The following is a 451,263-nucleotide window of genomic DNA, read 5'->3' on the forward strand; positions in this document are numbered from 1 at the left end:
GTGATCGTCAGCTTCGTGTCGCCCTTCTTCCACCTGCGATTCCTGCTGGCGCGGGTCTCGTCCTGCCTGCTCTCCCACTCGACGGCGCACAACCTGATCGGCTGGGCGGCCTGGGGCAGCCTGTTTTATCTGGTCTGGCTCACCGGGACCTGGACCGAGGTGGCGATCGCCTGGCTGCTTCCGGTGACCGTCCTCCTGCAGATCGGCACGGCGCTCCGGACCCTGTGCGAGCACCGCTTCCCGGAACAGGAAGTGATCGATGCCCGCGGCAAGACCTTCGTCTGCCTCGCCACCGCGGGCGTCTTTCCCGGATCACCGGTTCCGGAGCAGTCCGCGGCCACCCCGGGCGGCCTGTTGGCCTGGGCCGGCTGGTGGACGTCCATGCTGACGGTCCACCTGTTCTCCCGCGTGTTCGTGCTGGTCGGCGATGCCCCCTGCCATGACTTCCATCATCGCCGCCCGGCGTCGCGCCGCTGGACGGATTATATCCACGCCCGCCAGAAGGACGCCGATACCGGCTGCCAGAGCTTTCCGCTCGGCTATATCGAGACGTGGGGGCTGATCGAGGCGATCGACGAGAACCTCGCCTCCCTGAGCACCGCCGGAAAGATCTGAGGGGAAGCCAAGGGTATCGCCGAAGCCGCGGCCTGCCCGAGAATCGGGTGACGCGGCGAAAATTTCCGGAAAGGGATCCGCTCGACGGAGTTCGTTTCGAAGGGTCAGGCGCGGTAGAAGACCGACGCCGACCCGTCGGCGACCCGCTGGCGGGGAAGCTGGACGGTCACGGTGGTGCCCCGTCCCGGTTCGCTGTCGATGGCGAGAGAGCCGCCGTGGCGTTCCGCGAGCGTCCTGCACAGCGGCAATCCGAGCCCGGTCCCGCCGAACCGGCGGGTATAGGTATTCTCGAGCTGACAGAACGGCTCCATGGCGCGGGGGATATCCTCCGGCGCGATGCCGATGCCGGTGTCGATCACCTGGAGCACCGCTCCGCCGTCCTCGGTCAGGTCGGCCCGGATTTCGACCCGGCCGCCCGCGGGGGTGAACTTGACCGCGTTCCCGACGAGATTGATCAGGATCTGGCGGATGCGGGTCGGATCCGCGAGAATGGCCGGCATTCCGTTCCGGATACCGACCGCCAGCGTGACACCGCGGCTCCGCGCCAGGGGCGCGACGGCGCCGAGGGCGGCTGCCGCGGCCTGGTTGAGATCGACATGCTCCTCCCGCAGGGTGGCCTTGCCTGACTGCAGGCGGGAAAAATCGAGGATGTCCTGGATCAGGTTCAGGAGGTGCTGGCCGTTCTCGTGGATGTCGGAAGCATATTCCCGGTACTTCTCCTGCGGGGCCGACCCGTAGAATTCGTCCCGGATGATTTCCGAAAACCCGATGATCGCGTTCAGCGGCGTACGCAGCTCATGACTGAGGTTGGCCAGGAAGGCCGCCTTGATCGAATTGGCCTCCTCGGCCGCGATCTTCGCGATGCGCAGTTCCTCCTCGACCCGCCGGCGCTGCATGATGTCGGCGAAGACGCCGAGCGCCGCCTCGACGATCTCGCGGTCGTCGGCGCCGAAGGGGCGCGAGACATTCGCCTCCATCCGGTTGCCGAGCAGCAGCGCTATGCCCGAAGCCGGATCATAGGCCCAGATCACGAACGGCAGGCCGAGCGCCTCCGTCAGGACGGCGCCGATCCCGTCGCAGGCTTCCCGCGACGAGGTGAAGTAGAATTCCGGCGGCTCCGCCAGCGGCACGTTCTCCACGGGGCGCGGCCGGCCGAACCCCAGCCGGTTGACGATGGTGAACAATCCCCGGTGCGGGTCGCGCCGCAGGATGGCGCCCCGGTCGCAGACCAGATTGTCCAGCACGATCTCCAGCATGCGGTTGCCGACCGCCTCCTCCGAGGCGTCGACGTTGACGAGGCCGAAAGCGGTCCGCAGCAGCCGGGCCGCCGTGCGCGACCTGCGCGCCTCCCGGTGGGCACGGCTCTGGTCTTCCTGCAGGCGCAGGACGCGGGCACCCAGATCGTTGCATTGCCGACGGTAGAAGGCGAGTTCGCGTTCCAGATCCTCGACCCTGCGTTCCGTCATGCGCGTTCCTGTCCCGCCCTCATGGAGCACGGTCGCCGTGCAGGATCGTCAGGACGGCGGTCCAGTCCAGCGAGCGGCTCTGCTCCTCCCCGACGGGTGCGATCTCGACTCCCGAATACAGGCCCAGCAGGGGAGCCGGTATGGCAATCTCGTCCAACAGGACTTCCGCCTCTTCGATCTCGGATCCGCTCCGCGCACTCGCCCGCCCGGCGCAGTCGATGTAGAGCGCCAGGATAGGCTGCCGGCTGGAAAACCGTTCGTTCATCAGGCGCACGCCGTCACGAACACTTTGTACCATCAAACCGTTGTCCCGCGACATAATCTGAACGACAGACCCCAGGTGAAAGTCCGGTTCGAACAAAGTAATGGACCGACGCTCCGGAGATGCCCGCAGGATCAGGCGATTTACATAGCGATTCTCATCGTACTCGGCAAACGGATCGCCGTGCTTCTCGCCGAGGGTAACCATAAGAGACAGCGCCCTGCCGTGGCTTTCGCCGATCTCGATCCCGAGCATGCCCTCCAGCACCGAAAGCGCCGGGCGGCCGTCCAATTCCAGGACCTCGGCCCCCTCCACCGCGGTGATCGTCATGAACGCGCTGACCGGCACGCAGCCGTGGAGGATGGCCGTCTCGGCGCCCACCGAGGGCGGCAGGACGACGGCGACGGCGGCATGCTTACGCGGGCGGGTGCCGTCGAAGACGTAGCCGTCGGACAGGTTCATGTCGGTCAGGGTGCCGGCGCCGACCAGATGGGGACGGCGGCCGCCGAGCCCCTGGTAGATGCCTTCGACCAGCGGGCTGGCCGGGTGCAGGCGCGGCGGAACGGTCGACGCGACGCTGTCGTAGAACAGCAGGACGACACGGCCGTCGTCGACGATTCCGCCCAACCGGTCGCCGAGCCGACGGCCGGCCGGGCCCTCGCCGTCGAGCAGCCCGTCGTCGACCAGGATGACCGGCTTGCCGAGGCCCGCCGGGAACAGGCCCACGGCGACCTCGAACCCACTGTAGCCGAACCCCGCTCCCGTGATGCCGCCCGCGGCCGAACCGCCGACCACCGCGATGGCACCGACGACTCCACGAAGGCCCGCCAGGACCAGGGCAGGATCATGCTTGCCCCCGCAGAAGAGCAACGCCCAGGCCGGCGCTTCGTCCGGGTCCAGCAACGCCACCGCCCGACGCGCCGCTTCCGTGCCGGCTTCCTTCGGGTCGGGATTGTTGCTGCGGCCGACGCCGATCAAGATCCTTCCCTTCCTCCCTCTTGCCCGACGAGCCGGAAATTGGCGTGCCGCCGGACGAGCTTGAGCAGTTCGGGGGCGGAGATCGGTTTCGCCACATACTCGTCGCACCCGGCGAGACGGATCACGGCCTCGTCCTCCGGCGTCGCATAGGCGGTCACCGCGATCACGGGGATCTTGTGGAGCCGATCGCTGTTCCGGATCGCCCTTGCGACGTCGACGCCGGACATGTCGGGCAGGCCGATATCCAGCAGGATGACGTTCGGCATGAACTGCATAGCCTGGTCGAGCGCCTGCTCGCCGTCGGTCGCCGTCAGGGTCGTGTAGCCGGCCGCCTGGAGCAGGTCATCGAGCAACTTCAAATTGAACGGATTGTCCTCAACGATCAGCACGGTCCTTATGTGAAGCGGAGGCTTGCCTTCGCCTCCACCTCGACGGGGCTCCGGTGCCGCCGGGGGAGACGCACCTTCGCCGGAAACAAGAGACAATCGCCGCGACATGCGAACCTGTTATTGAAATGGAGCCTCAATATCTCCCACCTGAATGGGGATATCCAGAAGAAAAATCATGCTAACTATCGGCGAACATGCTTAACAGAGCTCGGCCCGCATAGCGGCGCCCATGCCTGTGGAGTTTTATTAAACTTGCGCTGCCTTGTTGAAACAACGCTATCGACAAGCTGCGAAAATAGAAATGATTTCGGATCGATTGACAGGGTGCAGGATGGCCAAAATCATCGAGAAGGTATGGACCGGAGCGAAGACGACGGAGATCTTCCTCCGCCGACCGCCGACAGCTACCTGCGAGGGAATCCCGCCCCTCAGCGGTTCTCGACCGCCCAGCCGCGATAGAACAGGGCGAAGCCGACGAACGCCATCGCCAGCGCGATGACCATTCCGAAGCCGCCGATTTCCGTCTCGATCCAGAAAGCGTTCAACAGCACGCTGAAGAAGATCACGACGAAGCCTGCCAGAGCCTGCGGCGTCTGCGAACATTTCTGTATGCGGTGGAGCCGTGTCCAGTACATTCCCGGTTCATCCTTCCCCGCCGACGATCACCCCGGTCCGCACGGGATCCGGATCGTGACCACTGCGCAGCCGCCGAGCTACGCCTTATTGCTTATCCGTCAGTTAGACTGATTTCCTTGAACGCTTCAACGTTCCGGAAGGAGGGTGGCGGGCGATCAAACGTCGCAGGCGCGGATCTCCATCCCGGCCCGCCGCGTCTTCGCGCCGTCGTCACTTCGGACTAATGGCAAGACGGCGAAACGAGCATATGATTTCTCCCAAGCCGTCGGAAGACACGACAGGGCGGCGTTATGACGGGAGAGAGACGATGTGCAGAGTATTCGCCATGCAGGACCCCGCTTCCTACGCATGCGAGACGCGGGCCGTCCGGCTTCACGGCCATACGACGAGCATCCGGCTGGAGGCCGAGTTCTGGGCAATCCTCGAGGAGATCGCCGGGCGCGAAGGGCTGACGCTGGCCCGGTTCCTCTGCACCCTTCATGACGAGGTGCTCCAGCAGCAGGGCGACGTGCCGAACTTCGCCTCCATGCTGCGGGTCACCTGCGCGCTCTACCTGCGCGACCCGGCCGCCCATGCCGCGGCCATCGCGAGCCGGCGGATGCGGAAAATCGATGCTGTAGTAGCATGATACTACCTCCCGCCTGAATCGCAGCCCTAGGATTTCGCTTGCAAGAGCGAAAGACCAGGGAGGCGGAACCACCATGGCCAAAGTCATCCACGCGATGATCCGCGTGCTGGATGAAGACAGGTCGCGCGACTTCTACGGCCGGGCATTCGGCCTGGAGGCGGCGGACCGTTACGAGTTCGAGGGCTTCACCCTCGTCTACCTGCGCAACCGGGAGGCCGACTTCGAAGTCGAGCTGACCATCAACCACGGCCGGACCGAACCCTATGTCCATGGGGACGGATACGGACACATCGCGGTGGCCGTGGACGACCTGGACGCCGAGCACGGCCGGTTCACCCGGTTGGGCTTTACTCCCAACCCGATCAAGGAATTCATGCGCGACGGCGCCCTGATGGCACGCTTCTTCTTCGTGCAGGACCCCGACGGCTACAAGGTGGAGGTGTTGCAGCGCCACGGCCGATACCGCTGAGCGGAGCCGCGAAGGGTCGGAGCAATGCCTTCCATGAAGAAAAGCGATCGAAGAACCGTCTCCGAGGGAGGAGCACAATGAGGACCATCGACAAGCGGGTCAAGGTGACCCGGCGCAACTTCCTGAAATCGGGCGCGGCGGCGGCCGGCGTCACGGCCCTGGCGAGCGGGACCGTGGCGATCTCCCCGTCCGGTGCCTGGGCGATGACCGCGAAGCATCTCAAGCCGGCCACCATGGTGACCCTGGTCCGGATGGCGCGCGACCTTTACCCGCACGACCGGCTGGGCGAGGCCCATTATGCCCGGGCCGTCGAGCCTTATGACGGCAAGGCCGGCGAGAACGCCGACCTGAAGCAGCTGATCGAGGACGGCGTGGCCGGCCTCGACACCGCGGCGCAGGCCAAATACGCCCGTCCCTATGCCGACGTCGTCGAGGAGGACGACCGGGTCGCCGTCCTGAAGTCGATCGAGGCCACCCCGTTCTTCCAGAAGGTGCGCGGCGACATGGTCGTGGCGATCTACAACCAGCCGGAGGTATGGGTGAAGTTCGGCTACGAAGGCTCCTCCGCCGAACATGGCGGCTACCTGGAGCGGGGCTTCGACGACATCGATTGGCTGAAGAACGCCTGAGCGGGAGGGATCGGGATCATGGCTGCTAAATTCGACCTCAACGACGACGGCGTCGTGGTGATCGTGGGTTCGGGCGCCGGCGGCGGCACGCTCGGCAACGAACTGGCCCAGAAGGGCGTCAAGGTGGTGGTGCTGGAGGCAGGCCCCCGTGTGGAGATGGAGGAGTTCGTCAACAACGAGTGGGAGTCATTCTCGCAGATCAGCTGGCTCGACAAGCGGACGACCTCGGGAAGCTGGCGTGTCGCCAAGGATTTCGCCGGACTTCCGGCATGGATCGTCAAGGCGGTGGGCGGCTCGACCGTCCATTGGGCGGGCGCCAGCCTGCGGTTCCAGGAGCACGAGTTCAAGACAAGGACCCATTACGGCGAGTTGGCCGGAGCCAACCTGCTGGACTGGCCGATCACGCTGGCGGAGCTGGAACCCTACTACGCCAAGGCCGAGCACAAGATGGGCGTGACCGGGACCAACGGCATCCCCCGCCTGCCCGGCAACAACAATTACAAGGTGCTGGCGGCCGGCGCCAAGGCGCTGGGCTACAAGGAATTCCACTCCGGCAACATGGCGATCAACTCGCAGGAGCGCGACGGCCGGGCGTCATGCCGGCAGATCGGCTTCTGCTTCCAGGGCTGCAAGACCGGGGCGAAATGGTCCACCCTGATGGCCGAGATCCCGAAGGGAGAGGCGACGGGCAACCTGGAGGTCCGGTCCGACGCACAGGTGCTTAAGATCGAGCATGACGCCTCGGGCAAGGTGACCGGCGTGCTCTATGGCGACAGGGCCGGCAACGTCATGCGGCAGAAGGCCCGCGTCGTCGCCGTGGCCGGCAACTCGATCGAGAGTCCGCGCCTGCTTCTCAACTCGGCGTCCGGCATGTTCCCGGACGGCCTCGCCAACAGTTCCGGCCAGGTCGGGCGCAACTACATGCGCCATACCACGGGATCGGTCTACGCCGTGTTCGAGAGGCCGGTCCACATGTATCGCGGCACGACCATGGCCGGGATCATCCGCGACGAGTCCCGATTCGATCCGTCTCGGGGCTTCGCCGGCGGATACGAGCTGGAGACGCTGTCGCTGGGCCTGCCGTTCATGGCGGCGTTCCTCAATCCCGGTGCCTGGGGCCGCGGCTTCACCTCGGCGCTGGACGGCTACGACCACATGGCCGGCATGTGGATCGTGGGCGAGGACATGCCCCAGGAGAGCAACCGGATCACCCTGCACGCGACCGAGAAGGACCAGTTCGGCCAGCCGATCCCGAACGTGCATTTCGACGACCACCCCAACGACGTCGCCATGCGCAACCACGCCTTCCGGCAGGGCTCGGCCCTGTACGACGCGGTGGGGGCGACCCGCACGATCCATACCCCGCCGTACCCTTCCACGCACAATCTCGGGACCAACCGGATGAGCGAGAAGGCGCGGGACGGCGTGGTCAACAAGCATGGGCAGACCCATGATGTGAAGAACCTGTTCGTATCGGATGGCAGCCAGTTCACCACGGGGGCCGCCTGCAATCCCACCCTGACCATCGTCTCGCTGGCCATCCGCCAGGCCGACTTCATCGCGGACCGGATGAGCAAGCGCGAGATCTGACGGCCGCCGGGAGATATCGAGGAAGGGCGCGCACCCGTGAAGGCTGCGCGCCCTTTCGATTCGCCTCCTGGTAACCGCCCTCGCGCGCGACATATATGTTGGTGCGCATTTGCGCCGAAAAGTGTATAACCCCAAGCGCCGCGTCAATGGCGAATGGAAATTTCAGTATCTTAGGATTTCCTCTCGCCCTGGACTCGTAAATTCTTAAGAAGGGCATAATTTGCCCACAATCAAGGTCCATGAATGCGGTGCGACACTTGTTGATTCTTCCCGTGGCCGGAGCCACCCGTTCTCCCTCTTCAGGAACTCCCTATGCTGCCCGATGAAACCGGGGTGCAGCCAATATGCGCCTCGACCCCAACGCCTGCGACCTTTCAGGACAGAAAGCAGGCAGCTCGCCGCTGGGCCCAACAGCTCGCGGCCTTCAAGCAGCCCGTCCTGGGGCGCAGCGTCGGACAGATCGGAACGACACTGTTGCCCCTCGCCGGCCTGACCGTCCTGATGGGCTTCAGCCTGCAGGTGGGATACTGGCTGACACTGCTGCTCGCTATCCCCGCCGCCTTCTTCCTGGTGCGGGCCTTCATCCTCCAGCATGACTGCGGTCACGGCAGCCTGTTCAAGTCCGGCTGGGCCAACGACGCGCTCGGACGCTGCCTCTCCGTGCTGACCATGACGCCCTATGGCTACTGGAAGCGCGAACACGCGATCCACCACGCCACCTCGGGCAACCTGGAAAAGCGCGGCATCGGCGACATCACCACGCTGACGGTTCGGGAATACCTGGCCCTGTCGCGCTGGGGCCGGCTGCGCTACCGGCTGTACCGGCACCCGGTCGTGCTGTTCGGCATCGGCCCGGCCTTCATGTTCCTGATCCGCCACCGGATCGCGATCGGGGACGGCACCAACGATCGTGCCGCCTGGACTAGCGTCCTGGGCACCAACGCCGCGATCCTGGCGGCACTCGTGGCGGCCTCGCTCCTGTTCGGCTGGTTGCCGGTCCTGATGGTCTGGGGTCCGGTCATCCTGCTGGCCGCGACGATCGGCATCTGGATGTTCTACGTGCAGCACCAGTTCGACGGGGTCCAGTGGCACCACGAGGACGATTGGGACTTCCACGCCGCGGCGCTGGACGGCTGCTCCTTCTACGACCTGCCGCGGTGGCTGCACTGGCTGACCGGGTATATCGGTTACCACCACGTGCATCACCTGTCGTCGAAGATCCCGAACTACAGGCTGAGGGACTGCCACCTGTCGATTCCCGACCTGCAGCGGGTCCGCGCCCTGGGCCTGATCGAAAGCCTGAAGACCGTGAGCCTTGCCCTGTGGGACGAGGACAGCCGCAGGATGATCCGCTTCGGCGACCTGCGCGAGCGCATGGCCTGACGCCTGCCGGCCGCGGAGGTGCCTGCCCGGCACCCCCGCGGCCGGCCGGTCGATCAGACCAGCAGCCAAGCCGCCTTGCCGGGCTGCATCGAGCCGATATCGTCGGACCCGACCCCCGCCAGGGTGACAAGCTCGTCCACTTTGCCGTCGTGATGAACCCAGACGGCCACGGCTCCGGCTCCCTTGGCGACCACCTCGACGTCGTAGTCCGCACGGTGCCCGGACATCAAGGGCCTCAGGTCCAGGATGTCCTGGCCGACCTTGAAGTCCATGATCACGTCGCCCTTGTCGCCGAGGCCGTTGAACACGAAGCTGTCGCTTCCGCCGCCGCCGTAGAGCTGGTCGGCGCCACCGCCGCCGATGATGGTGTCCTTGCCGGCATTGCCCTTGATGATGTTCGACAGGCCGTTGCCGGTCAGTGTCATGCCGCCCGCCCTGAGCCCGATCAGGTTCTCGACATTGTCGGGCAGCGTGTAGGAGACGTCCCAGAGCTTGACGGTGTCGATCCCCTCGCCCGGCTTCTCGACCACCTTGTCGTAGATGCTTCCGGCCACGTAGGTGTCGTCGCCCTTGCCGCCCCGCATGACGTCATGCCCCGAGCCGCCGTCGAGCTGATCATTCCGGTCGGTGCCGGTCAGGGTGTCGTTCTTCGACGTGCCCTTGATCGTGCTGGTGAACGCGACGCTCTCGCGCCACTGGGCCAGGGTCGGTAGGGGCGTCGGCGTCGAACCGGCCGGGCTGAACCCGAAATCGTCGGCCGCGAAGGCGGCGATCTTGATGTTCAGGAACTTGAGCGTCTGCCCGCCACCAAGGTCCAGAACGACATCCGCACCGGACTGCTTCATGGCCGCCTTGACCGCCGCGAAGCTGCCGAAAGGCGTTCCTTCCAGGCGCACCGTGTCGCCCGCCCCGGCACCGGCCTTGAAGTCGGTGATGACGTCGTTGCCCTTGCCCTTCGCGATCACGAACACGTCGTTGCCGCCACCGCCGGTCAATCGGTCGTTGCCGACGCCGCCGTCGAGCACGTCGTTGCCGGAGCCGCCCTTGATCACGTTGTCCTTGGCGTTGCCGGTGACCTTGGAACCGCCCGAGCGCGTCACGTTGGCGTTCTCGACCGATGACGGCATGGTGTAGCTCGCGTCGGTCACCGTGACCGTGTCGACCGGATCGGTCGGCTTGGGAACCGTTCCGACCGTGCCGGAACCGGGGCCCGCCTTGCCGTTCCACACGCCGTCGAAACGGTTGCCGGAAACCTCCAGGCCCTTGCCCTGGCCGGACTCCACGCTCAGCCAGTTGTTCGACCGGTTTATGGTGTTGTTGTTGATCGTGATGTCCGAGGACGGGGTCGCCTTGCCGCCCGTCTTGCCGGCCGCGACGTTGACGACGGTGTAGTATTTGGGATTGCCGGCCAGCAGGTTGCCGGTCGCCGTGCTGTCGACCGCGCCCAGGAAGTTGAGCGGGCGCTTGCCCACGTCGAAGACCTCGTTGCCGATCGCGACGACGTTCTTCGCCTCATAGTCGCGCATGCCCGGCCGCATCCATTTGGGCGTCGTCCAGCCGCCGATGGAAATGCCGTCCACATCGACGTCATGGACCCTGTTGTACTCGATCCGGACGTTCGTCGAACCGCCCTTGGCGAACAGGCCGGCCACACCCGTGACCTTGGAAATGTCGTTGCGGGCGATGACGCTGTCATTGACCGCGACGAAGTCGATGCCCTGGTCGCCTGCACCGATGATGGTGTTACCCAGGATATGGACGTTGTCGCCCTGGGAGATCTTGATGCCGTCCATGCCGGCGCCGCGGATGATGTTGCCCTCGACGACGATGTTCTTGACCATGTCCTTGAAGTCGGTGCCGGCCATGCCGAACTGGATGCCGTTCTGCTTGGACTGCGCCGTCACGTCGAAGCCGCGAACGACGATGTTCTCCTCGCCGAAGCCGGCGATGGTCGCGGTACCCGCGCTGGCGGGCTTGATCTTCGCGGCCCCGGCGCCGTCGGCCGAGATCAACCAGATCGGCGCCTTTTCCGTACCGCTATGCTTGAAATTGACGTTCTCAACATAGGTGCCCGCCTTCACCATGATGGCCGTTCCGGGCGTGGCCTTGTCCAATGCGGCCTGGATCGTCTTGAACGGAGAACCTTCGGATCCGTTGTTGCTGTTGCTGCCCTTGTTGGAAACCCAAATGGTGCGCTGCGGCGTGATGTTGGAAAACGGCGTCAATTTACAGTTCCTCTCGAATTTCTACGAGGGCCGAGCCGCGGATGTCTCCGCGCCAACTTCAGCCCTTCATCGAACCCCGTATCATTAGATCGGGTTACCTCTTTCGAGAGAATGTCCTGGACGATTTAATAGATCGTTACCGTCAAGTCAGACCTTCCAATGAATCCGGATTATTGATCGATACCTGGGAAATACTCCGAATTCGGAACCAATTCCGATGCACGCGAAATCCCGGGTAGTTGCTGGGATTACGGGCATTTTCCTGCGCCTCGAGGCCGGCAACGACCAAGTCTATTAACAGATATTCAGAATTCTGGACCTGAAAACGATCACAGCCCGGTCGGATCCGTGTCACAACTTCGTACCGGCTTTTGTCGGAACAGCAGACGCCTTTTTTGCTCCCCCGTTTCGATCGTTTGCATGTAATTTCCGGCCTGTTCGCTGTACAGACAAGTACAAATCACCAAATCGCTGCACCAGATCCGGAAAAATCCCATAATCTGCGAGTAAAAGCCCACTTTTGCTCAAGTGGATCCCGGACTGTAACGCACAATCAAAGAGTGGCATTGAAATGGGCGATCGTCAGATCTGGGTTTCCAAATCCGGAAGCAACTCAAACTCCGGCAGCTCTTCAGCTCCTCTGAAGACTATTCAAGCCGCCGTCGATCGCGCTTCGGGCGGTGCCGACATCATGGTCAAGGCGGGCACCTATGTCGAAAACGTCCGCATCCGCAAAGATGACATCTCGCTGATCTCGGCCGACGGAAAGCATGAGGCGACGATCAAGGCGGCCTCGCAGAAAGGTGCGGCGATCAGCGGCTTCGGGGTCGAGGATGTCACGATCAAGGGCTTCGTGATCGATGGGCCGTCCGGATCCAACGCCGTCCATTTCGGCATGTCCGGCCGCGGGTTCGGCGATCCGATCCGCAACCTGACCATCCAGGACAACAAGATCCACAGCTCCGGCCTGGATGGGGTCAAGGTTTCCCAGGCGTACAATGTCAAGGTGCTGAATAACGATGTTTCCGGCTCCGGCGAGGAGGGGATCGATTTCGTCGCGGTCAACAACTCGCGCATCGCGGGCAACGACGTGTCGGGCAGCGACGGTCCCTCCAGCCTCGGCGTCAAGGGCGGATCGTCCAACGTCACGATCGAGGACAACACTGTCTGGGACGCCAAGGGCGCAGGCATCAGCGTGGGCGGCTGGACGACGGCCAAGTGGATGTGGCCGAACGCGCGCAGCTATGAGGCCAAGAACCTGAAGGTCGTCGGGAACGAGGTCTCGGACGTGGGCAAGGCCGCGATCCTCGTCTCCGGCGCCCGGGACAGCCACATCGGCGACAATTATCTCGACCCCGACAACGGCCAGAAGGCCGCGATCTGGGTGGATCGCAGCAAGGCGGCGCACCCGAGCCCCATCTACTCCAAGGACATTTCCATCGAGGGCAACGCCTTCGAAAGCTCCAAGCTGGTGCAGGTGAACAAGGGCAACGGCACCGGCCTGGAAGTCAGCGGCAACACGGCGGCCGCTTCGGGGCAGAAGGGCGTCTGGGCCTCGGCCAAGAGCGCCGCCGATACTGCCCATGCCACCGAGGCTCCGAACGATGCGGTCCCCGACGTGATCGCGATCGCCCGGGAAGTCCTGCCGGAGAGCTTCCGCAGCCACGACGGCGAGGATCTGCCGGACATCCAGATCGTCGTGGGCGACGAGTCCGTGGTCTACAGCCCGATCCGCGACGGCAGTTTTGACGGGGCTGAACTGCCGGGCGGCGCCGCACCGACGGAAGACTACCTGTTCTTCGGGCTGCCCGCCGAAACGGTCGATGACGACGCGGCCGACGATGCCGCCGTGATCCTCACCGGGTGGCATGCGGTCGAGGATGCGCCGCACGCCGAACTGGCGGGTGCCGTCCAGGGTAGCTCAGTCGCCGCCGACTGGCTGCTCCAAGGATAGTCTCCACGTCTCTCTTTCGGCGAAACCCAGGCTCTCTTCCGGCTAATCCCACCCGGAAGAGAGCAAGGGCGGAATTGCGCCAAAAAGATCTCTAGCTTGGTTAATTATCGGTAAATTTTTTGGGTTGACGTCGAAACGATTTCCAGTCATGGGCATTGCTCGCGTGACGATATTAACCATAATGGGGCCGGTTTTATGCATTTTCGCGGTAAATCTGGGGCGGTGTCGAGGCGATCGCTGCTGGCGGCGGGGGTTTCCGCAGCATTCCTCTCAGCGATCAAACCAGCCGCTGCCGCGGTCGCTCCCGTGAAGGATAGAAAGCTTCACCTTTACCATCGCCAGACCGGCGAATTTTTCAAAGAAACCTATTTCGAAGACGGGTTCTACCGCGTCGACGCGCTGGACAAGATCAACTGGGTCCTTCGAGACTGGCGCACCGACGCGACGACCCCGATTGATCCCGCCCTGCTCGATATCCTGTTCAACGTCGCGAACAGCGTGGAGGCCGGCAAGCCCTTCGAGATCCTGTCAGGTTATCGCACGCCCGCGACCAACGCGGCCCTGCGCCGGCATGGCATCCGGACCGCGTCGCACAGCTATCACATGGTCGGCCAGGCGGTCGACATCACGCTCCCCGGCGTGAGCCTCCGCAACATGCGGAAGGCGGCCCTCGCGCTCGGCAAGGGCGGCGTCGGCTATTATCCCAGGTCGGGCTTCATCCACGTCGATACCGGCGACGTCCGGCAGTGGAACGGGCGCTGAGGCAGTCCCGCGTCTTCCGAGACGGCGGAGGGAGCGCCGGCGCCCTGGGCCGCCCGCGCTCCGCGTCCGCCTCGCGGTGGATCGGTCAGGGAATACGGAGCATCTGGCCGGGATAGATCTTGTCCGGATGCTCCAGCATCGGCCGGTTCGCCTCGAAGATCGCCTGATACCTGTTGGGATCTCCGTAGAACTCCTTCGAAACCTTCGAAAGCGTGTCGCCCTTCTTCACCGTGTAGAAGCGCGATTCCGGCGCAGCGTTGGCGGCCGCCGGAGTGGCGGCGGCAGGCGCGTCAGCCTGGGCCACGGCCAGGCGATCCTCGACCTTGGCGACGCCGTGCACGTTGCCGAGCGCCAGGACGATCTTCTCGCGCTGCTCTTGCGACGGGGCGGTGCCGGAAACGGTGACGATGTCGTCCTTCACGTCGACCGCGAAATCCTTGGCCTCAAGGCCGAGCTTGGTGACTTCGGCGCGCAGCTCGTCCGGCGTCGGAGCGTCGCTGCCGATACCCAGCTTGCGGCCCGCATCCTTCACGAAATCGAAGAAGCCCATGATGTTCTCCTCAAAGGGGGTGGACTGGGTTTGGAAATGGTACGGGCCGCCGGAGCGGCCCGTCACTGCACCGCACAACAAACACCCAGTCGGCCCCGCGGTTGCGTGGAGGGTCGGGCCGCCGGATCCTAGAAGCCGGTCAGGACGATCTTGCCGATCGAGCGGCCGCTCTCCAGTGCCGCATGGGCCTTGCGCAGGTTCGCGGCATTGATCGTGCCGAATTCCTGGCCGAGGGTGGTCCGGATCAGTCCCTCGTCGACCAGGCCCGAGACCTCGTCGAGCAGCTTATGCTGCTGGATCATGTCGGGCGTCTCGTGCATGGCGCGGACGAACATCAGCTCGATGTGAAGCGTCCCGGCCTTGCCCTTGATCTGCATGACGTCCAGGGACGCCGGGTCGTCGATCAGGGTGATCTCCCCCTGGGGGGCCATGACCTTGACGATCTCCGCCCAGTGCCTGTCGGTGTGGGTCAGGGATAGCACGTAGCGCACCGTCGGGTACCCGATCCGGGCCATCTCCTCCGACAGGGACCTGGAATGGTCGATCACGTGATGCGCGCCCGAGGCCGTCACCCAATCCCGCGTTTCCGGCCGCGAGGCCGTGCCGATGACGGTGAGGTTGGTGAGCCTGCGGGCGAGCTGAACCGCGATCGATCCGACGCCCCCGGCCGCCCCGATGATCAGGATGGCGTCGTCGGTCGGCGCCTTGCCGACCGGAATGCGGAACCGGTCGAACAGGCATTCCCACGCGGTGATGGCGGTCAGCGGCAATGCGGCCGCCTGGGTGAAGGACAGGCTCCGGGGCTTGTGGCCGACGATCCGCTCGTCCACCAAGCCGTATTCCGCGTTGCTGCCCGGGCGGGTGATGCTGCCGGCGTAGAAGACCTCGTCGCCGGGCTTGAAGAGCGTGACGTCGCGCCCGACCGCTTCCACCACGCCGGCGGCGTCCCAGCCCAGGATCACCGGCTGTTCGGGTGTTCCCGTACGGCGCATGCGGACCTTGGTATCGACCGGATTGACCGAGACCGCCTCGATCCGCACCAGCAGGTCGCGCAGCCCCGGGACCGGTTTGGGCGCCTCGAAATCGAACAGGGAACGCTCTTCGGTAATGGGCAGGCTTTCGCTGTAGCCGACGGCTTTCATGGGCTGATCCTTTCATGCATCCTTCAACCTGCTCCCCAAGATGGATCAACGCCGCCCGACATAAAATGGCCTTGAGTCCGAATTGACTGTTTGGCTTTATCAAACAATGGATTTCAGCCTTTCCGACCTGACGCTCTTCGTCCGCACCGCGACACTTGGCAATATCAGCGCGGCCGGGCGGGAGATCGGCCTTGCACCGGCGTCGGCCAGCCAACGCCTCCAGGCGATCGAACGGGAGATCGGGGCTCGGCTGTTCCATCGGACTACGCGCAAAGTCGCCTTGAGCGAGGACGGCCGAATCTTCCTGGCCTATGCGCAGAAGATCCTGACGGATGCCGAGGAAGCCAGGGATGCGGTGACGGGGACACAGTCGCCCGCCGGGATGCTGTCGGTCACCGCTCCCGCTTCCTTCGGCCGCCAATACATCTCGCCGGTCCTGCCCGAGTTCCTGAAGGCCCATCCCAGGCTGCGGGTGCGGATGCACCTGATGGACCATGTGGTCGATATCGTGGCCCAAGGGATCGACATCGCCATCCGGATCGGCACCCTGCCCGACAGCACGCTGGTGGCGAAGCGGCTGGTGACCAACCGCCGCGTCGTCTGCGCCGCCCCGGCTTATCTGGCCGAGCACGGTACCCCCGCCACGCCGGCGGACCTGGAGGGGCACGCCTGCCTTGTCCTCGGCGACCAGCGCCTGTGGCGTTTCGAGAGTGCCGGCGGTTCGGGAGGCGAGGTCGCGGTGCGCGTCGCCGGCCCGCTGGAGAGCAACCATGGCGAGGTGATCAAGGACGCGGCCGCCGCGGGTATCGGCATCGCCATCAAGTCGACCTGGGATGTCGCCGACCTGCTGCGCGACGGACGGCTGGTGCCGATCCTCGGTGACTATCCGCTGGCGGGAGACAGCGCGATCTGGGCGGTCTATCCCAACATGCGGCTGCTCCCGGTCCGGGTCAGGTTGTTCATCGATTTCCTTGCGAAGCGCTTCGGTCAGCCGACGCCCTATTGGGACAAGGTCAGCACCTCCGAAGGACAGGCACCATTCTTACTAAAGGATTAATTTTCCTTCTGCGCTAACGTGTTATTAACTAACCCCAATGGCGCACACAGTGCGTCCTTCTTCTCGACCTTCCTTCTTCAAGGGACCTCACGATGACGACCCGGATCGGCACCTCGGTACGCGATGTCCTGTATGGAACCCGCTGGGCGGACACGCTCCGCGGCGAGGCCGGCAACGACTACCTCAACGGACAGGGCGGCAACGACAGCTTGTCCGGAGGCGCCGGTGACGACAAGCTCGACGGCGGAGCCGGCAACGATACGCTACGGGGAGGCGACGGCATCGATGCCCTGTTCGGCGGTGACGGTTCTGATGTCCTCCACGGCGACGGCGGCAACGATTACCTCTCCGGTGGCGCCGGGTTCGACCAACTCTTCGGCGGTGCCGGCAACGACCGCTTGGTCGGCGGCGAGGGAAGCAACGACCTATCCGGCGGCGACGGCAACGACGTGCTGGTGCTCGAGGAGCACGGCACGGTCCGGGAGACCTCCTCCCTGTTCTCCGGCGGGACGGGCCGCGATACCCTGCACGTCGTTGCGGACGATGCCCGGGTGCTCGTGGATCCCTACACCGGATCGACCGCGACCGCTCCGGCGCGCATCGCCATCGATCTGGACGATGAAGGATCCGGCGGCAGCCTGTGGTTCCAGGACGGCGACGGCTGGGCTTTCGAAGCTGCCGGCACCTTCGACGGGATCGAGGCCTTCACCGTCTCCGAGGGTACCCGGCTGGATTTCCATGGCGGAGCCGGTGATGCGACGGTGACCGGCGGCCTGCACGCCGACCTGTTCGAGGGCGGCTCGGGCAACGAGACCTTTCATGGGGGCGGCGGGGCCGACCTGTTCCTGATGAGCTGGAACGGCTCACTTCAGGGAATGGGTCATGACAGGATCGTCGGCTTCAAGGCCGCCGAAGGCGACCGCATCGCTTCCGCGTTCTTCACCGGGAAGCATGGGGTCGATCTGAAGACGACCTGGGTCGAGAAGAACGGCCATACGGTCTTCACCACCCGGACGCCCGACGGAACCATCGTCCACACGCTCGACGTGGACGCCGTCGGCTTGCCCAAGGGAACCATGGCCGATCACGACTGGGCGTGAAACTTGGGGCAAGGCGGGCCGGTCATCGGCGGATTTGACGCAGGCCGAACGGACAGGATCCCGGTTGGTCTATCCGTCGGGTTCATGCGATTGCATGCGCACATGTTCCATCCGCCCGGTTGCTCCCCGCCATGCACTCCCGCCTGATCCGCCGGCACGACCATTTCTTCAAACGGTTGCTGGAGCAGCCCGGCACGGCCGGGGCGCTGCTCCGGGAGCGGCTTCCGCCCGAGATCGCGAAGCTGCTGGGTCCCGATGAGCCGGTGCTGGTGCAGGGCTCCTTCGTGGATCGGGAACTTCGGGAATATCGGACGGACCGGCTCTACCGCGTACGCCTGCGGGACGGACGCGAGGCCTATCTCTATGTCCTGATCGAGCATAAGGCCGCCCCCGACCCGCGGGTCGGCCTTCAGCTTCTCGGCTATATGACGCAGTTCTGGCTGTCGTGGGACAAGGGGGAGGGAAAGGCGAAGGACGGCAAGCTACGGCCGCTGCCGCTGCTGTTCCCCCTGGTGGTCTATCACGGCGCGGCGGAGTGGGGCGTACCCCTGTCCTTCGCGGAGGCTGTCGATCTCGATGACGAGACGCTACGGCCCTATCTCTTGGATTTCCGCTACTCTCTCACCGACCTCGGAAGGATCGACGATGCCGGGCTGTCACGGCAGAAGGAACTCCGGATCGGGCTTCTTCTGCTGAAGCATGGCGGCCGGGGCGGCGACCTGCGCCAGATCCTGGTCGAGGTCGGTCGCGCCGCAGCGGCCCTGAGCACCGATGACTTGGTGACCCTGGTACGCTACATTGTTTCCGAGCCCAATGAGGTCGAGGCTGCGATGCTTCGGGACCTGCTGAGGGAGATCGTACCCGGTCAGGAGGCAAGGATCATGTCGATCGCGGCGGAACAGTGGAAAGCCGAGGGCATGGCTCGGGGTAGGGCTGAAGGCAAAGCGGAAATCCTGCTGCGCTTGCTGCGACGGCGCTTCGGCGAAATACCCCAATCGACCTTCGACACGGTCCATACCGCCTCCGACGACGAACTGACGGCATGGGCGGAGAACATCCTAGATGCGTCGAGCCTGGATGCGGTCTTCCATCCGTCCAGGGCGAACTGACGGCGTCGTCGAGGGGCGGCCGTCAGGCGAACCGGTAGATCGTGGTCGAACGGAAGGCATCGCCGGGGTCCAGGCGCGCCGACGGAAAATGCGGATGGTTGGGCGAATCCGGGAAATGCTGGGTTTCCAGGCACAGCGCGTCGCCCTGGCGGTAGATCTTCCCGGCGGCGCCGATCAGGGTGCCGTCGAGATAGTTGCCGCTGTAGAATTGGACGCCGGGCTCGGTCGTCAGCACCTCCATCACCCGCCCCGACACCGGGTCGCGCACCCGGGCAGCGAGCGTCAGGTCACCGGGCGAAGGCTTGTCCAGCACGTAGTTGTGATCGTAGCCGCGGGTGATCGCCAATTGCGGATGACCGTCGCGCAGGCGGGCGCCGATCGTCATCGGACGGGTGAAGTCGAACGGCGTTCCCGCTACCGGCTCGATGGCGCCGGTCGGGATCGAGGTCGGGTCGACCGGCGTATAGTGCGAGGCGTTCAGATAGACCTCGTGCCCCTCGACGTTGCCGGAGCCGTCGCCCGTCAGGTTGAAGAAGCTGTGGTTGGTCAGGTTCACCACGGTCGGCCGGTCGGTGATCGCGTGATAGTCGATCCGCAGCGCGTTGTCGTCGCCCAGCGTGTAAGTGACGGTCACGTCGAGGGTGCCGGGATAGCCTTCCTCCCCGTGCGCGCTCCGGTATGACAGGGCGAGCGCGCCGTCCCCGGCACGCTCGGCCCGCCAGATCCGGGTGTTGAAGCCGCCCGGGCCGCCATGAAGGGCATTGGGACCGTTGTTGGCGGCGAGCGTGAAATCCTCGCCGTCCAGGGTGAACCGGCCCTTCGCGATCCGATTGGCGTAACGCCCGATGATGGCGCCGAAGTAGCGGCCGGGCTCCGTGTAGTCCTCCAGCCGGTCGAAGCCCAGCACGACGTTGGCGATGCGGCCCGCGGAGTCCGGAACGTGAAGCGCCTTGACGACGCCGCCATAGGTCAGGATCTCCACCGCCATTCCGCTGTCGTTCGCCAGCGTGTGGAGGTCGACGCCCTCGCCGAACGGCCGTTTCTCTTGCCTTGCCATGCCGCCCCCTACTCCGCCGGATCGATCAGGATCGCGCGGAAGTCGTTGACGTTGGTCAGGGTCGGTCCGGTGATGACCTGGTCGCCCAGCGCCTCGAAGAAGGTGTGGCCGTCGTTGTCGGCCAGCTTCGCCTTCGCGTTCATGCCGCGCTCGGCGGCGCGGCGCAGGGTGTCGGGAGTGATGATGGCGCCGGCCACCTCCTCCGCCCCGTCGATACCGTCGGTATCGCCGGCGATGCCCCAGATCCCCTTGGCGCCGTTGAGGGCGACGGCGGTGGAAAGCAGGAACTCGACGTTGCGCCCGCCCTTCCCTTCGCCCCGTACAGTCACCGTCGTCTCGCCGCCCGACAGCAGGACGCAGGGCGCCGGCAGCGGGTGGCCGTGGGTCGCGGCGGAGAGCGCGATGCCTGCCATGATCTTGCCGACCTCCGTCGCCTCCCCTTCCAGCGCGTCGCCCAGCAGCAACGGGGTTACGCCTGCCTTGCGGGCCACCTCCGCGGCGGCTTCGAGGGAGAACTGCGGCGTCGCGATCATCACGTTGGTGACATTGGCGAGGCGCGGATCGCCGGGTTTCGGCGTCTCGTCCTCGCCCCGGTCCAGGTGGCGCTGCACCGCGTCCGACGGCGTGATGTTGTAACGCCGGAGCACGGCGCGGGCATCGTCGAAGGTGGACGGGTCGGGCACCGTGGGGCCGGAGGCGATGACCGAGGGATCGTCGCCGGGCACGTCGGAGATCAGCAGGCTGACCACCTTGGCGGGATGGGCCGCCGCACCCAGCCGCCCGCCCTTGATCGCGGAGAGGTGCTTGCGGACGGCGTTCATCTGCCCGATATCGGCGCCGGAGGCGAGCAGCGCCTTGTTGACGGCCTGCTTGTCCTCCAGCGTCAGGCCCGGCGCAGGCAGCGCCAGCAGGGCCGACCCGCCGCCGGAGATCAGGAACAGCACCAGGTCGTCAGGCCCCGCCCCTTCCGCCAGCTCCAGCACGCGCGCGGCGGCGGCGTGGCCGGCCGCGTCGGGAACGGGGTGGGACGCCTCGACGATCTCGATCTGGCGGCACGGCACGGCATGCCCGTAGCGCGTGATCACCAGCCCTTCGACGGGTCCCGGCCAATGGTCCTCGACCGCCTTCGCCATGGCGGCGGAAGCCTTGCCGGCTCCCAGCACGATCGTGCGGCCCTTGGGCGGCGGCGGGAGATGCCGCGGCACGACCTTCTCCGGCAATGCCGCCTCGACCGCGGCATCGAACATCGCCCTCAGCAGATCGCGCTGCCGTGTCGCCATGATGGGTGTTCCTTTCCCTCTGTATCGCCCGTTCGGGCCGTTCTGGGGCGCTCTACTTGGCGCCGATCTCGTGGTTTGCCATAAGTTCGAGGGCCCGCACCAGTGCCGAATGATCCCAGGCATTGCCGCCGTTGGCCGAGCAGGTGTTGAGCAGTTCCTGGCAAGTCGCGGTGTTGGGCAACGCCACCTTCAGTTCGCGGGCACCCTGGAGCGCCAAATTGAGGTCCTTCTGGTGCAGTTCGATACGGAAGCCCGGATCGAAGGTCCGCTTGATCATCCGTTCGCCGTGGACTTCCAGGATCTTGGAACTGGCGAAGCCGCCCATCAGTGCCTGCCGCACCTTGGCCGGGTCGGCTCCCGCCTTGGAGGCGAACAGCAGCGCCTCGCCGACCGCCTCGATGGTCAGGGCCACGATGATCTGGTTGGCGACCTTGGTGGTCTGCCCGTCGCCGTTGCCGCCGACCAGGGTGATGTTCTTGCCCATCAGGTCGAACAGCGGCTTGACCTTGTCGAACACGGCCTGCTCGCCGCCGACCATGATGGTCAGGGTACCGGCCTTGGCCCCGACCTCGCCGCCCGACACAGGCGCGTCCAGGTAGTCGCAGCCCAGCTCGTTGATCCGGCGGGCGAACTCCTTGGTCGCCATGGGCGCGATCGAGCTCATGTCGACCACCACCTTGCCGGCGCCGAGGCCCGCGGCGACGCCGTCCGTGCCGAACAGCGTCTCCTCCACGTCGGGGGTGTCTGGGACCATCAGGATGATGACGTCGGCCGCCTCGGCGACCGAACGGCGGGTGTCGACCACCTTGGCACCGCCCTTGACCAGCTCGTCCGGGATGGGCGAGCGGTGCTTGACCACGATCAGTTCGTGGCCGGCCGACAGGATGTGCCCCGCCATGGGGCGGCCCATGATGCCGAGCCCGATGAAACCTACCTTCATGTCTCTTCTCCTTGATTATCCGGTTGCCGGCCCGGTGCGGGCCAGTCCTCGGCCAGCATGATCCTCTCGACTCCCGCCAGATGCTCGCGCATCGCGTCGCGGGCGGCAGGGCCGTCGCGGCGCCCCAGCGCGTCGAGGATGCGGGCGTGCTCCGTCAGCGATGCCCGATGGTTCTCGGGCAGGCCGGTGCGCCGGCTCAGCCCGTCGAAGATCGGCTCGCCGGACTCGGCCCACAGCCGGTCTACCATGGACGCCAGCACCGAGTTGCCGGTCGCCCGGGCGATCCGGGCATGGAACAGGCGGTCGGCGGACCGGACGTCCTGGCCGGCATCGACCCCTTCCCGCATCCGGTCCAGGGCCTCCGCGATCGAGGTGAGGTCGTCCGCGGTGGCGCAGGCGGCCGCGGCGAAGGTAACCTCCGGCTCGATCAGCAGGCGCGCGGCGATCAGGTCGAACGGGCTCGGGCCGATGTCGGGCGCCGAGAAGGAGGGCGATGCCTCCTGCGGGGCCTTGCGGACAAAGGCGCCGGAACCCGTCCGGACCTCGACGAGGCCGGCGATCTCCAGCGCGATCATGGCTTCGCGCACCGTCGGGCGGCTGACGCCGAGCTGCCGCGCGAGGTCGCGTTCGGGGGGCAGGCGGTGGCCCGGCGGGAATTCGCCCCGCCGGATCAGGTCGCCGAGTTGCCCGGCGACCTGCTGGTACAGCCGCTGCGTCTCTACGGTCTGGATGGGCAGCTCAAGGTCCTCCGGCTTCCGGCCGAGCGATACCGGCCGGCGGTCAGCGGTCGTCGGACGACAGCGGGCGGGGCCGTCGCTCCGGCGGCGTGTAGTTCATCGGGGCGAAGCTGCCGCCCTGGTATCGCTGGCCGACCACGTCGAGCGGGTTCGGCTTGGGCAGGATCTCGGCGGCGTAGTCCTCCGCGTTCTGGCGCGGATGGTAGCCAAGCCGCTCGGCGCCCGCGTTGTCCCAATAGGAACGCGTATTGGCCGAAACGCCCCAGACCGCGAGATAGCCGACATCGGGCGCCGTGACGCAGCGGACGATCAGTTCGATCATGTCCTCGTGGCCGAGCCAGGTGCTGAGATGGCGGAACTGGGTCGGCCGCTCCTCGGCGGAGCCGATCCGCAGGCTGATCCCCTCGATGCCGTGCTTGTCCCAGTACATCCGGGTCATGGCCTCGCCCCAGACCTTGCTGAGGCCGTAGAAGCCGTCGGGCCGGTAGTCGCAATCGACTTCCAGCTTCTCGTCGACCGAATGCATGCCCGTCGCGTGGTTGGAGCTGGCGAAGACGATGCGCCGCACGCCGTGCCGGCGGGCTCCCTCGTAGACCTCGTACAGGGCCCGGAGATTGTTCTCGATGATCTCGGGCAGAGGTTTCTCGTTGCTGGTGCCGGCCATGTGGACCAGGACGTCGGTGCCGGCGAGCAGCCTGTCCACCACAGCCGGGTCGCGAAGGTCGCCGTGGCAGACCTCCTCCTCCGGCGAGACCGGATCGAGGGGACGGGAGCCGCCGGCGGAGCGGAGACCGAAACCCCGGGCCAGCAATGCCGGACGCAACACGCGTCCGATCGAGCCGCTGCCTCCTGACAGGGCGATCTTCGTCATTGCGGCCGGCTTTCCGTGACTGCGTAGCGTGAGAAGGCGCCCGATGACGACATCCGCATTTCCCCCATCCCTAGTGGCAGGCCCGTCTTGCTCCCGCGGGCGTTCGAATGCCGGTGAGTGTCGATCAAAGAGCCTCGTCCGTCAACCGGCTAAATGGCCGGGTGGCCTGACCAATTTTTAGAGCTCAATCTCATGCCCTGCGCTCCTGCGCCAGCAGGTACAGGCCGGAAGCGATGATGATCGCGGCGCCGGCGAAGGTCCAGGGCGAGGGGACGTGGCCGAAGACGAGGTATCCCAGCGTGACCATGCCGATGATCTGCGCGTAGGTGAAGGGAGCCAGCACGGAGGCCGGGACATGCCGATGGGCGAGGATAAGAAGGAAGTGCCCTGCCGCACCGAAGAAGCCGGCTCCACCCAGCATCGCCCAGGTCGCAAGGTCTGGCGGCGGCACCCACACGGCGTAGAGCCAGGGCAGCAGGGCGACCGTCGGAAAGGCCGCCATGACCAGCAGCATGCTGCCCGGGGATTCCGACTGGGCCAGCGACCGGGTCATGATGACGTACCCGGCGCTGGTGGCGGCGGACGCCAGCGACAGCAGCACGGCCCAATGGACCTCGGCCACGCCGGGACGGGTCACCACCAGGATCCCGGCGAAACCGACCGCGATGGCTGCCCAGCGTTTCGGCCCGACCGTCTCCTTCAGGAACAGGACGGACAGGATGGCGATGAACAGCGGCCCCAGGAACTGGATCGTCACCGTCTCGACCAGTTGCAGGTAGCGCAGCGCCATGAAGTTCAGGCCCGTGCAGAGCGTCAGCAGGGCCGCGCGGCCGATCTGGGCGAACGGCCGGTTGGTCCGCCACGCCGACCGGGACCGCCAGGGGTTCAGGAATACCATGGCGAGGACGAAGTGGATCGCGTAGCGGAACCACACGACCTCCACCGTCGGCACATGCCGGCTGCTGAGCTTGGCCAGGGTGTCCAGGAAGCAGAACAGGGTCACCGCCGCGACGGCGAGGCCGATGCCCTGGAGCCGGCGGCTTCGCGCGAGGGCGGCGTCGACCGGGGCGGTATCGGCCAGCGTCTGGGCCTGGGCTTGGGTCACGGCGGTGGTCCGTTCTGCGCATTGCCGGGTAGAAGCAACCCGGCGGACGGGGAATCATCCCGGTCAGATAGCCCCTGCGCAGCGGGCGGGCAACTCACCTTATAGTCAGCGGAAAGTCAGCGGAGCGACCAGACGGTGGTCGGGGAGCCGGCCTTCTCGGTGCACAGGGGCAGCGCCTCCCCGCTCCGATAGACGCGATAGCACTTGCCGGGATCGCCCGGAAGGAAGCGCGACGCCGGATCGAGACCGGCAGGAGTCCCATCGGTCAGGAGCCATCGGTTGTCAGGCTGGAGGCAGATGGACGCCGGCTGCGTCCGGCAATCCTCCTGGCCGGGCGCACAGGCCTGATAATTCACGGCGTAGCACAGGTCCTGGACCGGTGCGCTCTGGCCGCCGGCCTGGGCGGTCTGCTCCGGCGGACCGCTTTGACCGCTTCGGGGAGCGGCGGCCGCCGTCCCTTCGGTGCCGCCGGTACAGCTATATCCCTGGGCTTCGAAATCCCGCTTCATCTTGGCGATGGCGTCGATGCAGACTTGGCCGGTTTCCCGCGCTTCCCACAAGGTCCGCGGCGGCTCGGCATTACGGTAGTAGCGTACGGAACACGGCGCACCGCCTGGCTCGAAGACCCGGTCCATTCGCCGGGTCTGGTCCGTCAGGGTGCATATGTGGGTTTCGGTCTGCTCGGCCTTAACCGCCGCCGGATCGATCAGCAGGCACAGGACGGCGGCCTGGAGCGTCGTAAGCAGCCTGATCGGCAGTCCACCGTCGGTTTTCTGGCGGTCCCGGATCAATGATCTCTCCCCTAGCCTTCCACGATATCGGACCTGTTAACACGTAGAGTCCGCTTTGTGGTCAAGAAGGGTGCAATCGGTCGCCGTGGGCCGGTCGCTCTTTCGGGCTAACGCGGATCGAATGCGTCGGGACCGCGGACCGTGAGGCCCGCGGTCCCGACGGCACGAGGATCACTGGGACGGCTGGCTCGACCCGCTCGCCGGGGCCTCCCCTTCGGCGGCGGGCTTGGCGGCCGCGCGCAGCACCTCCGCCTGGTTGACCATCTGGTCGCGCAGGAGGCTGAGTTGCTTCTCGGCATCCAGGAAGACGGCTTTGGCCGCTTCGGCCTGACGTGTCGCTTCCTGCTGCTGCTGGCGCAACGCGTTGAGGGCCTCCGAACGCTGGGCCACCTCGTTGCCGATGGCGGCAAGGTTCTGGCTGGCGAGCGATACCGCCCCCTGGAGATCGGCGATCCGCCGTTCGCCCTGGGCGATCTCCTCGTTCAGCTGGTCGCGCCTGGCCGTCAGGTTGGCAAGCTGGCCTTCGATCTCCTTCGCGGCGGCCTCGGTCCTGGCGACCTGATCCTCCAGGGCCTCCCGGGTGCCGACCGCAACTTCCATGGCGGCCATGTCGGCGACGACGCGGTCCTTTTCGGCCTGGATCCTTTCGATGTCCTGGCCGAGTTCCGCGACCTTGGCCTGGGCGACGTCCCGCGCCCAAGCGACGCCGCCGATCCTCTGGACAAGCTCGTTGCGCTCGGCCAGCAAGTTGGCGCGCAGGTCTTCCAGCCGGGCGACCTCGTCGACCAGCGGCAACAGCTCGTCGCGCTGGCTGGTGAGCGTCGCCATCCGCTTCTGCAGCTGAGCAAGGTCGGCTTCTCCGACGTCGCGCGCCCACGTGACGGCGCCCAGCTTCTGGACGATGCCGTTCCGCTCGTTCAGCATCATCGACCGCTCGACCTGGATATTGGCGAGTTCGTCGTTGAGGCTGGCGACCTGGGCGGTCAGCGGCTTCAGCTGGTCGCGCTCGCCGGTAACCGTGGCAAGCTGTTCCTGGGTGGTGGTCAATTGCCCCCGGGCGGTGGTGAGCTGGCCCTGGGCGTCGTTGAGCTGTGACTGAAGGCCGGCAACTTCCGCCCTCAGGTTATCCGCCTGATTGCTGTAGGTATTGGCCCTGGTCCAACCCGTCACCGCCAGGATCAGGGCGATGGCCGTCGCACCGCCGAGCAGGTAAATCGTCCGCCGATTGACCCAGCCGGGCTCCCGGGCGGCGCTTTCGGTACCGGTGTTCTGCGTTCCGCTCGGAGCGGCCGTGCCCGTGGGCTCGGCCTCTGGTCCATTGTGAGCCACGCTCGCCTCCCTGTGCTCTCTATTTCGTCTCGATGTTTTGGCTAGAGGGCCATAGGTGTGCATGACAAGTCAATGACCGGGTGAGTACTATCGGGGTTCTCCAGGGACTACGACTTTCGCTCCTGTTTAAAGCCCGGATGCCGTATTGATCGTGGTGAAGCCGATTTCTCGTCTTGGGTAACTACATATTCGCGCAAAGAGGGGAGCCGACCTCCCAGCTCCCCTTTTTCACGACGACTTCGCAATCAATGCGAGATCATCCAAGGACGTTTTGACGGGAACGTCTTGGCGCCGTCCCGGGTGTAGACGGCGCTGCTCTTGCCGCCGGAGCAGCAGGAGCAGCCGGGGCCGTGGGCGCCCGCTTGACCTGCCGAGCGGTCGGATTTCTTCGACAGCTTCGGCGCGTGGGCGCTCCGCTCGTTGGTTTCGAAGGCGGCCCGGCGCGCCGGGTCCATGTTGCCGATGCTGGGAAAGGACAGGTAGGCCCGGGACGCCGGCACCCCGCAGTCGGGGCAGCCGCACGGTTCCGCCGACTGCGCCATGGGCCGCAGCGCCGTGAAGGCGCCGCAGCTTTCGCACATGTAGTCATAGACCGGCATGGCGCTGCTCCTCAAAGATCCGGGGCGAGCGGCACGTCGATCGAGCCGTCCAGCATCTTCTTCGGTCCGTCCGACCCGGGATTGATGTCGAACTCGAACACCCCGGTCGGCAGCCACAGCGTTGCACAGGCGTTGGGAATGTCGACGACGCCGCTGATATGGCCCTGGACCGGCGCGGTACCGAGGATCGCGTAAGCCTGGGCGCGGGTGAAGCCGAACTTGGTCAAGTACTCGATCGCGTTCAGGCAGGCTTGGCGGTAAGCCACGTGGACGTCGAGATAGTGCTGGACGCCGCCCTCGTCGACCGAGATCCCCTCGAAGATCAGGTAGTCGTCGTAGGTCGGCTTGATCGGGCTTGGCTTGAAGATCGGGTTCTTGATGCCGAACTTCGCCATGCCGCCCTTGATCAGCTCGACCTTCAGGTGGATCCAGCCGGCCATCTCGATGGCGCCGCAGAAGGTGATCTCGCCGTCGCCCTGGCTGAAATGCAGGTCGCCCATGGACAGGCCCGCCCCCGGTACATAGACCGGGAAGAACACCTTGGCGCCGCGCGACAGGTCCTTGATGTCGCAATTGCCGCCATGCTCGCGCGGCGGCACGGTCCGCGCGCCCTCGGCACCCGCCGCCTTCGCGTCGTCACCCTTCATGCGGCCCATGTGGGCGGTCGGGCCGTAGGGCAGCGTGGCGAGCGCCGGCACCCGCTCGGGATCGGTGTCGAACAGCGCCTTCTCGCGGGTGTTCCAGGTCTGGAGCATGTCGCGCGACGGCAGGCAGCCGATCAATCCGGGATGGATCAGGCCGGGGAAGCGGACGCCCGGCACGTGGCGCGATTTGGTGAACATGCCCTCGAAGTCCCAGATCGACTTCTGCGCCTCGGGGAAATGCTCGGTCAGGAAGCCGCCGCCGTTCTTTTTGGAGAAGAAGCCGTTGAAGCCCCACTGGCTGGCCGGAAAGGCGCCGATGTCGAGGAAGTCCACCACCAGCAGGTCGCCCGGCTCCGCTCCCTCGACGCCGATCGGGCCGGACAGGAAATGGACCTGGGTCAGGTCCACGTCGCGCACGTCGGCGGCGCTGTCGTCGTTCTTGATCTGGCCGCCGGTCCAGTCGAAGCACTCGACGATGAAGTCGTCGCCGGGCTTCACCGTGGCCACCATCGGGATGTCCGGGTGCCAGCGGTTATGGATCATGTCGTTGTCGTAGGGGGAAGAGCCCAGGTCGATCTTGATGATCGTTTCCGCCATGTCAGCGCTCCTTCTCGATGGGTTGTTTGTCTTGAGGGCGAAAGGAAATACGGTGTTCAGACCGACAGGTACCGGGCGACCTGCGCCTCGTCGATTCCGTCCCGGGGCTGGTCCTGGACGATGTCGCCGTTCTCCAGCACCAGGACGCGGTCGGCGATGTCGAGCGCGAAGCTCAGCACCTGCTCCGACACGACGATGCTGAGGCCGCGGTCGTCGCGGATACGCTTCAGGGTCCGGGCCATGTCGCGGATGATGGAGGGCTGGATGCCCTCCGTCGGCTCGTCCAGGAGAAGCACCTTGGGTCGGCTGGCGAGCGCGCGGGCGATGGCGAGCTGCTGCTGCTGGCCGCCGGACAGGTTGCCGCCACGGCGGCCCCTCATCTCCAGCAGCACGGGGAACAGTTCGTAGATGTCGGGCGGGACCCTGGTCTCGCCCGAGACGGTCAGGCCGGTCTCGATGTTCTCCTGCACCGTCATGGTGGAGAAGATCATGCGGCCCTGGGGCACGAAGCCGACGCCCTTGGCCACCCGCTGGTGGCTCTTCAGGTGGGTGATGTCGGTCCCGCCGACCGCGACCGAGCCGCTTCGGGTCGGCACGATCCCCATCAGGGACTTCATCAGCGTGGTCTTGCCCATGCCGTTACGTCCCATGATCGCGACGATCTCGCCGGGAGCGATTGTGAAGTCCAGGCCATGGAGAACCTCGCTCTGGCCATAGGCGACATGAAGGCTGGAGACGTTGAGCATTTTCGGCGTTTCCCCCTAATGGCCAAGGTAGACTTCGACGACGCGGGGATCATTCTTCACGTGGCTCATTGATCCTTCGGACAGGACCTTGCCCTGGTGCAGGACAGTGACCCGGTGGGCGATGTCCTCGACGAACTTCATGTCGTGTTCGATGACGATCACCGCGCGGTCCTTGATGATGCGGTTGAGCAGGTCCGCCGTCTTGACCCGCTCGGCGACACTCATGCCGGCGACGGGCTCGTCGAGCATCAGGAGCTTGGGGTCCTGGATCAGGAGCATGCCGATCTCCAGCCACTGCTTCTGCCCGTGGCTGAGATACTCCGCCCGCTGGTCCAGGTGGTCGGCCAGGAAGATGGTCTCCGCGATCTCGTCGATGCGATCGCGCACCGCGGCGTCCCGCTTGAAGGCCAATGCGCCGAACACGGAATGACCGCGGGGATACGAGATCTCCAGGTTCTCGAAGACGCTCAGGTCCTCGTAGATGGAGGGGTTCTGGAACTTGCGGCCGATCCCCTCGGCCACGATCCTGTCCTCGCGCAGCCGGGAAATCTCCTTGCCCTTGAACCTGATCGAGCCGCCGGTGGCGCGGGTCCGGCCGCAGATCAGGTCGAGCACGGTGGTCTTGCCGGCCCCGTTGGGACCGATGATGACGCGGATCTCGTTCTCCTCGACATAGAAGGACAGGTTCTCGACCGCCTTGAAGCCGTCGAACGACACGGTCAGGCCCTCGACCGAGAGGAGGAAGCTGGTCTCGTTCGCCATGGTTCAGGTCCTCCGCTCGGCAGCGGCGGCGGCAGACGGGGCGATCGGGCGGGCGCCGGCGCGGGCCGCGGCCCAGCGGTCGAACAGCGGCTGGACATGGACCTGCCAGAGCCCGGCAAGGCCGTTGGGGAACGCCATGACGACGCCGATGAACAGGGCGCCCATGGCGAACAGCCACAGTTCCGGGAAGCTTTCGGAGAAGATCGTCTTGGCGTAGTTGACGAACAGCGTGCCGTAGACGGCGCCGAACAGGGACAGCCGCCCGCCGACCGCGCAGTAGATCACCATCTCGATCGAGGGCACGATGCCGACGAAGGACGGCGACATGAACCCGACCTGGAGCGTGAACATCGCCCCGCCGACCGCTGCCAGCACCGAGGCGAAGCAGAAAATGAAGATCTTGAAGTTGGAGACGTCGTAGCCGGAGAAGCGGACCCGGTCCTCCTTATCGCGGATCGCCACCAGGATGCGGCCGTACTTGGAGCGCCGGACGAACTGGGCGGCCAGCAGGCAGCCGAGCAGCAAGGCGACGGTGACGAAGTACAGCACCTCCTTCGCGAAGTCGGTGCGGATATCCCAGCCTTTCAGCGTGCGCAGGTCCGTGATGCCGTTGATGCCGCCGGTATAGCCCTGCTGACCGATGATCAGGATCGTCAGGATCGCGGCAATGGCCTGGGTGATGATCGCGAAATAGACACCGCCGACACGCCGCTTGAACATCGCGACGCCGATGAGCCAGGCGAAGGCCGTCGGCACCACCAGAATCGCGACGACGGTAAGGGTCAGGCTGTGGAACGGCTGCCAGAAGAAGGGCAGTTCGGTGATCTGGTTCCAGTCCATGAAATCGGGAATACCGGGGGTGGACTGGATCGCCGTCGCCTCCGGGCTGGAGGATTCGAGCTTCAGGAACATCGCCATGCAGTAGCCGCCGAGGCCGAAGAAGATCCCCTGCCCCAGGCTCAGGATGCCGGCATTGCCCCAGCACAGCACCAGCCCCAGCGCCACGAAGGCGTAGGTCAGGTACTTGCCGACTAGGTTCAGCCGGAAGCTGTCGAGAGCCATGGGGAAGACGACCAGCAGCAGAGCCGCCAGAACGACGAGGAATAAGACTTCGTTGCGCCTGAGAAAGATATTGCCGCTTCTCATGGATAGTCCCTCATCGCCTTACCTTGAGGACGAACAGGCCCTGTGGCCGCAGCATGAGAATTCCGACGACCGTCAGCAGCGTCAGCACCTTCGCCATCGAGCCGCTGAGGAAGAATTCCATGGTGGACTGGGCCTGGGAGATCACGAAGGCCGACGCGATGGTGCCGAGCAGGCTCTGGGCGCCGCCGAACACCACCACAAGGAAGGTATCGACGATATAGAGCTGCCCCGAGGTCGGCCCGGTCGAGCCGACCATGGTGAACGCGCTGCCGGCGACCCCGGCGATGCCGCAGCCGATGCCGAAGGTGTAGCGGTCGACCCTCTCGGTATCGATGCCGACGGCGCCGGCCATGACCCGGTTCTGCATGACGGCCCGAACCTGCTTGCCCCAGCGCGAGCGGTACATCAGCACGCCGACCGCTATCGTGATCATCAGCGTCAACGCCATGACGAACAGGCCGTTTATCGGCACCTCGATCACGTCGGTCACGGGCAGCGAGCCGATCAGCCATTCCGGCAGTTCCACGCCGACCTCGCGGGCGCCGAAGACGGAGCGGTAGAACTGCTGAAGGATCAGGCTAAGGCCCCAGGTCGCCAGCAGCGTGTCGAGCGGCCTGCGGTAGAGGTGCCGGATCATCGCCCACTCCACCAGCATGCCGAGCGCTCCCGCCCCGACGAAGGCTAGCGCCATCGCGACGAAGAAATAGGCGCTGAACAGGGCCGGGATGTAGTTGAGGAAGAAATTCGAGGTGAAGTAGGTGATGTAGGCTCCCAGGATCAGGAATTCCCCGTGCGCCATGTTGATGACGCCCATCTGCCCGAAGATGATCGCGAGCCCGAGGGCCATCAGCACGAAAACGGAAAACAGGATCAGCCCGGCGAACCCCTGCATGGCGAAAATGGAGCCGAGTTCGGCCAGCGTGTAGCCTTCGAACATGGACCGCTCTCCTGACGAATGGTGCTCCAGCACGGTCGGAGGGTACGCGTCCCGCGCAACCGGGGGCGGCGAGGACGCACCCCTCCGCACGCGCCTTCAGGTCACTGGTAGCCCTTGGGGAAGGGATCGGGCTCCATCAGGTCCGCCGTCTCGTAGATCACCTCGTACTGGCCATCGGCCTTGGCCTTGCCGACGCGGGTCTTGCTCCACAGGTGATGGTTCTCGTGGACGCGGACATAGCCTTCGGGCGCCTGCGGGAACTCGATCCCCGGCGAGGCCGCGGCGACCTTGTCCACGTCGAAGCTGCCCGCCTTCTCCACCGTCAGCTTCCACAGCCAGGGCCCCAGATAGGCCGCCTGGGTCACGTCTCCGATCACGATGCTCTCGCCCCACATCTTCTTGAAGGCCTGGACGAAGGCCTTGTTGTTGGGGTTGTCGAGCGACTGGAAGTATTTCATGCAGGCATAGGCCCCGGCGATGTTCTCGCCACCGATGCCGAGGATCTCGTCCTCGGTGACCGAGATCGTGACCAGCGTCTGCTTGGACAGGTCGATCCCGGCCGCCTTGAGCTGCTTGTAGAAGGCGACGTTGGAGCCGCCGACGATGATCGCGTAGATCACGTCCGGCTTGGTCAGCTTGATCTTGTTGATGACCGAGTTGAACTGGGTATGTCCGAGCGGGAAATACTCCTCGCCGACCACTTTCAAGCTGTTCTTCTCGATGTGCTTGCGGGCGATCTTGTTGGAGGTGCGCGGCCAGATATAGTCGGAGCCCAGCAGGTAGAAGCTCTTGGCCTGCTTCTCCTTCACCACCCAGTCGATGCCGGCGAGGATCTGCTGGGTCGCCTCCTGCCCGGTGTAGATCACGTTCTTGGACTGCTCCAGCCCCTCGTAGAAGGTGGGATAGTAGAGCATGCCGTTGTACTGCTCGAACACCGGCAGCACCGCCTTGCGGGACGCCGAGGTCCAGCAGCCGAAGACTGCGGCGGCCTTGTCGTTGACCAGCAGCTTCTTGGCCTTCTCCGCGAAGTTCGGCCAGTCGCTTGCGCCGTCCTCCTGGATGAACTCGATCTTGCGGCCGAGCACGCCGCCCATCTCGTTGATCTGGGCGATCGCGAGCTTCTCCGCCTGGACCGACCCGGTCTCGCTGATCGCCATGGTGCCGGTGACGGAGTGGAGGATGCCGACCCGCACGGTACTGTCGGTCACCGCGAGGCCCGTCGTGTTGACCGCCGAGGTGGCCGGGGCCTGGGCGTAGGCCGGCCTGGAAAGCGGTCCCGGCAGCAGGGTCGCCGCGGGCAGCGCGGCCATGCCGAGCAGAAGCCTGCGGCGCAGGGCGGATCGGGGGCCGTTCAATTCGGGGCTGGCCGGGGTGTGATCGGAAGACATGCAACCTCCTTTTGCTTTTCGGCGTCGGGCAGGCGCAAAGGTTCCGGTCGATGCCGCGATGCAGCAATACGGCAATTGACGTATATGCTAGTATTCAGGCGTCAGGCTAGCGTGGCCGATACCCATCGCTGCGGGGGCTTTTCAATCTGACGGCGGATCGAGGACGGATGGCGGCGCTTCAGAAGATCGTCAGGGTCCGGCGCACCTACAATCAGTGGGTGGCCAACCAGACCCTGGAGGATTTCGCGCTGCGCTTCACCGCCAAGGGCGCCCGCCGCTGGTCCGCTCTGCGGGTCGCCAACACCGCGCTCGGCGCCATATCCTTCCTGGCGCTGGAGGCGATCGGCGGCACGGTGACGCTGAACTACGGCTTCACCAACGCGATGGCGGCGATCCTGGCCGTGGGTCTGCTGATCTTCATCACGGCGGTGCCGATCAGTTATCATGCCGCCCGCTACGGGGTGGACATCGATCTGCTGACCCGGGGTGCCGGGTTCGGCTATATCGGCTCGACCGTCACGTCGCTGATCTACGCCTCCTTCACCTTCATCTTCTTCGCGATCGAAGCCGCGATCATGGCCCTGGCGCTGGAGATGGGGTTCGGCATTCCCCTGTCGGCCGGCTACCTGATCAGTTCGCTGGTGGTCATCCCGCTGGTGACCCACGGCATCACCTTCATCAGCCGGTTCCAGCTCTGGACCCAGCCGGTCTGGGTCGTGCTGCACGTGCTGCCCTTCGTCTTCATCGCGATTCACCAGTCCGACGGGCTGAGGGATTGGACCGGCTACTCCGGACTGGAAGGGGCGCCGGACGGATCGTTCGACCTGCTGCTGTTCGGGGCCGCGTCCGGCGTGATCTTCGCGCTGATCGCCCAGATCGGCGAGCAGGTCGATTTCCTGCGCTTCATGCCGGCGAGGCGCCGGGGCAACCGCGTCGCCTGGTGGACCTCCCTGCTGTCGGCCGGGCCGGGCTGGATCGTGCTGGGAATGGTGAAGCTGGCGGCGGGATCGTTCCTGGCGGTGTTGGCGGTTGGCCAGGGCATGTCCATCGAGCACGCGGCCGAGCCGACGCGGATGTATCTGGTCGCGTTCGGCCACATGTTCACCAGCGCCGACATGGCGCTGTTCGTGATGGTGATCTTCGTGGTCGTGTCGCAGATCAAGATCAACGTCACCAACGCCTACGCCGGCTCCATCGCCTGGTCGAACTTCTTCTCCCGCCTGACCCACAGCCATCCGGGCCGTGTGATCTGGCTGGTGTTCAACGTCGCGATAGCCTTCCTGCTGATGGCGGTTGGGATCTACAAGGCGCTGGAGCAGATCCTGGGCCTTTACTCCGTCGTCGCGGTGTCGTGGGTCGGCGCCATCGTCGCCGACCTGCTGATCAACAAGCCGCTCAAGCTGAGCCCACCGATCATCGAGTTCAAGCGGGCGCACCTGTACGACATCAACCCGGTCGGGGTCGGCTCGATGCTGCTGGGGGTCCTGGCCTCCGCCCTTGCCTTCACAGGACTGCTGGGGGCCACGGTGGAGGCGCTGGCTCCCTTCGTGGCGCTGGCGGTGCCGTTCGCCGCGGCCCCGCTGATCGCCTGGGCGACCGGCGGGCGCTATTACATCGCGCGCTCCTCGGCGGGCCGGTTGCCGGGAACCCCGACGATCCGCTGCGTGATCTGCGAGCACGCTTTCGAGCGGGAGGACATGGCGTTCTGCCCGGCCTATTCGGGAGCCATCTGCTCCCTGTGCTGCTCGCTGGACGCCCGCTGCCATGATGTCTGCAAGCCGCAGTCGCGGATGCCGGAGCAGGTGCTGGGCTGGCTGAGGCTGGCCCTGCCGGAGCGGATGGTGGACCGCGTGAACTCCCGCCTGGGCCATTATCTGAGCCTGCTGGCCCTATTCGGGCTGATCATCGGCCTGATCCTGACGGTGATCTATCATCAGGCCGTGCTGAACGACGACGCCCATCGCGAAACCATCGCCGGGATCTTCTGGAACCTGTTCTTCATCCTGATGATCATCACCGGGGTGGCGACTTGGCTGTTCGTCCTGGCCCAGGAAAGCCGCAAGGTCGCGCAGGAGGAAACTGCGCGCCAGACCAACCTGCTGATGCAGGAGATCGAAGCCCACGAGCGGACCGACGCCGAGCTTCAGAAAGCCAAAGAGGTCGCGGAAGCCGCCAACCTCGCCAAGAGCCGTTACGTCGTCGGCATGAGCCACGAGCTGCGCTCGCCGCTGAACGCCATCTTCGGCTATGCCCAGCTGCTGGAGGCCGACCAGACCATCCCGCCGCGCCGGCGCGACGCCATCAAGGTGATCCGGCGCAGTTCCGAGCACCTGTCGAGCCTGATCGAAGGGCTTCTCGACATCTCGAAGATCGAGGCCGGCCGGCTGCGGCTCAACCGGGACGAGGTCCATCTGGTCGAGTTCCTGAACCAGATCGTCGACATGTTCAGGCTGCAGGCGACGGCGAAGGGGATCGACTTCGTATTCGACCGGCCGGAGACGCTGCCGCTGGTGGTCTATACCGATGCCAAGCGCCTGCGCCAGATCCTGATCAACCTGCTGTCCAACGCCATCAAGTTCACGCCCGGCGGCTTCATCGCGCTCCGCATCCGCTATCGCAGCCAGGTCGCCGACATCAAGGTGGAGGACAGCGGGATCGGAATCCTGCCCGACGACCTGGGCCGCATCTTCGAGCCGTTCGAGCGCGGCCAGCAGGCCGGCGCGAGGATGACGCCCGGCACGGGGCTGGGGCTGACCATCACCAAGCTGCTGACGGAGATCATGGGCGGCGAGATCTCGGTCAGCAGCGCCGCCGGCAAGGGCAGCGTCTTCCGGGTAAAGCTGCTGCTGTCGGAAGTTCGGCGGCCGGGCCGGCAGGCGCCCGTCGCCCGAAACATAACCGGCTATGCCGGGCCGCGCCGGACGGTGCTGGTCGCGGACGACGATCCCGACCACCGGGAACTGGTGACGGATATCCTGGGACCGCTGGGCTTCATCGTCTTCACGGTCACGGACGGCGCGGCCTGCGTGACATCGGCCCGGGAGATCCAGCCCGACCTGGTGCTGATGGACATCTCCATGCCCGGGATCAACGGGCACGACGCCGCCCGGCTGCTGCGTCGGTCCGGCGAGGTGAATGCCCGGATCATCATGATTTCCGCCAATGCCGCGGAAGGACAGGCGGAGCCGGGAGCCGACGAGGACGGCGGCTCCGCCCATGACGGTTACCTGGAAAAGCCGATCACGATCCCGGCGCTGCTCGACGCGATCCGGGCCGTGCTGGGCCTGGACTGGGTCCACGGCGCCGCGGTCGAGCCGGCCGAACCTGCGCGGGCCGGCTTTCCGCCGGACACGGTGCCCGAGCGGGGGCACCTGGACGACCTGCGGCAGCTCGGCCGGATCGGCTATGTGCGCGGGATCAAGACCAAGCTCGACGAGATCGAGGTGAGGAGCCCCGAGTGCGGGCCGTTCGTCAGCCACATGAAGTCGCTGGTGAATGACCTGGCGCTCGACGATTACATGCGGACCCTGGAGGCGCTCGATGGTCATGCTGGATAGGCTGAAGGCGCGCGACATCGTGCTGGTCGTCGATGATTCCCCCGAGACGCTCGGCATGCTGACCGACGCGCTGGAAGAGGCCGAGGTGACGGTGCTGGTGGCGCTGGAGGGAGCCAAGGCGCTGGCGCTGGTCGACGAGATCACGCCCGACGTGATCCTGATGGATGCGATCATGCCGGGGATGAACGGCTTCGAGACCTGCAAGCGGCTGAAGGACAAGAAGAACGTGGCCCATGTGCCGGTCATCTTCATGACCGGCCTGACCGAAACCGAGCACATCGTCGCGGGCTTCGAGGCCGGCGGCGTCGATTACGTGACCAAGCCGATCGTGCCGGACGAGCTGATCGTGCGGATGCACGCCCACTTGGCGAACGCGCGTCTGGCCCAGAGCGCCCGCAGCGCGCTGGACGCCACCGGCAGGTTCCTGCTCGCCGCCAGCAAGGCCGGCGAGGTGCTGTGGTGCACCCCGCAGGCGAGCATCCTGCTGGCCCCGCTGCTGGACGCGGCCGCCGACGACGGCGGGCACCTGCCTTCCGCCGTCAGGGACTGGCTGGCGGAGCGCGATCGTTCCGGGGCCGACGGGCGGGCGGACGGCGTCGCCGTGACCTGCGGCGACGAGGGGCATCGGATCCAGTTCACCTATGTCGGCCGCGCCGGCCCCGACGAGTTCCTGCTGAGGTTGGTCAACAACCGGAGCTGCACCGAGGAGGCCCTTCTGAAGGAACGGCTCTGCCTGACCGCGCGGGAGTCGGAGGTGCTGCTGTGGATCGCCCGCGGCAAGTCCAACCGCGATATAAGCGAGATCCTGGGCATGAGCGCCCGCACGGTGAACAAGCACCTGGAACAGATCTATGCCAAGCTGGGCGTGGAGAACCGCGCCTCGGCCGCGGTGGTCGCGATCCGGACGGTGGGGCTGACCTGAGGAACTCCGCGCCGGCCCCCGACAACATTTCGTCTTTCCACGTGTTGAATCCATGTCGCCATGCCCGCGGCCGGTTCCGGCAGACGGGAGGGCGTTTCTACAACCATCCGCATCGGGAGGAACACATGGCGGACGACAAGGGCAACACCGGAGCTGCCGCGACCGGCAGGGGGACCCAGCAGGCCGAGAACGCGCTTCGCCAAGGGGCCGACCAGCTTCGCAACCAGATGGGCAACATGGCCGACGTGGCGGGAATGTCGGCGAAGGTTTCCCAGGAGATGATCCAGCGCTCCGGCCAGAATTTCGAGATGATGAAGCGGATCGCCGAGACCATGACCTCGGGCGCCCGCAGCGCGGCAGCCGAGTGCGCGGAGTATGCCAAGCATTCCGCCAAGCGGCAGTCGGAAATGATGCAGCAGCTCGCGTCGGCGCGCAGCCCGAACGACGTCTTGGACATCCAGAACCGTTATCTCCAGGACAATCTGAAGGAACTGCTGAGTTTCAGCGAGCGCTTGTCCCGCCTGTCGGCCGACAAGGCCAGGGAAGCCAGCGAAAGGTTGGACAACAAGGGCTGAAGCCATATCTCCAGGAGGCATCGTGACGCCGGAGCAGCCGCAAGGCCGCTCCGGCGTTTCATTGTGATAAACGGGCGGCGTGATCCTCCTCACACCGAAAAACCAACTCCTGTGGGCCGGTTTACAGGCTCCGGGGCGGGGAGCGGATAGGGTTTGTCCATCGAAGACGACAGCGGCAACCGCCGCGAACCCATCCACCCAGGCCCTTGAAGGAGACACCGTCATGATCCGCATCACCAACGCCCCCGCTCTGGCCGCCCTGGTCGCCCTGTCCATCGTCACCGGCTCCCTAACCGTTGGCCCGGCCCAGGCCCAGCAGCGTGGCGGCGTCGAGATCGGCGGCAACGCCACCGTCATCGGCCTGGCCAACAACGCGGTCAACGCCGCTACCGGCTTCCTGGCGAAGGCGGACCAGAACATCGGCGCCGTCAAGGGCGACGTGAACATCAAGGGCAACGCCACCGTCATCGGCCTCGCCAACAACGCGGTCAACGCGGCCACGGGCTTCCTGTCCAACGCCTGCCAGTCGGTCGGCGTGGTCAGTTCCGAGAGCGACTGCTGATCCCCCGGCCCGGTTCCGCCCTCCCTCCTCTCCGCTCCACTCCAGCCCCGCGGCCCGTGCCGCGGGGCATTTTTCGTTCGGCCGGCTTTCATACGCTTCTCGCCCGGGGCGCTTCGCGCCTAAACTCCCCTGCCCGCTCCCCTGGAACCCACCGGGGATCGATCCTGCGAGACGCGATGAAGACGTCCGGACACCGGCTGCGCCTGCCCACCCTGCCCCTGGTCGTCACCCTGTGCGGTTTCGCGCTGAGCTTCCTGTGGCCGATGGTCCGGTCGCGGCTCGGGCTGGGCATGGACGGCGCGTTCGACGATGCCGTGACGCTGCTGGCCGGGTCCGCCGGATGGTTCGGGCTGGCCTGGTTCGGAACCCGCGTGGTCGATGGATTGCTGCTGCGGCCGTTAGCGGCCGACCGGTCGCCGGCGGCGCCCCGGCTGATCGGCGACCTGGCGCGCGTCCTGTTCTTCGGACTGGCCGGGCTGGCGGTCGCCAGCTTCGTCCTTCATCTGCCGGTCACCGGGCTGGTCGCGACCTCCGGCGTGGTCATCGCGGTGCTGGGGTTCGCGTTGCGCAACATCCTGGCCGACATTTTCTCCGGCATCGCGATCAACGTCGAGCATCCCTACCGGATCGGCGACTGGATCCAGGTGGGAACATCCTCCGGCGGCCCCGGACCGACGGGCAAGGTGGTCGAGGTGAACTGGCGCTCGACCCGGCTGCTGACGGCGGACGGGACCACCGTCATCCTGCCCAACGGCCTGATCGCGGGCAGCCGCTTCGTCAATCTCAGCCTGCCGGATCCCTCCTACCGGGCGTCGCTGCGGGTCCACCTGGATCCGGCGGTGCCGGTCAAGCGGGCACGGCGGGTGCTGATGACCGCCCTGCTGTCGGTCGATCACCTGCTGGGCGACGGTCCGTCCGATGTGGTGGTGGAGAGCGTCGGGGACGCCGGGGTCTGTTACCTGCTGCGCTTCCGCGTGCCCGACCACGGCGCCGAGGTGGCCTGCCGCGACGCGGTCGCCGCCGCCATGCTGAAGGCGCTGCGCGATGCCGGATTGTCCGTCGCGGCCCCGCGCCGGAGCCTGGTCCCGCAGAGCCGCACCGGCCGCGACCTGGAAGGCATGGACGTCTGCCGCCGCATGCTGGGCGCGATCCCCCTGTTCCAGGCCTTCACGCCGGGCGAACTGGACGGGCTGGCGAGCCGGATGAAGCGCAGGCAGTTCACGGCCGGCGCCGTCGTGGTGAACCAGGGCGATCGGGGATCCTCTCTCTTTCTGGTGACCGAGGGCCTGCTGGAGGTGCGCGGGACCGTCGCCGGCAAGGAGGGCGTGCGGACTGTCGAGCTGGACCGCATGGGGCCGGGAGCCATCTTCGGCGAGATGGCGCTGCTGACCGGCGAACCGCGCAGCGCCACGGTGGCGGCCATGACCGACGCCGTCGTCTATGAGCTGGCCGGCGAGCATCTGCGCCCGCTGCTGCATGATCGCGCCGAACTGGCGGAGAGGCTCTCGGAGCTTATGGCGGAACGGGCGGAGCACAACGCGGAGAAGCGCGCGACTGCGCTTCGCCCGATGCCGGAACCACCGATCCCCCATCGGCGGGACCTGCTGGACCGCTTGCGGGATTTCTTCGGACTGCCGGCGCCGTGATCGGGCCCATCCGATTCCGGCTGAACGATGAGCCGGACGTGGCCCGCTTCACAGTGATTCCAGGCCGGGTGTAAGCCCGTTTACATCGGCGGCTCAAGGGTTTGGGTAGGTTTGTGTCATCGCGAAGGACGCGATCGGCGCTGAAGCCGAAACCCACCGCAAACCCGATGAAAAGGAGTCCAGTCCATGATCCGCATCACCACCGTCCCCGCTCTGGCCGCCGTCGTCGCCCTGTCCATCGCCGCCGGTTCCCTGGCAGCCAGCCCGGCCCTGGCCCAGCAGCGCGGCGGCGTCGAGATCGGCGGCAACGCCACCGTGATCGGCCTGGCCAACAACGCGGTCAACGCCGCCACCGGCTTCCTGGCGAAGGCGGACCAAAACATCGGCTCGGTCAAGGGCGACGTGAACGTCAAGGGCAACGCCACCGTCATCGGCCTCGCCAACAACGCGGTCAACGCTTCGACGGGGTTCCTGTCCAGCGCCTGCCAGACGGTCGGCGGCATCAACTCCGAAAGCGACTGCTGACCGGCGGTGACACGCCACGGCCCCGCGGCGCAAGGATCGCCGCGGGGCGGGGATCAGGCTTCCGCCTCGTCCTCGTCGTAGAAGTCGGCCAACTCGCGCAGGCCATCGAGGTCGCGGATCGTGATCGATCCCGCCGAGACCGTGATCAACCCGTCGCGCTGCCATTCGTTCAGGTGCTTGTTGGTGCTTTCCCGGGTGATGCCGACCAGGGTGCCCAACTGCTGCTGGGAGAGCTTGACGTCGATCCGGGTTCCTCCTCCGCGCTCCTCCACCCCGAAGGCGGTCGCCAATCGGACGAGGCAACGGGCGAGCCGGATCGGCACTTCCAGGAACAGGGTGTCCTCCAGCTGGGTGCTGGTCCGGCGAAGCCGGTCGCACAGGACGTTGAACATACGCAGGCAGACGGTGGGATGGCTCTCCAGCCAGGGCAGGAAATGCCGACGCTCCAGCACCAGCAGGCTGGTGTCCTCGATCGCGACCGCCTCGGCGGTCCGCAGCTTGCCGTCCAGCAGGGCGATCTCGCCGAAGTACTCGCCCTTGCGGACGATGTTCAGCGTGACCTCCTTGCCTTCGGCCGAGTAGCTGCAGATCCGCACCCGGCCCGACAGCACGGCCATCATGCTGGAGCCGGGGTCGCCCTGACGGAAGATGATGGTCCGCGGCCGGTGCTGCGCCACGGTGGCATAGGCGGCCAGTTGCGACAGCTCGCCGGGATCGACATGCTTCAGCAAGGAATGCTCCGCCAGGACGGCAAGCTTTTCCTCCAGTCCCATCATGGCCATCGGCGATGCCTCTCAGGCTAAGCCCTGTCATGGACCAGGGTACACCAAGGATTGTTCTCTTCCATGATTTGAGAAGCATTATGGTCACGCCGGTCCGGGACTGTCCACTTCTCCCTGGATGGTGGAAAGCTAAACGAAATAGCGATTGCCCTCTCCAGTCTTTCAGATAGAGACTAATACCCCTCAAGTTTTCAGGCAGCACCGATCAGGAAAGGAGTCCCACCATGTCCAAGATCCGCCTTCGCCGTCATGGACCGGCCCGCCGTGGCTGGGCCAGGCGCGCCGGGTGGCTGGCGGGCGGGTGCCTGATGCTCGCGGGATGCATGTCGGACCCGGCGATAGCCCCCGTCGTGGTGGAGCCGAAGACGCCGACCACGAAGACGATCAGCAGCTTCACCAGCAGCCTGCAATGCATGGACACCCTGCTGTGGCAGCACGGCAAGAGCGACATCTACATCATGACCTCGGGCATCCCCGACGCCACCGGCAAGGTCGCGGCGGGGACCAAGGAGATGCTGATCACCGCGATCTCCCGCATGTCGGCGCGCAGCAACGCGTTCCGCTTCGTGGACTTCGAACCCAACCCGAACAGCGACGTCACGGCCCTGTCCGCCCTGATCGGAGTCCAGCCCGACTTCGTGGTGCCCAGCTATTACATCCGGGGCGCCATCACCCAGTTGGACGAGAACGTGCTGAGCGAGTTGCAGGGCGGTTCCGTGTCCCTGCCCTTCCTGGACCTGGGAGCATCGCGCGACCGGATCGTCTCGGTCGTGTCGGTCGACCTCAATGTCGGCGAGGTGGTGACCCGCCAGATCCTGCCGGGCATGTCGGCCAGCAACTCGATCGCGGTGGTGCGGTCGGGCATCAGCGGCGATGCCGGGGGCCGGATCGACAAGGCCGGCTTCGCCTTCAACGTGGCCTTCAACAAGTCCGAAGGATTCCACCAGGCGGTCAGGACGCTGGTCGACCTGAGCGTGGTCGAGACGCTGGGCAAGCTGACCCGGGTTCCCTATTGGCAGTGCCTGGGGCTGGACCAGACCAACCCGACCTTCCGGGCGCAGGCCCGCGAATGGTTCGATACCACCCCGCCCGACGAGCAGGTCCGCTTCGCCCAGCAGATCCTGTCCAGCGGCGGCTATTACGAAGGGCCGATCACCGGCATCTATGACATCGACACCAAGGAGGCGGCGGCGCGCTACCAGACCGACAACGACCTGATCGCCACGGGCAGGATCGATTTCGACCTGTATTACTCGATGCTGGGCAAGCCCGGCGTGACCGCCCGCGCGCCCGGACGCACCGGCGCCATCGCCAATGCCGGAGGCCCCGGCATTCCGCTGATCCCGACCGATGCGAACGGCGAGCGCCGCCTGGACCTGTTCCTCAACACCGACCGCGGCCCGGTGCCCCAGTTCAAGCAGGGCGAGGCCCTGGTGGTGAAGGTGCAGGCGACCGCGGACGCGTTCCTCTATTGCTATTATCAGGACAGCGACGGAACCGTGGCGCGGGTCTTCCCGAACCGGTTCCAGCCCGACCCCTTCGTGACGGCGAACCAGCAGATCGAGATCCCGCCCGGCTACGAGAAGCCTTTCAATATCCGGCTGGACAGCGTCGGCGACAGCGAGGCTGTCGCGTGCTTCGCCTCGGCCCGCGAGGTCGGCCTGTCCCTGCCCGATGCGATGAAGATCGAGGACCTGAGGCCGATCCCCCAGGCGACCCTGCAAAGCGTCGGCCAAGCCTTCGACGGGATTCCCGCCGGGAACGTCCGGACCAAGCGCCTGAACCTGCGGGTCGTCCCGGCCAACGCCGTCGATTTCTGAGCTGCGTCCGCCTTACGCCACCGCGAGGCTGGACGGCGAAGCCGGTTGCATCCCCGACCAGTGGGCGCGGCCGGACAGCGTATCCAGGACGGCATCGGCAAGCGCCAGGGCCGCCCGGGTTTCCGACCGGGCATCGACGCCGAAAAGGTTGATCAGCCCCGGGATGCCGTGCTCCGCCGGTCCCTGGATCCGGAAATCGGAAGACTGGGGTTCATCCGTACCCGGCTCGTCGCCGCGGCCCGCCACGTCCCTCGGCTCCGACAGGACGTCCATCCAGCTTTCGCCCTGGAAGCCGGAGAAGAAGAGCGCCGCCGACTTGGGACCGCGGCAGCCCGGCACCACGAGCCGGTCGAATGGCGCCGTCCCCTCCAGCTTGTACCGTTTCGATCCCGGTCCGGACAGCTCGGGCGGTACATGGTTCCGCATGCCGTCGACCCGCGCGGCGATCTGGACCGCCTCGTAATCCTCCGTCGCGTTGACCAGGCTGTCGCAGCGAACCGTCTCCAGCTCGCCCGGCATCCCGCCGAGATCCACCTCGAATCCGCGCCGCATGGGGTAGGCCGCGACCAGCCTGCAATCCTCGGTGACGAAGGCGCCGGCGTTCTCCGCCTCGATCCGCAGGGCTAGGCGAAGAGAGTCGCCATCGACGATGCCGGCGTCGGGAGCGAACAGTCCGCCGACGCATCGCAGCCCCCGCTCGTGGGCGGCAACGTCGGCCACCGACAGCAGCTCGACCGAGGGATCACGCTGTTTCAGCCCTTCGAGCAGGGCCATCTCGGCATCGTCGCGGGCGATCATGAGCTGTCCCGTTCGCCTGAACGGGATCTCCTGGCGGGCACAGTAGGATTCCAGCGCCCTCGCGCCCAGGACGGAAAAGCCGGCGCGAAGGGTCCGGGGCCGGTCCACCACAGAGGCCTCGACCGGCTCCGGCCAACCGCTGGCGGACAGGGCGTGTCCCCCGTCATCCTGCTGGCGATCGCGCCGGGCGATCAGCATCACCTCCCGCCCGTCCAGAGCAAGACGCCGTGCGACGGCGGCACCCAAGGTTCCGCTCCCGATCACGACACATTCTATCCTGTCAGCCGACATAAAAAATCCCTCGCCTTGAGTAACCCTGGTCTATGACGAAAGACGCTGCCAGCGCGGATGCTGCGCAGAAATCGTCGGCAAGTCCTCTTCGCTTCTCGAAATCTACGTCTCTGACGCCCAGGATGAATGTGACGGCTCCGGATAATAAATTTAAGTCGCCTTTTGTTCATAGAACGATATGGCATCAAAGTATTTGGTGCGGGCATTCTGTACCTTCGTTCGGCTGATACCGGCTTCGCGGTTCGGTCGACCGTCGGATGCCGGCACGGGATGGCCGGAACAAGATGGCCGGAACAAGATGGAACGTGGCGTGTTTCGCTCCTCGCCGTCGGAACCGGGTTTTGCGGTGCCGGAGGCATCCAAAGCCGTGGCGGAAGCCATTTAGGAACCAGGGACGGTACAGGCGGTTGCTCCCATTCCGCCTGGTGCGGATCATCAGAACGGAGCATGCTCGTGAACGGAAAAAAGGTTCGCCTCGCGATCGTCGGCGTCGGCAATTGTGCGTCATCGCTTGTGCAGGGCCTGGAATACTACAGGAACGCCGCCGATGACGATCAGGTACCCGGCCTGATGCATGTCACGCTGGGCGGCTACCATATCCGTGACATCGAGGTGGTCGCCGCCTTCGACGTGTCCGACGCCAAGGTCGGGCGGGACCTGGCCGAAGCGATCCATGCCCAGCCGAACAATACCGTCCGCTTCGCCGAGGTGCCCAGATCCGGCGTGACGGTCGAGCGCGGGCCGACCCTGGACGGTCTCGGCAAGTACCTGGGCCAGGTCGTAACGGAGTCGGATCGCCCCGTCGCCGACGTCGCGGAGGTGCTGCGCCGGAGCGGCGCCGAGATCCTGGTATCCTACCTGCCGGTCGGTTCGGAACGGGCTACGGAGTTCTACGCCGAGCAGGCGTTGGAGGCCGGTTGCGCGCTGGTCAACTGCATCCCGTCCTTCATCGCGTCGCGCGACTCCTGGCGCCGTCGGTTCGAAGAGAAGCGGCTGCCGATCATCGGCGACGATATCAAGTCCCAGGTCGGCGCCACCATCGTGCATCGCGTGCTGACCAACCTGTTCCGCGAGCGCGGCGTCCGCCTGGACCGCACCTATCAGCTCAATTTCGGCGGCAATGCCGATTTCGAGAACATGCTGGAGCGCGAGAGGCTGGAATCCAAGAAGATCTCCAAGACCAACGCGGTGACGAGCCAGCTCGACGTGCCCCTGTCCAACGAGAACGCCCATGTCGGCCCGAGCGACTATGTGCCGTGGCTGGCCGATCGCAAATGGTGCTACATCCGGATGGAGGGCACGACCTTCGGCAACGTCCCGCTGAACTGCGAACTGAAGCTGGAAGTCTGGGACTCGCCCAATTCGGCCGGCGTGGTGATCGACGCCGTGCGCTGCGCCAAGCTGGCGCTGGACCGCGGCATCGGGGGCGCTCTGATCGGGCCGAGCAGCTACTTCATGAAGACGCCGCCGCAGCAGTTCACCGACGCCGAGGCCCGCGCCCGCACCCTGCGCTTCATCGACGGCGAAGCCTGACGGAACGTGACACCGGGCATCCTGACCATCCATCTCGTGCGGCACGGCGAACATGACCTCTCCCCGGGTCTGCTCGCCGGCCGCACGCCGGGCGTGACCCTGTCGGAACGCGGGGTCGACCAGGCCCGGCGCACGGCGGAGCGGCTGGCCCGGACCGGCGGCATCGCCGCCGTCCATGCCAGCCCGCTGGAGCGCACCGCCCGGACGGCCGGCATCGTCGCCGACCGGCTCGGCCTTCCGGTCGAAATCACCGACGCCCTGGCCGAGATAGATTTCGGCGGTTGGACCGGCCGCCCCTTCACCGACCTGGACGAGCGGGAAGACTGGCGCCGCTGGAACCATTTCCGAAGCGGAACGCGCCCGCCTGGCGGCGAGACCATGGCGGAAGTCCAGGGGCGGGCCCTGGGCTTCATCGACGAGCTGATCCGCGGCGGTCCGCAGGGTTCCGCCGTGCTGGTCAGCCATTGCGACGTGATCCGGGCCGTCCTGGCCCATTATCTCGGCATGCCGCAGGACCTGCTCCTACGGCTGGAGGTGGCACCTGCCTCCGTCAGCACCGTCGAGATCGGCCCCTGGGGGCCCCGCATCCTGCGGATCAACGAGGAACCATGATGAGCGAGCAGGACGAAATCCGGCGCCGGATCGATGATCTGGGGCAGTGGTTTCACAATATCGAACTGAAAGGCGTGCGAACCGCGCCGAACCATTTCCTGGGCGATTATCCCAACGTCAAATGGCAGCGCTTCGCCCACGCGGTGCCGGAAGACCTGCGCGGCATGACCGTGCTGGATATCGGCTGCAACGGCGGCTTCTACTCGATCGAGATGAAGCGCCGCGGCGCGGACCGGGTGGTCGCCATCGACTCCGAGCCGATGTATCTGGGGCAAGCCCGTTATGCTGCCGAAATGAGCGGTGCCGAGATCGAGTTCCGCGAGATGTCGGTCTATGACCTGGGCCGGCTCGGCGAACGATTCGACCTCGTTATATTCATGGGCGTGCTCTATCACCTGCGGCATCCGCTGCTGGCGCTGGACCTGATCCACGAGCATGCGGCGCGCGACCTGCTGCTGTTCCAGTCCATGATGCGCGGCAGCCAGGAGGTCGAGCCCCTGGAGGAGAACTACTCCATCACGGAGACCGGCATCTTCGACAAGCCGGGCTACCCGAAGATGCATTTCGTCGAGCGTCGCTATTCCAACGACGACAGCAACTGGTGGATCCCGAACCGGGCCTGCGTCGAGGCCATGCTGCGCGACAGCGGTTTCGAGATCGAGCAGCGGGCGGAAGAGGAAGTCTATCTCTGCCGCCGAACCGAGCGCCGGGCGCCCGGCTTGGCCGCCGTTTATCCAGCGAGGGGACAGGCATGATCGAAGCGGCGATGATCTGGAACGAGCCCAACAACAAATCCCACTGGGACCCGGAGCTCGACCCGGACTGGGTCGCCTTCGGCCGGATGACCTCGCTGGCGGGCCAGGCGATCAGGGCCGAGGCTCCGAACCTGCTGCGCGTGCTGGGCGGCATCTCGCCGATCGACCCGGTGTTCATCTCCAAGCTCCGGTCGCGCGGCGTGCTCGACCATGTGGACGTGGTGGCGGTCCATGGGTTCCCGCTGGATTGGAACCTGTGGCCCATCCACGAGTGGCCCGAGCGGCTGAAGGAGATCCAGGCGGTCACCGACCTGCCGGTCTGGGTCAGCGAGGTCGGGGTTTCCACCTTCGGCGCGGAGGAGGTCCAGGAGTTCGGGCTTCAGCGCACCGCCGACCTGCTGATCGGCCGGGTGCCGCGCATCCACTGGTACAGCCTGTACGACCTGCCGCGCTCGTGGGAAGCGACGACCCGGCATCGGGAGGCGGAGGGGTCGTCCTATTACCGGCACTTCTACATGGGCCTGCTGCGCGAGGACGGCTCGCCGAAGCTGGCGATGAGCCACTTCAACCGATACACGCCCGACATGGGCATCTGCCAGTGGTTCCATTACGAGGACCATCGGCTGGACGATGCCGTGCGCTGGTTGCGCGACCTGGGCGTGCGGCACCTGCGCACGGGCCTGAGCTGGGCCGACAGCTTCCGGCCGAACGCCCTGGACTGGTTCGACCGCCAGATGAAGGCGCTGGAGGAGTTCGACGTGACGGTGACCTTCTGCTTTACGCCGGAACATCGCGGGCTGGCCCCCCACCACACCAGCCCGCCCCAGGTGCCGGAGGAGTTCGCGGAGTTCTGCGCCACGATGGTGCGGCGCTACGCGGCCTGACCTGGCCCGGCCGTATCGGCCTAAGCGAAGCGGCGATCGGCGAGCCGGCATGGAGCGCCCGGTCGCCGCTTCGGAATGCCTCGACAGCTGAGGTCGAACTGCGTGCTGCAGGTTTGGCCACGGATGGACGCAGATGGGCTCGGATATCTGATCGCAAGATGGAGGCGTAAGGCGAAGCGGTTCTATACCTCGCAGCCTCAATGCTCGGCATCGGCGCCGGGCGGCCAGCCCATGCGGGGGGTGCCGCGGGCCAGCAGGTGAGAGACCCGGGGGTCGGCGGAGCCCCGGTGGAAGGCGCGGACGCGGTCCAGCGTGTCCCGATCGGCCATGGTGGTGCGGCGCTGGTGGCGCAGGTCGTCCAGCCAGGAGCGGAGCAGGAATGCTTCGATCCAGCGCGTAGGGTTGGCGGCGTCCTGATAGAGGGTCCAGCGCACGGCCCCGTCGCGGCGCCGCAGCCGGCGCAGGCTTCGCATCGCGGCGGCGAAATCCCTGGCGTCGGCGGGATCGACCTCATACTCGACCGTCACCGCGACGGAGCCCGGCCCGGCGTCCAGGCCGGGCGCAAGGGTCGGGCGCGGCAGCGCCGTGATCGGCGACATGTCGGGCGCGATGTTGGCCGGCAGGCGGAAGCGGAGCCCCAGGATCAGGCTGAGCGCCAGGGCCAGGCCGGCGGCGGTGAGCGCCTGTCCCGTGCCGATCGCCTCGGCGGCGTGGCCCCAGCCCCAGCTTCCCAGCGCCAAGCCGCCGAACAGCGACATCTGATAGATCGACAGCACCCGCGCCTTGACCCAGTTGGCGGCGGAGAGTTGCACCATGACGTTGAAGCTGGAGAGCGTCATCATCCAGGCCGCCCCGCCCAGCACCAGCGCCGGGATCACCGCGTAGAGGCTGGGGAACAGGCCCAGCACGAGCATGGTGACGGCAAACGAGGCCGAGCCGATCGCGACCAGCATCTGGCCGCTGGTGCGCCGGCGGAGAACGCCGATGTTCAGGGCCCCGATGATGGCGCCCACGCCCAGGCTGCCCAGCAGGACTCCGTAGGTGAAGGGACCGCCGCCCAGGTCCTCGCGCGCGACCAGGGGCAGCAGCGCCCAGGCCGCACCGGCCGCTGCCGTGAAGACGAAGCAGCGCAGCATCACCGTCAACACGGTGGGCGAGCCCCCTACATAGCGCAGTCCGCTGGCCATCGCGGGCAGCAGGCTCTCGCGCGGCAGCTCGTCCGCCGGCCGCTTCGGCCGCCACGCCAGCAGCACGCCGATGATGAAGATGTTGGAGACCGCGTTGAGGATGAATGACGCCTGGACGCCCAGCGTCGCCACCACCAGCCCGCCGATCGCCGGCCCGACCGACCGGGCGATGTTGAAGCCGATGCTGTTCAGCGCCACGGCGGCCGGCAGCTCCGACCGGGGCACGAGGTCGCCGACCGAGGCTTGGTAGGCCGGCTGGCGGAGCGCCGACCCGGTGTCCATCACGAACACCAGCGCCAGCAGCAGCCACGGCGTCACGGCCCCCGTCCCCTCCAGCACGGCGATCAGGGTGGCTCCCGACAGCACGATGATCTGGCCGGTCATGAACACCAGCCGCCGGTCCCACAGGTCGGCCAGCGCGCCGCCGAACAGGGAGAACATCAGTACCGGCAGCGCCGTCGCGGACTGGACCAGTGCCACCATGGCGGCACTGTCGGCGATAGAGGTCATCAGCCAGGCGGCGCCGACCGACTGGATCCACACGCCGAAATTGGACATCAGGGTGGCGAGCCAGATCGCCCTGAACATCGGGTAGCGGAACGGTGCCAGCGCCGAGGGCAGCTTCGGCATGCTCACGGCAGCGGCGGTCGTCTTGATGTCTTCTTCTCGTGCCGGCATGAATCAGCGGATTTGGGGTGTGGCGGAAGGTGGAAACGGCATCCGGTTCAACACGTCAGCACGCCAACCGGCCCATGGGAGAGCGAGGGCGGGGCGAAACAAAAGGTATATGACCGTCGGCGGTATTCCGCTTTACGTACCGGTCATACCGGTCTACTCTCCCCCCGTCTCAACGCACTCGGTTGGCAATCATGTCATTCGAAATCGAAAGAAGATTCCTGGTCTGTCAGGATATCGGCGGGCTCTGCCGAGATGGCGACAGAATAATCCAGGGCTATTTTTCTTTCGACCGACAGTCCCGAATCAGAGTCCGTATCCGAAACGATCATGCATACCTGACCATCAAGGGCCCGAGGCGCGGCGCGGTCCGGTCGGAGTTCGAAAGCGACATCCCTTTGCCTATCGCAGCGTCCATGCTGTCACGGCTGCCGCGGGAAACACTGGTTGAAAAGGTCCGCTACACGGTCCCTTACGCCGGCCTGATATGGGAGATCGATGTATTCGGGGGGCTGAATGCCGGCCTCGTCGTGGCGGAAGTCGAGCTTTCCCATCCGGAGCAGGAAGTCGTCCTGCCCCACTGGGTTGGCCGGGAAGTCACCTACGACGCCCGCTATGGAAATTCCAGCCTCTCCGTCGAGCCCATTTCCAGTTGGACGCAAGCCGCCTGAGCTTCCTGCGCAGGTACTTTCAAACGGCCTTGCGCACCAGGACCGGTTCATCGGCGGCGGGCGGCTTGTCCGAACTCTTCGGCAGTTTCTCGGCGATGCCGAGGGCGTTTTCGCGCCGCCGCATCTCCTCCCAGATGTCGTCAGGCGTGATCCCCATATCGGCCCACAGGACGGTCAGGTTGTAGATCAGGTCGGCACTCTCGGCCACCACGCCGTCATGGTTGTCCTGGACGGCCTCGATCACGATCTCGACCGCTTCCTCCCCCACCTTCTGGGCCATCTTGGCCCGACCAGCCTGATGGAGCTTCGCCGTGCGCGACTTCTTGGGGTCGAGTTCCCGGTGCTCAAGCACGGAGTTGTATAGACGTCTGAACGAGTCATGCATGATATCGGTACCAATGGGCAGCCAGACTGGACTGCGACCCACTATGCCTGAGTCGCTCCCATCCTGGAACGTTAATGACAGACCTTACAGGTGGTAAGCTGACGCAGCCACGTCACCCATTCTCCATCCCCCTTTCGGGCAGGATGGCCCGGCCCCCTGCGGTACTCAGGCGAAATCCCGGAAACTGTCGGCCGCCGCCCGGTCATAGCCCTGGCTGGCCCGCAGGAGCTGCCGCGTATAGTCCTGCGCGGCCTCACCCCGCCGCAGGTCGGCGACGGACATCTCCTCCACCACGCGGCCCCGGTTCATCACGGCCAGCCGGTCGCACATGTAAGCGACGACCGACAGGTTATGGCTGACCAGGATATAGGTCAGGCCGCGCTCCGTCCGCAGGCGCTTCAGCAGGTTGAGGATTTCGGCCTGGACGGAAACGTCCAGCGCGGAGGTCGGCTCGTCCAGCAGAAGCACGCGGGGCTCCAGGATCAGGGCACGCGCGATGGCGACCCGCTGGCGCTGCCCGCCCGAGAGCTGGTGGGGAAAGCGGAAGCGGAACCGGGGGCCGAGGCCGACCTCCTGCAGGATGCGCTCGATCCGCCGGTCGGCGTCGCGCAGCCCGTGGATCGCCACGGGTTCCGCCAGGATGCGGTCGATGGTGTGGCGCGGGTGAAGCGAGCCGTAGGGGTCCTGGAACACCATCTGGCAGCGTTTGAAGAACGCCTTTTCCCTCCGGTGCCGTTGCTCCTGCCCGTCGATCGACACGATGCCGGACCAGTCCGGATTGAGCCCGCTGACGGCGCGCAGCACCGTTGACTTGCCGGAACCGGATTCGCCGACCAGCCCGAAGCTCTCGCCCTCCCCGACCCGGAAGGTGACGCCCTGGACCGCGTGGATGGCGCTTTCGCCGTGGCCGAAGATGACGTTCAGGTCCTCCACCGCGATCATCGGCCGCTCCCCGTCCCATTCCCGATCCAGGCGGGGTCGCGGGCCAGGACCGGCAGCTCGGGCCGCGTCTCGTCCAGCCGGGGAAGGCTGTCGAGCAGTCCTCGGGTATAGGGATGCCTGGCATCGCGCAGTTCGTCGGCGCGGCAGGTCTCGACCACCCGGCCGGCATACATGATCAGGATGCGATCGCAGAACGAGGCCACCAGGTTGAGGTCGTGGCTGATGAAGACCAGCCCCATGCCCCGCCTGCCGCACAGCTCGTCCATGATCGCCAGCACCTGCATCTGGACCGTGACGTCCAGCGCCGATGTCGGCTCGTCCGCGATCAGCAGGTCGGGGTCCGGAATCAGCATCATCGCGATCATGATGCGCTGCCCCATCCCGCCGGAGACCTCGTGCGGGTACAGGTCGAACACCCGCTCCGGATCGCGGATGCGGACGGCTTCCAGCATCTCCAGCGCGCGCCGCCGGGCGTCGCGCCGGCCGGCGCCGCTGTGGACCTGGTAGGCCTCCGCGATCTGGCGGCCGACGGTCATCACGGGATTGAGCGAGAACTTGGGGTCCTGCATGACCATGGAGATGCGCCGGCCGCGGATGCCGCGCATCGTCCGTTCGGAAGCCGTGCGCAGGTCCGTGCCGTCGAACTCGATCCGGTCGGCGGAAACCTCGCCCGGCGGCGGGACGAGGCGCAGGATGGCTCGCCCCGTCATGGACTTGCCGGAGCCGGACTCGCCGACGATCCCCAGCTTCTCCCGCCCGACGGTGAAGGAGACGCCGCGGACGGCCTCGGTGAAGCCGTCGCGCGCCGGAAAGCGGACGCGCAGGTTCTCGACGGTGAGGAGAGGAGGTGTCAGGGAAGTCATCCGTTCTTGGGGTCCAGCACGTCGCGCAGACCGTCGCCCAGCAGGTTGAATCCCAGGCTGACCACGAAGATCGCGAGACCCGGCAGGGTGGCGACCCACCATTGCTCCAGCAGGTATTGGCGCCCGGTCGAGATCATGGCGCCCCATTCCGGCAGCGGCGGCTGGGCTCCCAGCCCCAGGAAACCCAGGCCTGCGGCGGTCAGGATGATGCCGGCCATGTCGAGCGTGACCCGCACGATCAGCGACGAGGTGCAGAGCGGAATCACATGCCCCGCGATGATCCTCACCGGAGAGGCGCCTTGCAGGCGGACGGCGCTGATGAAGTCGCTGTGGCGGATCGTCATGGTTTCCGCCCGGGCGATGCGGGCATAGGGCGGCCAGGAGGTGATCGCGATGGCGATGACCGCGTTCTCGATCCCCGGCCCCAGCGCCGCGACGAAGGCCAGCGCCAGGATCAGCTTGGGGAAGGCCAGGAAGATGTCGGTGATACGCATCAGCACGATGTCGGTCCAGCCGCCGAGATAGCCGGACACGGTGCCGATCAGCAGCCCGACCACCGGGGCGGTGACCGCGACCAGGAGCACGATGTAGAGCGTCAGCCGCGAGCCGTGGACGACGCGCGAGAAGATGTCGCGGCCGAACTGGTCGGTTCCGAACCAATGGGCGGTGCCGGGCGGCTGGAGGCGGTTGGCGAGGTCCTGGTCGTAGGGCGACTGGGTGGCGATCAGCGGGGCGAACAGGGCGACCAGGACCAGGGCCGCGATGATGAAGAAGCCGACCATCGCGAGCCGGTTGCGCGAGAAGGCCAGCCAGCCGGCATAGAGCCGGCCAAGCCGTGCCTGTCCCCGCGAGCGCGGCGTGTCGGTCAGCAGCCAGTCGCGCAGCCCGTGCCCCGTGCGGGCGCCGTCCATGGGGGCGCCGGTCATCGCCGCGCCCTCGGGTCGAGCAGCCTGTACAGCAGGTCGGACAGCAGGTTCAGGCCGATGAAGACCGCGCCCACCACCAGCGTGCCGCCCAGCACGGCGTTCATATCGGCGCTCAGCAGGCTGTTGGTGATGTACTGGCCGAGACCGGGCCAGGCGAACACCGTCTCGGTCAGGACCGAGCCTTCCAGCAGGGTGGCGTAGGACAGCGCCACCACCGTGATCAGCGGCACCGCGATGTTGCCCAGCGCGTGGCGCCAGACCACCCGGGCTTCGGACAGGCCCTTGACCCGGGCGGTCGTGATGTATTCCTGCCTGAGCTGGTCCAGCATGAAGCTTCGGGTCATGCGGCTGATATAGGCGATGCTGAAATAGCCCAGGATGGAGGCCGGCAGGACCAGGTGGGACAGCGCGTTCCAGAAGATCTCGGTCTCCCCTGCCAGCAGCGCGTCCACGGTCAGGATGCCGGTCACCGGATCGACCAGCCCGTCGTAGAAGACGTCGAGCCTGCCCGGCCCGGGCGCCCAGTCCAGCTTGGCGTAGAACAGCAGCAGCCCGACCAGCCCGAGCCAGAACACCGGCACGGAATAGCCCACCAGCCCCAGCACGCGGACCAGATGGTCGGGCCAGCGGCCCCGATGGACGGCGGCCATCACGCCGGCGGGAATGCCCAGCACCACGCCGATGACGACGGCCGCGGTCGCCAGCTCCAGCGTGGCGGGAAAGACGCGGGCGACGTCCTCCAGCACCGGGCGCGAGGTCAGCACCGAGGTGCCGAGGTCGCCGCGCACCACGTCGGCGACGTACAGGCCGAACTGCTGCCAGAGCGGCAGGTCCAGGCCCAGCTCCTGCCGCATCCGCTCGTAGGTCTCGGCATTGGCGCGATCGCCGACGGCGGCCAGCACCGGGTCGATCGGCACGACGCGGCCGATCAGGAAGGTCACCAGCAGCAGCCCGAGCAGCGTGAGCGCCACGGAAGCCAGCAGCCCGGCGACCCGCCGCAGCGGCCCCGCGGGGCGATGGGGCCGCCGGGCGGCGGTGTTGCCGCCCGCTTTGATGATGTCGGTCAAGACCCGCTACTTCTTGGTCGCGAGCCGGTACAGGTTGGTGTCGAAGCTGGGACCCCAGACCAGCCCTTCCACGTTGGTCCGCACGGCGGGGACCTCGACCTGCTGGAACATGACGACGAAGGGGCTGTCCTCCATCACCGTCTTCTGGAGCTCGCGGTAGGTCTCGGCCCGCTTGGAGGCGTCGCGCTCCAGCACGGCCGAGGCGGTCTTCTTGGTGAGTTCGGGGATGTCCCAGGCGTTACGCCAGGCGAGCGTCTTGGAGGCGCCGTCGTCCGCGTTGTTCGGGTTGGACGCGAAGGTCTCGGCGTTGGTGTGCGGGTCCTGGTAGTCGGGGCCCCACTGGCCGATATAGATGTCCTGGTTGCGCGCCCGGTACTTGGTCAGCGCCTGCTTGCCGTCCATGGGCAGCAGCTCGATCTTGACGCCGGCCGCGGCGGCGCTGGCCTGGATGGTTTGCGCGATGTCCATGGTCGGCGAGGTATTGCGCACGTCCATGGTGACGGTGAAGCCGTCGGGATAGCCGGCGGCGGCCAGCAGTTCCCGCGCCTTCGCCGGATCGTACTTGAACGGCTTGTCCTCCACCGCGCCCAGGAAGCCCTTGGGCAGGAAGGCTTGGTGGACGGTGCCGAGGCCGTTCATGATGCTGCCGCGCAAGGCGTCGTAATCGACGAGGTACCGCATCGCCTTGCGGACCTCCGGCTTGGCGAGGATCTCGTTCTTCTGGTTGAGGCTGATGTACCAGAGCGTGCCCTTGGGCGCCTCGACCAGCCGGATGTCCTTGGACGCGCGGAGCGGCTCGAACTGCTCCGGCTTGAGGTTGCGCGCGACATCAACGTCGCCCTTCTCCAGCAGGAGCCGCTGGGTGGCGGGTTCGGGAATGTGGCGGATGATCACCCGCTTCATGGCCGGACCGCCCTGCCAGTAGCCCGGGTAGGCGTCCAACATCAGCATCTCGCTGGCCTTCCACTGGCGCAGCTTGAACGGGCCGGAGCCGGCGGAATTGGTCTTCAGCCAGTTGGTCCCGAAGTCGCCGTCCTTCTCGTTCTGCTGGACCAGCTTGGAGTCGACGATGGAGGCGACGCCGGCGGTCAGGCAGTACAGCACGAAGGTCGGGGCGTAGGCCTGGTCGGTCTCCATCACCAGCGTCCGGGCGTCGGTAGCCCGGACCTTCTGGTCCACGTTGTCCTTGGTGAAGCCGAACTGGGTCAGGATGAAGGCCGGGGACTTGTTCAGCTTGACCGCGCGGCGGAGCGAATAGGCGGCGTCCTCCGCGGTGAGGGCGTTGCCGGAATGGAACTCGACGCCGTCGCGGATCTTGAAGGTGTAGGTCTTGCCGTCGCCCGAGACCTCCCAGCTCTCCGCCAGCCCGGGCAGGATTTTGCTGACATCGTTCACGTCGTAGGAGATCAGCCGCTCATAGACCTGGGCGCCGTATTCGGCGCCGGACAGCTCGAAGATCTCGGCCGGATCGAGGCTGATGATGTCGTCGAACTGCCAGGCCATCACCAGCGCGTCCTTCGGCGTGTCCGCCAGGGCCTGCGTTCCGGCCCCCACGCCGGTTCCCGCGACCGCGAGCGCCACGAAGGCGGCTCCCATAAGATTCCGGGCGAACTTATCCATGACGCGGCCTCTCTCCTGTCCTGGCATCTTGTTGATTCCTTTGCCCTGTCCGCTCCAGGCGTCGGGCGTCGATGCGCCTGCGAAGGATTGACCGTCCGGTCAGGTCCTGTCAAGCGACGCACCTGGAGAAGCGGCGCGAAGGAATTGCTGCCCCCTGGCTTTTGGGGGTCGCGCCGGGCTTGCCGACGGGGCAGGATGCGCCCGCCGCATCCATCCCCCTGAGCAAGCGCCCCATCCATCATGCTGCCGATCGTCCGATCCATCTCCTCCCTGCTGACCGCCGTCGCCCTGCTGATGCTGGGCAGCGGGATGCTCAGCACCCTGGTCGGCGTGCGGCTGACGGCAACGGGGGTCGGGCCGGTCGCGATCGGCTTCGTCATGGCGGCCTATTATGCCGGGCTGACCGCGGGGTCGCTGTTCGGCTACCGGGTCATCGCCAAGGTCGGGCATATCCGGGCCTTCTCCGCCTTCGCGTCGGTGTTCTCCGCCGCGACGCTGGGGCACGCGCTCTATCTCAGCCTGCCGCTGTGGGCGGGGCTGAGGCTGGCCGAAGGCTTCTGCATGGCCGGGCTGTTCATGTGCATCGAGAGCTGGCTGAACGACCGGGCGACCAGCCGGACGCGCGGGCAGATGCTGTCGCTCTACATGATCACGCTCTACGGCGCCATGGCGGTCGGGCAGCAACTGTTGAACCTGGACGACCCGACGGGAATGCTGCGGTTCATCGCGATCTCGATGCTGACCTCGCTGGCGCTGGTGCCGGTGGCGCTGACCCGCAAGGCGCCGCCCCTGCTGCCCGACATCGCCTCCTTCGGCATCCGGCGGCTGTACGAGGCGTCGCCGCTGGGGATCTTCGGGACCTTCGTCAGCGGGATCGTGACCGGCGCCATCTACGGCCTGGCCCCGGTCTACGGCACCCAGCAGGGATTTGGGACGGCGGGTACCGCCCTGTTCATGACCGTCATCATCCTGGGCGGCGTGGCGCTGCAATGGCCACTGGGCAAGCTGTCGGACGTGTTCGATCGCCGCACCGTGATCATCGCCCTGTCGGCGGCCACGGCGGCGGTCAGCGTCGGCATGATCACGGCGTCGGAGATCGGAGGCGACCTGATGCTGATGCTGGTGGCGGCACTGTTCGGCGGGCTGTCCTTCACGCTCTATCCCGTCTGCGTCGCCCACACCAACGACCATATCGACAAGTCGGAGCTGGTGCAGGCCAGCGGCGGACTGATCCTGTCCTACTCGGTCGGCGCCACGATGGGGCCGCTGGCCGGGTCGGCCGTGATGTCCGTCCTGGGCGGGCCGGGGCTGTTCGCCTTCACCGGCGCCGGCGCCGCGGCGGCCGTGGTGTTCGGCCTCTACCGCACCGCCAGGCGCGCCGCTCCGCCGTCCGAAGCGCAGGGTCCGTTCCGCAGCCTGCCGCGGACCACGCCGGTGGTCGCCCCCCTGGACCCGCGCGGCGAGGAGGAGCCCCAGTTCTCCCTGGATCTGCCGGAGAGCCTGCCGGGCGGGCGGCGTGCCGCGGAATGAGGCATTCCCGGCCCGCGTGGGCATGCTTGCCATTGGTTCGCGGGCGGACTGGAGATATGGTGTAGGCAAATCGGTTGACCATCCAGCCGGGGCAATCCGGCCCCGGCGCAGCGCAAAACAGTGGAGTATGTTTCATGGCGGGCAGCGCGCTCACCTTCTTCAAGGGGCAGTGGCTCGAAGGCAATCCGGGGATCATCGGCCCGATGAACCATTGCATGTGGCTGTCGTCCGTCGTTTTCGATGGCGCCCGCGCGTTCGAGGGCGTGGCCCCCGACCTGGACCGCCATTGCGAGCGGCTGATCGCGTCCGGCCACGCCCTGGGGCTGGCGCCCATGCTGACGGCCGGAGAGATCCAGGAACTGGCGATCGACGGCATCGGCCGCTTCCCGCCCGGCACGGCGCTCTACATCCGGCCGATGTTCTTCGCCGAGGCAGGCTGGGTGATGCCCGATCCGGCGAGCACCGCCTTCGCGCTGACCGTCCATGAATCGCCGATGCCTCCGGTGACGGGGTTCACCGCCTGCCTGTCGACCAGGCGCCGGCCCCTGCCCGGCACGGCCCCGACCGACGCCAAGGCCTCCGCCCTCTACCCCAACGCCGGCCTGGCGCTGCGCGAGGCGCAGGGCCGCGGCTTCGATAATGCGATCCTGCTGGACCCGCTGGGCAACGTCGCGGAGTTCGCGACCGCCAACCTGTTCATCGCCAAGGACGGCGCGGCCCATACGCCGATTTGCAACGGCACCTTCCTGAACGGCATCACGCGCCAGCGGGTGGCGCAGCTGCTGCACGACGCGGGCGTCCCGGTGATCGAGCGCACGATCACCTGGGCCGAACTGATGGACGCCGACGAGGTGTTCTCCACCGGCAACTATTCCAAGGTCGTCCCGGTCACCCGGGTGGAGGACAGGCACTTCGAGCCCGGCCCGGTCTTCAAGCGTGCCCGCGACCTCTATTGGGAGTTCGCGCACCGGTGAGCGGCGCCGACGCATTTCCCGTGGTGCGCGACGGCCGGGACGGCGACGCGGACCAGCTGATCCGATTGATGGCCGCCGTTTTCGCGGAGTATCCCGGCTGCGTGCTCGACGTCGATGGGGAGGAGCCGGACCTGCGCTCCATCGCGACGGCCTACGCCGGCTATGGCGGCCGCTTCTGGGTCGCCGAGTCCCCCTCGGACGGCCGCATCGTCGGCATGGTCGGCGGCCGGCCCCTGGGCTCCGCCAACGGGCATTGGGAGCTGAAAAAGCTCTATGTCGACCGCAGCACCCGCGGCACCGGCCTTGGATCGCGCCTGGTCCGGCTGGTGGAGGCGGAGGCCGCCCGGCAGGGCGCCCCGGTGCTGGAGCTGTGGAGCGACACCCGGTTCCTCGACGCCCATCGCCTCTACGAGCGACTGGGCTTCCGGCGCGGGACGGCACTGCGGGAACTGCACGACCTCAGCAACAGCGTCGAGTACCACTTCGCCAAGCCGGTCGCCGTGAGCAAGGAGACCCGGTCCCTGACGCGCATCCTGGAGCACCACGGCATCACCGTGGTGCTGGACGTCGGCGCCAATGTCGGCCAGTACGCGACGCGCCTGCGGCACGGCGGATATGACGGCAGGATCGTCTCGTTCGAGCCGCTGCCGGAGGCGCGGGCCGGCCTCGCCCGAGCCGCCGCCGGAGACCGGCTGTGGCAGATCGCCCCGCAGGCGGCGCTCGGCGCCGACCGCGGCACCGTGACGCTCAATGTCTCCGCGGAGTCGGACATGAGCTCGACCCTCCCGTTCCGGCCGGAGATGGGCGAACTGCTCGACAGCGCCGCCTATACCGGGTCGGTCACGGTGCCGATCACGCGGCTCGACGAGGTGTTCGACGCGCATGTGGCGCCCGGCGACCGCTGCTTCCTGAAGATCGATACCCAGGGCACCGAATCGGCCGTCCTGGACGGCGCCGCCGGCCGGCTCGACCGGATCAGCTGCATCCAGCTGGAGCTGTCCGTCGTTCCGGTCTACCAGGGCGAGCCGGGTTATCTCGACATGATCGACAGGCTGGCCCGGCTCGGATTCCAGCCGGCGCTCTTCATCCCAGGCTATTTCAACCGGCGCACGGCACGAATGATCTCCATGGACGGAGTGTTTGTGCGTTTATCCCAGTAATTTTCATTTAAGCATCTGTAAATGACTCGTCGGCCATACCTGTAGGGACGATCCAGGACGCTCCGACGGCGCGTTCGACACGGTTCGGACGGCAGCGTTTCTGAGTTTTCTGAAAGTCACTTCATGACCACGATCCTGATTATCGACGACAGCCAGCTTGCCCGCAACATGGTATCGGGCATGGTCCGCGGCGCGCGGCCGGAGTGGCAGATCGTCACGGCGAAGAACGCGGACGACGCGCTGGAGAAAGTCGCCGAGGTCACGCCCGACATCGCGATCGTGGACTTCAACATGCCCGGCATGGACGGGCTGAACCTGTCCTGCGAACTGCACAGCCGGTTTCCCGACCTGGACATCAGCATCCTGACCGCGAACGTCCAGGACAGCATCCGCCGCAAAGTGACCGACAAGGGATTCCGCTTCGTCGAGAAGCCGATCACGCCGGACAAGATGCGCGACCTCCTGGCCTCGATCCCGTGAGGACCGTCATGCAGTTGACGGAAGCGGAAAGCGACGCGATCATCGAACTGTTCAATCTCGGCATGGGCAGGGCCGCCGGCGCGCTCGGCCAGATGGTCGATGCCGAGGTGGCCCTCTCCGTTCCCAGCCTGGAGATCGTGCGCCGGACCGACGCCCCGGACCAGCTCGGCTGCCCGGCCGGGCAGCGTATCTGCGCGGTTCGGCAGACCTTCGCCGGACCCTTCGACGGCCAGGCCATGCTGATCTTTCCGGAAGGCAGCAGCCTGGAGCTGGTCCGCCGCCTGCTGCCCGACAGTCCGCCGCTGGGCGACATGACCGACCTGGAGGAGGAGGCGCTGACCGAGGTCGGCAACGTCATCCTCAACCACTGCCTCGCCAGCTTCGCGAACCTGCTGCATTCCGAGATCAGGACCGAGATCCCGATCTACCAGATCGGCCGGCCGGAGGAGATCATCGGGACGGCGGCCGGGACGACCGCCAGCACCTATGTCCTGATCATCCGCGTGGATTTCGGCCTGTTCGCGAAGCGGATCGAGGGACACGTCCTGTTCCTGCAGGACATCGCGTCGATCCAGGCATTCCAGACCGCCATCCGCGCCTTCGTGGCCAGCATGGACGCCTGACGGGCGGAATCGAAGGCGCCATGTCGATTCCCCCGGGCCTGTCAGACCAGATCGTCCACAACAGCGATATCGGTCTCCTGGTCATCGACCGGGACGAGCGTGTGGTGGTCTGGAACCGATGGCTGGCCGTCCATTCCGGAATTCCCGAAGTGATGGCGCTCGGCGCGCCGCTGACCGGGCTGTGGCCGACGATCGCGAACTCCCGTGCGCACCAGGCGATCCGGGAGGCGCTCGAGCATGGCCGGGCCGGCTTCATTTCCCACGCATTCAACCCCATGCCCTTCCCGCTCCACGGGCTGGCCGGCGACCGCTTCGGCGACCCGATCGACCAACTCGTCCTGGTGCGGGCATTGGACTCCGAGCATGGCGAGCGGCGCTGCCTGATCCAGATCGAGAACATCTCCAGCGCGGTCCGCCGCGAGAAGCACCTGCGCGCCCAGATCCGCGAGTTGCAGGAGACCAAGGCCCGCCTGGAACAGCAGGGCCGCGACCTTGAGGAGATGGCCCGGCGGCTCCGGTCCGCGCGCGACGACGCCGAACGGGCGAACCGCGCCAAGACGGAGTTCCTGGCCAACATGAGCCATGAGCTGCGCACGCCGCTGAACGCGATCATCGGCTTCTCGGAGATGCTCGAGTCAGGTTATGGCGGCACGCTGAGCGAGCGGCAGGCCAGCTACACGCGGGACATCCACGAGAGCGGGCAGCACCTGCTCCAGATCATCAACAACGTGCTCGACATGTCGAAGGTCGAGGCGGGGCAGTACCAGCTCTTCGAGACGGCGGTGGACATCGGCGACGTCGCCCGCACCGCCCTGTCGATCGTCGGCGGCCAGGCGCGGGACCGCGGGCTGTCGCTGGAAACGAGGCTGGCCGCCGACCTGCCCGTGGTGATGGCGGACGAACGGACCCTGCGGCAGGTGCTGCTGAACCTGCTGTCGAACGCGGTGAAGTTCACCCATCCCGGCGGCCGGATAACGCTGTCGGGCGGAATGAACGCCGAGGGCGATATCGAGGTGCATGTGGGCGATACCGGCATCGGTATCCCGCCGGAAGCGCTGGACCTGGTGATGGAGCCGTTCCAGCAGGCCAACGGCAGCTTCAGCCGGGAGTATGAGGGGACCGGTCTGGGACTGACCATCAGCAAGAACTTCATCGAGCTTCACGGCGGCCGGCTGACGATCGCCAGCGAAGTCGGCGTCGGCACGGTGGTGACCGTGCTGCTGCCGAAGTTCAGGGTGCTGAGCGACACGGGGGAGTAAGCGCCGGGAGCGACTTCCCCAGGTTGGCTGACGCCATCGGTCGCTTCGCCAAGGATTGAGCAGATTGGCACCCATCGGCTTGAAGTCCTGTCTACTGCGGCTGATTGATCGCGGCTGGCCACGGCCGAACGGTTGATCTGCGCGATCGCCGCGATGAGGCTATCGCCGTGGCTGGGAATCCGACACATACAAGCCGGCGCGACACGGTGCGATGGCGGCGTCGACGGGAAGGATGCGGCCGGCGTCCACCATCTTCGCCAGCAGACTGAACGGAAAGGCCGTTTCCCCTGTTAAGGGTGGTATCCGCAACCAAGTGGAGGTCAATTTGCTCCCCCCGCAGCCACTCCCGCCGCAGCCCCTCCCGCCGGGTGGCTCGCCGCTGCCGAACGAGGATTTGCCAAATCCCGGCCCCGCCGACGTGCCGCCGGCTCCTCAGCCGGATTTGCCGCCGAGCCAAGTCCCTCCTTCGATGGGTTGAACCACCATGGCAGAAAAGAAAGTGAATTCCGTCGAGGCAAAGCAGGCGACGAAGGAGGGGGTGGGACGCTACGTCCTCACCATCTCCTTCGTGCTCGCGGCGATCGCGCTGGTGATCGCCTACTTCGTCGTCATCTGAACGCCGGATCCCGGCGGTCCGCGGGGTGGGCGTAACGCCCACCCTTACACGTTCATGTCGCGGGTGAAGGGCAGGTTCCGGATGCGCCGGCCCGTGGCGGCGAACACGGCATTGGCGACGGCCGGTCCGACAGGCGGGACGCCCGGCTCGCCGACCCCGGTCGGAGCAGCCGCCGAGGGGACGATGTGGACCTCCACCGCCGGCATCTCCTCGATCCGAAGCACCCGGTAGTCGTGGAAATTCGACTGCTCCACCCTGCCCTGGTCCAGCGTCACTTCCCCGTACATCACGCCACCCAGGCCGAAGCCGATGCCGCCTTCCATCTGCGCCCGGATCACGTCGGGGTTGACCGCGAGCCCGCAATCGACCGCGCAGACCACACGGTCCACCTTGACCGACCCGTCCGGCTGCATCGTGACCTCGGCGACCTGTGCGACGTAGGTCGAGAAGGACTCGTGGACGGCGATGCCGCGCGCTCTGCCTTCCGGCAGCGGCGTCCCCCATCCGGCCTTCTCCACCGCCAGGTTCAGCACGCCCAGGTGGCGGGGATGCTTGGCCAGCAACGCGCGGCGGAACTCGACGGGATCCTTGCCGGCGGCACTCGCCAGCTCGTCGATGAAGACCTCCGTCGAATAGGCAGTGTGGGTGCTGCCGACCGCCCGCCACCACAGCACCGGCACGCCGACCTCGGTCGTGTGGAGGTCGACCAGCATGTTCGGGATGTCATAGGGCAGGTTCGAGGCACCCTCGACCGACGTTCCGTCCACGCCATCCTTGATCAGCACCGGGGCGAATGGCGTGCCGCCGATGATCGATTGCCCGACGATCCGGTGCTGCCAGGCGACCGGGTTGCCGGCCGCGTCCAGGCCCGCCGCCAGGGTGTGGTAGTACATCGGCCGGTACCGGCCGCCGCGGATGTCGTCCTCCCGCGTCCACACCAGCTTCACCGGCGTTCCCCGGTCGAGCGCCTTGGCCACGTGGACCGCCTCGACGATATAGTCCGAGGCGGCATTGGCCCGGCGCCCGAAGCTGCCGCCGGCCACCAGCGTGTTGATCCTGACCTGTTCCGGTTTCAGCCCGGCCGCCGCCGCGGCGTTGCCCTGGTCGATCGTCTGGAACTGGTCGCCGGCCCAGATCTCGCATCCCGAGGCGTCGAGCCGGACGACGCAGTCCAGCGGCTCCATCGGGGCATGGGCCAGATAGGGGAACTCGAAGGAGGCCGTCACCGTCTTCGCGGCGCCCGCGAGCGCCTTGGCGGCGTCACCCTCGACGCGCGCCGGGGCGCCCGGCTTCCCGGCAAGCGCCTTGTACTCCGCCAGCAGTTCGGCGGTGCCCCGGGTCTCGGCCCGGGACTCGTCCCACTCGATCGCCAGCGCCTCGCGGCCCTTGGAGGCGGCCCAGAAATTCGTGGCGGCGACCGCGACGCCGGAAGGTACCCGGACGACCTTGACGACGCCGGGGATCGCCAGCGCCTTCGCATCGTCGACCGACTTGACCATGGCTCCGAACACCGGCGCACGGGCGATCACGGCGGTCAGCATGCCGGGCAGCATCACGTCCAGGGCGAACTTCGCGGTGCCGTTCGACTTCGACCGGGTATCGACCCGGGGAACCGAGGTGCCGATCACGGTGAACCGGGACGGATCCTTCAAGGGCACGTCGGCCGGCACCGGCAGGGCCGCCGCCTTGGCCGACAAGTCGCCGAAGGTCGCCGACCTGCCCGACGCGGCATGGGAGACCACGCCCTTCTCCACCGTGATCCCGGCGCGGTCCACCTTCCACTCCCGAGCGGCCGCCTCGACCAGCAGGGCCCGGGCGGTGGCGCCCGCCTTGCGAAGCTGCTCGTAGGAATTGGCGATCGAGGAGCTGCCGCCGGTCCCCTGGACCGGGCCGAACGCCAGGTTGTTATAGAGCGCGGCATCGGCCGGAGCTCCCTCGACCCGCATCTGCGACCAGTCCGCGTCGAGTTCCTCGGCGACCAGGGTGGCAAGCCCGGTATAGACCCCCTGCCCCATTTCGAGATGCTTGGACAGGACCGTGACGGTGTTGTCTGTGCCGATACGGACGAAGGCGTTGGGAGCGAAGGTCCCGCCGGCCGCAGCGGCGGAGGCGATCTTCGGACCGCTGCTCCAGTGGAAGCCGATGGTCAGGCCGGCCGCCGCGGCGGCGCTGCCCTGAAGGAAGCGGCGCCGGCTCGGCTTCGGGTCGATCGCGAAATTCTTGAGCATGGATCAGCCCTCCATCATGCCGGAAGCGTCATGGATCGCGGCGCGGATGCGCACATAGGTCGCGCAGCGACAGATATTGCCGCTCATCGCCGCGTTGATGTCGTCGTCGCTGGGCTTGGGCGTCTGCTCCAGCAGGGCGACCGCGGACATGATCTGGCCGGATTGGCAGTAGCCGCATTGCGGCACCTCGACCCGTTCCCAGGCGGCCTGGACCGCCGTCGCCGCCTTGCCCGAAATGCCTTCGATGGTGGTGACGGCCTGCCCGTCGACATCGCCGACCGCCATGGAGCACGACCGGGAAGGCTGGCCCTCCACATGCACCGTGCAGGCTCCGCACTGGGCCATGCCGCAGCCGAACTTGGTTCCCGTCAGACCGGCGAAATCCCGGATCGCCCACAGCAATGGCATCTCCGGATCGACGTCCAAGGTGACCGGCTTGCCATTCAATACAAACGAAACCGCCATCACTCTCTCCCTGAACCGCGTTTTGCACGGTACCCGTCGCAAATGGCGGGACCCAGGGCAGTGCGCGCCGTCACAAGGCCAGGAGAATTCCGCGACGCGCATCGAACGGCACGGGATCACTCCCCGGCGCGACGGCGGCTGTGGCTGAAGCTGAGGAACTCGGCGCTTTCATGCGGCGGGCACAGCAGGTCCTTGATCGGGATGCACAGCAGGTCCTTCTCGGCCTCGTCCGCCGCCTCCAGCAGCTTGGCGCACCGTTCCTGCCAGGGCGCGTCCAGGGCTCCGACGCCGCGAACCGTTCCGCGCAGGCCGATCCCCAGGCCCTTCAGCAGGTCGTGCAGGGTCGAGGAACTCAGGTCGCGGGTGGTCACCCAGGCGCCCTGGCTGGTCCGGGCGACCCAGTGGCTCTGCCGCAGCTGCTCCAGCATGCCGTCGATCACCGCGCCCCCGACCGGCACCCGGCCGATCAGGGTGCGGCGGCGCATGCCGACCCCCAGATGGCTGGCGCGCAGCAGTTCGGCCAGCACGGCCAGCGCCACCGCGACCCGCTGGGCCGGCAGCAATCCCTCGGGACCGATCTTGGTGATCTTGCCGGCCCGCCATTCCGGCAGGGCCGCCGCGACCTCCGCGCCGATCAGCACGGTGGACCAGGCGATATAGAGCCAGAGCAGGAAGATCGGGATGCTCGACAGGGCTCCGTAGATCGTGCGGTAGGCCGGGAACTGGGTAATGTACCAGCCGAACAGGCCCTTGGAGACTTCCAGCAGGACCGCCGCGATGAAGGCGCCAAGGACGGCATCCTGCCAGCGGACCGCGCGGTTGGGGATCAGCAAGTAGATGAGCGTGAACCCGATCCATTCGAACAGCCCGGGCAGCATCAGCCGCCAAGTCCGGATGATCTCGGCCTCGGTGTTGAACTGGAACGTCGCCAGCAGGTAGCTGGAGAACGACAGGCTGGCGCCGAACAGCAGGGGCGTCAGCGTCAGGATCGCCCAGAACGCCAGGAGGCGCGTGATCAGCGAGCGCGGCTCGGACACCCGCCAGATGGCGCTGAAGGAGCCCTCGATCGTCCAGAACAGCATGACCGAGGTGATCGCCAGGCCGACGATGCCGAACGCGGTGAGCTGACCGGCATTGCCGGCGAACTGGATGATCGTGTCCTGGATGGCGTCGCCGACTTCCGGCACCAGGTTGCGCAGGATCAGGGTCTGCGCCTGCTGCTGAAGCGTCTCGTAGGCGGGAAAGGCCCGGAAGATCGCGAAGCCGATGGTCATCAGCGGCACCACGGCCAGCAGCGAGGTGTAGGTCAGCGCCGCCGAGGTGGTCAGGCAGTCGTCCTCGAAATACCGCTTGAACAGGTATTGCATGAAGCTGGCGAAATCGCGCAGCCGCAACGGCAGCCCCTTGATCTTTTCCGAGGTCCGGCTGAGCTGGAACTGCATCACGGATGCTCCCGCGGCTGGCGGAGCGCGGTCGAGGCGGTCATCGGCATATGCGAACCGCTTTTCCCGTCCGGTCCGCCACGCCCCATCCCACCTTTGACCGGCATTTTCTTTGGTGTACGATGCCGGCCGCTTTCAAGCGCCGACAGCAAAAACACGAGGCCTCGATGTCTACTTCCTCCCAACTCATGGCCGGCAAGCGTGGCCTGGTCATGGGCGTGGCCAACGAACGGTCGATCGCCTGGGGTATCGCCAGCGCGCTCGCCGCGCACGGCGCCGAACTCGCGTTCACCTATCAGGGCGACGCCCTGGGCAAGCGCGTCAAGCCGCTGGCCGAGTCGGTCAGGTCCCCGATCGTCGTGCCGTGCGACGTGACCGACGAAGCGAGCCTCGACGCCACCTTCAAGGCCATTCAGGACCAGTGGGGCAAGCTCGACTTTCTGGTGCATGCGATCGCCTTCTCGGATAAGAACGAATTGGACGGCAAGTATCTCAACACCTCGCGCTCCAACTTCGCGCGTACGATGGATATTTCCTGTTATTCGTTCACCGCGTGCTGCCAGCGCGCCGTTCCCCTGATGACCGACGGCGGAAGCCTGCTGACCCTGTCCTATTACGGGGCCGAACGGGTCATGCCGCACTACAACGTCATGGGCGTGGCCAAGGCGGCCCTGGAAGCGAGCGTACGGTATCTCGCCGTCGATCTAGGCGGCCACAACATTCGTGTCAACGCGATCTCCGCCGGACCGATCAAGACCCTGGCCGCGAGCGGCATCGGCGACTTCCGTTATATCCTGAAGTGGAACGAGCTGAACGCCCCGCTGAAGCGCAACGTCACCATCTCGGAAGTGGGCGGCTCGGCGCTCTACCTGCTGAGCGACCTGGGCTCGGGCGTCACCGGCGAGGTCCACCACGTGGATGCGGGCTACCACACCGTCGGCATGGTGGCCGTGGATTCGGCGGCGGAGACGGCCCAGCTCCTGCAGGGGCTGACCGGACAGGGATCCTCCAGCGCGGCCAAGGGCTGAGACAATGGCGGGTAACAGCTTCGGCACGGCCTTCCGGTTCACCACCTGGGGCGAGAGCCACGGGATCGCCATCGGTGCCGTCGTGGACGGGGTGCCGCCGAGGCTGCCGCTCAGCGAGGCGGACATCCAGCACTTCCTGGACCGGCGCAAGCCGGGACAAAGCCGGTTCACCACCCAGCGGCGCGAACCGGACACGGTACGTATCCTGTCCGGCCTGTTCGAGGGGCTGACCACCGGCACGCCCGTCTCGCTGATGATCGAGAACCAGGACCAGCGGTCCAAGGACTATGGCGACATCGCCCGCAAGTTCCGGCCCGGGCATGCCGACTATACGTACCAGGAAAAGTACGGCATCCGCGACTATCGCGGCGGCGGCCGGTCGTCCGCGCGGGAGACGGCCTGCCGGGTCGCCGCCGGGGCGATCGCGCGCAAGGCCCTGGGCGACGGCGTCACGATCCGGGGCGCGCTGGTCCAGGTCGGGCCGCACCGGATCGACCGCGAACGCTGGGATTGGGGTCAGGTGGACGCCAACCCGTTCTTCTGCCCCGACGCCGAAGCGGCGGCCCGCTGGGAGACCTACCTGGACGAGGTCCGGAAGAGCGGCTCCAGCACCGGCGCGGTCATCGAGGTGGTGGCGTCCGGAGTGCCGGCCGGCTGGGGCGATCCGCTGTACGACAAGCTGGACAGCGATCTCGCCCGCGCCATGATGACCATCAACGCGGTCAAGGGGGTGGAGATCGGCGACGGCTTCGGCGCCGCCGAACTGTCCGGCGAGGCCAATGCGGACGAGATGCGCCGCAACCCGGACGGCTCGGTGCAGTTCCTGTCCAACCATGCCGGTGGCATCCTGGGCGGGATCTCCACCGGGCAGGACATCGTGGTCAGGTTCGCCGTCAAGCCGACCAGCTCGATCCTGACGCCGCGCCTGACCGTTGACCTCGACGGGAACGAGACCGAGATCCTGACCAAGGGCAGGCACGATCCCTGCGTCGGCATCCGGGCGGTGCCGGTCGGCGAGGCGATGATGGCCTGCGTCCTGGCCGACCACATGATGCGCCACCGCGCCCAATGCGGGGGGTGAATGGCACAACCGGAAGCGCCGCCGGGTTCGCGGCATTCTTTTCAAATCTCCGTTGAACCGATTCCATCCTCCGCTTGTTTCACTTCGATAGCGAAGAGAACGGTTCAGGGTGGTAATGCGCAACATGCCTGCCGAAACGGACAATGAGACCGGGACGGGCGATCGCGCGAAGGAAGTGGAGGATGTAAATCTGAGCCATTTCCTTCAGGCCTTCTTCGACCAGGTTCCGGCCATCCTCTACATCAAGGATGAAGCGGGACGCTACGTGAAGATCAATCCGCACTGCGAGCGGATCTTCCACGTCAGCGACGCGGAGGCCCGGGGACAGACGGACGACAAGTTCTTCCCGCCGGAAATGTGCGCGCAGTTCCAGGCTAACGACCGTATCATCCTTGAAACCGGCGAGCCGCAGACCTTCGAGGAGACGGCGGTCATCGGCGACGAGGTCCACACATACCTCGCCCGCAAGTTCCGCGTGAGCGATGAGCGGAACGGCAGGCATTATGTCTGCGGCATATCCACCGACGTCACGTCGCTGAAGAATTCGGAGAACAAGCTCGCCGCCGCCACGGCCGAGGCGGAGCGCGCCAGCCGGGCGAAGTCGCAGTTCCTGGCCGCGATCAGCCACGACATGCGCCAGCCGATCCAGGCGGCATCGCTGTTCCTGGGCGTGCTGGACGGCAGGATCGCGGACCCGAAGGCGCGCGAGGTGCTGGAGCGGGTGCGGTCCTCGATCGACGCCGTCCACGGCATGCTGGGAGACCTGCTCGACCTGTCACGCCTGGACGCGGAGCTGATCGAGCCGACCCCCCGGCCCGTCCCGGTCGGCGAGATCCTGTCGCGTCTGCACGCCGAGTTCGCCCCCCAGGCCGAACTGAAGGGCATCACCCTGCGGACAGTGCCGTGCGCGACCAACGTCGCCACCGACCCGGACCTCCTGATCCGCATCCTGCGCAACCTGCTGGCCAACGCCGTTACGCATACTGCATCGGGCCGAATCCTGCTCGGCTGCCGACGCCGCGGCGCCTTGTTGCGGGTGGAGGTCGCGGATACCGGAGCCGGCATCCCGGAGGAGCAGCAGCACAGGATCTTCGAGGAGTTCTACCAGATCGGCAACCCGGAGCGGGACCGCAGCCGCGGGTTCGGGCTCGGCCTCGCGATCGTCAGCCGGATCGCCAGGATGCTGGGCCACCCCGTGGCCCTCCGCTCCACCGTCGGAAAAGGATCGGTCTTCTCGGTCACGATTCCGGTCGCGGCGTCCGTGCCCGAGCCGGGTCCGCAACTCCAGTCCCGCGACGACGCGGACGCCGGCACCCTGGCCTGCCGTCCCGTGCTCCTGATCGAGGACGATCCCGCCGTCATGGGAGCCTTGGAAATGCTGCTCGAGGAATGGGGGCTGCCGGTCGTCACGGCCCAGACCATCGAGGAACTGGCCGACAGCCTCGGCCGGCTGGAGACGGTGCCGGCATTGATCATCGCCGACTACCGCCTGCCGGGCTGCAGCACGGGTGCGGACGCCGTGGCGCTGGCACGGTCCCGCGTGTCGCCGGACCTGCCGGCCATCATCATGACCGGCGACACCGCGCCGGAGCGGCTGCGAGAGGCACGCGCCAACGGCAGCCATCTGCTGCACAAGCCCGTCCAGGCCGACCAACTCCGCCACGTGGTCGGAGCGATCCTGGGACGGCAGGCCGCCCCGGAGGCCCGGCTAGAGGCCGAGGGCCGGGAACAGGGCTTCGCCCGCCTGGACGACGCCGGCGAGGATCGCGGCGGAAACGAACACCGTCGCGACGCTCAGGCCGAACCCGGCCATCAGCATCATGCCGTCGCGTTCCGCCAGTCCCAGTGAGATCACGCACAACGCGATCGCCGGGAACCAGCCCAGCAGCGGAATAGGCGTCATCAGCACGACGCACAGGGCGACGCACAGGGCGCCGATCAGGCGCTCCCCGAGGGGCGAGGTCAGCCACAGCATGCGTGGCCTGAGCACACCTTCGAGCCGGCGCATCCGCGGGATGAGCCTGTCGAGCATGCGCGCCGCCTGATCCCGCTTGATGCTGCCCCTGAGCAGCCCGCGCGGCAGCCAGACCGACTGTCGCCCGATCATCAGCTGGACGGAAAGCAGGACCAGCGGAAGGTCGAACACGATCGCCATTCCGATCGGGAGCGGCAGCAGCGTCGGCAAGGCCATCGCGAGCATGAATCCGCCGAACGCACGATGACGCAGGGCGTCCACGAGGTCGGCGAGGCTGACGCGATCGGCCGGAAGGTTCTCCCGGAATTCGGTCAGGAGATCGGTGATGCGGCGTGTGTCGCAGGCCGTTTCGGCACCGATGACGGCAGTCATGGGAAAGGAACCATCAACAAAAGGGAGCCCGCGGGTTGGAGCGCGAACGACGTACGGGGCGGATGTCGTCCACCGCCGTACCGGGCTTGAATCCGTACCGCCTACATAGGACAGTGTACGGGCCGCACAATAGACGGGTCAAAACAGATCCGCCATTACCCAGGAGGAAACACAGAGATGCCACAGCCGAATCACGCGATGGCGCTGCCCGTACCCGACGCGGACACCCTGGACGACGATCTTCAGGCCTATTTCGCCAAATGCCGGGACAAGCTCGGCCTGGTGCCCAACGTGCTGCGATCCTACAGCGCACGGCCGGAGAAGCTGCGTACATTCATCAAGCTGTACAACGAGCTGATGCTGGGCGACAGCGGCCTGGACAAGCTGGAGCGCGAGATGATCGCGGTCGTGGTATCCTCCGCCAACCGCTGCTACTACTGCCTCGTCGCCCACGGGCAGGCGGTCCGCAGGCTGTCGGGCGATCCGCAGCTGGGCGAGATGCTGGTGATGAACTATCGCGTGGCGCCTCTGTTGCCGCGCCACCGCGCCATGCTGGACTTCGCCTGGAAGCTGACCGTGACGCCGCACCTGATGGGCGAGGAGGATCGGCAGGCGCTTCGCGACGCCGGCTTCACGGAGGCCGACATCTTCGACATCGCCGACGTCGCCGGTTTCTACAACATGTCCAACCGGGTCGCTTCGGCGGTTGATATGATTCCCAACCCCGAGTACCACGGAATGGACCGGTAAGGCGCCCAGCGGTCGGGTTTGCAGCCGGCGCGGGCCAATTCGGGAGACATGATGTTCCGCTTCATCAAGGGCCTTTTCGCGCTGATCGGCCTGATCACCGTGCTGCTGGCGGCCGGCGGCGGCTATCTCGCCTACCGCGCCCTGGAGCGGGAGGAGCCCGTTCCCGAGACCATCGTGCTCGAACTGGACCTGGACCAGCCGCTGGCGGAGTACGTGCCCGACGACCCTTTGGCGGGCGCGCTGTTCGCACGTACGGAAAGCCTGCGCGACATGGTCGACGCGCTCGACCGTGCGCGGAGCGATCCGCGGGTGAAGGGCGTCGTGGCTCGGCTCGGCGGCGACCGGATCGGTACGGGCAAGATCCAGGAGCTCCGCGCCGCGATCCAGCGGTTCCGCGACAGCGGACGCTTCGCGTACGCGTTCGCCGAGACGTTCGGCGAACTGGGGCCGGGCGACCGCGCGTACTACCTGGCGAGCGGGTTCGACCGGATCTGGCTTCAGCCGGTCGGCATGGTCGGGCTGACAGGCATCGGCGCCACGGTCCCGTTCGCCCGCGAGGCGCTGGACGAGTTGCAGGTCCAGCCAGAGCTGCGGCACCGCGAAGAATACAAGAGTTTCATGAACACCTTCACGGAGCGGGGATTCACGGAACCGCACCGGGAGATGATGGAAGCCTTGGTCGGCGACCTTCATGAACAGCTCGTCTCCGGGATCGCCAAGGGACGGGGCATGGACCCTGCCGGCCTGCGCCAGCTGCTGGATCGGGGACCGTTCCTGGACCGCGAAGCCGTGGAGGCGAAGCTGGTGGACCAGCTGGGATACTTCGACGAGATCAGGGGGGCCGCGCTGGACCGCGCCGGGGCCGGCGCCGAACTGGTAGAGGGCGGCGACTATCTGGACGTCGCCGGTCGACCCCATGAATCCGGCCCGACGATCGCGCTGATTTACGGCACCGGCTCCATCCAGAGGGGCGAGAGTGGCGTCGATCCGCTGATGGGCGGAGCGTCGATGGGATCGGAGGACGTCGCCGCCGCGTTCAAGGAGGCGGCCGAAGACCCCAAGGTGCGCGCCATCCTGTTTCGTATCGACAGCGGCGGCGGTTCCGCCGTCGCCTCGGAGACGATCCGCCGGGCGCTGGTCAAGGCGCGGGAAGCCGGCAAGCCAGTGATCGTGTCGATGGGCGAAGCCGCCGCTTCGGGCGGCTACTGGATCGCCATGAACGCCGACAGGATCGTCGCCCAGCCCGGCACCCTGACCGGGTCGATCGGCGTCGTCGCCGGCAAGGTGGTGACGACGGGACTTTGGGACAGGCTGGGTGTCGACTGGGAGCAGGTGACCCGGGGCCAAAACGCCACCATGTGGTCGCCCTTGTCACCCTACAGCGACAGCGAGTCCCGGCGGCTGGATGCGATCCTGGACGACATCTACGGCGCTTTCGTGCGGAACGTCGCGGAGGCACGCAAGCTTCCGGCCGCTGCCGTGCGGGACATCGCCAAGGGTCGAGTCTGGACCGGCTCCCAGGCCAAGGCGCTGGGCTTGGTCGACGATCTGGGGGACATGGACGCGGCGCTGGGCTTCGCCCGGGAAGCCGCCGGCCTGGCCCGCGATGCCGGCGTGACGCTTCGGCTCTTCCCCGAGCCGGAATCGCCCTGGCGGCAGGCGCTCGACCTGGTGTCCGGACGGTCCGAAACGGCCGCCACCACGGCTGTGCTGACGCGGCTTCAGCCCCTGCTCCGGGAACTGGCCCCGCTGGTCCGCGACCCCGCCGCCGAGACCCTGTCCATGCCGCCGACAGGGCTGCTGCGTTAACGTCGCCCGAGGGGGGAGAGCCGGCACAGGAATGTCGGCTCCGGAGGGCGGACCGTCGATTCCACCTTGGCGCAGCTGTCGTCCTCGATCGCGAAGCCGAAGGAGCGGAACGCCTCCTCGACGCCCTGTCCGCGCCGGTCGCGACGGAACATCCCGAACACGGGTCCCTCATGTCCCGAGACGACCGCCGCAGCCTGCCGGGTGAAGGGATCGTCGGCCCTGTAGGCATAATCGAAGCCGTCCAGCCGGATGAACCGGTTGGAAGGGTCGAAGGCTGGAATGAAGTGGGCATCGGCGCTGCGCCCCGCCATCAGGATCACGGCGTCCCGCAGGCTGCGGTACTGCACGGGAACGGATGCCCCGACGAACGGATCGTCGTTCCAGTCCTTGCGGGCGAAGTCCGCCTTGCTGGTGGTCACCACCAGCGCAAGGCAGCAGGCCACGGTGGCATACGCGCCGGCCCGGGCGCCGAGCAGCGCCACGAGCATGACGCAGAGCAGCAGCGGAACCAGCATTTCCAGCGGTACCGCGTAGCGGTAGATCGAGAACAGGACCAGCCACCCGGCATAGCCGACCAGCGCCGTCCACAGCAGCATCCGGGCATTGGAGCCGGTGAAGACACCGCCGTTCAGCCGCCAGCGGACCATGCGGGTTGTCAGGGCGGCGACGAGCAGGGCGACCGCCACGGCAAAGGCGGCCAGCAGGCGGAAGTCCCGCCAGGGCGCCTCGGAAATACGGTCGGCATCGAAGCTGAAGATGACGGGATAGACCAGATATTCCAGCACGTCCGCCGGGAGGTAGCGCAGGTCCCGGCCGTCCCCGGCACCGGCGAAGGGCGATCCGAACAGACGGTTGAAGAACGGGAAGAAGGGATTGCCGAACTCGGCCTGCATCCGCACCATCCAGAAGCCGGCCGACAGCAGCAGCCCCACGACCGCCGCCGTCCCGGCCGCGGCGCAGGCCAGGATACGGTCTCCCGCCCGGCCCATGGCCGCCAGGGGCGCCGCGACGATCGCCAGCACGAACGGCGCCAGGGTCAGCTTCAACCCCAACCCGATCCCGACCACCAGCCCGGCACAGGCCGGACGCAGCAACTTCGGCAAGCGCGCGGCGCGGCTGCCGGGCTTGGCCAGCAGGATCACGAGCGCGCCCAGGAAGAACAGGCTGGCGATCAGGTCATGATGCCAAGAACCGAGGGTGCCCATGGCGGCGGCCGTCCCGAAGCCCGTGACCGCCAGGAAGCCCGGAAGGAGGTTGGGCATCGCGGAAGATCCCCTGACCCTCGGTCCGAGAACCAGGCGGGCGCAGTGGAACAGCAGGATCACGTTGATGCCATGGACGGCACCGAGGATGAATCCCACGGCGCGCGCCGGCAGGGTTTCCACGCCGACATAGAAGGCGATGTCCAGGACGGGGTTGAGGAAGGTATGGAATACCGCAGGCAGGATGTCGTAGCCCAGCCGGTCGTTCAGAAAGGCATAGCCGTTGTAATAATGATAGTGGAGCAGGTCCCAGGCCATGCTCTTGCCCATGTACAGGGACAGGAGCCCGGAGGCCAGCGGCGCCAGCCAGACAAGAACCGGGATCGAGGCATTGGCGTACCGGAAAACTTCCAGGCCATCTTTCTTGCCGGGGCTTGTTCCGTTTGTGGTTGTTTGTGCCGTCATGGAATGTCCCGGTCTGCTGGCGCTGGGTCTGTGGCGCGTCATTTACCGGCAAGGAGTCGTTGGCCGGCCGTGTTCATTCTGTGACGCGCGCCTCTCGGGAGGGGTGGCCCGTCAGCCCTCCCGGACACCCCCGATCAGGAACTCCCGGTTCCCTTCCGGTCCCTGGATCGGGCTTTCGGTGATGCCCAGGACGCGCCACCCGGGTAGCCCGGACAGCCAGGTGGAGACGGTGTCGCATACTTCCCGGTGCAGTTCGGGGTCTCGAACCACACCGCCCTTGCCGACCCGGCCCTTGCCCACCTCGAACTGGGGCTTGATCAGCGCCACCAGCCAGCCGCCCGGCCGTGTCAGGCTCAGCGGCGCCGGCAGTATGGTCATCAGGCTGATGAAGCTGGCGTCACAGACCACCAGATCGACCGCCTCGGGGATCTCCGCCGCGGAGAGGTTGCGTGCATTCGTCCGCTCCAGCACCGCCACGCGCGGATCCTGCCGCAGCTTCCAGGCAAGCTGTCCATGCCCGACATCGACCGCGTAGACCCTGGCGGCTCCGCGGGACAGCAGGACGTCGGTGAAGCCGCCGGTCGAGGCGCCGACATCCAGGCAGGTCAAGCCCTCGGCGTCGATGCCGAAATGGTCCAGCCCTTCGACCAGCTTCAGCCCGCCGCGCGACACCCAGGGATGGTCCTGCCCCTTCACCGAGAGCGGAGCATCGGCCGCCAGCATCTGGCCAGCCTTGTCGATGCGCAGCGTGTCGGAATAGACGAGGCCGGCCATGATCAGCGCCTGCGCCTTTGACCGGCTTTCGACGAGGCCGCGCTCGACCAGCAGATTGTCCACGCGCGATCGCGTCATGCCCGGGTCTTCCTTTCCAAACAAATCTGACATCGCCAAGCTCCCCGCATCGGTCGAGCAAGCCCGTGGATCGCCATCAGGGAAGTTTGTCGCGAGACAGCGGGTCCAAACGATATTCCATCAAACCCAGGCCCAGCACTCGACTGTCGAGGCTCGTTCCGAGCAAGCTCGGGCTTACGGGGTCCTCGGCGACAAACTCCACCTTGATCGCCTGGCCCTTGGGCCGTTGCAGAACGGCAGAAAACTCGGCCGGCGTCGGCAACACGTTCCAGGTCGCCACCAACTCGCCGTCGGCGAACACCTTCACGCGCTGGGACGGCGCCGGAGCATGAGGAAAGGCCTGTGCCACGACTGTCAACCGGAAGGCATCGTTACCAGGTGCAGGCGGCATGATCCAAAGCGTCGCATGCGCGCGCCCCCAAGTTCCCCAGCTCTCGTTGGGCCACCAATCCGAGCCGAGAGCCAGCGAACCCTGCTTTCCGGTTCCCACCTCCATGGGCTGGGCGAGCGGCATTGAAGGCATGGGAGCAGATGAGTTGATCTCCTGATCCCACCGAAGAGCGGCAATGTCCAGGCCGCAAAGTCCTTCGATGTCGTACTTGTCCGCATAATCCTTGACGCGCAGCGCATAGTCGAACCGCGTAGGATCATTGAAGTTCCAGTCTGGCGGGTTGAATGTAGAGACCCCGTTTATGGTTTCGAGATCAATCACTTCTCCAATGAGCATCGCATCGACGTTATGGCTGTACTGCTTCAGCAGATCCGGCTGGTCCGGCGATTTGCCTTCACGGGAAACCATGGCTGCGAAGGCCAGGCATTCCGCGGGGGGCGGAGGAAGGGCGGCGAGCCGGCGCTTTTCCTCCATACGATCGAGCAACGCGACACTCCCGGTGTTCAATTGCTCGATCACCAGCAGCATTCCAAGTCCCACCGGCAAGAGAACGTGGCCCCGCATCCTGAACATCCCGGCCAGCCCGATTATCGCTATGACGGCCACCGGCCCTGCCAGGAAGATGTAGGATCTGACAACGGCACGGGTCGCCTTGGCACCTGGAACCGTCTGATAGATCCAGATCCAGAGCGAACTGCCGCCGATATTGACCGTCAAGGCCCAGAACAGGACGACAGCGATGATTGGCGCCCGCAGGACCGGTACGTGCTTCCAGCACCATATCGCGCTGCTGACAAAGCATATCAGCAGCACCGGGGGAATCCCGACGACGTGCTCCCCCCTCAAGGGGAAAATGTCGGGATAGTCCGCATTCACCTTCTGGAAAATACCACCGTAGAGCAGATTGTCAGGTCCGACATTGAATAGCGTGAATGGCGCCCCGAGGTATGGCGACACCTGGGAGTAGTCGTGCATCCCCGTCTCTGCCGCACGAGGAAGATAGAGCTCAAGGAAGGGGATCAGGCTGATCGCCGTGACCCCGAGCAACAGCACCAGGACCAATGCATGACGCCGAGCCAGAAGCAGCCCTCGGTAGCCTATCGACCTGCCGACCTGTCCGGTAAAAGGCAAAGCTATGAGACAGAGAAGGGTGTAGAACGCCAGGAACCATGCCGTGTAAAAGGCGGTAAGCAACCACGCCGCGTATAGCACGACTGCTGCGGTTCCCCACCCCAGTGCCGCCGCCCGGCTGTCCATGGCCAGACCGGACACCATCCGCGCAGCAAGCCACACGAACAACGGCACCAACGATACGGTCAATATCTGTGCATGGCCGGATTGCAGGAACGTGCCCGAACTGACGGTAAAAAGAACAGCCGTCAGCAGCGCCCAGCCAAACTCCAAACGCAGGACCTGGCGCGACAGAACGAACGTCGCGGAGAACCCAATTATGCGAAAGACAAAATTCACCAGCTCAGCGGAGAGGAAGGGGTCCGCCCCGGCAGCTCTGAACAAGGCATGCCAAAGCCCGAACAGGAAATAGCCATCATTGTAGGCAAGTGTACTATCGTAAGGAAAGAAGTAGTTCGTCGTGTCCCAGTCCGATAGGCCTCTGTAAACGTTATTCCAATGTTCAAGAATGCTGATTTGGATTATTCCATCAAGCCGGTCACCAGTCGTTACGGCAAATCCCGTCGCGATCTGATCCTGAAAAACAAGCATCAAGGATAAGACGAGCGCAATCGCCCACAGGACTCTACGTACAGCGACATTCTCAGTATTCATACTAAATCTTTTCCGGGCAATAATACCGGGACCCTAACCGGTGTGATTAATACCATTAGATACGGTGATGAGAAGGCGATCGCGGGTCTCGATTCCTGCCGAATTCATCCCGTGTGATACGGAATGTTTCTTACGCAATGCAACATCCCAAAAGTAGAGCGAACTTGAATGCCACATGACTTTCCGGCCTGCGCAGTTCTACTGCATCCGACCGGACAGGTGACGTGGTGAAAGGGGCCGGCGCGACTTTGCCGGCGCCGCGCCGCAGGAAACGGGTTGATCAAATCCAGGATCTCCTGAAGTCATGGCGGTCCCGCGCATCACCCGCGAAACTCGGGAGTTGCCGACTTCAGCCTTCTTCAGCCGCGTGGGGCGCGTTCAAGGCGAAGCCCGCTCGCGCGCTGATCGGGCGATCGGCACCTGCGGCCATCGTCGCCCGACGCGGCAAGGCACGCCGCCTCCCTGTACTTCCCGTACCGGCCCAGCGCCATGCCTCAGGCTACGCCCGTGCGGCGCCTTGTCCGGCCAGTCCCTGAGCGGCCCCGTCGACGCCCATCGCCTTCAGGGCGGTCGCTACGATGTGCCGTGCCGCCAAGCCGGCCTCCTCGTACTGCTTCACGGGCGTGTCATGGTCCAGGAAATGGTCGGGCAACACCATGCACCGGATCTTCATTCCATGGTCCAGCAGCCCGGCACCGGCCAGGAAGTGCAGGACGAAGCTGCCGAAGCCGCCGACGGAACCCTCCTCAATGGTGATCACGACCTCGTGCGAGGCGGCGACACGGCGGATCAGGTCTTCGTCCAGCGGCTTGGCAAACCGTGCATCCACGACGGTCGTGGACAGGCCGCGCGCCGCTAGGTCCTGGGCGGCGGACATGCACTCCTGCAGGCGGGCGCCGAAGCTCAGAAGCGCCACCTTGCTGCCTTCCTGGACCACGCGGCCCTTGCCGATCTCCAGCACCCTGCCCCGCTCGGGCATGTCGCGGCCGACGCCTTCGCCGCGGGGGTAGCGGAACGCGCTGGGCCGGTCGTCGATCGCCGCGGCGGTCGCCACCATGTCCATCAGTTCGACCTCGTCCGAGGCGGCCATCAGGACCATGTTCGGCAGGCAGCCCAGATAGGCGATGTCGAACGCGCCGGCATGGGTGGCGCCGTCGGCCCCGACCAGCCCGGCCCGGTCGATCGCGAAGCGGACCGGCAGGGATTGCAGCGCCACGTCGTGGACGACTTGGTCGTAACCACGCTGAAGAAAGGTCGAATAGATCGCCGCGAAGGGCTTGTACCCCTCCGTCGCCAGCCCGGCGCAGAAGGTGACCGCATGCTGCTCGGCGATGCCGACGTCGAACAGGCGGTCGGGAAAGCGCTTGTCGAACAGGTCGAGGCCGGTGCCGGACGGCATCGCGGCGGTCACCGCGACGATCTTGTCGTCAGCCTCCGCCTCCTTGATCAGCGCCTGGGCGAAGACACGGGTATATGTCGGCGCGTTGGACTTCGCCTTGGCCTGGGCGCCGGTCACCACGTCGAACTTGGAGACGGCATGGAGCTTGTCGGCCGAAGCCTCCGCCGGTGCGAAGCCCTTGCCCTTCTGGGTCACCACATGGACCAGGACCGGCCCCGTGTCCTCGGTGTCGCGCAGGTTCTGCAGCACCGGAAGCAGGTGGTCGAGATTGTGGCCGTCGATCGGCCCCACATAGTAGAAGCCCATCTCCTCGAACAGGGTGCCGCCGGTCACCATGCCGCGGGCATATTCCTCCGCCCGGCGGGCGGCCTGCTTGAGCGGCCGGGGGAAGTGCTCGGCGATATCCTTGGCGAGATGGCGGAGGCTCAGGTACGGTTTCGACGAGATCAGCCGCGACAGATAGGCGCTCATGGCGCCGACCGGCGGGGCGATCGACATATCGTTGTCGTTGAGGATGACGATCAGGCGGGACTTGTCGTCGCTGCCGGCATTGTTCATCGCCTCGTAGGCCATGCCGGCACTCATGGCGCCGTCGCCGATCACGCAGACCACATGGTTGCGCTTGCCGGACAGCCGGTTCGCGACGGCCATGCCGTACCCGGCCGAGATCGAGGTCGAGCTGTGCGCCGTGCCGAACGGGTCGTACTCGCTTTCCGACCGCTTGGTGAAACCGGACAGCCCTCCCCCCTGGCGCAGCGTGCGGATACGGTCGCGCCGCCCGGTCAGGATCTTGTGCGGATAGGCCTGGTGGCCGACATCCCAGATCAGCCGGTCGTCCGGCGTGTCGAAGACATGGTGGAGCGCCACCGTCAGCTCGACTACGCCCAGGCCGGCGCCGAGATGGCCGCCGGTCACCGAAACCGCGTCGATCGTCTCCGTCCGAAGCTCGTCCGCCAGTTGCCGGAGCTGATCGGGCTTGAGCTTCCGGATCTGGGCCGGAACGGTACAGCGATCGAGCAACGGGGTATTGCTGGGTGCGGTCAATACAACCTCCTCTGGTCAGGCGCGCCGCTCAATGACGCCGCTCAACGACATAGGTTGCGACGGATTTCAGGATATCCGCCCTGCCGTCGAAAATCTCGAGATGACGGGCGGCTTGGTCGGCCAGCAGGCGCGCCTGGTCGCGCGCCCGCTCGACTCCCAGGATCGAGACAAAGGTCGCCTTCCCGGCGGCCGCGTCCTGGCGCGCCGGCTTGCCCGTAACGGACGGGTCGCCGTCGATGTCGAGCAGGTCGTCGGCGATCTGGAAGGCAAGGCCCAGATCGTGGGCGTAATTGTGCAGGGCATGCATCTGGGGCGGCGACGCGCGCCCCAGGATGGCGCCGGCGCAGCACGAGAAGGCGATCATCTCGCCGGTCTTCAGCCGCTGCAGCCGGGTCGTGGCTCCCATGTCGAACTGCGTCGTCTCCGCGATCAGATCGAGCATCTGGCCGCCGACCATGCCATGCATGCCGGCCGCCTTGGCCAGCGCCGCGACCAGCGAGCACCGGACCTTGGGATCCTCGTGGGTCTCGGGATCGGCCAGCACCTCGAAGGCGAGGGTCAGCAAGGCGTCGCCGGCCAGGATGGCGGTAGCGTCGTCGAAGCGCTTGTGGACGGTGGGGCGGCCGCGCCGCAGGTCCGAATCGTCCATCGCCGGGAGGTCGTCGTGGACCAGCGAATAGCAGTGGACGAACTCCACGGCCGCCGCCACGCGCACCGCGCAGTCGCGGGCGACGCCGAACAGGCCGGCGCTGGTCATGACCAGGAAGGGACGCAGCCGCTTGCCGCCGCCCAGGCAGGCGTAGCGCATCGCCTCGAACAGCTTGGCCTCGGTGGTGTCGGACATCGGCAGGAGATGGTCGATTTCCTGTTCGACCAGTTCGGCCGCTTCGCCCATGGCGGAAGAGAGTTCGTTAGCCACTATTCGATCCGCGCGGGTTCGGCGCCGATCGAGCCGTCGGCGGCAACGGTGATCCGGTCGACCTTCGCCTGGGCTTCGCGAAGCTTGGCCTCGCAGTGGCGGCGCAGCGCCGTGCCGCGCTCGTAGGACGAGATCGCGTCGTCGAGCTTGGCGCGGCCCTCCTCGAGCTGGCGCACGATCCGCTCCAGCTCGCCGAGAGCGTCTTCGAAACTCAGCGCTGCGACATCGGGGGGTATTGCGGAGTCAGCCATCATCCTACCGTCACCAGGGTACCTTGGCGACTTTAGGGCGGTCGCCGGCCTGTCCGCAAGTCCGGGTTGGCTGTCGGACTGCGAAGGCGGACCGATCCCCCTGACGTGGAGGCCCGGCGGATCACGCCGCCATCAGTTCCTGTACGTGCGCAGCGCAACTTGAGGCAAGGGCGCGAATGTCGTACCCCCCTTCCAGGGTGGATACGATGCGTGCACCGCAGTATTCGCGCGCGAACTCGCCGAGCTTGCGGGTCACCCAGACATAGTCGTCGTCGACCAGGTGCAGGCTTGCGAGCGGGTCGCGGGTGTGCGCGTCGAAGCCGGCCGAGATCATGATCAGCTCCGGCTGGAAATGCTCCAGAGCCGGGAAGATCCGGGTCATCATGGCGTGGCGGAACTCCGGGCTGCCCGCCATTTCCGGCAGCGGCACGTTCACGATGTTGTCGGCCACGCCGCGCTCCTCCAGGAGCCCGGTGTTCGGGTACAGGTGGGCCTGGTGGGTCGAGGCGTAGAACAGGCCGGGATCGTTCTGGAAGATGTCCTGGGTGCCGTTGCCGTGATGGACGTCGAAGTCGATCACGGCGACCCTGCTGATGCCGTGGACCTTGCGGGCATGCTCTGCGCCGACCGCGACATTGTTGAACAGGCAGAAGCCCATCGCCCGGGCCGTCTCGGCATGGTGGCCGGGCGGCCGGGTCGCGCAGAACGCGTTGCGCGCCTCACCGCTCATGACGGCGTCGACGGCGGCGCACACGGCGCCGGCGGCCCGGAGCGCCGCCTCCCCGGAGCTGGGGCACAGCACGGTGTCGTTGTCCAGCTCGACATGGCCCTCGGTCGGGATCGCGGCCAGCACCCGTTCGATGTAGGAGATCGGATGGACCCGGGCGAGCTGCTCGATCTCGGCGCGCGGCGCGACGCGGCGGTCGAGGAAGTGGAAAGCCTCGCCCTCCAGCGCCGCCAGGACGGCCTTCAGGCGCTCGGGGCATTCCGGATGCCCGATGCCGGTGTCATGGTCGATGCAGGAGGGATGGCTGAAAAGGGAGGTATACATCGGTCTTCTTCTTTTTCTGAGCGTTTCCCCGCGTGACGGGCATGGTCCCAGATCACTCCCCGGTTTGCATCGGGAATCTTCCGAATCCAGCCTCACGGCATACCGCGCATCCTCCCTTGCCGGAGCGTCAGCCCCCGACAGCGAAGGCGCGGCTCTCCCGAGTATCCGCGAACGGCGGCCTTCCCGCCGCAACTATTCCCGGGAGGGGGGAGCGCCATCTTGCCGCGCCCGGTCAACCCGCCTTCCGTATCCTGAAGGTATAGACGGCGCCGTCATGGTCGACCGACAGGAGCTTGTGGCCGGTCGCATCGCAGAAAGCGGGGAAATCCTTCGTGGCGGCGGGATCGGTCGCCTCGATCACCAGGACGTCGTCGGGAGCCAGGTGCTTCATCGCCTTGCGGGCACGCAACACGGGCAGCGGGCACGTCAGGTCCTTGGCGTCGAGGGTGTGATTTGCCATGGCGGTATTCCTTGAATGCTGATGGCGAAAGCTGATACGAGCGGACCGGCTTACGCCCAGCACGCGCCTGCCGGCAAGCCCGGCCGCGCCGCATCCGGTCGCGTGACGGGCGGAGCGGCGAATTGGCTTTACGGAGCCGGCCGGATCGCCGATATGTAACCCAGGCTTTAGAATTATCAGTCTATCTCAGCCCTTTTCCATGCCGGTTCCGGGGCGGCCGGCGGCAGCGAGAGAACCGCGTCAGTATGACCATAGAGGATCTTCAGGAAAGCGCCCGCGAAGCGAGCAAGCTGCTGAAGGCGATGAGCAACGAACGCCGACTGCTGATCCTCTGCCACCTCGCCCTGGGGGAAAAGTCGGTCGGGGAGTTGGAGACGCTGGTCGACCTGAGCCAGTCCGCTCTCTCCCAACATCTGGCGCGGCTGCGCCGGGACAATCTGGTGCGCACCCGCCGGTCGGCGCAGACGATCTACTATTCCCTCCAGGGCGGCGAAGCGGCGGCCGTCATGAAGGTGCTCCACGACCTCTATTGTGCGCCGCAGCCGGACCGGATGGACGCACCGGCGACCGAGGATAGCGCCGCCGTCGTTTGAATCACCCACCCGCGCCCCGACCTGCCCCGGACGTCATCCAGCGCACCCCGACGACAGCCAGGGCCAGCCAGCCAGCCATGAAGGCCATCCCGCCGACCGGTGCCACGGCACCCAGCGGGCTGGGTCCTTGCACCGCCAGGAGGTAGAGCGCCCCGCAGAACAGCAAGGTGCCGAGCAGGAAGCACCAGCCCGCCACTCCGAGCAGCCAGCCTGCCCGGCCCGCCGCCCCGAAGCGGGCCAGCGTCGCGACCCCGCCCAGCGCCAGGGCATGCCACATCTGGTACTGCCCGGCGATCCGGAACAGTTCGACCGAACGGGCATCGGACAGCCCGTGCGACGCATAGGCTCCGGTCGCCACCGCGATGCCGCCGCTCAGCGCCGCCAGCACGAGCCAAAATCCGGTGATGCGTTGCGACATGAATCAGATCTCCCGCTTTGCGCTGCCGTCCGCTCCCCGTCCGCCCGGCCCGTCCGCGACCCGGGCGGACGGGTATGGCCCGACGTTTGCTATGACCATAAGGGTGAGCAGCGGCGACAGCTATATCCTTTGGTTTACGCAAGCTGCTTCGCATTTTGCAATTCGAAGTCGCCGAGCCGAAGACCATGCCCCATCTTTCGCGCATTACGCCAGTCCTCAAGCAAAACATCGGCGGCCGGTCCGGGAAGATCGAGGGCGGGCACCATCCCGCGGAGGCCGGGCCGCAAGGAACCGAGGGGATGCTGGGCGCTCTCATGGCGGCCACGTTCGACGGCATGGCGTTCCTCAAGGCGGTCCGCGACCCGAACGGCCGCATTTGCGATTTCCGCTGGCTCCTGATCAACGAGGAAGGCGCCCGGCTGATGGGCCGCCGCTCTGCGGACCTGATCGGCCGGCGGCTGACGGCGACATTGCCGGACCTGGTGCCGGGCGGCCTGCCCGACCGGTTGACCGCCGTCGCCGAATCAGGAGCGGGCGCACGTTTCGCGGGTCCCTCCTGCGGGACCGGGGCCGGCGTCGACCAGTTCGAGTATTCCGCCGTGTCGATCGACGGTGGCGTGGCCCTCAGCTTCCGGCCGGTTCGATCCTCCGGCGGGGTATCGGCAGCGGATGCCCGCCATGCCGAGCGCGCCAAGGCCACGTTCCTCTCGCTGATGAGCCACGAGATCCGGACGCCGCTGAACGGGGTGGTCTGCGCACTCGACCTGCTCGCGGAAGGCGTCGCGCCGGAAGACCGCGACGCCTTCATGGAGACCGCCCGCAACTCGGGCAGGGATCTGGCCCGGGTCATCGACGAGATCCTGGATTTCGCGAAGCTGGAGAGCGAGCCCGTCGAACTGCTGGACTGCCCGTTCCGCCTTTCCGACCTGGTGGCCACGGAGGTCGACGCGGTGATCCGGACGGCGGAGGCCAAGGGGCTGACCATCACCTGCCGGACCGACGCGGCACTGTCCCGGACCGTACGGGGCGACCGCCAGAAACTGGCCAGGATCCTGCGGAACCTGCTGTCGAACGCGATCAAGTTCACCGAGTCCGGGGGGCTGGCCGTGACGCTGGAGAGTGCCGCCGGGTCCGTCGACCCGATCGCCGGCGATACTGCGGGCGATCGGGGCGGCGACCTCGTGTCCTTCGTGCTTTCCGTGACCGACTCCGGCATCGGCATCGATCCCGGCTACCGGGCAAGCCTGTTCGAAGCCTTCTCCCAAGCCGACTGGTCGATGAACAGGCGCTACGGCGGTTGCGGCCTGGGACTCGCCGTCGCGAGCCGGCTCGCCTCGGCGATGGGGGGCCGGCTGACGGTGCTCAGCGAGCCGGGGACCGGCAGCAGCTTCCGCCTTCACCTGACGATGCGGGCCGCCGATGGCCCGGGAACGTCGCCGACCTCCATGTCGGGCACCGTTCGCCCCCTCCCGGCGGGGCGTCAGGCCGCCGCACCCGGTCCGGCATCCGGGGGCCACCGGCCGAGGGTCCTGCTGGCCGATGCCAGCGAGGCCAGCCGCATGGTGACCGGGCTGATGCTGATGCGCGCGGGTTTCCTGGTCCACACCGCGACCACCGGGAGGAGCGCGGTCGACGCGGCGAGCAGGACACCGTTCCAGGCCGTCCTGCTCGACATGGCGATGCCGGACATGGCAGGGCCGTCCATGGCCTCGTCCATCGGAGCACCCGGGGGAGTCAACGCGGGAACTCCGATCATCGGCATGACGGCGCATGCCGACGCAGCGGAAGCCGCCCGCTGGCGCGCCGCCGGCCTCGGCGGCCTGCTGGTGAAGCCGTTCCAGAAACGGGACCTGCTCGAAATGCTGGAGGTCTGCATCGGAGGCTCGGCCCTTGCGGCCGAATGAGGGCTGCGGCCCCCGGATCAGCCGAACAGGGCGTCGATTTCCGCCTGGCTGATCGCCTTACCCTGGAGCTGCGGTCCGTTCAGCAGCTTCGCCTCCTCCGCCACGGGGACCTCGACCGAGGTCGGCAGGTTCGCGAAGGCCTCGGCGCCCCAGGTCTGGATCATGTTCACGACCCGCTCCTCGATGAAGTCGAGCGTCCGCACGACCTTGCCGATCCGCTGGCCGGTAATGTCCTGAAAGTTGCATGCTTCGAAGATGCTCACGACGGCGTCCATGATGCCGTCGAGGTCGGCCCTGCCCTCGGGATCGTCGGTCTTGGCCTTGAGCTTGACCGCCGTCCGCTCGATCAGTTCGGCGGCGCTCAGCACGCCGTTGGTCGCATGCTCGGTGGCGCTGACGATGGCCGCCAGTTCCTCCCCGGCGACCACCAGCCTGTCCTGCTCCGCCTTGGGATGACGCAGGGCCGCGATCTCGATATGGGTCGCCTGGATGCGCTGCTGCAGGTCGGCGACGTCCGGACCGGGGGCGTGAGCCGGTCCGGGAGCGGGGGCCGGCTCCAGCACCGGCTGGAGTGCCGCCAGTTCGTCGAGCCGCCGCTCGATCCGGTCGATCGCCGCCATCAGCTCCGCGGGCGTGGCCGTCGGAACGGGAACGGGGCCCGCAGGCTCCGGCTTCGCGACGGTTTCCAGGTCGGTCGACGCCCCGTGCCGGAAAGGCAGACCTCGGCGTTGCAGTTCTGCGGTGAATGGCTTGGCCGACATGCCGTCGATCTCTGCGAAGCTGGTGCGGGACAACAGGGGCAGAGTATCGACGTATACACTTTATCGAAGGTTAACACGTCGCATGCGAATTGTCGCATTCCGGTTGAACCGCAGCGCTCCGGATCCTCTGGAACCGCCTCAGAACCGGCCGCGGTCGTGGGGAGCGCCATAGTCCAGCGCCGGCCCCTTCGGCACGATTCCGGTCGGATTGATGGTCTTGTGGCTGCCGTAGTAGTGCCGCTTGATGTGCTCGAAGCTGACCGTTTCCGCGACTCCGTCCACCTGATAGAGCTCGCGCAGGTAGTTGGACAGGTTCGGGTAGTCCTCGATCCGGCGCAGGTTGCACTTGAAATGGCCGACATAGACCGCGTCGAACCGGACCAGGGTGGTGAACAGCCGCCAGTCGGCCTCGGTCAGGCGGTCGCCCGCCAGATAGCGCTGGCGGTCCAGACGCTCCTCCAGCGCGTCAAGCGCCTCGAAGAGCTGGTCGAACGCCCGCTCATAGACCGCCTGGTCCGTCGCGAAGCCGGCCTTGTAGACGCCGTTGTTGACCCGATCGTAGACATAGGCGTTGATCTCGTCGATCTCGCCGCGCAGATCGGCCGGGTAATAGTCGGCCGAGGCGTCGCCGAAGGCGTTGAACTCGGTGTTGAGCATCCGGATGATCTCGGCCGATTCGTTGTTGACGATCGTCCGCTTCCGCTTGTCCCACAGCACGGGCACGGTCACCCTGCCGTTCATGTCGGGCTTCACCTCGGTATAGACCTCGTAGAGGAAGCGCTTGCCGTTCACCGGATCGGCGCCGGGAGCCAGTTCCCAGCCGTTCTCCAGCATCAGCGGCTCGACCACCGAGACCGAGATCGCGTCGTCCAGCTTCTTCAGCTTGCGGAAGATCAGGGTCCGGTGCGCCCACGGACAAGCCAGCGAGACATAGAGATGATAGCGCCCCGGTTCGGCCTTGAAGCCCGACGAGCCGTCGGCCGTGACCTGGTTCCGGAACGCGCTCTCCTGCCGCTTGAAGGCGCCCCCTGTCGATTTCGTGTCGTACCACTGGTCGTGCCAGCGTCCGTCGATCAGCAAACCCATGATGGTCTCCTCCAGCGTTGCGTTGCGATCCGGTGCCGTGCCCCCGGCGCGGCCGGGGGCACGGGTCTTCAACATCAGCCGTGCAGCTTTGCTGCGGTATCAACCGTGCAGCTTTGCTGCGATCTCCGCGACATGCCGGCCCTGGAAACGGCCCCCCTCCAGTTCCACCGTGCTGGGCTGGCGCGAGCCGTCGCCGCCGGCGATCGTCGTGGCACCGTACGGCGAGCCGCCGGCGATCTCCTCCAGGGTGGTCTGGCCGGAGAAGCTGTAGGGAAGACCCACGATCACCATGCCGTGGTGGAGCAGCGTGGTGTGGAAGGACAGGATGGTGCTTTCCTGGCCGCCGTGTTGGGTCGCGGTCGATGCGAAGACGCTGCCGACCTTGCCGATCAGCTTGCCCTGTGCCCACAGGCCGCCGGTCTGGTCGAGGAAATTGCGCATCTGCGACGCCATGTTGCCGAAGCGGGTCGGCGTCCCGAAGATGATGGCGTCGTAGTCGGCGAGTTCCGCCGGGGTCGCGACCGGGGCTGCCTGGTCGAGCTTGACGCCGGCTTTGGCCGCGACGTCCGGCGGCATCAGTTCGGGCACGCGCTTGACCGTCACCTCGGTGCCGGGAACCGAGCGGGCCCCTTCGGCGACCGCTCCGGCCATGGTTTCGATGTGACCATAGGTGCTGTAGTAGAGGACCAGGACCTTCGCCATGTCTCGTCTCCCGTTCGGATGGATCCGTCGGCACCGGATGATCGCGCCGACGCCACAACAGGTAGCGCGTTGCGCCGATCCTGATAATCACCGATGATCTCACTTCATTGTTCTGCAATGCGCAACAATACGGCGGGATGGACCGATGGACCGGTTGGACGACATGTGCGTGTTCATCCGGGTGGTGGATGCCCGCAGCTTTACGCTCGCGGCGGAGCGGCTGGGCTTGTCGAAGTCGGCGGTCAGCCGGCGCATGGCCGACCTGGAGAACCGCCTGGGAGCCCGGCTGCTCAACCGGACCACCCGCAGCCTCAGCCTGACCGAGGTGGGACAGGCGTTCTACGACCGGTGCACGCGGATCGTAGCCGACGTGGAGGAGGCCGAGCGCGCCGTCGCCGACCTGCACGCGCAGCCGCGCGGCACCTTGAGGATCAATGCTCCGATGTCGTTCGGCATGATGCATATCGCGCCGGCCATCGCCGAGTTCCTGCGCCGCCATCCCGGCCTGGAAATCGATATGGACCTCAACGACCGGTACATCGACCTGATCGAGGAGGGCTACGACGTCGCGGTGCGGATCGGCAGGCTGCGAGACAGCAGCCTGGTCGCCCGGCGCCTGGCCCCGAACCGGCGGGTCGTGGTGGCAAGCCCCGGCTACCTCAAGGCACATGGCCGCCCGGTCCACCCCGACGACCTGGGCGGCCATAACTGCTTGATCTACACCAACGCGCCGCTGGCCGACCAGTGGCAGTTCCGGGTCGGCGGCGAGGTGCGGTCGGTGAAGGTTTCCGGCACGCTGCGGGTCAACAACGGCGAGGTGTTGCGGGAAGCGGCCGTCGGCAGTCACGGCATCGCGATCCTGCCGACCTTCATCATCGGCGAGCAGATCGCCCGCGGCCAGCTGGACGTCCTTCTGATGGACTTCGTCGCCGGTGACAGCGCCGTCCACGCGGTCTACCCGCACGGCCGCCACCTGTCGCCCAAGGTCAGGGTGTTCGTCGATTTCCTGGCCGGGCGGTTCGGCCCGGTGCCTTACTGGGACGCCTCGCTGCATGTGCTGACCGGGGGATGAGCCGGCCTCCCGCGGGAACCCTTCTCCTCGCTCCATTGTTGTAGCGGTCAACAGGCTCATTGCTTGTCAAGAGACAAAACGCGGAGGATGAGGATATGAACAGGCTGATGTTCGGCGCGGCGGTCATCGCGCTTACCGCAGGGACGATGGGATCGGTTCAGGCCCAGACCTCTTCCGGCAGCACAGAGAATTTGCAACCGGCCTCCTGCACGCAGCTCGAAATCGGCCAGGTCGGAAACCGGGTTGACCAGCTCCAAGGCCAGCAGAAGGCCGAGGCCGAACTGATGCTCCAGCGGGCCCGCGATGCGCAGAACGACGGTGAGCTGAACCAATGCCGTCAGATCCTGGCTGATCTCGAGCAGATGCTTCCGGGCGGACAGCAGGTCACCAAGACCACTCCGCTTCCCGCCATCCTCGGCGGCGAGGGTGGCCAGGGCACCGCACGGAGCGGCGCCGACCCGCAGCAGGCCCCCATCCAGGCCGACAACGTGGTCGCGGCGCTGCGGGAGAACCGGCAGTTCAGCACCCTGGTCGGGCTGATCGAGAGCGCCGGCATGGCCGAGACGCTGAGCCAGTCCGGCCCCTACACGGTTTTCGCGCCGACCAACGCGGCTTTCGAGAAGCTGCCGCAGAACGTTCGCGACCAGCTGACGCAGGAGCAGAACCGCGACCAGCTCCGCGCCGTGCTGTCCCAGCACGTGGTCCAGAACCAGAGCATCGCCTCCACCCAGATCCCCCAGGAAATCAACGCGATGGGCGGCGGACCGATCGACGTCTCGATGACCAATGGCCGTCCGCGCCTGAGCATCGGCGCTCCGCAGCCGCCCGCCCAGGGCCAGACCGCGAACCAGACGGCGGCTTCCCAGACCTCGGCTTCCCAGCCTGCGGCCATGTCGGAAGTGCGCGACGCCCGCACCGCGCTGGAGAACGCGAACCAGACCCTGGGCGGCCAGGGCCAGGAGATGGAGGCCGTCCAGGACCAGATCGCGACCGCGCGCCAGGCGCTCGACCGCGGCTTGGCCCAGGCTCAGCAGTCGAATCGGGGTCCGCTTGAGCAGGCGAGTTCCGCGATCGCCCGCGCCGATCAGGCCGTGCAGGCCAACGACCGGAACGCCGCCCGCCAGGCCGTCGAAGACGCGCTGCTCCAGCTCCGCCAGGCCGAGACCGCGATGACCGATGGCTCGGGGACAGCGACGGGCGGGCAGACCGGTAGCGGCCAGCAGCGGACCGCCGACCGTTCGAACCAGAATCCGGCCTCGATCACGGTCGGCGATATCCGCACGGGCAATGGTTTCGTCCACGGCATCGATCAGGTGCTGGTGCCCGAGAACGTGCAGGAGGCCCTTGTCCAGTAAGGACAGCAGGCAACCCCAAGCGACTTTTCCAGGGCCGGCGCTCCGAACGCCGGCCCTTTTTATTTGTATTTGTCCCACTTGACGCATGTCCGTGATCGGCGTAGACCAGTGAGTGAATGAACGTTCACTCTCAGTACAGACGGCAGCATCACGGCAATGGCACAAAGCGTCAAGGAAGACTCGACCTCAACGACGGCGGCGGACCAGCGAGAGGCGCAGCAGCGGCGCATCCTCGCCGCCGCCATGACCTGTTTCGCGCGGTCGGGCTTCCACAAGGCCAGCATGCAGGATATCTGCGCCGAGGCCGGCATGAGCGCCGGCAACCTTTACCGCTATTTCCGCAGCAAGGAAGCGATCATCGCCGCCATCGCGGAGGCCGACCGCGTCCGCAACGCCGAGATCTTCGAAGTCCTGGAGCGGACCGACGATCCGGTGCGCGGCCTGTGCGCGCTCGCCAGCGCCTTCCTGCGCGAAATGCACGGTCGGGAGGCGCCGGCGCTCTGCACCGAGATCATCGCTGAGGCGTTGCGCAATCCCGAGATCCGCGCCATGTTCGAGCGCAATATAAACGAGGCCCACGCCGCCTGCGCCAAGGCGCTGCGGCGGGGCATCGAACAGGGCACCGTCGATCCCGGGATCGACGTGGACGTCACCGTCCGGCTGCTGATGGCCATGGGCGACGGCATCATCGCCCACCGCCCCATGGCCGATTTCATGACCGACGACAGGATCGACGCCGTGCTCGATACCCTGCTGGAACGGTTCCTGCGGCCGACGGCCGGCCCCTCCTCCCCGCCTCCCCTTTCCGAATAAGGCCAAGACCATGTCCCGAGCATTCGACCGCCTCTCGTTCACAGGCAAGCTGCTGCTCGGCGCGGCGCTGCTCGGCTGGTCCGCGGTCCCCTTCCTCGTCGCCTCGCCGGCCCTCGCGGAGGAACCCGCCGCCAGCGTTCCCAAGCCGCCCAGCGTCAGCGTGGTCAAGGCCCAGACCGGCACCCTGGCCGAGACGATCCTGATGACCGGCACCCTGGTCGCCCGCGACGAGGTGCTGGTCGGGGCGGAGATCGACGGGCTCGCCATCACCGAACTGCTCGCCGAGGAAGGCGACCGGGTCGAGCGCGGCCAAGTGCTCGCCCGCCTGTCGCGCGACATGCTGGACGCCCAGGCGGCGCAGAACAGGGCGTCGATAACCCGCGCCGCCGCGGCCATCGCCCAGGCCCGCAACCAGATCGCCGAGGCGAACGCCAACGCCAAGCAGGCCGACGCCGCCTTCGACCGCGTCCGCACCCTTCAGGACCGCGGCAACGCGTCCCAGGAGTCGCTGGAGCAGCGCGAGGCGGCAGCCCTGGTGGCCCGCGCCCGCGTCGCCGTTGCCGAGGACGCGCTGCGGCTGGCCCAGGCCGACAAGGACCTGGCCGAAGCCCAGCAGCGCGAGATCGAGGTCCGGATCGCCCGCACCCAGATCAAGGCTCCCGCCGCCGGGATCATCAGCCGGCGCGAGGCCAAGCTGGGAGCCCTGGTCTCCTCCGGCGGCGAGCCGCTGTTCCGGATCATCGGCAACGGCACGATCGAGGTCGAGGCCGACGTGCCTGAGACGGCACTCGCCCGGCTGCGCGTCGGCCAGCCGGGCCAGGTCCGTCCCGCCGGCATGGCCGATCCGGTTCCCGCCCGCGTCAGGCTGGTCTCTCCCGAGGTCGACCGCACGTCGCGCCTCGGCCGCGTCCGCCTGTCGGTGGACGAGGTTCCCGGGCTGGCGGTCGGCGCCTTCGCCCGCGGCGCCGTCGAGGTGGACCGCCGCGACGGCACCCTGGTGCCGCTGTCGGCCGTGCTCAACCGGCCGGAGGGTGCTGTGGTCCAGGTGGTGCGCGACGGCATCGTCGAGACCCGGCCCGTCACGGTCGGGCTGAAGGCCGAAGGCAAGGCCGAGATCCGGGAAGGCCTGAGTCCGGGCGAGGACGTCATCGCCGTCTCCGGCACGTTCGTGCGCGGCGGTGATCGGGTGACCCCGGCCCCCCAATCCCCCGCCGCATCGGCGGTCCAGACCAGCAGCATCCCCTAAGCGCCCTCACGAGAGAGAAGCGGGAGCCCGTTCCATGTCGCTCAACGTCTCCGCCTGGTCGATCCGCAGCCCGGTCCCGGCCCTGGTGTTCTTCGCGGTGGTCATGCTGCTGGGGATCGTGTCGTTCCAGTCGCTGCCGATCACCCGGTTCCCGAACATCGACGTGCCGGTCGTCTCGATCACCGTGACCCAGTCGGGTGCGGCGCCGTCCGAGCTGGAATCCCAGGTGACCAAGCAGGTCGAGGACGCGGTCGCCAACATCACCGGCGTCAAGCACGTCACCTCGACCATCACCGACGGCACCTCCACCACCGCGATCGAGTTCCGTCTGGAAGTGGACACCGACCGGGCGGTCAACGACGTGAAGGACGCGATCGCCAAGATCCGCGCCGACCTGCCGCGCACCATCGACGAGCCGATCATCGAGCGGATCGACGTGGAAGGCCAGGCGATCCAGAGCTACGCCGCCTCCGCTCCCGGCATGACGCTGGAGCAGCTGTCCTGGTTCGTGGACGATGTCGTCAAGCGCAAGCTCCAGGGCCTTAAGGGCGTCGGCCGGATCGACCGGATCGGCGGCGTCGAGCGGGAGATCCAGATCCAGCTCGACCCCGACCGGCTGATGTCGCTGGGCATCACGGCGGCCGACGTCAACCGGCAGCTCCGCGCCACCAACATCGACCTGGGCGGCGGTCGCGGCGAGCTGGGCGGCCAGGAACAGGCGATCCGGACGCTGGCCGGCGCCCGTACCCTGGACGACCTGCGCCAGACGCGGATCGTGCTGCCCGGCGGGCGCGAGGTGCGCCTGTCGGACCTGGGCGAGGTGGTGGATTCGTACGAGGAGCCGCGGTCCTTCGCCAAGCTGAACGGCGAGCAGCAGGTCGTCTCGTTCAGCGTGTTCCGCTCCAAGGGGGCCAGCAACGTCGATGTGGCCCGGGTGGTGGAGGAGGAACTCGCCCGGCTGTCGGAAGTCCACCCCGATGTCAGCTATACGCTGATCGACGACACGGTCGACTATATCGAGGGCAACTACGAAGCCGCGATGATGACCCTGCTCGAGGGCGCCGCCCTGGCCATCATCGTGGTGCTTCTGTTCCTGCGCGACTGGCGGGCGACCCTGATCGCCGCCGTCGCGATGCCGCTCTCCATCATCCCGGCCTTCTGGGTCATGAGCATGATGGACTTCTCGCTCAACCTGGTCAGCCTGCTGGCGATCACGCTGGTGACCGGCATCCTGGTGGACGACGCGATCGTGGAGATCGAGAACATCGTCCGCCACATGCGGATGGGCAAGTCGCCCTACCGCGCCGCGATGGAGGCGGCGGACGAGATCGGCCTGGCGGTCATCGCGATCACGCTGACCATCGTCGCCGTGTTCGCGCCGGTCAGCTTCATGGGCGGCATTCCCGGCCAGTACTTCAAGCAGTTCGGCCTGACGGTCGCGGTCGCCGTGCTGTTCTCCCTGCTGGTCGCCCGGCTGATCACGCCGATGATGGCGGCGTACCTGATGCGCGCCCACCCGCCCCGGCCGGAGCGCGACAGCGCGCTGATGCGGGCCTATACCGGGTTCCTGCGGGTCACGCTGCGCTGGCGCTGGCTGACGCTGCTGGCCGGCATCGGACTGTTCGCCGTGTCGATCTGGAGCACGTCGCTGCTGCCGACCGGCTTCATCCCGGCGGAGGACGCGGCCCGCTCCGTCGTCTCGGTCGAGCTGCCGCCGGGCGCCACGCTGGAGGACACCGCCCGGACCACCGACCGGATCGCCGCGACGCTCCGCGAGATGCCCGAGATCCGGTCGGTCTTCGCGATGGGCGGCACGACTCCGACCGGTGCCGGCCGCGAGGTTCGCAAGGCTGCGCTCTTCATCATGCTGACCCCGAAAGGCGAGCGGGAGCTGACCCAGAAGCAGGTGGAGGGGGAAATCTCCCGCCGCCTGGCCGAGGTGCCCGATATCCGCGCCTGGTACGTCAACGAGCGCGGCGAGCGCGAGCTGTCGATCACTGTGATGGGCAACGACGGCGAAGCGCTGGGCGAGGCGGTCGCCTCGATCGAGGCGGCGATGCGGCGCGAGCCGGGCTTCTCCAACGCCGCCGCCAGCGCCGGGCTGGACCGGCCGGAAATCCGCGTCCTGCCGCGCCTGGACGAGGCTGCCCGCCACGGCGTCTCGCCCGAAACGATCTCGGAGACGGTGCGGGTCGCCACGATCGGCGACATCGGCGCCAACCTGGCCAAGTTCAACGCGGGCGACCGCCAGATCCCCATCCGCGTCCAGCTCGACACCCAGGCCCGCCACGACCTGCGGCTGATCGAGACGCTGGCGGTGCCCAACACGGCGGGGGTCGCCGTGCCGCTGATGTCGCTGGCCGACATCTCCTTCGGCCAGGGCCCCTCCTCGATCGAGCGCTACGACCGGGAACGCCGCGTGCTGATCGGCGCCGACCTGACCGGCGGCCTGACGCTGGGCGACGCGCTCGCCCGGGTGAAGGCGCTGCCGGAGGTCCGGGACATGCCGGCCGGTACCCGCATCCAGGAGAGTGGCGACGCCGAGATCATGGGCGAGGTCTTCGCGGGCTTCGCCGCCGCGATGGGCGCCGGCCTCCTGATGGTGCTGGGCGTGCTGGTGCTGCTGTTCCACAACGTGTTCCAGCCGATCACCATCCTGCTGTCGCTGCCGCTGTCGATCGGCGGCGTCATCATCGCACTGCTGCTGACGGGCAACCCGATCAGCATGCCGGTGGTAATCGGCATCCTGATGCTGATGGGCATCGTCACCAAGAACGCGATCATGCTGGTCGATTTCGCGGTGGAGCAGGAAAGGAAGGGCATGCCCCGGATCGAGGCGATCATCGATGCCGGGCGCAAGCGTGCCCAGCCGATCATCATGACCACCATCGCTATGGCGGCCGGCATGCTGCCCAGCGCCATGGGAGCCGGCGACGGCGGCGAGTTCCGCGCGCCCATGGCGATCGCGGTGATCGGCGGCCTGCTGGTCTCCACCGTGCTGTCGCTGGTCTTCGTGCCCAGCTTCTACACCATCATGGAGGGGCTGTCGGAACGGGTCGGCAGCGTGCTGGGCCGCTTCGTCGGACCCAGGGAGGAGGACGACCCCCACGGCGCGCCCCATCCTGCGCCGGCCCTGCCGGTCCGCCACGCGGCGGAATAGGCGGGGAGCTGCCATGACGAAGGGTGCGTTGACCGTTGTCTGCGCACCCTTCATCGTTTGACACCAAACAGTCATGCGCCCCCTCAGCCATACCGCCGGTTCACTCCCCTTGAGCTACCTCGCCTTCATCGCCGCCCATGGGCGGATGCTCGCCTTCGGCTTCCTGCTGACCCTGTTCTCCAGCTTCGGCCAGACATTCTTCATCTCGCTCTCCGGCGGCTACATCCGCGAGGAATTCGGCCTGACCAATGCCGAATTCGGACTGCTCTACTCGATCGCCACGCTGGGCAGCGCCACCGCATTGATCTGGGCGGGCCGCCGGATCGACACCACCGGCCTGCGGCGCTACGTGACCGCCGTCTGCCTGGCGCTGGCCGCCGCCTGCATCGGGATGGCGACCGCCGGCCACGCGGTCCTGCTGGTGCTGGCGCTGTTCGGCCTGCGTCTGGCCGGACAGGGGCTGATGCCGCATACCGCCTTCACCACCATGGCCCGCCGGTTCGACACCGGCCGCGGTACCGCGCTGAGCCTCGCGGCGCTCGGCCACCCGACCGGGGAGGCCCTGCTGCCCACGGTGATGGTGACCGCCCTGGCGCTGCTGGGCTGGCGGAGCGCCTGGGCGGTCTGCGCGGGCGTGCTGCTCGCGGTGGTGCTGCCGTTGCTGCTCTGGTTGCCCCGCGCGGAGCCCGCCACGCCCGAGCCGGTCCCCGGCGGAGCCTCGGCATCGGCCCGTCCGGTGGCGGCCCGGGACTGGACGCGCGGGGAGGTGCTGCGCGACCCCCGCTTCTACATGGTGCTGCCGGCCTTGCTCGCCCCCGGCTTCATCAACACCGGCGTGTTCTTCCACCAGATCGCCCTGGTCGAGTCGAAGGGATGGCCGCTGTCCCTCTTCGCCGCCAGCTTCGCGCTCTATGCCGGGACCACCATCGTCACGTCGCTGACCGTCGGCCCCCTGATCGACCGGCTCGGCGCCGTCCGCCTGATGCCCTTCTACCTGCTGCCGCTGGGGACGGCCCTGCTCGTGCTTTCCTCCACCGCCGACCCGCTGGCGGCGGCCGGCTTCATGGCGCTGGCCGGGATCACCGCCGGGATCAGCGCGATCATCGTCGCGGCCGTCTGGGCCGAGCTTTACGGAACCCGCCACCTGGGAGCGATCCGGTCGCTGTCGGTGTCGGTCACCGTGCTGGCGACGGCCCTGTCCCCGGGGCTGTTCGGCTGGCTGCTCGACCGGCAGGGCAGCTTCGACGGCATCGCGATGGGGAGTGCGGCCGGCGTGCTGGCGGCGGCGGCGCTGACCGTCCCTGCCGTGCGGCGCCGCACCGGACGGGCGACGTAAGGACAGTAAGCTCGAAACGCCACGGAAGCGACGATCGTGCCGATTGCGTGCACTGCAGCGGACTGTTAGACACGACCGCGGATACCGGATACCGCCATGCGGGCCGGCAAACTGCTATGGGATGGCCTTTTCGTGATCAGACCGCTGTACGACTGGACGATGCGCCTTGCCGGTCATCGCCATGCCATGTGGGCGATGGGCTCCATCTCCTTCATCGAAAGCTCGGTCTTCCCGGTGCCGCCGGACGCGTTGCTGATGCCCATGGTGCTCGCGCGCCGCGACCGTGCCTGGGCGATCGCCACGGTCTGCACGATCGCTTCCGTCCTGGGAGGCGCGTTCGGCTACATGATCGGCTACTTCCTGTGGGACGCGATCGGCCAGCAGGTGATGAGCCTGTACGGCTACACCGACAAGATGGAACAGTTCACAGCCCTGTACAACGAGTGGGGCTTCTGGATCGTCGCCGGGGCCGGCTTCACGCCCTTTCCTTACAAGGTCATCACCATCGCCAGCGGAGTCACCCACCTGGACTTCGCCGTCTTCATGATCGCTTCGGCCGTGTCTCGCGGCGCGCGGTTCTTCCTGGTCGCCGGGCTGCTGTGGTATTTCGGGCCGCCGATCCGCACCTTCATCGAGAAGAACCTGGGCATCCTCGCCACGGCGTTCTTCCTGCTGCTGCTGGGCGGTTTCGTGGCCGTGCGATACATGGTCTGATGCCCCGGGACCCGTATTCGCCATCGGACACCATGAACACGTCAGACGCCCTGTCCGCCCCTCGCCTGCCCGCGCTCCTCCTGCTGGGAGCCGGCATAGGATCCTTGCTGGCCGCCTTCTTCTTCCAGTACGTCGTCGGGCTGCAACCCTGCGTGCTGTGCATCTGGCAGCGCTGGCCCTATGTCGCCGTGATCATCCTGGCGGCAGCGGCGCTGCTGCTGGCGCGGGCGCCGAAGGCGCGGGCGGCGCTTCTCGCGCTGTGCGGCGTGGCCCTGCTGGTCGGCGGCGGAATCGCGGTCTTCCATGTCGGCGTCGAACAGCACTGGTGGACGGGAACGCCGGGATGCGGCGTGACGGGGACCGCCGATTCGGTCGAGGCGCTCCGGGCGCAGATCATGGCGACTCCCGTCGTCCGGTGTGACGAGGTCGCCTGGTCGCTGTTTGGCATTTCCATGGCGGGATACAATATCCTGATCTCGCTCGTGCTGGCGGCGATCGCCCTGGCCGCCGCCGGCAGCGCCGCTTCTGCGGCGCGCTGAGAGGAAGAGGAGAGACCGATGACCCTGACCAACGAACGGCCGCAGCTGACGGGCCCCGACGAAACCCCGCTGATCGCGGCGTCTCCCGGCCAGACGGCCGCGACCGAAGCGCCGAAGGCGGCCCGCCCCCGTTATCTGCCCGGTGATCCCGAGACCCGCGAGCAGCTTGCCCGCATGATCCGGGTGAACCATGCCGGCGAGTACGGCGCCAAGCGGATCTACGAGGGACAGCTGGCCGTGCTGCGGAACTCTCCCGCCGCCAAGACCATCCGCCACATGCAGGAGCAGGAACAGGAACACCTGGATACCTTCAGCCGGCTGATCGTCGAACGCCGCGTACGGCCCACCGCGCTGCATCCGCTGTGGCACGTCGCCGGTTTCGCCCTGGGCGCCGCCACGGCGCTGATGGGCCAGCGCGCCGCGATGGCCTGCACGGTCGCGGTCGAGGAGGTCATCGACGAGCACTATGCCCAGCAGGCCGAGCAACTCGGCGACTCCGAGCCGGAGCTGAAGGGCTATATCGAAAAGTTCCGCGCCGAGGAGTTGGAGCACCGGGACATCGGCCTGGCCCACGAAGCCGAGCAGGCGCCGGCCTATCAGGTGCTGACCGGCCTGATCAAGGCGGGGTCGCGCGCCGCGATCTGGGCGGCCCAGCGCTTCTGAGATCGTTGCCTGTTGATTTTGACCGGCGGTCGGTCGACGGCTGCACGGTGGTCCCGATAAGTCGTGTGACGCGGATTGCAGTAGGTCGGCCTTGGCCTGCAGGGCCAACGCCGACACCCTGCATCAACGCTCCGGACACGCTGTCGGTGTCGGCCTTCGGCCGAGGCCGACCTACGCTCCCCGGCACCTCCCAGGCGCGATCCCAGGCGGTCGATGCGGTCAGAACGGGTCGAGTTCGGTATCCCAGTAAAGAAAATCCCGCCAACTTTCGTGCAAGAAGTTTGGCGGGAAGGATCGTCCGTTTTCCTGAAGCTGATGCGCCGTCGGCTGGAAGGGCGGCATTAACGGTACCATGCCGCACTGATTGGGTAGCCTGTTCCCTTTCCTGAGATTGCACGCCGAACAGGACGTCACGACGTTCTCCCACGTCGTTCGCCCGCCTTTCGACCGCGGGATCACGTGGTCGAACGTCAATTCCTGCGTCGGGAACGGCTCGTTGCAGTACTGGCACGAGAACCTGTCGCGCAGGAAGACGTTGAACCTGGTGAAGGCGGGACGGCGGGCCGCCGGGATGTACTCCTTCAACGAGATCACGCTGGGAAGCTTGATCTCGAAGTTGGGGGACCGGACGACTCGGTCGTATTCGGAGATGATGTTCACGCGGTCGAGGAAGACGGCCTTGACCGCTTCCTGCCAGGACCACAGGGACAAAGGAAAGTAGCTCAGCGGACGAAAATCCGCATTCAGTACCAGCGCCGGACAGTGATCGGGTGGTGGTGCCAAGCCCACGCCCTCCTCTGGTTCCCTTGCCTGTCAGGCCCAAGCGCCTGACTTGGATGCGCTTCTCTCATAGAGCATCCTCGACCCAAACTCAACAAGCTGGACCGCCGGACATTCCCAACTTCATGATGCTGTAACGGTGCGCCGTACCAACCGGCCCATCCACGCGGGTGGCCACGCGGGTGGGTGGGCCGGGGCTTACGGCGTGTAGGTCATCCCAGAAGCGCCCGTTTCAGGAAGAAACCGCCGCGGGTCAGGCCGTCCTGGTCGATTCCGTGCCCCAGGCCGGGCCGGACCTCGACTTCCACGGGCACGCCGGCGGCTTGCAGGACAGCCTGCGCGGCCGGCAGTGCCTGCGGCGGCACCACCTGATCGGCATCGCCATGGACCAGGAGGACCGGCGGACGGGACTTTATCTCCCCCGCCAGCAGCTCGGGAGCGAGCAGCGCGCCGGAATAGCCCAGGACGGCGGCAACCGAGTCGGACCGGCGCAGCGCCACGTAAAGGGATGTCATGGTGCCTTGCGAGAACCCGACGAGCGCCAGCTTGTCCGCCGTGAGGTTGCGTTCCGCCAGGGCCTGGTCGATGAAGGCATCGATCACCGGAGCGACCCGCTTGACCCCCGCCGTCATGGCGGACATCGAACGGTCCAGCAGGCTGAACCATTGATAGCCGTAGGGCGACATGTCGCACCGGTCGGGCGCGTTGGGGGAGATGAACTCGGCATCCGGAAGCAGGGCGCCCCAATAGTCCGCCAGCGAAATCAGGTCGTCGCCATCGGCGCCGACTCCGTGCAGCAGGATCACGAGCTGGCGGGCGGGTCCACCGGACGCGGGCGGGACGCCGGGTCCCGAGAGTTTGGCAAGGTCGCTCATGGGTGCTGTTTTGACCAACCCCATTCGTCCTGTCAATCTCCCTACGAACTACCAACGGAATTTGAACGGCGGCGCTTCCCACGCAGACGTCTTGGGCAGGAAGGGCTTGGCAAGGCACGAGCCACAGGGCCAGATGAGGGCGCCATGAGCATCGTCACACGTTTCGCCCCCAGCCCGACCGGGCATCTCCACCTGGGCCATGCCCATTCCGCCCTGTTCGGCTGGCACGCGGCAGTCGATCATGGCGGACGCTTCCTCCTGCGGATCGAGGACATCGATCCGACCCGGTGCCGGCCGGAGTTCGAGCGCGACCTGATCGAGGACCTGGAATGGCTCGGCCTGGACTGGCCCCGGCCGGTCCGCCGCCAGTCGGAGCATCTGGAGGATTACCGCGCGGCCCTGGAATGCCTGGACAGGCTCGGCGTGACCTATCCCTGCTTCTGCACGCGCCGGGAGATCGAGGAGGAGATCGCGCGCGCCGGGCACGCCCCCCATGGACCGGATGGCCCGCTTTATCCCGGCACCTGCCGCACCCTGACGGCAGGGGACCGGGCGGACCGCCTCGCCCGGGGCATACCCTTCGCCGTCAGGATCGACGTCGCCCGCGCGTCGGATCTGGCAGGGCCGCTCACCTGGCATGACCGCGCCGCCGGCATGGTCCCGGCCGATCCCGGGATCCTGGGCGACGCGATCCTGGCCCGGAAGGACGTGCCGACCAGCTACCATCTCAGCGTCACCGTGGACGACCATCTGCAGGGCGTGACCCTGGTGACCCGCGGAGAAGACCTGTTCTTCGCCACCCACCTTCACCGCCTGCTGCAGGCCCTGCTGGGTTACGCCGCGCCGGAGTATCACCACCACCGTTTGCTGACCAACGAGCACGGCGAACGGCTCGCCAAGCGCGACAAGGCGGTCTCGCTCCGATCACTCCGCGCCGCCGGCAGGACGCCGGCGGAGGTCAGGGCCATGGCGGGATTTCCGTGAAGCGGGAACTTCCCCAGAGGGGGCGCCGCAGACCCATGACGAGGTCCAGGTAGTCGGGTTGCTCGGGCTTCAGGTAGCCGTGGCGCACCAGGAAGTCGATGATCACCAGGTTCACGTTGAACTTGAAGTCGTCGGTGTCGCGGACTCGGGCGGCCACCTGGTCGAGCGGCCACAGCATGAATTCCTCCACCTCCCCGTCGGTGTTCCTCGGCGTGAAGTCCTCGGCCAGTTCGAGGTCGTAGAGGAACAGGGTGTCGGGTTTCAGGCCGGCCTCGTTCTCCATCAGGTAGGATACCGCGCCGACGGGCATGGCGCGACGGGCGGCGTCCGCAGACAGGCCGGCCTCCTCCTCCGCCTCCTTCACGAGGTTTTCGTCGAGCGACAACCCGTAGGGCTGGCCGCCGGCCACCAGGTTGTCCAGCTTGCCCGGGGCGATCCTGCGGTCGGTGGCACGCTTGCCGACCCAGAGATGAAGCCCATCGGGCCGCCGGACGAAACCGTTGATGTGGAGCCCGAAGGAACGGATGCCGAAGAAGGCGACCGCCGACCGGTCGATCTTCAGCAGCGGCTCGGCCCCCCAAGCCGTCACCACGGGATAGGCTTCCCGGCGGAGGCGCTGGATCGTGCCGTCGGCGACCAGGGCATCGAGGACCCGGGCCATGGCCTCCGACCGCGAATCGAACGTGCCGAGCGTCTCGCGCAGGGAAATCCCGTCCTGACCGACGTCGAAAACGTCGTCGAAGCGGGTGAGATGGTCCGCCAGGGCGTGGCGCACCCACCCCACCTGATCCCCTCCCACCCGGAAGGGGCGGAAGTCCGACAGGTCGTGCGTGTTGCAGGCGCGGATATGATGCAGGTAACTGGTCATGGGCGGATTAAACCCCCGCCCACGGCGTTCGTCACGCTGTTTTGTCCGGTGTGGCCCCTATTCCGCGGCGGCGCGGTACCGCTCGGACGTCAGCACCGTGTCCACATCGGGAATCTGGCGGAGGCAGGCGGCGACGTATTCAGCCTCGCTCCGAACCATGCCGTGCATCTGCAGGTCGATGATCAGCTCGTCGTCGCGGACGCCGCCGACCCGGCTGTGCCAGGAGGTCGGCACCAGTCCGCGTTTGGCGAAAAGCTCGAGCACCCGCGGCATCACGCCGGGATCGGCCGAGGCCTGCACCGAAAAGCAGGCGGTCGTGTCGGCATCGTAGGGGCGGGTTTCGGCACCAGGTGCCGACAGGGTGGGCATGGCCATCGAAGGCTATCCTTCATGCGATATCGTCTGGCTGGGTCAGCGGTCGAGTACCCCGGCCCTCAGAGGAGGACCGGGCCGCTAATTCGCGCGATGATCGCTATGAAGGATGCCCTGTGCATGGGGCGGAACATAGGGGGCTCGCCCGATGCCGGTCAAGTGCCATGCTGCCGCAGCCGGCAGGCACCGCGGCGAGGGCTTCAGTCACCCCGGGTCCGTTCCACGCCGAGCAGGCCGGTCGGGCGCATCACCAGCACGGCGATCAGGACGGCGAAGACCGCGACGTCCTTGTAGGCCATGGGGAACCAGGCGGCCCATCCGGTTTCCAGCGCCGCGATCAGCAGCCCGCCCAGGAAGGCCCCCGGAACGGATCCGATGCCGCCCACGATCGCCGCGGCCAGCGCCTTGAAACCGAGCAGCGTCCCCATGTATGCGTTGACCCCGCCGTACTGCAGCGCCACGACGAAACCCGCGGCACCGGCGCAGGCGGCGCCCAGGGCGAAGGTGGCGCCGACCGTCCGGTCCGTATCAACCCCCAGAAGTTCCGCCATCGCCATGTCGTCGCTGCAGGCCCGGTTGTCGCGCCCGAACCTCGTGCGCCGGAGCAGCCACCAGAGGCTGCCGGAGCACGCGACGGTCAGCATCACGACGAGCACCTGCCCGACCGAGACCGTGACGGGAAACCCGTCCGTACCAGCCAGGGTGATCCTGCCGGTCAGCACCGGCGCCAGCCAGCGGTCGCGCCCGCCCTGGAGCAGGCGCACCGCCTCCTGGAGCGCGATGGAGGTCCCGATGGCGGCGATCAGCGGGATCTGGGTCGGCGTCCGGCGCAGCGGCCGGAACACCAGCCGCTCGATCGACCAGCCCTGCCCCGCCGTGAGCGCCAGCGCCGCCAGCAGCACCAGCGGCAGGGCGCCCCACCCCGCCCCGCCCAGGCCCATGAAGACGACGGCGGCGATGACGCTCTGATAGGCGCCGAGCATCATGAGCTCGCCGAACGCGAAGTTGATCCGTCCGATGATGCCGTAGACCAGGGAGAACCCGACCGCCAGCAGGGCGTAGATGCAGCCGAGCACGGCGCCGTTGACCGTCTGCTGAAGCGCGTAGAGCCAGGCCAGCCTCCCGGGTTCGACCGCGTCCGCCGAGGGATCGGCGGACGGCGCCCGAACCATGGGCGCGGATCTCTCCAGCGCAAGCCAGCGCTTCAGGAAGAAGAGTCGCAGGCCGGTCACTTCACCGGCGTGGCTGGTGGCGACGCGGGTCAGTTCCAACGGGGCGTTCTCTACCCGCCGCGGGGAGAAGCGGCAGGCGATCCAGCGCGCCTCGCCGGCGGCCGTCCTGTAGCCGACGATCACGCCGTCGGGATCGGACGGGTCGGACTTCGGCGGGTCGCCGGAGATCCGGCCCATGTCGGGCTCGAAGGCGCCGATCGCCCGGCGGCAGGTCTCGACCTCGCCCGGATCGGGTCCGCAGCCGGCGAGCAGCAGGATCAGGACGAGCGATGGCAGCAGCGAGCGGACAGGCATACGGTCGGCATTCCACCAATGCGCTGGCGACGTCCGGATTGGCGGACCGGCTGAAAGGGTTCATATCATCGGGGGAAGTTGTCCGACCAGAGGTTCCGACATGGCGCGTTCCGGATTGGCATCCTGCGGTATCATGGCGGCGCTGCTCCTGCTGGCCGGATGCGGCGGCAGCCGGGTGGTGTCCGACACCCCGAGCACGGCCTATTCCCCGCTGGAGTTCAGTGCCGCGGCCGGTGGACGCGACTTGATGACGGAAGTCGTGGGAAATCCGTTCGGCATGGACCAGGCCGCCTTCGGCACCTCGGTGACGGACCTGATGCAGAACCAGCATTTCGGCCCGGCGACCCATTTCACGACCACGCCCGGCGACAGCGCCGACCCGCGGTACAAGGTGGTGATGGTGTTCAACCCGGCGGAGAACGTGCCCAATCCGCAGATCTGCGGCGGCCGTCCGATCGCGACGGACGACCGTCCCGGCCAGCCGATCCGCCTCCAGGCGGCGTTCTGCCGGGGCGGGACCCTGACGTCGACCAACGGCTGGGCGCCGGCCTTGTCCTCCCCGCAGGACCCGGCGTTCCGCAGCCTGATATCGGACGCCACCTTCTCCCTGTTCCCGATCCGCGACCCGAATCGGGGCAACGACGACTGCCGGCTCGCCGGCTGCTGACCCGAATTACAGTCCCGGCTCAGGAATAGACGAGCCAGTCCCGCATCAGCGCGGTCGCGGCGAAGGGCCGCTCCAGGGTGGCGAGATGGCCGCACTCCTCGATCACGGCGAGGCGGGCACGGGGGATCAAGTCCGCCATCTCGACATGCATCTCCAGGGTGCTCAGCGCGTCCTGGCGGCCGCACAGCACCAGGGTGGGGCTGGCGATCCCGGGCAGGTCGCCTCGGCTGTCGGGGCGGCCCATGATGGCGGTCTGCTGGCGCAGGAAGGCATCCTTGCCGACACGCTCCGCCATTCCCATGACGATGCCGGTCAGGGCCTCCTCCTCCGTCCGGGACGGATGGATCAGCATCGGCAGCAAGCGGGGCGTCACGCCGCGGAACTCACCCTGGTTGGCCAGGGCCATCAGGCCGCGCCGCCGCCGGCGCTGCTCGTCGGTATCGGCCCGCGCGTTGGTGTCCAGCAGCGCCAGCTTGATCACGCGGTCCGGCGCCCGCCGCGCGATCTCCAATGCCACGTATCCGCCCATGGACAGGCCCGCGACGGCGAACCGCGGCGGTGCCGATTCCAGCACCGCGTCGGCCATCGCCGCGACGCTGTCATGGTGGGTCAGGTCGGCGACGCCGATGTCGGCGACCTCGCCCAGGTAGCGCGACTGGTGCGCCCACAGCGCGCCGTCGCACAGCAGGCCCGGAAGCAGGATCAGGGGAAGTCTGGTCATCGGATCAGCGGAAGAACCTTCTTGAAAGCGGGCGTGTCGGCGCGCCCCAGCCATTCGAACATGACCATCTCGGACGTCACGATCTGGACGCCCCGCCCGCGCATCCGTTCCAGGGCGAGGTCGCGGTTGAGCGGTACCCTGGAGCCGACGGCGTCGGCCACCAGGAAGCAGTCGAAGCCGGCTTCGGCCAGCCCCAGCGTGGTCTGGAGCACGCAGACATGGGTCTCGGTTCCCGCGACGACGATCTGGCTTCGGTCGAGCCGGCGGACGCGCTCCATGAATCCGGGTTCCCGCGCCGCGCCGAAATTGATCTTCTCGATCACGGCGCCCGCCGGCATCAGTTCGGCGACCGGCGCTATGGTGTGGCCCAGACCCTTGGAATATTGCTCCGTCGCCAGCACCGGGACACCCAGTTCGGACGCGGCGAGAAGCAGCTTCCGGATCGAGCCGACCACCGCCTCGACCTCGTGGATCGCCGTCGCGAGGCGCTCCTGCACATCGACCACGAGCAGGATCGACCGGTCGGAGTCGAGCAGCATGGCGCAGATCCTTCTTGCGGAAACCCCTGGGTGACACTATCGTCCGCGGTATTGCGAAGCCAAGCCTATCGCACCGTGCCGCGCACCGCTGAGAAAAATCGGTGCGACAATACGGAATGTTGACATGATGGTTTGACTTTCCATACTGCCGTTCCAATCTGTGCTGCAAGCCGATAGGCTTACGCTGCTTTCTCCAACCGACACTGGCTTAATGAATTTTTCGGAAATTGGGCTCGGGCCCGAAGTCCTGCGCGCCGTCGAGGATGCGGGCTATACCCAACCGACTCCGATCCAGGAACAGGCGATCCCCTGGGTCCTTCAGGGACGGGACGTGCTGGGGTGTGCCCAGACGGGCACCGGCAAAACGGCAAGTTTCACCCTCCCCATGATCGAGATCCTGGCCAACGGCCGGGCCAAAGCGCGCATGCCGCGCTCGCTGATCCTGGAGCCGACCCGCGAGCTCGCGGCACAGGTCGCCGAGAATTTCGAGACGTACGGCAAGCACCACAAGTTGAACATGGCGCTGCTGATCGGCGGCGAGTCGTTCGGCGACCAGATCAAGAAGCTGGACCGTGGCGTCGACGTCCTGATCGCGACGCCGGGCCGCATGATCGACCTGTTCGAGCGCGGCAACATCCTGCTGAGCGACATCAAGATCTTCGTGATCGACGAAGCCGACCGGATGCTCGACATGGGGTTCATCCCCGATATCGAGCGGATCGTGGCGCTGCTTCCGAAGATGCGGCAGACCCTGTTCTTCTCGGCGACCATGCCGCCGGAGATCAAGCGGCTGGCCGACAACTTCCTGATGAACCCGCGCGAAGTGTCGGTCTCGCCGCCCGCCTCCATGGCGGAGACGGTCACCCACGCGCTGACCATCGTCCAGCCCGAGGACAAGCGGCGGGCGCTGCGCCACCTGCTCAGCACCGAGGACGTCAAGAACGCGCTGATCTTCTGCAATCGCAAACGCGACGTGGCGATCCTGCACAAGAGCCTGGAGAAGCACGGCTTCAACGCCGGGGCGCTCCACGGAGACATGCCGCAGAGCAAGCGGACCGAGACGCTGGAATCCTTCAAGAAGGGCGAGATCACGCTGCTGGTGTGCAGCGACGTGGCGGCGCGCGGCATCGATATCGCCGGTCTCAGCCACGTCTTCAACTTCGACACCCCGCTCCATGCGGAGGATTACGTCCACCGGATCGGCCGCACCGGCCGGGCGGGCCGCCAGGGCCGCGCCTTCACGATCGCCAATCCGGAAGAGGGCAAGCAGGTCGCCGCGATCTCCAAGCTGATCAAGCGGGAGATCCCGCTGATCTCGATCGACGGCGTGGAACTGGCCGAGTTCGAGGAGATCTCCGACCGGCGCCGCCGGCGCCCCGCGCGCAAGGACGAGGCCCGGAAGGAAGAAGCCCGGAAGGACGAGCCCCGGAAGGAGGAGGAGACCAAGGCAGCCCGTCCGCCGAAGTCGGAATCCCGTCCGCGGCCGGAGCCCCGGCCCGAGCGCGAAACCCGTCCCGACCGCGAGCAGCGGGCCGAGTCGATGCGCTCCGACCCGCCGCGCCGTGACCGCGACGACCGTCGCCGCCGCCGCGAGGAGGACGATGACGACGAGGTCGTGATCGGTTTCGGCGACCACATCCCGGCCTTCCTGCTGCGCCGCGCCCGGCCGGTCGCCACTCCGGAAGCGTGAGGACGGTCCCAGCCATGCAGACCATCTTCATCATGGTCAAATGCGACCTCGGGCAGGCCTACGAGGTCGCGGACCGCGCGGTGCAGGACGTGGAGCAGGTGTCGGAGGTCCACTCGACCTCCGGCCAGTACGACCTGCTGATGAAGTGCTACCTGGACGACGAAACCGACATCGGCCGTTTCGTCACCGAGCAGGTGCAGACCCTGCCGGGGGTGAAGGACACCTTCACCCTGATCACGTTCAAGGCCTTTTCCTGAACGATCGCTTGGGCGGCGGCCGAAGGCCGCTCCGGGTCATCGGCCGACCGCCAGGTTCTCCCGCCGGATGTCGGCGCCTCCCAGCAGCCTGCCCTCTTCCACCGCGATGATGCTGAGGCCGCTGGTCAGGTCGGTGACCGACACGCCATGCCCCATGCGCTCCAGTTCCGCCGCGAGGTCGGTGATCGAAGTGCCGGCTTCCAGCAGGGTCGCCGGTGCCTTCCCGTTGTTGTTCTGGAAATGCGGCAGCGCCGCCACCTGCTGCGGGTCCAGTCGCCAGTCGACCAGCGCCACGACGCTCTGCGCGACGTAGGAGATGATGGAGGATCCGCCCGGCGAGCCGAGCACGTACCGCACCTTGCCGTCCTGGTCGAACACGATCGTCGGCGCCATGGAACTGCGCGGGCGCTTGCCCGGTTCCACGCGATTGGCGACGGGCTGCTCGGGCGTGCCGGCCGCGAAGGAAAAGTCCGTCAACTCGTTGTTGAGCATGAAGCCGCGCACCATACGGCCGGAGCCGAACGCGCTCTCGATGGTGGTCGTCATCGACACGGCGTTGCCGAACCGGTCGACGATCGAGATATGGCTTGTCGCCGGGACGTCGCGATGGACGCCGTCGAGGAGCCGGCCCGTCCTGAACGGCGGATCACCGGGTTCCGCCGGTCCCATGTCGCGCTCCGTGCCGATCAGGCCGGCGCGCGTCTCGAGATACTGCCGGTCCAGCAGCCCGCGCACCGGCACATCCACGAAATCGGCGTCGGCGACGTACCTGTTGCGGTCGGCGAACGCCAGCCGGTTCGCCTGGGTATAGAGCTGAACCGACCGCACGGTGTTGGTCCCGGCGGCCGCCATGTCGAAAGGCTCCAGCATCGCCAGGATCTGGGCCACCGCGATGCCGCCCGACGAGGGCGGTCCCATGCCGCAGACCTTGTACGCACGGTAGGTTCCGCAGACGGGAGCGCGTTCCTTGACCTGATACGACGTGAAGTCGCTGGGTGCCAGATCCCCAGCGCGGGGCTCCCGACGGACCGCCGAGATGATGTCGTCCCGGATCGGGCCGGTGTAGAAGGCGTCGGCATTGCCGTGCCGCACCAGGGCCTCGACCGACCGGGCATATTCCTCGTTCAGCAGCAGGGTTCCGGCCTGCTTCGGCGTGCCGTCCGGATTGAAGAAGTAAGCCTTGGCGACGGGATCGTTGGGAATGCGTGCCGACGCCTTGATCGAGTCGGCCAGTCGCGGCGATATCTCGAATCCGCCGCGCGCGAGTTCGATCGCGCGCTCCGCCAGGTCGGCCATCGGCAGCGTGCCGAACCGGCGGTGCATTTCCTCGATCAGCTTCGGCGTTCCCGGGACGCCGGTCGAAAGACCGCTCTCGATCGCATCAGCCAGGGACATTCCCTCGAACCGTGCCGGCGTCGCGGCACCCGGCGCGGTTTCCCGCGCGTCCAGGGTGATCAGGCGGCCGGCCGCCGCGTCCTGGTAGACCAGGAAGGCGCCTCCGCCGAGCCCGGAGGACTGCGGCTCCGTCAGTCCGAGGACCAGTTGAACCGCGATCGCGGCGTCGATGGCGTTTCCGCCCCGCTCGAGCACCGCCAAGCCGGCGCGCGACGCCTCCGGATTGGCCGCCACGACCATCTCGCTCCCGGCGGCGACCAGGGGTTTCTGCCGGAAGCCGGTGGCGATCTCCGGCGGAAACCGGTCGTTCAACTGCAGGGCCGATGCCGGCAACGCGGCGGCGATGGTGCCGACCGCGCCGGCGACAATGGATAGAACGACCTGCCTGCGCATCAAGCCCATCCTTCGGCTCCTCGGGAATTGCGGATCATGGTTCGACGCGAAGAGGCTACATGGGCGAGCCTACACCACTTTCCCGGGCCAGTTCCTGCGCTTCTTCAAGGCGTTCCGTGCATTGGGCCATGTCGCCCTGGCGGCCGGCATTGCGCGCGCCGAGCAGCAGGGTTTCCAGCTGCGCCCGCTCCGCCGCGCCGATTCCCGGCTGTGCCGACGGCGCGTCCGGGACCGCCCCCTCGGGAGCGCCGTCCTGCTGCGGGATCGCGGGTGCCGTGTTCATTCCGTCGGCGCTCGGATTCGGCGGCTCGACCACGCGGCCGGTGCCGACGTCGGGCGGCTGGATGACGCCGCCGGACTGGGCAAGGCTCTCGCTCGCAGCGCTCCCCCCGCTTCCGGCCTGGGGAGCGCTTCCGCTCAGCCCTAGCGAACCAGCCAGCCTGTCGACCTCGGCGAGGCAATCCCGTGCCTGGCCCTGCTGGGCAAAAGCGGCCGAAGTCGCGCCGGTCAGGATGACCGACGCCGTCAAGAGCATACCCAGTCCACGCATTCGAACCTCCTTCGACCTGTCATGTCATGTCAACACTTGGAGGAGCGGTTTCGTCCCCCTTCGCGAGGAGGAGCGCAACAAGTGATCGGGGTGCATGTTCACAGGAGGTTCTATTCCCAACTTGCGGCCGCCCATCAAAATGTCAGTCACGACACCGAGTTCCCGGGCCCTTTCCCCGCAATCCCCCGCTTCCCACTCCCAGGCCGCTGCCCGACCGGTCCGCGTCCAGCCGGCGGCCCCGGCGGTATCGCCCGGTACGACGCTCGGCATCATCGTGACCGTCGTCGCGGCGCTCTATTTCGGCAGGGACATCCTGATGCCGGTCGCGCTGGCGGTCCTGCTCAGCTTCGCGCTGGCACCCATCGTGATCCGCCTGCGTCGCTGGGGATTGGGCCGGGTTCCCTCGGTGATCCTGGTGGTCCTGCTGATGTTCATGGCCATAGTGGGCTTCGGCACCCTGGTCGCGAGCCAACTGGTGGATCTGGCGCGCAACCTGCCGAATTACGAGCAGAACATCCGGGCCAAGATCCAGAGCGTGCGCGGCGCCACCGAGGGCGGCGGGGGCGGCGTGATCGACCAGGCCTCGGAAATGCTGCGCGACCTCAGCAGGGAGCTGGAGCAGGCGACCACGCCCAGTCCGGAAGCGGTGGCCCGGCAGGCCGCGGAAAGCGGGCGGCTCGACGTGCTGCGCCCGATCCCGGTGGAGATCCACGAGCCGCGGCCATCGCCCTGGAACGAGATCCAGACCTTCCTGGGGCCGCTGGTGGCCCCGATCGGCACGGCCGGCATCGTCCTGGTCTTCGTGATCTTCATGCTGCTTCAGCGGGAGGACCTGAGGGACAGGCTGATCCGTCTGGTCGGGGCGAACGACCTGCACCGGACGACGGAGGCGATGGACGAGGCCGGGGCCAGGGTGAGCCGTTACCTGCTGATGCAGCTGATCATCAACGTCACCTACGGAATCCCGGTCGCGATCGGCCTCTATTTCATCGGGGTGCCGAACCCGATCCTGTGGGGCGTGCTGGCGACGGTGCTGCGCTTCATCCCCTATGTCGGCCCGGTCGTATCGGCCTTCTTCCCCATCGTGCTGTCGTTCGCGGTGTCGCCCGGCTGGACCGACCCGCTGCTGACCATCGGCCTGTTCCTGGGATTGGAGCTGTTCAGCAACAACGTCCTGGAACCCTGGCTCTACGGCAGCAGCACCGGCCTGTCGCCTCTGGCGGTGATCGCGGCGGCCGTGGTCTGGATCACCCTGTGGGGGCCGGTCGGAGTGCTGCTCGCGACTCCGCTGACGGTCTGCCTCGTCGTCATCGGCCGCCACGTGCCGCAGCTGCAATTCCTCCACGTGATGTTCGGCAACGATCCCGTCCTTCCGGTCGAGGCCAGGTTCTACCAGCGACTGCTCGCCCGCGACCCGGCGGAAGCGGCGGAGCTGGCGGAGGAGGCCGCCGGGGAACGCCCGCTCGCAGCCTTGTACGACGAGCTGGTCCTGCCCGCGCTTCATCTCGCCGAGGCCGACCGGCAGCGCGGCGCCTTCGACAACGCCACCCAGGCGGCGATCGCCGAAGGCATCGACACCGTGGTCGAAAGCCTGGACGATTACGAAGAGCCCCCTTCCCCCGACGGTGACGCCGACAGGCCTCCGCCGGTGCCTGCGCGCGTCCTGTGCATCGCCGGCCGCAACGAGCTGGACCGGGCGGCGGCGGCCCTGGCGGCCCATCTGCTGGAACGGGACGGGCTCAAGGCAGAGGCCTTGCCCTGCGAAGCCGTGTCGCTCCGCAACCTCAACAAGCTCGACACCACGGATGTCCGCCTCATCTGCCTGTCATACCTCAACCCCGGGTCGGTCCAGCATGCCCGGCGGGTGGTGCGCCGCCTGCGCGGCAGGTTGGGTACCTCGGTCCCCATCGTGGTCGGGCTGTGGAGCGGCCAGGGCACGTTCCCTCCGCCCGACGCCGAGGGCACCATAGCCGCGGATCGGCTTGAAACCACCCTGTCCGGAACGCTCGCCTACATCAGGAAGCAGCGAATCTTCGGGAGTACAGAGGGCTGATCCCTTTCGTTACTTGTTGTTGGTAAGGAGTTGGCCAAACAGCCGAAAGTGCAAAGGGGAATTACGTTGGGTGGAGTTCGTCTCATCATAGCCGAGGATCAGTTGCTGGTCGCGCTCGACATGGAGACGATCGTGACCGGCGCCGGCCATGAAGTCTGCGGCATCGCCTCCAATGCAGACGAGGCGCTGACCCTGGTGGCGGAGCACAGACCCGACCTGGCACTGCTCGACGTCGAATTGGGCGGCACCGACGGGCTGGAAGCGGCCCGCCTGATCATGGACCGGTGGCAGGTGCCGACGCTGCTGGTCACCGGTCACGTCACCATGGAGATCGCGCGGGGTGTGGGAGTGGTCGGGCTGGTGCGCAAGCCCTTCACGGAGCGCACCCTGCTGGCGACCATCGACGCCTGCCTGACATGGCTTGCCGATGGCGTGGTCCAGGAGCCGCGTCCGCCGGGTTTTATCGGGCCGGATATCTAGGGAACCCGGAAGGATCTTCTCCGAGCGTTGGGCCCGCGGGCCCAACGCATCGCATGGAACATGGCTGACGGAAGGGCCCAGCCGCGGGAGCGGATCAACGGCTTCGGCCGGACGGCTGGCCTTCGGTGGTGGTGATCTCGCCCGCTTCCATCAACTGCTTGAGCCGGCGCAACGCCCGATGCGCATGAAGCTGGGGCTCCTGTCCGGACAGCATGGCGATCCCCCGGCCCAGCCGGCCCATCGGCGGCTCGTAGGTGAGTTCGAGGCGCACCTCGGTGCCGCGGCCGCCCGGCGCGTCGGCGAAAGCCACCCAGCCCGAGTTATGCACCTGCGCGTCGCCGACGCTGCGCCAGGCAATGCGCTCGTTCTCACGGTCGTCATCGACCTCCGCGTCGAAGGTGACCTTGGCTCCGCCCGGCCCGTTGACCACCCAGTGGGAGTGGCGCGGGTCGCGCACGTCGATCCGGTCGATTTCCGTCATGATCCGCGACAGGTTCGTGAAGTCGCGCCAGAACCGGTACAGTTCCTCGCGCGGCTTGGCGATCGTGACCGAATGACGGATGGTGACCGGTTTCGGGTGGATGGCCGGCATGTCGCGCAGGTCCGGCAGATGGAGGCGCTCCCTCACCGCGTCGTTGGCGACGCCGCTGGCGAGCAGCCCCGCCCCGGCCGCCGTCAATGCCGCTCCCGCCCAGCCGCCGCGGCGCAGCCCCTGTACGGCCAGCAGTCCGCCGCCGGCCAGCAAGGCGTAGCGGCCCCAGTTCGCAGGAGCCGTCATCGATCGATCCATGTCTCATTTTCCTTCTGGTTTGCCGTTGATGACCGCGTCCGGTGTCAGGGAAGGCCGCCGATGCCGCCCAGGGTGCCTCCCTTGGTGCCGGTCGAATCCGGGTCCTCGTCATGGCCGTAGGGCTTGCCGTCCGCATCCAGCGTCGGCGAGGCGCCCTTCTCCATCCGGCGCTCCTTGCCCGTCCGCATGGCCTGGTCGGGTTCGGGGTTGAGCCCTCCGACCGAAGCCGATTCGCCCTGCTCGTCGGCAAGGTGGCGGGCATCGCGCTCCATGATCACGTCGGTCCGGCTGCGGATGTCCTGCGGACGCTCGCCCACCGGCTTTTCACGCTGTTCGCGGGCTTCACGGTCGTTCATTGCCTTGTCCCTGGCCTGTTGCGATGCCTTGGACAACAGCGCGGATGGCAGACCATTGCGTGGGATCGCACGGTTCCACCCTGGCTTGTCGCGGACTATCCGGGATGGGCATGGAACGTGTACCATCCATGTACGGTGATCACGGCACGCGGAGCGACGATCGATGACATCCCGGATTGCCACGAAGGACGCCCCGATGCGGGTCGCCGCCGCCACGTTGGCGGCGCTGATCCTGATCCCGCATCCTTCCCACGGGGCGGCCATCGCCTCGGAGCAGGCCAACGGCCTGACGCTCGATCCGCCCAGCGGCTGGAGCCGGTCCCAGGAAGGAGCCAACGTGGTCTACCGGACGGAGACGTGCAGCCTGTCCGTCCTGGCGCCGCGCGCGATGGGCGGCGACCGCCCGGTCCCGTTCTTCCAGCAGACCTGGAATTCGGTGAAAGGCCCGTTGCGGGTTCTGCGCGAGCAGCCGCCCACGCAGATGCGGACGGGCGACGGGTCGGTCGGCCGCTATGCCTCCGCCGTGGTGGACTCCGGGGCGGACGAGCGCGTCGTCGCCGTGTTCATGGCGAGCGACTCGCGGGACGCGCACTTCATGGTCTTCACGGGGGAGGCGGCGGATTGCGAGCCCCATCTGCCGAGGGCGGAGGCTGCCATGCGGAGCGTCACGCTGGGCCAACGCGGCGCGGTGCCAGCGCCGCTGTAGCGCATCCCCAACCGAGGCCCGAACCCGCCGCAGCCTAGCGGCCGTAAGCCTTCCAGCCACGGCCTGTGCGCCGCCCCTGGTGGCCGGCCGCCACCCGCTGCTTCAGGAGGGGGCGCGGCAGGAAGCGCGGGCCGTAGGCGTCGTGCAGGATCTCCTGCACCTGGAGGGTCAGCCCATTGGTCACCAGGTCCATCAGCTCGAACGGGCCGACGGGATGGCCGAGGCCCAGGCGGCACGCCTTGTCGATGTCCTCCGGCGTCGCGACTTCCTCCTCGGCGAGGCGGACCGCCTCGATCAGGAAGGCGTGCAGCACCCGGTTGACCGCGAACCCGGCGACGTCCTTCACCCTGATCGGTTCCTTCGCGGCGGCCCGGCAGATCTCCATCACCCGATCCACCACGTCCGGCGCCGTCTCGAAGCCGGGGATCACCTCGACAAGCTTCATGCGGCTGACCGGCGAGAAGAAATGGGTGCCGAGGAAACGGCCCCGGCGCTCCGCCGACAGCGCCGCCGCCAGCGTGGAGATCGGGATTGTCGAGGTGTTGCTGGCGAGCAGGCAGTCCGGCACGCAGATCGCGTCCAGCCGGCGGAAGACCTCGGATTTGACCGAAACCTCCTCGAACACCGCCTCGATCACGAACTCGCGGTCGGCATAAGCGGCGAGGTCCGGGGTCGGCAGCAGGCGGTCGAGCGTCGCCTGCTTGTCCTCCGCCTTGTAGAAGCCGCGCGCGGCGCCCTTGTCCAGCACCTCGCCGAGCCGTGCCATCGCGCGCTCGACCGAAGCCGCGTCGCTGTCGTGCAGCCGCACCTCGTTCCCGGCGAGGGCGAAGCTCAGGGCGATCTCCGCGCCCATCATGCCGGCGCCGACGATTCCGATTCTCATGGGCAGTTCTTCCAGAAAGATGTGGGGTCGGTCAAAACCAGTCCGGGCGCATGTCGAGCAGCGTCGGATCGAGCGAGAGAAGCACCTCGGCATGGGCCCGGGCACGCGGCAACTCGTAATGGAAGAAATAGCGGCAGGCCTGGAGCTTACCCGCCTTGAACGCCGCGTCGGGATGCTCCCGGACCGCTACGGCCTGCCTCAGCCACATCCAGGCGACGACGGCGTGGCCGACCAGGTCCAGGTACAGCGAGGCATTGGCGAGCGCGCGGTCGGATGGTCCGGCGGCCAGCGTCGAGGTGACCCGTTCGATCAGGTCCCAGGTGCGCGCCAGGTCTCCGGCATGATCGGCCGCCTCCCCGCTCGCGGCCCGGTCGATGGCGGCGCGGATCTCGCGGGCCAGCAGCCTGAAGGCGGCACCGCCTTCCATCGTCACCTTGCGGCCGAGCAGGTCAAGCGCCTGGATGCCGTTGGTGCCCTCGTGGATCGGGTTCAGCCGGTTGTCGCGGTAGAACTGCTCGACCGGGTATTCGCGGGTATAGCCGTAGCCGCCATGGACCTGGATGGCCAGATCGTTGGCTTCCAGGCAATACTGCGCCGGCCAGGCCTTGACCAGCGGGGTCAGGATGTCGAGCAGGAGTCCCGCCTCGCGCCGGGCGCCCTCGTCCGCGGCGGTGCGCCGCTCGTCGACCAGCCGGGCGGCGTAGAGGCACAGCGCCAGCCCGCCCTCGACATAGGCTTTCTGGGCCAGCAGCATGCGGCGGACGTCGGCATGCTCGATGATGGGCCGCTGCGGGGTCGAGGGGTCCTTCGCTCCCGCCGGGCGACCCTGGGGACGGCTGCGGGCATAGTCGAGCGCGTGCAGATATCCGGTATAGCCGAGCATGACGGCGCCGAGCCCGACCGCGATCCGGGCCTCGTTCATCATGTGGAACATGTAGGAGAGGCCCTGGTTCGGCTCGCCGACCAGCCAGGCGACGGCTCCCTCCCCCTCCCCGAAATTCAGCATTGTCGAGGTGGTGCCGCGCCAGCCCATCTTGTGGATCAGGCCGGCCAGCGCCACGTCGTTGCGCCGCCCGAGGGAACCGTCAGGCTCGACCAGGAACTTGGGCACCAGGAACAGGGAGATGCCCCTGATCCCCGCCGGCGCGCCGCGGACGCGGCCCAGCACCATGTGGACGATGTTCTCCGACAGGTCGTGGTCGCCGCCGGAGATGAAGATCTTGTTGCCGGTCAGCCGCCAGGTGCCGTCGCCGGCGGGCTCCGCCGTGGTCCTTATGTCCGCCAGCGAGGAGCCGGCATGGGGTTCCGTCAGCGCCATGGTGCCGAACCAGCGCCCGGCCAGCATGTTCGGGACGTACCGGGCCTTCTGCTCCTCCGACCCGTGGGCCAGGATCAGGTTGGCGGCCGCCATGGTCAGCATGGGATAGGAAGCGGTCGCCATGTTGGCCGCCTTGAACAGCCCGAAACCGGCCAGCGCCACCGTATGGGGAAGCTGCATCCCGCCGAGCTCGAAGTCCTGGCCGGCGGCCATCATGCCGGCCTTGGAGAAGGCGTCCAGCGCCTCGCGGACTTCCGGAATCACATGGACCCTGGAGTCATCGAAACGAGGCTCCTCCAGATCGGATTTGCGGTTGTGGGGGGCGAAGTATCGTTCGGCCAGCCGAAGCGCCGTATCGATGGACGCATCGAAGGTCTCGCGGCTGTGTTCGGCAAAGCGGTCGCGCGCGGTCAGGTCCTGGACCCGGAGCACGTCATAGAGCTGGAAATCCAGGTCGCGCCGGTCGATCAGCAGGCTTGGCATCACGCTCCGACAAGACCAGACCGGCGGAACGCGACCACCGGCCCGGTCCCGAAGATCGGGGCCAAGCCGGCAGCAACGGAGAGGCCGGAAACCGGCGTCATCTGCGTAACCTCCCTAGAGGGGATTGTTCTTCCTGAATGCCCTGGTGTCCGGGCTTGGCGGGACTGTATATTCAAACAAACGTATGAGTCAATCACGCAGGTGGCGCATCGAAGCGGAAATCCGCAGGATTCCGCCAAAACGAGGCCCGCTCCTCCAGCCTGTCCCGCAGATCGTCCCGCGCCCTTTCCATGGCGTCGATATCCGTCAGTTCCATGGCCTCGCAGCAGTCGGCGCAGAAGTCGGTGGTTTCCTGGATGGAAAATGAAATGAGGTCGAGCCTGCACTGCATCAGTCCCAGATGGACCGACAGCAGGTCGACCTGATGCCGGAGCGAGCCGATCTCTGCCTGGAACAGGCCGAGATCCCCGGCATGTGGAGCCCTCCGTTCCTCGCCCTGCCGGGTGCGCGCGGCGACCGCCCGCTGGAAATCGATGATCTTGGCGGTCCCCATGATCATGCTGTCTGGACGCCGGTCGTCCGGCTCACCGGAGTTCGGCAGCCCGTTCTTTGTCATGATTCCTCCTCGGTGAGCAGGCAAAGGATTCCGGTCGCGCAAGAGAGTTCCGGAACTGGACTTCGGTTGGAAACCACTCCTGCCTGATGAGAAGGAGGCTAGTCGGTTCTGCTCGAAACGGTAATCGAGCTGAAGGTTAGAATTCGAAGTTTTGCGATGACCGGGAGTATAAGGCGGTTACATAGAATGTCATACGGGCAGGCCGGTATGTCTGCCGCTACCCTATGCTGCCTTGTCCGAGGACGCTCCGGCGGCCTCGCCCGGGATCATGTTGCCGGCGCACGCCCCCTTCCCGCGCGCACCGCCCCGGAGGAAGGGATCGGACCGGTCAGTCGATCTCGGTCAGCGCTCCGCTGAATGCGTCCGCCATCTGATCCATGGCGAAAGGCTTCACCAGATAGCCGAAGGGCTGCGCGACGTCGGCACGCTGCCGGGTAAGCGGATCGGTCTGGGCGCTCATGAAGATGGAACGGATGCCGAGACCCCCCCTGATTTCCAGGGCGGCGGCGATTCCGTCCGTGCCTCGGGCGAGGCGGATATCCATCAGCACGAGATCGGGTCGAAGCCTCGCAGCGGCCTGGACGGCCGCGGGACCGGTATCGACCACCTCGACCACGTCATGCCCGAGTTCGACGACCATGTCCTCGATATGCATGGCGGTGATGGCCTCATCCTCGACGATCAGGACGCGGAGCGCGCGATCGGGCCGTTGCTCCGATCCGCCGGCAACGGAATCCGCAGCATACACCGCCCGGCACCTGGTACGGTGGTTGGAACCGGCGCAGTCCAAGCCTTGCATCCACCTTAGCTTTCTTCGCATGTTGTCGAGTGGCGGGGTACACTTCCCGCCCGACGCGCATGATGTCACAGCCAGACCGAGGAGTACCAGTATGTCGAAGGCGGACAGGGATGGCGAACACCAGTTCCGCCTGCTTGCCGATAACGCCCCGGTCATGATCTGGCGGTCGGACCTGACCAAGGCGTGCGATTTCTTCAACGAGCCGTGGCTCGAATTCTCCGGCCGGACCATGGAGGAGGAACTCGGATTCGGCTGGGCCGAGGGTGTCCACCCCGAGGATTACGATCGCTGCGTCGAGATCTACAAGACGAGTTTCGACAGGCGCGAGTGCTTCACGATGCCCTACCGGCTCCGGCGGCACGACGGAGAGTATCGCTGGCTCCTGGACAACGGGCGCCCCTACCACGACTCCGACGGCATTTTCGCCGGCTATTTCGGCTCCTGCATCGACATAACCGACATGAAGCAGGCGCTGGACGACAAGGACGTGCTGCTGCGGGAGGTGCATCACCGGGTCCGCAACAACATGCAGCTCATCTCAAGCCTGCTCGAGATGCAGGCCGGCACCGCACAGGCTCCGGAAGCCAGGAGCAAGCTGCAGGAGACGGCATGGCGAGTCCGCTCGATCGCGCTGGCGCAGGAACAGCTCCACGAGGCCGGGAACTTCGCGAACGTCGATCTGGGGGACTACATCCGATCCCTGGTCCAGGTCGTCGGGACCATGCAGGAGCGAATCGCCTTCGAGGTCGAGGTCGATCCGATCCCCTTCTCGCTGGACCGGGCGGTCCCGACCGGGCTGATCGTCAACGAACTCCTGACCAACGCCCTGAAGCACGCTTTCCCCGGCGACAGGGCCGGCACCGTCCGGGTCGAAGCACGCCGGGAAAGCGACGGAACGGTCGCCATAACCATCTCCGACGACGGCGTCGGGCTCCCCTCGACCGAGCTGCCGGAGCGGGCGCGCAGCCTGGGGTTCCGGCTGGTCAGGCGGCTTGGGATGCAGGCCGGAGCCCGCATCTCGGTGGAGAACGCCGGCGGCACCCGCCACCGGATCATCCTGCCTCCGGCATGACGGGAGGCGTGACCGCCCACTCACCCGCTCAGCCGCAGCTCGGGTAGAGCGAAGCGGGACCGGGCAGGCAGACGCGCCGGTGTCTGCCCCGCCCCGGTAGACGGGGCAGACACCGATCGGAAAGTTGAGGAACTACTTGCGCGCGCGGATCGCCGCCAGCCGGTCGGAAAGGGCGGCCGGGGCCGGGGCCTGACCTGAGGCGAGACGCAGGGCGGCCGCGATGTTCGGGTCGTCCTCCTCCGGCTTGGTCGGCTTCAGCAGCTTGGCCTTCGCCGCCGCCGCATCGGCCGACGCCATGTCGCGGGCCGCCGAGTCCTGCATGGCCTTCAGCGCCACGCTGAGCCCGCTGGTGGCGCTCGCCAGCCCGGCGGCCTGCCGGGCGGCCTCGGCGCGCCTCTCCGCGGCATCGCGCTGCTGCTGTGCGCGCGACATGTCCCGCTGGGCGCGGTCGAGATCGCTGCGGGCGCGCTTCAGTTTGGCCCCGGCGTCGGCATAGGTCTGCTCCAGCATCTGCAGGAAGTCCTGGGCGTCCTTGGCCTCGGCCTCCTCGCGCTCGATCTCGGGCGCCATTTCCTCCAGCATGGAAACCAGGGTGTTCAGGCTCTTTTCGAAAGCGGCCTTGCGGCCCGGATCGCTCTCCGCGGCCATCTGCTTCTCGATCTGCTCCGCTGCGGCAAGGCGCTGGCGCGACAGGGAATTGATCGCGTCGGCCTCCTTCTTCTCCCGCTCGTAGCTGGCGCGGGCGTGGGCGACCTGGAGGCCCAGGTCGTCCAGATGCTGCTCCATGGTGCGCAGTTCGGCCTCGGTCGCGGCCTGCGGATCCCAGCGGACCAGCGCCTCGACGCTGGCCTGGACGGCGCGGTCCGTCTTGACTCCGACGAGGTTGCGAATGAACGAGATCATCTAGGGCTCCTTGCCAAATTGGTCGATGCAGATTTGGGCATCAGCCTGCCATCGCGCCAGCGTTCAACAGACCGATTCCGATCTGAATTCCCGCGAGCGTCAGTGCCGCCGCGACGTTCCCCCCTTCGATCATCGGCCGCATGTCGCGGAACAGCAGGGTCGCGATGCCGAAGGCGGCGAGTTGGAGAACCAGGGCGATCAGGCCCCAGATCACGATGTCGAGCAGGAACAGGCTGGTGGCCAGCGTGGCGGCCAACGGTACGGCGAACGCTATGATGGTGCCGCCATAGACGATGCCGGCCGCGACGTTGCCGCCGCGGACGAGATGCCGCTCGTTGAACGGGGTGATCGCGGTATAGCAGGCGACGCCGAGCGCCAGCAGCAGCAGGGTCACCACGAAATGCAGCAGCAGGACGGGCAGGCCCTGGCCAAGGCTGGAGAGGACGGTGCCGAAATCGGTTTCCATGGGGTGTCCGTGCTTCTTTGATGGCGGGTCGGATCAGGCGAGCGAGAGCATGGCGGGATTGACGTCGATGCCGGCGTGGATATCCACCCAGGCCCGGCTGCCCTCCTCCACCGCCGATACCATGATGTATTCGGTCGGCGGAGCCGGATCGGCGGCCCCGGTCGGGGCGGCGTAGAGCATGGTGGTGAGCGTCCGGACGGTCATGCCGTTGGCGTCGGTGCCGTTCTCATACATGGTGTGGGGCTGGATGCGCGAGGACCCGGGCGCCCAGGCGCGCGGATAGACCTTGCCGTCCTTGGTCTGGAACTCCGGCCAGCCGATCATGCCTTCGCGCTGGTCCAGCCAGAACCCCCACTCCTCCTCGCTGCCGGGGTGGACCTCGTCCACCAGGGAGAAGAAGCGGCATTCGTCCGGCTGCCCCGCGGTGTTCAGGTGGATCTGGAAAAACCCCGTCTCCTCCGGCAGGTAGAGCCGGTGCAGCGTCGCGGCGCCGTCGCCGACGGTGGAGACCATGGCGACGCTGACCAGCATGTTGGAGCCGGAGACCTCGCTGGGCGCCGTGACCTTGGTCGTCCCGCCGGCCAGGATGAAGGGCGTCGGATCCATGGTCAGCGTCATGCCCACCCGGAACAGCGACGGCGTGTAGGTTTCGCCGGACAGCTTCTGCCGCAGGATGTTCCCCGCGGTCTTCAGATTGCTCATGGAGCCACTCCCTCCGGAACGGGCGGGCCGCGCGCCCCTCTGCTTGCGCCACAGCCAGACCAGGAAAATCACGCCCCCGCCGACCAGCAGGATCGACACGAAGCCGAATTCGCCGAAGCCGCCGCCCGAGCCGCCGGGTGCGTCCGCGGTCTCCGCCAGCGCCACCTCGCGCGGGGTGTCGGGCGGCAGGTATTCGGGATCGCGGGGCTGTCCCTGCTTGCCGGCCAGGGACTGGTCGAGCGAGTTCAGCTTCGCCCGCAGGTCCGCGTTGTCGGCGGCGAGACGGTCGGCCTCGGCACGCCACTGCTGGTAGCCCGGGTCGTTCTGATGATTGTGGAAGAAGTCGGCGTAGCCGGGGCGGGTCAGGTTGTCGAGCAGGAACCACAGAAACAAGCCGTCCCAGATTCCGAACCGGGACGCCGACCGGGCCGCGTAGCCTGGCACCGACCAGCCGCGCGCGCCGCTCCAGCCGCCGAGGCCGCCGCCGTATCCACCCGTCGAGTAGCCACGGCCGAACGATCCGCCATAGCCGCCCCCGCCGTAGCTTCCGCCGGAACCCCAGCCCCAGCCGGAGCCGCCGCTGCGGCGCTGCCCGCCGTACTGGGTGCCGTAATCCGGCCTGGGAGCGGTTGGAGCCGCCGCCGGCGGGCTTTGCTGCTGTTCGCGGTAGCGGCTGAGCGCGTCGCCGCCGGACTGGCGCGACATGGCACGGTCGCCGGCGGACGGCGTGCCCGAGCCGAAGATGCCTCCGCCCGAGGTGGACGGCCGGGAATAGCCGCCGCTGGCCGACGGCGTCCTGCTGGACCGGCTGGTGGTCCCGAACGACGGCGTGCGCGAGTAGCTGCTGCTCGGACGGGAATAGCCGCCCGACGACCGCGATCCGCCCGACCTCGGCCGGGCCTCGGCATGGTCCACGCCCAGGGTGAATTCGACGCGGCCGACCGACGGCCAGCGTTCCGGCACCGGGGCGCCGGTCAGGACCAGCGCGGCGCCGAGCGCCACCACCTTGAGCCATCGCCAAGTCATATGCAGAAGCCGATCCTTCCCAACGTTCCGTGCCGCCAGGGCGCGGCACGGAACGGTCAACACGTCGGGAAGCGTTTTATCCCTTTCGCGGCCGGAGCGTGAAGCGTCTTTATCGTCGATGGGTTCGAATGATCCGGCTCAGCCGTGCTTCGCCAGTTCCATCCGCGCGACGGATTCGAGGTGGACCTCGTCGGGACCGTCCGCAAGCCGGAGGGTCCGGGCCGAAGCCCAGGCGTAGGCCAAGTGGAAGTCCTGGCAGACGCCGGCGCCGCCATGGACCTGGATCGCCCGGTCGATGACGGCCAGTGCGACATTCGGCGCCACTACCTTGATCATCGAGATCAGTCCGCGCGCCGCCTTGTTGCCGACGGTATCCATCTGGCGCGCCGCTTCCATCACGAGAAGCCGTGCCTGCTCGATCTCGATTCGGGACCGGGCGATCTCCTGCCTCAGGGCGCCTTGCTGGGCCAGCGGCTTGCCGAAGGCGACGCGGGCATGGGCGCGGGCGCACATGGCTTCCAGCGCCCGTTCGGCCTGCCCGATCAGGCGCATGCAGTGGTGGATGCGGCCCGGGCCGAGGCGTCCCTGCGCGATCTCGAAGCCCCTGCCCTCGCCCAGCAGGATGTTCGAGGCGGGAACGCGGACATCCGTATAAGTCACCTCGGCATGGCCGTGGGGCGCGTCGTCGTAACCGAACACGGTCAGCGGCCGGACCACCTCGACGCCGGGCGTGTCGAACGGCACGAGGATCATCGACTGCTGCCGGTGCTTCGGCGCGGACGGGTCGGTCTTGCCCATCAGGATCGCGATCCTGCAGCGCGGGTCGTTGGCACCCGACGACCACCATTTGCGGCCGTTGACGACGTAGTGGTCGCCGTCGCGTTCGATTCGGCATTCGATGTTGGTGGCGTCGGACGACGCGACCTCCGGCTCCGTCATGGCGAAGCAGGAGCGGATCTCGCCCGCCAGCAGCGGCTTCAGCCAGCGCTCCTTCTGCTCCGGCGTGCCGTAGCGGACCAGGACCTCCATGTTGCCGGTGTCCGGCGCGGAGCAGTTGAAGATCTCCGGCGCCATGAACGAACGGCCCATGATCTCGCAGAGCGGCGCGTAGTCGCTGTTGGACAGCCCGGCGCCCATTTCGCTGTCGGGCAGGAACAGGTTCCACAGCCCCTCCTCCCGCGCCTTGGCTTTCAGTTCCTCGACGATCGGCGGTGCCTGCCAGCGGTCGGCCTGGGCGGCGTGCTGCTCGTGCCACACCGTCTCGTTGGGATAGATGTGCAGGTCCATGAAGGCGAGCAGCCTGTCACGCAGGCCGGAGGCGTCGGAGGCGGTCTGGATGCTGGCGGACACGGCGTTCTCTCCCTAATCCATGAATTCATTCAAACGATCGTTTCAATCGGGGACGATAAATCCTTTCAAGCCCACTTGTCCACGGGCATGTCGCGGTCCGGCGCCATTGATTGAAGCGAACGTATGAAATAAGATTGAAACGATGTTTGAATGCGGAACTGGATCATGCGCGGATTGGAGACCAAGGAGATCATCCTGGACACGGCGGAGCGGCTGTTCGCTGAACGGAGCTTCGCCAGCGTGTCCCTGCGGGAGATCACGGCCGCCGCGGGCGTCAATCTGGCCGCGGTGAATTATCATTTCGGCTCCAAGGACGCCCTGCTGCTGGCGGTCTTCAAGCGTCGCGCCGCCGACCTCAACCGGGAGCGCGTGGCCCTGCTGAAGGAGGCGGAGGCGCGGGCCGCCGGCGGGCCGGTACCGCTGCGCGAGATCCTGCACGCCCTCCTGTGCCCGCCGATCCGCTGGACCCAGAACCCCAGCGGCGGGCTGTCGGTCTTCATCCAGTTCATGGCACGGGTGCGCACCGACGGAACGCCGGAGATGCGCGCCCTGATGGACAAGGACGTGGGGCACCTGCAGCGTTTCGTGGTGCCGCTCGGCCGGGCGATGCCCCATCTGCCGCAGGAGGAAATCTACTGGCGCCTGCACTTCACGCTGGCGCTCATGCACTACACCATCACCGACCTGGGCCGGCTGGAGGCCATCTCCGGCGGCCTGTGCGACCTGGAGGACACCGACGCGCTGATCGAGCGGATGATCGACTTCGCGGTGGCCGGGTTCCAGGGACCGCACGCGGCGGCACCCGCCAGGGCCGCGGTCCCGGAGACGGTTTCGGCGTCAGGATAGCGTCTTGCGCAGGTCGACCATGGCGTCCAGGTCGGTGCGGTCGAACTTCAGCGGGGTGACGGCCACGGCGCCCCGCTTCAGCGCGGCGACGTCGGTATCCGGGGCCAACTCGCGGCGCTCGCGCAGGAAGCGCAGCCAATAATAGGCTTTCTCCCGGGTATCCTCCCGCTGTTCGATGCCGATGTTCAGGATGCCGCCCTCGCCCTGGCGGACCGCCTCCATCGCGGTGACCTGGTCCGGCGGGATGTCGGGAAAGTTCACGTTGTAGCACAGATTGCCCGACCAGCCGCCCGTCGTCAGCGTCCGGATCACCTTCGGCGCCCAATGGGCGGCGGTCTCCCAGGGCACGGAGTTGCGGGTGCGGTAGGACTGACTCAGCGCGATCCCGCGGATGCCCAGGAACAAGGCGGTCATGGCGCCGGCGACCGTGCCGGAATAGGCCACGTCGTCGCCCAGGTTGGCGCCCGCGTTGATGCCGGACAGCACGAGGTCGGGACGCTGTTCGCCCATCAGGTGCTGCACGCCCATCAGGATGCAATCGGCCGGCGTGCCGTTGACGCTGTAGCGCCGGTGCCCGCGCTCGCGGACCCGGATCGGCTGGTGCAGGCTGATGGAGTTGGCCGTGCCGCTCTGGTCATGTTCCGGCGCCACAACCCAGACTTCATGCGCCAGCGTGGCCGCGACCTCTTCCAGGATTTGCAGGCCCGGCTCGCCGATCCCGTCGTCGTTGGTCAGAAGCACGCGGTTGAACGGACGGTCCGTCATGTCGGTTTCTCCTTGGGTCCATGGACGGAGCCCGCTCGACAGGCCCCGCCCCATGGCGTAGAATTAGAACAAACGTTTGAGTGAATCCAGAAGCCTCGGCTTGCGGTTCACGAAAGGCGGGGCACCATGCCACGGGCCTCGCTCCAAAGACAGGAACCTGAGGGGAAGCGCATGTTCGACTTGACGGGCAAGGTCGCCCTGATCACCGGCTCCAGCCGGGGGATCGGCCGGTCGATCGCGGAGTGCATGGCGAAGGCCGGCGCCAAGGTGGTGATTTCCAGCCGCAAGGCGGATGCCTGCGCCGCCGTGGCCGAGGAACTGGCGCGCGCCGGCTTCGAGGCGATAGCGGTGCCGTGCAACATCTCCCGCAAGGAGGAGCTTCGCACCCTCGTCGATACCACGCTGGACACCTGGGGGCGGATCGACGTGCTGGTCTGCAACGCCGCGACCAACCCGGTCTACGGCCCGTCGATCGAGGTCAGCGACGAGGCCTTCGACAAGATCCTGGGCACCAATGTCCGCAGCACCTTCTGGCTGTGCAACATGGTCCTTCCGCAGATGGCGGAGCGGGGTGACGGCGCGGTCGTCCTGCTGTCCAGCATAACCGCCCTGACCGGCAACCCCGTGATCGGCATCTACGGCGTCTCCAAGGCGGCGGAAGCGCAGCTCGCCCGCAATCTCGCGGTCGAATGGGGACCGCGCGGCATCCGGGTCAACTGCATCGCCCCGGGCCTGGTGAAGACCGATTTCGCGCGGGCCCTGTGGGAGAACCCCGACCTGCTGAAGCGCGTCGAGGAGCGCACGCCCCTGCGGCGGATCGGCGACCCGGACGATATCGGCGGCATCGCCACGTTCCTGGCGTCGCGCGCCGCGCGTTTCGTCACCGGACAGGTCATCGTCGCCGACGGCGGCGCCACGATCTCCGACCCGCTCTGACACCCGGAGAAAGCCATGACGACGAAGCCCAATCCCGGAGAGACCGATGCCGGCGCGGTGCGCGAGGCGCACCGGTTCGACGAGGACGCCCTGGCCACCTATCTGGCGACGGCCCTGCCGGGCTTTCGCGGACCGGCGGCCATCAAGCAGTTCAAGGGCGGCCAGTCGAACCCGACCTTCCTGATCGACACCCCGGGCCGGCGCTATGTCCTGCGCAAGAAGCCGCCGGGCACCCTGCTGCCCTCCGCCCATCTGATCGAGCGCGAATACAAGGTGATGGTCGGGCTGAAGGGCGCCGGCTTTCCCGTGGCGACCCCGCACCTGCTGTGCGAAGACCCTTCGATCATAGGGACGGCGTTCTACGTGATGGATTTCGTCGAAGGGCGTATCTTCTGGGACCCGGCCCTGCCCGGCCTTCCGCCGGACGAGCGCGCCGGCATCTTCGACGCCATGAACGACACGCTTGCCCGGCTCCACACCGTGGACTGGCGCGCGGCGGGACTGGCGGACTACGGCAAGCCGGACAACTATATCGGCCGCCAGATCGACCGCTGGACACGCCAGTACCAGGCCGCCCGGACCGAGCCGATGCCGGCCATGGACCGGCTGATCGAGTGGCTTCCCGCGAACCGGCCGCCCGGCGACGAAACGGCGATCGCCCATGGGGATTTCCGGATCGACAACATGATCTTCCATCCGACCGAGCCCCGGGTCCTGGCCGTCCTGGACTGGGAATTGTCCACCCTCGGCCATCCCCTGGCCGATCTCGCCTACAATTGCATGATCTGGCACCTTCCGACCGGGCAGAAGGCCCTGACCGGCTTGGGCGGACTCGATCTGGACGCGCTTGGCCTCCCGACCGAGGACGCGTATGTGGCCGCCTATGCGAGACGGACGGGCCGTGCTGGGATCGAAAACTGGCGCTTCTACATGGCCTTCGGCCTGTTCAGGATCGCCGCGATCGCCGAAGGGGTGCGGGCCCGGGCGCTCCAGGGCAACGCCAGTTCGGCCGACGCCGATGCGGTCGGCGGCATGGCGCCTCTGCTGGCGGAACTGGGGTGGCAACAGGCCCGGCTGGCCTGAGGAACGTGCCGATACCGGGCGGTCCGGGTTCTCTACTCGGCCGCCTTCGCCTTCGCGCGCTTGCGGGCGGATGCGGGGCGCGCCGCGTCCGATGCCTGCTTGGCGGCCTGCTTGGCCTGCCGGCGGGAAGCGAGTTCCTGCTCGAGCGCCGGCATCAAGGCCGTCGCGGCTTTCTTCTGAGCCGTCGTGCCGCTCTGCAGCAGGCGCGAGGCATTTCCGTTCAGCGTGGCGAGGGCGCTGTCCGTCATATCGGGAAGCTTGGCAGCAAGATCCACGATGGTGACCTCCCTTGTTCGGGGTCGCCTTCAGGAACCGGACCGGGGCCGGTTCACCTGGAGGGAGACCGGGCCAAAAACAGGAACGGGCGGCCGAAGCCGCCCGTCCCGTACCAGTCAGAGAGCCCGGAGGCTTTCCGCCGAGCTCTTGCCGCGACGCGGGTCGCGGACGATCTCGTAGGAAAGCTTCTGGCCTTCCTGGAGATTACCGAGGCCGGCGCGCTCGACGGCCGAAATGTGGACGAACACGTCCTGGGTGCCATCGTCCGGCTGGATGAAGCCGAAGCCCTTGGTGCTATTGAACCATTTCACTGTGCCAGTGGACATATGTCTCTCCCAAGCTGGCGTTGCCCCGCGCAATATCGCGGATGGGGCATCGAGGTGACTGAGGGCAGACCAGTACCGGCACGAGGGACGGTAGACGTGGAAGACCAGAACAGCATCGACACCCCTAATGTGGGACTCCCCGTCACCATAAGCAAGACGCGATTTCACCGAAAGCTCGAGCCGAAGGATTTAATCCCGGGGCTGAATGTCGCAAAAGATCGGCAAGAATTAATGCACGCCCATGGCCAAAAAAGTCCGAGCTGCTTCTTCTCGGAGATTCAGGGATTATGTGTTAACCCATTAAGACAGTAACCCTAAATAGGCGACAAAAAGGCCTTATTTTTCCACTTTCATCCTGTCGTCTTGAGGTAAGTTGGGATGGTTTAATTTATACCTCTGAGGAACCCAATGCCTCCTGTACAGGTCCTTTTGATCGACCACAACAAGCTGTTCCGCGAAGGCCTGAAACTCCTTCTGAGCGGGGAGAAGTTCGAAATCTCCGGCGAAGCTCAGAACGTCGCCGAGGGCGTTTCCCTCGTGCAAGGCGGGCTGAAGGTCGAGCTCGTGCTGCTCGACATGACCTGGAACAGCGACACGGAAACCGAAACCCTGCGGACCCTGCGCGACCTGCTGCCGGACGGCCGGATCGTGCTGCTGGCCGCCGACATGGACCCGCAGCGGCTGATCTCGGCCCTTGCCGCGGGTGCCGACGGATGCCTGATGAAGGATCTGTCGGCCGACGCGCTGATCCAGTCGCTCCGCCTCGTCATGATGGGCGAGAAGGTTTTCCCGACTCATCTGGCGGCCCTGCTGATCAGCGGGCGGATCAACACCAGCACCCTGGACATGCCGAGCGCCCGCAAGGGGCTGTCCCAGCGCGAGGTGCAGATCGTCCGCTGCCTGCTGAACGGCGACAGCAACAAGGTGGTCGCGAATCACCTGAACATCACGGAAGCCACCGTGAAGGTCCACCTGAAGAGCCTTCTGCGCAAGATCAACGCGACGAACCGGACGCAGGCCGCGATCTGGGCGCTCAACAACGGCTTCGCCAACGAGCCGGCCCAGCAGCAGCAACCCACGAGTAAGGCGGGCTGAGCGCTCCCGGCGCCCAGCCCCTCCGGTCTCAGTCCTGGCTGATCCGGACCAACTGCTTGCCGCGGTTGGCTCCGGCCAGCATCCCGATGAACGCCCGGGGCGCCGCCTCGATGCCTTCGGCCACATCCTCCTTGTAGGTGACGCGGCCTTCGCGCAGCCATCCGGCCATGGTATGGCGGAATTCCTCGGTCCTGTGGGCGTGGTCGAAGACCAGGAAGCCCTCCATCCGGGCCCTCTTGACCAGAAGCTGCCTCATCCATCGGATGCCGATGTCGCGCTTCTCCAACTCGTTGTAGACCGAGATGGTCCCGCAGATGATGACCCGGCCGTGCAGGGCGATGTTGGCCAGGGCCGCGTCGTGGACGACTCCCCCGACATTGTCGAAATAGACATTCACGCCGTCGGGACAGCAGTCGGCCACCTCCCGCGACAGGGTATCCAAGTCCTTGGTCCCGCCGTGCCGATCCCTGTAGTTGAGCGCCGCGTCGAACCCGAGCTGGTCGCGGACAAAGGCGAGCTTGTCGTCCGATCCGGCGATGCCGACCACCCGGCAGCCGCGGATCTTCGCGATCTGGCCGACCACCTGGCCGACAGCGCCCGATGCCGCCGACACCAGCACGGTCTGTTCCGGCTGCGGCTCGCCCAGGTAGAGCAACGCGCAGTAAGCCGTCATTCCCGGCATGCCCAGCACGCCCAGGTAATAGGAGGCCGGCGCCAAGTTCGGATCGATGCGGGTGATCCGCTCGCCGGGAAGCACCCCGAATTCCTGCCAGCCCGTATTGGCCAGCACCATGTCGCCGGGACGCCAGGCGGGATGCCGGGACGTGACGACCTGTCCGACCGCTTCGCCGGGCATGACGCCGCCGACCTGCACCGGCTCGGCGTATGACTTCGCGGCGCTCATCCGGCCCCGCATATAGGGATCGAGCGACAGGAAGCCGTTGCGGATCAGCACCTCGCCGTCGCTCGGATCGGTGAGCGGCACCCGCTCGATCCGGAAATCGCCTTCCACCGGAGCCCGGTTCACCGGCCGTTCCGCCAGCACTACGCGCGTGTTGTTACCCTCGGGCATGTCGCCTCCACTCCCTCACGGCTTTCTTGATGCGCTTCCGAAAGAACGCGCTCTTCTTTGACGCAATGCCGCCCCCGTACGGGAGCCGGAAAGTCCGGCCCGGTGGTTCCGAGATGTCGGGGGCGTGATGCGGATGGGACACTAGCGTCTGCATGCCCGGGGAACAAGCGTCGCAGCCCCGTCCCCCCTGCGGCCTGCGCCTGGCCGAAAAGAAAAAAAGGCCGCACGGAGGCGGCCTGAGTCTAGGGAGGAAACGCCCAAGAGAGGCGTCGCAGCATCGCTGCTGCACTGCGGAAAATGGTCTCGCGGCGAATTGGTTTCAATCAAAAAAGTAATGCGCGTATCAGACTTTCCGAATATGCACATCAGGCCGGACGGACATCAGCCGATAGACCGCGCAAAAGCGGAAATCAGAAGTCCCGAAGGGTGCCGCAGTCGGCCAGCAATTCCGTCAGCCGGGCAGTGAGGGCACGGGGGCTGACCGGCTTCGCCAGCAGGACCGTCATCGGAGCGCCCAGGTGGACCTCGCCGGCGTACCCAGTCACGACCACCGCCGGCAGGTCCGGCCGCCGTTCGCGCAGCCGATCCAGCAGTTCGCGGCCGCCCATGCGCGGCATCGCCAGATCCGTGACCAACGCTTCCGCAGGATCGCGGGCATCCGCCTCCAGAGCCTCAATGCCGTCCCGCGCCACCGTGACCCGGTGTCCCTCCCCCTCCAATGCGTCCTGAAACATCAGCGCGATCAAAGCCTCGTCCTCGGCCAAAAGCACATGCGCCACGTCGGCTTTACCCCTCGTGCTGAAATTTATCCGCGTCCATCGGACGAGCGGTGTCCGCCTCGCCCAGTGCGGACCGGACCCGTTCCGCCAAATCGCCGCGCCGGTATGGCTTGTTGAGGATGTCCATGCCCGACCGGTCGGCGCCGGGCACCGCCGCTTCGTCGGTATACCCCGTGGTGAGCAGCACCGGCACGCCGGGGAAGCGGTCGCGCACCCGCCGCGCCAGCACCAGGCCGTTCATTCCCCCCGGCATGACCAGATCCGTGAACAGCAGGTCGACGGCGTCCCGGTCGTCGAGCAGATCCAACGCCTCTTCCCCGCTCCGAGCGGACATGACGTTATAGCCCAGGTCCCGCAGATGGGTTTCCGCCACATGGCAGACGTCGTCGTTGTCCTCGACCACCAGGATGGTCCTGACCGGACCGGCTCCGGGCTTGTCGGCCGCGCGCGCGACGCCGCTGACATCCCCGGGTTCGGGAGCGGGCGACCGGGCGGTTTCGACGGGAAAGATCATCCGCACCGTGGTCCCCTCGCCCGCCCGGCTTTCGATCTCCAGCCGTCCGTGGGACTGTTGAACGAAGCCGTGGACCATGGCGAGGCCGAGCCCGGTTCCCGGCGACTTGGTGGTAAAGAACGGTTCGGTCGCCCGCTGGGCCACCTCCGGCGGCATGCCCAGGCCGTTGTCGGTCACGCACAGCACCACGTAACTTCCGGATGGCAGCTGGTGGGCGGCGGATTTCCCGCTCAAGGTTCGCGTCGCCGTCGCGACGGTCACCCTGCCGCCGTTCGGCATCGCGTCGCGCGCGTTTATCAGCACGTTGAGAAGCGCCATCTCCAGGTGGATCGGGTCGAGCAGGCTGGACGGCAACCCCGGCTTGAGATCGAGCCTCAGGTCGACCTTGTCGCCGATCGTCCGGACCAGCATCTCGCTGAACTCGACCACCAGGGAATTGAGGTTCACCCGCCGAGGCTCCAGCCGCTGCTTCCGGGCGAAGGTCAGCAGCTGCTGCGTCAACTTCGCTCCCTGCTCTGCCGCACGGTTGGCACGCTCGATCGCCCGCTTCAACACGTCGTCGTGCCCGGCCTTCGACCCGGCGACCTCCAGGTTTCCGGAAATGACTTGAAGCAGATTGTTGAAATCGTGGGCGAGCCCGGCCGTGAGCTGGCCGATCGCTTCCATTTTCTGCGCCTGGCGAAATGCCTGCTCGGACGTGCGCCGACGGGTCACGTCCATCTGCGAAGCGAAAAAATAGAGCAGCTTTCCTTCCTGGTCGAAGATCGGCCCGATGAAAAGCGCATTCCAGAAGGGAGTACCGTCGCGCCTGTAATTCAGGATGTCCACCGCGACCGCCCGCTGCTCGGACAAGGCGGTCCGGATCTCCTCGACCGCTTCCGGATCCGTTTGGGGACCCTGGAGGAACCGGCAGTTCCGGCCCATCACCTCGTTCTCTTCATACTGGGACAGTTCGAGGAAGGCGAGGTTGGCGAAGACAATCGGGTTGTCCGGCTGGTTCGGGTCGGTGACCAGCATCGGCATGCGGGTCATTTCGACCGCGGCGAAGAACACGCTGCTGCGGTCCTCCAGTCCCGGCCGGGTGATGTAGCCCTCTTCCCAGTGCCGGGCGCCCGGCGTTCCCGTGGGCGAGTAGCTGTGGCGGCTGTCCAGCCGTTTGCTGGCGGGACGGCCGGCACTCTGGCCGCCACCTTCGACGTCGAGCGACTTTTCGTCGCCCGCCTTGTTGTCTTTCCCGCCGATCATCGAACCGCTGCTCGCCCCGTACCGTAGAATACCGAATGTGATCACGACCTGTGGCGAGGTCGCTTCGCAGGAGCAAGTCCCTTGGGGAAAGCCGCGCCTGAACCGGACCGCACGAAGGCGAACTGACGAGGCAAAACGTCGAACTGAAGGGGTTGTTCCAACCGAATGTCCCGAATTTGTACCACCGGTGCGGGGCCTTCCCTCCGGAGCAAAGCAGGGCCGGTCTCGACCTGGACGGTATGCCCTGACATTCACCCTTGTGTGGATGTCCTGTATGCATACATTTGCGGATAAACTGATCCATACAATTGGTGCATCGACATGGAACCCTATAGCGAGCCTCTCGGCAAAAGCTCCCTGGAACTGGGCGCGCGGGGGCTGTGCCCCCGATGCGGCAAGGGGCATATCTTCAACGGTTTCCTGACCCTGGCGAAACAGTGCGAAGTCTGCGGCCTCGATTTCTCCTTCGCCGATCCGGCGGACGGCCCCGCCTTCTTCGCCATGTCGATCGTTAGTTTTCCCATCGTCGGGTTCGCGGCTTGGCTGGAACTGGCGTTCGAGGCACCGATCTGGGTCCATCTGGTGACAACCCTGCCACTGCTGGTGGGATCCTGCCTGGCATTGCTCCGGCCCCTGAAGGGCTGGCTGGTCTGTTCGCAATACATCAACAAGGCGAACGAAGGCCGCTTGACCCCGCGCGACAAGACCTGACAAATGCCGGATACGGGTTGGCAGCCGAACCGGAATCGCGAAGGGGGGAGCGCAGCTTGAAGGAGGACTCCGCACGCTGCTCCTGGATTCCCGACCTTTCCGGCGCTTCCGGTCCGATCTATCTCGCCCTGGCGGATGCCATCCAGGACGGCATCGCCGCCGGGGCCCTGCCCGAGGGCGAACGCCTGCCCACCCACAGGGCTCTCGCCGCTGCCCTCGACCTGGACCTGACCACGGTCACCAGGGCCTATGGCGAAGCGCGCCGGCGTGGGCTGGTGGATGCCGCAGCCGGACGCGGCACCTTCGTACGCGGCCCCTTGGCGCAGCCTCCCATGGTCGAACCCCTCCCCGCGGAGATCGACCTTTCGATGAACTTGCCGCCGCAGCCCCTTGCGGCGGCCATCCCCGCGAAGCTTTCCCAGACCATGGCCGCGATCCTGCGGCGAAGCGATGCGGCCCGGGTGCTCAGCTACCATCCCAGTGCCGGCGGCACCGCGGAGCGCGCCGCCGCGGCCCGGTGGCTGGCCCCCCTGCTCGGCACCGTCCCGCCTTCCCGCGTCCTGATCACGGCCGGCGGACAGGCAGCGCTTATGGCGCTCCTGACGACCCTGGCGCCGCCGCGCAGCACGGTTCTGACCGAGCAGTTCACCTATCCGGGCCTGCGGGCCATCGCCGCACAGACCGGCATCACGCTGGAGGGGCTGCCCATGGACGGGGACGGCCTGCTTCCCGAAGCCCTGGATGCCGCCTGCACCCGGCTGAAGCCGGCCGCGCTCTATACCATCCCCACCATCCAGAACCCGACCGCAGCCACCATGCCGCCGGCGCGCCGCGCCGCCGTGGCGGAAATCGCCCGGCACCACGGGCTGGCGGTGATCGAGGACGACGCCTACGGGCTGCTGCCGCCGGCACCGGCGCCGCCGCTCGCGACCTTTGCGCCCGACCAGACCTGGTATCTCGGCACGTTGTCGAAATGCCTGCTGCCGGCCCTGCGGGTGGCGTATCTGGTCGCTCCAGACGACCGCTGCGCCGCCCGCATCCAGGCAGCGCTGCGGGCGGTCTGCCAGATGGTCCCGCCCCTGTCGGCCGCGGTCGCAACCCGGTGGGTCCAGGATGGCACCGCCCTGCGCTTGGTCGAGGACATCCGGGCCGAGGCGGCCCGCCGTCAGGAGGTCGCCCGTCGGGTCCTGCCAGCCGGCAGCTTCGCGGCGCACGGCCAGGGTCACCACATCTGGCTCAGGCTGCCCGCCGGCTGGAGCGCCACCGGATTCACCGCCCAGGCCCGCCGCTTCGGCTTTGCCCTGGTCCCCGACACCGCCTTCGCCGTCGGACCGGCACCGGACTCCGCCGTCAGGATCTCGCTGGGAGCGGCGCCCGACCTCGACTGCCTTGCCGCGGCGCTCGGGAGGATCGGCAGCCTTCTGGACGAGAACGCCGACGCCCTGCCGGAGATCGTCTGACCTCCGGCAGGGCGCCGCTTGCTCTTCAATTCACGATGAGGCGGGCCGCGGGGTGGTCAGCCTCCCGCCGCGTCGGCGACCAGCGCGCCGGCCGGCTGGGAAGCCGCCAGCGGGACGGCAACCGGCTCCGGCATGGCATCGGCGGCCCTCTCGCGGACCGGCATCAGGTCGGTCGCCGCCAGCAGCGCCGCGATCAGGTTGGGCACCGCCATGACCGCCAGCAGGATGGTCCACAGGGTCAGCGACACGGTGCCGGCATGGTTAAGCACCGTGGCGATCAGGCAGCAGACCACCAGCAGCCCGGCCAGCACGGCTTCCGGCACGGCGGGGAACTTCGCCGCCTTCTTCCGCTTGCCTTTCGATGTCACCTTGAAGGGCTCGTGCTTGGTGAACAGGCCCTTCAGCACGGCGGCACCGACGGTGTAGTTCAGGCTCATGCCCAGCAGCGCGGTGCCGACCGTCTCGCCCCAGCCGTGCCGGGACGCGAACTTCGTCAGCGCCATGCTGGCCGCGGCCCGCAGCATCAGCGCCGCGATCGCGATGGCCGTCACCTCCGGCGGCGGCAGGTGCAGCGGCAGCACGGTCGCCAGCAGGGTCCAGGTGATGGCGCCGGCGCCGGCGATCAGTCCCAGGGCATCCGACCACCAGCGCGCCCAGCCGGTCCAGAAGTGGAGCTTCTGGGCGCCGTTCAGGCCCTTGGCGCCGGGCAGCAGGGCGCGCAGGTGGGCCTTCATGATCTGGACCGAGCCGTAGGCCCAGCGGTGGCGCTGCTGGCGGAAGTCCTTGTAGCTGTCCGGCGTGATGCCGGCTCCCAGCCGCTCCGTCGTGTAGTGCTGCTTCCAGCCCTGCTCCAGAAGGGTCAGGCCCAGCTCGGTGTCCTCGACGATGCACCACTCGGACCAGCCGCCCAGGTCCTCCAGGGCGGAGCGCCGGACCATGATCATGGTGCCGTGGGCGATCAGCGCGTTGTCCTCGTTCCGCTCGACCATGCCGCTGTCGAAGAAGGCGCGGTACTCGGCCGCCATCAGGCGCTTCAGCAGCGACTGGTCGCCGTCACGGTGCTCCTGCGGCGCCTGGACGAGGCCGACGGCCGGATCCGAGAAGGCGGGAGCCAGCCGGCTCAGCCACTGCGGAGACACGGCGTAGTCGGCGTCCAGCACCGCGATCACCTCCGCCTCGTCGGCGGTGATCCGGAGGGCGCGGTTCAGGGCGCCCGCCTTGAAGCCGGTGATCGGGTTGAAGTTGGCGAACTTGAAGACGGTGCGACCCAGCCGCTCGTTCAGGGTCCGGCAATGGTCCTCGACCGGGGTGATCAGGCCCATGTCGTCGGTGTTGTTGATCGCGACGACCACCTCGAAGGCCCCGTACTCCTGGGCGGCCAGGCTGTCCAGGGTGGCGTTCAGCATCGCCGGATCCTCGTTCCGGGCGGCGATATGGACGGACACCATCGGCTCCCGCACGGCCACGCCGGCGTTGCGGATCAGCGCCGCGGCGCCCTCGGCCGGCAGCAGGCGGGTCGGACGGCGGCCCAGCAGGGTCCTAGTCATCTCGTCCAGGTCGGCGAGCGCCAGGATCAGCAGGATGCCGCCCAGCGTCAGGCCGCTGCCCCACATGATCACGGTGCCCATGGTCGGGTAGACGCCCATGGCGGCCAGGACGGCCCAGGCGGTCATGCCGGCCGAACCGTGGGCGGCGATCGACCACAGCAGGGTCTGGAGCACGGTGGCCCGCCGGCGGAACAGGGCGGGCAGCGACAGGAAGACGCCGACCAGCACCGACGCGACGCCGACCGCATAGGCCTCCGGCTTGGGCTCGACCGCGCCCTGGAGCTGCCACTTGGGCTGCCGGTCGGCGTCGAGCACGCCCCAGAACGGGCCGGGGCTGCCTTCGATCGCGGTCTTCCAGGGCTGGTCGAACGCTTCGATCACGTTGTACTCGACGCCCATGCGCTTGGCGTCCTGGGCGAATTCACGGATGATCCGGGCCTGCTCGGGGCGCGACGCGTGAGCATTGCCGAAATTGTCGCCGTCCGACGGCCAGCCGATTTCACCGACCCAGATCGGCTTGCCGGGATAGGCCTGCCGGATGCGCTTGATCTTGTCCAGGGCGTAGGGCAAGGCGCCGGAGCTGTCGAGCTTTTCCCAGTACGGCAAGGTGTGGATGCCGACGAAGTCGGACACCGCGACCGTCTTCGGCGCGTTCAGCAGCTCCGACCAGGTATCGGCCGTGCCCACGGGGATGCGCCGCGGCACGCGTGCCCGAACCTCGGCGACCAGGGCCGCGAGGCTCTCGTCGGTCTGGTCGGCGCGCAGCAGCGACTCGTTGCCGACCACGACGCGCACGACGTTGGGCGTGCTGCGCGCGATCGCCACGGCCTGGTCGATCTCCTGCCTGTTGTGCTCGGCGTCGGCGTTCAGCCAGATGCCCAGGCTCACCTTCAGGCCCATGCGGGCCGCCACGCCGGGGGCACGGTCCTGACCGTCGGAAACGGTGTAGGTCCGGATGCCGTCGGCGATGCCGTTGATCGCCGCCATATCCTTGCGGATGTCGGCGACCGACACGTGCTGGTCGTCTTCCGGGCTGAAGTCGCGGCCGGAAGGGCTGTACGACACCGATTGCAGGCGGCTCGGCGATGCCGCCACATCCACCGGGGCGGTCTGGCCGCGCCAGATGCCGAGGTGGGTCATCGCCGTCCCGGCGATGACCGCAGCCATGAGGGTCAGGGAAAGAATGGTCCGCCTGGGCGGAGTGCGTGTGTCCACCGCCGGTGAGCCGGTGGGAAGGATCGACATGGCCGTTTTTCTGGGGGTGAGTGGTTGAGCGGGAAGCTACTCAGGAAGGGGTGATGCCGGGGCGACCGTACCAAATCCGATTTTGCCGCCACATTACCGGATCACACTCTAATCGAGTTTGCGCAGATGGGTATGTGACAGCTATCACTTGGCTACGATGTCGCAGGGGCCGAATGCCATCAATCGGCTTCTTGTCGGCTTCGTTAACGGTTTAGTAGCCATATTTATTCTATGTGTCTGCGGACAAATCTAGGCCAGTCGTCATAAAGGGTATGCAATGCGGTTGAAGCTTATCGGGATAATGGGCGCCCTGCTCGTTCTGACGGCTTGCGAGTCGGCTCCGTGGGACGCCTCGAGCAGCAGCGGCATGGGTGCGGTGAACGGAGCCCCGATCGGCGGTGTCGGCGCGGGCGGCCCGGGCGGAGTCGGGGTCGGAGGCATCGGGGGTGCTGGCGGCCTGTCCGGTGCGCGTCCCGGTGCCGGCGGCGTGATGCCGGGTTCCCAGCAGGATCTGGCCAACAGCGTCGGCGACCGGGTGTTCTTCGGATACGACCAGGTCGACCTGAGCGCGGAGGCCCGGGCGACGCTGGAACGGCAGGCCCAGTGGCTGAAGCAGTATGCCAACGTGACCGTCACGATCGAGGGCCACGCCGACGAGCGCGGCACGCGGGAGTACAACCTGGCGCTCGGCGACCGCCGTGCCAACTCGGTCAGGAACTACCTCGTCACCCAGGGCATTTCGCCCAACCGCATCGCGACGCTGAGCTTCGGCAAGGAACGGCCGGCGATCGGCGCGTCCGGCGAGCAGGCCTGGGCACAGAACCGCCGCGCAGTGACCATGGTCAACTGACCTCTCTCTGCGGCGGCAGCGAAACGAAAGGGCCTCGGGAGCAAACCTCCCGAGGCCCTTTTGCTTGGCTGCCGCGGAACGGGCGCCGAAGCGGCCCGTTCCGCGGATCAGACCCGACCTCAGCCGAACTTGTAGCTGATGCCATAGCCGCCGCGCGGATAGTTCCACGAGACATTGCCATGGTCCTGGCAGATGACCCGGCAGGTGCCGCATTCCAGGCAGCCGTCGGTCACGAGATTGACGCCGCCGGCGTCGTCCTTCGTGTAGCAGTTCGCCGGGCAGCAGAAGGTGCACGGCTGGCTCTTGCAGTTGGACGCGCAGACCTCGGCGTCCTTGATGTAGATGTGGGGACGGTTCTCGTCGACGATGTACCGGTTCTGGTAAAGCTTGTCTTCAACCTTGATCATGCTCATCGGAAAGCCCTCGCCAGCTTGAATGCGTCACCGACCAGTCCGAACAGCGAGCGCCGCTTGGCGAACGATTTCAGGATCTGGTTCTCCTTGGTCTTCTTGTCGACATTGTCCACGGTGAAGAGATTGTGGGCGGCGCCGTTCAAGAGGTCCGGATAGGCGCTGAAGAACTGCGGCGACATGTGCATGATCTCCGGCAGGTTCTTGTACTTCTTCAGGTCCTTCATGACGAAGCTCTCGTCGAGCTTCTTCTTGTAGAGGGCGAGGTTGGCGGCGACCGGCGCCTTGCCCTGCTTCTTCAGCTCGATGAGCGTCTCGGCGGCGAACCGGCCGCTGGTCATCGCCAGGTTCGACCCTTCGCGGTGCGCGGCGTTGTTCAGGTGGGCGGCGTCGCCGACCACCATCCAGCCGTCGCCGCAGACCTGCGGGACCGCCTTGTAACCGCCCTCGGGGATCAGGTGGCCGGCATACTCCTTGACCTCGCCGCCCTGGATCAGGGGCTTGATCACCGGATGGTTCTTCAGGTCCTCCAGCAGCTTGTACGGGGCGATGCCCCTCTCCTTGAAGTCGGAGATCAGGCAGCCGATGCCGATGGTCAGCGATTCCTTGTTGGTGTACAGGAACGCGGTTCCGACCATGCCGCCGGTGACCTTGCCCATCATCTCGATGACGACGCCTTCGTCGCCCTTCACCTGGAACCGCTGCTCGATCAGCGCGGGGTCGATGAAGTGGATCTCCTTCACCGCCAGCGCCGCGTTCTCGGGAGGCAGCTCCGGCTGCAGGTCTGCGCGGCGGGCCAGCAGGGCGTTGACGCCGTCGGCCATGATGACCACGTCGGCATGGACCTCGCCGTTCTCGCGGTCGGTGCGAACGCCGTAGACCTTGCCGTTGGCATCGCGCAGCAGTTCGGTGACCGTGGTCTCGCAGATCACGAGGGCGCCGGCTTCGCGGACCTTCTCGTTGAACCACTTGTCGAACTGGGCGCGGATGATGGTGTAGCGGTTCGGGCGCTCGCTGTTGAAGCTGTCGGACCGGTAATTGGTGCCGATATAGCTGTCGTCGCCCAGTAACCAGATGCGCTGCTCGATGATGTGGCGTTCCAGCGGCGCGTCGTCGCGGAAGTCGGGGATGATCCGCTCCAGCGCGTCGGCATACATGATCGCGCCCTGGACGTTCTTGGAGCCGGAATATTCGCCGCGCTCGATCTGCAGGACCTTCAAGCCACCCTTGGCCAGGGTGTACGCCGCCGAGTTGCCGGAAGGTCCGGCGCCGACGACGATGGCATCAAACTTCTCTACCATGTCAGGCACTCTCCTCTGGCGGGTGGTCAGCTCGCCTTGCGGTTGACCAATCGGCGCTGGCGGAACTGCTCCGTCAAGGCCGGAAGAATCTGCAGCGCGTCGCCGACGATGCCGTGGTGGGCGAAGTCGAAGATCGGTGCGTTGGGATCGGTATTGATCGCCAGGATCACGTCGGAATTCTCGCAGCCGACGCGATGCTGGATGGCGCCCGAGATCCCGGCGGCGATGTAGAGCTTCGGGCGGACCGTCTTGCCGGTCTGGCCGACCTGCCGGTCGCTGGTGACCCAGCCGGCCTGCGTGCAGGGCCGCGACGCCCCGACCTCGGCCCCCAGCACTTCGGCCAGGTCCCAGACCAGCTTGAAGTTCTCCGGCTTCTGGAGCCCCTTCCCGCCCGACACGATGATGTCGGCGAAGGCGAGCTGAGCCTCCTCCTGGTCGCTGTCCGGGATGAAGTCGAGCACCTTGGTGACGAAGACCTCTTCCGCCAGGTTGGGCGTCACTTCGATGACGCGCCCGGTGCGGGTGCCGTCGCGCTCGGGCATCTGCATGACGCGCGGCCGGATGGTCGCCATCTGCGGGCGATAGGCCAGCGTCTGGATGGTGCACAGCAGGGTACCGCCGAAGGTCGGGCGGGTGGCTGCCAAGCTGCGGTTCTCGGCGCTGATGTCCAGCTCGGTGCAGTCGGCGGTCAGGCCGGTCAGCAGCGTGGTCGCGATGGCCCCCGCCAGGTCGCGGCCCAGCGTCGAGGCGCCCAGCAGTACGATCTCCGGCTTGAAGGTGTTGACCACGTCGGTCATCACCTTGGAATAAGGCTCGGTCCGGTACTCGGCCAGGACGGGGTCGAGCACCGTGTAGACCACGTCGGCGCCGTAGGCGATCGCCTCGCCGGTGATCTCCCGGATGAACGGGCCGGGGGCGCCCAGGATCACCGCGCCGACCTCGACGCCCAGCTTGTCGGCCAGCTTGCGGGCCTCGCCCAGCAGTTCGTAAGAGACGGTGTGGACCTTGCCGCGCTCCTGCTCGACGATGACCCAGACACCCTTGTAGACTTTCAACTCTTCCGGCAGTTCGAACTTGCGGCCACCGGCGGCCTTCTTGGCGGGGGGTGGATTGGCAGGCGCTTGGCTCATATCGGCCTCACAGTGTCGAAATAGGGGGTCGGCGGACGTCGGATGGTCTCGGGAGCGATCGGGATCGACGGCGGCCGTGTCAGGCGCCCGCCCTCCCCGATCCGCCCTTCACCGGACCAGATCGTTCGCCAGCTTCGGGTAGGTGGTGAAGAGCATGTCGACCGCCGCCGCCGCCTGGGCCTCGGCGCCGCCGTCGACCTCGATCATCTTCGCCTTCTCGGCGCGGGGCTTCGGCACGAACACCTTGGAGACGACGGTGGGCGAGCCCTTCAGGCCGACCTTGCTCTCGTCGTCGACGCAGGTGTCCTTGTTCCAGGTCTTCAGCGGGGTGCGCGCGGCCCGGAACATGTCGTCCATGGTGCCGAAGCGCATCGTGTTGGAGCCCTCCAGCATGGTGATCATGGCCGGCAGGCGGCTCTTCAGGACCTGCACGCCGCCCTCGGAACGCCGCTGGACGGTGATCTCGCGGCTGTCGAGATTCACGTCCTCGATCTTCGCGACATAGGTCAGCTGCTGGAGATTGAGGCGCGTGGCGATGCCCGGGCCGACCTGGGCGGTGTCGCCGTCGATCGTCTGCTTGCCGCAGAACACCAGGTCGACCGGCTCCTCCTCGTGCAGCTTCCGGATCGCGGAGGTCAGCGCGTAGGAAGTCGCCAGCGTGTCGGAGCCGGCGAACTTGCGGTCGGTCAGCAGCACCGCGTCGGTCGCCCCGAAGGATAGCGCCTTGCGCAGCGACGCCTCGGCCATGGGCGGGCCCATCGTCAGGACGGTGACCCGGCCGCCGAACCGGTCCTTCAGCCGCAGCGCCTCTTCCAGGGAGAAAAGGTCGTACGGGTTGATGATCGCCGGCACGCCCTGGCGCATGATGGTGTTGGTGACCGGATGGATCCGGATCTGGGCGCTGTCGGGCACCTGCTTGATACAGACGACGATGTGCATCCCGCTATCCTCTCGACTGGTGGCCCCTCGGGGCTTGCTCAACTCGGTCTATGCAGGGGCCGTGCCAACGTGAAAAACACCAGGGCAGAGGCAGTAAGTCATTGATTTAGATACGCTTTTTCGAAAGAAGCCGGATACGGGCCCTTGCGGCGGCACTTGTCGGCTAACCGACAGGAGCCGCCGCTTGTCGGCTTTCTCACCGGGCGCCGGACAGTGTCAGGCTGTCCAGGGAGACGAAGCTGGCGTTGTGCCGTTCGGCCTGGTCCTTGTGGACCTTGAAGACCTTCTCGGCGATGGCGTCGGACTTGACGAAATCCTGGTACGCCTGCGTGATCAACATCTTGTACCGGTCGCGCAGCAGATCCTCGGCAAGGCTCTCCAGGTTGGGCTCCTCGGCCAAGTAGTCATGGAAGCGCTGAAGGATGTGCAGGCGGTTGACATGGACGACCCGCGCGTCGAAATCGATCCCGAAGAACCGCAGGAAGTCTTCGGCGGTGTTCAGATCATCCAAGTCGTCCTGGAAGCTGCTCATGGGGGAATTCCTGTCGGTGAGGAGTTTGTGAGGATCAATGTTCGCAGCCCGGCAGCTCGCAGCCGGGCTGGTCGCAACTGTTGCCGCACCGCGCGCAGACGATGCCTTCCATGGCCTGGCTCAGCTCGCCGACGACCTCGGCGGCGGTGTGCTCGTCCAGGCGGTTCTCGATCTTGTTGATGTGCTCGATCAGGCAGGCGAGCGCGCGGCCGACCGGGTCCGGCATCAGGTGATGGTCGAGGTCGATTCCATGGTCGGCGATGCGCCGCTCGATCGGCTTGACGATCCGGCCGGGAATGCCGACGACGGTCATCTCCGCCGGGACGTCCTTTGTCACGACCGAGTTGGCGCCGACTCTGCCGTTGCGGCCGATGGTGATCGGCCCCAGGATCTTGGCCCCCGCCCCGCACATCACGCCGTCCTCCAGCGTGGGATGGCGCTTGCCCTTGTTCCAGCTGGTGCCGCCCAGTGTGACGCCATGATAGAGGGTCACGTCGTCGCCTACCTCGGCGGTCTCGCCGATGACCACGCCGGCACCGTGATCGATGAAGAAGCGCCGGCCGATTGTGGCTCCGGGATGGATGTCGATGTTGGTGACCATGCGCGCCAGATAGCTGACGAAGCGCGCCGGCCAGCGGACGTTGCGGCGCCACAGCGCATTGGCGACGCGGTGCGCGATGATGGCGTGGATGCCCGGATAGCAGGTCAGGACGTCGAAGGTGTTGCGCGCCGCCGGGTCGCGGTCGGCGACGCATTCCACGTCCTCGCACAGCAGGCTCCAGATGCTCCGTTCCGGCGGCGGCGCCGACTCCGCGGATGGCGCCCCGCTGGGCGGGGAAGATGTTTCGACGATTCCGGACATGCCGGGCCTCCCGGTTTCAGGTCAGGATGCCAGGACGGCCGACGGCTCGCCCGGGGCGGCGTCGCGGCGGAACTGGAGGAGTTCGTCCGGGGTCGGCGGTCGCTTGAAGGCGCCGGCCACCCGGCGCACCCGCGGCAGGATCGCCTGCGCCTCGCCGTCGCTCAGCTGGATTCCCAGGCCAGCGAACGCCAGCTTGACCCCGGCCGAGCCGGAATGCTTGCCCAGCACGATGCTGTGCCGGCGGCCGACCTCCGCCGGGTCGAACCCCTGGTAGGTCAACGGGTCGCGCAGCAGGCCGTCCACATGGATGCCGGCCTCATGGGTGAAGACGGCGCCGCCGACGATGCTCTTGTTGATCGGCACCGGCCGGTCGGACGCGCTCGCCACCAGCTCCGAGATGGCCGGCAGGCGCATCGCCGCGATCCCGGTATCGGTGCCGTAGAGATGGCGGAGGCCCATCACGATCTCCTCCAGGGCCGCGTTGCCGGCACGCTCGCCCAGGCCGTTGACGGTGGTGTTCACATGGGTGGCCCCGCCGCGGACCGCGGCCAGCGAGTTGGCGGTGGCGAGGCCCAGGTCGTCGTGGGCATGGATCTCGATCTCCAGGTCGGTGCGGGCGCGCAGCGCCTGGATGAAACCGTAGGTCTGGAACGGGTCGAGCACGCCCAGCGTGTCGGCGAAACGGTAGCGCCGGGCACCGGCTGCCTGCGCCGTCTCCGCGACCCGCGCCATGAAGTCGGGATCGGCGCGGGAGCTGTCTTCGCCGCCGAAGCCGACCTCCAGCCCCAGGTCGCGGGCGGTCCGGATCTGGCGGTCGATCTGGGCCAGCGCCCAGGCCCGGTCTCGGCCCAGCTTGCGCTGGATATGGATGTCGGACACCGGCATCGACATGTTGACGAACGGGACTCCGCAGGTGGCGGCCTCCCGCAGGTCGTCGGCCCGCATGCGGCACCACACCATCAGGCGCGCCCGGCCCAGTCCGGCGGCGGCCACCGCGCGAATGCTCTCGCGCTCCTCCTCGCCCATGGCGGGAATGCCGATCTCCAGCTCGGGAACGCCCGCGGCGTCCAGCGCGCGGGCGATCGCGATCTTCTCCTCGACGGTGAAGGCGACGCCGGCGGTCTGCTCGCCGTCGCGCAGCGTGGTGTCGTTGATCGTCACGGAGCTCGGCTCGGGCATCGCGGCGCACCCCTGGGTCAGGCGGAGGAATCACGAGGATGGGGAAAACCGAAGGGGCGCCGGCCGGCAGCATGCCGGCGCCCCTCCCGCAGGATCAGGAATAAACGGGCTGGAAGCCGGCCGCGGCCCCCTGTCCGGTCCAGTAGGGCGACAGCTTGCGCAGCCGCTCGATGATGCCGGGCATGACCCGGATCACCGTATCGACCTCCTCCGCCGTGGTGTCGCGCGACAGGGAGAACCGGGTGGCGCCGTGGGCCGCCGTGTAGGGCACGCCCATCGCCCGCATCACGTGGCTCGGCTCCAGCGAGCCGGACGTGCAGGCCGATCCGGAGGACGCGGCGATGCCCTCCTCGTTCAGCAGCAGCAGGATCGCCTCGCCCTCGATGAACTCGAACGCGATGTTGGCGGTGTTGGGCAGGCGGTTGGCCGGGTTGCCGGTGACGAAGCAGTTGGGGATCGCCTCGACCAGCGCCGTCTCCAGGCGGTCGCGGAGCGCCGCCACCTGGGTCCGCTCGATGGGCAGGGACTCGCGGGCCAGTTCGCACGCCTTGCCCAGCCCGACGATGGCCGGCGCGTTCTCGGTGCCGGCACGGCGGCCGCGCTCCTGGTGGCCGCCGCGAAGCATCGGCCGGAAGCGGACCCCGCGCTTGACGTACAGCGCGCCGATGCCCTTGGGGGCATGCAGTTTGTGGCCCGACAGCGACAGCATGTCGATCGCGGAGTTCGCCAGGTCCATCGGCAACTTGCCGACCGCCTGGACGGCGTCGGTGTGGAACAAGGCGCCGACCTTCTTCGCCATGCCGGCCAGCAGCTCGATCGGGAAGATCGTCCCCGTCTCGTTGTTGGCCCACATGATGGAGACGACGGCGACGTTCTCGGACAGGGCCGCCTCGTACCGCTCCAGGTCCAGGTTCCCCTTCCCGTCCACCGGGATGCGGTGGATCCTATAGCCTTCCTTGCTTTCGAGGAAGTCGCAGAGGCTGAGGATGGCGGGATGCTCGACCACGGAGGTCACGATCTCCCGGCGCTTCGGATAAGCCTTCAGCGCCGACAGGATGGCCGTGCTGTCGGACTCGGTCCCGCCCGAGGTGAAGACGATCTCGGTGTCGAAGGCGGCGCCGATCAGCTTCTGCACCTCGCCGCGGGCCCACTCGATCTTGCCGCCGACCGCGGCGCCGTAGCCGTGCATCGACGACGGATTGCCGAAATGCTCCGTGAAGAACGGCATCATCTCCGCGACGACGGCCGGATCGACCCGGGTGGTGGCGTTGTTGTCCAGATAGATCCCCATGCCGCTCACTCCGCCGCCATCATGGTGTGAGGGATGACACGGACCAACTCGCCGAGCTTCTCGACGAGCTTGGTCTGGATGCCCTCGATCGTGACCGACGCCATCTGGCAGCCGGAACAGGCGCCGCTGAGCCGCACATAGATGTTCTTGCCGTCGATATCGACCAGTTCGACGTCGCCGCCGTCCTGCTTCAGGTAGGGGCGCATCTCCTCCAGCGCAGCGATCACGATCTGCATGCGCTGGACGTTGCTCAGCTTCTTCGCCGGGGTGGCCGGTTTGGCCGCCTCGGGCGCGGCGAGCGGGGCGATGTCGCCCAGGCCGACCAGGGCCGGCGCCGCGGGCGCCTTCGCCGCGACCGGCTCCGGCACCTTGCCCTGCTTGGCGAGCAGGCTCTCCAGCAGGTCCTCGATCTTCTCGTGGCAGGTCTTGCAGCTGGCGCCGGCCTTCGTGTAGTTGGTGACCTGCTCCAGGGAGGTCAGGGCGTTGACCTCGACCGCGCGCTCGATCATCGCGGCGTCGACGCCGAAGCACTTGCAGATCAGTTCGCCCTCCTCGTGGTCGTCGACCCACTCCTCGCCGCGGTAGTTGGCGATGGCGGCGCGCAGCGCCTCGGCGCCCATGACCGAGCAGTGCATCTTCTCCGGCGGCAGGCCTTCCAGATAATCCGCGATGTCCTTGTTGGTGACCTGGAGCGCCTCCTCCACCGTCTTGCCGATGATCATTTCGGTCAGGGCCGAGGACGACGCGATGGCGGAGCCGCAGCCGAAGGTCTGGAAGCGGGCATCCTGGATGACCTGTGTCTCGGGCTCGACCTGGAGCATCAGGCGGAGAGCATCGCCGCAGGAAATGGAGCCGACTTCGCCGACGGCGTTCGCCTCTTCCAGGACACCGGCATTCTTCGGGTTGAAGAAGTGCTCCTTGAGCTTGTCAGAGTAGTTCCACATTGGTCTGTTCTCCTGTATCGGCCCGGTGCCGGACCGGCCTGGTATCCGAGAGGCGCAGCCTTGCCGGCGGCGTCAGTGATGGTGGCCGTGGCCGCACGACCCGCCCGCTTCGCCATGGCCGCCGGCGGGCTTGGAACTGCATGAGGAGGAAGAGGTGGAGAAGGATGAGCCGCAGCCGCAGGTCGATGTCGCGTTGGGGTTCTCAAACTTGAAGCCGGCGCCGCCGACGCTCTCGACATAGTCGACGACGACGCCGTTCAGGTGCACCATGCTGCCGGCATCGATGAAGACCTTGACGTCTCCGTATTCCAGTACGGTGTCGTCCTCGCCGGCGCCGGCTTCCAGGCCCATCTGGTACTTCAGCCCGGCGCAGCCGCCGTCCGCCACCTGGATGCGCAAGCCCTGCGCGGCGGCCGAAGCGGCCAGGACCCGCTGGAGAGTGCTTACCGCCGAATCCGTCAGCGTCACCATCGAACCTGTCTCCTTAGGACGAGATTTTTCAGGATCTTCCACACAGCAAGATCCGGGCCATTTGCAAATCATTGATTTTGCGCGGACTTTTATTTCGAGCCCGCTGAACCGTGGCAGCTTGCCGACAGAGGCCTGTCGCAAACCCGACAAGGCGGCGCCTTCGCGGGGACTTGCGAGAAACAGCCTTATACCCATAAAAAATTTATGGTATTAACGGGGGGCCAACTTGCCGGCAGGAGATACCGCGATGCGACAGATCGAATTCCGAATCCCCGACGGCAGGATGGCGTTCGGCGACGTCCCCGAACATATCGATGCCCGCCTTCAGGAGGCGGTGAAGGCGCGCTTGGCCGGCGACCTGGAGGCATCGGAAAGCCTGCTGTGGGAAGCGCATCATCTGGGGCCGAAGGTCCTGCCGGTGTTCTACGCCCTCTACAAGTTCTACTTCAACCAGCGCCGCCTGGACCAGGCGGAGCGCGTCGCCCTGATCGCGCTCGACGCCGCGGCCCACGTCGGCGGGTTCGATCCGGACTGGCGCAGCCTGTCCCCCGGTGCCGCCGATTGGGCTTCCGTGACCGGCGCCTCCCATTTCTATCTGTTCACCCTGAAAGCCCTGAGCTTCATCACCCTGCGCGGCGGCCGTACCGGAGAGTCGCTGGCCATGCTGGCGAAGCTCAAGGAACTGGACCCGGCCGATACCGTCGGCTACGGCGTGATCGCGACTTTGGCCGAGAGGGTCGCCGGCGGGGAATAGGCAGCGCCGATCCTTCGCGCAGGCTTGCACCCCGAATATTATAGTTGTTTGTTATACATACAAATATTTGAATCGTTAGGTAATTGTCTTTCACTGATACAGTAATACCTTAAGACCTCAACAAAAGGCTGTTATAAACCCGCTCGACGCTCGTACTGCGAGGCAACCTTGTAGACTGTATCTGACTCATCTGCCAACCGACGGTCAAAAGCCGATCAGCCTACAGGTCGATCAGGCGATCAATACCTTCCGACTGCATACCCTGATCACGCGGAGCGACATCCGCGCGCTGATCGGCGACCCTGCCGCGATGCTGGATCAGCTTTCCCGGGAGCTGCTGGAGGTGCTGCCCATCGGACACTTCGCGACCGCCCTCTACGGCATCATCGATACGGCGGACGACACGCTGACCTATGCGGCGGCAGGCTCGACCAACCCGGTGATCGGGGATTCCACCCGCATCCGCCTGCTGGACGGCAGCGGAGTGTATCCCGGAATCTGCGACGAAGAGATCTACGACACCATCGTCGAACCCTTCCCGCCCGGTTCGTTCCTGTTCTTCTACAGCGACGCGGTGATCGAAGGCCGGTCCGCGACCGGCGTCATGCTGGGGGAAGCCGGACTGCTCGACCTGATTGCGCGGCACAGGCATTCCGAGATGGGACCGCTCATCCCCCTTGTCGCCGACGTCCTGAAAGCTTCGGGCATGCAGGTCCAGGACGACCTGACGGCGATCTGGATCGCGAGGCCGTGACGCCCGGCGTCACTCCTCCGGACCGAAGCAGAGCCTGAAGTCCGTGCAGACGCCGCAGCTGGGCGCCTTGCACAGGTTCAGCCCCTCGCGGTCGCAGAGCTGCTTATAGAAGAACTTCTTCCATTTCATGTCGCCGGTGTTCTTCGCCGACAGCGGCCCGAAATGGCGGAGCAGCAGCCCGGAAAGATCCTTGCGGCCGGTCAGCCCCAGATCCTGCCACAGATGGTTCGAGAACAGGCAGGCCCGGGCCACCATCGCGGCCAGCCACACCGCTTCCTCGGCTGGGGCGATGACATGGTCGAGCAGCAGGGTTCGAAGATCGTCGACTTCCTCCGCCAGCACCAGGTCGGCGACCGCCCTGCCCTGCCGCCGGCCGCGCCGGGCGGCGACGTACCGGGCGACCGGGGAGTCGGAACCGGCAAGTCCCGGAAAATGCTTGGAGAGCAACCGGTCCAGTTGATCAGGGGCCAGGCCGACGGCGCCGTCCAGCGGATCGGCACCGTCGGTGGCCCTGGCCGACAGGATGCAGGCGAAGACATGGCTGTCGGGATCGCCGGCATCGGCCGCCGCCTCCATCAGCGCGCCGTAAAGGGCGGCGGCATCGGCAAGGGCGAACGGTGCAGGCGTCATGATGGTCATGTCGAGCCCTACACGGCACGGGGGTCTGCGATGCGGGATCAGGCCGCCAGGGCGGAGTGGGTGAAGCAGCTCTTGCCGCAGACCTTGGAACAGGACTGGCAGCCGATGCAGTTTTCCCCGTTGGCGATGCTCATGACCTTCTTCTCGGCATCGTCGTCCTGGGCGTCCACGATGTCCCCGTCCTCGGTGATGCCGATCATGTTGAGGACGCCCTGCGGGCAGACCTTGAAGCAGCGGCCGCAGCCGATGCAGGCCTTCTGGTTCAGGTCCTCCACGAACTTGGGAGTCCACGACCCGCCACCCTTCGTCTTTCCCTGGACAAATCCGCTCATCGTGAACTCTCCTCGCATTCTCTTGTCGTGTTGTGGCCGTAGTGGTTAAGAGGTCAGGGCCTTCAGCTCCGCGCGCTTCTCGGTCAGCAGCTTGAAGGCGTCATAAGTTTCCTGCGCCACGTCCAGGATCTTCTCCCAGCCGCCCGGAAGCTCTTCGGACAGGTCATGCAGGTCCATCTTCTTCGCGGTCGCCCGCGCGTTCAGCTTCTTGATCTCGTCCTTGAGGGCGTCGATGTCGCTCATGTCCGGGGTCTCCCTCAGAGTTCGGCCACGTCGCGGTGCTTCCCGATCAGGGCCACGGCCTCGTCCACCAGCTTCGCGCCGTCCTGCGCGACCGCCTCGATCGAGGGAAAGCCGAACCGGTGCACATCGCGGATATGCTTGCTCAACACCACCAGCCGGCCGGTCAGCAGGACCATGCGGCCGAAGCCCTCGTTGCTCATTTTCATGATCGGGGTCGCCATCAGGCGGGTCCGCTTCTCGATGGTCAGGCCGATCGCCTTGTAGAACTGCTCGACCCGGGTGATGGTATCGGGATCGGGGTCGCCGATGATCGGGATCAACCGGCGCTCCTCCTTGGTCAGGACGAAGGGGCGCAGCAGGACGTCGTCGCTCTTGCCTTCCCAGGCGCCGTAGGTGTCCTCGGCGCGGATCAGCGAAACCAGGGTCTTCAGGAACTCCTGGTCGACCACCGGGGCTTCGATCGTTTCGGACATGCTCTTCTCACTCCTCGTCGAAATTGCGGGCGACTTCGGCGCCCTTGCTCAGGGCCTTGCGCAGCCACGGAGGGGGCGACCCGTTCAGCGTCACCACCAGCTTCTCGCACAGGTCGGTGATCGCCTCGGGCTGCTCGACCTTCACCGGATGGATCTTCTTCGCGACGATCCGCGCAGCCGCGGAGGCCCCGATGGCGGCCAGGTAGACGATGGCACAGTCCTCGATCGCGGCGATCTTGGGGACCAGCTTGTCCTCGTTGCCGTCCTCGAACATCTGGCCGTTGAACTGGACCGCCTCCAGCAGGCGGTAGCCCGTGGGGTCTATCTCGTAGATCGCGATGTTCTTGGCCCACCCGAAATGGGCGTCCACGCGGGCCATGTCCTGGGTACAGAAAGCAACCTTCATCATTCCCTCTCGCTTGGCCGGAGCGCCCGAACCGTCCGGCGCGGCCGCCGTTCCGGGCGTGGTGGAGACGAGCCTAAGCCGCCGCGTGCGGACCGGCATGGTGGTCCTCCATCCCTCTGGGAGTGGCCCCGGCATCGTGGGCGGCGTGCGCATGGTCGTTCGCCAGGAAGATGTTGCCCAGCTCGAACAGCAACTCGCGGGTGCCGCGATAGCCCACGGTGACCCGGTGCCCTGCGCCCAGGCGGTCGAAGGTCGGAAAGCCCGCGCGCACCAGGGGCGTTCCCAGCCGTTCGACGGACTGCCGGGCGTGGCTGTTGGAGATCACCAGGTCGGCGCCGCAGGACAGCGTCTCGAAATCCTCGTGGTCGCCGACCAGCAGCGACCAAGCCTTGATCTTCTCCAATGCTGGCGACTGGGTCGGGGCCACGGCGGCGGTAACTTCGCAGCCCATATCCCGCAGGAAGCCGCAATAGGCGTAGAGAAGGTCCGGCTCCAGGGCCACCGCCACCCGCTTGCGGGTGAAATAGAAATGCCCGTCCAGCATGCCGTCGACCAGGTGTTCCCGCTGGCGCCGGATCCGCGGCGGAACCGGCCTGCCGCTGACCTCGGCCAGCGTCCGGATCAGCTGGTCGACCGCCTCCAGCCCGACCAGCCGGTCGAACAGCTTGAAGGGAACCCCCGTCTTCCTATCCAGCGCCTGGGCCGGCTTGCGCATGTGCTCGCCGATCGCCAGCGTCAGGACCGAAGCCCCCATGCCCTTGATCTCGGCCACGGTCACGCCGCCCAGCGTGGTCGCCTTGAAATCGTCCGGCTGGCGGCCACCCATCGAGGTGGACAGGTCCGGGAGGATCACAGGGGAGAGGCCGAACCCCTCGATCAGGTCCCGGATCTCCTCGACGTCGCCGGGAGTCAGGTGGCTGCCCGCCAGCACGTTGACCCGGTTGGACACCTTCATCTCGACCGGAGAGACGAGGCTTTCGATGACGGCGGTCACCGTGTTGGCGAAGCCGTCCTCAAGCCCCCCGGTGAAGTCCGGCGTGTTGATGAAGACAAGGTTGCACTTCCCGGCCACTTCCGGGTGCTTCTTGCGGAAGGTCGCGAGCGCCCCCTGCATGTCCTCGCCCTTGGTCTCGGTCAGGCCGGTCGTGCAGACGCCGATGATCTCCGGCTTGTTGCGCTCGTACATGGTGAGCACGGCCGCTTCCAGATTGTCGTAGCCGCCCAGGATGGTCTGGACCTGGTCCATGGCGGTGGTCTGGAGCGGAATGGCCTCGCGGAAATGCCGGACCATCAGGACCAGCCCGAAGGCCGTGCAGCCCTGGCTGCCGTGGAAGCACGGCAGGCAGTTGTCGATGCCCAGCAGAGCCAGCGCGCCGCCGACGGGCTGGCTCATCTTGAGCGGATTGATCGCGGCGGCCTTGTTGGATTGATGAGCCTTGAACATCGCCGACCCCCTCATTCCCACGGCGCCGGCACGCGGACCTGGCGCCAGATCGGGTTGCTCAGGGTCTTGTCGATCTCCTCGACCAGGGCGACGATGCCCTCGTAGCCGGCGAAGGCGACATGCCGCTCCTGGTTGACGTCCAGCCAGGGAACCTTGGCCTTCAGCGCGATGAACTGGCTGCGGCCGCCGGACAGCATGATGTCGGCCTTGCTCTCGCGCAGCATCTTCGCGATGTCCCGGGGCTTGAGGTCTTCCCACATGTGGAATTCCTCGCCCTTCATCTTCTTGATCCGGTCCTTGTCTTCCTTGGTCGACTTCTTGACGCTGGTGCCGATGATCTCCAGCCCGGCGCCCTCGAGGGCCGATACCATCGACCAGCTCTTGACGCCGCCGGTGAACAGCAGCACCCGCTTTCCGGTCAGCCGCTCCTTGTAGGGATCGAGGCGGCGCCAGGCGCGCGCCTCCTCCTCGCGGATGATGGCGTCGGTGCGCGAGATCAGATCGACCGGCGCACCGCGCTCGACCAGGAGCATCGCGATGTTGCGCAGCGTGTCGCTCATGTCCGACACGCCGTAGAAGGACCCTTCGAAGAACGGGATGCCGTAGCGCTCCTCCATCTTGCGCGCGACGTTGATCAGCGCCTGGGAGCAGACCAGCATGTTGACCTTGGCGCGGTGCGCCGAGGCGACCTCGTTGTACTTGCCGTCGCCGGAGATCATGGAAAGGATGCGGACGCCCATCTTGTCGAGCAGCGGCTTGACCTGCCAGAACTCGCCGGCGAGGTTGTATTCGCCGATGATGTTGATGTCGTAGGGCGTGGTGAATTCGGGTTCGCGGGTCCCGATCACGTGGTCCAGCAGCGTCTCGCCGGCCAGCTTGTTGCCCAGGTTCTTGCTGCCCACGAATCCGGGCGCATTGACCGGGATGATCGGCTTGCCGAGCTTGTCGGCGGCGAACTTGCAGACCGCTTCCACATCGTCGCCGATCAGCGCGGGGACGCAGGTCTGGTAGACGAAGACGGCGGGCGGATCGTATTTCAGGACGATCTCCTTGATCGCCTTGAACAGCTTCTTCTCGGCCCCGTGGATGACATCCAGTTCGCTGAGATCGGTGGTGAAGCCGGTGCGGTAGAGCTGTGAATGGGACGACTTCGAACCGCGGTTGTCCCAGGAGTTTCCTTCGCAGGCGATCGGCCCGTGAACCAGATGGGCGGCATCGGCGATCGGCTGCAGCGCGATCTTGGCGCCGTCGAAGGCGCAGCCGCCGGCGGCCGCTCCAGGCTTCAGGGCCTTCGTGCAGCCCTTCTTGCGCTCCTTCTCGGTCTTCCCCTGGTTCGTGGCACAGCCAGGCTCATTGAAAACTTCCTGTACCTTGTCGACCAGCATCTCGTTCCCCCGTCAGCAAACCGCACCCGAAGATGCGCCGATGTGAAGCGCCGTAGTCCAGGGTATTGCCCGGCGCCGCACCTTGCGGTGCGGCGCCGGGGTTCGCGTGCTCAGCGGATCAGGTCGAACGAGTAGTCGGTCTCGCCGGCGATATTCGTCTTCTGGTCGTAGTCGTCCAGGATCTTGTCCAGGATGCGGACCAGGACGTTCAGGCCGCCCTGATAGCCCCAGGTGGGGTAGCGGTGGTGGTGGTGACGGTCGAAGATCGGATAGGTCAGGCGGATGAGCGGGATCTTGGTGTCACGCTCCAGGTACTTGCCGTAGCTGTTGCCGATGATGTAATCGACCGGGTCGGTGAACAGCAGCGACCGCAGGTGCCACAGGTCCTTGCCGCCGTAGGAGGCGCCCGACTTGCCGAACGGGCTGCTGTCGAGCAGCTTCTGGACCTGCTTGTCCCACTTCTTGGAACCCGAGGTGGACAGGACGTGGACCGGCTCGGCGCCCATCTCCATCAGGAACTTGGTCATGCCCAGGCAGAAGTCCGGGTCGCCGTAGACGGCGAAGCGCTTGCCGTGGATGTGGGTGTGGCTGTCGGCGATCGCGTCGACCAGACGGCCGCGCTCCAGGGTCAGCTCGGCCGGGACCGGCTTGCCGGTCAGCTCGACCAGCTTCAGCAGGAACTCGTCGGTGGCGCCGACGCCCATCGGGTAGTTGAACTTGGCGACCGCCTGGTCCTTGTCCTTGATGTAGGAGAGGGTCTGCGGGGTGCAGTACTCCTGCATCGAGATCGTGGCCTTGGCGTTCTTCGCGGCCTTGGTCTGCTCCAGCGTCGTGCCGCCGTCATAGAGGCGGAACTGGCCGTCGGTCGGGGTGTCGAACACGTCCGAGACGTCCGACAGGATGGTCGCGTCGATGCCGAACAGGCCGAAGATGCGCTTCAGTTCACGGTTGTTGCCGACGGCGTAGCCGTCGAAGCCGCCGATCACGTTGATGCTGTCGTTCGCCTCGCGGGCCGGCGAACCCTCGGCGTCCCAGAAGTAGCTCAGCACGCCCTTCATCATGTTGTCGTAGCCGGTGACGTGGCTGCCGACGAAGGCCGGGGTGTGGGCATGGGGAGCTGGGAAGTCCTGCGGGATGCTGTCCTTGTTCTTCGCGTTGACGATGAAGCCCTGCAGGTCGTCGCCGATGACTTCGGCCATGCAGGTGGTCAGGACGGCGATCATCTTCGGCTGGTACAGGCTGTAGGTGTTGGCCAGGCCGTCGATCATGTTGTTCAGGCCGCCGAACACGGCCGCGTCCTCGGTCATCGACGAGGAGACCGCGGAATTCGGCTCCTTGAAGTGACGGGTCAGGTGCGACCGGTAATAGGCGACGCAACCCTGCGAACCGTGGACGAACGGCATCGTGCCTTCGAAGCCCTGGGCCGCGAACACCGCGCCCAGCGGCTGGCAGGCCTTGGTCGGGTTGATCGTCAGCGCCTCGCGGGAGAAGTTCTTGGCCTTGTATTCCTCGGACTTGGTCCACTCGGCGACCCGGGAGACCTCCTCCTTGGGATGGCCGTACTCGAACTCCGCCTGCTTGCGCGCGAACACGTCCTTGTATTCGGGCTGGCGGAAGAGCTCCATGTGGTCGATAACTTTTTCGGGATTCTGAGGCATATTCGTCTCCTAGGAATTCCAAGCCGGCAGGAACCGGACGGCGGCAGCAGGCGGGGATGGAGGGCGGAGGCGCCTCGGGCGCCGCCGCCGCCAAGTTGATGTCAGGCCCAGGGAGCCTTGGTCAGGTTCCACACGGGGTTGTTGATCGCCATGTCCATGTCGCGGGCGAAAATGGCGAACCCGTCATAGCCGTGGTAGGGGCCGGAGTAGTCCCAGGAGTGCATCTGACGGAACGGCTTGCCCATCTTCTGGAAGACGTACTTTTCCTTGATGCCCGAGGCGACCAGGTCGGGATCCAGCTTCTCGACGAACTTCTCGAACTCGTAGGCCGTGACGTCGTCGTAGATCAGCGTGCCTTCCTTGGTGTAGTGGGTGGTCCGCTGATAGTCGTCGTTGTGGGCGAACTCGTAGCCGGTACCGGTCACTTCCATGCCCAGGTCGTGGTAGGCGTCGACCACGTGGCGGGGGCGCAGGCCGCCGACATACAGCATGACCTTCTTGCCTTCGAGCCGGGGCTTGTACTTGGCGATCACGCCGTCGACCAGCGGCTGGTACTTGGCGATCACGGCCTCGGCATTGGCCTGGATCTTGTCATCGAACAGCGCCGCGATCTTGCGCAGGCTCTCGGCGATCTGCGACGGGCCGAAGAAGTTGTATTCCATCCAGGGGATGTTGAACTTCTCTTCCATGTGGCGGGCGATGTAGTTCATCGACCGGTAGCAGTGGATGAGGTTCACCTTGGCCTTCGGGGTGTTCTCCAGCTCGGCCAGGGTGCCGTCGCCCGACCACTGGGCGATCACGCGCAGGCCGATCTCCTCCAGCAGGATGCGGGAAGACCAGGCGTCGCCGCCGATGTTGTAGTCGCCGATGATGGTGACGTCATAGGGCGTGCCCTCGAAGTCGGCCTTCGGTTCGGTCTTGTCGAAGATCCAGTCGCGGATGGTGTCGTTGGCGATGTGGTGGCCCAGCGACTGGGACACGCCGCGGAAGCCTTCGCAGCGCACCGGGACGATCGGCTTGCCGATCTCGGCCGACTTGTTGCGGGCGACCGCCTCGATGTCGTCGCCGATCAGGCCGATCGGGCACTCGGACTGGATGGAGATGCCGTTGACCAGCGGGAACAGCTCGTTGATCTCGTCGATGACCTTGCCGAGCTTCTTGTCGCCGCCGAAGACGATGTCCTTCTCCTGGAAGTCGGACGTGAAGTGCATCGTGCCCCAGCTGTCGACGCCGGTGACGCCGATATAATAGTTGCGGCGGCCCGACCAGGAATAGTAGCCGCAGCCGACCGGGCCGTGGGAGATGTGGATCATGTCCTTGATCGGACCCCACACCACGCCCTTCGAGCCGGCGTAGGCGCAGCCGCGGATGGTCATCACGCCGGGTATGGACTTGACGTTCGACTTGACGTCGCAATCCTTGGCCTCGGCGGTCTGGATGCCGATGTGCTTCGCGCGGCGCTTGCGCGACTTCTCGGGATAAGCCTCAAGCACCTCGTTGATGAGGTCCTGGGTCGCTTGTTTGCTCTCTTCGTTCGCCAAGCTCATGCCGGCCTCCTGCTGCTCTTCCGTTGCGCGCCGCGCGCGCGATGCGTGGTCCCAGCGCGTCGGTGCGCTGCAGTGATCAATTGCGCCATGGGCGCAATCCTTGGTATCGGGAGCCGCGCGCCCGAAGGAGCGCGGCCCCGGGGGTGCTATCAGGCGGAAGCGGCGGCCTTGGCGGCGCTGGCGGCTTCCTTCGCCATCAGTTCGGCGAGGGCCTGCTCTTCGGTCTTCATGATGCCGAAGGCCATCAGCATGTCTTCCAGCTCTTCCATGGTGATCGGGGTCGGGATGACGCCGTTACCGGAATTGTTGTGGATCTTGTTGGCGAGCTGACGGTACTCGTCGGCCTGCTTGCTGTCCGGCGCGTACTCGATGACGGTCTGGCGGCGCAGCTCGGCGTGCTGGACGATGTTGTCGCGCGGGACGAAGTGGATCAGCTTGGAACCCAGGCGCTTGGCCAGGGCGTCGGCCAGGTCGTACTCGCGGTCGGTCTGGCGCTCGTTGCAGATCAGGCCGCCCAGACGGACGCCGCCGCTGTTGGCGTACTTCAGGATGCCCTTGGAGATGTTGTTGGCGGCATAGAGCGCCATCATCTCGCCGGACATGACGACGTAGATCTCCTGGGCCTTGTTCTCGCGGATCGGCATGGCGAAGCCGCCGCAGACCACGTCGCCGAGCACGTCGTAGGACACGTAGTCCACGTCGTCGTAGGCGCCGTTCTCTTCCAGGAAGTTGATCGCGGTGATGACGCCGCGGCCGGCGCAGCCGACGCCCGGCTCCGGACCGCCGGACTCGACGCACTTGATGTTCTTGTAGCCGATCTTCAGGACGTCGGCCAGTTCCAGGTCCTCGACCGAGCCGGCTTCGGCGGCGAGGTGCAGGACGGTGTCCTGGGCCTTGGCGTGCAGGATCAGGCGGGTGCTGTCGGCCTTCGGGTCGCAGCCGACGATCAGGATACGCTGACCCAGTTCGACCAGCGCGGCCAGGGTGTTCTGGGAGGTGGTGGACTTGCCGATGCCGCCCTTCCCGTAGAAGGCGATCTGACGAAGCTTGTTAGCCATAAGTTCTCGCTCCTTGGCAGGCTGAAGTAGCCGTTTCGTGGTCCAGTCGCGGCGGGTACAGGGCCGCAGCACGGACCTCCTAATGCACCCCGCGTGCCAAGTCGCAGAGCATCTATAACCCCATGAAAAAACTGCGTTTTCTAGATCGGTGACAGCTTGTCGCAGGAGGGCCCCAAGCTGTGTGATACCTGACAATCCCCTACACATTGTCGGGTCTGGCACACCCCGCCGGCTTTCGGAGCGGACAATGGCGGCGCATCGAGGGCCTTGCCGGGAGGAGGTTACAAAAGGCGTGCCGGACGCTAGTGTGTACCCGTCCGAAAGGTGACGGCATGACCGACGACAACGACAACGAAAAGGCGGGCGAACCCGCTCCCGTAGCCCAGCGCCAGCACCGGACCGGCCTCGTCAGGGTGCCGCCCGCCCTGCTCGGCTCCACGGCGTTCAACGACGCGCCGGTTCCGCTCCATATCAGCGGCACGCGGCAGATCCATGCGGACCTGTTCGCCCGCCTGGACGGCACGCGGGGGACGCACGAGGCGGCGGAACTCTTCCAGTCCTATATGAGCGACGTCTTCGATATCTCGCCCGACTTCAGCGGCAGCGCCGGCGCCGACGGGCGGAAGCGCTTCCGGTCCTCCTACCTGCGGCTGCTCAAGGGCTGGATGTTCGACAGCAACAACGCGGAGGGCGCCGTCCTGAAGGGATGGGCGGAGAGCCGCTTCGGCCTGCTGCCGACCTTCCACAAGGAGCCGATCCGCCGGATGGCGTCGGAGGCGTGGGCCGGCTACCTGGAGCAGAAGCTGTCGACCCGGTTTCACAACAACAGGATCAACGAGCAGCTCGACCTGCTGTTCGAGTTCTGCCAGTGGTCGGTGCCGCACCTGTTCGGACCCGATTGCGCCCATTTGACGCTATACCGCGGCGTCAACGATTTCGAGGAGCATCATATCGTCGAGACGTCGGACAGCCGGACGGCATGCCGCCGGACCGTGGTCCTGCGGCTCAACAACCTGGTATCGTTCAGCAATGACCGGGATATCGCGGGCCAGTTCGGCGACCATATCCTCGAAGCCAGGGTTCCCTGCGCCAAGCTCGTGTTCTTCCGCGACCTCCTGCCACGCTACCCATTCCAGGGAGAAGGTGAATACCTTGTCGTCGGCGGCGACTACCGTGTCGTCGCCTCGATAGTCTAGGACTGCTCACTGGAAAGCACGGCACAGCCAATGATCGACCCGAAGATCAGGGATCGCGCCCTGGGTGCGTATCTCGGCTTGGCCTGCGGTGACGCGCTTGGCGCCACCGTCGAGTTCATGACCAAGAGCGAGATCGCCCGCGAATACGGCATCCACCGCCATATCAAGGGCGGCGGCTGGCTGCGGCTGTCGCCCGGCCAGGTCACCGACGACACCGAGATGTCGGTCTGGCTCGGCCGCGCCGTGCTGAAGGCCGGCGGCTGGGACCTGAAGCTCGTGGCCGACTGCTACGCCGAATGGCTGCGTGGAGTCCCGGCCGATGTCGGGGACACGACACGGCGCGGCATCCGCAACTACATGATAAAGGGCGAGATCGAGGCTCCCCTGTCCGAGACCAGCGCCGGCAACGGTGCGGCGATGCGGAACCTGCCGGTGATCCTCTCCACGCTCGGGGATGACGAGGCCTTCGTCCGGCGCAGCCTGGAGCAGTCGCACATCACCCATAACAACCCGCTGTCGGACGCTGCGGTCCTGTGCCTGGGCCGCATGGTCCGACGCCTGATCCTGGGCGGCGGCATCAAGGAATGCCGGGAAGAGGCGAACGGCTTGGTGGCCCAGCACAGGGTCTTCCGCTTCGCACCCTACTCGGGGCTGTCCACCGCCTACATCGTCGACACGATGCAGACGGTCTTCCACTACTATTTCCGGACCGACAGCGTCGAATCCTGCATCGTCGAGACCGTCAACCAGGGCGGCGATGCGGACACCACCGGCGCCATTATCGGCATGCTGGCAGGCGCCACCTATGGTGCCGACGATATACCCGCGCGCTGGCTGCGCAAGCTCGACGGCGAGGTGCGGGCCGAGATCGAGCGGCAGACCGACGGGCTGCTGGCTCTCGCACCAGCCTTCCGCACAGCCTGAGACCAGACGAAAGGACGTTCCAGCCATGGCGACCGTGATCTTCTATGAAAAGCCCGGCTGTGTCGGCAACGCGAAGCAGAAGCGCCTGCTGGCCGAAGCGGGCCACACGGTGGAGGCCCGCAACCTCCTGGCCGAGGGTTGGACGGCCGCGACGCTCCGGCCGTTCTTCGGCGCGCGGCCCGTCGCGGACTGGTTCAATAAGTCGGCCCCGGCGGTCAAGTCGGGCGAGATCGATCCCCGCGGATTCGACGAGGAGTCGGCGCTGGCCGCCCTGATCGCGGCGCCCCTGCTGATCCGGCGTCCCCTGATGCAGGTGGGCGACCGGCGCGAGGCCGGGTTCGAACCGGATCTGGTGGATGCCTGGATCGGGCTGGCGGCGCAGGTGGACGGGTCGATCGAAGGTTGCCCGCGCCAGTAAGCCTCTCGACAGAAGGGCCGGATTCTCGTAAGGCCAGGGGCATGTGCGAGCTCCTGGGCATGAACGCCAACGTTCCGACCGACATCTGCTTCAGCTTCGCCGGCCTGATGCGCCGCGGCGGGCAGACCGGCCCCCATTCCGACGGTTGGGGCATCACCTTCTACGATGGCAAGGGATGCCGCAGCTTCCACGATCCGAGCCCCAGCGCGGAGTCGGAGATCGCCCGGTTCATCCGCAGCTACTCGATCAAGAGCACCAACGTGATCTGCCATATCCGGCGCGCGAACCGGGGCCGGGTGGCGCTGGAGAACACCCATCCCTTCATCCGCGAACTGTGGGGGCGCTACTGGACCTTCGCCCACAACGGCCAGCTCAAGGGCGTCAAGACGCTGCCCCTGTCGGTCTACCAGCCGGTCGGCAGCACCGACAGCGAGCACGCCTTCTGCTGGATGCTGGACCGGCTGCGCGAGCGCTGGGACCGGCCGCCGGCGTTCAAGACCCTGTGCCGGGAGATCAGGGCGCTGGCGGAAGAACTGAACGGCATGGGCGTCTTCAACCTGCTGCTGTCCGACGGACGGGCGCTGTTCTGCTTCTGCAGCACCAACCTCGCCTGGCTGACCCGGCGGCATCCGTTCGGCAACGCCACCCTGATCGACGAGGATCTGAGCGTCGATTTCGCGCAGGAGACGACGGCGAGGGACGTCGTGACGATGATCGCGACCCGCCCGCTGACCCGGGACGAGGAGTGGACGATCATGGACAAGGGGTCGCTGGTGGTTTTCCGCGACGGGTGTTGCCTTTGACGATGAATCTATTATTGTAATTGAACTAAATACCTCTGACTCGCGTCGGAGCATCGACTATCGGGAGCCGGCACCGTATGACCGATCACTGCACCGGTCCTGATTCCCTGCTGGACGCCCTCCTCCGCGCCTCCCCGAGCGCCGTCGTCATCGTGGAACGGCCGGCGGAATCGTCCGTTCCACGCATCATAAGGTCCAACCAGGCAGCCGACTCGCTTCCGACGGCGATCATGGCGGCGTTGCTGGACCGCTGCGACGAGGCGTCCCTGACCGGGACGGCCGTCGCCGTGGACCTGCCGCATCAGGACGAAGCCGGCGAGCGCTGGCTGCGACTGACCGCCGGCCGCGAGGGTGCCGTGGTCGTCGGCTGCGTCACCGACATCACGGAACTCCGGCGGACGCGGCAGGATCTCGACGACCTCAGGGCGGCATTCGATGGGGCGAAGCGCGAGGCCGAGCGGCAGCGCGAGGCGGCGCACTCGGCCGGCGAGGCAAAGACGCGCTTCCTGGCGACCATGAGCCACGAGCTCCGCACGCCCATGAACGCGATCCTGGGGTTCGCCGACCTGCTGAAGGTCTGCACGATCGAGCCGCAGCAGGTCTCCTATGTCGAGATCATCCGGCGCTCGGGCCAGGACCTGCTGCGGGTTCTGAACGATATCCTGGACTTCAGCAAGATCGAGGCGGGGTTCCTGACCCTGGAGCGGCGGCCGTTCAGCCCGGCCTCGATCGCCCGCGACGTGGTCATGCTGTTCGCCGCGACCGCTCGCGACAAGGAGACGTCGCTGTTCGTGACCACCGATTCCGACGTTCCGGACTGGATCGAGGGGGACGTGACGCGGCTTCGGCAGGTGCTGTCGAACCTGATCGGCAACGCCTGCAAGTTCACCGAGGACGGCCGGATCGACGTCCGGGTCTCGGTCGGACCCGCCGGCATGGTCGAGTTCGCGGTGATCGATACCGGGATCGGCATGACGCCCGAGCAGGTTCGGCAACTCTTCCGGCCCTTCGTCCAGGCCGACGTGACGACCACCCGACGGTTCGGCGGCACCGGCCTGGGGCTGGCGATCAGCAAGCGGCTGGTCGAGGCAATGGGCGGAACGGTGCGCGTGACCAGCATGCCCGGCGAGGGCTCCGCCTTCCTGGTCCGGATACCGGCGCATGTCTGCGCCCCGCCGGCCTACGCCGACGACGACGGACTGGAAGAGGCGGCGGCACCCGACTTCCGCCGGGTGTTGCTGGCCGAGGACAACGCGATCAACCGCATGCTGGTCGAGCGTATCCTGGAGCAGGACGGCCACGAGATCGTCTCCGTGCCGGACGGTCGACTGGCGGTGCTGGAGATCGCGGAGAGCGGCCTCCGGGCGGCGGACAACCCGTCCGGCTACGATCTTGTGCTGATGGACATGCACATGCCGGAAATGGACGGCCCGACCGCGACGCGGACGATCCGGGAGCTGGCCGGGCCGGCATCGTCGATCCCGATCGTCGGGCTGAGCGCCGATGCCATGACCGACCAGATGGACCGCCACATGTCGGCGGGGCTGGACGCCTATCTGACCAAGCCGATCGACCATGGGAAGCTGAGGGCCATCGTCGCCCGGACGCGGCCGAGCGTGCCGGGAGGCCCCGCGAAGATGCCGGAACGGGCCGCCGTGCCGGAACCCCGCCGGGAGGAACCGGAACCGCAGCATGACCGGGACCTGATCGACGAGGCGCAGATCGAGGAGATCCGCGCCGGCGTGGGCGACGAGATGCTGGCCGAGCTTCTGTCGGCCTTCTGCGATGATGTCGGGAAGGAGTTCGACCGGGTGCGGAGCGCCAGCGCCGCGGAGGATTGGGCGGCCCTGGCGGTATCCGCGCACACCCTGAAGGGCGTGGCCAGCAACCTGGGCGCCGCCCGGATCGCCGGGCTCGCCAAGTCTCTGGAGCTCGCCGCCAAGGATGCCGCCAACCTCAACACCGTCGCCCCGATCCTGGAACTGGACAGCGACCTGTTCGGCAACCTGGCGACGGCGGTGGACCGCACGGTCCGGGAGCTGTCCCGCCGGACCTGACCTCCGTGCGGTCTACGAGCGGGACAGGACCTCGACCGCTTCGGCCAGGGGCAGGTCGATGCGCGTGATGCCGTAGGTCTCGATGAACTTGGCCTCGTTCCGGGACAGCTCCCCGGAAATCACCGCCCAATGCCGCTCGGCCGACCGTTTGATGATCTGGCGGGCGAAGGTGCGGCCGATCTCGCCGTCGAAGCGGCAACCCAGGAACAGGAAGTTGCGCCCCGCCCGGAGGTTCTGCACCACCGCCGGGATCGGGGACTGGATGTCGATCTCGGTCAGGACCTCGACATAGTCGCTGTCCGAAACCAGGTAGTTGCCGGCCGGCGTCACGGCCCCCATGGGCTTGTAGAGCACCCGGTTCCAGCCGGCGGCGGCATCGCCATCGGCGGGTTCGCTATCAGGGCCGAAATAGCGGACCCACTCGCCCAGGGATTGCGGATGGCTCATGCCCTGGATCTGGCCCCAGGAATGCACGCCGCCGAGCGCGCGCGCCATGGTATCGTCGTACCAGGTGTCGACGATCAGCGGCAGTTCCGGGATGCCGGCGAGGTAGCGGTGGAGCGCCGTGGGCTCCGGCCCGGTCTTGAACAGACCTGTCAGGATGGTTTCCAGGGTCCGGCGGTGCTTGTGGCTCTCGATATACTGGCTGGCCGCGGTCAGGTGGCGGCGGATGCGGCCGGGCACGGCGGCCTTGGCGGTCAGCGCCGCGACCAGTTCCTCCGGCGAGCGGGGGATCGGGCACGCGCCCTCGACCAGGTCGAACACGCCGGCGCCGAGATACGGGATCACCTGCCGCGCCTTCAGGCCGCCGGCGACTTCCGCCAGCAGGGTGTGGGCTGTCGTCATGGTCTGGATTCCTTCAATAGATGGCGGCGCCGGCGCCGGAATTGACGGTGGCGTCCTTGAGCCGCTGCACGATGAACTCGACCTCGTCCCGGTCGAGCGCGCCGTGGAACGGCACCGCGATCACGCGGTCGGCGGTCTTCTCGGCGACCGGGCAGTCGCCGCGCCGTCCGCCCCGCTCGGCGTAGAATTGCTGGATATGGAGCGGGACGCCGAACGAGGCCGAATCGATCCCCTGGGTCAGCATGTCCTCGATCACCGCGTTGCGCAGGCTGACCGAGAAGCGGGTGCCGAGATGAACCGCGTAGGCGTGGCAATGCACCACCGTCACGCCCGGCGCGTGGTAGGGCGGCTTGATCCCCTCGAAGCTCTGCATCGCCGCCTCGTAGTACCCGACGACGGCGCGGCGGCGCTCCAGGATCTCGTCGATCCGCTTCAGCTGGACGAGGCCGAGGGCCGCGTTCAGGTTGCCGAGCTTGGCCTGCCAGGGAACGTTATGGCTGATCACGACCGACTTCAGGTGCTCCGGCTCGCGCTTGCGCAGGTAGCGCAGGCGGGACGCCAGGCCGTCGTCGTCGGTCACGACCATGCCGCCCTCGCCGCACAGCAGCGGGCCGGGTTCGGAGAAGTCGAACACCGCGCAGTCGCCGAAGCTGCCGACGATCCGCCCCTGGTAGGTCGAGCCGATCGCCTCGGTCGAATCCTCGATCAGGACGACGCCGCGCTCGCCGGCCAAAGCCCTCAGCTCGTCCCAGGGCGCGGGATGGCCGTTGGTGTTGCCGGCGATGATCGCTCTGGTCGCCGGGGTGATCCGCTCCGCCGCCTTGACCGGGTTCAGCGTGTGCGACCAGTAGTCGATGTCGGAGAACACCGGGTTGGCGCCGGCCAGCGCCACGGCATGGACGACCTGGTGCCAGCCGTAGGGCGAGCACAGGATGTCGTCGCCCGGACCGAAGCCGTGGGCCTTCAGCGCCAGCAGCATGGCCATGGTGCCGCTGGTCACCGCGACCGCGTGGCGACGGCCGACATAGGCGGCGAAGGCCTCCTCGAAGGACTCCGTCAGGCGTCCGTCGTTGAGGCTGGCCGAAGTCAGGATGCGCTCGATCACCCGGGTCTCGGCGGCACCGATGTCCGGCTGGGTCAGCGCGATGTCCGCGAAGACCTCTTCCTCGGTGCCCCCGGTCTCCGCCGGGTCGGGAGCGCCGGTCATGCCGCCTCCTCGCGCTCGGCGATGACGATGCCGGTCGCCCGGGCCGGCTCGCGGGTCACCTTCCAGCAATGGTCGTGGCTGTCCACCAGATAGAGCAGGTAGGAGGGTTCCTCCCGGAAAGGTTCTTCCGACAGGTCGCTCTCCAGGCAGCCGGTGATTGTCAGGCCCTGGAACTTCTGCTTGAGCGTCCTGACGACGGCGTCGCGGCGGGTTCCGGCGGCGTAGAGCTGGGAGGCCTGGGCGGCGATGGTCTCGATGCCGGCGAGGGAGAGGGCCATGGCTCAGCCCTCGAGCTTGCGGGCTTCGACGGTCAGCGGCAGGCGGGTGTCTTCCGGAAGATCGGGCATTTCCAGGACCCAGCCGTTCTCCAGGGTAACCTTGCCGCCCCAGATCGCCGGCTTCTCGGACGAAACGACGTTCGTCTCCAGATCCTTCTTGGCGACGTAGATCATGAACTGGCCGCCTGACTTGCGAAGCATCACTTTCATCGGAACTCTCCAGAGGTCATCAAATGTCAACTCGGCCCGCACGGATCGCCGTCATGCCGCGAGGCGGGCGGCGATCGGCGGCAGGGCTTCCAGGACGGCGTCGATGTCCGACGCCTGGGTGTAGCGGCTGAGGGAGAAGCGCAGGCTGGACGCGGCCAGGGCGGAGCCGAGCCCCAGCGCCAGCAGCACGTGGCTGGGATCCATGCCGCCCGCGGCGCAGGCGGCGCCCATGCTGACCTGGATTCCCGCCTGATCGAGCTTCATCAGCAGCGCCTCGCCCTCCATGGGGCGGCCGCTGCGGTCGATGAAGCTGATGTTGGACGTGTTGGGAATGCGCGCGGTGTCGCCGCCGTTGACCCGCGCACCCGGCATCCGGGCCAGCACCCCGGCCTCCAGCCGGTCGCGGAGCGCCGCGACGGCGACGCCGGACCGGGCCGCCAGCGCCTCGACCGCGAGCCGTGCCGCGACGCCCAGCCCGACGATCGCCGGGACGTTCTCGGTCCCGCCGCGCAGGTGCCGCTCCTGGTGGCCCATGATCACGGGCGCGAGGGCGAAGCCCTTGCGCACGAACAGCACGCCGACGCCCTTGGGTCCGTGCAGCTTGTGCCCGGAGAAGGTCAGCAGGTCGATCTTCATCTCGCTCAGGTCGACCTCCAGCCGGCCGACCGCCTGGACCGCGTCGGTGTGGAAGGCGGCACCGCGCGACCGGGCGATGTCGGCGGCCTCCGCCACCGGCATCAGGACGCCGGTCTCGTTGTTGGCCCACATCACCGAGACCAGCGCGGTATCGCTCGACACCACCGAGGCCAGCTCGTGCCGGCGCAGGCGGCCGGAGGCGTCCACCGGCAGGACGGTGACATGGTAGCCCTGGCCGCGGAGGTCCTCGAACAGCATCAGGTTGGACGGATGCTCGACCGCCGTCGTCACCACGTGGCGCCGGTCCGGCCGGGCGCGGAGCGTCCCGAGGATCGCCAGGTGGTTGGCCTCGGTCGCGCTCGACGTGAACACCACCTCCGACGCCTTGGCGCCGATCAGCCCGGCGACGGCGCTGCGGGCCTGCCCCACCGCTTGCTTGACCGCCATCGCCGGACCATGGGCGCTGGACGGGTTGGCGTAGAGTTCGCCCAGGTAGGGAAGCATGGCGGCCACGACTTCGGGGGCCGGCATGGTCGTGGCGTTGTTGTCCAGGTAGATCACGGCACACCTCGCATCAGTCGGTCGCGGCGCCCTGCGGGACCGGGATCAATCCATCCGTCCGGGAACCATGGACCGGGCCCCCAGGACCGGGGCGATCTCCTCCTCCAGGCAGCCGACCAGCTTGCCGCCGGGAAACTCGACCAGGTAGACCGGCAGGTTGTTGGCTTCCGGGGCGTAGCCGACGCGGATGATCTCGCCGACCGTGTCCTTGACCACGAGAAGGCTTCCGGCCGGGCTGTCGGGATGGCTGCCGTCGTTCAGCAGGTCGGACAGCGCCTTGACGGCGATGCCCCACTCGTACTTGGGTTCGCGCGGCGGCACGTAGCCGGTCCCGCCCTCCGGCTCCGCGACGACGATGTCGGAGGTGAGGCCGGTGTCTTCGGGGGATTTCTGATCGGTCATGGTTGCGCTCCGGGGGTGGGATCTGGGACGGGCGACGGTTCAGCCGGCGCGAACGTGGCTCTGCGGGGCATTGGCGAGGGCATCGACCATCTCCAGCTCCTTGGCGCGCATGCCGATCACCCGGCGCTGCTCGTAAAAATCGACGCTGTAGATGTGATACATCTGGAGATAGGAGCCGATGCTGATCACGTAGCCGACGGAGCCGGCCGGGATCAGCACGTCGCCGACCGGCGCGCCGGGATAGGTCCCGTCGTTGCGGATGTCTCGGACGCTGCGGACCTTCTGGCCGACCTCGTACTCGGGCGGGCCTTCCAGTTCGTTGGCGTCCTGCGGATTACGGTTGGCCATGGCGGGGGCTCCGGCTCGGGGTGAGGCGTGGCGGGGGCCGTCGCCCCCGGGGAATGTCATCGGATGTCATGGAACGTCGTCCTGGAGGACGAGGCCGGCGCGCCGGCGCCGGGCGATCTCGCGCACCTCGTCGACCGGGTCCTCGATCAGGGGGTCCAGGTACTCGTCCGCGATACGGCTCGCGACGACGTAGCGCACGCACCAGTCGGCATCGTTGATCATGGCGCTGAGCTTGTCGGGGCAGAGCCGCTGGGCGACATGCAGGCGGACGCGCTGGCTGTCGTCCCAGGCCATGCTGGCGAGCCATTCCAGGCCGATCCGCCGGGCGACCTCCAGCCGCACCTCGGCGTCCTCGTCGCGCATCATGGCCGGCAGCATGCCTTCCGGGACGCGGCGGGCCACGCGCAGGCGGACCGAATAGTCCGGGTCGCGCATCATCGGGGCGAGGTCGCCGTCCTCCAGCCGGCTGGCGACGGAGATCCGCACCTCCCGGTCGGGGTCGCCCCGCATCTTGAGCAGCAACCGGCGCGGCAGGCGGCGGGCAACGCTGCTGCGCACCGTCTCGTCCAGGTCGTCCATGAGCCGCGGCACGTGGAACAGCGGCGCATGGCGCACGGCGATGGCGCGCACCTCGAAATAGGGATGGTCCAGCTGCTCGACCGCGAGGTCCTCGTTCCACTGGAAGAACCGCTGGATGCGCTTGGCGTAGCGGTCGTGTACGCAGGCCTTGAGCGGCTGGCACCGGCCGTCCGGCTTGCGGTCGGCGTAGCGGCAGGCAATGCAATCCACCGGCCGGCCGAGCCAGTCCAGGGCCTCGTCCATGTCATGGAACGTCATGATTCGTCATCCTCGCGGTCGTTCCCGCGCCGGTCGAGGACTGCCAGCAGAGGCTTGACGCCGATCCGGTCCGCCGGATCGAGTTCGGCCACCTTCTCCAGCATCGCCCGCCCCTCCCCCTGCCGGCCGAGTCGGGCATGCAGGTAGCCCAGCGCCTTGACCGTGAAGAGATAGATCCGGGGCGCCGGCTCCAGGGCGTCGAAATCGGCGTGGCGACGCGTGACCAGCCGCCAGTCGGAATGATTGAGGCCGATGCCGGCGCTCGCATGGTCGAGCATCCGGACGGCGTAGGTCAGCGCCTCGGCAAGGCGTGCCTTGTAGAGGAAGTACTTGTAGTGTCCGAGGTCGACGGCCCGGTGACCCGGCGCGATCGCCGCTGCCCGTGCCAGATGGGACTCGGCCAGCGCACCGTCGCAATAGTGGCGGCCCGCCAAATGAAGCTGCCGCTCGGCCTCCGCCGGAAGGTCGCCGCCATAGTAGCGGCGCGACAGCCAGGCATCGTCGTCCGGACCGGCCGTCGTGAGATCCAAAGGCGCCGTGTCGGGCGGTGTCACTCGCGCGCTCCCGTCAACGCTGGGCGGAAAAGGGGATGGGCGGGGCAGAGGGTGCCGAAGACGGGAAGACGCCTGGACCGGCGCCTTCCCGTCCTCCCGAGGCTCCGGATGCGGGGCGTCAGGCCGGCACGCAGCAGTCGGCGGGGCAGACGGCCGCGCACTGCGGGGCGTCGAAGCTGCCCTGGCACTCGGTGCATTTGGACGCGTCGATCACGTAGGTGCCCTTCTTGAAGCTGATCGCCTCGTTCGGGCATTCGGCTTCGCAGGCGCCGCAGACGGTGCAATCGCTCGCTTTGATCTTGTAGGCCATCGGTCTTCTCCTGTTGTACCCGGCCTCGCCGCCGGGATTCCGCTCGCATTCTCGATTGTTGCGCCACCCTGGTTTCTCGCCAAGATGGCCGATCAGCGCACCATGCGCCTTGATGGGACCTCCAGTCCGGATCAGGCGCGACGGGCGGTATAGGCGCCCTGGCGGATCACCGCGTCGGCGCCGATCTTCTCTCGGACCGCTCCCGTGCCCAGCCGCTCGGTGTAGGCGGCGTAATAGGCCAGGGCCGATTCCTCGATGTATTCGAAGGCGAAGCGGTCCACCGGCTCGATACCGGCCGCTTCCAGGGACTTGCTCGGGCAGCCGCCGATCTTGGCGACCAGCACGGCGACGCAGTCGTTGATCGCCTGGATGATGGTCTCCAGCCCGTCCTCGTCGCCGGAACCGCCCTCGCAGTAGAGGTCGACGCGCCGGTGGCCGACGAACTTGGCGCCCCTGGAATCGACCTCGTAGATCTGAAATTCCTTGGCGTGGCCGAAATGCTCGTTGATCCGCTCGCCGCCCTTGGTCGCCACCGCGATCAGGATCGGCTTCTCGCCGGCGATGTGGGCGACCTCGGCGATGGCGGCGGCCTTGGACTGGTGGCGCTGGGCGCGCTCGGCCTCGACATGCTCGCGGTAGGTCTCGCGCTTGGTGAAGCCGCCGCCGTCGATGTCGATGTCCATCTGCATGACCTTCTCGGCGGTGAACTCCTCGCCCCGGTCTTCACCCAGCAGGCCGACGGCATCGGCGCGGCACTGGCGGCAATGGCGCATCAGCTTCATGTCGCCTTCGCACTTGTCCTGCAGCGCCTTCAGCTCCTGCGCGGTCGGTCCCCGCTGCCCGGTCAGGCCGAAATGGGTGCCGTGCGCCGCGTCGGAGATCAGCGGCATGATGTTGTGCAGGAACGCCCCGCGGGCCTTGACCTCGCGGTTGACGTCCATCAGGTGCTCGTCGTTGATGCCGGGGATCATGACCGAGTTGATCTTGGCGAGGATGCCGGCGTCGCGCAGCATCTCCAGCCCCAGCATCTGGCGTTCGTGGAGGATCTTCGACGCCTCGAACCCGGTCCAGCGCTTGTGGTCGTAGAAGATCCAGGGGTAGATGTGCTGGCCGACCTCGGGATCGACCATGTTGATGGTGATCGTGACGTGGTCGATGTTCAGGTCCTTGATCCGGTCCACATAGTCCGGCAGGGCCAGCCCGTTGGTGGACAGGCACAGCTTGATGTCCGGCGCCAGCCTGGAGAGCTGCTCGAAGGTCTCGATCGTCTGCTTGGCTCCGGCCGCGAGGCTGTCGCCCGGCCCGGCGATGCCGACCACGGAGAGCTGCGGGATCTCGGCGGCGACGGCCAGGACCTTGCGGACGGCCTGCTCGGCGGTCAGCTTCTCGCTGACGACGCCGGGGCGGCTCTCGTTGGCGCAGTCGTACTTCCGATTGCAGTAGTTGCACTGGATGTTGCAGGCCGGGGCCACCGCCACGTGCATGCGCGCATAGTAGTGGTGCGCCTCTTCGCTGTAGCAGGGATGGTTCTTGACCTTCTCCCAGACTTCCGGCGCCATGTCAGAAGGACCGTCAGAGGAGCCGCAACTGGATGTCGTGCAGCCCGAAGCGGCCGGTGCCGGCTGGGACTTCAACTCCCCCACGCCGAGGATGCTGTCCAACGAGATTACATTCATGGTCCAATCCTTCCCTTGCAGCCGAAGGGCGCCTAGACGCTCTGCGGGAGGATTGAGCAAGAACGGGGCCAATCCGGAAGTCTTTGGAATATCACTTCCGAATCAATGCTTTGTACGATTCCCCCGGGCCGCGCAGTGTCATGTTGGCAACGCGACCATCCGGCCCGCTGTCGGGATCATGTCGGGTATACGACACGATTCAGGGATCTTATCCGGTGATTGTCGCGCCCACCGGAGGCACCGCCGGCGTTGCGTGAACTCGCCGGAAGGCACCCGCACGCTGCCGTGGACCGGGAAGTCCAAATCCAGGCCGGTCGGATAACGATCTCGACACCCGAAATGGAACGTGATACCCAAACCAGACGGGTGGCGGACTTATGGTATAGATACAGGCCATACGGTCCGACGGATGGGACTCGATAATTCTACCTTTGGGATCAGTCTCATTTGAGCGGATTGCTGTATTTGCCACCAAGTCTACCTTTACCTGAACAGCTCGATTTATCCGATCAGGATCGGCGATGATAACGAAAAATAATTGCCGAATAGCATGTTGCGCGCTTCTACTGACTTGTCCGTCCGGAGTCGGCGCTACCGAGCGCCTGGCGCCCGAGCGGAAGGACAGCCTCCAGAAGGTCAGCCTGTGCATCGATCTTTCGAAGAGGCTGGTTCCCCCTGGCGGGTCGCTGATCTACTCGCATCCGTATCTGGAAAAGGACGAGGACAAGACCCTCGTGACGATCTATGTGAAATGGAGAAGCGCGAGCACCGTGGAGGACGGTCAGGGGACTCCTGCCGATCATCCGTTCGTCTCGCCGGAGACGCCCTATTACTGCATCTGGAACGGCGAAAAACTCCTGATGCACGGCGACCTCGAATCGCTGGAGGAGACCCTCCAGGCCGGCTCGATGACGTGAGTCCGGACTGTCCGCCCAGCGGGCTTGCGGGCGCTTCCGACGATCGCGGGAACTCTTTACGCTTGTCGGTCCGAGTATGGATGTCCAGAGGCCGGGGCCGCCGTTCGGACGGTTTCACACCGCGCCGGATTAACTCGAGGCCATTCCACAGGGAATGGACGGATATTGTTAGTTCAGCCGAATTACTTGCAATTTTATTTTCCGTACCTACATGGGATTGATCTAGAGTCGTGTCCGCGTTTCGCGTTCCTGTTTCCGGGAAACAGGCCGCTCGGCGCTGGGACCTGCAGGGCCGCTTCGCTCTCGCCGCCACATCCGGGGAATCGCCATGGCCAAGGGTCAGAAGAAGAGCAATCGCGAAGCCAAGAAGCCGAAGAAGGCAAAGGCCGCTCCGGCGATCAAAACCTCCATCATGCCGCCGACGGGCCGGCTGGTCCCGCCCAAGGGGGCCGCATGACCGGATCGGCAGCCATGGGCGAGGATGGAATGGGCTTGCCGGGAAGGCGATCGACCTGACGGCCGTCCTGCCCCCCGGCTCTCCCGCGGCCTCGCCCAGGCTGCTGACCGTGCGCCACGTGACGACATACCGTTATGCCTGCCCGGTCAGGCTTGGCGATCACCAGATGATGTTCCGGCCGCGGGAAAGCCATGACCTCCGCCTGGTCAGGGCGCGGCTGAGCATCTCTCCGGAACCGCAGAGCCTTCGCTGGCTCCACGACGTCTTCGACAACTCTCTGGCGGTGGCGAGCTTCGACACCGAGACGGCGGATCTCGTGTTCGACAGCGAGGTGACGCTGGAGCATATCGAGGCGCCGCATCCCGATTACGCGCTGGCCGACGATGCGCAGGATTTCCCGTTCGCCTATTCGCGCGAGGAACGCCTGGACCTTGCCCGGGCGCTGGAGCGCCATCATCCGGCCGGCGAAGTGGACCGGTGGGCCGCCGGGTTCCTCCCCGCAGGCGGCAGGACCGGCACCATGGCGCTGCTTCGCAGGATCACCTTGGGCATCCGCGAACAGCTGACATATTCGCGGCGTTACGAGCGCGGCGTCCAGACGCCGGCCGAAACCCTGGCGAAAGGCACCGGCACCTGCCGCGACTATGCGTTCCTGATGATGGAAGGGGTGCGGGCTCTCGGCCTGGCCGCCCGTTTCGTCAGCGGCTACATCTTCGTGCCCGGCGTCGAGTCCGTCCCGGTCATCGGCGGCGGGGCGACCCATGCCTGGCTTCAGGTCTATCTGCCCGGCGCGGGCTGGGTGGATTTCGATCCGACCAACAGCATCATCGGCAACCGCAACCTGATCCGCGTCGCCGTCGCCTGGGCGCCGGCGCAGGCGCTGCCGCTCTGGGGAACCTATACGGGGACACGGTCCAGCTTCCTGGGGATGGACGTCAGCGTAAGCGTGTTGGACGAGGGGGCCGCCTGAACGCGCAGCCCCCTCCTTGCCGCCCGGCGGCACCGACTGGCCCATGTCATGCAGGGGCGATACCGCCAGCGACAAGCCCGGCATCAACACGAAGGAGCCCAACCATGAAGATCAAGGTCGGATACGAGCTGATCTACGAGTGTCCGCAGCCGACACCGATGCTCCTGATGCTCAACATACATTACACCCGCGCCTCCGACATCGTGGTGCCCGACCATCTGGTCACCGAGCCGGCCGTGCCGATCACGGCCTATCGCGACGGGTTCGGAAACTGGTGCAGCCGGATCACGGCGCCCAAGGGAGTGACGCGGATCAGCACGACCGCCGTGGTCCGCGACAGCGGCAAGCCCGACCCGGTCGTCCCGGACGCCCGGCAGCACGCGCTGGAGGAACTGCCGGAGGAGGCGCTGGTGTTCCTGCTGGCCAGCCGCTACTGCGAGACCGAACTTCTCAGCGACATCGCCTGGAAGCTGTTCAGCGGCACCAAGCCCGGTTGGGACCGGGTCCAGGCGATCTGCGATTTCGTCCACGAGCACATCAAGTTCGACTACATGCAGGCCCGGGCGACCCGGACGGCGTTCGAAGCCTACAACGAGGGCGTGGGCGTCTGCCGCGACTATGCCCATCTCGCGGTCACTTTCTGCCGCTGCATGAACATTCCGGCGCGTTATTGCACCGGTTATCTCGGCGACATCGGCGTGCCGCCGCCTTATGGCGTGATGGATTTCGCCGGCTGGTTCGAAGCCTACCTGGGCGGCCAGTGGTACACCTTCGACGCCCGCAACAACACGCCACGCATCGGCAGGGTCCTGATCGCCCGCGGGCGGGACGCCGTCGACGTCGCCATCAGCACGACCTTCGGCCCGAACACGCTGACCGGATTCACCGTGTGGACCGATGAGATCGGTTCTGACGGCAAGCCCGTTCCTTCGGCCAGTCCCCCTGGCCAGCACCTGGGAGAACAACAATGACGAACCGCCGCAATACCACGCCCGCAAGGGTCATGTCCGAAGTCGGCCACCACAAGTACGAGGTCGGACAGCTTGTCGACTTCACGCCGGCCGCATCGCCCCGCGAAAAGTCCGTGGGCCGTTATGAAATCGTCCGCCATCTTCCGCCGGAAGGCGCCGACAATCAGTACCGGGTCAAGAGCGTGCAGAACAACCAGGAGCGGGTGGTTCGGGAGAGCCAACTTGGCTGAGTTGAATCGACACGACGTGGAAGCGCTCGCCCAGAAGCTTTACGAGGCAAGCGCTCCCGACGGGGTTCCGTGGTCGGAGCGCAGCTTGGTGGTGCGGGATCCCTGGCTGGCGACCGCACGGAAAAGGCTGCTCCTGGACGACCCGGCGGGCACCTGACCGGCCGGACTTCCGCCGGGATCAGGTCCCGCTGCCGCCCGGCGGCCCCCCTTCCGCCCGAGGATCGCCGGACAGGCGCCGGATGTCCTCCAGCGCACTCGCGATGAGTTGCCTGTGCCGTGGATCGTGACCCTCCGCGGTCCCGGCGAAGAGGGTGATGAGATACAGGGCCTTCTTACCCGCCTCTTCCCACGTCGCCGCGGGACCGGCGCACAGGGCTTCTTCCATTTCGTCCTGGTGACGGCGAAGCATCGCACGGTCCGCCTCGACCTCGGCGGTGTGCCGCCGGTCTACGGTGGCTTTCTGGGCAGCCATGCCTCGGTGAACGTCGAGTTCGACGGGGTCCGTCGTCATGCCGATCCTTTCTGGTGATTGGCGTTCTCAAGCCGAAAAGGGTGAACTCAGCCTTTTCCCGCCTCGTCCCGTTGCTTGGCTTCTTCCAGCTCGACGGGATCGATCACGGCGACCTGGATCAGATTCGCCTGGCCGGGCGGCGGAGGCAGGAACATCAGGGTCTCGGTCCGCCGATAGGCGGGGAAGGAAAGCCCTTCGATGAGTTCCTCATAGGTCTCGACCTTGTAGGTGCCCGCCGGCAGGGGTTCATCGAAGCCGCTCAGCCGGAACGGATTGTCGAAGGTGATGGTGCTGAGCACCGTGCGCTGAGTCATGGTCCGCCTTCCGCAGCGCCAAACCCGGCATGCTCCGGATCGGAGCCGCATCGGGAACGTCATGCCACCCTGACATGTGGGGACTGCCCGAGAGTATTGCATCAAATCATTGGCATGAGGAGCCGTCTGCCGCCTGCACCGCCGGCTGCGGAATCATCGCAAGCCATTTAGGTGTTAAGCACCTAGAGATGATGGAAATCTGCTCGCAATGAAGGCAGTATAGTTTCAGGTCACGACAGAACACTTTACCTTAATCCGAAAGTGACACTGTTTTTTTGGAGGACCAGGCGCGACGATCATTTGCGTAGGCATTCGCCCTGTAAGGACGGTTGCCGCCTGTGTCTGCCCCATAAATCGTTATGTAGAATATAGTCCTTTTGCGTGTAGGTCGGGTAGAGCGAAGCGGCACCCGGCAAGCAGAAGCGTCGGCGTCGGGTGCCGCTTCGCTCTACCCGACCTACGATTTCTGATCATTCATTTACCTTTCAGGACCTTCCGGCATGGGGATTGTCGGCCAACAATGGGAGGCTTCATCGGCATCACTCTTTTCTTTTTATTGTCCCAGCAAGGTTGTTTTCTTAACGCGAAGAACTGTGCGCTACGGGCAGAAACACTCCCTTTTCGTCATGGCCGGACTTGATCCGGGCATGACAAAGAAGCAAAGATAAAGTCTCCCGGAACATATCTATTATTTGGCAACAATCAATATTCCTGACAGCCGCGGACTTGGTTCGGGCAGCTGCGGTGAGTCCTGCAGTAAGATGGCCGGACAAGCTTCTTTTTTTCCGGAGTATGTCACGACGACTTCCTGAGGGGATGCATCATGCCAAGTCAGCTTACCGGATCGGTGGCACTGCCCAACGATGAATGCCTGCTGTTCTCGGATAATGTCTACCACGTGCTTGACGCTGTTTCCGGCATTGTGGACGACGGCCCGCTGCCGGTCACGGACCGCTTCGCCGGGCTCTGGCCCATGGGGAAGGTCGTTCCCGTCTACTGGGGCTGCGGCAAGATGTTCTTCTTCAACGGCCCCGAGTTCGTGCGGTTCGACTTGCGCACGCAGCAGGTCGACTATCCCGAGCCCCGGATCGTCGCCCATGGATGGCCGGGCCTGTGGCCGTCGGGGATCGATGCCGCCTTCAACGCCGGCAACGGCAAGATCTACTTCTTCAAGGGCGGCGCCTATATCCGCTACGACATGGCGCTGGACCGCGCCGATCCGGGATATCCCCGCAGCATCGCCGAGAACTGGCCGGGCGTCTGGCCGGACGGGGTGGATGCGGCCCTCTGCCCCGACGGGTTGACCGTCGTGTTCTTCCGGGGCACCGAGCACTTCATCTACGATCTGCTGGGCGATGCCGTCGTCGCCGGACCGCTGCCCAACGACCGGCTGGCGCTCGATCCCCTGCCCTCCGGCTTCATGCGGCCGGCCCGCGACCTGACGCCCGAGCAGGCCAACGGCATCGTCGCGCACCTGGCGCAGCGTGGTCAACTGACGCTCAGGGAAGGGCAGAACCCGCTTAGGATCTCCGATGACGGCAGGATCCTGTCGCCGACGCCCCGGCAGCGGATCGCGCTGTCGCCGGCCGTGGTCGCGGGCGTGCGCTACGCCAACAAGCTGAACCGCTCGGCCGACGTCATCGACAATGTCGATCAGCGGATGGCCGTCGCGCTGTGGCGGCTCGCCCGCTGGGCCAACGCGTCGAGCCCGGATGTCGAGGTCATCACGCATCTGGGGATCGGCCATGGCGGGCCGAACCTGGACGATTGCCACAATCTCGGACGCGCGATCGACTTCGCCGGCATCGAAGGCTCGCTTTCCGGCCGGCCCTTCGCCCTCGACGTGCTGCGCGACTGGGGCAGCCGGCCGGCATCCGCTCCGGGCAGCTACCGGCTTACCGAGGACGACGAGCCCGCGTGGGAGCTTTTCAAACGAGTCTACGCCTTCGGCACGTTCGAGTGCGAGTGCCGCGGGGCGGGCAAGGATCCCTGGCCGCCGACCGAGATCGGCGAAGGCGGCTACGTGATCTGCCCCGATTATCAAGGTGCCGGCACACCCGACGAACTGCGCCTGCGCCAGCAGCACTCCGACCACATCCACATGCAGATCGGCCCCACCCGCGGCGCCTGGTGAGGTGCCCGCGTCAACCCGCGAAAGGGAGCTTTCCAATGGCATACACGCTCAACGAGCTTGGCCGCACGCTGCGGGCCCAGCTTGCCGAAATCGTCACCGGCGGCGACGCCACGGCAGCCGCGGCCGCCGACTCCTTCATCACCTGGTGTACCCCCGGCATGCCCATGGAGGAGTCGGACTTCGACTTCGCGGCGAAGGGGCTGGGCACCGGCGCCACCGCGGAGGAGGAGAAACGCCTGCTCCAGCAGGCTTACGTCTTCTCGACCCTGGTCGATTTCATTCCCGACGTGTCGGGGCTGCTGTCGATCGACAAGCAGGTGGCCGTGTTCCGCACGTCGCAGGCCCGCCTGTCCCACATGTACGGCGAGATCCTGCGGCTCTCGAAGGTGGTCGATCAGGAACTGTCGCCCGAGAACCTGGCGAAGCTCGAAAAATGGCGCGGCAAGCTGAAGACGACCCGCAAGATCAAGGATTTCATCACCGACGAGGAAAAAGAGGTCACCGAGGACTCCCCGGCGGTCGCGGCCTACAACAAATACTTCGCGGACTTCCTCGCCGCCCGCCTCGAATACAACAACAAGCGCATCCAGGCGGCGGTCGCCACGGGCGCGGAAGGCAAGTCGGCCGTGATGGACTGGTCGTCGAACCAGCCGCTCTATCGCATGAAGGTCAGCCAGGCCGAAGGCAACTGGGCGGCCATGGGGTACCGGAACGAGGTGGAGCAGCTCTGGGCCGCGATCGGGCAGATGACCGCCCGCAGCATGAAGCTGTGGAAGCAGCGTCTGCTGGAATCCCTTGATGATTCCAAGATCGCTGCGGTCGGTCCCGGCCAGACCTTCCTGTACTCGATGCCGATCCCCGGCAACTTCGCGAACGCCAAGGGCTGGACGGAGTACAAGGTCTATTCCAACAGGCTCACATCGGAGATGGAACAGAAATCCAGGTCGTGGAGCGCCGGAGGGTCGGCCGGCTGGGGTCTCTGGCATGCCAGCGCCGGAGTGCAGAGCCAGAGCTCCCAGTATTCCAGCGAGTTCTCGGTATCGAACTTCGAACTGGGATTCGAGTTGGCGCAGATCCCGATCAGCCGGGCCTGGTTCTATCCGGAGTTCTTCATGAACCGGGGATGGACGCTGGACCGGGGCCGCGGGTGGAACTACGACCAGTTCCCGTCCGACGGCGCGAACCCGCCCAAGGGCAACTTCGTCGGCTATCCGACCTCGATCATCTTCGCGCGCAAGATCAACATCAAGTCGTCCGAGTTCGCTTCGGCCTACCGGGCGCATACCAGCAGCCTGTCGACCAGCGCCAGCGCCGGCTGGGGACCCTTCACGATGCGCGGGAACTACTCCTCGTCCGAAAGCGGCCGGTCCTACGAAAGCAACGCTTCGGGCGAGTCCATCGTCGTGCCGGGAATGCAGATCATCGGCTTCGTGAACCGGCTGGTGCCGAAGAGCCCGAATCCCTTCCCGGACATTCCGGCCGAGGCGTTCGAGTAACGCCGGCCGAGTAACGCCGGCCGAGCGACACCGGCGGCACCCGACGGCGGCGCATCCGCCGCCGGGTGCCGCTCCGCCCTACCCGACCTGCGGGCGAGGCAGCGGCCTTCGTCCGCCGAGGACACGATCATGGACGCAGCGGTACAGATTGCCTTGATGGAGAAGCTGAAGGCCGTACTGGCCGAGCCGGGAACCTTCATCTCGTTCCCGACCGTGCCGCTCTCGTTCACGAGCGACGGACTGGCGTCGATCATCGACGGAGCGCAGACGCCCGGGGAGCTTCAGATACAGACCTCGTGGCTCGGTGCCGTCAACCAGGTACCGACCGGCGAGATGCTGATGAGCCTGAGCGACCGCTATCTGTGGAAGGCTTTCGCGGACGTGGTCCACGGCCCGGTGAAGCTGGCCCAGGGCACCTTCTCGGCCGAGGACCAGGCGGTGCTGGCCGCGGCGGAGGCGACGCTTTATCGCGCCGACCCCGCCACCGGGCAGCGCGCACCGTCCGACAAGCTGAAGGCTTACGACCAGCATCGGGACGTCTGGTTCGGCTGGAACCAGACGCTCCGCAAGCGGGAGATCGAGGTCGCGGATTCGGCTGATCCGGAAGAGCGGAAATACTGGGACGAGGTCGAGCGGCCGACCTATCTCGGAAAAATCCGCGAGGCGGAGGATCTTTGGCGCGTCGCGGGCTTCCGCCAGGAGATCGATGCCGCCTATGGCACCGTCAAGGCGTTCGCGGCGCGCGGTCCCAGCCAGTCCTGGACGCAGTGGGGAAGCAGGCTGTCGCTCGACATCGATACCCAGAGCGACATCAACAGCATCAAGTCGGTGCCGACAGGCTTCAGCCCGGTCGATTTCATGCATGCCGGCACCTGGCCGTCGTTCACGCTCGGCAACGCGGAGGTCGGGGCGCTGCTGGCGCGGGCGCCCACGGACATGCTGCAACGCTTCGCCGTGACGGGCGTGTCGCCGGACATCGTCAGCGTGTCGTTCGAGTATACGTCGGTGACGATCCTGCGGGACTGGTTCGCGCCCGAGGTCTTCCAGGCCCGCTTCTGGCGGTTCGGCGATGCCGGACGGATGCTGTCCGACGGCGGCACGCCGCCCCGGGGCGAGTTGCCGGGCTACATCGCCGCCGTGGTGTTCCTCCGCAACCTGGTCGTCGAACGCCGCGCCGGCAGCCAGCCGGAACCGGTCCGGCCCGGGCTCGTCCTCAGCCCGTTCATCGGGCTCCGCCGGGACAGCATCCCCGTCTCTCCGGGACCGATGCCCCCTCGGCCGCTCCCGGACCAGGCTGTGCGCGTGAGGGATCATCGGGTGGGGACAGCGCTCCGAGCCGCCGGCGGGGTGATGACGGCCCGGATCGCCAGAGTGCAGCCTGCGGCCGCCATGCGGATCGCCGGCGCCACCGCGGTGGAGCGTGGCGCCAGGGTCGCGGCTGTCGGTGCGGAGCCTCGCGTGATGGCGCTGAAGGCCCAGACCTTCAACCGGCTCGACGCGAAATACGCCGATATCGCTTCCGTGGAACGGGAGCTGGCGGTCCGGCGCCCGGGCATCCGGCCGCTGCCCTTTCCCCGGCCACAACAGCCGGCGCCGCCCGAGATCGTCCGGCAGACCGGCTTCACCGGCGGCGACATGGGGGTGCTGGCCTTCGTCTGCCGCTCCCTGCCCCGCTGCCCGGATCCCGATCCGGCGCTGGTTTGGACGTGACGGGCTTCGCCGATCCCCGCACCGGCCGAAAACATTAGAGAACCCTCCTTTTCAGCTTTCCCGCAAACCCGAGAGGTCGACCCATGTCCTTCACCGAACTCGTGACCGTTCCGGCCGGCATCAACCCGAACGTCAGCAGCGCGAAGCAGGCGACCATGCTGGCCCTGCTCGGAAATCCCCGGCAATCCTATGACCAGGAATGCCGCGAAGTGACGGATATCAGGCTGGCATCCATGATCGTCTTCCGGTCGGTGGGCCGCCTGAAGGTCCGGGGCTTCGGACCGGCGGTCGACTCCCTGGAACGGGTGCTCGCCGACATCGGAAGGGAGGAGCCGGCCATCCATGCCGTGCTGGGACATGTCGGCATGCTGTGCGCCCGGAATGTCCGGGGTTCCAACACCTCGATCAGCAACCACTCCTGGGGAACGGCCATCGACCTGACGCTGGAAGGCATCCTCGACCGGCGGGGCGACGACAGGGTGCAGGTCGGCCTGACGAGGATCGCGCCGATCTTCAATGACCACGGGTGGTTCTGGGGGGCCGGCTTCCGCACCGAGGACGCCATGCATTTCGAATGCGGCGACGAGATGGTCAGGCAATGGCACCGCGACGGCCTGCTGGCGAGATTGGCCCCGGACAGCGCCCCGGACCCGGTGCTGAGCCTGGGCGACCGCGGCCCCGAGGTTCTGGAACTTCAGCGGAAGCTGAACGAGACCGGCGCGGGGCTGGTCGAGGACGGCATCTTCGGACGCGGCACCCATGCCGCGGTCATGGCTTTCCAGGCGCGGAACGGACTGTCCGCCGACGGTGTTGTAGGACCCATGACGCGCGAGGCCCTGGGTCTTTGATGACGATGCGGATGTTCCGAGGCAAGGCGGCTCGGGTGGTCGCGGCGGTGGGCATGTCGCTCGCCGCCCTGCCCGCCCGGGCGCAGGTCAGCGAATACGCCTCCGTGGCGGAATCCGACTGCCGGTCGCCGCCGCCGGAGACGATGGCCGTTTACCAGACCCTCGACCTGGGCGTGGAGATCTGCGGCACGCGGTCGGGCATCGACCTGCTTCTGGTTTCGTCCGATCGCAGTTCATGGCTCGACGTCGTCCGGGGCGACCGGATCTGGACGACCGAGGATGCGGTCGTCTATGAACGGCCGGTCGGAAACTTTCCCAATGTCGGTGCCGGGAAAGTCGAGTGGCGTCTCGCTCCTGATGGCCGGCCCGGCGCGCTGATATTCCGCGTGGCGGGCGAGGCGGAGGGCGCCCGGCGCAGCCTGCTGTTCGTCGTCCGGCTGGAGGCGGATGCCGCCTGCCTGCTCGGCCGCGTGGCCACCAACGAGGAGGCCAGGACCCTCGCCGACGGGCCCGGGACCTGCGACGAGGAAAACCAGCTGCCTCTCAGGCTAGGGCCGCGGTAGGGTGCCTGACCGGCCTTCCAGGGTACGCATGGCCCGGACGAGATCCCCCGGGGTGAGGTCGCGGTCGAAGTTGCGGGCGTGCGGCGCCTGGAGGGTCAGTTCGGCGATCAGGGCATAGTCGGCATCGGACGGAGCCTCCAGTCCCAGGTCGGCCAGCCCGCGGGGAAGTCCGATCCCGCGGTAGAAGGCGAGAAGGTCGTCCATGAAGGCCGGATCGCGTTCCTCGAGCATGCACTGGACGAGCAAGGCATAGGCGACCTGGAGCCCGTGGAGCGCCCCGGCCAGGGCCGGCACGGCGGACAGGCCGCGGGTCATGGAATGGACGATGGAAAGCCCCCCGTTCTCGAAGGCGAGGCCGCTCCACAGGACCGTCGCCTCCACCACCCGCTCCACGGCCTCGTCGGGTTCCCCCCGGTCGACAGCCGCCAGCGCCGATGCCGCATGGTCTCGCAGGGAGCGGTAGCAGGCCTCCGCGAGGACGAGGCCGGCCTGGGGCGGGCTGCTTCCGAAGATGTTCCGGCCGCCGCTGCGGACGCATTGCGCCGCCTCGAAGGACTTGACCAGCGCATCCCCGATGCCCGCGAGGAAGAGGATGCGGGGCGCCCGGACGATGACGGCGGTATCCACCAGCACCAGGGCGGGATTGCGCGGCAGCCTGTCGACGCGCAGCAGGCGGTGGTCCTCGTCGTAGAGCACATAGACGTGGCTGGTCGGCGCATCGTTGGAAGCGATCGTCGGCAGGCTCGCCACCTCGGCGCCGAGCCTGGCCGCCAGCCCCTTGCCGGCATCGATGCATTTTCCGCCGCCGGCCGCGATGACCACGTCCGGACGCTCGCCGGCGAGCGCCCCGTGAAGCCGGTCGATCTCTCCGGGCGTGATCTCGCCGCCGAAAGCCAGCTTGCTCAGGGTGACGCCCGCATTATCGCAGCCCGCCGCCACGCGTCCGCCGACGAGCCGGTCCACCACCGCGTCGGCCACGAACACGGCGCTTTTGCCGAGCCGGCCGACCTCCTCCCCGATCCTGTCGAGTGTTCCCGGACCCTGGATGTAGCGGCCGGGAGAGCCGAAGATGATCATGCCTGTCCTTTCCTGCCTCAGCATGCGGCCCCGGGGCCGCGATCGGGGGCCAAACTATCAACGGTGCGGCGAAACGGATAAGTTCATTCCGGATGAACCGGGGATGAACGACGAATGATTCCGATGCGCGCCATCAGCATGTTCCACGCGACGGTGAAGGCGGGCAGCATATCGAGTGCCGCGCAGGAACTTGGCGTCACGCCGTCGGCCATCAGCCAGCAGATCCACTCCCTGGAACTGTTCCTCGGGACGTCCCTGATGGTCAAGGTCGGGCGCCAGGTCAAGCTGACCGAGGCCGGCGAGCGTTATTTCGAGATGATCTCCAACGGGGTCGACCAGATCGCCGAGGCGACCCAGCGGCTGCGCGGCTATCGGGCGGCGACCGTGCTGACGGTGCGCGCCGCGCCGACCCTCTCGACCAAGTGGCTGCTTCCCCGGCTCGGCTCGTTCATCGGCAGGCATCCCCAGATCGACGTCCGGATCGACGGAACCAACGAGCCCACGAACTTCGACCGGGAGGATGTCGATGTGGACCTGCGCCACGGCGAGGGCCGCTGGCCCGGCCTGTTCGTCGAGGGATTGGCCGAGGAGCGGTTCTTCCCCGTCTGCTCGCCGGGGATCGCGGCGGCCGGAAGCCTGAAGCCGGCGGATTTCTTCCGATACCGCCTGATCCACTCGGTCAAATCGGCGGTACAGTGGCCCCATTGGTTCGCAACGGTCGGGATCTCCCCGGAGCAGCGCTGGCAGCGGGTCCTGTTCGACCGTTCGCACATGGTGGTGGATGCCGCGGCCGGGGGCCTGGGCATCGCGCTGGAGAGCAACATGATGATGTGGAACGAGCTGCGCGACGGGCGGCTGGTCTGCCCCGTGCCCAATCCGCCGCCGATCACGGCCGTCACCCAGTGGATCGTCTGCCCCCACGACCGCCTGCGCCTGTCCAAGGTACGCTCGTTCATCGAGTGGCTTCAGGCGGAGCGTGACGCGTGGCTGGCCGAAGTCGCCGCGGCCGGTTCCCCGGCGGCAGGCATCGTTTAGCTGACCTAACAAACGGTCCTGGACATCTAAATTGTGGTGTCCGCATGGGCTCACGTAGCATGACTGGTAAGAAACGACGCCCCGAAAGGGGACGCAACACAAGAATATGACCCGCGAGCGCGGGCACGGTGAGGAAACGAGACAATGACCATGCGGAACTCCAAGGCCCGGGAACCGTCGTGACGGGCGCGCCGTCCGCGCGCCTTCAGTTCTACCAAGCCCCCTTTGAACATACCGGTCCGTGATCCGGGCTGCCGCCTGCCGCGTCGTGCCCAGGCGGCCTGGGGAGACGCGTCTCCTCCGCCCGGCATCCTGCAACAACCTTTCTGGAAGGATCCAAGATGAACCTCGCGTCCAAGCTTCTCGAACGGGCCTCGGCCTCCGGGCCGGTCAGGGTCGGCATCATCGGCGCCGGCAAGTTCGGCTCCATGGTGCTGTCCCAGGCCCAGAAGATCGAGGGGTTCCATGTGGTCGGCGTCGTCGATCTCAGCGTCGCGAAGGCGCGGGAGTCGATGCAGCGGGTCGGCTGGCCCAAGGAGCGCTGCAGCGCCGCGAGCATGGGCGAGGCGATCCGCAAGGGAACCACCTGCGTGACCGACGACGTCGCCGCCTTGATGGGATGCGAGGAGGTGGAGTGCATCATCGAGGCGACCGGGCATCCGATCGCCGGCGTGCGCCACGCCATGGCGGCGATCGACCATGGCAAGCACATCGTCATGGTCAACGTCGAGGCCGACGTGCTGTGCGGCCCCCTGCTGGCCGAGCGGGCGCGGGCCAGGGGGCTGGTCTATTCCATGGCCTACGGCGACCAGCCGGCGCTGATCTGCGAACTGGTCGACTGGGTCCATGCCTGCGGGTTCGAGCTGACCAGCGCCGGGAAGGGCATGAACTTCGAGCCGCGCTACCGCTACTCGACGCCCGACACGGTCTGGAGCTTCTTCGGCTGGACCGAGGAAGAGGTCGCCAAGGGTGATTTCAATCCGAAGATGTACAACTCCTTCACCGACGGGACCAAGGCGGCGATCGAGATGGCGGCCGTCGCCAACGGCACCGGCCTGGACTGCCCCGACGACGGCCTCGCCTTCCCTCCCGCCGGACTGCACGACCTCGCCCGCGTCTTCCGCCCGGCCTCGGACGGCGGACGCCTGGCCCGCAGCGGCTTGGTGGACATCGCCGCGAGCCAGGAACCGGACGGCAGGGAAGTCGTGAACAACATCCGCTACGGCGTCTTCGTGACGTTCAAGGCGCATAACGAATATTCCCGCGCCTGTTTCAAGCAGTACGGGCTGCTGACCGATCCGTCCGGCTGGTACGCCTCGATGTGGCGTCCCTTCCACATCATCGGCCTGGAGACCTCCGTCAGCGTACTGTCCGCCGTCCTGCGCGGCGAGGCGACCGGCACCTCCAAGGAGTTCCGCGGCGATGCCGTGGCGACCGCCAAGCGCGACCTGAAGGCCGGCGAGATGCTCGACGGCGAGGGCGGCTACGCGGTCTGGGCGAATGCCATTCCGGCCCAGCGCAGCTTGGCGGCATCGGCGCTTCCGATCGGACTCGCCCATAACGTCCGGCTGAAGCGGCCGGTGGCGCAGGACACCATCGTCAGCTTCGACGACGTGGAACTGGTCAACGACCTCGACGTGGTCGACCTCCGCCGGACGATGGAACGGCAGTTCGGCAAGACGAAGAGCGAGGCCGCATAAACTTCGGCGACCGCGAAAACAGGCCAAATCAGGGAGGAAAGCAATGAACAAGACTGCTGAAGGACTGAACCGCCGGTCGGTGCTGGCACTGGGCGCCGCCGCCGCGGCTCTCACCCTGGTCCGGCCGGGGTCCGCCCGGGCCGCGGCGACGATCAGGCTGGCGGTCGCGGACCCTGCCGGCTCGTCGGTCGGCAAGGCCGCGACGCGGTTCGCGGAACTGGTCCGGGAGTCGACCGGCGGCGCCGTGCAGGTCATGGTCTTTCCGGACGGCGTCCTGTTCGGCAACGACCAGAACGCGGCGGTCAACCAGCTCGGCAGCGGCGCGCTCGACGGGCTGATCCTGGCAAGCAGCGTCTATGCCTCGTTCGAGCCGCGCATGAACGCGGTCAGCCTGCCTTACCTGTTCTCCGACTACGACCAGCTCAGGAGCTATCTCCGCGGCGCGCCTGGGCAGGAACTGCTGGGTTCGCTCGACCGGTTCAAGGTCGTCGGCCTGGGCATGATGCTTCGGACCTTCCGCAACACGACGACGCGGGACCGGGCGATCACCAGGGTGGAGGATTTCCAGGGACTGAAGCTGCGCGTCCCGAACAACCAGCTCTTCGTCCGGCTATTCAGGGCGCTGAACGCCAACCCGACGCCCATGGCCTTCTCCGAGGTCTATACGGCCCTCCAGCTCGGCGCGATCGACGGCCAGGAGAACCCGGTCGAGGTGCCGCTCAACAACCGGTTCTACGAGGTCCAGAAGCACCTGAACCTGACCCGGCACGTCGCGGACTCCTACCTGCTCGGGCTCAGCCGCCCCGCGTGGCAGCGCATTCCGGAAGACCAGAGGGAGAACGTGCGGGCCGCGGCCGCGAAGATGGCAGAGGAGCACAACGAGAACGAGATCCGGCAGGAAGCATCCATCATCGCCGCCCTCCGCGACAAGGGCATGACGGTGAACGAGCTGGCAGACGGGGAGTCCCGGAAGCTCCAGCAGATCGCCGCCGGCCTTTATCCCGAGTTCGCCGACGGCATCGGGAAGGAGTTCCTGGAGAAGAGCCTCTCCTTCGTCGGCAAGTCATGACCAGCGTCGGCTATCACCCCATGCAGCGGCACCGGACGAACCTCGACCACGTGATCTGGCGAGCGGTCGATGCCCTGCTCTTCGTGATCGTGCTGGGCCTGCTGGTCACGGTCTCGTGCCAGGCTTTGAGCCGCCTGACCGGTGCTTCCGCCCCCTGGACCGAGGAGCTGTCGCGGTTCCTGTTCATCTGGACGGCGTTCCTCGGCATGGCGACCGGTTTCCGGCGCGGCGAGCATCCCAGCATCACCTTCCTGATCGACGCCCTGCCGGGGTGGGCCCAAACGGCTTCGCATTGCCTGACCGCGGTATCGACCACGGTCCTGTTCGCCATCATCGGCTGGAACGCCGTCGGGCTGCTGATGCAGCAAATGGATTTCGGCGAGACGTCCCCCGTGCTCGGCATCGGCATGTGGATCGCGACGGTGCCCGTGATCCTGGGATCGGCCCTGGCCATCGCCGGCTGCCTGGTCGAGGTTTTCGGCAGGATCCAAGCCCGGCGGGCCGGCGGCGGCACCACGTCACCCAACCGGGAGAGCGACCCATGAGCCTCGTCCTGCTGACCATCTTCCTCGGGCTTTCCTTCCTCGGCGTGCCGCTGGCCGTGGCCCTCGGCCTCGGTGCCGCGGCGACGCTCTGGTACCACGACCTGCCACTTTCCATGGTGACGCAGTCGATGGCGACCTCGATCAATTCCTTCCTGCTGATCGCGGTGCCGCTGTTCGTCCTGGCCGGCCACATCATGGAACGGGGCGGACTTTCGGAACGCATCTTCGGCGCCGCCGAGGCGTGCGTCGGCCGCTTCAGGGGCGGGCTCGGCCATGTCAACATCCTGTCCAGCTTCGTCTTCGGCGGGATCTCGGGCTCGTCGGTGGCCGACATCGCCAGCATCGGGCGGATCACCATCGGCGCCATGACCGCCCGCAACTATCCCCGCCCCTACTCGGCCGCCCTGACCCTCATCACCTCGACCCTCGCGACGCTGGTGCCGCCGAGCATCCTGATGATCGTCGCGGCCGCCGCCGCGGGACAGTCGGTCGGCCAGGCGCTGGCGGGGGGCCTCGGCCCGGGCATCCTGCTGGTCGTGGCGCTGCTCGTCTACAACGCCGTGATATCGAAGGCGAAGGGCTACGGGACGCTCCTGCCGTTCGACCCCTGGGCCAACCTGAGGGCCATCGCGCGTGCCCTGCCCTCGCTCGGCGCGCCGGTCATCATCCTGACCGCGATGTTCACCGGGATCGTCACCCCGACGGAGGCCGCCGCCCTCGCGGTGCTCTACACGCTGGCCGTCGGGTTCCTGGTCCATCGCGAGATCGCGCTGGCCGATCTGCCCGAGTTGCTCATCGGTGCCGGCCGGACCGCGGGAACGGTGCTGCTGATCCTGATGGTGGCCAGCACGGCCACATACGTCTTCACGATCGACATGCTGCCGTCCAAGGCGTCGTCGTCGATCATGGCCCTGACCACCGACCCGAGGCTGGTGCTCCTGTTGATGGGGCTGATCTTCCTGGCCGTCGGCATGCTGATGGACATCGTGGCGGCGGCCCTGATGCTGATACCGATCCTGATGCCGGCCGCCGTACAGGTCGGCGTCGATCCGCTGCACTTCATCGTCTTCATGGTGGCGGCCCTGGCGATGGGGCTGGCGACCCCGCCCGTGGGGACCTGCCTGTTCGCGACGGCACAGGTTTCGGGGGTTCCCATCGAACGCCTCGCCCTGGCGACGGTGCCGTTCTATATCGTCAACGTCGTCGTGCTGACGCTGATCGCGTTCCTGCCGCAAGTGGTGCTGTGGCCGGCGCAGATCCTTACCTGAGAACGATCCGGGGAACCTGCGGTGCGACCCATTCGGCGCATGGCTGGGTTCTCCGGTCTCGCCCCGGAGCACCGGCATCGGCTATCGAGGAGGCAATTCTCCGTTTCCCCAAGGAGTGATGCCTCCGTGCCATCCAACAATCGCCTTTTCGATCAGGTATGGCTTCTGCTGATGCTGCCGCCGCTGTTCTGGGCCAGCAATGCCATCGTCGGCCGGGCCGTGGCCGGCGCGGTGCCGCCGGTCGGCCTGGCGTTCTGGCGCTGGACGCTGGGCGCGCTTCTGATCCTTCCCTTCGCGTGGCGGCACCTGGGGGCCGACGCGGATGTGCTGAAACGGCACTGGGCGGTCATAGGCCTGCTGGCCCTGCTGGGCATCGCCGTCTTCAACACCCTGGTCTATCTCGGCCTGAACACCACGTCGGTGCTGAACGCGGTCATGATGCAGACGGGCATTCCGCCGCTGATCGTGCTGATGAGTTTCCTGATGTTCCGGGACCGCGTCTCCGCCGTGCAGGGACTTGGGATCACGCTGTCGTTGGCGGGGGCGCTGACGCTGATCTCCAAGGGCGACCTCGGCGCGCTGGTCCGGCTGGACCTCAATCCCGGCGATCTCTGGATCTTCGTGGCGGTGATCTGCTACGCGGGCTACACGGCCCTGCTGAGGCGGCGGCCGGCGGTGCATGCGTTCAGCTTCCTGTTCGTGACCTTCGCGGCCGGCGCCGCCATGATCCTGCCCTTCTACCTGGTGGAGACGCTCGGCGGGCGGCCTTACCAGGTGACGGCGCTGGCGCTCGGGGCGACGGTCTATGTGGCCCTGTTCCCGTCGATCCTGGCCTATCTCTGCTTCAACCGGCTGGTGGCGGTGGCGGGGCCGAACCGCGCCGGCATGTGCATCCATCTGGTGCCGGTGTTCGGCACCGTCCTGGCGATCCTGTTCCTCGGGGAAACGCTCCACGTCTTCCATGTGGCAGGCATCGCGCTGATCGCGGTCGGCATCGTGCTGGCGACGCGGCGCCGATGAACCGCTTGATACTCAAACTAATTCCAACGTTATACTGAAGCCATGACGCTCTCCATGGTACATGGCATCGACGGAAGAGTTTCCCACGGAACATGGACGGCGCATAAGGACAGTTCCTACAATCGCCCTCAGGCACTGTAACGCCGAGCGGGATCCAGGCGGACAACATCAGGACCAGATCACGATGACCCAATCTCCGAATCAGGCGCCCCCGGGCCAACCGGCCGTTTCCCCCATCAACGAGAAGTGGGCTCCCTACCGGCACCCGCAGCCGGTGGACTCCCCTCCCGAGCTGGTGATTCCGAACGCGATTCCCACCGATGAGCGTATCTGGGTCCCGGTCGAGGAGAATGTCTGGTTCCGCCCCCTTCTTCTCGCCGCGTCGCGCGGATACTGGATGAACCTGCTGCGCGTCAGGAAGGCCGGCGTGCTGTCGCGCCACCGGCATCCGCAGCCTGTGCATGCCTTCGTCCTCAAGGGCGAATGGCGCTACCTGGAACATGATTGGGTCGCGACCGAGGGATCCTACGCCTATGAGGCGCCGGGCGAGACCCACACGCTGGTGGTCGATCCCCACGTGGAAGAGATGATCACCCTGTTCCAGGTCAACGGCGCCATGATCTACGTGGACCCTGACGGCAAGACCCTGGGCTACGACGACGTCTTCACCCGCATCGAGAAATGCAGGGCCCACTATGCGACCAACGGCCTGGGAGCCGACTATATCGACCAATTCATCCGTTAGGCTCGAAGAACTTTCCAGCAAAGCTGTTGCACGCCGGCCCGTGTCCAGCTAATCCGAACAAAAGCAACGAACAGACCGTACAGGGAGACTTTCATGAAACGCCGTCAATTCCTGACGACCGCCGGCGCCGGCATCGCGACCGCCGGCGTCGCGGCCCCCGCCATCGCCCAGAGCTCGCCGGAAATCCGGTGGCGGCTGACCTCGGGCTTTCCCAAGTCGCTCGACACCATCTATGGCGCGGCCGACCTGATGTCGAAATATGTTTCCGAGGCGACGGACGGGAAATTCCAGATCCAGCCCTTCGCGGCCGGCGAGATCGTCGGCACCTTCCAGGCGCTCGACGCGGTCGGGAACGGCACCGTGGAGATGGCGCACTCGTCGTCGTATTACTATGTCGGCAAGGATCCGACCTTCGCCTTCGCCAGCGCCGCTCCGTTCGCGCTGAACACGCGCCAGCAGAACGCCTGGATGTATCATGGCGGCGGGCTCGATCTCTACAACGAGTTCTACAAGAAATTCAACGTGTACATGCTTCCGGGCGGCGCCACCGGGGCCCAGATGGGCGGGTGGTTCCGCAAGGAGGTGAATACCGTCGCCGACCTCGCGGGCCTCAAGTTCCGCATCGCCGGCCTGACCGGCGAGGTCCTGGCGAAGCTGGGCGTCATACCGCAGCAGATCGCGGGCGGCGACATCTATCCCGCCCTGGAGCGCGGCACCATCGACGCGGCCGAATGGGTCGGTCCCTACGACGACGAGAAGCTCGGTTTCCAGAAGGTTGCACCATACTATTACTATCCCGGCTTCTGGGAAGGAACCGGGATGATGCACTTCTTCTTCAATCAGCAGAAGTGGGAAGAGCTTCCGAACAACTACAAGGCCATTCTCAGGGCTGGCGCGGCCTACGCGAACGTGGACATGGTCGCGAAGTACGACGCCAGGAACCCGGCGGCGCTGAAGAGGCTGGTCGCGGGCGGCGCGCAGCTTCGGCCGTTCTCCCAGGAAATCCTGGAAGCGTCCCTGAAGGCGGCGCAGGAGGTCTATACCGATCTCTCCGCCAAGAACCCCGATTTCAAGAAGATCTATGATTCGCTGCGCGCCTTCCGCAGCGAGGAATACCTGTGGTTCCAGGTGGCGGAGTTCTCCTTCGACAACTTCATGATCCGCGCGCGCTCCAAGCTCTGATCGGCACGGCCGGTCGAAGCCCGCAGGGCCATAACGGCGTCCCGGCCCCCGGCCGGGGCGTCGGGCGATTCGGCCGCCAGCAGCACCCTTCCAATCAATCAGCCGGTACCAGCACCATGTCGATGATCTCCTACCTGACGACGATCCGATTCGAATTCGGCGCCATCAACGGCATCCAGCAGGACCTGACCGACCTCGGGATCCGCAAGCCCCTGATCATCGCCGACGAGGGGGTGGTGAAAGCCGGGCTCGTCGGCAGGATCACGGCCGTGGTGGAGAATGGCGGCGCGCTGCCGGTCTTCACCGGCACACCGACCAACCCGACGCAGGAAGCGGTCGAAGCGGCCCTGTCGATGTATCGCGAGCAGGGCTGCGACGGCCTGATCGCGGTGGGCGGTGGCTCCCCGATCGACCTCGCCAAGGGCGTCGCCCTGCTCGCCTCCCATGACGGACCGCTCGAACATTATGCCGCCATCCTCGGCGGCATCCCCCGGATCACCTCCGCCGTCGTGCCGGTCATCGCGGTCCCGACCACGGCCGGGACGGGAAGCGAGGTCGGCCGGGCCTCGCTGATCACCCTGAAGGACGGCCGCAAGCTCGGCTTCATCTCGCCCTTCCTGATCCCGAAGCGGGCGGTCTGCGACCCGGAGCTGACGCTCGGCCTGCCGGGCTGGCTGACCGCGGCGACCGGCATGGATGCCGTCACCCACTGCATCGAGACCTATCTCAGCCCGCGCGACAACCCTCCCGCGGAGGCGATCGCCCTTGACGGGCTGAAGCGGGCGGTCGACAACATCGAGAAGGCGACCGCCGACGGCTCCGACCGGGACGCGCGCTACCAGATGATGATGGCGGCCCTGGAAGGCGGCCTCACCTTCCAGAAGGGCCTGGGCGCCGTCCATGCCCTGTCGCACCCCCTCGGCGGGCTCAAGGACGTCTCCCTCCACCACGGCACTCTCAACGCGGTGATCCTGCCGGCGACCTTGCGATTCAACCAGAGCCATGCCGAGGCGAAGTACGCGGCCATCCGCTCCACCCTCGGCCTGGCGCCCGACGCCGACCTGGCCGACTATTTCGCCGGGCTCAGCAGCCGGCTCGGCCTGCCGAAGACCTTGAAGGAAATGGGCGTTTCCACCGCCATCGTTCCGGCGATCGCCCGGGCCGCCGTCGAGGACCATTCCCATGCGACCAATGCCCGCCCTGCGACGGTCGAGGATTACGAACGGATGCTGACCGAGGCGATCGGCTGACGCCCGGCGGCGTTTCCGCCATGCCTTCATCCTTTCGCGGACAGGAGAACGCGATGCCGACCTCCCAGCACGATACCCGGGCCGACCGGCTCTGGGTCCCCCTGCTCACCCAGTACCGGCGGCGGGACGGCGCGGCCGAGATAGATCCGGACCGCACCGCCGCGCACCTGTCGTTCATCCGGCCCTGGGTCGGCCAGTTCCTGCTCGCCGGCTCCACCGGGGACGGGTGGGAGATGAGCCTGGAGCAGCTTCTCGTGCTCGTCCGCCTCACCGGCCGGCGCGACCTCTTCGAGGGCAGCCGGTTCCTCGTCGGGGCGCTCCGGCCGACAACCGAGGGCGTCGTCGAGTGGGCGCGGGCGATCGAAGGAACGCTCGACGAGATGAAGACCACCGCCGGCGAGTTCCGCGGCCTGGCGGTCTGCCCGCCGGTCGATGCCGGCGCCAGCCAGTCGGACATCGTCAGGCACTACGAGCGGGTCCTGGCCGAGACCCGCAGCGACATCGCCGTCTACCAGCTGCCGCAGGTCACCCACTGCTCGATCGAGCCGGAAACCATGCGCTCGCTCGCTGCCAATCCGCGGGTCACCATGTTCAAGGACACCAGCGGCGCCGACGCGGTGGCCCTGTCCGGGTTCACCGGCCCGCTGATGGTGCGGGGGGCGGAAGGCGGCTATGTCGATAACCTGAAGCCTTCCGGATTGTACGACGGGTGGCTGCTCAGCACCGGGAACGCCTTCGGGTCCCAGCTCCGCCGCATGATCGACCTGCTGGACGCCGGGCGGGAGGAGGAAGCGAAGGCGGTCTCCCGCGTGCTGACCGTGGTCGTCAACGAGATGTTCGCGGCGGCGGGGAAACTGTCCTTCGGCAACCCCTTTTCCAACGCGAACCGGGCGGTGGACCATCTCTGGGCCCATGGCGCGGGGTGGGCCGACGCACCGGCTCCCCTGACCATCTCCGGCAACGAGATCCCGAGGGAACTGCTGGAAACCGCGTCGGACATCGTCGGCCGCTTCCCCACCCTGCCGGAACGGGGGTATCTGGGCCGGTGACGCCGGCGGGGATATCGGAACTCCGGTCAAATCAATCAGAAGCGTCCAATCAGGAGGAAACAGTCCCATGATGAAACGTCGCGACATGCTGGTCGGCGGCCTGGCGGGCGCTTCCGCCGCCGCCGCCGCGGTGGCCGGCGGCCCCGCTCCGGCGCAGGCCCAGAGCACCGAGATCAACTGGCGCATGACGTCCAGCTATCCCGCATCCCTCGACGCCGTCTACGGCGCCGGCGATACCTTCATCAAGGTCCTCGGCGAGATCTCGCAGGGGCGCATGCGGATACAGCACTTCGCCGCGGGGGAGATCGTCGGCGGGTTCCAGGCACTGGACGCCGTCCAGAACGGCACGGTCGAGTGCTGCGACACGGCACCCTTCTATTATGTCGGCAAGGACCCCTCCTTCGCGTTCGGCGCCTCCGTGCCGTTCGGTCTCAGCACGCGCCAGCAGAACGCCTGGTTCTTCCAGGCCGGCGGGCTGGAGCTGCTGAACGAGCTGTTCAACCAGCACAATGTCGTCGGTATCCCGATCGGCAACACCAATGCCCAGATGGCCGGCTGGTTCCGCAAGGAGATCAAGTCGGTGGACGACCTGAAGGGGCTCAAGATGCGGATCGGCGGCCTCGCCGGGCAGGTCATCGCCAAGCTGGGCGCGGTGCCGCAGCAGATCCCCGCGGGCGACATCTATCCGGCCCTCGAACGCGGAACCATCGACGCCGCCGAATGGGTCGGCCCCTATGACGACGAACGGCTCGGCTTCGCCAAGGTCGCACCCTATTACTACTATCCGGGCTGGTGGGAAGGCGCCTCCGCCATCTTCCTGTTCATCAACAAGGACAGGTGGGAAGCGCTCACGCCGCTCGACCGCGCCCTGATCACCGCCGCGGCCCATCAGGCCAACACGCTGACCATCGCCAGGTACGACCAGGTCAATCCGGGGGCGATCCGCCGGCTCGTCGCCGGAGGCGCGCAGCTGAGGGCATTCCCGCCCGAGGTGATGGAAGCCTGCCTGAAGGCCGCGAACGAGGTCTTCGCGGAGATCAGCGCGCAGAACCCGCTGTTCAAGCGCCTCCATGAACACATGACGGCTTTCCGCAACGAGCAGTATCTTTGGCAGCAGATCGCGGAATACAGCTACGAGACGTTCATGATCCGGGCGCGCGGCCGCGGCTGACCGACCGTCTCTCGGAGCAGGACCAAGTCCCTGGAGGAAACCCGTGCAAGCATTGTTAGGCGTCAGCCGCACCATCGACACCGTCAATATATGGGTGGGGCGCATAGCCGCCTGGGCGATCGTGGTCGCCGTCCTGGTCTCCGCGGTCAACGCCATCGTCCGCAAGGTCCTGGGCACCTCGTCGAACGCCTGGCTCGAACTGCAATGGTACCTGTTCGGCGCGGTCTTCATGCTGTGCGCGGCCTGGACCTTCATCGCGAACGAGCACATCCGCATCGACATCGTCGCGAACAGGTTCTCCCGGCGGGTCCGCAACTGGATCGAGGTGATCGGCCATGTCTTCTTCCTCGGCGGCTTCTGCGCCGTCCTGATCTATACCTCGATCCCGTTCTTCCTGAACTCCTACGCGTCGGGCGAGGTTTCGACCAACGCCGGCGGCCTGATCATCTGGCCGGCGAAGCTCCTGATCCTGGTCGGGTTCGTCCTGCTCGCCCTCCAGGGGGTGAGCGAACTGATCAAGCGCATCGCCATCATGCGCGGGGACATTCCCGATCCCGGGATCGGCGGGCACCACGACGCGATCGAGGGCGAAGTCGAGCGCCTGCTCTCCATCCAGAAAGATGGCCCCGGTGAAGGCCTGGCCACCGGAAAGCCTGAAACCAACGCAGCGCCGCAAGCTTCCAGGAACCACCCATGATCGAACTCATCGCGCAGAACATGGCGCCCATCATGTTCGTGGCGCTCGTGCTCTTCCTGCTCCTGGGCTATCCCGTGGCCTTCGCGCTCGCCGCGAACGGCCTGCTGTTCTTCGTCATCGCGGTCGAGCTGGCGCCTTTCTCCAACGGGGAGATCACGCTGTCCTGGCCGCTCCTCCAGGCGATGCCGGAACGCGTTTTCCAGACCATGGCGAACGAGACGCTCCTGGCGATCCCGTTCTTCACCTTCATGGGCCTGATCCTGGAACGGTCCGGAATGGCCGAGGATCTGCTCGACACGATCGGCCAGCTCTTCGGAACCATCCGCGGCGGCCTGGCCTTCGCGGTCATCTTCGTGGGAGCCCTGCTGGCGGCGACCACCGGCGTCGTGGCGGCATCGGTGATCTCCATGGGTCTGATCTCCCTGCCCATCATGATGCGCTACGGCTACGACAGCCGGCTGGCGACCGGCGTCATCGCGGCATCGGGAACCCTGGCCCAGATCATCCCGCCGTCCCTGGTGCTGATCGTGATGGCCGACCAGCTCGGCCGCTCGGTCGGCGACATGTACGAGGGCGCCTTCCTTCCGGGCCTGGTCCTCACGGGCCTCTATGTCGGCTACGTCTTCCTCATCACGCTGCTGAAGCCGCAAGCGGCCCCGGGCCTGCCGCTGGACGCGATCGGCTACCACGAACCCAACAACACGCGCGGGACCTGGCAGCTCGGCCTGCTCGCCGTCTTCTCCGGGCTTGTCGGCTATTACGTGATGCTCCAGACCGGCATCGCCGGGGGCGCCGATTTCGTCATCCTGCTGATCTCCGTCGCGGTCGTCGTGGCGCTGGTCTGCGCCGTGCTGAACCGGCTGTTCGGCGCGGAGCGGGTACTGGCGACGGCGATCCTGACCGCCGTGCTGGCGGCCGCCTGGTGGTATGCCGGCCAGACCGGCAGCCTGGCCTGGACCGTCGCCGCCGAAATGGCGGTCGCGGCGGCCGGCTACGCGCTTCTGGTCGGCGTCGTCGAGCGCATGACGGGCCTGCGCCTGATGTCCAGGATCGCGGAGCAGGTCACCTTCGTGATGGTGCCGCCGCTTCTCCTGATCTTCCTCGTCCTCGGCACCATCTTCATCGGTCTGGCGACGCCGACCGAGGGCGGCGCCATGGGCGCGCTGGGCGCCGTGATCCTGGCGGGGATCAAGCGCATCCTGGACCGCAACCCGGACCGCCTGAACCCGGCGATCATCCGTCAGGCGACCGAGTCCACCGCCAAGCTGTCGGCCTTCGTGCTGTTCATCCTGCTCGGCGCCCGCGTGTTCTCGCTCACCTTCTACGGCGTCAACGGACACCTCTGGGTCGAGCACCTGCTGACGTCGCTGCCGGGAGGCCAGACCGGCTTCCTGATCGTCGTCAACGTGATGGTGTTCCTGCTGGCGTTCTTCCTGGACTTCTTCGAACTGGCCTTCATCGTCATCCCCCTGCTGGCGCCGGCCGCCGACAAGCTGGGAATCGACCTGATCTGGTTCGGCGTGATCCTGGGCGTCAACATGCAGACCAGCTTCATGCACCCGCCCTTCGGGTTCGCCCTGTTCTATCTGCGGTCCGTGGCGCCCAAGGTGCCGTATATCGACCGGGTCACCAAGAGGCGCATGGAACCGATCGCGACCAGCCAGATCTACTGGGGCGCCGTGCCCTTCGTGATCATCCAGTGCATCATGGTCGGTATCCTGATCCTGTTCCCGGATCTGGTGATGCACTACAAGGCGTCGGAGACGCGGCTGGACCCGACGGAAGTGCAGCGCCAGTTCGACAACCTCCAACTCCCCGGCATGGGCGACGGCGACATGCCCGACCTGCCGTCGTTCGACCTGGAACCGCCCAAGATCGAGTAAAGGGTCGATGAAAGGCCGCCCCGATCCCTCGGAGGGTGATGACCGGGGAGCAGCGCTGTTCATCCGTTATGCGGATGAACAGCGAGTCAGGATGACGGTCCCATGAAGAGAACCTCGTCCGGGACCAACCGGTGGCTGATCGTCGCCGACGATCTGACGGGAGCCGCGGACTGCGCGATCGGCTTCGCGAGGCAGGGAACGGCGGCGGCCGTCGGGTGGGGCGATGCGGCGGATATTGGCGGAGAGTTCCCCGTCTTCTCCTACGACGCCGCCAGCCGCGGCCTGCCGGCGGCCGAGGCGGCGGCGGCCCATCGCGCCGCCCTCGCCCGCTTCCTCGACCACGACAGCATCCTTTTCAAGAAGATCGACTCCACGCTCAGGGGCCAGCCCGCCGCCGAGATCGCCGCGGCGCTGGACGCCGTGCGCGGCCGGGAGGGCCGGGCCTTCGGGATCCTCGCGCCGGCCTTTCCCGCGACCGGCAGGACCACCGAGGGTGGGCGCGTCCATGTCGGCGGCAGGCCGCTCGAGGAAACCGAGGTCTGGCGGCGCGACCACAGCTATCCGAACGCCGACTTGGTGGAGGTCCTGGCGACGGCTGGAATAACGGGCGTGAAGGTTCCGCTTGCCACGATCAGGAGCGGAGCGGACGCGCTTCGCGAGGCCTTCGCCGATCTGGCCGACCGCGGAGACGTCGTCGCCGTCTGCGACGCCACCACCGGCGATGATCTGGACCGCATCGCCGGGGCGAGCCTGCCGGCCGGGAAGCCGGTGTTCTTCATCGGCAGCGCGGGGCTTGCCCAAGCACTGGCCTCGGCGGTTCCCGGCGAGCGGTCGAATCCGGTACTCCTGGGCGGGGCCGCCGGCGGCACCCTTGTCGTGGTCGGCTCGCTCGCCGGGGCATCGCGGGCTGCGGCGCGCAGCCTTGCGGAACTGCCGGGCGTGCGGTACGTCCCTGCGGACCCCACCATCCTGCTCGACGACGGTGCCGCCGCTGACCGCGCCGCCCTGGGACGGGCGGTGATCGACGGCCTCAAGTCCGGCGAGGATGTCCTGGTCGAGATCCTGGCGGGCGGAGAACCGGACCTGCGCCTCGGCCCCGGTCTGGCCGCCGGGATCGCGGACGTGCTGCATCCGGCGGCTTGCCATATAGGTGCCTTCGCGGCTACGGGCGGCGAGACGGCAGCGGCGCTCCTCAGCCGCTTCGGGGTAAGGGGGCTCCGGGTGATGGACGAAATAGAACCGGGCGTGTCCCTGGGACTGACGCTCGGCGACGTGGCGGTTCCGGTCGCCACCAAGGCAGGCGCCTTCGGCGACCAGGACAGCCTGGTGCGGATCGTCCGGCGCCTGCGTTCCATAAGGCAAAAGGGAGTACTGGAATGAACCGTCCGACGATAGCGATCACCATGGGCGATGCCTCGGGCATCGGTCCGGAAATCATCATGAAGGCGCTGTCCCAGCCCGCCGTGCGGGAAATGTGCAATCCGCTGGTGGTCGGCGATGCGGAGCGCCTTCGGACGGCCGGCCGGATCGTCGGTTCCCGGCTGCGGGTCGAGAGCCTGGACGATGCGGCACGGATCCGTTTCGAGTCTGACAGCGTGAACTGCGTGGACCTGAAACTCATCCCCAAGGACCACCCCTTCGGGCAGGTCTCCGCGATTTCCGGCGAGGGATCGTTCCGCTACATCGAGCGCGCGGTGCGGATCGTCGAGGCCGGCCAGGCGGACGCGATCTGCACGGCCCCGCTCAGCAAGGAAGCGCTGCATGCCGCCGGGCACAAGTATCCGGGCCATACCGAGCTTCTGGCGACGCTGACCGGCACGCCCGAGGTCTCGATGATGCTGGTCTCGCCCAAGCTCCGCGTCATCCATGTCACCACGCATATCGGGCTGATCGACGCGGTCGAGCGCATCGAGCCCGGCCTCGTGGAACGCACGATCGCCCGGGGCCACGACACCCTGGTCAAGGCCGGGATCGCCTCGCCCAAGATCGGCGTCTGCGCGATCAATCCCCATGCCGGCGAGAACGGGCTGTTCGGCCGCGGCGAGGAAGCGGTCAAGATTACGCCCGCCGTCGAAGCCTGCCAAGCGAAGGGCTGGGACGTGACGGGACCGCTGCCGGCCGACACGCTGTTCTTCCTCGCCGGACGCGGCGACTACGACATGGTCGTGGCGATGTACCACGACCAGGGCCACGGCCCGATCAAGGTGCTCGGCCTGGAAGCGGGCGTGAACATCACGGTCGGCCTGCCGGTGATCCGCACCTCGGTGGACCATGGCACCGCGTTCGACATCGCCGGCAAGGGGATCGCCGACGAGCGGAGCCTGATCGAGGCGCTGCGGCAGGCGGCCGACTTGGCGCCAAAGCGGGTCGCCGCCTGAGGCCGGCGCGGGTCCGCTCCCACGGTGAATTCACGCCAGCGGATTCACCGTGGGAGCGGATTGAGGGCCTCGATCCCGGTTACCGAAGGCCTCACGGTCAGACGCTCAAGTCCTCAGACTTGTGCCAGTCCTCCATCGACGAAAACCTCGCTGCCGGTCATGAAGCTGCTGTCCGAGGATGCAAGGAATGCGGCCACCGCGGCCGTCTCGGTCGGGTCGCCCATGCGGCCCAGAGGCGTCGTGCTCCCGAGCGCATCCATCGCTTCCTCACCCAATACCTCCAGCGCCAGTTCCGTCTTTGTTGGCCCAGGAGACAGCACGTTGACGCGGATGCCCGTGCCGCGCAGATCCAGGGCCCAGCTGCGCGCCAGATTGCGGATCGCGGCCTTGGTCGCGCTGTAGACGCTGAACTGCGGCGTCCCCATCACTCCCGTGCTCGACCCCGTCAGGATGATCGACGCGCCCTCCGTCATCAGCGGCAGGGCTTTCTGCACCGTGAACACCAGCCCTTTCACATTTACGTCGAAGATCTGATCATAATGCTCGGGCGTGATCTCGCCGAGCCGTGCAAACGATCCGGTCCCGGCGTTGGCGAACAGAATGTCGAGCCCGCCTCGTTCGGCTTTGACCGCTTCGTACAGCCGGTCGAGGTCGGACAGGTTCGTAACCGAGCCCGCCACGGCTCGCGCCGAGGAACCCAGCTTCGCCACGGCGGCGTCGAGCGCCTCCTGCCGCCGACCGAAGATGTATACGAAGGCTCCTTCATCGACAAACCGTTTGGCGGCCCCGAATCCGATGCCGCTTCCGCCGCCCGTCACCACTGCCGTCTTACCCTGTAGCCTGCTCATGATGTGCTCCTTCATCGAGGTTGCACTGAGCTGGCGACCAACCCACCTAAGGACAAGTATGCACCTTTTGGTAAGTGCCCAGAAATGACACTTGATCCTTCGGACCCGACCCAGCCATCGGCGCGGAATTCACCGTCGGCCCCGAACTGCACCCCTACATTGCCCGGCTTCACTTGCGGCCTCGACGCGACCTTGCGGGTCATCGCCGGCAAGTGGAAGCCGCTGATCCTGTATTTCCTCGCCCAAGGCGGCCCGACCCGCTATGGCGAACTCCGGCGAGCCGTGCGCAACGCCAGCGATAAGATGCTGATCCAGCAGCTCAAGGAACTGGAGGCCGATAATCTCGTGAAGCGGACTGACTACAAGGAAATCCCCCCGCGTGTAGACTATAGCCTTACCCCTCTGGGTCGCAGCCTTGCCGAGGCCCTCGTGCCGCTCTGCGCTTGGGGGACGGAGCACATGGCGGAGGTCAGCCGGGTCTTCGCTCAACGGGAAACCTGGAAAACCAAAGAACGGTAAATGGTCGCTACCGTGTCGTGATTACTGGAAGCCCATCCCCCTACGGCCGCTGCCAAAGGTCGCACAGGGGGCCGTTCCGGCCGGTCACCGGGTCAGTATCGGGGAAGCCCAGCCCGGCCATCTTCTCCGCCTCCGCGTCGGTCGGCGCCTCCCGGCTGATGTCCCAGTCCTGGCCGGGCGGGTAGGCGCCGACCACCAGGAAGTCAGGGCTGGCGTCCAGCCGGCAGTGGCCGGTGCCCGCGGGGAGGACGGCCACGTCTCCGGCCGTCACCGCGACCTCCTGCCCGTCCGGGCCGCCGAGCATCAGTCTCGCCAAGCCGGCGGCGAACCCGAGCACCTCGTGCGCCGCGGGATGGTAATGGTGGTAGGGGAAGACGCCGTTCCGCCACTGCGCCGGCCAGCCATTGCGCCCGAACAGCGCCTCGAAGCCGGATGCCGTTTCCTCGGCGGATCTGCCCGCGATCACGCCCCGATAGAGCAGGACGGGAAGAACCGGGTTGTTCGGCACCCAGCCGTTCCGGGTAAGCAGCAGGGTTTCAGGTCGTCCGGGCATGACTTCCGTTCCCTTCGAAGATCGTTGAGTCGGATCTTGATAACACCACGTCATCCGATTCGATCACCGGGCCTGGTCACAAAGATTGATTTTTGGATGCAAAGTCCATATTTTACCGGCACACCAGATTTCAAGCGGGGCGCACGGCCCCGCGCACAGTCAGAGGAAGCGCCCGCGATGGTTCAGGTTTCTCCCGTCATCCAATTGAATCCGCTCGACAATGTCGCGGTCGCACGGGTGAAGCTCGCGCCCGGGACCGTGCTCGACGGGTTCGGGATCACGGTCGCGGACGCGGTGCCGCAGGGGCACAAGGTCGCCGTGACGGGCATCGCCGAGGGGGAGCCGGTGCGCAAGTACGGCCAGATCATCGGCGTCGCCAGCGCCGGGATCGCTCCGGGGCAGCATGTCCATACCCAAAACCTGGAGATGCGCGACGTCGAGCAGCACCATGATTTCGGCGTGGACGCACGGGAACCCGATTACATCCCCGAGGACCGGCGGGCACGCTTCATGGGGTATCGGCGGGCAAACGGCAAAGTCGGGACGCGGAACTACATCGCCGTCATTTCCTCGGTGAACTGCTCGGCCACGGTTTCGAAGGCCGTCGCCGACCACTTCAACCGGATGGGCGGGCTGGAAGGGCGGCGCAACATCGACGGCGTCGTGGCCCTGACCCATGGCGGCGGCTGCGCCATGAACACCCAGGCGGAGGGATACCGCTACCTGACCCGCACCATCTGGGGATACGCGACCCACGCGAATTTCGGCGGCGTGGTCATGATCGGCCTGGGCTGCGAGACCAACCAGATCTCGCTGATCAAGGAAATGTACGGCCTGACGGAGTCGCCGAACTTCCGCACCATGAACATCCAGGGGGTCGGCGGCACCCGCAAGACCATCGCCAACGCGATCGACGTGATCGGCGGGATGCTGGACGAGGTGGATTCGGCACGCCGCACCTCCGAGCCGGTGTCGGAACTCACGCTCGCGCTGGAATGCGGCGGCTCCGACGGCTATTCCGGGATTTCCGCGAACCCGGCCCTGGGGTACGCGTCCGACCTGCTGATCCGGCACGGCGGCACGACGATCCTCAGCGAGACGCCGGAGATCTACGGAGCCGAGCATCTGCTGACCCGCCGCGCCGCGTCGCCGGAGGTGGCCCGCAAGCTGCTGGAGCGGATCGAGTGGTGGCGCGACTACGCCGAGCGCAACAAGGCGGAGTTGAACAACAATCCCTCCTACGGCAACAAGGCCGGCGGGCTCACCACGATCCTGGAGAAGTCGCTGGGCGCGGTCGCCAAGGGCGGCAACTCGCGGCTCAACGCGGTGTACGAATATGCCGAACCGGTGAAGGAGAAGGGGTTCGTCTTCATGGACTCGCCCGGCTACGACCCGGTAGCCGTGACCGGCCAAGTCGCCAGCGGCGCCAACATGATCTGCTTCACCACCGGCCGCGGTTCCACGTCGGGCTTCAAGCCGACGCCGTCGATCAAGCTGGCCACCAACAACGCCATGTACGAGCACATGGCCGAGGACATGGACATCAACTGCGGCGGCATCGTCACCGGCGACGAGACCATCGAGCAGTCCGGGCAGCGGATCTTCGACAAGATCGTCTCCGTGGCGTCGGGCGAGCGGACCAAGAGCGAGGAGTACGACTACGGCAACAACGAGTTCGTGCCCTGGCAGGTCGGCGCGGTGATGTGAGACTGGCGGCATTCAGGCCTGACTGGTCCACGGGACCCCGCCGACGTCGGCAGGGTCCCGCCTCAAGGGCCGATCAGACCGCGAAGGCAGCTTCCTTGACGTAGGGAAGGTCGAGCGGCACGCCCATGGAGCGGGAGTGCCGCACCCGGTCCAGCACCTTCAGCCGCGCCTTGTCCAGGTGCTCCCTGGCTTGACGCGCCACTTCCGCCTCGTCACGCCGCATCATGGCCTGGATGATCCGCTGATGCTCGTGGAAGAACGGCTCCTCGTGGGGCAATGCGATCTCGCGGCCCAGCAGGTGCTTCCCGAAGATCAGGATGCAGCGCGTGCGCTTCAGCGCCTCGACCAGTTCCGGATTGGGGCAATGGCCGAGGCAGCGGACGTGCAGGTCAAGCTCCAGGTCGTCGAGTTCCTCCGCGGGCAGGTTCGGGTAGTGCTGCATCGCTTCGGACAATCGGCGGCCGACCCGCTCCAGCTCGCCCATGGGAATGGCGCCGGCGGCCTTGGACAGGGCTATCGGCTCCAGGTGCTCGCGCAACTCGTACAGGCAATTGACCCGGTTCTCGTCCAGGGGGACGCTGTACCAGCGCGACCGCTCGTCCTTGACGACCAGGCCGTTGACCTGGGCCAGCATCAGCACGTCGTGCATCACCGTGCGGCTGACGCCGTAATGGTTGGCCAACTCGTTCTCGTTGATCCGGAAGCGGCCGTGGAGCGAGCACCGGATCAGCTGGCTTTCGACCGGATCATGGATGCTCTCCAGCGCCCGCTCTTTCAGGCCGATCGCCTCCTGATCCTCCAGCCCCAGGGCCTTGGCGCTGATCGGCGTCCGGATCACGGTGCCCTGGTCGGTTCCCACGATGTAGCCCCGCCCCTCGAACCGGCTGATCATGCCGTCGGCGTGCAGCTGCGCGAAGGCCCGCTTGATCGGCCCGCGGCTCGATCCGACGAGGTTCGCCACGTGGGTTTCAAGCAGCAGTTGGCCTTTGGGAAGCATCCCGCAAAGGATCGCCTCCTGAAGGAGCGCCGTGATCTTCGTGGTCAGGCGGCTGTCCTGTTGCTGGGTCTTCGCAGTCGTCATCTTTCCCGTGCAGACTCTCAAAGCCATGGTTGCGACGGCCGGACGCGGACACGGCACCGTTCAATATGGCACGGTGCCGAGCCCGCGCCATGGCCTCGCGTTCGAGCGGTCTCCTTGCCGCACCCGGAGGTGCCCCGGATTCGCCATCGGCGGAATCGGCCGCCCTCAGAAATGGCTATTGTCGGCAAAAGCCATTGATGCTAAGCATCACACAGGGCGGTCGCCGATGACAAGCAAATTGGGGGAGAGAGATCGGGCTTTCGTAGCCAAGAAGATGCCCATATGCAACACCGTCATCGGAGAACCGCACCGATGCGAAATGAAAATTCACCTCAGAACTGAGTTTGCGATCACGGCGACAAGGGGCCGCTGGATTCGTACGACACGATTATTTTGCGTTCCGCCCAGAGCCGAGCCTTTCAAAAGAAGCGTTCGACTTCGGGAAGCGGAACATGGGGAGGCAAATGTCAAAGATAGCTGACGCCTACTTCGGCCTCATAAAGATCCTGATTGCGGTCTGCCTAGTCGTCATGGTCGTCCTGGTATTCGGCAACGTGGTCCTGCGTTACGGGTTCAACAGCGGCATCACCGAGTCTGAGGAACTTTCGCGCCTGCTGTTCGTCTGGATGACTTTCCTCGGCGCGATCCTGGCGCTCCGCGACCACGGGCACCTGGGCATGGACATGCTGGTCAACCGGCTGCCGAAGGCCGGCAAGATGGCCTGCTTCTTCGGCAGCCACCTGATCATGCTCTACGTCACCTGGCTGCTGCTCGAGGGAAGCTGGGAGCAGACGATCATCAACATCGACGTCGCGGCCCCTTCCACCGGCCTGTCGATGGGCCTGTTCTACGGCGTCGGTATCGTGTTCGGCGTATCGGTGATCACGATCCTGCTGGTCAACCTGGCACGCGCCGTGACCGGCCGCATGAGCGACCGGGACCTGGTCACCGTCACCGAATCCGAAGGTGAAGTCGAGATCGCGGGCCTCCGGAACGACAGCAGGAGCACCCTCCCATGACCATCACGATCTTCCTGGGGTCCCTGCTGGGGGCAATGGCCATCGGCACCCCGATCGCCTTCGCGCTGCTGCTGTGCGGCGTGATGCTGATGTTCCATCTCGACCTTTACGACGCCCAGATCGTGGCGCAGAACGTGATCAACGGCGCCGACAGCTTTCCGCTGATGGCGGTCCCGTTCTTCATGCTGGCCGGCGAGATCATGAACGCCGGCGGCCTGTCGCGCCGCATCGTGACCATCGCCATGGCGCTGATCGGTCATGTCAGGGGCGGTCTCGGCTATGTCGCGATCCTGGCATCCTGCGTCATGGCCAGCCTGTCCGGGTCGGCCGTCGCCGACGCCGCGGCCCTGGGGGCGCTGCTCGTCCCCATGATGGTTCGGGCGGGCCACGACAGGGCACGGTCGGCCGGCCTGATCGCGTCCGGCGGCATCATCGCCCCGATCATCCCGCCCAGCATCGGCTTCATCATCTTCGGGGTCGCCGCCAACGTCTCCATCACCAAGCTGTTCCTGGCCGGCATCGTGCCCGGCCTGCTCCTGGGGCTCGGCCTGGTGTTCGCGTGGTGGCTGGCCGCCCGCAACGAAGATGTCGAGCCGCCGCCGCGCGCTTCACGCCGGGAACTCGCCCACGCCATCATCGACGGTTTCTGGGCCCTGCTGCTGCCGCTGATCATCATCGTCGGCCTGAAGATGGGCGTCTTCACCCCGACCGAGGCGGCGGTCGTGGCGGCCGTCTACTCGCTGTTCGTCGCGACGGTGATCTACCGCGAACTGCGGCCGGCGCAGCTGTTCGAGCTGTTCGTGACCGCGGCCAAGACGACGTCGGTGGTGATGTTCCTGGTCGCCGCCGCCATGGTCTCGGCCTGGATGATCACGGTCGCCGACCTGCCGGGCCAGGTCACCGAGCTGCTGGAGCCCTTCATGGACAACCAGACGCTCCTGATGATCGCGATCATGCTGCTGGTGGTGATCGTCGGCACGGCCATGGACATGACGCCGACGATCCTGATCCTGACGCCGGTCCTGATGCCGGTGATCAAGGAAGCCGGCATCGACCCGATCTATTTCGGCGTCCTGTTCATCATCAACAACGCGATCGGCCTGATCACGCCGCCGGTCGGCGTCGTGTTGAACGTCGTGGCCGGCGTCTCGAAGATCAGCATGGACGAGCTGATCAGGGGGGTGTGGCCCTTCATGATCACCCACCTGATCGTCCTGGTCCTGCTCATCCTGTTCCCCATTCTCGTCACGGGGCCGGCAAGCTGGTTCTACGGCTGAGCCCCGCCCCCTCGGCGGCAACGCCACCCATCCGATCCAAGACAAGAGGAAACGTCCGATGAAACAGTCGATCAAGACCGCGCTGGCCGGCCTCGCCCTGGCCGGCGCCCTGTTCACGGCCGGCACCGCCGCGGCCCAGGACATCCAATCGCGCAACTTCAAGGTCGCCTTCGTCCAGAACAACGACCACCCGCACGGCATCGGCGTGAAGAAGTTCGGCGAGCTGCTGGAGGAGAAGAGCGGCGGCAAGATGAAGGCCAGGGGCTTCGGCGGCGGCCAGCTCGGCGGCGACGCGCAGGTGATCTCCTCCCTCCAGGGCGGCGTGCTGGACATGACGCTGGTCAGCCCCGGCCTGCTGACCGGCCTGGTCAAGGAATTCTCGGTCTTCGACCTGCCGTTCTTCTTCAACGACTACCGCGAGGTCGACGCCGTCATGGACGGCCCGGTCGGCACCCGCCTGCTGGAGAAGCTGCCGGAGAAGGGGCTGATCGGCCTGGGCTACTGGGACCACGGGTTCCGCAACCTCAGCACCGCCAAGACGCCGATCAACAAGATGGAGGACATCGCGGGGCTGAAGGTGCGCGTGATCCAGATCCCCATCTTCATCGACACCTTCGCGGCGCTGGGCGCCAACCCGGTGCCCCTGCCCTTCCCGGAACTCTACACCGCGCTGGAGACCGGGACCGTGGACGGCCAGGAGAACCCGTTCGCCTCGATCGAGACCAGCAAGTTCTACGAGGTGCAGAAGTTCGCCGCGACCACCGGCCACGTCTACAACCCGCTGGTCGCCATCTTCAGCAAGCGCGTCTGGGACAAGCTGTCCGAGGACGAGCGCCGCATCGTCCAGGAGGCGGCCACCGAGGCCGGCCTGTACGAGCGTCAGGTCTCGCGCGAGGCGAACCAGAAGTCCATGCAGACCCTGCGTGACGCGGGCATGCAGATCACCGAGCTGCCGGCTTCCGAGATCGACCGCATGCGCGAGAAGGTCAAGCCGGTGACGGACAAATACGTCCAGAGCATCGGCCCCGAGCTTGTCAAGGAGATGCAGGCCGAGGTCCAGAAGGTGCGGGACGGCAAGTAAAGGTCGGAACCGGGAAACCGGCGCTCGGAGAAATCGATGAAACGGCGGCTTTACCAGGGAACCGACTTCCGGCGCGCGCAGAACATAGACGAGCTGCGCGCCGTCGCCCGCAGGCGCGTTCCCAACTTCTGCTTCGAGTATGTCGAGGGCGGCTCGGACGACGAGGTCACCCTGCGGCGCAACCGGTCGGTCTTCGAGGAGATCGGTTTCGTGCCGCGGACCCTGGTGGACGTCTCGGCCCGGGGACAGGCGGTCGACCTGTTCGGCAAGCCGTCGGCGGCGCCCTTCCTGATCGGCCCGACGGGCTTCAGCGGGTTGCTCGCCAAGGAGGGCGACCTGGCGCTCGCCCGCGCCGCCGCCGCGGCCGGCATCCCCTTCATCCTCAGCAACGCCTCGACCATGCGGCTGGAGGAGGTCGCGGAGCGGGCCGGCGGGCGCCTGTGGATGCAGCTCTACCTGTACCGGACGCGCGCCTTCGCGGCGAAGCTGGTGGAGCGGGCCAGGGCGGCCGGCCTCGAAGCGCTGGTGGTCACCACGGACAGCGCGATCTTCGGCAACCGGGAATGGGACCGGCGCAACTATGCCCGGCCCCTGAAGCTGAACCTGCGCAACACCATCGACGTGGCGCTCCATCCGCGCTGGATCCTCGACGTGCTGGTGCCCGACGGCGTGCCGCGCTTCGCCAATCTGGGCGACCTGCTGCCGCCCGGCCAGGACAGCGTGCGCGGGGCGGCATCGGCGATCGCGAAGGAGCTGGACCCGTCGCTGGACTGGGCGGACATACGGTGGCTGCGCGACCTGTGGCCGGGCAAGCTGGTCGTCAAGGGCGTCATGACCGCCGAGGATGCCGCCCTGGCGGCGGAGTGCGGGGCCGACGGCATCGTGCTGTCGAACCATGGCGGCCGCCAGCTCGACGGCGCCGTCTCGACCATGGAGGTCCTGCCGGAGGTGGTGAGCGAGGTCGGAGGACGGCTGACGGTGATGCTCGACGGCGGCTTCCGCCGGGGTTCCGACATCGTCAAGGCACGGGCGCTGGGAGCGGATGCCGTGCTGCTCGGCCGAGCCACCACATACGGCCTCGCCGCCGGCGGCGAGGCGGGGGTCGCCCACGCGATCGGCATCCTGAAGACCGAAGTGGACCGCGTGGTAGGATTGCTCGGCTGCGCCGACCTGTCGCAACTCGACGATTCATTCCTGCGCTGGCCGGGCCGTCCGATGCCGCCGTCCAGGCACACCGGACCCGGGCGAGGCGTCCTGTCCCCGGTCGCCGGGCAGGCAACGAATTCCAATCATCAGAAGAGGGAGGCCCAACTATGAGCGAGGCGACAAGGGTCGGCTTCGTCGGGCTCGGGCTGATGGGCACGGGCATCGCGCGGAACATCCTGCGCAAGGGGTTCCCCGTCACCGTGCTGGCGCACCGCAACCGCCAGCCGCTGGAGGAACTGCTGGCCGAAGGCGCCGCCGAGGCGGCGAGCGCGGCGGACCTGGCGCGCAATTCGGACGTGGTGATCGTCTGCGTCACCGGGACGCCGCAGGTCCGCGACGTGCTGTTCCGGGACGGCGGCCTGCTGGAGGGCGTGCATGACGGCCTGATCGTGATCGACAGCAGCACGGGGGATCCGGAATTCGCGGCCGAGGCCGAGGCCGCCGTCCAGGCGCGCGGCGGGCGCTTCATGGACGCCCCCGTCAACCGGACGCCCAAGGAGGCGGCGGAGGGCCGGCTGAACGTGCTCGCCGGCGGCGACGCCGCGACGCTGGAGGCGGTGCGGCCGGTGCTCGAAACCTATTCCGAGACGATCCACCATGTCGGGCCGCTGGGATCGGGCTACCGGGCGAAGCTGATCCACAACTTCATCGCCCAGGGCACCGCCGTCCTGCTGGCCGAGGCGTTCTGCACCGCCGCCAAGGTCGGGCTGGACCTGGAGGCGTTCGCCGATCTCTGCCGGCTCAGCGGCGCGCACAGCCGCACCTTCGATCGGATCATTCCCTTCGTCCTGGAGGGCGACGATTCCGGCCAGAAGTTCACCCTGCGGAATGCGGTCAAGGACATGCGCTCCTACACCCGCCTCGCGGAATCGGCGCCGACGACCGCCTTCGCGGCGCAGGCGGTCCACCAGACCTACCTTCTTGCCACCAACCTCGGCCACGGCGACAAATACGTGCCTCATCTGTTCGATGTGATCGGGCAAGTGAACGGCGTGACCGTCCGGGCCCGCTGAGGGCCGGACTTCTCCAAGGACCCCATGGACAAGGACCCGCAACCATGACAGCACAAGGGCAGCCGCGCTACCGGGGCGTATTTCCGGTGGCGCCGACGGTGTTCACGGACTCGGGCGACCTGGACCTGGACGGCCAGCGCCGCGCCATCGACTTCATGATCGACGCCGGTTCCCACGGCATCTGCATCCTGGCGAACTTCTCCGAGCAGTTCGTGCTGACCGACGCCGAGCGCGATCGCGTCCAGGACGCCGTCCTGGAGCATGTCGCCGGCCGCGTTCCGATCATCGTGACGACGACCCACTTCGGCACCGCCGTCTGCGCCGAGCGCAGCCGGCGCGCCCAGGAGGCGGGAGCGGCCATGGTCATGATCATGCCGCCCTACCACGGCGCCACGTTCCGGGTGCCGGAGGAATCGATCTTCCAGTTCTACCAGCGGGTGTCCGACGCGATCGACATCCCGATCATGATCCAGGACGCGCCGGTCGCCGGGACGCCGCTTTCTGCGGCCTTTCTCGCACGGATGGCTCGCGAAATCGAAAACGTTTCCTATTTCAAGATCGAGGTCCCGCAGGCTGCCGCCAAGCTCCGCACGCTGATCGAGCTGGGCGGCGACGCGATCGAGGGGCCTTGGGACGGCGAGGAGGCGATCACGTTGCTCGCCGATCTCGACGCGGGTGCGACCGGCGCGATGACGGGCGGGGGCTATCCGGACGGCATCCGGCAGATCACGGACCCGTACGAGGCCGGCCGCCGCGAGGAGGCGATCGAGGCCTATGGCCGGTGGCTGCCGCTGATCAATTACGAGAACCGCCAAGCCGGCCTGATCGCGGCCAAGGTTCTCATGAAGGAAGGCGGCGTCATCAAGTCCGAAGCGGTCCGCCACCCGCTTCAGCCGCTGCACCCGAAAACCCGCGCCGGGCTGATCGAAACCGCCCGGCGGCTCGACCCGCTCGTCCTCCGCTGGGCACGCTGAGGACGGACGGGACCCCGAGAAACGGTTCCAGAGGAGTTAGTCGAACATGAAAATCACCGGTGACATGCTGATCGGCGCCAAGTCCGTGCGCGGTCGCGAAACCACGTTCTACGCGGTGAACCCCGCCAACGGGGAGAAGATGGAGCCGGCCTTCGGCGGCGGCGGCGAAGCCGAGGTCCGCGAGGCCTGCAAGCTGGCCTGGGCCGCCTTCGACAGCTATCGGGAAACCAGCCTGGAAGCCCGCGCGACCTTCCTGGAGACCGTTGCCCAGAAGATCATGGACCTGGGCGACCCGCTGGTCGAGCGGGCCTCCGCCGAGAGCGGCCTGCCGCGCGCCCGGATCGAGGGCGAGCGCGGCCGAACCGTCGGCCAGCTCCGCCTATTCGCCGGGGTCGTCCGCGAGGGTGGCTGGATCGAGGCCCGCATCGACCCCGCCCTGCCCGACCGCAAGCCCCTGCCGCGCCCCGACCAGCGCCAGCGCCACATACCGCTCGGCCCGGTCGCGGTCTTCGGGGCCAGCAACTTCCCGCTGGCCTTCTCGGTCGCGGGCGGCGACACCGCCTCGGCGCTGGCCGCGGGCTGCCCGGTAATCGTCAAGGCCCACTCGGCCCATCCCGGCACGTCGGAACTGGTCGGCCGGGCCGTCCAGGCGGCGGTCGCGGAGTGCGGCCTGCCCGAGGGCGTCTTCTCCATGGTGTTCGGCGCCGGCAACTCGGTCGGCACCGCCCTGGTCTCGGACTGGCGGATCAAGGCCGTGGGCTTCACCGGATCGCGCCGGGGCGGCATGGCCCTGGTGAGCGTCGCGGCGGCCCGCCGCGAGCCGATCCCTGTCTATGCCGAGATGAGCAGCATCAACCCGGTCTTCCTGCTGCCGTCCGCGCTGTCGTCGCGCACCGAGGCGCTGGGCAAGGGCTATGTCGCCTCCCTCAACCTGGGCGCCGGCCAATTCTGCACCAACCCCGGCATCGTGCTGGCGCTGGACGGCCCGGACCTCGACCGTTTCCTGGAGACGGCCAAGGCGGAAGTGGGCAACAGCGCCGCGTCGACCATGCTGACGCCCGGCATCTTCGCCGCCTATGACGAGGGCGTGCGGAAGCTTTCGGGCAATTCGAAGGTCCGCCTGCTTGCCCGCGGCCAAGCCTGCTCCGGCCCGAACCAGTGCCAGACAGCCGTGTTCGAGACCGACGCCGCCAGCTTCCTGTCCGAGACCGATCTTCAGGAAGAGGTGTTCGGTGCCTCGTCCCTGGTGATCCGCTGCCCGGACCTGGAGACGGTGCGCACCGTCGCGGAGCATCTGGAAGGTCAGCTGACCGCGACGGTCCAGGCCGACGAGGGCGACCTCGACGCCGCCCGGATGCTGCTGCCGGTCCTGGAGCGCAAGGCCGGCCGCGTGCTGTTCAACGGCTGGCCGACCGGCGTGGACGTCAGCCACGCCATGGTCCATGGCGGCCCCTTCCCGTCCACGGCGGACGGCCGCAGCACCTCGGTCGGCACGCTGGCGATCCGTCGCTTCCTGCGCCCGGTCTGCTACCAGGACGTTCCGGCCAGCCTGCTGCCGGAAGCGTTGAAGGACGGCAACCCGCTGAAGCTGTGGCGGCGCATCGGTGGCGAGATGGGTCGCGACTGAGACCGCCGACCGGTCTGACGCAGGGGGGAGGTGCCGGCCGGCGCCTCCCCATTCGCTTTCTATCCGGCCTTCGGGACGGCGTCGTAGAAGCTGTAGTCGAACAGTTCGTCCAGGTTGACCGGCTTGACCTGCGTCCCCAGGGTTTGCTGGAAGTCCTGGAGCACGGCCGTGGCGTCCCGGATCACGTGGGGATCGGCGACCAGGTTGGTGTTGGGGGACCGCAGCGCCTTGTCGATGATCCGCGGGTCCACCAGTCCCTTGCCGACGAAGGCGGTGACGTGGTCGGCCGCGCGGTCCTGCCGGCTTCGCGCGAATTCGGTCGCGCGGACGTGAAGCTCGACCAGGGTGGCGACGGCGTCCCGGTTGGCGGCGATGGTCGCTTCCCGCACCGCCAGCACGGCGCCCGGCTGGCGCGGCAGCATGGTGCTGGCCGGGGCGACGATCCGGGCGGTGGGATCGCGTTCCTGCACGATCGTCAGGATCGGCTCCAGGATCGAGGCGCCCTCGACCGCGCCCGCCAGCAGTGCCTGCTGCACCTGGTCCTCGCCGACGCCGACGATCTCGACATGGCGGGCATCGGCCTGGGCGACGCGGTTCAGGTAATATCTCAGGATCGTGTCCGGCACCGAGCCGGTCGGCAGCGTGGCGATCTTGGCGGGGCGCCCCGCGCGATCGAAGAAGCCCTTGAATCCTTCTGCGGCCGAGGGCGCCGCGGCCATCATCTCCGCGAAGGGACCCCGGCCGATCAGGGCGACCTGGTCGATGATGTTCGACGCGAGCACCTTGACGTCGATGCCCCGCGAGCGGGCGACCATGGCCGGCCCGATCCCGACATAGGCCACGTCCAGGCTGCCGGACGCCAGCGCCTGGACCATGGCGGGCCCGGACGAGAACTGCGTCAGTTCGAGCTTCAGACCGGCCTTACCGGTCCAGCCCTCGCCCTGCATGATGAAGAGCTGGGTCATGGGGATGATGGGGATGTAGCCCACCCTCAGGGTAACCGGTGCCGCCAGGGCGGAGACGGGCAGCAGGGCCGCCGCGGCTGCGATGCCGGAGAGTTGGACGAACCGGCGGCGGGACAAGGCGATGGACATGGGCGGGCGCTCCGGAAGGTTATGCTTTTTGCCGACATTAGCATCCCGGAGCCTCCGGAATCGTGGGGCATCCCTGGTACGGGACTTGGCCGATCGTCAGAGGCGCGGTAATGCCATTCTCCCTGCCCTGCCCTATCGATCATCATCGGAATTGCCTTTCCCTTATGCGGGGACGGCTGGTCTCCTGGAACCGTCTTCCCCGAAACGGACACCGTCCTGATGCTGAATACCGGTAAATCCATACTGATCGCGGCCAGATTCATCGCCGCCATGGCGATCGGCGCGCTTGTTTCCCAAGAGACCATGGCGCAACAGGCGCGGGAAACCCCCGGGGCGCAGGCGGCCCCCGTCCGCAAGGGCGGCCAGTCCCCGGCCGAGCGGATCAACGCCTGGACGGTGGGCCTGGCCGGCGGACAGCTGGAAGGAGCGCCGCTGCGCCTGGCATCGGAAATCGCGCGCGTCGTCGACGATGGCGACAATGCCCACGTCCTGCCGATCGTCACGCGGGGCCCGACCGAGAACGTCAATTCCCTCCTCTATCTCCGGGGAGTGGACATGGCCATCATCAACACTGACGTGATCGAGGAGTACAAGGCCCAGGTTCCCAATATCCAGCAGCAGATCACCTATGTGCTGAACCTGTTCCCGTCGGAGCTCCATGTCTTCGTGCGGCCGGAAATCCAGTCGCTCGACGACCTCAAGGGCAAGAAGGTGAACTTCAACACCCTCGGCACGGCGGCAGCCTATTCGGGACCGCTGATCTTCACGCGGCTGGGCCTGGACGTCGAGAAGACCTTCATTCCCCATCCGGTGGCGCTGGAGCAGATGCGCAACGGCGCCGGCGACATGGCCGCGGTCGTGTTCATCACCTCCAAGCCGGTCGATGCCTTCCTCAAGGGGCGGTGGGAGCCTGGCTTCAAGTTCCTGCCGGTCGAGTACGACAGGAAGTTCGAGGACTATTATCTCCCGTCGCGGCTGGATCCGGCGGACTATCCCAGCCTGATTCCCGAGGGCAGCCAAGTCACGACGATCGCCGTCCCGACCTTTCTGGCCGCCTACAATTGGCCGCGAAGCTCCGACCGCTACCGCCGCATGGCCCGTTTCGTCGACAACCTGTTCAGCCGCATGCCGACCCTCCAGGGGCCGGGCTTCGACCCGAAGTGGAAGAACGTCAACCTCGCCTCCCGGGTGCCGGGGCTGGAGCGTTACCGCGCCGCGCAGGACTGGCTCGACAAGTCCGGGTCGGCCCAGGAAAGCAGCCTGCCGCGATGACGACCCCGACTGCCTATCGTGAAGCTCCGCAGCCTGCCTGCCCGGAGCTGCGGAAGACGTTGGGGCACTGCCTTGCGGCGGCGATCCTGCTGCTGTCCGCCTCCGCGTCGGCGCAGACCGCCGACGACGCCCCTCGGACGGAGGCCGCGGACTGGATCGTCAGCGAGACGGCCTCTCCCGTGGACTACAGCCGGCAGGTCAGCGCCACCATGCTTTCCGCGGCACCTCCCGGGGAGCGGGAGATGTCCTTCGCCATGCATTGCAGGCAGGGAAAGACCGAGCTGGTGCTGGGTGTCCCCGACTTCGCCCGTTACCCCGCGGGCACCGCGCTGGTGCTGGAATTCCTCCCGCTCACCGAGGAGGCGATGCGCGACCAGACGGTGGAGCGGCGCTGGGTCCAGCATCGCGGCCAGGAGCAGCGGTGGAACGAGCTGAGCGGCACCACGGACGTGTCGCTGCGGGGCGATACCGTCGGCTTCCTCAAGCAGCTGCCGGACGGAGGCCGGCTTTTCGTGCGGATGAAGGACAAGCAGGGCGATATGCATGAGGCCGAATTCGACCTCACCGGGTTCGATCCCGTCCGCGAAAAACTCGCCTCCGCCTGCGGCTGGCCCGCCTGATTGCCACGCCTCCCTGTTGGAAGGACCGGCCGGACCTTATCTACGGTCTGGACCAAGTCGATACAGGGTTCTCTCGAAGGAGGCTTTCCGATGCCATCGTCCGATGACTGGCAGATCCCCCCCGAATTCCAGCCGGATCCCGACGCGGTGGCCTTTGATCTGGATCGCGCCCTGTCCTCGGTCGTGGCCCTGAGGGCGAGCGTTCCCGACGATGCCTTCACGGCGGAAACGCTCGGGACGCAGAGGGCGGGACAAGGCGCCGTGATCCGCGAGGACGGCCTCGTGCTGACCATCGGCTACCTGATCGCCGAGGCGGAGGAGATCTGGCTCACGACCAGCGACGGCCGGGCCGTGAAGGGCCATGTCCTGGCCTATGATTACGACAGCGGCTTCGGCATCGTCCAGGCGCTGTCGCCGCTCGGCGTGCCGGCGCTGTCCCTGGGGAACTCGCGCCACGCGACCGTGGGCGAGCATGTGGTGATCGGCGGGTCCGGCGGCCGGCCCCATTCGCTGGCGGCAAGGGTGGCGGCCCGGCAGGAATTCGCGGGCTATTGGGAATATCTGCTGGACGACGCCATCTTCACGGTGCCCGCACACCCGAACTGGGGCGGCACGGCGCTGCTGGGACCGCAGGGCGAGCTTCTCGGAATCGGTTCGCTCCAGTTGCAGTCCCGGGACAGCGGCGGGCGGCTGGTCCCGCTGAACATGAGCGTGCCGATCGACCTGCTGAAGCCGATCCTGGACGACCTGCTGAGGCTCGGCCGCTCCAGCGGACCTTCCCGGCCCTGGCTCGGGCTCTACGCCACCGAGGACGAGCGTGACCGGGTCGTGCTTGCCGGCTTGGCGGGCGACGGCCCGGCGCGGCGGGCGGAGCTCCGCGCCGGCGACATCGTGCGCGCCATCGCGGGCAAACCGATCCAGTCGCTGGCCGGGTTCTACCGGTCCCTGTGGTCGCTCGGCCCCGCGGGCATCGACGTCCCGCTCACCGTGGAGCGCGAGGGCGACGTGTTCGACCTCCGCGTCGGCTCCGCCGACCGCAGCCGCTTCCTGAAGCCCAACCGGCTGCATTGACGGCGGCGAAGTATCGGGCACGGCGTAACGGCCGGCCGGTTCAGGTGTTCACACTCTACCACCTGGGACCACCCCGACCGGAGCCGCCCGTGCGCGTCGCGCTGTTCATCACCTGCTACAATGACACCCTGTTCCCGCAGACGGGCATCGCCACCGTCCGCCTGCTGGAGCGGCTGGGCCATACCGTCGAGTTCCCGGAGGATCAGACCTGCTGCGGTCAGATGCACTCCAATACGGGCTACGGCGACGAGGCCATCCCGCTGATAAGGCGTTTCGTCAAGTCGTTCCGGGACGCCGAGGTCATCGTCTCCCCCTCGTCGTCCTGTGTCTCCAACATTCGCACGGCGTGGCTCCGCACCTTGGCCGACACCGGCGACGAGGCGCTGAAGCGCGACGTGGCCGAGATCGTGCCGCGGGTCTTCGAGCTGTCGCAGTTCCTGGTGGACAAGCTCGGGATCGACGACGTCGGCGCCTATTATCCCCGCCGCGTCACCTACCACCCGACCTGCAACTCGCTGCGCGCATTGAAGGTGGGCGACGCGCCGATGAGGCTGCTCGCCAAGGTGCGCGGCCTCGACCTCGTCGAACTGCCGGACGCGCGGGAATGCTGCGGCTTCGGCGGCACCTTCGCGGTCAAGAACGAGGACACTTCGGTCGCCATGCTGTCGGACAAGATGCGCTCGGTGCTGGGTACCCGGGCGGAGATCTGCACCGCCCTGGACAGTTCGTGCCTGATGCATATCGGCGGCGGGCTGCACCGGCTGCGCAGCGGCGTGCGGACCGTCCATCTGGCGGAAATCCTGGCTTCAACGGAAAAGGACTTCATCCATGGCGAGCGCCGCTGAGCCGCGCACCTTCCCGCAGCTGGCGAGGCGCGCGGTTGCCGATACCCAGCTCCGCCGCAACATCGGCAACGCCACCCAGACGATCCGCACCAAGCGCGCCGCCGTCGTCGCCGAGGTGCCGGACTGGGAGGAGCTGCGCGAGGCCGGCCGCTCCCTGAAGGAGCACACGCTGCGCAACCTGGACCGCTACCTGGTCCAGCTGGAGGAGTCGGTCACCAAGGCCGGCGGGCAGGTCCACTGGGCAAGGGACGGCGCGGAAGCCACCCGCATCGTCACCGACATCGCCAAGCGGCATTCCGTCAAGGAGGTGATCAAGGTCAAGTCGATCACGACGGAGGAGATCAAGCTGAACGAGGCGCTGGAGGATGCGGGCATCCGGCCGTTCGAGACCGACCTGGCCGAGCTGATCATCCAGCTCGGCGACGACGTCTCTTCCCATATCCTGGTGCCGGCGATCCACCGCAACCGGGCGGAGATCCGCGAACTGTTCATGCGGAAGCTGGGGCTGACGGAATTGTCCGACCGCCCGTCCGACCTGACCGCGGCGGCGCGCTCATACCTGCGCGAGAAGTTCCTGACCGTGCCCATGGCGGTCAGCGGGGCCAATTTCGGCATCTGCGACACCGGCACGATCTGCGTCGTGGAGTCGGAGGGGAACGGCCGCATGTGCCTGACGCTGCCCAAGGTGCTGGTCAGCGTGATGGGGATCGAGAAGCTGGTGCCGACCTGGGAGGACATGGAAGTCTTCCTCCAGCTCCTGCCGCGGTCCTCCACCGGCGAGCGGATGAACCCCTACAATTCCCTGTGGACAGGCGTCACGCCGGGGGACGGCCCGCAGGAATTCCACCTGGTGCTGCTCGACAACCGCCGAACCGACGTGCTGGCCGACCGGACCGGACGGCAGACGCTCAACTGCATCCGGTGCAGCGCCTGCCTGAACGTCTGCCCCGTCTATGCCCGGACGGGCGGCCATGCCTATCATTCCGAATACCAGGGACCGATCGGCGCGATCCTCACGCCCCAGCTCCACGGGATGGACGCGGCGGCTTCGCTCCCCTTCGCCTCGTCGCTGTGCGGCGCCTGCTACGAGGTCTGCCCGGTCAAGATCAACATTCCCGAGGTGCTGGTCCATCTGCGCACCCGGGCGGTCGCCCGAAGCGGCCCCAGCCTGGAGAAACTCGCCATGGGCGCCGCGATCCGCATGTTCGACAATCCCGGCCTGCTGGAGACCGCGCAGAAGATCGCGCGGATCGCGCAGCGTCCGTTCGTCAGCGACGGCTACATCACCGGCGGGCTGGGGCCGGTCCGCCAGTGGACAAGGGCGCGGGACCTTCCCGCCGTGCCCGACCAGAGTTTCCGCGAGTGGTGGAGGACACGCCGGTGAGCGCCGCGCGCGAGGAGATCCTGGGTCGCGTCAGGGCGGCCCTGGCCGGCGATCCGGCCGGGGAAATCGCCATCGCCCGGGACTACAGGACGTCGCCCGGCCTGTCGGGCGCCGGTCTGGTCGACCGCTTCGCCGAGCGGGCGGAAGCCTACAAGGCGACCGTGCGGCGGGTCGACGCCGCAGGCGCCACGGAGGCGATCCGGCGGCTTCAGGGGCGCTTCGTCGTTCCGGCAGATCTGGCGGAGTCCTGGCTGCCGGCCGATTTCGTGCGGGACGACGGCAACCTGGACCACCGCGAACTGGATGCCGTGGCCGGGGTGGTCACCAACTGCGCCCTGGCCATCGCCGAGACCGGGACAATCGTGCTGGATGCCGGGGCGGAACAGGGGCGCCGGGCGATCACCCTGCTGCCCGACTTCCATGTCTGCATCGTTCCGGCCGACCGGATCGTCGCGTCGGTACCCGAAGCCATCAGGGCGCTGCGCGGCTCCCTGCCCCGCCCGCTGACCTTCATGTCAGGGCCGTCGGCGACCTCCGACATCGAGCTGAACAGGGTCGAGGGCGTCCACGGCCCGCGCAGGCTGGAGATTCTGATCGTCGGGACGGCCTAGAACTGAACCCGATCAGGTTGATCGGCCCGAGACAGCTGATCCGATGCGTTGCGCCATGGGCGCAACCTACGATCGTCGACCCGCATCACCTCCGCCCTGCATCGAGCCGTAGGTTGCGTCCATGGCGCAACACAGTGCGGCGAGTGGAACGGCCGGCTGCGAGGACCGGAGCGGTTCAACCTGATCGGGGACCGCTCTAGCGGAGCCGGGTTGCCGGGGTCAAAGACCCGCCTCCCGCCACCCTGAAGACCGGCATCTCCAGGTTGACGCCCTTCAGATGCGCCGTCCGCCGCTCGACGACGAAGGGCTCCAGCAGTTCCCCGACGCCGGGATAGTCATGGACGTCCCCGGTCAGGTAGATCTCCTCGGCCTGGGCAAGGCTCTGCACCCGAGCCGCGATGTTCACCGCCTGGCCGAAATAGTCGAGTTGGTCGTTCGACGTGACGGCGATCGAGGCACCCTTGTGCAGGCCGATCTTCAGGATCAACGGCCGGTCGACATGGTCCCGATTGAACCGCTCCATCTCGTCGAGCATGGCCACAGCGGCGGCGACCGCGTCGCGCGGGTTCAGGAAGGCCGCCATGACGGCGTCCCCGATGGTCTTGATCACGGTGCCGCCGTTGGCGACCGTGACGTCGCGGAGCCGGTCGAAATGCTGCTGGACCAGGGAGAAGGCGCTGAGGTCGCCGATCCTGTCATACAAGGCGGTGGAGCTCTTCAGGTCGGTGAACAGCAGGGTTATGTCCTTGACGCCGATCCCCTCGGTCGCGCGGATCAGTTCGGACCGGAACAAGGTGCGGAAGGTCTGGGTGGTGAGCAGCCGCTTGCCGGTCAGGAACGGCCTGAACAGGATGTCCGGATGGGAGAAGCCCGGCGACGTCACGGTCAGGCCGAACAGGCGGCGCCGCGCCGAGGCGTTCCGGATCTCCAGGACGATGCGGCCGGCGGCGATCCGGCCCGTCGCCGGCGCGCACGACCTGTCTTCGTAATTGACGGCCAACGGCCGCGGCGCGGGCGGCGCGTCCTCGGCGACGGTGAACTCGAAGCCGTCGTCGGCGTCGAAATCCCAGCCGAGCAGGGTTCCCTCCCCCACGTCGATCTCGATCCGCTCGACCGCGTGCGGCTGTATGAATCGGACCTCCGGAGTCGCCGCCGCGAAATGGTCCATCCAGGGCTTCCCGTCCGGCGTCACGCCGTCGAGCGTGACGCGGCATTCGAAGCAGTAATCCCGTGCCGGCAGGGCGTCCGGATCATGGAACCTGATCCGGCGGACATTGGCGCAGACCGTGAAGGTGATGGTGATGTAGTCGTCCAGCACCGCTTCGTAATCGGTGCGGCACAGGGCGCAGCGATAATGCTTTTCGAGGGTGCGCAGGCTGCCGAAGCTCTCGACGATGCAGGCGCACAGCGGGCAGACCAGGAGCCAGTCCATCTCGAACAGGCCGAGCGAGGACGCGTGGAGGAACAGGTCGATCGCCTCCGCTTCCGCGATGCCCCGTTCGGCGCCGAACGCCAGCGGATTGACCCGATAGAGCTCCCGGTCGTCGGCGGTGCGCAGGAAGCTTTCGAGCTTCGACATGACCCGCGGGCTCCAGGCCCGCACCGTTTCCAGCGTTGCGAGGCGCCTGTCCAACTCCGCCTCGTCGATCCCCGTCTTCATGGTTTCCCCCCTCGTTCGAACGATCGTTGCCGAGGATTCTCCGTTCCCAACAGGAACAAATCATGAACCGCATTCTACAGCACAGGTCCGGGCGTGCCAGTGCTCATTGGGGGCGGTCGAAGGAGCGGCTAACCCGGGATCGCGGGGCATGCTCACGGGACGGCGGGCGGCGTCTCCTTCATTCTCTGCTTCGCTTGGCGGTACTGTTCCTTGAACGCCGCCTTCAGGGCCTGCTTGCTCATCTGGCCGTCCTGCTTGAAATAGGCCTCGGTCGTGTGGCCGACGGCATAGGTCACGGCCCCGCACAGCACGGCATCCGCCGCCATGGCCGGGATCGTCCCCAGGCCGGTGAGCTTCAGGGCGTCGTTGACGAACTTGCCACCCGCGAGCAGCAGGCCGGTCGAGAGCCCCATGCCCCGCAGGATCTGGAACAGCAGGCCCCTGGCCTTGTCCTTGTCCCACAGATGGCCGTAGGCGCGGCCGATGAAGACGATCATCGTCATGTTGATCATCACCAGCGCGACCCAGGAGACCGCGGGCCATGCCCCCCAGAAGGCGGCCTGCGCGGTCGCATGGTTGATGATCACTCCGGCCCGTTCCGCCGGGGTCCGGGTATCGTCGTCGGCCTCCTCGAAGCTCCTGTCGATCTCCTCGGTCTTCGGTTCGGGTTGCTTCTCCCCGGCCATCACGCCTCCTCGCGTCCCGCGGAAGCCGGCTTGCGGCCCTCCGTCTCGTCGACCACTTCGCTCACCGCCTCGGCCAGGGTTTCGAGGACGTCGGCAAGCTGGTCGGGCGGCAGGTCGTTCGCCTCCACCCCGGCGGCCTCCAGCATGCGGACAACCTCGTCGGGGTCGAGGTTCCGGGCCAGGATCTCGAGGTGATCGCCGTCGAGCGACGCCAAGGCATCGCTCACGGCATCGCCGGCGATGCCGAGATGTCCTTGGAGGGTTTCGACCAGCTGGTCGAAATCGATCATCGCTGTCTCCCACTCATGGGCGGCACAGCCTCCCCGGCGCTCCCGAGAAAGGGATAGGGCACGAAAGGGATAGGGGCTGTACCAAAGTCGATTGAAACAACATCAGGTTCAACATGTTGGCATGGCGAGCAATCGCAGACTATCCGGTGACCCATGACGGACCTATTGCAGCCCGCCACGGCGGAAGCTCCCTTCGATTGGCACTTCCCGGTACGACCGGGTTGGGAAAACGGGACGGACACGCTGTCCCGCCCCGCCGATGACGAACCTGCGAGATGCTGGAAGGCGGTCCTGGCGGATCTGCTGGACCAGGCGCTGACCGTCGATGCCTTCACCGAGACGGCCCGGCAGGCGTTCGGCGAGGACTGCACCGTGGTTCCGCCGGGCGGGGGCCTCTCGATGCAGCAGTTCACGCCGCCTCGGCGGATCGTCATCACGAACATGGTCGACGACATGGTCACCGGGGCCGCCTGCTACTAGCAGGCCCGCCTGGGATCAGGGCTGCCCGGCGGTCCCGCCGACCTCGTTCTCCGGAGTCTGCATGTCCGGGGCCACGGGACCGCCCTCGCCTGCCGTGCCGGACAGCTTGGCGGTGATCTCGGCCACGTGCCGGCCCTGGAAGCGCGCCCCGTCCAGCTCGTTCCGGCTCGGCTGGCGGGAGCCGTCGCCGCCGGCCAGGGTGCTGGCGCCGTAGGGCGTTCCGCCGCTGACCTCGTCCAGCCGGGTCTGACCGGGGAAGCTGTAGGGCAGGCCCACGATGATCATGCCGTGGTGCATCAGGTTGGTGATGATCGAGAACAGGGTGGTCTCCTGCCCGCCGTGCTGGGACGCGGTGCTGGTGAAGGCGCTGCCGACCTTGCCGACCAGGGCTCCCTTGACCCACAGGCCGCCGGTCTGGTCCCAGAAGTTCGCCATCTGGGACGTGATGCGGCCATAGCGGGTGGGCGTGCCGACGATGATGGCGTCGTAGTCGCCCAGCTCGTTCGGGCTGGCGATCGGAGCAGCCTGGTCCAGTTTCATGTGGGCGTTGCGGGCGACATCCTCGGGGACGAGTTCCGGCACCCGCTTGACGGCGACCTCCGTCCCCGGCACCGACCGGGCTCCCTCGGCGATGGCGTCGGCCATCTGCTCGATATGTCCGTAGCTCGAATAATACAGCACCAGCACCTTCGGCATCGACCAATATCCCTTTGAAAACAGAGAAGGCTGTCCGGCGCCGCCCGCGGCGGCCCCGGTCTGCCGTGAAAACCCGCGCTGTTCCTCTTGGTTCCTGAACGGGCTGCGGGATGACGCGCTCCGGGACAGGCGCCGCGCTGCCTGCATGCCCTGCCGTCGAGACCAAGCCGGTCGCGGATTGTTGAGAAGAACGAGCCTCTCGGTGTCTCCTTGCGGGAAAACGACGGGGGAGCAAGCGATGGAACGCAGATTTGTCTGGCCGGCCGTCTGCTGCCTTGGTCTTGCCCTAGTGGCGATCGGGCTGGTCTGGGCCTTCGGCGATTATGCGGGGATCAGCCTGACCGCCGGATGGGCGGTGGCGCTCGCCGTCGCCGCGACGATGGCGCTCGGCCTGGGCCTGATGGCGGTCATCTTCTATGGCCGGCGAAGCCGGCGCGACCAAGCGGTGGATCGGACGATCGATGGAAAGCCCACGGGGACGCCCGTTGGAAGGAGTGACCCGCCTTCGGGCGGGTCAAGCCGTCGAGGGATCGACCGTCAGTAGCGTCCCGGCGTGCCGCTGCCGCCGCCGACCTGCTCGCCGCTCCCGCCGCCCTGCCGGGAAGCATCGTAAGCCTTGATTTCGGCGTCCAGTTCCATGCGGCGACGCCCCTGGGGGGAATCGTCCGGCGCGTCGCGGAGTTGCTGGAACTCCTGCATGGCCTTTTCGAGTTCTTCGGTACTGCTGATCGGCATGTCTCGCTCCAATTTCGGGTCTGCCTATCCTCAACAGATATGGCGACGAAACGGCGAGGCGATATTTTCTCAGCCGGTCACGTAATGCGGTTCGGAGCGGTGGTGCAGGTCCTCGTAATGGACCAGGACCGGCTCGCCGAGCGGGACCGGCCGGCCGTCGCGCCAGGTCCACTCCCCGCGGTCGCAATCGGCCGCCCGGACATAACCGTTGATGTAGAGGCGCCGGTCAAGGCCGGAGCGGTTGGCGGCCGACCCATGGATCATGTACGGGTGCCACAGGCCGACGTCGCCCGGCTCCATCTCGAAGTCGACCAGCCTGGAGGGATCGAGATCGTAGCGTTCCAGAGCCTCCTCCGCGATGCCCGAGCCCAGGATGCTGGCGCGCGGCAACAGGTCCAGGTCGCCCAGCAAGTGGCTGCCGGGGTAGAGGCGCATGGCCCCGCTCCGAGCCGTATGCGGGTCCACCGCCAGGCCTGTCTGCACATAGGAGTCGGACAGGTTCCGGTAGGCCTCGCGCGGGCGGCGGAAACGGCTGTCCTGGTGGAAGGCGTAGTCGCCGCCGGCCGCCCCCGGCGGCTTCCAGTGAAGCTGGTTGATGATCTGCTTGAGATCCCCGCCCAGCAGCGGTTCGAGCAGCCGGAGCATGCGGTCGTCCTGGCGGAACGCGTTCAGCACCGGGTCGCCATAGGACGGCCACTGCACCATGCGGACAGTATGGCCCAGGTTCTCGTCGTCGGCGACGCGGACGTGGAAGTTGCCGTGACGGAAACTGCTCGGGTGCTTCAGCCCGGCCTGGAACTGGCGGTCGAAGGCTTCGGCCAGCACCGACACGTCGGCGGCGGAAAAGACGCCCCGCACGACGACGAAACCGTCACGGCGATAGGCATCCCGGATCTCGGATTCGGACGGCAGGGGCATGGTCGGCGTCTCCGGTCAAAGGACGGCACTCCCCAATTTCTCGCATTTCATCCCGCTTCGTCAATCATTCCGCGTGCATCCTGCACGCGGTACATCCCAATCGCCGCGCGTACCCGACCGTCCGAACCCGACATGCCATGCCCTCCCGCTTCAGGGATTTCTTGTGGAAACCGCACTCGTCCGGCTTCCGACCCGAACTCCGCGCACAGGCAAGGAATTAATACTATTGCATCGAAGAATACGACTATACTTTGGGCATCCGCGGGCATCTACTTTGATGCGGGCGGGAGCCGTCGATGCCTGCTCTTCATGATTGCAGACCCCTGATCCAGCGATGAGGAATGCCCGGACGCCTACCGCAGAGGTCGCCCCCGCCGGGGTCGGCACGGCTGACGCCAATCGCCGAGACGGTCGGCCACCGCCCCCTCCCGGCCCGCAGACAATCAACAACGACAAGGGAGAAATGAATGTCCAGGAATGGCTTGTTTCTGTCGCGCCGCGAGATGCTGATCGGAGCCTCCGCCGCCGGCGTCGTGGGAAGCCTGGCGGTACCGCTGGGAAATCCCGCCTTCGCCCGGGCGCCTATGCTCAATACCCAGGCTCCGTATTTCTACCGGTTCAAGCTGGGCGACGCCGAAGGGACCATCGTGTCGGACGGCACCCTGCCGCTGGGCGATCCCCGCAAGAACTTCACCGGCCTCTCCGAAGAGGAGATCAAAAGCCAGCTTCACGATAATTTCCTGCCGAGCGACAATGCCGTGCTGGAGCAGAACGTGCTCGTGCTCAATACCGGTGACCGGCTCGTGCTGTTCGATACCGGCATGGGAAGCCTTCGGCTTTTCGGGCCGACCACGGGCAAGCTGATGAACAGCCTCCGGCAGGCCGGCATCGATCCGAAGGACATCGACGCCGTCGTGATGTCGCACGCCCACATCGACCACTGCGGCGGCTGCATGGCCGACGATGGCACGCGGAACTTCCCGAACGCCCAGTACTACATCACCCAGGCTGATTACGATTTCTGGACCAACGAAGCCAACGTGCCCGCCCAGTTCAAGGTCTTCCTCGACACCGCCGTCAAGAACCTCGTTCCCAACCGCGACCGGATAAAGTTCATCAAGGACGGCGAGGAATTCCTGCCCGGCATCCATGCGATCCTGGCACCGGGGCATACCGTCGGGCATACGATCTTCATGATCAATTCAGGCAACAGCTCTCTGTGCTACATCGCGGACCTGGCGCATCACCCCGTCCTGCTGCTGGAAAAGCCGCTGACCGAATTCATGTACGATACCGATCCCAAGCAGTCGGCCCAGTCGCGCATGAAGATGCTGACCATGCTGGCGGCGAACCGGACCCCGATCCTCGCATACCATTTCGCGTGGCCCGGCATCGGCCACGTGGCGAAGCATGGCGAAGGCTTCCGCTACCATCCCCAGGGCATGAAGATGGAGCTCTGAGAGGCGGACGGCCGGCCAGGCCCGTCGCCTGGCCGGCCTCTTGCTGTCAGCCGAAGGCATCCGCGTCCGGCGACGGCGGAACGCCCAGAAGATCCACGAATTGCTGTTCGAACCAGTGCAAGGCGCCGTGCAGGCTCTTGCCCCCGCCGCGGACTTCCGCCAGCCCGACCTCCATGTTCTCGATCGCCTCCAGGATCACCGTCTGGAGGCTGGCTTCGGGTCCGAGTTCCCGCGCCAGCATCTCCAGGCCGCCGAACGACGCCACCTCGGCGCTGAGCGCCAGCGTGCTAAGGCCCGCATAGAGGCTCGCCTCCGGCTCCGTAAGCCCGCCATGGGCATCCAGCGCCGCGATGCCGCCGATGAGGTCGGCATGGGCGGATATCAGGTCGTCCGGCGTCAATCCTCCGGCATCGGTGGCGGAAGCCTCGATCGTCCGGTCATGCACCTTGAAGAGACCGTCGAGGCAGTCGACCGGGATGCCGTCCGGTCCCGCATCGTTCGGAGGTCCACCATAATTGCCGTAGGACGGGATCTTGATCCCTCCCGGGGGAAGATCGGGGGACAGGTTCGGGCCGAACTTCGGATTGAACGTGATCGTCTTTTCCCAATCGATATACATCTGTAACCAGCTCCGGATTGCGCGAAGCGGCGATCCTAAATGCGGAAAGGCGCCGAAGGTCAACCTGAAGTTAGGTGATGTACCGATGCGTCGTCACTTCTCTTCGGGTCTGGTCCGGAGTCCGGCGGCAAGGAGATCCCGCGGGCATCACCGGAATCCACCGACCGGGCCGGCCTCGCCGGATCAGAGCAGGAACATGGATTTCTCGACCGCCGCGATGCCGTGGACCTGGATCTCGAAGTCCGGCCAGCCGTCACCGTTCACGTCGCCCTGTACGAGCTTGAAGTCCTTGACCTTGGACCAGGCGAGTTGGCCGGCGACCTTGGCGAGTCGTGCCTCGCCGATGAAGGTGAAGGCCTGGTTTCCGCCAGCCGCCGTGTTGGCGTCGATCCCGGTCAGGTCGATGCGGTCGGAGCCCCGCTGGAAATCGAGGATGCTGTCCCGCAGACCCCAGCCGGGAGGGCTGTCCCTGGTCGTCTCGAAAACGAAACCGTCCGCCCCGCTTCCGCCGTAGAGCCGGTCCATGCCCGCTCCCCCCGTCAGGACGTCGTTTCCATCGCCGCCCTTGAGGATGTCCTTGCCGGCGCCGCCGTGAAGGGTGTCGGCGCCGCTGCCGCCGTACAGATGGTCGTTGCCATTGCCGCCGATTAGACGGTCGTTGCCTTCGAGGCCGTGAAGATTGTCGGAACCGTCACCGCCCCGGATGGTGTTGGCTTCCCTGTTGCCCCGGCCGGTGGCTCCCCCCGGGGAGGTTATCGTCAGGTTCTCGACCGCGGAAGCCAAGGTCCAGGAGATCGAGGACAGGACGGTATCCCATCCCTCCCCGGCATGCTCCTCTGTTCGGTCGCCGGAACTGTCGACGATGAAGGTATCGTCGCCGGCCCCTCCGATCATCTTGTCGGCGCCCGTCCCGCCGTCCAGGAGATCGTTCCCGCTGCCGCCGGACAGGTGGTCGGCGCCTCCCTTGCCGATCAGGGTGTCGTTTCCCGCGTTGCCGACAAGCACGCCGGGATCGTCGTCGCCGATCAGGCGGTCCGCGTGGGGCGAGCCGATCACGTTGTCGATGCCGCTCAGACGGTCGTTTCCGCCTCCGCCGCTCGCCTTTCCGAGGGAAAGATCGACGACGACGCCCGACTTCACCCAGCTGTAGTCGACCAGATCCCGGTCGTAGTCACCCTTGAAAATGTCGGCGGCGGCGGTGCCGCGGAAGGCGCCGGAAGAGGACAGTTCCCCGTTGCCGTAGCCGGAGCGGTCGAAATTCAGCCCTACCTCCCCCGCCGAAACGAATCCGCCCGTCCCAACCTTGATCGACCCGGTATAGGGATGGTTCGGGAAGGTTATGGCGTCGCCCTTGCGGACCGCACCGTCCAGCCAGGCCGACGGGTAGACCGAGTTGTACTCGGCTCTCTGGCCGGGCTGCTCCGTCACCAGGACGTTCTTGAAGGAGACCGGGTATTTATGGTCGCCGGGCTGGGAGAAGTAGTACAGCCACGACTTCGCATCGCCGCCCGGCAGCTTCCGCATCTCGACGTTTTCGAGGGTCACGGATCCGATCGGGTCCCTTGGCTGAAGGAACAGGCCCTGGTAGGTGGTCGTGCCGGTGACGTTGTAGAACTTGAGATCGCCGACCGGCCCCTGGGGCTGGAACACGTCGCCGTGTATCCCGTAATAGCTCCCCTTGACGTTCTCGATCAGGGAGTTCTGCAGGATGAAGTCGGCCCGCTTGCCGGCGGCGCTGTAGAAATTGATCGCGTCCTTCCCGCCGGCATGCCGATGGTCGATATGCACGCCCTCAACATAGACCGAACCGTTCACCTTGGTGAAGTTGAGTGTGCCTGCCGCGGAACCGTGCGATTTGGGCTCGAACTTGCCGCCGATCAGGACGATGTTGTTGCCGCCGATCGTCTGAAGCCGGTCCAGCGTCCTTACCTCGTCCGAAGCGATGAAGAGAACGTCTTCGTCCTTGTCGAAGGTCCACACGGTTCGCGAGCCTGTCTTGCTCAGGTCAATCACAGTGTGGTTCGGCTTGAGAACCGGAGCATCCCAACGTTTCGCCGGACTTTGAGACATGCGGAACACCTGAAACAGAATAAATGGTTCCGTCAGGGTGCGTCGCAGGGGTTAAAAATACCTCTATCGATTTTTCAATTAACCATAATATCGGCATCTACATCAGCATGTCCGTTCGACACTGCCGGTTCGTCTATAGCCGGTTTGCGCAAATCTTCCGAAAATGCCGACTTTCATGGCGGCACCTCGAGTAACGCGGGATTTCGGGTTCAGGAGATCGGCGGTCGGGGAAGACGACGCAGAAAGGCCCCGCGCCTGGGAAGGCGCGGGGCAGTGCGAGGTTTGAGCGCGGTACCGCATCGCGCCGTGGTCATCATCGGCCGGGAGTTATTAACAACTCATTAACCATAATTGCGCAGAATTTTATCATTTTTTTGTATCCCACTTCCCACGGGAACCGCTTTATGAATAAGGACCTGGGTATCCGACCGATCCGGCATCTGCAGGGGTGAGTGGTGTGGAAATCGAAGAACAGGCTGAGGATATCTTGCTGTTCGCCTATGTGGATGGCGAGTTGGACGAGGACCAGCGGCGACTGGTCGAGGAACTGATCTCCAGAAATCCGGATGTGAACGACCGGATCTCGCAGATCCGTGAACTGAGCAGGCTGATCAGGGCAGCGTATGAAGAGGACGGCGACGAACCCGTCTGAACGGCCTTGCGCCCATTCCCGTCCTCGAGAAACGACGGTCGTTACAAATCAAGTTTGCGGATAAGCCCCAGCCGGGCACGAAGCAGACGATCCTTGACCGCGACGGTCGAGATGCCAAGTTCATGGGCGGCATCCTGATAACTCATGCCCTGCACGCACACGAGCAGGAGGACTTCCCGTTCTTCAGCAGGCAACTTCCCCACCATCATTTTGATTTGCTGAGATGACGATGGATGTCGCTGGGTTTTGCTCGGTCTCTCCATCACGTCGCTCATTATCTTCCGTCCGGGCCAGACCAGCACATAAAACGATTGAACAACAATTCAATGTCATTGATACACAGGTATTCCCTGGTTTGGAAATATATTTAGAAACTTTGGCGCCATCTCGACAGATTAATCCGATGGCATTCTCCGAAGCATGTCGGCGGTATGCGTTCAGGACAGGTTCAGCAAGGGGACGACGGAACGGTGGCACCCCTGGCGCCTCGGCTTGCCGTCGGCTACTGCACGGGCGGTGTCGGCAGGATCGTCAATTCGTGAACATCCACGCCGGGCGGCTGGGAAAGGGCGTAGATGACGCTGCGGGCGACGTCTTCCGGCTGCAGGGCGTCGGGTTTGGGATCGTCGAAGAAGGGCGTGTTCACCATTCCGGGCTCGATCAGCGTGACCCGGACGCCGCTGCCGCGCACTTCCTCCCTCAGGGCGTAGCCGATGGCCGAGACGGCCCATTTGGTTGCCGCATACATCGACCCGGCCAGCACCCGCCGCCCCGCGACCGACCCGGTGATCACCACATGTCCGCGCGCTTCCTTGACATGTTCCAGAACCGTCCGGAGCGTGTAGGCGACGCCGAGGATGTTGACATCGACCATCCTGCGCCAGCTCTCCGGGGGCGCCCCGGAGAAGCCGCCCGGCTCGCCCCCGACGCCGGCATTCGCGAAGACGGCGTCGATGCGGCCGAACCGCTTGACGGCGGTATCCACCATCCGCTGCTGGTCCTGGAAGTCGGTGACATCGCAAGCCACGGCGCAGGCGCGATCCTCCCCGATTTCCCGGACCAGCGTCTTGAGCTTGTCGGCGGAGCGGGCCGCCAGCACGAGGTTCCATCCGTTCCCGGCGGCGGCACGGGCCGTCGCGGCGCCGATGCCGCTGGAGGCTCCGGTGATGAGAAGGACCTTGGCGTCGGGCATGTCGTGTCTCCTGCTGTCGAAGCGTTTCCGCGCCCTCTGGCGCCGCCGTGGTGGAACGCGCGGGCGCGGAGACCTGTTCCGGGCTCTCCTTTCCCGGTCGGGCTTGAAGCTCCGGCCATCCGGGAACATGGCGCCGGTGAACGGAAACCGTTCAGCCCGCCGCCCTGCCCCGGACCTTGAGGCTGGCCTCGGTGGCACGGCGCACCAGTTCCGCCGTGTCGATCGAGGTCTGCCTGCCGTTCCGCTTGAGGATGCGCCCGTCGACCATGACCATGTCGATGTCCGCCGGGCGGGCGGAATGGACAACCAGATGGGCGATATCGGTCGTCGGCGCCGCATGGAGCCCGCCGGTGGCGATCATGATCAGGTCGGCGCGCTTTCCGGCCGCGATCGACCCGACGCGATCCGACAGGCCGAGCGAGCGGGCGCCTTCCAGCGTGCCGAGCTCGAGCGCCCGCCTCGCGGTCATGCCGGCTTCCCGCTCCGCCTGGCCGTTGAACAGGTTGTGGGTGATCTTCATGACCTCCAGCATGTCGGCCCTGCCGGTCAGCGGCGTCGTATCGACCGACAGCCCGGTCGTGACGCCGCCGTCCAGGAACGCCTTGATCGGCGGGATGCCGTAGCCGATGGTCATTTCGGAATAGGGCGAAACCGTCAGGACGGCTTTCCGGTCCGCCAGCATCGCGATCTCGGCGGGCGAGGCGTGCGTGGCGTGGACGACCTGGAACCCCTCGTGCAGCAGGCCGAGACGGTCCAGTGCCGCCACGTGCCCGTGGTCGGCCGGGGTCGAGTTGGCGTGCAGCGTGATGGGCAGCCCGCGCTCCCGCGCGGCATCGTAGTCCGCCCGATAGACAGCGGGTTCGACCGGGACGATGCGGCTCTCGCCGCCATCAGTCGCGACGGCCTGGACGCCGCGCCAGCCGAGGCCGAGGGAGAGCAGGCCGTCGTTCCCGAACTCCTGCCACTGGTCGTGCAGGCGTATGAAGTCGGCGACGTCCAGCGGCTGCTGCGGCGACAGCGGACGATAAGGGCCATAGGAGAAACGGCCGCGGATCCCGCTGTCCGCCAGCGCCTGGAGGTCGCTGCGGGCATGCCGGGGCGTGCGGATATTGTGGCACCAGTCATGGACGGTGGTGATGCCCGCGTCGATCGCCTCGGCGGCCGACAGCAGCGTGGCGATGTACATGTCCTCGGGATCGAACGCCGCCCCGATCTTCGACACGACCTGGAAATAGCCGTTGCCCTGGGTGCCGGTCGCCATGTTGCGCATCAGCGACGTCCACATATGCCAGTGGGTGTCGACGAAGCCGGGGGCCACGATGAAGCCGGTGCCGTCGATGGTCTCGGCGGACGGCGCGGCGAGATCCTTGCCGACGGCGACGATCACCCCGTCCCGGACATGGACGTCGCCTTCGGGAACATCGTCCGCGCCGGCCTCCAGGGTAAGCACGTGGGCTCCGCGGATGATGAACTCGCCCCGCCGGGGGGACTGGTGGAGAAGCTGGCCGGATCCGACGGTGCCGGTTTGGGCGAGGGCCGAGCGGAACGGCATCAGCGCCGTGCCGAGCGCAAGACCGCCCAGGAAGGAGCGGCGGCTCACCGCGAGGCGGCGCGGACCTGGAAAACTGCAGCAGTCACAATGCATCACTGACCTTTCGAGAGATGATGACGGGCATCGTCTCCCCTCGGATCTGAAGCTGGTTTCGTGCGTTTCCAGGCCGGCGGCTTCTTCCGGCAATCGGATTCGGCACGAGACCGGCCGATGCCGCGCGGGCGGACGCCTCAGCGCTTGGCGTTCTGCTCCGCTTCCCGGATCGCCGCCTCATGGTACCAGCCGCTGCCCGAAGCGGTGTCGAGGACCGGCATCGACGCCGGATCGGCAGCCGCCCTCGCCTCTTCGGCGAAGCTGCGGAACTGCGCACTCTTCTTCAGCGGGAACTTGATTATCGTGGCAGATCGGAAACCCGGGTTCGTGGTCATAGTTTACAGCTCCTTAAGACTGGCCCCCAAAATCAGGCTGCTGCCGTACCGAGTATATTATGTCGCACTCCCAGGGTTTGCACCCTTTTGTGCAAACAGCTTCATTTAAAATCACTCTCTGCCTATTTTGTTGGCACATCGTTATTTGCCCAGTTCCTTGGCATCGGTTCGGCAAGCAATGCCGCAACAGGGCCGGCGGAGCCCCGGACCCGGATTTTCGGCGGGATTTGCCACGATCCCGACCGATCCGAGGCGTGCCGGCACCCGTCCGCCCGGAACGGCGGTCCGCCCTCCCGCGCCCCCGCGCGCGACCGTCGGGCCGACTGGCATGCGAACTGCAAAAGGACACCACGCGCCGGTGAGCGCGCTTGCCCCCGGTGGCAGGAAGCGCCGCACCGGTCCTGAACAAACGTCAACACCTCACGAGAGACCCGCAATGACCAAGTATAAGCTGGAGTACATCTGGCTCGACGGGTACACTCCGGTCCCGAATCTGCGTGGCAAGACGCAGATCAAGGAATATGCAGACTTCCCCACGCTCGATCAGCTTCCCTTGTGGGGCTTCGACGGCAGCTCGACCAAGCAGGCGGAGGGCAGCAGCTCCGACTGCGTCCTGAAGCCCGTCCGCATCTTCCCGGACAGCGAGCGCAAGAACGGCGCGATCGTCCTGTGCGAAGTCATGATGCCCGACGGCGAGACCCCCCATCCGTCCAACATGCGGGCGACCATCCTGGATGACGAGGGCGCCTGGTTCGGTTTCGAGCAGGAATACTTCTTCTACAAGAACGGCCGGCCGCTCGGCTTCCCGGAGACGGGCTATCCCGCGCCGCAGGGTCCCTATTACACCGGCGTCGGCTACAGCAAGGTCGGCGACGTGGCGCGCAGGATCGTCGAGGAGCATCTCGACATCTGCCTGGCCGCGGGCATCAACCACGAGGGCATCAACGCCGAGGTGGCGAAGGGCCAGTGGGAATTCCAGATCTTCGGCAAGGGCTCCAAGCGCGCCGCCGACGAGATGTGGGTCGCCCGGTACCTGCTGGAACGCCTGACCGAGAAGTACGGCATCGACATCGAGTACCACTGCAAGCCGCTCGGCCAGACCGACTGGAACGGCTCCGGCATGCACGCCAACTTCTCCACCGCCTTCATGCGCGAGACCGGCGGCAAGGAGTATTTCGAGAAGCTGATGGCCGCCTTCGAGACGGCGAAGGACGACCACATCGCGGTCTATGGTCCGGACAATCACATGCGGCTGACCGGCAAGCACGAGACCCAGTCGATCCATACGTTCAGCTACGGCATCGCCGACCGGGGCGCTTCGATCCGGGTGCCGCACAGCTTCGTGCGCAACGGGTACCGGGGCTATCTGGAAGATCGCCGCCCCAACTCCCAGGGCGACCCGTACCAGATCGCTTCCCAGATCCTGAAGACCGTCGCGACCGTCCCGACGGGCGCCGAAGCGGACGTTTCGGCCGCCGCTTGAGCTTCAGTCGCGGCGTGGAAATCTCACATCCACGCCGCGACCCGCTCCCGGCGCGCGGTGCTACAGGTACCGGCCGTTCTCCCGGCGCCACCGCCATCCGTCGATGCTGAAGCGGCCCGGCCCCGCCGCGGCGAAGGCCAGGAGGCCGCCCGTGATCGCCAGGTTCTTCATGAACTGGGTCTGCTGCGCGGCCATCTGCTCCGGCGGCATGATCCAGAAGCGATGCGCGATGTACGTGGCGACGACGGTGAAGGCGGCCACCAGGAGGGCAGCCAGCCAGGTCCATGCGCCGAGGATGATGGCGAGCCCGCCGAAGAACTCGACGAAGGCCCCGAGCGGAGCGGCGATCGAGGCGGCCGGCACGCCCATGGATTCCATCCGTGCGGTGAACGCCGACAGTTCCATCACCTTCCAGAAACCGCTGTCCAGGAAGATCGCGCCGATCGCCACCCGGCCGATGAGCAACAGCCCGTCCTGCCAACCGGCAGTCAACCTGTCTCCTGAAATTTCCACTTCCGCCCTGGGAAGCGGCGCAATGCCCTCGTCATATCTCGCCATGTTCGGCTCCAATTCCTGCTGAATGACCCCGGATCAGGATGTTTCTCACTCCAACAGAGTGAAGCCGTCTCCGTCAACAGACCGGTTGGCGCAACCGTTTGCGGAAGATCGGGTTCAATGGCGGGACAATCCGGTCGGCCCGACCGGCGCCCGCACAGATTCCGCCACCTCTTCGGGGAAGCGGTCGCGGGTCCGGTTGCACAGGGCCACCAGCGACAGCATCACCGGCACCTCCACCAGCACGCCGACCACGGTCGCCAAAGCGGCACCGCTGTCCAGGCCGAACAGGCTGATCGCGACCGCGACGGCCAGCTCGAAGAAGTTGGAGGTGCCGATCAGCGCCGCGGGGGCGGCGATCGCGAACGGTATCCGCCAGGCCCAGGCCCAGGCGTATCCGATCGCGAAGATGGCATAGCTCTGGACCAGCAGCGGCACCGCGATCAGCAGGATCACGAACGGCTGCTCGACGATGGTCCGGCCCTGGAAACCGAACAGCAGCACGATGGTCGCCAGCAGGCCGACGATAGTGTAGGGCTTCAGCCGGCCGGTGAAGCGCGTCACGGCATCGGGGTCCTCCGCGGCATGCAGGGCGCGGCGGGTCGCATAGCCGGCCGCCAGCGGGATGACCACGTACAGCACCACCGACAGGATCAGGGTCTGCCAGGGCACGATGACGTCGGTCACGCCCAGCAGCAGCGCCACGATCGGCGCGAAGGCGATGACCATGATGATGTCGTTCAGCGAGACCTGGACCAGCGTGTAGGTCGCGTCGCCGCGGGTGAGCTGGCTCCACACGAAGACCATCGCGGTGCAGGGCGCCGCCCCCAGCAGGATCATGCCGGCGATGTATTCCTTGGCGTCCTGCGGATCCACCATGTCGCGGAACAGCAGCTCGAAGAACAGGATGCCGAGGCCGGCCATGGTGAAGGGCTTGATCAGCCAGTTGACCACGACGGTGATCACCAGCCCCTTGGGCCGCTCGCCGATGCGGCGCAGGGACGAGAAGTCCACGGCCACCATCATGGGATAGATCATCACCCAGATCAGCACCGCGACGACGAGGTTGACCGAGGCGACCTCCAGCCCCGCCAGGAAACCGAACAGGCCCGGCATCAGCAACCCCAGGGCGATGCCGGCACCGATGCACAGGGCGACCCAGACGCTGAGATAACGTTCGAAAGCACCCAGGGGCGCGCCGGCGGACCGCCGGGCAGTGATGTCGCATTGAGCGGACATGATGTTGAAACATCTCCTTTAGTCGCCGTCGGGAACGGCACCTGCCGGCCGGGCGGAATAGGTCGCGTCCACATGGGCGCCGGTCGGCAGCAGCAGCACGAGCGCAGCCGATACCGCGACCAGTCCCGCGGCGGTGAGCAGGCAGCCGGCCAGGCCGAACCACTGGTAGGTCAGGCCCGACAGCAGGCTCCCCATCAGACGCCCGCCGGCATTGGCCATGTAATAGAAACCGACGTTCAGCGCGACCTTGTCGGCATCGGTGAACGCCAGGATGAGGTAGGAGTGCAGCGAGGAATTCACCGCGAAGGCGACGCCGAACAGGCCCAGGCCGACCATGACCGCCAGGGTCGGGTCGACCCCGGCCCGGAGCGCCCCGACGAGCGCCAGCGGGATGACCGCCAGCACCACCGCCCACAGGCGGGCGGCCCGCACCTCGGAGGAGGTGCCGTCGGTGGAGCGCCGGACGATCGCCGGCGCCGCCGCCTGCACGAAGCCGTAGCCGATCACCCAGGCCGCCAGGAAGCCGCCCACCTGGGCGAAGGTCCAGCCGAGCTGGGCATAGAGGAAGATCGGCACACCGACGACGAACCAGACGTCGCGCGCCCCGAACAGGAAGAACCGCGCCGCCGAGAGGATGTTGATCTCCGGCGACTTGGCGAACAGGCTGCGGAACCCGGCCTTCGCCTTGGACTTCCCGAAATCCCCCCTCAGCAGCACCATCGCCGCGACCAGCACGAGGGCGAGCACCGCGGCCATAAGCCAAAGCCCCTGAACGAAGCCCAAGGTGGACAGGAGCAGGCCGCCCAGGAAGAAGCCCACCCCCTTCAGCGCGTTCTTCGAGCCGGTCAGCAGCGCCACCCAGCGGAACAGCGTGCCCTCGGCGCCGGCGGGCACCACCAGCTTGATCGCGCTCTTGGAACTCATCTTGGTGAGGTCCTTGGCGATGCCGGCCAGCCCCTGCGCCGCGACCACGTAGGCGACGGACAGGGCGAACTGCCACTCCGGGTCCAGCAGGGACAGCATGACCAGCGCCGCCACCTGGAGTCCCAGCCCGGCATAGAGCGTGATCCGCAGTCCCAGCCGCGACCCGATCCAGCCGCCGATCAGGTTGGTGACGATCCCGAAGAACTCGTAGAGGACGAACAGGAACGCCAGCTGGAACGGCGTGAAGCCCAGGGTGTGGAAATGCAGCAGGACCAGCATGCGCAGGGCGCCGTCGGTCAGGGTGAAGCGCCAGTATGCCGCAGTGACGATGGCGTAGTCGCGCAGGGTTCCGCCCATGTCCGCCCGCCTAATTCTGCTTCAGGTGGCCGGCCACCTTGGCCGCCAGTTCGGCGAGACGGTGGGCGTAGCCCATCTCGTTGTCGTACCAGGCGAAGATCTTCACGGCGGTGCCGTCGACCACCAGGGTGGACGGGCCGTCGATGATCGAAGACCGGGTGTCGCCGCAGAAATCGATCGACACCAGCGGTCGGGACTCGAAGCCGAGGATGCCCTTCAGCGGGCCGTCGGCAGCCTCCTTCAGGAAGGCGTTGACCTCCTCCGCCGTGGTCGCCCGGGCCACCTCGAACACGCAGTCGGTCAGCGAGCCGGTCAGCAGGGGCACCCGCACGGCCAGCCCGTTCAGCTTGCCCTGGAGCTCGGGATATATCAGCCCGATCGCCGTGGCCGAGCCGGTGGAGGTGGGGATCAGCGACATCAGCGCCGAGCGGGCGCGCCGCAGGTCCTTGTGGGGCGCGTCAACGACGACCTGGGTGTTGGTCGCGTCGTGGATCGTGGTGATGATGCCGTGGCGGATGCCGAGCTTCTCCTGGATCACCTTGACGACCGGTGCCAGGCAGTTGGTCGTGCAGGACGCGGCGGTAACCACATGATGCGCGTCCGGCTCGTACAGATGGTCGTTGACGCCCATGACGACGTTCAGCGCGCCGGGTGTCTTGACCGGCGCCGCCACGACCACCTTGCGGGCGCCCCGATCCAGGTGCGGGGTCACCGTCCCGGTCGTGACGAACTTGCCCGAGCATTCCAGCACCAGATCGACGCCCAGGTCGGCCCAGGGGATGCCGCCCGGCTCGCCATGGTCGGTGAAGCCGATGCGCCGGCCGTCGATCCGGATGCCTCCGTCCTCGGCGGCGACCGGAACGGGCCAGCGGCCCTGGACGCTGTCGAACTCCAGCAGGTGGGCGGCCGTTTCCGGGCCGCCCTTCACCTCGTTGACATGGACGATGTCGAGCAGGCCGCGGTCTACGGCGGCCCGGCAGGCAAGCCGCCCGATGCGGCCGAATCCGTTGATGCCGACACGGATGGTCATGGTACACCTTTCCGGCCCGCCCCCAGGGACGGGCCGTCCTGAAACGAAACAGTATCTTGATAGAAGCTCTAGGCGCGGAGTTGCCCGGCGATCAGCCGGCGGCGGCCACCTCTTCCTCGGACAGCTTGATCTTGCCGATCTCGGCGAGGCGGTTGCGCAGGCTGAGCTTGTCCAGCGCCTCCAGCCGGAGGCTCGTGAAGATCTTGATCCGGCATTCGAGCTCCAGGTAGGAGCGTTTGAAGACCTTCTGGACCCGGTCGTCCGACCCGACGAAAGCGACGGGATCCTCGACGCCCCAGTGGGCGCTCATCGGCTGACCGGGCCACACCGGACAGGGTTCGCTGGCCGCGCTGTCGCAGACGGTGAAGACGAAATCCAGCTCGGGCGCGCCGGGTGCGGCGAACTCGTCCCAGTTCTTCGACCTGAGATGATCGGTCTTGTAGTTCAGCCGCTTAAGCAGCTCGATCGCCTTCGGATGCACGGCCCCGCGCGGCTGGCTGCCGGCGCTGTAGGCGTTGACCCTGCCCTGCCCCCAGCGGGTCATGGCGCATTCCGCCATGATGCTGCGCGCCGAGTTGCCGGTGCACAGGAACAGGACGTTGTAGGGTCTCTCCAGGCTTGGACGTTCTGACATCGGAGCACTCCATGCTGCGGGTTCGGCTAGGCTCGGGCGCGCCCCGCGCCGGTCTGGAGGACAGGCGGCCGCGGCGAGCGCCTGCAGCGACGGGCTGCAGACTTCGGGATTTCCCTGGCAGCAGTCCTCGGTCAGGAAGACCAGCAGGTCCCGCATGCCATCGTAATTCGCGTTGTAGATGATTGACCTGCCGACCCGGCTGGAGGTCACGAGACCGGCGTTGGACATCAGCGCCAGATGGCTCGACAGCGTGTTGGGCGGCACTCCCAGCGTGCGCGCGATCTCCCCGGCCGGCATGCCCTCCCCGCCCGCCCTGATCAGCAGGCGGAAGACATCCAGGCGGGTTTCCTGGGCGAGCGCGGACAGGGTGGCGATGGCGTGTTTCGTATCCATGATTCGAGAATTATCGAAATATGGGCCGGAGCGCAAGCGGGAAATCGCCGCGCGTCCGGCGGGCCGCCGCGGAACCCGATCATGAACTTGCGGGCTTCGCACGTCGTGCCCCGATGTGGCACGGTGGCGGCACTGCCGTTCCGGCACATCCGTGCGCGGACCAGGACAACGGGAGGAATGATGGCGAAGACCACGATCACGGCCGTGAGGGCCCGGCAGATCCTCGATTCCCGGGGACGGCCGACCGTCGAGGCGGACGTGATGCTCGAAGGCGGTGCCATGGGGCGGGCGTCGGTACCGTCCGGCGCCTCGACGAGCCGGAGCGAGGCGCACGAACTCCGCGACGGCGATGCAGCATCCTATTTCGGGCGCGGCGTATCGAAAGCCGTGGCGAACGTCGCGGAGGAGATCGCCCCGCTCCTGCGGGGCCGGGATGCCGACGACCAGACGGGAATCGACGGGGCCATGCAGGCGCTGGACGGAACGCCGCGCCTGGAGCGCCTGGGCGCGAACGCGGTCCTGGCGGTCTCGCTCGCCACCTGCCGGGCCGCGGCGGAAGCCGACCGCGAACCGCTCTATCGCCGCCTCGGCGCCCTGGCGGGTGCCGGCGATCCGGTGCTGCCACTGCCGATGGTGAACATCCTGAGCGGCGGGCTCCACGCTGGCCGCGGCATGGACGTGCAGGATTTCCTGGCCGTCCCCTTGAGCGCCTCGGACTATCCCACGGCGCTCCACGATATCATCCGGGTACGCGCCGCCGCGGAGGAGGTCGTCAGCCGGTATGGCGCCCCCGTGCTCCTCGCGGACGAGGGAGGGCTGAGCCCGGGATGCCCCTCGGCCGAGATCGCGCTGGGATTGATGGTGGAGGCGATCGAGCGCGCGGGCCTGTCGCCGGGCCGGGACATCGGGATCGCCATCGACGTGGCGGCGACGTCCCTTCTCGGGGCCGATGGTTCCTACGGCCTTTCCCGCGAAGGGCGCTCCCTGGACAGCGCCGGCATGATCGACACGATAGAGGGATGGATCGAGCGCTTCCCGATCGTGTCGGTGGAGGACGGCCTGCACGACGAGGACTGGGGCTATTGGCCGGACCTGACCCGCCGGCTCTCCCGCATCCAGGTGGTCGGGGACGATCTGTTCAGCACCAACCCGGAGCGGATCCGGCGCGGCATGGACCTGGGCGCGGCCAACAGCGTGCTGATCAAGCTCAACCAGAACGGAACCCTGACCGGCACCCTGGAGGCGATCGCGACCGCGCGGGCCGGCGGCTATTCGACCGTGATTTCCGCCCGGTCGGGGGAAACCGGGGACAGCTTCATGTCCGACCTGGCGGTGGGCGCCATCGGCGGACAGATCAAGATCGGTTCGGTCCGCAATACCGAACGGCTGGAGAAGTACAATCAGCTCCTGCGGATTGTCGAGGAGCCGGGGGTGGGTTATGCCGGCGTGCGCTTCCTGGCCGGACGGAGGGGGCCATGACGGACCCCCATGCCGGCCTTCCCGAAGACATGCGCCGGTTCCTCGCCGACCTCGGCATCCAGGGACAGGACCTGCGGGCCAATCCCTTGACGGGCGGCGTGTCCTCCGACATCTGGTTCGTCGAGGCGGACGGACGCGCCCTCTGCATCAAGCGGGCGCTTCCGACGCTTCGGGTGGCGGCCCACTGGACCGCCCCGGTCGAGCGGAGCGGCTACGAATACGCCTGGTTCGAGAGGGTACGGGAGATAGCGCCGGCGGCGGTGCCGCCGCTGATCGGACGGCATGCCGGCGGCAACATGTTCGCCATGGCGTTCCTTCCGGCGGACCGTTATCCCGTGTGGAAAGCCCTGCTGCTCCGGGGCACGGTCGATCCCGCCTTCGCCGCCGCGGTCGGGGATATCCTGGGCGCGATCCATGCCGAAACGGCCGGCGACGGACGAACCGCCGCTGCGTTCGCGACCGACGCGTCCTTCCACGCGCTCCGCCTCGAACCCTATCTGCTGGCGACCGCCCGCCGCCACCCGGACCTTGCCGGCCGGCTGGAAGCGATCGCCGCGACGACCGGAACCACCAGGCTGGCACTGGTCCATGGGGACGTCAGCCCTAAGAACATCCTGGCCGGTCCCGAAGGCCCGGTGATCCTCGACGCGGAATGCGCCTGGTACGGCGACCCGGCGTTCGACTTGGCCTTCTGCCTGAACCACCTGCTCCTGAAATGCCTTCCGGTCCGCGACAGGACGGGCCTGCTCATGGATGCATTCGACCGGATGGCCGGCGCCTACCTGCCCCATGCGGCCTGGGAAGATGCGGCGACATTCGAGAGCCGTTGCGCGGCCTTGCTCCCGGCGCTCCTGCTTGCCCGCGTTGACGGCAAATCGCCCGTCGAGTACGTGACCGAGGAGACGGACAAGGAAATCGTCAGGAGCGTTGCGCGCGGCCTCGTGGCCGAGCCGCCGGACCGGCTTTCCGCCGTCAGGCACCGCTGGCTCGACAGCCTGCGGCATTGAGACAAGGGATACGATGAGCCGGAACCCGCTGGTCATGCCTCTCACGCGCCGAAGCCTTCTCCTCGCGGGCGGTGCCGCCGGCGTGGCCTCGATGGTCCCCGCGTCCCTGCGCCCCGCAGCGGCCTTGGAGGCGACCCACACCCTGGCACCCGGCCCCGCAAGGATCCGGATGGTCGGCGACGCCTACCCCGAGACGACGGTATGGGCCTATGACGGCCGGGTGCCCGGTCCGGAGATCCGCGTTCGCCAGGGCGACCGCCTGCGCATCGCGGTCACCAACCGGCTGGCCGAGGAGACGACCGTCCACTGGCACGGGCTCCGCGTCCCCAATGCCATGGACGGCGTGCCGCACCTGACGCAGCCCCCGATCGCTCCCTTCGAGACCTTCATCTACGAGTTCGACGCCTTGGACGCCGGGACCTTCTGGTACCACCCGCACCAGCGAAGCCACGAGCAGGTCGGCCGCGGTCTTCACGGCGCGCTGATCGTCGAGGAGCGCGAGCCGGTCCCGGTCGACCGCGACCTCTGCTGGATGCTGGGCGACTCGCGCCTGAAAGGGGATGCTTCGATCAGCAATGACTTCGGCGCCATGATGGACATGAGCCATGGCGGCCGGGTCGGAAACACCGTTACCGTCAACGGCCGCGTGCTCGACGAGGTGCCTGTGCGGGCCGGCGAGCGGGTCCGGCTGCGCCTCGTCAATGCCGCCAATGCCCGCATCTTCGGGCTGCGCTTCCGGGAGCACCGGCCGACGGTGATCGCCATCGACGGCCATCCGGTCGAGCCGCACGAGCCGGAAGGCGGCCGCATCGTCCTGGCGCCCGCGATGCGCGTCGACCTCGTGCTCGACATGACCGGCGCTCCCGGCGACCGGACCACCGTCATCGACGACTACTACCCCGACCGCGCCTATCGGCTGCTGGACCTCGGCTACGGGCCGGACCGTCTGCGCGACAAGCCGCCGGACACGCCGGTCCGGCTGCCGGCGAACCCGGTGGCGGAACCCGACCTCTCCGCCGCGGTCCGCCACGAGGTGACCCTGGGCGGCGGGATGATGGGAAGCATGGCCGGAGCCATGGTGGACGGGCGGATGACCGACATGCGGACCATGTTGCGCCAGGGCATGGCCTGGGCGATCAACGGCGTTTCCTCCGGCGGTGCCGACCGGCATGGCGGCGGGGATTCCGGGCGTGCCATGGCGCCGATCCTCACGATCGGGCGCGGCCGGACCTGCGTGATCGCCATGGCGAACGAGACGGCGTGGCCCCATCCGATGCATCTGCACGGCCACACGTTCCGGGTGCTGTCGCGGAACGGCCGGCCGACCCGCTTCAAGGAGTGGCAGGACACCGTCCTGCTGGCCCCGCGGGAACGCGTCGAGATCGCCTTCGTCGCCGACAATCCGGGCGACTGGATGTTCCACTGCCACATCCTCGAGCATCAGGCCGCCGGGATGATGAGCACCATCCGCGTCGCCTGAGCCGCCCCCGCCTTCGGAGGAGAACCGCCATGCCTGTCCCGACAGTCCGAAATCGGATGACGCGGCGCCGCCTGGCGGCGTGGGGCGGGGGCGCCGCGCTGGCGCTCGTCGCGGTGGTCGGCATCGCCCTCCGGATGCAGGCACCCGACGATGCCCGGATCGATCCGGCGGACCCCGCCCAGGTGGCCCTGGGCCGGACCGTCTATGCCGAGAACTGCGCGTCCTGCCACGGGACCGTCCTGGAGGGGCAGCCGGACTGGCGCGAGCGGAAGCCCGACGGCAGGCTGCCCGCCCCGCCCCACGACGTCTCCGGCCACACCTGGCATCACCCGGCCGAAACGCTCTTCGGCATCATCAAGGACGGAATGGCCGCGCACGCCCCTCCCGGCTACGAGAGCGACATGCCGGCGTTCGGCGGCACGCTTTCCGACGCGGAGATCCGGGCGGTGCTGGCATTCATCGCGAGCCGCTGGCCGGAGAACGTCCGGACCCGCTGGATGTCCGCCGGCATCAGCTGAGGGCCGGCGTGACGCGCCCGGTGACTTCGCCGAAGCCGATGCGGTAGCCGTCGCCCTGGCACCAGCCGGTGATGGTCACCTCGTCCCCATCCTCCAGGAACGAGCGTTCGCCGCCTCCCGCCAGGGCGAGCGGGTTCCGGCCGTTCCAGGTGAGTTCCAGCAGGCTGCCGAAGCTGTCCGGCTCCGGGCCGCTGATCGTGCCGGAGCCCATCAGGTCGCCCACGCGGGTGTTGCAGCCTGATACCGTATGGTGGGCGAGCTGCTGCGCCATGCTCCAGTACAGGTGCCTGAAGTTCGTCCGGCAGACCGTGGTGGCATCTGCGGTTCCGTCGGGCCGCAACGCCACCTCCAGGTGGAGGTCGACCGACGCCTTGTCGACCTGACGGAGGTAGGGCAGCGGCTCCGGGTCCTGCGGCGGGCCGGGCACGCGAAACGATTCCAGGGCGTCCAGCGTCACCACCCAGGGAGAGATCGAGGTCGCGAAACTCTTGGCGTTGAACGGCCCGAGCGGCACGTATTCCCACTGCTGGATGTCGCGGGCGCTCCAGTCGTTCATCAGTACCATGCCGAAGATGTGCCGCTCCGCCTCGGCAACGGGGATCGGCTCGCCCAGCGCGTTGCCCCGGCCGACGATGAAGGCGGTCTCCAACTCGATGTCGAGCTTGCGGCTGGGGCCGAAGCTCGGCTGATCCGCGGTGGGCGCCTTGGTCTGGCCGTTGGGCCGGCGCACCGGCGTGCCGCTGACCACCACCGAGCTGGCCCGGCCGTTGTACCCGACCGGCAGGTGCAGCCAGTTGGGCAGCAGCGCGTTCTTCGGGTCCCTGAACATCGAGCCGACATTGGTGGCATGTTCCCTGGACGAATAGAAATCGGTGTAATCGCCGACCTCGACCGGCAGGTGGAGGCGCGCCCCGGCCATCGGCACCAGGGCGCGGGCACGCAGGGCCGGATCGTCCCGCAGGGTCGGGCTGTCGTGGCGCAGAAGCTCGCTGACGCGCGCCCGCACCTGCCGCCAGGCGTCACGTCCCAGCGCGATGAAGGGGTTCAAGCTGGACCGGGCGAACACTGGTCCGCCGGACGGGTCCGCGGCCAGCAAGCCGGCCTCCTCCAGCGCCGCCAAGGCGAGGATCCGGTCGCCGATTGCGACGCCGACCCGCGGCACCCGGTCGGCATCGGTCGAAAACACCCCGAAGGGCAGGTTCTGGATCGGGAAATGGCTATCGGGCGCCACGTCCACGAAGGACCTGAGGAAGGGATCGTTGGGATGCATGTCGGGTGCTCCTCAGCGGCGTCCGGGATCGAAATGCTTGCGCAGCCGCGTCCCGTAGGTGCCGTAGTCCTGCTGAAGCTGCTCCAGCCCGGCGGCGAAGGCGGTGACCCGTTGGGGAAAGCGCGTCTCGAACATGAAGGCCAGGGTGCCTTCCAGCTTGTGCGGCTTCAGGTCGGCATTGCTCGCCGTCTCGAAGGCGTCGGCATCGGGCCCGTGCGGCAGCATCGTGTTGTGCAGGGAGAAGCCCCCCGGCACGAAGCCGCCCCCAGTCTTGGCGTCGTAGACGCCCTGGATCAGCCCCATGAACTCGCTCATGACGTTCATGTGGTACCAGGGAGGGCGGAAGGTGTTCTCGGCCACCATCCAGCGCTCGGGGAAGATGACGAAGTCGATGTTGGCGGTGCCCGGCGTCTCCGAGGGCGAGGTCAGCACGGTGAAGATCGAGGGGTCGGCATGGTCGAACAGGACGGGGCCGACCGGCGAGTAACGCCGCAGGTCGTACTTGTAGGGCACGTAGTTGCCGTGCCAGGCGACCACGTCCAGCGGCGAGTGGGCGATCTCCGTCACCCATAGCGAGCCGCCCCACTTCACGGTCAGCCTCGACGGTGCGTCGCGGTCCTCGTAGGCCGCGACGGGGGTGAGAAAATCCCGCGGGTTGGCGAGGCAGTTGGCGCCGATCGGGCCGCGCTCCGGCAGCGTCAGGCTGCCGCCGTAGTTCTCGCACAGATACCCGCGGGCCGGACCGTCCGGCAGTTCGGCCTTGAATTTCACCCCGCGCGGGATCACGGCGATCTCGCCGGGAGCGATGTCGATGGTGCCGAACTCGGTGCGCAGCCGCAAGGCGCCCTGCTGGGGAACGAACAGCATCTCACCGTCGGCATTGTAGAAATACTCGTCTTCCATGGAACGGGTGGCGAGATAGACGTGGGCCGCCATGCCGGTCTGGCTGCCGGCATCGCCCGCGGTGGTGATGGTCCGCACCCCCTCCACGAGGGTGAGCGGCTCCGAAGGGATCGGCACCGGGTCCCAACGCATCGGTGCCGGCGGGATCTCGACCTCGACGCAGGGCGCCGTGCGCCACGGGCCGGCCTCGGCCTTGGCGAACCGGCCCCAGTGGGCGACGGTCGGCCGGATTCGGTAAAGCCAGGAACGCTCGTTGGACGCCCGCGGCGCCGTGAAGGGCGAGCCGCTGAGCTGCTCGGCATAAAGGCCGTAGGCACATCGCTGCGGCGAGTTGCGGCCGATCGGCAGGGCGCCGGGCAGCGCTTCGGACTCGAAGCCGTTGCCGAAGCCGGATTGGTAGGCCAGTTCGGTTGCCATGGGTGTTCCTCCGATCATCGTTTTCCCGCAGGAGCGGTTTCGCGGTCGCCCCTTCGATCCCCTTGGATAATCATGTGGGACGGTCATCCGGCTTTTTCCCGGCTTCGGTGCGACGAGGATACCCGATACGGATCCGATCGGAACGCGGCGGTCATCGACGCGTCCTCCCTGGACGGCGGCCCGCAGGCGCCCATGTCTCTGTCATGAACGCGCCTCGCTCCTCCCCTCCCGCCGCGACCGTCTACTATGACGGCGCTTGCCCGGTCTGCTCGCGGGAGATCGCCTTCTACCGTCGGCGCGACATGGGGGGCCGCATCCGCTGGCAGGACCTGCGCCGGGAGCCGGTCGACCAGGCCCGTGACGGGATCGGCCAGGAGGCGGCGCTCGCCCGGTTCCATCTGCGCCGGGCGGACGGCACGTTGCTTTCGGGCGCCGCGGCCTTCGCTGCCCTCTGGTCGATGATCCCCGGTTTCCGGGGACTCGCATCCCTGGCGCGCCTGCCCGGCATGATCCCCGTGCTGGAGCGCGGCTACCGGCTTTTCCTGCGCCTGCGCCCGCTGCCTTCAGCCAGGGGCGCCTGCCCGGACGATCGCTGCGGAACATGAGTCTTTCCGGAACCGGGAGTTTCGCCTGGACGGCGGCGGGCATCCTGCTTGCGGCCCTGGCCGGCGTCGGCCTGTGGCTCTGGACTCCCGACAAGTCCAGGGCTGAACTGGAGTCCCGGTATCTCGACGCGCCGGCGGACCTGATGGATGTGGCGGGCCTGCTCCTGCATGTGCGCGACCGCGGCCCCCGGGACGCCCCGGCGATCATCCTGCTGCACGGCTTCGGGTCGAGTCTCCACACCTGGGAGCCCTGGGCCCGGGATCTTTCGGCCGAATTCCGGGTGGTCCGCTTCGATCTCCCGGGTTCGGGCCTGTCGGAGCCGGACCCCACGGGCGACTACACGGTCGGACGCAGCATGGAGATCCTGCAGGCCCTGATGGACAGGATCGGGATCGACCGGGCGAGCCTGGTCGGCAATTCCATGGGCGGGAGGATCGCCTGGAACTTCGCATCCCGGAGCCCCGAACGCGTGGAAAAGCTCGTGCTGATCTCTCCCGACGGCTTCGCCAGCCCCGGCGAGGAATACGGGCAGAGGGTCGAGATACCCCTCCCCCTGAAGCTGATGCGCTACGCCCTGCCCCGCATCCTGCTGAGTATGAACCTGGCGCCGGCCTACGGCGATCCGGGCAGGATGACGGATGCTTATCTCGACCGTTACCACGACCTGATCCGGGCACCCGGCGTCCGGGACGCGATGATCGCCCGGATGGAGCAGGCGGTACGCGAGGACCCCGTGCCCCTGCTGCGGCTCGTCCGAGCCCCGACCCTGCTGCTGTGGGGCGAGAAGGACGCTCTGATCCCGCTCGCCAACGCCGAGGACTATCTGCGGGTGCTGCCCCGCGCGACGCTGGTGCGCCTGCCCGGCATCGGCCACGTTCCCCAGGAAGAAGCTCCCGCCCTCTCCCTGGAGCCGGTGAAGGCGTTCCTCGCCCGGTGAGCGCGGTGTCCCGGCGCCGGGCGTCAGGAGCGGCGGGACACCGGATGGCGCGGAGAGGAGGCGGAACCGGCGCGCATGACGACGCCGAGGATCACGCCGAGCACCCCGCCCAGGATGTGCGCCGTCTGGGAAATGCCGTCGTCGGCGAACAGCGCCATCACCTCGCGGCCGAGGTAAAGGGCGGCCACCAGCAGAACCGTGACCGGGATCGTGCCGGACCGCCCGGCCAGCATGGCGGTCAGCATGATCAGGCAGAATACGGTCCCGCTGGCACCGATCAGCGCGCCCCTCGGGTCGAGGATGCACTGGGCCAGCCCGACCGACACCGACGCCGTGACCAGGACGCCAAGCATCCTGATTGAGCCGAAGCGGTCCTCCAGCAGAGGCCCGGTCAGCAGGATCACCACGAAATTGGACAGAAGGTGGGTCATGCCGCCATGGGCCAGCGTCCAGGTCAGCAGGGAGAGGAGGAAATCGCCGTCCCACGGCCGGATCGGCCCATGGATCGCCAGTTTTCCCTGCACCGGCAGGATGGTCGCCGCGACCGCGGCCAAGGTGTAGCAGACGGTCACCGGCGCGTTCAGTTCGATCCTGGGCAAGGCGGCACCTGGGCAGTGATATCCAGCCGAGACCATAGATAATCCAGCGGCTGCCGTCACCGGGAGTCGCTGCCCCGGCGATCAGGATGCGGCCAGGACGGCCTCATGCCGTTCCTTCGGCGGTCTCTTGCGCAGCGCGGCGGCGACGGAGTTCAGGACGGCATTGACACGCACGGGCTTGATCAGGACATCCGATGCGTACTCCCGCCCGTCCAGGGCCGCCCTCTGATAGTCGGAGGTGACGAAGATGATTTCCACCCCCATCGGATGCAACTCGGCCGCGACCGATATGCCGTCGATGGCGCCCGCAAGCTCGATGTCGAGCAGCGTCAGGTCCGGCAGGTCCTGGAACGCCGTGCGGAGCGCTTCCTCGCCGGTGTCGACCGGTCCCAGGACGGTGTAGCCTTCCCTTGCCAGGATGGATGCCAACCCCATGGCGATCAGGTGATTGTCTTCGCAGACCAGGATGCGCTGCGCGTCGGACCGTTCCGTGCTGGTGGCGATGTCTACAGTAAAAGGCATCTGGGCGCCCCCCATGCTGAGCATGACCTCCGTGATTTGGACTGCAGAGTGCGCCCGAGAACGTTAACCAAACGTTAGCCATAAATTATGCCTCATTGAAACCATTTTTCCTGCCCGTCTCCGCGGGTCAATCCCTGCGCGACCTGGGCGGATCGGGTGGAGCCAACGGCCACGGCACGGTGTTGCTATGGAGGGAGCGGCGAAAAGCAGGCACTTCCCGTCCGCACCCCATCCGAACCCAGCGGGGAACGAAATCCAGTGACACGCATCGTCGTCCTCAGCACCGGCGGGACCATCGCGTCGCGCTACAGCGCGGAGCATGGGTCCGTGGTGAGCAAAGTGGCGGGCGAAGAACTCGTCTCGACGCTCGGCCCCCTCGCCCCCGGCGTGCCGGTCACGGCGGAGGAGTTCTCCAACCTCGGAAGCTACCGGATCGATCTGCCGACCGCCTTCGAGTTGGCCCAGCGCATCCGCGCCCTGCTTTCGAACCCGGATACCGCCGGCGTGGTCGTCACCCACGGGACCGATACCATGGAGGAAAGCGCCTACCTCGCGGACCTCCTGCTCGAGTCGGAGAAGCCGGTCGTCTTCACCGGGGCGCAGCTTCATGCCGACGAGCCCGACTCCGACGGGCCGCGGAACCTGGCTGACTCGATCCGGGTCGCCGCCTGCCTGGATGCGCGCGGACTGGGCGCCCTGATCGTGTTCGGGCAGGAGATCCATGCGGCCCGGGACGCCACCAAGATGCATGCGTCGCGGGTCGGGACCTTCGCGTCGGCCGAGCACGGCAAGCTGGGCGAGATCGATGCCGGCCGGGTAAGGCTGCAACGCAGGACGATCCGGCGCGGCACCGTCGAAACGCGCCGGATCCAGCCTCGGGTCGACCTGATCAAGCTGGTCATGGGCTCCGATGCGGCGTTCGTCAGGGCGGCGGTGGAGAACGGCGCGCGCGGTCTGGTGCTCGAGGCCTTCGGCCGGGGCAACGCCACGCCGGCGGTCGCCGAGGCCGCGATCGAGGCGATCGGGCGAGGTATTCCGGTGGCCGTGACCTCCCGCTCTCCCCAGGCTAATCTATCAACAGATCTTTTTAGGTGCGGCAGGTTGACTCGGGTTTGTCGCTGTAGTTGCGTAGTTTGGCGGGGATGTGATTCTGTTCGTGACGTTCTCAGGCGGAGGGCGTCACGAATGGACATTCAGGTTGATATCGTCGGCCGTTTCAACGATGAACGGCTGAAAAAAGGGGGCGGCAACTGCTGCAAAGGATGGTCGAGCGCTCGACCGTCCGCATTCGGCGTTTGTCGAACGACCGGATCGAAGAGGCTCGCTTCGGGCGTTGGCTGAACAATGCCAAGGTAAGACTGGTGGAAATGGAATGCACGATCGGCGAGCAGATGCGGGCGCGCGTCGTCGGCCTGCATGTTCTGGCCATCCAGGACACCAGCGAATTGAACTATCAGGCCCATGCCGGACGAACGCGGGGCCTGGGCACCGTGGGCAATGGCCGGGACGCCGGGCTGTTCGTCCATCCGGTGCTGGCGGTCGAGGCCGAAAGCGGAGCTTGTCTGGGACTTGTCGGAGCGCAGGTCTACGCCCGTCATGAAACCGCGGCCAAGCACCGTCGGGCTCTGCCGATCGAGAGCAAGGAATCGATGCGCTGGCTGGAGGGCGCGCAGACAGCCAAGCACTATCTCGATACGGCCCGGCACGTCACGGTCGTCGCCGACCGCGAAAGCGACATCTACGAGGAATGGGAGCGGCTGCCGGAAACGGGTTTCGATCTTCTGACGCGGGCCTGCCGCGACAGGGCGCTGGCCGGAGGCGGCTACTTATACGCCTGGAGCGACGCGCTGGCGGTGGCGGAGCGCTTCACGCTGGACCTTCCCGAACGCCCCGGCAAGCGCTCGGCCCGCACGGCGACCCTGGAACTGCGCTACGGCGCGGTCGCGGTGAAACGGCCCAGGAACGGGACACACCCCGGCGCCGCACCGGCGCTCGCCCTTCGAATGGTCGATGTTCGCGAAGTGGACGCCCCCGCCGGAGAAGACCCGGTACATTGGCGGCTGCTGACGACACATCAGGTCGAGGACACCGCAAAAGCCTTGGAAATCGTGCTTTGGTACCGGCGGCGCTGGACCATCGAGCAGCTTTTCCGTACTCTCAAGACGCAGGGGCTGGATATCGAGTCGAGCCAGGTCGAAAGCGCCGACGCCCTTCAGCGGCTGGCTTTCGTCGCCCTGGTCGCCGCCACGCACATCCTGCAACTGCTCGGCGTTCGCGACGGCGTCCTGGTTCGCCCGATCGACGACACTTTCTCCGCACAGCAGGTCAGCGTCCTGATCGCCCTACAACCACGTCTGGAAGGCCGCACCGCCGCCCGCAAAAACCCACATCCGCCCGACACGCTGGCTTGGGCCGCATGGTTTATCGCCCGTTTGGGCGGCTGGGACGGCTATCCCAAATCCAAGCCGGCTGGACCCATCACTTTTGCCAGAGGCTACGCCCGTTTCGCAACAATGTGCGAGGGCGTAGCTCTCCGGCAAAAGATCTGTTGATAGACTAGCTCCCCAGGGGAGGGTCGAGCCGATCTACGGGGTCGGCGGAGGGTCGGACCTGGCAGCGGCCGGGGCGATCTTCTGCGGCGACCTGAGCGGCATCAAGGCACGGATCCTGCTGGCGCTGCTGCTGGGGTCCGGTGCGGACCCAACCATGATCCGCCAGAAAATGGAGCTTCACGGCAACTGATCCGGCGGAAATCGCGAACAGGGAAGAGGTGAACGATGGGAAAAGAGATCCTGGTATCCTACGGCGTCGATGTGGACGCGGTCGCGGGCTGGCTCGGGTCCTACGGCGGCGAGGACAGCCCCTGCGACATCTCCCGCGGGGTATTCGCCGGGCGGGTCGGAAGCATGCGGCTGCTGCGCATGTTCGAGAAATGGGGGATCAGGACGACCTGGTTCATGCCCGGCCACTCGATCGAGACCTTCCGGGAGCAGATGAAGGCCGTCGCCGACGCCGGCCATGAAGTCGGGATGCACGGCTACAGCCACGAAAACCCCATCGCGATGACCCCGGTGCAGGAGGAGGCGATCTTCGACAAGTGCGTCGACCTCATCGCCGAGCTCACGGGCAAGCCGCCGCGCGGCTACGTGGCGCCCTGGTGGGAGTTCGGCTCCAAGACCAACCAGCTGCTCCTGCAGAAGGGCATCAAGTACGATCACTCGCTGATGCACAACGACCACCATCCCTATTACGTGACGGTCGGCGACCAGTGGACGAAGATCGACTATTCGCAGCATCCGTCGGCCTGGATGAAGCCCTATGTCCCGGGCGCCCGAGGCTTCCCTGCTCCTCGACGACATCCACGACGCCGGGGCCCGCCCAAGCGAAGTCGCGCGCTGGCTCGCCTCCGAAACCGCGGAAGGGCATCACCATCACGATCATCCGGACGTGAACCTTCATGGCGACGTTCGGGCGTTCCTGCTGACGGCGGAGAAGCCGTTGGACTGGGCCCGTTTCGGGCTTTGGCTCTCGATGCTGCTCAACCGCCACGGCACGGAAGTGCTTCGCCTCAAGGGACTGCTGTCGATCCGGGGGGTGGACACCCCCGTCGTCGTCCAGGGAGTGCAACATCTGATCCACAAGCCGGTTCATCTCGACGCCTGGCCCGACGGCATTCCGGGCACGCGGATCGTCGTCATCGCCCAGGGCCTGGACCCGGCCATCGTCCGGCGATCCTTCAAGGCCTTCGTCGATACTCCGGCCGGGCAGGAAGCGACCTGACGTTTTCGACCCCGACCGCCCCCTTTCCGATCCTGCGAGGATTTCACCAGATGGACTATCGTCAACTCGGCCGATCCGGCCTCAAGGTGTCTGCGCTGACGCTCGGCACGATGACGTTCGGCGGCAAGGGGAGCTTCGCCAAGACCGGCAATACCGATCCGGCCGGCGCCCGCCGCCAGATCGACATGTGCCTGGATGCCGGGATCAATCTCTACGATACGGCCGACGTCTATTCGACCGGCCTGTCCGAGGAGATCCTGGGAGAGGCCGTTTCCGACCGGCGCGACCGGTTGCTGATCGCCACGAAGGCGCGCTTTCCGATGGGAAAGGACCCCAACGACAGGGGCCTGTCGCGCCACCATCTCGTCCGCGCCTGCGAGGCGAGCCTCAGGCGGCTGAAGACCGACTACATCGATCTCTACCAGCTCCACGAATGGGACGGGCTGACCCCGCTGGAGGAGACCCTGGCGGCGCTCGACGACCTCGTCCGGTCGGGCAAGGTCCGGTACGTCGGCGTGTCGAACTTCTCCGGCTGGCACCTGATGAAGGCCCTGGGGATATCGGAGCGGGACGGCTTCGTCCGTCCGGTGTCGCAGCAGATCCACTACACGCTCCAGGCCCGCGAGGCGGAATACGAGTTGGCGCCGATCGCGGTGGACCAGGGCGTCGGCATCCTCATCTGGTCGCCGCTGGCGGGGGGACTGCTGTCCGGGAAGTACCGGCGCGGCCGGCCCGAGCCGGAAGGCACGCGCAAGGCCAACGACTGGCGCGAGCCGCCGGTGCGCGACCTGGACAAGCTCCACGACATCGTCGAGGTGCTGGTGGAGATCGCGGAGGCTCGCGGCGTCTCGGCGGCCCAGGTCGCCCTGGCGTGGCTGATCGGCAGGCCGGGCGTGGCATCGGCGGTGATCGGGGCCCGGACCGACGAACAGCTCGCCGACAACCTCAAGGCGGCCGATCTCACCCTGAGCGCCGACGAATGCGCCCGGCTGGAAGAGGTGAGCCGGCCGCCCCTGCTCTATCCCTACTGGCACCAGGCGAACACGGCATCAGACCGCCTGTCCGCGGCGGACCTGGTGCTGATCGCCCCGCACCTGAAGGCATGAGCACCGGCGGGACCGCGAGCGGCGTACCACTTTCGATTTCACCGCAGAAGCGCAACGATTGACGCCTTTCCCGGTTGATGGATTGAAATCAACTTGAGGGGAATGCAACCCATGCGCACCATGAAGATCGTCCTCGTCGCCCTGGCCGTCCCGGTGCTGCTGGCCGCCTGCGGATCGGACGACACGGTGACGGAGCGGACGACGACCACGACCACGCCCGGCACCTACTCGGACTCGGTGACGACCGAGCGCAAGACGACGGTCGACGACTGAGCCGGCGGACCGCAATGGGCAACCTGGGTCGTTTCGAGTCCCTGGCGCGTCTCGGCTACGGCGCCCGCGGCGTCGTCTACGTGCTGGTCGGCTGGTTCGCCATGATGGCCGCGATCGGGGCCGGCCAGCTGACCGACACGAAGGGCGTGCTGCGCGAGATCCTGCAGCAGCCCTTCGGCAAGGCGCTGCTGGCGGTCGTGGCACTCGGGCTGGTCGGCCACGCGGTCTGGCGGGTCGCCCAGGCATGGTTCGACCTGGACGGGCACGGTACCAAGGCCAAGGGGCTGGTGGTGCGGAGCGGCCTCCTGGCGAGCGGGGCCATCCATGTCTCGCTCGCCGTCTTCGCGGTCTCCCTGGTGCTCGGCTGGCAGGGGCCGGGATCGGGAGGCGGCGGCGACGGAGCCCAGGACTGGACCGCCTGGCTGCTGTCCCAGCCCTTCGGCCGCTGGCTGGTGGGCGCCGTCGGCCTCGCCGTCCTGGGGGCCGCCGCCGGGCATTTCGTGAAGGCCTGGAAGGCGACCTTCCGCCGCTTTCTGCGGGCCGACCCGAAGGCGATGGAGATGATCTGCCCGATCGGCCGGATCGGCCTCGGCGCCAAGGGCGTCGTCTTCGTGATCATCGGCATCTTCTTCCTGACCGCCGCCTGGCAGTCCGACTCGTCCGAATCGGGCGGGCTCGGCAAGGCGCTGCAGATGCTCCAGGAGCAGCCCTACGGCGCGTGGGTGCTCGGCATTGTCGCCATCGGCCTGTTCGCCTTCGGCATCTACAGCGTGATCGAGGGAGTCTACCGCCGGATCGACTGTCCGGCGGTGCTCGCCCGCTTCAACGTCCCGGCCTAGGTCCCGGCCTGGCCGTCGCGCCGGTCAGGCGGCCGTCCGGGTCTCCAGGACGGGCGGATCGGCCGGCAGGGCGAGGGCGATCTTCTCGGCGACGACCTGCGCGGTGGCCGCGGAGAGCGTCCAGCCGAGATGGCCGTGGCCGGTGTTGTAGAAGACCCCCGGCCGCCGTCCCGCGCCGACGCGCGGCATCATGTCCGGCATCATGGGGCGGAGGCCGCTCCACGGCTCGACCCTCCCGGTATCGACCTGCGGGAACAGGCCCCGGGTCCAGTCGACCAGCGGCCGGATCCGGTCGGCGCGGATGTCGCGGTTCTCGCCGTTGAACTCCGCCGTGCCGGCGACGCGCAGGCGGTCGCGCCCCAGCCGGCTGGTGACGATCTTGGCCTTGTCGTCCAGCAGGCTGACCCAGGGGGCCGCCGCGCGGCTGGCGTCGTCGTCGAGATGGACGGTGATCGAGTAGCCCTTGACCGGATAGATGTTCACCCGGTCGCCGACCATGGCGGCGAACTTCCGGCTGGCGACGCCGGCGCAGATGACGACGCCGTCGGCCACCATCTCGTCGCGGGACGCGCGGCCCGTCCCGTCGGCGCCGGACCAGACGACCTTGACGCCGGTGTCCACGTGCTCGATCCGCTCCACCGCGGCATCGTGGACGAAGCGGACGCCGTAGCGGACGCACGCCTTGGCAAGGCCGCGGGTGAACTTGTGGATGTCGCCGGTGGCGTCCGACGGGGTGAAGAAGCCGCCGTGGAAGTCGCCGGGCAGCGCCGGCTCGATGGCGCGGATCTCCTCCGGAGTCACCGGGCGCCGGTCCAGCCCACCCTCGACCAGCATTTCGTTGACGCGGGCCGCATGCTCGAAGCCCTGGCGGTCGCGGTAGAAGTGCAGGATGCCGCGGGTCTCCAGGTCGAAGTCGATGCGCTCCTTCTCCGCCATGGCGAACAGGTGGCGCCGCGCTTCGATGGCGAGGCGGGTGGTCGCGACCGTGTTGGCGCGGTAGTGGCGGATGTTGCCGACGAACTCGGCCATCCACGAGTATTTGTGCCAGTTGGGCGACGGGTTCATCAGGAGCGGCGCGTCGCTTTTCAGCATCCAGGCGAGGCCCTTGACGACCGTGGACCAGTGGTTCCAGACCTCCGCGTTGCTGGCGGAAAGCTGGCCGCCGTTGGCGAACGAGGTTTCCATCGCGGCGTAGCGCTGACGGTCGAACACGGTGACGGCGTAGCCCTTGCCGGCGAGGGCGTAGGCGGTGGTCACGCCGGTGATACCGGCGCCGATGACGGCGATGTGGCGCATGAGTGTTTCTCCGGTGCGCATGAGGGCAATGGGGACCGGGCGACGGCCCGGTCCGGCTTTCCCCATCTGTCGCTGTACCTGAGAGCTTGCCCCGATGCTCCGCGGAGCGCCGGGCTTCCCCTTCGGTGGGCATCACCGGCTGCTGGCAGCCGGCCGCCTCTCTCCAGATCGTCCAGCCATGCGGTCCCTTGTGCCTGAGAGTTTCCTGGGGGGTTGCTCCGTCGGCGCCGACGCCGGCCTGGACCGCGTCGAACTCTCCCGCATGACAGTAACGGACATTTTCAAATATTCACTTCCGGGCTGACCTGTCAAGACGAGGATCGGAAAACCCTGGTCCCGAACGGTCGGCCCGCCGGCCGATTACTCCGCGGCGACCAGCCTGCCGTTGCCTTCCCGCGCGAAGTATTCGCGGCTCAACTTGACGATCACGGGCGACAGCAGCAGCAGCGAGATCAGGTTGGGGATCGCCATGAAGGCGTTCAGCGTGTCCGCGATCAGCCAGACGAGGTCGAGCTGCGCCACGGCGCCGAGGAACACCGCCAGAGTCCAGCAGATCCGGTAGGGCTTGGCGGACTTGGTGCCGACCAGGAATTCCCAGCATTTCTCGCCGTAGTAGGACCAGCCCAGGATGGTGGTGAAGGCGAAGACGGCGAGCTCGACCGACAGGAGGTACTGGCCGATCCCCGGCATCGCGGCCTCGAACGCCGACGAGGAGAGCACCGCCCCGGACTCGCCGCTGTTCCAGACGCCGGACACGACGATCGCCAAGCCGGTCATGGTGCAGACGATGATGGTGTCGATGAAGGTGCCCATCATGCCGACCAGGGCCGAGCGGACCGGGCTGCGGGTGGTGCCGGCCGCCTGGGCGATGCCGGCGGTGCCGAGGCCCGCCTCGTTGGAGAAGATGCCGCGGGCGACGCCGTAGCGCATGGCCGCCCAGACCGCGGCGCCGGCGAAGCCGCCGCTGGCCGCGACCGGGGTGAAGGCGTGGGTGAACACCAGGGAGATCGCCTCGGGCAGCCGGTCGGCGAAGACCACCAGGACGAACAGGGCGCAGAGCACGTAGCTGACGCACATGGCCGGGACCAGCGCCTCCGCCACCCGGCCGATCCGCTTGATGCCGCCCAGGATGACGGCGCCGGTGACGACGGTCAGCACGATGCCGGTAAGCCAGACCGGCACGCCGAAGGTGTTCTCCGCGACCCCGGCGATGGCGTTGGCCTGCACCATGTTGCCGATGCCGAAGCCGGCGAAGCCGGCGGTCAGCGCGAAGGCCACGCCCAGCCAGCGCCAGCGCGGGCCGAGGCCGTTCTTGATCGCGTACATCGGCCCGCCGACATGCTCGCCCTTTTCGTCCACCTCGCGGTAATGGACGGCCAGAAGGACCTCGGCGTACTTGGTCGCCATGCCGACCAGCGCGGTGCACCACATCCAGAACAGGGCGCCCGGGCCGCCGAGGGCTATGGCGGTCGCGACGCCCGCGATGTTGCCGGTGCCGACCGTCGCGGCCAGCGCCGTCATCAGGGCCGCAAAGGGGCTGATCTCGCCGTCCTCCGCCGAGCCCGCCTTGCGGCCCTGCCAGACGAGCCGGACGCCGTAGCCGATCTTGGCGAGCGGCATCAGCTTGAGCCGCACTTGCAGGAACAAGCCGGTGCCCAGGATCAGCACCAGCATGGGGACACCCCAGACAACGCCGTTCAAGGCGTTGAGGCTTTCGGTGAAAGCTTCCACGTTTCCTCCGACTGAATCTTTGTTCTGTTTCTTTGTTCAGTGTACCGGGAAGGCCGGGCGGACCTGCGGGCGACCTGGATCGCCGGCCCGGAACCGGTCTTCGTTAACCAGAATTCAGCAAACGCCGTGCCACTCCGGAAAACGCTGTGTTTCGGCGCTTTCCGGGGCGGCTTTGAGGCTTCGGGATGTATGCGGAGGTTTACGCTCGTGCGAAGCCGGGAGGTCGGGGCTTTGGAAATCCCTGAGGGATCAGAGACTTGTTCCGGCTGTATGCAAGGGCTTACAGCGTAAACGAAAACGTACAGGGAGATCCGGCCCGGCTACCGGCGCAGATGCCCTGCTTTCACAAACCTTTCCACGTCTGCGCGGATCGACTGTATCCAGACCCCTTCGTTCGCGGCATAGGCACCGGGCTTTCCGTTCAGCTTGCCCGTCCTCTCGAAGCCGGCACGGTGCAGCCCCACGACTCTCCAGCCCTGCGCGGAGAATACCGGGCTGCCGGAACTGCCGGGTTCCGTGGGGGCACGGTAATGCAGCAGGCAGCGGCCATGCCGGCTGGGGCGCCCGTGAGGCTGCCCCTCGTGATCGAGCAGTTCGTTGTCCTGAATGGAGAAGCTCAGGTCGCTTCCCCGGGGATAGCCGATGATGTAGACCCGCTGGCCTTCCACCAGGGATGGCAGATTCGTCGAGACAGGACAGGGCTCGACCCCGCGCGGCACCGCGTCCAGACGAAGCAGGGCGGCGTCCAGATCCTCGGGAGGTGAACTCCAGACCATTTCGGTCACGCTGTACCGCGGAGCGGAGAAATTGGGCTCGGCCAGGGCCTCGAAACTGATTTCCGCCTCGTCGCACCTCAAGGCTTTCGGTTCCATGGGATCGTCGGTCACCACGTGGGAGTTGGTCAGCAGGAACTTCTCGTCGCCGAGGGACTCGTGCAGGTCGCTACCGCGCAGCAGGAAGCCGGTCCCCTGTCCCTTTCCATCAAGGGATTGTATCTTGGCGACCGCCCGCGCGCGCGCGATCCCCTCGCACATCCAGCGATAGGTGGCGGCACCGCTGCTGCCCAGGACCAGCTCGAAGGCGCTCGGATCGGCCGCCTGCATTCCCTTCACCTGATCGGGCGAGAGGCTGATGCGGCCGTTCTCGCGCCGGAGCAGTTCGGCCCGGAGCACATGGAGCAGCGCGCCGCCTCGCCCGCCATAGGCCCCGAGGTCCCATACCTCGGTGAGCTGGCGCAGGGTGCCGGCGATGGCGAAGGCGTCCACGTCCTGCGCGGCCAGGTACTTGCCGAGCCAGCGTTCCGCCCCGGGCCAGTCCTCCAGCGCGATGCAGGCCTCGGCGGCGGTGGCGTAGTCCCAGGCGGGCAGTTCCTCCGCCCAGCACTGGCCGATATGGTCCCTGATGCGGGCGGCCATCTGCGCGGCGTCGGGCGCGTCCGGGACCCGGATGCCGTCGCGCTCGGCGCGGCGCAGCAGGGCGACCACGTTGACGCCGTGCCAGACCCGCTCCGCGTCGGCCTCGTAGATCCTGTTGTACCATGTGACGGCCTGACTCAGCGCCGACTCGCCCATGCCCAGCCGGCTGCCCCGGGCCTCGACGAAGATCTGCTTGTAGGTGCGGCCGAGCAGTCCGCATGTCTCCGGATACTCGTCCCCGTCGTTCCGGGCGCGCTCCTCCAGCCGTTTCAGCAGATCAAGGGCGGGGATGAGTTCCCCCCGGTCGATCAGAGCCTGGGCGTATTGGCGGTATACGAGGTGCGAGTCGCAGCCCATCCGGATCATCGCGTCGGCGAACCTTTGCAGGGTGCCGAAGTGCCGCCAGCGCCGCAGTTCCCCGAGAACCCTCTTGACGAGGGGCATGGCCGGCGGGTCCGACTGGCGCCGCAGATGGGCGACCAGGGTCTCGGCCGCCTCGTCCAGCCGTGCGGCATCCAGGTTGCGGGCCGCGTCGAGGACGTCATCGACCATTTCCGGCAGGTCCGGCGGTTTGGGAAGCCCGGTTGTCGCTGGGGTCATGGACGTTCCTTCGTCGGGTAGGACGGATGGCGGGCCGACGCCTGATGCGCGTCGGGCGATCATCATCCAGGCTGCGTTTCATCCGACGCTATATTCTTTCCAGGGAGTTTTCCACCAATCGATCCTCCTTTGCGTGTGCTGCGCTGTCCCGTCACGCGTCTGGTGGCGGGGAAAGCCGGTCAGCCGCAGAGACTGTCCGCCAAGCTCGGCCCTGCGGCGGCGAGCGCGCGGAGGGTGGGATGGGCGCTGCCCGGCTTGGCGGCGGAAACGACGCCCGGGGCCGGCCGAACGCCGGGACGGAGCCGGCCAGCGACGTCGAGCCGAGGAGCGCGGACAGGTCGGAGGTCAATAGTTCAATCTCCCGCGCAAGGTCATCATCGGTCATCTTTCCGGACGGCGCCGCTGGCCGCGCGGCTGCGGATCGGGGCGCGCCGGGCTCCGGGGACGCCTGCGGTGCCGGTTCGGCGGGCTTCGCCGGAGCGGGCGCGGAAAGCTCGGAGAGCGTGGACGGTACGGAAGGTGCCGAAAGGTCATCATCGGTCATCATGGCGGCGTCGCCGGTCTCCTCCGCCGCGGGTTCCCGCGTGGAGCCGGGACGGAAGCGGAGGGGGTCGAGTTCCTCCTCCGGGTCGGCGGCGAGTTGTTCCAGATCGGCGTCGGGATGGGGCCGGTTGTCGAGGCAGCCGTTATAATGGTGGGTGATCCGCTTGTCCTGGATGACACCGCACAGCTTCAGGCCGAACTCGACGGCGCGGAGCGCCACCCCCAGGCGCTTCGTCTCCAGGGCGTCTTCGATAATGCGGGCCACTTGCCGGTCAGCTTGGTCGAGGCGCGCCTGATGGTCTGCCCTCCGGGCTGCCCGGATCTCGTCGATCCGCACCCGGATTTCCGGCTGGCGCATCAGGAAGGCGCCCCGCTGCTTGGCGCCGTTCCCCGAATAGCCCGCCTGCCGCGCCGCCTCCGCCCCGCCGACGCCGCCGGCCATGGCGTGGCAGAAAGCTTCCTGGCGCGGGGTCAGCAGCGGCCGGGAGGATGCGGCCGGCCGGGGCTTGGGGGTGGGTTCGGCGGGGGCTGGGGCGGACATGGCGGGGGCCTTTCGGGACGCGGAAGAGGTAGTGGATTATTATCCTATAATCCTGACTATAATCAAGCCAAACATCTCGCGTCGGTCCGATCGCGTCCGCCGGCCGCGTGGCATGGCGCGGCGGAAGAATCCGCTTGTCTTCAAAGCAGCGGTCGCAAGGCCAGATGCCCGCCCAGCGCCAGCAGTCCCAGGAAGAAGCAGCGCCGGAAGGTTTCGGGCCGCACAAGGGTCCGCACTCGCTGGCCGAGGGCCATTCCGGCAAGCGCCGGGACCAGGGCCAGCAGCGACGCTCCGGCCACGGCCCCGTCGAACGCGCCGCCTTCCGCCAGCCCCGCCGCCATCGCGACCGTGGAGGTCAGGAAGGACAGGCCGAGCGCCTGGACCAGATCGTCCCGACGAAGCTCCAGCGCCTGGAGCCACGGGACCGCCGGGATCACGAACACGCCGGTGGCGGCGGTGACCGCGCCGGTGGCGGCGCCGACCAGGAGCGAGAACCGCCCTTCCACCCCGTGGGGAACCGTGAACCGCGCCCGGGAAAGCCCGAAGCACGCATAGGCCAGCAGGGCGACGCCCAGCGCGGCGGCCGCATGGTCCGCTTCCCCGCCGGCCATCAGCCCCGCGCCGGCCAGGGTCGCGGCCCAGGTCCCGATGCAGATGCCGACCAGCATCGGCCAGAGCCGCCGAAACAGCGTCCTGAAGCTGGGACCCGCCGCCAGTTGCCAGACGTTGGTCACCAGGGACGGCACCACCAGCAACGCCGCGGCTTCGGCGGGCGGCATGACCAGACCGAGCAGGCCGATGGCGACCGTCGGCAGGCCGAGCCCGATGACTCCCTTCACGAAGCCGGCGATCAGGAAGGCGATGGCGGCGATGATGGTGATGGTGGTGGTGAACATGGGCCCTCCGGCTGTGCGCGGCCTGCGCGGCCGGTGTGTCCTGTATGCCCTGTGCGGCCTTGCGCCGAAATTGACGGTGCCAGGCATCCGCCGCAATGTGGGAGTCACGGTGGCAGCCTTCGGATGAGCCGAAGCCTGCCGGTCCAGCCCCGGAGGGAGCCCCCATGCGCTTCGACCTGACGGACCTTCGCTTGTTCCTGCGGGTCGCGGAGTCCTCCAACATCACGAGGGGGGCCGAACAGGCCGGTCTGGCCCTGGCGTCTGCCAGCGCCCGAATCCGCGCGATGGAGGAGGAGCTGGGGGTTCCGCTGCTCGAACGCGGGCGGCGCGGCGTGCGGACGACGCCCGCCGGCCAAGCGCTCGCTTTCCATGCCCGGACGGTGCTGGAGCAGATGGAGCGGATGCGGGGAGAGCTGGGCGCCTACGCGCGCGGGCTGAAGGGGCATGTGCGGCTGTGGGCGAATTCCGCCGCCGTGGCCGAGTTCCTGCCCGATCCGCTGGCGGGCTTCCTTGCCGCCAACCCGCATATCGACATCGACCTGGACGAGAAGCCGAGCCCCCGGATCGTCGAGGGCGTCGCGGAAGGCTTGGCGGATATCGGCATCGTCGCGGACGGCGTCGATGTCGGAGATCTGGAGACCCGCCCGTTCCGGATCGACCGGCTGGTGGTCGTGGCCCCTCCCGACCATCCGGCCGCCGCGTTTCGGCAAGTGGCATTCCGCGAGATCGTGGACGCGGAGTTCGTCGGCCTGGGCCGGCACAGCGCCTTGCAGGAGCATATCCGGTGCCACGCGGCGCGCATGGGGCGGACGCTGAAACTGCGCGTCCGGATGGGCGGCTTCGATGCGGTCTGCCGACTGGTGGCCCAGGGCGTCGGACTTGGCGTGGTGCCGGAGATGGCGGTGCGGCGGTGCGCGGCGAACCTGCCGATCCGGGTGATCGGCCTGACGGATGCGTGGGCGCTGCGGCACCTGACGATCTGCCTGCGCCGGTTCGACCAGCTTTCCCCGCAGGCACGGTTGCTGGTGGAGGCGTTGGGGGTGTGTGGGGACTGACGAGCGGGGTGAGCGCACTTTTCGAAACGGCCGGGGAAAACCGTTCGGAGATCGACCGGGTTATACGAGCCGCTCGCATCTCCTCAGGGAGCGCTTAGGGGAGATAGTCGCTATCGCAATCCGGGATATGGGTTGGCAACACTGGTACACCGTGATCTCCGCTGGAGGCCTGTATGGCTGAACACTTCCGGGATGGTTCAGTTCTTCCCGGCCGGATTGCCGGGATTGCCGTTGGTCCGTTATCCTGATCGTGAGAGCTACGGAAGCGGCGGGGACAACTGCCATGAGCACCGAAGGAAGGCACGAGACGATACTCCCTTTCCGAATCGCCCGACTCTCCCTCTCCTGTGCGGTGGCGGCGCTGATGGCGGCAGGAGGCGCCGCGGCCCAGCAACGCCCTCCGCCGCTCAAGCTTTCCCGGGATGTCGTCGTCACCTACCGTTATGTGATGGACGGCTAGGCACTGGCCGCCGCCGCAGGCATCAACCCCAATTCCATGGTCGGCCAAGCCATGCGCGAGATGGCGGATGTCCAGACCCGCACCCTGCAGCAGGCTTCGACCGGCCGGATCCGTTCCGAGAATGCCGGACTTGTCCAGATCGTCGATCCCCGGAGCAGGCGAAGCTGGCAATTCGACACGTCCCCCGACGCTCCCGGCGGGCGCGTCGTATTCGTGAGCGAGGGGGAGGACGAGGTCGGCATGCAGCTCGAGGAGGTAGCACAGGATCCCCAATTCCTTGTGCGCCGGGAGGCAGGCACCGACATGGTGGCGGACCAAGCCTGCACCAATTGGCGCATCCAGCCCTGCGATGACGACTCCATGGTATGGATCTCCTGCTTCGCGGCCGACGGCCTCGCCCTGCGCGTCAAATTGTAGAGCGAGGGCATGACATCCGTTCAGGAGGCGACGCAGGTCGAGTATGGCCCGATCGACGCGGCGCTGTTCTCGCCGCCGGCGGACTGGCCGGTGCAACCCGCCATCGAGTAGCCTGCGGGCAGCTTGTACGGCATTCTATCCAAATCTATGCTACAGGGGAGCCGTATGGATGACGGGCGGGGAGACGGTTGAATGCCTGATGGACGATGGCCGGTCCGAGGCCAATCAGGTTGGGAGCCATGAGGAGTCCAGGCACCCAGCCAAGCCTGAACTCGCGATGGTCGGCCATCCGGCAAAGGACTATCCCCGAACACACGGAAATTCAAATAATACTACCGTCTTCGCAAATGTCTTTCCGAACCGTCTACTTTAATTTTTGCTGAAGGCTCGTTCCGAATATTTCATTTATGAATTCAAACATCAAGCTCATCACGGTTCTGACCATAAGTTTATGTTGAGAGTGCCTTCAGTGCATCTTCAACTATATCGAATCGGTTCCGCCACTCGGCCATCCCGAACCATTGGCAGTCATGTTCTTTCGTCCCCGGCCTCATACGCTTTTTATACGAATACAGGTGCGCACCGCGGCCGTTGACATGTGCCCCCTTCGCAACTTGGGCACGGACTACATCACCAGGTATGATGTAAAAATCTACATAGCGTCGCATCGGGATATCCTCACGTCCGTCGCGCCTCCGTCCGAGGGGGCGAGGGTCAAGAATGGCTCCGATATCCACAGCGATTTCGATGTCGAAGTTCAGATCTGCGGCCTCCGGGCGGTTCGCCGTGTGTGCCCAGCCAATCGAGTCGACATAAGTGCCTCCCTTCACCTGAACGCGCAGTCGATCGCCAACTAGAATATCGTACCCAGGCATGTTCCGGCGTATCTCATCGGCATCGACAACCGGCATTATTTTCGCTGCGGGCGCCAGCATGGCCATCGTCGCGTCCATAGCCAACGTCCTGCTTACATGATGTCTTTCGTTCCGACCGAATTCATTTGATTTTCCAGTGCCGATTTCCTGCAACACTGCCGAGTTCAAGCGTTGGACAATGGCTTCACTGGGGCGCCACAGAGGGTTAGCAATGCTGATCATGGTCATGATGCTTCAGGTCATTAAAACTGGTAAATGAGGTTTTGCGGTGGGATGGAACCGAAAGGTAGTTCGACTCCCCCGTTGGAAGGATCGCGAGCGGGTGCGTCGAACGGTTTCGGCGCGCTTGGATCGCATTTGAGCATACCAGACTGAGCAAGTTCTTCTTGCAACGCTCGCCAATCGATTTTTGGCGATCCGTCCCGGTGTCTGAGCCAGCCTACTGCGGCATCATCCGGTCCCTGGCCGAATTGCGTGACAAGTCGATGCCAGAGATCATACACAGCACGGTTCCCGAGGTTGGTGACTTGTGCCTCCGAATACTGCCACCAGCAAAGCCATCGAAATGCTGAGCATGCATAAGTTGGTTTGAATGTGAAGAATCCGTCATAATATGGACTGTGAACGACTTTTAGAGCCCCAAGGAGGCCTGTTTCAGATACTTCTGCACCAACCCACAGGCGCCGTCGAACCTTGGTTTGCGTGTATGTTGACATATCGCGCCAAGCATCCCACGGTGGAGCATTGTGCCAGGAACGAGACCCAGGCATTGCATGTGTTTCGTCGGCCGGTCGCCCCAAAGCAGTTCTCACATGTGCCGCCGCGCCGTCGGCAGACGCAATAAACCATTCTTTCGTGTTATTACCTGTCTTGAACGGGCGGAGTCCAACATGAGCGGCTTTTTCCGCTTGGTTCAGCGCCGAGCCGTTTGTGTAGCGCCAGAGCGCGATGCAGGTCAACTCTCGCGGCGTCTGGCTTCGCGCCTGTCGAAACCGGATTGGCCATCCAGAGTCCTTCCCAACCTTTACAAGGTCCGGCCGTCCAGTGTCTTGGAGGATGTAAATTACTCTGTCAGCCATAAAGAACTCCTTACATAAACTGTCTTCAGAGGGTTGTCTATCGATAGCTGTATAGAAGCATGATCCGCTTTCCATTAACATAATGAACTTGGCAGGATACAGAGGGTCCGATCTATACAGCCCCCCTTTCAAATTCTAAGATTGTATAACGCGTATCAAATGCGCGTTTTGGCGGAGATGGAGCGCTTTGCCTCGCTCCGAAGCTCCCGGAGCCGCCGTTCAGGCGGACTCGGGGCGTGATCATGCTGCAATCAGCAACTTGAGCAGGCAGATCAGGTTGTAGGCGGTGGCCGTCAGAGTGAACATCCATCCGAGATGGGCAGTGCCACGATGACCCGTTTTGCGTAGCCCGGCTCCCCCATCCAGCTGAAGACCTCCTCGCTCCGCTTGCGAATACGAAGGCTGATAGCGTAGCCGAGATGGCGCCTTGCAGGAGCATATCCGCCGCCCCGCGGCACGCATAGGGCGGACGCTGAAACTGCGCGTCCGGATGGGCGGCTTCGATGCGGTCTGCCGACTGGTGACCCAGGGTGTCGGCCTTGGCGTGGTGCCGGAGATGGCGGCGCGGCGGAGCGCGGCGAACCTGCCGATCCGGGTGATCGGTCTGACGGACGCATGGGCGCTGCACCACCTGATGATCTGCTTGCGCCGGTTCGACCAGCTTTCGCCGGGGTTGCGGCTGCTGGTGAAGGTGTTGGGGCATGTGGGGACTGACGCGGATTTTGGCGGAAGCCGGGATGGTCATCCGAGATGGCCGCCGCTTTGACGATGAGCCGGCCTTTGACGAGTCCCCTGGTGAGGCGGTAACCCGATGTCCCTGTTGAAACTTGTGTAAGAATACACAATATTCTTCGCCAACAGGCGGCATGAGGAGTATTGTATACAAATGTATGCAATATAGGGGGCCGCGACGGTAACAAGCAGGGAAATCATAAAACGCCTGATGGACGATGGCTGGTACGAGGCCAATCAGGTCGGGAGCCATAAGAAGTTCAAGCATCCGACCAAGCCTGGATTCGTGACGGTGGCCCATCCGGCAAAAGACTATCCCCCGAAAACGCTGAGATCGATGGAGACGCAGGCAGGGATCAAGCTCCGGTGAAGACCGGAGCCATCCTGATCCTGCTGGAGGAGCAAGAATGTCTGTCAGGTACTTCCCCGCAATTGTCGAACAAGGCAGCGACGGGTTCTATGTATCGTTCCCAGACGTGCCCGGTTGTGTCTCGCACGGTGCCACGCTGGAGGAGTTGGCGGCCAACGCCGAAGCGGCTCTTGCCCTGCACCTAGCGGAGAGCGCCGAGGATGGCCGGGACCTTCCGGTACCTTCGGCGCTGGGCGATACTCCGGTCGATCCGGACGAACCCGAGGTATGCCGTCTGCTGGTGCGCGCCGAACTGCCCGGCAAGTCGGTCCGGATCAATATCAGCATGGACGAGGGCCTGCTTACAGCCATCGACGCGGAGGCGAAGCGGCGCGATACCTCGCGGTCGGGGTTCCTGTCGGCTGCGGCCCGCCGCGAACTCGGTCGCTGATGACGGGCGCTTGAGCGATTTCCGACCAGTTTGGACCGCTCCGGTCCATGCAGCCTGCCGTTCCATTCGCCGCGATGCGTTGGGCCAAGGCCCAACGCATCAGCTCGGCTATTGCGGCAGCGTCAACCCGCCCTCGGGCAAGGTCCGGTCTGATCCACTCTCAAAGTGCCATCTTCATCTCGATAGAGTCGTACTCGGCGCGCAACCCGTCATGATCATCGATCAGACCGGCCGAGATCAGCGCCGTGACATCCTGATGGACATTCTTGTAGTCACGGTTGAGCGCCTTCGACAGGCTCCGGATGCTGGTTTCCGGGTTGCGGTGAAGATGCCGCAGGATTTCCAGACGCTTGCTGGTCAGAACCTGCGTCAGTCCCTCCCAGGACTCGAAAGTGATATGAGCCTCTTGAACCGCTTCCCCAGCTTCATGCCGGCGTAGGGCATCCTTGATCGAGCCAGCCTCCCGCGCGAGATCGACCCCGACATGAATCTCCAGCGTGCTCACAGCTTTCCCTCCCGTATCGCAGTCACATCGGCCATGAAATCATCAATCATCCTGTCGAGATCCGTGAATGGATAAGACAATTCATCTTCGCGGATGTGTTTGTGATCGCCCTTGCCCCGCTCATTGTCGTAACCGACCAGCCGCACACCATCGCGGCCATAAAACAGGCTGTATTTGTATTTGTGCCGGCTGGCCATGACCGGCGACGGCACCGACCAGATCCGGATTTGAAGGATCCCACCGTCGTCATAGATGACCTTGCGGTCGATCAAGGGGCGCGCCTTGCTCATCCCTGAACTTCTATCAGGATTTTCCTATGGCTTCAATAACCATATGGCGAGATACACCATAACGAACAATCGGCAAGATACGCTGCGTTGGCGCGAGGATGCCGTGATTGCCCGCGTGGATGATGCTGGACGGCGAGCCCCTTCCCGATCACCAAGCCTTGCTGCATTGATCAAGTTCATCGAATGCATCTTGGTAAGATGCTGCCTCCGGAATGCCTTGCATGCCGGTACGTCGGTTTCCAACTCCTACAGGAGGGTTGCCGATTTGGGGACTCTGTACCGCGCGAGTTGCTTGAAGTTCTTTCGCTCCGCGTAGGTCGTCCTTCGCCCGCAAGGGCGAACGCGGACACCCTGCATCAACGTTCCGGAATGGGCGTCGGCGTCGGCCTTCGGCCGAGGCCGACCTACGATGCAACCGGGCTGGGTGTTGATCAGCCGCCGCCGGGCTTCGGCTCCTCCTCGATCCGCGCGCTCAGGGTATCGCGCGCGCCGTTGCGCTCCACGGTGAGCGTCACCGACTCGCCGACGCGCTTGAGGCCGACATGGTTGCGGACCTGGGTGGCGCTGCGGACTTCCGCCCCGTCGATGGCGATCACCACGTCGCCGCGCCTCAGTCCGGCGCGGTCGGCGGGGGAGCCGGGTTCGACCTCGGCGACGATGGCGCCTGATGTCGAGCGGGTGCCGAGGGCCGCCGCGATGTCGGGCGTCAGGTCCTGGACGGAGATCCCGATCCGGCCGCGCCGGACCTCGCCGTACCGGATGATCTGGTCCATGACGGTCCTCGCCATGTTGGCGGGCACGGCGAAGCCGATTCCGACATTGCCGCCGCTGGGCGCCAGGATGGCGGTGTTGATCCCGACCAGCCGGCCTTGGAGATCGACCAGCGCGCCGCCGGAATTGCCGGGGTTGATCGAGGCGTCGGTCTGGATGAAGTCCTCGTACCCCTCGACCCGCAGGCCGCCGCGGCCGAGGGCGCTGACGATGCCCGAGGTGACGGTCTGGCCCAGACCGAACGGGTTGCCGATGGCGACGACGTAGTCGCCGACCTCCAGCGCGCCGCTGTCGCCGAACGGTACGGCCTGGAGGTCTCCCAGGGAGCCGCCCTGGGAGCCGCCCTGCGTGCCGTCGCCCGGCACGATCCGAAGCACGGCGATGTCGGTTCCGTGGTCCCGCCCGACCAGCCGGGCCTCGAAGCGGCGGTTGTCCTTGGTGGTGACCTCGATCGACTCGGCCTCCGCGACCACGTGGCTGTTGGTCAGCACATAGCCCCGCCCGGCATCGACGATCACGCCGGAGCCGCTGGAGAAGGTCCGGCGCGGCGGCTGCGGCGGGCGTTGCGGCTGCGGAAGGTCGGGCAGATCGAAGAAGCGCCGGAAGAAGGGGTCGTTGAGCAGCGGGTTCAGGGCCTGCGCCCGGCCCGTCACCGCGACGTTGACGACGCCGGGCGTCACCTCGCGGAGCATCGGGGCGAGCGTCGGCGTTCCCGGGACCGGGGAGGTGTCCGGCGCCGGGACCGCGCACCCGCCGACCGCCAGGGCGGCGGAAAGGCCAAGCGCCAGGGCGAGCGCGATCGGGGGGCTTGCTGCGGGCATGTCGGGCACACTCCTGCTCGGCTTGCGGTTCCGGACTTCCCCTCTGGGTCAGGCGGGGCGGGCCATCCTGAGAACGGTCGTGGCAAGGATCTGGGCACGGGCAAGCAGGGAGGGAACCTCGATATACTCGTCGGCGGTATGGGCCTTGCCGCCGACCGGGCCGGTGCCGCACAGGGTGGGCGCTCCCAGGCTGGCGGTGAAGCCCGAATCGGCGCAGCCGCCGGTGAACTCGCCGGAGATCGGGTGGCCCAGCTCGGCCGCGACGGAGAGGTAGACGCCGGTCACCGCCTCGCTCTCGGGCGTCGGCACCAGCGGCAGGAACTCGCTCAGCAGGGTCGCGCGCGAGCGGGTGCCGGGCACCTGGACCTCCGCCATGATCCGCTCCACCGAGGCGACGAGATGGTCGCGCTGGTCGTTGGTCACGTAGCGGGTGTCGATCTCGCCCCGGGCGTGGGGGGCCGTGGTGTTGTGGGACTGGCCGCCGCCGGCCAGGCCGACATTGACGGTGATGCCCTCGGGCACGCGGGTCAGGCCGTGCAGGGCCAGGATCTTGTGCGCCATCTCCCCGATCGCGCTGGCGCCGTCGGTGAAGTTGACCCCGGAATGGGCCGCCTTACCCGTCACCTCGAAGGTGAAGTGCAGGCCGCCCTTGCGCCCGGTCACCACGTTGCCGGATACGCGCCCCGGCTCGGCGTTGAAGACCGCGCGGGCCTTCCGGGCTTCCCGCTCGATGAAGGGCCGGGAGGCGAGCGAGCCGATCTCCTCGTCCCCGGTCATCAGGGCGACCAGCGGGACGCCGGGCGCGAACTGTTTGAAGGCCGCCATGACGAAGGCGTTCATGACCAGCCCGCCCTTCATGTCGGCGACTCCGGGGCCGTAGGCCCGGCCGCCATCGATGCGGAAGGGCCGGCGCGACGCCTCGCCCTTGGGGAACACGGTGTCGCGGTGGCCCATCAGCAGGATGGCCGGGGCGGCGGCGTCCCGGTCCGTGCCGGCATGATCGGGGCCGGCATGATCGGGAACCGTGGCCATGCGCATCACGTCGCCGCGCTCCGCGACGGGCTCGGTGCGGACGGCGATTCCGGCGGACTCGAAGAATTGCGCCAGCCGCGCGCCGACCGCGTCCACGCCGGGCTTGTCGTAGGAGCCGCTGTCGATGTTCACCAGCTCGGCCAGCAGCGCCAGCATGGCGGGTTCGCGCTCGGCCAGCCAGGCCCGGATCTCGTGTTCGTTCGCGTCCTTCATGATGCTTCCCTGATTCGTTTCACGGTGGCCCGGCTGAGCGCCTGGGCCGTCTCGATCGCCGGACCGGCGAATTTGCGGGCGTATTCCTCCGGCGTCCATTCCGCCAGCGAGCCCGCGATATGGACCGCCGCGACCGGGTTGCCGCCGGAGTCGATCACGGCGGCGCCGATCACCACCTCGCCCAGCAGCACCTGCTCCGCCGTGACCGCGTAGCCCTGGCGCCGGACGGCGGCGATCTCCTCCAGCAGGAGCTTTGGATCGACCAGCGTCTTGGGCGTCAGCGGGGACAGGTCGGAGCGCGCGACGATGTCGGCCGCGCGGGCGGGCTCCAGCTCCGCCAGGATCGCCCGGCCGCCCGCGGTGCAGAAGGTCGGCACCCGGCGGCCGACCAGCGAGGCCGCGAAATATTCCCGCTCGCTCTGCTGCCGGATCGCGTAGATCACGCTGGTGTCGTCGAACAGCGACAGCTTGATGTGCTGCCCGGAGAACCGCCGCAGCTCGATCAGCACGGGCGTCGCCGCCTCGATCAGCGGGTTGGAGCGGAGATAGTTGTAGGTCACCTCCAGCAGCCGCTTGCCCAGGCCGTAGCGCCGCGTTTCCGGGCATTTCTCCAGGTATCCCGCGAGATGGAGCGTGTGGGCGAAGCGCTGGGCGGCACTCTTGTCCACGCCGCAGCGGGTCGCGATCTCCGTCAGCCCGAGGAAGCGGGTCCCGCCGTCGAACGCCTGGAGGACGCGTAGCGCCTTCTCCACCGACTGCACCAGCAATGCGTCCCGCGTCATGGATCCTCCGAAGGGCCGATTATTGGGGTTGCCCGCAATCAATATACGGTATTAAATGATCACAAATCGGTATCGCCCTGCAATACGCAATCTCGTGGCGACCCGAAAAGGCAACGGACGGAAAACGTCCCGGGGAGACTTCATCGGCATGCGCACAGCAAGCAACGGAGGGAGACCGAAGATGAAAACTCGTACTGGCCTGCTCGCGGCGGCCCTTCTGGCGGGCACCGGCCTGCTCACCCAGCCGGCCCTGGCCGGAAAATCCGACAACAGCGTCCACCTCGCCTACGACCAGGCTCCCGAGAGCGTCGATCCCTTCTTCAACAATGTCCGGATCGGCGTCATCATCGGCCAGCATGTCTGGGACACGCTGATCTACCGCGACCCCGATACGGGCGAGTACAAGGGGCAGCTCGCGAAGTCCTGGCGGCAGGTCGATGACCGCACGCTGGAATTCGACCTGCGCGAGGGCGTCAAGTTCCACAACGGCGAGGAATTCGACGCCGACGACGTGGTCTATACGCTGAACTTCGTTTCCAAGCCGGAAAACGGCGTCACGACCCAGCAGAACGTCGCCTGGATCGAGAAGGCGGAGAAGCTGGACAAGTACAAGGTCCGGGTGACGACCAAGCAGGTCTTCCCGGCCGCGGTCGAATACCTGTCCGGCCCGGTGGTCATGCACCCCAACGAGTATTACGCCAAGGTCGGCCCGCAGGGGCAGAACCAGAAGCCGGTCGGCACCGGCCCGTTCCGCGTGGCCGCGCACGAGATGGGCAAGTCGATCACGCTGGAGAAGAACCCGGACTACTTCAAGGATTCGCCCAAGAAGCAGGGGCCGATCGAGACGGTCGAGATCCGCTTCATCCCCGACCGCCAGACCCAGATGGCCGAGGTGCTGTCCGAGGGCGTCGACCTGATCATGCACGTGCCCAAGGACCAGGCCGACCAGATCGAGATGGTGCCGCACCTGAAGGTCGTCAGCGGCGAGACGATGCGCATCGTCTTCATGCAGATGAACACGCTGGAGGGCACGCCGGCCCCGGCCCTGAAGGACGAGCGGGTGCGCCGGGCGATCATCCACGCGATCGACCGCGAGACCATGGTCAAGGAGATCGTCGGCGCCGGGTCGCGGGTGATCCACACGATCTGCTTCCCCGAGCAGTTCGGCTGCACCGACGAGGGCGCGCCGCGCTACGAGTACGACCCGGCGAAGTCGCGGCAGCTGCTGAAGGAGGCCGGCTTTCCCAACGGGATCGAGCTGAACATCGTGGCCTACCGGGAGCGCAACCAGACCGAGGCCATGATCGGCTATCTCCAGGCCGCCGGGATCAAGGCGAACCTGAACTTCCTGCAATACGCGGCCATGCGGGAACAGATCCGAAGCAACAAGGCCATGCTGACGCACCAGACCTGGGGCTCGTTCTCGGTCAACGACGTGTCGGCCTCGACGCCGGTCTATTTCAAGTTCGAGAGCGACGACATCACGCGGGACCCGGAGGTGCGCGACCTGCTCCAGAAGGGCGACACCAGCGTCGATCCGGAGACGCGGAAGGAAGCCTACGGCAAGGCGCTGGCGCTGATCGCCGAGCGGGCCTACGCGGTGCCGCTCTACTCGCTTCCCGTCTACTACGTCGCGGCCAAGGACCTGGAGTTCAAGGCTTACGCCGACGAGATGCCGCGCTTCTGGGAAATGACCTGGAACTGAGGCCCCTCCTTCGGGCGGGGCGCCGGCTCAGGACCGGACGGGGTCGCGGCCCCGCCCGGCTTTCTCAGAACCCGGCTTTCGCAGAAAAGGACCTCGACGTGGCACTCTTCATCCTCAAGAGGCTCGGCCTCGCGCTGCTCGTGGCGCTCACGGTCTCGATCATCTCCTTCATCCTGCTGCGCACCTCGGGCGACGCCGCCATCGCGATCGCCGGCGAGGGCGCCCGCGACATCGATATCGAGGCGATCCGGCAGGCCTATGGGCTGGACCGGCCGCTGGCGGTGCAGTACCTGATCTGGCTGGGGCAGACCCTGGGCGGCGATTTCGGGCAGTCGCTCTATTTCAAGACCGACGTGGTCGACCTGGTGCTCGCCAAGGCGCCGGTGACGCTGATGCTGGGCCTGCTGTCGCTGGGCTTCGCGCTGCTGGTCGCGGTGCCGCTGGGCGTGCTGGCGGCGGTCTTCGCCAACAGCTGGATCGACCGGGCGGCGCTGGCGATCGCCGTGTTCGGGCAGGCGATGCCGAACTTCTTCTTCGCGCTGCTGCTGGTCATGCTGTTCTCGATCACGTACCGCTGGCTGCCGGTCTCCGGCTCGGGGAGCTGGCTGCATTTCGTGATGCCGACGGTGGCGCTGGGCTACTACGCGGCGCCCGCCTTCATGCGGCTGGTCCGGGCCGGCATGGTCGAGGTGCTGTCGGCCGACTATGTGCGGACGGCGCGCGCCAAGGGCCTGCCGACCCGCATGGTCGTGTTCAAGCACGCGCTGCGCAACGCCATCGTGCCGGTGGTCGCCCTGTCCGCCGTGCAGCTGGGATACCTGCTCGGCGGGTCGGTGGTGATCGAGACCATCTTCGCCCTGGATGGGCTGGGGTTCCTCGCCTACCAGAGCATCACCCACAAGGACTTCCCGGTGATCCAGGCCGTGGTGGTGATGCTGTCGGTGATCTACGTGCTGCTCACCCTCCTGGGAGACATCGCCAATGCCTGGCTCGATCCGCGGATCCGGGTGGCCTGAGCCATGACCGGAACAGCATTTCCCCCCACGGCCGCCGCCCCCGCGAGCGTCGCCGCCGTGGCCGAGCTGAGCGCCGGCGCCCGGCTGCGCCGGCGCATGTTCGGCCAGAAGAGCTTCGTCTTCGGCGTCGGGCTGCTGCTGGTGATCGTCGCGGTGGCCCTGCTGGCGCCGGTGCTGGCGCCGCACGACCCCTATGCCCAGAACCTGTCGCAGCGCATGGTCCCGCCGTTTTGGTACGCCAAGGGCAGCTGGGAACACCTGCTCGGCACCGACAACCTGGGCCGCGACTATCTCTCCCGCCTGCTCTACGGCGCCCGGATCTCGCTGCTGATCGGCCTGTCGGTGATGGTCATCTCCGGCCTGATCGGCACGACCATGGGGCTGCTGGCGGGCTATTTCGGCGGCAAGGCCGACCTGATCGTGACCTTCCTGATCACGACCCGGCTCGCCATGCCGGTGATCCTGGTGGCGCTGGCCGTGGTCGCCATGGTCGGCGGCTCGCTGCCGGTGGTGATCCTGGTGCTGGGCCTGCTCAAGTGGGACCGCTTCGCGGTGGTGATGCGGAGCGCCACCCAGCAGGCCCGCGCGCTCGACTACGTGACGGCGGCGGAGGCGGCAGGCGCCTCGACGCCGCGGATCATCCTGGGCGAGATCCTGCCCAACGTGTTCCCCCAGCTGATCGTCGTCGCCACGCTGGAGGCGGCGAGCGCCATCCTGCTGGAGGCGGCGCTGTCCTTCCTCGGCCTGGGCGTGCAGCCGCCGCTGCCGTCCTGGGGCCTGATGATCTCGGAGGCGAAGACCTACATGTTCTTCTCGTTCTGGCTGATCGCGATACCGGGAACCCTGCTGGCGCTGCTGGTGCTGTCGATCAACCTGGCGGGCGACGGGCTGCGCGACGTCGTGGCGCCGGAAGGACGGGGCTGACCATGACCGTGGAACGCCCCATCCTGGAGGTCGAGAACCTGTCGGTCGATATCAGGACCGCCGGGGGAACCCTGAAAGCCGTCCGCGACGTGTCGTTCTCCGTCGGGCGCGGCGAGACGCTGTGCCTGGTCGGCGAGTCCGGCTGCGGCAAGTCGGTCACCTCGCTCGCCATCATGGACCTGCTGCCCCGGGCGGCGACCCGCCGCGTCTCGCGGCTGGCGTTCGACGGGGTCGATCTCGCCCGCAGCGGCAAGGGAGCGGTCAACGCGCTGCGCGGCAACCGCATGGCGATGATCTTCCAGGAGCCGATGACCGCGCTGAACCCGGCCTACACGATCGGCGACCAGCTGACCGAGGGCTATCGCCGGCATAAGAAGGCGGGTGCCGCGGAGGCCCGCGAGCGGGCGGTCCGGCTGCTGGAGAAGGTCGGCATCGCCGCGGCCGGCGACCGGCTGGGCCAGTATCCGCACCAGCTCTCCGGCGGGCTGAGGCAGCGCATCATGATCGCCATGGCGCTGATGTGCGGCCCCGACCTGGTGATCGCCGACGAGCCGACGACGGCGCTGGACGTGACCATCCAGGCGCAGATCCTGCGGCTGCTCGCCGAGTTGCAGCGCGAGTTGGGCATCGCCCTCGTCCTGATCACCCACGACCTGGGCGTGGTCGGGCGGATCGCCGACCGGGTCGCCGTGATGTATGCCGGCGAGGTGGTGGAGAACGGCACGGCGGCCGAGATCTTCGCCCGCCCGCGCCATCCCTATACCCAGGGGCTGATGGACTGCATCCCGCTGCCGGGCCGGACCAAGCCCGGCGAGCGGCTGGGCGTGATCCCCGGCGTGGTCCCGTCGCTGGTCGGCGGGATCGAGGGCTGCCCGTTCCGCGACCGCTGCCCCCACGCCCGGCCCGTCTGCGCCGAGGCCCCGCCCGTGAAGACCCGGGGCGACCACGCCTGGCGCTGCATCCTGGAGGACGCATGACCGCGATGATGGAAACCCCGCTTATCGAGGCGAGGGGAGTCACCCGCTCGTTCCGGGTCGGCGCCGGCCTGTTCAACCGGAAGCGCACGCTCCACGCCGTCAACGGCATCGACCTGACCATCCGCAAGGGCGAGGTGCTGGGGATCGTCGGCGAGTCCGGCTGCGGCAAGTCCACCCTGGCCCGCATCCTGCTGGGCCTGCTGCCGCCCTCGACCGGGACGATCAGCTTCCAGGGGCAGGAGCTTTCGACGCTGGACCGGCGGGCGGTGGCGCGCCAGGTGCAGCCGGTGTTCCAGGACCCCTACTCCTCGCTGAACCCGCGGCGGCGGATCGCCTCCATCGTGTCGTTCCCGCTCGACGTCCACGGCATCGGCACCTCGGCCGAGCGGCGGCGGCGGGCGCTGGAGATGATGGACCTGGTCGGCCTGCCGGCGCGCTTCGCCGACCGCTTTCCCAGCGAGCTGTCGGGCGGCCAGCGCCAGCGCGTCGCCATCGCGCGGGCCTTGGTGATGAAGCCGGAGATCGTGGTCTGCGACGAGCCGACCTCGGCGCTCGACGTCTCCGTCCAGTCGCAGATCCTGAACCTGCTGCTGGACCTGCGGCGCGAGCTGAACCTCACCTACGTCTTCATCAGCCACAACCTGGCCGTGGTCGAGCACATCGCCACCCGGGTCGCCGTGATGTATCTGGGCCGCGTCGTGGAGCTGGCGGACACCGCCGAGCTGTTCGCGGACCCGCGCCACCCCTACACCAGGGCGCTGCTGGCGTCGATCCTGACGCCGGAGCCGGGGCTGGGCATTCCGGAGACGGGGCTCGGCCTGGCCTTCCCCGATCCGCTGAACCCGCCGTCGGGCTGCGTCTTCCATCCCCGATGCCCCAACGCCTTCGGCCCCTGCCCGACCGTCGTGCCGCGCGCGCTGGGGCAGCACCCGGCGGGCCTCGTCGCCTGCCACCTGCACGATCCGGACTACAACGACACCGCCGCCACCAACGCCAACAACAACCAGGGAAACCGCCCGTCATGAGCCGCGACGCCGCCATCGCCCGTGCGACAGACTATTTCGATTCCGGCGCCTTCCGCACGGACCTCGCCCGCCGCGTCGCCCTGCGGACGGAGAGCCAGGACCCGGAGCGGACGCCCGCCCTCGACGCCTATGTCGAGGAGGAGATGCGGCCGGCGCTCGAAGCCCTGGGCTTCACCTGCGACACCGTCCGGCACGCGCGCGCCGGGGGGCCGTTCCTGATCGCCGAGCGGATCGAGGACCGGTCGCGCCCGACCGTGCTGGGCTACGGCCACGGCGACGTGATCCGGGGCCTGGACGACGGCTGGAGCGAGGGGCTGTCGCCCTGGGAGATGCGCGAGGTCGGCGACCGCTGGTACGGCCGCGGCGTCGTGGACAACAAGGGCCAGCACTCGATCAACCTGGGCGGCCTGAAGGCGGTGCTGGAAACCCGGGGCAAGCTGGGCTTCAACGCCAAGTACCTGATCGAGATGGGCGAGGAGACCGGCTCGCCGGGCCTGCGGGAAGTTTGCGCCGAGCACCGCGACCGGCTGGCCGCCGACGTGCTGATCGCCTCCGACGGGCCGCGGCTGTCGGCGGAGCGGCCGACCGTCTTCCTCGGTTCGCGCGGGGGCGTCACCTTCGACCTGTGGATCGACGCGCGGGACGGCGGGCATCATTCCGGCAACTGGGGCGGTCTGCTGTCCAACCCGGGCATCCAGCTCGCCCACGCCATCGCCAGCCTGGTCGGCCCGACCGGCCAGATCCGCGTGCCCGAGCTGGTGCCGGCCGAGGTGCCCGCGAGCGTGCGCCGGGCGCTCGCCGACTGCGAGGTGGACGGCGGGCCGGACGGCCCCGCCGTCGAGCCGTGGTGGGGCGAGCCCGGCCTGACCCCGGCCGAGCGGGTGTTCGGCTGGTGCTCGCTGGAGGTGCTGGCCTACGAGACCGGCAATCCGAAGACGCCGGTCAACGCGATCCCGCCGCGGGCCTGGGCGCGCCTTCAGCTGCGCTTCGTCGTGGGGGTCGATGCGCAGGCGGTGCTTCCCGCCGTGCGCCGGCACCTGGACCGGCACGGCTTCCCGATGGTCCGGGCGGAACTGTCGCGCGAGGAGATCTTCCGGGCGACGCGGCTCGATCCCGAGGACCCCTGGGTGACCTGGGCCGTGGACTCGATCGCCCGGACGACGGGGAAGAAGCCCGCGATCCTGCCCAACCTGGGCGGGTCACTGCCGAACGACACCTTCTCCGAGATCCTCGGCATGCGGACCGTCTGGGTTCCGCACTCCTATCCGGCCTGCTCCCAGCATGCGCCGAACGAGCACCTGCCGGTGGCGATCGCCCGGGAAGGCCTGGCGATGATGGCCGGTCTGTACTGGGACCTGGGCGAAGCCGAGGTGCCGGCCCGCTGACGGCGGCGGCCGAATCTCCGAGGCCGATCCCTTCGGGTGTTGTGGCCTCAGAGATCCAGCGTCAGCTTGTCGCCGCCGCCGGCGGATCGGTCGGCTGGGACCCCGCTGCAGATCAGTGCTACGTCCTCCGTGACCTTGGCTTGGATCGGGTGTTCGTAGGTGACCTTGCCTGACAGGATCCTGGTGGCGCAGGTGCCGCAGCTTCCGGAGCGGCAACTGAAGTCCGGCGTCAGGCCGACGGACTCGGCGAGGTCGAGAAGCGCGCCGGTTCCCGGCTCCCAAAGCGCCTCCTTGCCGGAGCGGGCGAAGACCACCGGCACGGCTTCCTTCGAGGGCGCCATCGGCTGTACCGCCGGCCCGACGCCCGTTCTCGCCAGGGACGCCGGCCCGAAGGCCTCCGCGTGGATGCGGTCGTCCGGCGTGCCGATGGCGCGCAGTCCGTCGTACAGGTCCCGCATGAACGCCGGCGGGCCGCACATGAGGAAATCGTAGCCGTCCAAGGGCAGGACCGCCCGCAGCAGCTCCAGGGTAATCCTCCCCGCCACGTCGTAGTCACGCCGCTCCACGGCGCCGGTGGGGTCGCCCAGCACGCGGATCAGGCGAACGGCACCGTCCGACCGCTCGACCAGTTCGGCGATCTCGCTGTCGAACGCCCGTTCGGCGAGGGTGCGCGCCGAGACGAACAGCCAGGTCGGACGGATGCGCCGCGTGCGCAGCCCCTCGTGGACCAGATGGCGCGCCATGGCGAGCAAGGGCGTGATGCCGATGCCCGCCGCCAGCAGGACGGCGGGCCGCCGCTCGGCGGCGTCGATCGTGAAGCCCCCCGCGGGAGCCCGCGCCTCGATGATGTCGCCGACCGAGAGGCGGTCGTGGAGATGCCGGGAGACCAGCCCCTCGCGCTTGACGCTGATCCGGTAGTTGCCGTCGGAGGGGGCGGTCGACAGGGTGTAGGTGCGCGTGACCGGCTCGGCGTGCCCGTCCGGCAGCACGCGGATCGGAAGATGCTGGCCCGCCAAGTGGGGAATGATGCCGTTGCCATCCGCCGGCTCGAGGTGGAAGGAGCGGATCACGTCGCTCTCGTCGATGAGCTTGGCGATCCGGAAGGGGCGCCAGCGCGAGCCCAGCGCCGCGGCGGCCAACCTTGACCTGGCCTCCTCCCAATCGCCGGTCATCAGGCTGTTGGGCGACCAGCCGTCCGGCAGCATCGCCCCTCTCAGGGCCAGCGCGCCGGGCCGGAAGACAACCTTGCGGGGCCTGAAGGTCCAGAGGCGTTCGGCGCCCTGGAACGCCGCGATCTCCTCGGACTCGAGGATCACCTCGGCGTCGCCCGTCAGATGCAGCAGGTCGCCGGTCTCGAAATCGGGAAAGACCAGTCCAGCCCTAGGGTTGAGCACGAAATTGCCCAGCGTGTTGAACTGGAGGTTCCCCGCGAAATCGGGGATCGTCAGCGACCCGTCGCCATTGACGCGGACGAAGCCGGCCTTGCCGCCGCGATGCGAGGCGTCGACATGGCGGCCGGCGGCGTCATCCATGTGGGAGGAGACGAAGAAGCTGTCCGCCGCCGCGATGTGCCGGCGGGCGCGGTCATCCAGCCCTTCGGTGACGACGGCGTCGGGCAGCGCGTCGGTATCGCCGGGGTCGCGGACGAAGGCGTTGTCGCGCTTCTGGATGTATTGCGGGCAATTGCCGAAGGATTGCTCGACGCGGACATCGAACCCGCCCGGACGGCTGCCGAAGATCCGGCCGTTCAAGCGGTTGCGGCGCCGGGTGTGCGGTTCGATTCCAAGCAACCCGATCGCGTCGCCGTCCTTCAGGTGCGCCAGGGCGGGATCGCGGCCGTCGCGCGGAGCCGTGACGGACAGGGTCCGGGGATCCGGACTGCCCATGAACCCGGGGTGTCCGGCCAGCAGGGTCACCCAGCCATCCCCGGCGGGATCGACCGAGCCCAGGACCACGAACGGCAATTGCCGAAAGAAGTCGCGGTGCTGATCGGGCATGTGGTCCCGGATCGCCCTGCCCTGCGGCGCCACGCGTTCGGCGACGCCGAGCAGGCGCTGGAGGCGGATCTCTCCGGGATGGAAGGGTGATGACGCGGATGCTGGATCGACCGACATGGTGAAGTCCCCCTTGAGGGTTGGCCGGGCTTGCCGATGGCTCTTGAAGGCGGCCCGGCGGCGGCGGACGATCAGGCGTTCAGGCGTTCAGGCCAACCGGCGTCCTGGCGAACTCGACGAAGCCGGGAAGCGCCTCGATCCGCCGAAGCCACGCGTTGACATTGGCATAGGGGGCCAGGTCGACATTGCCCTCGGGCGCCCGTGCCACATAGCTGTAGAGCGCCACGTCGGCGATGGTCGGCCGCTCGGCGGCGATCCAGTCGCGGCCCTCCAACTCGGCGTCGATGAGCTTGAGAACGCCATGCGCGCGGGCGATCACCTCTTCCGGGTTGAAGCCGGCCTTGAAGATGGTGATCAGGCGGGCGGCGGCCGGGCCGAAGGCGATCTGGCCGGCGGCGACCGAGAGCCAGCGCTGGACCTTCGCGGCGCCCAGCGCGTCCTCCGGCAGCCACTCGGTGCCGCCATGCTTCTTGGCGGCGTAGACCATGATCGCGTTGGAATCGGCGACGATGACACCGTCGTCATCCAGCAGCGGGACTTGGCCGAAACGGTCCAGCGCCAGATATCCGGGCGATTTGTGCTCGCCCTTCGCCAAGTCGAGGTCGATGATCTCGACATCGGCGCCGATCAGCGACAGGAAGAGCCTGGCGCGGTGCGCGTGGCCGGAAAGCTGATGTGAATAGAGTTTCATGTGACGGCTCCCAGGAGGTCCAACACCGGGTCTTCCCGGCGGGGAGACCTTGCCGTGGATCACCCGGCGGAAGAAGCCGCGTCCTGGTCAATTCAGCATTCCGCGGAATGGAATAATGGGCTGGCGCTGGCCCCCGGCCCGGTTATGGTTGCGAAGCTCATCACGCGGGGACAAAGGGGGCGGGGACAAAGGGGAATGGATCGCCACCACGCCATGAAAGTGATGGTGCGTATCGCCGATACGGGCGGCTTCGCCGAGGCGGCGCGACAGCTGCACATGAGCCCGCCGGCCGTCACGCGCGCCGTGGCCGCGCTGGAGGATCTGATCGGCGCGCGGCTGCTGGTCCGCACCACGCGATCCGTCAAACTGACCGAGGCAGGGCATCGCTACGTCGAGGACTGCCGCCGCATCCTGGCGGCGATCGAGCAGGCGGAGGCCTCCGCCGCCGGATCCTTCGCCAAGCCGACCGGGGGGCTGACGGTCACCGCCTCGGTCCAGTTCGGCCAGATGCACATCATGCCGATCATGATGGACTTCCTGGAAACCTATCCGGAGGTGACGGGCACGGTGCTGTTGCTGGACCGGGTCACCAACCTGGTGGACGAGGGCATCGATGTCGCGATCAGGATCGGGCACCTGCCGGATTCGACCCACCGGGCGACCAGGGTCGGATCGGTGCGCCGGGTGATCTGCGGAGCACCCGCCTATTTCGAGCGCCACGGTGTTCCGGAACACCCGATCGAGCTCGCCCGGCACCGCGTCATCGCGGTGACCAGTGCCTGGCCATCGCTCGATTGGCGCTTCGGGCCGGGGGGAAAGATCGTCGCCCACGTCAAGCCGGCCCTGTTCTGCAACTCGAACGCGGCGGGGATCATCGCGGCGCGTGCCGGATGGGGTCTCGCCCGCGTACTGTCCTACATGATCGCGCCGGATCTGCTCGACGGCGGCCTCCGGACCATCCTTGGCGAGTTCGAGGAGGAGCCGCTGCCGATCCACGTCGTCCATCCCGAAGGTCGCAACGCGTCGGCCAAGGTGCAGGCGTTCGTCGAGTTCGCGGCGGCGCGGCTGCGCGCGAACCGGGTGATCACCTGAGAGGCCGACGAGGTCTCGATTGTCGCAGATGCAAAGCCAAAGGTGCGGTGGTTGGCGCTCAGCCTTTCGCGCGCCTGTCCGCAGGCCTTCTCCGCCTCCCGGGCATGCCGGAACCGAATCGTCCTTACGGCAGGGAGCCGGTCCTGAACAGGGTCACCCGCACGCCCCCGTTCGTCACCGGGGCGGACGGCGGCAGGAACGGCAGCAGGGTCGCCCGGGCGAGCGCCGCGTCGCTCGTTACCAGCCCGACCCTCCAGCCGGAGAAACGCGCCAGAAGCGTCTGCCCGAGGGCGCCGTAGAGAGGGTACAGGCTCTTGCTGTCCCCGATCCGGTTGCCGTAGGGCGGGTTGACGATGACGAGGCCGGGAGGGCCGGCGGGTGGTGCCAAGTCGCTGATCGCGTGGTGCCGGAACTCCGTCAGGTCGGCGACGCCCGCCCGCTCCGCATTGGCGCGGCTCATGGCGATGGCGCCCGCGTCGCGGTCGCTGCCGTAGAAACGGAGGTCGGGCCTGGGTCCGCCGCCGGTCCCGCGCAGGCGCTGCCAGGCCGCCTCGTCAAACCCCGCGAGCAGCTCGAAGGCGAAGCGGCGCGACCGGCCGGGATGGAGCCCGGCGGCGATCTCCGCCGCCTCGATCACGAAGGTGCCCGACCCGCACATGGGATCGACGACGGGCTCGGCGCCGTCGTAGCCGCATTGCCGCAGGAAGAGCGAGGCCAGCGATTCCCGCATCGGCGCCTTGTTGACGGCCTCCTTGTGGTTCCGCTTGTGCAGGAATTCGCCCGACGTGTCGATGCTGACGGTGCAGAGGTCGTCGTCGATCCGCGCCTTGACCTGGATCTCGGCCTCGGCGGAGACGGGGGCGCCCAGTTCCTCCCGGATCGCGGTCGCGATCCGCTGCGCCGCGGCGCCGGCGTGATAGATGCGGGAGCCCTTGCAGGACGCCTCGACGCGGACGGGCACGTCCGGCCGCAGGACGTCGCCCCAGGCCAGCCGGCGCGCCCGCTTGTCGAGCTGGGCCAGGTGGAAGGCCCGGAAGGCGCCGATGCGCGCGAGGACGCGGCTGGCGCCGCGGATCTCCAGGTTCCCCCGCCACACCTCGGGCCAGCCGCCCCTCACCGTCACGCCGCCCTTGACGGCGGTGGGGTCCCTGAAGCCCTTGGCCTGCGCCTCCGCGCAAAGGACGGGCTCCAGGCCGGGAAATGTCACCAGGAAGATTTCGAAATCGGCGTCCGTGTTCATCCCGCCTACATATCGCCCCGGCGCGCGATCATCGACACCTTTCTCGCGCAATCGTTCCTTGCGCGACCACGCAGGCGGCTGGACGGGGCTTCAGCGGCGGTAGAGGAGCTCCAGCATCCGGGCGATGTTGTCGCGGATCGCCTGCTCCAGCGCGTCCCGCTCCATCAGCACGGGCTCCGGCAGGCCGGCGGTGACCTTCCGCTCGGCGCTCGTGTCGATGTCGGCGCGCCAGACCTCGGCCCCGGTCCCGGCGTCCCTCAGGACATAGGCGGCGGTGATGCCGATCTCCGTCTCGAAGGGTCCCGGTATGGCCGGCGTCCTCGCGCCGGAGATCGCCATGTCGAGCCGATAGGCCGGGCGGCTCGCCGCCAGCAGCCCGCGGCTGGCGAGCGTGTTGATCAGCGCCTCCCGCAGATCGGTGCGGGAAATCGCGCCGACGCCGGCGATCTGCCCCGCGGCGCTGCCTTGCAGCGTTATCTCGCCCACCTCGATGCCCTGCCGGAGGGTCGCGTCCCTCGGCTGCGGAGGTTCCTGCGGATCGACGGGGACCACCATCTGCGGCATCCGGGGATGGACCGCGCCGGGCGGGGTCTGACAGGCGGCGAGCATGATGGCGAGGAGAAGGACGACGTGACGCATACCGCACTTGTACACACCGATCCGGGCCTGTCACCCCATCTTTGGGGGAAACCCGAAATCAACCCTATCGCCCGCTTCCATGATCACCGTCGAGAGATAGTCGGAGAGCATGGCCTTGTCCCGGCCCTCCAGGAGGATCTTGGAAGACACGTTGCCGTTGCCGGTCCTCAACCCCGGGGTCCTGCTCTCCCAGGCATCGAGGAACCGGTCCATGGCGGCGTTCCATCGCGGATCGCTGTTCCGGCAGAAGATCTTCGACAGCGAGAAGTGGGGCACCTTGCGGAAGGGGGACGGAAGGTTCCGCCCCTGGAAACGGGCCGGCGGCTCTCCCAAGGATCGGAAGCGGGATTCCAGGGTCCGGCGGAAGTCCCGGAACGTCGCGCCGCCGCTCTCCATGCCGATGGTCACGACCGGGATGCCGAGCAGCGCCACGATCTCGGCGATCAGGCGGGCGTTCTCCTCCTGGTCGTGGCGAATGGCCTGATCGACGGCGGAATCGCCGACGCCGTCCCTCAGGGTCTGCGTCAGCCCCGCGGTGCGCGGCGTATGGTAGGAGCTCTTGTTCAGCACCATGACCTTGGACCGGAACGATCCCGGGCCGTAGATCCCGTCGAAGAAGGCGTGCGCCATCCGTCCGGCGCGCCCCGCCGCGCAGAGATAGACGGATTTCTCCCACTCCCTGCGGCCGGGGTTGTCGCCGACCAGGACGAGGTCGGGCAGCGGCCCGCCGTCCGCGGCATAGTCCGAGAGGTCCCGGTTCTCCACGAACAGGGACGACACGGTGTCCCTCAGCCGGCGCGTCCGCTCCCCGTGGGCGGCGACGATCTCCCGGAACGCCGCTACCGGGGCGGAGGTCCCGCCAGATGCGGGCGGATCGCCGGGGATGACGGCCGGGGTGGCGGTCGCCCTCGCTTCCAAGGTATGGGACATGGACCGGACTGCATCCTTTTCATCATGGCGGGATTCGGCGGAAGCCTTGATGCATCGAGATCCGCAGGTCAAGACCGCGGCTGTTTGGCGCGATGGTTGTCTGCATGCACAGGCTTCAAGCGCAGGCAGATCCGCTCCCGTTTCGTCTTAGCCGGACTTGATCCACGGCTGTCTAGCACGTTGTTTGCTGAATCTGCGAAAGGATCAGTTCCGGGCAGAAGCACTCCGTTTTCGTCATGGCCGGACTTGATCCGGCCATCTTTCACGGGATGCATTGAACGCTCCGTGCCTTGAGATCCGCGGGTCAAGCCCGCGGATGACGAACCGAAGGAGAAAACTGTCATTAGGAATTTTCTCAATAGATGATGAGCAAGTACCGTGCCGGACAGCCGTGGATCAAGTCCGGCCACGACCTTGACGGGCCGCGGGCGCCGCCTTCCCGAGCCGAGGGGCGGCCCGTGGGGACAGGGCTCCGCCCGGGCACCACGCCCCGCTCCGGCGACTTCCTTGTCGAGGGGCATCGATCGGGCTATAGAGAACACCGTGGCAGTGACCGGAGGCATTGCGTTTGCGGTCCCGGCAGAAGGTTCGGAAGGCATGAAACTCTCAGACGTCGATATTGACCGATACCTCGCCGAGGGACGCATCCAGATCGACCCGATGCCGACGGAAGGCCAGATCGGCGCCATGTCGGTCGATCTCCAGCTGGGGGACACTTTCCAGGTGTTCCCGCCCGGCAAGGCGGCCTTCGTGGACCTTGCGCCGCCCGTGGGGCACCCCAGCCAGGTTCCGGACAAGCTGATGGACCGGGTACAGATACCCGCCGGGGAGTCGTTCTTCCTGCATCCCGGCGAACTGGTGCTGGGCATCACCGTGCAGCGAATCCTGCTGCCGAACGACATCGCCGGGCGCCTCGACGGGCGCAGCAGCCTGGCGCGGCTGGGCCTGATGGTGCATGCGACGGCGCACACGATCGATCCGGGCTGGAACGGCCGCATCACGCTGGAATTCTTCAACTGCGGCCGCCTGCCGCTGGCGCTGCGGCCCGGCATGCGCATCTGCGCGCTCAGCTTCGAGACGCTGATGTCGCCGACCTCCAAGCCCTACGCGGCGCGGGCCGACGCCAAGTACCGCGACCAGCTCGATCCCCTGCCAAGCCGGATCAACCTGGAACAGCCGCTCAAGGATTGAGGGCGCACCCCTCGCCGCCGAGGCGGGGGTCTCGGAAGCTGCGGGTGGCGGGCATGCCGTACGGGGCGCCTTTTCGAAACCATCGAAGCGGTTGTCGCCCGACCCGAAGGTGGAAGCCGGCTGTCCAAGGCCCGACGTGTCCGAAGCTCCCCGGAAGATAACCGGCGGACAAGACGGCGGGATGGTATGTATTGCGCAGCCGGATCGCGGCGGCAGCCGGCCCAATGAGACGCTCTAGACTAAAAGCCCCGTCGCGGCGAAGCGGCGGGGCTTCCTTATGTACCATACCGCACTGCGAGACCTAGCGGCAGGCGGCTTTCCCGGCATCGCGACTTGCGTCATGCGCGATCGTCTTGGGATCCGGAGTCCGGTGACTCAAGATCCACTTCACCAGCTCACTCGGCCGGGACCGCCACCAAGGGACGTGCGGTTTCCCGGATCGGGAGATGGACGAGCGCGCTGAAGGCACCGATGCCGACGCCGATCCACCACACGGCGTCGTAGCTGCCATAGGCGTCGTAGAGCCGCCCGCCGAGCCAGACGCCCATGAAGCTGCCCAGCTGGTGGCTGAGGAACACGATGCCGTAGAGCGTGCCCATGTAGCGCAGCCCGTAGAGATGCGCGACGAGGCCCGAGGTGAGGGGCACGGTGGCCAGCCACAGGCTTCCCATCACGGCCGAGAACACGAGCACCGTGGTCGGCGTCATCGGCGTCAGGATGAACCAGGCCGAGGCCAGGGTGCGGCCCGTGTAGATCCCGGCCAGCAGGTATTTCTTGGTGTAGCGCTTGCCGGCCCAGCCCGCCGCCAGCGTGCCCGCGATGTTGCCGAGCCCGATGATCGAGATCGCGACGGCGCCCAGCGCGCCGGTCGTCGTGATCCCCATTGCGTGCAGCACGCTGCCCAGCATGATCGGCCCGCACACCTCGGCCACGAAGGCCGGGAAATGGGCGGTGATGAAGGCGAGCTGGTAGCCGCAGGAGAAGAACCCCAGGAAGATCAGCGCGAAGCTTGGGTCGCGCAGCGCGCCCAGCACCACCGACCCCATGCTCTGCTGAAGCTCGGTCCTGGAGACGGGAGCGGGCGAGCGCATCCAGGGCAGCACGGCCAGCACCGCCAGGATCAGCGCCGCGAAGGCCAGGAACACGCCCTGCCACGGCATCAGCGCCAGCAGTCCCTCGGCCAGCGGCGGCCCGACCACCTGCCCGGCGGACCCGGCTGCGGTCACGATGGCGAGCGACATGGAGCGGTTCTCGTCCGACGAGGCCCGGCCGACGACGGCGAGCACCACGCCGAAGCCCGTGCCGGCGATGCCCAGGCCCACCAGCACCTCGTACAGGTGGTGCTGGATCGGCAAGGTGGCACCCGCCGAGAGCACGAGGCCCAGCGCGTAGGCCAAGGCCCCGAGGATGATCGCCTTGCGGTCGCCGATCTTCTCGGCCAGCGCGCCGAAGAGCGGCTGGCCGAAGCCCCAGGCGAGGTTCTGGATCGCGATGGCGAGGGAGAACTCGGCGCGGGGCCAACTGAACTCCATCGCGATGGGAAGCTGGAAGACGCCGAACGAGGCGCGGATGGCGAACCCGACCAGCACCACAAGGCTGCCGGCGAGGAGGACAGGCGTGATGAGGGGGGAGCGCTGGGTCATCCGATCTGTCTGCGCCGGGCTGGGAATCCTGTCAACCGGCGGATTCGCAGGACCTGCCATGCGCCGGATGGGCGGAGGCGGGTCGGGCTTTCGCGTCGCCTGACCCCGATGCGGCGCTCGGATGTCCGAAGGTTGCCATGCCGCCGGTGCCGGAGCATTGTGGGGCCAGACGCGAGCAGCATGGCGATCCGAAGCTACAGCATGGAACCACAGGACTCACCGATCGACGCCGGACGGCACCAGCGCGCACGCCCGGGGGCCGGGGACGGCGGGCCTTGACGCCGCGGGAGCGGAACCTCCGGACTGTCCTGAGTGGATTCGCCTGGGCCGCGGTCACGGTGACCATCTTCGCCGGCTGGTTCGTCGTGACCCGGTTCGGCGTTACCCGCGAACTGCGCGTCTGGGACATCACCGCGCTGCGGTTCGGGTTCGGCACGCTGATCCTGCTGCCGGTCCTGCTCGGCCGGGCCGGCCGGATGCCGAAGGGCGCCTGGACCGAGGGACTGCTGTTCGCGGCGCTCTGGGGAGCGCCCTTCGTCCTGCTCGTCGCGATGGGGCTCCAGCTCACCTCCGCCGCCCAGGCCTCGTCGGTCACCCCGACCATGATGCCCGTCTTCTCCGGAGCGATCGCGTGGCTGGCCCTGCGGGAGCGGCCCGGCCGGGGCCGTCTCGCGGGATATGCCGCGATCATCGCCGGCCTCGTCGGGCTGACCGTCGGCGCGTCGCTGTCCGGAGCGTCCCCCAGCCCGGCGGGGTTCGCCTGCCTGCTCCTGGCTTCGGCCATGTGGGCGCTCTATACGCTGCGCTTCCGGCGGAGCGGCCTCGCCCCGATCCAGGCGGCGGCGCTGATCTGTTTCTGGTCGGCCGTCCTGTTCCTGCCGGCCTACCTGGCGTTCGACCTCGCCCGCCTCGGCAGCGCCCCGATCCAGGAAGTCGTGGTCCAGACCGTCTATCAGGGCGTCCTGATGAGCGCGGTCGCCATCGTGACCTTCAACAGGGCGGTCTCCCTCCTCGGCTCGGGGGCGGCCACCGCGATCGTAGCATTGGTCCCGGTGATGGCATCCTTGATAGCCATCCCCATCCTGGGAGAGATCCCGACGCCCATCGAAGGCATAGCGATCGCCGTCATCGTGGTCGGCGTGACGCTGGCGGCGCGCCCGCCGCGGGCCGGGGCGCCGGCATGACCGGGCCGTTCTCCGGCAAGCCTGACCGACCAGGGCAATCCCTGCCATTTAAACCTTCACCGGGGCAATGCAACAGGGGCCGTATCGAAACCGACCTTTCGCGAACATTAAATTTCGCGATCGGCCGGCACCAATGCACCACTGGCTGGTTTCCCGAACAGCATCACCCGGCCCGCTGTCGAGAGATCACATGCAAACCGATGCCGCATCCGCCCTTCCGCGGGTCACCTTGGACAAGCCGACACGCCCGGACTGCCGCTGAGCGATGGCAGCGGTCTTCGGTCCAAAAGCGAACCTGATAACCAAGCTCGTCCTGCTGGGTGCGGCCGCCGGCCTGCTGACGCTTTTCGTCGGCGGCTGGGTATTTCCCAGTATCGATTATTACACCCGCGTCGGTTTCGTGCGGCCTCAGCCGGTCCCCTTCAGCCACGAGCACCATGTCGGCGGCCTTGGCCTGGATTGCCGATACTGCCATACCTCGGTCGAGGTCTCGGCCAACGCGGGGATGCCGCCGACGCACACCTGCATGACCTGCCACTCGCAGCTCTGGACCAACGCCGAGGTGCTTGCCCCGGTCCGGCAGAGCCTGGCGACGGGGGAGCCGATCCGCTGGAGCCGCGTTTATGACCTGCCCGACTACGTCTTCTTCAACCATAGCATCCATGTCGCCAAGGGCGTCGGCTGCACCACCTGCCACGGGCAGATCGACCGGATGCCGCTGACCTGGCAGGCCTCCAGCCTGTCCATGGGCTGGTGCCTGGACTGCCACCGCGACCCCGCCCCCAACCTCCGCCCGCGCGAGGAGGTGTTCGACACGGACTGGAAGCCGACGCCGGACACCCCCACGGGGGAACAGCTCCTGGCCGCCTACGACATCCACCCCGCCACCCTGTCGGACTGTTCCGTATGCCACCGATGAACGACGAGACCCGCGCCGAGGACGTCCGCGCCGACCTGGCACGCCGCCTGGAGGGAAAGCGGGGCCGCGAGCTTTGGCGCAGCCTCGACGAGCTGGCGGCGGAGCCTGCGGTCGCCGAGATGCTCCAGCGCGAGTTTCCGGGACTGCCGGCCCTGGACGAGGTGAAGGTCGGTCGTCGGCGGTTCCTGGAGCTGATGGGCGCCTCCTTCGCGCTCGGCGGCCTGACGGCCTGCGGACCGGCCGGCGGCGCCGACGAGGCGGTGCCTTACGTCGAGATGCCGGAGGGGCTTGTTCCCGGCGTGGCGCGGACCTACGCCACGGCGGTCACCCGGGGCGGCTATGCCGACGGCGTGCTGCTGACCCACCAGATGGGCCGGCCGCTGAAGGTGGAGGGCAATCCCGACCATCCGGCCAGCCTCGGCGCCACCGACAGCATCATCCAGGCCAGCATCCTCGATCTTTACGACCCGGACCGGTCCCAGGCGGTGCGGACCCGGGGGCATCTCGCCGGGGCGGATGCTTTCGTGACGGCCCTGGCGACGCGCTCGGCGGAACTGGCGGCGCGCGGGGGCCGTGGCCTGCGCATCCTCACCGGAAGCGTGACCTCGCCGACGCTGGCAGCCCGCATCGACGGGCTTCGCCGGCGTTTCCCCGATCTGCGCTGGCACCGGTGGGAGGCCGAGGCTCCCGGCAATGTCGGGGCCGGCTCGCTGCTGGCGTTCGACCGGCGGGTCGATACCATCCCCCATGTCGATCGGGCCGACGTGATCCTGGCGGTCGAAAGCGACTTCCTGGAGGGCGCGCCGGGGCATCTGCGCCATGCCCGCGATTTCGCCCGGCGCCGGCGGGCGCCGGAGGAAGGCGATCCGGCTGGTATGAACCGGCTCTACGCCGTGGAAAGCGTGCCGACCCTGGCCGGCTCGCGGGCCGACCACCGCTTCGTCGCCCGCCCGGACGAGATCGAGACGGCGCTGCGGGCTTTGGCGGCGGAACTCGGGATCGGGCCGGCGGAATGGCGCGGCGGCCCCGGCTGGGTGGCGCCGGTCGCCCGTGACCTCGCCGGCCACCGGGGCGCCGCCCTGGTGCATGCCGGTCCCGCGCAGTCGGCATCGGTCCATGCCCTGGTCCACGCGATCAACGAGGCGCTCGGAGCCCCGGGCAACACCGTGACCCATATCGACCCGGTGGAGGCCGAGCCGGTCGATCGCTCGCGCTCGATCGCCGACCTGGTGGTCGACATGGCCGCGGGCGAGGTCGATACCCTGCTGATCCTCGGGTCCAATCCGGTCTTCACGGCGCCCGCCGACCTGGGATTCGCGGAGGCCCTGTCGAAGGTGCCGCTGTCGGTCCATCTCGGCACCCATGTGGACGAGACGGCCATCCTCTGCACCTGGCACGTGCCGGAAGCGCACGAGTTCGAGCGGTGGGGCGATGCCCGCGCCTTCGACGGCACCGTCACCCTTCTCCAGCCGCAGCTCCGGCCGCTGTGGAATGGCTGGTCGCCGCTCGAACTGCTCGCGGTGACGGCCGGCGAGCCGCGGCCCGACGCCTATGGGCTGCTGCGGGAGTCCTGGCGGGAGCGCGCCGGCGGGAGCGGCGCGGCGGACTTCGACGCCTTCTGGGCGGAAAGCGTGCGGACCGGGATCGTCGCGGATACCGCCGCCCCGCCGATCCAGGTCCGGGTCGTCCCCGGCCTCGCCGGACGGCTGCCCGCCCCGCCAGAGCGCCCGGCGGAGGGCACGCTGACGGCGCTGTTCCGCCCCGATCCCTGGCTGCGCGACGGCCGTTATGCCAACAACGGCTGGCTTCAGGAACTGCCGCGTCCCCACACCAAGCTGACCTGGGACAACGCGGCCCTGATCTCCCCGGTGACGGCGCGCAGGCTCGGCCTCGCCAACGGTCGGGTGGTCGAGCTTGCGACCTCGGCGGGACAGGTGCGGGCTCCGGTCTGGATCCTGCCGGGCCACGCGCCGGACTGCGTCACCCTGCCCTTCGGATTCGGCCGGCGCGTCGCCGGAAAGGTCGGCAGCAATGTCGGCTTCGATGCCTTCGGGCTGCGCCCGCTGGCGTCGCCCTGGCACTTCGCGGGGCTGGAACTGCGGCCCACGCAGGAAACCCATCCGCTCGCCTCGACCCAGAACCACCAGATGATCGAGTCCAACGACGCGGTGCGCGCGGCGACGCTGGAGGAGTTCCTGCACGATCCGGACTTCGCGCAGCGGCCCGGGCCGGAGGAATCGCTCTATCCGCCCTACGAGTACGACCGGAACGCCTGGGCCATGGCGATCAACCTGAATTCCTGCATCGGCTGCAACGCGTGCAACACGGCCTGCCAGGCGGAGAACAACATCGCGATCGTCGGCAAGGAGGAGGTGCTGCGGAACCGCCAGATGCACTGGATCAGGGTCGATACCTGGTACAGCGGCGAGCCGGATGCGCCTGAGGAAACCTTCTTCCAGCCGATGCCGTGCATGCATTGCGAGCACGCGCCCTGCGAGGTGGTCTGCCCCGTGTCGGCGACGGTCCACGACACCGACGGCCTGAACGTGATGGTCTACAACCGGTGCGTCGGCACCCGCTTCTGCTCCAACAACTGTCCCTACAAGGTCCGGCGGTTCAACTATTTCGACTATTCCCACGACGATCCCCGGCTGGCGATGTCATGGAACACGGACGTCACGGTGCGGGCGCGCGGCGTGATGGAGAAATGCACCTACTGCATCCAGCGCATCCGCAAGACCCGGATCGAGGCGGACCGGGAGCAGCGGCCGATCCGCGACGGCGAGATCCGCACCGCCTGCCAGCAGGCCTGCCCGACCGAGGCGATCGTCTTCGGCGACCTGAACGACGCGGACAGTCGGGTCAACCGGCGCAAAGCGAGCCCGCTCGACTACGGCGTCCTGGAGGAATTGAATACCCGGCCGCGGACGACCTATCAGGCGCGCCTGCGCAATCCCAACCCCGAGATCGGGGAGGCCTGAGCCATGACCGCCGCGGCGTTCGACGAGACCAGGCGCGTGCTGGAGCCCGGCGTTTCGGAAACGTCGGTGACCGACCATGTCAGCGACCTGGTGCTGGAGCGGAAGACGCCGGCGTGGTGGTGGATCGGCTTCGGCCTGTCGCTGTCCCTGCTGCTGCTGTTCGTCGTGTCCCTGGCGTGGCTGTTCATCCGGGGGGTCGGCATCTGGGGAGTCGGCTGGCCGGTCGCCTGGGGTTTCGCGATCGGCAACTATGTCTGGTGGGTCGGGATGGCGAGCGGCGGGACCATCATCTCCGCCCTGTTCTTCCTGACCCGGTCGGAATGGCGGAGCGCCACCAACCGCATCGCGGAGTCCATGACGGTCTTCTGCGTCGCCTGCGCCGGGATCATGCCGGTCATCCATCTCGGGCGCTGGTGGTATTCCTACTGGCTGTTCCCCTACCCCAACACGATGGGGACGTGGCCGCAGTTCCGCAGCCCGCTGCACTGGGACTTCGTCGCGATCCTGGTCTATGTCATCGCCTCGGTCCTGTTCTGGTATATCGGCCTGATCCCCGACATGGCGACGTTGCGGGACCGCGCTGTGAGGCGCTGGCAGCGGGTCCTGTACGGGATCCTGGCGCTGGGCTGGCAGGGATCGTCGCTGCACTGGCGGGAATACCGAAGCGCCTATCTGGTGCTGGCCGGCCTGATGGCGCCGCTGGTGATCTCGGTCCACAGCATCGTCGGCCTGGATTTCGCGGGCGGGCTGGTGCCGGGCTGGCACGAGACGCAGTTCCCGCCCTATTTCGTGTTCGGCGCCGTGCTGTCGGGGTTCGCGGTCGTCCTGATGCTGGTGATCCCGCTGCGGCGCGCGCTGGACCTGGACGGCGTGATCACGCCGCGCCACCTCGACGTGCTGGCCCGGCTGATGCTGACCACCAGCCTGCTGATCGGCTACAGCTACGGCCTGGAAATCTTCATGCCGTTCTACCGGGGCGAACATGCCGAGATCACGGTGGTCCTGTCGTACCTGACCGGCCACTACGCGCCGTGGTACTGGGCGAAGATCGTCCTCAACGCGGTCATCCCGCAACTCCTGTGGTTCCGGGCCGCGCGGCTCAACCAGCCGGTTCTGTTCACGATAGCGGCCGGCGTGGTCGTCGGCATGTGGATCGAACGCTACGTCATCGTCGTCGCCAGCCTGCACCGGAACCATTCGGAATCGAGCTGGGCGGTCTTCACCCCGACCTTCTGGGACTGGGCGACCCTGGCCGGGTCGGCCGGGCTGTTCCTGACCGGCTTCTTCCTGTTGCTGCGGTTCATCCCGATGGTCTCCATGTTCGAGATGCGCGAACTGGTGCGGAAGAAGAAGCGGGAGGGCGGACGATGAGCGACGCCCCCCGCCCCTATGGCTTGGTGGCCGAGTTCGACCGGCCGGAACCGATGCTGGCGGCCCTCCAGCGGCTGCGCGCCGCGGGCTTCCGCCGGATCGAGGTCTACAGCCCCGAACAGGTCGAGGGCGTGGACGAGATCCTGGAACGCCGCCCCTCCCGCACGCCCCTGGTCGTCTTCGCGGCCGGCGTCGTGGGGGCGGCCGGCGGCTTCTTCCTGCAATGGTACGGGTCCGTGATCGGCTACCCGCTCAATATCGGCGGAAGGCCGCTCAACAGCTGGCCCGCCTTCGGGACCACGACGATCGAGCTGGCGATCCTGTGCATGGTGCTGGCCGGCACGGCGGCCCTGCTCCGCGCCTGCCGGATGCCGCTGCTGTACCACCCGATCTTCGACGCGCCGGGCATCGAGCGGGCCTCGCGCGACCGGTTCCTGGTCTGCATCGAGGCCGGCGACCCCCGCTTCGACCCCGACCGCCTGCGCCGGCTGCTGCATGTCCACGACCCCGTCCGGCTCTCCGAGGTGCCGGCATGAGGCCCGGGAGTGCCGCGATCACCGCCCTGATGCTGGTGCTGGCCGCCGGCTGCGACAATCTGGCGGAGCAGCCGCGCAGCAAGACCTGGGAGCCGGCCGCCGACCTGCCGAGCCGGGAGCGCTGGCCGCTCCAACCTCCCGAGCACACCGTCGCCCGCGAGGATGTCGCCCCCCCGGTGCCCGCGCTGGACGCCGCCCTGCTGGCGCGCGGGCATGAGCGCTACGACGTGTACTGCTCCCCCTGCCACGGTTTCCAGGGCGAGGGCGACGGCATGATCGTCAAGCGCGGATTCCCGGCGCCGCCGTCGTTCCACATCGATCGGCTGCGCTCTGCCCCGACGCGGCATTTCTACGACGTCGTCACCGACGGCTGGGGCGTGATGTATTCCTACGCCGACCGGGTCCAGCCGCCCGACCGCTGGGCCATCGCGGCCTATGTCCGCGTCCTCCAGGAGAGCCGGAGCGCCGATGTCGCGGAACTGCCCGAAGCCGCGCGGGAGAAGCTCGAATGACCCGCGCGTCCCGCATGGCCTATGGCGCCTCCGCCGTGGCGGTCCTCGGCGGCGGCGCCGTCTGCGGGCTGGGGCTGGGCTTCGACCGGGAAGCGGTGCTGCGCGGCTGGCTGGCCGGTTGGGCCTTCTGGATCGGCTTTCCGGTCGGAGCGGTGATGCTGCTGCTGGCCCACGACCTGACGGGAGGCCGCTGGGGCGACGCTACGAAGGCTCCCCTGAAGGCGCTGGCGACGACGCTGCCGGTGGCGGCGCTGGCCTTCGTCCCTGTCCTGCTGAGCCTGCCCGACCTCTACCCCTGGGCACGTCCGGAGGAGGCGGCGAAGCTGCCCAACACCTTCTACCTGAACACGCCCTTCTTCCTGGCGCGGGCGGCGGCCTGTTTCGCCGCCTGGGCGCTCCTGGCCGTGCTGGCCGGGCGCGGAAAGTCCTTCGCGGCGCCGGGGCTGATCGTCATGGGGGTAACCGCGACCTTCGCGTCGTTCGACTGGCTGATGTCGATCGAGCCGGACTGGGGGTCGAGCATCTACGGCATGCTGGTCATCAGCGGTTTCCTGCTGACCGCCCTGGCGGCGGCGGCGCTCGCCGCGAGCGCCGCTCCCTCGGTCGGGGAGAGCCCTCGCCGGGACCTCGGCAGCCTCCTGATCGCGGCCATCCTGCTGTGGGCCTACCTTTCCTTCATGCAGTTCCTGATCGTGTGGGAAGCCGACATGCCCACCGAGATCACCTGGTACCTGAAACGGCTGGAGGGGGGCTGGGAATGGGCCGCCCTGGCGGTGTTCCTGGCCCAGGGCCTCCTGCCCTTCCTGGCGCTGCTCTGGCCGCGCGTCAAGCGGAGCCGCCGGGGCTTGGCCGCCGTCTGCGTGCTGCTGCTGGCGGCCCATCTGCTGGAAAGCTGGTGGCTGGTGCTGCCGGGCTTCGACGCCACGGGAATGACTTGGTTCGCCCCGGCGGCGACGCTGGCGATCGGCGGGCTGTCGGCAGCGCTGTTCCTGTGGCGCCTGGATGCCGGACGCCCGGATGCCGGGGTGCGGCATGGCTGACCGCGTCTCCACCAACGAAACCACGCGGTTCGAGACCGCCGACGTGCCGTCCCGGGTGGTCGGGTTGCTGGCCGCCATCGTCGCCGGCGTGATCGCCCTGTCCGTCGCCGGCCTGCTGCTGGTCTTTCCCGGAGGCACCGCCGACGCGCCGAAAGCTCTGAAGGACCGCATGCCCGAACCCAGGCTCCAGCCCGATCCCCTGGGCGACATGAGGGATTATCGCGCGAGGGCGGCACGGGAGAGCGCCAGCTACGGCTGGATCGACCGGGACCGGGGGGTCGTCCGGATCCCGATCGAGGAGGCGGCTCGCCGCGTACTGGAGCGCGGCATCCCCGACTGGCCGGAGACGGCGCGATGAAGCTGCCCGGAACCGTTCCCCTGCTTGCCGCGATGGTCGTCGCGATCCTGGCCGCCCTGCCCGTCCGAGCCCAATCGACCCTGCCGGCCGAGGGCTTCGCCGGCCTCGCCTTCGACCAGCATCCGGGCGCCGTCCTGCCCGCCGACGTCCGGCTCGTCGACGACCAGGGGCGGAGCGTCTCGACCGCCGACCTGTTCGGCCAGGGCAGGCCGGTGGTGCTGGTGTTCGACTATTTCCGCTGCACGACCCTGTGCGGTCTGGTGCTGGGCGACCTGTCGGCGGCGCTGGCCCAGGTGCCCCTGACGCCGGGCCGGGACTATGGGTTGGTTGCGGTCAGCATCGACCCGAGGGAGACCGCCCGGGACGCGGCGGCCCTCAAGGCCCGGCATTTCGACCGCGATCCCGCCTTCGCCGGGGCGGCCCGCTTCCTGGTCGGTCCGGAAGACGAGGTGCGGCGCCTCGCCGACACCGTGGGCTTCCCCTACCGCTACGATCCGGCGATCGGGCAGTTCGCCCATCCCGCGGGCGTCACCCTGGTTTCGGCCGGCGGCAGGATATCCCGCTACGTCCTGGGCATCGGCTACGACCCCCTGGACCTGCGCCTGGGACTGATCGACGCCTCGCGCGGGACCGTCGCCTCGGTCGCGGACCAGTTGCTTCTGCTCTGCTACGCCTACGACCCGGCCCACGGGAGATACAGCCTGGTGATCGGCAATATCGTCCGGGCCGGCGGCATCCTCACGGTGGCCGCCCTGGGCCTGCTGATCTTCCTGGCCTCGCGCAAGCCTTCGGGGGGTGCCCGATGAACCAGGGCATCCACTTCCTTCCCGAAACGGCATCGGCCCATGCCGGCGAGATGGACTGGCTGTTCGCAGGATTGATGATCACCAGCGCCATGATCCTGGCGCTGGTGTTCGGCCTGATGGTGGTGTTCTGCGTGCGTTACCGGCGGAACAGCGGAGCCGAGCGCGGCAACCGGCTGGGAAAGACCTGGCGGGTGGAGGTCGGCTGGACGGCGGCGACCTTCGTGCTGTTCCTCGGCCTCTATTTCTGGGGTGCCAACCTCTATTTGAAGCTGCACCGGCCGCCGGACGACACGACCGACATCTTCGTCGTCGCCAAGCAATGGATGTGGAAGGTCGAGCATCCCGGCGGGCAGCGGGAAATCAACGAGTTGCACGTCCCGGTCGATCGCCCGATCCGGCTGGTGATGACATCGCAGGACGTGATCCACGACTTCGCGGTTCCCGCCTTCCGCATCCGGCGCGACGTGCTGCCCGGACGCTACGAGTCCATGTGGTTCAGGCCGACCAAGGTCGGGCAGTACCGCCTGTTCTGCGCCGAGTTCTGCGGCACCGAGCACGCCCACATGACGGGCATCGTCACCGTCATGGAACAGGGCGACTACCAGCGCTGGCTCGACGCCCAGGGACCGGGCGAAACGCTGGTAGCCCAGGGGGCGGCGCTGTTCCGGCAGTACGGGTGCAGCGGCTGCCACGGTCCCGCCAGCACCGTCCATGCCCCGCCGCTGGAAGGGCTGTTCGGCCGGCCGGTGCCGCTGGCCGACGGGTCGATGGTGACGGCGGACGAGGGCTATATCCGGGACTCGATCCTGCTGCCCAAGTCCCGGATCGCCGCCGGCTATCCCGCCGTCATGCCCTCCTTCGACGGGCAGATCGGCGAGGAGGACCTGTTCAAGATCGTCAGCTACGTGAAGTCGCTGGGGAACGCATCCCCCGGTACCGGCGAAAGGCCCGCCCCATGACCGCCACCTCTCCCGACAGGGCCGTCACCGCCCGGCCGGCCGCCCAGCCGCCCAACTACCTGACCGAGGGCGGATCGACGCTCCGCTCCTGGCTGCTGACCCACGACCACAAGAGGATCGCGATCCTCTACGCCCTGACGATCACCGTGTTCTTCTTCTTCGGGGGAGCCGCGGCGGCGATGATCCGGCTGAACCTGGTGACGCCGCCGGGGATCTTCGCGGCGGACACCTACAACCGGCTGTTCTCGATCCACGGTATCGTGATGGTCTGGTTCTTCCTGATCCCGTCGATCCCGAACACGCTGGGCAACTTCCTGCTGCCGATGATGATCGGGGCGAAGGACCTGGCGTTTCCCCGGATCAACCTGCTGAGCTGGTACCTGTTCGTCGCCGCCGGGGTGGTGGCCCTGTTCGCCGTGATCGCCGGCGGCGTCGACACGGGATGGACGTTCTACACGCCGTTCTCGACGATGTATTCCAACAGCTACGTGATCCTGGCGATCTCGGCGGTGTTCATCTCCGGCTTCTCGTCGATCCTGACCGGGCTCAACTTCATCGTCACGGTCCACCGGCTGCGGGCGCCCGGCATGACCTGGTACCGGCTGCCGATCTTCGTGTGGTCGAACTACTCGACCGCGATCATCCTGGTGCTGGCGACGCCGGTGCTGGCGATCACGCTGGCCCTGCTGGCGGTCGAACGGCTGCTGCAGGTGGGCATCTTCGACCCGGCGCTGGGCGGCGATCCGCTGCTGTTCCAGCACCTGTTCTGGTTCTACTCGCACCCGGCGGTCTACATCATGATCCTGCCGGGGTTCGGGGTGATCAGCGAGGTCGTGCCGTGCTTCTCCCGGAAGCCCATCTTCGGCTACAAGTTCGTGGCCTGGGCCAGCGTGTCGTTCACCGCGGTCAGCTTCCTGGTCTGGGCGCACCACATGTTCGTCGCCGGCATGTCGGTCTATGCCGCACTGGTCTTCTCGCTGCTCAGCTACATCATCGCCGTGCCGTCGGCGATCAAGGTGTTCAACTGGACCGCCACGCTGCACAAGGGCTGGATCAGCTTCGACGCGCCCATGCTCTACGCGCTGGGCTTCATCGGGCTGTTCACGACCGGCGGCCTGTCCGGGCTGTTCACCGCCAACCTGGCGTTCGACGTCCATGTCACCGACACCTACTTCGTCGTGGCGCATTTCCACTACATCATGGTCGGCGGCATGGTCAGCGCCTACTTCGCCGGCCTGCATTTCTGGTGGCCCAAGATCACCGGCCGCATCTATCACGAATGGTGGGCGCGGATCGCGGCGCTGCTGATCTTCGTCGGGTTCAACCTGACCTTCTTCCCGCAGTTCATCCTGGGCTACCTGGGCATGGAGCGGCGCTACCATTCCTATCCGCCGGAATTCCAGTTCTGGAACATCCTGTCCTCGGCCGGCGCCTCGATCCTGGCGCTGGGCTACGTGATGCCGCTGTTCTACCTGACGTGGTCGCTGTACCGGGGCCAGCGTGCCGGCGCCAACCCGTGGGCGGCGACGGGGCTGGAGTGGACCACGCCGTCGCCCCCGCCCAAGCACAATTTCGACAAGACCCCGACCGTCACCCGCCCGCCCTACCAGTACCGGCCGGAACCGGAGCCCCAGGATGCCCAAGGCCATGCCTGACATACGGCCGGAACCCCAGTACGCCACCCTGGAACAGCAGGCCGACGTCGCCGTCTTCGGGATGTGGATCTTCCTGGCGACCGAGGTGCTGTTCTTCGGCGGCATGCTGTTCGCCTACACGGTCTATCGCGGCGTCTACCCGGAGGGCTTCGCGGAGGCCGGCCGCCATACCAAGATCGTGATCGGGACGGTCAACACGGTGATCCTGCTGACCAGCAGCTTCGTCGTCGCCTGGGCGGTGCATCTGGCGGAGCGGGGACGCGGCCGCGGCGTCGCGGTCCTGCTCGGCGTGGCGGCGCTGCTCGGCACCGTCTTCCTCGGGCTGAAGGGCTTCGAGTACTACCAGGAATGGCACGAAGGCCTCGTCCCGGGCCTCCGTTTCGAGGAGACCGGCCCGCACGCCCATGCCATGGAGCTGTTCTACCTCCTGTATTTCATGATGACCGGGGTGCACGGGTTCCATGTCACGATCGGCATCGGCCTGATGGCCACCATGGCGGTGCGCGCGTGGCGCGGCGCCTTCTCAAGCGCCTATCACACGCCGGTCGAGATCACCGGCCTGTACTGGCACTTCGTCGATATCGTGTGGATCTTCCTGTATCCGCTGATCTACCTGGTGGGAAGGAGCGGCGGATGAGGGAGAACCTGCCGCCGCTTCCGCTGGTCCTGGCCTGGGTGGCCCTGCTGGCGCTCCTCGGGGCCACGCTGATCCTGGCCTATGTGCCGATGGGGCCGTTCAACGCGGTCGCCGCCATCGGCATCTCCGTGATCAAGGCGCTTCTGGTCGTCATCATCTTCATGAAGCTGGCGGACAGCGGCAACCTGGTCCGCTTCGCCGCCGCGGCGGGCCTGTTCTGGCTCGCCATCCTCTTCTCGCTCGGCGCGACCGATTACCTGACCCGGACCACGGTGCCCACCGGCAGCTACACGCGCGGCCACCTTGGCGAGGAGTCGCCCTGACATGACATCATCCGGCGACGATGCCCGCGTGAGGGAGACCCGCCTGAGGGAGGCCGTGGACAGGGCCCTGGAGCATCTCCAGGCCGGCCGCCGGCAGGCCGAGGAGGATCTTTCCCGCAGCCCGGTGCACGGCACCCATGTCGACATGCTGCGCAGGATCCGCACGTTCCACAAGGAGGTGCTGCTTCCCGCCGTGAACGCGAAGCGCTCGATCGTCGAGCATGTCGGCGCGCTGTGGCTGGAGGAGGACATCGATCCGCCGCACCAGATGCCGCGCGCCTTCGTCCGGTTCAGCTCGATCTCCGCCCACCCGATGGCGCCCCGCGCCTACATGACCTTCCATGTCGCGGAGGACGGCACCGCCCTGGTCTCCCGCAACTTCGAAACCCCGGTCAAGACCACCGAGGTGACGCTCGGCCGCCTGGAGGAACTGTCGCCCGAAACGGTGTCGGCCGCGATCGACGACTTCCTGCTGCGGGCGCTGAACGCCTGACGGAGGCGGGACAGGTTCCTGCCTCAGTCCACCGGCTCCCCGGTCAGGTATTCGGAGATCGTCCGCGCGCAGGCGTTCATGCCGTCACGCAGCACGACTTCATACCCGTGGGTGCTCTCGGTCGGTATCGCGATGCAGCCGGCGCGCGCCGACGATCCCGAACTGAGGACGGCGCTGGCGTCGGATGCGAATCCCGGCATCAGCGCCGGCTGCGGGTGGAGCCCGCAGCGGTCGGCGGCATGCAGCAGCCCGTCCGACACCGACTTGGTGTAGAAGCCCTTCTCGTCGCCCATCAGCACGATCGGATCGGCGCTCAGCGTGGTATCGTATTCGGCCGCGATGGGGCCGACTTCCACGGCGACGCAGACATCGCCCGGCAAGGTCCTGGCGGCGTACTGGGCGCCGGCATTGGTTTCCTCCTCCTTCGTCGTGAAGACGAACAGAGCGTCTCGGCGCAGCGCGTCGCGGCGCGACGCCGTCAGGGCCGCCGCCCCGAGGGTCGCCACGATCGGCGCGCGATCGTCGAGGAAGTGGGCCGCGACGCAGTCGTTGACCAGGAACGGCCGGCGCCAGTGCCTGCTGAGCACGACTCTCGTCCCGGCCCGCACGCCCAGCTTGCCGAGTTCCTCCTTCGAGCGGCGCGTGGTCACATGGACGTCCGGCCACCGCACGTTTCCGCTCAACACGTCCGCAGCCTGGCCGGACTCGGATGTGCCGTGCATGGTGCCGAACGACAGCACGCCGGGGACGACTTCCCGCTCGCCCATGATGTCCAGGGGACACATGCCGAAGTTCACCGGATGGGCCCCGCCCAGCGCCACCACCCGCAGGCTTCCGTCGGGTTCGACGCGCTTGACCACCATCGCGATCTCGTCCTGGTGCGCCATGATGCGGACCGCGCGCCGTTCCGCCTCGGCGCGCGGGACCGATCCGGCGCGCACGATGCCGATCACGTTGTCGGCGGCGTCGATCCAGACCGTGTCGCAGGTCCGCTCGAGCTCGCGCCGGCAAATCGCCCGCACTTCCTGCTCCTGGCCGCCGGGGCCCCGGGCCAGCAGGAGTTCCGTCAGGAGCGAGAGATCGTCTTCGGTGGACATCACGTTTCCTTATGTTCGTCTATCCGTCGGCCGGCATCGGCGAAGGTTCGGCCACCTCCAGCAGGACCCCTCGGATCTCCTCCGCGAGGACATCCGGATGGTCTTCGGGCGTGAAGTGCCTCGCCCCGGGTATCCGCCGCAGGCGCGCCCCGAGGGTGTCCGCGAGCAGAGCGCCGGACCATTCCCCGAGCGGATCCCTCCCGCCCCAGACGACACGGGCCGGAACGTCGAGCCGCCGCAGCCGGCTTCCGATCCGCAAGGTATCGTAGGCCGACATCTGGGCGAGCTGGTTGGCCAGGCCGGCGGGACCGACCGATCGCGCGTAGGGTTCCCAGACCAGCTCCTCGGATATCCTCCGGCGATCGGAATCGTCGTGGCCCAGGTTGTTGACCGCCGCCAGCAAGACCGGCCTGATCAGGGCCGGCGGCAACCGGGCGACGAGACCCCGCATCCGCTGCGCCGTCCTGACCATCGGAACCGGCCAGTTGTCGTAGGCGACGGAATCCGCCAGAACCAGGCCCGCGAAGAGTTCCGGATGGGTGGTCAGGAGAGCCTGGAGGACCCCGCCGCCGACGTCATGGCCGACGAACACCGCCCGCCGGATGCCCAGGTGCCGGAGCCAGGAACGGAGATAGTCGGCCTGCCGCGGGATGGAGATGTCGCGGCCCAACCCTTCGCCGAGCGACCAGCCGAACCCGACCAGCTCGCAGGCGAGACAGCGCACCCCGACGCCCGTCAGCCGGGGAACGACGTAGCGCCAGATTCGGGGGTTGGTCGGGATGCCGTGGACCATCACCACCGGAACACCATCGGCCTCGGGACCGCCGTGCTCCTCCCAACGCATCAGGACCCCGTCCACCATCGCGCTGCGGGTCAGTTCGGGAGCGGCGGCATCGACTTCCCTTCGGTAGCCGGCCGGACGCGGCGTGCGGAGCAGAGCCCTTCCGAGTTCGAATGCGGCCACGGCGGCGATCGCTCCGAGAACGAAATGCGTGCCGCTCCGCCCAGCGGATTGGATCTGGCGATCGGGCATGTTTCCTCCTGCATCGGTCAGGGCGTTGATGATCTGGGAACCGGCGAAGCGGCTGGATCACGCGGACGCCGCGGTCGGCGTGAATCCGCTCTCCCGATGCGGCGAGGATCGGTTACCTGGCCTGCTCCCCGGGCTGGTTCGCATCCGGTACCTTGGCGCGATCCTCTATGCTTTCGGCGGATTCCGGCGGTTGCGGCGGCTGGCTGCTGCCGCGGCTCCGGTTTTCCACGTCGTTCCCCTGGACGTCGACCGGATCCTCCTTCAGGCGCTCGAGGGCGCCCTGAAGCCCGCTCTCCTCGTCCGTCTCGTCGATCGTGTCAGGCGAGCGCGTACCCTGGGGAGCGGGGTTGGGTTCGAGGCTCCGCACGACGCCGGGGTCGTTCGTCAGCATCTCCTTGGCTCCCTGGGCGCCGGCCGGAACGGCGGCCAGGACCAGCAGGGCTGATCCCACGATGATCGGTATCGCATTCAAAATGTCGGCACTCCTGTCTTTCGTGTCCCGTCGGGCGAAGCCCTCCCGGGTCCGGGTCTGGCCGTACAACAGCGGGAACAGCCCTCTTCAGGCGGTCAACAGTGCTGCCGCGGGTTCGTTTCCCGGCAGTCCGCCGACGCCGTCAGGCGGCCGAAGACGGCGACGGCCGTGAAGGTAGGGATCGCCATGTCAGCCCGCATCCTTTCCGTCCGCCTTTCCGTCCGCAGCCGGCTGCCGCGCCAGGGTGCCCGCGATGGTCCTGGGCGCCGGGGGCTTCGGGCCGGACGGCCAGCCCTCCCGCTGGCGGGTCCGGTCGCCGTCGGTCTCCTCGGTCTGGTCGTGGAACAGGACCACGCTGGTGGGAAACGGAAGATCGATGCCGCTTTCGCCCATCCTGTCCTTGATCGCCATGATCACGTCGTGCTGGACCCGCAGCACCTCGTGCTGGCGCGCGTCGGTCCACCACATGGCACGGATGTTGACGCTGGAATCGGCCAGCGCCACGGCGATGGCCTCCGGCGGCGGGTCCCGCAGGACGCCCTTGACGGTCCGCAGGGTCTCGACGATCGCGGCGGCGGCCTGGCGCGAATCGTCCCCGTACCCGATCCCGATATCGCACTGGCTGCGCCGGATGCCGTAGGCGGTGTTGACGATGACGGCGTTGGTGAAGATCTCGCCGTTCGGGACATAGGCGCGCCTGCCGTCATAGGTCTTGATGATGGTGGTGCGGGTCTCGATCTCCTCGACCGTACCCTCGAAATCCTTGAACACGATCTGGTCTCCCAGGCGGAACGGCTGGCGCAGCAGGATCAGGATGCCGGCCAGGAAGTTCTGGAGGATGTCCTTGAACGCGAAGCCGATGGCCACGCTGCTGATGCCCAGCAGCGAGAACAGGTCGACCGGCCGGACCGAGGGAAACATTATGGTCACCGCGACCAGCAATCCGAGCAGCGTCAGTCCCCACTGGGCCAGCCGGCCGAGCACCAGGCCGACATTGCGTCCGGCTCCCCCGGCGGTTCCCCGCCGCGCGGCCATGCGCACGCCCTTGCCGATCAGCCAGAACAGGATGAAGACGACGACGCCGATGGCGAGCTTGGGCAGGAAGGAGATCGACCAGTCGATCATCTGGTCGATGGTCGCCCAGGCCGTCGAGATTTCCGCGTCCACGGCGGCTTGCAGATCGGTATCCTGCACGGTTGTCCCTGCGGTGTAGTTCAGGAGTGATCGATGCCGTCACGCGGCATCGGACGAACGCGCCGCCGGGCCCGGCTTGGGGACGTTGGCCAGGGCGGAGGTCGAGCCGTCGGAAGACGGGCCGACGACGCTGAAGCTTCCATCGGTTTCCAGGACGACCGCCTCGACCTGCTCCAGGCTCGCGAACCCGCTGGAGCGCACGGCCGCCATCACCTCCTCGGGCGCCACCCGCGCATCGAGCAGGGCCTTGTCGAGCATGTTTCCCTTGTGCAGAAGCATCGTCGGCTCGGCCTTGACGAGGTCCCGGACCCCCTGCCAGCGGGCCGACGCCCAGGCGACGATCATCTGGAGGAAGATCAGGAGAGCGAAGCCGAGAATACCTTCCGCCAGGGCCACGCTCTGGGACAGCAGGATCGTCGCCAGCGTCGAGCCCAGGGCCACCGTCACGATCAGGTCGAACGCGTTCATCTTGGACAAGGTGCGTTTTCCGGTGACGCGCAACAGGATTATGATCGCGATATAGGCCAGCACGCCGACCAGGAGGGTCCGCAGCAGGCCTGTCCAATCGTCAAAAAACATGAGCTTTCCTTAAGCGTTTCGAATTCCGGCTTCAGTATCGGTCGGATATGACCGACGCGGCGACGCTCCCAGTGCAACAACGTCGGCCGAAAAAGCTCTCACGCCGCTGGTTTTCCCGCTGAATCCGGCATCAAGGGCAAGACTGGGTGCATCTGCAAAGATGTGTTGGCGGAGCGAATTGTAGCCTGACAGGAAAAACCTTGCGGGAGTCAGGAATTTCCTGACATCACACTTTCCCGCAAAGTCTGTTGCCGTAGTCAAAGCAATAGAATCCAGCTTTCGCACCGGCAGTAATGCTGATGCTTACAAAAAGACACTAAACGCGATCTTTGACCCGGTGAGGCAATCATCAGGCCGATCTCGCGATGTGGAATTATTGCCTTTTCTGCAGGAGAGCCACATGAGATCTCAAATACTGGCCACTGCCGCTACGCTGCTCGTCATGACGAGCCCTGCGGCCTGGGCCCAGCAGAACCAAGGACAGGCCGGTCAGGGGCAGCAGGCCCGGGACCAGGCCCCCCAGCAGCGGCTGCGCCAGGCCCAGGGCGAGTTGCGGCAGGCCTACCAGGATCTCGAACGCGCCCGGAACCAGGGCGGCGAGCAAGGCATCCAGCAGGCCCGCGACCGTGTCCAGCAGGCGCTGGAGACCATGAGTGGAGCGCTGGTCGCGGTGGCGGAACTGCCGCGGGTGCAGCAGAACACCCAGGCCAGCCAGGCCTTCCAGGAAGCCAGGAACCAGGTCGACGCCTCCCTCGCCGCGATCCGCCGGCGCGGCGAGGCCGGGGAGCAGGAGAGCCGCACCGCCGCCGCGCGCGCCGATGAACAGGTCCGACGCGGCGCCGAGCAGGCCCGGATGCAGGTCCTGGTCCAGGCGGCCCAGCCGCGTGTCGCCGTCCAGCAGCCCGCACCCCAGGTCGAGGTGCAGCAGAGGCCGTCGCAGGTGGGCATCGAGCAGCAGGCGCCGCAGGTCATCGTGCGCCAGGAGCCGCCGACTGTCACGCTGGAGCAGCCTGCGCCGCGGATCACGGTCCGCCAGCAGCCGCCCGAGATCATCGTGCGCCTGTTCGAACCCGAGGTGATCGTCAACCAGCGCCGCCCCGAGGTTTCGATCGACATGGGCGATCCCAACGTGAACGTGGACCAGCCCAAGCCGCAGGTCTCCGTCCAGGTGCCCCGCCCCGACATCAATGTCGACCAGCCCCGGCCGCAGGTCGCCGTGCGGATGCCGGAGCCCGAGATCCAGGTGCAGCAGGCCCAGCCCCAGGTCCGGGTGGAGCGGTTCGCACCGCAGGTCGACGTGAGCCAGGCGGCCCCGGAGGTCGACGTGCGGGTGCCGGAGCCGCGGGTGGCGGTCAACCAGCCGCGTCCCCAGGTCAACGTCGACCAGGCGCGGCCGGACGTCAACGTCCAGGTGCCCCGTCCGCAGGTCCAGGTGGACCGGGCCGAGCCGGAAGTGACCCTGCGGATGCCCGATCCCCAGGTGCAGGTCCAGCAGCCGCGACCCGACGTGGACGTCAACATGGCCCAGCCCGAGGTCCAGGTCGAGCAGGCCCAGCCGCAGGTCCGCGTCCAGCAGGCCGAGCCGCGGGTGAGAGTGGAGCGGCAGGGGACGGCCGATGTCCAGATGGCCGAACGCGAGGCTCTGGACGAAGGCTCGGCACGGCTGCAGGCCTTCATCGGCCGCGACGTCGTCGCGCGCTCCGGCGATCACGTCGGGCGGGTGTCCGACCTGCTCGTGGCGCCCGGCGGGGAACTCGACGCCGTGATCATCACCCTGGTGGACGAGATGGGCGGACAGCAGGTCCGGATCCCCGCCGACAACGTGATGGTCAACAGCCAGGACGGCACCGTGCTCGTCGTGATGGACACGCCCCAGATCACGGCGGCTCCGGTCTTCGACACCGAGGCAGCCGAGGGAAACCTCGTCAGCCGCGGCACACGCTGACGCAACGGGAGATCGGAGCACACCATGACCAAGCAATTTACCAGCGATCTGCTGCGCCGCCTCTCACGTCCGGCATTGGCCGCCGTCCTGGCGCTGCCCCTGCTCGCCGCCTGCGGCGAGGACGAGGTCGCGGAGCAGGAAACAACCTCACCGCCGGCATCGACGTCAGACAACCAGGAAGCGCCGGCCGGCGTGCCGAGCACGCTCGAAAGCACGGAGCGCGCCATCGAGGCGGTGCCTCCCAAGTCCGACGGCCAGTAAGGCTTCCGCTCGAAGGCCAAGCCTTACCCGAACAGGCATATCACAAGGAAGGAATCAATCCATGCGAAGCAAGCTCCTGCTGACGACGGCTCTGACCATCGGCATCGCCGTCCCGGCGGCGATGGCCCAACAGAACCAGCAGCCCCAGCCCAACCCGCAGAACCAGCAGCAGGCCGGCCAGGCCCAGCAGCAGAACCCGCAGATGCGGCAGGCCCTGCAGCAGCTCCGCGATGCCGAGAAGCAGATGCAGCAGGCCATGAACCAGCAGGGCCAGCCGGGCCAGCAGGCCATGCAGCAGGCCCGCCAGCAGGCCCGCCAAGCGATACAGCAGATCCGTCAGGCGATGCCCCAAGGGCAGAACCAGCAACTTACGAAGAACATTCAGTCCGCCGAACAGGCGCTGGGCAAGCAAGGCGCCGAAGGTGCCCGCGAGGCGCGCGAGGCGATCGCGCTGATCCTCATCGATGTCGAACGGATGTCCACCGCCTCGACCGGTTCCGACGACCGAACGCAGGTCGCGGTGCAGCAGTCCTCGCCCGAGGTGGTCGTGCAGCAGCCTGCCCCGCAGGTCCAGGTCGAACAGCACCGGCCCCAGGTCACCGTTCAGCAGCCGCAGCCGACGGTCACGGTGGAGCAGCCGCGGCCGCAGGTGAACGTCCAGCAGGCGCAGCCCCAGGTGACGGTCGAGCAGGCCAAGCCCCAGGTGAACGTCGAACGCGCGGGCGAGCCCCAGGTCACGGTGCAGCGCGCGGGCGAGCCCGAGGTCAACGTCAAGCGGACCGGCGAGGCTCAGGTCGATGTCCAGCAGGGCGGCAAGCCGCAGGTGAAGGTCGAGCAGGCCGGCAACCAGCAGCAGAAAGGGCAGCAGGCGCAGATGGCTGACCCGCCGCCCCGGTCCGACGCGCCGGACGGCATCCGTGCCGAGACCCTGATCGGGAAGCAGCTGGTCGGTACCGGGGGCGAGGAGTTCGGCGAGATCGAGGATGTCCTGATCAATCCGCAGTCCGGGAAGGCCCAGCGGGTGATCGTCGCGGTCGGCGGGTTCCTCGGCATCGGCGAGAAGCAGGTCGCCATCGACGCGTCCCGCCTCAAGATGGGCCAGGGGCAGGAGGACGTGCAGATCTCGGGCCTGACCAAGCAGCAGGTCCAGGACATGCCCTCCTTCGAGATGGACGAAAGCATGACCTCCTTCAACCAGACGCCGGGCAACACACCTCCGGCGGCGCGCTGACCACACCCGACACCGACTTGACGGAACGCAGAACCGGGCAGTCGGCGCGAGGCTGGGCGGATCACCGGCGATCGCCGGGGTCCGCCCCCGCCCGAACCGGCTCCCGCCTTCAACGGACTACCGAGCAAGGACCATTGGAGTAGGAATGATGTTGAAACGCACTTCAGCCTGCATCGCCGCACTGGTCATCGCAACGACAGTGCCGGCCCTGGCCCAGCAGCAGGGCAGCCCGCCGAAAGGCGATCCCGCGACGCGCACGAACCTGGAGCAGTACATCCAGAAACGATCCGGTCCGGAACAGCGCAAGCTCGAACTGCTTCAGACGACGCTCCTCAATCAGTTCGGCGGGCTCGGCTTCGCGAGGCTGGTGGATTTCGGCAAGGTCGGAGCCAGCTACGTGGCCGAGGTCGAGACCGTGCGCGGCGACAACGTGTTCGTCACGATAGACCCCATCACCGGCGAGATCATCGGTATAGAGCCGATCACGGCAGCCGTCGTCATGCCGGCTCCCTCGTCCGCATCGGGCTCGTCCGGGTCGGCGCAGCAGAAATCCTCGGGCGGCGGTTCCTCCGAGTACAGCGCCATGGGAACCTGCCAGCCCGCCGGCTGGCAGCAGATCACCGACGGGATCGGCAAGCTGCCTCCGGACAAGGAGCTGGTCGCCCGCCGCAAGATGATGCAGGTCTGGGAAAACTATGCCGATGGCGACAACATCGCCTGCCGCGAGAAGCTGGAGGACATCCAGCGGTATCTGAAAACCGCGTCGGCCCGGTAGATGAAACCGCGGCACTTCCGGCCGGACTTCGGCCCCTGCCCGATCCGCACGGCTGTTCCGCAGACACCGATGGGGAGATTTCGATGATACGCATGTCCTTGACGGTCGGAGCGGTGCTCGCCGGCCTGACGGCAGGGGCCTATGCCCAGGAGGAAAAGCTCGACGAGCCCCTCGACACCGGGCGGATGGGAGCCGGGCGCGAAGCGGAAGGCCCGGCCGGAAACCTGCTTCGCGACCGGGCCCCGCCCGATGCCGACGCTCCGCAGGCGGGCCGCCCGCATCAGCCCGCCATCGCCGGCGGCAGCGGAACCGCCGCGACCAATGCGCTGACCAAGATCGGGGAAGAGGCGGAGCCCGACGTGGAGCGCCTGCCCGAAACCGGTGCCGAACCGGCCCCGCTCAACACGGCGCCGCCGTCATCGGCCCTGGGAACCCGCGGAGGCGGCGCGCTGCAGGCGGATGACGTCTATGCGGACCAGCTCAAGGAGATGGAGGTCGCGGTCGGGGACCAGGGAGCGATCGGAACGGTCTCCGGCGTGCTGATCGACGTCGATGCCGGCCGGATCGCGGCGCTCATGGTCTCCAGCGCCGGGCTCCTGGACTTCACGGACCAGACTTACCGGGTCCCCTGGCAGGATATCCGCTCGATCGACAGGAACGGCCACCGCATCCGGATCGAGCGTCGGCCCGAGCCGGTCGGGAGCCGGGAAGCCGTCATCCGGGCAGCGGACGGGCACCGGCTGACAAGCCTCGACACGCTCACGGACATGTCCGTCACGGTCGGTCACGCCGGGAACTTCGGCGAGGTGGCGAGGCTGGTGGTCGACCAGGCGAGCGGAGCCATCGAGCAGCTTACGATCTCCGCCGGCGGCCTCGGCGGTACGGGTCTCGGCGATGCCCGTTACGACGTTCCCTGGAGCGCCGTCGCATCGGTGGACCTGGACGCCCGCTGGGTGCTGGTGGACCGGACCGCGGAGCAGCTGACGTCGGCCAAATGACGGCAGCGGCCCGTGGCGGGCCGCGAAACATGGACACGCAATTCGATATCGGAGGAACCATGGACAGCAAAAGAATGAAGACCGTCGTGGCGTCGGGTATCGCCGCCTTGACGCTCACCGCCAGCACCGCGCTGGCACAGGGAACCGCCACCCAGGGAACCGGGAACAACGCCGGCTCGGCGGTCAGCAGACAGGCACCGGCCCCGATCGCGGGAGAGCAGACCCGCATCGACCTGGGGCAATGGGAATACGAGGAACTCTACCGGTCCGGCTGGCGCGCCGAGCAGTTGATCGGCGCCAACGTCATCGGCCAGTCCGGCGAGGAGATCGGCGATGTCGAGAACATCATGATCGGACCCGAGGGCAAGGTTCTCAGCATCATCGCCGAGATCGGCGGCTTCCTCGATATCGGCGACACCCACGTCAACATTCCCTGGAACGAGGTCCAGTTCACGTCCGGCAAGGAGTCCGTGAAGGTGCCCCTGACCGAGGAGAACCTCGACCAGTACTCGCTGTTCGGCGATGAGGAACAGCTCGGCCGTGGCGCCGCGTCGCGGATCCAACGCATGGACGATCCGGCGACCGGGCCGCGCGTGTGGCGGGCGACCGAACTGACGGGCGATTACGTCAGGCTCCAGGGCGGCGAAGCCTACGGCTATGTGGACGACCTCATCTTCAACCGCGACGGTACGCTGAGGGCGGTCTCCGTGACGCGGGATGTCGGTTACGGCAACGCGGGTCCTTATGCCTATCCATACTATGGCTATGGATACGGGGCTTTCGACCCTGGCCTGGATTATTACGGGCTTCCCTATGCCGAAGACGAGGTCGCCGACGTCGAGCCCTTCGAATACGAGGAAATGGACGGAAGCGTCTTCCAGTAATCGGAACGGAGATCCCGGCAAGCAACGGCGGCCGGACCTGTCGTTCGGCCGCCGTTGCCCTTCATGAAGACATACTTCGATTCACGGGAGCGGATGATGGGCAAAGTGTTTCACCGCATCGCTGGCCTTGCGGCCGTACTGACCATGATCGGCGCGGGAACGGTGCAGGCACAGATTCTTTCCGACGACGGCGAGGAGCCGTCCGTCGGCCTGACCGAGGATCGCGGCGTGATCCCCGAGCGGGAAGGCAGCGGACTGTCGGATCAGGTCGATATCGGAACCGTCGAGGACGAGCAGGTGCTGGCCGGCGAGGACGAAGGCCAGCCGCGTGGCGCCGGCGTGGGCCTGCGGGAGAACGAGAGCGATATCGGTGAGGTGCCGCGGGGACCGGCACCAGGTCTGGAGCGGGACGACTGATCCCCGGAACCGGCACGCGCCGAAGAAGGAGAGCAACCCCATGCCAGTAAAAACTGCCCGGAGTCGGCGGGCATGCATAGCCCTGGTCCTCCTGGTGACTTCGTGGACCGGGATACCGGCCGTCGTAGCGGCCCAAATGGGCCGGCAGCCGGAAGTCGTCCTCAGGCCGGGCGCCATGGACCGGACGGTGGCCGAGTTCGGTTGCCGCATTCCCATACGTATCACGTCGGACCGCACCGGCGGTCCCACGGACATGGCCATCGCCGTCGAGGCCCGTGACCGGAACGGCAGAAAATTGGAATCAAGCGGATTTCGGACCGAACAGCTCCCGGCCGTCAGCGGAAGCCTTCGCGAGATGGATCTGCAATTCTCCCGGACGGCCTGCGACGACATCGCCATCATCGTCGTGACGTCGGCGACCTGCACCTATGGAGACGCCACGGCGACGTCCTGTATCGACCGGGTGGTCATCGAGGACGAAAACCGTACCGTGGCCTACGAAGTCGACGCCGACTGAAGCATGCCGCCGGAAAACGCCGGTTGCGGCATAACCAACTGCCGGCACGACAAGCAGGGAAATGGCCGCGCTTGTTCTTCGGCTGTCCGGCACGGTACTTGCTTATCAACTACTGAGAACATTCATAGCGACTGTTTTCTCCTTCGGTTCGATAGGGGTAGGGAAGGTTTTGCCTCCCCTCCCTCCGAACCGTGCGGGCGGTTTTCCCGCACACGGCTCTCCAGTCGTGGCTTTCCTCATCGGGAGTGTCTCGCTTGCCTGAGGGCTGTCGAGAGGGTGAACAGTCCCCTGGTCGCGAAGTAGGCATTGGTCCATTGCCGATGGTCTGCATAGCTTTTCCCGAAGCCTGGGCGTCGGGATTGCTTGCGCAGCATCGCCCTCAGGCGTCTGCGGATGAACTTGTCCAGTTGCGTGAAGAGGCGGGCTCGAGCATGTTGGAAGTAGCCGAACCACCCCCGCAGCACCGGATTGAGATCCGCGATGACGTGATCCAGGCTGACGCCCCGGCTGCGGCCGGTGCGGGCTCGGATCTTGTCCTTGAACGCCTTCAGGCTCTTGTCCCGCACGTATCGGCGTCTCGCCTCGAAGCGGTAGCCGAGGAAGTCGAAGCCCTGGCCGGGTTGCCGGCAGTCTCCGACGTGCGTCTTGTCGGGATGGAGCGTCAGGCCGTTGTCGGCCACCCAGGCTTGCACCCGGGCCAGGGCCGCGCGGGCCTGCGCCTCGTCCCGGCACAGGACGACGAAGTCGTCCGCGTAGCGGATCATGCGGTAGCCTTCGGCTTCCATCAGCTCGTCCAGCGGGTGCAGGTACAAGTTGCTCAGGATCGGTGAGATCACCGCCCCTTGCGGAGCTCCCGCGACCGGTGTCCATCGTGCCGTTTCCGTCATGATGTCCTGCTGGGGGAAGCTGTCGATCAACTCCAGGACGCGCCCGTCGCTGATCAGGTCGCCGAGCCGGGCCATGAGGTCCCGGCGCGGGATCGTGTCGAAGTACCGTTCCAGGTCGGCGTCCACCACCCAGGCGTATCCGTCCTTGAGCGCCCGGTCGACCGCGCGCAAGGCATCCTTGCAGCCGCGGCCGGGGCGGAAGCCGTAGCTGCCGTCCCGGAACCGGGCTTCGAGGATGGGCTCGATCGTCAGCTTGAGAGCCGTCTGGACAATCCGGTCCTTGACCGTGGGGATGCCCAGGGGGCGGGTTTTGCCGTCCCCCTTCGGGATCTCCACGCGCCGGACCGGGCTTGGCCGGTAGCTGCCGCTGTTCAGGTCCTCGTGCAATTCCCGCAGGTACCGATCCGCCTGGAGCGTGAACCGGGCGATGCTCTGCCCGTCCACGCCCGCCGCCCCCTTGTTACGCGCGACACGCCGCCACGCGCACTCCAGGGTCGCCGGCCGGATCGCTTTGTCGATCAGGCTGTACCATTTGCCTCCTTTGACGCCGTTGCCCAGCGCCGACACCATGGGGCCGGTCCAGATCGACGCTTCCACCCAGTTCCAATCCCGAGCCTGGGCTTCCGTCCCTTGTTTAGCCGTTACCGGCACTCCCGGAACTGTTCCTTGCGTCATCCCCGTCCTTCCCCGTTCCACTTCCTGCCTCCCTTCCCTCGGGCCGGTTTTGCTATCCGGCCCTCTCCGGCGCCGGCGACCGCCCTCCGGCGGTCCCGCGCCATCGCGGTAATATGAAGGCTCTGACTCCTGCCGCCGTCACCCGCGCCGGCAGGTCTCTCCGCTTACTCCGCCTTGCCGTCCCGACATTCCGCCCCCAACCACGTGGTGGTCCCGCCGGTCGCTTTCCCAGTCACATCAGCGCCGACGGTCGGTTCCAGGCTTCGCCACGAATGAGCAGGCTCGCCGAGCCACCCCGCCGAAACGGGTTCGTCATCCTATACGGACTGCCGGTTCGCCTCAGGTTGCTCCCCATCCCGCCTCGCGGCGACGCAGTTACCTTCGGCTTCGAAGTCGTGACCTCCTTCGGTGCGGACTTGCACCACACTGACAAAACGTCCTCACGGACGCACTCATACCCGGACTTGATCCGGGTATCTCCCTGCACGACGGCGCTGATGGAGTCTGCAAACGATGACCGGGTCAAGCCCGGTCATGACGGCAAAAAGGCGAATGCTATGGGGGAAAAGCGTCTCTAGGTTGGTTTAGCAAACACCGTGCCGGACAGCCGTGGGTCAAGCCCGGTCATGACGACAAAAGGGCGAATGCTCTGCGGGAAAAACGTCTCTAGGTTGGTTTAGCAACCACCGTGCCGGACAGCCGTGGATCAAGTCCGGCCATGGCGAATGAAGGGCTTTGGCTTGTGCGCCCCGCTTCGGATCAGAACGCCATCGCTCAACGGACGTCGTCGCCCACCATCTCCGACGGTCCGGGCAAGCCTTGGCCGTCGAGTTCCGTGGTATAGGGAGCCCTGTCCACCGGGCCGCTGCTGTACCCCAGCGGGTCGCGCAGGGTCGGCTCGCGGAACAGGGAGGCGTCGTCGGAAGATACCGGACTGGCCGGAGGCAGGTCCGTCGGAGCACAGGCTGTCACGATCAGCGCTCCCAGGACACCGAAGACGAATGCAGGCGCTTTGCCGGCCATGCGCGAACTCCTGTCGTCGGTCGATGGCCGGCCGAAGCTGTTCGCGGCCGGCCATCGAGCCTTGTTGCGGTGGTTCCGGGGTGCCTCAGAACAGTCCGTCCTCTTCCCAGTCGCCCCACTCGTTCTCGGCAAGCATGCCGTCCTCGTTGTCATCCAGGATGTTCCAGGAGCCATCGGCGAATTCGTCCTGGTCGATCCCGTCGTCATCGTTCAGGTCCCAGTCGCCGAACGAAAGCTGCTCGTCTCCACCCCAGTCCTCGGAGCCTGCGGCGAACTCCGTATCGTTGATGATCCCGTTCCCGTCATCGTCCCACTCGCCGAAAATGCCGGCGTCGCCGAGATTGGTATCGAAGGTTCCGCGGTCGATCAGGCCGTCGTCCTGCGCGAATGCGGTACCGGCGGCGAACAGGGCGGCGACGAACACGGCTGAAAGCTTGCGCATGGCTTCACTCCTCGGTCGATTGCATGACCTCCCAAGGGAGGTTTCTCGGGCAACCCTCGGGGGCGCTTCTCGTCGCAGAATCAATTCAGGCAAAAGAGGGGCATTTCACCGGGTCGCATCCGTGGCCAATCGTCTCCAAAGAGCCCTCCGGTCCAAGGGAACTTTCGCGCCTCGATCCGCTTCGATGAAGTAGGAATAGACTGGTTGATGATGTGATCGTGAAAGACGTCGATCTATCCATCGGAACGACCTCCCCGACCGCCAGGACGCTGCGCTGGATCGCGCTGACGGCGCTGGCGCTGCTGGCGGTGTGGATCGCCGGCGGCTTCCTGCTGATCGGCTTCGCCGGCATCCTGGTCGCGATCATGCTCAGGGCCCTTGGCGATCAGCTCGCCCGGGCAACGGGCCTGAGCCGCGGCAAGACCGTCCTCATCGTGACCCTGGCCCTGATCCTCCTGATCGGGCTGACCTGCTGGCTTCTCGCTCCCCGCCTGGCATCCCAGGTCGACGAACTCTGGCAGACGATCCCGCAATCCATCGACCAGCTGCGGGCCAGGCTGTCGAACTATTCCTGGAGCGAGACGCTGTTCCGCCAGTTCGATCCGGACCGCCTCAACCTGGACAGCGGATCGATCCTGGGGAGGCTTTCCGGCGCCGCATCCTCGGTCATGAGCTTCCTGGGGACGCTGGTGGTCGTCTGTTTCATCGGGCTTTACCTGGCACTCGACACCAGGCTTTACAGGAGCGGCCTGGTCCGGCTGTTTCCGCCAAGCTACCGGCCCCGGGTCGACCGGATCCTGGACGAACTCGGGCGCCTGCTGAAATGGTGGCTCATAGGCCGGGGGATCTCCATGGTCGCGACCGGCGTCCTGACCGGGCTGGGCCTCTGGCTGCTCGGTATTCCGCTGGCGCTGACGCTGGCGCTGCTGGCCGCGGCGCTGACCTTCGTGCCCTATGTCGGCGCGATCCTGTCGGCCATCCCCGCCCTGCTTCTGGGGCTTGTGCAGAGCCCGACCATGGTGCTCTATGTCTCGCTTCTCTACGTCGTCGTCCAGCTGGTCGAGGGCTACCTGCTGACACCGTTGATCCAGCAGGAAACGGTAGCCCTGCCGCCCGCACTCACGATCGCTTCCCTGGTCCTTTTCGGCGCCCTGCTCGGCCCGCTCGGGCTGATGCTCGGAACGCCGCTGGCGGCGGCCGGCATCGTCCTGGTCCGTATGGCCTATGTGGAGGATGTCCTGGAACGGGATGAAACCTGAACGCCCCGGCGGACGGCCGGAACCGCGCCGGCACTGCCGGCGCGGTCCAAACACTTCCCAACGATCCTACCGTCGTCTCCGGACGGTTTCGGCCCGTACTGGGATCAGCCTGTCTGCCCGTCGATCGGCAGCGGCACGAAAATGGAATTCCCGTCCCGCTGACGCAGCAGCAGCACATGGTCCTGATCGGCATCGCGCGCCCGCTTGACCGCGTTCGCCACGTCGCCCGGTCCGTCGACGTTCTGACGGCCCGCCTGGGTGATCAGGTCGCCTGGACGCAGGCCCCGCATCGCCGCCGGGCTGTTGGGCTTGACCTGGACGACCACCGCCCCGCTGGCATCGGAACCCAGATCGAAGCGCTTGCGCATTTCCGGCGACACCGGGGCCAGCGTCAGTCCGAGAGGGCCTTCCTGCCCGCTGCCGCTCTCGCCCTCCGTCTGCGCCTCGGCCGACCGGGTCTCCTCCAGCTGCGTGATGGTGGTGTTCAGGGTCCGGCTCTTTCCGTCACGAAGCACGGTGATGCCGACCTGCTTGCCGATATCGGTCTGGGCGACCGTCCGGCTGAGCTCGCGGGGGCCTTCCAGCTGCCGGCCGTCGAACTGGGTGATGACGTCCCCCTGCTCGATACCGGCCTTGGCCGCCGGGCTGTCCGGCGTCACCTGCGCGACCAGGGCGCCACGCTGCTGATCGAGGCCGAGCGCTTCGGCAATCTCCGGCGTGACCGGCTGGATCGCGACGCCGAGCCAGCCGCGCGTCACCTTGCCGGTCTCCCGCAGCTCCGCGATGATCGGCTGGGCAACCTCCGCCGGGACGGCGAAGCCGATGCCGATGTTGCCGCCCGACTGCGAGAAGATCGCGGTGTTCACCCCGATCACTTCGCCCGCCATGTTGAACATGGGGCCGCCGGAATTGCCCCGGTTGATCGCCGCGTCGGTCTGGAGGAAATCGTCGTACGGCCCAGCCCCGATGTCGCGCGCGCGGGCCGAGATGATGCCCGCGGTCACGGTGCCGCCAAGCCCGAAGGGATTGCCGATCGCCAGCACCCAGTCGCCGATCCGCATCTGGTCCGAGTTTCCCCAGGCCACGGCCGGCAGCGAGCCCGCGCCATCGATCTTCAGGAGCGCCAAGTCGGTCTTGGGATCGGTGCCGACGATCTTGGCGGTGAACTCCCGCTCGTCCTGGAGCACGACCTTCACCTCGTCGGCCTTGCTGACCACGTGGTTGTTCGTCACGACGTAGCCGGACGGGTCGATGATGAAACCGGATCCCAGCGCCGTGGCCGGGGGCGAGGGTTGCTGCGGCCCATCCCCGTTCCCACCCGGACCGAACCGCCGGAAGAAGTCCTCGAACGGAATGCCGGGCGGAAGATCGAACTGCGGGAAGCCCGGCGGCAGGCCGAACCCGGGTCCGCCCCCGCTTTCGTCGTCCCCTGCCTGTTGATTGGAGGTGGCGGTGATGGTGACGACGCTGGGAAGTTTGCTCTGCGCCAGGTCGGCGAAGCTCGCCGGAGCATCGGCCTGCTGGGCGGATACCGTGCCGGTACCGACCAGGGTCAGGGACAAGGCGAGAACGCAGTGCCGCGAAGCCCGCATGAGAGATGGAGAGACGAACATCGGATGTTCCTCGATCGGTGTTTCCGGGTGAGTTTCGATAATGCTCCGAACACCAGCGCCTCGGGTCGAGCGGCGACCCCGAGCGACAGCAGGTTCGATGCGGGAGGCCGGGTACCGGCTCCTCCCGTGGTACCCGGCTAACTCCGCGGGCACCGCCCGGTTCCAGCCTTTTTCAGCCCCGATTTACCCTTGTCGCATCCGTCCGAGCGGCGGCGGATACTCAGTCCGGAAGGGCTTCGGTCATCTTGGCGTAGTCGAAAGCCGGAAGGCCGGCGATCACCTGTTCGGTCAGCGGAACCGTCAGGATCCTGCCCCCGGGCTCCACCACGACGGAGCGCCAGGGTACGGCGCGGAGGGTACCGGCTTCGTCATCCCGGAACACCACGGCTTTCAAGGCGGCATCGCTTCCGGCGATGAGATCGTCCACCGTGCCGACCGGCACGTCGCCGTCGATCTCCAGCGCCGAGCCGACGAGTTCGGAGACATGCCACTGCCGGCCGATGCTCTCGGGACGCTCGACCGGCCCGATCGGCTGGCCGGGAGCGGTTTCCCGCAGGTTCCGCGCGTTCAGGGGTATTTCGGCCGTTCGAAACCCCTCGTTCACCTCGACCATGTTCCAGCCGAGGCTGAACCGGCCACCCTCCATCGGCGGTGCGGCGGCGCCGGGCTGGATCACGACCCATTCGAGGTCGCCGGGAAACCCGATCGTGACGTCCGCGATGGTGCCGACGGGTTTCTCCCCGCCTCCGACGACGGGAAGGCCGATCAGCCGGCTGAGCCTGAACCCGGTGTAGAAGTCGTCGTAACTGTAGTCACCGATCGCCACCGGTTCCTCGCGCGGCGGGGAAGCGGGATCCTGTGCGGCGGCGCTCTGCGTTGCGCCGAGCATGGCGACCAGGTCGTCCACGGTTCCGACCGTCTTGCCGCCCGGCCCCGATACGCCGGCGCCCAGCATGTCCCTTACGAGAAGCTTGTCCTGGGCGGCGGAGCCGAGCGTTTCCGCAGCGCTCTTCGCGGCGGAGGTGAGGTCGGTCATCGTCTGCGCCGTGGCCGGTGGCGACTGCAACGAAGCCGCGGCAAGGATCAGCGCCGGTACGAAGGAGGCTCGCATGGTTTCCTCGAAACATTTTCCTCGAAGGACGGGGCATTCATTGGCGTAACTCCGGTCCCTGGATCGGGTTCCCTGTTTTGCCGAGGCGCCCCGACCGCCGTTCCCGGGATCCGGGCGATCCCCGGACCGTTGCCGAAGGGCGATGCCAGAAGGAGGATTGGATGCCCGCGATCGCCCGTACCCTCGCCATCATCGGCTACGCCGCGGTCGGCGGCGGCTTGGTCACCGCGGCCGGGCTGGCGCTCTCGCTGGACGGCTGGATGGCGATCGGCGCCGCCCTGCTGAGCGGATTCGCCGGCATCTACGCAGGCGCCATGGCCCTCGGATTCGCGGCCAACCTGCGGATCCTGTCGGCCCTGCTCGACCGGCAGACGGAAACCCCGCCGAACGCCGCCGGCCCCGAAGAGCGTGCCCCTTCCGCGGGCGGCGGAGACCCGTGAGCCGCATCGGCCGGCTCCCGCCCGTCCATCCCGCGGAAGGTCGAACTCGCTTAAGAATCGGGGAACCGTCCAGGCACATGGCCGGTTCTCCAAAGAGTTGCTCAGGAAAATAGAAAAAATCCGAGGAGGAAACGATGCTCACAAGGTTCGCGTCGCTGGCCGTCGGAGTGGCCATGTCGCTGGCTGCGTCACCGGCATTCGCGCAGTTCGGGGCGCCCGGCCAGGGATCGGGCAATTCCGCCCAGGCGCCGGCCGCGCCGGAGCTGTCGCCACCGCCCGAGATCACCGGCGACGTGGTCACCGGAGACCTTCCGTCGCAGACACTGAAGTTCGGCATCGGCCTGGCCGAGACGTCGCCCCAGTACCGGTCGGTCAAGTATTTCTCCGACATCCTGGACAAGCGCACCGGAGGCAAGCTCAAGGTCCAGATCTTCCCCAACAGCCAGGTCGGCGACGACGCGCAGATGATGCAGGCGCTTCAGAGCGGCACGCTGGAAATGACCTATCCCTCCACGTCCCCGGCAGCCTCCCTCGTGCCCGAACTTCAGGTGTTCGACCTGCCGTTCCTGTTCGGGGACCGCAAGGCCGCCTACGCGGTGATGGACAGCGACCTGGGCCAGGAGCTGCTGGACAAGTTCGAGGGGACCGGGATCAAGGCGCTGGCGTTCGCCGAGAACGGATTCCGCGAGCTTACCAACAAGGTGCGGCCGGTGACCAAGCCGGCGGACGTCGGGGGCCTGAACGTCGGCGGGCTCAAGATCCGGACCATGCAGAACCCGGTGCAGGTCGATATCTGGAAGACGCTGGGCGCCAACCCCACGCCGATGGCGTTCGGCGAGGTGTTCAGCGCCATGGAGCAGGGGGTCATCGACGGCCAGGAAAACCCGTGGAGCACGATCCTGACCTCCAACTTCTTCGAGGTCCAGCCCTACGGCACCGAGACCAGGCACGTCTACACGCCCTTCATCATCATGATCTCCCAGCGGGTCTGGGACAACCTGCCCGAGCCCTACAAGAGGGTCGTCCAGGAAGCGGCGGACAAGAGCGCCCAGTACGAGCGGAGGATCAGCGCCGAGTACGACGACTGGTCCAAGGCCCAACTGAAGCAGCGCGGCATGCAGATCGCCGAACTGTCGCCGGAGCAACGCGCCGCTTTCCGGGAGGCGACGAAGCCGGTCTATGAGCAGTGGGCGCCGCGCATCGGCACCGACCTCGTCGATCGCGTCCAGAAGATCGCCGAGGGAGCGGAGGAAAGCGCCGCGACCAAGTGAGGCGACGGCCGGCCGACGGCGCTCGGCCGGCACAATCCCGGCGCGTGACATCCCGGCGCGTACATCCCGGCGCGTACATCAAGGTGAACCATGGAAAATGACCTGGACGAGGGCGGCAGCGCCGAACCGTTGCCCCTGCCCTTCCGCATCATCGAAACGCTGTTCGGCAGCATCCTGGCGCTGCTGTTCATCACGCTGATCTGTACGGTCGGGGCCAACGTGGCGGGGCGGTTCCTGTTCAACTACTCCCTGGCCTGGGCCGACGAGCTGTCACGCTTCATCTTCATCTGGCTGATCTTCCTGGGTGCAGCACTGGCCTACCTGCGCAGCGAGCACATCGCCGTCGACTATGTCGAACAGAAGCTGACGAGCACCAGGGCGCGGGCCGCGATGCGGCTGCTGCAGGACCTGCTGGTCCTGTTCGTGCTGGCGATGTTCCTCTGGGGAGCCTGGCAGGTGCTCTCCACCTACACCGGACACTCGGCACTGCTTCAGGTCCCCATGAGCTGGATCAACGCGTCCGTCCCGGTGGCGGTCGTGATCATGGCCCTGATGTGCTTCTACCACATCGCCCGCCATCTCCGCGGCCTCACGTCGAAGGACGATCCGGGACTGGCTCCCGACGAGGGCCGGTCCGGGGATGCGCAGTTCGTAAAAGTCTACAGGGGGGAATGAGCGATGCTGTGGGTGTTTCTGGGGATCCTGTTCATCTGCATCGTGGTCGGCGTCCCCATCGCCTTCGCGCTCGGGCTGGCGGCGATCGTCATGATGTTCATCGCGGGCGTCAGCCCGGCGGTGATGGTCGAGCAGGCGATCAACGGCGTGAACAGCTTTCCGCTGCTGGCGATCCCGTTCTTCATGCTGGTGGGCGAGATCATGAGCACCGGCGGCATCGCCCGCCGACTGGTCAATTTCGCCGAGGCGCTGGTCGGCTTCATCGCCGGCGGGCTCGGGCAGGTGACGGTGGCGGCCTCGATGTTCTTCGGCGGGATCAGCGGGTCTGCGGTGGCCGACACCTCCGCGATCGGCGGCATGCTGATCCCCAGCATGAAGGAGCAGGGCTACACGGCCGCCCACGCCACCGCGATCGTCACCTCGTCGTCGGTTATCGGCATCATCATCCCGCCGTCGATCCCGATGATCCTCTACGGCATCGTGACGGAAACCTCGATCAGCCGGCTGTTCATCGCGGGACTGATCCCCGGCCTGGTGATCGGGCTGGCCCTGATGGTCACCACGTTCCTGACCGCGCGGACCAGCCATGCCGGCAAGACCACCCGGTTCTCCCTCGGCCGGCTCTGGCAGACCTTCAAGGAGGCTTCCCTCGGATTGATCCTGCCCGTCATCATCGTCGGCGGGATCCTCGGCGGCGTCTTCACCGCGACCGAGGCCGCGGTGGCGGCCCTGCTCTATTCGCTGGTGATCTCCCTTTTCGTCTACCGGGAGGTCAAGGTGCGCGACCTCTGGGGCATGCTGATCAACACCGGGCGCCTGACCGGCATGGTGCTCTTCCTGCTGGCGACCGCCACCGTCGTGGCCTGGTTCCTGACCACCTCGATGGTGCCGCAGACGCTGGTGCAGAGCATGACCGGCATCACCACGAACCCCTACTGGATCCTGCTGATGCTCAGCGCCCTGCTGCTGCTGGTTGGCGTGGTGATGGACCTGACCCCGGCCATGGTCATCCTGGCGCCGATCATGCTGCCGATCATCCAGGCGGGCGGCATCGACTCGGTCTATTTCGGCGTCCTGATGTCGTACCTGCTGGGCATCGGGCTGCTGACCCCGCCCGTGGGCACCGTCCTGTATGTCGGGTGCGGGATCGGCAAGGTCAGGATGGAGCAGCTGGTCCGAGCGCTGCTGCCGTTCTACGGAACGCTTCTCGTGGTGCTGGCCCTGCTGATCATGTTCCCCATGCTGATCCTGTGGCTGCCCTACGCGTCGGGTTTCGCGATCAAGTGACGGCCGGTGCCGGAACGCCGATCCCTACGGGCCGGCCAGCGTCATCAGGGCCGCCTTGCCGCCGCTGCCGTCCGCGGAGATCGCGAAGCCGCCGTGGGTGTGGGCGGGATCCAGGAGCGTCCGGCGATAGTCCGCCTGGTCCAGCCACTGCCCGACGAAGAACCGGACGTCCGCGTCCGTCGGCTCGGTCCCGCAGCCGCCGCACCGTCCCGCCACGCTGGAGAAGTTGCGCCAGCGGGTCCGGGCATCCGGCGTCAGGTGGCGGAACGGGGAGGCGTCGAGCGGCCGGCCGCCTCCCCCCTCGTCCAGGGCTTCGCGTCCGGCCTCGGCCAGAGCCGGAGCGCCGGAGAGCGGCTCGACGCCGCCCTCCCTCCGGGCGCGGTTGATCAGGTCGAGCGCCAGGGCCTGCCTTTCCTCCGGCCCGATCCGGCGCGCCGGCGCGTCGCCCTTTCCGCCTGCGGCTTCCCCGCCCGCGCGGCGCGGGGTACCGGCACCGGCGAAGTTCTGGACGGCGTAGAGGCCCTGCCCGGCATCGCCGGCGATGCCGAAGCCGAAGCGCTCCAGGCCGTCAGCCAGGATGTTGCGGCGGTGTTCCGGGCTGTTCATCCAGCCCCGCTGCAATTGCTCGACGGTCGATCGGTCGGGCGGCAGCGGACAGCCTTCGCACCGCGCGATGTTCTCCGCGACCACCCGGGAGGAACTGCCGCCGGCGGCGCGGTAGCGGTCCATGACGGTTTCCCCTTCCGGCGAGGTGTGGCTGTAGTAGCCCCGGCGAAGCATGTCCTCCGCGTGGTTCTGCGCGGACTCGTTCAGCGTGTCGTCGAGTGCGAGGGGCGGCAGGTCGTGCTCGCGGCGATCCTGGTTGAGCAGGTCGAGGGCCGCGGTCCGGAGGGTGGCCAGGTCGCCCGTTTCCATGCCGGACGCGGCGCGGACGGCGATCAGGCATGCCAGCAATGCCGCGGCCGCGGTCGCCGCAAGCCGACGGGTCGCGGGCGGTCGCGGGGCTCTCGCGCACTTGGTCATCCGGGGATCCTTCTCGATCGGGTCAAGCTTGAACTGGCGGGAGGTGGACTGGCGGACAGCCGCCGCCCTATTCTCCCGGTCGGGTTCCAAGGGGTTGGGTAGATTTGAAGCATCGACCGCCGGCCGGCGACAATCGGAAAACCATCGCGGGAGGTCCGCACCCCGCCATCGACGCGGCCAAGCGGGTTCCCGTCCGTCTCCTGGTCCGCCTGCGCCGGCTGATGCGGCACGACCAGCTGCTCCTCGCTGTCCTGGCCGTGCTGGTCGGCGGGGTGGCCGCGGGCGGCGCCATCGTGTTCCGGACCGCCATATCGATCTTCCAAAGCCTCGCCTACGGCACCGGGGGCCTCCAGATCCTGGACAGGCTGGAACAGCTGGCGTGGTGGCACATCCTGCTGGCGCCCTGCGCGGGCGGGCTGCTGCTGGGCCTGTTCCAGCACCGGTTCCTGCCGGGGGGACGGCCGATGGGGGTTCCCGACGTCATCGCGCAGGCCGGCAGGGCGAAGGGCCGCCTGCCCTTCCGGAGCGGACTGGCCGCCGCCCTGGCATCCGCCGGGGCGCTCGGGGTCGGAGCCTCCGTCGGGCGCGAGGGACCGGTGGTCCACCTGGGAGCCGTCCTCGCGTCCTGGTTCGGCGAAACGCTCCGCCTGTCGTCGGGGCTGAGGCGCACGCTGCTCGGCTGCGGCGTGGCGTCGGCCGTCGCGACCTCGTTCAACGCGCCGATCGCGGGCGTGTTCTTCGCCATCGAGGTCGTGGTCGGCCAGTACGGCGTGGCGGCCTTCGCCCCCGTGGTGCTGGCCTCGGTCACCGGGACCGCCATCGGCAGGGCCTGGTACGGCGACTTCCCGGCCTTCATGCTGCCGGCGACCCCGGTCGGCACCCTGTGGGAGCTTCCCGTCTTCGCCCTGCTCGGCTTCGCGTCGGCCGCCATCGCCCTGGCCTTCATCCGGTCGATCTTCCTGGTGGGCGACCTGTTCGACGCCTGGTCTCCCAAGATCGGGCTGCCGCGCTGGGCCCGTCCCGCCGTGGGCGGGCTGGGCGTCGGGCTCCTGGCGCTGGAGTTCCCGGAGGTGCTGGGCGTCGGCTACGAGGTGACCGACCGGGCGCTCCAGGGCGCCCTGCCCTTCAGCCTGCTGGCGGCGCTGCTGCTGGCCAAGCTCGCGGCGACGGCGCTGTCGCTGGGCAGCGGCTTCTCCGGCGGGGTGTTCAGCCCGTCGCTGGCGGTGGGCGCGCTGGGCGGCGGCGCCTTCGGGCTGGTCGTCGCGGCGGTGTCGCCGGACCTGGCGTCCGGATCGGGAACCTATGCCACGGTCGGAATGGGCGCCGTGGCCGGCGCGGTGCTCGGCGCGCCCATATCGACCATCCTGATCGTGTTCGAGATGACCGCGGACTATGGCGTCACCACGGCCGTCATGGTCGGCACCGTGACCGCCGCCATGACCATGGGGCGGCTCAACGCGCGCTCCATCTTCCAGCTCCAGCTTGAGCGGCGCGGGCTGGTCCCCGCCGCCCCGAGCCGCGGGACGGGAGGACCCAGGGCCGTCCGCGTGGGGGACATCCTGCAGCCGTCCGACCATGCCATTTCCCCGGACGCCGGGGTCGGCGACATCCTCTCGGCCTGCCGGGCCGCTCCCGGCGGGCGGGTGCTGGTCGTGTCCGGCGACGGCCGGCTCGCCGGGATAGTGACGCCGATCGACCTGGCGGCGGCGCTGGCGCGGGATTCCGGAAGCGTCACGGCCGACGCCCTGGTCCGGTCCGACGTCCCGGTGCTGGAGCCAAGCGACGAGGCGCGCGCGGCCCTGGCCCTGATGGCGGAGCGGGACCTGCCCTGGCTGCCGGTGGTGGACGGGCGGGAGACCCGCCGCCTGGTCGGCATCATCCACGAGCGCGACATCCACCGGTCAGGCGCGCGCGCCACCCCGGCAGGACAGGGCTGAAATGATGCCTCAGCGCCCCAGCGGCTGCTCCGCATACCAGGCGGCGACGGCATCGATCTGCTCGTCCGTCAGGCCTTCCGCCACCTCGGTCATCAGGTGCTTGAAGCGCGTGCCGCCCCGCTCCTTCTCCTTCCAGAGAGTCAGATGCGTCTTCAGGTACCATTCGGGCTGGCCGGCGAGATAGGGATAATGGTCGTTCTTCCGGCGTCCCTCGGCGCCGTGGCAGCTGGTGCAGGACGGGATCTTGCGCGAGGCGATCCCCTCCAGCGCGATCCGGCGCCCGAGGTCGAGCAGCGCTTCCCGACCCTGCGGCAGGCCGCCCGCGGCGGCCGCGGAGACGATGGCGCTCTCGCTCCGGGCTCCCTGGGGAAGGATCTGACGGGGAATGCCGTCCGGCGCCGCCAAGGCCCCGACGGCGGGCGAAGGATTGCCGTCCTCCCCGGGCCGGGCGTCCGCCGGCTGCGAGGCGTACCATGCGGCCAGTTGGGCGAGCGTCCCGTCGTCATAGCGCTTGGCGGGAGGCTGCATGAAGCCGGAATGGCGATCCCCGGCCGCGAAGGCCTTCAGAGACGCCAGCAGATAGGCTTCCGGCTGGCCGGCGATGACCGGAAAGGCCTCCGCCGTCGGCCCCGAGCCCCGGCCGAGGCCGTCGCGGCCGTGGCACCGCGCGCAGTCGGTCAGCGCAACCTCGAAGATCCCGTCCAGCGCCGCCATCGTCTCGCCGCCGGCCTCGCGCGGCTTCCGGGCCGCCTCTCCGCCCAGCGCCAGGTCGGCGTAGCGTTCGGGCGTCAGGTCGGGCAGCGCGCGCAGGAAGGCGACCTGGGCCCAGACCTCGTCGTCCCGGTGCTGGATCACCCAGGACGGCATCCCGGAATACTTGATGCCGTGCTTGACGATCCAGAAAAGCTCGCGGTCCTTCCATTCCCCGACCTGGCCCTCCAGCCGCGGCGGATGGGGAGTCATGGACAGCGCCACTGGCGATTGCGGCACGCCCGGCGCGCCGTGGCACGGGGCGCAGCCGGTCGCGAAATGGCCGGCGCTTCTCTGGACCAGGGCGGGATCCGCCAAGTCGATGCCGGGCGGCACCGAGATGAGCAGGGATTGCCGGTCGACGGCATTCCCCATCGTCCAGTGAAGGAACCAGCCGACCGGCGCGAAGTGCCCCGAGGACGCGGCGATGGAGACCATGCCGGAGAGGCTGACGCCGAGCGCCAGGAGGACGGCCGCGACGGCGGCGGCCAGAACCTTCTTCCAGGTGAGCAGGAAATCGATCCGCATCAGGCGGTCTCCCCGGTCGGCGCCCGGTCCCGCAGGACCGATGAAAGAAGGGCCAGTCCCCCCGCGAGATAGGCCGAACCCCCGATGACCAGCATGAGGGCGCCGCCGAGTTGCTGGTCGCCCAGCGGTGTCAGCGCGGCGGCGGGCGAGCAGACTTCGGCGCAGGCGTAGAGCGGCCTGGGCGCGAAGAGAAGAAGGCCGCCGAGAAGCACCATGTGCATGGAGGTGATCAGCAGGGCGCAGACGCCGGCCGCCCGCGCGGCCACCCGGCCGTCGCCCGGCGCGCCGATGGCAGTCGCCCAGACCAGGACGCCGGCGGCAAGGAAGGACGCCTGTTCCAGGATGAGGAACGTGGGATCCATCCGCGCGGCGTCGTGCAGCGCCGGGGCGTGCCAAGTCCAGACCGCGACGAACTCCACCGCCGAGGCCACGATCGCCAGCGCGGGCGGAAACGAGGAGACAAGGCGCGGAACCGCGCGCGCGATGCCGACGGCGAGGAGCGGCGCCGCGACGGCGACGACGCCCATGTGCATCACCATGTGCGCCGCGAAGGAGCCCCGCGCCCGTTCGGGAAGCGGCCCGAACCACAGGAGGGCGAGCAGGAGCAGCCCGGCGGCCAGGGGCCAGAGCTCCGCCGGCCCGGACCGGCCGGCTTCCGCGCGTCCCGGCGCCGTTCGGACCGCTCCGGCAGGAGAGGATTGGGCGCGGGTCATCGGCAATCCGCGACGAGAAGTGCCGGAAGGCCGACGAACACGACGCCGACGAAGGAGAGCGCCGCGAGGAGGACGGTTGAAAACTCCAGGAAACGCTCGCGGTCGATGTCGGTATCCTCGTTATGCCGGTAGCCGCCGCCGTGCCTGCGCCATTCGCCGAAGGACCGCCACAGCACCAGGCCGATCAGCACCAGGGCGATCGCCGTGATGACGCCGACCATGATCCGGGTCTCGGCGATGGGCTGGAAGATGTCCTCGTTCGGCGCGCAGTGGATGGCCGCGACCACATAGCTCGCCAGGAAATGCAGGGCCCAGATCGTCGGCGCCGTGATCAGCGTCCAGAGATTGTCGTTGGTCTGCCTGGATTGGGCCATCAAAGCCTCCTCATGCCGCGAGCGGAGACAGCGCGATGGTCGCGACGGTGATCAGGGCGGTCCCGGCCATGAAATGCCAGTAGAGCGCCACGTTCGAGATGTCGATGTCGTAGACTGGGGTCAGCTTGCCGGCGAAGGACCGCGCCAGGCAGTAGGCCAGCATCAGCGCCCCCACGGCGACATGGGCGGCCGTCCAGATCACGATCACCCACACGGTGGCCTGGTAGACATGGACGACGGGGTCCAGGCCGGCGGCGAAGGGAGCCCAGACCAGGGCAGCCCCGCCCGCTAGCGCCAGGGCCACGCCGGCCGCCATCAGCGCCCGCGCGATACCGACCGATCCCGCCCGGTTGACCCGCAGCGCGATCCGCGCCGCCGCCCAGGCCCCCAGCATCAAGGCCAGCGAGACCATCGGCCAGAACAGGCCCGGCCCGTCCACCCCGGCCGGCGGAAACTCCGGATGGATGGTGAAGTAGAAGAAGTACGCGAAGACGAGCGACAGGAACGCCGTTCCGTCGCCGACCATGGTGATGAACATCGCCCACCATCCGACCGATTTCGGGCCGGACATGTAGAGGGGCAAGGTGAGGCCGAGGCCGACGTCCTTCTCCGGCTTTTCCGGGATCATCGCCGTCCCGCGCCACAGCCAGACCAGGATGGAGATGGTCGTCGCGACCATCGCGACGATCGTGGCGTACCAGAAATGGAAGGTCGCCAGGATGAAGACCGATCCCAGCAGGATCGCGGCGAACATGGTCATGAAGGTGTTGCCGGGAACACGGAGGCACTGCACCGGTTCGCCGTCGAGCACGCTGGTGACCATCGTCTCGCGCTTCATCTCCTCCGCGTCCGCCAAGTAGAAGCGTCCCTGATCGTAGTCCTCGACGAAGCCCGGCTGTTCCCACAGCGGATAGCGCGTCGTGACGATCGGGACGGATCGCACGCCCCAGTCCTTGCCCGGCACCTCGGCGAGCCACTCCAGCGTGCCCGCCTGCCAGGTGTTGCGCTCCGCGTAGGGTTGCTTCCCCTTCGGCCGGAGTATGTCGAAGACGATGATGAGGATGCCGGTCGCGAAGATGAAGGCCCCGATGGTCGACAGCAGGTTGGGCAGGTCGAGCCCGAGCCCGGCGGGATAGGTCCAGACCCGCCTCGGCATCCCGATCAGGCCCGAGAGATGCATGGGAAAGAAGCCGAGATTGAAGCCGACGAACATCAGCCAGAAGGCGATCCGGCCGAGCCGGTCCGACAGGCGGCGGGAGCCGACCAGCGGCCAGTAGTAATAGACCCCCGCCACGAGCGGGAACAGCATGCCGCCGATCAGGACGTAATGGAGGTGGGCGACCACGAAATAGGTGTCGTGGGCCTGCCAGTCGAACGGCGCCAGCGCCACCATGACGCCGGTCAGCCCGCCGATGACGAAGACCGCCAGCGCGCCGCTCACGAACAGCATGGGCACGGAATGGACGACCCGGCCGGTCCACAGGGTCGCGATGAAGACGAAGATCTGGACGCCGGTCGGGATCGCCACCGCCTCGGAGGCGGCCGAGAAGAAGCCCAGCGAGATCGCCGGCAGGCCCGTCGCGAACATGTGGTGGGCCCACAGGCCGAACGACAGGAAGCCGGTGCCGACCGCGGCCAGCACGATCCAGGAATAGCCCAGCAGGGGCCGCCGCGCGAAGGTCGGCACGATCATGGCGACCAGCGCGATCGCCGGCAGGAAGACGATGTAGACCTCGGGATGGCCGAAGATCCAGAACAGGTGCTGCCAGAGCACCGGGTCGCCGCCCCGCTCGGGATCGAAGAACGGCCAATGGAAAAGCCGTTCCAGTTCGAACAGGATGTCCCCCGCGATCAGCGGCGGGAACGCGAACAGGATCATGCCGGCGACGACGAGGACGTACCAGGCATAGAGCGGCATCAGGTTTAGCCGCATGCCTGGCGGCCGGCATTTCAGCGTCCCGACGATCAGTTCCACCGCGGCGGCGATCGAGGCAACCTCGATGAAGGACAGCCCCAGCAGCCAGATGTCCGGCCCGTAGCCGGGCGTGAAGCGCTCCTGGGTCGTCAGCGGCGGATACATGAACCAGCCGCCTTCCGGTGCCGCGCCGAAGAAGATCGATCCCGAGACGAAGACGCCGCCGATCAGGAAGCACCAGTAGCCGAACGCCGACAGCCTGGGAAAAGGCAGGTCGCGGGCCCCCAGCATCTGCGGCAGCAGGACGATCGCCACCGCTTCGAAGATCGGCACGGCGAACAGGAACATCATCACCGTGCCGTGCAGGGTGAAGACCTGGTTATAGAAGGTCGCGGTCAGGAAGTCGTTCTCGGGCACGGCAAGCTGGACGCGGACCATAAGGCCGAGGACACCGGCGAACAGCATGAAGGCGAAGGACGTCGCGGTGTACCAGATGCCGACTTCCGTGTTGTTGACCGCCGACCAGTAGCGCCAGCCCTTCGGCGTCTCCCAAACCTTTTCCAGGCGTTCCTCCTGGCCGCGGCGCACCGCCTCGGCGTCGGGGGGGCGTCCGGTATCCTCGGGCATCTGGGTCGCCTCGCTCATCGCAGTTCTCCCAGCCAGTTCGCGATGGCGGCGATTTCCTCATCCGGAAGCACGCCGAACTCCGGCATCTCGACGCCGGGCTTGATGTGGTCGGTGGCGCGGATGAACGCGGCGAGGTTCTCCTCGCTGGTTTCGAGAAGGCCGGCGCCGATGGTGCGCCGGGAGGCGACATGGGTGAGGTCGGGGCCGACCGAGCCGTCGGCCGGGGTTCCGCGGACGGTATGGCAGGCGCCGCAGCCGCTCGCGAGGAACGCCTCGTAGCCCGGACCGGAAACGACGGTGGCGGGCCGCGCCTGGGCTTCGACATGGGCCGCGTAATCGGCTTCCGGGACGGCGATCACCCGAAGGCCCATCTGGGCATGGGCCTCGCCGCAGAACTCGGCGCAGACCCCGTTGTAGACCCCCTCCACCGTGGGTTCGAGGATGATCCGGTTGACCCGCCCCGGGATCGCGTCCATCTTGCCGGCGAGCGCCGGAACCCAGAAGGAATGGATCACGTCGGGACTCCCGAGGAGGATCTCGGTTCGGCGGCCGACCGGGATCCAGATCTCGTTGGCGCTCTCGACCCCGCCGGAAGGCAGGCTTTTCACGACCCCGGGCTCTCCCTGCAGGCCATAGGCGACGCGCCACCAGAACCGTTCTCCGGAGACCGCGATCGTCGGGCCGTCCGCGGGCCGCCGGTAGTCCGGCATCTTCTCCAGCCCCCAGACCAGCAGGAGCGCCAGGACGACCGTCGGGAAGACGCAGCCGCCCCAGATGATGAGCTGGACCCCGCGCCGCGCACCGTTCTTGGCGGGCGTCGCCCGGACCGCATAGAGGCTGAGGCCGATGACGCCCAGCCAGATCACGGCCGACCCGACCACCATGACGTAGAACAGGTTGGCGATGCTGTCGGCTTCGGTCCCTGCCGCCCGGAACATCGACTGCGGCCCGGTGCAGGATGCCAGGACCGGAAGGATCAGCGTGATGGTCGCCGTGGCCGCGCCGGAGACACCGGCATCGCGCCGGCGGGTCGTCTTACGCCGGACCGCGTCCAACGGCGATCGTCGGGTTGCCTGCCGTTGGCCCACGATGGCTTTCCTTCGTTGTTCAGGTCGTCCGACTGAAGGCGGATCGGTCCGTCCCCGGTCCGGACCTTCAAACACGGAGAGTTGCCGTTGGTTGCCTTGGACCCTTCGAACACTTCCATGTCGAAGCGGTTGATCGGACCGCCCGGGCGGACGGGAATCAACGGCATCCGCCAGTGGACCGAAGAAGCGCACCGGGCCGAAGGGTTTCGTTCATGTCACCGCGGCAGCGTGGCCTACTTGTTCTTTGCGGCGTCTTTCGCGCCACCCTGGACGACCGGTTCCGGAGGCGTTCCGATCGCTTCCCTCCGCTTCCCGGCCAGGCTTCCGTCCGGAAGATCGGCGGTGGCCGAAGCCTCGCTGCCGGGCTGGTCCCCGCGCGCCCCCTTCTGCGTCACCGGTTCCGGGTTCTCGCCCAGGGCGCCGCGACGTTCCTTGGCGAGGCTGTCCTTCGGAAGATCACCCGACATGTTCGGTTTCTGATCGGGTGCGTTGCCGGCGGATTGCGCGGCCACGGCGGTGAACGAGCCGAGAGCGATCGCTGCGGCGGCAAAGCAGGCTACTGCCTTCATGACTGGTCTCCTTGTGCGGGGTGGGAGGCAAAGGCAACCCGAAGGATCAGAAACCTACGGGGTGCCGCCCTATGCTTCAAACAACGCGGGCGCCCCCTGGTCTCATGATTTCGCGGGAATGGCCCCCGAAGGCTTTGGAATTGGACGGTCGCGTGGCGGCGCCGTGTTCCTCCCGGAGAGGGAAGATCCCCACGCCTTCGTCAGGGTTTTCCCGACAGGCATGCCGAAATGCCCGACTGTCAATCAGGCCCGAGGAATTCGATATAGGATGTCATCGGTGGAAGACCCAGAAAACCCAAATATCGATGCGGTATCCAACAACACCCATACAAAATCGAGACGGGTCAGAAGTAAACGAGCTTTCTGTTCCAGGACCATCATGCGTTTTGTTCAGTTTTATTCAGGCTGATGCAACCAGGATACCGCATCAACCTGGAATCATAAACATCTACCGGGTCGTTCTGCAGGTTCACCGCAAAGTTGGAGCAACCGGGAGTCCAAGACATGGATCAAGTTCTGACCGTGGATGTCGTTCCGCATATCCCCATGCTGAAACGCTACGCCATGAAGCTGGCCCGAAACCCGCCGGATGCCGACGACCTGGTGCAGGACTGTCTCCTCCGTGCCCTGGCCCGCGCACACCAGTTCGAACCCGGGACCAATCTTCCGGCCTGGCTGATGACGATCCTGCGCAACCTTTTCATAAACCGGTACCAGCGTGGCCGGCGCATCGTGGAAGTGGAACTGGAGCCGGAAATCGCCGAGGTTTCCATGGACGCTCCCCAGGTCCACAGCGTCGCACTGCAGGATGCCGCGATGGCGATCCAGGATCTGAAGCCCGACCAGCGGCGGCTGATCGAGAAATGCGGTGTCGAGGGCGTTTCCTACGAGGATGCCGCCGCGGAGCTGGGCGTGTCCGTCGGCACGATCCGCTCGCGCCTGTCCCGGGCGCGCAGCCAGTTGCGCGACCAGGTTACCGGCCGCATACGCCCCGCGTATCTCAGGACCGCGACCGTGAATGATCGAGCCGGAGCGATGCGGCATCAGGCTCCCGTTCACGCTCCCGTTCACCAGGCTCCCGTGCATCAGGCCCCGGAGCGCCCGGACCGGGAAGAGCAGGACGCAGAGACATCAATCTCCGTCGGCGTCGAGCCTGAACGGATCGTGGAAACGGGCAAGGACAGGATGATCGCGCCGCCCGGCGGGGCCGGAGCGCCTGCGATGCCGACCGGCGGCGCCCAGCCGTTCGCCGGGCCTGACGCACCTTTCCCTGGAAAACACCGGAACTCATGGTCCGTGCTCCGCTCGGCGATGCCCTGGTGCGGAATACAAAGCCGGCATGCGCACCGGAACGTCGCACCTCCCGGTTCCCCGTCGGGCGCGCCGCCGCCCCGGCAGGAATTCCTGCTCGCCCGGATGCGGGATTCGGAGGTCGTGGTCGAGAGAGGCGGCAGCCGAGGGGGCGGTCCCCCCTCTCCCGTCACGCCGCCCCGATGAGAAGCCCGCCGGATTGCCGGGCTCGCACCGTCCCGCGTCCGTCGCAATCCCCTTACGCCTGTCAGGAATTTTCCGACACCGTGATTCTCGCTCCGCCTTGTTAGCCCGACAGACCTGATGGCCGGGCCGCCGTCACCGCGGGAACCGGCACCGGCCCCGTACACAGAAGCGCATCGCGGCGACGGCGTCGCGGCATCAGGCGGAAGAGCGGCCAGAACGAACGCTCGTCATCACATAAATCGGATGGAAGGAAAGAACCCATGCGTACACTCATGATTCCCGTCGTGGCAATGGCCCTTTCGGTCTCGCCGGTCGCCCTCGCCCAAAGCCAGCAGAGCGGCGGGCAGCAGAGCGGCAAACCGCAGGGCAGCGCACAGCAGAGCGGCAGCCAGCAGGACATGACCAGGAGCTACAAGGAGGTCGAGAACAGCCTGAAGCAGGCAGGTATCCAGGACGTCCAGGTGCTCAATGCCTCCTATCTCGTCAGCGCGGTCACCAAGCAGGGTGAGCAGGTCACCTTCGTGGTCGATCCGGCTGCGGCCATGGCGGCGTCCGGTTCCGGCGGCGGTTCCGGCAGCGGTTCCGGCAGCGGTGGCCAGGGCGGCTCCTCCGGGCAGCAGCAGGCCGGCAATCAGCAGCCGGGCAGCCAGCAGGGTGCATCCGCGCAGGCCGGCGGCGGCCAGCAGGCGTCGCTGGCGAGCCAGCAGCAGGTCCGCACGGCGCTGACCAAGGCCGGCTTCCAGAACGTCCAGATCCTGGATGCGACCTATCTCGCCCGCGGCAAGACGCAGAATGGCGATCAGATCACCATGATGATCGACCCGTCCGCCACGACCGGATCGTCGGAGGCGAGCAACGGCAGCTCCTCGTCCCAGCAGTCCGGTGGACAGAAGCAGTAACCTTGAAGTCGCGTGCCATCCGGGTCCATCCCGGGTGGCACCGTCATCGGATACCTACTCCTCCCAGGATGTGACGGGAGACTGAACATGGCCCGCATGCTCGGGACGATAACCGCCGTGATCCTCGGCTTGGCCTCCCTTTGCGCAGGGCTGGTCGTGATGGCCGGCAGCGCCATCACGTTCCTGGAAGGCGAGAGGCTTGCCGCCGTCGCGGGATGGGCTGCAACCAAGGTTGCCGGCCGGGAAGTCGTCGTCGGCGGGCCGGTCACCATCGACTGGGGGCGCCCGACGGTCGTGACCGCATACCGGATCTCGGTTGACAACCCCGACTGGGCCAGCCACCCCGACCTGCTCGATGTCGCGACGCTGCGCGTCGGACTGGATCCGGCAAGCCTGCTGGCGCTGGATCCGGCCATTCCGCTGTTGGATGTCGAGCAGCCCAAGGCCTTCCTGGAACGCGACGCGTCCGGCAGGACCACCTGGCGGGGTCTCCTCGGTTCCGGTGGGAAGACGTCCGAACCGGGTCTCGATCTCCATGGCCTCGAGCGGGTACTGGTCGTCGACGGAACCGTCACCTACCGTGACGCGGGTTCCGGTACGATCCCTTCCGGGCGGCTGTCGCAGCTGAGGATCGAGGCGACGGACGCGGCCAGCCCGATCGCCATCCAGGCCACGGCGGAAGCGAGCGATCCTCCAAGGCCGGATGTGCCGCCGCTCCAGGTCAGCGGCACCGCGATGTCGCTGAACGACTTGCGCGCGGAAGGTGCCGCCGACGGCGACGGGGCGCCCGTGCGGATCGACCTGGCGGCGGCGGAGTCCAAGCTCACGGCCGAAGGGCAACTCGTCGACCCCTTGGGTACCCGCAAGCTGGATCTGCGGCTGACCGGTTCCGGGCCCGATGCCGGGACCATCCTCCGGTACCTGGACATGCGGATGGCGCCCCGGCCGGGTTGGCGCCTCGAAGCGGAAGTGAGCGGCAGCCATCCTAGCTGGCAGGTCGGAAAGCTGACGATGGACCTGGGCGATACCACCGTCCAGGGAACCGCCGACCTGGACCTGTCCGGCCAGCACCCCTCCGTTTCGGCCAACCTGTGGGCCATGCCCCTGGCCCTGGACCAGCTGCGGGAAATCGCCGCCGGGCTGGATACCGGGAATGCGTCGGGCGGGCAGGACCCGGATGGCGGCGCCGGGCTGCCGCTGGACATGCTGACCCGTTTCGACGGCGACATCCGACTGGTCGCCGACCCGATCCGGTCGTCCGGACTGCCGGTTTCATCCCTGACCGCCGAGGCCCGCGTGACGGAGGGCACCTTGACCGTGGATCCCCTCCAGCTTTCGGGAGCCGGCGGAACGGCGACCGGACGGCTCGTGGTCAATGCGGCGGCACGGCCCGCCTCGCACAGCGCCCACGCGGAACTGAATGATCTGGCGTTGGACGCGCTTCTCGATCTGGTCGGGACCGCGGTGCCGGCCCGGGGAACGGTCGGGGGCAGCCTGGATCTCCGTGCCAGCGGGAGCACGGTCGACCGCATCCTGTCGACCCTGGCGGTGGCGGCCGACCTGTCGATGGACGGCCACGTTCGGAACGTCCCGCTCGACCTCGGCGTCCATATCGGCGAGGACGGCCAGCCCTCCGGCGGCACGGTGCCGATCCGGATCCAGGGAACCGTCGCCGAAACCGATCTGTCGGTGACCGGTTCCCTGGATTCCGGCACCGCCACCCTGGACAACCCGCCCGCGTGGGACCTGGAGGTGCGCGCGCATGGCCCCAGCCTGGCTCCGATCCTGGAAATCGCGGGCGTCCAGGCCGGTACGCCGGGCCTCGGCCACCGGCTGGAGGCGAATGTCCATTATGAGGGGAGCACGGCGAAGGTCGCCGATCTCCTGGCGGTGGTCGGCGCGAGCCGGGCCACGGGTTCGGGCAGCCTGGACCTGTCCGGCGACCGGCCGATGGTTCGCGCCGACCTCTCCGTCGACCGTCTCGCCCTGGACGAGCTTCGCGGGCTGGCGCCGTCCTCGCCCGACGGTTCCGGCGGCGAGTCCGCGGGCGACGGCTCAGGTGACGGGGGCGTCATTCCCGCCACATCCCTGCCCTTCGACCGCCTGAAGCAAGTGGACGCCCGTCTCTCCGTCCAGGTGGCGGAGTTCAGCGGCACCGACCTGCCGCTCTCCGGCCTGAGCGCGGAGGCGACGCTGGACAAGGGGGTGCTGAGGGTCCAGCCGCTGGCCGTCGACTTCGCCGAGGGGCGGACCCGCACGACGGCCACCCTGGACGCCAACGCACGGCCGCCGGCGCTTCACGGGCAGGTATCGGCGGAGCGGATCAGCAGCGATGCCCTGCTGACGTCGCTCGGCGTGACGCAGAAGGTCCAGGGCCTCGTCTCGGGATCGATGACGCTCGACAGCGCCGGCAATACGCCGGACGCACTCGCCGCCGGGCTGGATGGGCAGGTGCGGTTCTACATAACGGACGGCCGGATCAATACGAAGCTGGTCAATGCCCTCGCCCTGTCGTTCACCCAGGTGCTCGACCTGCTGTTTTCGTCCGACGATTCGACGCCGGTGGACTGCATGATCGGATCGTTCGACGTGACGGACGGGGTCGTGGACCCGGAAACCCTCATCTTCGCCACGCCGGAGGTCGCCATCAGGGGCAAGGGGCGGATCGACCTGGCCGAGGAGACCCTCGACCTGCGCTTCACGCCCCATCCCAGGGAACGCCGGTTCTTCAGCATTGCCGTCCCGATCGAGCTGGGCGGAACGCTGTCCGATCCGACCATAGACCTGGGCGCGTCGCTGGGAGCGGAACTCGCCCGGAACCGGGCATGCCGGACGGCCCTGGACCGCGTGTCGGAAAACCGGGATATACCGTCCGCGCAGGACGACACGACGGCCCAGGACCCCTGACGCCGGAACGTCCCGCGGTTACGGCTCCGTGTACGACTTCGCCTCGAAGGTCACGTCGTGGGTGCCGGGGTCATGGTCGAACAGCATCCCGCCCCGCGTCCGGGAATGCGCCGGAACGTAATCGAAGGTGACCGAAGCGGTTTCCACCGCCGTCCCCGCCTTGCCGAGAGTGCCTTCCACCGTGACCCTGGCGGCGGTGGCGCCGCCGTCGTTGGTGACCACGAACTCCACCAGATGGCGGCCATCGATCGTAGAATGCCGCTCCGCATGGGCCTGCAGCTTCGGCGGAGTATCCTGATCGAAGGCATCGTAGAGGATGAGGCCGATCGAACCGACCATCATGGCGAGGCCCAGCAGCGCCGTCGCCCATTCCAGCGGAGGCACCTGCTGCGGGCCCCGTTCAGGCCGGCGATCGGCGTCCCCCCGGGATCCTGGCTCGTTCCGCATGGTTCCTCCTACAGTATGAGCCGGGCGAGCGCCGCGCCGAGCGCGCCGGGGAAGCCGATCACCACCATCATCTTCGCGGTCTCGAAGATCCCGGCGGCGTCGGTGCGCCCGAAGGTCCAGAGCACATAGAGGCTGACCAGCAGGGCGATCGCGTACCCCGTGATGGTAAACCGCAGGAGGACATGGAGGAACGCGCCCTCCCGGCGCTCCTGCCCGCCGAAGCCGACCGTATAGACGAAGACGTGCAGGAGCAGGATCGAGGTGAACGCCAGCGCCAGGGCGTGCCATTCCGTCATCTTGTAGGCGATCAGGACCATCTCCTCGGTGGGAGCGACGTTGAACGCCATGAAGAGCGCCCCCGCCATCATCAGGAACAGCTCGCCCCTGTAGGAGGCGTCTTCCTTGCGGTGCTCCGTCTCGTCCCCGTATCTTTCGTCGCCGCCGAGTTGCTGGCGCGCCAGTATGGCCCCGATGCTGGCCGGAACCGCCTGGAGAGAGATCTTGCCGAGGATCTCCTGCCAGTGCTGGTCGGGCATGACGATACCCATCATCGCCAGCATGACGGCCGAGGAAACGAAGCCGACCATATAGGCCGTGAGCGCGTCCACGACATCGTCTCGCCAGTCGAAGGTGTCCTTGATGCCGGAATAGTAGGAAAGACCGATCAGCACGGGAAAATTGACCGTCAGGAAGAGTGCCAGGCGCAGCCGGTCGAGATAGAAGCCCAGCCACCACATCTCCATCGTCATCAATAACGGAAACGCGAAGACGATGGCGCCGCCGAACGCGCGCGCAAGCCCCATGAAGTCGGTCCGATTCGCCTGTTCCATTTCTTCCCCGACGACATCGCGTGCCATTGCTGTTTCTAGAACGCGGCATGCGCGGGATCGTGCCGGACAGGGGGTCTGTCAGGAAAATCCTGACAGACATGAGGGTATCTCCTTTCAGCATAGGGATGTCGGTTATGCCATCATGGACGATCTGCGGGAAACCGTGCGGATTGAACATGCCAAGGTCGATCGAGGTGGAACGAATTCCCCACGGCGGCACCCGCCGGCCGCCGGCGATGGATCCGCCATGACCCGGCGGACCCCCGGAACCGTCGCGGACGCCATCCCTGCCGGGCACCTCACGACGAGGTGGCGCTCGATGCTGGCAAGTGTTCACAGGCGTTTTCCGACCGGTTTCGGAACCGGCATCGACAAAGCCAGCCAGCCGCTGTTGCTGCTGGTCCTGACCGCCGCGATACCCATCCTGCTGTTCGGCCTATGGGCCTCCCATCTCTCCGCGGAAAAGAAGCGGTCCGACAGCCGCCGGGACATACTGGAAAGGGTCGAGGACGTCACCGAACGGGTGTCGTCCGAACTGCAGAACCATCTGGGGAAACTGCAGGGGCTGGCCGCCTCCTCCGCGCTCGACGGCGACGATCTTCGGAACTTCTACACCGAGGCACGCCGGCTGAAGGCCGACAATCCGCTCTGGCACACCGTCGAACTTGCCGACCCTTCAGGCGCCCAGGTGCTCAACCTGCTGCGTCCCTTGGGGCGGGACCTGGGACCTTCCGCCGAGCGTTCCAGCTTCGACAAGGTCGTCCAGACCCGGCAGCCCGCCGTCAGCGGGATCGGCCCGATCGGCCCGGTTTCAGGCCTGCAGCTGGTCGCCTTGCGCGTTCCCGTCGTCCGCGACGACCGACTCCGGTTCGTCCTCTCCGTGGCGTTCGAACCGAAGTCGATCAGCGCGATCCTGCGGGACGCCGGCGTACCGGCGGGCTGGATCGGCGGCGTGGTCGACGCGCGCGGCAACCTCGTGGCCCGCACCCTCGACGAGGGCTTCACGATAGGCAATCCCGCGAGCGAGACGTCGCGGGAGGCCGTGACCCGCGCGCCGGGAGGTTTCTACCGCGGCAAGACCCTGGAGGGGGTCGACGTGGAGGTGGCATATCAGCTGCTGCCCCATACCGACGGCTGGTCGGTGCATTTCGGCATATCCAGCGAACTGCTCGACGCACCGGTGGAGAAGTCGCAATACCTCCTGGCCGGCGGCGGCATCCTCAGCCTGGTGCTGGCCGGGGCCCTCTCCATCGTGGTGGCGCGCGACATCGCGCAGCGGCGGCATTACGAGCGGACCAGGGCCACCCTGATGCTGCAGGCGAGCGAGGAGCATCGCGCCATGGCGCTCGAGGCCGCGGCCCTGGGAACATGGCGCTGGAACGCCGAGAACGACAGGTTGGAGGCCTGCGCCCGGGCGGCCGAGCTGCTCGGCCTTCCACGGCTGTCCCCATCCGGTGAGATCAACGCCTGGCAGCACCGGCACATGCAGGATGCCGTCCATCCGGACGACCGGCCCCGGGTGGACGAGGCGGTCCAGCAGTGCCTGAAGGGAGACCGGCCGATCGAAATCGAGTTCAGGACGGTTCGCCGGGACGAAAGCGTGCATTGGGTTCGCCTCATCGGGAGATGCCAGCGTATCGAGGAGAACGGACCCGAGCTTCTTCAGGGCGTCATCGCCGACATCGACCATCGCAAGCAGGCCGACGCCCGCCACAACGCGCTGCTTCGGCAACTGGCGCAGGCCCAGGAGGACGAGCGGAGACACATCGCGCGCGAGCTGCACGACCAGGTCGGCCAGACCGTCACCGGGCTGGCGTTCGGGCTGAAAGGGCTCGAACAGGGGCTTGAGCAGGCTCCGGGGACGAAGCCGCTGATCGAACGGGTCCATTGGCTGCGCAACCTGACCGCCGAAATCGGCCGCGACCTGCATCGTGTCGCGGCCAACCTTCGCCCGACGGCGCTCGACGACCTGGGGCTGGAAAAGGCCCTGCGGACCTATGCGGCGGACTGGAGCGAGCGGTACGCGGTTCCCGTCGATATCCAGTCGATCGGAAGCGACGGCCGTCTCCCGGCGGAAACGGAAACCGTCGTCTACCGCGTCGTGCAGGAGGCGCTGACCAACGTGCTGAAGCACGCGTCCGCCTCCTTCGTCAGCATATTGCTCGAGCGCAAGACCAATCATCTCCGCATCATCATCGAGGACAACGGCCGGGGCTTCGATACGGCAGGCATCCTGGGGGACAATGCCGCCGCAGGCGCGAACGGCATCCCTCACCTGGGCCTGTCCGGCATCCGCGAGCGCCTGTCCCTGATCGGCGGTTCGGTGATGATCGAGTCCTCGCCCGGCGCGGGGACGTCGCTCTACGTACAGGTCCCGGTTCCACAGAATCAGCAGAGGTCGGACTCATGACAGACATCCGCGTCGCAGTGGCGGACGACCATCCCGTGGTCCTGGCCGGCATCAAGGCGCTGCTTCAGGCGGCGCCCGAGATCACGCTCGTCGGCGACGCCACCACGGGCAGGGCCGCCATCGAGTTGATCCGGCAGGCCGCCCCGGACATCGCGGTCATCGACATCTCCCTCCCCGATCTCAGCGGGCTGGACATCGCCCGCCATGTCGCGGAGACCTGCCCCAAGGTCAAGCTGCTGGCACTGACGGTCCACGAGGACCGGGGTTACGTCCAGCTGCTGCTGCAAGCCGGCGTCAGGGGCTATATCCTGAAGCGGTCCGCGGCCGAGGATCTCGTCCGGGCCATCCGCGCCGTCGCGGCCGGAGGCGTCTTCCTCGATCCGGAAATAGCGGACAAGGCGCTTCCGGAGACGGCGCACAACGGGTCGGCGTCGTCGGAAAAGGAACATCTCAGCCAGCGCGAGACGGAGGTCCTAAGGCTGACGGCGCAGGGTTTCAGCAACAAGGAGATCGCGGCCCGGCTCGACGTGAGCATCAAGACCGTCGAGACCTACAAGGCGCGGGCGTCCGAGAAACTGAACCTGCGCACCCGGGTGGACATAGTCCGCTACGGCGTCGCCCACGGCTGGCTGGAAAGCATCTGACGCGGTCCGCCTTTCCGCGCCGAGGCCGGCATCGGGCGACGGGACGGACGGATCGCCCTCCGTGTCCTGCGGGGAATCCGGCAGGAACCCGCCTGATCAGGCACTGTTCCCCCGGAAGCACCCGAATCCCGAGAGGGCATCCCGGTTTCCTTGCGCACGCGGCCGACCGAAAAAGGAGACCGGACCTCCGAACGCTCCATCGGCAGGAGAAACCATGAGCCCAGATCTTCCGGACCGGAAAACGGGCCCTGCGCATACGTCCTCACCGAGGGGCGGGGGAGGCATCCTTGAGCCGGGCCGGAACTGCTGGTGCGTGGCGCCCTTCGACCGGGCGGCCGTCCTGATCGACGCCGCCGATTACTTCGAACGGCTGGAGGAGGCCTTGCTCCGGGCGCAGCGCTCCGTCCTGATCGTCGGCTGGGACTTCGACGGCCGGATCGCGCTCCGCCCCCGTTCCGGACCGCAAGGGCGCCGCCCCCTCAGCCACCTGCTGCGCGGCCTGGTGGAGGAGCGGCCCGGGCTGGAAGTGCGGATACTGGTCTGGGACTATTCGGTGTTCTACGGGCAGAGCGCCCCGAAGCCCCTTCTCATGGGTGCCGACTGGCAGCACCATCCGCGCATCCACCTGCGCCTGGACCGCGAGCATCCGCTGAACGCCTCCCATCACCAGAAGCTGGTCTGCATAGACGACGCGGTGGCATTCGCGGGCGGCATGGATCTTACCGTCCAGCGATGGGACACGCCGCGCCACGGCATGGATGACGCCTGCCGCATCGATCCCGATGGTGCCGCCTACGATCCCGTCCACGACCTGCAGATGATCGTCGACGGTGCCGTGGCCGGAGCGCTCGCCGACCTGATCCGGCGCCGCTGGGAGGACGCCACCGGCGAGACGCTCGGCCCTGTGGAAGCACCCGGGGATCCCTGGCCCCCGGGCCTCGAACCGGACTTCACGAATGGCTCGATCGGCATTTCCCGAACCGTTCCGCCCCGAAAGACGGCCCCCGCGATCCGGGAGGTGGCGGAACTGACCCTCGATGCCCTCGGGTCCGCCCGCGAAGCGATCTACATCGAGGCGCAGTACCTGACCGCGCCGGCGGTCGGCGACTGCCTGGCGGACCATCTGGCCGCCGACGACGGCCCGGAGATCGTCATCGTCACGTCGGAAGACTTCCACGGGGTCGTCGAGCGCTTCGTCATGGGTTCCAATCGCGACCGGCTGGTGCGCCGCCTGAAGTCGGCCGACCGCCATCACCGCCTGCGGGCCGGCTCCCCGGTCGTGCCATCCGCCGGGGGCGAGCAGGAGATCCTGGTCCATTCCAAGCTGCTGGTCGTCGACGACCGGTTCCTGCGCCTGGGCTCCTCCAACCTGAACAACCGTTCCATGGGTCTCGACACGGAATGCGACCTCGCCCTGGAGGCCCGGGACGACGAGACCCGCCGAGTCATCGTCCGGCTGAGGAACCGCCTGATCGCTGAGCATCTCGGCACCAGCGTCGAGCGGCTGGAAAGCGTCCTGGCCGTCGAGCGTTCCCTGCTGCGCGCGGTGGACGGCCTGAACGGAGGGCCGCGGAGGCTCAGGCCCTTCCGGTGCCTGGACGGGACGGGACCGACCACGACCCTGCCCGGGACGGGCCTGTTCGATCCGGACGCCCCGTTCGAGCCGCTGCGGATCCTGGGCAGGGTATGGGATCGTTGACCGCACCCGGCGGCGCGATGGTCAGGCCCGGGCATCGGAACTTGTCCGCCTCATCGCCTCGGATACCAGGAAGGCGGTCCCGCCGATGGCGAGCGGCACCAGGAAATAGACCGCGCGGAAGACCACGAGGGCGCCGAACACCTGTGCCCCGGGCAGAAGGAGCAGGACGACGCCCTCTATCACGCCGAGGCCGCCGGGCACGTGGGCGACCAGGGCGGTGGCGTTGGCGATCGCATAGGCGGAGGCCACCGCCGGGTAGGAGACATCGGCGATGCCGGCCAGGATCTGGTGGAGGCACGCCGCCACCAGCGAGAAATTCACCGTCCCGACGACGGCCTGACCGACCGCCAGGCGCAGCCCGGGCATCCTGAAGGTCCATCCGCGCAGCCGCAGGGGTCGCCGCATGAGTGCCGCGAGCACGATATAGGCCGCCGCCACGCCGAGACAGCCGGCGCCCAGGCCGATCACTGTTCCCCGAGCGAACCCGGACGCCTGCTCCGCGAGCCCCGGATGGAGCAGCAGCGCGGTGCCGCCAAGGATCAGGAGGCCCAGGAGAACGGTGGCGCCGCAGAAAACGATGATCTGCGCGACCTCGATCGGCGCCAATCCCCAGCGGGTATAGAAGCGGTAGCGCACCGCCCCGCTGCTCAGGGCCGCGAAACCGAGATTGTGCCCGATCGACAATGCGGTGAAGGAGGCGAGCGCCACCTTCCGGTAGGGAAGCGACCGCCCGGCATACCGCACGCCCAGGGCGTCGAATCCGGTCAGGCAGGCGTAGCTGGCCGCGGCGAAGCCGCCCGCCGTCAGAAGGCGGGTCCAGGGGACCATGGCGACCGAGGAAAGCACCTCATCGAAACTGTACCGGCCCAGCGCCCGGTAGAGCAGGAAACCCGCGATCCCTATGGCGATCACGGTGATGGCGGGAGCGTATTTCTTCAAGTGCCGGGACACCTCCCCTTCAGGAACGGGCCTTCAGGAATGCGAACGTCATCCTCCCGTGGCTGCCGGCCGCGCCGGTCGCGCGGTCCGGGAACCGAAGCGGACGGCAGCCTGGATCAGGAAGGATTTCCCCGGTCAGACCGGATGGCCGGGATTGGGCGCTTTCTCGGCGCCATAATCTTCCGGCGTCGTGTCATCAGCCCCCATGTCCGAACGCGCGTCGCCAAGGTTCTCCGTCTTGACGCGGGTGCCTTGCCGCTGCGCGTCGCCCGGCTGTTCCGGCTTGTCTTTGCCGTCCTTGTCGTTCGTCATCATTTTTCTCCTCGTTCCGACTCTCCAGGATGCAGCCCGATCAGGCCTTCATGCTCTGGAGCGCGGCTTGGCACGCCTGCTCGCACCGGCGGCACGACTCCGCGCAGACCCGGCAATGCTCGTGCTTCGACGCATGGCCGTCGCATTCCGCGCCGCACAGGCGGCAGGCGGTCGCGCAGGCCTGCAGCGTCAGGCGGATCAGTTCCTCGTTCGACCCGGTCCGGCGCGACGCGATCGAACCGGTCGCCGCGCAGATGTCCGCGCAGTCGAGATTCAGCCGAATGCACTGGCGGAGCTCCTTCACCATATCCTCCGCCAGACAGGCGTCCGCGCAGGCGGTGCAGGTCTGGGCACAGGAATAGCACTCCTCGATGCATCGGATCAGGGCGTCGTTGATGTTTCCCTTTACATCGGGATGCGTCCCGATCATTTCGCGAACCATCATCTTACCGTCTCCTCATGTTTGACGAGGCTTCTGCTCCAATTATGGCGCCTCGTGCTGCAAACAGTCCCCGACGCACCGGATCGCGCGCAAAATGTGCCGGCCGTCGAAAAAGGACCTGCCTCCGACCGGCGGTCGGAAACCGGGCGGGAGCGCCGGCCGTGGTGGAGCGGCCCCTGACGAGGGGATCGGAACTGATCCGACGCCGCGCCGCGGGCCGCGGTTCAGCCCTTGAGGAAGGCGAGGAGTTCCTCGTTCACCTGGTCCTTGTGGGTGGTGCACAGGCCGTGCGGGGCGCCGGGAACGATCTTCAGCGTGCCTTGCGGCAGAATGGATGCCGCCGCCATGCCGGTGGTCGCCAGCGGGACGACCTGGTCGTCGTCGCCGTGCAGCACCAGCGTCGGGATGGTCATCTTCTTCAGGTCCTCGCGCTGGTCGGTCTCCGAAAAGGCCTTTACGCACTCGTACAGCGCCAGCAGGCCGCCCTGCATTCCCTGCATCCAGAAGGTGTCCATCACCCCTTGCGAAACCTTGGCGCCGGGACGGTTGTAGCCGTAGAAGGTGGGGGTGAAGTCCTTGAACAACTGGGAGCGGTCGGCCTTCACGCCGGCGCGGATGCCGTCGAACACCTCCGGCGGCACGCCTTCCGGGTTCCAGCCGGTCCTGACCATGATGGGCGTGACGGCACCGATCAGCACGGCCTTGGCGACGCGGGACACGCCGTGCCGGCCGATGTAGCGGGCGACTTCGCCGCCTCCGGTGGAGTGACCGACATGGACGGCCTCCTTCAGGGCCAGCGCCTCGACGACGGCCGCGAGGTCGTCGGCGTAGTGGTCCATGTCGTTGCCGAAGCCCGGCTGCGACGACCGGCCGTGCCCGCGCCGGTCATGGGCGATCACCCGGTAGCCGTGCTGGGCCAGGAAGAGCATCTGGTCCTCGAAGGCGTCGCCGGTCAGCGGCCACCCGTGGCTGAAGACGACCGGCTGACCGGTCTGCGGCCCCCATTGCTTGACGTAGATCTGGACACCGTCGCTGGTGGTCACGTAGCTGCCCTGGAGCATGGCACTGTTCCCTTGTGGCTTGGTCCGGCGATCGGCAGGCGCGATTTGCACGGCCACCGCGGGCGTGAGGATTCCCGGAAGCCGGGCATCGGGGTTCGCCGATCACCGTGTCGATGTGCCGATGGTATCGGATCGCCCGGATGGCCGATTGCCGCATAGGAACGGATTTTGAAGATTCTGCGCATCGCGGCGGACGTTCCGGTCAGGCGGTCCGTGCGTCCGCCGTGCTTCCCGTCCTGCCGTAATCCGGCGCGCCGAAAGCCGCCGCGTCGCGGTGGCGCCAGACGCGGGGGGTCATGCCGACCAGGCGGCCGAAGGTGCGGGTGAAGTGGCTCTGGTCGGCGAAGCCGCAGTCGAGCGCGATGTCGGCGAGCGACCGGGTGCCGTCCCGCATCAGCGCCTTGGCATGCTCGACACGCCGCCGGAGCAGCCACTGGTACGGGGTGGTGTCGGTGGTATGGCGGAAGGCGCGGACGAAATGACCGACCGACAGGCGGCACTCCGCGGCGAGTTCCGCCAACCGGATCTCGCCGTCGAGCCGGGCGGAGATCATGTCCTTGGCCCGCCGCTCCTGCCAGGGAGCGAGCTTCCCGACTCCCTTGGCCGGGGACAGCCGGCCATACGCGGTCAGGACATGGTTCGCCAATGCGCAGGTGAGATGGTCGATCAGCAGCAGGCCGACCCGTTCGGGCATCGTGAGCGCCGGCAGCATGGCGGCCGCCAGCGCCGCGATCGACGGATCGTCGACGGGACGGCCCGGTTCGATGGCGAGATCCCTCAGCCGTTCCGCCCGCCCGTCGGGAAGCAGGGAGTCCAGCACGGTGCGCGGCATATGGAAGGTCATGATATCGAAGGCCGTGTGCATGCGGCAGGCGATGTCGCACCGCAGATCATGGATGCTCGTCAGCCCGGCGATGTTCGCCGGCTTCTCCACGGGCCTGCCATCCACCCAGACGTCCGAGCGGAAGTCGGAGAGGTAATGGCTGATCAGGAACGCGTCCTCGATCGCCGGGGGGTCCAGCATCCCCAGTCCGTCGATGCCGCATCGGACCCGCGCGATGCCCACCATCCCTCGTCCGAGCCTGCGGACCAGGACGGCCGGCCGATCCGGCACCGGGATGAAACGCAGGTCGAGGTTGCTTCCGGCGGCCCTTGTCATCGTGGTCTCCCTTGGTTTGCCGGTCGGTATCCGGCGACGGCGCTTCCGCGACGTGGGAACAGACCCGCGACGCAGCGGCAAGCCGCGCCGGGAGCGGCAGCCGACTGCTTTTCGACGGCGGAGAATATTCGGGTATGATAGCGGGAAGCCATTGCACGCAGATTGGACCGCGTACTGCCATGGGCTAACCAACCTAGACCTTGGTTTAGATATCGGCCGTTCCGTATGGATCGACGGAGTGCCTTGAGCAGGGAATGCGCCCGCGGCCGGGGTTCCGGAAGATAAGCTTGCCATATCGCGAATGCCTATCATTATCGGCTCGGAGATGCCGCCGCCGGATCACGCCGTCGCCGTAGGACCGAGAGTCTATGATGGGAAAACTCCACGACATCCCGACCATGCCGTGCCCGGAAACGCTCGAAACCAGAAGCGCCGGCAGCAAGCTGGCGCGCGGACGGCTGATCGTCGCCCTGGATGCCCTGATGTCGAAGCGGAACGTCACGCTGGCGGCCAGGGACCTGGGGCTCCAAACGCCTGCGCTCAGCCGCCTGCTCGCCCAGTTGCGGGAGGAGTTCAACGATCCGCTGTTCGTCAGGACCGGGCGCGGCCTGGTCCCGACCCCCTTCGCCGAAGCCCTCCGGCCGCGGGTCCAGGCGCTCGCCCTGGAGATCGACGCCCTGTTCCAGGCGACGACGGACGGCGCGCCCCGGGAGGCGCCGCTCGATCCGGGCTGGAGCATGCAGCGCCCCGCCCCCGTCCCGGCCCTGGAGGTCCGTCCGGCCACGCTGCTCGAAGGCGAGCCGACGCCGGCCCGGCTGATGGCCAAGCTGGACCGCATCGGACCCGATGCCCCCGCCCATGAAAGACTGGCCCGGAACATCGGCGTGCTCGGGATCGGCGGCGGCGGACATGGCCGCCCCCTCACCAGCGGGGAAGCCGAGGAGGCGATGGGGATCATCCTGGCCGGCAACGCGGATCCGGCGCAGATCGGCGCCCTGCTGGGCATGATCCGCGTGCGGGGGACGACGGCGCCGGAACTCGCCGGCTTCGTACGGGCGATGCAGGCGTCCATCCGTCCCGGGCTCGGCGAATCCATCAGGGCGGATGTCGACTGGCCCTGCTTCGCCTCGCCCAACTATCACAACCCGCCCTGGTTCCTGCACGCGGCCCGGCTGGTGTCGCAGGCGGGATACCGGGTCGTCCTTCATGGCAACACGGGCGGAGGAAACGCCGCCGCCCGGTTCGACATCCTGGCCGCAGCCCTGGGAATTCCGGTCTGCGCCGGAGCCGCCGACATCGCGTCGGCGCTGTCGCGGGAAGGCATCGCCTATGTTCCCCTGGCCGACCTCGCCCCGCAGATCCACAGGCTGATCGATCTGCACCGGCTGACGCTGTTCCGCTCGGCGGTGCTGGAGGCGGTCCACCTGCTCAGGCCCATTCCCGGCAGCACCAGCCTGCTCGGGGTGGCTAAGCCGTCATACAAGGAGCTCCATCGCGACGCCGCCGGCATCCTGGGCTGGAAGGACATGGTGGTCCTGGGCAGCGTCCGCGACGTCGCCCAGCTGAACCCCTTCCGTCCCGCGACGATGTACCGGCTGGTCGACGGCGAGGCGGACGACCTGGTCCTGCCGGCGCGCATGGTCGAACCTCGGGCCACGCCGAGGCCGCGCGTGACCAGCCTGGAATACTGGCAGGGGTTATGGAGCGGAGCGACCCGCGATGCCCGGGCCGAGCGCATCATCGTCGGAACCGCCGCGTTCGCGCTCTTTTCAATTCCCGGCGGCACCGGTTCGGGCTTCGACGACGCCCTGGACCAGGCGGAGCGTCTCTGGAAGGACAGGCGCAAGGCGTGATCCCGGTTCGGCGCCGCCTGTCTGCGAGTAATTCTTAATATCATAGTGATATTCTTGCAACGGTGCCGGATCGACCCTGCCGCCCGTCATCCCGGGCCTGGAATCGTCGGTGCCGGGATACTCACAATCCATTGATATGAAAGGGAAATTCTCCGCGGGCGGGCTTGCGCGTCAGGTCCAGGGGTCATCTGCCCTGCATCGCCATACCGCTGGGCGGCCCGATCCGGCGACAGACAGACACGTCGTTTTTTGCAATTTAGAACGCTTCTGAATCTCAGTGCTTGAAGGGTGGCGCCACCGGATTGCTAGAAGGCCGGCCATTGATCGCCACGCCGATCGTGGCGAATTCCGGGAGAACTCGATGCGACAAGCCACCGCCCCCCTTTGCCTCAGGCCCGTCCTTGCCGGCGCCGCCGCGACCGCCAGCCTGGCCATGACCTTCTCCACCGTTCCGGCGACGGCTGACGCGCAGACGACCGCTCCGGGCAACGGCGAGGCACCGGGCAGTTCTTCCGACGACATCCTCGTCCTCGACACGATCAACGTGGGCGCTGCCACTCCTCAATCCGGCAATGTCAATTCCGCCTCCACCGGCATCTCCCGCCTGCCCGAGACGGTGAAGGAGACGCCCCGGGTCATCAACGTCGTGCCCCAGGAGATCATCGAGCAGCAGCGCGCCGCCTCGCTCGAACAGGCGCTGAGGAACGTGCCCGGCATCACCATCTCGACCGGCGAAGGCAATGGCGGCCAGAGCGGCGACCAGTTCCGCATCCGCGGCCTGACGGCCCGCGGCGACATCTACCTGGATGGCCTGAAGGATTTCGGTGTCTACACCCACGACATCTTCAATACGGAAACCGTCCAGGTCCTGAAGGGGCCGACCGGGAGCGGCTTCGGCGTCGGCAACTCCGGCGGCGTCATCAATCAGAGCAGCAAGAGGGCCGGCCCGGAGAGACGGGCGGAAATCGAACAGTCCATCGGTTCCGGTCCCCTCTACCGCACCACCGTCGACCTCAACCAGCCCATCAACGACACGACCGCACTGCGGCTGAACGGCCTGTACCATGATCAGGATATCGCCGACCGGGACGAGGCCGAGGCGGACCGGAAAGGTCTGGCGCTGGACCTGGGCCTGGGCCTGGGAACCCCGACCACCTGGCACCTCAACTATTTCTACCTGAACGGCAGGAAGACCCCCGACATGGGCCAGCCCATGGTCCTGGGAGGCGATGGGGTCTATCGCCCTGCGGGAGAGTTCGGACTGGATCGCTCGACGTCCTACATCCGCAATCTCGACCGGGACGACACGGAGAACCATGTCGTCACGTCGCTGCTCGCCCACGAAGTCAATTCCGGGCTGTCCCTCTACAACGATACCCGGTGGAGCCACTACGAGCGGGACTTCGCCGCCACCAATCCCGCGTCCCTGAATGCCGCCGCGAGCGCGCTGTTCCTGAGCGGCGGGGATCCGGCACTGACCTACGGCGCCGGCGGCGGCATGGCCTTCGAGCAGGAGGGCTGGGGCGTCCAGAACATCGCCGGCGCCAAGGCGGAGGGCATGCTGTTCGGCCTGCGGCACAGGGCGAACGGCGGCATCGACGTGAACTACCAGAAGGACGAGCGCCGCTCCGGCAGCTGGGTAAACCGTACCGCCAACCAGACGGTGCGCAATCCCATCCACACCTACAATGCCGACACCTTCATCACATACCCGCCCGAAGGAGGCCGCGAGGCCAGCGTCACCAACACCGGGCTGTTCGTCAGCGACCGCGTGTGGCTCCTCGACCAGGTTTCGGTCCAGGGCGGCATCCGCTGGGACTATTTCCGCACCACCTTCAGCTCGGCCAACCCGACCATCGCCGGCGGCGAGGACACCGAAACCACCTGGAGCCCGTCGGTCAGCCTGATCTACGAGCCGACCCAGGCCTCGTCGGTCTACGCGTCCTATTCCCGCTCCTACAAGCCGATCGGCACCGACATCGCGGCGGCGGTCACCAACGGCACGGCCGAGACGCCGAACGACGCGCGGAACTTCGATCCCGAGAAGACCGACCTGTACGAGGTCGGCGCGAAGGCCGATTTCCTGAACGGCCGGCTGGGCCTCGGGGGCTCGATCTTCCAGGTGGAGAAGAGCAACACCTACTCCGTCGATCCCGCGACCGGCACGATCACCGACGCCTTCTCGGAAGCCGGCCTCGGCGTGCGCGTCAGGGGCGTCGAAGGAAGCATCAGCGGCAGGCTGACCTCGGCCTGGAACGTCTATGCCAACTATGCCTATCTCAGCGGCGAGGTGACGGAGTCCCGGACCAACCCCGACGTCGTCGGAAACGACGCCGCCAACGTGCCGAGGCACAATGCCAACCTGTGGACGAGCTACGACTTCGATACCGGCCTGCCCGGCGTGGTGACGGTCGGGGGCGGCATCCAGTACGCCTCCGAATACTGGTCGGACAGCGCGAACACCGCCCGCATCCCCGACACCTTCACCCTGGACGCGGTCGTCTCGTACGAGATCGCGAACTTCTCGGTCGCCCTCAACGGGTACAACTTGAGCGACCACCGCAACTACACCTCGGCATTCAACGCCGTCCGCGCCGTCCCGGCGTCGGGCCGGACCGTCGTGCTGACGGTCGGCGCCGAGTTCTGACAGCCCCGGCCGGGCCGCTTCCGCGGCGGTCCGGCATTTCTCCACGAGGAAGCATCCCGTGCTCTTGCAGATACCGGACATTCTCACCGCCGACGAGGCCGCCCATTGCCGGGCGGCGCTCGACTCCTCGCCGTGGGTCGAGGGCCGCGTCTCGGCAGGGGGCCAGGCGGCCCAGGTCAAGTCCAACCTCCAGATCCCGGAGGACAGCGGGACGGCCCGCGAGTTGGGCGATGTCGTCCTGCGGGCGCTCGCCCGGAGCCCGGCCTTCAATTCCGCCGTCCTGCCGCTGCGCGTCCTGCCGCCCCTGTTCAACCGCTACGACCGGAACATGGCCTATGGCCACCACGTGGACAACAGCATCCGAGCCATCCCGGGCACCGGCGGCATGCGCATGCGCGCCGACGTCTCCACCACGATCTTCCTCAACGATCCCGACGACTACGACGGCGGCGAACTGGTCGTCGAGGACACCTACGGCGCGAAGTCGGTCAAGCTGCCGGCGGGGCATGCGGTGGTCTATCCCTCCAGCAGCCTGCACCAGGTCAGCCCGGTGACGCGGGGCACCCGCTGGGCCTCGTTCCTCTTCACGCAATCGCTTGTCAAGGACGACGCCCAGCGGGCCATGCTCTACGACCTGGACGCGGCGATCATCGAGCTGCGCCGGGAGGTCGGGGACGGGAACCGGGCCGTCCTGTCGCTGGTGAACCATTACCACAACCTCCTCCGCCGCTGGGCCGAGGTATGATGGCGGGCCGCGTGCCGGATATCATCGACGCGCAACTGGCGCTCGGGCAGCTCTGCCTCGACCGGGGCGGCGCCGATCTGCCCCAGGCGATCGGATGGTTCCGGATCGCCGCGCGCAGCGGCGACGCCCGGGCGATCAACATGCTGGGGCGCTGCCATGAGCGGGGCTGGGGCGTCCCGGCGGATCCGGCCATGGCAGCCGCCTATTACCGGAAAGCCGCGGAGCGGGGCGACGCATGGGCGCTCTTCAACCTGGGCGACCTCCACTGCCGCGGCGAGGGCGTCGAGGCCGACGACGAAGCGGCCTACCGGCTGTACGCGGCGGCGGCCGGCAAGGGCCACGTCAAGGCGCTCAACATGCTCGGGCTCTTCCATGAATGCGGGCGGGCCGTGCCGGCGGATGCCGCCGCGGCCCGGTCCCTGTTCAAGGCGGCGGCCGAAGGGGGAGACTGCTGGGGCCAGTTCAACCACGGCCGCATGCTGGTCCTCGACGGGGCGATCGACCGGGCCTTGCCGTGGTTCCGGCGGGCGCTCGGGAGCGGCTTTCCCGATTTCTTCCGAAGCATGGCCGCGGCCCTGGCGGAACACCCCGATCCCGATCTGCAGGCGCTCGCCCGGCAGGCGTCGGTCCTGGCCGGACCGTGACGTCGACCATGATCGTTCCGCCCGACACCGTGTCGCTGCACGACTACGAGCGGCATTTCGCCACCCGGGCCGATCCGGCCGTCCGCGCCTATGTCGCCGGCGCCGGAGCGGACGGCATCACCCGGCGGGCCAACCGGGAATCCCTCGACCGACTCCGCCTCATGCCCCGGGCCCTGCGGGACCTGTCCGGGGCGACCGCCCGCTCCGACCTGTTCGGCGAGGCGCTGGAGTACCCGATCATCGTGGCACCGACGGCCTATCACAGGCTGGTCCACCCGGACGGGGAAAAGGCAACGGCCACGGCGGCGTCCCTGACCCGGACCTGGATGACCGTCAGCACCCAGGCCAGCGTCACCCTGGAGGAGATCGCCGAAACGGCGCGCTGTCCCCTCTGGTTCCAGCTCTACATGCAGCCCCGGCGCGACGACACCCTGTCGCTGGTGCGGCGCGCCGAGGCCGCCGGCTACAAGGCCCTGGTGCTCACGGTGGACGCGGCGGTGAACGGGTTGCGCAACGCCGAGCAGCGGGCCGGCTTCCGCCTGCCCGCGGGCGTTTCGGCGGTCAACCTGGCGGGGATGGAGCCCACGGGATTCCAGCCGGCCCGGCCCGGCAGCCCGGTGTTCCAGGGCATGCTCCGGGATGCGCCCACCTGGGCTTCGGTCGAATGGCTGTGTTCGGCGACTCGGTTGCCGGTCCTGCTGAAGGGCATCCTGAACCCCGACGACGTGGCCCCCGCCATCGAGGCCGGAGCGCGCGGCATCATCGTCTCCAACCATGGCGGGCGGACGCTGGACAGCCTGCCGGCGTCCATCGACGCCCTGCCGCCGGTGGCCGCGGAGGCCGCCGGGCGCGTGCCGGTGCTGATGGACGGCGGCATCCGGCGGGGAACCGACATCCTCAAGGCCCTCGCCCTGGGAGCTTCCGCCGTGATGGTCGGCGAGCCGATCCTGCACGCCCTGGCCGTCGGCGGCGTCGCGGGAGTGGCGCATATGCTGACCATCCTGCAGACCGAACTGGAGGTCGCCATGGCGCTGACCGGACGGGCGCGCCTGACCGACATCGACCGGTCGGCGATCTGGACACCCTAACGGCTTGCGTCCCGCCTCAAAGAGCAATATGAGAATGTTTCGCATTCGCGATAACGGAGCAGCTTCGTCGGCCGGGGTATCGCCCGGCCGTCCTCGGCGGCCACTCGCCCGAGATCATCGCCCGGCACGGGCCCAGCATGGAAGGACAAGAGGATGGCATACCGCCCGATAGCCCCGTCATTGGCGGGGTTCGCGAAGATCCTATCCGTCGCCGCCGCGGTCTTCGCGTTGGCGCAGGCCGCGCCGGCCCTGGCCCAGGAGCGGATCGAGGTCGCCCACGCGCAGGGCAAGACGTCCGTTCCCCGCAACCCCGAGCGGGTCGTCGTCTTCGACCTGGCATCCCTCGACACCCTCGACGCGCTGGGCGTCGAGATCGACGGGGTGCCGGGCGGCCTGCTGCCGGACTACCTGTCCAAATACCGGTCCGACGACCATGCGAAGGTCGGGACGGTGTTCGAACCGGACTACGAGGCGGTCAACGCCCTCGCTCCCGACCTGATCGTCGTCGGCGGGCGCTCGTCGGCAAAATACAAGGAGCTGGCACGGATCGCGCCGACCATCGACATGACGGTGGATACGGGCGACTACATGGGCAGCGTCACCCGCAACGTCGAGCAGCTCGGCCGGATCTTCGGCAAGGAGAAGGAGGCGGAGACCAAGCTGGCGACGATCCGCCGCTCGATCGAGGAGCTGCGCGCCACCGCGTCGGGCATCGGCGAAGGGCTGCTGGTCCTGACCACGGGAGCCAAGATGAGCGCCTACGGCCCGGGATCGCGGTTCGGCATCCTGCACGACGTGTTCGCCGTGAAGCCTGCGGAGGAGAACCTCCAGGTCTCGCTGCACGGCCAATCGATCTCCTCCGAGTTCATCCTGGCGACGAACCCCGACTGGCTGTTCGTGATCGACCGCGATGCGGCGATCGGGTCGGGAAACTCCTCCGGGGCCGTGCTTGGCAACGAACTCGTGGCCCAGACCAAGGCCTGGAAGCAGGACAACGTCGTCTATCTGGACGCGGTGAACTGGTACCTGGTCGGCGGCGGGCTGATCTCACTCCAGGCCATGGTCGACCAGCTGTCCCAAGCCTTCGCGAAGAGCGGCTGACCGGCTCCGGGCACCGGCCGCGCCCAACCCGCTCCATCGGACTTCCATGACGAAATTCCTCCTCGCCGCGGCCGGCGTCGGCTTGCTGGCCGTCCTCAGCCTGTTCGTGGGGGCCACCCACCTGTCGCCGGCCACGCTGCTCGCCGCCGGGCCGGAGAGCGAGGCCGTGCGGGTGCTGCTGGCCAGCCGCATTCCCCGGACCATCGCCGTGATCCTGTCCGGGATGGCGATGGGCGTCAGCGGCCTGATCATGCAGCTGATCGTGCGAAACCACTTCGTCGAGCCCGGCACCGCCGGGACGGTGGAATCCGCGAGCCTGGGCATCCTGCTCGCGACGCTGCTGGCGCCCGGCATCGACCTGATCGGCAAGATGACGGTCGCGGCCCTGTGCGCCCTGGCCGGCACGGCCCTGTTCCTGTTCATCCTGAGCCGCATCCCCCTGCGCTCGGCCCTCCTGGTGCCGCTCATCGGCCTGATGCTGGGGGGAATATTCGACTCCGTCACGACCTTCTTCGCGTACCGCTACGACCTGCTGCAATCGCTGAACGCCTGGACCACGGGCGACTTCTCCGGCGTCCTGCGCGGCCGCTACGAACTGCTTTGGATCGCCTTCGCCCTGACCGCCGCCGCCTATCTGGCGGCCGACCGCTTCACGGTGGCCGGCATGGGCCGGGACTTCACGACCAACCTGGGAATGAACTACCGGCGGGCCATGTCCTTCGGGCTGGTCATCGTCTCCATGAGCACGGCCGTGGTCGTCGCGACGGTGGGGACGATCCCTTTCCTGGGGCTGATCGTGCCGAACCTGGTCAGCATGACCGTGGGCGACAACGCGCGCCGCGCGGTCCCCTGGGTGGCGCTGGGCAGTGCCGCGTTCGTCCTGGTCTGCGACCTGATCGGCCGGACCGTGCGCCACCCCTACGAGATCCCGGTGGGCACGATCGTCGGCGTCGTCGGGAGCGCGCTGTTCCTCTATCTCCTGCTCAGGAAGGGCGCCTCCGATGGTTAGGCCCGGCACGCCGACCCCGCGGCAGGCGCTGCTGCTCCTGGCCGTCGCCGCGCTGGCGGCGATCGCCGCCTTCATGACCCTCGGCGCCAGGGGGAACTGGGATTTCGTCCTGCCCTTCCGCGGGACCAAGGTCGCCGTGATGGTGCTGGTCGCCTATGCCGTCGCCGTCTCCACGGTGCTCTTCCAGACGGTGACCGGCAACCGCATCCTGACGCCGGCCATCATGGGTTTCGATTCGCTCTACGTGCTGATCCAGAGCTGCGCCGTCTTCCTGCTCGGATCGACCAACGTGGCGATGATCGACCATCGGCTGCGCTTCGGCGGGGAGGTCGCGGTGATGGTGGCCTTCTCCGTCGTCCTCTACGGCACGATCTTCTCCAGGAGCCGGCGCGACCTGCACCTGCTGATCCTGGTCGGCATCGTCTTCGGCATCTTCTTCCGGAGCTTGGCGAACTTCCTCCAGCGGCTGATCGATCCGGCCGAGTTCGCCTTCCTCCAGGACCGCTTCTTCGCCAGCTTCAACTCGGTCGAAAGCGACCTGCTGGCGACGGCCGCCCTCCTCGTCGCCGCGGTGTCGCTCGTCGCGTGGCGCATCATGCACAGTTTCGACGTGCTGGCCCTGGGGCGGGAGCGGTCGATCAGCCTGGGGGTCGACCATCGGCGCATGGTGACGATCGTCCTGGTGCTGGTGGCGGTGCTGGTGTCGGTATCGACGGCGCTGGTCGGCCCGATCACCTTCTTCGGCCTGCTGGTGGCGAACCTCGCCTATCTGGCGGTCCCGTCGGGCAAGCACCGCTTCGTGCTTCCGGCCGCCGTGCTGCTCGCGGTCATCGCCCTGGTCGGCGGGCAGACGATCCTGGAACGGATCTTCGCCTTCGACACCAATCTTCGGATCATCATCGAGTTCCTGGGAGGAATCGTGTTCATCAGCCTAGTCGTACAGGGAAAGGCCCGATGATCGAGGCGAAGGACGTCACCAAGCGCTATGACGGCACCGTCGTCGTCAGGGACGTGTCGCTGAGCCTGCCGGCGGGCGGCGTCATCTCCATCATCGGCCCGAACGGAGCGGGGAAATCGACACTGCTGTCCATGATCAGCCGCCTGCTGCCGATGTCCGCCGGCACGGTGACGGTCGACGGGCTGGACGTGACCCGGACGCCGAGCGCCGTCCTGGCGCAGCGCCTCTCCATCCTGCGCCAGGACAACCATATCTCCTCGCGGCTGACGGTCCGCGACCTGGTGGAATTCGGGCGCTATCCCTATTCGAAGGGCCGCCTGACCGAGGCCGACCGCGCGCATGTGGAGCGGGCGATCGACCATCTCGGCCTCGGCGCCCTGTCCGGCCGCTTCCTGGACCAGCTTTCCGGAGGGCAGCGACAGCGCGCCTTCGTCGCGATGGTGCTGTGCCAGGACACCGACTATGTCCTGCTGGACGAGCCGCTCAACAATCTGGACATGCGGCATGCCGTTTCCATGATGAAGCAGGTCCGGCGCTTCGCCGACGAGCTGGGCAAGACGATCGTGCTGGTCCTCCACGACATCAACTTCGCGTCCTGCTATTCGGACCACATCGTCGCCATGCGCGACGGCGAGGTGCTGTTCCAGGGACCGCCCGAGGCGGTCATCCGCGAGGAGGTGCTGGAGGCCGTCTATGATCTCCCCATGACGGTGCAGGTCGTCGAGGGCAAGCGGATCTGCGTCTATTTCACCTGACCTTCCCCCCCCTGGGCCGGCCCGGACCCGGGCAGACCCGTTGCGCCGCCCCGGACCGTCGTCTAACGTCCCGGGATGAGCACCATCATACTCCTCGCCGCATCGTTTCCTGCCGAACTCAAGGACAGGATCACCGGGATCACCGGGAACGGGTCCCGCTGCAGGGTGGCGGGCCCGTTCGACCCGCCGACCGGGGCCGCCCTCTCGCCCGGCGACGCGGCGGCCGTCCGCGTGCTGGTCACCATGGGAACCCTGAAGACCGACGCGGAGGTGATGGCCCGCCTGCCCTCGCTCGGCCTGATCTGCTGCTACGGCACCGGCTACGAGGGTGTCGACCTGGAGGAGGCGCGCAAGCGCGGGATCATGGTCACGCACAGCCCGGCGGCCAACGCCCCGGCGGTCGCGGACCACGCGATGGCGCTGCTGCTGGCCGCCGGCCGGCGGATCGCCCTGGCCGACAGGTTCGTCCGCGACGGGCTGTGGAGCGGCCATTCCGCGGCGCGCATGCCGCTGGTGCGCGGGCTGACCGGGCGCAGGATCGGCGTGTTCGGCTTCGGCGCGATCGGCAGGCGGATCGCCGACCGCGCCGCCGCGTTCGAGGCGGAGGTGGCCTATCACAACCGGTCGCGCAAGCCCGACGTGCCGTACGCCTTCCACGAGACGCTGGAATCGCTGGCGGACTGGGCCGACGTGCTGATGATCGCGGCGCGGTCGGATGCCGGCAACCGCCACCGGGTCAACCGCGAGGTGATGAAGGCGCTGGGTCCGGACGGCATCGTGGTCAACATCGCGCGCGGGTCGATCGTGGACCAGGAGGCGCTGATCGACCTGCTCCGGTCGGGCGAGCTGGGCGGCGCCGGGCTCGACGTGTTCGAGCACGAACCCGCGGTGCCCGACGCCCTGAGGGCCATCCCGCACGCGGTGCTGACCCCGCATATCGGGGGCGGCACCCACGAGGCCCACGCGGCGATGCAGGGCCTGGTCGCCGCCAACGTCGCGGCGTTCCTGGCCGGCGCTCCCGTCGTGACCCCCGTGCCCGAGATGGCCTGAAGCCGAGGGGTCCCGTCGGCAGCCCCCTGTCAGGCGCCGCGGTAGCGCACGTGGTCGATCAGGGCGCGCAGCTTGGGCGGGAGGTTCCGGCGGTCCGCGAAGTAGAGGAAGAAGCCCGGGAACGGCGGGCAGTATTCCTCCAGCACCGGCACCAGCTCCCCCCGGTCGAGATAGGGCCGGAACGTCTCCTCCATGCCGAAGGTCAGGCCGCCCCCGGCGCAGGCGGTCCGGATCATGAGCCACATGTCGTTGGTCGTGATCCTGGGGTTGACCGCCACGTCGAACTCCCGGCCATCCTCCTCGAACTCCCAGCGGTAGGGCGCCACCTCCGGGGCGGGGCGCCAGCCGATGCAGGAGTGCCGGGGCAGCTCTGTCGGATGGGACGGCGCGCCGAAGCGCTCCAGGTATGACGGCGCGGCCACCACGAGCTGGCGCTGGTCGCCCGAGACCGGCACCGCGATCATGTCCTGCTCGATGACCTCGCCAAGCCGGACGCCGGCATCGTAGCCTTCCGCGACGATATCGAACTCCTCGTCCGTCACGGTCACGTCGAGCTGAACGCCGGGATGGGCCTCGCAGAAGCCCGCGAGCAGCGGGCCGGAGATGAACCGCTCGGCGATCGAGGAGACCGCGAGCCGCAGCAGCCCCGTCGGCTTCGCCTCCCGGTCCCGGGCGGCATCGAGCGCGGTCCCGACCTCGGCGATGGCCGGAGCGACGCGCCGGTAGAGCTGCGCGCCGGCCTCGGTCAGGCTGACGCTGCGCGTCGTCCGCTGCACCAAGGCCACGCCCAGCCGGTCTTCCAGGCGCCGGATCGACTGGCTGACGGCGGGCCGGGTCACGCCCATCCGCTCCGCGGCGGCGCGGAAGCTTCCGGCGTCCGCGACCGCGAGGAACACGGATACGAGGTTCAGATCGGTGGTCATTGGTTAGCGGTGCTTACCAAGCTGTTCAGGATTGGGCGAATTGTCCCACGGATCGGCCCGTTATACCTGTGTTCCCGACGAAACATGGAGACCATGAACCATGGAGACGGGGACGATGACCTCTCTGGACAGCTATCGCCTTCTCGGCCGCTCCGGCCTCCGGGTGTCGCCGCTGGCGCTCGGCACCATGACCTTCGGCCAGGACTGGGGCTGGGGCGCCGACGCGGGAGAAGCCCGCCGGATCTTCGACCTGTATGTCGATCGCGGCGGCAACTTCGTCGATACGGCGGTGAACTATACGGATGGCGCCTCCGAGCGCATCACGGGCGAATTCATCAAGGACAAGCGCGAGCGCATCGTGCTCGCGACCAAGTTCACCATGGCGCGGGAGCCGGGCAACCCGAACGCGGGCGGCAACCACCGGCTCAACATGGTGCGCTCGGTGGAGCAGAGCCTGCGGCAGCTCGGCACCGACCGCATCGACCTGCTGTACCTGCACGCCTGGGACATGACGACGGGCCCCGAGGAGGTGATGCGCGGGCTGGACGACCTCGTCCGGTCGGGCAAGATCCACTATGCCGGCATCTGCAATACGCCGGCCTGGCGCGTCGCCCAGATGCAGGCGATCGCCGACCTGCGCGGCTGGTCGCCTTTCGTGGCGCTCCAGATCGAATACAGCCTGGTCGAGCGCACGGTCGAGCATGAGCTGATCCCGATGGCGGCGGCGCTGGGCATGGGCGTGCTCCCCTGGTCGCCGCTGGGCGGCGGCGTGCTGACCGGCAAATATGCCCGCTCGGACGCCATGGACTCGGGCGACGCTTCCGTGGCGCCGACCCGCAAGGGGGTGATCGCCTCGTCCGGGCACCTCACCGCGCGGTCGATCGGGATCGCCGAAACGGTCCGGGCCGTCGCCGACGAGATCGGGGCGACCCCGTCCCAGGTGGCGATCGCCTGGACGCTCGCGAACCCGGCGGTCACCTCGCCCATCCTGGGCGCGCGCACGGTCGCGCAGGCGGAGGACAACCTGGGCGCCCTCGATTTGGCGCTGTCGCCCGAGCATATCGAACGGCTCGACCGGGCGAGCGCGCCGGAACCGATCTTCCCCGCCCGCTTCGTCGGCCGGCCCATGGTCCGGCAGCTCATCTTCGGCGGCGCGTCCGTCGGCCGGCGGGGCTGACCCTGCACCCGGAGCAAACGAAACAAGGAGCAAGAAGCTATGAGCCCCAAGGCATATCCCACACTGGCATGGTGCGTGTCCTTCGCGATGGTCTCGGCCCTCGGGTCGAGCGCGGTGATCGCCGGCACAGGGACGGGCAAGGCGGAAGACCACAACAGGCGCGTCGTGACGGAAGCCTTCGACCGCTGGGCGGCGGGCGGAACATCCTTCTTCGATGATGTGCTCGCCGAGACGGTCGTGTGGAGGATCGAGGGATCCGGCCCGAGCGCCGGGGTCTTCCGGGGCCGCGAGACCTTCGTGAAGGAGGCCGTCCTGCCCTTCACGACCCGGCTTTCCACCCCGGTGCGGCCGACGGCCTCGACCGTCTGGGCCGACGGCGACCATGTGATCGCCCACTGGGAAGGCAGCGCCGTCGCCCGCGACGGCAGGGATTACAGCAACCGCTACGCCTGGATCCTGCGCATGCAGGACGGCAAGGCGGTGGAGGTGACGGCCTTCCTCGACCTCGCCCCGTACGACGACGTCCTGCGGCGGATTCCCGCGCCCTGAGCGGCGGGATGAGGGGCGGAACCGAAGGAGTTGGATGTCAGGCCCGGTGGCGACACGATGCGGCGATCAGCGCCACTCGCGTCCCACTGGGGCGTCGTCAAAGCCCTCGGGCAGGTTTTCCGAGGTTATGCCGGCGATCAACTCGTCCAGGCCGTAGCGGGGCTTCGCCGGCTGGAGGATCACGGTACCGGATTCCACGACCACTTCGACCGCCACGCCTTCGCGCAGCCCGGCCTGTTCAAGCACCTGCTTCGGCAGGCGCACCGCGAGGCTGTCGCCCCAGCGAACGACTTCGGTACGCAAGATACTCTCCGCCTGTTGATACAATGAACATGCGCCGGGGCGATCTCAGGGTCCAGCGGAACCCTCGCGGTCCGCGTGCCGGTCATGCCAGCGGACCATTGTTATTGGCTCAAGGCCGAACTTCGCAACCAAACAGGATGAATCTTCGGATTCTAAGTAATATGAATGTTGTTGGTAGCGTGATGAATCTAGATTATAGATGGGTAGAAGTATAGAAAATTGGATTTGGTTAGGTTACACCCTCCCGACCTGCCGCCCGTTCACCATTAGGATCTGCCTTCATGACCGGCCTTGTCGATGCCGCAGTTCTAGCTTTGGCGCCAGCCGTGACGAAGCTCCTGACGAAAGCATACCTGGGCGACAAGGCCGCGGAAATTACGGGTCCACTGGCTCAGGTACTGAGCAGCCGGTTCGGTGAGATGCGCAAACAGCGGGAGTTGGCCCGTAAGCTTGAGAGCCTTGCCGACCATGTGGTGACCGAACTGGCTCTCGCGCTCGAAAGTGAGCGGATCCAGCCGGCCACATTCGAAGGCATCGCAAAGGAGATTGAGGCGGCCTTGGAGAGTCGTCTCAAAGCGCATTGGCTGCTTGAGCGAAATCTGGCCGCATCACAGATCCGGGATGCGCTTTTCGAGGCGCACTCGCTGCCGCCGGCGCAGTATGACCAAGCCGAACAACAGGTCTACGGCCGCTCCCTCGAATATCTGAGTCATATCCTCGCCCGCCTAGCTCCCGAACTTCCGGATTATGCCCGTGAACGGGATGCAGAAATACTGCGTCGGTTCGATGATTTGAACGGCTCGATTACCGGAGTCGGCAAGCAGTTGGCTTCCCGGCTCCCGGCGATCGACGACCTGCATCGGTGGGCACACGAGGATCGTGAATATCGGAAGAACAAGGGCGAGGGGTTCGCCGAGATTTACAGCCGGAGCCTTATCGAGCGTCTCGACTATGTGGAACTGATCGGCGTCGACGTGCATAAGCGTGCCCGACGAGCGAAACTGTCGGTAGCCTACATCGAGTTGGATATCGACCTGGAAAGCGGCGCGGAGGACGCGAGCGGATTCAGTCGGGGCTTTCAAAGCCTGCTCGACGGACTAACGCCGAATTCTCGGTGTCTATTGGTTCTGGGTCAGGCAGGCAGCGGCAAGAGCACGCTTCTGCGCTGGGCTGCGCTGACCGCCGCCGAGCGCAGGAGCCAAGCCGAACCGCCGGCGGACGGAGACCTGCGCTGGCGCGACAGGGTGCCACTGCTGCTTTACTTGCGCGATCTTCAATCGCCCAACCTTCCAACGCCTAACGATTGGCCTTTTCTGATCGACAGGGAATTACAGGCAAAGATACCGGAAAGCTGGGTCGAAGATATACTCGACGCCGGACAGGGGCTTGTCATGATAGACGGCTTCGATGAGGTGCCTCCCGACCAGCGAGATTTGGTCATGGAGAGCATTGAACGCTGCGTGCGACGCTTTCCCGCCGCGTTTTTCATCCTGACGAGCCGGCCTGCTGCCGTGGACGATGGCCGCATCGCCAGCCTCGGCTTTACCCGTGCAAGCGTTGCCGCCCTTACTCCAACAAATCGCGAGCGTTTCATCGATCATTGGCATGAGGCCCTGCGGGGCAATCTCACGTCCGAAGAAGCCGGGCTTGATACCGGCGGCATGGCTGCGAAGCTCAAAAACGCGCTCGGGCACAACGGAGCGCTGGCGTTGCTCGCGAGCAACCCGTTGCTCTGCGCGGCGATCTGCGCCCTGCACCATTTCCACGACAGCGACGAAGCCGAACTTCCGGATCGCTTGGCGCCGCTGTGCGAGGAGGTTTGCAAGATGCTGCTGCACCGGCGGGAGCGGGTAGCGCTTAAGCGCCGGATCGATGAGTTCCCGGCGTGCTACGCGCGCATGACGTATGAACACAAGCGTGAAATCGTCTCCGAGATCGCGAAATCCATGATGGCGCAGGAACTTTCCTCCCTGCCTCGCGGTGCCGTGCTGGAAATCGTCCAGACCGGGCTTGCGCGCCTGGATGAGGGTTGGAGCGGAAATGCAGGCGAGTTGCTGGACGTTCTTGTCATGCGCAGCGGCATGCTGAGGCCCTCCGGACGCGACGAAATAGCCTTCATTCACAATACTCTGAAGGAATACCTTGCTGCTCCTAAGCTGGTCGGAGAGGGTTACCTGGAGACGTTCCTGCGCAAGAGCGGAGACTCTTCCTGGCAGCCGGTCATCGTTTTTGCCTGTGCGCTCGCGGGCAGGGATTTTACCGACAAGCTCATCGGGAGGCTTTTGGATGTAGATGCGGAAGTGGATACCGATGTCCGTAGTCGATACTTCCTGGCCATCCGCTGTGCCGAGGCCGCACTGGGATCGGGTGGGTTGGCTCCTGCTCTGCAACGCAAGGCTCAGAAAGCACGAGCCGCTCTGTTTCCGCCACAGAAACTGAAGGAAGCCGAATTGCTTGCTGAACTGGGCAATGCGGCGATCACCTATCTGCGACCGACCAAGCAGTTGCGCGCAGTCGAGGCTGCAGCTTGTATACGCACTCTGCGAATTATAGGCACGGAGCCGGCTCTGGCCGCCTTGAAGGCATTTGCCGATGACAAGAGGATAAAAGTCAGAGCTGAGTTTATCCGCACACCGAATGGCGGCCGCTTTCTTCCTCCCGAAAAAATTCAGAAGATAAAGGACTATGTGTTCGGAAGTACTGATGTTAATGTTCCGCGTCCGGAAGAATTAGCTTGGCTGGATGGCCTAGATTTCCTCTTCGAGGGTGTATCGCCGGAGGACGTGAAGCGACTTTCCTTGGTCGGAGTGCGATTGAGAGGATTAGGCTTCCTTACTGGCTTTCACAACGTAACGTCGCTTGATCTCTCATATACCCAGGTCAGCGACATCGGTCCGATCGCCGAACTCACCGGCCTACAGTCGCTCGATCTTTCATTCACCCAGGTCAGCGACCTCCGCCCGATCACCGGACTCACCGGACTACAGTCGCTCGATCTCTCATCCCCTCAGGTCAGCGACATCGGCCCGATCGCCGGACTCACCGAACTGCAGTCGCTCAATCTCTTATCTACGCAGGTCAGCGACATCGGCCCGATTGCCGGACTCACCGGACTGCAGTCGCTCAGTCTCTCATCCCCCCAGGTCAGCGACATCGGCCCGATTGCCAGCCTCACCGGACTGCAGTCGCTCCGTCTCTCATCCCCCCAGGTCAGCGACATTGGCCCGATCGCCGGACTTACCGGACTGCAGTCGCTCAGTCTCTCGAACAACCAGGTCAGCGACATCGGCCCGATCGCCGGACTCACTGGACTGCAGTCGCTCGATCTCTCACTCACCCTGGTCAGCGACATCGGTCCGATCTCCGGACTCACCGGATTGCGGTCACTTGATCTCTGGAACACCCAGATCAGCGACATCGGCCCGATCGCCGGCCTCACCGGATTGCGGTCGCTTGTTCTCTGGAACACCCGGATCAGCGACATCGGCCCGATCGCCGGCCTTGCCGGACTGCAGTCGCTCCATCTCTCATATTCCCAAGTCAGCGACCTCCGTCCGATCGCCGGCCTTACCGGACTGCAGTCGCTCCATCTCTCATATTCCCAAGTCAGCGACCTCCGTCCGATCGCCGGCCTTGCCGGACTGCAGTCGCTCCATCTCTCAGCCGCCCAGGTCAGCGACCTCCGTCCGATCGCCGGCCTTGCCGGACTGCAGTCGCTCCATCTCTCAGCCACCCAGGTCAGCGACCTCCGTCCGATCGCAGGACTCACCGGACTGCAGTCACTCGATCTCTCAGCCACCCAGGTCAGCGACCTCCGTCCGATCGCAGGACTCACCGGACTGCAGTCGCTCGATCTCTCAGCCACCCAGGTCAACGACCTCCGTCCGATCGCAGGCCTCACCAAATTGCGGGTTCTCGACCTTCGGGGCACTCAGGTCAGCGACATCGGCCCGATCGCCGAACTCGCCGACCTGCAGTCGCTCGATCTTCGCGGCACCCAAGTCAAAGAACTCGCACCAATCGCCGGCCTATCTGGATTGCTAGTGAAAAAATAGTCATTCGCCGCGTTCATGGCTGCGCATGTGTCCAGCCGCCAAATTTGTCATTTCCCAATAAAGTGGGAAGGGCGCACAAACAGATGCCTTCATATTGAAACAAGCTAAATCTGGATGATCGAATTTGCAGGGAAGCAACGACAAAGCGCCGAACTTCCTAATCATAGTCTACTAGTGGAATATCTCTTTAGTCCATCAGCTCTTGGATCATACCATAAGCTGCACGCAGACAAAGACAAGATGGCGTCCCCAAGGGGATTCGAACCCCTGTTACCGCCGTGAGAGGGCGGTGTCCTAGGCCTCTAGACGATGGGGACATCGCTGGGCGAGAGGCCGGCTGTATAGCCAACGTGCCGGCCTCCCGCAAGGGCTATTTCATCGGGCGTTCAGATTTTCGCCATCGAGCGTCGCCGTTCAAGCTTTCGCCAGCGCCCGCGCGTCGGCGATCATGCGGTCCACGTCCTCGGCCGAGGTGTTCCAGGCGGTCACCAACCGCACCACCGGGCCGTCCCAGCGGTAGAAGGCATAGCCCCGCTCCAGCAGGCCGGCGGTGACCGGCTCGGGCAGGCTGATGAAGATCTCGTTGGCTTCCACCGGGTCGCGCAGGTCGGCGCCGGGGAGTGCCGCGAGGCCGGCGGCGAGGCGGTCGGCCATGGCGTTGGCGTGGGTCGCGAGGCGCAGCCACAGGCCGCCTTCCAGATAGGCGTCGAGCTGGGCCGACAGGAAGCGCATCTTGCTGAACAGGTGGCCGGCGCGCTTGCGGCGGAAAGCGAAGCTTCGGGCCAGCTCCGGCTTGAAGAAGACCACCGCCTCGGCGGCCAGGGCGCCGTTCTTGGTGGCGCCGAACGACAGCACGTCCACGCCGGCGCGCCAGGTCAGGTCGGCGGGGGAGCAGCCCAGGCGCGCCACGGCGTTGGCGAAGCGGGCGCCGTCCATGTGGACCGGCAGGCCGTGGGACCGGGCCACCTCGGACAGGGCCGCGACCTCGGCGGGGGTATAGACCGTGCCGGATTCGGTCGCCTGGGTCAGCGTCACCGCCGCCGGCTGGACATGGTGGACGACGCCGGCGCCCGCCTTCTCCAGGGTCGCGCGCAGGGTCGCGGGCTCGATCTTGCCGCCGGGGCCGGGAAGGCCGACCAGCTTGGCGCCGGCGGTGAACATCTCCGGGGCGCCGCATTCGTCGGTGTTGACGTGGGACATTTCATGGCAGTAGACCGCGCCGTAAGGCGGCGCCAATGCTGCCAGGGCCAGGGCGTTGGCCGCCGATCCGGTCGCCACGGGGAAGGCCGCCACCTCGTGGTCGAACAGGGCGGACAGCTTTTCCGACACGCGGGCCGTCAGCGGATCCTCGCCATAGGACGGCGTCGGGCCGCTTGAGGCGGCGACGAGGGCTTCGAGGATTTCCGGCGCGGCGCCGGTCACGTTGTCACTGGTGAAGTTCACGGGACTCTGATCCGGTGTTGCGGGCAAGATCGACTGTATGCTGGAATGATACAGTATAACGGGGTGTGATGGGCATCATTGGCGCGGGGCGGCAGGCCGGGCATCGTCGGGGCTTGTTTCGCCGGCTGGTGTTCCGCTGGCCGGGCCGGTCGTGACGGTCGCGGTCACGGCACCGTTCCGGGGGTCGAGGACGTAGAGGCGGTCGCCCTGCCCGCCGGGCAGGCGCACGCTGAAGACGACCCGGCTGCCGGACGGCACCACGGTTTCGATGGTGGCGCCCTCGGGCAGGCCCAGGGCGGTTTCGGGGATTCCGCCCGGCGGCGGGGGCGGCGGAGCGCCCGGCTCCGCCCGGCGTTCGGGATCGGTCATGCGGTTGTAGACCTCATAGCCGATGAAGACGAACCCAGCGGCGATGAAGAGGCCCATGATGACGAGGAAGGCTTTTAGTGCCCGCACGATCGAGGTCCAGTCTGTTGAAGATGACGGCTGACGAAGAGGACGAGATGGAAGATCCGGACGGCGAAGCCGATCCGGAGGGCGAGCCGTTCAGCTTCACCGCGGCCGAGGCGGACCGGGGCGAACGGCTGGACAAGCTTCTGGCCTGCGGGCTCGACGGCCTGTCGCGCACCCGTATCCGCTCGCTGATCGACCAGGGTCGGGTTTCGAGTCTCGGCCGGACGATAGCCGACCCGTCATTGCGGGTCAAACCCGGCCAGACCTTCGACGTCTTGGTGCCTGAGCCGGAACCGGCGCTCCCCGTTCCCCAGGAAATCCCGCTCGCCGTCGTCTACGAGGACGACGACCTGCTGGTGATCGACAAGCCCGCCGGCATGGTGGTCCATCCGGCCGCGGGCAACGCCGACGGGACGCTGGTCAACGCCCTGCTCTGGCACTGCGGCGACCGGCTGTCCGGCATCGGCGGCGTGCGCCGGCCCGGCATCGTCCACCGGCTCGACAAGGAGACCAGCGGGCTGATGGTGGTGGCGAAGAACGACCTGGCGCATGGCGGCCTCGCCGCCCAGTTCGCCGACCGGTCGCTCAGCCGCACCTACCACGCGGTCGTGGCCGGAGTCCCCTCCCCCGCCCGGGGCGAGATCACCGGCGACATCGGGCGCAGCCCGGCGGACCGCAAGAAGATGGCCGTCGTCTCCGGCGGCAAGCCCGCGCTGACCCGCTACCGCGTGCTGAAGGCGTTCGGAACCTGGGCGTCGCTCGTGGAATGCACGCTGGCGACGGGGCGGACACATCAAATAAGGGTGCATATGACCCATGTCGGACATCCCTTGATCGGCGATCCTGTCTATGGTGTCCGTAAAACTGGTATCAAGGGCGCATCCAAGGGAATCGGACCCGGGGCCGCGTCCGCCAAGGCCCGCGGACTCCCGGAACCGGTTCGGGACGCGGTTGTTGCACTGGGAAGACAGGCCCTGCACGCCGTGGCGCTGCGGTTCAACCACCCGCGCGACGCCCGGCCGATGCAGTTCGAATCCGAATTACCTTTGGACATCCAAAGGTTAATAGGCAGCTTGGAATCGATTTAAAACTATACCTGAGCTGTCAAGTGGGGTATTATGGTCGGAAAGGCCGAGCCCCGGATGGGTCGGTCCCCGCGGCGGTCGGGGACCAAGGTTACTCAGGCACGAAAAACCACCGCCCGAAGAGAGGGGCTAGAAAATGTCGAACACTCCCAGCGTTCCGGTGATCAGTTCCGAAGGCAATCTGGCCCGTTACCTTCAGGAAATCCGCAAGTTCCCCATGCTCGAGCCGCAGCAGGAGTTCATGCTCGCCAAGTCCTGGCGCGAGCACGGCGACACCGAGGCCGCGCACAAGCTGGTGACCAGCCATCTGCGGCTGGTGGCGAAGATCGCCATGGGCTACCGGGGTTACGGCCTGCCGCTGTCGGAGCTGATCTCGGAAGGCAATGTCGGCATGATGCAGGCGGTCAAGCGGTTCGACCCGGACCGCGGCTTCCGGCTGGCGACCTACGCCATGTGGTGGATCCGGGCCGCCATCCAGGAATACATCCTGCACAGCTGGTCGCTGGTCAAGATGGGCACCACGGCCGCGCAGAAGAAGCTGTTCTTCAACCTGCGCAAGCTGAAGGGCCAGATGCAGGCGATCGACGAGGGCGACCTGTCGCCGGAGCACGTGACGCAGATCGCGACCAAGCTCGACGTGCCGGAACAGGACGTGGTCAACATGAACCGCCGCCTGGCCAGCCCCGACCATTCGCTGAACGCGCCGCTGCGCGCCGACAGCGAGGGCGAATGGCAGGACTGGCTGGTCGACGAGCAGGACACCCAGGAGATCCACCTGGCCGAGCGGGAGGAGCTGAGCAAGCGCCGCGCCCTGCTGAAGAGCGCCATGACCAACCTGAACGAGCGCGAGCGGCATATCCTGACCGAGCGGCGCCTGCGCGACGAGCCGACCACGCTGGAGGACCTGTCGCAGCATTACGGCATCAGCCGCGAGCGGGTGCGCCAGATCGAGGTCCGGGCGTTCGAGAAGCTCCAGAAGAACATCAAGAACGCGGCGATCGAGCAGCGGCTGGCCCAGTAGGGCCGGCCGCCCTACTCCTCCGGCTTCTCCTCCTCGACGATGCCGCTGACTTCCGGCCCCCATTCGGCGATCAGTTCCTGCTGCTCGCCGAGCCTTTTGGCGATGCGGTTCTCGGCGCGGAGCGTGATCCAGCCCGCCACCGCGGGCGGGATCCCGTAATAGAGCGCCCAGCCCATCCCGGCGGCGCCGTACATGACCAGCCAGGCGAAGGGGTCCGACATCACCTTGGACAGTGCCCCCATGGTGTGGCCGCCCTGCCATAGGCTGATGACGAAGGCGACCACCCCGACGAAGTTCAGCGCCCCCACGGTCATGGGCGCCGTCTTGTCCGGGTCGCGGTCCACCACATAGGCGACCGCGGTCGGGATCATGCCGACCGCCAGCAGGATCGCGCTCGGCAGGAAGATCAGTCCCGCCGGGAACAGGATCACCAGCGCGGTCACCATGCCGCTGGAATCGCCCTTGCGCCTCTTTCCGCTTTCCCGGCTCATCGCAGCATCACCATGTAGACGGCGATGCCGACCAGGGCCACGGTGGCGAAGACGCTGGATACCACCGCCGCCGCCTGCCGACCGGAGCTCTCGGCGATCTCCGTGCGGTTCGCGATCTCCCGCTTCAGCTTCTCGACCTCCCGTCCGGCGATCTGGAACTCACGCCGCGCCCGGGCGAACTCGATCTCGTCCTTGCGGATCGCCGCCGGATCGTCGATCAGCTTCAGCAGGCCCAGCAGGTTCCCCTCGGCCGCCGTCCGCGCCGCCTCGCCGCGCAGCTTGGCGCGGTGTGGACGGCTGTGGAAGCGGTCGATCGCCGGGCCGATCAGGTCGATCATCCAGCCGCACAGGTTCGGCAGGCTGGCCGGCCCGTAGCGCTTCTGCACCTCGGCCAGGACGTTGACCATGGCCGAGATGCGGCGCAGCGTCTCCCCGCTGGGCGTGGTCAGCGCGATCAGCCGCTCGTCCAGCTTGCGGTAGCGCGCGATCAGGAAAGCCGCGACGTGGCGGTCGATCGGCTCGCGCGGGCGGCCGGGCTGGCCCGCGACCTCCTCCAGCGCGGTCAGCAGCTCGTTGGCGCTGGTCACCATGTGGTTGCGGACCATGGGGCTGAAGCAGGGCTGCATCGGGTTCAGCTCGTACAGCACCCGTTCGATGCCGTAGCCGGAGCCGAGCCGTTCCAGCAGGGTGCGCAGCGCGTCGAAGGTCTGGCTGAGGGGCACGTACTCGGCCTTGAACTCGCTCTGCATGCCGACCCAGAACATCGGCAGCTGGGCGGAGATCGCCTCGCCCAGCGCCTGGTAGCCCTCGTTGCGGGCGAAGGCCTCGGCCATGGCGGTGCCGAAGCCGTCGATCATGACCGACTTCTGCTTGTACCGGATGGGCGCCGGCGGATCGAGCGCGATGCAGACCCGGGCGACCAGCCGCTCCTCGAAGTTGCCGCCCTTGTTGGCGCCGGCCGAATCGACCGCGGTCGCCACCGCCTCGGCGCGCGCCTCGTCGCCCAAGCTGCGGCGCAGCCAGCGGTCCAGGTCGCCGTTCTCGATCACCGGGACGGCCGCGGCCGGGTTCCTGGCGAAGACCCGCGCCAGCCCGCGGCAGTGCCAATAGGTCGCCCCGGAGAACTCGAAGGGCCGCGCCGCCTTGCGTGGCACCTGCGGCTGCTTGGGGCTCAGCCGCCGGCCGCTCAGCCAGAGATCCAGGTCGTTCAGGGTCCAGCGCATCTTGGGGTCGTCGGCCAGCAGCCCGCGCAGCGGCTCCATCAGGTTGAGCGACAGCCGCGCCGTGCCGACCAGCGCCGGATAGGTCCCGCGGTCCAGCTTGGCCTGGAGCATCGCCTCGTCGTCCAGGTGGCGCACGGGGTTGCGGCCCAGGAACAGCAGCAGGACGGTGACGCCCAGCGCGTAGAGGTCGTCGGCGGTGGTCCCGGTTCCCCGCCCCGATGGCTGCGCCATGCTGCGCTCGATCGTCAGGAACAGCGGCGCCTGCCCGAAGGAGGTCACGGTCGAGACGCATTCGCCCAGCATCACGCCCGCCGTACCCTGGTCGCGCAGGAAGATGTTGGTCGGGCGGATGTCGCCGTGGACGATGCCCCGGCTGGACAGCTCGCGGAGCGCCGAGGCGAGCGGCTGGATCACCGCGCGGGTGATCTGCTCCTCCGTCATCTGCTCGCGGGTGTCGTTCAGGCTGTTCATCAGCCGGCGCCCGCCGGGATTCTCCAGGATGAAGACGACCCGCTTCAGCCCGTCGAGCGGCCAGTCGACCACGCCCCACTCGACCATGCGCATCAGGGCGACATGCTCGACCCCGCGGATGCCGGACAGCAGGTCCATGCGGGCGGGCACCCCCGACGTCGCGACGATCGCGAAGACCTCCATCCTGCGGTCGCGGAGCGCGCGCACGGCATAGGCCTTGCCAGCCGGCCCGTCCAGGGCGGGCAGCGGGTTTCCGGGCTGTATCTCGAATCGCCCGGCCAGCGAGACGGGCTCGACGTCGCGACCGGCGGGGCCGGATCCAGGGGCGGTGGCTTGGGCGGCGGTCGCCATCAGGTCGCAGGGGTCCCGGCATGCAAACAGCGTCGGGACCAGCTTGGCCCGGCGACCGATAAGGAAGCGTTAAGGTCTTTCCCCTGGAACCATCGCCGCCCGACCCGACCGGTCGGGTTACGCCGGCAACCAAATCCGGCCCCTGGCGTTTATTGTCACCATTTTATCCGAAGAACACGGCTACGGTGCCATATTGCTCCTTCGGCGCTGATCCGACAGCCTGTATGAAACTTGACCGACGGGTCCCTGTCCTGGCAGGTCCCTGGCCCTGAACACTGCGGAAGACCGGCGCCGCGCGACGTGCGCGCCCAAGAACTGGAGGCACCAGAACCATGGAAAAGCGCACCGATGGGAGCTTTCCCGCCACCACCCCGCCGGGCCCGACGGCCGAAGGCGCCACCCGCCGCCAGTTCCTCGCCGGAGCGTCGTCGCTGGCCCTGGGGGTCGCATTCGGCCTCGCCGGGGCGGCGGCCTGGCCGGTCGCGGCCTCCGCGCAGGGCACGCCCCGGCGCGGCGGCTCGCTCAAGATCGCGGTACCGGCCGCCACCTCGATCGACCCGGTCCGGCTGAACAGCTCGGGCGGCATCGCGATCGTCCAGCAGGTCGCGGAATACCTGGTCTATGCCGAGCCCGACCTGACGCTGCGCCCGGTGCTGGCGACCTCGTGGGAGCCGAGCGAGGGCGGCAAGGTCTGGACCTTCGCGCTGCGCCGGGGGGTCAAGTTCCACGACGGGCGCCCGCTGACCGCCGACGACGTGGTCGCCACCTTCCAGCGGCTGGTCGATCCGGCCAACGCCTCGCCGGCCGCCGGCGCCATGCCGTTCCTCAAGAAGGAGGGCGTCGCCAAGGTGGACGACCACACCGTCCGCTTCACGCTCGACCGGCCGATCGGGACCTTCCCCTACTTCACCCACACCTACAATTGCGTGATCCTGCCGGCCGACTATGCCGGCAACTTCGCCGAGAAGCCGATCGGCACCGGGCCGTTCAAGCTGGTCTCCTACCGGCCGCAGGAAGGGGCGAAGTTCGAGCGCAACGCCGACTACTGGGACCAGCCCAAGCCCTATCTGGACCGGCTGGAGATCCAGACCTTCGAATCGCCGCAGCCGATGGTGCTGGCGCTCCAGTCCGGCGACGTCCAGGTGGTTCAGCAGCTGAGCTACATCGACGCCCAGGGCATCCGGAACGACCCGAACATAGCCCTGATCCAGGCAGACGCCGCCGACCACCGGCAGCTGTGCATGCGGACCGACATGAAGCCGTTCGACGACAAGCGGGTCCGGCAGGCGGTCGCCCTCTGCTTCGATCGTCCGGCCATGGTCCGCGGGCTCCTGGGCGGGCTTGCCGACGTCGCCAACGACCATCCGATCGCGCCCATATATCCGGAGAAGATCGAGCTGGCGCAGCGCCAGGCCAACATCGCCCAGGCGCGCCAGCTGCTGGCCGACGCGGGGTACCCCCAGGGCTTCCCGATCGACCTCTATACCCATCAGTACCTGGAACTGCCGCAATACGCCGCCTTGGCCCAGCAGATGCTGGCGCCGGCCGGGATCAAGGTGAACCTGAAGGTAGAGCCGACCAACCTCTATTACAATCATTGGACGGAGGTCGGCTTCGGCCTGACGGACTGGACCAGCCGCCCGGTCGCGGCGCAGATCCTGGCGCAGTCCTTCCGCGGCGACGCCGAATGGAACGCCGCCCACTGGAAGAACGAGGCGTTCGACACCCTGCTCGCCCGGTTCGAGGCGGAGCCGGACGTGGCGCAGCGCGGCAAGCTGGGTTCCGAGATGGCGGCGATCCTCAACGACGAGGTCCCGGCCGTCATCGCCTATTTCAACAAGAACCTGCGGGCGGCGCGCACCGGCGTGAAGGGCCTGACCGGCAGCATGTCCAACTATCTCGACATGGCCCAGACCTGGCTGGACGCCTGAGGGGGCGGGCATGCTCCGCTTCCTCGGGCGCCGCGTCCTGCTGGTCCTGGTGACGCTGGCGGTGGCGTCGATCCTGATCTTCGCCATCACCAACGTGCTGCCCGGCGACGTCGGGCGCATCATCCTGGGGCCATTCGCGCCCCAGGACGCGGTCGAGCGGCTGAACGCCGAGCTGGGCGCCGACCGGCCGCTTGCGGTCCGCTACGCCGAGTGGCTGGCCGGCGTGGTACGGGGCGACTGGGGCCGGTCCTACGCCTTCGACACCGCCGTTCTCCCCCTGGTGGCGGAACGGCTGGGCCGCTCCCTCCTGCTGGCGGGCAGCGGCCTTGCCGTGCTGGTCCCGCTGGCGGTCGCGGCCGGCGTGGCCGCGGCGCGGCGGGAAGGCGGGCTGTTCGACAGGGTCCTGTCGATCGTCGGACTGGCGGTCGGAGCCCTGCCGGAGTTCGTCACCGGGGTCTTCCTGATCCTGGTTTTCGGCATCTGGCTGGGATGGCTGCCGATCCAGGCCCTGCCGCCCGAAGGCGCCGGACCGTTGACCGTGGCGGCCCATCTGGTGCTGCCGGTCGGCTGTCTGGTGCTTCTTCTGTTCGCCTACCTGTTCCGGATGACCCGGGCCAGCATGATCGAGGCCCTGGCGTCGGACTATACAAGGACCGCCGTGCTGAAGGGGCTGCCGCAGCGGACCGTGATCCGGCGCCACGTCCTGCGCAACGCGCTGCTGCCGACCATCACCGTGATCGGCGCCCAGATCGGCTGGCTGGTCGGCGGCCTCGTGGTGGTCGAGACGCTGTTCAAGTATCCCGGCATCGGCAGCCTGATCCATTTCGCGGCGACCAACAAGGATATCCCGCTGCTGGTCGGCTGCTCGCTCGCCATCACCTTCGTGTTCGCCCTGGGCAACCTGGCGGCGGATCTCCTCTATGCCGCGCTGAATCCACGGGTACGCCATGGCCGTAACGCTCACTGACCGAAGGAGCCGGATGGCGATGCCGCGCGGCACCGTTTCGCTCGCCATCGGGGCGCTGATGATCCTGGTCTGGGTGGCGACCGCGCTGGGCGCCTCCTGGATCGCCCCCTACCCGCCCGCCGACATCGACTTCCTGGCGATCTCCCAGCCGCCGTCGGCCGCCCACTGGTTCGGCACCGACCAGCTCGGCCGCGACATCCTCAGCCGGGTGATCCATGGCGGCGCCTATGTGCTGACCATAGCGCCCGCGGCGACGCTGCTGGGACTGGTCCTGGGCGCCGCGATCGGCCTTGCCACCGCCTGGTTCGGGTCTTGGGTGGACGAGGTGGTGATGCGCGTGCTGGATGCCGTCATGGCCTTTCCGATCGTCATCCTGGCCATGCTGGCGCTGACCTTCCTGGGGGCCGGGACCGGCAACGTGGTGCTGGTGATCGGGCTGGTGTTCGCGCCGCTGATCGCCCGCACCGTGCGAGCATCCGCCCTGGTCGAGGCGCGCAAGGAATACGTCATGGCGGCCCAGCTCCGCGGCGAGGGCGCCCTCTACATCATGGCGATGGAGCTGCTGCCCAACGTGCGAGGGCCGCTGATCGTCGAGGGGACGGTCCGGCTCGGCTACGCCGTCTTCACCTCCGCGACGCTGGGCTTCCTGGGCCTGGGCGTCCAGCCGCCGACCCCCGACTGGGGCCTGATGGTCAGCGAGAACCAGGCGCTGCTGACCACCGCCCCCTGGACCGTCCTGTTTCCCGCCCTGGCGATCGCCTGGGTGGTGGTCGCCATCGGGCTGGCCGCCGACGGGCTTAAGGAATATCTGGAGCCGTGACCGCATCCGCCCCCCTGCTCGAGCTCGACCAAGTCACCATCAGCTACCGGCGCCGGCGCGACCGGGTCGATGCCGTCCGCGGCGTCTCGCTGGTGATCCAGCCCGGCGAGGCCTATGGGCTGGTCGGCGAATCCGGCTGCGGCAAGTCCACGCTCGCCATGGCCGTGATGCGCCACCTGCCGAAGAACGGCATCCTCAGCGGCGGCCATGTCCTGTTCGAGGGCCGCGACCTGTTCCGGCTCGGCGAGGCGGAGCTGCGCCGGGTGCGCGGCGGCCGCATCGCCATGGTCTACCAGAACCCCGGCGGCGCGCTGAACCCCACGCTCCGGATCGGCGAGCAGGTGGCCGAGGTGTTCCGCCTGCATGCCGGCATGAACCGCCGGAACGCCGCCGAGGCGGCGCTCGGCATGCTGCGAAGGGTCCGGATCGCCGACCCCGACCGGGTCGCGGGCCTCTATCCCTACCAGCTCTCCGGCGGGATGCAGCAGCGCGCGGTGATCGCCATGGCGCTCGCCACCGACCCGGCCCTGCTGGTCCTGGACGAGCCGACGACGGCGCTGGATGCCACCGTCCAGGCCGACATCCTGGACCTGTTCGCCGACCTGCGTGGGGAGATGAACGCTGCCATCCTGTTCATCAGCCACAACCTGGCCGTGGTCCAGCAGGTCTGCGACCGGATCGGGGTGATGTATGCCGGCGAGCTGATCGAGCAGGGCAAGGTTTCGGAAGTCTTCAAGCGGCCCAGGCATCCCTATACCGCGGCGCTGTTCGACTGCATCCCGGATTTCGGCGTGCGCAAGCGCGACCGCCGGCTGGCCGGGATCGCGGGCGGCGTGCCCGACCTGGCCGACCTGGGCACGGGATGCCTGTACGAGCCGCGCTGCCTGATCTCCCGCCAGGTCTGCCGGGTCGAGCATCCCGACCTGCTGCGCGCCGGCACCCGCCATCTCAGCCGCTGTTTCTTCCACGGCGAGACCCCGGCGCCCGGCAGCGCCGCCCGCGGCCGGCCGGAGCCGGTGCCGGAGCCGATCCAGGGGATGCCGCTTCTCAGCCTTACCGGCGTCGGGCGGCGCTACGGCCGCGCCCATATCCTCAAGGACATCGACCTGGAGATCGCGCCGGGCGAGACCTTCGGGCTGGTCGGCGAATCCGGCAGCGGCAAGTCCACGCTGGCCAAGGTGATCGCCGGGCTGGTGCCGCCCAGCGCCGGCACGGTGGCCCTGGCCGGCGAGCGGGTGGCGGGACAGGCCGGCCGGCGCACCCGGCGGCAGCGCCGCGACGTGCAGATGGTGTTCCAGACGCCGGACACGACGCTCAACCCGCGCAAGCGGGTCGCCTCGATCCTGGGCCGGGCCGTGCGGGTGCTGGCCGGCCTGGGCGGGCGGCGCAAGCGCGATCGCTCGGCAGCCCTGCTGGGCGACGTGCAGCTGCCGGCGGAGATGATGGGCGCCACCCCGGACCGGCTGTCGGGCGGCCAGCGCCAGCGGGTCGCCATCGCCCGCGCCTTCGCCGGCGATCCCCGGCTGGTGATCCTGGACGAGCCGACCTCCGCCCTGGACGTGTCGGTCCAGGCGTCGATCCTGAACCTGCTGCTCGACCTCCAGCGGGAAAGCCAGGCGGCCTACCTGTTCATCTCGCACGACCTGGCGGTGGTCCGCTACCTGTCGGATCGGATCGGCGTGATGTATCTGGGCGAGCTGGTGGAGGTCGGGCCGACCGAGCGGGTGTTCCGGCCGCCCTTCCATCCGTATACCCAGGCGCTGATCGAGGCGGTGCCGCGGCTCGGTGCCGCCGCCCCGGAGCGCGCGGTGAGCCTGGACAAGCCGGCACCGAGCCCGGCGGACCGGCCCGAAGGCTGCCCGTTCCAAACCCGGTGCCCGCGGGCGTATGATAAGTGCCGGAGCGAGGCGCCGCCGTGGCGCGATGCGGGAGGGGGACATATGATCCGGTGCTGGGTGGCGCTCGACGCGCTGGAAGCGTCGCAGACTGCGGCACAGACGGCGACGGCGCAGAGGTCCCGGCGCAGCCGGGCCGCGCAGGCTCCGCTGCCGATCGGCCGGCGCCCATGAGTCCTGGAGGAGCGGGCTCCGAAGCAGCACCCACCGCCCTCGCCGTCCGGCGGGCCTCCCTGCCGATGTATGATCTGCCGGAACTGCGGGATGCCCACGCGGCCCTGTGGCATGCCGTGGCGGGGCACATGGACGAGGCCGGCCTGGACGGCGTGCCCGGTCTTCTGACCTTCGACGGCGAGCCGGCCGACCTGTGGCAGGCGCCCGACCTGCTCCTCAGCCAGACCTGCGGGCTGCCGCTGGTGACCCGGCTGGGCGGGATGGTCAGGGTCGTGGCGACGCCCCGCTACCGGGCGCCGGGATGCAGCGGCAGCCGCCACCGCGGTTTCATCGTCGTCGGCGCGGACAGCCCGGTGCAGCGTCTAGTCGAACTGCGCGGCAGCCGCTGCGTGATCAACGGCTGGGACAGCAACACCGGCATGAACATGCTGCGCGCGGCGGTCGCCCCGCTGGCCCGGGACGGCCGCTTCTTCGGCTCGGTGTCGGTCAGCGGCAGCCATCTGGCGAGCCTGAACCGGGTGGCCGACGGCGGCGCCGACGTCGCGGCGGTGGATTGCGTGACCTTCGCCCATCTCAGCCGCCATCGCGCCGCCCTGGTGGACGGGGTCCGCGTCCTGGCCGTGACGGCGGCGACGCCCTGCCTGCCGCTGGTCACCGCGGCCGGCACCGACGACGACACGCTGGCCGCCCTGCGGGCGGCGCTCCAGGCTGCCGCGTCGTCGCCCGGCCTGTCGGCGGTGCGTGCCGAACTGCTACTCGACGGCTTCGACTTCCTGCCCGACCGGGCCTACCGCGTCGTCACCGGCCTGGCGGCCCAGGCCGCGGCGGTGGGGTATCCGGAGCTGGCGTGAGGGGCGCGGAGTTGTGGGGCTTATACGGGCATATGCTACTCAGCCGCCACGAATTCCGGAGTTGCATTATCGTTCGCTAAGTGCGAACATCACGGAGAGAATGATCCATGTCAAACGATGCAGATTCAATACGAAGCCCAAGCGGCCAAGTCGCTTCGCAAGCTGCCGGCCAACGTTCGCAACAGGATTCGATCCAAAATCGAACAGTATGCGCAAGACCCAACGTCGCTCGCCAATAACGTCATTCAGTTAACTAACTCGGATCTTTTCCGTCTGCGCGTCGGCGACCACAGGGTGATTTTCGCCATCGAGAGTGGCATCGTCACTATCATGGTCGTTATCGATGTCCGACCGAGAGGAGCAGCCTATGACTGATACAATCACCATCCCACGGGCGGAGTACGACGCTCTCCGAACCCGTCTGGAAGATCTTGAGGACGTGCTGGCGGCTCAGACCGCTCGCACCGGAATCACATTGCCCGCGGAATTCGCCAACCGTATCATGGATGGTGAGAATCCCATCCGTGTGTGGAGAGAGTATCGCGGTCTCGGACTAAGAGAATTGGCTATCCGATCCGGACTGGCAGCAGGGTTTCTTTCTGAAATAGAAAATGGAAAACGAGTCGGCTCCATCGCTACTTATCGTGCTTTGGCACGTTCACTGGACACATCGCTGGATTGGTTGGCGGACGAGTAATAACCGCACCATCCTTTACTGACCGGGTTGCCCCGTTCGCCCAAACCAGCCGATCCCATCGTCGCGTTGCGTTAGGCCACGGCCCAACGCAACGACCCGCCTGTAACAGCCGGGTCAGGCTGATCGGGTACCGCTTTCGATCACCCGCCTCCCGCTCCGGTCATGGCCGACCGGGCCGTCTGCCGGGCTTGGCGGACCTTGTCCAGGCAGGTCCCGGTGTCGCCCCGCTCGGCGGCGGCGCGGCCTTCGCGCAGCATCGCGGCCATGTCGTCGCGCTGCTGCGGCGTGATGGTGGCGCCCGCGCGGGTTCCCGGCTGCTGGCCCGGGTTGCGGCCCAGGGGAACAGGCTCGACGCCGCGGTCGGGCTGCTCGGAGCCGACGCCGCTGCCGATGCTGGACGGCGCCACCGTGCCGCCCGACCGTGCCAAGTCCCGGGATATCGCCTCGCGGCTGGTCGCCGAGCTTTGGGCCCGGTCGGCGTTGGGCGTTCCACCACCTTGCGGACTGGCCCCGGCCTGGTCGCCCGCCGGCCCGCCGCCCTGCGCGAACGCGGCTTCAAGGCGCTGTATCTCGTCCAGGCAGCTGTCCTGCTGCGCCATCGCCGGAAAGGCGGCGCCGGCCGCGATCAGGCCGGCCATCGCAAGGATCGGGGCAAGGATCGGGACACGCATGGAACCACTCCTCCGTTCAACTCCGCGCATCAGGTCGCGTCCTTCCGCCGGGCCTTGGCCATCCTGCTGCTGTTGGCGGCACCCGGCGACAGGGGAGCCTGCGGCGACCCGGTCGCCTCCATGCGTCCGGCGGCAACGGCCGACAGGTTCGGCTCGGCGTCGAACTCCCGGCCCGTCGCTGCATCCTCGGCCGCCAGTTCCCGGCAGGCCTGTTCCCAATGCTCGTCATTCCGGCCGTCGGGCTGTCCGGCATGCTCCCATATCTCATGGGCGCGCCGCCGGATGCGATCTTCCAGATTCCCCGTCATCGCCAGTCCTCCGCAAGCGTTCAGCCGGCCTTGCCCACGCCCTTCATGACATCGGCCATGGTCTCGTACCGGCCGTCGGGCATCTTGCCGATCAAATCGACCACGCTCTCGTCGGCGCCCTGCTGCTTCGCGTGCTTGACCAGATCCTCCTTCCCGGCGGGAAAATCGATCCCCTTCAGGTGATGGGTCACGTCGGTCGGGGAATGTCCGTCCAGGCCCTTGCTCATGTCGAAGTCTCCGGTTGCATGGATCGCTTAGATCCTGAGAACAGGCTTAGGCAGCGATCGTCACCATTCGCTTCAGAACAACCCGACGATCACTCATCACGCTGCCATCTCCACATCTACTCGTAGGATCGGCAGGAGCCTGCCACGTTCCGGAACTTTCACTTCGAGATCGAACCGATAACCTTCTGGCAACACGTTTTCCGCAATCCTCCAGGTTCGCTTTCGCAAGTCACGGAGCAGGAATGACCATGACCCTCTATCGGTTTGTCTTCCTGTTTCAGAGGTGAAACATGACGTCGAGCGGTGACCGCATGCACAAATGTGCACCTCCATCAAAGGCGTACAAAAACTTTTGCCTGACGCCGATAATCAGCTTAGCTCTTGTCTTTTGCGCTTTTCTGGCCGTGCCGGCGTTGTGCGACGAGCCTCGGTACGTTCCACAACTTGGTCTGACCGATCTCAGTCCAAGGAAGGTTCTATTCAGGCCCGGTGACCCTCAAACCTTGATGGTAGTCAATGACAACGGACGAATCGATCTCTTCAACATTTCCAACCCTGGTCGCCCGATTAAGACTGTTGAGATTTTCGCGGGTGCGCGCGTCGCGGTTTTCAGCCCTTCGGGTAACCATATCGCTTCAGGTGGCGACGACGGAGCGGTAAGGATTTGGACCCTCGACGGGAAAGCGTCAGCGCGACCCTTCCGGGGACATGAGTCGAGGATCACCAGCGTCGCTTTCAACCCGGACGGCACGCGCATCTTTTCTGCCGATTGGGATGGAACGATACGCATCTGGACACTTGACGGAACACCGGCACTTGATCCGATCCGAGGCCACGAGGGTACGGTGTGGAGCATCGCCGTTAGCCCGCTGGGCGACCGTATCGTTTCGACTGGAGCCGATGGAACTGTAAGGCTGTGGATGCTAGATGGGACTCACTCAACCGAACCATTGAGGGGCCATGAGGGCAATGTATGGACTGCTGCATTCAACCCCCGCGGTGATCGCATCGTCTCCGGCGGGGAGGATGGGACGGTACGGGTCTGGGATCTCGATGGAAGTTTAGTCGCCGGACCCTTTCGCGGACATGAAGGCTGGGTCGGTAGCGCGGTATTCAGCCAGTCCGGCTACCGAATCGCATCAGCTGGACTGGATGGAACGCTAAAAGTTTGGTCGCTCGACGGAAAAGGTCCGGTCGAGTCGATGAAAGGGCACGACGGTGCAATTTTCAGTATCGCCTTCGCGGACGGAAGCAATCAGATAGTTTCTGGTGGCAATGATGGAACTGTCAGACTCTGGGTGCTTGATTCGAGCTCCCGTCAGCCTAGTTTCCGAGCGCACGACGGTGCGGCTATGGCAGTCGCCTTGAACCCGGCAGGGGACCGCATCGTCTCTGGCGGACAGGATGGTAAGGTCAAGCTCTGGACGCTCGACGGATCTCCGGTCACCGAGCCCTTTAAAGGGCATGACGGCTGGATTTCAAGCGTAGTCTTCCACCCAGCGGGCGATCGGATAATTTCGGGCGGCCAGGACGGAACCGTTCGACTGTGGTCATTGGACGGCACGCCAGTCGTGCCCCCCTTCAGGGGACACCAGGGAGCCGTCCTGCACGTTGCCGTCAGCCCGTTGGGAGACCGCATCGCTTCCGGCGGCACCGACGGCACTATCAGGATCTGGAATCTTGACGGTACGCCCGCCGCCGCACCCTTCCATGGAGACGGTTGGATTTGGAGCCTGGCCTTCAATCCTGCGGGCGATCGAATCGCCTCAGGCGACCATGGTGGAACTGTGCGGCTTTGGACCCTCGACGGCACGCTCGCCGCAGCGCCCTACAAGGGGCATGGAGACGCTGTCAGGAGCGTCGACTTCAATCCATCCGGGGATGTCATTGTTTCCGGTGGTCAGGATGGAACGGTTCGGCTTTGGACCCTGGATGGCAAGCCAATCGCCAAACCTGCCAAAGCGAAAGGTGGCTGGATCACCATCGTCGCCTTCGACCATACCGGCGACCGTATTGTTTCCAGCGGCCAGTCTGGAGGTGTAGACCTACGGAGTCCGGAAGGGACATTGACAGATTCGGTTACCCGGAATACCGGCGGCTGGGGTGCCTCCGACTGGATCTGGAGCGCCGCTTTCAACCACGCTGGCGACCGCATCGTCGCAGGAGGCCAGAATGGGTTCATTAGCATATGGACAATCAAGGGGTCATCCGTTGGAGATCCAATCCGGGGGCGGTTTCAGTCTTCCTGGCTCGTAAACCTCAGCCCGACGGGTGAACGGGTCGCAATCCTTAACTTTTTTGGGACGATAAAGGCCCAAACTTTAGACAGCGGCTTGGTTTCGCAACCATTCAAATTATTTGGTGGGCATCCACTAGCATTTGCATTGAACCCCGGGATTGATCTGGTTGCGTCAGTCGGTGTTGATGGAGCGGTACGGATCCAGAATTTCGCCGGAACCCAGATCGGTGAACCCTTCCAAGGTCATGATGGCGAGATCAAGAGCCTCGCATTCAATCCTGTAGGCGATCGGATCGCTTCGGCTGGTGCGGACGGGACGGTGCGTCTTTGGAAGCTTACCGGCGAACCTGCCGCAGAACCCTTCCGGGGACACGAAGGCGCCGTGTTAAGCGTTGCCTTCAACCCAGCGGGCGATCGCATTGTTTCAGGCGACCAAGACGGTACCATACGCCTGTGGAGGCTCGACGGCCAGCCAGCCTCAGAGCCCTTCGAGTTGCCCGGGGCCTCGTTCGATACGGTGGTTTTCAGCCCTTCGGGAGGCCGCATTGTTTCGGGTGCCCAGGGCCACCTGTTGTACCTTTGGGATTTGTCGGGAGGGGGACGACTGCTTGACCCCACCTGTCCGATGAAGAGTATTCAGGTACTCGGTCACAACACGTATGCACTGCAATGTCCTGACAGAGTACGACTGCTGGACGATGACTTTGTCTGGAAAGGCGATATGTTCTTGCATACCGATGGGTTGGTCATTATGACGGCGGAAGGGGTATTGGCACCTTCGGACGAATCACAACTCCTCGTCCGCGGCTTCGATCAAGGTGGCGCTCTTCTGACGTCACGTGGCGCGGTACCTGCTATCACCATGGCACGTGCCCGGCAGATCCTGTTCGACAACTGGACGGATTGGGAGCAATTCGAAAACGCCGTCCGCCAAATAGCGCGAGCCTTGGTCGAGACTTACGACGGTTTCGACATATGGACGAAGCGATTTCTCTGGCCAGCACTACTGTGGATTATGGTGCTTCTTTCGGCAGTTTTCCTATGGTTTATTACGCCGGCACGGCTGGCCCACTGGGCGATGCCGGTTACCGGTTCATCATCTCCACCATCATGGAAATGGCTTCTTGATATTATTACCCTTTATAAGTGGTTCGGCACGACGAGGAGGCCGCTGAAGGCTTGGCTTCGTAAGCATCGCGCCGCTCTGGAAGCGGAGTGTTTCACGAGATCTCCCGCGGTCGGGGAGCGCTTGCGATACTTGGCCTTCTTCCACGAGGAAAAGGTCGCCGCGTTCAAGAAATCTATCGGTTCTGGCGGTCGGGGGATCATCTGGATTGATGGCGTCGGGGGAAGCGGCAAGAGCGCCCTTGCGTTTCACCTCGTCCGGGAGAGTCTCCTCGATCGGCGGCGCGCGCCTGTTCCCGTGCTGGTGGATGAGGATTGGGAGGGATCACTCGCTGCCCTGGTGGCCGCACGACTCAGTCTCCTCCAGTGGGATCGCAGCCCGACGGAAGCCATGGTCAAGACCCTTGGCGCCGCAGGCTGGCTCTGCCCAGTGGTTGACTCCCTGAGCGAAAGGGCCATGAAGGATGCTGTCGAGAGGATTGGCAGGGCACTATCCGAACGCCATTTCCGTCATCTCATCGTTACCTCCCGAAAGCCACCGCCACAGGGCCACGTCTGGCAACGAGCCGATCGTCTGGAGACGCAACCCCTGGAACTCGAGAATGTTCCGGCTTTCATCACCGCCTATGTTCCGGAGGATAAATGCGCGGAGGTGGAGAAAAGAATCAGCGCTCTCGTGAATGCGCCATCAATCCCAAGCCCCTTGTTTCTGCGCTTTGCGATAGAGCAAGCCCTGCACAACCCCCTTGGTTCGACTGAAAAGCTTGATCTGGTGCTGCACTACGTGGAAGCGCTGCGCGTGGACAAGGTAAACCTCGATCCCGACGATATGGCGCTGGCAGCGGCGATAGCCGCCGTTGAAGCCGTGCGGGAGCATTTGATTCCCCGGGAGATCGAGCGATCCTACCTGCGCGGCATTCTAATGGCGGAAGCCGATAAATCAGCATTCATGGATGCCCAAAGCGAAGCGAAAGTGGAGCCTGTCGCTGTCATCGAAATGCTCGTGTCTTCCGGCCTCCTCAAACAGAACCTCACCAATCGCCGTCTGCAATTCACCTACGACCCCGTCGCGGAATACCTCGCGGCTTGGCGACTGAAAAACTCGAACGTCGAAACGGCAGTGGAAATGAGGAAACGGATTGCATCGAATCCTGAAAGCGCGATCGGGCGCGCTTTGAATGAAATGGTGGCCGGTGCTTCGGGTGAAGACCGGAGCATATCCGGCATTCCCGACACTGCACCGGCCACATGATCCAGAATGTCCGTTGATCCAACACCGCCTTTCATACGGCGCCAAGCCAAGGATTGTTTCAACTTTCGCCTTCAATCGCTCCGTCGCCCGTTAAGGCGTGAGGCGGCGCCATCCGGCGCCGCCTCACGCTTCAATGCGCCAGGATCTGGCTGAGGAACAGCTTGGTCCGTTCCGACTGCGGGTTGTTGAAGAATTCCAGCGGCTCGTTCTGCTCGACGATCTCGCCGCGGTCCATGAAGATCACCCGGTTCGCCACGGTGCGGGCGAAGCCCATCTCGTGGGTCACGCAGAGCATCGTCATGCCCTCCTGGGCGAGGCTGATCATGACGTCCAGGACCTCCTTGATCATCTCGGGGTCGAGGGCGGAGGTCGGCTCGTCGAACAGCATGACCTTGGGGTTCATGCACAGCGAGCGGGCGATCGCCACGCGCTGCTGCTGGCCGCCGGAGAGCTGGCCCGGGTATTTCCGGGCCTGGTCGGGGATGCGCACCCGCTCCAGGTACTTCATCGCCATCGCCTCGGCCTGGTCCTTGGGCATCTTGCGGACCCAGATCGGCGCCAGGGTGCAGTTCTCCAGCACGGTCAGGTGGGGAAACAGGTTGAAGTGCTGGAACACCATGCCGACGTCGCGGCGAACCTGGTCGATGTTCTTCAGGTTGTTGGTCAGCTCGATCCCGTCCACCACGATGCGGCCGCGCTGGTGCTCCTCCAGCCGGTTGATGCAGCGGATCAGCGTGGACTTGCCGGAGCCGGACGGGCCGCAGATCACGATCCGCTCGCCGCGCGCCACGGTCAGGTTGATGCCCTTCAGCACGTGGAACTCGCCGTACCACTTGTGCACGTCGCTGAGCTGGACCGCGATGTCGTTGCCAGCCTCGGGCGCCGCCGTTTGTCTCGCGTCGCTCATGTGTCGTCTCCCGGTAGAATGCGTTTATCGCTTGTGGCCGCGGTGCAGTTCCTGTTCCAGCCACTGGCTGTACTTCGACATGAAGAAGCAGAAGACGAAGTAGATCAGCGCCACGAACAGGTACGACTCCTTGTAGAAGCCGCGCCACGCCGGATCGGTCAGCGCCGCCTTCGACGCGCTCATCAGGTCGAACAGGCCGATGATGATCACCAGCGAGGTGTCCTTGAAGAAGCCGATGAAGGTGTTGACCAGCGGCGGGATCGTGATCGACAGTGCCTGCGGCAGGATGATCATGCGGGTCTTCTGCCAATAGGTCAGGCCCAGGCTGTCCGCCGCCTCGTACTGGCCCTTGGGGATCGCCTGCAAGCCGCCGCGGATGACCTCCGCCAGATAGGCCGATGCGAACAGGATCAGGCCGATCTGGGCGCGCAGCAGCTTGTCGATGGTCACGCCGGTCGGCAGGAACAGCGGGAACATCACCGACGCCATGAACAGCACGGTGATCAGCGGCACGCCGCGGATCAGCTCGATATAGACCACGCAGATCGACTTGACGATCGGCAGGTCGGACCGCCGCCCCAGCGCCAGCAGGATCGACAGCGGGAACGCCACGACCAGCCCGACGACCGACAGGATCAGCGTCAGCGGCAGGCCGCCCCACAGGGTATTGCGGACGAACGGCAGGCCCAGCACGCCGCCCCACATCAGCACGGCCACGACCACCGCGGCGACCGCCCAGACCACGGCGAGCCATGGCCGCCAGAAGTTGCGGTTGCAGCTCAGCGCCAGCATCCCGACGATGATCAGGATGGACGCGATCGGCCGCCACTGCTCCTCGTAGGGGTAAAGTCCGAACAGAATCAGCCGGTATTTCTCGTGGATGAAGGCCCAGCAGGCCCCGCCCGACGCCCGGCAGGTCTGGTTGGTCACCCCTTCGCCCGGCAGGACGCTGTTGAAGAACAGCCAGTTGAGCAGCGGCGGGATCACCTGGTAGGCCAGCCACAGGATCAGGATCGTCAGGATCGAGTTGAACCAGCTGTTGAACAGGTTCGCCCTGACCCAGCCGAGCGGGCCGAGCGCCAGCGCCGGCGGCTTGACCACCTGCGAGCCGGCGGAGCCGGAGGACACGGTGTCGGAACCCTGGAGGGAGATATGGTCTGCCATGTCAGCGCTCCACCAGGGCGATGCGGGTGTTGTACCAGTTCATGAACAGCGAGATGCCGAGGCTGATGGTCAGGTAGACCGCCATCATGATCGACACCGCCTCGATCGCCTGCCCCGTCTGGTTCAGGGTGGTGTTGGCGACGCTGACCAGGTCGGGATAGCCGATCGCGACCGCGAGCGAGCTGTTCTTGGTCAGGTTCAGGTACTGGCTGGTGGTCGGCGGAACGATGATCCGCAGTGCCTGGGGCAGCACGACCAAGCGAAGCACCTCGCCCCGGTGCAGTCCCAGGGCGGAGGCCGCCTCGGTCTGGCCCCAGTTGACCGCCCGGATGCCGCTGCGGACGATCTCGGCGATGAAGCCGGCGGTGTAGATCACCAGGCCCATCAGCAGGGCCGCGAATTCGGGACTGATGTTGATGCCGCCGCGGAAGTTGAAGCCCTGGAGCTCCGGAACGTCCAGCGCGGTCGGAGCGCCCCCGGCCAACCAGGTCAGCAGCGGCAGCGCCACCAGCACGCCGATGGAGCCGAGCACCACCGGGAACTGCTGCCCGGTCGCCTCCTGGCGCTTGCGTGCCCAGCGCGCCAGCAGCCAGACGCCGACGATCGCGGCCAGCAGGGCGATGCCGACCCAGGTCCAGATCGGGTCGTCCGCCAAGCCCGGGAACTTCATGCCGCGGTTGCTCAGGAACACGCCCGGTATCGGGTTCAGCGCCTGGCGCGGCTGCGGCAGGCTCTCGCTGATCACGGCGTACCAGAAGAAGAGCTGCAGCAGGACGGGGACGTTGCGGATCACCTCGACATAGATCGAGGCCAGCTTCGCCACCAGGAAGTTGCTCGACAGCCGGGCGATGCCGACGATGGTCCCCAGGACGGTCGCCAGGATGATGCCCAGCACCGCCACCTTGATGGTGTTCAGGAAGCCCACGAGAAGCGCCTGGCTGTAGCTGCTCGCCGGCGAATAGGGAATCATCGTCTCGCCGATGGCGAAGCTCGCCTCGCGGTCCAGGAAGGAGAAGCCCGTCGCGATGTTCTGCCGCGCCAGGTTCTCCAGCACGTTGGACACCAGGTACCAGCCGAGCAGCACGACGCCGCCCAGCACCAGGATCTGGAAGAAGATCGCCCGGACGTTGGGATCGTTGATCAGGGAGCGGCGCGGCGCCTGGGGAGCCAGGTTCCCGGGGCCTCTGGTCGATATTGCCAAGGATCTCTCCTTTCCCGGTTGAAACGGGAGCCCGGCCCGGACCAATGGCCTATGGGTTGGCCTCAAGGAGAGCGGGCCGGGAAGACGGGCGGAAGTGAAGGCGAAAGGCCGGGTCGCCGCCGTCCCCCGTTCTCGCGGGGGCGGCGGCGCGCCGGATCAGCGGATCGGCGGAGCGTACATCAGGCCGCCGTTGGTCCACAGTCCGTTGGGGCCGCGTTCCAGCTTCAGCGGCGTCTTGACGCCCACGTTGCGCTCGAAGATCTCGCCGTAATTTCCGACGGTCTTGATCACGTTGTAGGCCCACTTCTCGTCCAGGCCGAGCGCCTGGCCCATGCCGGGGTTCGATCCCAGCAGCCGCTGGATGGTCGGGTCCGGGCTCTTCAGCATCTCGTCCACGTTGCCCGAATTGATGCCCTTCTCCTCCGCTTCGAGGGTGGCGTAGACCGTCCACTTGACGATGTCGAAGAACTCGTCGTCGCCGTGGCGCACCGCCGGGCCGAGCGGTTCCTTCGAGATCAGCTCGGGCAGGATGATGTAGTCGTCGGGGTTGGGCGCCAGGGTCGAGCGGATCGACGCCATGCCCGACGCGTCGGTGGTGTAGACGTCGCAGCGGCCGGCGAAGAACGCGGCGTTGACCTCGTCGAAGGACTCGATCACGACGGGCTGGAACTGCATGCCCTTGGCGCGGAAATAGTCGGCCAGGTTCAGCTCGGTCGTGGTGCCGGGCTGCACGCAGACGGTGGCGCCGTTCAGCTCCGTGGCGCTGGACACGCCCAGCGCCTTCGGCACCATGAAGCCCTGGCCGTCATAGAAGGTGGTCGGCGCGAAGTTCAGGCCGAGCGAGGTGTCGCGGCTGAGCGTCCAGGTCGTGTTGCGCGACAGGATGTCGATCTCGCCCGACTGCAGGGCCGTGAAGCGCTGCTGCGCGGAGAGCGGCGTGAAGCGGACGGCCTTGGCATCGCCGAAGATGGCGGCGGCGACCGCGCGGCAGACGTCCACGTCCAGCCCGGTCCAGTTGCCCTGGCTGTCCGGGTTGGAGAAGCCCGGCAAACCGGTGTTGACGCCGCACTGAACGAAGCCCTTCTGCTTGACCGCGTTCAGCGTCGGCCCGGCGAATGCGGCCCCGCTGCCCAGAGCGATCGCCAGTGCTGTGCCCATCGCGGCAATGATTTTCGTTTTCATTGGACCTACCCTGTTTTCTTCGAACCTGCACGAACCTGCATTGGGTGCGGCCGGAACAATCCGGCCGCCCGATCAAGTTCTAGCAATGTTTGAGCCATATGGAATAGCTTTTGATTGAGGCTGCCCCTACAAAAGTGCATGACCACGGTCGCGTCATCGCGCCTGAGCCGGTTCGATCGATAGCGCAGCCGCGTCCCGTGGCGCCCCGGGGCGGCGGAGCCTCGAACGGGGTTGGCCGCAGCCCGCGGGAATGACAGACTGCGCTTTCGTCCAGCGCCCCGGCGTCCGCCTGCGGCGCGCCGGGGACGATACCGCCCATCTTCTCAGCAGAAGCCATGAAAAACGCCAGTCCAGACACCATCCTGACCCATGCAGGCAACGACCCGCACGCCAATTTCGGCATCGTGAACCCGCCGGTCTACCATGCCTCGACCGTGCTGTTCCCCACCGTCGCGGCGCTGGAGGAGGCCGGCCACTCGTTCGACGGCGTCCGCTACGGCCGCATCGGCACGCCGACCTCCCAGGCGTTCGAGGCGACGGTGGCCCGGCTGGAGGGCGGCTTCAAGGCCGTGACCGCGCCGTCGGGGCTGGCGGCGATCACGACGGCGCTGCTGGCATTCGTGTCGGCCGGCGACCACGTCCTGGTCACCGACAGCGTCTACGGGCCGACCCGGCTGTTCTGCTCGGACATGCTGAAGCGGCTCGGCGTCGAGGCGGAGTTCTACGACCCCCTGGTCGGGGCCGGCATCGAGCGGCTGATCCGGCCCAACACGCGGGTGGTGTTCCTGGAATCGCCCGGCTCCCTGACCTTCGAGGTGCAGGACGTGCCGGCCATCGCCGCCGCGGCCAAAAAGGCCGGGGCCGTCGTGATGATCGACAACACCTGGGGGACGCCGCTGTTCTTCAAGCCGTTCGACCACGGCGTCGACCTGTCTATCCACGCCGCGACGAAATACATGGTCGGCCATTCCGACGCGATGCTGGGCGTGATCACCGCCGGCACGGAGGAGGTCTGGAACCGCCTGAAGCGCAACTCCGTGCAGCTCGGCACCTGCGCCGGGCCGGACGACATCTATCTGGGCCTGCGCGGACTGCGGACCATGGGCGCCCGCCTCCGCCAGCACCAGGACACCGCCCTCAACCTGGCCCGCTGGCTCCAGGCGCGGCCGGAGGTGGCCCGGGTGCTCCACCCGGCCCTGCCCGACGATCCCGGCCACGCGCTCTGGCGGCGCGACTTCACCGGCGCCTGCGGCCTGTTCGCGATCGAGCTGAAGCCCTGCTCCGCGGCGGCGGTCGCCGCCTTCCTCGACGGGATGGAGCTGTTCGGGATGGGCTACAGCTGGGGCGGCTACGAGAGCCTGATCCTGCCGATCCACCCGGAGAAGCTGCGCACCGCGACCCGCTGGCGCACCGACGGCCCCATGATCCGGCTGCACGCCGGCCTGGAGGACCCGGACGACCTGATCGCCGACCTCGACCGCGGGCTCGCCCGACTGGCGGCCGCGGCATGACCATGAACGCCGGCAACCGCGAGCTGCTCGACCTCGTCAGCTTCGACGCCAACGGGCTGGTCGCCGCCGTCGCCCAGCAGCACGACACCGGCGAGGTGCTGATGCTGGCCTGGATGAACCGCGCCGCCCTGGAGGAGACGCTGGCCACCGGCCGCGTATGCTACTTCTCCCGCTCGCGCGGCAAGCTGTGGCGCAAGGGCGAGACGTCCGGCCAAGTGCAGCACCTGAAGGAGCTTCGGGTCGACTGCGACGGCGACGCCGTGCTCGTCCTGGTCGACCAGACCGGGGTCGCCTGCCACACCGGTCGCCGAAGCTGCTTCTACCGGGCCGCCCGGCCGGGAGGCGTCGAGACCGTCCTGGAGGTCGAGACGGATCCGGAGAAGCTGTACGGATCGAAGGGCTAGGGGTCCCGAAAGAGTGCGGAGGAATGCCGCGAGGCATGAATTAAGACTTCCGAAAGCATGGCAACAGCCAGATCGGCGGACTTTTTTCGAAAACCTTCAATAAGGTTCCCGACTGTTGATCTAGATCAACGAGGCGATCCGAGCCCTGGTATAGAAACACTCTTGTCTCTAACCCTCCCTGTAATCGCCTTTCAGCCAGAGGTTCTCCCAAGGACCTCTGGCTTTTTTCTTTTCCGGCGCGGGAAAATCCACACCAAGAATAGGGCGATAGCTTGCCTTCTCCTATGGGAGCGGCACAAAAAAGAGGTGACAGCAAGCTGTCACCCGAGGCGAATGCGCGATGAGTAGAGGATGCGAACGGACCTTGTCCTGCCATGGGCTCTCATTGCAGGTCGGGTCATGTTCCGGTCGCAGGATTAAATTAACCATAACCGGCCACCCCGCACACTGCGCACCCGGGGCATCACAGGTTTGTCACAATACGCACGAATTAGCCATGTTTCACCCCCGCCGCCCCCGCTCACCGCCGCCCGAGATAGCGTAGCAGGGCGGCGATCAGCGCCAGGGGAACGACCACGACCGCCCCCACCAGGACGTAGGGGAGCGCCCACTCCGCGACCCCCGTGAACAGGCCGAAGACCGCCAGGACGGTGTCCCAGGTGTCGTAGAGAATGCCCATCGGTTCGATGTCGAGGAAGGACAAGGCCAGCCCGACGATCAGGGAGAGCACGATTATTCTGACGATCCAACTCATCGGGGTGGAACAGCTCCGTCGATTAGCGTGGTTGCGATCCGCCGACAGGCCGATCGCGCGAGGCATACGCGAAAAAACCTGACCGGTGGGCGGAATAATGGAGTGCCTTCTGCTGTTAAAAAGGGGTATCGGGCGGGACTTGTTCCGTCCGGCCACGAGGTGACGCAACGGGGGAACGCATGGTCGTGGAGCATGAACACTGGGCGGTGGCCAACCTCCTGATCGGCCGGTACGGCCGTCTGGCCGCCCGGCAGGCCGAAGCGCGGATCGAGGATGCCGACGCCCGCGGGGATCGGGAAGGCCGGGAGATCTGGCGCAGCGTCCTGGGAGCGCTGGACAGCCAGGGCCGCTGCCTCGGGCAGTTCCGGTAACCTTCGAGCGCCGATGCTGGACGCGAGGTGCCCGCCATCGATCGTTGCCCTGATATATAAAATGTTCTTATTATTTTCCGCTATTGATTCGCACATCCATCGCAAACCCAAGAATCCAGCGCTCGGCCGGACGCCGATGCGTGCCGATCGATGTCGATAAGGGCCACCCCCGGACCGAAATAGAACTGCGATCATCAGCTCCATTTGGCATAGTCCTAAAGCCATAGCTGGATGGGCTGCATTCCAGCCCTCAAACCTCGAACCGGACCCGGATTTTTCATCCCCAAATTCTGGGGATAACTCTGTGGATCGAGAGGGCTCTCCCCAACGGAATCCTGCCACTTGACCCTGATGCCTATTTTTTAGGCACCCGTTTGATTTCGGCGTGTCAAGCAGAAGTTTGGGGTTTCACTTGGAACCGCTTTAATGAAGAATCAGTATTCATGTGCCGTCCTTACAACACCCCCAGAACATCTCCGCCCCGCGAAGAATACAGTTGACAGCCGGCGCGCGCGCCTGTGGACGGCCGCCTCTCCGCCCCGGCTGTCGCCCCCGTCACCGCCGCCGCGGTCCGAAGCGCTTGCGCGGCGCCCCGCGGAAACCGGCCTTGGGCTTCCCGGCCTTTCCCGGCGACCCGACGGACTGCTTGGGCTCCCGCTCGCGACGGGCACGGGAGGCGAGCAGGTCCCCCAGCCGACTGCCGATCAGGGCGCGGCGCTCCCGCACCCCGTCGCGGTCCGGGAACAGGGTCCGGAACCGCCGCGCCGCCCAGTAGTACAGGTCGCAGGCGCGCGACAGGTCTTCCAGCGCCTGGTCGTCCAGCCCGTCGATCCGGCCCGGCACCACATGGCCGACCGGCATCGGCTCCGCGGTCTCGACGGCCTGGAGGATCGCCCGGAACAGCCGCATCTCGGCCTCCTTCTCCAGGTCGGCCGGTATGAAAAGCAGGCTCAGCTTGTCCGGGAAGGCCAGCGACCGCTCGTCGAGCAGCTGCGCCAAGCGGCGGAGCGCCCCCAGGTCGCCGATGCGGTACAGCGACCCCGCCGTCCTGGCGGCGGCGAACCAGTCGATCAGCAGCGCCATCTCGGTCGTGCCGCTGTATTCCGCCAGACGGGCCAGCATGGCGCGGGTCGGCCGAACGGCCAGCGAGGCCTGCGGCCCCAGCCGGGCGTCGGCCCGCTCCATCAGCGTCTTGAGGGCTTGGGGCGTGTTGCGGGCGACCACGCCGAACTCGCCGGCCTCGAACTGGCCGAAGCGCCCCGCCCGCCCGGCGATCTGCCGGATCTCCACCGGCGACAGCGGACGGACTGCGGTGCCGTCGAACTTCTCCAGGGCGGTGAACAGCACGCGGCGCACAGGCAGGTTCAGCCCCATGCCGATGGCGTCGGTCGCGACGACCACGTCGGCCAGCCCGGACAGGAAGCGCTCGGCCTCCAGCCGCCGGACGTCGGGCGCCAGCGCCCCGTAGAGGACGGCGGCCGTCAGCCCCTGGGCGTGCACCGCGTCGCGGATCAGGTGGACGTCCCGGCGCGAGAAGGCGATCAGGGCGTCGCCGGCCTCCACGTCGGTCCACTCCAGGCGCCGCGGGATCATCGACAGCGGCGCCTTGCGCTCCAGTTCCACCACTTCCAGCGGTTCGTCGAGATGCGCGGCCACCCGCTCGACCAGCGGGCGTGCCTCGGGCGCCCCCAGCAGATAGACGGTATCGGCGGGAGCGCCCATCAGCGCGGCGGTCCAGGCCCAGCCCCGGTCGGGATCGGCGAGCATCTGGACCTCGTCGATCACCGCCACGTCGACCGGCCGTTCCGGATCCATCATCTCGATCGTCGAGGCGACGTGCCGGGCGTCGGGCGTCCTGATCTCCTCTTCGCCGGTCAGCAGGGTCGTCGGCGTGCCGTCGCGGTTCAGCCGGTCCATGACCTCCAGCGCCAGCAGCCGCAGCGGAGCCAGATAGACACCTGAGGAGGCCCCCCGCAGGGCCTTCAGCGCGCGGTGGGTCTTGCCCGAGTTGGTCGGCCCCACCACAAGGACCAGCCGCCGCCCCATGCCGCGCGCGACCGGGAAGAGAAGCTCGTAGCGGGAGAAGTCGAAATGGCGGTCGATGAAGGCCCGGCCGCGCGCCTCGGCCCTGTCGCGCCGCCAGGCGTCGAACTCCCGGTCCCACCGGCGCAGGATCTCGTCGGCGTCCTGGTGGTTGCGGCTCGTCCGGCCGAGCCGGTCGCACAGCGAGCCGAACGTCCAGCCGTCGTCGCCGCTGCCCGCCTCGTCCGCGTAGCGCCAGAGCCGTTCGGCCAGCCGCGCCGCATCCGCGTGCAGCCGCTCGGCCAGGACCCCGTCGGCGATCAGGCGGTCGCGCAATACCGCATGGTCCGGCCCGGCCTCGTCCAGTCCGGCGAACTCGTCCACGTCGATCTGGCGGGAGGCCGCGAAGCGGATCGGCTCCGCCATGCCGGTCCAGGGCAGCGCGTCGGTCATGACCAGCCGGACCCGGTCGCGCCCGTCGCCGGGATGGAGCGAGACATGCCCGGCCGGATCGAGGGCGCGGCGGGACGCGGCCAGAAGTTCGTTGCGCCGTTTGGCCCGGTCCAGATGCCCTTGGATCTCCCGCACGACGGCGTCGCGCCGCTCGATCGGGACCAGCAGGTCGCGCTTGCCCTTGGGCAGCGGCAGCCCCAAGGACGCCAGCCCGGACGCGGCGGCCATCTCCATCCGCGCGACCCCCGCCTCGGCGAGGGTCAGGCAGTCCGGATGCCGGCGGGCGATCTCGTGGACCAGATGCGGGTCGACGCCTTCCGGGTGGTCCTGGGCGTCCGAATCTTCAACCATGGCGTCGCGTTCCCGCTTTCAGTCTCTGCCTTCGGGCCCGCCGGTCGCTCCGCCGGGCCGGGAGGGCGGAAGATGCTCGCTGCGGGCCGGCCGGGTCAACCCGCGGCACGGCGGCAGGCCGCAAGCAGCTCCGCTTCGCCGGAGCACCGCATGACCAGTTTCGAACATTTCCGCCCTATTGTTACCATCCGTTAATCTGCATGACTCCTCCGTTAGTAAAGATCATCCTCTCCTCCACCGGACGGCAGTATGGCGGACAGCAAGCCCCAGATTACCCCATGGACCTTATTGCCATTCGCGTACCGGGTAACTTGTTCTTATTCTTGGGACCGAAAATATCAAAGCAACCACCTAGGCATTTTTCTATAACTCGACTATGACCAAAGACGGATCGAAATTGCCGCTCATTACGCGCATTATCCCCACGATACTTAGGGGTTAGTTCATTCTGGTAATGAACATTTCGGAACGGGGAATCGAGATGGATGCCGGCGGCAAGCGCGATGAAGTCCAACGCCTGGACTTCCTGCAGATCGATCAGAAGACGCGGGATACCTTGAAGGAATTCGCTCCGGAGCTGGAGGAACTGCTGCCCCCGGCTCTGGACCAGTTCTATCGGCACGTCCAGAACTATCCCGAGCTGAAGGCGATGTTTTCCAGCGAGGACCGCATCCAGCACGCCCGCTCGGCCCAGTTGAAGCACTGGCTCAACCTGTTCTCAGGCAGGTTCGACAGCGAGTATTTCGCCTCGGTCAGGCGCATCGGACTGACCCACAGCCGGATCGGCCTGGAACCCCGCTGGTACATCGGCGGCTACGCCTTCACCGTCAACCACCTCTACGATGCCGCCACCCGCAAGTTCAGCAACCGGTGGCGGCCGGAAGTGGCCCGGGCGAAGCTGTCCGACCTTCTCGCCGCGCTGAACAAGGCGGTGATGCTCGACATGGACCTCGCCATCTCCATCTACATCGAGGAGAACAAGGCGGTCTACGACCGGCAGCTCGACCAGCTCGCCGAGAGCTTCCGCGGCACCGTCGTCGGCATCGTGGAGGCGGTCGGCGGCGAGGCCGGCCATCTGGACGCCACCGCCGAGGCGATGTCCGCCGCGGCCGAGGAAACCAGCCGGCAGGCGATCGCCGTGGCCGCCGCCGCCGAGCAGGCCAGCCAGAACGTCGAGACCGTCGCCGCCGCCGCGGAGGAGCTGTCCAAGTCGATCCAGGAGATCACGCGGCAGGTGACCCGCTCGTCCGACACCTCGCGCCGCGCCGTCGCCGACGGGGAGCGGACCGGAGGACTGCTGCAGACCCTGTCGAGCGCCGCCGAAAGCATCGGCGCGGTGGTCAGCCTGATCAACGACATCGCCAACCAGACCAACCTGCTGGCGCTCAACGCCACGATCGAGGCCGCGCGTGCGGGCGAAGCCGGCAAGGGCTTCGCCGTGGTCGCCAACGAGGTCAAGCAGCTCGCCACCCAGACGGCGCGCGCCACCGGCGACATCAAGGGTCAGGTCGACGAGATCCAGGAGGCGACCCAGGGCGCGGTGGCCGCCATCCGCAACATCCTGGGCACCGTCACGGACATGGACCAGATCTGCTCCCTGATCGCCGCCGCGGTGGAGGAACAGGCCGCCGCGACCCAAGAGATCGCCCGCAACGTCGAGCAGGCGGCGGTCGGCACCCAGGAGGTGGCGGTCAACATCGCGGGCGTCACGTCGGCCTCGTCCGAGACCACCCGGTCGGTGTCCACCGTACGGAGCACCGCCGGCCAGCTCAGCGGCCAGTCGGCGGCGCTCCAGCGGGAAGTCGGCAACTTCCTGCGCTCGATCAAGGCGGCCTAGCGGGCTTATCCCTCCGCGGGGTAGACCCGCAGGATCTCGCCGCTCGAGCTGTCGGTCAGGAGGTACAGCGCGCCGTCGGGCCCCTGCTCGACGGCGCGTATCCTTTGGTTCAGGTCCTCGAACAGGCGCTCCTCGTGGATCACGCGGCTGCCGTCCAGTTCGAGCCGGGCGACGTCCTTGGTCGCCAGGCCGCCGTTGAAGACGCTGCCCTGCCAGGCCGGGAACGCCGACCCGGTATAGAAGGCCATGCCGGACGCCCCGATCACCGGGGTCCAGTGGTACACCGGCTCCTCCATGCCCTCGGCCTGCTGCTTGCCCGTGCCGACCGGGCTGCCGTCGTAGTTGACGCCGTAGGACACCACCGGCCAGCCGTAGTTCTTGCCCGCCTCCGGGATATTGATCTCGTCGCCGCCCTTCGGCCCGTGCTCGTTGACCCACAGCACGCCGGTTTCCGGATGAAGCGCCGCGCCCTGGATGTTGCGGTGGCCGTAGGACCAGATCTCCGGCAAGGCGCCCTGGCGGTTGACGAACGGGTTGTCCTCGGGCACCGACCCGTCGGGGCGGATGCGGATCACCTTGCCCAGGTGGGAGTTGAGGTCCTGCGCCTGGGTGCGGAACCGTTCCTCCGACCGTTCGCCCAGCCCGATGAACAGGTATCCCTGATTGTCGAACACCAGCCGCGAGCCGAAATGCTTGGTGCTGGGCAGCTTCGGCTTCTGCGAGAAGATGACTTGCACCTCGGACAGGCTGCGGGCATCGGGGCTCAGCACGCCGCGCGCAACCGCGGTCGAATTGCCGCCGTCACCCGGTTCCGAGAAGCTGAAATAGACCAGCCGGTTCTGCGCGAACTGCGGGTCGAGCGCCACGTCCAGCAACCCGCCCTGCCCTCGACTGTCCACCTGCGGAATGCCGCGGATCGGGTCCGACACGGTGCCGTCGGCCGAGACATGCCGCAGGTTCCCACGCTTCTCGGTTACCAGCATGCCGCCGTCGGGCAGGAATGCCAGCCCCCACGGGTTGGCCAAGCCGTCGGCGAAGGTGGTGACCTGCACGCGGCCCTTCTCGGTCTCGAAAGTCTCGTCGACGGCCAGTGCCGGGTTCAGGCCGGCCAGCGCCGTGGTCGCAAAAAAGGCGGCCGCGATGGCGGGGGAAACGTTTCGCATGGGAGTCTCTCCTCGTCTCGTCGATTTGCAGACCTAGATAAGAGCGAAGCCGGGTTGAACAATTGCAACGATCCTGCAACCGATGCCGATATATCCCACTATTTGGGACAGACCTAATCTATTTGACATACGCCGGCATGGCTTCCTAACATCATTCCCGGCCAACGCGGGAGCGGATCACCACCATGAAGGGCCACCACGCAGCCGTCCTGGAACAGCCCCAGGGGACGGACCGGACAGGGGAGCGGGCACCGGAGAAGCGCCAGGGGAGCGGCACCCAGACCCTGCTAAGGGGGCTCGCCCTGCTGGAATGCGTCGCGGAGGGCATCGGGGACGTGAAGGGGATCGCGGCACGGCTCGGCACGCCGCGCAGCACCACGCACCGCATGCTCAACAGCCTGGTCGCCGAACGCTACCTGCACCATGTGCCGTACAAGGGCTACCTGCTCGGGCCGAAGCTGATCCAGCTCGGCATGCGGGCGCTGGAGCATCGGCCCCTGGCGGCGATGGCCCGTCCCCATATCGAGACTTTGGCGCGGCTGACCGGCGACACGGTCCATCTCGGCGTCCTGGAGGATGGGGAAGTCTTCTACCTGGACAAGGTTCCCGGCACCCGCGGGCTGGAGATGCGCTCGCGCGTCGGCATGGCCATGCCGGTGGCCTCGACCGGGCTGGGCAAGAGCCTGATGCTGGGATTGCCGCCGGACCGGTGGCCGGACCTGTACGAGCGCGCCCGCGCCTTCGCCTCGACCGTCCCCGGCCGGCCGCCGCTCGCCCCCTGGCCGGAGTTCCGGCGGCAACTCGCGGATTATGCCGGCCAGGGCTGGTCGTACGACATGGAAGAGAACGAGATCGGCATCCGCTGCGTGGGCGCCCCCGTGCACGACGTCCGCAACCAGGTGACCGCTGCCGTCAGCGTGGCGAGCGCCGTTCCCTTCATGCCGGAGCAGAGGATGCGGGAGCTCGGGCCGGCGGTCCGCGACTGCGCGGACGCGATCTCCAAGGAGTTGGGATGGAAACCCCAGTGATTGAACAACCGGATGCCCCCGCCCTGATCGCGCTGGACTGGGGCACCTCCAGCCTGCGCGGGTACCTGATGGACGCGGGCGGCAGGGTGCTGGACCGGCGCGCCAGCGCCCACGGCATCCAGAACCTGCCGGTCCCCGGCATTCCCGGCTTCGAGCAGGCCTTTGCCGATCTCTGCGGCGCGTGGCTGGAAGCCCACGGCAAGCTTCCCGCCGTGGCCGGCGGCATGGTCGGCAGCGCCCAGGGCTGGGCGGAAGCGCCCTATGTCCCCTGCCCCGCCGACACCGGCAGCCTCGCCGGCAAGGCCGTCGCGGTGGAGAGCGCGTCGGGCGTGCGCGTACTGATCGCCCCCGGCGTCATCTTCGACCCGCCGGACGCCGACCCCGACGTGATGCGCGGGGAGGAGATCCAGATCTCCGGCGCGCTGGCCGACCATCCCCACCTCGCCGGCCGGGCCTGCGTCGCTTTGCCGGGCACCCATTCCAAATGGGTCCAGGTGACCGACGGGCGTATCGCCCGGTTCGCCACATACATGACCGGCGAGCTGTTCGCCGTGCTGTCGCGCCACTCGATCCTCGGCCGGCTGATGCCGGACGATCCCGCGGCCTCTCCCGCCGACCGGTCCGCCGCCGACGCCGCCTTCGCGGCCGGGGTGCGGACCGCCCGCGACGGGCTGCCGGGCGACCTCTCCCACCAGATCTTCGCCGCCCGCACCCTCGGCCTCACCCGCCGGCTGCCGCCCGAGGTGCTGAAGGACTACCTGTCGGGCCTGCTGATCGGGAACGAGCTGGTCTCCGGCCTCGCCCGTATGCGCGACACGCTGGCCGGCGACACGCCGCTGCTGCTGATCGGCGACGCCGCCCTGTGCCGGCGCTATGTCCGCGCCCTCGACCTGCTGGGCACGGTCCCGGCGGCCCTGCTCGACAACACCGCCCCCCGCGGGCTCTTCCAGTTCGCCGTCGAGGCCGGACTGGTCACCTCCCCCGTTTCCTCCGACAGGAGCGACATGCCATGAACACGACGCCGGCCCTGAACACCCCGGCCACAGCCGCCTCCGACCTCCGGACGCGCCTGGACGGCGCCTTCGCCGCGCTGCCGCTGGTCGCCATCCTGCGCGGCCTGACCCCGCGGGAAGCGGAGCCCGCGGCCCAGGCCCTGTACGACCGCGGCTTCCGGCTGATCGAGGTGCCGTTGAACTCACCGGAGCCGTTCGACAGCATCGGCGCGATCCGCAGGCTGCTGCCCCCGGACGCGATCGTCGGCGCCGGAACCGTGATGACTCCCGACCAGGTGAAGACCCTCGCGGGCCTCGGGGCCGACATCGTGGTCATGCCCCACGGCGACACGGAGCTGATCCGCGCCGCCAAGTCCGCCGGCCTCGCCTGCCTTCCGGGCGTGACCACCCCGACCGAGGCCTTCGCCGCCCTGAAGGCCGGCGCCGACGCACTGAAGCTGTTCCCGGCCGAACTGATCAGCCCCCGCATCGTCAAGGCCATGCGCGCCGTGATGCCGCCCGACGTCCGCCTGCTGCCGGTCGGGGGCATCGCCCCTGAAACCATGCGCGACTACCGCGACGCCGGCGTCGCCGGCTTCGGGTTGGGCTCGGCTCTCTACACCCCCGGCATGGCCGTCCCGGAATTGGCCCGGCGCGCGGAACGCTTCGTCGCGGCGTGGCGGGAGATCGCGTGACGCAGATACGGAGGCCGACGTTCCGGAATGCTGTCGGCGTCGGCCCTGCGGGCCGGTGCCGACCTACGAGGACATTGCCGTCAGCTCAGGCGAAAAGCTGGCCGTAGTCGTCCACTCCCGTGACTCCCACCAGCGACACCGTGGCGCCGTTGAACTGCAGCACCGTCGTGTCGGCACCCCCGGTACCGTCGCCGTCCACCTCGGTCACGCCGCGAAGACGCAGGCCCCCGTCCATCTCCAGCCGGTCCCCTTCCGCCGCATCGAAGTCGAGCAGGGTATCCTTGCCGCCGCCCCGGGACACGACGAAGATATCGGCGCCTGCGCCCCCGTCGAGCCGGTCGTCGCCCGTGCCGCCATCGAGGCGGTCGTTGCCCGAACCGCCGAACAGGGCGTCCTTGCCGCTGCCGCCGAGAAGCGTGTCGGCACCGTCCAAGCCGCGGACCTCGTCGTCGCCGTTCCCGGCCCGGTAGGTGGTGGCGAAGCCGCCCGCGTCCTGGAAGCTGTCGGCCTTGTTGGTGCCGGCCACCATCCGGGCCGGGTTGCCCAGGTCGAGGCCCGCCAGCAGGGGATCATGGTCGGACACCCGGGCCGCGACCGAGCCGTCGAAATAGTCGGGGTCGCGCCCGAAATCCAGGTTGTAGTCGAGCGCGTCGGCCTCGTCGGCATTGATGTGCCACTCGGTGATGCCGGTCACCTGGTCCGCGAGGGTCCCGTTCGCCAGGATGTAGTCGAGCGAACCGATCTGCCCGTCGAACACGTAGGAGTACGGGTCGTCGATCCGCTCCTGAAGGTTCTCGTAGCCGGCAGCCTTCAGGGTATCGATCGGATCCTCCCGGAAATAGGAGTTGAGGTCGCCGAGGATCATCCTGTCGCCATCGTCGGTACCCGTGGGGTTGGTGCCCAGCCACTCGGTCAGGGCTTCGGCGGCCAGTTCGCGCTGGTTGTTCCAGCTTCCGGCGCCGTCTCCCCGATCGGCGTCCTCGCCCTGCCCCGATCCGCCCTTGGACTTGAAGTGGTTGGCGACCGCGGTGAACTGCTCGCCCGTCCCGGTCTCCTCGAAGGTCACGGCCAGGGCGGCGCGGCTGGTGTTCTCGCCGTTGAAGATGCCGCCGACGGTGCTCTCGGCCAGCAGTTCCGGCCTGACGTCCGAATCGTCCAGGACCGCCACGCCGGTGTCCCCGGCGACCCGGACCTCGTCCGGCTTGTAGATCATGCCGACGGCGATCGCGTCCCCGCCGACGAAGTCCTGCCCGGGGCGCACCCAGTCGTACAGCGTCTTCCCGGCCGCCGCGTTCAGCTCGCCGACCAGGTATTCGACCGCATTGCCGGACGAGCCCTCGATGAAATCGTTCTCCAACTCGACGAGGCCGAGCACGTCGGCGTCGAGTCCCAGGATCGCCGTCACCAGCTTGTCGGACTGGCGCTCGAACTCCGCCGGGCTGTTGGCCCCGCGCGGCTCGAACCCGTTCTCCGTCCTGTTGCCGCCGGCATCCAGCGTGGTGAAGTAATTCAGGACGTTGAAGCTGGCGACCTGCAGCGTGCCGCCGACCGGGTCGGGCTCGGCCGGGCGCTCGTTGGCGGAGACGAAGGTATTGTCGCCGTCCTCGACCGAACGGACCCGGTAGGCTCCCGCCGGGCCGAAGCCGAGCACGCCCGTCAGCCCGGTGACCGTGTCGCCCATGCGCGGCGCCGTCGCGGTGCCGTAGCCGGGCTCATCCGGGTTCGCGGCGGTGGGACCCGCGCCGTCGTCGTCGGGATCGAAGCCGTCCAGCAGGTCGATCGGCTGGTTCTGGCTGTTCAGGCCGTCGTCATAGGTGATCGAGCGGGATGCCAGCTGCCGGAGGTGGTCGGCGTAGCCCGCCGCATCCGGTTCGTTCGTCTGGGTGAACTGGTACGGACGATCGTCCGCGGACTCGTCGATGCGGCCCGCCAAGCGGTCGCCCTCGCCGGCATAGAGTTCGATCTCGTTGAAGCGGTCGAGGTTGAACTGCTCGGTCACCGCCAGGGTCTGCGGGACGGTGACCAGCATGCCTTCATAGGCTTCCAGGTCGGGCTGGAAGCCGTTCGATGCGGAACCGGTGGTGCCGGCGGCCGGCAGGTCCATCTCCACCGCGAGCGCGTCGGCATCGGCCACCGCGCCGGGGGTCACGACCCGGATGTCGGCGGCCCCGGCGACGGTGAGCTGGGTCTCGCCATTGAACTCCGTCACCGTCCCGGTCACCCGGACGAGATCGCCCTCGTCCACGTCGGCGCGGAGGGGGCCGGCCCCTTCATAGACGAAGATGCCTTCGGATGTGAGGCTGTCGGCGTCCCGGTCGGCCGCTTCCTCCATCAGGTAGAAGCCGCCGATCTCCCGCCCCGCGTCGCCGTCGCCGTTCTGGAAATCGCCGACCACGACGGCCTCGACGGTGACCCTGCCGCCGACGAGCGGGCTCGCCGTACCGCCGCCCTGGACCTCGGCGATCCGGGATATGCCGACATCGTCGTTGATGATGGTCGCCGTGGCGGAACCGTCGGCGATCCGTGCCTCACCGGCCGTCGCGGCAAGGTTGGACAGCGAAAGCGTGAAGGTCTCGTCAGGCTCGGGCACGGAGTCGTCCGCGATCTCCACGGTCACCTGCCGCGAGAGTTCCCCACCATCCTCAAAGGTCAGCGTGCCCTCGGCGGCGGTGTAGTCGCCGCCGGCGGTGGCGCTGCCGTCCTGCGTCGCGTAATCGACCGTGAAGGCCGCCGCGGCATCGGTGCGCGAGACGGTGAAGACCGCCGTTCCGTCCGCCTCGTTCACCGTGACGTCGCCGACCGACACCTGCGTCGCTCCGTCGCCGGGCAGATCGGTGCTGGTGACGCGGATGTCGTCGATGCCGACCCACTCGTCGTTGCCGACGGCGTTGGTCGTGATGACCCTCACCTGGAGTTGCGGCTGGTCGCCGGCCTCCGCCGGGAGCGCCACCGACACGGGGATCGACCCGCCGCCCAGGGCCGGGCCCCGGGTCGCGTCGGCCAGGTAGCCACCCTCGACAGTCGTCCAGTTTCCCGTCTCGCCGAGGCGGTACTGCACCGCGACCTGCTGGATGGCGTCATCGGGGCCGGTTTCCAGGTCGCGCGCATTGAAGGCCAGCTCGACGTTTTCCTGCCCGGTGGAGTCGAGATGGATCACGACATAGGGCGCATCGGCGGTTCCAGACCCGCTGAGCGCCACCGTCGGATCGTCGATCGCGAATTCCGTCACGCCGCCGGTGGCGAAGCCGTTGGGAGTGGTCTGGTTGGCATTCACGTCCATCTCATCGGACGTTCCGACCACCGTGCGGGGGTCGGCCCCGGTCGCCGACGTCAGCCCGTCGCCGCGGTACCCCACGATCGACGGAACTCCGGACCAGTCGTCATTCGTCGCGATCAGGCCGGGCTCGCTCCAATCCTGCGCGAACGCGCCTTGGGAAAGCCGGTGATATTGGCTGGTCATCTTTCCTCAACCCTGTTTCTCGGACACCCGCGAGGGGCGCCTGCGGCCGCGTCGCGGCGGCCTGGATGGCTTTTGCGGGACGGCATCCCTGGCGGGGCATGCCGGCGGGCCGTTCCAGCCGGAGCATTCCCCATGATCCAAAACCCTGTGCTATCCTGTCCGGCATTCATCGCTGCGGATCAAAAGGACGATGATGACGGCGCAGTTCTCTCACCGGCTGATGACTGTCGAGGAATTCCTGGACTGGGATGACGGCCGTTACGAACTGGTCGACGGCACTCCCAGGCTGATGGCGCCGCACTCAGATGCCCATGGCACGATACAGGGCAACCTGACGGCCCTGATCCGAAACCATCTGGCGGCACGCGGCGGTCCCTGCCGTCCCGTCATCGAGGGCGGCGTGAAGCCGAGGATCCAGGCGAAGTTCAACTATCGCAAGCCGGACATCGCCGTAACCTGCAGCCCCCATGTTCCCGGCGATGTCATGATCCCCGATCCCGTTCTCATCATAGAGATCCTGTCCACCAACGAGACCGAAACGCGCGAGAACATCACGCGCTACATCTCGCTGCCTTCCATCCGGGAGGTCGCCTTGTTCCACTCGGAGATAAAACTCGCCGAGCGGTGGAGACGCGGTGCGGACGGGTGGTCCGACGACCCCGATCTCTTCACCGGCTCCATGAGGCTCGAGACGATCGACCTGAGCCTGGATTTCGACGAAGTCTATCGCTGGGTGAACTTCCGGGGCTGAACTGGATTTGACGATCGAAGTCTCCGAGGAACGATCTCCTTAACTCCACTTGCCCAGGTCGAGCCGGCCGGCAGGCAGTGGCGGTCGTGCGGAGAGGGCCACCGTCCGCGACGCGGGACGCAGCCCCTCCCCGCCGAAGTCGTCACGCCGCCGGCAGGAGTTCCTTCGTGTAGAGGCTCTGCCCGTCCAGGTCCTTCAGGGTCACCAGCATCACGCCCTCCTCGCTGATGTCCACCTGGCCGAAGAACTGCATCCCGGCCGATGGGGCCAGATTGGACTGCCCGTCCGGCGGGGCCTTCACGTACATCAGCTGCGGGCCGAAGGTGTCGTCCAGTTCGTTCGGGCCGAAGGTGCCGGCGTTCAGCGGACCGGAGACGAATTCCCAGAACGGCTCGAAGTCCTGGAACTTGGCCTTGTTCGGATCATAGAAATGGGCCGCGGTGTAGTGGACGTCGGCGGTCAGCCAGACCGTGTTGCGGATGCCGTTGCGCCGGATGAAGCTCAGCAGGTCGGCGATCTCCAGCTCGCGGCCGCGAGCCGGGCCGTTGCCCTGGGCGATGGCTTCCGATCCGGTCTTGTCCTTGCCGTTGTCGTACACGATCACGCCGATCGGCATGTCGGACGCGATCACCTTCCAGGTCGCGTTCGAGGCCAGCAGGGCCTGCTTCAGCCAGCGGATCTGCTCGGAACCCAGGATGGGGGTCTCCGATCCCATCTCCTCCTGGAGATTGGCGGTGTTGGGTCCGCGGTAGCTGCGCATGTCGATGCGGAACACGTCGAGGTGCGGACCGTAGGAGAACTTGTTGTAGATCCGGTCGCGGTTCTCCGGGTCGTGCCGGATCGGCATGTATTCCAGGAAGGCCCGCATGCCGTTGGCGGCCAGCACGGCGGCGCTCTTCTCCTTGTAGCGCTGGTCGGAGTCCATGCGCTTTTCCCAGTACCAGTTGTTGGTCGCCTCGTGGTCGTCCCACTGGGCGAACATCGGCACCTCGGCGTTGAAGCGGCGCAGGTTCTCGTCCATCAGGTTATAGGCATGGGCGCCGCGGAAATCGCCCAGCGTCTCGGCCACCTTGGACTTCGCCTCGGTCGTGACGTTCTTCCAGACTCCGCCGCCCGGCAGTTCCTTGGTCTCCGGGATCGGACCGTCGGCATAGATCGTGTCGCCGGAATGGATGAAGAAGTGCGGCTCTGTCCGGCGCATCGCCTCGTAGATGCGCATGCCGCCGAAATCGGGGTTGATGCCGTATCCCTGCCCGGCCGTGTCGCCGGACCACACGAAGCGGACCCGGCCGTTGCCCGGGGCGGTGCGGAACTGGCCGGTCACCGGCTCGCTGAAGCTCTTCAGGTCGGACAGGTCCTGGAAGCTGACGCGGTAGAACACGCGCTGGTCGGCCGGCAGCCCGGACAGGTCGATCCGGGCGGTATAGTCGCTGTCGGTGACGGCGACCGGGCCATCGAAGCGCCTGGCGTTCCTGAAGCTCTCGGTCGTTGCGACCTCCACGACCATGCGGGCCGGCCGGTCGGCCCGGCTCCAGACGATCGCCCGCCCGCCGGACAGGTCGCCGGACTGGACACCGTAGGGCATGGCGATGCGGCGGCTGTCGGCGGTGATGATCGCCGGAGCCGCCTGGGCCAGCGCCCGCCCGGCGGTCGAGGCCGCGACCAGCAGACCGCCGCTTGCCAGCGCCGAATTGTACAGGAACGAGCGGCGGGTGACCCACCGCCGGGACTCAGGGCTATTGGACATATCGCGGATTCTCCCGTTCCGGTTTATTCGTCCGCGGAAGCTATCCGGTGCCCATGACAGTTTTTCATGCGGAAGCGACGCAAACGGGGAACCCCTTACGGCTAGCCCATGCCTGCGGGGACCGTTGCCGCGCCCTCCCCCCTCAATCCCCGTGCAGGGGCATCGTCACGGTCACCCGCGTGCCGCCGTCGCCGTTCGCGCCCTCGATCTCCAGCACGCCTTCGACCCGCGTCGCCAGGGCGCGTATCAGGTTCATGCCGAGGCTGTCGGTCGCCTCCTCCGGCATGCCCTTGCCGTTGTCGGTGACTTCGAGCCTGAGGCGCTCGCCCGGCAGGACGGTCAGGGAAACCCGGATCTCGCCCCGGGCACCGTCCGGGAAGGCGTGCTTGAAGGCATTTGTCACGATCTCGTTGATCAGCAGGCCGAGCTGGATCGCCATGTCCAGGCCCAGCGCCACGTTGTCCGTCTCGACCATCAGCTCCGGCCCGTCGCCCCGCGCGGTGAAGGAGGTCCGCAGATGGGCGCACAGGTCCCGGACATAGCCGGAGAGATCGACGCGGGCGAGATCGTCGGACTGGTAGAGCTTCTCGTGGACGATGCTCAGCGAGTGGATGCGGCTGCGCACGTCGTCCAGTTCCTGCCGGACCAGCGGGTTGGTGGACTTGCGCGCCTTCAGGCTGACCAGGCTGGAGATGATCTGGAGGTTGTTCTTGACCCGGTGGTAGACCTCCTTCAGCAGCACTTCCTTCTCGACGACGCTGGCGCGGAGCGCCGCGTTCGCCTCCAGAAGCTCCTCCTCCCGCTGGCGCAGGTCGTTCAGGCTGCTCAGCAGCTCCTGGTTCTGGCGCTGGACCTCCTCGACCGGGTCGAGCGGCTGCTGGCGGGCCAGCTCGTCCATCAGCTTGTTGATGAATTCCGGGATCGCCATGCCCAGCGGCTTGGACAGGATCCGGGTCAGCCGGACCGTCGTCCCGTCCCCGGATGTCTCGATATCCAGCTTGTCCATCAGGCGCCGGGCGCCGAGCAGGCCCAGCCCCATGCCGGTGCGCGAGCGGTAGCGGCCGGCCAGGATGTCGTCCAGTTCGGAGATGCCCGGCCCCCGGTCGCCGACCTCGATCACCAGGGCCACCTTCCCGGCGACCTCCTGGATCCGGAACTCGGCCTTTCCGCCGGTGGCGTAGGCGTAGGCATTGCGGCAGACCTCCGACACCGCCGTGGCGATGCGGGTCTGGTCCTGGACCTCGAAGCCCATCCGGTCGGCGACCAGCCGCGCCCGCTGCCGGGCGTGGACGATGTCCCGGTCGTGGCGCACATGGACCGTGAAGAGCGGCCAGGTCAGGGGTCTCTGGTCTTCAGTACGACGATCAGGTTGTCGTCCCGGACCCGCTTGAAATCGCGGTACAGCACGGCCGCGATCATCGTCGGGTGTCTTGTTGCCAGCCCCGGGTAGCTGTCGATATCCCATTTAGTGCTCAAGCCGTCCGAATGGAAAACCGCCAGCAGATCGCCACCGTAACCATACTCGTATTCCTTCACTTTCGACATATTATGCCCGACGACGCCGTTTTGCGACACCGTTCGGGCCTGCCCTTCCCGCGACCGGAAGTACCCCGCGATATTGCCCACCCCGGCGAACAGGATGCGGCGTTCGACCGGCTCGATCCGCACCACGGCGACCGCGGCGCCGCGCGTTCCCCGCAATGCCCGGTGCAGATCCTCGACCAGGGGTTCGGGCATCCGCTCCTTCGACTGCCTGAACCCCGCCCGGGCGGCGTCCGCCGCGTCGGCGGCGCCGAGACCGTGACCGAGGCCGTCACACAGCAACAACAGCGTGGCGCCGCGATCGGTCACCCGGACTGACCAGGTATCGCCGCTCACCGCCTCCCCGATGCGCGGAAGGCACACCGCCCCGACTTCCAGCCCGGGAAGGTCGGGCGCAGACCGGCCACCGCCGGCCCGAACGCCGCAGACGATCGCGGTGCCGTTGCCTGGCTTGGAATAGACGTCGAAATGGTCGGACTGGCGCTGGATCGCGCCCAGCCCGGTGCCGGGACTGTCGCCGCTGGTGACGCCGTCCCGCAGGCAGTCCTGCACGTTGGCCATGCCCGGGCCGCTGTCCAGGGCGATCACGGTGACCTCGCCGCTGGTGCCCGACGACCGGGCGTCCAGCAGGATTTCCCCGCCGCCGCCGTGGCGCAGGATGTTGGTGGCTGCCTCGGTCACGACCAGTGCCAGACGGGCGCATTCCTGTTCTCCGAGACCGGCCGGGGACGCCAGCTGCACCGCCTTGCGGCGTGCCTCGGCGACCTGGGTCTGTTCCCGGACTGGGACCGAAACTACGGCCGTTCCGTCCATGATGCGACTTTCACTATGGTTCCCTCGCCCGGCGCGGACCGGATCTCGAACTCCTTGCAGAGGCGCTTGGCGCCGCTCAGTCCAAGCCCGAGACCGCCGCCCGTGCTATAGCCGTCCTTCAACGCCAGGGCGATGTCGGCAATTCCAGGCCCCCGGTCGCTGAAGATCATTTCGACCTTGCGCCTCGACATCCGGCCGACGATGGCGATCCGCATCTCGCCTCCGCCGCCATAGTCCAGCGTGTTGCGTGCCAGCTCGCTGGCCGCCGTGACCATGCGGGTGGTCTCGATCTTCGAGGCTCCGATGGTCGCCATGGCGGCCGCTGCCACCCGCCGGACCCGGCTGACGTCGGCTCCGGTCTGGATCGGGATCACCTCGCCGTCGGCGGCTCCTCCCTCTTGCCCCGGCTCAAGCCTCATGGAGGCGCGCGGCCTCCTCGTCGGCGCCCCGACGGATCAGCTCCATGCCGCGGTCCACGTCCAGGGCGGTGCGGACGCCCTGCAACGACATGCCCAGTTCGACCAGCGTGATGGCGACCGCCGGCCGCATGCCGACGATCACCGTGGACGCGTCCAGGATGCGGGCGATCGCCGAGATGTTGGCGAGCATGCGCCCGATGAAGCTGTCCACCACGTCCAGGGCGGAGATGTCGATCAGGACGCCCTTGGCGTGTGTCTTGGCGATCCGCTCGGCCAGATCGTCCTTCAGCGTCATGATCATCCTGTCCTCCAGATCGACCTGGATCGTCAGGAGCAGGCAGTCGCCGATCTGGAAAATCGGAATGCGGTTCGGCTCGAGGAAATGGGTCATGTCGATCCTGCCGCCGTTCAGTGGCCCGTGAAGGTGACGCCGGTGCGTCTCAGCGCATGGGCGAAGGCGCTCTGAAGGTCGGCCTTGGTGGCGACCTGCGGCAGTTCCACGCCGAGATGAACGATGGTCTGGGCGATCTGCGGCCGGATGCCGCTGATGATGCATTCCGCCCCCATCAGCTTGGCCGCAGCAGCGGTCTTCAGCAGGTGCTGGGCGACCAGGGTGTCGACCGTGGGAACGCCGGTGATGTCGATGATCACGATCTCGGCCTTGCTCTCGACCACGGCTTCGAGCAGGTTTTCCATCACGATCTGCGCGCGCGAGCTGTCGAGCGTGCCGATCAGGGGAAGCGCCACGATGCGATCCCAAAGCTGCACCACCGGTGTGGACAGTTCCAGCATCTCCTGCTGCTGGCGCTGGATGATCTCCTCCCGGCCGCGCAGATAGATGTCGTTCGTATAGAGGCCCAGCTTGTCGAGCAGCACGGTCGCCGACCAGGCCTCCTCGACCAGGGTCTGCGGGTCGTTCTTGTACTGGTCGCGCAGGCATTCGAAGATCGGCTGCTTGAGCGCCAGGATGAACGTCGCGGTCTCGGTCGGGGTGAAGCCGTGATCGACCCGGTAGTTTGTGACCTCGGTCAGCATGTCCCGGACATCCTGCCACTGCTCGCTTTCGATATCGAAATTGACCCCGTTCTGGGTCGCGGCGGTCAGATGCGACAGGAAGCTGCGCGACTGGCGGCGGATCTCCGCCTCGCGCATCAGATCGGCGCGAAGCACACCGACATCGGATTGGGCTGCGATCCAGTCGGTCAGGATACGATCCTGGTACCGGCTCAGGAGAGCCGGCAGCTTGCTGCCGGAAGAGTCGGGCATCTTTTCTTCTTCTCGTCAGTTCATCTTCTGGGGCGGATGGACCGCCAGCGCCTGACCGATCGCGGTCCGGAGAACCTCCGGCTGGAACGGCTTGGCGATCAGGAAGGCCGGCTCCAGCTGTTCGCCGGTCAGCAGGCGTTCCGGAAAACCGGTTATGAAGATCACCGGGAGGTTGGTCGACCGCAGGATCTTCTGGACGGCCTTGATGCCGCTGTCGCCGCCCTTGAGCTGGATGTCTGCCAGGATGAGTTCCGGAGCGGTTTCCTGGGCGAGGCGCAGGGCCTCCTCCTCGCGGGCGGCGGAACCGCATACCTGGTGGCCCATGTCGGTCACCAGGCCGGCGATGTCCTCGGCGATCAGGGGCTCGTCCTCGATGATCAGGACGCGGACGGAAGTCTGCTTGGCCAGTTCGGCCCGGGCCGCCTCCAACTCGTCGCGGATCTCGTCCGTGGTGGCGCTGAGGATGCGGCCCGCCTCGTCGAACGAGAAGCCCTCGAGCGAGATCAGCAGCAGCACCTGGCGCTGGCGCGGCGGCAGCCGGCCGACGCCCTGGATCACCTTGGCATCAGGGTTGCCGTCGGCGATGTCGGGCACGGCTTCGGGAAACGTCTCGTCCACCAGGGACCAGACCTCGTGGAACAGGGCGAACAGTTCGAGCCGGATGTTGCCGGCGGGATCGATGCGGTCGGGCTCGGCAAGATAGGCTTCGAGGCACACCCGGACATATTGGTCGCCGCGATCCTGGGAACCCAGGAGAGCGCGGGCATAGCGCCTCAAATAGGGAAGAAATTTCACAATCTCTGCGGAGGATTCCGGCATTCTGATCTCAACGGTCCATCATGAGGCTGATCTGTCCGCCTTGTTTCCGGCGGGGTTCGATTCCGAAAGTTCCAAATATCATAGTCGCGTATCCGACGGATGGGGGTATTCGGCCTAAACCCTTTCGCGGCGGATGAAGATCGCGGTCCGACCGGCAACGCCTCAAGTCATGAAAGGTTGCAGGCACGCGTGAATTGACACGGCCCGCGGCGGGGAGCAAAGGTCTGGACGATCGTCCCAGCCTGCCCCGCAGCCAGCGAGAAAGCCGCCTTGCCCATCAGTTCCGAGGTCGAACTCTACGATCCGGTGAAAGCCTTCCTCGAAGTCCAGGGATACGACGTCAAGGGGGAGGTGCGGAGCTGCGACCTGGTCGCCGTCCGCGCCGGCGAACCCCCTGTCCTGGTAGAACTGAAGCTGCGGTTTTCCCTGTCGCTGGTCCTCCAGGGCATCGACCGGCTGGCCCTGTCGGACCGCGTCTACCTCGCGGTCCCCCGGCCGACCGGCCGGCGGGCATCGGGACCCAACGCGAACGACGGCAATGTCCGCAAGCTGTGCCGGATGCTGGGGCTGGGGCTGCTGACGGTCGATCCGGCGGCCCGCGCCGGCCGGCAGGTGGATCTGGTGATCGAGCCGGCTCCCTACCGACCGCGGGTGAACGCCAAGCGCGCCCGGCTGCTGCTGAAGGAGCACGGCCGGCGGCTCGGCGACCCCAACCGCGGCGGATCGAGCAAGGTCAAGATCGTCACCGCCTACCGCCAGGAAGCCCTGCGCTGCGCGGCCCTTCTGAAGGCGAACGGCCCGATGGCCGTGGCGGCGCTGCGGCGGGACGGCGACGCCCCCAACGCCGCCGGCATCCTCCAGCGGAACGTCTACGGCTGGTTCGAGCGTGTCAGCCGCGGCACCTACCGCCTGACCGGGGAGGGGCTGCGCGGGCTGGAACAGTTCGCGCCGGAAATTCCGGCGGAGGAGTTGGCCGAACAATCCGCCCCGCGGTGATGTTGAGTTGACGGGAGGAGTGCATCACCGGGAGGCTGGACGATGGGCAGCACGGATTTCGCCGAGAAGCGCCGGATCATGGTGGAACGCGACATCGCGCCCCGGGGGATCGACGACGCCGGCGTTATCGCCGCCCTGGGCCGGGTCCCGCGGGAGCTCTTCGTCCCCGAGTACCTGGCCGAACTCGCCTACGACGATTCGCCGCTGCCGATCGAGCAGGGCCAGACGATCTCGCAGCCTTTCGTCGTCGCCCTGATGATGCAGGCGGCCGAACTGGTTCCCGGCGCCAGGGTGCTGGAGATCGGCACGGGGTCCGGCTATTCGGCCGCGGCGCTGGCGGCGATGGGATGCGAGGTCTATTCGATCGACCGGCACGCCTCCCTGGTGGAGGCCGCCAGGACCCGGCTCGAGCGGGCGGGCTGCGCGGGCGTCCATCTCCGGGCCGGCGACGGGACCCTCGGCTGGCCGGAGGCGGCGCCGTTCGATGCCGTCATCGTGACGGCCGGCGGACCGAGCCTGCCCGAGCCCCTGTCCCGTCAGCTCAAGGTCGGCGGGCGGATGATCATGCCGGCCGGCGCGGAGGCCGGCGGCCAGCGGCTGGTCCGCCAGCGGCGGACCGGAGAGGACGCCTTCATCGAGGAGGATCTCGGCCGCGTCGCCTTCGTGCCGCTGATCGGCGCCCATGGCTGGCCGGAGACGACCCGCACCGAGGCGAGGCGCCGGTCCCCCGCCCTGCCGCCCGACGCGGCGGAGCGGATCCGCGATGCCGCCGAGCCGCTGCCCGAGGTGGACGACGAGCGGTTCGGCGTGCCGTTCGATCGGATCGCCGACGCCAGGGTCGTGCTGCTGGGCGAGGCCACGCACGGCACCTCCGAATTCCACCGCGCCCGCGCGCGGATCACCGAGCGGCTGATCGCCCGGCACGGCTTCTCGATCGTGGCGGTCGAAGCCGACTGGCCCGACGCCGAGCGGATCGACCGGTATGTCCGCGACCGGCCGCCGGCCGGGTCCGACGAGACGGCCTTCGCGCGCTTTCCCGACTGGATGTGGCGGAACGAGGAGGTGGCCGGCTTCGTCGATCGGCTGCGGCGCCATAACGACGCGATCGAAGATCCGGGTCGGCGGGTCGGGTTCCACGGCCTGGACCTTTATGGCCTCGACGGGTCGATCGCCGCCGTTCTGGATTATCTGGACAGGGTCGACCCGGAGGCGGCGGCAGTCGCGCGGGAGCGGTACGGCTGCTTGGCGCCATGGCGGCACGCGCCGGAAACCTATGGCCGCGCGGCGCTGACAGGCGGGTTCGCCAGCTGCGAGAAGGCGGCGGTGGACATGCTCCGCGACTTGCTCGACCGGCGGCTCTCCCGGCTGGTTGCCGCCGGCGACGAAGGCTGGCTGGACGGGGAGCAGAACGCCCGGCTGATCGCGTCGGCCGAAGAATATTACCGCACGCTGTATATGGGGGCGACCAACAGCTGGAACCTGCGCGACCGCCACATGTTCGAGACCCTCCGGTCGGTCATGGCGGCCCGCGGACCGGGGGCGAAGGCGGTGGTGTGGGCCCACAATACCCATGCCGGGAATTCGGCTGCCACCGAGATGGGACGCCAGGGACAGGTCAACCTGGGGATGCTGTGCCGGGAGGCGTTCGGAACCGAGGCGGCGCTCGTCGGGTTCGGGACCGACCGCGGGACGGTCGCCGCGGCGTCGCGGTGGGGCGGCCCGATGGAGGTGATGGAGGTGCCGCCGTCGCATCCCGACAGCTACGAGCACCTGTGCGCCCGCTCCGGCAAGCCGCGCTTCCTGCTGGACCTGCGGCCCGGACGGAACGGGCCGCTGGCCGAGGATCTGAAGCGGTTCCGGCCGGAGCGGGCGATCGGCGCGGTCTACCGCCCCGGGGCCGAGCGGGAGAACCACTATTTCCAGGCCTCCCTGCCCGGCCAGTTCGACCTTTACGTCTGGTTCGACCGGACCGCCGCGGTCCGGCCGCTGGCGCCTACTGCACCGCTGCCTGACCGAACAGGAAGTTCGGCAGGAACAGGGAAATCCACGGCACATAGGTGACGATGATCAGGAAGATGAACAGGATGCCGAGCCAGGGCAGCGCCGCCCGGACCACCTGCATGATGCTCATGTCCGTGATGCCGGCCGTGACGAACAGGTTCAGGCCGACCGGCGGGGTCACCATGCCGATCTCCATGTTCACCACCATGATGATGCCGAGATGGATCGGATCGATGCCGAGCTGGGTCGCGATCGGGAACAGGATCGGCGCCAGGATCAGGATGATGGCCGACGGCTCCATGAAGTTGCCGGCGACCAGGAGGATGACGTTGACGACGATCAGGAACTGCCAGGGTTCCAGCCCCGCGTCGGAGATGCTGCGCGCGATGTTCTGGGGGATCTGCTCGGTCGTCAGGACATGGGCGAACAGAAAGGCGTTGGCGATGATGAACAGCAGCATGATGGTCACGCGGCCGCTGTCCACCAGGACCTTGGGGACGTCCTTGAAGCCCATGTCGCGGTAGATGAACAGGGCGGCGACGAAACCGTAGACCGCGGCCACCGCGGCCGCCTCCGTCGGCGTGAACACGCCGCCATAGATGCCACCCAGGATGATGACGATCAGCAGCAGGCCCCACACCGCCTCCTTGCCGGCCTGCCCCAACTCGGCCAGGGAGGCGCGCGGCTGGCGCGGCAGGTTCTTGTAGCGGGCGACGATATAGATGGCGCCCATCAGCATCAGGCCGAGCAGCAGCCCGGGGATCACGCCGGCCATGAACAGGCGCCCGATCGAGCTCTCGGTCGCCGCGGCGTAGACGACCATCACGATGGACGGCGGGATCAGGATGCCCAGCGTGCCGGAGTTGCAGATGACGCCGGCCGCGAACTCCTTGGTGTAGCCGGTCCGCACCATGCCGGCGATCACGATCGAGCCGACCGCGACCACGGTCGCCGGGCTGGAGCCCGACACGGCGGCGAACAGCATGCAGGCCAGCACCGAGGCGATCGCGAGGCCGCCATGCAGGTGGCCGACCGCCGCGATGGCGAAATTGATCATGCGCCGGGCGACGCCGCCCGTGGTCATGAAGGAGCCGGCCAGGATGAAGAACGGGATCGCCAGCAGCGTGTACTGCTCGAAGGTCTGGAAGAACTTCAGCGACAGCGAGGCCATGCTGTCGTTGGCGAACAGCAGGATGGTCAGCAGCGACGACAGTCCGAGCGAGATCGCGATCGGCATGCCCAGCAGCATGAAGACGAACAGCGTGACGAAGAGGAATACCGTGGTCATCGCGACGTCCTGTCCAGTCCCGGGTTGCCGGCGGTGAGGCCCTGTTCCTTCAGCACGTCGGCAGCCTCGTCGGCGAGCTCGAAGCCCGAGCGCCGACCGGTCAGGATCGCGTAGGCCTCCTGGGCGAGCCTGAGGCCGAGCAGCCCGAAGCCGATCGGCAGGATGACCGTGAGCATCCAGCGCTCAACCGGAATGTCCTCCGCTTCGATGCCGAGGCGCATCAGGCGGCTGATATAGCCGTAGGAGCCCCAGGCCATGATGCCCGCGTAGAGCAGGCAGAAGCCGATCGCGGCGAGGCCGGCCAAGCGGCGCAGGCCGGCGGGCAGGCTCTTGACCAGCAGGTCGATGCCGATATGGGCATGGACGCGGACGCCGTAGGAGATGCCGAACAGCACCATCCAGGCGAACATGTAGTTGGTCGCCTCGACGCCCCAGATGATGCCGGAATTGAATCCATAGCGCAGGACGACCTGCGCGAAGGTCAGGATCGTCATGCCGGCCAGGAGAAGGGCTATGAAGCCCTCCTCCAGATGATTGATCAGTCGGGTCACGATCCCTCTTCCCGTATGGGCTGTGTCCGCGGGACCCCGTCGCCGGAGCCCCGGAGGATCGTCACTTGGCGGTGTTGGAAGCGTTCGCGGCCTTGATCAGGTCGGCCCCGATGTCCTTCTCGAAGGTGGCCCAGACGGGAGCCATTGCCTTGCGCCAGGCCTCCGTCTCCTCCTTGGAGAGCTTGATGATCTCCGAGCTGCCGCTCTCGGCGATCCGCTTCCGGTCCCGCTGGTTCAGGTCCTCCGCCATCTTGTTCACCTCGACCGTCACCTCGTCCAGGATCTTCTCCAGCTCGGCGCGGACGTCGGTGGGCAGCTCGGTCCAGAAATCGGTGTTGGCGACGACCATGTAGTCCAGCGCGCCATGGTTGCTCTCGGTGATGTACTTCTGGACCTCATAGAACTTCTGCGAGTAGATGTTCGACCAGGTGTTTTCCTGCCCGTCGATCGCGCCGGTCTGGAGCGCCTGGTACACCTCGGCGAAGGCCATCTTCTGCGGGTTGGCGTTCAGCGCCTTGAACTGCTCCAGCAGCACGTCGGAAGCTTGGATGCGGAACTTGCGGCCGGCCGCGTCCTCGGGCTTGCGCAGCGGATTGTTGGCCGAAAGCTGCTTCATGCCGTTGTGCCAGTAGGCCAGCCCGATGAAGCCCTTCTTCTCCATCGAGGTCAGCAGCTTCTTGCCCTCGGGGCTCGCCTGGAAGCGGTCCACCGCGGCGATGTCGTCGAACAGGAACGGCAGGTCGAAGACCTGGAGCTGCTTGGTGTATTTGTCGAACTTGGACAGCGAGGGGGCGATGAGCTGGACGTCGCCGAGAGCCAGCGCCTCCATCTCCTTGGCGTCGCCGAACAGCTGGGAGTTCGGATAAACCTCGACCTTGACCTTGTCGTCGCCCAGGCGCTCCTTGACGAGCTTCTGGAACATCAGCGCGCCCTGGCCCTTGGGTGTGCTGTCGGCTACCACGTGGCTGAACTTGATGGTTACCGGCTTGGCAAAAGCGGTTCCGGCAGCGAGAATGCCAGCAAGGGCGATGGCGGTAGCGAAGAGACGCATGGACTTTCCTCCGAAGGGGATTTTCTTCGATATTCTGCCAATAGGGGTAATGGAGCGGGCAGCGGTTTGCAAGCAATGTGTTTGACCGGCCGGCGGGCGCATCGCCTGCTCGCGATGGCTGTAATCCTGGCATTCGCCACGATCGGGGAACCCAGGGCTGCGGGCCGCGACCACTTGCCCGGGATACTTGGACGGGACGACCGTACTCCGCTGGACAACCAGGACTGGCCTTGGGCCGCGATAGGACGGGTGAACCGGACGATCGGCGGGTTCTGCACCGGAACGCTGATCGGCCCGCGCCACGTGCTGACGGCGGCGCACTGCCTGTTCAACAGGCGCACGGGGCGCCTGATCGGCGCCGGCGACATCCACTTCCTGGCCGGATACCGGCGCGGCTCCTATCTGTCGCACTCGGTGGGCCGCAAGATCACCGTGGCGGCCGGATACGACCACCGCGCCCCGTTCGAAGCCGGAAACCTGGGAGCGGACTGGGCCATCCTCGAGCTGGCCGAGCCCATGTCCATCAGACCGGTCCCGATCCGGAAGGAGCCGCTGCCCGCGGGGGTCGAACTGGTCCGCGCCGGCTACGGCCAGGACCGTGCCCACCTGCTGTCGATCCACGATGGCTGCGCGCCCCGGCCGGGCTCCTCCCCGCCGGGCCTGCTGATGCATACCTGCGACGCCACCCACGGGGACAGCGGCTCCCCCCTGCTGATGCGCGGGCCGGAGGGGCCGGCCATCGTCGGCCTCGACGTCGCCGCCGGGCGGCTGGGCGGCGCGCTCGCGGGACTTGCCGTCCCGGCCACCAGCTTCCATACCTTCGCCCACGCCGCGCTCTCGGGGGCGGGCGGGAACGACGAACCATAACCAACGAGGGGGAGACGCCGCCATGGCGCCACGGATAGACTATTTCTTCACGCCCATCTCGCCCTGGGTCTTCCTGGGATCGGAGCGGTTCCACGCGGTCGCCCGCGGGGCCGGAGCCGAGGTCGCCTACCGGCCGGTCGATTTCGGCCGGATCTTTCCGGCGTCCGGCGGGCTGCCCTTGCCGAAGCGCGCGCCGCAGCGGCAGGCCTACCGGCTGACCGAGCTGAAGCGCTGGTCGGAACACCTGGGCATTCCGCTGATCCCGCAGCCGTCCAACTTTCCGCAACCCGACGAACTGGCCGCGCTGACCCTGATCGCGGCGGAACAGGCGGGCGCCGACATGGCGGCGCTCTGCACCGCGTTCGGCCGCGCGGTGTGGATCGAGGACCGCGTCCTGTCGGCCCCGGAGACGCTGGCCGACATCCTGTCGCGGCACGGCGCCTCGCCCGACCTGATCGACCGGGCGCAGTCGGACGAGGTGCGCGCCCTTCGGGACGCCTACACCGAGCAGGCGCTGTCGACCGGCGTGTTCGGGGCGCCGACCTACGTGGTGGACGGCGAGCTGTTCTGGGGCCAGGACAGGCTGGATTTCCTGGAGCGGAAACTCTCCCGCTCCTGAGGCGGGACGCTACCCGTGTTCAGGGCCTGCCCCCGGGGCAGGCCCTATCCGGGGCGGGGAAGTCAGGCGGCCATGCGACGGTACTGGTTCTCGATCGTCTCGATGCCGGCGCGGAATTGGGCAAGCGATGCCTCCGCATGCACCTTGACCAAATACCAGGCATCCTCGGAGGCGCGGCGCGCGTCCTCCAGCCGTGCCTCGCAACGGTTGCGCAGACCACGCAACTCGTCGAGCGAGCGTTCCAGAAGGAATTTCTGATCACCCGGCACCCGCTCGGCAACGGCGCGCAGATTGTCCAGTCGTTCGGTCAAGGCCTTCATTTCAAGCGACGAAGCCGATTCGAACCGATCCCTGCTCCGATGTTTCATGAGACCCTCCCAACTACACTCCTCATGGTTCCATCACCTGCATTATCCGGGCCATCCCTCTCGCCGCGCCGCGGCCCCTGATCGCCGCGTTGGTTGCGCTTGGTATTAACCGTCCCGGCCATCCTCTATTCCACGCCATGTCCACCCACCTTCGGACACAGGGACGGACCGGATCCGGCGTTGGTCGCAACATTGTTTCGCGGGCCAACCATTACAAGTCCCTTTAAGGCGGAGCAGAGTTCACAACAATAACTTAACTGCTTTTTTTCCCGCACGGCCAGAACTCGTTGCCGAAGGCCAATAACGGATCAATACTAAAGTAATGATCAGGCTTCAAGCCCACCTCCAAAGATTGCTGCACCGCACAAGACGAGGTTGAGTATGGCCGTATTTTCAATGCAGGACTTCGACGGACATGAGCAGGTTGTTTTCGCCTCCGATCCGGAGTCGGGACTGAAGGCGATCATCGCCGTCCATAACACCGCCCGCGGCCCCGCCCTGGGCGGTTGCCGCATGTGGAACTACGCGGGCGAGGGTTTGGCCGTCCGCGACGTGCTGCGCCTGTCCCGCGGCATGACCTACAAGAACGCCCTGGCCGACCTCCCCTTCGGCGGCGGCAAGTCGGTGATCATCGGCGACTCCCGCACGGACAAGACACCCGAGTTGATGGCCGCCATGGGCAAGGCGGTCGAACGTCTGGCCGGCCGCTACATCATCGCCGAGGATGTCGGGACCTCGGTCGAGGACATGGCGACGGTCCGGGGCGTCACCCGGCACGTGGCCGGGCTGCGCGACGGCAGCGGCGATCCCTCCCCCGCCACGGCGCGCGGGGTCTTCATGGGCATCCGGGCCGCGGCGGACTACCGGCTGAGGCGCAACAGCCTGGACGGGCTCCGGGTCAACGTGCAGGGCCTGGGCCATGTCGGCTGGGACCTGTGCCGCCAGCTCGCCGAGGAAGGCGCCCGGCTGGCCGTCAGCGACATCCGCCGCGACGCCGTCGAACGGGCCGTCGAGACCTTCGGAGCCACACCGGTGGACGCGGAGCAGATCTTCGACGTGGAGGCCGACGTCTTCGCCCCGTGCGCGCTGGGCGCGGTGATCGACGACGACACCCTACCCCGCCTGAAAGTCGCGGTGGTGGCCGGGTCGGCCAACAACCAGCTCGCCGAGAGCCGCCACGGAACCGAGCTGGCCCGGCGCGGTATCCTCTACGCGCCCGACTTCGTCATCAATGCCGGCGGCGTCATCAATATCAGTTACGAGTTCGGCCGGAACGGCAAGGGCTATGACCGCGCGGCGGCATTCGCCCATGTGGACCGGATCCACGATACGTTGTTGACGATCTTCCAGAGGGCCGATGCGGAGGGGATTCCGACAAACATCGCCGCCGACCGGATCGCGGAGGAACGTTTCCGCCCGTCAAGGGTTGCATAGGCTCGCGAGCCGCACCATGGCGAGGCCGTGGTGCGGCTTGGACCGGCGGCAGATCCAGCGGGGGAGGAGTTACTCGGCCGCGATGGCGGCTTCTTCGGGAACGGGAGCGGAGCAGGTGTTCGCGCAGGTCAGCGTGTTGCGATGGTCCGTCACCATCTGGCGCACATAGGGGACGCATTTGCCGCATTGCGGCTTGCATCCCATGCAGGTGAAGAACCCCGCGGCAGAGCAAACGCCGTCGGCGAGAGCCTGCTTGACCTTCTTCTCGGTAAATCCGTGGCAGATGCAGACATACATGATCGTTTGAACCCAGCCGATGTTGCTCCAATGGTTAGAGCAGTTGAGAATGAGTGTCAATCGCTTAGTTGATCGTAATCCGCCGTGGTCGAGATCGCCGCACTTGCCCAAATCATAAGCGTGTCTTGAATGAACAGATCGCTAACGCGAAGCGTGAAAAAGGTCGGCGAATAAGGCCTAAAGCAAAAGTGACATAAGGGAGGTCCGACGAGCCATGAGGAAAATTGTCGCGGCGGCGGCCCTGTCGTCTGCCCTCGTTTTCTCCGGCGCCGCCCATGCGCAGGACGATCCCGGAAAAGTCGCCATCTCGATTTCCTGCGGCTCGGTCGGCATCGAATTCCAGGTCTGCAGCACCGGCGTCGAAGCCTGGGCCAAGGCCACCGGCCATCGGGTCCAGCTCGTCTCGACCCCGAACGACAGCAACGAGCGCCTGGCCCTGTACCAGCAACTGCTGGCCGCGAAATCCGGCGACATCGACGTCTTCCAGATCGACGTGGTGTGGCCCGGCATCCTCGCCAACCACCTGATCGACCTGCGCGAGCACATCGACCCCAAGGTGCTGGACCAGCATTTCGAGGCGATCGTGAAGAACGACATCGTCGACGACCGGCTGGTCGCCATGCCCTGGTTCACCGATGCCGGGCTGTTCTATTACCGCAAGGACCTGCTGGAGAAATACGGCCGGCCGCTGCCGGCCACCTGGCAGGAGATGACGGAGACCGCCCGGATCATCCAGGAGGGCGAGCGGGCCGCCGGCAACGACCGGATGTGGGGATTCGTCTTCCAGGGCCGCGCGTTCGAGGGACTGACGGTCAACGCGCTGGAATGGCTGGACAGCTTCAACGCCGGCACTGTTGTCAACGAGCAGGGCGAGATCACGGTGAACAATCCGCGCGCCGCCGACGCGCTGACGCTGGCGGCCTCCTGGGTCAACGACATAGCCCCGCAGGGCGTGATCAACTACAGCGAGGAGGAGGGCCGCGGCGTCTTCCAGTCCGGCAACGCCGTCTTCATGCGCAACTGGCCCTATGCCTGGCCGCTGCTGAACGCGGAGGACAGCCCCGTGCGCGGCAAGGTGGCGGTGGCCCAGCTTCCGAAGGGCGGGCCGGACGGCAAGCACACCGCCACGCTGGGGGGCTGGCAGTTGGCCGTCTCCAAGTATTCGCAGCATCCGGAGGTCGCGGCCGACCTGGTCCGCTACCTGACCAGCCTGGAGGAGCAGAAGCGCCGGGCCGTGGTCGGCGGTTTCAACCCGACCATCGACGCCCTGTACAAGGACCAGGAGGTGCTGGCCGCCAACCCGTTCTTCGGCGACCTGTACGAGGTCTTCGTCAACGCGGTGGCGCGCCCGTCGCGGGTGACCGGCGTGCGCTACAACCAGGTCTCGGCGGAATTCTGGAACGCGGTCCACGCGACGCTGTCCGGCCAGACCGACGCGAAGACAAGCCTGGCGGACCTGGAGCAAACGCTCGACCGGGTCAGCCGCGGCGGCCGGTGGTAGGAGGCAAGGATGACGACCGTATACGACGCGGGACGGGCCACGGCGCCGGCGGCGCGCGGCGGAGCCGCTTCCTCCCGGGGCTCCCTGCTGACCCGCCGGCGCCGCCGGGCGGCCTGGCTGTTCCTGGCGCCGATGATCCTGGTCCTGGCGCTGGTCGCGGGATGGCCGCTGTTGCGGACGATCTATTTCTCCTTCACCGACGCGACGCTGTACGACCTCGAATACCACGAGTTCATCGGCCTGCTGAACTTCTACTACCTGGCGATCGACCCGCACTGGTGGCGTGCGGTCTGGAACACGGTGTTCTTCGCGGTGGTGTCGGTCAGCATCGAGACGGTGCTGGGCATGGTCATCGCGCTGACGCTCAACGCGCACATGCCGGGCCGGGGCCTGCTGCGGGCGGCGATGCTGATCCCCTGGGCGATCCCAACGGTGGTCTCGGCCCAGATGTGGGGCTGGATGTACCACGACCTCTACGGCGTGATTAACGAGATCTTCCTGTTCGTCGGGCTGATCGACCAGCCGCGCGCCTGGATCGCCGACCCGGACCTGTCCATGTATGCCGTCATCGCGGTCGATGTCTGGAAGACCACGCCCTTCATGACCCTGCTGATCCTGGCGGCGCTCCAGCTGCTGCCCGGCGAGGTCTACGAGGCCGCCCGGGTGGACGGGATCAACCCGGTGAAGGTCTTCTTCAAGGTGACCCTGCCGCTGATCAAGCCGGCGCTGATGGTGGCGATCATCTTCCGCACGCTGGACGCGCTGCGCATCTTCGACCTGATGTATGTCCTGACCGGCAACAGTCGGGCGACCGCGTCCATGTCGGTCTATGCGCGCCAGCAGCTGGTGGATTTCCAGGACGTCGGCTACGGCTCCGCCGCCTCCACCTTCCTGTTCCTGATCATCGCGGCCTTCACCGTGATCTATATCACCGTCGGCAAGGTGAACTTCGACCAGGGAGGCAAGTGAGCCATGCGCAGCCGCAAGATCGTCGGCCGGGTGCTGTTCTACGTCCTGGTCGCCTTCATCGTCGTCTATACGGTGTTCCCGTTCTACTGGGCGATCGTCTCGTCGCTGAAAGCGGGCTCGGGACTGTTCCAGGTGGAGTTCTGGCCGGCCAATCCGGCCTGGGACAATTATGTCGGCGTCTTCCAGGGCCAGCCGTTCGGCCGCAACATCCTCAACTCGGTCATCGTCGCCGTGTCGGTGGTCGTGCTGTCGCTGTTCATCGCCGTCACCGCCTCCTACTCGCTCGGCCGCGTCCAGTTCCGCGGGCGCACCACCCTGCTGCTGGTCGTGCTCAGCGTCTCCATGTTCCCGCAGGTCGCCGTGCTGTCCGGCATGTTCGAGCTGATCCGGTGGCTCGGCCTCTACAACAACCTGCTGGGGCTGATCCTGTCCTACATGATCTTCACCCTGCCCTTCACGGTCTGGGTGCTGACCACCTTCATGCGGGAGCTGCCCAAGGAGCTGGAGGAGGCCGCGATCGTGGACGGGGCTAGCCCGTGGGTGGTGATCACCCGGGTCTTCCTGCCGCTGATGGGGCCGGCGCTCGCCACCACCGGCCTGCTCGCCTTCATCGCGGCCTGGAACGAGTTCCTGTTCGCCCTGTCCTTCACCCTGTCGAACGAGATGCGAACCGTCCCGGTCGCCATCGCGCTGATCACCGGCACCAGCCAGTTCGAGCTGCCCTGGGGCAACATCATGGCGGCCTCGGTGATCGTCACGGTGCCGCTGCTTGTGCTTGTCATGATCTTCCAGCGAAAGATCGTCTCCGGCCTGACCGCCGGCGCGGTGAAGGGCTGACGGGGCGATGTGGGGAGGGAACCGACCATGACGGAATGGTGGCGCGGCGGGGTGATCTACCAGATCTATCCGCGCAGCTTCAGGGACAGCGACGGCGACGGGATCGGCGACCTGCGCGGCATCGCCGAGAAGCTGGACCATGTCGCCGGCCTGGGGGTGGACGGGATCTGGCTGTGCCCCTTCTTCAAGTCGCCGATGAAGGATTTCGGCTACGACGTGGAGGACTACCGCGCCGTCGATCCCATGTTCGGCACGCTGGAGGATTTCGACCAACTGCTGGCCCGCGCCCACGATCTGGGCCTGCGCGTCATCATCGACATGGTGCTCAGCCACACCTCCGACCTGCACCCCTGGTTCCTGGAAAGCCGGGAGTCGCGCGACAATCCGCGGGCGGACTGGTACGTCTGGGCCGACGCCCGGCCGGACGGCACCCCGCCGAACAACTGGCTGTCGGTGTTCGGCGGGTCCGCCTGGGCGTGGGAGCCCCGGCGCAACCAGTATTACCTGCACAATTTCCTGACCAGCCAGCCCGACCTGAACCTGCACGACGGGCAGGTCCAGGACGCCGTGCTGGATGCCTGCCGGTTCTGGCTGGACCGGGGCGTCGACGGCTTCCGGCTGGATACCGCCAACTTCTACATGCACGACCCCGAGCTGCGCGACAACCCGCCCCGGCCGAGCGGGTCCGGCGCGCTGGAAGGCGTCGCCTCGGTCAATCCCTACGGCATGCAGCGGCATGTCTACGACAAGTCGCGGCCGGAGAATCTGGAGTTCCTGCGCCGGCTGCGCGCCCTGATGGACCGCTATCCCGGCACCATGACCGTCGCCGAGGTGCATGACGACGACAGCACGATGCGGAGCGCCGAGTATGTCGGCTCCCCCGACCTGCTGCACACGGCCTACGGCTTCACGCTGCTGACCGAGCGGTTCGGCGCCGGGGTGATCCGGGGGGCGCTGGAGTCCTTCGAGCGGCAGCCGGGCCGGGGCTGGCCGGCCTGGGCGTTCGGCAACCACGACGTGATCCGGCCGGTCACCCGCTGGGGCCGGGGCGACGGGGGCGATGCTTTCGCCAAGCTGCTGGTCGCCCTGCTCTGCTCGGTCCGGGGCACCGCCTTCCTTTACGAGGGGGAGGAGCTGGGCCTGCCGGAGGCAGACGTGCCCTATGAGAGGATCCGGGACCCCTACGGCCTGCCGTTCTATCCCCGCTACAAGGGGCGCGACGGCTGCCGAACGCCGATGCCCTGGCGGCACGACCATCCGGCCGGCGGGTTCACCGACGGCACGGCCGAGCCCTGGCTTCCGGTGCCGGAGGAGCATCTGCGCCGCGCGGTGTCGGTCCAGGACGGCGATCCCGGCAGCGTGCTGAACTTCACCCGCGGCTTCCTGCGCTGGCGGCGGGAGCATCCGGCGCTGGTGACCGGCGATATCCGCTTCATCGACGCGCCGGAGCCGGTGATCGCCTTCGTCCGGAGCGGCGGCGGCGAGGAGGTGCTGGCGGCCTTCAACCTGGGCGGGGAACCGGCGGCGCTGGAGGCGCCGGGCGGGGTGGAGGCTCTGTCCGGCCATGGGCCTACCGGCACCCTGGACGGAGGGAGAATCCGGCTGCCGGGGTACGGCGCCTTCCTGGGGCGCCTATCGGGGACCGATAATAAAACGACGGGAGGGTAATCCGCCAATGGCCGACGTCACGCTGCGCGACGTGCGCAAATCCTTCGGTGGCCTTGAAATCATCCATGGCGTCGATCTCGACATCAAGGACAACGAGTTCACCGTGTTCGTCGGCCCCTCGGGCTGCGGCAAGTCCACCCTGCTGCGCTTGATCGCGGGGCTGGAGGACATCACCAGCGGCGAGATGACCATCGACGGCGTCCGGGTCAACGACCTGCCGCCCAAGGAGCGCGGCATCTCCATGGTGTTCCAGAGCTATGCGCTCTACCCGCACATGACCGTGTACGACAACATGGCGTTCGGCCTGAAGCTGGCCAATTCCGGCAAGGAGGCGATCGACGCCAAGGTGCGGGAGGCGGCCCGCATCCTCCAGATCGAGAACCTGCTGACCCGCAAGCCGCGCGAGCTGTCCGGCGGCCAGCGCCAGCGGGTCGCGATCGGCCGGGCGATCGTGCGGGAGCCCAAGGTCTTCCTGTTCGACGAGCCGCTGTCCAACCTGGACGCGGCGCTGCGGGTGCAGATGCGGATCGAGCTGGCGAAGCTGAAGGAGGACCTGAACGCCACGATGGTCTATGTCACCCACGACCAGGTCGAGGCCATGACGCTGGCCAACAAGATCGTCGTGCTCCGGGCCGGGCACGTGGAGCAGGTCGGCTCCCCGCTGGAGCTGTACCACCACCCGCGCAACCTGTTCGTCGCGGGCTTCATCGGCAGCCCGAAGATGAACTTCATCGAGACGACGGCGAGCGGGATCGACCGCGACAGCGCCACGGTCCAGATCCCCGGCGGCGGCGCCCTGACGGTCCCCGCCCAGTCGGCCGGCCTGGCGCCCGGCGCCCCGGTGACGCTGGGCGTCCGCCCGGAGCATCTGGTCGCGGGGGACTCCCAAGGTGGCGGGGGCGACGCCGTGATGGACGGCAAGGTCTTCGTGGTCGAGCGTCTGGGCGGCGAGACCTATTGCCATGTCAGGACCGCGGACGGCCAGTCGATCGTGCTGCGCACCGGCGGAGAGGACACCGTCCGCCCCGGCGAGCAGATCCGCATCGGCATCCCCGCCGGCGCCTGCCGCCTGTTCGACCGCGACGGCATGGCCCTGGACCGGCTGGAACGCCACCCCATGGCCGACCAGGAGATGCCCCGGCACGCGCATGCGTGAGGGGGGGCCGGAGGTTATCGTCGCCGCAACGGCCTTGGAAGGCGAGGTGTAGGTGCTGGCATGAGCTCCTTCATCATCATGACCGGACTTGATCCGGTCATCCACGCGCGGACTTCCTCCCGCCGGTTTGCGCGTGGATGCGCGGGTCAAGCCCGCGCATGAAGGGAAAAAGGGGTTCGCAGAAGGAGAACAATTCCCAGCGCCGCGATCATGGTGCCCAGCAGCCGTGGAACAGTCCTTCGGAACGATTGATCGCGGCGGGCGGCTGGGCTATGCGGGTTGACCGTCTGTCAGGAGCCTGGAGCACCGTGGAAGACCCATCACCGCAGCCCGATCCACTGACCGGTCCATCGGCCGAAACCCCGGGCGAGCCGCTGGGCATGACCGGGTATCTGGCGCCCGAGGGGTTCGTGGACGACCTGATCGCCGAGTTGGGGGACGTCGCCGAGGTGCATGACCGGCTGGTCTTCGCGCCCGGTCCGGCGCGGCCGGTGAGCTGGGTTGAGAATGTCTGGTACGACCCGGTGCGCCTGCCGGTCGCGTCGATCAAGTCGGCGGCGCGGGAGCTGCGGGGCATCCAGCGGAACTGGGCGCTGTGGCCCGGGCCGCACAACGGGCGGGCCAAGCTGATCCAGGACCAGCTTCCCCATGTCTCGGCAAAGCCGCTGGTCTTCCCCTCCCCGGCCCCGACGGCGCCGCTGGGATCGTGGATGATGGAGAGCGCGACGTCGCTGATCGCGTCGGCGCGCTGCTCCAGCCCGTTCCGGCACGGCGCGGTCGAGTTCGAGGAGAACAGGACCGTGCCGCCGACCCGGGCCTACCTGAAGCTCTGGGAGGCGCTGACCCTGGCCGGCCGCATGCCAGGTCCCGGGTCGCTGGCGATGGACCTGGGCTCCTGCCCCGGCGGCTGGACCTGGGTGCTGCACGAGCTGGGTGCCCGGGTCATCAGCGTGGACAAGGCGCCGCTGGCGCCGCACATCGCGGCGCTGCCGCGGGTCGATTACCGCCAGCAGAGCGCCTTCGCCCTGACCCCGTCGGAGATCGGGCCGGTGGACTGGCTGTGCTCGGACGTGATCTGCTATCCGGAGCGCCTGCTGCGGCTGGTCCGCGAGTGGGTGGACAGCGGCCTGTGCCGCAACTTCATCTGCACCATCAAGTTCCAGGGTCCGACCGACCATGCGGCGACCCGCGAGTTCGCGTCGATCCCCGGCAGCCGCGTCGTCCACCTGCACCACAACAAGCACGAGCTGACCTGGATGCTGGTCAGTGCATGACGCCGTCCCACACCCATTCCGCCACGGTCAGCTCGGCCTGCCGGGGCATGGTGCCGGGATGATGGTAGCGGTAGACCGCCAGCGCCGCCTCGAAGGCGTAGCGTTCCGGCTGGCCGCAACGGCGCAGCTCGCTGTAGGCGCGCTGGACCGCGGGGCGGCAGCAGGACGATTCCTCGCCGCAGACCGACATCTTCTTGGAGGGGTTCTCGCTCATCGCTCGCTCCGCCGGAATGGGATACTGGGCCTCGGTTACTTGGCGCCGTGCCGCGCGGAGCCTTCCAGCGGCACGCCGTAGAGTTCAAGCCGGTGGCCGAGGAGCTTGTAGCCCAGTTCCCCGGCGATACGCTGCTTGATCGCTTCCAGCTCGTCGCAATTGAACTCGACCACCTCGCCCGACTGGACGTCGATCAGGTGATGGTGGTGCTCGTCGCGCGCTTCCTCGAAACGGGCGCGGCCGTCGCCGAAATCGAGCCGCTCGATGACGCCGGCATCCTCCAGCAGCCGCACGGTCCTGTAGACCGTCGCGATGCTGATCCGGCCGTCGATGTCCGCCGCCCGCTTGAAGACCTGCTCGACGTCGGGATGGTCCGTCGCGACCGACAGCACGCGCGAGATGACGCGCCGCTGCTCGGTCATCTTCAGTCCCTTCTCGACGCAGAGCTGCTCCAGGCGCGACAGCATGCAGGCTTCGTTCTTCGGCGCTCTCGTCATGATCCATCCATGCCGTCACACGGCCCGGTCACCGGGAAGTGATAGACCGGGGCATGGCTTAAATCATAGGCCCAGAACGCGGCGGCGCGCCAGTCCGTGTACCCGTGGTTGCCCGTGCGACCGATTCCCGCACTGCACCGGAGGCTGCGCCCCCTTCCGGTCAGCCGAACAGGGCGTCGATCGCGGACTGGTTCAACGGATGGGGCGGCTCCTCCTCCCCCTCGGGCTCGGCGGCCGCGGCGGGCGGGCTTTTCCGGGCCGGAGCAGGGGAAGCGTCGGGACTCCCGCCCAGGGCGGCGGCGACCGCGGGGGGAGCGGTCGCCAGCCCGGCCATCAGGTCGTCCACCTCGTTCTGGCGGATGCCGTCCAGGGAGGGTCCGTGGAGCAGATGCGCGTCGGGCCGGGTGTCCACCGGCTCGCGCGGCACGTCCTCAGCCCTGATGTTGTCCACGCCCCAGATGGAGATCATGGAGCCGATGCGCTGCTCTATGTAGCGCAGGACGTTGATGACCTTGGTCGTCCGCTGCCCGGTCAGGTCCTGGAACGAGCAGGCGGTGAAGATCTCCATCACCTCGCCCTCGATCCGGGAATAGAGCTCCGCCGTGTCGGCGCCTTCCCGCAGCTTGCCGATCATGTCGAGGATGCGCTCGGCCGAGGTCAGGATGTCCGAGGAGGCGCGCTCGGTCGAGACGATGATCGCGTCCAGCTCGTTGGTGGCGGTGGAGAAGCGGTCGTTGCCGTCCTCGGTCGGGCGCAGGGCCGCGATCTCCCGCCGGGCATGGGAGATGGTGGCGCTCATGTCCTGAAGCTCGTGGCGCAGGACCTGGACGCGGTTGACCATGTTGTTGGCGTCGGCCTGCTGCTTCCAGAGATCGCGCAGCTCGGCGACCAGCGACCGGACCTCCTCCGCGACGCCGGTCTGGGCGCGCCGGGTGTGCTCGCGCAGGAAGAGGCGCCCCCGCGGCGTCCGCGAAATGAACTCCTCGATCTGCTGGAAATCGCCCTCGGGCAGATGCCCACCTTCAGTCATGACCATCCTCCAGGCCCATCGACCGCATCCGCAGCCGGTCGAACAGGTCAGTTCATAAAGCTCCCACCCGAAGAGGTAATCAATATTCTCCAGGGCGTCGCAAGTGGAAATCTTCTTGGACCGCGTGTGAAGACGGTCTTTCAGCATAGGCATCGGCCACAGGTCCGGCGGCAGCACCGGCCGGTCCGCGCGCGTTTCGGTCACAGTTTCAGCGTTTTTTAATCGAGCTCCATTAGGTTGCAGAATCGTACGCTGCATGCGGGGTTCGACGGGTGCTGGAACTGGATCTGAGGGTGGAGCGCCAGAGCGCGGCTCTGGGGGCGCTGGCACGGCACGACTGTTTCGTCCGTGCCGACCTAGCCGTCTGCCTGCGCCGGATCAACTGCGTCGCGGCCGAGACGCTGGACGTCGCCCGGTCGAGCATATGGCTGCTGAACGAAGACGGCACGTCCCTGGTCTGCGCCGACCATTACGACGTGTCGAGCAGCGTGGACGGAACCGGGCAGATCCTGGAGCGGGCCGACTTCCCCCATTACTTCCAGGCGATCCTGGAAGACCGCGTGATCGCGGCATCCGACGCCCAAAGCGATCCCCGGACCTGCGAGTTCACGGAGAACTACCTGATCCCGCTCGGCATCGCCTCCATGCTGGACGTGCCGATCCTGTTCGGCGGGCGCACCGTGGGCGTGCTGTGCGTCGAGCATGTCGGCCTGCCGCGCGGCTGGCCGCGCGACGAACAGGTCTTCACCGCCTCGCTCGGGGACTTCGTGGCGATGGCGCTGGCCGCCGAGGAGCGGACCCGTGCCGAGTCGGCCCTGCGCCGGGCCGAGGAGCGCTACCGCGGCATCTTCGAGAATGCGATCGAAGGGCTGTTCCAGATGTGCCCGGACGGACGCTTCACCGACGTCAACCCGGCGATGGCCCGCATGCTGGGATTCGCCGACGCCGCCGGCTTCCTGGCGGCGCGCGGGCCGGTCGGAGCGCCGCTCTTCGTCGATCCCAGCCGCCGCGCGGAGCTGATGCGGCTGGTCGATGCCCAGGACCGGGTGGTCGGCTTCGAGGCGGAACTGTACCGCCGCGACGGCCCGGTGATCTGGGGCGGCTTCAGCATCCGGACGGTGCGCGGCGCCGACGGCCGGATCCTGCGCCTGGAAGGATCGCTGGAGGACGTGACGCTGCGCCGCCGGGCCGAGGACCAGCTGGCCCACGTGGCCCTCCATGACGGGCTGACCAACCTGCCCAACCGCGCGCTGTTCATGGACCGGCTGGCCCAGAGCCTTGCCCGCGCCCGGCTGTCGCGGGTCGGAACGGCGGCGGTCGTGCTGCTGGACATCGACCGGTTCAGCCTGATCAACGACAGCCTGGGCCATGCGGCCGGCGACCGGCTGCTGATCGACCTGGCGTGCCGGCTGTCCGCGCGCCTGCGCCCGGGGGATACCCTGGCCCGGCTGGCCGGGGACGAGTTCGCCGTGCTGGCGGAGGGGCTGGAGGACCGGGACGCGGCGCTGGAACTGGCGGAAGCCATGAGGTCGTGCGTCGCCGGGCCGTTCGTCGACGCGACCGACCAGGAGCTGTTCGCCTCGGCCAGCGCCGGCGTCTGCTTCGATGTCGGCGGAAACCAAGGTCCGGACGACATGGTGAGGCATGCGGGCACCGCGCTGCACCAGGCCAAGGCCCAGGGACGCGCCCGCTGCCTCGCCTTCACCGACGGCATGCGGACCGAGCCGCTGCTGACGCTGAAGCTCCAGAGCGACATGCGGCGCGCGATCGAGCGGGACGAGTTCCTGCTCTATTACCAGCCGATCCTGTCGCTGCCGGACCGCCGGCTGACCGGGTTCGAGGCGCTGATCCGCTGGAACCACGCCCAGCGGGGGCTGATCCCGCCGGCGACCTTCATCCCCATCGCGGAGGAGAACGGCCTGATGACCGACCTGGGCGACTGGGTCACCAACGCGGCCTGCCGGCAGATGCGGACTTGGCAGGACCGCGTCGGCGCCCCGGTGCCGCTGTCGCTCAGCATCAACATGGCGCCGACGCAGCTGATCCACCCGGAAGCCTTCTCCCTGCTGGACCGCGCCGTCGCGGCGAGCGGCGTCGACATCGGCAGGATCAAGCTGGAAGTCACCGAGACGGCGCTGGCCGGCGACGCGGAATTGCTCCCGCAGCGGTTGCGGGCGCTGAGGGAGCGCGGGTTCCGGATCCTGATCGACGATTTCGGGACCGGCTATTCGTCGCTCAGCCGCCTCCACCGGTTCCCGATCGACGGCCTCAAGATCGACCAGAGTTTCGTCAAGCCGATGCTCTACGACCCCGACAGCGCGGCCATCGTCCGGACCATCGTGGCGCTGGGCAAGGCGCTGGACCTGGACCTGTTCGCCGAAGGCGTCGAGGACGAGGGAACGGCGGCGGAACTGGGCCGCATGCAGTGCGACTTCGCCCAGGGCTACCTGTTCGCCCGGCCGCTGCCGGTGGATGCCGCCGACGCCCTGGTGGAGGAACTGATGGAGGAACTGGTGGAAAGACCCGCGGACAGCCCGGTCCGGACGCTCAACCCAGCCTGACCGCCGTGCCGTTGATGCTGACCATCAGCATGCCGTTCTCCTTGCCGAGCACCTCGTAGTCGAGATCCACCGCGACCACCGCATCGGCGCCCAGGCGCCGGGCGGCATCCTGGAGGTCGGCCATGGCATGCTCGCGCGCGTCCTTGAGGGCGTTCTGATAGCCGCCCGACCGGCCGCCGACGATGTCGCGGATGCCCGCGAAGAAATCCCGGAAGACGTTGACGCCGATGATCGCCTCGCCCGTGACGACGCCCAGGTATTCGACGACGCGACGGCCCTCGACCTGATCGGTAGTGGTAATGATCATCGTGAGTTCCTCCGCAGTTTCATGTGAATGGCCCCCGGCAGTCCGTCCGACCGAAAGGATCGGGGGCACTCATCGGAACACCCGGGTGCCGAGTAAAGATCCGGGAGCCCCAATTGGGCGAGACATTTTGACGCTGCGTCATCGCCCCGGCTACCCCGATTGCAGCAACACGGTACTAATCTCAATATCCCTAGAAAAGTTGTGGTTTGGCGCCGCATCTCGGCTGGGGACGTCGAGGATAACGGTACCCGCCCTGCCAAGGGGTCCCAGGGTCCCGGGCACTGCCGCGGACAGCGGCCGTCGCCTCGCCGCAGATGTGCCCAACGGAGGAGACCCACTCTCATGAACCAAAAGCAGCAGGGGCCAAAGCCGGGAGACAGGCTTCTGACGACTGCCACCCGCCTGTTCTGCCGTCACGGCATCAACGCGACCGGCATCGACAGGATCCTGGCGGAAGCCGGTGTCGCCAAGATGACGCTGTACAACCAGTTCGGCTCGAAGGAAGGGCTCGTCTTCGCCGTCCTCGAGCGCGAGGGCGAAGCCTGGCGCCAGTGGTTCCAGAAGGCCGTCGATGAGCTTCCCGGCTCTCCCGCGGACAAGCTGGTGGGAATCTTCGGCGTGCTGGAGAACTGGTTCAGGCGGGACGGCTTCTACGGTTGCGCCTTCATCAACGCGGTGGCCGAACACAACAAGGAGGACCCCCGCATCCGTGCGCTGGCCCAGGCGCACAAGAAGAAGGTCCTGACGGTGATCCGCGGGCTCGCCGACCAGGCCGGCGTGCTGGACCCGGAATCCCTGACCGACGCGATCGGCATGCTGGTCGACGGCGCGATCATCGCCGCCGTCATCACCGGCACCTCCGAGCATGCGCGGCGCGGGGCCGACGCGACCCGCATGCTGCTGGCGTCGCAGCTGTTGGGCAACCAGGCGCCGGCGAGCCACGCCCACGCGGCGTAGACGCCTGCCAGTACATCCTGGGCGGCGAGACGCCGCCGCTTCCGGAAGCGGCTACTGGCCGGCGGCGGTTGACGCGTCGCCGAGCCAAGCCTCGGCGGCGGGATGGAGCGGGATCGACAGGCCGCTCTCCGCCCGGCCGCGGGAGATCAGCGCCCCCGCGGCGCTACCCGCCGCCAGGAAGTCGATATCCTTGAACACGGTGTCCAGCAGCGTGGTCACCTCGACGTCCGGCATGTCCCGGCGCGACACCAGCAGGGCGGTCACCGCGACGGTCGGGACCGGCTCGGTCTGCCGGGGATAGGTTCCGGCCGGCAGGGTCAGCGGCACCAGGTTGCCGTCGGAGCCGTCCAGCTCCTGAATGGCGTTCCGGTCGAGGGGCAGGAACCGGATCCCGCGTTCGGCGGAAAGCCGCTGGAACAGCCGGGCCGGCGCGTTGATGACGCTGACCACGGCGTCGATTTTCCCGGCCACCAGCGCCTCCACCGCCCGGCTCGGCCCCATGTCGGTCACCTCCGCGAAGTCGTCCGGGGCGAGCCCATGGGCCGCCAGGACGGACCGGGCGGTCAGCAGCGACCCGGAGCGCGGGAGCCCCAGGTCGATCCGCTTGCCGCGCAGGTCGGCGACCGTCCCGATCTCCCCGTCGGCCCGGACGACGATGTGGACCGGTTCGGGGAACAGGCTGGCCAGCGCCCGAAGCTCGGGGTTCGGCCCGGCCCGCTCGAACAGGGCGTCTCCCCGGACGGCCATGGCGGCGATGTCGTTCTGGGCCAGCGCCACGTCGGCCGACCCGTCCTGGATCAGGCGCAGGTTCTCGACGCTGCCGTCGGTCGCGACTCCTGCCGCGCGCACGCCGTCGGCCGAGATCGACGCGGCGATGGTCCGGGCGATCAGGTTGTATTCGCCCCCTTCGGGCCCGCCGACGACGATGAAGGCGCGCTGGAGCCGGTCGAGCCGCAGCGTGATCTGGCGGTACGCCTCGTCCAGCTCCTCGGTGATGATCTCCCGGGCCTGCCGGGCATCCTCGGTCGGCGGGCCTTCGAACAGGGCCATGATCTGGTCCACCAGCCCGCGGGCGATGGCCGGCGGCCCCGTATTGTCCAGGGGCGGCGGCTGGCCGACCGGCGTCTGGGCGACCACGACCGCCCGCCAGTCGCCGTTCGTCCGCTCGAACCCGACGGAACCGCTGACCTCCACCGTGTCGCCGGCCTGGTTGCCGTCGCGCCGGATGCCCTTCAGCCCGTGCTCGGTGGCGCCGAGCAGGTTGGCCAGCGCCGACACGTTCAGCGCTTCCCAGTCGCTGAACGAATAGTCGCGGAGCACCCGCAGGTCCGCGTTGTAGTAGACGATCTTCCGCTCGGCGCCGCCGGCGTCGGCCGGCAGGGGGCTGCTGCCGACCCGGTTGAAATCGGTGATCTCGAACACCGGATCGGGGAAGGTTGTTTCGAGCGCGGACTGGAGCGCGCCGCGGACCGCCGCCTCGTCCGGCACCTTCTCGCAGGCGGCCAGGAATCCCAGCGCCGCGACGAGCACCAGCACCCGCGCCGGCATGCGGAACAGCCTGTCGATCATGGCGCGTCCTCCTTCAAAGGCCCAGTTGGGGCAGGCTCATGAAGCCCTGGATCACCAGCGCGTTGGCGAGGTCGATCAGGAAGGCCCCGACGATCGGGATGATCAGGAACGCCTGGGGCGAGTGGCCGTAGCGGCCGGCGACCGCCTGCATGTTGGCGATCGCGGTCGGCGTGGCCCCCATGCCGAATCCGCAGTGGCCCGCCGACATGACCGCGGCGTCGTAGTTCGACCCCATGACCCGGAACGTCACGAAATACACGTAGGCCGCGATGGCGACGGTCTGGGCCGCCAGGATGGCCAGGATCGGCAAGGCCAGCGACACCAGTTCCCAGAGCCGAAGCGCGATCAGCGCCATGGCCAGGAACAGCGACAGCGACACCGTGCCGAGCAGGTCGATGGTGGCGCCGTCGACCTGGCGCAGCCCGGACAGGCCGAGGCCGTTGCGGATGAGGACGCCGGTGAACAGGGTCCAGACGAAGGCCGGCAGCGTCAGGTAGTCGTTCTTCAGGATTTGGCCCAGGTAAGAGCCGATCATGACGCAGATCACGATCAGGAACAGCGTTTCCAGGAAGCTTTCCGGACTGAGGCTGCGCACCTCGTCGCCGCCCAGTTCGCCCGGAGCGCCTTCGAGCTCGACGCCGGTCCCGGCCTTCAGGTTGTTGCTCGAAATCAGCCGCTGGGCGATCGGGCCGCCGATCAGCCCGCCCAGCACCAGGCCGAAGGTGGCGCAGGCCATCGCGACTTCCATGGCGCCCTGGAGATTGTAATCCTCCCCGAAGCGGGTCGCGTAGGCGGCGCCGGTCCCGTGCCCGCCGGACATGGTGATCGAGCCGGCGAGCAGGCCGGTCAGCGGATGCATGTCCAGGCTGACCGCCGCCGCGACGCCAACCGCGTTCTGGATCACCAGCATGACCACGACGACGGCGAAGAACACCAGGACGGCGCGGCCGCCCTGCATCAGGGTCTTGACGTCGGCGCTCAGCCCGATCGTGGCGAAGAATGCCAGCATCAGCGGCGTCTGGAGCGACATGTCGAAGCTGATTTCCATGCCGGCGCCGACCCGCAGGCCGGTGATCACCAGCGCCGCGAGCAATCCGCCGACTACAGGTTCGGGAATATTGTACCGCTGAAGGAAGCCGACCTTCGAGATGACCACGCGGCCGATCAGAAGGACCACGATGGCCGCGACCAGCGTGGATACGACGTCGATTTCCATTTCCATCCCGCCTCCCTTGCCCCGTCCCCTTGGCCCAAGGCCTTTCGGCCCAGTGCCTTTCGGCCTACGCCGTCCCGGGGATCGCCTGATCACCAGCTAACCCATGGACCAGGGGGGAAGTGGCAGCGGCGCCGCGGAAGCGACTTACTTTCCGCCTGAAATAGCCTTATTTTCCGCCTGCCCCTTTCGTTTCAGGGTTGCCGGAAGGATGCGGCAGCTCAACGCCGCGGCAATCCGTGAGATCGGCGCCGTGGAACCTCGTCCGGTCCAGCGTCGCCCCCGTCAGGATCGCATGGCGCAGGTCCGCGTCGGCGAAGTCGGCGCCGCTCAGGTCGGCCCGGGTCAGCTCCGCGCCGGTCAGCCGGGCCCGTCGGAGGGAGGCGTCGCGCAGGCAGGCGTTCCACAGCCGGGCGCGCTCCAGGTTCGCCGACAGCAGGCGGTTGCCGGCGCGCTCGTTCAGGCGGACGGAATCCAGCACGGCGCCGGTCAGGTCGGCATCGGCAAGGAAGGTCCGGCGCAGGGTCGCCGCCCGCAGGTCGCAGTTCCGCAGGTTGGCCTCGCGCAGGTCCGACATGGTCAGGTCCACTACGGTCAGCACCGCGCCGTCCAGGTTCGCCCGTTCCATGGCGCAGTTGGTGAGGACCGCGCCGCCGAGATCGACCCCCGGAAGCTCCAGCCCCGCCAGGTTGAACCCGGTCAGCTCCAGCCGCTTGCCCTGCTGGCCCTGGGTCCTGATCCACAATCCATGGGCCCGCAGGAGGTCCGAGATCGAGAAATCCCCCGCCGGACGGGGCAGGTTCTTCGCCCCGTCGGCGATCGAGAGGATCTGCGCATCGACCACCGCCCCCATCAGGTCGGCGCCCTGCATGCGGGAGTTCCGCCAGTTGGCGCCCTTCAGCACGGCGCCGTGAAGCGTGGCGCCCGACAGGTTCACCTCGCTCAGCTCGGCGCCTTCCAGCACCACGCCGGTCAGGTTGGCGTTGCGGAAATCGACGCGGGCGAGCTTGGCGCCGACCATGACGGCGTCCGTCATGTCCGCCTGCATCGCGAGGGTCCCGGCGATGCGCGCCCGCGTCAGGTCGGCGCCCTTGAAGGTGGCGCCGACCAGTTCGGCCGGCGACGCCTCGAACGAGATGCGGTTCTCCTGGTCGAGCTTGGCCAGCGAGCCCTCGCGGATGTTGGCGAGTTCCAGCACGGCGCCGGTCAGGTCCGCCCCGCGCAGGCAGCAGCCGCGCAGGTCGGTCCGGCTGAGGTCGGCCTTCTGAAGCTGGGCCAGCCGCAGGTCGGCGCCGTACAGCACGGCGTCGCCCAGGTTGATGCCGCGTCCGTCGATGCCCTTCAGCAGCGCGCCCGTCAGGTCCGCCCCCGACAGGTCGGCGCCGGCGAGGCTGAGGCCGGACAGATCGTGGAATGCCAGGTTGGCGCGGGCGCCGTTCGCGGTGCCGCGCCGGAACCGCGCGTGCCGGGCGATGGCGACGCCGAGCTGCGCCTGGTCCAGCCGGACCCAGGTTTCAGGCGTGTTAGCGGTCATCGACGATGTCCCAGGGTTGGAGTTGGCGCTGGGTCCCGAGCACCCGCTCGATCGGGAGTCGCACCGTGACGGTCGTGCCGATGCCGACCGCGCTGTCGATGTCCAGGGTGGCGCCGTGCAGGCTGAGGAAGGAGCCCACGATGGCGAGCCCCAGCCCGGTGCCCTCCTCGCCCGACTGGCGGACGTTGCTGGCCCGCCCGAACGCCTCCAGGACCCGGGGAATCTCGCCGTCGGGAATGCCGATGCCGGTGTCCTTGACGGTGATGCAGACGTCGCCGAAGGCATCCACCAGGGTGCCGATCTCGACCATCCCGCCGCGCGGGGTGAACTTGACCGCGTTGCTCAGCAGGTTGACGACCACCTGCTTCAGGGCCCGCTGGTCGCCCATGACCGCCGGCACCGGTTCGGGGCGGAGGGCTATCATCACCCCCTTGCCGGCGGCTTGGTCGCGCAGCAGCCGGACCGAGGCGTCGACGATCCGGCAGAGGTCGATCTGCTCCTCCTCCAGCACGTAGCGCCCGGCCTCGACCTTGGACAGGTCGAGGATGTCGTTGATCAGCGACAGCAGGTGGCGGCCGCACTGGTCGATGTCTTCGGCGTATTCCTGGTACTTGGGCGAGCCTAGCGGCCCGAAATACTGGCCCTTCATGATCTCGGAGAAGCCGATCACCGCGTTCAGCGGCGTCCGCAGCTCGTGGCTCATCTGGGCCAGGAACTCCGACTTGGCCTTGCTCGACTGCTCGGCGTGGAGCAACGCCATGTCGGCCTCGCGGCGCACCTGCTCCAGCTCGACCGAGACGCGGACGAAATCGTCGAACCGCTGGTCCAGCCGCGTCCGGGCGGCGCGCAGCTCGGCCTCCACCGTCCGCTTGGCCGAGATGTCCGCGACGACGCCGACATAGCGGCGGCACCCGCCGGCCGTGAAAGCGGCCATGGAGATCCGGGCGGGAAAGGCGGAGCCGTCGCGCCGCCGCGCCAGGAACTCGGTGCCGCCCCCCGGGTCGCCGGCTTTCGGGTCGGGTTGCAGCAGGCTGAGGGCGGCGGCGCCGGACAGGGTCTCCTCCGCCAGCAGCACGCCGACGTCGCGGCCCCGGAGTTCCGCGGCGGACCAGCCGAACATGCTCTCCGCCGTCGGGTTGAACTCCTCCACCGCGCCGTCCTCACGGACGGTCAGGATGCCGACCAGCGCGACGCGCAGGATGGTGCGGAGCTGGTCCTCCCGCTGCGCCAGCGCGAATTCGGCCCGCCGGCGGGCCGTGACGTCGGCCTGGGTCGCGACGAAGCCGCCGTCCGGCAGGTCCTGGCGCCACACGTCGAGGATCCGCCCGCCGTGTCCCCCGATGTCGACCCGCGCGGGCGGCGGGGCGGACAGCCACCTGTCCAGCCAGACCATGTCCTCGGCGGTCCGCGCGTCCAGCACGGTCGCGTCGGTGCCCTCGGCCAGCGCCATGGACTGCTCGACCCGCCACCGGACCAGCCGCTCGATCGGGGTGCCGGGCGCGCCCAGGTCGCGGGGAAAGCCGTGGAGCGCCAGGAACCGGTCGTTGACCAGCCTGACGCGGCGCTCGGCGTCGAACACGACGATCCCTTGCCCGATGTTGGACAGCACCGTTTCCAGGAAAGCGGACTTTTCGGCCAGCGCCTCGCGCGCCTCCACCTCGACCGTTATGTCGGAGATCGTCCCGACGAACCGCCTGGCCTCGCCGCCGGCATCGAAGGACGCGGCACCCCTCGCGACCAGCCAGATCCAGCGCCCCGACTTGTGGCGCATCCGGAAGGCGACCTCGTAGAAGGGGTTCCCGCCGGTCAGGTGCCCGGCCAGGGCCTCGTCGACTCCGGCACGGTCGTCGGGGTGGATGCGTTCGCGCCAGGCGGCGTCGCTGAGCGTCAGCTCGTCCTCGCCATAGCCCAGCATGTGCAGGTAGGCCGGGGAGAACCACCGGTCGCCCGTCACGAGATCGGCGTCCCAGATGCCGCAGCCCGCCGCCGAGGCGGCCAGCCGGAACCGCTCCTCGCTGTCGCGCAGGGCCTTGGCGGTGCGCCGCCGCTCGCTGACGTCGGTCAGCAGCAGCAGCACATAGGTCTGTCCGTCCAGGCCGACGAAGGGTTCGCGGATCACCTCGACGCCGCGGGTCCGGCCGAACCGCGTGACCAGCTGGCGCTCGCGCAGGCGGGTCCGCTTGCGGGGCGCCTCCTGCCCCGGCGGCGGGCCGGGCTGCGCCGCAGCAGCCGCCTCGCCGGCCAGCAGGGTTTCGATCGGCCGCCCCAGAAGCTCGACCATCTCGAAGCCCGACATGCGGCAGAGGGTATGGTTCGCCTTGATGCAGATGCCGTCCTCGCGCGTCACCGCCACGGCCATCGGCACCGCCTGAAGGAGCGTGTCCAGCAGTTCGAAGCGGCCGAACAGGGCGCCGCTCCAGGGGACGAGGCCGACCGGCTCGCCGCCGGCGGGGGAACGGCGCACCTGGCTTTCCGGCACGCCGGCATTGCGCTCGCGGGGGAAGATGACGGTGACCGTGCTGCCCTCGTCCGGCGCCGTCTCGATCCGCAGTTCGCCGTCGTGAAGCTCCACCAGCCGCTTGACGATCGCCAGGCCGAGGCCGGTGCCTTCCCGCCGGCGCGTCAGGGACGCCTCCAGTTGGCTGAACGGCTCCAGGGCGCGGGGCACGTCCTCCAGCCGCATCCCGATCCCGGTGTCGCTGACGCGCAGGACGACCGACTCGTCCGGTCCGACCCGGGCATCCAGCCGGACCGTCCCGCCGGCCGGCGTGAACTTGACCGCGTTGGACAGGAGGTTCTGGACGATCTGCCGGATTCGGGCCTCGTCGGCGCGGATCAGAGGGCCGGGCTGCCCGGCGTCGCACAGCACGGTGACCCCGCCGGCCTCGGCGGCGGCGGCGGCCAGCTGGATCTGGCCGCGGGCGACCAGCGCCAGGTCGAGCGTCGCCTCCCTCAGCGCGAGCTGCCCGGCATCGATCCTCGACAGGTCCAGGATGTCGCTGATCAGCGCCAGCAAGTGGCGGCCGCTGCCGACGATGTCCTGCACGTAGTCGCCGTAGCGTTCGTTGCCCAGGGGGCCGAACAGCTCGTCGCGCAGGATCTCGGCGAACCCGATGATCGCGTTCAGCGGCGTGCGCAGCTCGTGGCTCATCAGGGCCAGGAACTCCGACTTGGCCCGACTCGCCTGCTCGGCCTGCTCCTTGGCGAGCCGCAGCATCTGGCCGCTCTCCACCAGCAGCGTCACGTCGGTATGGACGCCCACCATGCGGATCGGCTTGCCGTCAGGGTCGCGGACGCTGCCCCCGCGCGCCAGGATGTGCCGGATCGTGCCGTCCCGGTGAATGAACCGGACGGTCTGTTCGTAAGGCTTGCCGTCGTCCCAGTGGCGCTGGATCCGGTGGAGGGCGCGCTCGCGATCCTCCGGCAGCACCAGCCGCTGGAGCGCTTCCAGGTCGTTGGGCAGCTCGTCGTCGGCAAAGCCCAGGATCTCCTTCAGGCGCGGCGACAGCCAGATCGTCCCGGTCCTCAGGTCCCAGTCCCACAGCCCGTCGCGCGTGCCCTCGATCGCCAGCCGGAAGAAGTCCCGGCTGTCCTGAAGCTCGCGCTCGACCTGCTTGTGCCGCGTGATGTCGAAGCCGACCGACTGGTACTCGACCGGCCTGCCCTCGCCGTCATGGAAGGCGCGGTCGCTCCACAGCAGCCAGCGCACCGTTCCGTCCGGCAGCGTCACCGGCCGCTCGTGCCGCCCCACCGGCCGGTCGGGAGTAAGGTCGGCCAGGCACGCCCTGATCCTCACGACCTCCTGCGGCGAGACCAGATCGACGATCCGGCGCCCGACCAGGTCGTCGGGAGCCGCCCCGAAGCGGCGGGCATAGGCGGCGTTGGCGAAGGTGAGGGTCGTGTCGGGGCGGTAGCGGACGACCAGTCCTGCCTGTTCCTCGATGATCGCCTGGGTCCGGGAATCCAGATTGGTCCAGGAGGACGCCGGGGACCGCGCCGTGACGGTGACCATGATCCGGACGACGTCGCCGTCCAGCGGGATCGGGACCAGGACCAGGTGCCAGCTTTCGCGCTTGGGATCGAGCGCCACGTCGACGTCGATCTCGACCGGCTGCCCGGTGCCCGAGCACCCGTCCGCGGCCCGGCCGACAAGGGCGGAAAGGCACGCCGGATCGACCCGCCCCAGGGCGGTTTCCAGCCGGGCGTTCACCGCCAGCACCGCGGCTCCCGCGGACGCATCGATCACGAACGCCGGTGAGCCGACCAGATCCAGGATGGCGCGCAGATCTTGGGGAGGACAGCGGGCGAACATGTTCCGGCTAAACCACGCGAAATGAAGCTGCACTCTCGTTCAGCGGGCGCCGTTAATCCACTATAAAGTGGTAGATAAGCTTTAGGATACCATTTGGTCGCGCTTACCGCGCGGCCAGTTCCTTGACCGCCAGCAGGCGCGCCGGACGCCAGGTTTCCGGCTGGCTGCGGAGCAGCAGGCTGAGCGCCATCGGCGGGACCGGCTGGGAGAACAGGTAACCCTGCAGCAGGTCGCATCCCACGTCGGTCAGGAAATCCCGCTGGGCCGCCGTCTCCACCCCTTCCGCGACGACCGTCAGCCCGAGTCCGTGGGCCATGCCGACCACGGCGCGGACGAGTGCCGCATTCTTGAGGTTGTGCGGCACCCCGTCCACGAACATCCGGTCGATCTTCAGCTTGGTGATGGGCAGCTGCTGGACGTAGCTGAGCGAGGAATAGCCGGTCCCGAAATCGTCTATCGCGGTTTCAACGCTGATCGACGCCAGGGCGGAGATCGCCTGCACCGTCGCCTTCAGGTCGCGCACCGCGGCCTGCTCGGTGATCTCGATCCCGATCAGTCCCGCGAGGTAGGGCTTCTCCGTCATCAGTTCCGCCAGACGCGTGGTCAGCCGCCCGCGCAGGAACTGCTGGCCGGACACGTTCATGAAGACCCGGCCGCAGCCAAGCCCCTCGTCGTGCCATCGGGCGACCTGGTCGGCGACCGCCTCCAGCACCCAGTCGGTGATCGAGACGATCAGGCCGCTGTCCTCGGCGATCGGGATGAACTCGGCCGGGGACACCGACCCCAGGCTGGTGTGCGACCAGCGAAGCAGCGCCTCCGCGCCGGCGACCTTGCCGGTCTTCGCCTCGATGATCGGCTGGTAGACCACCCTCAGCTCGTCGCGCTGGACGGCGTGGGCGAGATGCATGGTCAGGAAGGTGCGGCGGCTCGCCGCCTGGGCCATCTCCGGCGTGTAGAAGCAGACCGCGTTGCCGCCCTCGTGCTGGACGGTCTGGAGCGCCAGCTCCGCCTTGGTCAGCAGTTCCTCGATCCGCCTGATGCTCCTGTCATGGACCGCGGCGCCGATGCTCATGCGCACCAGGACCATCTGGCGATCCACGTAGATCGGGCTGAGCAGGCGGG

General features: G+C 67.2%; 430 protein-coding genes, 1 tRNA gene, 4 pseudogenes and 1 riboswitch (2 of these 436 cut by a window edge). Of the genes and pseudogenes, 221 read left to right on the plus strand and 214 right to left on the minus strand.

From position 1 onward, the window contains the following. Window positions 1-615: the 3' portion of a fatty acid desaturase gene (locus JL101_RS16005; RefSeq protein ID WP_203097317.1), read on the plus strand. 462 nt of this gene lie to the left of the window's left edge; 615 of the gene's 1,077 nt are visible here — the last part of the coding sequence; its start codon lies off the left edge, out of view; its stop codon occupies window positions 613-615. A gap of 104 nt (window positions 616-719) precedes the next feature. Here JL101_RS16005 and JL101_RS16010 read toward each other — a convergent pair whose 3' ends face one another. From JL101_RS16010 to JL101_RS16025, 4 genes are all read right to left on the minus strand, one after another. After that, window positions 720-2,081, minus strand: a complete 1,362-nt coding sequence (locus tag JL101_RS16010) for a sensor histidine kinase (protein WP_203097318.1) — start codon at window positions 2,079-2,081, stop codon at window positions 720-722. 19 nt (window positions 2,082-2,100) lie between these two features. Beyond that, complete coding sequence (locus JL101_RS16015) at window positions 2,101-3,321, minus strand: FIST signal transduction protein (RefSeq protein ID WP_203097319.1); 1,221 nt, start codon at window positions 3,319-3,321, stop codon at window positions 2,101-2,103. After that, window positions 3,318-3,680 (minus strand): response regulator, encoded by a 363-nt coding sequence (locus tag JL101_RS16020; protein ID WP_407697326.1) that lies wholly within the window; start codon window positions 3,678-3,680, stop codon window positions 3,318-3,320. Before JL101_RS16020 ends, JL101_RS16015 begins: the two co-directional genes overlap by 4 nt. Window positions 3,681-4,138: 458 nt before the next feature. Continuing rightward, on the minus strand, window positions 4,139-4,345 hold the full coding sequence (locus tag JL101_RS16025; RefSeq protein ID WP_203097321.1) for a hypothetical protein: 207 nt from the start codon (window positions 4,343-4,345) through the stop codon (window positions 4,139-4,141). Between the two features lie 308 nt (window positions 4,346-4,653). Between JL101_RS16025 and JL101_RS16030 the strand changes: the two genes are divergently transcribed. From JL101_RS16030 to JL101_RS16050, 5 genes are all read left to right on the plus strand, one after another. Beyond that, window positions 4,654-4,974: a ribbon-helix-helix domain-containing protein gene (locus tag JL101_RS16030; protein WP_201079501.1), complete on the plus strand. Its 321-nt coding sequence runs from the start codon at window positions 4,654-4,656 to the stop codon at window positions 4,972-4,974. 73 nt (window positions 4,975-5,047) lie between these two features. Continuing rightward, complete coding sequence (locus JL101_RS16035; RefSeq protein ID WP_203097322.1) at window positions 5,048-5,443, plus strand: VOC family protein; 396 nt, start codon at window positions 5,048-5,050, stop codon at window positions 5,441-5,443. A 77-nt stretch (window positions 5,444-5,520) separates the two neighbouring features. Further along, the gene (locus JL101_RS16040) at window positions 5,521-6,072 is read left to right on the plus strand and encodes a twin-arginine translocation signal domain-containing protein (protein WP_203097323.1); all 552 of its coding nucleotides are present in this window, start codon (window positions 5,521-5,523) and stop codon (window positions 6,070-6,072) included. A gap of 18 nt (window positions 6,073-6,090) precedes the next feature. Next, window positions 6,091-7,662, plus strand: coding sequence for a GMC family oxidoreductase (locus JL101_RS16045; protein WP_203097324.1), 1,572 nt, complete (start codon window positions 6,091-6,093; stop codon window positions 7,660-7,662). Window positions 7,663-8,136: 474 nt separating this feature from the next. Then, a complete protein-coding gene (locus JL101_RS16050; RefSeq protein WP_203097325.1) occupies window positions 8,137-9,045 on the plus strand; it encodes a fatty acid desaturase in 909 nt (302 codons plus the stop codon). 53 nt (window positions 9,046-9,098) lie between these two features. Here the strand turns inward: JL101_RS16050 and JL101_RS16055 are convergent, their stop codons facing one another. Further along, a complete protein-coding gene (locus tag JL101_RS16055; protein ID WP_203097326.1) occupies window positions 9,099-11,270 on the minus strand; it encodes a right-handed parallel beta-helix repeat-containing protein in 2,172 nt (723 codons plus the stop codon). A 571-nt stretch (window positions 11,271-11,841) separates the two neighbouring features. On the opposite strand from JL101_RS16055, the gene JL101_RS16060 reads away from it, so the two are divergent. Beyond that, window positions 11,842-13,224: a right-handed parallel beta-helix repeat-containing protein gene (locus JL101_RS16060; protein ID WP_203097327.1), complete on the plus strand. Its 1,383-nt coding sequence runs from the start codon at window positions 11,842-11,844 to the stop codon at window positions 13,222-13,224. A gap of 306 nt (window positions 13,225-13,530) precedes the next feature. After that, a complete protein-coding gene (locus JL101_RS16065; RefSeq protein WP_203097328.1) occupies window positions 13,531-13,986 on the plus strand; it encodes a YcbK family protein in 456 nt (151 codons plus the stop codon). An 85-nt stretch (window positions 13,987-14,071) separates the two neighbouring features. On the opposite strand, the gene lysM is transcribed toward JL101_RS16065, so the two are convergent. Then, window positions 14,072-14,536 (minus strand): peptidoglycan-binding protein LysM, encoded by a 465-nt coding sequence (gene lysM / locus JL101_RS16070; protein WP_203097329.1) that lies wholly within the window; start codon window positions 14,534-14,536, stop codon window positions 14,072-14,074. A gap of 128 nt (window positions 14,537-14,664) precedes the next feature. Continuing rightward, a complete protein-coding gene (locus JL101_RS16075) occupies window positions 14,665-15,678 on the minus strand; it encodes a zinc-binding alcohol dehydrogenase family protein (protein ID WP_203097330.1) in 1,014 nt (337 codons plus the stop codon). Between the two features lie 106 nt (window positions 15,679-15,784). Here JL101_RS16075 and JL101_RS16080 point away from each other — a divergent pair, with 106 nt between their 5' ends. The 3 genes from JL101_RS16080 (at window position 15,785) to JL101_RS16090 (ending at window position 18,944) form a co-directional block, all read left to right on the plus strand. Continuing rightward, on the plus strand, window positions 15,785-16,735 hold the full coding sequence (locus tag JL101_RS16080; protein ID WP_203097331.1) for a LysR family transcriptional regulator: 951 nt from the start codon (window positions 15,785-15,787) through the stop codon (window positions 16,733-16,735). 92 nt (window positions 16,736-16,827) lie between these two features. Beyond that, complete coding sequence (locus tag JL101_RS16085) at window positions 16,828-17,835, plus strand: calcium-binding protein (RefSeq protein ID WP_203097332.1); 1,008 nt, start codon at window positions 16,828-16,830, stop codon at window positions 17,833-17,835. A 131-nt stretch (window positions 17,836-17,966) separates the two neighbouring features. Continuing rightward, window positions 17,967-18,944 carry an Rpn family recombination-promoting nuclease/putative transposase gene (locus JL101_RS16090; protein ID WP_203097333.1) on the plus strand — a complete coding sequence of 326 codons (978 nt, stop codon included), beginning with the start codon at window positions 17,967-17,969 and terminating at the stop codon, window positions 18,942-18,944. A 22-nt stretch (window positions 18,945-18,966) separates the two neighbouring features. Here the strand turns inward: JL101_RS16090 and JL101_RS16095 are convergent, their stop codons facing one another. The 16 genes and pseudogenes from JL101_RS16095 to urtA all read right to left on the minus strand — a co-directional run bounded on the left by JL101_RS16095 (window position 18,967) and on the right by urtA (window position 33,873). Next, the gene (locus tag JL101_RS16095) at window positions 18,967-20,001 is read right to left on the minus strand and encodes an aldose epimerase family protein (protein WP_203097334.1); all 1,035 of its coding nucleotides are present in this window, start codon (window positions 19,999-20,001) and stop codon (window positions 18,967-18,969) included. Window positions 20,002-20,009: 8 nt separating this feature from the next. Beyond that, a complete protein-coding gene (locus JL101_RS16100; protein WP_203097335.1) occupies window positions 20,010-21,281 on the minus strand; it encodes a glycerate kinase type-2 family protein in 1,272 nt (423 codons plus the stop codon). 52 nt (window positions 21,282-21,333) lie between these two features. Further along, the gene (gene glxR, locus JL101_RS16105) at window positions 21,334-22,221 is read right to left on the minus strand and encodes a 2-hydroxy-3-oxopropionate reductase (RefSeq protein WP_203097336.1); all 888 of its coding nucleotides are present in this window, start codon (window positions 22,219-22,221) and stop codon (window positions 21,334-21,336) included. Next, window positions 22,218-22,796 carry a FadR/GntR family transcriptional regulator gene (locus JL101_RS36795; RefSeq protein ID WP_407697328.1) on the minus strand — a complete coding sequence of 193 codons (579 nt, stop codon included), beginning with the start codon at window positions 22,794-22,796 and terminating at the stop codon, window positions 22,218-22,220. The genes glxR and JL101_RS36795 overlap by 4 nt, the downstream gene beginning before the upstream one ends. Continuing rightward, window positions 22,797-22,958 (minus strand): annotated as a pseudogene (locus JL101_RS36905) (FadR/GntR family transcriptional regulator); the annotation flags it as partial. A 43-nt stretch (window positions 22,959-23,001) separates the two neighbouring features. Beyond that, window positions 23,002-23,829, minus strand: coding sequence for an NAD-dependent epimerase/dehydratase family protein (locus tag JL101_RS16120; RefSeq protein ID WP_203097337.1), 828 nt, complete (start codon window positions 23,827-23,829; stop codon window positions 23,002-23,004). Between the two features lie 190 nt (window positions 23,830-24,019). Next, complete coding sequence (locus JL101_RS16125; protein WP_203097338.1) at window positions 24,020-24,934, minus strand: DMT family transporter; 915 nt, start codon at window positions 24,932-24,934, stop codon at window positions 24,020-24,022. Window positions 24,935-25,050: 116 nt separating this feature from the next. Beyond that, entirely contained in the window at window positions 25,051-25,725 is a 675-nt protein-coding gene (locus tag JL101_RS16130) for a hypothetical protein (RefSeq protein ID WP_203097339.1), read from the minus strand. A gap of 171 nt (window positions 25,726-25,896) precedes the next feature. Then, window positions 25,897-27,054, minus strand: coding sequence for a hypothetical protein (locus tag JL101_RS16135; protein ID WP_203097340.1), 1,158 nt, complete (start codon window positions 27,052-27,054; stop codon window positions 25,897-25,899). Between the two features lie 245 nt (window positions 27,055-27,299). Next, a complete protein-coding gene (locus JL101_RS16140; protein ID WP_203097341.1) occupies window positions 27,300-27,653 on the minus strand; it encodes an FmdB family zinc ribbon protein in 354 nt (117 codons plus the stop codon). A gap of 11 nt (window positions 27,654-27,664) precedes the next feature. Beyond that, window positions 27,665-28,894 carry a formamidase gene (fmdA, locus tag JL101_RS16145; protein WP_203097342.1) on the minus strand — a complete coding sequence of 410 codons (1,230 nt, stop codon included), beginning with the start codon at window positions 28,892-28,894 and terminating at the stop codon, window positions 27,665-27,667. A 56-nt stretch (window positions 28,895-28,950) separates the two neighbouring features. After that, window positions 28,951-29,640 (minus strand): urea ABC transporter ATP-binding subunit UrtE, encoded by a 690-nt coding sequence (gene urtE, locus JL101_RS16150; protein ID WP_203097343.1) that lies wholly within the window; start codon window positions 29,638-29,640, stop codon window positions 28,951-28,953. A 15-nt stretch (window positions 29,641-29,655) separates the two neighbouring features. Continuing rightward, window positions 29,656-30,402, minus strand: coding sequence for an urea ABC transporter ATP-binding protein UrtD (urtD, locus tag JL101_RS16155; protein WP_203097344.1), 747 nt, complete (start codon window positions 30,400-30,402; stop codon window positions 29,656-29,658). 3 nt (window positions 30,403-30,405) lie between these two features. Continuing rightward, complete coding sequence (urtC, locus tag JL101_RS16160; RefSeq protein ID WP_203097345.1) at window positions 30,406-31,548, minus strand: urea ABC transporter permease subunit UrtC; 1,143 nt, start codon at window positions 31,546-31,548, stop codon at window positions 30,406-30,408. A 10-nt stretch (window positions 31,549-31,558) separates the two neighbouring features. After that, window positions 31,559-32,485: an urea ABC transporter permease subunit UrtB gene (urtB, locus tag JL101_RS16165; protein WP_203097346.1), complete on the minus strand. Its 927-nt coding sequence runs from the start codon at window positions 32,483-32,485 to the stop codon at window positions 31,559-31,561. A 101-nt stretch (window positions 32,486-32,586) separates the two neighbouring features. After that, window positions 32,587-33,873 carry an urea ABC transporter substrate-binding protein gene (gene urtA / locus JL101_RS16170; protein WP_203097347.1) on the minus strand — a complete coding sequence of 429 codons (1,287 nt, stop codon included), beginning with the start codon at window positions 33,871-33,873 and terminating at the stop codon, window positions 32,587-32,589. A 167-nt stretch (window positions 33,874-34,040) separates the two neighbouring features. Here urtA and JL101_RS16175 point away from each other — a divergent pair, with 167 nt between their 5' ends. The 6 genes from JL101_RS16175 (at window position 34,041) to JL101_RS16200 (ending at window position 41,660) form a co-directional block, all read left to right on the plus strand. After that, window positions 34,041-37,430 carry a hybrid sensor histidine kinase/response regulator gene (locus tag JL101_RS16175; protein WP_203097348.1) on the plus strand — a complete coding sequence of 1,130 codons (3,390 nt, stop codon included), beginning with the start codon at window positions 34,041-34,043 and terminating at the stop codon, window positions 37,428-37,430. Then, entirely contained in the window at window positions 37,414-38,352 is a 939-nt protein-coding gene (locus JL101_RS16180) for a response regulator transcription factor (RefSeq protein ID WP_203097349.1), read from the plus strand. Before JL101_RS16175 ends, JL101_RS16180 begins: the two co-directional genes overlap by 17 nt. A 125-nt stretch (window positions 38,353-38,477) precedes the next feature. Next, on the plus strand, window positions 38,478-38,927 hold the full coding sequence (locus JL101_RS16185) for a phasin family protein (RefSeq protein ID WP_203097350.1): 450 nt from the start codon (window positions 38,478-38,480) through the stop codon (window positions 38,925-38,927). Between the two features lie 223 nt (window positions 38,928-39,150). Continuing rightward, complete coding sequence (locus JL101_RS16190) at window positions 39,151-39,489, plus strand: hypothetical protein (RefSeq protein WP_203097351.1); 339 nt, start codon at window positions 39,151-39,153, stop codon at window positions 39,487-39,489. Window positions 39,490-39,665: 176 nt separating this feature from the next. Further along, window positions 39,666-41,135 carry a mechanosensitive ion channel family protein gene (locus JL101_RS16195; RefSeq protein ID WP_203097352.1) on the plus strand — a complete coding sequence of 490 codons (1,470 nt, stop codon included), beginning with the start codon at window positions 39,666-39,668 and terminating at the stop codon, window positions 41,133-41,135. 186 nt (window positions 41,136-41,321) lie between these two features. Further along, the gene (locus JL101_RS16200; RefSeq protein WP_203097353.1) at window positions 41,322-41,660 is read left to right on the plus strand and encodes a hypothetical protein; all 339 of its coding nucleotides are present in this window, start codon (window positions 41,322-41,324) and stop codon (window positions 41,658-41,660) included. A 53-nt stretch (window positions 41,661-41,713) separates the two neighbouring features. On the opposite strand, the gene JL101_RS16205 is transcribed toward JL101_RS16200, so the two are convergent. Next, window positions 41,714-42,442, minus strand: coding sequence for a Crp/Fnr family transcriptional regulator (locus JL101_RS16205; protein WP_203097354.1), 729 nt, complete (start codon window positions 42,440-42,442; stop codon window positions 41,714-41,716). A 224-nt stretch (window positions 42,443-42,666) separates the two neighbouring features. On the opposite strand from JL101_RS16205, the gene JL101_RS16210 reads away from it, so the two are divergent. Further along, the gene (locus tag JL101_RS16210) at window positions 42,667-44,262 is read left to right on the plus strand and encodes a DUF4384 domain-containing protein (RefSeq protein ID WP_203097355.1); all 1,596 of its coding nucleotides are present in this window, start codon (window positions 42,667-42,669) and stop codon (window positions 44,260-44,262) included. Window positions 44,263-44,274: 12 nt separating this feature from the next. On the opposite strand, the gene JL101_RS16215 is transcribed toward JL101_RS16210, so the two are convergent. Beyond that, the gene (locus tag JL101_RS16215; RefSeq protein ID WP_203097356.1) at window positions 44,275-45,306 is read right to left on the minus strand and encodes an FAD-dependent oxidoreductase; all 1,032 of its coding nucleotides are present in this window, start codon (window positions 45,304-45,306) and stop codon (window positions 44,275-44,277) included. 498 nt (window positions 45,307-45,804) lie between these two features. Between JL101_RS16215 and JL101_RS16220 the strand changes: the two genes are divergently transcribed. The 4 genes from JL101_RS16220 to JL101_RS16235 are packed head-to-tail and all read left to right on the plus strand — an operon-like array spanning window position 45,805 to window position 49,135. After that, window positions 45,805-46,884 carry an inositol-3-phosphate synthase gene (locus JL101_RS16220; protein WP_456115334.1) on the plus strand — a complete coding sequence of 360 codons (1,080 nt, stop codon included), beginning with the start codon at window positions 45,805-45,807 and terminating at the stop codon, window positions 46,882-46,884. A gap of 6 nt (window positions 46,885-46,890) precedes the next feature. Beyond that, window positions 46,891-47,496: a histidine phosphatase family protein gene (locus tag JL101_RS16225; protein WP_203097358.1), complete on the plus strand. Its 606-nt coding sequence runs from the start codon at window positions 46,891-46,893 to the stop codon at window positions 47,494-47,496. Continuing rightward, on the plus strand, window positions 47,493-48,251 hold the full coding sequence (locus JL101_RS16230; protein WP_203097359.1) for a TIGR04290 family methyltransferase: 759 nt from the start codon (window positions 47,493-47,495) through the stop codon (window positions 48,249-48,251). Before JL101_RS16225 ends, JL101_RS16230 begins: the two co-directional genes overlap by 4 nt. Next, the gene (locus JL101_RS16235; protein WP_203097360.1) at window positions 48,248-49,135 is read left to right on the plus strand and encodes a glycoside hydrolase 5 family protein; all 888 of its coding nucleotides are present in this window, start codon (window positions 48,248-48,250) and stop codon (window positions 49,133-49,135) included. The genes JL101_RS16230 and JL101_RS16235 overlap by 4 nt, the downstream gene beginning before the upstream one ends. 197 nt (window positions 49,136-49,332) lie before the next feature. On the opposite strand, the gene JL101_RS16240 is transcribed toward JL101_RS16235, so the two are convergent. Next, window positions 49,333-50,952, minus strand: coding sequence for an MFS transporter (locus tag JL101_RS16240; RefSeq protein WP_228435497.1), 1,620 nt, complete (start codon window positions 50,950-50,952; stop codon window positions 49,333-49,335). A gap of 239 nt (window positions 50,953-51,191) precedes the next feature. Here JL101_RS16240 and JL101_RS16245 point away from each other — a divergent pair, with 239 nt between their 5' ends. Continuing rightward, the gene (locus JL101_RS16245; RefSeq protein WP_203097362.1) at window positions 51,192-51,668 is read left to right on the plus strand and encodes a CYTH domain-containing protein; all 477 of its coding nucleotides are present in this window, start codon (window positions 51,192-51,194) and stop codon (window positions 51,666-51,668) included. 19 nt (window positions 51,669-51,687) lie between these two features. Here JL101_RS16245 and hisE read toward each other — a convergent pair whose 3' ends face one another. From hisE to JL101_RS16275, 6 genes are all read right to left on the minus strand, one after another. Continuing rightward, a complete protein-coding gene (gene hisE, locus JL101_RS16250; protein WP_203097363.1) occupies window positions 51,688-52,053 on the minus strand; it encodes a phosphoribosyl-ATP diphosphatase in 366 nt (121 codons plus the stop codon). Between the two features lie 165 nt (window positions 52,054-52,218). Further along, window positions 52,219-52,995 carry an ABC transporter ATP-binding protein gene (locus JL101_RS16255; RefSeq protein WP_203097364.1) on the minus strand — a complete coding sequence of 259 codons (777 nt, stop codon included), beginning with the start codon at window positions 52,993-52,995 and terminating at the stop codon, window positions 52,219-52,221. Beyond that, window positions 52,992-53,858 (minus strand): ABC transporter ATP-binding protein, encoded by an 867-nt coding sequence (locus JL101_RS16260; RefSeq protein ID WP_203097365.1) that lies wholly within the window; start codon window positions 53,856-53,858, stop codon window positions 52,992-52,994. Before JL101_RS16260 ends, JL101_RS16255 begins: the two co-directional genes overlap by 4 nt. After that, window positions 53,855-54,784 carry a nickel transporter permease gene (gene nikC, locus JL101_RS16265; RefSeq protein ID WP_203097366.1) on the minus strand — a complete coding sequence of 310 codons (930 nt, stop codon included), beginning with the start codon at window positions 54,782-54,784 and terminating at the stop codon, window positions 53,855-53,857. The genes JL101_RS16260 and nikC overlap by 4 nt, the downstream gene beginning before the upstream one ends. Next, window positions 54,781-55,785, minus strand: a complete 1,005-nt coding sequence (locus JL101_RS16270) for an ABC transporter permease (RefSeq protein ID WP_203097538.1) — start codon at window positions 55,783-55,785, stop codon at window positions 54,781-54,783. The genes nikC and JL101_RS16270 overlap by 4 nt, the downstream gene beginning before the upstream one ends. 72 nt (window positions 55,786-55,857) lie before the next feature. Beyond that, window positions 55,858-57,471: an ABC transporter substrate-binding protein gene (locus JL101_RS16275; RefSeq protein ID WP_203097367.1), complete on the minus strand. Its 1,614-nt coding sequence runs from the start codon at window positions 57,469-57,471 to the stop codon at window positions 55,858-55,860. A 240-nt stretch (window positions 57,472-57,711) separates the two neighbouring features. On the opposite strand from JL101_RS16275, the gene JL101_RS16280 reads away from it, so the two are divergent. The 7 genes from JL101_RS16280 to JL101_RS36530 all read left to right on the plus strand — a co-directional run bounded on the left by JL101_RS16280 (window position 57,712) and on the right by JL101_RS36530 (window position 64,113). Then, window positions 57,712-59,001: an MFS transporter gene (locus JL101_RS16280; RefSeq protein WP_203097368.1), complete on the plus strand. Its 1,290-nt coding sequence runs from the start codon at window positions 57,712-57,714 to the stop codon at window positions 58,999-59,001. A 134-nt stretch (window positions 59,002-59,135) separates the two neighbouring features. Further along, the gene (locus JL101_RS16285; RefSeq protein WP_203097369.1) at window positions 59,136-59,975 is read left to right on the plus strand and encodes a branched-chain amino acid aminotransferase; all 840 of its coding nucleotides are present in this window, start codon (window positions 59,136-59,138) and stop codon (window positions 59,973-59,975) included. Continuing rightward, window positions 59,972-61,135 carry a bifunctional GNAT family N-acetyltransferase/class I SAM-dependent methyltransferase gene (locus tag JL101_RS16290; RefSeq protein WP_203097370.1) on the plus strand — a complete coding sequence of 388 codons (1,164 nt, stop codon included), beginning with the start codon at window positions 59,972-59,974 and terminating at the stop codon, window positions 61,133-61,135. The genes JL101_RS16285 and JL101_RS16290 overlap by 4 nt, the downstream gene beginning before the upstream one ends. A gap of 123 nt (window positions 61,136-61,258) precedes the next feature. Further along, window positions 61,259-61,615 (plus strand): response regulator, encoded by a 357-nt coding sequence (locus JL101_RS16295; protein ID WP_203097371.1) that lies wholly within the window; start codon window positions 61,259-61,261, stop codon window positions 61,613-61,615. Window positions 61,616-61,623: 8 nt separating this feature from the next. Next, a complete protein-coding gene (locus JL101_RS16300; RefSeq protein WP_203097372.1) occupies window positions 61,624-62,238 on the plus strand; it encodes a chemotaxis protein in 615 nt (204 codons plus the stop codon). A gap of 20 nt (window positions 62,239-62,258) precedes the next feature. Continuing rightward, a complete protein-coding gene (locus JL101_RS16305) occupies window positions 62,259-63,497 on the plus strand; it encodes a sensor histidine kinase (protein WP_203097373.1) in 1,239 nt (412 codons plus the stop codon). A 484-nt stretch (window positions 63,498-63,981) separates the two neighbouring features. Further along, window positions 63,982-64,113, plus strand: coding sequence for a hypothetical protein (locus JL101_RS36530; RefSeq protein WP_256445759.1), 132 nt, complete (start codon window positions 63,982-63,984; stop codon window positions 64,111-64,113). Between the two features lie 44 nt (window positions 64,114-64,157). On the opposite strand, the gene JL101_RS16310 is transcribed toward JL101_RS36530, so the two are convergent. The 3 genes from JL101_RS16310 to JL101_RS16320 form a co-directional block, all read right to left on the minus strand. After that, entirely contained in the window at window positions 64,158-66,341 is a 2,184-nt protein-coding gene (locus JL101_RS16310; protein ID WP_203097374.1) for a xanthine dehydrogenase family protein molybdopterin-binding subunit, read from the minus strand. Between the two features lie 3 nt (window positions 66,342-66,344). Further along, window positions 66,345-66,806, minus strand: a complete 462-nt coding sequence (locus tag JL101_RS16315) for a (2Fe-2S)-binding protein (RefSeq protein ID WP_203097375.1) — start codon at window positions 66,804-66,806, stop codon at window positions 66,345-66,347. 116 nt (window positions 66,807-66,922) lie between these two features. Then, window positions 66,923-68,248, minus strand: coding sequence for a YihY family inner membrane protein (locus JL101_RS16320; protein ID WP_203097376.1), 1,326 nt, complete (start codon window positions 68,246-68,248; stop codon window positions 66,923-66,925). A gap of 167 nt (window positions 68,249-68,415) precedes the next feature. Here JL101_RS16320 and fabI point away from each other — a divergent pair, with 167 nt between their 5' ends. The 3 genes and pseudogenes from fabI to JL101_RS16335 all read left to right on the plus strand — a co-directional run. After that, window positions 68,416-69,276 (plus strand): enoyl-ACP reductase FabI, encoded by an 861-nt coding sequence (gene fabI / locus JL101_RS16325; protein WP_203097377.1) that lies wholly within the window; start codon window positions 68,416-68,418, stop codon window positions 69,274-69,276. A gap of 4 nt (window positions 69,277-69,280) precedes the next feature. Then, window positions 69,281-70,357, plus strand: a complete 1,077-nt coding sequence (gene aroC, locus JL101_RS16330) for a chorismate synthase (RefSeq protein WP_203097378.1) — start codon at window positions 69,281-69,283, stop codon at window positions 70,355-70,357. A gap of 124 nt (window positions 70,358-70,481) precedes the next feature. Then, a pseudogene (locus tag JL101_RS16335) lies at window positions 70,482-71,966 on the plus strand (hybrid sensor histidine kinase/response regulator); the annotation flags it as partial. A 99-nt stretch (window positions 71,967-72,065) separates the two neighbouring features. Here the strand turns inward: JL101_RS16335 and JL101_RS16340 are convergent. Continuing rightward, window positions 72,066-72,704: an exopolysaccharide biosynthesis protein gene (locus tag JL101_RS16340; RefSeq protein WP_228434866.1), complete on the minus strand. Its 639-nt coding sequence runs from the start codon at window positions 72,702-72,704 to the stop codon at window positions 72,066-72,068. A gap of 177 nt (window positions 72,705-72,881) precedes the next feature. Between JL101_RS16340 and JL101_RS16345 the strand changes: the two genes are divergently transcribed. Together JL101_RS16345 and sppA are read left to right on the plus strand one after the other, a co-directional pair. After that, on the plus strand, window positions 72,882-73,454 hold the full coding sequence (locus tag JL101_RS16345; RefSeq protein WP_203097380.1) for a peroxidase-related enzyme: 573 nt from the start codon (window positions 72,882-72,884) through the stop codon (window positions 73,452-73,454). A 48-nt stretch (window positions 73,455-73,502) separates the two neighbouring features. Beyond that, complete coding sequence (gene sppA / locus JL101_RS16350; protein WP_228434868.1) at window positions 73,503-75,263, plus strand: signal peptide peptidase SppA; 1,761 nt, start codon at window positions 73,503-73,505, stop codon at window positions 75,261-75,263. Here sppA and JL101_RS16355 read toward each other — a convergent pair. The 8 genes from JL101_RS16355 to JL101_RS16390 form a co-directional block, all read right to left on the minus strand. Further along, window positions 75,260-76,930: a hypothetical protein gene (locus JL101_RS16355; protein WP_203097381.1), complete on the minus strand. Its 1,671-nt coding sequence runs from the start codon at window positions 76,928-76,930 to the stop codon at window positions 75,260-75,262. The genes sppA and JL101_RS16355 overlap by 4 nt on opposite strands. Window positions 76,931-77,041: 111 nt before the next feature. Next, window positions 77,042-77,782 (minus strand): TlyA family RNA methyltransferase, encoded by a 741-nt coding sequence (locus tag JL101_RS16360; RefSeq protein WP_203097382.1) that lies wholly within the window; start codon window positions 77,780-77,782, stop codon window positions 77,042-77,044. Between the two features lie 76 nt (window positions 77,783-77,858). Then, window positions 77,859-79,958 carry a hypothetical protein gene (locus JL101_RS16365; protein WP_203097383.1) on the minus strand — a complete coding sequence of 700 codons (2,100 nt, stop codon included), beginning with the start codon at window positions 79,956-79,958 and terminating at the stop codon, window positions 77,859-77,861. A 499-nt stretch (window positions 79,959-80,457) separates the two neighbouring features. After that, window positions 80,458-82,401 (minus strand): 1-deoxy-D-xylulose-5-phosphate synthase, encoded by a 1,944-nt coding sequence (dxs, locus tag JL101_RS16370; RefSeq protein WP_203097384.1) that lies wholly within the window; start codon window positions 82,399-82,401, stop codon window positions 80,458-80,460. Window positions 82,402-82,429: 28 nt separating this feature from the next. Then, entirely contained in the window at window positions 82,430-83,296 is an 867-nt protein-coding gene (locus JL101_RS16375) for a polyprenyl synthetase family protein (RefSeq protein ID WP_203097540.1), read from the minus strand. A gap of 23 nt (window positions 83,297-83,319) precedes the next feature. Next, window positions 83,320-83,571 (minus strand): exodeoxyribonuclease VII small subunit, encoded by a 252-nt coding sequence (locus JL101_RS16380; protein WP_203097541.1) that lies wholly within the window; start codon window positions 83,569-83,571, stop codon window positions 83,320-83,322. A gap of 121 nt (window positions 83,572-83,692) precedes the next feature. Then, window positions 83,693-84,622 (minus strand): histone deacetylase family protein, encoded by a 930-nt coding sequence (locus JL101_RS16385; protein WP_203097385.1) that lies wholly within the window; start codon window positions 84,620-84,622, stop codon window positions 83,693-83,695. Between the two features lie 232 nt (window positions 84,623-84,854). Beyond that, on the minus strand, window positions 84,855-85,082 hold the full coding sequence (locus JL101_RS16390; RefSeq protein ID WP_203097386.1) for a sulfurtransferase TusA family protein: 228 nt from the start codon (window positions 85,080-85,082) through the stop codon (window positions 84,855-84,857). Between the two features lie 245 nt (window positions 85,083-85,327). Here JL101_RS16390 and JL101_RS16395 point away from each other — a divergent pair, with 245 nt between their 5' ends. Beyond that, a complete protein-coding gene (locus JL101_RS16395) occupies window positions 85,328-85,675 on the plus strand; it encodes an ArsR/SmtB family transcription factor (protein ID WP_203097387.1) in 348 nt (115 codons plus the stop codon). Window position 85,676: 1 nt separating this feature from the next. On the opposite strand, the gene JL101_RS16400 is transcribed toward JL101_RS16395, so the two are convergent. Beyond that, entirely contained in the window at window positions 85,677-86,093 is a 417-nt protein-coding gene (locus JL101_RS16400; RefSeq protein WP_203097388.1) for a DUF423 domain-containing protein, read from the minus strand. 299 nt (window positions 86,094-86,392) lie between these two features. Between JL101_RS16400 and JL101_RS16405 the strand changes: the two genes are divergently transcribed. Then, window positions 86,393-87,997, plus strand: a complete 1,605-nt coding sequence (locus JL101_RS16405) for a hybrid sensor histidine kinase/response regulator (protein ID WP_203097389.1) — start codon at window positions 86,393-86,395, stop codon at window positions 87,995-87,997. Window positions 87,998-88,014: 17 nt separating this feature from the next. Here the strand turns inward: JL101_RS16405 and JL101_RS16410 are convergent, their stop codons facing one another. From JL101_RS16410 to wrbA (JL101_RS16420), 3 genes are all read right to left on the minus strand, one after another. Further along, the gene (locus JL101_RS16410) at window positions 88,015-88,758 is read right to left on the minus strand and encodes a protein phosphatase CheZ (protein WP_203097390.1); all 744 of its coding nucleotides are present in this window, start codon (window positions 88,756-88,758) and stop codon (window positions 88,015-88,017) included. Between the two features lie 138 nt (window positions 88,759-88,896). Then, a complete protein-coding gene (locus JL101_RS16415) occupies window positions 88,897-89,844 on the minus strand; it encodes a glutathione S-transferase family protein (protein WP_203097391.1) in 948 nt (315 codons plus the stop codon). Window positions 89,845-89,943: 99 nt separating this feature from the next. Further along, the gene (gene wrbA, locus JL101_RS16420; protein WP_203097392.1) at window positions 89,944-90,546 is read right to left on the minus strand and encodes an NAD(P)H:quinone oxidoreductase; all 603 of its coding nucleotides are present in this window, start codon (window positions 90,544-90,546) and stop codon (window positions 89,944-89,946) included. Window positions 90,547-90,691: 145 nt separating this feature from the next. Between wrbA (JL101_RS16420) and JL101_RS16425 the strand changes: the two genes are divergently transcribed. The 9 genes from JL101_RS16425 (at window position 90,692) to JL101_RS16465 (ending at window position 101,444) form a co-directional block, all read left to right on the plus strand. Continuing rightward, the gene (locus JL101_RS16425; protein WP_203097393.1) at window positions 90,692-91,618 is read left to right on the plus strand and encodes a LysR family transcriptional regulator; all 927 of its coding nucleotides are present in this window, start codon (window positions 90,692-90,694) and stop codon (window positions 91,616-91,618) included. 95 nt (window positions 91,619-91,713) lie between these two features. Then, on the plus strand, window positions 91,714-92,973 hold the full coding sequence (locus JL101_RS16430) for a fasciclin domain-containing protein (RefSeq protein ID WP_203097394.1): 1,260 nt from the start codon (window positions 91,714-91,716) through the stop codon (window positions 92,971-92,973). A 156-nt stretch (window positions 92,974-93,129) separates the two neighbouring features. After that, window positions 93,130-93,786, plus strand: coding sequence for a TetR/AcrR family transcriptional regulator (locus JL101_RS16435; protein ID WP_203097395.1), 657 nt, complete (start codon window positions 93,130-93,132; stop codon window positions 93,784-93,786). 10 nt (window positions 93,787-93,796) lie between these two features. Then, a complete protein-coding gene (locus tag JL101_RS16440; RefSeq protein WP_203097396.1) occupies window positions 93,797-95,032 on the plus strand; it encodes an efflux RND transporter periplasmic adaptor subunit in 1,236 nt (411 codons plus the stop codon). Window positions 95,033-95,066: 34 nt separating this feature from the next. Continuing rightward, window positions 95,067-98,192 carry an efflux RND transporter permease subunit gene (locus JL101_RS16445; RefSeq protein WP_203097397.1) on the plus strand — a complete coding sequence of 1,042 codons (3,126 nt, stop codon included), beginning with the start codon at window positions 95,067-95,069 and terminating at the stop codon, window positions 98,190-98,192. Between the two features lie 109 nt (window positions 98,193-98,301). Beyond that, window positions 98,302-99,528 (plus strand): MFS transporter, encoded by a 1,227-nt coding sequence (locus JL101_RS16450; RefSeq protein WP_203097398.1) that lies wholly within the window; start codon window positions 98,302-98,304, stop codon window positions 99,526-99,528. A gap of 132 nt (window positions 99,529-99,660) precedes the next feature. Continuing rightward, window positions 99,661-100,242: a YqaA family protein gene (locus JL101_RS16455; protein WP_203097399.1), complete on the plus strand. Its 582-nt coding sequence runs from the start codon at window positions 99,661-99,663 to the stop codon at window positions 100,240-100,242. Window positions 100,243-100,274: 32 nt separating this feature from the next. After that, on the plus strand, window positions 100,275-100,781 hold the full coding sequence (locus tag JL101_RS16460; RefSeq protein ID WP_203097400.1) for a disulfide bond formation protein B: 507 nt from the start codon (window positions 100,275-100,277) through the stop codon (window positions 100,779-100,781). Window positions 100,782-100,799: 18 nt separating this feature from the next. Next, window positions 100,800-101,444 (plus strand): demethoxyubiquinone hydroxylase family protein, encoded by a 645-nt coding sequence (locus JL101_RS16465; protein WP_203097401.1) that lies wholly within the window; start codon window positions 100,800-100,802, stop codon window positions 101,442-101,444. Between the two features lie 219 nt (window positions 101,445-101,663). On the opposite strand, the gene JL101_RS16470 is transcribed toward JL101_RS16465, so the two are convergent. Both JL101_RS16470 and JL101_RS16475 read right to left on the minus strand, forming a co-directional pair. Beyond that, window positions 101,664-102,227: an HNH endonuclease gene (locus tag JL101_RS16470; protein WP_201079312.1), complete on the minus strand. Its 564-nt coding sequence runs from the start codon at window positions 102,225-102,227 to the stop codon at window positions 101,664-101,666. Window positions 102,228-102,436: 209 nt separating this feature from the next. After that, window positions 102,437-103,099 (minus strand): alpha/beta hydrolase, encoded by a 663-nt coding sequence (locus JL101_RS16475; RefSeq protein WP_203097402.1) that lies wholly within the window; start codon window positions 103,097-103,099, stop codon window positions 102,437-102,439. A 144-nt stretch (window positions 103,100-103,243) separates the two neighbouring features. Here JL101_RS16475 and gluQRS point away from each other — a divergent pair, with 144 nt between their 5' ends. Continuing rightward, complete coding sequence (gene gluQRS / locus JL101_RS16480; RefSeq protein WP_203097403.1) at window positions 103,244-104,083, plus strand: tRNA glutamyl-Q(34) synthetase GluQRS; 840 nt, start codon at window positions 103,244-103,246, stop codon at window positions 104,081-104,083. Here the strand turns inward: gluQRS and JL101_RS16485 are convergent. From JL101_RS16485 to JL101_RS16495, 3 genes are all read right to left on the minus strand, one after another. Then, window positions 104,058-104,951: a DUF4743 domain-containing protein gene (locus JL101_RS16485; protein ID WP_203097404.1), complete on the minus strand. Its 894-nt coding sequence runs from the start codon at window positions 104,949-104,951 to the stop codon at window positions 104,058-104,060. The genes gluQRS and JL101_RS16485 overlap by 26 nt on opposite strands. A gap of 57 nt (window positions 104,952-105,008) precedes the next feature. Continuing rightward, on the minus strand, window positions 105,009-105,326 hold the full coding sequence (locus JL101_RS16490) for a hypothetical protein (RefSeq protein ID WP_228434870.1): 318 nt from the start codon (window positions 105,324-105,326) through the stop codon (window positions 105,009-105,011). Between the two features lie 197 nt (window positions 105,327-105,523). Beyond that, entirely contained in the window at window positions 105,524-106,849 is a 1,326-nt protein-coding gene (locus JL101_RS16495) for a branched-chain amino acid ABC transporter permease (protein ID WP_203097405.1), read from the minus strand. Between the two features lie 100 nt (window positions 106,850-106,949). Between JL101_RS16495 and JL101_RS16500 the strand changes: the two genes are divergently transcribed. Then, entirely contained in the window at window positions 106,950-107,516 is a 567-nt protein-coding gene (locus JL101_RS16500) for a hypothetical protein (protein ID WP_228434872.1), read from the plus strand. Window positions 107,517-107,535: 19 nt separating this feature from the next. Here JL101_RS16500 and JL101_RS16505 read toward each other — a convergent pair whose 3' ends face one another. Then, complete coding sequence (locus tag JL101_RS16505) at window positions 107,536-108,237, minus strand: alpha/beta fold hydrolase (RefSeq protein WP_203097406.1); 702 nt, start codon at window positions 108,235-108,237, stop codon at window positions 107,536-107,538. Then, window positions 108,234-108,776, minus strand: coding sequence for a hydrolase (locus tag JL101_RS16510; protein WP_203097407.1), 543 nt, complete (start codon window positions 108,774-108,776; stop codon window positions 108,234-108,236). The genes JL101_RS16505 and JL101_RS16510 overlap by 4 nt, the downstream gene beginning before the upstream one ends. 211 nt (window positions 108,777-108,987) lie before the next feature. Between JL101_RS16510 and JL101_RS16515 the strand changes: the two genes are divergently transcribed. Further along, the gene (locus tag JL101_RS16515; RefSeq protein WP_203097408.1) at window positions 108,988-110,466 is read left to right on the plus strand and encodes a DEAD/DEAH box helicase; all 1,479 of its coding nucleotides are present in this window, start codon (window positions 108,988-108,990) and stop codon (window positions 110,464-110,466) included. A 14-nt stretch (window positions 110,467-110,480) separates the two neighbouring features. Further along, the gene (locus JL101_RS16520) at window positions 110,481-110,723 is read left to right on the plus strand and encodes an Lrp/AsnC ligand binding domain-containing protein (protein ID WP_201079296.1); all 243 of its coding nucleotides are present in this window, start codon (window positions 110,481-110,483) and stop codon (window positions 110,721-110,723) included. A 36-nt stretch (window positions 110,724-110,759) separates the two neighbouring features. On the opposite strand, the gene ggt is transcribed toward JL101_RS16520, so the two are convergent. Together ggt and JL101_RS16530 are read right to left on the minus strand one after the other, a co-directional pair. After that, window positions 110,760-112,511: a gamma-glutamyltransferase gene (ggt, locus tag JL101_RS16525; RefSeq protein ID WP_228434874.1), complete on the minus strand. Its 1,752-nt coding sequence runs from the start codon at window positions 112,509-112,511 to the stop codon at window positions 110,760-110,762. A gap of 55 nt (window positions 112,512-112,566) precedes the next feature. After that, window positions 112,567-113,061 (minus strand): hypothetical protein, encoded by a 495-nt coding sequence (locus JL101_RS16530; RefSeq protein WP_203097409.1) that lies wholly within the window; start codon window positions 113,059-113,061, stop codon window positions 112,567-112,569. A gap of 139 nt (window positions 113,062-113,200) precedes the next feature. On the opposite strand from JL101_RS16530, the gene JL101_RS16535 reads away from it, so the two are divergent. Both JL101_RS16535 and JL101_RS16540 read left to right on the plus strand, forming a co-directional pair. Continuing rightward, window positions 113,201-115,114 carry an AI-2E family transporter gene (locus tag JL101_RS16535; RefSeq protein ID WP_203097410.1) on the plus strand — a complete coding sequence of 638 codons (1,914 nt, stop codon included), beginning with the start codon at window positions 113,201-113,203 and terminating at the stop codon, window positions 115,112-115,114. Between the two features lie 66 nt (window positions 115,115-115,180). Beyond that, entirely contained in the window at window positions 115,181-115,594 is a 414-nt protein-coding gene (locus JL101_RS16540; RefSeq protein ID WP_203097411.1) for a response regulator, read from the plus strand. A 94-nt stretch (window positions 115,595-115,688) separates the two neighbouring features. On the opposite strand, the gene JL101_RS16545 is transcribed toward JL101_RS16540, so the two are convergent. Both JL101_RS16545 and JL101_RS16550 read right to left on the minus strand, forming a co-directional pair. Further along, window positions 115,689-116,384: an SRPBCC family protein gene (locus JL101_RS16545; RefSeq protein ID WP_228434876.1), complete on the minus strand. Its 696-nt coding sequence runs from the start codon at window positions 116,382-116,384 to the stop codon at window positions 115,689-115,691. Window positions 116,385-116,428: 44 nt separating this feature from the next. Next, window positions 116,429-116,740: a hypothetical protein gene (locus JL101_RS16550; protein ID WP_203097413.1), complete on the minus strand. Its 312-nt coding sequence runs from the start codon at window positions 116,738-116,740 to the stop codon at window positions 116,429-116,431. 163 nt (window positions 116,741-116,903) lie between these two features. On the opposite strand from JL101_RS16550, the gene JL101_RS16555 reads away from it, so the two are divergent. Then, the gene (locus JL101_RS16555; RefSeq protein WP_203097414.1) at window positions 116,904-117,446 is read left to right on the plus strand and encodes a hypothetical protein; all 543 of its coding nucleotides are present in this window, start codon (window positions 116,904-116,906) and stop codon (window positions 117,444-117,446) included. A 34-nt stretch (window positions 117,447-117,480) separates the two neighbouring features. On the opposite strand, the gene JL101_RS16560 is transcribed toward JL101_RS16555, so the two are convergent. The 4 genes from JL101_RS16560 to JL101_RS16575 form a co-directional block, all read right to left on the minus strand. Continuing rightward, the gene (locus tag JL101_RS16560; RefSeq protein ID WP_228434878.1) at window positions 117,481-118,329 is read right to left on the minus strand and encodes a 3-hydroxyacyl-CoA dehydrogenase family protein; all 849 of its coding nucleotides are present in this window, start codon (window positions 118,327-118,329) and stop codon (window positions 117,481-117,483) included. 31 nt (window positions 118,330-118,360) lie between these two features. Then, window positions 118,361-120,130 carry an acyl-CoA dehydrogenase gene (locus tag JL101_RS16565; protein WP_203097415.1) on the minus strand — a complete coding sequence of 590 codons (1,770 nt, stop codon included), beginning with the start codon at window positions 120,128-120,130 and terminating at the stop codon, window positions 118,361-118,363. 193 nt (window positions 120,131-120,323) lie between these two features. Beyond that, complete coding sequence (locus JL101_RS16570; RefSeq protein WP_203097416.1) at window positions 120,324-120,746, minus strand: hypothetical protein; 423 nt, start codon at window positions 120,744-120,746, stop codon at window positions 120,324-120,326. A 328-nt stretch (window positions 120,747-121,074) separates the two neighbouring features. Beyond that, window positions 121,075-121,494, minus strand: a complete 420-nt coding sequence (locus tag JL101_RS16575; RefSeq protein WP_203097417.1) for a response regulator — start codon at window positions 121,492-121,494, stop codon at window positions 121,075-121,077. Window positions 121,495-121,636: 142 nt separating this feature from the next. Here JL101_RS16575 and JL101_RS16580 point away from each other — a divergent pair, with 142 nt between their 5' ends. Then, window positions 121,637-122,617, plus strand: coding sequence for a sensor histidine kinase (locus JL101_RS16580; protein WP_203097418.1), 981 nt, complete (start codon window positions 121,637-121,639; stop codon window positions 122,615-122,617). 132 nt (window positions 122,618-122,749) lie between these two features. Here the strand turns inward: JL101_RS16580 and JL101_RS16585 are convergent, their stop codons facing one another. The 4 genes from JL101_RS16585 to JL101_RS16600 form a co-directional block, all read right to left on the minus strand. After that, window positions 122,750-123,520: a hypothetical protein gene (locus tag JL101_RS16585; RefSeq protein WP_203097419.1), complete on the minus strand. Its 771-nt coding sequence runs from the start codon at window positions 123,518-123,520 to the stop codon at window positions 122,750-122,752. A 40-nt stretch (window positions 123,521-123,560) separates the two neighbouring features. Next, window positions 123,561-123,986: a DUF350 domain-containing protein gene (locus tag JL101_RS16590; protein WP_203097420.1), complete on the minus strand. Its 426-nt coding sequence runs from the start codon at window positions 123,984-123,986 to the stop codon at window positions 123,561-123,563. A 33-nt stretch (window positions 123,987-124,019) separates the two neighbouring features. After that, entirely contained in the window at window positions 124,020-125,714 is a 1,695-nt protein-coding gene (locus JL101_RS16595) for a DUF2491 family protein (RefSeq protein ID WP_228434880.1), read from the minus strand. 138 nt (window positions 125,715-125,852) lie between these two features. Continuing rightward, window positions 125,853-127,064 carry an acyl-CoA dehydrogenase family protein gene (locus JL101_RS16600; protein ID WP_228434882.1) on the minus strand — a complete coding sequence of 404 codons (1,212 nt, stop codon included), beginning with the start codon at window positions 127,062-127,064 and terminating at the stop codon, window positions 125,853-125,855. A 150-nt stretch (window positions 127,065-127,214) separates the two neighbouring features. Here JL101_RS16600 and JL101_RS16610 point away from each other — a divergent pair, with 150 nt between their 5' ends. Then, window positions 127,215-127,910 (plus strand): TetR/AcrR family transcriptional regulator, encoded by a 696-nt coding sequence (locus JL101_RS16610; RefSeq protein ID WP_203097421.1) that lies wholly within the window; start codon window positions 127,215-127,217, stop codon window positions 127,908-127,910. Here JL101_RS16610 and surE read toward each other — a convergent pair. Beyond that, entirely contained in the window at window positions 127,902-128,675 is a 774-nt protein-coding gene (gene surE / locus JL101_RS16615) for a 5'/3'-nucleotidase SurE (protein ID WP_203097422.1), read from the minus strand. The genes JL101_RS16610 and surE overlap by 9 nt on opposite strands. Window positions 128,676-128,846: 171 nt before the next feature. On the opposite strand from surE, the gene JL101_RS16620 reads away from it, so the two are divergent. Then, a complete protein-coding gene (locus JL101_RS16620; protein WP_203097423.1) occupies window positions 128,847-129,611 on the plus strand; it encodes an SDR family NAD(P)-dependent oxidoreductase in 765 nt (254 codons plus the stop codon). A 15-nt stretch (window positions 129,612-129,626) separates the two neighbouring features. Further along, the gene (locus JL101_RS16625) at window positions 129,627-130,694 is read left to right on the plus strand and encodes a phosphotransferase (protein WP_203097424.1); all 1,068 of its coding nucleotides are present in this window, start codon (window positions 129,627-129,629) and stop codon (window positions 130,692-130,694) included. Window positions 130,695-130,726: 32 nt separating this feature from the next. Here JL101_RS16625 and JL101_RS16630 read toward each other — a convergent pair whose 3' ends face one another. Together JL101_RS16630 and JL101_RS16635 are read right to left on the minus strand one after the other, a co-directional pair. Next, window positions 130,727-130,969 (minus strand): hypothetical protein, encoded by a 243-nt coding sequence (locus tag JL101_RS16630; RefSeq protein ID WP_201079259.1) that lies wholly within the window; start codon window positions 130,967-130,969, stop codon window positions 130,727-130,729. A 117-nt stretch (window positions 130,970-131,086) separates the two neighbouring features. Further along, a complete protein-coding gene (locus tag JL101_RS16635) occupies window positions 131,087-131,296 on the minus strand; it encodes a cold-shock protein (RefSeq protein WP_158046181.1) in 210 nt (69 codons plus the stop codon). A gap of 408 nt (window positions 131,297-131,704) precedes the next feature. On the opposite strand from JL101_RS16635, the gene JL101_RS16640 reads away from it, so the two are divergent. Further along, window positions 131,705-132,391, plus strand: a complete 687-nt coding sequence (locus tag JL101_RS16640; RefSeq protein WP_203097425.1) for a LuxR C-terminal-related transcriptional regulator — start codon at window positions 131,705-131,707, stop codon at window positions 132,389-132,391. Between the two features lie 28 nt (window positions 132,392-132,419). On the opposite strand, the gene JL101_RS16645 is transcribed toward JL101_RS16640, so the two are convergent. The 3 genes from JL101_RS16645 to JL101_RS16655 all read right to left on the minus strand — a co-directional run bounded on the left by JL101_RS16645 (window position 132,420) and on the right by JL101_RS16655 (window position 136,001). Further along, window positions 132,420-133,463 carry an NADP-dependent oxidoreductase gene (locus tag JL101_RS16645; protein ID WP_203097426.1) on the minus strand — a complete coding sequence of 348 codons (1,044 nt, stop codon included), beginning with the start codon at window positions 133,461-133,463 and terminating at the stop codon, window positions 132,420-132,422. A gap of 410 nt (window positions 133,464-133,873) precedes the next feature. Then, window positions 133,874-134,242: a response regulator gene (locus tag JL101_RS16650; RefSeq protein WP_228434884.1), complete on the minus strand. Its 369-nt coding sequence runs from the start codon at window positions 134,240-134,242 to the stop codon at window positions 133,874-133,876. A gap of 7 nt (window positions 134,243-134,249) precedes the next feature. Then, window positions 134,250-136,001 carry a histidine kinase famiy protein gene (locus JL101_RS16655; protein WP_203097427.1) on the minus strand — a complete coding sequence of 584 codons (1,752 nt, stop codon included), beginning with the start codon at window positions 135,999-136,001 and terminating at the stop codon, window positions 134,250-134,252. Between the two features lie 321 nt (window positions 136,002-136,322). Here JL101_RS16655 and JL101_RS16660 point away from each other — a divergent pair, with 321 nt between their 5' ends. Further along, complete coding sequence (locus tag JL101_RS16660; RefSeq protein ID WP_203097428.1) at window positions 136,323-136,712, plus strand: DUF983 domain-containing protein; 390 nt, start codon at window positions 136,323-136,325, stop codon at window positions 136,710-136,712. 56 nt (window positions 136,713-136,768) lie between these two features. Continuing rightward, the gene (locus JL101_RS16665; RefSeq protein WP_203097429.1) at window positions 136,769-138,172 is read left to right on the plus strand and encodes an aminotransferase-like domain-containing protein; all 1,404 of its coding nucleotides are present in this window, start codon (window positions 136,769-136,771) and stop codon (window positions 138,170-138,172) included. Window positions 138,173-138,228: 56 nt separating this feature from the next. Here JL101_RS16665 and JL101_RS16670 read toward each other — a convergent pair whose 3' ends face one another. Continuing rightward, window positions 138,229-140,964: a glycosyltransferase gene (locus JL101_RS16670; RefSeq protein WP_203097430.1), complete on the minus strand. Its 2,736-nt coding sequence runs from the start codon at window positions 140,962-140,964 to the stop codon at window positions 138,229-138,231. Window positions 140,965-141,241: 277 nt separating this feature from the next. Between JL101_RS16670 and pal the strand changes: the two genes are divergently transcribed. Then, complete coding sequence (gene pal / locus JL101_RS16675; protein WP_203097431.1) at window positions 141,242-141,814, plus strand: peptidoglycan-associated lipoprotein Pal; 573 nt, start codon at window positions 141,242-141,244, stop codon at window positions 141,812-141,814. A gap of 119 nt (window positions 141,815-141,933) precedes the next feature. Here pal and JL101_RS16680 read toward each other — a convergent pair whose 3' ends face one another. The 10 genes from JL101_RS16680 to JL101_RS16725 form a co-directional block, all read right to left on the minus strand. Beyond that, window positions 141,934-142,227 carry a ferredoxin family protein gene (locus JL101_RS16680; RefSeq protein ID WP_203097432.1) on the minus strand — a complete coding sequence of 98 codons (294 nt, stop codon included), beginning with the start codon at window positions 142,225-142,227 and terminating at the stop codon, window positions 141,934-141,936. Next, window positions 142,224-143,525: an FAD-dependent monooxygenase gene (locus JL101_RS16685; protein WP_203097433.1), complete on the minus strand. Its 1,302-nt coding sequence runs from the start codon at window positions 143,523-143,525 to the stop codon at window positions 142,224-142,226. Before JL101_RS16685 ends, JL101_RS16680 begins: the two co-directional genes overlap by 4 nt. Before the next feature lie 26 nt (window positions 143,526-143,551). Beyond that, window positions 143,552-144,655, minus strand: coding sequence for an electron transfer flavoprotein subunit alpha/FixB family protein (locus tag JL101_RS16690; RefSeq protein WP_203097434.1), 1,104 nt, complete (start codon window positions 144,653-144,655; stop codon window positions 143,552-143,554). 108 nt (window positions 144,656-144,763) lie between these two features. Continuing rightward, entirely contained in the window at window positions 144,764-145,594 is an 831-nt protein-coding gene (locus tag JL101_RS16695; RefSeq protein WP_203097435.1) for an electron transfer flavoprotein subunit beta/FixA family protein, read from the minus strand. Between the two features lie 196 nt (window positions 145,595-145,790). Then, window positions 145,791-146,126, minus strand: a complete 336-nt coding sequence (gene nifW / locus JL101_RS16700; RefSeq protein WP_203097436.1) for a nitrogenase-stabilizing/protective protein NifW — start codon at window positions 146,124-146,126, stop codon at window positions 145,791-145,793. A 34-nt stretch (window positions 146,127-146,160) separates the two neighbouring features. Further along, a complete protein-coding gene (cysE, locus tag JL101_RS16705) occupies window positions 146,161-146,988 on the minus strand; it encodes a serine O-acetyltransferase (RefSeq protein WP_211111144.1) in 828 nt (275 codons plus the stop codon). A 21-nt stretch (window positions 146,989-147,009) separates the two neighbouring features. Further along, window positions 147,010-148,167 (minus strand): homocitrate synthase, encoded by a 1,158-nt coding sequence (gene nifV / locus JL101_RS16710; RefSeq protein ID WP_203097437.1) that lies wholly within the window; start codon window positions 148,165-148,167, stop codon window positions 147,010-147,012. A gap of 94 nt (window positions 148,168-148,261) precedes the next feature. Beyond that, window positions 148,262-149,458 (minus strand): cysteine desulfurase NifS, encoded by a 1,197-nt coding sequence (gene nifS, locus JL101_RS16715; protein WP_203097438.1) that lies wholly within the window; start codon window positions 149,456-149,458, stop codon window positions 148,262-148,264. Between the two features lie 5 nt (window positions 149,459-149,463). Continuing rightward, window positions 149,464-150,402 (minus strand): Fe-S cluster assembly protein NifU, encoded by a 939-nt coding sequence (nifU, locus tag JL101_RS16720; protein WP_203097439.1) that lies wholly within the window; start codon window positions 150,400-150,402, stop codon window positions 149,464-149,466. A 72-nt stretch (window positions 150,403-150,474) separates the two neighbouring features. Beyond that, window positions 150,475-150,873, minus strand: a complete 399-nt coding sequence (locus JL101_RS16725; RefSeq protein ID WP_203097440.1) for a HesB/IscA family protein — start codon at window positions 150,871-150,873, stop codon at window positions 150,475-150,477. A gap of 247 nt (window positions 150,874-151,120) precedes the next feature. On the opposite strand from JL101_RS16725, the gene JL101_RS16730 reads away from it, so the two are divergent. Together JL101_RS16730 and JL101_RS16735 are read left to right on the plus strand one after the other, a co-directional pair. Further along, window positions 151,121-151,627, plus strand: coding sequence for a hypothetical protein (locus JL101_RS16730; protein WP_203097441.1), 507 nt, complete (start codon window positions 151,121-151,123; stop codon window positions 151,625-151,627). A gap of 310 nt (window positions 151,628-151,937) precedes the next feature. After that, complete coding sequence (locus JL101_RS16735; protein WP_203097550.1) at window positions 151,938-152,381, plus strand: PP2C family protein-serine/threonine phosphatase; 444 nt, start codon at window positions 151,938-151,940, stop codon at window positions 152,379-152,381. A 9-nt stretch (window positions 152,382-152,390) separates the two neighbouring features. Here JL101_RS16735 and JL101_RS16740 read toward each other — a convergent pair whose 3' ends face one another. From JL101_RS16740 to nifH, 10 genes are all read right to left on the minus strand, one after another. Then, the gene (locus JL101_RS16740; RefSeq protein ID WP_203097442.1) at window positions 152,391-153,011 is read right to left on the minus strand and encodes a nitrogen fixation protein NifQ; all 621 of its coding nucleotides are present in this window, start codon (window positions 153,009-153,011) and stop codon (window positions 152,391-152,393) included. Window positions 153,012-153,058: 47 nt separating this feature from the next. Further along, window positions 153,059-153,352, minus strand: coding sequence for a ferredoxin III, nif-specific (gene fdxB / locus JL101_RS16745; protein WP_203097443.1), 294 nt, complete (start codon window positions 153,350-153,352; stop codon window positions 153,059-153,061). A 45-nt stretch (window positions 153,353-153,397) separates the two neighbouring features. Next, window positions 153,398-153,595: a CCE_0567 family metalloprotein gene (locus JL101_RS16750; RefSeq protein ID WP_201079219.1), complete on the minus strand. Its 198-nt coding sequence runs from the start codon at window positions 153,593-153,595 to the stop codon at window positions 153,398-153,400. Window positions 153,596-153,609: 14 nt separating this feature from the next. Further along, a complete protein-coding gene (locus JL101_RS16755; protein ID WP_203097444.1) occupies window positions 153,610-154,068 on the minus strand; it encodes a NifX-associated nitrogen fixation protein in 459 nt (152 codons plus the stop codon). 7 nt (window positions 154,069-154,075) lie between these two features. Continuing rightward, the gene (nifX, locus tag JL101_RS16760; RefSeq protein WP_228434887.1) at window positions 154,076-154,573 is read right to left on the minus strand and encodes a nitrogen fixation protein NifX; all 498 of its coding nucleotides are present in this window, start codon (window positions 154,571-154,573) and stop codon (window positions 154,076-154,078) included. Beyond that, a complete protein-coding gene (gene nifN, locus JL101_RS16765; RefSeq protein ID WP_203097445.1) occupies window positions 154,548-155,918 on the minus strand; it encodes a nitrogenase iron-molybdenum cofactor biosynthesis protein NifN in 1,371 nt (456 codons plus the stop codon). Before nifN ends, nifX begins: the two co-directional genes overlap by 26 nt. Window positions 155,919-155,929: 11 nt before the next feature. Next, complete coding sequence (gene nifE / locus JL101_RS16770; RefSeq protein WP_203097446.1) at window positions 155,930-157,303, minus strand: nitrogenase iron-molybdenum cofactor biosynthesis protein NifE; 1,374 nt, start codon at window positions 157,301-157,303, stop codon at window positions 155,930-155,932. 110 nt (window positions 157,304-157,413) lie between these two features. Then, complete coding sequence (nifK, locus tag JL101_RS16775) at window positions 157,414-158,961, minus strand: nitrogenase molybdenum-iron protein subunit beta (protein WP_203097447.1); 1,548 nt, start codon at window positions 158,959-158,961, stop codon at window positions 157,414-157,416. A 101-nt stretch (window positions 158,962-159,062) separates the two neighbouring features. Further along, entirely contained in the window at window positions 159,063-160,508 is a 1,446-nt protein-coding gene (gene nifD, locus JL101_RS16780) for a nitrogenase molybdenum-iron protein alpha chain (protein ID WP_203097448.1), read from the minus strand. A gap of 149 nt (window positions 160,509-160,657) precedes the next feature. Beyond that, complete coding sequence (gene nifH, locus JL101_RS16785) at window positions 160,658-161,566, minus strand: nitrogenase iron protein (RefSeq protein WP_203097449.1); 909 nt, start codon at window positions 161,564-161,566, stop codon at window positions 160,658-160,660. Between the two features lie 332 nt (window positions 161,567-161,898). Between nifH and JL101_RS16790 the strand changes: the two genes are divergently transcribed. From JL101_RS16790 to JL101_RS16810, 5 genes are all read left to right on the plus strand, one after another. Then, the gene (locus JL101_RS16790; protein WP_203097450.1) at window positions 161,899-162,762 is read left to right on the plus strand and encodes an NAD(+)--dinitrogen-reductase ADP-D-ribosyltransferase; all 864 of its coding nucleotides are present in this window, start codon (window positions 161,899-161,901) and stop codon (window positions 162,760-162,762) included. A gap of 30 nt (window positions 162,763-162,792) precedes the next feature. After that, on the plus strand, window positions 162,793-163,686 hold the full coding sequence (draG, locus tag JL101_RS16795; RefSeq protein WP_203097451.1) for an ADP-ribosyl-[dinitrogen reductase] hydrolase: 894 nt from the start codon (window positions 162,793-162,795) through the stop codon (window positions 163,684-163,686). Window positions 163,687-163,711: 25 nt separating this feature from the next. Next, window positions 163,712-164,104: an ArsC/Spx/MgsR family protein gene (locus JL101_RS16800; protein ID WP_203097452.1), complete on the plus strand. Its 393-nt coding sequence runs from the start codon at window positions 163,712-163,714 to the stop codon at window positions 164,102-164,104. Between the two features lie 41 nt (window positions 164,105-164,145). Further along, window positions 164,146-164,907 (plus strand): class II glutamine amidotransferase, encoded by a 762-nt coding sequence (locus JL101_RS16805; RefSeq protein WP_203097453.1) that lies wholly within the window; start codon window positions 164,146-164,148, stop codon window positions 164,905-164,907. Window positions 164,908-164,984: 77 nt separating this feature from the next. Further along, window positions 164,985-166,964: an ATP-binding protein gene (locus tag JL101_RS16810; RefSeq protein WP_203097454.1), complete on the plus strand. Its 1,980-nt coding sequence runs from the start codon at window positions 164,985-164,987 to the stop codon at window positions 166,962-166,964. 12 nt (window positions 166,965-166,976) lie between these two features. Here JL101_RS16810 and JL101_RS16815 read toward each other — a convergent pair whose 3' ends face one another. The 11 genes from JL101_RS16815 to nifB all read right to left on the minus strand — a co-directional run bounded on the left by JL101_RS16815 (window position 166,977) and on the right by nifB (window position 174,829). After that, window positions 166,977-167,810 carry an SIR2 family NAD-dependent protein deacylase gene (locus JL101_RS16815; protein WP_203097455.1) on the minus strand — a complete coding sequence of 278 codons (834 nt, stop codon included), beginning with the start codon at window positions 167,808-167,810 and terminating at the stop codon, window positions 166,977-166,979. A gap of 13 nt (window positions 167,811-167,823) precedes the next feature. Then, window positions 167,824-169,017 carry a DegT/DnrJ/EryC1/StrS family aminotransferase gene (locus tag JL101_RS16820; protein ID WP_203097456.1) on the minus strand — a complete coding sequence of 398 codons (1,194 nt, stop codon included), beginning with the start codon at window positions 169,015-169,017 and terminating at the stop codon, window positions 167,824-167,826. Continuing rightward, a complete protein-coding gene (locus tag JL101_RS16825; protein ID WP_203097457.1) occupies window positions 169,014-169,295 on the minus strand; it encodes a hypothetical protein in 282 nt (93 codons plus the stop codon). The genes JL101_RS16820 and JL101_RS16825 overlap by 4 nt, the downstream gene beginning before the upstream one ends. Before the next feature lie 3 nt (window positions 169,296-169,298). Beyond that, entirely contained in the window at window positions 169,299-169,505 is a 207-nt protein-coding gene (gene nifT, locus JL101_RS16830; RefSeq protein ID WP_203097458.1) for a putative nitrogen fixation protein NifT, read from the minus strand. Window positions 169,506-169,556: 51 nt separating this feature from the next. Next, window positions 169,557-170,702, minus strand: a complete 1,146-nt coding sequence (locus JL101_RS16835; RefSeq protein ID WP_228434889.1) for a cysteine desulfurase family protein — start codon at window positions 170,700-170,702, stop codon at window positions 169,557-169,559. Window positions 170,703-170,747: 45 nt separating this feature from the next. Beyond that, on the minus strand, window positions 170,748-171,104 hold the full coding sequence (locus JL101_RS16840; RefSeq protein ID WP_203097459.1) for a nitrogen fixation protein NifZ: 357 nt from the start codon (window positions 171,102-171,104) through the stop codon (window positions 170,748-170,750). Between the two features lie 39 nt (window positions 171,105-171,143). Further along, window positions 171,144-171,452, minus strand: coding sequence for a nitrogen fixation protein NifZ (locus JL101_RS16845; protein WP_203097460.1), 309 nt, complete (start codon window positions 171,450-171,452; stop codon window positions 171,144-171,146). A 66-nt stretch (window positions 171,453-171,518) separates the two neighbouring features. Further along, window positions 171,519-172,289, minus strand: coding sequence for a 4Fe4S-binding leucine-rich repeat protein (locus JL101_RS16850; protein WP_203097461.1), 771 nt, complete (start codon window positions 172,287-172,289; stop codon window positions 171,519-171,521). Beyond that, window positions 172,286-172,843, minus strand: coding sequence for a hypothetical protein (locus JL101_RS16855; protein ID WP_228434891.1), 558 nt, complete (start codon window positions 172,841-172,843; stop codon window positions 172,286-172,288). The genes JL101_RS16850 and JL101_RS16855 overlap by 4 nt, the downstream gene beginning before the upstream one ends. Before the next feature lie 118 nt (window positions 172,844-172,961). Then, on the minus strand, window positions 172,962-173,153 hold the full coding sequence (locus JL101_RS16860) for a 4Fe-4S dicluster domain-containing protein (RefSeq protein ID WP_158046220.1): 192 nt from the start codon (window positions 173,151-173,153) through the stop codon (window positions 172,962-172,964). A 131-nt stretch (window positions 173,154-173,284) separates the two neighbouring features. Further along, window positions 173,285-174,829, minus strand: a complete 1,545-nt coding sequence (nifB, locus tag JL101_RS16865; protein WP_203097462.1) for a nitrogenase cofactor biosynthesis protein NifB — start codon at window positions 174,827-174,829, stop codon at window positions 173,285-173,287. Between the two features lie 521 nt (window positions 174,830-175,350). On the opposite strand from nifB, the gene JL101_RS16870 reads away from it, so the two are divergent. The 6 genes from JL101_RS16870 (at window position 175,351) to JL101_RS16890 (ending at window position 178,531) form a co-directional block, all read left to right on the plus strand. Beyond that, window positions 175,351-175,746 (plus strand): hypothetical protein, encoded by a 396-nt coding sequence (locus JL101_RS16870; protein ID WP_203097463.1) that lies wholly within the window; start codon window positions 175,351-175,353, stop codon window positions 175,744-175,746. 328 nt (window positions 175,747-176,074) lie between these two features. Continuing rightward, window positions 176,075-176,203, plus strand: a complete 129-nt coding sequence (locus JL101_RS36535) for a hypothetical protein (RefSeq protein ID WP_267133531.1) — start codon at window positions 176,075-176,077, stop codon at window positions 176,201-176,203. 109 nt (window positions 176,204-176,312) lie between these two features. Continuing rightward, on the plus strand, window positions 176,313-177,173 hold the full coding sequence (locus tag JL101_RS16875; protein ID WP_228434893.1) for a transglutaminase family protein: 861 nt from the start codon (window positions 176,313-176,315) through the stop codon (window positions 177,171-177,173). 104 nt (window positions 177,174-177,277) lie between these two features. After that, entirely contained in the window at window positions 177,278-178,144 is an 867-nt protein-coding gene (locus tag JL101_RS16880) for a transglutaminase-like domain-containing protein (RefSeq protein ID WP_203097464.1), read from the plus strand. Further along, window positions 178,141-178,374 carry a hypothetical protein gene (locus JL101_RS16885; RefSeq protein ID WP_228434895.1) on the plus strand — a complete coding sequence of 78 codons (234 nt, stop codon included), beginning with the start codon at window positions 178,141-178,143 and terminating at the stop codon, window positions 178,372-178,374. The genes JL101_RS16880 and JL101_RS16885 overlap by 4 nt, the downstream gene beginning before the upstream one ends. Further along, entirely contained in the window at window positions 178,367-178,531 is a 165-nt protein-coding gene (locus JL101_RS16890) for a hypothetical protein (RefSeq protein WP_203097465.1), read from the plus strand. Before JL101_RS16885 ends, JL101_RS16890 begins: the two co-directional genes overlap by 8 nt. 21 nt (window positions 178,532-178,552) lie before the next feature. On the opposite strand, the gene JL101_RS16895 is transcribed toward JL101_RS16890, so the two are convergent. Together JL101_RS16895 and JL101_RS16900 are read right to left on the minus strand one after the other, a co-directional pair. Continuing rightward, the gene (locus JL101_RS16895; RefSeq protein ID WP_201079168.1) at window positions 178,553-178,885 is read right to left on the minus strand and encodes a hypothetical protein; all 333 of its coding nucleotides are present in this window, start codon (window positions 178,883-178,885) and stop codon (window positions 178,553-178,555) included. A 47-nt stretch (window positions 178,886-178,932) separates the two neighbouring features. Further along, window positions 178,933-179,199: a hypothetical protein gene (locus tag JL101_RS16900; protein ID WP_203097466.1), complete on the minus strand. Its 267-nt coding sequence runs from the start codon at window positions 179,197-179,199 to the stop codon at window positions 178,933-178,935. 823 nt (window positions 179,200-180,022) lie between these two features. Here JL101_RS16900 and JL101_RS16905 point away from each other — a divergent pair. The 5 genes from JL101_RS16905 to JL101_RS16925 all read left to right on the plus strand — a co-directional run bounded on the left by JL101_RS16905 (window position 180,023) and on the right by JL101_RS16925 (window position 185,950). Then, complete coding sequence (locus JL101_RS16905; protein ID WP_203097467.1) at window positions 180,023-181,333, plus strand: hemopexin repeat-containing protein; 1,311 nt, start codon at window positions 180,023-180,025, stop codon at window positions 181,331-181,333. 35 nt (window positions 181,334-181,368) lie between these two features. Next, the gene (locus JL101_RS16910) at window positions 181,369-182,829 is read left to right on the plus strand and encodes a hypothetical protein (RefSeq protein ID WP_203097468.1); all 1,461 of its coding nucleotides are present in this window, start codon (window positions 181,369-181,371) and stop codon (window positions 182,827-182,829) included. Between the two features lie 129 nt (window positions 182,830-182,958). After that, window positions 182,959-184,539 (plus strand): hypothetical protein, encoded by a 1,581-nt coding sequence (locus JL101_RS16915; protein WP_203097469.1) that lies wholly within the window; start codon window positions 182,959-182,961, stop codon window positions 184,537-184,539. An 83-nt stretch (window positions 184,540-184,622) separates the two neighbouring features. Next, on the plus strand, window positions 184,623-185,387 hold the full coding sequence (locus tag JL101_RS16920; RefSeq protein ID WP_203097470.1) for a peptidoglycan-binding protein: 765 nt from the start codon (window positions 184,623-184,625) through the stop codon (window positions 185,385-185,387). Continuing rightward, complete coding sequence (locus JL101_RS16925; RefSeq protein ID WP_228434897.1) at window positions 185,387-185,950, plus strand: hypothetical protein; 564 nt, start codon at window positions 185,387-185,389, stop codon at window positions 185,948-185,950. Before JL101_RS16920 ends, JL101_RS16925 begins: the two co-directional genes overlap by 1 nt. On the opposite strand, the gene JL101_RS16930 is transcribed toward JL101_RS16925, so the two are convergent. Continuing rightward, entirely contained in the window at window positions 185,936-187,027 is a 1,092-nt protein-coding gene (locus tag JL101_RS16930; protein WP_203097472.1) for a glycerol dehydrogenase, read from the minus strand. The two genes, JL101_RS16925 and JL101_RS16930, sit on opposite strands and share 15 nt — an antisense overlap. Before the next feature lie 114 nt (window positions 187,028-187,141). Here JL101_RS16930 and JL101_RS16935 point away from each other — a divergent pair, with 114 nt between their 5' ends. The 15 genes from JL101_RS16935 to pdxA all read left to right on the plus strand — a co-directional run bounded on the left by JL101_RS16935 (window position 187,142) and on the right by pdxA (window position 204,019). After that, a complete protein-coding gene (locus tag JL101_RS16935) occupies window positions 187,142-188,062 on the plus strand; it encodes a LysR substrate-binding domain-containing protein (protein WP_203097473.1) in 921 nt (306 codons plus the stop codon). A 341-nt stretch (window positions 188,063-188,403) separates the two neighbouring features. Further along, a complete protein-coding gene (locus JL101_RS16940) occupies window positions 188,404-189,762 on the plus strand; it encodes an NAD(P)H-dependent oxidoreductase (protein WP_203097474.1) in 1,359 nt (452 codons plus the stop codon). 43 nt (window positions 189,763-189,805) lie between these two features. Continuing rightward, complete coding sequence (locus JL101_RS16945) at window positions 189,806-190,831, plus strand: DctP family TRAP transporter solute-binding subunit (RefSeq protein ID WP_203097475.1); 1,026 nt, start codon at window positions 189,806-189,808, stop codon at window positions 190,829-190,831. Further along, complete coding sequence (locus JL101_RS16950) at window positions 190,828-191,376, plus strand: TRAP transporter small permease (protein ID WP_203097476.1); 549 nt, start codon at window positions 190,828-190,830, stop codon at window positions 191,374-191,376. The genes JL101_RS16945 and JL101_RS16950 overlap by 4 nt, the downstream gene beginning before the upstream one ends. Then, window positions 191,373-192,644 carry a TRAP transporter large permease gene (locus JL101_RS16955; RefSeq protein ID WP_203097477.1) on the plus strand — a complete coding sequence of 424 codons (1,272 nt, stop codon included), beginning with the start codon at window positions 191,373-191,375 and terminating at the stop codon, window positions 192,642-192,644. Before JL101_RS16950 ends, JL101_RS16955 begins: the two co-directional genes overlap by 4 nt. Before the next feature lie 126 nt (window positions 192,645-192,770). After that, window positions 192,771-193,664 (plus strand): DMT family transporter, encoded by an 894-nt coding sequence (locus JL101_RS16960; protein ID WP_228434899.1) that lies wholly within the window; start codon window positions 192,771-192,773, stop codon window positions 193,662-193,664. Between the two features lie 184 nt (window positions 193,665-193,848). Further along, a complete protein-coding gene (locus tag JL101_RS16965; protein WP_203097479.1) occupies window positions 193,849-194,409 on the plus strand; it encodes a 2,4'-dihydroxyacetophenone dioxygenase family protein in 561 nt (186 codons plus the stop codon). Window positions 194,410-194,502: 93 nt separating this feature from the next. Beyond that, window positions 194,503-195,591 (plus strand): TRAP transporter substrate-binding protein, encoded by a 1,089-nt coding sequence (locus JL101_RS16970; RefSeq protein ID WP_203097480.1) that lies wholly within the window; start codon window positions 194,503-194,505, stop codon window positions 195,589-195,591. Window positions 195,592-195,707: 116 nt separating this feature from the next. Beyond that, window positions 195,708-196,841 carry an iron-containing alcohol dehydrogenase gene (locus tag JL101_RS16975; protein ID WP_203097481.1) on the plus strand — a complete coding sequence of 378 codons (1,134 nt, stop codon included), beginning with the start codon at window positions 195,708-195,710 and terminating at the stop codon, window positions 196,839-196,841. A gap of 53 nt (window positions 196,842-196,894) precedes the next feature. Then, window positions 196,895-197,890 carry a dihydrodipicolinate synthase family protein gene (locus tag JL101_RS16980; protein WP_203097482.1) on the plus strand — a complete coding sequence of 332 codons (996 nt, stop codon included), beginning with the start codon at window positions 196,895-196,897 and terminating at the stop codon, window positions 197,888-197,890. Between the two features lie 67 nt (window positions 197,891-197,957). Further along, the gene (locus tag JL101_RS16985) at window positions 197,958-199,061 is read left to right on the plus strand and encodes a TRAP transporter substrate-binding protein (RefSeq protein WP_323374666.1); all 1,104 of its coding nucleotides are present in this window, start codon (window positions 197,958-197,960) and stop codon (window positions 199,059-199,061) included. A 43-nt stretch (window positions 199,062-199,104) separates the two neighbouring features. After that, a complete protein-coding gene (locus JL101_RS16990) occupies window positions 199,105-199,758 on the plus strand; it encodes a TRAP transporter small permease subunit (RefSeq protein ID WP_203097483.1) in 654 nt (217 codons plus the stop codon). Then, window positions 199,755-201,641, plus strand: a complete 1,887-nt coding sequence (locus JL101_RS16995) for a TRAP transporter large permease (protein WP_203097484.1) — start codon at window positions 199,755-199,757, stop codon at window positions 201,639-201,641. The genes JL101_RS16990 and JL101_RS16995 overlap by 4 nt, the downstream gene beginning before the upstream one ends. A gap of 102 nt (window positions 201,642-201,743) precedes the next feature. Further along, on the plus strand, window positions 201,744-203,021 hold the full coding sequence (locus JL101_RS17000; protein ID WP_203097485.1) for a four-carbon acid sugar kinase family protein: 1,278 nt from the start codon (window positions 201,744-201,746) through the stop codon (window positions 203,019-203,021). Further along, window positions 203,018-204,019 carry a 4-hydroxythreonine-4-phosphate dehydrogenase PdxA gene (pdxA, locus tag JL101_RS17005; protein WP_203097486.1) on the plus strand — a complete coding sequence of 334 codons (1,002 nt, stop codon included), beginning with the start codon at window positions 203,018-203,020 and terminating at the stop codon, window positions 204,017-204,019. Before JL101_RS17000 ends, pdxA begins: the two co-directional genes overlap by 4 nt. Window positions 204,020-204,132: 113 nt before the next feature. On the opposite strand, the gene JL101_RS17010 is transcribed toward pdxA, so the two are convergent. Beyond that, window positions 204,133-204,867, minus strand: a complete 735-nt coding sequence (locus JL101_RS17010; protein ID WP_203097487.1) for an SDR family NAD(P)-dependent oxidoreductase — start codon at window positions 204,865-204,867, stop codon at window positions 204,133-204,135. Window positions 204,868-205,026: 159 nt separating this feature from the next. Here JL101_RS17010 and JL101_RS17015 point away from each other — a divergent pair, with 159 nt between their 5' ends. After that, a complete protein-coding gene (locus JL101_RS17015) occupies window positions 205,027-205,386 on the plus strand; it encodes a winged helix-turn-helix transcriptional regulator (protein WP_228434901.1) in 360 nt (119 codons plus the stop codon). 40 nt (window positions 205,387-205,426) lie between these two features. Here the strand turns inward: JL101_RS17015 and JL101_RS17020 are convergent, their stop codons facing one another. Further along, window positions 205,427-205,939, minus strand: coding sequence for a cupin (locus JL101_RS17020; RefSeq protein ID WP_228434903.1), 513 nt, complete (start codon window positions 205,937-205,939; stop codon window positions 205,427-205,429). A gap of 177 nt (window positions 205,940-206,116) precedes the next feature. Here JL101_RS17020 and JL101_RS17025 point away from each other — a divergent pair, with 177 nt between their 5' ends. Continuing rightward, window positions 206,117-207,646, plus strand: coding sequence for a UxaA family hydrolase (locus tag JL101_RS17025; protein WP_203097490.1), 1,530 nt, complete (start codon window positions 206,117-206,119; stop codon window positions 207,644-207,646). 73 nt (window positions 207,647-207,719) lie between these two features. Here the strand turns inward: JL101_RS17025 and JL101_RS17030 are convergent, their stop codons facing one another. Beyond that, complete coding sequence (locus tag JL101_RS17030) at window positions 207,720-208,727, minus strand: GntR family transcriptional regulator (protein WP_203097491.1); 1,008 nt, start codon at window positions 208,725-208,727, stop codon at window positions 207,720-207,722. 464 nt (window positions 208,728-209,191) lie between these two features. On the opposite strand from JL101_RS17030, the gene JL101_RS17035 reads away from it, so the two are divergent. From JL101_RS17035 to JL101_RS17065, 7 genes are read left to right on the plus strand one after another with little or no spacing between them, the layout of a single operon-like run. Continuing rightward, complete coding sequence (locus JL101_RS17035; protein WP_203097492.1) at window positions 209,192-209,746, plus strand: TRAP transporter small permease; 555 nt, start codon at window positions 209,192-209,194, stop codon at window positions 209,744-209,746. After that, window positions 209,743-211,023: a TRAP transporter large permease subunit gene (locus JL101_RS17040; RefSeq protein WP_203097493.1), complete on the plus strand. Its 1,281-nt coding sequence runs from the start codon at window positions 209,743-209,745 to the stop codon at window positions 211,021-211,023. Before JL101_RS17035 ends, JL101_RS17040 begins: the two co-directional genes overlap by 4 nt. Before the next feature lie 58 nt (window positions 211,024-211,081). After that, complete coding sequence (locus JL101_RS17045) at window positions 211,082-212,104, plus strand: TRAP transporter substrate-binding protein (RefSeq protein WP_203097494.1); 1,023 nt, start codon at window positions 211,082-211,084, stop codon at window positions 212,102-212,104. Between the two features lie 36 nt (window positions 212,105-212,140). Continuing rightward, window positions 212,141-213,421 carry an alpha-hydroxy acid oxidase gene (locus JL101_RS17050; protein WP_203097495.1) on the plus strand — a complete coding sequence of 427 codons (1,281 nt, stop codon included), beginning with the start codon at window positions 212,141-212,143 and terminating at the stop codon, window positions 213,419-213,421. Then, on the plus strand, window positions 213,418-214,323 hold the full coding sequence (locus JL101_RS17055) for an NAD(P)-dependent oxidoreductase (RefSeq protein ID WP_203097496.1): 906 nt from the start codon (window positions 213,418-213,420) through the stop codon (window positions 214,321-214,323). Before JL101_RS17050 ends, JL101_RS17055 begins: the two co-directional genes overlap by 4 nt. 44 nt (window positions 214,324-214,367) lie before the next feature. Beyond that, complete coding sequence (locus tag JL101_RS17060) at window positions 214,368-215,297, plus strand: dihydrodipicolinate synthase family protein (protein WP_203097497.1); 930 nt, start codon at window positions 214,368-214,370, stop codon at window positions 215,295-215,297. Window positions 215,298-215,343: 46 nt separating this feature from the next. Continuing rightward, window positions 215,344-216,924 (plus strand): aldehyde dehydrogenase (NADP(+)), encoded by a 1,581-nt coding sequence (locus JL101_RS17065; protein ID WP_203097498.1) that lies wholly within the window; start codon window positions 215,344-215,346, stop codon window positions 216,922-216,924. A 59-nt stretch (window positions 216,925-216,983) separates the two neighbouring features. Here JL101_RS17065 and JL101_RS17070 read toward each other — a convergent pair whose 3' ends face one another. Further along, window positions 216,984-218,018 (minus strand): ABC transporter substrate-binding protein, encoded by a 1,035-nt coding sequence (locus tag JL101_RS17070; RefSeq protein WP_203097499.1) that lies wholly within the window; start codon window positions 218,016-218,018, stop codon window positions 216,984-216,986. Window positions 218,019-218,237: 219 nt separating this feature from the next. Between JL101_RS17070 and JL101_RS17075 the strand changes: the two genes are divergently transcribed. From JL101_RS17075 to JL101_RS17100, 6 genes are all read left to right on the plus strand, one after another. Further along, window positions 218,238-219,290, plus strand: a complete 1,053-nt coding sequence (locus JL101_RS17075) for a TAXI family TRAP transporter solute-binding subunit (protein ID WP_203097500.1) — start codon at window positions 218,238-218,240, stop codon at window positions 219,288-219,290. Continuing rightward, window positions 219,287-219,910 (plus strand): hypothetical protein, encoded by a 624-nt coding sequence (locus JL101_RS17080; protein WP_203097501.1) that lies wholly within the window; start codon window positions 219,287-219,289, stop codon window positions 219,908-219,910. The genes JL101_RS17075 and JL101_RS17080 overlap by 4 nt, the downstream gene beginning before the upstream one ends. 90 nt (window positions 219,911-220,000) lie before the next feature. Further along, complete coding sequence (locus tag JL101_RS17085) at window positions 220,001-220,981, plus strand: S1C family serine protease (protein WP_203097502.1); 981 nt, start codon at window positions 220,001-220,003, stop codon at window positions 220,979-220,981. Between the two features lie 89 nt (window positions 220,982-221,070). Next, window positions 221,071-221,826 carry a (Fe-S)-binding protein gene (locus JL101_RS17090; RefSeq protein WP_203097503.1) on the plus strand — a complete coding sequence of 252 codons (756 nt, stop codon included), beginning with the start codon at window positions 221,071-221,073 and terminating at the stop codon, window positions 221,824-221,826. Further along, window positions 221,810-223,210: a LutB/LldF family L-lactate oxidation iron-sulfur protein gene (locus tag JL101_RS17095; protein WP_203097504.1), complete on the plus strand. Its 1,401-nt coding sequence runs from the start codon at window positions 221,810-221,812 to the stop codon at window positions 223,208-223,210. Before JL101_RS17090 ends, JL101_RS17095 begins: the two co-directional genes overlap by 17 nt. Next, window positions 223,207-223,821, plus strand: coding sequence for a LutC/YkgG family protein (locus JL101_RS17100; protein ID WP_203097505.1), 615 nt, complete (start codon window positions 223,207-223,209; stop codon window positions 223,819-223,821). The genes JL101_RS17095 and JL101_RS17100 overlap by 4 nt, the downstream gene beginning before the upstream one ends. Window positions 223,822-224,017: 196 nt before the next feature. On the opposite strand, the gene JL101_RS17105 is transcribed toward JL101_RS17100, so the two are convergent. The 3 genes from JL101_RS17105 to JL101_RS17115 form a co-directional block, all read right to left on the minus strand. After that, window positions 224,018-225,481, minus strand: a complete 1,464-nt coding sequence (locus JL101_RS17105; RefSeq protein WP_203097506.1) for an adenylate/guanylate cyclase domain-containing protein — start codon at window positions 225,479-225,481, stop codon at window positions 224,018-224,020. Between the two features lie 152 nt (window positions 225,482-225,633). Then, window positions 225,634-226,167 (minus strand): DUF697 domain-containing protein, encoded by a 534-nt coding sequence (locus JL101_RS17110; RefSeq protein WP_203097507.1) that lies wholly within the window; start codon window positions 226,165-226,167, stop codon window positions 225,634-225,636. Then, complete coding sequence (locus JL101_RS17115) at window positions 226,167-226,457, minus strand: hypothetical protein (protein WP_203097508.1); 291 nt, start codon at window positions 226,455-226,457, stop codon at window positions 226,167-226,169. Before JL101_RS17115 ends, JL101_RS17110 begins: the two co-directional genes overlap by 1 nt. Window positions 226,458-226,610: 153 nt before the next feature. On the opposite strand from JL101_RS17115, the gene JL101_RS17120 reads away from it, so the two are divergent. Next, window positions 226,611-226,937, plus strand: a complete 327-nt coding sequence (locus JL101_RS17120) for a hypothetical protein (RefSeq protein ID WP_203097509.1) — start codon at window positions 226,611-226,613, stop codon at window positions 226,935-226,937. 15 nt (window positions 226,938-226,952) lie between these two features. Here JL101_RS17120 and wrbA (JL101_RS17125) read toward each other — a convergent pair whose 3' ends face one another. After that, window positions 226,953-227,633 (minus strand): NAD(P)H:quinone oxidoreductase, encoded by a 681-nt coding sequence (gene wrbA, locus JL101_RS17125; RefSeq protein WP_203097510.1) that lies wholly within the window; start codon window positions 227,631-227,633, stop codon window positions 226,953-226,955. Between the two features lie 238 nt (window positions 227,634-227,871). On the opposite strand from wrbA (JL101_RS17125), the gene JL101_RS17130 reads away from it, so the two are divergent. Continuing rightward, complete coding sequence (locus JL101_RS17130; RefSeq protein WP_203097511.1) at window positions 227,872-228,177, plus strand: hypothetical protein; 306 nt, start codon at window positions 227,872-227,874, stop codon at window positions 228,175-228,177. Here the strand turns inward: JL101_RS17130 and JL101_RS17135 are convergent. Together JL101_RS17135 and JL101_RS17140 are read right to left on the minus strand one after the other, a co-directional pair. Continuing rightward, window positions 228,171-228,368, minus strand: coding sequence for a hypothetical protein (locus tag JL101_RS17135; protein WP_203097558.1), 198 nt, complete (start codon window positions 228,366-228,368; stop codon window positions 228,171-228,173). The genes JL101_RS17130 and JL101_RS17135 overlap by 7 nt on opposite strands. Before the next feature lie 69 nt (window positions 228,369-228,437). Further along, on the minus strand, window positions 228,438-229,286 hold the full coding sequence (locus JL101_RS17140; RefSeq protein WP_203097512.1) for a phytanoyl-CoA dioxygenase family protein: 849 nt from the start codon (window positions 229,284-229,286) through the stop codon (window positions 228,438-228,440). A 467-nt stretch (window positions 229,287-229,753) separates the two neighbouring features. Between JL101_RS17140 and JL101_RS17145 the strand changes: the two genes are divergently transcribed. Then, window positions 229,754-230,746: an MBL fold metallo-hydrolase gene (locus JL101_RS17145; protein WP_203097513.1), complete on the plus strand. Its 993-nt coding sequence runs from the start codon at window positions 229,754-229,756 to the stop codon at window positions 230,744-230,746. 46 nt (window positions 230,747-230,792) lie between these two features. Here the strand turns inward: JL101_RS17145 and JL101_RS17150 are convergent, their stop codons facing one another. Both JL101_RS17150 and JL101_RS17155 read right to left on the minus strand, forming a co-directional pair. Further along, on the minus strand, window positions 230,793-231,365 hold the full coding sequence (locus JL101_RS17150) for a hypothetical protein (protein ID WP_203097514.1): 573 nt from the start codon (window positions 231,363-231,365) through the stop codon (window positions 230,793-230,795). A 183-nt stretch (window positions 231,366-231,548) separates the two neighbouring features. Beyond that, window positions 231,549-233,345, minus strand: coding sequence for a calcium-binding protein (locus JL101_RS17155; protein WP_203097515.1), 1,797 nt, complete (start codon window positions 233,343-233,345; stop codon window positions 231,549-231,551). Between the two features lie 547 nt (window positions 233,346-233,892). On the opposite strand from JL101_RS17155, the gene JL101_RS17160 reads away from it, so the two are divergent. Beyond that, entirely contained in the window at window positions 233,893-234,087 is a 195-nt protein-coding gene (locus tag JL101_RS17160; RefSeq protein ID WP_203097516.1) for an anti-sigma factor family protein, read from the plus strand. Between the two features lie 41 nt (window positions 234,088-234,128). Here JL101_RS17160 and JL101_RS17165 read toward each other — a convergent pair whose 3' ends face one another. The 4 genes from JL101_RS17165 to JL101_RS17180 all read right to left on the minus strand — a co-directional run bounded on the left by JL101_RS17165 (window position 234,129) and on the right by JL101_RS17180 (window position 237,259). After that, window positions 234,129-234,362 carry an RNA polymerase sigma factor gene (locus JL101_RS17165; protein ID WP_203097517.1) on the minus strand — a complete coding sequence of 78 codons (234 nt, stop codon included), beginning with the start codon at window positions 234,360-234,362 and terminating at the stop codon, window positions 234,129-234,131. Between the two features lie 227 nt (window positions 234,363-234,589). Then, window positions 234,590-235,279, minus strand: a complete 690-nt coding sequence (locus JL101_RS17170; RefSeq protein WP_203097519.1) for an SDR family oxidoreductase — start codon at window positions 235,277-235,279, stop codon at window positions 234,590-234,592. A gap of 151 nt (window positions 235,280-235,430) precedes the next feature. Beyond that, window positions 235,431-236,879, minus strand: coding sequence for an amidohydrolase family protein (locus JL101_RS17175; protein WP_203097520.1), 1,449 nt, complete (start codon window positions 236,877-236,879; stop codon window positions 235,431-235,433). A gap of 182 nt (window positions 236,880-237,061) precedes the next feature. Next, the gene (locus JL101_RS17180; RefSeq protein ID WP_203097521.1) at window positions 237,062-237,259 is read right to left on the minus strand and encodes a DUF2735 domain-containing protein; all 198 of its coding nucleotides are present in this window, start codon (window positions 237,257-237,259) and stop codon (window positions 237,062-237,064) included. 436 nt (window positions 237,260-237,695) lie between these two features. On the opposite strand from JL101_RS17180, the gene JL101_RS17185 reads away from it, so the two are divergent. Next, entirely contained in the window at window positions 237,696-238,742 is a 1,047-nt protein-coding gene (locus JL101_RS17185) for a glutamine synthetase beta-grasp domain-containing protein (RefSeq protein ID WP_202679012.1), read from the plus strand. A gap of 60 nt (window positions 238,743-238,802) precedes the next feature. On the opposite strand, the gene JL101_RS17190 is transcribed toward JL101_RS17185, so the two are convergent. From JL101_RS17190 to JL101_RS37110, 5 genes are all read right to left on the minus strand, one after another. Further along, window positions 238,803-239,312, minus strand: a complete 510-nt coding sequence (locus JL101_RS17190; protein WP_228434905.1) for a DoxX family protein — start codon at window positions 239,310-239,312, stop codon at window positions 238,803-238,805. A gap of 102 nt (window positions 239,313-239,414) precedes the next feature. Continuing rightward, window positions 239,415-240,536, minus strand: coding sequence for an ACR3 family arsenite efflux transporter (gene arsB / locus JL101_RS17195; protein ID WP_203097522.1), 1,122 nt, complete (start codon window positions 240,534-240,536; stop codon window positions 239,415-239,417). 18 nt (window positions 240,537-240,554) lie between these two features. After that, window positions 240,555-241,817, minus strand: coding sequence for an organoarsenical effux MFS transporter ArsJ (gene arsJ, locus JL101_RS17200; RefSeq protein WP_203097524.1), 1,263 nt, complete (start codon window positions 241,815-241,817; stop codon window positions 240,555-240,557). A 10-nt stretch (window positions 241,818-241,827) separates the two neighbouring features. After that, window positions 241,828-242,847 (minus strand): ArsJ-associated glyceraldehyde-3-phosphate dehydrogenase, encoded by a 1,020-nt coding sequence (locus JL101_RS17205; protein WP_203097525.1) that lies wholly within the window; start codon window positions 242,845-242,847, stop codon window positions 241,828-241,830. A gap of 91 nt (window positions 242,848-242,938) precedes the next feature. Beyond that, entirely contained in the window at window positions 242,939-243,874 is a 936-nt protein-coding gene (locus tag JL101_RS37110; RefSeq protein ID WP_203097526.1) for a metalloregulator ArsR/SmtB family transcription factor, read from the minus strand. Window positions 243,875-244,051: 177 nt separating this feature from the next. On the opposite strand from JL101_RS37110, the gene eno reads away from it, so the two are divergent. From eno to JL101_RS17230, 4 genes are read left to right on the plus strand one after another with little or no spacing between them, the layout of a single operon-like run. Beyond that, entirely contained in the window at window positions 244,052-245,353 is a 1,302-nt protein-coding gene (gene eno, locus JL101_RS17215) for a phosphopyruvate hydratase (protein ID WP_203097527.1), read from the plus strand. Beyond that, on the plus strand, window positions 245,350-246,360 hold the full coding sequence (locus JL101_RS17220) for a phosphotransferase family protein (protein WP_203097528.1): 1,011 nt from the start codon (window positions 245,350-245,352) through the stop codon (window positions 246,358-246,360). Before eno ends, JL101_RS17220 begins: the two co-directional genes overlap by 4 nt. Window positions 246,361-246,394: 34 nt before the next feature. Beyond that, window positions 246,395-247,840, plus strand: coding sequence for a multicopper oxidase family protein (locus tag JL101_RS17225; RefSeq protein WP_228434907.1), 1,446 nt, complete (start codon window positions 246,395-246,397; stop codon window positions 247,838-247,840). Between the two features lie 29 nt (window positions 247,841-247,869). Further along, complete coding sequence (locus tag JL101_RS17230) at window positions 247,870-248,358, plus strand: c-type cytochrome (RefSeq protein ID WP_228434909.1); 489 nt, start codon at window positions 247,870-247,872, stop codon at window positions 248,356-248,358. Here JL101_RS17230 and fahA read toward each other — a convergent pair. Continuing rightward, window positions 248,351-249,628, minus strand: coding sequence for a fumarylacetoacetase (fahA, locus tag JL101_RS17235; protein ID WP_203097530.1), 1,278 nt, complete (start codon window positions 249,626-249,628; stop codon window positions 248,351-248,353). The two genes, JL101_RS17230 and fahA, sit on opposite strands and share 8 nt — an antisense overlap. Before the next feature lie 12 nt (window positions 249,629-249,640). Beyond that, window positions 249,641-250,948 (minus strand): homogentisate 1,2-dioxygenase, encoded by a 1,308-nt coding sequence (gene hmgA / locus JL101_RS17240; RefSeq protein ID WP_228434911.1) that lies wholly within the window; start codon window positions 250,946-250,948, stop codon window positions 249,641-249,643. A gap of 203 nt (window positions 250,949-251,151) precedes the next feature. Here hmgA and JL101_RS17245 point away from each other — a divergent pair, with 203 nt between their 5' ends. Together JL101_RS17245 and JL101_RS17250 are read left to right on the plus strand one after the other, a co-directional pair. Beyond that, complete coding sequence (locus JL101_RS17245) at window positions 251,152-251,553, plus strand: thiol-disulfide oxidoreductase DCC family protein (RefSeq protein WP_203097532.1); 402 nt, start codon at window positions 251,152-251,154, stop codon at window positions 251,551-251,553. Then, window positions 251,550-252,491 (plus strand): alpha/beta fold hydrolase, encoded by a 942-nt coding sequence (locus JL101_RS17250; RefSeq protein ID WP_203097533.1) that lies wholly within the window; start codon window positions 251,550-251,552, stop codon window positions 252,489-252,491. The genes JL101_RS17245 and JL101_RS17250 overlap by 4 nt, the downstream gene beginning before the upstream one ends. Before the next feature lie 23 nt (window positions 252,492-252,514). Here the strand turns inward: JL101_RS17250 and JL101_RS17255 are convergent, their stop codons facing one another. Both JL101_RS17255 and JL101_RS17260 read right to left on the minus strand, forming a co-directional pair. Continuing rightward, window positions 252,515-253,090 carry a rhomboid family intramembrane serine protease gene (locus tag JL101_RS17255; RefSeq protein WP_203097534.1) on the minus strand — a complete coding sequence of 192 codons (576 nt, stop codon included), beginning with the start codon at window positions 253,088-253,090 and terminating at the stop codon, window positions 252,515-252,517. A gap of 81 nt (window positions 253,091-253,171) precedes the next feature. Further along, the gene (locus JL101_RS17260) at window positions 253,172-253,612 is read right to left on the minus strand and encodes a response regulator (protein ID WP_203097535.1); all 441 of its coding nucleotides are present in this window, start codon (window positions 253,610-253,612) and stop codon (window positions 253,172-253,174) included. A 258-nt stretch (window positions 253,613-253,870) separates the two neighbouring features. On the opposite strand from JL101_RS17260, the gene JL101_RS17265 reads away from it, so the two are divergent. The 8 genes and pseudogenes from JL101_RS17265 (at window position 253,871) to JL101_RS17295 (ending at window position 259,610) form a co-directional block, all read left to right on the plus strand. Then, the gene (locus JL101_RS17265) at window positions 253,871-254,953 is read left to right on the plus strand and encodes an asparaginase (RefSeq protein ID WP_228434913.1); all 1,083 of its coding nucleotides are present in this window, start codon (window positions 253,871-253,873) and stop codon (window positions 254,951-254,953) included. Beyond that, the gene (locus JL101_RS17270) at window positions 254,875-256,164 is read left to right on the plus strand and encodes an IS4 family transposase (protein ID WP_228434914.1); all 1,290 of its coding nucleotides are present in this window, start codon (window positions 254,875-254,877) and stop codon (window positions 256,162-256,164) included. The genes JL101_RS17265 and JL101_RS17270 overlap by 79 nt, the downstream gene beginning before the upstream one ends. A gap of 58 nt (window positions 256,165-256,222) precedes the next feature. Then, on the plus strand, window positions 256,223-256,354 hold the full coding sequence (locus JL101_RS36910; RefSeq protein WP_407697438.1) for a hypothetical protein: 132 nt from the start codon (window positions 256,223-256,225) through the stop codon (window positions 256,352-256,354). Window positions 256,355-256,569: 215 nt separating this feature from the next. Next, window positions 256,570-256,764 (plus strand): annotated as a pseudogene (locus JL101_RS17275) (polysaccharide deacetylase family protein); the annotation flags it as partial. A 166-nt stretch (window positions 256,765-256,930) separates the two neighbouring features. Further along, the gene (locus tag JL101_RS17280; RefSeq protein ID WP_203097262.1) at window positions 256,931-257,392 is read left to right on the plus strand and encodes a GTP-binding protein; all 462 of its coding nucleotides are present in this window, start codon (window positions 256,931-256,933) and stop codon (window positions 257,390-257,392) included. Between the two features lie 50 nt (window positions 257,393-257,442). After that, entirely contained in the window at window positions 257,443-258,498 is a 1,056-nt protein-coding gene (locus tag JL101_RS17285) for an aldo/keto reductase (RefSeq protein ID WP_203097261.1), read from the plus strand. Between the two features lie 111 nt (window positions 258,499-258,609). Then, entirely contained in the window at window positions 258,610-258,771 is a 162-nt protein-coding gene (locus JL101_RS17290) for a hypothetical protein (RefSeq protein ID WP_203097244.1), read from the plus strand. Window positions 258,772-258,785: 14 nt separating this feature from the next. Next, window positions 258,786-259,610 carry a DUF1206 domain-containing protein gene (locus tag JL101_RS17295; RefSeq protein WP_203097243.1) on the plus strand — a complete coding sequence of 275 codons (825 nt, stop codon included), beginning with the start codon at window positions 258,786-258,788 and terminating at the stop codon, window positions 259,608-259,610. 24 nt (window positions 259,611-259,634) lie between these two features. Here JL101_RS17295 and JL101_RS17300 read toward each other — a convergent pair whose 3' ends face one another. From JL101_RS17300 to JL101_RS17320, 5 genes are all read right to left on the minus strand, one after another. Next, the gene (locus JL101_RS17300; protein ID WP_228434915.1) at window positions 259,635-260,906 is read right to left on the minus strand and encodes a D-amino acid dehydrogenase; all 1,272 of its coding nucleotides are present in this window, start codon (window positions 260,904-260,906) and stop codon (window positions 259,635-259,637) included. Window positions 260,907-261,077: 171 nt separating this feature from the next. Continuing rightward, window positions 261,078-261,177: riboswitch (glycine riboswitch) on the minus strand. An 89-nt stretch (window positions 261,178-261,266) separates the two neighbouring features. Further along, window positions 261,267-262,637 carry an alanine/glycine:cation symporter family protein gene (locus JL101_RS17305; RefSeq protein WP_228434917.1) on the minus strand — a complete coding sequence of 457 codons (1,371 nt, stop codon included), beginning with the start codon at window positions 262,635-262,637 and terminating at the stop codon, window positions 261,267-261,269. A 320-nt stretch (window positions 262,638-262,957) separates the two neighbouring features. Continuing rightward, a complete protein-coding gene (locus JL101_RS17310; protein WP_203097241.1) occupies window positions 262,958-264,652 on the minus strand; it encodes a serine protease in 1,695 nt (564 codons plus the stop codon). Window positions 264,653-264,803: 151 nt separating this feature from the next. Beyond that, a complete protein-coding gene (locus JL101_RS17315) occupies window positions 264,804-265,736 on the minus strand; it encodes a terminase small subunit (protein ID WP_203097240.1) in 933 nt (310 codons plus the stop codon). Window positions 265,737-265,876: 140 nt separating this feature from the next. Continuing rightward, entirely contained in the window at window positions 265,877-266,632 is a 756-nt protein-coding gene (locus JL101_RS17320) for a sulfite exporter TauE/SafE family protein (protein ID WP_203097239.1), read from the minus strand. A gap of 164 nt (window positions 266,633-266,796) precedes the next feature. Between JL101_RS17320 and JL101_RS17325 the strand changes: the two genes are divergently transcribed. The 4 genes from JL101_RS17325 (at window position 266,797) to JL101_RS17340 (ending at window position 268,675) form a co-directional block, all read left to right on the plus strand. Next, window positions 266,797-267,687, plus strand: a complete 891-nt coding sequence (locus JL101_RS17325) for a LysR substrate-binding domain-containing protein (RefSeq protein ID WP_203097238.1) — start codon at window positions 266,797-266,799, stop codon at window positions 267,685-267,687. Window positions 267,688-267,970: 283 nt separating this feature from the next. Beyond that, window positions 267,971-268,147 carry a hypothetical protein gene (locus JL101_RS17330; protein ID WP_203097237.1) on the plus strand — a complete coding sequence of 59 codons (177 nt, stop codon included), beginning with the start codon at window positions 267,971-267,973 and terminating at the stop codon, window positions 268,145-268,147. A gap of 36 nt (window positions 268,148-268,183) precedes the next feature. Beyond that, a complete protein-coding gene (locus JL101_RS17335) occupies window positions 268,184-268,564 on the plus strand; it encodes a hypothetical protein (protein ID WP_203097236.1) in 381 nt (126 codons plus the stop codon). A gap of 9 nt (window positions 268,565-268,573) precedes the next feature. Continuing rightward, window positions 268,574-268,675, plus strand: a complete 102-nt coding sequence (locus tag JL101_RS17340) for a DUF4412 domain-containing protein (protein WP_228434918.1) — start codon at window positions 268,574-268,576, stop codon at window positions 268,673-268,675. A gap of 338 nt (window positions 268,676-269,013) precedes the next feature. Here the strand turns inward: JL101_RS17340 and JL101_RS17345 are convergent, their stop codons facing one another. Then, a complete protein-coding gene (locus tag JL101_RS17345) occupies window positions 269,014-269,667 on the minus strand; it encodes a hypothetical protein (RefSeq protein ID WP_203097235.1) in 654 nt (217 codons plus the stop codon). A 1,091-nt stretch (window positions 269,668-270,758) separates the two neighbouring features. Next, window positions 270,759-270,943 (minus strand): annotated as a pseudogene (locus JL101_RS17350) (IS5/IS1182 family transposase); the annotation flags it as partial. 2 nt (window positions 270,944-270,945) lie between these two features. On the opposite strand from JL101_RS17350, the gene JL101_RS17355 reads away from it, so the two are divergent. From JL101_RS17355 to JL101_RS17365, 3 genes are all read left to right on the plus strand, one after another. Next, on the plus strand, window positions 270,946-271,284 hold the full coding sequence (locus JL101_RS17355) for a LysR substrate-binding domain-containing protein (protein ID WP_203097234.1): 339 nt from the start codon (window positions 270,946-270,948) through the stop codon (window positions 271,282-271,284). 165 nt (window positions 271,285-271,449) lie between these two features. Further along, window positions 271,450-271,620 carry a type II toxin-antitoxin system HicA family toxin gene (locus tag JL101_RS17360; protein WP_228435502.1) on the plus strand — a complete coding sequence of 57 codons (171 nt, stop codon included), beginning with the start codon at window positions 271,450-271,452 and terminating at the stop codon, window positions 271,618-271,620. Between the two features lie 37 nt (window positions 271,621-271,657). Beyond that, the gene (locus JL101_RS17365) at window positions 271,658-272,050 is read left to right on the plus strand and encodes a type II toxin-antitoxin system HicB family antitoxin (RefSeq protein WP_203097232.1); all 393 of its coding nucleotides are present in this window, start codon (window positions 271,658-271,660) and stop codon (window positions 272,048-272,050) included. Window positions 272,051-272,210: 160 nt separating this feature from the next. Here JL101_RS17365 and JL101_RS17370 read toward each other — a convergent pair whose 3' ends face one another. From JL101_RS17370 to JL101_RS17390, 5 genes are all read right to left on the minus strand, one after another. Beyond that, on the minus strand, window positions 272,211-272,555 hold the full coding sequence (locus tag JL101_RS17370) for an HVO_A0114 family putative DNA-binding protein (protein WP_201079003.1): 345 nt from the start codon (window positions 272,553-272,555) through the stop codon (window positions 272,211-272,213). Next, window positions 272,552-272,845 carry a toxin-antitoxin system TumE family protein gene (locus tag JL101_RS17375; protein WP_201079001.1) on the minus strand — a complete coding sequence of 98 codons (294 nt, stop codon included), beginning with the start codon at window positions 272,843-272,845 and terminating at the stop codon, window positions 272,552-272,554. Before JL101_RS17375 ends, JL101_RS17370 begins: the two co-directional genes overlap by 4 nt. Window positions 272,846-273,276: 431 nt before the next feature. Further along, a complete protein-coding gene (locus tag JL101_RS17380; protein WP_203097231.1) occupies window positions 273,277-274,437 on the minus strand; it encodes a trypsin-like peptidase domain-containing protein in 1,161 nt (386 codons plus the stop codon). A 48-nt stretch (window positions 274,438-274,485) separates the two neighbouring features. Then, entirely contained in the window at window positions 274,486-275,682 is a 1,197-nt protein-coding gene (locus tag JL101_RS17385) for a M20 family metallopeptidase (RefSeq protein ID WP_203097230.1), read from the minus strand. Next, the gene (locus tag JL101_RS17390) at window positions 275,679-276,464 is read right to left on the minus strand and encodes an IclR family transcriptional regulator (protein WP_203097229.1); all 786 of its coding nucleotides are present in this window, start codon (window positions 276,462-276,464) and stop codon (window positions 275,679-275,681) included. Before JL101_RS17390 ends, JL101_RS17385 begins: the two co-directional genes overlap by 4 nt. Window positions 276,465-276,645: 181 nt before the next feature. Between JL101_RS17390 and JL101_RS17395 the strand changes: the two genes are divergently transcribed. The 6 genes from JL101_RS17395 (at window position 276,646) to JL101_RS17420 (ending at window position 283,496) form a co-directional block, all read left to right on the plus strand. Further along, window positions 276,646-278,169, plus strand: a complete 1,524-nt coding sequence (locus tag JL101_RS17395) for an ABC transporter substrate-binding protein (RefSeq protein WP_203097228.1) — start codon at window positions 276,646-276,648, stop codon at window positions 278,167-278,169. A gap of 98 nt (window positions 278,170-278,267) precedes the next feature. Beyond that, a complete protein-coding gene (locus JL101_RS17400) occupies window positions 278,268-279,185 on the plus strand; it encodes an ABC transporter permease (RefSeq protein ID WP_203097227.1) in 918 nt (305 codons plus the stop codon). A 3-nt stretch (window positions 279,186-279,188) separates the two neighbouring features. Further along, window positions 279,189-280,109: an ABC transporter permease gene (locus JL101_RS17405; protein ID WP_203097226.1), complete on the plus strand. Its 921-nt coding sequence runs from the start codon at window positions 279,189-279,191 to the stop codon at window positions 280,107-280,109. A gap of 2 nt (window positions 280,110-280,111) precedes the next feature. Then, window positions 280,112-281,086, plus strand: a complete 975-nt coding sequence (locus tag JL101_RS17410; protein WP_203097225.1) for an ABC transporter ATP-binding protein — start codon at window positions 280,112-280,114, stop codon at window positions 281,084-281,086. Further along, complete coding sequence (locus tag JL101_RS17415) at window positions 281,083-282,111, plus strand: ABC transporter ATP-binding protein (protein WP_228434920.1); 1,029 nt, start codon at window positions 281,083-281,085, stop codon at window positions 282,109-282,111. The genes JL101_RS17410 and JL101_RS17415 overlap by 4 nt, the downstream gene beginning before the upstream one ends. After that, entirely contained in the window at window positions 282,108-283,496 is a 1,389-nt protein-coding gene (locus JL101_RS17420; RefSeq protein ID WP_203097224.1) for a M20 family metallopeptidase, read from the plus strand. The genes JL101_RS17415 and JL101_RS17420 overlap by 4 nt, the downstream gene beginning before the upstream one ends. Before the next feature lie 47 nt (window positions 283,497-283,543). Here JL101_RS17420 and JL101_RS17425 read toward each other — a convergent pair whose 3' ends face one another. Next, window positions 283,544-285,610, minus strand: coding sequence for a 2Fe-2S iron-sulfur cluster-binding protein (locus JL101_RS17425; RefSeq protein ID WP_203097223.1), 2,067 nt, complete (start codon window positions 285,608-285,610; stop codon window positions 283,544-283,546). 79 nt (window positions 285,611-285,689) lie between these two features. Then, window positions 285,690-286,301, minus strand: coding sequence for a glutathione S-transferase family protein (locus JL101_RS17430; protein ID WP_203097222.1), 612 nt, complete (start codon window positions 286,299-286,301; stop codon window positions 285,690-285,692). Window positions 286,302-286,496: 195 nt separating this feature from the next. Here JL101_RS17430 and JL101_RS17435 point away from each other — a divergent pair, with 195 nt between their 5' ends. After that, window positions 286,497-287,393 (plus strand): LysR family transcriptional regulator, encoded by an 897-nt coding sequence (locus tag JL101_RS17435; RefSeq protein WP_203097221.1) that lies wholly within the window; start codon window positions 286,497-286,499, stop codon window positions 287,391-287,393. 124 nt (window positions 287,394-287,517) lie between these two features. Here the strand turns inward: JL101_RS17435 and JL101_RS17440 are convergent, their stop codons facing one another. The 3 genes from JL101_RS17440 to JL101_RS17450 all read right to left on the minus strand — a co-directional run bounded on the left by JL101_RS17440 (window position 287,518) and on the right by JL101_RS17450 (window position 290,202). After that, the gene (locus JL101_RS17440) at window positions 287,518-288,633 is read right to left on the minus strand and encodes a THUMP domain-containing class I SAM-dependent RNA methyltransferase (RefSeq protein ID WP_203097220.1); all 1,116 of its coding nucleotides are present in this window, start codon (window positions 288,631-288,633) and stop codon (window positions 287,518-287,520) included. A gap of 90 nt (window positions 288,634-288,723) precedes the next feature. Then, entirely contained in the window at window positions 288,724-289,272 is a 549-nt protein-coding gene (locus tag JL101_RS17445; RefSeq protein WP_203097219.1) for a YajG family lipoprotein, read from the minus strand. A 30-nt stretch (window positions 289,273-289,302) separates the two neighbouring features. Then, complete coding sequence (locus tag JL101_RS17450; RefSeq protein ID WP_203097218.1) at window positions 289,303-290,202, minus strand: hypothetical protein; 900 nt, start codon at window positions 290,200-290,202, stop codon at window positions 289,303-289,305. Window positions 290,203-290,799: 597 nt separating this feature from the next. Between JL101_RS17450 and dcd the strand changes: the two genes are divergently transcribed. Beyond that, window positions 290,800-291,393, plus strand: a complete 594-nt coding sequence (dcd, locus tag JL101_RS17455) for a dCTP deaminase (protein ID WP_203097217.1) — start codon at window positions 290,800-290,802, stop codon at window positions 291,391-291,393. Window positions 291,394-291,788: 395 nt separating this feature from the next. Here the strand turns inward: dcd and JL101_RS17460 are convergent, their stop codons facing one another. Beyond that, window positions 291,789-293,036 (minus strand): MFS transporter, encoded by a 1,248-nt coding sequence (locus JL101_RS17460; RefSeq protein WP_203097216.1) that lies wholly within the window; start codon window positions 293,034-293,036, stop codon window positions 291,789-291,791. Window positions 293,037-293,311: 275 nt separating this feature from the next. On the opposite strand from JL101_RS17460, the gene JL101_RS17465 reads away from it, so the two are divergent. From JL101_RS17465 to JL101_RS17530, 14 genes are all read left to right on the plus strand, one after another. Then, the gene (locus JL101_RS17465; RefSeq protein WP_228434922.1) at window positions 293,312-294,220 is read left to right on the plus strand and encodes a DMT family transporter; all 909 of its coding nucleotides are present in this window, start codon (window positions 293,312-293,314) and stop codon (window positions 294,218-294,220) included. A gap of 265 nt (window positions 294,221-294,485) precedes the next feature. Then, window positions 294,486-295,139 carry a cytochrome c3 family protein gene (locus JL101_RS17470; protein WP_203097214.1) on the plus strand — a complete coding sequence of 218 codons (654 nt, stop codon included), beginning with the start codon at window positions 294,486-294,488 and terminating at the stop codon, window positions 295,137-295,139. After that, on the plus strand, window positions 295,127-298,120 hold the full coding sequence (locus JL101_RS17475; RefSeq protein WP_203097213.1) for a TAT-variant-translocated molybdopterin oxidoreductase: 2,994 nt from the start codon (window positions 295,127-295,129) through the stop codon (window positions 298,118-298,120). Before JL101_RS17470 ends, JL101_RS17475 begins: the two co-directional genes overlap by 13 nt. A gap of 3 nt (window positions 298,121-298,123) precedes the next feature. Continuing rightward, the gene (gene nrfD, locus JL101_RS17480) at window positions 298,124-299,491 is read left to right on the plus strand and encodes an NrfD/PsrC family molybdoenzyme membrane anchor subunit (RefSeq protein WP_203097212.1); all 1,368 of its coding nucleotides are present in this window, start codon (window positions 298,124-298,126) and stop codon (window positions 299,489-299,491) included. After that, window positions 299,488-300,027 carry a DUF3341 domain-containing protein gene (locus JL101_RS17485; RefSeq protein ID WP_203097211.1) on the plus strand — a complete coding sequence of 180 codons (540 nt, stop codon included), beginning with the start codon at window positions 299,488-299,490 and terminating at the stop codon, window positions 300,025-300,027. The genes nrfD and JL101_RS17485 overlap by 4 nt, the downstream gene beginning before the upstream one ends. Then, window positions 300,024-300,539 carry a c-type cytochrome gene (locus JL101_RS17490; RefSeq protein WP_203097210.1) on the plus strand — a complete coding sequence of 172 codons (516 nt, stop codon included), beginning with the start codon at window positions 300,024-300,026 and terminating at the stop codon, window positions 300,537-300,539. Before JL101_RS17485 ends, JL101_RS17490 begins: the two co-directional genes overlap by 4 nt. Then, window positions 300,536-301,579, plus strand: coding sequence for a hypothetical protein (locus JL101_RS17495; protein ID WP_203097209.1), 1,044 nt, complete (start codon window positions 300,536-300,538; stop codon window positions 301,577-301,579). The genes JL101_RS17490 and JL101_RS17495 overlap by 4 nt, the downstream gene beginning before the upstream one ends. Next, the gene (locus tag JL101_RS17500; protein WP_203097208.1) at window positions 301,572-301,937 is read left to right on the plus strand and encodes a hypothetical protein; all 366 of its coding nucleotides are present in this window, start codon (window positions 301,572-301,574) and stop codon (window positions 301,935-301,937) included. Before JL101_RS17495 ends, JL101_RS17500 begins: the two co-directional genes overlap by 8 nt. Continuing rightward, window positions 301,934-302,743: an SCO family protein gene (locus JL101_RS17505; RefSeq protein WP_203097207.1), complete on the plus strand. Its 810-nt coding sequence runs from the start codon at window positions 301,934-301,936 to the stop codon at window positions 302,741-302,743. The genes JL101_RS17500 and JL101_RS17505 overlap by 4 nt, the downstream gene beginning before the upstream one ends. Continuing rightward, window positions 302,740-303,702 (plus strand): cytochrome c oxidase subunit II, encoded by a 963-nt coding sequence (coxB, locus tag JL101_RS17510; protein WP_203097206.1) that lies wholly within the window; start codon window positions 302,740-302,742, stop codon window positions 303,700-303,702. The genes JL101_RS17505 and coxB overlap by 4 nt, the downstream gene beginning before the upstream one ends. Next, a complete protein-coding gene (locus JL101_RS17515; RefSeq protein WP_203097205.1) occupies window positions 303,699-305,357 on the plus strand; it encodes a cytochrome c oxidase subunit I in 1,659 nt (552 codons plus the stop codon). Before coxB ends, JL101_RS17515 begins: the two co-directional genes overlap by 4 nt. Beyond that, window positions 305,350-305,994, plus strand: coding sequence for a cytochrome c oxidase subunit 3 family protein (locus JL101_RS17520; RefSeq protein WP_203097204.1), 645 nt, complete (start codon window positions 305,350-305,352; stop codon window positions 305,992-305,994). Before JL101_RS17515 ends, JL101_RS17520 begins: the two co-directional genes overlap by 8 nt. Then, complete coding sequence (locus JL101_RS17525) at window positions 305,991-306,317, plus strand: cytochrome C oxidase subunit IV family protein (protein WP_203097203.1); 327 nt, start codon at window positions 305,991-305,993, stop codon at window positions 306,315-306,317. Before JL101_RS17520 ends, JL101_RS17525 begins: the two co-directional genes overlap by 4 nt. Before the next feature lies 1 nt (window position 306,318). After that, window positions 306,319-306,810 (plus strand): hypothetical protein, encoded by a 492-nt coding sequence (locus tag JL101_RS17530; protein WP_203097202.1) that lies wholly within the window; start codon window positions 306,319-306,321, stop codon window positions 306,808-306,810. Between the two features lie 23 nt (window positions 306,811-306,833). Here JL101_RS17530 and JL101_RS17535 read toward each other — a convergent pair whose 3' ends face one another. The 5 genes from JL101_RS17535 to JL101_RS17555 all read right to left on the minus strand — a co-directional run bounded on the left by JL101_RS17535 (window position 306,834) and on the right by JL101_RS17555 (window position 311,185). Continuing rightward, on the minus strand, window positions 306,834-307,907 hold the full coding sequence (locus tag JL101_RS17535) for a zinc-binding metallopeptidase family protein (protein WP_203097201.1): 1,074 nt from the start codon (window positions 307,905-307,907) through the stop codon (window positions 306,834-306,836). Between the two features lie 19 nt (window positions 307,908-307,926). Beyond that, window positions 307,927-308,940 (minus strand): alpha/beta fold hydrolase, encoded by a 1,014-nt coding sequence (locus JL101_RS17540; protein WP_203097200.1) that lies wholly within the window; start codon window positions 308,938-308,940, stop codon window positions 307,927-307,929. Between the two features lie 112 nt (window positions 308,941-309,052). Then, window positions 309,053-309,412 carry a hypothetical protein gene (locus JL101_RS17545; RefSeq protein ID WP_203097199.1) on the minus strand — a complete coding sequence of 120 codons (360 nt, stop codon included), beginning with the start codon at window positions 309,410-309,412 and terminating at the stop codon, window positions 309,053-309,055. A 189-nt stretch (window positions 309,413-309,601) separates the two neighbouring features. After that, window positions 309,602-310,606, minus strand: a complete 1,005-nt coding sequence (locus tag JL101_RS17550; RefSeq protein ID WP_203097198.1) for a mechanosensitive ion channel family protein — start codon at window positions 310,604-310,606, stop codon at window positions 309,602-309,604. 39 nt (window positions 310,607-310,645) lie between these two features. Further along, window positions 310,646-311,185: a DUF421 domain-containing protein gene (locus tag JL101_RS17555; protein ID WP_203097197.1), complete on the minus strand. Its 540-nt coding sequence runs from the start codon at window positions 311,183-311,185 to the stop codon at window positions 310,646-310,648. 400 nt (window positions 311,186-311,585) lie between these two features. Here JL101_RS17555 and JL101_RS17560 point away from each other — a divergent pair, with 400 nt between their 5' ends. From JL101_RS17560 to JL101_RS17595, 8 genes are all read left to right on the plus strand, one after another. Beyond that, window positions 311,586-313,130, plus strand: coding sequence for a PRC-barrel domain-containing protein (locus tag JL101_RS17560; protein ID WP_203097196.1), 1,545 nt, complete (start codon window positions 311,586-311,588; stop codon window positions 313,128-313,130). Window positions 313,131-313,154: 24 nt separating this feature from the next. Then, window positions 313,155-313,391, plus strand: coding sequence for a hypothetical protein (locus JL101_RS17565; protein WP_203097195.1), 237 nt, complete (start codon window positions 313,155-313,157; stop codon window positions 313,389-313,391). A 61-nt stretch (window positions 313,392-313,452) separates the two neighbouring features. Beyond that, complete coding sequence (locus JL101_RS17570; protein ID WP_203097194.1) at window positions 313,453-314,622, plus strand: PRC-barrel domain-containing protein; 1,170 nt, start codon at window positions 313,453-313,455, stop codon at window positions 314,620-314,622. A 145-nt stretch (window positions 314,623-314,767) separates the two neighbouring features. Further along, complete coding sequence (locus JL101_RS17575; protein ID WP_203097193.1) at window positions 314,768-315,397, plus strand: PepSY domain-containing protein; 630 nt, start codon at window positions 314,768-314,770, stop codon at window positions 315,395-315,397. A gap of 83 nt (window positions 315,398-315,480) precedes the next feature. After that, complete coding sequence (locus JL101_RS17580; RefSeq protein ID WP_203097192.1) at window positions 315,481-316,395, plus strand: PRC-barrel domain-containing protein; 915 nt, start codon at window positions 315,481-315,483, stop codon at window positions 316,393-316,395. A gap of 59 nt (window positions 316,396-316,454) precedes the next feature. Next, the gene (locus JL101_RS17585) at window positions 316,455-317,279 is read left to right on the plus strand and encodes a PRC-barrel domain-containing protein (RefSeq protein ID WP_203097191.1); all 825 of its coding nucleotides are present in this window, start codon (window positions 316,455-316,457) and stop codon (window positions 317,277-317,279) included. A 63-nt stretch (window positions 317,280-317,342) separates the two neighbouring features. Beyond that, on the plus strand, window positions 317,343-317,696 hold the full coding sequence (locus tag JL101_RS17590; RefSeq protein WP_203097190.1) for a hypothetical protein: 354 nt from the start codon (window positions 317,343-317,345) through the stop codon (window positions 317,694-317,696). Window positions 317,697-317,871: 175 nt separating this feature from the next. After that, on the plus strand, window positions 317,872-318,213 hold the full coding sequence (locus tag JL101_RS17595) for a hypothetical protein (protein ID WP_203097189.1): 342 nt from the start codon (window positions 317,872-317,874) through the stop codon (window positions 318,211-318,213). Window positions 318,214-318,449: 236 nt separating this feature from the next. Here the strand turns inward: JL101_RS17595 and ltrA are convergent, their stop codons facing one another. The 3 genes from ltrA to JL101_RS17610 all read right to left on the minus strand — a co-directional run bounded on the left by ltrA (window position 318,450) and on the right by JL101_RS17610 (window position 321,240). Next, window positions 318,450-319,697: a group II intron reverse transcriptase/maturase gene (ltrA, locus tag JL101_RS17600; protein ID WP_203097188.1), complete on the minus strand. Its 1,248-nt coding sequence runs from the start codon at window positions 319,695-319,697 to the stop codon at window positions 318,450-318,452. Window positions 319,698-320,549: 852 nt separating this feature from the next. After that, on the minus strand, window positions 320,550-320,798 hold the full coding sequence (locus JL101_RS17605) for a hypothetical protein (RefSeq protein WP_203097187.1): 249 nt from the start codon (window positions 320,796-320,798) through the stop codon (window positions 320,550-320,552). An 85-nt stretch (window positions 320,799-320,883) separates the two neighbouring features. After that, window positions 320,884-321,240 (minus strand): hypothetical protein, encoded by a 357-nt coding sequence (locus JL101_RS17610; RefSeq protein ID WP_203097186.1) that lies wholly within the window; start codon window positions 321,238-321,240, stop codon window positions 320,884-320,886. 218 nt (window positions 321,241-321,458) lie between these two features. On the opposite strand from JL101_RS17610, the gene JL101_RS17615 reads away from it, so the two are divergent. Then, window positions 321,459-322,499: an AI-2E family transporter gene (locus JL101_RS17615; RefSeq protein WP_203097185.1), complete on the plus strand. Its 1,041-nt coding sequence runs from the start codon at window positions 321,459-321,461 to the stop codon at window positions 322,497-322,499. A gap of 104 nt (window positions 322,500-322,603) precedes the next feature. Here the strand turns inward: JL101_RS17615 and JL101_RS17620 are convergent, their stop codons facing one another. Together JL101_RS17620 and JL101_RS17625 are read right to left on the minus strand one after the other, a co-directional pair. Continuing rightward, window positions 322,604-324,112: a DegQ family serine endoprotease gene (locus tag JL101_RS17620; protein WP_203097184.1), complete on the minus strand. Its 1,509-nt coding sequence runs from the start codon at window positions 324,110-324,112 to the stop codon at window positions 322,604-322,606. Between the two features lie 220 nt (window positions 324,113-324,332). Next, window positions 324,333-325,223 (minus strand): PRC-barrel domain-containing protein, encoded by an 891-nt coding sequence (locus JL101_RS17625; RefSeq protein ID WP_203097183.1) that lies wholly within the window; start codon window positions 325,221-325,223, stop codon window positions 324,333-324,335. A 161-nt stretch (window positions 325,224-325,384) separates the two neighbouring features. On the opposite strand from JL101_RS17625, the gene JL101_RS17630 reads away from it, so the two are divergent. The 4 genes from JL101_RS17630 to JL101_RS17645 all read left to right on the plus strand — a co-directional run bounded on the left by JL101_RS17630 (window position 325,385) and on the right by JL101_RS17645 (window position 328,896). Beyond that, window positions 325,385-325,663 (plus strand): hypothetical protein, encoded by a 279-nt coding sequence (locus JL101_RS17630; RefSeq protein WP_203097182.1) that lies wholly within the window; start codon window positions 325,385-325,387, stop codon window positions 325,661-325,663. A 134-nt stretch (window positions 325,664-325,797) separates the two neighbouring features. After that, complete coding sequence (locus JL101_RS17635) at window positions 325,798-326,934, plus strand: TRAP transporter substrate-binding protein (RefSeq protein ID WP_203097181.1); 1,137 nt, start codon at window positions 325,798-325,800, stop codon at window positions 326,932-326,934. A 90-nt stretch (window positions 326,935-327,024) separates the two neighbouring features. After that, entirely contained in the window at window positions 327,025-327,609 is a 585-nt protein-coding gene (locus JL101_RS17640; RefSeq protein WP_203097180.1) for a TRAP transporter small permease, read from the plus strand. A 3-nt stretch (window positions 327,610-327,612) separates the two neighbouring features. Continuing rightward, complete coding sequence (locus JL101_RS17645) at window positions 327,613-328,896, plus strand: TRAP transporter large permease (protein ID WP_203097179.1); 1,284 nt, start codon at window positions 327,613-327,615, stop codon at window positions 328,894-328,896. Between the two features lie 24 nt (window positions 328,897-328,920). Here JL101_RS17645 and JL101_RS17650 read toward each other — a convergent pair whose 3' ends face one another. Further along, window positions 328,921-329,919, minus strand: coding sequence for a CAP domain-containing protein (locus JL101_RS17650; protein ID WP_203097178.1), 999 nt, complete (start codon window positions 329,917-329,919; stop codon window positions 328,921-328,923). A gap of 104 nt (window positions 329,920-330,023) precedes the next feature. Here JL101_RS17650 and JL101_RS17655 point away from each other — a divergent pair, with 104 nt between their 5' ends. Beyond that, window positions 330,024-331,856 (plus strand): chloride channel protein, encoded by a 1,833-nt coding sequence (locus tag JL101_RS17655; protein ID WP_203097177.1) that lies wholly within the window; start codon window positions 330,024-330,026, stop codon window positions 331,854-331,856. A gap of 9 nt (window positions 331,857-331,865) precedes the next feature. Here JL101_RS17655 and JL101_RS17660 read toward each other — a convergent pair whose 3' ends face one another. From JL101_RS17660 to JL101_RS17685, 6 genes are all read right to left on the minus strand, one after another. Then, complete coding sequence (locus tag JL101_RS17660) at window positions 331,866-333,134, minus strand: c-type cytochrome (RefSeq protein WP_203097176.1); 1,269 nt, start codon at window positions 333,132-333,134, stop codon at window positions 331,866-331,868. Continuing rightward, on the minus strand, window positions 333,134-333,847 hold the full coding sequence (locus JL101_RS17665; protein ID WP_203097175.1) for a cytochrome c oxidase assembly protein: 714 nt from the start codon (window positions 333,845-333,847) through the stop codon (window positions 333,134-333,136). Before JL101_RS17665 ends, JL101_RS17660 begins: the two co-directional genes overlap by 1 nt. Further along, window positions 333,844-334,221: a hypothetical protein gene (locus JL101_RS17670; RefSeq protein ID WP_203097174.1), complete on the minus strand. Its 378-nt coding sequence runs from the start codon at window positions 334,219-334,221 to the stop codon at window positions 333,844-333,846. Before JL101_RS17670 ends, JL101_RS17665 begins: the two co-directional genes overlap by 4 nt. 10 nt (window positions 334,222-334,231) lie before the next feature. Then, entirely contained in the window at window positions 334,232-336,781 is a 2,550-nt protein-coding gene (ctaD, locus tag JL101_RS17675; RefSeq protein ID WP_228434924.1) for a cytochrome c oxidase subunit I, read from the minus strand. After that, the gene (locus JL101_RS17680) at window positions 336,778-337,851 is read right to left on the minus strand and encodes a cytochrome c oxidase subunit II (protein ID WP_203097173.1); all 1,074 of its coding nucleotides are present in this window, start codon (window positions 337,849-337,851) and stop codon (window positions 336,778-336,780) included. The genes ctaD and JL101_RS17680 overlap by 4 nt, the downstream gene beginning before the upstream one ends. Before the next feature lie 233 nt (window positions 337,852-338,084). Then, window positions 338,085-338,420, minus strand: coding sequence for a hypothetical protein (locus JL101_RS17685; RefSeq protein WP_203097172.1), 336 nt, complete (start codon window positions 338,418-338,420; stop codon window positions 338,085-338,087). A 504-nt stretch (window positions 338,421-338,924) separates the two neighbouring features. Here JL101_RS17685 and JL101_RS17690 point away from each other — a divergent pair. The 3 genes from JL101_RS17690 to JL101_RS17700 all read left to right on the plus strand — a co-directional run bounded on the left by JL101_RS17690 (window position 338,925) and on the right by JL101_RS17700 (window position 343,723). After that, window positions 338,925-339,917 (plus strand): sigma-70 family RNA polymerase sigma factor, encoded by a 993-nt coding sequence (locus JL101_RS17690; protein ID WP_203097171.1) that lies wholly within the window; start codon window positions 338,925-338,927, stop codon window positions 339,915-339,917. A 260-nt stretch (window positions 339,918-340,177) separates the two neighbouring features. Continuing rightward, window positions 340,178-340,816 (plus strand): hypothetical protein, encoded by a 639-nt coding sequence (locus JL101_RS17695; RefSeq protein WP_203097170.1) that lies wholly within the window; start codon window positions 340,178-340,180, stop codon window positions 340,814-340,816. Window positions 340,817-340,903: 87 nt separating this feature from the next. Continuing rightward, entirely contained in the window at window positions 340,904-343,723 is a 2,820-nt protein-coding gene (locus tag JL101_RS17700; RefSeq protein WP_203097169.1) for an AsmA family protein, read from the plus strand. Window positions 343,724-343,741: 18 nt separating this feature from the next. Here JL101_RS17700 and JL101_RS17705 read toward each other — a convergent pair whose 3' ends face one another. Continuing rightward, the gene (locus tag JL101_RS17705; protein WP_203097168.1) at window positions 343,742-344,170 is read right to left on the minus strand and encodes a hypothetical protein; all 429 of its coding nucleotides are present in this window, start codon (window positions 344,168-344,170) and stop codon (window positions 343,742-343,744) included. An 8-nt stretch (window positions 344,171-344,178) separates the two neighbouring features. Then, complete coding sequence (locus JL101_RS17710) at window positions 344,179-345,000, minus strand: TIGR02587 family membrane protein (protein ID WP_203097167.1); 822 nt, start codon at window positions 344,998-345,000, stop codon at window positions 344,179-344,181. Between the two features lie 319 nt (window positions 345,001-345,319). On the opposite strand from JL101_RS17710, the gene JL101_RS17715 reads away from it, so the two are divergent. From JL101_RS17715 to JL101_RS17725, 3 genes are all read left to right on the plus strand, one after another. Next, complete coding sequence (locus tag JL101_RS17715) at window positions 345,320-347,410, plus strand: sensor histidine kinase (protein WP_203097166.1); 2,091 nt, start codon at window positions 345,320-345,322, stop codon at window positions 347,408-347,410. Then, the gene (locus tag JL101_RS17720; RefSeq protein ID WP_203097165.1) at window positions 347,407-348,054 is read left to right on the plus strand and encodes a response regulator; all 648 of its coding nucleotides are present in this window, start codon (window positions 347,407-347,409) and stop codon (window positions 348,052-348,054) included. Before JL101_RS17715 ends, JL101_RS17720 begins: the two co-directional genes overlap by 4 nt. Window positions 348,055-348,367: 313 nt before the next feature. Next, window positions 348,368-349,753 (plus strand): phospholipase D-like domain-containing protein, encoded by a 1,386-nt coding sequence (locus JL101_RS17725; protein ID WP_203097164.1) that lies wholly within the window; start codon window positions 348,368-348,370, stop codon window positions 349,751-349,753. Between the two features lie 21 nt (window positions 349,754-349,774). Here JL101_RS17725 and JL101_RS17730 read toward each other — a convergent pair whose 3' ends face one another. From JL101_RS17730 to JL101_RS17750, 5 genes are all read right to left on the minus strand, one after another. Beyond that, window positions 349,775-350,692: a lysylphosphatidylglycerol synthase domain-containing protein gene (locus tag JL101_RS17730; RefSeq protein ID WP_203097163.1), complete on the minus strand. Its 918-nt coding sequence runs from the start codon at window positions 350,690-350,692 to the stop codon at window positions 349,775-349,777. 135 nt (window positions 350,693-350,827) lie between these two features. Then, the gene (locus tag JL101_RS17735) at window positions 350,828-351,007 is read right to left on the minus strand and encodes a hypothetical protein (RefSeq protein WP_203097162.1); all 180 of its coding nucleotides are present in this window, start codon (window positions 351,005-351,007) and stop codon (window positions 350,828-350,830) included. A 37-nt stretch (window positions 351,008-351,044) separates the two neighbouring features. Beyond that, a complete protein-coding gene (locus JL101_RS17740; protein WP_203097161.1) occupies window positions 351,045-351,449 on the minus strand; it encodes a four-helix bundle copper-binding protein in 405 nt (134 codons plus the stop codon). A gap of 221 nt (window positions 351,450-351,670) precedes the next feature. Further along, window positions 351,671-352,507 carry an alpha/beta fold hydrolase gene (locus tag JL101_RS17745; RefSeq protein WP_203097160.1) on the minus strand — a complete coding sequence of 279 codons (837 nt, stop codon included), beginning with the start codon at window positions 352,505-352,507 and terminating at the stop codon, window positions 351,671-351,673. A gap of 202 nt (window positions 352,508-352,709) precedes the next feature. Further along, window positions 352,710-353,666 (minus strand): helix-turn-helix transcriptional regulator, encoded by a 957-nt coding sequence (locus JL101_RS17750; protein ID WP_203097159.1) that lies wholly within the window; start codon window positions 353,664-353,666, stop codon window positions 352,710-352,712. A gap of 368 nt (window positions 353,667-354,034) precedes the next feature. Here JL101_RS17750 and JL101_RS17760 point away from each other — a divergent pair, with 368 nt between their 5' ends. From JL101_RS17760 to JL101_RS17805, 10 genes are all read left to right on the plus strand, one after another. Then, window positions 354,035-355,519 carry a glycosyl transferase family protein gene (locus tag JL101_RS17760; RefSeq protein ID WP_323374667.1) on the plus strand — a complete coding sequence of 495 codons (1,485 nt, stop codon included), beginning with the start codon at window positions 354,035-354,037 and terminating at the stop codon, window positions 355,517-355,519. A gap of 361 nt (window positions 355,520-355,880) precedes the next feature. Further along, window positions 355,881-358,166, plus strand: a complete 2,286-nt coding sequence (locus tag JL101_RS17765) for a TonB-dependent receptor (protein WP_203097158.1) — start codon at window positions 355,881-355,883, stop codon at window positions 358,164-358,166. Window positions 358,167-358,224: 58 nt separating this feature from the next. Further along, the gene (locus JL101_RS17770) at window positions 358,225-358,911 is read left to right on the plus strand and encodes a Fe2+-dependent dioxygenase (RefSeq protein WP_203097157.1); all 687 of its coding nucleotides are present in this window, start codon (window positions 358,225-358,227) and stop codon (window positions 358,909-358,911) included. A gap of 11 nt (window positions 358,912-358,922) precedes the next feature. After that, entirely contained in the window at window positions 358,923-359,555 is a 633-nt protein-coding gene (locus JL101_RS17775) for a tetratricopeptide repeat protein (protein WP_228434926.1), read from the plus strand. Between the two features lie 8 nt (window positions 359,556-359,563). Then, window positions 359,564-360,643, plus strand: a complete 1,080-nt coding sequence (locus JL101_RS17780) for an alpha-hydroxy acid oxidase (protein ID WP_203097156.1) — start codon at window positions 359,564-359,566, stop codon at window positions 360,641-360,643. Between the two features lie 153 nt (window positions 360,644-360,796). Next, the gene (locus JL101_RS17785; RefSeq protein ID WP_203097155.1) at window positions 360,797-361,744 is read left to right on the plus strand and encodes a siderophore ABC transporter substrate-binding protein; all 948 of its coding nucleotides are present in this window, start codon (window positions 360,797-360,799) and stop codon (window positions 361,742-361,744) included. A gap of 46 nt (window positions 361,745-361,790) precedes the next feature. After that, a complete protein-coding gene (locus JL101_RS17790; protein WP_203097154.1) occupies window positions 361,791-362,753 on the plus strand; it encodes an ABC transporter permease in 963 nt (320 codons plus the stop codon). After that, entirely contained in the window at window positions 362,746-363,711 is a 966-nt protein-coding gene (locus tag JL101_RS17795; protein WP_203097153.1) for an iron chelate uptake ABC transporter family permease subunit, read from the plus strand. The genes JL101_RS17790 and JL101_RS17795 overlap by 8 nt, the downstream gene beginning before the upstream one ends. Further along, the gene (locus tag JL101_RS17800) at window positions 363,708-364,466 is read left to right on the plus strand and encodes an iron ABC transporter ATP-binding protein (RefSeq protein WP_203097152.1); all 759 of its coding nucleotides are present in this window, start codon (window positions 363,708-363,710) and stop codon (window positions 364,464-364,466) included. Before JL101_RS17795 ends, JL101_RS17800 begins: the two co-directional genes overlap by 4 nt. A gap of 75 nt (window positions 364,467-364,541) precedes the next feature. Further along, the gene (locus JL101_RS17805) at window positions 364,542-365,516 is read left to right on the plus strand and encodes a 2-hydroxyacid dehydrogenase (protein ID WP_203097151.1); all 975 of its coding nucleotides are present in this window, start codon (window positions 364,542-364,544) and stop codon (window positions 365,514-365,516) included. A 29-nt stretch (window positions 365,517-365,545) separates the two neighbouring features. On the opposite strand, the gene JL101_RS17810 is transcribed toward JL101_RS17805, so the two are convergent. Then, on the minus strand, window positions 365,546-366,439 hold the full coding sequence (locus JL101_RS17810) for a LysR family transcriptional regulator (protein ID WP_203097150.1): 894 nt from the start codon (window positions 366,437-366,439) through the stop codon (window positions 365,546-365,548). A gap of 115 nt (window positions 366,440-366,554) precedes the next feature. On the opposite strand from JL101_RS17810, the gene JL101_RS17815 reads away from it, so the two are divergent. Together JL101_RS17815 and JL101_RS17820 are read left to right on the plus strand one after the other, a co-directional pair. After that, a complete protein-coding gene (locus JL101_RS17815) occupies window positions 366,555-367,616 on the plus strand; it encodes an aldo/keto reductase (protein ID WP_203097149.1) in 1,062 nt (353 codons plus the stop codon). Window positions 367,617-367,655: 39 nt separating this feature from the next. Beyond that, on the plus strand, window positions 367,656-368,165 hold the full coding sequence (locus JL101_RS17820; protein ID WP_203097148.1) for a nuclear transport factor 2 family protein: 510 nt from the start codon (window positions 367,656-367,658) through the stop codon (window positions 368,163-368,165). Window positions 368,166-368,231: 66 nt separating this feature from the next. Here JL101_RS17820 and JL101_RS17825 read toward each other — a convergent pair whose 3' ends face one another. Next, on the minus strand, window positions 368,232-368,468 hold the full coding sequence (locus tag JL101_RS17825; protein WP_203097147.1) for an AbrB/MazE/SpoVT family DNA-binding domain-containing protein: 237 nt from the start codon (window positions 368,466-368,468) through the stop codon (window positions 368,232-368,234). A 281-nt stretch (window positions 368,469-368,749) separates the two neighbouring features. Between JL101_RS17825 and JL101_RS17830 the strand changes: the two genes are divergently transcribed. Next, window positions 368,750-372,523, plus strand: a complete 3,774-nt coding sequence (locus tag JL101_RS17830) for a leucine-rich repeat domain-containing protein (protein WP_203097146.1) — start codon at window positions 368,750-368,752, stop codon at window positions 372,521-372,523. A 241-nt stretch (window positions 372,524-372,764) separates the two neighbouring features. On the opposite strand, the gene JL101_RS17835 is transcribed toward JL101_RS17830, so the two are convergent. The 3 genes from JL101_RS17835 to JL101_RS17845 form a co-directional block, all read right to left on the minus strand. Continuing rightward, window positions 372,765-372,840, minus strand: a tRNA-Glu gene (locus tag JL101_RS17835). 97 nt (window positions 372,841-372,937) lie between these two features. After that, on the minus strand, window positions 372,938-373,966 hold the full coding sequence (locus tag JL101_RS17840) for a threonine aldolase family protein (protein WP_203097145.1): 1,029 nt from the start codon (window positions 373,964-373,966) through the stop codon (window positions 372,938-372,940). 75 nt (window positions 373,967-374,041) lie between these two features. Next, complete coding sequence (locus JL101_RS17845; RefSeq protein ID WP_203097144.1) at window positions 374,042-374,422, minus strand: hypothetical protein; 381 nt, start codon at window positions 374,420-374,422, stop codon at window positions 374,042-374,044. Window positions 374,423-374,445: 23 nt separating this feature from the next. Between JL101_RS17845 and JL101_RS17850 the strand changes: the two genes are divergently transcribed. Next, window positions 374,446-375,507: an RluA family pseudouridine synthase gene (locus JL101_RS17850; RefSeq protein ID WP_203097143.1), complete on the plus strand. Its 1,062-nt coding sequence runs from the start codon at window positions 374,446-374,448 to the stop codon at window positions 375,505-375,507. Window positions 375,508-375,640: 133 nt separating this feature from the next. Further along, window positions 375,641-376,525: an RNA polymerase sigma factor RpoH gene (gene rpoH, locus JL101_RS17855; protein WP_203097142.1), complete on the plus strand. Its 885-nt coding sequence runs from the start codon at window positions 375,641-375,643 to the stop codon at window positions 376,523-376,525. Between the two features lie 11 nt (window positions 376,526-376,536). Here rpoH and JL101_RS17860 read toward each other — a convergent pair whose 3' ends face one another. Together JL101_RS17860 and JL101_RS17865 are read right to left on the minus strand one after the other, a co-directional pair. Beyond that, window positions 376,537-377,016, minus strand: coding sequence for a hypothetical protein (locus tag JL101_RS17860; RefSeq protein ID WP_203097141.1), 480 nt, complete (start codon window positions 377,014-377,016; stop codon window positions 376,537-376,539). Next, window positions 377,013-379,061: a protein kinase domain-containing protein gene (locus JL101_RS17865; RefSeq protein ID WP_203097140.1), complete on the minus strand. Its 2,049-nt coding sequence runs from the start codon at window positions 379,059-379,061 to the stop codon at window positions 377,013-377,015. Before JL101_RS17865 ends, JL101_RS17860 begins: the two co-directional genes overlap by 4 nt. A 332-nt stretch (window positions 379,062-379,393) precedes the next feature. Between JL101_RS17865 and JL101_RS17870 the strand changes: the two genes are divergently transcribed. The 7 genes from JL101_RS17870 (at window position 379,394) to JL101_RS17900 (ending at window position 386,396) form a co-directional block, all read left to right on the plus strand. Continuing rightward, on the plus strand, window positions 379,394-380,992 hold the full coding sequence (locus JL101_RS17870; RefSeq protein ID WP_203097139.1) for an ABC transporter substrate-binding protein: 1,599 nt from the start codon (window positions 379,394-379,396) through the stop codon (window positions 380,990-380,992). Between the two features lie 10 nt (window positions 380,993-381,002). Continuing rightward, window positions 381,003-381,959: an ABC transporter permease gene (locus JL101_RS17875; protein ID WP_203097138.1), complete on the plus strand. Its 957-nt coding sequence runs from the start codon at window positions 381,003-381,005 to the stop codon at window positions 381,957-381,959. 13 nt (window positions 381,960-381,972) lie between these two features. Beyond that, on the plus strand, window positions 381,973-382,779 hold the full coding sequence (locus JL101_RS17880) for an ABC transporter permease (protein ID WP_203097137.1): 807 nt from the start codon (window positions 381,973-381,975) through the stop codon (window positions 382,777-382,779). Next, on the plus strand, window positions 382,776-384,848 hold the full coding sequence (locus tag JL101_RS17885; protein WP_228434928.1) for a dipeptide ABC transporter ATP-binding protein: 2,073 nt from the start codon (window positions 382,776-382,778) through the stop codon (window positions 384,846-384,848). The genes JL101_RS17880 and JL101_RS17885 overlap by 4 nt, the downstream gene beginning before the upstream one ends. After that, complete coding sequence (locus JL101_RS17890) at window positions 384,845-385,699, plus strand: phosphate/phosphite/phosphonate ABC transporter substrate-binding protein (RefSeq protein ID WP_203097136.1); 855 nt, start codon at window positions 384,845-384,847, stop codon at window positions 385,697-385,699. The genes JL101_RS17885 and JL101_RS17890 overlap by 4 nt, the downstream gene beginning before the upstream one ends. A gap of 117 nt (window positions 385,700-385,816) precedes the next feature. Then, window positions 385,817-386,074 carry a type II toxin-antitoxin system RelE family toxin gene (locus JL101_RS17895; RefSeq protein ID WP_203097135.1) on the plus strand — a complete coding sequence of 86 codons (258 nt, stop codon included), beginning with the start codon at window positions 385,817-385,819 and terminating at the stop codon, window positions 386,072-386,074. Next, window positions 386,067-386,396 carry a helix-turn-helix domain-containing protein gene (locus tag JL101_RS17900; RefSeq protein WP_203097134.1) on the plus strand — a complete coding sequence of 110 codons (330 nt, stop codon included), beginning with the start codon at window positions 386,067-386,069 and terminating at the stop codon, window positions 386,394-386,396. The genes JL101_RS17895 and JL101_RS17900 overlap by 8 nt, the downstream gene beginning before the upstream one ends. 140 nt (window positions 386,397-386,536) lie before the next feature. Here the strand turns inward: JL101_RS17900 and JL101_RS17905 are convergent, their stop codons facing one another. Genes JL101_RS17905 through JL101_RS17915 form a run of 3 tightly spaced genes read right to left on the minus strand, consistent with a single transcriptional unit; the run spans window position 386,537 to window position 387,602 of the window. Then, on the minus strand, window positions 386,537-387,067 hold the full coding sequence (locus tag JL101_RS17905) for a hypothetical protein (protein WP_203097133.1): 531 nt from the start codon (window positions 387,065-387,067) through the stop codon (window positions 386,537-386,539). A 29-nt stretch (window positions 387,068-387,096) separates the two neighbouring features. Beyond that, window positions 387,097-387,375: a DUF2934 domain-containing protein gene (locus JL101_RS17910; protein WP_203097132.1), complete on the minus strand. Its 279-nt coding sequence runs from the start codon at window positions 387,373-387,375 to the stop codon at window positions 387,097-387,099. Between the two features lie 20 nt (window positions 387,376-387,395). Next, window positions 387,396-387,602 (minus strand): DUF2795 domain-containing protein, encoded by a 207-nt coding sequence (locus JL101_RS17915; protein ID WP_192499005.1) that lies wholly within the window; start codon window positions 387,600-387,602, stop codon window positions 387,396-387,398. 506 nt (window positions 387,603-388,108) lie between these two features. On the opposite strand from JL101_RS17915, the gene JL101_RS17920 reads away from it, so the two are divergent. Next, window positions 388,109-392,218: a WD40 repeat domain-containing protein gene (locus JL101_RS17920; protein WP_203097131.1), complete on the plus strand. Its 4,110-nt coding sequence runs from the start codon at window positions 388,109-388,111 to the stop codon at window positions 392,216-392,218. A 130-nt stretch (window positions 392,219-392,348) separates the two neighbouring features. Here the strand turns inward: JL101_RS17920 and JL101_RS17925 are convergent, their stop codons facing one another. From JL101_RS17925 to JL101_RS17940, 4 genes are all read right to left on the minus strand, one after another. Beyond that, window positions 392,349-393,125, minus strand: coding sequence for an amino acid ABC transporter ATP-binding protein (locus tag JL101_RS17925; RefSeq protein WP_203097130.1), 777 nt, complete (start codon window positions 393,123-393,125; stop codon window positions 392,349-392,351). 24 nt (window positions 393,126-393,149) lie between these two features. Next, entirely contained in the window at window positions 393,150-394,289 is a 1,140-nt protein-coding gene (locus JL101_RS17930; protein ID WP_203097129.1) for an amino acid ABC transporter permease, read from the minus strand. A 1-nt stretch (window position 394,290) separates the two neighbouring features. After that, the gene (locus JL101_RS17935) at window positions 394,291-395,484 is read right to left on the minus strand and encodes an amino acid ABC transporter permease (RefSeq protein ID WP_323374739.1); all 1,194 of its coding nucleotides are present in this window, start codon (window positions 395,482-395,484) and stop codon (window positions 394,291-394,293) included. A gap of 162 nt (window positions 395,485-395,646) precedes the next feature. Beyond that, complete coding sequence (locus JL101_RS17940; protein WP_203097127.1) at window positions 395,647-396,672, minus strand: amino acid ABC transporter substrate-binding protein; 1,026 nt, start codon at window positions 396,670-396,672, stop codon at window positions 395,647-395,649. Window positions 396,673-397,007: 335 nt separating this feature from the next. On the opposite strand from JL101_RS17940, the gene metC reads away from it, so the two are divergent. Then, window positions 397,008-398,183 (plus strand): cystathionine beta-lyase, encoded by a 1,176-nt coding sequence (metC, locus tag JL101_RS17945; protein WP_203097126.1) that lies wholly within the window; start codon window positions 397,008-397,010, stop codon window positions 398,181-398,183. Continuing rightward, on the plus strand, window positions 398,180-398,587 hold the full coding sequence (gene hisI, locus JL101_RS17950; protein ID WP_203097125.1) for a phosphoribosyl-AMP cyclohydrolase: 408 nt from the start codon (window positions 398,180-398,182) through the stop codon (window positions 398,585-398,587). Before metC ends, hisI begins: the two co-directional genes overlap by 4 nt. Window positions 398,588-399,107: 520 nt before the next feature. On the opposite strand, the gene JL101_RS17955 is transcribed toward hisI, so the two are convergent. Continuing rightward, the gene (locus JL101_RS17955) at window positions 399,108-399,341 is read right to left on the minus strand and encodes a hypothetical protein (RefSeq protein ID WP_203097124.1); all 234 of its coding nucleotides are present in this window, start codon (window positions 399,339-399,341) and stop codon (window positions 399,108-399,110) included. Window positions 399,342-399,520: 179 nt separating this feature from the next. Between JL101_RS17955 and JL101_RS17960 the strand changes: the two genes are divergently transcribed. Beyond that, complete coding sequence (locus JL101_RS17960) at window positions 399,521-399,712, plus strand: hypothetical protein (protein WP_203097123.1); 192 nt, start codon at window positions 399,521-399,523, stop codon at window positions 399,710-399,712. A 555-nt stretch (window positions 399,713-400,267) separates the two neighbouring features. On the opposite strand, the gene JL101_RS17965 is transcribed toward JL101_RS17960, so the two are convergent. After that, a complete protein-coding gene (locus tag JL101_RS17965) occupies window positions 400,268-402,538 on the minus strand; it encodes a helicase-related protein (RefSeq protein WP_203097122.1) in 2,271 nt (756 codons plus the stop codon). Window positions 402,539-402,992: 454 nt separating this feature from the next. On the opposite strand from JL101_RS17965, the gene JL101_RS17970 reads away from it, so the two are divergent. Then, a complete protein-coding gene (locus tag JL101_RS17970) occupies window positions 402,993-404,375 on the plus strand; it encodes a globin-coupled sensor protein (protein ID WP_228434930.1) in 1,383 nt (460 codons plus the stop codon). 5 nt (window positions 404,376-404,380) lie between these two features. Here JL101_RS17970 and JL101_RS17975 read toward each other — a convergent pair whose 3' ends face one another. Continuing rightward, entirely contained in the window at window positions 404,381-405,538 is a 1,158-nt protein-coding gene (locus JL101_RS17975; protein ID WP_203097121.1) for a PQQ-dependent sugar dehydrogenase, read from the minus strand. 185 nt (window positions 405,539-405,723) lie between these two features. Between JL101_RS17975 and JL101_RS17980 the strand changes: the two genes are divergently transcribed. Genes JL101_RS17980 through JL101_RS17990 form a run of 3 tightly spaced genes read left to right on the plus strand, consistent with a single transcriptional unit; the run spans window position 405,724 to window position 408,253 of the window. Next, window positions 405,724-406,566 carry an IclR family transcriptional regulator gene (locus JL101_RS17980; protein WP_203097120.1) on the plus strand — a complete coding sequence of 281 codons (843 nt, stop codon included), beginning with the start codon at window positions 405,724-405,726 and terminating at the stop codon, window positions 406,564-406,566. Then, complete coding sequence (locus JL101_RS17985; protein WP_323374668.1) at window positions 406,563-407,579, plus strand: 2-dehydro-3-deoxygalactonokinase; 1,017 nt, start codon at window positions 406,563-406,565, stop codon at window positions 407,577-407,579. The genes JL101_RS17980 and JL101_RS17985 overlap by 4 nt, the downstream gene beginning before the upstream one ends. Next, window positions 407,576-408,253 carry a 2-dehydro-3-deoxy-6-phosphogalactonate aldolase gene (locus tag JL101_RS17990; protein ID WP_203097118.1) on the plus strand — a complete coding sequence of 226 codons (678 nt, stop codon included), beginning with the start codon at window positions 407,576-407,578 and terminating at the stop codon, window positions 408,251-408,253. The genes JL101_RS17985 and JL101_RS17990 overlap by 4 nt, the downstream gene beginning before the upstream one ends. Before the next feature lie 85 nt (window positions 408,254-408,338). On the opposite strand, the gene JL101_RS17995 is transcribed toward JL101_RS17990, so the two are convergent. Then, window positions 408,339-411,713: an ExeM/NucH family extracellular endonuclease gene (locus JL101_RS17995; RefSeq protein ID WP_203097117.1), complete on the minus strand. Its 3,375-nt coding sequence runs from the start codon at window positions 411,711-411,713 to the stop codon at window positions 408,339-408,341. A 190-nt stretch (window positions 411,714-411,903) separates the two neighbouring features. On the opposite strand from JL101_RS17995, the gene JL101_RS18000 reads away from it, so the two are divergent. Next, window positions 411,904-412,464 (plus strand): Uma2 family endonuclease, encoded by a 561-nt coding sequence (locus tag JL101_RS18000; RefSeq protein ID WP_203097116.1) that lies wholly within the window; start codon window positions 411,904-411,906, stop codon window positions 412,462-412,464. 142 nt (window positions 412,465-412,606) lie between these two features. Here JL101_RS18000 and JL101_RS18005 read toward each other — a convergent pair whose 3' ends face one another. The 7 genes from JL101_RS18005 to JL101_RS18035 all read right to left on the minus strand — a co-directional run bounded on the left by JL101_RS18005 (window position 412,607) and on the right by JL101_RS18035 (window position 419,046). Then, window positions 412,607-414,211 (minus strand): alkaline phosphatase D family protein, encoded by a 1,605-nt coding sequence (locus JL101_RS18005; RefSeq protein ID WP_203097115.1) that lies wholly within the window; start codon window positions 414,209-414,211, stop codon window positions 412,607-412,609. 142 nt (window positions 414,212-414,353) lie between these two features. Beyond that, window positions 414,354-415,523 (minus strand): sensor histidine kinase, encoded by a 1,170-nt coding sequence (locus JL101_RS18010; protein WP_203097114.1) that lies wholly within the window; start codon window positions 415,521-415,523, stop codon window positions 414,354-414,356. Window positions 415,524-415,546: 23 nt separating this feature from the next. Continuing rightward, a complete protein-coding gene (locus JL101_RS18015) occupies window positions 415,547-416,566 on the minus strand; it encodes an ATP-binding SpoIIE family protein phosphatase (RefSeq protein ID WP_203097113.1) in 1,020 nt (339 codons plus the stop codon). Then, on the minus strand, window positions 416,548-416,985 hold the full coding sequence (locus JL101_RS18020; RefSeq protein ID WP_203097112.1) for an ATP-binding protein: 438 nt from the start codon (window positions 416,983-416,985) through the stop codon (window positions 416,548-416,550). Before JL101_RS18020 ends, JL101_RS18015 begins: the two co-directional genes overlap by 19 nt. Next, window positions 416,975-417,376: an STAS domain-containing protein gene (locus JL101_RS18025; protein WP_203097111.1), complete on the minus strand. Its 402-nt coding sequence runs from the start codon at window positions 417,374-417,376 to the stop codon at window positions 416,975-416,977. Before JL101_RS18025 ends, JL101_RS18020 begins: the two co-directional genes overlap by 11 nt. 17 nt (window positions 417,377-417,393) lie before the next feature. After that, complete coding sequence (locus JL101_RS18030; RefSeq protein WP_203097110.1) at window positions 417,394-418,251, minus strand: STAS domain-containing protein; 858 nt, start codon at window positions 418,249-418,251, stop codon at window positions 417,394-417,396. A gap of 15 nt (window positions 418,252-418,266) precedes the next feature. Beyond that, a complete protein-coding gene (locus JL101_RS18035; protein ID WP_267133532.1) occupies window positions 418,267-419,046 on the minus strand; it encodes a response regulator in 780 nt (259 codons plus the stop codon). Window positions 419,047-419,340: 294 nt separating this feature from the next. Between JL101_RS18035 and JL101_RS18040 the strand changes: the two genes are divergently transcribed. Both JL101_RS18040 and JL101_RS18045 read left to right on the plus strand, forming a co-directional pair. Continuing rightward, window positions 419,341-420,066, plus strand: a complete 726-nt coding sequence (locus JL101_RS18040; RefSeq protein ID WP_203097108.1) for a DUF2161 domain-containing phosphodiesterase — start codon at window positions 419,341-419,343, stop codon at window positions 420,064-420,066. A gap of 42 nt (window positions 420,067-420,108) precedes the next feature. After that, window positions 420,109-422,127: a protein-L-isoaspartate(D-aspartate) O-methyltransferase gene (locus JL101_RS18045; protein ID WP_203097107.1), complete on the plus strand. Its 2,019-nt coding sequence runs from the start codon at window positions 420,109-420,111 to the stop codon at window positions 422,125-422,127. Here JL101_RS18045 and JL101_RS18050 read toward each other — a convergent pair. From JL101_RS18050 to JL101_RS18060, 3 genes are all read right to left on the minus strand, one after another. After that, window positions 422,060-423,355 (minus strand): TRAP transporter large permease, encoded by a 1,296-nt coding sequence (locus JL101_RS18050; RefSeq protein WP_203097106.1) that lies wholly within the window; start codon window positions 423,353-423,355, stop codon window positions 422,060-422,062. The genes JL101_RS18045 and JL101_RS18050 overlap by 68 nt on opposite strands. Further along, window positions 423,352-423,906, minus strand: coding sequence for a TRAP transporter small permease (locus tag JL101_RS18055; protein ID WP_228434932.1), 555 nt, complete (start codon window positions 423,904-423,906; stop codon window positions 423,352-423,354). The genes JL101_RS18050 and JL101_RS18055 overlap by 4 nt, the downstream gene beginning before the upstream one ends. Before the next feature lie 61 nt (window positions 423,907-423,967). After that, window positions 423,968-424,957, minus strand: a complete 990-nt coding sequence (locus tag JL101_RS18060; protein ID WP_203097105.1) for a TRAP transporter substrate-binding protein — start codon at window positions 424,955-424,957, stop codon at window positions 423,968-423,970. Between the two features lie 249 nt (window positions 424,958-425,206). On the opposite strand from JL101_RS18060, the gene JL101_RS18065 reads away from it, so the two are divergent. After that, window positions 425,207-425,824 (plus strand): trypsin-like serine peptidase, encoded by a 618-nt coding sequence (locus JL101_RS18065; RefSeq protein ID WP_203097104.1) that lies wholly within the window; start codon window positions 425,207-425,209, stop codon window positions 425,822-425,824. A 22-nt stretch (window positions 425,825-425,846) separates the two neighbouring features. Continuing rightward, window positions 425,847-426,443 carry a 2-hydroxychromene-2-carboxylate isomerase gene (locus JL101_RS18070; protein ID WP_203097103.1) on the plus strand — a complete coding sequence of 199 codons (597 nt, stop codon included), beginning with the start codon at window positions 425,847-425,849 and terminating at the stop codon, window positions 426,441-426,443. A gap of 62 nt (window positions 426,444-426,505) precedes the next feature. Here JL101_RS18070 and JL101_RS18075 read toward each other — a convergent pair whose 3' ends face one another. Further along, window positions 426,506-426,811 (minus strand): sll1863 family stress response protein, encoded by a 306-nt coding sequence (locus JL101_RS18075; protein WP_203097102.1) that lies wholly within the window; start codon window positions 426,809-426,811, stop codon window positions 426,506-426,508. A gap of 381 nt (window positions 426,812-427,192) precedes the next feature. Between JL101_RS18075 and JL101_RS18080 the strand changes: the two genes are divergently transcribed. Next, window positions 427,193-428,245: a Glu/Leu/Phe/Val family dehydrogenase gene (locus tag JL101_RS18080; RefSeq protein WP_203097101.1), complete on the plus strand. Its 1,053-nt coding sequence runs from the start codon at window positions 427,193-427,195 to the stop codon at window positions 428,243-428,245. A gap of 69 nt (window positions 428,246-428,314) precedes the next feature. Here the strand turns inward: JL101_RS18080 and JL101_RS18085 are convergent, their stop codons facing one another. Beyond that, window positions 428,315-428,542, minus strand: a complete 228-nt coding sequence (locus JL101_RS18085) for a (2Fe-2S)-binding protein (RefSeq protein WP_203097100.1) — start codon at window positions 428,540-428,542, stop codon at window positions 428,315-428,317. Window positions 428,543-428,756: 214 nt separating this feature from the next. Here JL101_RS18085 and JL101_RS18090 point away from each other — a divergent pair, with 214 nt between their 5' ends. The 6 genes from JL101_RS18090 (at window position 428,757) to JL101_RS18115 (ending at window position 435,947) form a co-directional block, all read left to right on the plus strand. Next, window positions 428,757-430,043, plus strand: coding sequence for an ABC transporter substrate-binding protein (locus JL101_RS18090; RefSeq protein ID WP_203097099.1), 1,287 nt, complete (start codon window positions 428,757-428,759; stop codon window positions 430,041-430,043). Window positions 430,044-430,052: 9 nt separating this feature from the next. Further along, on the plus strand, window positions 430,053-431,012 hold the full coding sequence (locus JL101_RS18095) for a carbohydrate ABC transporter permease (protein WP_203097098.1): 960 nt from the start codon (window positions 430,053-430,055) through the stop codon (window positions 431,010-431,012). Window positions 431,013-431,015: 3 nt separating this feature from the next. After that, window positions 431,016-431,849, plus strand: a complete 834-nt coding sequence (locus JL101_RS18100; protein WP_203097097.1) for a carbohydrate ABC transporter permease — start codon at window positions 431,016-431,018, stop codon at window positions 431,847-431,849. A gap of 27 nt (window positions 431,850-431,876) precedes the next feature. After that, on the plus strand, window positions 431,877-433,517 hold the full coding sequence (locus JL101_RS18105) for an alpha-glucosidase family protein (protein ID WP_203097096.1): 1,641 nt from the start codon (window positions 431,877-431,879) through the stop codon (window positions 433,515-433,517). Window positions 433,518-433,524: 7 nt separating this feature from the next. Then, window positions 433,525-434,673, plus strand: coding sequence for an ABC transporter ATP-binding protein (locus JL101_RS18110; protein WP_203097095.1), 1,149 nt, complete (start codon window positions 433,525-433,527; stop codon window positions 434,671-434,673). Window positions 434,674-435,053: 380 nt separating this feature from the next. Next, complete coding sequence (locus JL101_RS18115) at window positions 435,054-435,947, plus strand: SAM-dependent methyltransferase (RefSeq protein WP_228435505.1); 894 nt, start codon at window positions 435,054-435,056, stop codon at window positions 435,945-435,947. On the opposite strand, the gene JL101_RS18120 is transcribed toward JL101_RS18115, so the two are convergent. The 3 genes from JL101_RS18120 to JL101_RS18130 form a co-directional block, all read right to left on the minus strand. After that, window positions 435,937-436,161 carry a hypothetical protein gene (locus JL101_RS18120; RefSeq protein WP_203097093.1) on the minus strand — a complete coding sequence of 75 codons (225 nt, stop codon included), beginning with the start codon at window positions 436,159-436,161 and terminating at the stop codon, window positions 435,937-435,939. The two genes, JL101_RS18115 and JL101_RS18120, sit on opposite strands and share 11 nt — an antisense overlap. A gap of 35 nt (window positions 436,162-436,196) precedes the next feature. After that, window positions 436,197-436,628 (minus strand): Fur family transcriptional regulator, encoded by a 432-nt coding sequence (locus JL101_RS18125; protein ID WP_203097252.1) that lies wholly within the window; start codon window positions 436,626-436,628, stop codon window positions 436,197-436,199. A 190-nt stretch (window positions 436,629-436,818) separates the two neighbouring features. Next, window positions 436,819-437,688 (minus strand): protein phosphatase CheZ, encoded by an 870-nt coding sequence (locus JL101_RS18130; RefSeq protein WP_203097092.1) that lies wholly within the window; start codon window positions 437,686-437,688, stop codon window positions 436,819-436,821. Window positions 437,689-437,960: 272 nt separating this feature from the next. On the opposite strand from JL101_RS18130, the gene JL101_RS18135 reads away from it, so the two are divergent. Beyond that, window positions 437,961-440,249, plus strand: a complete 2,289-nt coding sequence (locus tag JL101_RS18135; protein ID WP_203097091.1) for a putative bifunctional diguanylate cyclase/phosphodiesterase — start codon at window positions 437,961-437,963, stop codon at window positions 440,247-440,249. Here JL101_RS18135 and JL101_RS18140 read toward each other — a convergent pair. After that, on the minus strand, window positions 440,236-440,556 hold the full coding sequence (locus JL101_RS18140) for a heavy metal-binding domain-containing protein (RefSeq protein WP_201078798.1): 321 nt from the start codon (window positions 440,554-440,556) through the stop codon (window positions 440,236-440,238). The two genes, JL101_RS18135 and JL101_RS18140, sit on opposite strands and share 14 nt — an antisense overlap. A gap of 342 nt (window positions 440,557-440,898) precedes the next feature. On the opposite strand from JL101_RS18140, the gene JL101_RS18145 reads away from it, so the two are divergent. After that, complete coding sequence (locus JL101_RS18145; protein WP_203097090.1) at window positions 440,899-441,513, plus strand: TetR/AcrR family transcriptional regulator; 615 nt, start codon at window positions 440,899-440,901, stop codon at window positions 441,511-441,513. Window positions 441,514-441,564: 51 nt separating this feature from the next. On the opposite strand, the gene JL101_RS18150 is transcribed toward JL101_RS18145, so the two are convergent. The 5 genes from JL101_RS18150 to JL101_RS18170 form a co-directional block, all read right to left on the minus strand. Continuing rightward, the gene (locus JL101_RS18150) at window positions 441,565-443,082 is read right to left on the minus strand and encodes a TAXI family TRAP transporter solute-binding subunit (RefSeq protein WP_203097089.1); all 1,518 of its coding nucleotides are present in this window, start codon (window positions 443,080-443,082) and stop codon (window positions 441,565-441,567) included. 13 nt (window positions 443,083-443,095) lie between these two features. Next, on the minus strand, window positions 443,096-444,298 hold the full coding sequence (gene gltS, locus JL101_RS18155; RefSeq protein ID WP_228434936.1) for a sodium/glutamate symporter: 1,203 nt from the start codon (window positions 444,296-444,298) through the stop codon (window positions 443,096-443,098). 166 nt (window positions 444,299-444,464) lie between these two features. Next, window positions 444,465-445,829: a pentapeptide repeat-containing protein gene (locus JL101_RS18160; RefSeq protein WP_203097087.1), complete on the minus strand. Its 1,365-nt coding sequence runs from the start codon at window positions 445,827-445,829 to the stop codon at window positions 444,465-444,467. After that, complete coding sequence (locus tag JL101_RS18165; RefSeq protein WP_203097086.1) at window positions 445,819-450,141, minus strand: PAS domain S-box protein; 4,323 nt, start codon at window positions 450,139-450,141, stop codon at window positions 445,819-445,821. The genes JL101_RS18160 and JL101_RS18165 overlap by 11 nt, the downstream gene beginning before the upstream one ends. A gap of 103 nt (window positions 450,142-450,244) precedes the next feature. Beyond that, window positions 450,245-451,263, minus strand: partial view of a putative bifunctional diguanylate cyclase/phosphodiesterase gene (locus JL101_RS18170; RefSeq protein WP_203097085.1) — the 3' portion only. The gene runs 1,135 nt beyond the window's last position; the window shows 1,019 of its 2,154 coding nt (coding positions 1,136-2,154); the start codon falls outside the window, past its right edge — the gene reads right to left on this strand; the stop codon is at window positions 450,245-450,247.

Origin of the sequence: Skermanella rosea (assembly GCF_016806835.2) — a bacterium.
GTDB classification, from domain to species: Bacteria; Pseudomonadota; Alphaproteobacteria; order Azospirillales; family Azospirillaceae; genus Skermanella; species Skermanella rosea.

What these genes read in the sequence shown, in the direction of transcription:
- JL101_RS16010 (WP_203097318.1), bottom strand. Translation starts at nt 2,081, where the DNA reads ATGACGGAACGCAGGGTCGAGGATCTGGAACGCGAACTCGCCTTCTAC.
- JL101_RS16025 (WP_203097321.1), bottom strand. Translation starts at nt 4,345, where the DNA reads ATGTACTGGACACGGCTCCACCGCATACAGAAATGTTCGCAGACGCCG.
- JL101_RS16030 (WP_201079501.1), top strand. Translation starts at nt 4,654, where the DNA reads ATGTGCAGAGTATTCGCCATGCAGGACCCCGCTTCCTACGCATGCGAG.
- JL101_RS16035 (WP_203097322.1), top strand. Translation starts at nt 5,048, where the DNA reads ATGGCCAAAGTCATCCACGCGATGATCCGCGTGCTGGATGAAGACAGG.
- JL101_RS16040 (WP_203097323.1), top strand. Translation starts at nt 5,521, where the DNA reads ATGAGGACCATCGACAAGCGGGTCAAGGTGACCCGGCGCAACTTCCTG.
- JL101_RS16045 (WP_203097324.1), top strand. Translation starts at nt 6,091, where the DNA reads ATGGCTGCTAAATTCGACCTCAACGACGACGGCGTCGTGGTGATCGTG.
- JL101_RS16060 (WP_203097327.1), top strand. Translation starts at nt 11,842, where the DNA reads ATGGGCGATCGTCAGATCTGGGTTTCCAAATCCGGAAGCAACTCAAAC.
- lysM (WP_203097329.1), bottom strand. Translation starts at nt 14,536, where the DNA reads ATGGGCTTCTTCGATTTCGTGAAGGATGCGGGCCGCAAGCTGGGTATC.
- JL101_RS16075 (WP_203097330.1), bottom strand. Translation starts at nt 15,678, where the DNA reads ATGAAAGCCGTCGGCTACAGCGAAAGCCTGCCCATTACCGAAGAGCGT.
- JL101_RS16080 (WP_203097331.1), top strand. Translation starts at nt 15,785, where the DNA reads ATGGATTTCAGCCTTTCCGACCTGACGCTCTTCGTCCGCACCGCGACA.
- JL101_RS16085 (WP_203097332.1), top strand. Translation starts at nt 16,828, where the DNA reads ATGACGACCCGGATCGGCACCTCGGTACGCGATGTCCTGTATGGAACC.
- JL101_RS16090 (WP_203097333.1), top strand. Translation starts at nt 17,967, where the DNA reads ATGCACTCCCGCCTGATCCGCCGGCACGACCATTTCTTCAAACGGTTG.
- JL101_RS16095 (WP_203097334.1), bottom strand. Translation starts at nt 20,001, where the DNA reads ATGGCAAGGCAAGAGAAACGGCCGTTCGGCGAGGGCGTCGACCTCCAC.
- JL101_RS16100 (WP_203097335.1), bottom strand. Translation starts at nt 21,281, where the DNA reads ATGGCGACACGGCAGCGCGATCTGCTGAGGGCGATGTTCGATGCCGCG.
- glxR (WP_203097336.1), bottom strand. Translation starts at nt 22,221, where the DNA reads ATGAAGGTAGGTTTCATCGGGCTCGGCATCATGGGCCGCCCCATGGCG.
- JL101_RS36795 (WP_407697328.1), bottom strand. Translation starts at nt 22,796, where the DNA reads ATGATCGCGCTGGAGATCGCCGGCCTCGTCGAGGTCCGGACGGGTTCC.
- JL101_RS16120 (WP_203097337.1), bottom strand. Translation starts at nt 23,829, where the DNA reads ATGACGAAGATCGCCCTGTCAGGAGGCAGCGGCTCGATCGGACGCGTG.
- JL101_RS16140 (WP_203097341.1), bottom strand. Translation starts at nt 27,653, where the DNA reads ATGCCGGTCTATGACTACATGTGCGAAAGCTGCGGCGCCTTCACGGCG.
- fmdA (WP_203097342.1), bottom strand. Translation starts at nt 28,894, where the DNA reads ATGGCGGAAACGATCATCAAGATCGACCTGGGCTCTTCCCCCTACGAC.
- urtE (WP_203097343.1), bottom strand. Translation starts at nt 29,640, where the DNA reads ATGCTCAACGTCTCCAGCCTTCATGTCGCCTATGGCCAGAGCGAGGTT.
- urtD (WP_203097344.1), bottom strand. Translation starts at nt 30,402, where the DNA reads ATGGCGAACGAGACCAGCTTCCTCCTCTCGGTCGAGGGCCTGACCGTG.
- urtC (WP_203097345.1), bottom strand. Translation starts at nt 31,548, where the DNA reads ATGAGAAGCGGCAATATCTTTCTCAGGCGCAACGAAGTCTTATTCCTC.
- urtB (WP_203097346.1), bottom strand. Translation starts at nt 32,485, where the DNA reads ATGTTCGAAGGCTACACGCTGGCCGAACTCGGCTCCATTTTCGCCATG.
- urtA (WP_203097347.1), bottom strand. Translation starts at nt 33,873, where the DNA reads ATGTCTTCCGATCACACCCCGGCCAGCCCCGAATTGAACGGCCCCCGA.
- JL101_RS16175 (WP_203097348.1), top strand. Translation starts at nt 34,041, where the DNA reads ATGGCGGCGCTTCAGAAGATCGTCAGGGTCCGGCGCACCTACAATCAG.
- JL101_RS16180 (WP_203097349.1), top strand. Translation starts at nt 37,414, where the DNA reads ATGGTCATGCTGGATAGGCTGAAGGCGCGCGACATCGTGCTGGTCGTC.
- JL101_RS16185 (WP_203097350.1), top strand. Translation starts at nt 38,478, where the DNA reads ATGGCGGACGACAAGGGCAACACCGGAGCTGCCGCGACCGGCAGGGGG.
- JL101_RS16190 (WP_203097351.1), top strand. Translation starts at nt 39,151, where the DNA reads ATGATCCGCATCACCAACGCCCCCGCTCTGGCCGCCCTGGTCGCCCTG.
- JL101_RS16195 (WP_203097352.1), top strand. Translation starts at nt 39,666, where the DNA reads ATGAAGACGTCCGGACACCGGCTGCGCCTGCCCACCCTGCCCCTGGTC.
- JL101_RS16200 (WP_203097353.1), top strand. Translation starts at nt 41,322, where the DNA reads ATGATCCGCATCACCACCGTCCCCGCTCTGGCCGCCGTCGTCGCCCTG.
- JL101_RS16205 (WP_203097354.1), bottom strand. Translation starts at nt 42,442, where the DNA reads ATGGCCATGATGGGACTGGAGGAAAAGCTTGCCGTCCTGGCGGAGCAT.
- JL101_RS16210 (WP_203097355.1), top strand. Translation starts at nt 42,667, where the DNA reads ATGTCCAAGATCCGCCTTCGCCGTCATGGACCGGCCCGCCGTGGCTGG.
- JL101_RS16230 (WP_203097359.1), top strand. Translation starts at nt 47,493, where the DNA reads ATGATGAGCGAGCAGGACGAAATCCGGCGCCGGATCGATGATCTGGGG.
- JL101_RS16235 (WP_203097360.1), top strand. Translation starts at nt 48,248, where the DNA reads ATGATCGAAGCGGCGATGATCTGGAACGAGCCCAACAACAAATCCCAC.
- JL101_RS16240 (WP_228435497.1), bottom strand. Translation starts at nt 50,952, where the DNA reads ATGCCGAAGCTGCCCTCGGCGCTGGCACCGTTCCGCTACCCGATGTTC.
- JL101_RS16245 (WP_203097362.1), top strand. Translation starts at nt 51,192, where the DNA reads ATGTCATTCGAAATCGAAAGAAGATTCCTGGTCTGTCAGGATATCGGC.
- hisE (WP_203097363.1), bottom strand. Translation starts at nt 52,053, where the DNA reads ATGCATGACTCGTTCAGACGTCTATACAACTCCGTGCTTGAGCACCGG.
- JL101_RS16255 (WP_203097364.1), bottom strand. Translation starts at nt 52,995, where the DNA reads ATGATCGCGGTGGAGGACCTGAACGTCATCTTCGGCCACGGCGAAAGC.
- JL101_RS16260 (WP_203097365.1), bottom strand. Translation starts at nt 53,858, where the DNA reads ATGACTTCCCTGACACCTCCTCTCCTCACCGTCGAGAACCTGCGCGTC.
- nikC (WP_203097366.1), bottom strand. Translation starts at nt 54,784, where the DNA reads ATGACCGGCGCCCCCATGGACGGCGCCCGCACGGGGCACGGGCTGCGC.
- JL101_RS16275 (WP_203097367.1), bottom strand. Translation starts at nt 57,471, where the DNA reads ATGGATAAGTTCGCCCGGAATCTTATGGGAGCCGCCTTCGTGGCGCTC.
- JL101_RS16280 (WP_203097368.1), top strand. Translation starts at nt 57,712, where the DNA reads ATGCTGCCGATCGTCCGATCCATCTCCTCCCTGCTGACCGCCGTCGCC.
- JL101_RS16285 (WP_203097369.1), top strand. Translation starts at nt 59,136, where the DNA reads ATGGCGGGCAGCGCGCTCACCTTCTTCAAGGGGCAGTGGCTCGAAGGC.
- JL101_RS16295 (WP_203097371.1), top strand. Translation starts at nt 61,259, where the DNA reads ATGACCACGATCCTGATTATCGACGACAGCCAGCTTGCCCGCAACATG.
- JL101_RS16300 (WP_203097372.1), top strand. Translation starts at nt 61,624, where the DNA reads ATGCAGTTGACGGAAGCGGAAAGCGACGCGATCATCGAACTGTTCAAT.
- JL101_RS16305 (WP_203097373.1), top strand. Translation starts at nt 62,259, where the DNA reads ATGTCGATTCCCCCGGGCCTGTCAGACCAGATCGTCCACAACAGCGAT.
- JL101_RS36530 (WP_256445759.1), top strand. Translation starts at nt 63,982, where the DNA reads ATGGCAGAAAAGAAAGTGAATTCCGTCGAGGCAAAGCAGGCGACGAAG.
- JL101_RS16310 (WP_203097374.1), bottom strand. Translation starts at nt 66,341, where the DNA reads ATGCTCAAGAATTTCGCGATCGACCCGAAGCCGAGCCGGCGCCGCTTC.
- JL101_RS16315 (WP_203097375.1), bottom strand. Translation starts at nt 66,806, where the DNA reads ATGGCGGTTTCGTTTGTATTGAATGGCAAGCCGGTCACCTTGGACGTC.
- JL101_RS16320 (WP_203097376.1), bottom strand. Translation starts at nt 68,248, where the DNA reads ATGCAGTTCCAGCTCAGCCGGACCTCGGAAAAGATCAAGGGGCTGCCG.
- fabI (WP_203097377.1), top strand. Translation starts at nt 68,416, where the DNA reads ATGTCTACTTCCTCCCAACTCATGGCCGGCAAGCGTGGCCTGGTCATG.
- aroC (WP_203097378.1), top strand. Translation starts at nt 69,281, where the DNA reads ATGGCGGGTAACAGCTTCGGCACGGCCTTCCGGTTCACCACCTGGGGC.
- JL101_RS16340 (WP_228434866.1), bottom strand. Translation starts at nt 72,704, where the DNA reads ATGACTGCCGTCATCGGTGCCGAAACGGCCTGCGACACACGCCGCATC.
- JL101_RS16345 (WP_203097380.1), top strand. Translation starts at nt 72,882, where the DNA reads ATGCCACAGCCGAATCACGCGATGGCGCTGCCCGTACCCGACGCGGAC.
- sppA (WP_228434868.1), top strand. Translation starts at nt 73,503, where the DNA reads ATGATGTTCCGCTTCATCAAGGGCCTTTTCGCGCTGATCGGCCTGATC.
- JL101_RS16355 (WP_203097381.1), bottom strand. Translation starts at nt 76,930, where the DNA reads ATGACGGCACAAACAACCACAAACGGAACAAGCCCCGGCAAGAAAGAT.
- JL101_RS16360 (WP_203097382.1), bottom strand. Translation starts at nt 77,782, where the DNA reads ATGACGCGATCGCGCGTGGACAATCTGCTGGTCGAGCGCGGCCTCGTC.
- JL101_RS16365 (WP_203097383.1), bottom strand. Translation starts at nt 79,958, where the DNA reads ATGAATACTGAGAATGTCGCTGTACGTAGAGTCCTGTGGGCGATTGCG.
- JL101_RS16375 (WP_203097540.1), bottom strand. Translation starts at nt 83,296, where the DNA reads ATGGGCGAAGCGGCCGAACTGGTCGAACAGGAAATCGACCATCTCCTG.
- JL101_RS16380 (WP_203097541.1), bottom strand. Translation starts at nt 83,571, where the DNA reads ATGGCTGACTCCGCAATACCCCCCGATGTCGCAGCGCTGAGTTTCGAA.
- JL101_RS16385 (WP_203097385.1), bottom strand. Translation starts at nt 84,622, where the DNA reads ATGTATACCTCCCTTTTCAGCCATCCCTCCTGCATCGACCATGACACC.
- JL101_RS16390 (WP_203097386.1), bottom strand. Translation starts at nt 85,082, where the DNA reads ATGGCAAATCACACCCTCGACGCCAAGGACCTGACGTGCCCGCTGCCC.
- JL101_RS16395 (WP_203097387.1), top strand. Translation starts at nt 85,328, where the DNA reads ATGACCATAGAGGATCTTCAGGAAAGCGCCCGCGAAGCGAGCAAGCTG.
- JL101_RS16400 (WP_203097388.1), bottom strand. Translation starts at nt 86,093, where the DNA reads ATGTCGCAACGCATCACCGGATTTTGGCTCGTGCTGGCGGCGCTGAGC.
- JL101_RS16405 (WP_203097389.1), top strand. Translation starts at nt 86,393, where the DNA reads ATGCTGGGCGCTCTCATGGCGGCCACGTTCGACGGCATGGCGTTCCTC.
- JL101_RS16410 (WP_203097390.1), bottom strand. Translation starts at nt 88,758, where the DNA reads ATGTCGGCCAAGCCATTCACCGCAGAACTGCAACGCCGAGGTCTGCCT.
- JL101_RS16415 (WP_203097391.1), bottom strand. Translation starts at nt 89,844, where the DNA reads ATGGGTTTGCTGATCGACGGACGCTGGCACGACCAGTGGTACGACACG.
- wrbA (WP_203097392.1), bottom strand. Translation starts at nt 90,546, where the DNA reads ATGGCGAAGGTCCTGGTCCTCTACTACAGCACCTATGGTCACATCGAA.
- JL101_RS16425 (WP_203097393.1), top strand. Translation starts at nt 90,692, where the DNA reads ATGGACCGGTTGGACGACATGTGCGTGTTCATCCGGGTGGTGGATGCC.
- JL101_RS16430 (WP_203097394.1), top strand. Translation starts at nt 91,714, where the DNA reads ATGAACAGGCTGATGTTCGGCGCGGCGGTCATCGCGCTTACCGCAGGG.
- JL101_RS16435 (WP_203097395.1), top strand. Translation starts at nt 93,130, where the DNA reads ATGGCACAAAGCGTCAAGGAAGACTCGACCTCAACGACGGCGGCGGAC.
- JL101_RS16440 (WP_203097396.1), top strand. Translation starts at nt 93,797, where the DNA reads ATGTCCCGAGCATTCGACCGCCTCTCGTTCACAGGCAAGCTGCTGCTC.
- JL101_RS16445 (WP_203097397.1), top strand. Translation starts at nt 95,067, where the DNA reads ATGTCGCTCAACGTCTCCGCCTGGTCGATCCGCAGCCCGGTCCCGGCC.
- JL101_RS16460 (WP_203097400.1), top strand. Translation starts at nt 100,275, where the DNA reads ATGAACACGTCAGACGCCCTGTCCGCCCCTCGCCTGCCCGCGCTCCTC.
- JL101_RS16465 (WP_203097401.1), top strand. Translation starts at nt 100,800, where the DNA reads ATGACCCTGACCAACGAACGGCCGCAGCTGACGGGCCCCGACGAAACC.
- JL101_RS16475 (WP_203097402.1), bottom strand. Translation starts at nt 103,099, where the DNA reads ATGAGCGACCTTGCCAAACTCTCGGGACCCGGCGTCCCGCCCGCGTCC.
- gluQRS (WP_203097403.1), top strand. Translation starts at nt 103,244, where the DNA reads ATGAGCATCGTCACACGTTTCGCCCCCAGCCCGACCGGGCATCTCCAC.
- JL101_RS16485 (WP_203097404.1), bottom strand. Translation starts at nt 104,951, where the DNA reads ATGACCAGTTACCTGCATCATATCCGCGCCTGCAACACGCACGACCTG.
- JL101_RS16490 (WP_228434870.1), bottom strand. Translation starts at nt 105,326, where the DNA reads ATGGCCATGCCCACCCTGTCGGCACCTGGTGCCGAAACCCGCCCCTAC.
- JL101_RS16495 (WP_203097405.1), bottom strand. Translation starts at nt 106,849, where the DNA reads ATGCCTGTCCGCTCGCTGCTGCCATCGCTCGTCCTGATCCTGCTGCTC.
- JL101_RS16500 (WP_228434872.1), top strand. Translation starts at nt 106,950, where the DNA reads ATGGCGCGTTCCGGATTGGCATCCTGCGGTATCATGGCGGCGCTGCTC.
- JL101_RS16505 (WP_203097406.1), bottom strand. Translation starts at nt 108,237, where the DNA reads ATGACCAGACTTCCCCTGATCCTGCTTCCGGGCCTGCTGTGCGACGGC.
- JL101_RS16510 (WP_203097407.1), bottom strand. Translation starts at nt 108,776, where the DNA reads ATGCTGCTCGACTCCGACCGGTCGATCCTGCTCGTGGTCGATGTGCAG.
- JL101_RS16515 (WP_203097408.1), top strand. Translation starts at nt 108,988, where the DNA reads ATGAATTTTTCGGAAATTGGGCTCGGGCCCGAAGTCCTGCGCGCCGTC.
- JL101_RS16520 (WP_201079296.1), top strand. Translation starts at nt 110,481, where the DNA reads ATGCAGACCATCTTCATCATGGTCAAATGCGACCTCGGGCAGGCCTAC.
- ggt (WP_228434874.1), bottom strand. Translation starts at nt 112,511, where the DNA reads ATGCGCAGGCAGGTCGTTCTATCCATTGTCGCCGGCGCGGTCGGCACC.
- JL101_RS16530 (WP_203097409.1), bottom strand. Translation starts at nt 113,061, where the DNA reads ATGCGTGGACTGGGTATGCTCTTGACGGCGTCGGTCATCCTGACCGGC.
- JL101_RS16535 (WP_203097410.1), top strand. Translation starts at nt 113,201, where the DNA reads ATGTCAGTCACGACACCGAGTTCCCGGGCCCTTTCCCCGCAATCCCCC.
- JL101_RS16545 (WP_228434876.1), bottom strand. Translation starts at nt 116,384, where the DNA reads ATGGATCGATCGATGACGGCTCCTGCGAACTGGGGCCGCTACGCCTTG.
- JL101_RS16550 (WP_203097413.1), bottom strand. Translation starts at nt 116,740, where the DNA reads ATGAACGACCGTGAAGCCCGCGAACAGCGTGAAAAGCCGGTGGGCGAG.
- JL101_RS16555 (WP_203097414.1), top strand. Translation starts at nt 116,904, where the DNA reads ATGACATCCCGGATTGCCACGAAGGACGCCCCGATGCGGGTCGCCGCC.
- JL101_RS16560 (WP_228434878.1), bottom strand. Translation starts at nt 118,329, where the DNA reads ATGAGAATCGGAATCGTCGGCGCCGGCATGATGGGCGCGGAGATCGCC.
- JL101_RS16565 (WP_203097415.1), bottom strand. Translation starts at nt 120,130, where the DNA reads ATGCCAAGCCTGCTGATCGACCGGCGCGACCTGGATTTCCAGCTCTAT.
- JL101_RS16570 (WP_203097416.1), bottom strand. Translation starts at nt 120,746, where the DNA reads ATGACAAAGAACGGGCTGCCGAACTCCGGTGAGCCGGACGACCGGCGT.
- JL101_RS16580 (WP_203097418.1), top strand. Translation starts at nt 121,637, where the DNA reads ATGTCGAAGGCGGACAGGGATGGCGAACACCAGTTCCGCCTGCTTGCC.
- JL101_RS16585 (WP_203097419.1), bottom strand. Translation starts at nt 123,520, where the DNA reads ATGATCTCGTTCATTCGCAACCTCGTCGGAGTCAAGACGGACCGCGCC.
- JL101_RS16590 (WP_203097420.1), bottom strand. Translation starts at nt 123,986, where the DNA reads ATGGAAACCGATTTCGGCACCGTCCTCTCCAGCCTTGGCCAGGGCCTG.
- JL101_RS16595 (WP_228434880.1), bottom strand. Translation starts at nt 125,714, where the DNA reads ATGACTTGGCGATGGCTCAAGGTGGTGGCGCTCGGCGCCGCGCTGGTC.
- JL101_RS16610 (WP_203097421.1), top strand. Translation starts at nt 127,215, where the DNA reads ATGCGGAACTGGATCATGCGCGGATTGGAGACCAAGGAGATCATCCTG.
- surE (WP_203097422.1), bottom strand. Translation starts at nt 128,675, where the DNA reads ATGACGGACCGTCCGTTCAACCGCGTGCTTCTGACCAACGACGACGGG.
- JL101_RS16620 (WP_203097423.1), top strand. Translation starts at nt 128,847, where the DNA reads ATGTTCGACTTGACGGGCAAGGTCGCCCTGATCACCGGCTCCAGCCGG.
- JL101_RS16625 (WP_203097424.1), top strand. Translation starts at nt 129,627, where the DNA reads ATGACGACGAAGCCCAATCCCGGAGAGACCGATGCCGGCGCGGTGCGC.
- JL101_RS16635 (WP_158046181.1), bottom strand. Translation starts at nt 131,296, where the DNA reads ATGTCCACTGGCACAGTGAAATGGTTCAATAGCACCAAGGGCTTCGGC.
- JL101_RS16640 (WP_203097425.1), top strand. Translation starts at nt 131,705, where the DNA reads ATGCCTCCTGTACAGGTCCTTTTGATCGACCACAACAAGCTGTTCCGC.
- JL101_RS16645 (WP_203097426.1), bottom strand. Translation starts at nt 133,463, where the DNA reads ATGCCCGAGGGTAACAACACGCGCGTAGTGCTGGCGGAACGGCCGGTG.
- JL101_RS16655 (WP_203097427.1), bottom strand. Translation starts at nt 136,001, where the DNA reads ATGATCGGCGGGAAAGACAACAAGGCGGGCGACGAAAAGTCGCTCGAC.
- JL101_RS16660 (WP_203097428.1), top strand. Translation starts at nt 136,323, where the DNA reads ATGGAACCCTATAGCGAGCCTCTCGGCAAAAGCTCCCTGGAACTGGGC.
- JL101_RS16670 (WP_203097430.1), bottom strand. Translation starts at nt 140,964, where the DNA reads ATGTCGATCCTTCCCACCGGCTCACCGGCGGTGGACACACGCACTCCG.
- pal (WP_203097431.1), top strand. Translation starts at nt 141,242, where the DNA reads ATGCGGTTGAAGCTTATCGGGATAATGGGCGCCCTGCTCGTTCTGACG.
- JL101_RS16680 (WP_203097432.1), bottom strand. Translation starts at nt 142,227, where the DNA reads ATGAGCATGATCAAGGTTGAAGACAAGCTTTACCAGAACCGGTACATC.
- JL101_RS16685 (WP_203097433.1), bottom strand. Translation starts at nt 143,525, where the DNA reads ATGGTAGAGAAGTTTGATGCCATCGTCGTCGGCGCCGGACCTTCCGGC.
- JL101_RS16690 (WP_203097434.1), bottom strand. Translation starts at nt 144,655, where the DNA reads ATGAGCCAAGCGCCTGCCAATCCACCCCCCGCCAAGAAGGCCGCCGGT.
- JL101_RS16695 (WP_203097435.1), bottom strand. Translation starts at nt 145,594, where the DNA reads ATGCACATCGTCGTCTGTATCAAGCAGGTGCCCGACAGCGCCCAGATC.
- nifW (WP_203097436.1), bottom strand. Translation starts at nt 146,126, where the DNA reads ATGAGCAGCTTCCAGGACGACTTGGATGATCTGAACACCGCCGAAGAC.
- cysE (WP_211111144.1), bottom strand. Translation starts at nt 146,988, where the DNA reads ATGTCCGGAATCGTCGAAACATCTTCCCCGCCCAGCGGGGCGCCATCC.
- nifV (WP_203097437.1), bottom strand. Translation starts at nt 148,167, where the DNA reads ATGCCCGAGCCGAGCTCCGTGACGATCAACGACACCACGCTGCGCGAC.
- nifS (WP_203097438.1), bottom strand. Translation starts at nt 149,458, where the DNA reads ATGGGGATCTATCTGGACAACAACGCCACCACCCGGGTCGATCCGGCC.
- nifU (WP_203097439.1), bottom strand. Translation starts at nt 150,402, where the DNA reads ATGTGGAACTACTCTGACAAGCTCAAGGAGCACTTCTTCAACCCGAAG.
- JL101_RS16725 (WP_203097440.1), bottom strand. Translation starts at nt 150,873, where the DNA reads ATGGTGACGCTGACGGATTCGGCGGTAAGCACTCTCCAGCGGGTCCTG.
- JL101_RS16730 (WP_203097441.1), top strand. Translation starts at nt 151,121, where the DNA reads ATGCGACAGATCGAATTCCGAATCCCCGACGGCAGGATGGCGTTCGGC.
- JL101_RS16735 (WP_203097550.1), top strand. Translation starts at nt 151,938, where the DNA reads ATGCTGGATCAGCTTTCCCGGGAGCTGCTGGAGGTGCTGCCCATCGGA.
- JL101_RS16740 (WP_203097442.1), bottom strand. Translation starts at nt 153,011, where the DNA reads ATGACGCCTGCACCGTTCGCCCTTGCCGATGCCGCCGCCCTTTACGGC.
- fdxB (WP_203097443.1), bottom strand. Translation starts at nt 153,352, where the DNA reads ATGAGCGGATTTGTCCAGGGAAAGACGAAGGGTGGCGGGTCGTGGACT.
- JL101_RS16750 (WP_201079219.1), bottom strand. Translation starts at nt 153,595, where the DNA reads ATGAGCGACATCGACGCCCTCAAGGACGAGATCAAGAAGCTGAACGCG.
- JL101_RS16755 (WP_203097444.1), bottom strand. Translation starts at nt 154,068, where the DNA reads ATGTCCGAAACGATCGAAGCCCCGGTGGTCGACCAGGAGTTCCTGAAG.
- nifX (WP_228434887.1), bottom strand. Translation starts at nt 154,573, where the DNA reads ATGCCGGTCCGCACGCGGCGGCTTAGGCTCGTCTCCACCACGCCCGGA.
- nifN (WP_203097445.1), bottom strand. Translation starts at nt 155,918, where the DNA reads ATGTTCAAGGCTCATCAATCCAACAAGGCCGCCGCGATCAATCCGCTC.
- nifE (WP_203097446.1), bottom strand. Translation starts at nt 157,303, where the DNA reads ATGCTGGTCGACAAGGTACAGGAAGTTTTCAATGAGCCTGGCTGTGCC.
- nifK (WP_203097447.1), bottom strand. Translation starts at nt 158,961, where the DNA reads ATGCCTCAGAATCCCGAAAAAGTTATCGACCACATGGAGCTCTTCCGC.
- nifD (WP_203097448.1), bottom strand. Translation starts at nt 160,508, where the DNA reads ATGAGCTTGGCGAACGAAGAGAGCAAACAAGCGACCCAGGACCTCATC.
- nifH (WP_203097449.1), bottom strand. Translation starts at nt 161,566, where the DNA reads ATGGCTAACAAGCTTCGTCAGATCGCCTTCTACGGGAAGGGCGGCATC.
- JL101_RS16790 (WP_203097450.1), top strand. Translation starts at nt 161,899, where the DNA reads ATGACCGACGACAACGACAACGAAAAGGCGGGCGAACCCGCTCCCGTA.
- draG (WP_203097451.1), top strand. Translation starts at nt 162,793, where the DNA reads ATGATCGACCCGAAGATCAGGGATCGCGCCCTGGGTGCGTATCTCGGC.
- JL101_RS16800 (WP_203097452.1), top strand. Translation starts at nt 163,712, where the DNA reads ATGGCGACCGTGATCTTCTATGAAAAGCCCGGCTGTGTCGGCAACGCG.
- JL101_RS16805 (WP_203097453.1), top strand. Translation starts at nt 164,146, where the DNA reads ATGTGCGAGCTCCTGGGCATGAACGCCAACGTTCCGACCGACATCTGC.
- JL101_RS16810 (WP_203097454.1), top strand. Translation starts at nt 164,985, where the DNA reads ATGACCGATCACTGCACCGGTCCTGATTCCCTGCTGGACGCCCTCCTC.
- JL101_RS16815 (WP_203097455.1), bottom strand. Translation starts at nt 167,810, where the DNA reads ATGACGACAGCCCACACCCTGCTGGCGGAAGTCGCCGGCGGCCTGAAG.
- JL101_RS16820 (WP_203097456.1), bottom strand. Translation starts at nt 169,017, where the DNA reads ATGACCGGCGCTCCCGACCCGGCGGAGACCGGGGGCACCGAGGAAGAG.
- JL101_RS16825 (WP_203097457.1), bottom strand. Translation starts at nt 169,295, where the DNA reads ATGGCCCTCTCCCTCGCCGGCATCGAGACCATCGCCGCCCAGGCCTCC.
- nifT (WP_203097458.1), bottom strand. Translation starts at nt 169,505, where the DNA reads ATGAAAGTGATGCTTCGCAAGTCAGGCGGCCAGTTCATGATCTACGTC.
- JL101_RS16840 (WP_203097459.1), bottom strand. Translation starts at nt 171,104, where the DNA reads ATGACCGATCAGAAATCCCCCGAAGACACCGGCCTCACCTCCGACATC.
- JL101_RS16845 (WP_203097460.1), bottom strand. Translation starts at nt 171,452, where the DNA reads ATGGCCAACCGTAATCCGCAGGACGCCAACGAACTGGAAGGCCCGCCC.
- JL101_RS16850 (WP_203097461.1), bottom strand. Translation starts at nt 172,289, where the DNA reads ATGACGTTCCATGACATGGACGAGGCCCTGGACTGGCTCGGCCGGCCG.
- JL101_RS16860 (WP_158046220.1), bottom strand. Translation starts at nt 173,153, where the DNA reads ATGGCCTACAAGATCAAAGCGAGCGATTGCACCGTCTGCGGCGCCTGC.
- nifB (WP_203097462.1), bottom strand. Translation starts at nt 174,829, where the DNA reads ATGAATGTAATCTCGTTGGACAGCATCCTCGGCGTGGGGGAGTTGAAG.
- JL101_RS16870 (WP_203097463.1), top strand. Translation starts at nt 175,351, where the DNA reads ATGATAACGAAAAATAATTGCCGAATAGCATGTTGCGCGCTTCTACTG.
- JL101_RS36535 (WP_267133531.1), top strand. Translation starts at nt 176,075, where the DNA reads ATGGCCAAGGGTCAGAAGAAGAGCAATCGCGAAGCCAAGAAGCCGAAG.
- JL101_RS16880 (WP_203097464.1), top strand. Translation starts at nt 177,278, where the DNA reads ATGAAGATCAAGGTCGGATACGAGCTGATCTACGAGTGTCCGCAGCCG.
- JL101_RS16885 (WP_228434895.1), top strand. Translation starts at nt 178,141, where the DNA reads ATGACGAACCGCCGCAATACCACGCCCGCAAGGGTCATGTCCGAAGTC.
- JL101_RS16895 (WP_201079168.1), bottom strand. Translation starts at nt 178,885, where the DNA reads ATGACGACGGACCCCGTCGAACTCGACGTTCACCGAGGCATGGCTGCC.
- JL101_RS16900 (WP_203097466.1), bottom strand. Translation starts at nt 179,199, where the DNA reads ATGACTCAGCGCACGGTGCTCAGCACCATCACCTTCGACAATCCGTTC.
- JL101_RS16905 (WP_203097467.1), top strand. Translation starts at nt 180,023, where the DNA reads ATGCCAAGTCAGCTTACCGGATCGGTGGCACTGCCCAACGATGAATGC.
- JL101_RS16910 (WP_203097468.1), top strand. Translation starts at nt 181,369, where the DNA reads ATGGCATACACGCTCAACGAGCTTGGCCGCACGCTGCGGGCCCAGCTT.
- JL101_RS16915 (WP_203097469.1), top strand. Translation starts at nt 182,959, where the DNA reads ATGGACGCAGCGGTACAGATTGCCTTGATGGAGAAGCTGAAGGCCGTA.
- JL101_RS16920 (WP_203097470.1), top strand. Translation starts at nt 184,623, where the DNA reads ATGTCCTTCACCGAACTCGTGACCGTTCCGGCCGGCATCAACCCGAAC.
- JL101_RS16925 (WP_228434897.1), top strand. Translation starts at nt 185,387, where the DNA reads ATGACGATGCGGATGTTCCGAGGCAAGGCGGCTCGGGTGGTCGCGGCG.
- JL101_RS16930 (WP_203097472.1), bottom strand. Translation starts at nt 187,027, where the DNA reads ATGATCATCTTCGGCTCTCCCGGCCGCTACATCCAGGGTCCGGGAACA.
- JL101_RS16935 (WP_203097473.1), top strand. Translation starts at nt 187,142, where the DNA reads ATGATTCCGATGCGCGCCATCAGCATGTTCCACGCGACGGTGAAGGCG.
- JL101_RS16940 (WP_203097474.1), top strand. Translation starts at nt 188,404, where the DNA reads ATGAACCTCGCGTCCAAGCTTCTCGAACGGGCCTCGGCCTCCGGGCCG.
- JL101_RS16945 (WP_203097475.1), top strand. Translation starts at nt 189,806, where the DNA reads ATGAACAAGACTGCTGAAGGACTGAACCGCCGGTCGGTGCTGGCACTG.
- JL101_RS16950 (WP_203097476.1), top strand. Translation starts at nt 190,828, where the DNA reads ATGACCAGCGTCGGCTATCACCCCATGCAGCGGCACCGGACGAACCTC.
- JL101_RS16955 (WP_203097477.1), top strand. Translation starts at nt 191,373, where the DNA reads ATGAGCCTCGTCCTGCTGACCATCTTCCTCGGGCTTTCCTTCCTCGGC.
- JL101_RS16965 (WP_203097479.1), top strand. Translation starts at nt 193,849, where the DNA reads ATGACCCAATCTCCGAATCAGGCGCCCCCGGGCCAACCGGCCGTTTCC.
- JL101_RS16970 (WP_203097480.1), top strand. Translation starts at nt 194,503, where the DNA reads ATGAAACGCCGTCAATTCCTGACGACCGCCGGCGCCGGCATCGCGACC.
- JL101_RS16975 (WP_203097481.1), top strand. Translation starts at nt 195,708, where the DNA reads ATGTCGATGATCTCCTACCTGACGACGATCCGATTCGAATTCGGCGCC.
- JL101_RS16980 (WP_203097482.1), top strand. Translation starts at nt 196,895, where the DNA reads ATGCCGACCTCCCAGCACGATACCCGGGCCGACCGGCTCTGGGTCCCC.
- JL101_RS16985 (WP_323374666.1), top strand. Translation starts at nt 197,958, where the DNA reads ATGATGAAACGTCGCGACATGCTGGTCGGCGGCCTGGCGGGCGCTTCC.
- JL101_RS16995 (WP_203097484.1), top strand. Translation starts at nt 199,755, where the DNA reads ATGATCGAACTCATCGCGCAGAACATGGCGCCCATCATGTTCGTGGCG.
- JL101_RS17000 (WP_203097485.1), top strand. Translation starts at nt 201,744, where the DNA reads ATGAAGAGAACCTCGTCCGGGACCAACCGGTGGCTGATCGTCGCCGAC.
- pdxA (WP_203097486.1), top strand. Translation starts at nt 203,018, where the DNA reads ATGAACCGTCCGACGATAGCGATCACCATGGGCGATGCCTCGGGCATC.
- JL101_RS17010 (WP_203097487.1), bottom strand. Translation starts at nt 204,867, where the DNA reads ATGAGCAGGCTACAGGGTAAGACGGCAGTGGTGACGGGCGGCGGAAGC.
- JL101_RS17020 (WP_228434903.1), bottom strand. Translation starts at nt 205,939, where the DNA reads ATGCCCGGACGACCTGAAACCCTGCTGCTTACCCGGAACGGCTGGGTG.
- JL101_RS17025 (WP_203097490.1), top strand. Translation starts at nt 206,117, where the DNA reads ATGGTTCAGGTTTCTCCCGTCATCCAATTGAATCCGCTCGACAATGTC.
- JL101_RS17030 (WP_203097491.1), bottom strand. Translation starts at nt 208,727, where the DNA reads ATGACGACTGCGAAGACCCAGCAACAGGACAGCCGCCTGACCACGAAG.
- JL101_RS17035 (WP_203097492.1), top strand. Translation starts at nt 209,192, where the DNA reads ATGTCAAAGATAGCTGACGCCTACTTCGGCCTCATAAAGATCCTGATT.
- JL101_RS17040 (WP_203097493.1), top strand. Translation starts at nt 209,743, where the DNA reads ATGACCATCACGATCTTCCTGGGGTCCCTGCTGGGGGCAATGGCCATC.
- JL101_RS17045 (WP_203097494.1), top strand. Translation starts at nt 211,082, where the DNA reads ATGAAACAGTCGATCAAGACCGCGCTGGCCGGCCTCGCCCTGGCCGGC.
- JL101_RS17050 (WP_203097495.1), top strand. Translation starts at nt 212,141, where the DNA reads ATGAAACGGCGGCTTTACCAGGGAACCGACTTCCGGCGCGCGCAGAAC.
- JL101_RS17055 (WP_203097496.1), top strand. Translation starts at nt 213,418, where the DNA reads ATGAGCGAGGCGACAAGGGTCGGCTTCGTCGGGCTCGGGCTGATGGGC.
- JL101_RS17060 (WP_203097497.1), top strand. Translation starts at nt 214,368, where the DNA reads ATGACAGCACAAGGGCAGCCGCGCTACCGGGGCGTATTTCCGGTGGCG.
- JL101_RS17065 (WP_203097498.1), top strand. Translation starts at nt 215,344, where the DNA reads ATGAAAATCACCGGTGACATGCTGATCGGCGCCAAGTCCGTGCGCGGT.
- JL101_RS17070 (WP_203097499.1), bottom strand. Translation starts at nt 218,018, where the DNA reads ATGTCCATCGCCTTGTCCCGCCGCCGGTTCGTCCAACTCTCCGGCATC.
- JL101_RS17075 (WP_203097500.1), top strand. Translation starts at nt 218,238, where the DNA reads ATGCTGAATACCGGTAAATCCATACTGATCGCGGCCAGATTCATCGCC.
- JL101_RS17080 (WP_203097501.1), top strand. Translation starts at nt 219,287, where the DNA reads ATGACGACCCCGACTGCCTATCGTGAAGCTCCGCAGCCTGCCTGCCCG.
- JL101_RS17085 (WP_203097502.1), top strand. Translation starts at nt 220,001, where the DNA reads ATGCCATCGTCCGATGACTGGCAGATCCCCCCCGAATTCCAGCCGGAT.
- JL101_RS17095 (WP_203097504.1), top strand. Translation starts at nt 221,810, where the DNA reads ATGGCGAGCGCCGCTGAGCCGCGCACCTTCCCGCAGCTGGCGAGGCGC.
- JL101_RS17105 (WP_203097506.1), bottom strand. Translation starts at nt 225,481, where the DNA reads ATGAAGACGGGGATCGACGAGGCGGAGTTGGACAGGCGCCTCGCAACG.
- JL101_RS17110 (WP_203097507.1), bottom strand. Translation starts at nt 226,167, where the DNA reads ATGGCCGGGGAGAAGCAACCCGAACCGAAGACCGAGGAGATCGACAGG.
- JL101_RS17115 (WP_203097508.1), bottom strand. Translation starts at nt 226,457, where the DNA reads ATGATCGATTTCGACCAGCTGGTCGAAACCCTCCAAGGACATCTCGGC.
- JL101_RS17120 (WP_203097509.1), top strand. Translation starts at nt 226,611, where the DNA reads ATGACGGACCTATTGCAGCCCGCCACGGCGGAAGCTCCCTTCGATTGG.
- wrbA (WP_203097510.1), bottom strand. Translation starts at nt 227,633, where the DNA reads ATGCCGAAGGTGCTGGTGCTGTATTATTCGAGCTACGGACATATCGAG.
- JL101_RS17130 (WP_203097511.1), top strand. Translation starts at nt 227,872, where the DNA reads ATGGAACGCAGATTTGTCTGGCCGGCCGTCTGCTGCCTTGGTCTTGCC.
- JL101_RS17135 (WP_203097558.1), bottom strand. Translation starts at nt 228,368, where the DNA reads ATGCCGATCAGCAGTACCGAAGAACTCGAAAAGGCCATGCAGGAGTTC.
- JL101_RS17140 (WP_203097512.1), bottom strand. Translation starts at nt 229,286, where the DNA reads ATGCCCCTGCCGTCCGAATCCGAGATCCGGGATGCCTATCGCCGTGAC.
- JL101_RS17145 (WP_203097513.1), top strand. Translation starts at nt 229,754, where the DNA reads ATGTCCAGGAATGGCTTGTTTCTGTCGCGCCGCGAGATGCTGATCGGA.
- JL101_RS17150 (WP_203097514.1), bottom strand. Translation starts at nt 231,365, where the DNA reads ATGTATATCGATTGGGAAAAGACGATCACGTTCAATCCGAAGTTCGGC.
- JL101_RS17165 (WP_203097517.1), bottom strand. Translation starts at nt 234,362, where the DNA reads ATGAGCGACGTGATGGAGAGACCGAGCAAAACCCAGCGACATCCATCG.
- JL101_RS17170 (WP_203097519.1), bottom strand. Translation starts at nt 235,279, where the DNA reads ATGCCCGACGCCAAGGTCCTTCTCATCACCGGAGCCTCCAGCGGCATC.
- JL101_RS17180 (WP_203097521.1), bottom strand. Translation starts at nt 237,259, where the DNA reads ATGACCACGAACCCGGGTTTCCGATCTGCCACGATAATCAAGTTCCCG.
- JL101_RS17185 (WP_202679012.1), top strand. Translation starts at nt 237,696, where the DNA reads ATGACCAAGTATAAGCTGGAGTACATCTGGCTCGACGGGTACACTCCG.
- arsB (WP_203097522.1), bottom strand. Translation starts at nt 240,536, where the DNA reads ATGTCCGCTCAATGCGACATCACTGCCCGGCGGTCCGCCGGCGCGCCC.
- arsJ (WP_203097524.1), bottom strand. Translation starts at nt 241,817, where the DNA reads ATGGGCGGAACCCTGCGCGACTACGCCATCGTCACTGCGGCATACTGG.
- JL101_RS17205 (WP_203097525.1), bottom strand. Translation starts at nt 242,847, where the DNA reads ATGACCATCCGTGTCGGCATCAACGGATTCGGCCGCATCGGGCGGCTT.
- JL101_RS37110 (WP_203097526.1), bottom strand. Translation starts at nt 243,874, where the DNA reads ATGGATACGAAACACGCCATCGCCACCCTGTCCGCGCTCGCCCAGGAA.
- eno (WP_203097527.1), top strand. Translation starts at nt 244,052, where the DNA reads ATGATGGCGAAGACCACGATCACGGCCGTGAGGGCCCGGCAGATCCTC.
- JL101_RS17220 (WP_203097528.1), top strand. Translation starts at nt 245,350, where the DNA reads ATGACGGACCCCCATGCCGGCCTTCCCGAAGACATGCGCCGGTTCCTC.
- JL101_RS17225 (WP_228434907.1), top strand. Translation starts at nt 246,395, where the DNA reads ATGCCTCTCACGCGCCGAAGCCTTCTCCTCGCGGGCGGTGCCGCCGGC.
- JL101_RS17230 (WP_228434909.1), top strand. Translation starts at nt 247,870, where the DNA reads ATGCCTGTCCCGACAGTCCGAAATCGGATGACGCGGCGCCGCCTGGCG.
- fahA (WP_203097530.1), bottom strand. Translation starts at nt 249,628, where the DNA reads ATGCATCCCAACGATCCCTTCCTCAGGTCCTTCGTGGACGTGGCGCCC.
- hmgA (WP_228434911.1), bottom strand. Translation starts at nt 250,948, where the DNA reads ATGGCAACCGAACTGGCCTACCAATCCGGCTTCGGCAACGGCTTCGAG.
- JL101_RS17245 (WP_203097532.1), top strand. Translation starts at nt 251,152, where the DNA reads ATGAACGCGCCTCGCTCCTCCCCTCCCGCCGCGACCGTCTACTATGAC.
- JL101_RS17250 (WP_203097533.1), top strand. Translation starts at nt 251,550, where the DNA reads ATGAGTCTTTCCGGAACCGGGAGTTTCGCCTGGACGGCGGCGGGCATC.
- JL101_RS17260 (WP_203097535.1), bottom strand. Translation starts at nt 253,612, where the DNA reads ATGCCTTTTACTGTAGACATCGCCACCAGCACGGAACGGTCCGACGCG.
- JL101_RS17270 (WP_228434914.1), top strand. Translation starts at nt 254,875, where the DNA reads ATGGTCGAGCGCTCGACCGTCCGCATTCGGCGTTTGTCGAACGACCGG.
- JL101_RS17280 (WP_203097262.1), top strand. Translation starts at nt 256,931, where the DNA reads ATGTCCCGGGCGCCCGAGGCTTCCCTGCTCCTCGACGACATCCACGAC.
- JL101_RS17285 (WP_203097261.1), top strand. Translation starts at nt 257,443, where the DNA reads ATGGACTATCGTCAACTCGGCCGATCCGGCCTCAAGGTGTCTGCGCTG.
- JL101_RS17290 (WP_203097244.1), top strand. Translation starts at nt 258,610, where the DNA reads ATGCGCACCATGAAGATCGTCCTCGTCGCCCTGGCCGTCCCGGTGCTG.
- JL101_RS17295 (WP_203097243.1), top strand. Translation starts at nt 258,786, where the DNA reads ATGGGCAACCTGGGTCGTTTCGAGTCCCTGGCGCGTCTCGGCTACGGC.
- JL101_RS17300 (WP_228434915.1), bottom strand. Translation starts at nt 260,906, where the DNA reads ATGCGCCACATCGCCGTCATCGGCGCCGGTATCACCGGCGTGACCACC.
- JL101_RS17310 (WP_203097241.1), bottom strand. Translation starts at nt 264,652, where the DNA reads ATGACCCCAGCGACAACCGGGCTTCCCAAACCGCCGGACCTGCCGGAA.
- JL101_RS17315 (WP_203097240.1), bottom strand. Translation starts at nt 265,736, where the DNA reads ATGTCCGCCCCAGCCCCCGCCGAACCCACCCCCAAGCCCCGGCCGGCC.
- JL101_RS17320 (WP_203097239.1), bottom strand. Translation starts at nt 266,632, where the DNA reads ATGTTCACCACCACCATCACCATCATCGCCGCCATCGCCTTCCTGATC.
- JL101_RS17325 (WP_203097238.1), top strand. Translation starts at nt 266,797, where the DNA reads ATGCGCTTCGACCTGACGGACCTTCGCTTGTTCCTGCGGGTCGCGGAG.
- JL101_RS17330 (WP_203097237.1), top strand. Translation starts at nt 267,971, where the DNA reads ATGAGCACCGAAGGAAGGCACGAGACGATACTCCCTTTCCGAATCGCC.
- JL101_RS17335 (WP_203097236.1), top strand. Translation starts at nt 268,184, where the DNA reads ATGGTCGGCCAAGCCATGCGCGAGATGGCGGATGTCCAGACCCGCACC.
- JL101_RS17340 (WP_228434918.1), top strand. Translation starts at nt 268,574, where the DNA reads ATGACATCCGTTCAGGAGGCGACGCAGGTCGAGTATGGCCCGATCGAC.
- JL101_RS17345 (WP_203097235.1), bottom strand. Translation starts at nt 269,667, where the DNA reads ATGACCATGATCAGCATTGCTAACCCTCTGTGGCGCCCCAGTGAAGCC.
- JL101_RS17365 (WP_203097232.1), top strand. Translation starts at nt 271,658, where the DNA reads ATGTCTGTCAGGTACTTCCCCGCAATTGTCGAACAAGGCAGCGACGGG.
- JL101_RS17375 (WP_201079001.1), bottom strand. Translation starts at nt 272,845, where the DNA reads ATGAGCAAGGCGCGCCCCTTGATCGACCGCAAGGTCATCTATGACGAC.
- JL101_RS17380 (WP_203097231.1), bottom strand. Translation starts at nt 274,437, where the DNA reads ATGCCCGCAGCAAGCCCCCCGATCGCGCTCGCCCTGGCGCTTGGCCTT.
- JL101_RS17385 (WP_203097230.1), bottom strand. Translation starts at nt 275,682, where the DNA reads ATGAAGGACGCGAACGAACACGAGATCCGGGCCTGGCTGGCCGAGCGC.
- JL101_RS17390 (WP_203097229.1), bottom strand. Translation starts at nt 276,464, where the DNA reads ATGACGCGGGACGCATTGCTGGTGCAGTCGGTGGAGAAGGCGCTACGC.
- JL101_RS17395 (WP_203097228.1), top strand. Translation starts at nt 276,646, where the DNA reads ATGAAAACTCGTACTGGCCTGCTCGCGGCGGCCCTTCTGGCGGGCACC.
- JL101_RS17405 (WP_203097226.1), top strand. Translation starts at nt 279,189, where the DNA reads ATGACCGGAACAGCATTTCCCCCCACGGCCGCCGCCCCCGCGAGCGTC.
- JL101_RS17410 (WP_203097225.1), top strand. Translation starts at nt 280,112, where the DNA reads ATGACCGTGGAACGCCCCATCCTGGAGGTCGAGAACCTGTCGGTCGAT.
- JL101_RS17415 (WP_228434920.1), top strand. Translation starts at nt 281,083, where the DNA reads ATGACCGCGATGATGGAAACCCCGCTTATCGAGGCGAGGGGAGTCACC.
- JL101_RS17420 (WP_203097224.1), top strand. Translation starts at nt 282,108, where the DNA reads ATGAGCCGCGACGCCGCCATCGCCCGTGCGACAGACTATTTCGATTCC.
- JL101_RS17425 (WP_203097223.1), bottom strand. Translation starts at nt 285,610, where the DNA reads ATGTCGGTCGATCCAGCATCCGCGTCATCACCCTTCCATCCCGGAGAG.
- JL101_RS17430 (WP_203097222.1), bottom strand. Translation starts at nt 286,301, where the DNA reads ATGAAACTCTATTCACATCAGCTTTCCGGCCACGCGCACCGCGCCAGG.
- JL101_RS17435 (WP_203097221.1), top strand. Translation starts at nt 286,497, where the DNA reads ATGGATCGCCACCACGCCATGAAAGTGATGGTGCGTATCGCCGATACG.
- JL101_RS17440 (WP_203097220.1), bottom strand. Translation starts at nt 288,633, where the DNA reads ATGAACACGGACGCCGATTTCGAAATCTTCCTGGTGACATTTCCCGGC.
- JL101_RS17445 (WP_203097219.1), bottom strand. Translation starts at nt 289,272, where the DNA reads ATGCGTCACGTCGTCCTTCTCCTCGCCATCATGCTCGCCGCCTGTCAG.
- JL101_RS17450 (WP_203097218.1), bottom strand. Translation starts at nt 290,202, where the DNA reads ATGTCCCATACCTTGGAAGCGAGGGCGACCGCCACCCCGGCCGTCATC.
- dcd (WP_203097217.1), top strand. Translation starts at nt 290,800, where the DNA reads ATGAAACTCTCAGACGTCGATATTGACCGATACCTCGCCGAGGGACGC.
- JL101_RS17460 (WP_203097216.1), bottom strand. Translation starts at nt 293,036, where the DNA reads ATGACCCAGCGCTCCCCCCTCATCACGCCTGTCCTCCTCGCCGGCAGC.
- JL101_RS17470 (WP_203097214.1), top strand. Translation starts at nt 294,486, where the DNA reads ATGGCAGCGGTCTTCGGTCCAAAAGCGAACCTGATAACCAAGCTCGTC.
- JL101_RS17475 (WP_203097213.1), top strand. Translation starts at nt 295,127, where the DNA reads ATGCCACCGATGAACGACGAGACCCGCGCCGAGGACGTCCGCGCCGAC.
- nrfD (WP_203097212.1), top strand. Translation starts at nt 298,124, where the DNA reads ATGACCGCCGCGGCGTTCGACGAGACCAGGCGCGTGCTGGAGCCCGGC.
- JL101_RS17485 (WP_203097211.1), top strand. Translation starts at nt 299,488, where the DNA reads ATGAGCGACGCCCCCCGCCCCTATGGCTTGGTGGCCGAGTTCGACCGG.
- JL101_RS17490 (WP_203097210.1), top strand. Translation starts at nt 300,024, where the DNA reads ATGAGGCCCGGGAGTGCCGCGATCACCGCCCTGATGCTGGTGCTGGCC.
- JL101_RS17495 (WP_203097209.1), top strand. Translation starts at nt 300,536, where the DNA reads ATGACCCGCGCGTCCCGCATGGCCTATGGCGCCTCCGCCGTGGCGGTC.
- JL101_RS17500 (WP_203097208.1), top strand. Translation starts at nt 301,572, where the DNA reads ATGGCTGACCGCGTCTCCACCAACGAAACCACGCGGTTCGAGACCGCC.
- JL101_RS17505 (WP_203097207.1), top strand. Translation starts at nt 301,934, where the DNA reads ATGAAGCTGCCCGGAACCGTTCCCCTGCTTGCCGCGATGGTCGTCGCG.
- coxB (WP_203097206.1), top strand. Translation starts at nt 302,740, where the DNA reads ATGAACCAGGGCATCCACTTCCTTCCCGAAACGGCATCGGCCCATGCC.
- JL101_RS17515 (WP_203097205.1), top strand. Translation starts at nt 303,699, where the DNA reads ATGACCGCCACCTCTCCCGACAGGGCCGTCACCGCCCGGCCGGCCGCC.
- JL101_RS17520 (WP_203097204.1), top strand. Translation starts at nt 305,350, where the DNA reads ATGCCTGACATACGGCCGGAACCCCAGTACGCCACCCTGGAACAGCAG.
- JL101_RS17525 (WP_203097203.1), top strand. Translation starts at nt 305,991, where the DNA reads ATGAGGGAGAACCTGCCGCCGCTTCCGCTGGTCCTGGCCTGGGTGGCC.
- JL101_RS17530 (WP_203097202.1), top strand. Translation starts at nt 306,319, where the DNA reads ATGACATCATCCGGCGACGATGCCCGCGTGAGGGAGACCCGCCTGAGG.
- JL101_RS17535 (WP_203097201.1), bottom strand. Translation starts at nt 307,907, where the DNA reads ATGTCCACCGAAGACGATCTCTCGCTCCTGACGGAACTCCTGCTGGCC.
- JL101_RS17540 (WP_203097200.1), bottom strand. Translation starts at nt 308,940, where the DNA reads ATGCCCGATCGCCAGATCCAATCCGCTGGGCGGAGCGGCACGCATTTC.
- JL101_RS17555 (WP_203097197.1), bottom strand. Translation starts at nt 311,185, where the DNA reads ATGTTTTTTGACGATTGGACAGGCCTGCTGCGGACCCTCCTGGTCGGC.
- JL101_RS17560 (WP_203097196.1), top strand. Translation starts at nt 311,586, where the DNA reads ATGAGATCTCAAATACTGGCCACTGCCGCTACGCTGCTCGTCATGACG.
- JL101_RS17565 (WP_203097195.1), top strand. Translation starts at nt 313,155, where the DNA reads ATGACCAAGCAATTTACCAGCGATCTGCTGCGCCGCCTCTCACGTCCG.
- JL101_RS17570 (WP_203097194.1), top strand. Translation starts at nt 313,453, where the DNA reads ATGCGAAGCAAGCTCCTGCTGACGACGGCTCTGACCATCGGCATCGCC.
- JL101_RS17575 (WP_203097193.1), top strand. Translation starts at nt 314,768, where the DNA reads ATGATGTTGAAACGCACTTCAGCCTGCATCGCCGCACTGGTCATCGCA.
- JL101_RS17580 (WP_203097192.1), top strand. Translation starts at nt 315,481, where the DNA reads ATGATACGCATGTCCTTGACGGTCGGAGCGGTGCTCGCCGGCCTGACG.
- JL101_RS17585 (WP_203097191.1), top strand. Translation starts at nt 316,455, where the DNA reads ATGGACAGCAAAAGAATGAAGACCGTCGTGGCGTCGGGTATCGCCGCC.
- JL101_RS17590 (WP_203097190.1), top strand. Translation starts at nt 317,343, where the DNA reads ATGAAGACATACTTCGATTCACGGGAGCGGATGATGGGCAAAGTGTTT.
- JL101_RS17595 (WP_203097189.1), top strand. Translation starts at nt 317,872, where the DNA reads ATGGACCGGACGGTGGCCGAGTTCGGTTGCCGCATTCCCATACGTATC.
- JL101_RS17605 (WP_203097187.1), bottom strand. Translation starts at nt 320,798, where the DNA reads ATGGCCGGCAAAGCGCCTGCATTCGTCTTCGGTGTCCTGGGAGCGCTG.
- JL101_RS17610 (WP_203097186.1), bottom strand. Translation starts at nt 321,240, where the DNA reads ATGCGCAAGCTTTCAGCCGTGTTCGTCGCCGCCCTGTTCGCCGCCGGT.
- JL101_RS17620 (WP_203097184.1), bottom strand. Translation starts at nt 324,112, where the DNA reads ATGTTCGTCTCTCCATCTCTCATGCGGGCTTCGCGGCACTGCGTTCTC.
- JL101_RS17625 (WP_203097183.1), bottom strand. Translation starts at nt 325,223, where the DNA reads ATGCGAGCCTCCTTCGTACCGGCGCTGATCCTTGCCGCGGCTTCGTTG.
- JL101_RS17630 (WP_203097182.1), top strand. Translation starts at nt 325,385, where the DNA reads ATGCCCGCGATCGCCCGTACCCTCGCCATCATCGGCTACGCCGCGGTC.
- JL101_RS17635 (WP_203097181.1), top strand. Translation starts at nt 325,798, where the DNA reads ATGCTCACAAGGTTCGCGTCGCTGGCCGTCGGAGTGGCCATGTCGCTG.
- JL101_RS17640 (WP_203097180.1), top strand. Translation starts at nt 327,025, where the DNA reads ATGGAAAATGACCTGGACGAGGGCGGCAGCGCCGAACCGTTGCCCCTG.
- JL101_RS17645 (WP_203097179.1), top strand. Translation starts at nt 327,613, where the DNA reads ATGCTGTGGGTGTTTCTGGGGATCCTGTTCATCTGCATCGTGGTCGGC.
- JL101_RS17650 (WP_203097178.1), bottom strand. Translation starts at nt 329,919, where the DNA reads ATGACCAAGTGCGCGAGAGCCCCGCGACCGCCCGCGACCCGTCGGCTT.
- JL101_RS17660 (WP_203097176.1), bottom strand. Translation starts at nt 333,134, where the DNA reads ATGCGGATCGATTTCCTGCTCACCTGGAAGAAGGTTCTGGCCGCCGCC.
- JL101_RS17665 (WP_203097175.1), bottom strand. Translation starts at nt 333,847, where the DNA reads ATGACCCGCGCCCAATCCTCTCCTGCCGGAGCGGTCCGAACGGCGCCG.
- JL101_RS17670 (WP_203097174.1), bottom strand. Translation starts at nt 334,221, where the DNA reads ATGGCCCAATCCAGGCAGACCAACGACAATCTCTGGACGCTGATCACG.
- ctaD (WP_228434924.1), bottom strand. Translation starts at nt 336,781, where the DNA reads ATGAGCGAGGCGACCCAGATGCCCGAGGATACCGGACGCCCCCCCGAC.
- JL101_RS17685 (WP_203097172.1), bottom strand. Translation starts at nt 338,420, where the DNA reads ATGAAGGCAGTAGCCTGCTTTGCCGCCGCAGCGATCGCTCTCGGCTCG.
- JL101_RS17690 (WP_203097171.1), top strand. Translation starts at nt 338,925, where the DNA reads ATGGATCAAGTTCTGACCGTGGATGTCGTTCCGCATATCCCCATGCTG.
- JL101_RS17695 (WP_203097170.1), top strand. Translation starts at nt 340,178, where the DNA reads ATGCGTACACTCATGATTCCCGTCGTGGCAATGGCCCTTTCGGTCTCG.
- JL101_RS17700 (WP_203097169.1), top strand. Translation starts at nt 340,904, where the DNA reads ATGGCCCGCATGCTCGGGACGATAACCGCCGTGATCCTCGGCTTGGCC.
- JL101_RS17705 (WP_203097168.1), bottom strand. Translation starts at nt 344,170, where the DNA reads ATGCGGAACGAGCCAGGATCCCGGGGGGACGCCGATCGCCGGCCTGAA.
- JL101_RS17710 (WP_203097167.1), bottom strand. Translation starts at nt 345,000, where the DNA reads ATGGAACAGGCGAATCGGACCGACTTCATGGGGCTTGCGCGCGCGTTC.
- JL101_RS17715 (WP_203097166.1), top strand. Translation starts at nt 345,320, where the DNA reads ATGCTGGCAAGTGTTCACAGGCGTTTTCCGACCGGTTTCGGAACCGGC.
- JL101_RS17720 (WP_203097165.1), top strand. Translation starts at nt 347,407, where the DNA reads ATGACAGACATCCGCGTCGCAGTGGCGGACGACCATCCCGTGGTCCTG.
- JL101_RS17735 (WP_203097162.1), bottom strand. Translation starts at nt 351,007, where the DNA reads ATGATGACGAACGACAAGGACGGCAAAGACAAGCCGGAACAGCCGGGC.
- JL101_RS17740 (WP_203097161.1), bottom strand. Translation starts at nt 351,449, where the DNA reads ATGATGGTTCGCGAAATGATCGGGACGCATCCCGATGTAAAGGGAAAC.
- JL101_RS17745 (WP_203097160.1), bottom strand. Translation starts at nt 352,507, where the DNA reads ATGCTCCAGGGCAGCTACGTGACCACCAGCGACGGTGTCCAGATCTAC.
- JL101_RS17750 (WP_203097159.1), bottom strand. Translation starts at nt 353,666, where the DNA reads ATGACAAGGGCCGCCGGAAGCAACCTCGACCTGCGTTTCATCCCGGTG.
- JL101_RS17760 (WP_323374667.1), top strand. Translation starts at nt 354,035, where the DNA reads ATGATGGGAAAACTCCACGACATCCCGACCATGCCGTGCCCGGAAACG.
- JL101_RS17765 (WP_203097158.1), top strand. Translation starts at nt 355,881, where the DNA reads ATGCGACAAGCCACCGCCCCCCTTTGCCTCAGGCCCGTCCTTGCCGGC.
- JL101_RS17780 (WP_203097156.1), top strand. Translation starts at nt 359,564, where the DNA reads ATGATCGTTCCGCCCGACACCGTGTCGCTGCACGACTACGAGCGGCAT.
- JL101_RS17785 (WP_203097155.1), top strand. Translation starts at nt 360,797, where the DNA reads ATGGCATACCGCCCGATAGCCCCGTCATTGGCGGGGTTCGCGAAGATC.
- JL101_RS17790 (WP_203097154.1), top strand. Translation starts at nt 361,791, where the DNA reads ATGACGAAATTCCTCCTCGCCGCGGCCGGCGTCGGCTTGCTGGCCGTC.
- JL101_RS17795 (WP_203097153.1), top strand. Translation starts at nt 362,746, where the DNA reads ATGGTTAGGCCCGGCACGCCGACCCCGCGGCAGGCGCTGCTGCTCCTG.
- JL101_RS17800 (WP_203097152.1), top strand. Translation starts at nt 363,708, where the DNA reads ATGATCGAGGCGAAGGACGTCACCAAGCGCTATGACGGCACCGTCGTC.
- JL101_RS17805 (WP_203097151.1), top strand. Translation starts at nt 364,542, where the DNA reads ATGAGCACCATCATACTCCTCGCCGCATCGTTTCCTGCCGAACTCAAG.
- JL101_RS17810 (WP_203097150.1), bottom strand. Translation starts at nt 366,439, where the DNA reads ATGACCACCGATCTGAACCTCGTATCCGTGTTCCTCGCGGTCGCGGAC.
- JL101_RS17815 (WP_203097149.1), top strand. Translation starts at nt 366,555, where the DNA reads ATGACCTCTCTGGACAGCTATCGCCTTCTCGGCCGCTCCGGCCTCCGG.
- JL101_RS17820 (WP_203097148.1), top strand. Translation starts at nt 367,656, where the DNA reads ATGAGCCCCAAGGCATATCCCACACTGGCATGGTGCGTGTCCTTCGCG.
- JL101_RS17830 (WP_203097146.1), top strand. Translation starts at nt 368,750, where the DNA reads ATGACCGGCCTTGTCGATGCCGCAGTTCTAGCTTTGGCGCCAGCCGTG.
- JL101_RS17850 (WP_203097143.1), top strand. Translation starts at nt 374,446, where the DNA reads ATGACGGCTGACGAAGAGGACGAGATGGAAGATCCGGACGGCGAAGCC.
- rpoH (WP_203097142.1), top strand. Translation starts at nt 375,641, where the DNA reads ATGTCGAACACTCCCAGCGTTCCGGTGATCAGTTCCGAAGGCAATCTG.
- JL101_RS17860 (WP_203097141.1), bottom strand. Translation starts at nt 377,016, where the DNA reads ATGAGCCGGGAAAGCGGAAAGAGGCGCAAGGGCGATTCCAGCGGCATG.
- JL101_RS17865 (WP_203097140.1), bottom strand. Translation starts at nt 379,061, where the DNA reads ATGGCGACCGCCGCCCAAGCCACCGCCCCTGGATCCGGCCCCGCCGGT.
- JL101_RS17870 (WP_203097139.1), top strand. Translation starts at nt 379,394, where the DNA reads ATGGAAAAGCGCACCGATGGGAGCTTTCCCGCCACCACCCCGCCGGGC.
- JL101_RS17875 (WP_203097138.1), top strand. Translation starts at nt 381,003, where the DNA reads ATGCTCCGCTTCCTCGGGCGCCGCGTCCTGCTGGTCCTGGTGACGCTG.
- JL101_RS17880 (WP_203097137.1), top strand. Translation starts at nt 381,973, where the DNA reads ATGGCGATGCCGCGCGGCACCGTTTCGCTCGCCATCGGGGCGCTGATG.
- JL101_RS17890 (WP_203097136.1), top strand. Translation starts at nt 384,845, where the DNA reads ATGAGTCCTGGAGGAGCGGGCTCCGAAGCAGCACCCACCGCCCTCGCC.
- JL101_RS17895 (WP_203097135.1), top strand. Translation starts at nt 385,817, where the DNA reads ATGCAGATTCAATACGAAGCCCAAGCGGCCAAGTCGCTTCGCAAGCTG.
- JL101_RS17900 (WP_203097134.1), top strand. Translation starts at nt 386,067, where the DNA reads ATGACTGATACAATCACCATCCCACGGGCGGAGTACGACGCTCTCCGA.
- JL101_RS17905 (WP_203097133.1), bottom strand. Translation starts at nt 387,067, where the DNA reads ATGCGTGTCCCGATCCTTGCCCCGATCCTTGCGATGGCCGGCCTGATC.
- JL101_RS17910 (WP_203097132.1), bottom strand. Translation starts at nt 387,375, where the DNA reads ATGACGGGGAATCTGGAAGATCGCATCCGGCGGCGCGCCCATGAGATA.
- JL101_RS17915 (WP_192499005.1), bottom strand. Translation starts at nt 387,602, where the DNA reads ATGAGCAAGGGCCTGGACGGACATTCCCCGACCGACGTGACCCATCAC.
- JL101_RS17920 (WP_203097131.1), top strand. Translation starts at nt 388,109, where the DNA reads ATGGTAGTCAATGACAACGGACGAATCGATCTCTTCAACATTTCCAAC.
- JL101_RS17925 (WP_203097130.1), bottom strand. Translation starts at nt 393,125, where the DNA reads ATGAGCGACGCGAGACAAACGGCGGCGCCCGAGGCTGGCAACGACATC.
- JL101_RS17930 (WP_203097129.1), bottom strand. Translation starts at nt 394,289, where the DNA reads ATGGCAGACCATATCTCCCTCCAGGGTTCCGACACCGTGTCCTCCGGC.
- JL101_RS17940 (WP_203097127.1), bottom strand. Translation starts at nt 396,672, where the DNA reads ATGAAAACGAAAATCATTGCCGCGATGGGCACAGCACTGGCGATCGCT.
- metC (WP_203097126.1), top strand. Translation starts at nt 397,008, where the DNA reads ATGAAAAACGCCAGTCCAGACACCATCCTGACCCATGCAGGCAACGAC.
- hisI (WP_203097125.1), top strand. Translation starts at nt 398,180, where the DNA reads ATGACCATGAACGCCGGCAACCGCGAGCTGCTCGACCTCGTCAGCTTC.
- JL101_RS17955 (WP_203097124.1), bottom strand. Translation starts at nt 399,341, where the DNA reads ATGAGTTGGATCGTCAGAATAATCGTGCTCTCCCTGATCGTCGGGCTG.
- JL101_RS17960 (WP_203097123.1), top strand. Translation starts at nt 399,521, where the DNA reads ATGGTCGTGGAGCATGAACACTGGGCGGTGGCCAACCTCCTGATCGGC.
- JL101_RS17965 (WP_203097122.1), bottom strand. Translation starts at nt 402,538, where the DNA reads ATGGTTGAAGATTCGGACGCCCAGGACCACCCGGAAGGCGTCGACCCG.
- JL101_RS17970 (WP_228434930.1), top strand. Translation starts at nt 402,993, where the DNA reads ATGAACATTTCGGAACGGGGAATCGAGATGGATGCCGGCGGCAAGCGC.
- JL101_RS17975 (WP_203097121.1), bottom strand. Translation starts at nt 405,538, where the DNA reads ATGCGAAACGTTTCCCCCGCCATCGCGGCCGCCTTTTTTGCGACCACG.
- JL101_RS17980 (WP_203097120.1), top strand. Translation starts at nt 405,724, where the DNA reads ATGAAGGGCCACCACGCAGCCGTCCTGGAACAGCCCCAGGGGACGGAC.
- JL101_RS17990 (WP_203097118.1), top strand. Translation starts at nt 407,576, where the DNA reads ATGAACACGACGCCGGCCCTGAACACCCCGGCCACAGCCGCCTCCGAC.
- JL101_RS17995 (WP_203097117.1), bottom strand. Translation starts at nt 411,713, where the DNA reads ATGACCAGCCAATATCACCGGCTTTCCCAAGGCGCGTTCGCGCAGGAT.
- JL101_RS18000 (WP_203097116.1), top strand. Translation starts at nt 411,904, where the DNA reads ATGATGACGGCGCAGTTCTCTCACCGGCTGATGACTGTCGAGGAATTC.
- JL101_RS18005 (WP_203097115.1), bottom strand. Translation starts at nt 414,211, where the DNA reads ATGTCCAATAGCCCTGAGTCCCGGCGGTGGGTCACCCGCCGCTCGTTC.
- JL101_RS18015 (WP_203097113.1), bottom strand. Translation starts at nt 416,566, where the DNA reads ATGGACGGAACGGCCGTAGTTTCGGTCCCAGTCCGGGAACAGACCCAG.
- JL101_RS18020 (WP_203097112.1), bottom strand. Translation starts at nt 416,985, where the DNA reads ATGAGGCTTGAGCCGGGGCAAGAGGGAGGAGCCGCCGACGGCGAGGTG.
- JL101_RS18025 (WP_203097111.1), bottom strand. Translation starts at nt 417,376, where the DNA reads ATGACCCATTTCCTCGAGCCGAACCGCATTCCGATTTTCCAGATCGGC.
- JL101_RS18030 (WP_203097110.1), bottom strand. Translation starts at nt 418,251, where the DNA reads ATGCCCGACTCTTCCGGCAGCAAGCTGCCGGCTCTCCTGAGCCGGTAC.
- JL101_RS18045 (WP_203097107.1), top strand. Translation starts at nt 420,109, where the DNA reads ATGGGCAGCACGGATTTCGCCGAGAAGCGCCGGATCATGGTGGAACGC.
- JL101_RS18050 (WP_203097106.1), bottom strand. Translation starts at nt 423,355, where the DNA reads ATGACCACGGTATTCCTCTTCGTCACGCTGTTCGTCTTCATGCTGCTG.
- JL101_RS18060 (WP_203097105.1), bottom strand. Translation starts at nt 424,957, where the DNA reads ATGCGTCTCTTCGCTACCGCCATCGCCCTTGCTGGCATTCTCGCTGCC.
- JL101_RS18070 (WP_203097103.1), top strand. Translation starts at nt 425,847, where the DNA reads ATGGCGCCACGGATAGACTATTTCTTCACGCCCATCTCGCCCTGGGTC.
- JL101_RS18075 (WP_203097102.1), bottom strand. Translation starts at nt 426,811, where the DNA reads ATGAAACATCGGAGCAGGGATCGGTTCGAATCGGCTTCGTCGCTTGAA.
- JL101_RS18080 (WP_203097101.1), top strand. Translation starts at nt 427,193, where the DNA reads ATGGCCGTATTTTCAATGCAGGACTTCGACGGACATGAGCAGGTTGTT.
- JL101_RS18085 (WP_203097100.1), bottom strand. Translation starts at nt 428,542, where the DNA reads ATGTATGTCTGCATCTGCCACGGATTTACCGAGAAGAAGGTCAAGCAG.
- JL101_RS18090 (WP_203097099.1), top strand. Translation starts at nt 428,757, where the DNA reads ATGAGGAAAATTGTCGCGGCGGCGGCCCTGTCGTCTGCCCTCGTTTTC.
- JL101_RS18095 (WP_203097098.1), top strand. Translation starts at nt 430,053, where the DNA reads ATGACGACCGTATACGACGCGGGACGGGCCACGGCGCCGGCGGCGCGC.
- JL101_RS18100 (WP_203097097.1), top strand. Translation starts at nt 431,016, where the DNA reads ATGCGCAGCCGCAAGATCGTCGGCCGGGTGCTGTTCTACGTCCTGGTC.
- JL101_RS18105 (WP_203097096.1), top strand. Translation starts at nt 431,877, where the DNA reads ATGACGGAATGGTGGCGCGGCGGGGTGATCTACCAGATCTATCCGCGC.
- JL101_RS18110 (WP_203097095.1), top strand. Translation starts at nt 433,525, where the DNA reads ATGGCCGACGTCACGCTGCGCGACGTGCGCAAATCCTTCGGTGGCCTT.
- JL101_RS18115 (WP_228435505.1), top strand. Translation starts at nt 435,054, where the DNA reads ATGACCGGGTATCTGGCGCCCGAGGGGTTCGTGGACGACCTGATCGCC.
- JL101_RS18120 (WP_203097093.1), bottom strand. Translation starts at nt 436,161, where the DNA reads ATGAGCGAGAACCCCTCCAAGAAGATGTCGGTCTGCGGCGAGGAATCG.
- JL101_RS18125 (WP_203097252.1), bottom strand. Translation starts at nt 436,628, where the DNA reads ATGCTGTCGCGCCTGGAGCAGCTCTGCGTCGAGAAGGGACTGAAGATG.
- JL101_RS18130 (WP_203097092.1), bottom strand. Translation starts at nt 437,688, where the DNA reads ATGACTGAAGGTGGGCATCTGCCCGAGGGCGATTTCCAGCAGATCGAG.
- JL101_RS18140 (WP_201078798.1), bottom strand. Translation starts at nt 440,556, where the DNA reads ATGATCATTACCACTACCGATCAGGTCGAGGGCCGTCGCGTCGTCGAA.
- JL101_RS18145 (WP_203097090.1), top strand. Translation starts at nt 440,899, where the DNA reads ATGAACCAAAAGCAGCAGGGGCCAAAGCCGGGAGACAGGCTTCTGACG.
- JL101_RS18150 (WP_203097089.1), bottom strand. Translation starts at nt 443,082, where the DNA reads ATGATCGACAGGCTGTTCCGCATGCCGGCGCGGGTGCTGGTGCTCGTC.
- gltS (WP_228434936.1), bottom strand. Translation starts at nt 444,298, where the DNA reads ATGGAAATCGACGTCGTATCCACGCTGGTCGCGGCCATCGTGGTCCTT.
- JL101_RS18160 (WP_203097087.1), bottom strand. Translation starts at nt 445,829, where the DNA reads ATGACCGCTAACACGCCTGAAACCTGGGTCCGGCTGGACCAGGCGCAG.
- JL101_RS18165 (WP_203097086.1), bottom strand. Translation starts at nt 450,141, where the DNA reads ATGTTCGCCCGCTGTCCTCCCCAAGATCTGCGCGCCATCCTGGATCTG.